The organism is Pseudomonas sp. Pseusp9, from assembly GCF_059491265.1.
In genome coordinates this window covers 808,698-1,267,528 of record NZ_CP168500.1, presented here as the reverse complement: position 1 = coordinate 1,267,528, position 458,831 = coordinate 808,698, and the positions used below count along the sequence as shown (strand labels likewise).

Below are 458,831 nucleotides of genomic sequence, written 5' to 3'. Positions count from 1 at the left end.
CCGCCAGTGGAACAATTCGAAGCGCTGCTCGGTCCTGTCCAGCACTGGCAGGCGGAATGGAAATGGGATGGCATCCGCGCCCAGGTGATCAAGCGCGACGGGCGACTGTGGATCTGGTCGCGGGGTGAGGATCTGGTGACCGAACGTTTCCCTGAACTGGACAGTTTGATTCTGAGCCTTCCCGACGGGACGGTGATCGACGCAGAGATCGTCGCCTGGAAATCCGCGCCAACCGGCATCGAAACGGTTTTTCAACCCGCGGCGCAACCTTTCGCCGTCCTGCAACGACGCATCGGCCGCAAGACCCTGGACCGGAAAATCCTCGAAGAGATTCCGGTGGTACTGGTCGCCTTCGATTTGCTCGAGTGGCAAGGTGAAGACTGGCGCAGCCGGCGTCAGGCCGAGCGACGCGCGCAACTGGAACGGGTGACCCGTGATTGCGCCAATCCGCGGTTGCGCCTCTCCCCATTGTTGACCGGCGATACCTGGCTCGACCTCGCCCGCCAGCGCGAGGCATCCCGCGCCCTCGGTGTCGAAGGCCTGATGCTCAAGTCACGAGATGCCCTGTACGGCATCGGTCGGACCAAGGACATGGGCGTCTGGTGGAAATGGAAAGTCGATCCGTTCAGCGTTGACGCCGTGCTGATCCATGCACAACAGGGGCAAGGACGCCGGGCCAGTCTCTACAGCAATTACACATTCGCTGTCTGGGATGGCCCGCCAGATGCCGGCGAACGCTCCCTGGTGCCGTTCGCCAAAGCTTATTCAGGGTTGAGCGATGACGAAATCCGCCAGATCGACAGCATCGTGCGCAAGACTGCGGTGGAAACGTTCGGGCCAGTGACCAGCGTTCAGCCAAGCCTGGTGTTTGAATTGGGTTTTGAGAGCATCGCCCTCTCCCGCCGTCACAAGAGTGGCATTGCCGTGCGCTTTCCGCGAATGTTGCGCTGGCGCAAGGACAAGTCGATAGACGAAGCCGACACTTTGGCGACCCTGCAATATCTGCTCGGCTAGGCCCTCTTTTCATCCTCGATATCTTTTCTTTTTGAACCGGACGGGTGCGCCCATTTCCCTGCGCCCGTTTTCGTGCATAAATCTGTCTCCGGCCATTTCCAAGTACCTTTTAAACGCTTGTTCGGCACTCTGGTTCGGAAATTGCTACTTTCAATAAGTCTTACGCTTTCCAGTAACAACAATTCTGCGCCACGAGCGCTCATATTGGTTTTTAGGGATTGAATAATGAAAAAAGCATTGCTGACCCTTTCTGCACTGGCGTTGTGCGTGGCTGCTGGCTCCGCCATGGCGAAGGAGTACAAAGAACTGCGTTTCGGCGTTGACCCTTCCTACGCACCGTTCGAGTCGAAAGCGGCCGACGGTAGCCTGGTGGGCTTCGACATCGATCTGGGCAACGCAATTTGCGCCGAGCTGAAGGTCAAGTGCAAATGGGTCGAAAGCGATTTCGACGGCATGATTCCTGGCCTGAAGGCCAATAAATTCGACGGTGTTATCTCTTCGATGACCGTCACCGAAGCCCGCGAAAAAGTCATCGACTTCTCCAGCGAGCTGTTCTCCGGCCCGACCGCTCTCGTGTACAAGAAAGGCTCCGGCATCACGACCGACACCGCTTCCCTCAAAGGCAAGACCGTCGGTTACGAGCAAGGCACCATTCAGGAAGCCTACGCCAAGGCCATCCTGGACAAGGCCGGCGTGAAAACCCAGGCCTACGCCAACCAGGACCAGGTTTACGCCGACCTGACTTCCGGTCGTCTCGACGCGGGCATCCAGGACATGCTGCAAGCCGAACTGGGTTTCCTGAAGTCGCCACAGGGTGCCGATTTCGAAGTCAGCAAGCCGGTTGATGACCCTCTGTTGCCAGCCAAAACCGCAGTCGGCATTAAGAAAGGTAACACCGAGCTGAAAGCCCTTTTGGATAAAGGTATCAAAGCGTTACACGATGATGGCACCTACGCCACCATTCAGAAGAAACACTTTGGCGATCTGAATCTGTACAGCGGCAAATAATGCCCGGCGCCCATCTCGCGATGGGCGCTTTTTTCTTCCGATCAGGTTGCTGATTTATGTTCGAAAACCTCCTGCAAAATCTGGGGCTCTCAGCCTTCAGCCTCAAGGGCTTCGGTCCTTTGCTGATGCAAGGCACCTGGATGACCATCAAATTATCGGCGATGTCGCTGCTGGTGGCCGTGTTGCTCGGCCTGCTCGGCGCCAGTGCCAAGCTGTCAAAAGTCAAACTGCTGCGCTTGCCTGCCCTGTGCTACACCACGCTGATTCGCGGGGTGCCGGACCTGGTATTGATGCTGCTGATCTTCTACAGCCTGCAAACCTGGCTGACGTCGCTGACCGACTACATGGAATGGGAATACATCGAGATCAACCCGTTCAGTGCCGGGGTCATTACCCTGGGCTTCATTTATGGCGCTTATTTCACCGAAACCTTCCGTGGCGCGATTCTCGCGGTACCACGGGGCCAGGTCGAAGCCGCCACCGCCTATGGCCTCAAACGCGGCCAGCGCTTCTGGATCGTGGTGTTTCCGCAAATGATGCGTTTTGCCCTGCCGGGTATCGGCAACAACTGGATGGTCATGCTCAAGGCTACCGCGCTGGTATCGATCATCGGCCTGGCCGATCTGGTCAAGGCCGCGCAGGACGCCGGTAAAAGCAGCTATCAACTGTTCTACTTCCTGGTACTCGCCGCCTTGATCTACCTGGTGATCACCAGTGTCTCCAACTTCATCCTGCGCCGGCTCGAACGCCGCTACGCCGCCGGAACCCGGGAGGCCGTGCGATGATCGAACTCCTGCAGGAATACTGGAAACCTTTCCTCTACAGCGACGGCAACAACATCACCGGACTGGCCATGACCATGTGGCTGCTCAGCGCGTCGATCTTCTTCGGCTTTCTTGTGTCGATTCCGCTGTCCATCGCCCGGGTTTCTCCGAACTTCTACATTCGCTGGCCGGTGCAGTTCTACACCTACCTGTTCCGTGGCACGCCGCTGTATATCCAGCTGTTGATCTGTTACACCGGGATCTACAGCCTGGCCGCCGTGCGCGCGCAACCGCTGCTCGACAGCTTCTTTCGCGATGCGATGAACTGCACCATCCTGGCGTTCGCCCTGAACACCTGCGCCTACACCACGGAGATCTTCGCCGGGGCGATTCGCAGCATGGCCCATGGTGAAGTCGAAGCGGCCAAAGCCTATGGCCTCACTGGCTGGAAGCTTTATGCCTACGTGATCATGCCGTCGGCCCTGCGTCGTTCGCTGCCTTACTACAGCAACGAAGTGATTCTGATGCTGCACTCGACCACCGTGGCCTTCACCGCGACCATCCCGGACATCCTGAAAGTCGCGCGGGACGCCAACTCGGCAACCTTCCTGACCTTCCAGTCGTTCGGCATCGCCGCGCTGATCTACTTGACTGTCACCTTTGCGCTGGTCGGCCTTTTCCGCCTCGCCGAACGCCGATGGCTGGCTTTCCTCGGGCCGACCCACTAGGTCTCAACCTGCTTCAGGAAACAACAGATGCGCCACCAGAAACATGACCTGCTGGCCCCGCTGCCGGGGACCGCGAGACAGATCCACAGTTTTCACTTCGGCCCACAACCGGCCAATGGCAAAATCTACATCCAGGCCTCCCTGCACGCCGACGAAATGCCCGGCATGCTGGTGGCTTGGCACCTCAAGCAACGCCTGGCGGAGCTGGAAGCCGCCGGTCGCCTGCGCAGTGAAATCGTGCTGGTGCCCATCGCCAACCCGGTGGGCCTTGAACAGGTGCTGATGGATGTACCGCTGGGCCGCTACGAACTGGAAAGCGGCCAGAACTTCAACCGCTGGTTCGTCGACCTCAGTGAGGAAGTCGGCAACGAGATCGAAGACAAGCTCAGTGACGATCCGCAGCACAATCAGCAATTGATCCGCAGCAGCCTGCGCGATGCGCTGGCCCGGCAGAGCGCCGACACCCAATTGCAATCCCAGCGTCTGACCCTGCAGCGACTGGCCTGCGACGCCGACATGGTGCTCGACCTGCATTGCGATTTCGAAGCGGTTGCGCACCTCTACACCACACCGGAAGCCTGGCCGCAGGTCGAGCCGCTGGCCCGCTACATCGGCGCCGAAGCCAGCCTGCTGGCAACCGACTCCGGTGGCCAGTCATTCGACGAATGCTTCACCCTGCTCTGGTGGCAGTTGAGGGAACGCTTCGGCGAACACTTCGACATTACGCCAGGCAGTTTCTCGGTGACCGTCGAATTGCGCGGCCAGGGCGACGTCAATCACCCGCTGGCCAGCCGCGACTGTCAGGCGTTGATCGACTACCTGATCCATTTCGGCGCGATCACCGGCGAACCCGCGCCCCTGCCCGAGTTGCCTTATCCGGCGACACCGCTGGCCGGTGTAGAACCGGTGGCCACGCCGGTCGGCGGGTTGCTGGTGTTCACCGCGCTGCCGGGCCAGTACCTGGAAGCCGGGCAACTGATCGCCGAGATCATTGATCCGGTCAACGATAGCGTCACCCCCGTTCATTGCTCCGCCGCCGGGTTGATGTATGCCCGCTCGCTGCGCCGCATGGCCACTGCCGGCATGGTGATCGCCCACGTCGCGGGCACCGAAGCCTATCGCAGCGGCTATCTACTTTCGCCTTGAGGATGCATGCCCCATGTACAAATTGACCATCGAAGGCCTGCATAAAAGCTATGGCGACCATGAAGTCCTCAAAGGTGTTTCGCTCAAGGCCAGGACCGGCGACGTCATCAGCCTGATCGGCGCCAGCGGCTCGGGTAAAAGTACCTTTCTGCGTTGCATCAACTTCCTGGAACAACCCAACGACGGCGCCATGAGCCTCGACGGACAGAACGTCCGCATGATCAAGGATCGTCACGGCATGCACGTGGCCGACGCCAATGAACTGCAGCGGATTCGCACCCGCCTGGCCATGGTGTTCCAGCACTTCAACCTGTGGAGCCACATGACGGTGCTGGAAAACATCACCATGGCTCCGCGCCGGGTGCTGGGGTGCGACAGGAAAGAAGCCGAAGACCGCGCCCGGCGCTACCTCGACAAGGTGGGGCTGGCCTCCCGTGTGGCGGACCAGTACCCGGCATTCCTGTCCGGCGGTCAGCAACAACGGGTTGCGATTGCCCGGGCACTGGCCATGGAGCCGGAAGTCATGCTGTTCGACGAACCGACCTCGGCGCTGGACCCGGAACTGGTGGGGGAAGTGCTGAAAGTGATCCAAGGCCTGGCCGAAGAAGGCCGCACCATGATCATGGTGACCCACGAAATGAGCTTCGCCCGCAAAGTGTCGAGCCAGGTGTTGTTTCTGCACCAGGGCCTGGTTGAGGAACAAGGCGCGCCGGAAGATGTGCTGGGCAATCCGAAAAGCGAGCGGTTGAAGCAGTTCCTGAGTGGCAACCTGAAGTAACGCCTGCCAAAAAACTGTGGGAGCGAGCCTGCTCGCGAATGGGCCAGGTCAGTCAACATCTCTGCTGAAGGAAACACCGCCTTCGCGAGCAGGCTCGCTCCCACACTCAATCCAATCAGACAACAGGCGCAGGCGGTGGCTCATCCGGCAAAGTAGGTTCGCCAGGTTCCATCGGCTCTTCGTTCGGGGTATCAGGGTCAGGCTGACCGGGGATGCCTCCCGCCATGCTGACGGGTGGATGTGCCAACAGGGACCACGCCAGAACGCCAACCTGATTGGGTTCAAGCCTTGCCAGTTCGGCACTGATTCGTGGATCGATCTTCATTCGGCACTCCTGAGCGATGGCCCGACCCGCCTTGCGCGGATCGGAGCAGGACACTCCATAGAGTGTACGCCCGCTCAGGAATTCCCGATATTTGTCGGACGGTTGACTCAGGTGCGAGGCAGGGTCACGCCACGCTGGCCCTGGTACTTGCCGCCACGGTCCTTGTAGGACACTTCACACTCTTCGTCCGACTCGAGGAACAGCATCTGTGCCACACCTTCGTTCGCGTAGATTTTCGCCGGCAGATTGGTGGTGTTGGAGAACTCCAGGGTCACGTGACCTTCCCACTCAGGTTCGAGCGGCGTGACGTTGACGATGATGCCGCAGCGCGCGTAGGTGCTTTTACCCAGGCAAATGGTCAGTACATTACGCGGAATACGGAAGTATTCGACGGTGCTGGCCAGGGCGAAAGAGTTCGGCGGAATGATGCACACATCACTATGGATGTCGACGAAGCTGCCGGCATCGAAGTTCTTCGGGTCGACGATCGCCGAATTGATGTTGGTGAACACCTTGAAATGATTGGTGCAACGCACATCGTAGCCGTAGCTTGACACGCCATAGGAGATCACACGGCTATCGTCGCTGCCGCGCACCTGGCGCTCGACGAACGGTTCGATCATGCCGTGCTCTTGCGCCATGCGGCGAATCCACTTGTCCGATTTGATGCTCATGGCGGGTGTCCTGAATAGCGAGGTCGAAAAATTCTGTCCGGCATCTTACCGGGCGCGCCGCCGGGTTCAAAGTCCGCGGTGCAATTCTCGCCGTACAGGCAGGAATTACCTGTGCTGGCGACGAACCGTCACACCGCCGATCCTTAAAACAGAGAAACCTGCGCAAGAAGCATTGGCACGTCCTGGAAAAAGGGTTAAGGTGGCGCCACTGTGCTGCTTGTGTCACTGAGAATCTCTACACGATATGTTGAATTTCGATCCAACCATCTACAAGAATTTTTCCTGCTCTTTGCACTCAGTCTCGGCCAGGGTTCTTCCTGAGTCGCAGTTATCTTTGTTCAAGGAGTTACACCATGTCTAATCGCCAAACCGGTACCGTTAAGTGGTTCAACGATGAAAAAGGCTTCGGCTTCATCACCCCACAATCCGGTGACGACCTGTTCGTTCACTTCAAAGCTATCCAGTCCGACGGCTTCAAAAGCCTGAAAGAAGGCCAACAGGTTTCTTTCATCGCTACCCGCGGTCAGAAAGGCATGCAAGCTGAAGAAGTTCAAGTTATCTAACTTGTACTTGCTTTAGTAAAAAGCCCCGCCCTCAACAGCGGGGCTTTTTTGTGGGCGGTCCTTTTTTGGTTTTCTTACCAGGTCACGCCAAACCCTGCGGTATAGCGTGTCTTGTCCAGATCCGCATCGTCGGTACCGCTGATGATGTCGCGCTCTGCCTTCAGGTTCAGCGAAGCCCATTCAGTCACCTTGTAGCGCAACCCCATCTCGGCATCGAGTGCGTAGTCGGCCACGCCCGACAGCGGCTTGCCGACCTCGCCATTGGTGAAAAACTCGACACGCTTGCCGATCAGGTAGCGGTTGTAGTCCCACTTCATGGCCAGGGCGTAGAAATTGTCCTTGCTGCCATCCGAGAACTCAAAGTCCGTGCGGTTTATCAGCGAACCCAGGGAGAACGCCCCGAGTTCGTCATCCCAGAACTGGTAGCCAGGACCGGTACCGACAGTGCGCTGACGAGAAAGATCTTCGACCTTGTCGCGCTTGTACACCAGGCGCCCCTGCCAGAACCATTGCTCGGTCAGGAACCGGTCGATGGAGTACTCGGCCCGCCAGTTGTCGGTGGTCACCACGCTGTCCTGGAACTCACGGTTGTATTCGCCTTCGGCGGTATGCCGCCAGCGACCGTGACGCGCACTGGTCTTGAAATCGATGCCGTAGTCATCCGTGTCGTTTTCCGCCCGCTGGTAATCCAGCGCGATATCGACGTTGCCTTTCCACACCAGATCCTCGACCACCGGTTTTGGCTTGAGAATCTGCTGAATGCTCGCCAGTTCGACTGTCTTCGGTGCCTCGCCATTGGCCAGTGTGACCTTGCCGGCGTCCGCCGCTTTCAGCGACTTGGCTTTCTCGCCACTGTAGGCATCCTGCTTGACCAGCAACTCCTGATCGCTGTCCAGGGTCTTGACCTGTTTCCAGTCGATCGTCACCGCCCCGGCGTACTCGGTCTGGATCAGCAATTTGCCGCCATCGAACAGCGTGATCTTGCCGCTCAGCTTGTCGCCGTTCTTCAACCACACGGTATCGGCCAGCAAGGGAGTGGAAGCACTGAGGACAGCGAGACACAGCAGGGATCTGGATAAAATAAGCAAAATACAGGCTCAGACTTGCGAGAAAAGTCGGCATTATCCGTAGGAACAAGGCCCTGACAAGGACTGACCCGACTATTTCTGTCGAGTTCATTTCTCAACTTTCTGTACAGGAATTACTCTACAGACGGTAAACCAGATTTCTTCAGGAATGACGGACGTGACCGATCCAACCGATGAACCCGAAAGTGCGGCGCAAATCCGACGCACGGCGCTGTATCTGACACTGGCGCAAGTTCCCGAAGGCAAAGTCGTCAGCTACGGTCAATTGGCCGAGCTTGCAGGACTGGGTCGCGCCGCCCGCTGGGTCGGCCGCACCCTCAGCCAATTGCCGAGCGAAAGCAAGTTGCCCTGGCATCGCGTTCTGGGTGCAAACGGACGTATCAGCCTGCCGGCCGGCAGCCCTTCAGGGGATGAGCAGCGCGCACGATTACGCATGGAGGGCATCAGTGTCCTGAATAATCGTGTTGATATTCAGCGCCATGGCTGGCGCCCGGTAGAGCACAGCGGTTAGAGTGCGCGCTTTGTTTCCGTATTTCTTGAGGCAGACTCCAGCCCATGCCCCGTAAAACCTGGCGCGCCGCGCTCGCCGCTTATGCCAGCCCTTCGACACTCGTGCTGTTGCTGCTTGGTTTCGCCGCCGGCCTGCCATACATGCTGGTGTTTTCGACGCTTTCGGTCTGGCTGCGTGAAGCTGGCGTGGCTCGCGAAACCATTGGCTATGCAAGCCTGATCGGCCTGGCCTATGCCTTCAAATGGGTCTGGTCACCGCTGCTCGACCAATGGCGACTGCCATTGCTCGGCAAACTCGGTCGACGACGATCCTGGCTCGTATTGTCCCAGGCACTGGTCATCCTTGGCCTGATCGGGATGGGTTTCTGCGACCCGCAAAAGCATCTCTCCTGGCTCATCGCTATCGCGGTGATCGTCGCCTTCGCCTCGGCGACACAAGATATTGCGGTAGACGCCTACCGCCTGGAAATCGCCGAAGACAATCGTCAGGCCGCCCTGGCCGCCAGCTACATGTCCGGTTACCGGGTCGCGGCGCTGCTGGCGACTGCAGGCGCGCTGTACTTCGCCGAAGGCTTTGGCTCCACCGGATTCAACTACAAGCATTCGGCCTGGGCCGGCACCTATATCCTGTTCGGGGCGCTGATGGTCCCGGCACTGCTGACCTCCCTGTTCATGCGCGAACCACCCGTGCCATTGCGCACGCAACTGCAGGCCGGGCGCTACAGTTTCGCGCATCAACTGGCCTCGGTATTCGTGCTGATCATATTGCTGGTGTCCGTGCCGGCGATGTTCACCCAGCTCTACAACACCGACTTCGCCAGCGTACTGTTCCAAGGCGTGAGCCTGCTCGACCTGCTGCTCGAAGACCGCGCTTTCCTGCGGGCCATCCTCTACACCACGCTCACCGCCCTGTGCCTCTCGGCCATGGGCCGCCGCGGCCTGGCTCCGGTACTGACGCCAGTCAACGACTTCATCCTGCGATACCGCTGGCAAGCGCTGCTGCTGCTCGGGTTGATCGCCACCTATCGGATGTCCGATACGGTCATGGGGGTGATGGCCAACGTGTTCTATATCGACCAGGGCTTCACCAAGGACCAGATCGCCAGCGTCAGCAAAATCTTCGGCCTGATCATGACCCTGGTCGGCGCCGGCATGGGCGGCCTGCTGATCGTGCGCTTCGGCATCCTGCCTATCCTGTTCATTGGCGGCGTTGCCTCCGCGGCGACCAACATCCTGTTCCTGATGCTCGCCGACATGGGCCCGAACCTGCAGATGCTGATCCTGACCATTTCCCTGGACAACTTCAGCTCGGGCCTGGCCACTTCGGCGTTCGTCGCCTACCTGTCGAGCCTGACCAACCTCAAGTTCTCCGCCACCCAGTACGCCCTGCTCAGCTCGATCATGCTGTTGCTGCCGCGCCTGATCGGCGGCTACTCCGGGGTCATGGTGGAGAAGTTCGGTTATCACAACTTCTTCCTGATTACCGCCCTGCTGGGTGTCCCGACCCTGCTGCTGATCGCGCTGCACTGGTTCCAGGAGAACCGCCGCGCAGGCCCGACCCCGACACCGGAACCGGTGCAGACCCCGGTCGCCGAAGAATCCTAGGTTCATAACGCAGGAAAAATCGCGGAGGGCCGTGCGAATCGCGCCCTCCTGCCACACCACCGACCACACGCCTGTACGCCAGCGGAACTCGCCCGTACAATGCTCCGTCATTTCTCGTCATCAGCAATCGATAACGGCCAACCATGCGCACCAGTCAATTTTTGCTCGCCACACAAAAAGAAACGCCTTCCGACGCGGTCGTGATCAGCCACCAGCTGATGCTGCGCGCCGGCATGATCCGCAAACTCGCCTCGGGCCTGTACACCTGGCTGCCGATGGGCTTGCGGGTAATGCGCAAGGTCGAAGCCGTCGTTCGTGAAGAAATGAACGCCGCCGGCTCTCTCGAAGTGTTGATGCCGAGCACGCAACCGGCTGAGCTGTGGCAGGAGTCCGGGCGCTGGGAAGAGTACGGCCCTGAATTGCTGCGCTTCAAGGATCGCCACGGTCGCGATTTCTGCGCAGGTCCCACCCACGAAGAAGTCATCACCGATCTGATGCGCAACGAGTTGAGCAGCTACAAGCAGCTGCCGATCAACCTGTACCAGATCCAGACCAAATTCCGTGACGAAATCCGCCCGCGCTTCGGCTTGATGCGCGGCCGCGAATTCATCATGAAGGACGCCTATTCGTTCCACGCCGACCAGCCTTCGCTGCAGGTCACCTACGACCGCATGCACCAGGCCTACTGCAACGTGTTCACCCGTCTGGGCCTGAAGTTCCGCCCTGTTGAAGCCGACAACGGCTCCATCGGCGGTGCCGGCTCCCACGAATTCCACGTGCTGGCCGAGTCCGGTGAAGACGACATCGTTTTCAGCAACGGCTCCGACTACGCCGCGAACATCGAAAAAGCCGAAGCCGTACCACGGGAAACCTCGCGCGCCGCTGCGACCGAAGAACTGCGCCTGGTCGACACCCCGAACGCCAAGACCATTGCGCAACTGGTCGAAGGCTTCAACCTGCCGATCGAGAAGACCATCAAGACCCTCGTGGTGCACGCCGAAGAGAAAGGCAAGCTGATTGCCCTGATCATCCGTGGCGACCATGAGCTGAACGAAATCAAGGCGGCCAACCAGCCAGGCGTTGCCAGCCCGCTGGTCATGGCCTCGGAAAGCGAACTGCGCGATGCCATTGGCGCGGGCGCCGGTTCCCTCGGCCCGTTGAACCTGCCCCTGCCGATCATCATCGACCGCTCCGTCGAACTGATGAGCGACTTTGGCATCGGCGCCAACATCGACGACAAACACTACTTCGGCGTGAACTGGGAGCGTGATCTGCCTGTTCCGACCGTTGCCGATCTGCGTAACGTCGTGGCCGGCGACCCGAGCCCGGACGGTAAAGGCACCCTGGAAATCAAGCGCGGCATTGAAGTCGGGCACATCTTCCAGCTGGGCAACAAATACAGCAAAGCGATGAAGTGCGAAGTGCTGGGCGAGAACGGCAAGCCGGTCACCCTGGAGATGGGTTGCTACGGCATCGGCGTGTCCCGCGTGGTGGCGGCTGCCATCGAGCAGAACAACGACGAAAACGGGATCATCTGGAGCGACACTCTCGCGCCGTTCCAGATCGCCCTGGTGCCACTGCGCTACGAAACCGAGCAGGTTCGCGAAGCCACCGACAAGCTGTACGCGGAGCTGACCGCTGCCGGTTTCGAAGTATTGCTGGACGACCGTGACAAGAAAACCAGCCCGGGCATCAAGTTCGCGGACATGGAGCTGATCGGCATTCCACACCGGATCGTGGTCAGCGACCGCGGCCTGGCCGAAGGCAACCTGGAATACAAGAGCCGTACCGAGGCCGAGGCACAAGCGCTGCCGGTCGCCGACGTGCTGCCCTTCCTTCAGGCCCGCATCCGCCGCTGATACCAGATATAGAGGCGTCATGTTCAAGCGAAACACCTTAGGCCTCGGTGGTGCCGCCTTGTGCGGCACCCTGCTGGTCAGCGGCTGTGCCAACCACATGTCACAACGCAGCGAGCAAGAGGAACGTGTCGAGCGCAAATTGCTCGATCACAGCCTGCAGATCGATGTCGGTGAGCCCAAGGTGCTTGAGCTGCCGCAACGGCGGGTGAAAATTCACGAGCAGAAGACGTTCGAAGTCACCGAGTACGAAGTCACGCGTTACTACGACCGCTATACGCCATACCAACCCTGGCGGGAGATCTACGAAATCCCGCTGGGCGCGGTGGCTGTAGTGGCGGGCATCGGTGCCAACGTGGTCAATGTGTTTGCCCTCGGCAATCTGCCGGACAGCGTGACCAAGGACTGGCTGAGCTACGGTTTTGCCGGGCTCAATCCGTTCATGAACGTGCAGTCCCACGGCCGTGCGCAGCAAAACCTGGCCGGCATTGGCGAGGTCCAGCGCGACAAACGCACGGAGTACTCAAGCCTGCCCTGGAGCGAGCGTCCGGTCGAGGTCAAGGCCGGCAAGGAAACCTTCGAGCTGACCACCGACAAAAACGGCGTGCTGCGCCTGAATCTGCTGGACAGCCCGTTCGCTGAAAATGACATCAACCATCTGAGCCGGTTGCTGATCCGTGTCGAGGATGCCCAGGGCAACGTGCACAGCGATTCCACTCTGGCCATCAGCAGCAACCTGCGCAGCAAGCTCTATGAGGCCCACGGCCTGATTTACGACGACCTCGAAGGTGATGAGGTGAGCCAGTGGGTACACCGGGTCAAGCGCCTGTCGGAACTGGGTCTTGAAGAGGAAGCCAGTGAGCTGGAACAGAGCCTGATCGAACTGACACGCAATGATCCCGAATTGCAGAGCGAATTCCTCAAGTCGCTGGCCCGCAATGGCGAACGACTGGTGGCGAATCCGGGGCTGAACTAAAAGCCGGAAGCCTTCGCTAATAGATTCGCTAAGGCCCCTCACATTCATCACCTGACTACCGCTCAAACAACTCCATCTGCTCGAACCCGCCCCGCAAGTCCTCCAGGCGCACCCCCACCCCCAACAGCCGCACCGGTTTACCGCCGCGATTGAAGGCCTGGGTCAGCATCAACTGATAACTTCCCAGATCCCGCCCTGCCCCGGCCTGCTCCAAAGTCGTCTGGGTGAAATCGTGGAACTTCACTTTGACGAATGGCTTGCCCGGACGATAACTGCTGTCGATCCGCGCCATGCGGCCGGCCAGGGTCTCCAGCAGCTCGGGCAACTTGTCCAGGCAACTCTTCAGGTCCGGCAGGTCAACGTCGTAGGTGTTTTCAACACTGATCGACTGACGGCGACTGTCGTTATGCACCACACGGTCATCGATCCCACGAGCCAGCCCCCAGAGCCGCTCGCCAAAGCTGCCGAACTCACGCACCAGCGCCAACTTGTCCCATTCGCGCAACTGCAGGCAATTGGAGATACCCAGCTTGCCGAGCTTGTCGGCGGTGACTTTGCCAACCCCGTGCAACTTGCTCACCGGTAAGCCACTGACAAAGTCATCGACCTGGTCCGGAGTAATGACGAACAGACCATTGGGTTTTTTCCAGTCACTGGCGATCTTCGCCAGAAACTTGTTCGGCGCCACACCCGCCGACACAGTGATATGCAACTGATTGGAGACCCGGCGCCGGATGTCCTGAGCGATTCGCGTCGCACTGCCCGCGAAATGCGCGCTGTCCGACACATCGAGGTACGCCTCATCGAGCGAAAGCGGCTCGATGATCTCGGTGTAATCGCGAAAGATCGTATGAATTTCCCTGGACGCTTCTCTATAGGCATCCATGCGTGGCTTGACGATGATCAGGTCCGGGCACAGTTTCAAGGCATGCCCGGAGGACATGGCCGAACGCACCCCGTACGCTCGCGCCTCATAGTTGCAGGTGGCGATCACCCCGCGCCGATCCGCCGACCCGCCCACCGCCAATGGCTTGCCGGCCAGGCGCGGGTCATCACGCATCTCAATGGCGGCGTAGAAACAATCACAATCGACGTGGATGATCTTTCGCTGAGTCATGGCAAAGCAGTGTTCATGGCAAGGAAAAGGCGTCTTGGTATGACGGATATGCAGTATCTCACCGACACCTGTATATAGCACCAGTAGTCTGAATGTTCTTTTCGACTCGTGGGAAACGTCGTTGCTGAATTTATTTTTTCAATCGAAAAAACACTCACGATAGAGCCGCAGGCCTTGCCCCACCTGCCTCACAGCCTGACAACCCCGCCCTTGCGCAAGCTAACCGATTGAAGCAAAACAGGTTTTATCCGAATTGAAGGTTGACACCCCGACGTATCTCTATAGAATGCAGCCACACAGACGCGGGATGGAGCAGTCTGGTAGCTCGTCGGGCTCATAACCCGAAGGTCGTCGGTTCAAATCCGGCTCCCGCAACCAAACATCAAAAAAGGCTACTCGAAAGAGTGGCCTTTTTTGTGCGCGCTTGTTTTACAACACCAGGCACCGAAACCAGCCAACTACTGAATCGAGCAGAAAGCAGAAATCGTTCTGATTCCGAAACTTAGGCCAAGGCTGCGACCGTTTGCCGCGATTCAACGTTTATTTGACCTGCTTCAGGATTAACGGTTGACACCCCGGCGTATCTCTATAGAATGCCGCCACACAGACGCGGGATGGAGCAGTCTGGTAGCTCGTCGGGCTCATAACCCGAAGGTCGTCGGTTCAAATCCGGCTCCCGCAACCAAACATCAAAAAAGGCTACTCGAAAGAGTGGCCTTTTTTGTATCTGTTGAAAAAGTCCTTTCGCAACAATGATCTGTCACTGTGTAGCAAGCCGTTTGGGGGATCACCCATGCGCCGGGTTCAGACTATGCTCTATCGCAGGCTGAAGCCTTCACGACCGATGTCGCGCCGTCCCCGCTGTCCGGTGATAGGCGTTAATATTTGTGATTATTTTTTTCTACAGGGATTGGTAACTTGGCTGGATACCCCCATCCTGTCGCGCACAATCCAAGAGGTGATTGATGCGCGCCAACTCGTCTGATTCACAAGACACTGTCACAGCGACACAACCGATCAAGGCTGAGCGTCTACGCCTGCTCGATCTGGTGAGCAAGTACCGTCAACCCATTGGCCTGGCGGTCACCCTGCTGTTGTTCGCGATCGCGCTGATTGCCTGTCGCCACCTGTTGAGCGAACTCGACCTTTACGCGCTGCACGATTCGATCCTCGAAGTTCCACAACCTGCCTTGATGGGCGCCTTGGCCGCAACGGTGGTGGGTTTCATCATTCTGCTCGGCTATGAATGGTCCGCCAGCCGCTATGCCGGCGTGAGCCTGGCGCCGCGCACGCTGGCAATGGGCGGCTTCACGGCCTTTGCCATCGGCAACGCCATCGGTCTTTCAATGCTGTCTGGCGGTTCGGTACGCTATCGCCTCTATGCCCGTCATGGTGTCGGAGCGGCTGAAGTCGCCCGCATGACACTGTTCGCCAGCCTCTCGCTGGGTTGCGCCCTGCCGCCGCTGGCCGCCCTGGCGACACTCAGCGACCTGCCGGCCGCGTCCACCGCCCTGGGGCTCTCCGAGACGTTGCTGGGCGTGGTGGCAAGCGCCGTGCTCGTGCTGTTTTCGGTGCTAACCATCGGCATCTACCGTCGTCGGCTGCCGGAACAGCCTTATCCTGATAATCTGCTGGTCAAGGTCGGGCGCCGCACCTTGCGCTTGCCCGGGAGCCGCCTGACGTTCCTGCAATTGATCATCACCGCCCTGGACGTAGCCGCCGCCGCGACCGTGCTCTACCTGTTGCTGCCGGAAACGCCGCCCTTCGGTGCGTTCCTTCTGGTTTACCTGCTGGCCCTGGCCGCCGGCGTGCTCAGCCATGTGCCGGGCGGCGTCGGGGTGTTCGAGGCGATCTTGCTGGCGGCGTTTTCCGACACCCTGGGTGCTGCGCCACTGGCGGCCGCCCTGCTGCTTTATCGCTTGATCTATGTGGTCCTGCCCTTGCTGGTGGCCTGCCTGCTGTTGCTGATCAACGAAGGTCAGCGCCTGTTCCAGACACGCCAGACACTGCGCGCGGCCTCAGGCCTGGCCGCTCCGATTCTGGCGGTGCTGGTATTCCTGTCCGGTGTCGTCCTGCTGTTCTCCGGGGCCACCCCGGAAATCGATACCCGCCTGGAACACATCGGTTTTCTGATCCCCCATCGACTGGTCGACGCTTCGCACTTTGGCGCCAGTCTGGTTGGCGTTCTTTGTCTGTTGCTGGCCCAGGGGCTGCGTCGCCGGCTGTCGGCTGCGTGGATGCTGACCACCATTCTGTTGCTGGTCGGCGCCCTGCTCTCACTGCTCAAAGGCTTCGACTGGGAAGAAGCCAGCCTGATGGTGCTGACGGCGAGCTTGCTCGGGGTATTCCGCCGCTCGTTCTATCGCCCCAGCCGCCTGACCGAAGTACCGTTCTCGCCGCTGTACCTGGTAGCCAGCCTGTGCGTGCTCGGTGCGTCGATCTGGTTGCTGCTGTTCGCCTACCAGGACGTTCCGTACAGCCACCAGCTCTGGTGGCAGTTCACTCTGGACGCCGATGCCCCTCGCGGCCTGCGTTCGCTGCTCGGGGCTGCCGTGCTGCTGGTGGTGGTGTCGCTGACCTGGTTGCTGCGCACCGCGCGTCCGGTCATTCACTTGCCGACGTCCGAGGAACTCGAGCGCGCCAGCAAGATCCTCATGGCATCGGCCCAACCGGATGGCGGCCTGGCCCTGACCGGCGACAAGGCGCTGCTGTTCCACCCCAATGACGAAGCGTTCCTGATGTACGCCCGTCGTGGCCGCAGCCTGGTGGCGCTGTATGACCCTATCGGCCCGGGCCAGCAACGGGCGGAAATGATCTGGCAGTTCCGCGACCTGTGCGACATCCACCACGCCCGCCCCGTGTTCTATCAGGTGCGCGCAGAAAACCTGCCCTACTACATGGACATCGGTCTGACCGCGATCAAGCTCGGCGAAGAAGCCCGGGTCGATCTCAAGCGGTTTGATCTCGAAGCCAAGGGCAAGGAGATGAAGGACCTGCGCTACACTTGGAACCGCGGCACCCGCGACGGTTTGTCGCTGGAAATCTTTGAGCCGGGCCACGCGCCGATGGATGAGCTCAAGGTGATTTCCGATGCCTGGCTGACCGGCAAGAACGTCCGGGAGAAAGGTTTTTCGCTGGGTCGCTTCAGCGATGACTACCTCAAGTATTTCCGCATCGCGGTGATTCGTTTCGAAGGACGCCCGGTCGCGTTCGCCAACTTGCTCGAGACCTACGGCCACGACCTGGCCAGCCTCGACCTGATGCGCGCGCATCCGGATGCCCCGAAGCTGACCATGGAGTTCATGATGGTCGGCCTGATCCAGCATTATAAAAATCATGGATACGCGCGTTTCAGCCTGGGCATGGTGCCGTTGTCGGGATTGCAACCCCGTCGCGGCGCCCCCTTGACCCAGCGCCTGGGCTCGATGGTATTCCGCCGTGGTGAGCAGCTGTACAACTTCCAAGGCTTGCGCCGCTTCAAAGACAAGTTCCAGCCTGATTGGGAACCCCGCTATATGGCCGTGCCCGCCGGACTCGATCCGCTGGTTGCGCTGGCCGACACTGCTGCCCTGATCGCGGGCGGCTTGACCGGATTGGTGAAACGCTGATGATTCAACGCTCCTTGCGGTATGTATTGGGCACACTGGTAATAGTGGCCCTGATTCTCGGTGGCGGTTACTGGTACCTGAAACGCCCGGCACCGGAACCGACCCTCGAATTGCTTAGCCCGGCCGATGGTGCGGCGATGACCCGTATCATCCCCGGCACTACGCCTCGCGCCCAGGTGCTGGTGGCGGTCAACGAAGACCAGAAACTCAGCGACAAGCAGTTGATGACCCTGAGCCGCAGTGGCTCGGCGCAAATCGTCCAGGTGATCCTGCCTAAGGACTGCCTGCTGCAAAGCCGCGCCCTGCAATCGGGCCTCAGAGAACTCAAAGGCCCGGCGACCCTGGTCAGCGGTATCGGCCCGGGTGCCGTGCTGGCCTGGCGCTGGTTGTCCGAGCAGAAGAATGACCAGGCCCAGGCCGTCTCGGTCGACCTGGCCCTGGAAAAGGGCGGCTGCACTCACCTGCTGCCAAAAAGCGCTGCCCACGGTCACTGGCTGGTCGCGTGGAACGACAACCCGGACGACACCAGTGCCGGCTTCGTGCGTGATCAACCGAACGCCGAAACCAGCATCAGCGACTACGACATCAACCTGCCGCAAGTGCTGAACAACGAACTGCGTAAAATCCTCGTCGGTGGCGACAAGGCCGCTGGCGGCCTGCAGATCCCGGTGGTCGAAGTGCCAGCCGGTCAGGCCAGGGACACCGTGACCCTGTTCCTGTCCGGTGACGGCGGCTGGCGCGATCTCGACCGCGATGTGGCGGGCGAGATGGCCAAGATCGGCTACCCGGTAGTCGGCATCGATACCCTGCGCTACTACTGGCAGCACAAGAGCCCGGAGCAAAGCGCGCTGGACCTGGCTGAACTGATGCAGCACTACCGGCAAAAATGGGGCACCAAGCGCTTCATCCTCACCGGTTACTCGTTCGGCGCCGATGTCCTGCCGGCGATCTACAACCGCCTGGCCGAGTCCGAGCAGCAACGCGTCGACGCGATCATCCTGCTGGCCTTTGCCCGTACCGGCAGCTTCGAGATCGAAGTCGAAGGCTGGCTGGGCAACGCCGGTAAAGAAGCCGCCACCGGCCCGGAAATGGCCAAGCTGCCAGCCGCCAAAGTGGTGTGCATCTACGGTGAAGAAGAAACCGACGAGAGCGGCTGCACCGACAAGACGGCGGTAGGCGAAGCCATCAAATTGCCAGGCGGCCACCACTTCGACGAGAACTACCCGGCCCTGGCCAAGCGCCTGGTGGATGTGATCGAGAAGCGTCAGCCTAAGGAAACGGCTGCTACAGAGTGATCTGAGCCAGCCGAAAAAAGCCCCCGCCATCTCACGATAGCGGGGGCTTTTTCATTCAACGCCACAAATCCCTGTAGGAGCGAGCCTGCTCGCGATGGTCTTCAACGATAACGCTGAACACCTGACACCCAGTGGTGATCTCAGGTTCATCGCGAGCAAGCTCGCTCCTACAGGAAGCCTTACATCTCCACCTGAGTACCCAGCTCAATCACCCGGTTCAGCGGCAGATTGAAGAAACGCAGGTTGCCGTTGGCGTTCTGCAACATGAACGCAAACAGTGCCTCACGCCAGCGCGACATGCCTTCGAGCTTGGAGGCGATGACCGTTTCACGGCTGAGGAAGTACGTGGTGCGCATCGGGCTGAAGTTCAGTTCATCGAGATGACACAGCTTCAACGCCTGCGGCACGTCCGGTTCGTCGATGAAGCCGAAATGCAGGATCACCCGGAAGAAACCTTCGCCGTAGGCATCGACCTCGAACCGTCGTGATGGCGGCACCCGCGGGATGTCTTCGTAGACGACTGTCAGCAGCACCACTTGCTCGTGCAGCACCTGGTTATGCAGCAAGTTGTGCAACAGCGCGTGGGGCACGGCATCCGGTCGCGCGGTGAGGAACACGGCGGTGCCCTGAACACGATGGGGTGGTTGCACGGCGATGCTGCTGATGAAGATCGGCAGCGGCAACCCACCCTCATCGATACGCTCCACCAGCAACTGCTTGCCGCGTTTCCAGGTGGTCATCAGCACAAACAGGGCGAAACCGGCGATCACCGGAAATGCACCGCCCTGAACGATTTTCGGCACGTTGGCGGCGAAGTACACACCGTCTACCAACAGGAAACCCAACAGGATCGGAACCACAAGCACCGGTGGCCATTTCCACAGCAGCAGGATCACCGCGGACACCAGGATGCTGGTCATCAGCATGGTCCCGGTCACGGCCACACCGTAAGCCGAGGCCAGGGCTCCGGAGGATTCGAAACCCAGCACCAACAGCACCACGCCGACCATCAGCGCCCAGTTCACCGCGCCGATGTAGATCTGGCCCTGCTCGGCACTGGAGGTGTGCCGGATGTGCATGCGCGGAATGTAACCGAGCTGGATCGCCTGACGGGTCAGGGAGAATGCTCCGGAAATCACCGCTTGCGAGGCAATCACCGTGGCCAGGGTCGACAGGCCGACCAGCGGGATCAATGCCCAGCTGGGTGCCAGCAGATAGAACGGGTTGCGCGCGGCTTCCGGATCACCCAGTAACAATGCGCCCTGGCCGAAGTAATTCAGCACCAGCGCCGGCAGCACCAGGATGAACCACGCACGGGCAATCGGCTTGCGGCCAAAGTGGCCCATGTCCGCATACAGCGCTTCGGCACCGGTCAGTGCGAGTACAACGGCGCCGAGAATCGACACGCCCATGCCCGGATGGACGATGAAGAACCGTACACCCCATACCGGGTTCATTGCTTGCAGGACTTCCGGATGCTGGCTGATGCCATAGACGCCCAGTGCCCCCAGTACGAGGAACCAGGTAACCATGATCGGTCCGAACAGAATGCCGATCCGCGCAGTACCATGGCTCTGGATCAGAAACAGCGCGACCAGCACCACCAGTGATATCGGCACTACCCAGTGGTCGATGCCCTCGAACGCCAGGCCCAGGCCTTCTATCGCCGACAGTACGGAAATGGCCGGGGTAATCATGCTGTCGCCATAAAACAGCGCCGCACCGATCAACCCGCAAACCACCAGCAACGTGCGCAACTTCGCGTGGCCCGCCGCCGCCCGCCGCGCCAGCGCGGTCAAGGCCATGATCCCGCCCTCGCCCTGGTTGTCGGCGCGCAGTACAAACATCATGTACTTGATCGACACGACCCAGATCAGCGACCAGAAAATGAGTGCCAGTATCCCCAGCACCCCGTCGTGGTTGACCGGCACGCCATAGCCTCCGGAAAACACTTCTTTAAGGGTGTACAACGGACTGGTGCCGATATCGCCATAAACCACCCCGACTGCCGCGACCAGCATGCCGATCGGCTTGACCGCCGAATGCTCGGCGCCCGCAGTCTGACTACTTGCCTGACCCATCCACCACTCCTACTACCCAGACTCGGGCTTCTTTGAAAGAAGCACTATGCTTTGTCGTGCAGCATGCGCTGTTTTACTTCACGTTACAGACGTTTTATTGACTGTAAAAAAACAGTAAAGCGTAACGGCGCGAAGCATAGCGCAGCACTCGTCGTATTTCCCTGCATAAAGCTGGTCAAGTGCGCTTACCATCGCTAGAATTGCGCACTTTTTGATCAGAGGCGCCAAATAAGCGCCCGTCCGTCGTCTTGCCGCACTCGGCACGAGGCGTCACAAAACACCGAGGTTAGACATGTCCACCACTCCTGCGTCAGCCAATCCAAAGGTTGGCTTCGTATCCCTGGGCTGCCCCAAAGCACTGGTCGACTCCGAGCGCATCCTTACCCAGCTGCGCATGGAAGGCTATGACGTCGTGTCCACCTACCAGGACGCCGACGTCGTGGTGGTTAACACCTGCGGCTTCATCGATTCGGCCAAGGCCGAGTCCCTGGAAGTGATCGGCGAAGCCATCAAGGAAAACGGCAAGGTCATCGTGACCGGCTGCATGGGCGTCGAAGAAGGCAACATCCGCGACGTACACCCGAGCGTGCTGGCCGTGACCGGTCCGCAGCAGTACGAGCAAGTGGTCAATGCCGTGCACGAAGTCGTGCCGCCACGCCAGGATCACAACCCGCTGATCGACCTGGTGCCGCCACAAGGCATCAAGCTGACTCCGCGCCACTACGCCTACCTGAAGATTTCCGAAGGCTGCAACCACAGCTGCAGCTTCTGCATCATCCCGTCGATGCGCGGCAAGCTGGTCAGCCGTCCGGTGGGCGACGTACTCGACGAGGCCCAGCGCCTGGTCAAGTCCGGCGTCAAAGAGCTTCTGGTGATCTCCCAGGACACCAGCGCCTACGGCGTCGACGTGAAATACCGCACCGGTTTCTGGAACGGCGCGCCGGTGAAAACCCGCATGACCGAACTTTGCGAAGCCCTGAGCACCCTTGGCGTCTGGGTTCGCCTGCACTACGTTTACCCGTACCCGCACGTTGACGAGCTGATCCCACTGATGGCCGCCGGCAAGATCCTGCCGTACCTGGACATCCCGTTCCAGCACGCCAGCCCGAAAGTGCTGAAGTCGATGAAACGCCCGGCCTTCGAAGACAAGACCCTGGCGCGCATCAAGAACTGGCGCGAAATCTGCCCGGACCTGATCATCCGTTCGACCTTCATCGTCGGCTTCCCTGGCGAAACCGAAGAAGACTTCCAGTACCTGCTGAACTGGCTGACCGAAGCCCAGCTCGACCGCGTCGGCTGCTTCCAGTACTCGCCGGTAGAAGGTGCACCGGCCAATGACCTGGACCTGGAAGTCGTCCCGGACGACGTCAAGCAGGACCGTTGGGAGCGCTTCATGGCGCACCAGCAGGCCATCAGCTCGGCGCGCCTGCAAATGCGCATCGGCCGCGAGATCGAAGTGCTGGTCGACGAAGTCGACGAGCAGGGTGCGGTGGGTCGCTGCTTCTTTGACGCCCCGGAAATCGACGGTAACGTATTCATCGACAACGGCAGCAACCTCAAGCCGGGCGACAAGGTCTGGTGCAAGGTGACCGACGCCGACGAATACGACCTGTGGGCTGAACAGATCTAAACGCAAAAAATACGCAAAGCCCCGCTCTCATGACGAGATGCGGGGCTTTTTTACGGCTATCGTTTGAGATTGAACGGACTCACATCACTCACGCATCAGGGGGCAGACAGGCATGCGTCAGCATTCGGTCATCCAAACGCCGAAATTCAGCGACTACGAAGAATTGACCCGGGTCTGGGAGGCCTCGGTACGCGCCACCCACGACTTTCTGCCCGACAGCTACATCGAACTGCTGAAGAACCTGGTGTTGACCCGTTATCTCGATGCGGTGATGTTGATCTGCACCAAGGATTCTAACCAACGTATCACCGGGTTCGCTGGCGTCGCGGCCGGCAAGGTCGAAATGCTCTTCATCGACCCTGACCACCGGGGCCAGGGCCTGGGTAAAAAATTGTTGCGCTATGCCCTGGAGCACCTGAACGCCGACGAACTGGACGTCAACGAACAGAACCCGCAAGCCCTCGGCTTTTACTTCAAGCAAGGTTTCGAGGTCATCGGTCGCTCGGAAGTCGATGGCATGGGCCAGCCGTATCCGTTGCTGCACATGCGTTTGCGCCAAAACCAGAAGCTTTCACAACAGGGCTGACACACTACAGATCAACTGTGGGAGCGAGCCTGCTCGCGAAGGCGGAGTGTCAGTCGCCATCAATGCTCGCTGGCCCACCGCTTTCGCGAGCGGGCTCGCTCCCACTAAAAGCCCCTGCGGCAAAATGGTTCCGGGATTAACCGGCGCCAGGCAGGTACAATGCCTACCCCCTTTTTGTTACGGCCCTGACATGACTGACCCGATTCGTCTCTCCAAACGCCTCATCGAACTCGTCGGCTGTTCCCGTCGGGAGGCTGAGCTGTTCATCGAGGGCGGCTGGGTCACCGTCGACGGCGAGGTCATCGACGAACCGCAATTCAAGGTCGGCACCCAGAAAGTCGAGCTTGATCCAGAAGCCAAGGCCACTGCGCCGGAACCGGTGACCCTGCTGCTCAATGTGCCCGCCGGCATGGACGCGGACACCGCCATGGCCACCCTCAGTGCCGAGACCCTGAGCGAAGAACACCGCTATGGCAAGCGCCCTTTGCGCGGGCACTTCCTGCGACTGACCGCCAGCACCGACCTGCAGGCCAACGCCAGCGGTCTGCTGGTGTTCACCCAGGACTGGAAAATCCTGCGCAAACTCACCGCCGACTCCAGCAAGATCGAGCAGGAGTATGTGGTCGAGGTTGAAGGCGAGATGGTGGCTCACGGCCTCAACCGCCTGAATCACGGCCTGACCTACAAGGGCAAGGAGTTGCCGGCGGTCAAGGCCAGCTGGCAGAACGAAAACCGCCTGCGCTTTGCCATGAAGAACCCGCAACCGGGCATCATCGCCCAGCTGTGCCAGGCCGTCGGCCTGAAGGTCGTCGCCATCCGCCGCATCCGCATCGGCGGCGTGTCCATCGGCAAAGTGCCCGTGGGGCAATGGCGCTACTTGTCCGGCAAAGAGAAGTTCTAAGGCTTCCCGCGCCGCCACACCTTTCGGTGCTGCTGTTTTCGGCGGCGCCCATAGCTGAATTATCAGGACTGCACACATGATTCATAACGACGTACTGCGCAGCGTGCGCTACATGCTCGACATCAGCGACAAGAAAGTCATCGAGATCATCAAGCTCGGCGGCCAGGACGTGGCGCTGCCGGACCTGGTGACCTACCTCGACAAGAAAGAGGAAGACGAGGAAGGTTTCGTACGCTGCCCGGACGAAGTCATGGCACATTTCCTCGACGGCCTGGTGATCTTCAAGCGCGGCAAGGACGAAAGCCGTCCGCCGCAGCCGATCGAAGTGCCCGTGACCAACAACATCATCCTGAAAAAGCTGCGGGTGGCGTTCGAGCTCAAAGAAGACGACATGCACGCGATCCTCAAGGCCGCCGAGTTCCCGGTGTCCAAGCCTGAGCTGAGCGCGCTGTTCCGCAAGTTCGGCCACACCAACTATCGCCCGTGCGGCGACCAGTTGCTGCGCAACTTCCTCAAGGGGCTGACCCTGCGAGTGCGCCCGCAGTAAACCGTTCCCTGTAGGAGCGAGCTCGCTCCTACAGGGCCGAATGGCCTTCCATTCCGCGTAAAAATAGTGGCTCCGCTTCTGGCGGCTGACGACTAGGGTGTAAAGACCTCAGTTCTCAGGATTCGCCATGCATCCCTACTTTTCCCTGCAAGGCCGCACCGCCCTGGTGACCGGCGGCACCCGTGGTATCGGCAAAATGATCGCCAAGGCCTACGTCGAGGCGGGCGCCACCGTGTACATCTGCGCCCGCGACGCCGAAGCCTGTCAGCAAACCGCCGACGAACTCGCAGCGCCTGGACGCTGCCACGCCATGGCGGCCAACCTCGCCACCGAAGAGGGCGTCCTGCAACTGGCCACACGCCTGGGCGAGCAGATCACCCATCTGGACATTCTGGTGAACAATGCCGGCACCACCTGGGGTGCACCGCTGGAGAACTACCCGATCAAGGGCTGGGAAAAAGTCATGCAGCTCAACGTGACGTCGGTATTCAACTGTATCCAGCAATTCCTGCCCCTGCTGCGCAAGGCCGGCTCGGCGCAGAATCCCGCGCGGATCATCAACATTGGCTCAGTGGCAGGGATATCATCCTTCGGCGAACAGGCGTATGCCTACGGGCCGAGCAAGGCTGCGCTGCATCAACTGTCGAGGATTCTGGCGCGCGAACTGGTGAGCCAGCACATCAACGTCAATGTGATCGCCCCCGGGCGCTTTCCGAGCAAGATGACCCAGCACATTGGCAATGATGAACTGGCATTGGCGCAGGATTCTGCACTGATCCCGATGAAGCGTTGGGGTCGCGAAGAAGAGATGGCGGCGCTGGCGATCAGTCTGGCGAGTACTGCCGGAGCTTATATGACCGGGAATATCATTCCGCTGGATGGTGGGTTCAGTCTCTAAGATTAGCGGTGCGGCCTTCGCGAGCAGGCTCGCTCCCACTGGGGACTTTGGACTTCACACAACCTGTGTGGGAGCGAGCCTGCTCGCGAAGACGGCCTCACAGACAACAACGATCTTGTTGTGGGTCGGGTTATCATGCCCGCCTCCATCCCGCCTCGACCTCTAACCATGACCTACAGCGTTTCCCCCATCGGCTTCGTGCGCTCCTGCTTCAAGGAGAAGTTCGCCATTCCGCGCCAACCGCAACTGGCCCCGGCCGCCCGCGGGGTGCTGGAACTGGTGGCACCGTTCGATCAAGGGGACGCGGTGCAAGGTCTGGAGCAGGTCAGCCACGTGTGGCTGCTGTTTCTATTCCATCAGGCCCTGGAGGAAAAGCCTCGCTTGAAGGTCCGCCCTCCTCGCCTTGGCGGCAACAAATCCATGGGCGTGTTTGCCACCCGCGCAACCCATCGCCCCAATGGCATCGGGCAGTCAGTGGTGAAACTGGACAAGGTCGAAGCCAACCGCTTGTGGATCTCGGGTATCGATCTGCTCGATGGCACGCCGGTTCTCGACATCAAACCCTACGTACCCTACGCGGACATCATCGATACAGCCGCCAACAGTATCGCCAGCGCCGCGCCGCAGTTGATTCCCGTGCAGTGGGCGGACTCGGCGTTGCAACAGGCTCACGGACACGCTCAGCGCCTTGAAGAGCCCTTGGTGGAGCTAATCGAGCAGTGTTTGGCGCAGGATCCACGCCCGGCCTATCAAACGCCTGCACCCGAGCGCGAATATGGCGCGCAGTTCTGGGATCTGGATGTGCGTTGGCACTACCCGGAAACAAACGTGATCCGGGTCCTGGAAGTTATCCCGGTTAAATAAACCCGGAAACGAAAAAGCCCGCATGCCTTCTCAGGTCATGCGGGCTTTTCAGATGCACTGCAAATCTTCTTCTGTAGGAGCGAGCATGCTCGCGATGAGTTTGAAAACGCCGCGGGGCGCCAGGCTTCCCGAGTTATCGTTAACGACCATCGCGAGCTAGCTCGCTCCTACAGGTGACCTGCGGTCACTTCTCGACGAAGGCACGCTCGATCAGGTAATCACCCGGCTCGCGCATCCGCGGCGAAACCTTCAGGCCGAAGCTGTTCAGCACTTCGCTGGTCTCGTCGAGCATGCTCGGGCTGCCGCACAACATGGCGCGGTCGTCCTGCGGGTTGATCGGTGGCAGACCGATGTCGCTGAACAGCTTGCCGCTGCGCATCAGGTCGGTCAGGCGACCTTCGTTCTCGAACGGCTCGCGGGTCACGGTCGGGTAGTAGATCAACTTGTCACGCAGCGCTTCGCCGAAGAATTCGTTCTGCGGCAGGTGCTCGGTGATGAACTCGCGGTAAGCGACTTCGTTGACGTAGCGCACGCCGTGGCACAGGATCACTTTTTCGAAACGCTCGTAGGTTTCCGGGTCCTGGATGACGCTCATGAACGGCGCCAGACCGGTACCGGTGCTGAGCAGGTACAAATGTTTGCCAGGCTTCAAGTCATCCAGTACCAGCGTGCCGGTAGGCTTCTTGCTGATGATGATCTCGTCGCCTTCCTTCAAATGCTGCAACTGCGAAGTCAGCGGACCATCAGGCACCTTGATGCTGAAGAACTCGAGATGCTCTTCCCAGTTCGGGCTGGCAATCGAGTAAGCGCGCATAAGCGGGCGGCCATTTGGCTGTTGCAGGCCGATCATCACGAACTGACCGTTCTCGAAGCGCAGGCCCGGATCACGGGTGCACTTGAAGCTGAACAGAGTGTCGTTCCAGTGATGAACACTGAGGACACGCTCGTGGTTCATGTTGCTCATGTACGTGGGACTCCTGGAGATTTTGCCTGCGCCACTGATATGCGCAATTGCATCGCATTCTAAAGGCAGAGACAATATCTGTTAAATGGATTATTAAGATAAGGGTTATCGGTTATATCGATATGCGATTTACTCTCCGTCAACTTCAAGTATTCGTCGCCGTCGCCCAGCAGGAAAGCGTATCCCGTGCTGCGGGCCTGCTCAACCTCTCGCAATCGGCGGCGAGCACCTCGATCACCGAACTGGAGCGTCAGTGCAGCTGCCAGCTGTTCGACCGCGCCGGCAAACGCCTGAGCCTCAACGCGCTCGGCAAACAGTTGCTGCCCCAGGCGGTGGCCTTGCTGGACCAGGCCAAGGAAATCGAAGACCTGCTCAACGGCAAGTCCGGCTTCGGCTCGCTGGCCGTGGGCGCGACCCTGACCATCGGCAATTACCTGGCCACCCTGCTGATCGGTAGCTTCATGCAGCGCCATCCGGAAAGCCAGGTGAAGCTGCACGTGCAGAACACTGCCAACATTGTGCAACAAGTGGCCCACTACGAAATTGATCTGGGTCTGATCGAAGGTGACTGCAGTCACCCGGACATCGAAGTACAAAGCTGGGTCGAAGACGAACTGGTGGTGTTTTGCGCCCCTCAGCATCCGCTGGCCAAGCGCGGCACGGCCACCATGGAGGAGTTGAGTCACGAAGCGTGGATCTTGCGCGAACAAGGCTCCGGCACACGCTTGACCTTCGATCAAGCCATGCGCCATCACCGCACTTCCTTGAATATCCGCCTGGAGCTTGAGCACACCGAAGCGATCAAGCGCGCAGTGGAGTCAGGTCTGGGGATTGGCTGCATTTCCAGGCTGGCTTTGCGCGACGCATTCCGCCGCGGCAGCCTGGTGCCTGTCGAGACGACGGATCTGGATCTGGCGCGACAGTTTTATTTCATCTGGCATAAACAGAAGTATCAGACCTCGGCGATGCGCGAGTTCCTCGACCTGTGCCGCGCCTTCACCGCCGGGGTTCAGCGCAGCGACGAGATCGTGCTGCCAACGATCGCCTAAAGCAGAATCACCGCCCACACCAGGGCAATCATGCTCAATGCCACGAACTGGGCGGCACTGCCCATGTCCTTGGCATTCTTGGACAGCGGGTGTCGCTCAAGGGAAATGCGGTCGATGGCCGCTTCCACTGCCGAGTTGAGTAACTCGACGATCAACGCCAACAGGCACACCGCGATCAACAACGCCCGTTCGACCCGACTGACATTCAGGAAGAACGACAAGGGAATCAGGATGACGTTGAGCAATACCAGTTGCCGAAAGGCGGCTTCACCGGTGAAGGCTGCGCGCAGGCCGTCCAGCGAATAACCGGAAGCATTGAGGATTCGTTTCAGGCCGGTCTGGCCTTTGAAAGGTGACATAGGGTGGGCAACTGACAAAAAGGAAGTGGGGAAGCTAGTTCAACCAAAGTCAAAAAAGCGTGAAGTTGCCAGCCGTTAGTGGCTGGAAATTGACTCAAGTTGTTGCAAGAGCAGCGCTGCCTGGGTCCGGGTCCGCACATTCAGTTTACGGAAAATCGCAGTGACGTGCGCCTTGATCGTCGCCTCGGAAACACTCAGCTCGTAGGCGATCTGCTTGTTCAGCAAGCCTTCGCAGACCATGGTCAGCACCCGAAACTGCTGCGGTGTCAGGCTGGCAAGACCTTCGCTGGCCGCCTTGGCCTCATCGGAAACGCTGACCGCTTCGAACGCCTGCGGCGGCCAGAACACGTCGCCATCGAGGACTGCCCGCACGGCTCTCTGGATCACACTCAAGTCGCTGGATTTGGGAATGAAGCCACTGGCGCCGAACTCACGTGACTTGACCATGATGGTCGCCTCTTCCTGGGCCGAGACCATGACCACCGGAATCTGCGGGTACTGACCGCGCAGCAGGACCAGTCCGGAAAAGCCGTAGGCCCCCGGCATGTTCAGGTCCAGCAGCACCAGATCCCAGTCTGACTTTTCCGTCAGGCGCACTTCCAGCTCGGCGATGCTCGCCACTTCCACCAGACGGACATCCGGGCCAAGGCCCAGGGTCAGCGCTTGATGCAAGGCACTACGAAAAAGTGGGTGGTCATCGGCAATCAGGATTTCGTATGTGGCCATTTTTCAAATGATCCTGTTTTTCATGGGACGCCCGATGCATTCGGACCTCGCCAAAGCAACTCAAGGCACAGCCACGGAGCTGCACTTAAAAGGCACGCTCAACGCAAAAAACGCGTTGCAAATTCTGGCCGTACCCTAATCGGCGCCAAGCATGCCCAGCGAAGCCGGGGTGGTCAAGCAGCAAGGCCGGTACACTTTATTGCAGTATCCGCGACAATCAGCCCATCAATGCTGTGACCGGCTGGACATAGGGCATCAACTCGGCGTGCGCCGGGGTCGAAACGTTCATCTCCAACTGATGTTTGGCGTCGAGGTAATGCTGGCTGAACACATCGAAGTAGGCATCCAGCGCCGAGGCTGCGGCTACATCGCCTGCAAGGTCGAGACACAGCGCCGCCACTTCCGCTGTGCACAGATGCTCGCTGCGGGTCGAGCGGCGCAACCGGTAGCGGGAAAGTTTCTCCGGCAGCAGGCTGAGGATCGGCAATCGATCGAAATAGGGGCTCTTGCGAAAGATCTTCCGTGCTTCGGTCCAGGTCGCATCCAGCAGAATGAACAACGGGCGCTTCGTGCCATCGACATCCACGCTGTTTGTCACACGCTCAGGCGCGACGTACTCCCCCGGAAACACCAGGTAAGGCTGCCATTGCGGGTCGGACAACAGCGCCAGCAACTTCGGATCGACCTCGGTACGGGACCAGATGAAGGCATGGTTGTCCGGCACCACGTCGGCGATCAGCCAACCGGTGTTGCTCGGCTTGAACACTTCCTTGTTGGTCATGATCAGGCACACGCCAGACCGGCTAGCGACCTGCGGACGCCATGCGCACAGGCAGTGACTCTCGATCACCCGGCAATCACGGCAACGCGGCGCGCGCCAGCCGCGGGCCTGAATCGGCTTGATGCCCTCCTCCTCGCGCTGATCGCGCAGGCGGGCTACGGCATTCAGGGCAAAGCGCGCGGGGGTAAGACTCATGGCGGGCAACGCCCACAGAGAAGGGAAATCGACACGAAAAACACTCGACAGGGTAAAAAGTGCCAGCAGTTTACCAGACCGCCCGGCGCAAGCCTGTACCGTCCAGCCCGCCTCCCCTATAATTCGCCGCCACTGAACGCACAGTCACGTGACGGGTCAAACCCCCATCACTGAACCAGGAGAGTTTCATGCTGCGCCTTATCGTTCCTACCGCGGCCATTTTGCTGGCGTCGTCCTTCAACGCCCAGGCTGCGTCCCTGAAAGACACGGAACTGAACAAAATGCTGCAAAACGTCGCCACCCAGAGCAGCGTCGGCACTCCACGAGCGATCAACGAAGACATACTCGATCAAGGCTACACCGTTGAAGGCAAACAGCTGATCAACCACCTGAGCGTGCAGAGCAGCCACGCCGACAAGATGCGTGCCGACCCGAAAGCGGTGTACTTCCAGCTGGGAGCTTCTGTCTGCAGAAACGAAGGGTTTCGCAAGCTGATGGCCAAGGGCGCGATCATGCGTTACGACTTTACCGAGGTGAAGACCAACCGTCCGGTCGGCTCCGCAAGCTTCCAGGAATCGGATTGCCTGCAACCCGCCAAGAAGAAAAAGTAATCACCGGGAATTGGCGCGCCGTTGTTCATCCTCGGCGCGCAATTCCGCCAGCAGCGCCTGCAAGTAATGCGAACGGCGTTCGCCGCCACGCAAACGCCGGCAGCACTCCTCTTCGAGACTCAAATGATTGGTCTCGGCTGATGCCTTCAGCAATCGATACAGCTGCGTATCGATCTCCAGAACGACTCTGGTCATGGTTTCCCGCCTCCCTGCACCTCACTCTTGTTTGAGCGATAAATCCTTGAACCGCTTGAACCGTGCGCCATGCCGTTGACGCAAAGTTGTCGTGTGACACCTGTAACTTAGTAAATCAGAGTGCGGCACATGCGACGTACGTTCGGACGAGCGGTGAAACCACCTTGCATATCGTCAATAAGCGGTTGCCAGGAAAGACTTTGTGGCGCAATGATCAAGTCAGCGCAAATCACTGTGAAGGTCTAGATTTCAGGTATCCACGTTCACTTTTTCAGGGCTGGTAAGGGGCTGCCCGTCGTTTGTCGTATTGTGCGAATGTTTCTTTCATCCAAGGGAATAACAGAACCTGTTTGGATGACCCGATGTTTTTCGGGTCAAGTAGATCGCCCAGGCATGGGCCGGGGCAGACAGCGACACAGGAAGTGTCGTGGCACCGACGTACGTTGTCGGGCCGAGGGTTCTGTGCAGAAGGAGAAGTTGAATGCCTTACCAACCGAATGACCTCCTGAGCCGTCATTTTGAAGAAAGCGGCCACGACCTCATCAGCAAGGTCGAAGAACAGCTCAAGCTGATTTCACCCAACAGCCCGAACACCCCGATCTACCGCGACATGATCCTGACCGTGCTCCGCATGGCCCAGGAAGACCACAACCGCTGGAATGCCAAGATCACACTGCAAGCCCTGCGCGAACTGGAACAGGCTTTCCGCGTGCTCGAACAGTTCAAGGGGCGGCGCAAGGTCACTGTTTTCGGCTCGGCCCGTACCCCCATGGAACATCCGCTCTACAGCATGGCCCGGGAGCTCGGTGCCGCGCTGGCGCGTTCGGACATGATGGTGATCACTGGCGCCGGTGGCGGCATCATGGCCGCCGCCCATGAGGGCGCCGGACTGGCAAACAGCCTGGGGTTCAACATCACGCTGCCCTTCGAACAGCATGCCAACCCCACTGTCGACGGCACGACCAACCTGCTGCCCTTCCACTTCTTCTTCACCCGCAAGCTGTTCTTCGTCAAGGAAGCCGATGCCCTGGTGCTGTGCCCGGGTGGCTTCGGTACCCTGGATGAAGCACTGGAAGTGCTGACGCTGATCCAGACCGGCAAAAGCCCATTGGTGCCAGTGGTGCTGCTCGACACGCCGGGCGGCAAATTCTGGCAGGGCGCACTGGACTTCATTCACCAGCAACTGGAGGAAAACCACTACATCCTGCCCACTGACATGAAGCTGGTGAAACTGGTCTACAACGTCGAAGAAGCGGTAGAGCACATCAACCAGTTCTACAGCAACTTCCACTCCAGTCGCTGGCTCAAGCACCAGTTCCTGATTCGCATGAATCACGCACTCAGCGACAGTGCACTCGAACACATACAGGTGGCTTTCGCCGACCTGTGTCTGAACGATCATTTCCATCAGCATGCCTACAGCGGTGCAGAACACGACGAAGCCGAATTCAGCCATCTGGCGCGGCTGGTCTTCAACTTCAACGCCCGCAACCATGGCCGCCTGCGTGAGCTTGTGGACTACATCAACCTGCCGGAAAACCGGGAGCAATCAAAACCCCAGGTACAGCAGCGCACCCGGGAGCCGTCAAAAGTTACCTGAGGCATAAAAAACGGCCCGCTATCGAAATAGCGGGCCGTTTCAGTTCAATCATCCATCCCACGACCGCTGAACAGGCGATTGATCATTTCCATGGAATATCCCCGATACGCCAGGAACCTGCCTTGTTTCGCTCGCTCCCGAGCGTCTGCCGGCAATTGCCCGGAGAACTTGCGTCGCCAGGTATCGGCCAGTTGCTCCTGCCAGTCGATACCGCTCTCACGCAGGGCGAGTTCAATATCGGTGCGCTGCAGGCCACGCTGGCTCAATTCTTCGCGAATGCGTAAAGGGCCATAACCGGAACGGGCGCGATAGGAAACGAAACTTTCGAGATAACGGGTTTCGGACAACAACCCCTCTTCCGTCAACCGGTCGAGTGCTGTTTCGATCATTTCAGGGAGGGCGCCGCGCTGACGCAGTTTACGCGTCAGCTCGACACGACCGTGCTCGCGTCGTGCGAGCAGGTCCATTGCGGTTCGCCGCACCGCGACGAGTGTATCGAGTACGGCGGTCATCGCTTCGATCAGATATCAGCGTCAGCCAGGTCGTCTTCGGTCTCTTTGACCGCAGAAGCTTTGGCGTCCGCAACCGATGCAGGCGACAGCAGCTTGTCACGTAATTGCTTCTCCAGCTTTGCCGCGACTTCCGGGTTATCCGCCAGGAACTTGGCCGAGTTGGCCTTGCCCTGACCGATCTTGGTGCCTTCATAGGCATACCAGGCACCGGACTTCTCGACGAAACCGTGCAGAACCCCCAGGTCGATCATCTCACCGTTGAGGTAGATGCCCTTGCCGTAAAGAATCTGGAACTCGGCCTGACGGAACGGCGAAGCCACCTTGTTCTTCACAACCTTGACGCGGGTTTCGCTACCGACGACTTCATCACCCTCTTTCACCGCGCCAGTACGACGGATGTCCAGACGAACCGATGCGTAGAATTTCAGTGCGTTACCACCGGTGGTGGTTTCCGGGCTACCGAACATCACGCCGATTTTCATACGGATCTGGTTGATGAAGATCACCAGGCAGTTGGCGTTCTTGATGTTACCGGTGATTTTACGCAGAGCCTGGGACATGAGACGGGCTTGCAGGCCCACGTGCATGTCACCCATTTCGCCTTCGATTTCAGCCTTTGGCACCAGGGCGGCCACGGAGTCGACGATGATCACGTCAACTGCGTTGGAACGCACCAGCATGTCGGTGATTTCCAGGGCCTGTTCGCCGGTGTCCGGCTGGGAAACCAGCAGGTCGTCAACGTTGACGCCCAGCTTGCCGGCGTACTCAGGGTCGAGGGCGTGTTCGGCGTCGACGAATGCGCAGGTCGCGCCGGCTTTTTGAGCCTGGGCAATCACGGACAGCGTCAGCGTGGTTTTACCGGAGGATTCAGGACCGTAGATTTCAACAATACGGCCTTTAGGCAGACCGCCGATGCCAAGAGCGATGTCCAGACCCAGAGAGCCGGTGGAGATGGCCGGGATCGCCTGACGGTCCTGATCGCCCATACGCATTACGGCACCCTTGCCGAATTGACGTTCGATCTGACCCAGGGCCGCAGCCAAGGCTTTCTTCTTGTTGTCGTCCATTAAAGTCCTCACGTAATCAATAAGGCCTGACGGCCAACACCTGTATAAGTAGCCAGTATTATTCCACAGCGTTTGAGGATCGCCTACCCCTGATTTGAGATTTCTGCCGCGGCATACCGCAGCAGCCCCTCTAGCGCGGCCTTCACCGTTTGTCGGCGCACCTCGTCGCGGTCACCGGCGAAGTATTGCAACTCGCTGAACACTCGCTCGCCAACGCCCCAGGCCAGCCATACCGTGCCCACTGGCTTGCTCCGCGAACCGCCGTCCGGCCCGGCCACGCCACTGACCGCCACGGAAAAATACGCGCGGCTTTTCTCCTGCGCGCCTTTGGCCATCGCCTCGACCACCTCGCGACTGACCGCCCCCACCTCGGTGAACAACTCCACCGGGACATCCAATTGCAGGTTCTTCTGCAGATTGGAGTAAGTGACATAACCGGCCTCGAACCACGCCGAGCTGCCCGGAATACGGGTGATCGCCTCGGCGATCCCGCCTCCGGTACAGGACTCGGCCGTGGAAACATGGGCATTGAGAATCTGCAATTGCCTGCCAAGGTCAGCGGCGAGCTGGGTGATTACTTTCACGGTCATCTCCTGATGGGGCGGGATGGGTTAACCGTACACGAGCAGACCGCACTTGCAAGCGACAGGGCTGATCAAAATGCAAAGAACCAGGGGCTCTGGAAAAGGCCTGTCGGGGGAATCAATCTTCCACGTCACCGGGCGCAACAGGAGCGATACCGATGCGCTTGGCTGCCCAACGCTCATACAGCCCTAAAACCACGTCTGTCCCGGCCATCGCCGTTAAACAACCACCCGCACAAGCCGCCCAGATGGAAACATTGGCGGCGTGCAGCAGCATGATGACCGAGGCGCCGCAAATCATGCTGGAGCCAGACCGCAGGCTCAGGCGCAGGACAAGGGGCCAGCCACGAACGCCCTCTTTATCGGCACGCCACATTTCACCGGTAACGCCACCGAGTATTGGCAGAATGATGAGCAGCCACAGAGGCATGTCCAGCAACGCATATTGCTCAGCGGTCATTTCATGCCTCCTTGAGTGAACGGTCACTCCACGTTCTTGAATAGGTAGGCCGCCAGACTATGCACCGATGCATATCAAGTCAATGCACTTACGCATTAAAAAGACGATCCAGTGCTTTCGGCGCACGAAAAAAAACCCGCTCGGGAAGCGGGTTTTATTCGAACGCAGGGGTATTAGCGAGCGTACATACCCCACCAGAAGACATGTCCGAGGATAACTATCGGCTCCCCCTGGATTTCCTGGAAGGTGTAATCTTCGTCCGGATGCTCGTCACGATTGAAACTGCGCAGTCGGATGCCAGTCGGCAGACGATAAAGCTGCTTCACCCGCAATTGGCCGTTGTGATTGATTGCATAAAGGTCGCCGTCAACGATATCGCCGATGCCGCACTTACCGGCATTGACCCCGACCGTAGCACCGTCGCGCAGTACCGGCAACATGCTGTTGCCCCGCACTGTCACGCACTTGGCCTGGTCGAACTGCACACCGTTATGGCGCAGGCTTCGCTTACCGAAGCGCAGGCTAGAGCGCTCGCTTTCTTCGATGACGAATCTTCCCGATCCTGCGGCCAATTCAACCTCGCGAAGAAAGGGGACCGAGACCTCGTCGTCATCGACAGGGGTATCGTCATCCCACAGACTTATATCCTTGAGCTCCGAATGCACCGGAGCGCGCCCGGCATTAGCGACAGGCGCGACGTCCGCGCGGCCACGCAGCTGGTCGGTGCTCACCGAGAAATACTCGGCGATCTTCGAAATATGCTTATCCGAAGGATCGACGATTTTCCCGCTGAGAATACGCGAGAGCGTGGATTGAGGCACGCCGGTACGACGATGAAGCTCCGTAGGGGAGATCCCGTGCTGATCGAGCAATGCTCTTAATACGGTAGATACGTTGCGTTTTTGCATAATGCGCATAGTGCTTGTTCTTTTCGAAGAAGACAAATGCCGAATTGCATAATCGATGCATAACGTGATTTTTTTGCATCGTAAAAGATGTCACCGGGCCGTGGCGCCTGCGTCGGGCAGACCGCCCATGGTAACCTTGCGCCCATCGCGGAAAAGCCCGGCCGTTGCCCCGCTTTTGCCCCACCTCTTTCAACGAGCTTCCTGACAATCCGATGAATAAAGCCGTCTCCGACCTTTCCTCCCACACCCCGATGATGCAGCAGTACTGGCGCCTGAAAAACCAGCACCCGGACCAGCTGATGTTCTACCGCATGGGCGACTTCTACGAGATCTTCTATGAAGACGCGAAGAAGGCCGCCAAGTTGCTGGACATCACCCTGACCGCCCGCGGGCAGTCGGCCGGGCAGGCGATTCCGATGTGCGGGATTCCTTACCATGCTGCCGAGGGTTACCTGGCAAAACTGGTGAAGCTTGGCGAATCGGTGGTGATCTGCGAGCAGGTCGGCGACCCGGCCACCAGCAAAGGACCGGTGGAGCGGCAGGTCGTGCGCATCATCACGCCGGGGACGGTGAGTGACGAGGCGCTGCTCGACGAACGTCGGGACAACCTGATCGCCGCCGTTCTGGGTGATGAGCGCCTGTTCGGCCTGGCGGTGCTGGACATCACCAGTGGCAACTTCAGCGTGCTGGAAATCAAGGGTTGGGAAAACCTGCTGGCGGAACTGGAGCGGGTCAACCCGGTGGAACTGCTGATCCCGGATGACTGGCCCAAGGACTTGCCGGCGGAAAAACGCCGCGGTGCGCGTCGCCGTGCGCCCTGGGACTTCGAGCGCGATTCGGCGCTGAAAAGCCTGTGCCAGCAATTTTCGACCCAGGACCTCAAGGGCTTTGGCTGCGAAAACCTGACCCTGGCGATCGGCGCCGCCGGTTGCCTGCTGGCCTACGCCAAGGAAACCCAGCGCACCGCCCTGCCCCATTTGCGCAGCCTGCGTCATGAGCGTCTGGACGACACCGTGGTGCTCGATGGCGCCAGCCGCCGCAACCTGGAACTCGATACCAACCTGGCCGGGGGCCGCGACAATACCCTGCAATCGGTGGTGGACCGTTGCCAGACCGCCATGGGCAGCCGTCTGCTGACCCGCTGGCTGAATCGCCCGTTACGCGATTTGACGGTGTTGCTGGCGCGTCAGACCTCGATCACTTGCCTGCTCGATGGCTACCGCTTCGAAAGATTGCAACCGCAGCTCAAGGAAATCGGCGACATCGAGCGGATTCTTGCGCGAATCGGCCTGCGCAATGCCCGCCCGCGCGACCTCGCCCGCCTGCGTGACGCCCTCGGTGCACTGCCCGAGCTGCAAGTGGCAATGACGGAGCTCGAAGCGCCGCACCTCCAGCAACTCGCCACCATCACCAGCACCTACCCGGAGCTGGCGGCCCTGCTGGAAAAAGCCATCATCGACAACCCGCCCGCCGTCATTCGTGACGGCGGCGTGCTGAAAACCGGTTACGACAGCGAACTCGACGAACTGCAGTCGCTCAGCGAAAACGCCGGACAATTCCTGATCGACCTCGAGGCGCGGGAAAAGGCCCGCACCGGCCTGTCGCACCTGAAGGTCGGTTACAACCGCATCCACGGCTACTTCATCGAACTGCCGAGCAAGCAGGCGGAATCGGCACCTGCCGACTATATTCGCCGCCAGACGCTCAAAGGCGCCGAGCGCTTCATTACGCCGGAACTCAAGGCGTTCGAAGACAAGGCATTGTCAGCCAAGAGCCGTGCCCTGGCCCGCGAGAAGATGCTTTACGAGGCGCTGCTCGAAGACCTGATCGCCCAGTTGCCACCGTTGCAGGATACTGCTGGCGCCCTGGCCGAACTGGATGTCTTGAGCAACCTGGCCGAGCGTGCACTGAACCTCGACCTGAACTGCCCGCGCTTCGTCAGCGAACCGTGCATGCGCATCAGCCAGGGTCGTCACCCGGTGGTGGAGCAAGTACTGACCACGCCGTTTGTGGCCAACGACCTGAGCCTGGACGACAACACCCGCATGCTGGTGATCACCGGCCCGAACATGGGCGGTAAATCCACCTACATGCGTCAGACCGCTTTGATCGTACTACTGGCGCACATCGGCAGTTTCGTGCCGGCGGCCAGTTGCGAATTGTCGCTGGTCGACCGCATCTTCACCCGGATCGGCTCCAGCGATGACCTGGCCGGCGGGCGTTCGACCTTCATGGTGGAAATGAGCGAAACCGCGAACATTCTGCACAACGCCACTGAACGCAGCCTGGTACTGATGGACGAAGTCGGGCGTGGCACCAGCACCTTCGACGGCCTGTCCCTGGCATGGGCGGCGGCCGAACGCCTGGCGCACCTGCGTGCCTACACGCTGTTCGCCACCCACTACTTTGAACTGACCGTCCTGCCGGAAGCCCAGCCGCTGGTGGCCAACGTGCACCTCAATGCCACCGAGCACAATGAACGCATCGTGTTCCTGCACCACGTGCTGCCGGGGCCTGCCAGCCAGAGTTACGGCCTGGCCGTTGCGCAACTGGCGGGTGTGCCGAGTGAGGTCATCACCCGTGCTCGCGAGCATCTGAGCCGCCTGGAAGACACCGCCCTGCCCCATGAGGTGCCTGCACCTGCCAAAGGCAAACCGGCTGCGCCGCTGCAGAGCGATCTGTTTGCCAGCCTGCCGCACCCGGTACTGGAAGAACTGGCCAAGCTCGATCTGGACGACATGACACCACGTCGTGCTCTCGAAATGCTCTATACACTAAAGACACGGATCTAACGCAGCGGCTTGCAAGCTGTTAGAATCTCGCGCGGTTTGGGATGCTGCTGGCTAATAGCCTGGCCAGCAGACTATCGCTCCCGAACCTGGCGACCCCTACGAGAAGGGGCGCAGCAAGCCGCGCCTGAGGAGAAAATTAGAAATGACCTTCGTCGTCACCGACAACTGCATCAAGTGCAAGTACACCGACTGCGTAGAAGTCTGTCCGGTGGACTGCTTTTACGAAGGCCCGAATTTCCTGGTGATCCACCCGGATGAGTGCATCGATTGCGCGCTGTGCGAACCTGAATGCCCTGCCGTGGCTATCTTCTCCGAAGATGAAGTTCCGGCCGGCATGGAAAACTTTATCGAGCTGAACGCTGAGTTGGCCGATATCTGGCCGAACATCACCGAACGCAAGGACCCGCTGCCCGATTCCGCAGATTGGGATGGCAAGACAGGCAAGATTGAACACCTGGAACGCTGATCACCCCCGCGTTCCCGAAAAAGGCCCCACAAGGGCCTTTTTGCTTTTCTGCAGACAAAAAAAGGGGCGGTTTGACCCGCCCGCATTTTTTCCCTATTCCCTGTGTTCCTATTCATCGTCCTGATGAATCGCTTCCTGCGATGTCCTTTCCCCTCATCCTTGAAGGGTGCGTCTGTCCGTCGACACAGCCTGAATATTAGAGTCTTCCCCTCCGGAATCAATCGTCACCAGGTGCGAAATCTAACTGTCACACACCATCAATAATAAAAAAATAACCTTAAAAATTATAAAGATAGACGCATGCGACGCTCAACATAGACGACTGTCAGGGTGTAAAAATAACGAACACCTACGCAAGAGTAAGCCACGGCTTACAGCACGAAACCACAATCCAGAGCGGATTCCGCCTCCCGGGCCGGGCAAAAAAAACCCCGAGCCAGTCGGGGTTTTTCATGCCATCGCAGTGAGCGCCTTACTGAAACAGCGACTCGCTCGACAGGCCATTTTTTTCCAGGATCTCGCGCAACCGCTTCAAGCCTTCCACCTGAATCTGTCTGACCCGTTCCCGAGTCAGGCCAATTTCCAGGCCAACATCTTCAAGGGTACTGCTTTCATGACCACGCAGGCCAAAGCGGCGTACAACCACCTCGCGTTGTTTGTCGGTCAGTTCCGAGAGCCATTGATCAATGCTCTGAGACAGGTCGTCGTCCTGCAACAGTTCGCATGGGTCGGTCGGGCGTTCGTCTGTCAGGGTGTCCAGCAGGGTTTTATCCGAATCCGGACCCAGCGAGACGTCGACCGAAGAAACCCGCTCGTTTAGGCCGAGCATACGCTTGACCTCTCCCACCGGTTTTTCCAGCAGGTTGGCGATTTCTTCGGGTGAGGGTTCATGGTCGAGTTTTTGCGTCAGCTCCCGCGCAGCGCGCAGGTACACATTCAACTCCTTGACCACATGAATCGGCAACCGGATGGTCCGGGTCTGATTCATGATTGCGCGTTCGATGGTCTGGCGAATCCACCAGGTCGCGTAGGTCGAGAAGCGGAAACCGCGTTCCGGATCGAACTTCTCCACCGCCCGGATCAAGCCGAGGTTGCCCTCTTCGATCAGGTCCAGCAGCGACAGCCCACGATTGACGTAGCGTCGGGCGATTTTCACCACCAGCCGCAAGTTACTTTCAATCATGCGTTTGCGCCCGGCCGGATCGCCACTTTGCGACAGGCGCGCAAAATGAACTTCTTCTTCGGGTGACAACAGGGGAGAGAAACCAATTTCATTGAGATACAGCTGCGTGGCATCAAGTGCTCGCGTGTAGTCAATGTACTTGTGTTGTTTCAACGATGCGGAGTGTTTGGATTTGGCACGAACGGAAGGTGGAGCCGCCCCTTCATCATTCGACATCGAATCCGTATCGATGCTGCTCTCCATCAGGAGAACCTCATCGTCGATGTCAAACTCCGGCACTTCTTTACTGAGAGCCATTGTTATAGTCCTTTGGTGAGTTCGACCTCAAGCTCAAGCGGCGCCTTTATCCTTGGCAACGCTGGAGCCTGTCCCCTCTACGCGACGGAACAGGCTGGTAAGCGATCAACGACGTGGCAGGAACTGCAGTGGATCTACAGGTTTACCTTGGCGGCGAATCTCAAAATGCAGTTTCACCCGGTCTGTACCCGTTGACCCCATTTCGGCAATTGTCTGCCCAACCTTGACCTGCTGCCCCTCCCGAACCAACAGCCTGCGGTTATGTCCGTAGGCACTGACGTAGGTTTCACTGTGTTTGATGATCACTAACTCGCCGTAGCCCCTTAAGCCACTCCCGGCGTAAACCACCGTCCCATCAGACGCAGCTAAAACAGGCTGTCCCAAATCTCCGGCGATATCAATTCCTTTATTCAAACTACCGTTTGAAGAGAATTTTCCAATCAGAATGCCATTAGATGGCCATCCCCAGCCGGTCGGGGCTGGTCCCGGAGGGGGCAATGGAGCAGGTGCAGGCTTGTTCGCGACGGGCGGTACAACCGTCGTTGTGCTGGCGGTCGAACCGTTTACCGGACGACGGATAACCGTGGTTTTACTCGAAGACGAAGGAGTAGAACTGGACGAACTGACCACCGCCGTCGACGTTGAATCGCTTCGACCATCAAAGCGAATCGTCTGACCCGGATGGATGGTGTAAGGCGCTGCAATGTTGTTACGTGCCGCCAGAGCCTTGTAGTCCCAGCCGTAACGGAAGGCGATGGAAAACAGGGTGTCCTTGGGCCGAACGACATATTGCCCGGTGGTCACTGCTGGACGCTGGGCCGCGGCATTGTTGCGGTCCACCACACGAACATCACTGGATTTGTTGCTGGAGCAACCGACCAGCAAGGTGCTCAAGACAAGGCCAGTCACCAGGCGCTGAAAGCTCGTTTTACTCATACGCTGCGCAATGACTGTGAGACTCACCCGCCGCTCCCTCTGTGGTGGCTGAAAATGTGAAATACCGGAGTCCGGCATGAACTGTCGCAAGTATAACGGGCCGTGCACGCTTTACCTTTAATGTGGCGAATCGCTGTCGCGCACACGTTTGCTGCCTGACGATGAATCCCGTTTAACCCAACGATGCCGCTGTAAGACAAAGCCAATCGAAGAGAATTCAGCGTGCCGAAACAAATGCTCAGGCCAGTGGCCCATTGAGCAATGGCACGAAGCGCACAGCCCCCAGAACATGCCTGGAAAAACCCTGTTCCTCGCGGATGATGAGCATCAACTGCTGGACTTCACCGGAACCGACCGGGATCACCATGCGCCCTCCCGGTGCCAACTGATCAAGCAGTGCCTGAGGCACATCGGTCGCCACTGCGGTGACGATAATCCCGTTGTATGGCGCCAGAGCCGGCCACCCCTCCCAGCCATCGCCCCAGCGGAACACCACGTTGCGCAGGTTCAGTTCGACCAGGCGTTCCTTTGCCCGATCCTGCAAAACCTTGATGCGCTCGACCGAGAACACACGCTCGACCAGTTGCGACAGTACCGCCGTCTGATAACCCGACCCGGTACCGATCTCCAGCACCTTGTCCAGAGGACCGGCTTCCAACAGCAGCTCGCTCATGCGCGCCACCATATAAGGCTGGGAGATGGTCTGGTTATTGCCAATCGGCAGCGCCGTGTCTTCATAGGCACGGTGCGCCAGCGCTTCGTCGACGAACAGGTGGCGCGGGGTCCGGCGAATGACCTCCAGCACTCTGGCGTTGGAAATGCCTTCCTCGTACAGGCGCTGGATGAGTCGCTCACGGGTACGCTGGGAAGTCATGCCGATGCCGCGACGCAGCATATCGTCTTGTTCGCGACTCATCAGCGCAGCCCCTCCAGCCAACCGTCCAGACTTGTGAAGGCATCATTGAACGTGCGATCCAGTTGCAATGGCGTGATCGAAACATACCCCTGCATCACCGCATGGAAATCGGTACCCGGGCCACCGTCTTCGGCATCACCGGCCGCCGCGATCCAGTAACCGGATTTGCCCCGCGGATCCACCACTTTCATTGGTGCCGCGGCTCGGGCGCGATGGCCCAGACGGGTCAACTGAATACCGCGGATACGGTCCAGCGGCAAATTGGGAATGTTCACGTTCAGTACCGTGCGCGCAGGCAGATCCAGGTCAGCGTGGGCTTCGACCAGTTTGCGCGCGAAATAGGCAGCTGTGGGAAGGTTATCCACCTGGCGTGAGACCAGTGAAAAGGCAAACGATGGGTGCTTCAGGAAACGCCCCTCGAGGGCCGCCGCCACCGTACCGGAATACAGGACATCGTCCCCCAGGTTTGCGCCCAGATTGATACCGGAAACCACCATGTCCGCTTCGCGCTCCAGCAGGCCGTTGAGGCCCAGGTGCACGCAGTCGGTTGGCGTGCCGTTCACGCTGATAAAGCCGTTGGCCAGGGTTTGCGGGTGCAACGGACGGTCGAGCGTCAGCGAACTGCTGGCGCCGCTCTTGTCCTGGTCCGGGGCGATAACCACGCATTCGGTGTAATCCGCCAGCGCAGCATAAAGCGCGGCGAGTCCGGGTGCGGTTACCCCATCGTCGTTAGAAATCAGAATACGCATGGGCTGTCCGTCTGCCCCACCGGCACCAGATCGACAAGCTCGCGCACCAATACGGTGGCGAAGCATCCGGCCGGCAGGACGAATTCCAGTTGCAGAATGTCAGGCTCGGGATAATGCCACGTCAACCCGCCAATGGGCAGCCGCAGGATGCGACGTTCGTGGCTCATACCGGCGTTGATCAACCAGTCACGCAAATCCGCTTCGCGTGCGGCGATGGCCTGCTCCAGTTCATGGACAACGCCCGTGGCCGGCGAGTCACCTTCGCCCCACTGCGGACCGGTCGGGTGCAGATCGAGAATCGCCAGGCGCGGGTCACTGCACTCGGCTTCGCCTGCCGGGAAAAAGCTGCGGCTGTCGGTGAACGCCAGCAGATCGCCCACCTGGGCACGCTGCCAGGTGCCATCGGCGACACGTGCGGCCAACACCTGGTTGAACAGAAAACTGCGTGCCGTGGAGAGCAGCCGCGAGCGTACGTTGCGCTGTTCCGGCAAAGCCTTGCGCGCGGCCCAGGCGCGGGCATCGACGACGTTGCCGCCGTCATGGCCAAAACGCTGGGCACCGAAATAATTGGGGATGCCTTGCTTGGCGATCAGTTGCAGGCGCTCTTCGATGGCAGCCTTGTCGCCGGCAAACTGCGTCAGGCGTAAGGTGAAACCGTTGGCCGAGTGGGCCCCGCGTTGCAGCTTGCGCTTGTGCCGGCTGGTCTTGAGGATCTTCAGTGTGTCGTTTTCTGCCGCCGACAGGTCCGGATCAGCCTTGCCCGGCAGCTGCACGCTGAACCACTGACGGGTCAGTGCCTGACGATCCTTGAGCCCGGCGTAGCTGACGGTACGCAAGGGTACACCCGCTGCCTTGGCGATCCGGCGCGCCGCTTCCTCGGTATTCAGGCCACGTTTCTCGACCCAGATCCACAGGTGTTCACCATCGCCAGTCAGGGGAATATCAAGGACTTCGTCGACCTGGAAATCTTCCGCGATCGCTTTCAGTACCGCCGTGCCGAGGGCCTCACCGTAAGCCCGCGGGCCGAGCAATTGCAGTTCGTTCATGCGCGCAGCAACAAGGCAACGGAGTGCACGGCAATACCTTCTTCGCGACCGACGAAGCCGAGCTTTTCGGTGGTGGTAGCTTTTACGTTCACTTGATCCAACTCTACTTGAAGATCCGCGGCAATCAGCGCGCGCATCGATTCGATATGCGGGGCCATTTTCGGCGCCTGGGCGACAATGGTGTTATCGACGTTGCCGACTTTCCAGCCTTTGGCATGGACCAGTGCGACGACATGACGCAACAGCGCACGGCTGTCGGCGCCCTTGAACTGCGGGTCGGTATCAGGGAAATGCTTGCCGATGTCTCCCAGCGCCGCGGCGCCGAGCAAGGCATCGCTCAAGGCGTGCAAGAGGACGTCACCGTCAGAGTGAGCGAGCAACCCAAAACTGTGTGCAATGCGCACACCGCCCAGAGTGATGAAATCGCCTTCAGCGAAACGGTGCACATCATAGCCGTGGCCAATACGCATAAAAAAACGCCCCGATTTTTGTCAGGGCGTGATTCTACCTGCATTAAAGGCCTAGGGCGCGTCCGTGATGCTGCAAGTGGTCGTCGATGAAACTGGCAATGAAGAAATAGCTGTGGTCGTAGCCCGGTTGCAGGCGCAACGTCAGCGGATGATCGGCCAATTTTGCCGCCTGTTGCAGCGCTTCAGGCTTGAGCTGGGCGGCCAGAAAATCATCACGATCCCCCTGATCGACCAACAGCGGCAGCTTCTCATCGGCCTCGGCGATCAAAGCACAGGCATCCCACTCGCGCCACTTCGAACGGTCCTCTCCCAGGTAGCGGGAAAAGGCCTTTTGCCCCCATGGACAATCCACGGGATTGTTGATCGGCGAGAACGCCGACACCGACAGATAACGCCCCGGATTGCGCAATGCGCAAACCAGCGCACCATGACCACCCATGGAGTGGCCGCTGATGCCGCGCTTGTCCGACGCCGGGAAATGGGCTTCAACCAATGTCGGCAATTCCTGCACGACATAGTCATGCATCCGATAGTGGCGCGACCACGGTTCCTGGGTGGCATTCAGATAAAACCCGGCGCCGAGGCCGAAGTCCCAGGCACCATCCGGATCGCCCGGCACATCAGGACCGCGAGGGCTGGTATCCGGTGCAACGATGATCAGCCCCAACTCGGCGGCCATGCGCATGGCGCCAGCCTTTTGCATGAAGTTCTCGTCGGTGCAGGTCAGGCCGGACAACCAGTACAGCACCGGCAGCTTGCCGCCCTGCTCCGCTTGCGGCGGCAGGTACACGGCAAACACCATGTCGCAGCCGAGCACGTCGGAGCGGTGCCGGTAGCGCTTGTGCCAGCCGCCGAAGCTTTTCTGACAGGAGATATTTTCCAGGCTCATGACCGACCTCAGAAATGGATGACGCTACGGATGCTTTTGCCTTCATGCATCAGGTCAAACGCCTTGTTGATATCTTCCAGGCCCATGGTGTGGGTGATGAAGGTATCCAGCGGGATTTCACCGGTCTCGGCCATTTCCACATAGCTCGGCAACTCGGTACGGCCGCGCACGCCGCCGAACGCCGAACCACGCCAGACGCGGCCGGTGACCAACTGGAACGGACGGGTTGAAATTTCCTGTCCGGCACCGGCCACACCAATGATCACCGACTCGCCCCAACCCTTGTGGCAGCACTCAAGCGCCGCACGCATCAACTGCACGTTGCCGATGCACTCGAAGGAGAAGTCGACGCCGCCATCGGTCATGTCGACGATGACTTCCTGGATCGGACGATCGAAGTCTTTCGGGTTCACGCAATCGGTTGCACCCAGCTGTTTGGCAATTTCGAATTTGGCTGGATTGATGTCGATGGCAATGATACGGGCAGCCTTGGCTTTGACCGCGCCGATGACCGCCGACAGACCGATGCCACCGAGGCCGAAAATGGCCACGGTATCACCCGGTTTCACTTTGGCGGTGTTGAGCACTGCACCGATACCGGTAGTGACACCGCAACCCAGCAGGCAGACTTTTTCCAGTGGCGCTTCCTTGGCAATTTTCGCTACGGAGATTTCCGGCAGGACGGTGTACTCGGAGAACGTGGAAGTACCCATGTAGTGGAAAATCGTTTCGCCCTTGTAGGAAAAGCGCGAAGTGCCGTCCGGCATCAGGCCTTTGCCTTGAGTTGCGCGAATTGCCTGGCACAGGTTGGTTTTACCCGACAGGCAGAATTTGCACTTTCGGCATTCCGGGGTGTACAGCGGGATCACATGGTCGCCGACTGCAACGGACGTCACGCCCTCGCCGATGGCTTCCACGATTGCCCCGCCTTCATGACCAAGGATCGACGGGAAGATGCCTTCCGGGTCGGCGCCGGACAAGGTGTAGGCATCGGTATGGCAGACACCGGAGGCCACCACGCGCAGCAATACTTCGCCAGCCTTGGGCATGGCGACATCGACTTCAACGATTTCGAGGGGCTTCTTGGCCTCGAAGGCAACGGCGGCGCGCGACTTGATCATGGTGACTCTCCAGTGAAGAAAACGAGACAGGGAGTGTAATACAGCGCCTTACAGTGAATAATCCGGACAAAAGCAAAACATTATTGCTGCACAGGGATAATCATCCATGTCCGAAAACCGCTGGGAAGGAATCGACGAATTTGTCGCTGTGGCCGAATGCAGCCAGTTCACCGCTGCCGCGGAACGCCTCGGGGTTTCCTCCTCTCACATCAGTCGACAAATTGTACGCCTCGAAGAACGCCTGCAAACCCGTTTGCTCTACCGCAGCACCCGCCGGGTCACGCTGACCGAGGCAGGGCAAACCTTCCTTCAACACTGCCAGCGCTTGCAGGATGGACGTGAAGAGGCGTTGCGCGCGGTCGGCGACTTGACCAGCGAACCCAAAGGCATGCTGCGCATGACGTGCGCCGTGGCTTACGGTGAGCGCTTCATCGTGCCGCTGGTGACCCGTTTCATGGGGCTGTATCCGCAACTGCGGATTGATATCGAACTGACCAACCGGCAACTCGACCTGGTACATGAAGGCCTCGATCTGGCGATCCGCCTGGGGCGTTTGCAGGATTCACGACTGGTCGCCACCCGCCTCGCGCCACGGCGCATGTTTCTCTGTGCATCGCCGTCCTACCTTGAACGCTACGGTCGCCCGCACAGCCTTTCGGAACTGAGCCGCCACAACTGCCTCATCGGCAGCTCGGACCTCTGGCAACTGGAACAGAACGGGCGGGAATTTTCGCAAAGGGTGCAAGGAAACTGGCGCTGCAACAGTGGGCAAGCAGTACTGGATGCCGCGCTACAGGGCGTAGGACTGTGTCAGTTGCCGGACTATTACGTGCTGGAGCACTTGAAGAGCGGCGCGTTGATTTCGTTGCTGGAAGCGCACCAACCGCCGAATACAGCCGTTTGGGCGTTGTATCCGCAGCAACGGCATTTGTCGCCAAAGGTGCGCAAGCTGGTTGATTATTTGAAGGAAGGGTTGGCCGAACGGCCGGAGTATCAGAGTTAGATTGGCCAGGGCAATTCAGCTACAAAATGATTGACTGAACTGCCGTCTTCGCGAGCAGGCTCGCTCCCACAGTGGTCTGGGGAGCGACCACAAAATGTCCTGAACTCCATTGAACCCTGTGGGAGCGAGCCTGCTCGCGATGGCGGTAGAAAGGTAAACAAGGAACTCAGCGACGATTGGCCCAGCGTTGGCGCAACCATTCCAGATCCTCCGGCCGAGTGACCTTGAGGTTGTCAGCTCGCCCTTCAATCAAGCGTGGCGCCAGCCCCGCCCACTCCATCGCCGACGCTTCATCGGTGATCACCGCATCAGCCACCAGACTGTCCGCCAATGCCCGATGCAACGCCCCAAGGCGGAACATCTGCGGTGTGTAGGCCTGCCAGATCACGCTGCGATCCACGGTTTCGGCCACACGACCGTGCTTGTCGACGCGCTTAAGCGTATCCCGCGCCGGGACCGCCAGCAGTCCGCCGACAGGATCGTCAGCCAGTTCAGCCAGCAGCTTGTCCAGGTCGTCACGACCGAGGTTCGGCCGTGCGGCATCGTGAACCAGAACCCAATCCTCATCATCAGCACCCAGTGCGTGCAAATGCAGCAACGCATTGAGCACCGACCCTGAACGTTCGGAACCGCCCTCGACCCGGGCAATCCGCGGATCACTGGCACACGCCAGGTTCGGCCAATAAGGATCGTCAACAGCAAGACTGACCACCAAGCCTTTCAGGCCTGGATGACCAAGGAAACAGCCGAGGCTGTGTTCGAGAATAGTGCGCCCGCCCAGTTGCAAGTATTGCTTGGGACGGTCCGCGGCCATACGGGCACCGACGCCCGCGGCAGGAATCACGGCCCAGAAGGCCGGTAACGACTTGATCATTGGGCCAGCTGGTAAAGGGTTTCACCGTCCTTGACCATGCCCAACTCATGGCGAGCCCGTTCTTCAACGGTCTCCATGCCCTTTTTCAGCTCGCTGACTTCAGCGTCCATCACCCGGTTGCGCTCCAGCAATGTCTGGTTCTCGGCCTGCTGATCCGCGATCTGCTGAGTCAGGTCGGCCACTTGCGCCAGGCTGCCATTTCCCACCCACAGGCGGTATTGCAGGCCAGCCAGCAGCAGGAGCAAGACGAGAAACAACCAATTGGGACTGCGCATCGAATATCAGGTATCCAGTGAAAAAAGACAGCCATACCAAACTTGAAACTGCTGATAGCACGAAGCCTGGAAGAACCAGGCTTGTGCTTACAAGACATCAGATTAGTGGCAAAAACGTCGTTGTAGCGATTTTTCCGACACAATCCGCTGCCTTTTTTTTCAGCTAACGATTAACCGCGGAATTCACCACGGCCGTTGTACTTGGCTTTGCCGTTCAACTGCTCTTCGATACGCAGCAGTTGGTTGTACTTGGAAACGCGGTCGGAACGGCACAGGGAGCCGGTCTTGATCTGGCCAGCCGAAGTGCCCACGGCCAGGTCGGCAATGGTCGAATCTTCGGTTTCGCCGGAGCGGTGCGAGATCACGGCAGTGTAACCGGCAGCCTTGGCCATCTGGATGGCTTCCAGGGTTTCGGTCAGGGTGCCGATCTGGTTGAACTTGATCAGGATCGAGTTGGCGATCTTTTTGTCGATGCCTTCTTTCAGGATCTTGGTGTTGGTGACGAACAGGTCGTCGCCTACCAGTTGGGTCTTCTCGCCGATCTTGTCGGTAAGGATTTTCCAGCCAGCCCAGTCGGACTCGTCCAGGCCATCTTCGATGGAGATGATCGGGTAACGCTCGGTCAGGCCTTTGAGGTAGTCAGCGAAACCTTCGGCGGTGAACACCTGACCTTCGCCGGACAGGTTGTACTTGCCATCTTCGTAGAATTCGCTGGCCGCGCAGTCCAGGGCCAGGGTCACGTCGGTGCCCAGCTTGTAACCGGCGTTGGCCACGGCTTCGGAGATCACTTTCAAAGCGTCTTCGTTGGAAGCCAGGTTCGGTGCGAAGCCACCTTCGTCACCGACGGCAGTGCTCAGGCCACGGGCCTTCAGCACGGCTTTGAGGTGATGGAAAATCTCGGTGCCCATGCGCAGACCTTCCGAGAAGGACTTGGCGCCAACCGGCTGAACCATGAACTCCTGGATGTCGACGTTGTTGTCGGCGTGCTCGCCGCCGTTGATGATGTTCATCATCGGAACCGGCATCGAGTAGACACCCGGGGTGCCGTTCAGGTTGGCGATGTGAGCGTACAGCGGCAGGTCCTGGTCCTGCGCTGCTGCCTTGGCCGCGGCCAGGGAAACGGCGAGGATCGCGTTGGCGCCCAGGGAACCTTTGTTTTCAGTACCGTCGAGCTTGATCATTGCCAGATCGAGCGCTTTCTGGTCGCTTGGGTCCATGCCCTTCAACAGGTCGCGGATCGGACCGTTGATGTTGGCCACGGCCTTCAGAACGCCCTTGCCCAGGTAACGGCTCTTGTCGCCATCACGCAGCTCGAGCGCTTCACGCGAGCCAGTGGAAGCACCGGACGGCGCGCAGGCACTGCCGATGATGCCGTTGTCGAGAAGCACGTCCGCTTCCACGGTGGGATTGCCACGGGAGTCGAGAACTTCACGACCTTTGATGTCGACGATTTTAGCCATTGTTGTAAACACTCCAAAGTTGACGAAAACGACGCAGCTGTAGGAAATCTTGAGTCGTCGGCAAGCGAGGTGCAGCAGGCAGTCTTGCAGACGACAAGGCTCAGGCCCGAGGGCCTGGGCGTTAAATCGTGCGGTACTTTACCGGAGAATTGAGGATTACGCGGTTTCTACCGTCGGAAAACTCTTCACCAGCTCGTCCAGAGCTTTGAGCTGGGCCAGGAATGGCTCCAGTTTGTCCAGACGCAAGGCGCAAGGACCATCGCATTTGGCGTTGTCCGGATCCGGGTGGGCTTCCAGGAAAAGGCCGGCCAGGGACTGGCTCATACCGGCTTTCGCCAGATCGAGGACCTGAGCGCGACGACCACCGGCGGAATCAGCGCGACCGCCCGGCATTTGCAGGGCATGGGTCACGTCGAAGAACACCGGGTATTCGAACTGCTTCATGATGCCGAAGCCGAGCATATCGACGACCAGGTTGTTGTAGCCGAAGCTCGAACCACGCTCGCAGAGGATCAACTGATCGTTACCGGCTTCCACGCACTTGTTCAGGATGTGTTTCATTTCCTGGGGGGCGAGGAACTGGGCTTTCTTGATGTTGATCACCGCACCTGTCTTGGCCATCGCAACCACGAGGTCGGTCTGGCGCGACAGGAAGGCCGGCAACTGGATGATGTCGCAGACTTCAGCGACGACCGCGGCCTGGTCAGGCTCGTGGACGTCGGTGATGATCGGCACGCCAAAGGCTTGCTTGATGTCCTGGAAGATGCGCATGCCTTCTTCCAGGCCAGGACCACGATAGGAGGTCACAGAAGACCGGTTGGCCTTGTCGAAACTGGCCTTGAACACGTAAGGGATGCCGAGCTTCTCGGTGACCTTCACATATTCTTCGCAAACCTGCATGGCCATGTCACGGCTTTCCAGCACGTTCATGCCGCCGAACAGCACCATGGGTTTGTCGTTGGCAATCTCGATGTCGCCGACGCGGATGATCTTCTGTGCCATCGGGGTTACGCCTTCTTCTGGTGTTGAGCCAACGCTGCCTTGACGAAACCGCTGAACAGCGGGTGACCGTCGCGTGGCGTCGAGGTGAACTCAGGGTGGAACTGGCAAGCGACGAACCATGGATGATCCGGTGCTTCAACCACTTCGACCAGTGCGCCATCACCGGAACGACCGGAGATTTTCAAACCGGCTTCCATGATTTGCGGCAGCAGGTTGTTGTTCACTTCGTAGCGATGACGATGACGCTCGACAATTACGTCCTTGCCGTAGCAACCGTGAACCAGCGAGCCCGGCTCCAGCAGGCAATCCTGCGCGCCAAGGCGCATGGTGCCGCCCAGATCGGAGGCTTCGGTACGGGTTTCGACAGCGCCGGTGGCATCTTCCCACTCGGTGATCAGACCCACGACCGGGTGACCGCTTGCACGATCGAACTCGGTGGAGTTGGCGTCTTTCCAGCCCATCACGTTACGGGCGAACTCGATAACGGCCACTTGCATGCCCAGGCAGATACCCAGGTACGGAACCTTGTTTTCGCGAGCGTATTGAACGGCGGTGATCTTGCCTTCAACGCCACGCAGACCGAAGCCGCCCGGTACCAGGATGGCGTCGACGCCTTCGAGCAGCGCGGTGCCCTGGTTCTCGATGTCTTCGGAATCGATGTAGCGCAGGTTGACCTTGGTACGGTTGCTGATGCCGGCATGACTCATCGCTTCGATCAGCGACTTGTAGGCGTCCAGCAGCTCCATGTACTTGCCGACCATGGCGATGGTGACTTCGTGCTCAGGATTGAGCTTGGCGTCGACCACGGCTTCCCACTCGGACAGATCGGCACCGCCGCATTGCAGGCCGAAACGCTCGACAACGAAATCGTCCAGGCCCTGGGAGTGCAGGATGCCCGGGATCTTGTAGATGGTGTCAGCGTCTTCCAGGCCGATCACCGCACGCTCTTCAACGTTGGTGAACTGCGCGATCTTGCGGCGCGACGAGATGTCGATCGGGTGATCCGAGCGGCAGACCAGCACGTCCGGCTGCAGGCCGATGGAACGCAGTTCCTTCACCGAGTGCTGGGTTGGCTTGGTTTTGGTTTCGCCGGCAGTGGCGATGTACGGCACCAGAGTCAGGTGCATCAGCATCGCGCGCTTGGCGCCGACTTCGAAACGCAGTTGGCGGATCGCCTCGAGGAACGGTTGCGACTCGATGTCACCCACGGTGCCACCGATCTCGACCATTGCCACGTCGGCATCGCCAGCACCCTTGATGATGCGGCGCTTGATTTCGTCGGTGATGTGCGGGATCACCTGGATGGTTGCACCCAGGTAGTCACCACGGCGCTCTTTGCGCAGGACGTGTTCGTAGACACGGCCGGTGGTGAAGTTGTTGTTCTGGGTCATGGTCGTGCGGATGAACCGCTCGTAGTGGCCCAGGTCCAGGTCGGTCTCGGCACCGTCGTGAGTGACGAACACTTCACCGTGCTGGAACGGGCTCATGGTGCCCGGGTCGACGTTGATGTACGGGTCCAACTTCAGCATGGTGACCTTAAGTCCCCGCGCCTCCAGGATGGCCGCCAATGATGCCGATGCAATGCCTTTCCCCAATGAAGAAACAACACCGCCCGTGACGAATATGTAGCGCGTCATGAAAAACCCTAGAAGTCTGCGTTAAAGCGGTCCGAGCCGCCGGGGAAAGCGAAGGAAGGCCGAAGCCCCCGATCACCTGCATTAATCACAGTGCACCTTTCAAAAAAACCGCCGCGTTGGGACAGACCGGAAAATGAAACACCGGTTCGTTGCTCGCTACACATTTTTTGGAATCGCCCAGCAAAGACTGCTCGGTAATCGGCAACTCCTGCAATTCAGGCGAATCCACAGAAGTTGTATCAAGAAGGGAGCGTAGTCTACCGGAAAGCCCCTTTCAGCTCAAACCTTGATCTTCGTTCAGTGGTTGCCAATGCAAATGCCAGTCGCCGGTCACACCACCATCGAGCCCCTTGAGGTTCGCTACCGCGAGCAATTGCCCCTCTTTGTAGAGCAGCGGCAATCTGCCGCGCACGAAGGACGGTACACCGCTTTCATTGAGCAAACGTTTCAGGTCCCGATGACCACGACCCGGCAAAGCCATGACCTCTCCCCCTTCACGATAGCGGATCTGCAACGGACCATCGGGGATTTGCCCAGTGAGCGAAAGCACGCCGTTGCCCGGAATTGCCAGCGGTGACGCCGGCTCCAGCCACGCGCCGGCGACGGGCAAAGGGCGCAACCAGCGGCCGGACAGCCACCAGATTCGCCCGCCCGACCGATGCAGTTCGCCATCGGCCAGCCGCCACACCGGGCAGGCATCGCCGGTGGCGTCGCGTAAATCCTCCCAACCCGACCAATGGTCGGTGTCCGGCAGGCGGGTCAGCGGTTCGAACCAGTGGCTGAGCGCATTGCGTTGACGCGCGGCGGAGAGTTTCTCCAGTGAAGCCAGTTCCAGCGACGGCAGCCCCAGCCAATCGAATTCACTGGCGGTGCGCGCCTGGTTCAAGTCAATCTGTGCCAGCTCCTCAAGCAGCCCTTGGGCTTCGCTCAAATGCGCAGCGCTGCGAGCCATGGTCGCCATCGCCTGTGGCCAGCGCGAGGTCAACACCGGGAACACCTGATGCCGCAGGAAGTTGCGCGAGAATTGTCGGTCCTGATTGGATGGGTCTTCAATCCAGTGCAGTTGATGCTGCGTCGCATAGGCTTCCAGTTCGGCGCGGGTCGCATCGAGCAAAGGCCGCAGCAGATGCCCTTTACCCAGTGGACGCTGCCGTGGCATGCCCGACAGACCTCTCACTCCTGCTCCACGTAGCAGCCGGAACAGCAAGGTTTCCGCCTGATCGTCACGGTGCTGGGCTGTCAGCAGCACTTCACCCGGCCGAATCGATTCGCTGAACGCGTGATAACGCGCATCCCGGGCCGCCCGCTCCAGACTGGCGCCGGGATGCACCTGCACATGAACAATCTGCAACGGGACGCCCAGCGCAGCGCATACCGAACGACAATGCTCCGGCCATGCATCGGCCACAGCCTGAAGGCCGTGATGAACATGGATGGCGCTCAGCACCGGCAGGGATTGGGTTTTTGCGAGGTGTGCAAGGAGGTGCAGCAGGACGGTGGAGTCCAGGCCGCCGGAGAGGGCGATGTGCCAGGTTGCAGCATTGCGCCACGGTCCAAGATTCAGCAAAAGCCTGGAAGGCAAATCAATCACGGGCCGATCCATATCTTTCCCTTTGCACAAATCAAATGTGGGAGCGAGCCTGCTCGCGAAGACGGTTCAACATTCAACACATTCGTTGGCTGTTATACCGCTTTCGCGAGCAGGCTCGCTCCCACATGGGTACAGCGTCTTGGTCAGATCAGAGACCGTAGCTCATCAGACGCTCGTAGCGACGGGCCAGCAGCGCGTCGTTGTCGAACTTCTTCAGCATCGCCAGTTGCGAGCTCAGTTCCGCGCGGATCGATGCGGCTGCAGCGGCCGGGTCACGGTGCGCGCCACCCAATGGCTCGCCAATCACCTTGTCGACAATACCCAGGCCTTTGAGGCGCTCGGCGGTGATGCCCATCGCTTCTGCGGCATCCGGTGCTTTCTCGGCGGTTTTCCACAGGATCGAAGCACAACCTTCCGGCGAGATCACCGCGTAGGTCGAGTATTGCAGCATGTTCAACTGGTCGCAGACACCGATCGCCAGTGCACCACCGGAACCACCTTCACCGATCACGGTGGCGATGATTGGGGTTTTCAGGCGCGCCATCACCCGCAGGTTCCAGGCAATCGCTTCGCTCTGGTTGCGCTCTTCAGCGTCAATGCCTGGGTAAGCACCCGGGGTATCGATGAAGGTCAGGATCGGCATTTTGAAACGTTCGGCCATTTCCATCAGGCGGCAAGCCTTGCGGTAGCCTTCCGGACGCGGCATGCCGAAGTTGCGGCGTACTTTCTCGCGCACTTCACGGCCTTTCTGGTGACCGATGATCATCACCGGCTGGTCATCCAGGCGGGCAATACCGCCAACGATCGCAGCGTCGTCGGAGAAGTGACGGTCGCCGTGCAGTTCGTCGAATTCGGTGAAGATATGTTCGATGTAGTCCAGGGTATACGGACGTTTCGGGTGACGCGCCAGACGTGCGATCTGCCAGCTGGTCAGCTTGCCGAAGATGTCTTCGGTCAGCGTTTTGCTCTTGTCCTGCAGGCGGGAGATCTCATCGCCGATATTCAGCGAATTGTCATTACCGACCAAGCGCAACTCTTCGATCTTGGCTTGCAGGTCGGCGATCGGCTGTTCGAAATCTAGAAAATTCGGGTTCATAGGCGTCCGTCTTGGGTCGAGTCCCAAGTGATCTTGGGCCGGCCGGTAGTCTGTTCGCGCCCTACCTTAAGGGACAGGCGCGCTGAGGTCGAGATTAAAAATTCAGGTCAAGGTCAGAGCATTCTGCCAGCACTGACCGTCAACGGTATTGGAGGAAGACGTTGTCTCGCCCGAACTGGTCACGCAGGGCTTGAATCAACGCATCCGCCGGATCGATCCGCCAGCCTTCGCCGAACTGCAGCAGGGCCTTCGCATCAGGGCTGGTGTAGTCCATGGTGATCGGGCAAGCACCGCGGTGACGCTTCAACAGATCGCCCAACCAACGTAGCTGATCGCCCTTCAGATCCTTGGCATGCAGCTTCAGGCGCAGGCTTTCGGCCAGATTGGTGCGCGCATCTTCCATGCTCATCACGCGTTTGACCCGCAACTTCAGGCCACCGGAGAAGTCGTCGTTGCTGACCTCACCTTCGACCACCACCATCGCGTCGGTCTGCAACAGTGATTGCGCAGAATGGAACGCTTCGGAAAACAGCGAGGCTTCGATCCGCCCGGAGCGGTCGTCGAGGGTGATGAAGCCCATCTTGTCGCCCTTTTTGTTCTTCATCACCCGCAAGGCAATGATCATCCCGGCGACCGTCTGGGTATCGCGCGCCGGTTTCAGGTCGATGATGCGCTGACGGGCGAAGCGGCGGATTTCACCTTCGTATTCGTCGATCGGGTGACCGGTCAGGTACAGGCCGAGGGTATCTTTCTCCCCTTTCAGGCGCTCCTTGAGGGTCAGCTCCTTGGCCTTGCGGTGATTGGCATAGACGTCGGCGTCTTCTTCGACAAACAGACCGCCAAACAGGTCGGAGTGACCGCTGTCCTGGGTGCGTGCGGTCTGTTCGGCCGCCTTGATCGCTTCTTCCATGGCCGTCAGCAGCACCGCGCGATTGCGGTCGATGTTGGCCTGGTAGGCTTTCTGCTCATCGTGGAAATACGGCCCGAGGCGATCCAGGGCACCGCTGCGGATCAAACCGTCGAGGGTGCGCTTGTTGATGCGCTTGAGGTCGACCCGCGCGCAGAAATCGAACAGATCCTTGAACGGACCGGCCTGGCGCGCTTCGGTAATCGCCTCGACCGGGCCCTCGCCCACGCCCTTGATTGCACCCAGGCCGTAGATGATCCGGCCTTCGTCGTTCACCGTGAACTTGAATTCGGAAGTGTTCACGTCCGGCGCGTCGAGACGCAGCTTCATGGTCCGCACTTCTTCGATCAAGGTCACGACCTTGTCGGTGTTGTGCATATCCGCCGACAGTACCGCGGCCATGAATGGCGCCGGGTAGTGCGCCTTCAGCCACGCGGTCTGGTACGACACCAGGCCATAGGCGGCTGAGTGGGACTTGTTGAAGCCGTAACCGGCGAATTTTTCCACCAGGTCGAAAATGTTACCGGCAAGGTCCGCGTCGATATTGTTGGTAGCGCAACCTTCAATGAAGCCGCCGCGCTGCTTGGCCATTTCCTCGGGCTTTTTCTTACCCATGGCTCGACGCAGCATATCCGCACCACCGAGGGTGTAGCCGGCCATGACTTGTGCAATCTGCATCACCTGTTCCTGATACAGGATGATGCCGTAAGTCGGTGCCAGTACTGGCTTGAGGCCTTCGTACTGGTAGTCCGAGTGCGGGTACGCCAGTTCGGCGCGCCCGTGCTTGCGGTTGATGAAGTCGTCCACCATGCCCGATTGCAGCGGGCCCGGACGGAACAGCGCCACCAGTGCGATCAAGTCTTCCAGGCAGTCGGGCTTGAGCTTTTTGATCAGCTCTTTCATGCCCCGGGATTCAAGCTGGAACACGGCCGTGGTTTCGGCTTTTTGCAGCAAGGTGTAGGTCGGCTTGTCGTCCAGCGGGATGAACGCGATATCCAGCGGCGGCTCGTTGACCTTGGCACGGTCGCGGTTGATGGTTTTCAGCGCCCAGTCGATGATCGTCAAGGTCCGCAGGCCGAGGAAGTCGAACTTCACCAGGCCAGCCGCCTCGACGTCGTCCTTGTCGAACTGGGTTACCAGACCGTCACCGGCCTCGTCGCAATAAATCGGCGAGAAGTCGGTCAGTTTGGTTGGCGCGATAACCACACCACCGGCGTGCTTGCCGACGTTACGTACAACGCCTTCGAGCTTGCGCGCCATTTCCCAGATTTCCGCGGCTTCTTCATCGACTTTGATGAAGTCGCGCAGAATCTCTTCCTGCTCGTAGGCCTTTTCCAGGGTCATGCCGACTTCGAACGGAATCATCTTCGACAGACGGTCCGCCAGGCCATAGGACTTGCCCTGCACCCGCGCCACGTCTCGGACCACAGCCTTGGCGGCCATGGAACCGAAGGTGATGATCTGGCTTACCGCGTTGCGGCCGTACTTCTCGGCCACGTAGTCGATCACCCGGTCACGACCGTCCATGCAGAAGTCGACGTCGAAGTCGGGCATCGATACCCGTTCCGGGTTGAGGAAACGTTCGAACAGCAGGTCGTATTCCAGCGGGTCGAGGTCGGTGATCTTCTGCACATAGGCCACTAGCGATCCGGCACCCGATCCACGACCAGGACCCACCGGCACGCCGTTGTTCTTGGCCCACTGGATAAAGTCCATCACGATCAGGAAGTAACCGGGGAAGCCCATCTGGATGATGATATCCAGCTCGAAATTCAGCCGGTCGACATAGACCTGACGCTTGGCCTCGTAGTCTTCAGTGGTGTCTTTGGGCAGCAGTACCGCCAGCCGCTCCTCCAGTCCATCGAACGAGACCTTGCGGAAGTATTCGTCGATGGTCATGCCATCGGGGATCGGGAAGTTGGGCAGGAAGTGCGTACCCAGCTTCACTTCGATGTTGCAGCGCTTGGCGATCTCGACGGTGTTTTCCAGCGCCTCGGGAATGTCGCTGAACAGCTCGGCCATTTCCTCGGCGCTTTTGAGGTACTGCTGATCGCTGTAATTCTTCGAACGCCGCGGATCGTCGAGGGCACGACCCTCACCGATGCAAACGCGGGTTTCGTGGGCGGCGAAGTCTTCCTGCTTGATGAAGCGCACGTCATTGGTCGCCACCAGCGGCGCGCCGAGCTTCTCGGCCAGGGCCACGGCACCGTGCAGTTGTTCTTCATCGTTGGGACGGTTGGTGCGCTGGATTTCCAGGTAAAAACGGTCCGGAAACACTGCCATCCATTCGCGGGCCAGGGTTTCGGCCTCGGCGGGGTTGCCACTGAGCATGGCCTGGCCGATCTCGCCTTCTTTGGCTGCCGACAGCATGATCAGGCCTGCGCTGGCTTCAGCGACCCATTCGCGCTCGATGATGATCGCGCCATTGCGCTGACCATCGATAAAGCCGCGGGAAATCAGTTCGGTGAGGTTGCGATAGCCTTCGGCGTTCATCACCAGCAGGCTGATCCGGCTCAGCGGGTTGTCCGGATCCTTGTTCGACAGCCACAGGTCGGCGCCGCAGATCGGCTTGATCCCGGCACCCATGGCATTTTTATAGAATTTGACCAGGGAACACATGTTGTTCTGGTCGGTGACCGCTACGGCAGGCATGTTCATGCCGACCAGGGTCTTGACCAGCGGCTTGATCCGCACCAGACCGTCGACCAGGGAGTATTCAGTGTGCAGGCGTAGGTGAACGAATGAAGCCGGCATAGTGATCCTGTCTGTGAACTTGAAAACAACAAGGCCCGGATTGTACCGGGCCGTGCTAAAAAAAATCAGCCTCGCGACTAACTCTCGATCAAACCTTCCCGCGCCTCATACGCCAGCCGCACCGGGGCGAACGAGCGTCGGTGTATCGGCGTCGGACCAAGACGGCCGAGCGCTTCCAGATGAACGGGTGTCGGGTAGCCTTTATGCCCGCCGATGCCGTAACCCGGGTAGATCAATTCGAATGCGGCCATCTCACGATCACGGCTGACTTTGGCCAGAATCGATGCGGCAGCGATGGCTGGAACCTTGCTATCACCTTTAACCACCGCCTCGGAACGCATTGGCAGCTTGGGGCAACGGTTGCCGTCGATCATCGCCAGCTTCGGTTGAATGTGCAGCCCCGCCACTGCACGCTGCATGGCCAGCATGGTGGCGTGCAGGATATTCAGTTCGTCGATTTCTTCGACTTCGGCACGAGCGATGCACCAGCTCAAGGCCTTTTCGCAAATTTCGTCGTAGAGCTTTTCGCGGCGGGCCTCGGTGAGCTTCTTCGAGTCGTTCAGGCCGAGGATCGGGCGATTCGGATCAAGAATCACCGCCGCCGTCACTACCGCACCACAGAGCGGGCCACGACCGACTTCGTCGACGCCGGCAACCAACTCTTCGACTTCCGCCACCAGGGTAAAATCCAGCCCCATCTGCATGTTCGCTTTACTCATTTCACTTGGCCGATCAGGTTCAGCACTGCATCCGCAGCCTGGTTGGAGGCATCCAGACGCAGGGTCCGGTGAATCTCGTCAAAACCGCGGGTCTGCTCTTCTCCACCCTCGATCAATGGTGACAACGTCTGGGCCAGCGCTTCGACCGTGGCATCGTCCTGCAACAACTCGGGCACCAGCAGACGCTGGGCCAACAAGTTCGGCAACGAAATGTAGGGGCTTTTCACCATGCGCTTGAGAATCCAGAACGTCAGCGGCGCCAGGCGATAGGCGACCACCATCGGCCGCTTGTACAGCAACGCTTCAAGCGTTGCTGTACCGGAGGCAATCAACACCGCATCGCACGCTGCCAGGGCCAGATGAGACTGTCCATCGAGCAGGGTCAGCGGCAGATCACGACCGGCCAACAGCTCTTCGAGTTGTGCGCGACGCTGTGGACTGGCGCATGGCATGACAAACCGCACACCGGGGCGCAACGCCCGCAGGCGCTGCGCGGTATCGAGAAACAACGCACCGAGCCGGCCAACTTCACCGCCCCGGCTGCCGGGCATCAACGCCACCAGCGGCCCGTCGGGCAAACCGAGCTCTGCCCGTGCAGCAGCGCGATCGGCTTCGAGTGGAATGGCATCGGCCAGGGTATGCCCGACGAACCGCACCGGCACACCTTTCTCTTCGTAGAATCTGGCTTCGAACGGGAACAGCGTGAGCATCAGGTCGCAGCCTTGGCGAATCTTCAGCACGCGCTTCTGCCGCCAGGCCCAGACCGACGGACTGACGTAATGCACGGTCTTGATCCCGGCCTGACGCAGTTTGAGTTCGATATTGAGGTTGAAGTCGGGTGCATCGATACCGATGAACACGTCCGGCTTCGCGGCGATGAGGTCGGCGACCAGTTTTTTGCGCCGCGCCAGCAACTCGCGCAGGCGGCCCAGGACTTCCACCAGCCCCATCACCGACAGACGCTCCATCGGAAAGTACGGGGTCAGGCCCTCGGCCTGCATCAGCGGACCGCCAACACCAATGAATTCGACGGCCGGGTGACGAGCTTTGAGCGCGCGCATGAGCCCCGCACCCAGAATGTCACCGGAAGCCTCACCCGCTACCAGCGCAATACGCAGATTGGCCATGATCAGCGGGTGATGCCACGAGTCGAAGACTGGATGGAGTCACGGAACACCGCCACTTCCGGATACTGGGCCGAAGGCTCGGCCAGTTCGGCGAGCGCCTGCTCCACGGTCAGGCCCTGGCGGTACACGACCTTGTAGGCACGACGCAGTGCGTGGATTGCATCTTCGCTGAAGCCCCGACGGCGCATGCCCTCGAAGTTCATGCTGCGGGCTTCGGCCGGGTTGCCGAACACCGTGACATACGCAGGAACATCCTTGCCGATCGCCGTACCCATGCCTGAGAAGCTGTGGGCGCCAATGTGGCAATACTGATGAACCAGGGTGAAGCCGGAGAGGATCGCCCAGTCTTCCACGTGCACATGGCCCGCCAGTGCGGTGTTGTTCACCAGGATGCAGTGGTTGCCGATGACGCTGTCGTGGCCGATGTGGGCATACGCCATGATCAGGTTGTGATCGCCCAGGGTCGTTTCCGAACGGTCCTGGATGGTGCCACGGTGAATCGTCACGCCTTCACGGATGACGTTGTGATCACCAATCACCAGGCGGGTTTCCTCGCCCTTGTACTTCAGGTCAGGGGTGTCTTCACCCACCGAGGAAAACTGGTAGATGCGATTATGCTTACCGATTCGGGTCGGGCCCTTGAGGATCACGTGCGGCCCGATGACTGTCCCCTCGCCTATTTCCACACCTGCGCCGACGATCGACCACGGGCCGACCTCGACACCCTCAGCCAGAACGGCTGTCGGATCGATGATTGCACGAGGGTCAATCAAACTCATAGTTTGCGTTCCGCACAGATGATTTCAGCGGAGCAGACAGGCTTGCCATCGACCGAAGCCTGGCATTCGAACTTCCAGATCTGACGCTTGCAACTGATGAACTTGGCTTCAAGGATCAGCTGATCGCCTGGCAGAACCGGCTGGCGGAAGCGCAACTTGTCGGAGCCGACGAAGTAATAAAGCGTGCCGTCGGCCGGTTTCACGTCGAGCATTTTGAAACCAAGGATCCCGGCAGCCTGAGCCATAGCCTCGATGATCAATACGCCCGGCATGATTGGATGCGCAGGGAAGTGACCATTGAAGAACGGTTCGTTGATGCTGACATTCTTGTAGGCACGAATGCGCTTGCCTTCAACATCCAGCTCCACTACCCGGTCCACCAGCAGGAACGGGTAACGGTGAGGCAGGTATTCGCGAATCTCGTTGATGTCCATCATTTCGGGGGGAAGCCTATGTAAAGATTGGGAGCGCGCGACTGACGCACGCTCCACTAGCAAATCAAGGAGGCAGTCTAGCGGCTGTGCACACTTGATATGGAAATGGTATCAGCCATCTGATGAAGCATTACCGTCAGGGGTCACTTCCCCTGCTTGCTTTTCCAGCTGGCGCAGACGTCGCGCGATGTCATCGAGTTGACGAATGCGTGCCGCGCTTTTGCGCCACTCGGCTGCCGGCTGCATGGCCGTACCGGAAGAATAGGCGCCTGGCTCGGTAATCGAGTGGGTCACCATGGTCATCCCGGTGATGAATACGTTATCGCAAATATCGATATGCCCCACCAGGCCTACACCACCGGCGAGCATGCAATGCTTGCCGATTTTGGTGCTGCCGGAGATCCCGACACACGCCGCCATGGCGGTGTGATCACCGACCTGAACGTTGTGGGCAATCTGAATCTGGTTATCGAGTTTCACGCCATTGCCGATGATGGTATCGGCCAAGGCACCGCGATCAATAGCGGTGTTCACACCGATTTCCACATCATCGCCGATCAACACGCCACCGATCTGCGCGATTTTCTGCCAGATGCCTTTTTCATTGGCAAAGCCGAAGCCTTCGCCGCCGAGCACCGCACCGGACTGAATGACGACGCGCTTGCCGACGCGAACGTCGTGATACAAGGTCACACGCGGCGCGAGCCAGCCACCCTCACCCACCACGCTGCGAGCGCCGATGAAGCAATGTGCGCCGACAGTCGTACCGGCTGCAACCTGTGCACCGCTTTCGATCACCACAAAAGCACCGATACTCGCCGCGGGATCGACCACCGCATCCGCGGCGATCACCGCCGTTGGATGTATGCCGGCGATGGCCTTGGGCTTTGGATCGAACAGGTGGGAAACACGTGCGTAGGCCGCGTAAGGATCCGGCACCACCAGTACATCCCCGCAATGACCTTCGGCGTCAGCGGCTTTGAGCAACAGGGCTGCTGCCTGGCTGCCTGCCAGGTACTTACGGTATTGGGGGTTTGCAAGAAAACTCAACTGCGCGGGGCCAGCCTCCTGCAAGGTGGCTAGCCCGGTAATTGCTTTCTCGGGGTCGCCACGTAGCGTGGCGCCGAGGAACTCGGCCAGCTGGCCGAGCTTAATGGTCACGGTCATGGATTACTTCAGCTGATTCATGCGCTCGATAACCTGGCGAGTGATGTCGTACTGAGGCTTGACATCAATCACTGCGCCACGCTCGAAGACCAGGTCATAAGCACCTTTCTTGATGACTTCCTCCACAGCGCTGTCCAGTTTCGGCTTGAGCTGTTTCAGCATTTCACGGTCGGCAACGGCTTTGGCTTCGTTCAGCTCCTTGGACTGGAACTGGAAGTCACGGGCCTTTTGCTTGAATTCCAGCTCCAGACGCTCACGCTCGCCCTGCTGCATTTTGTCGCCACCCGCCATCAGGCGGTCCTGAATGCCCTTGGCGCTGCTTTCCAGCGTCTTGAGCTTGGTCAGCTGAGGACCGAACTTCTTCTCGGCATCCACGGCGTACTTCTTGGCCGCGTCAGACTCCAGCAGAGCCATCTGATAATTCAGAACGGCAATTTTCATGTCGGCAAATGCCGGACCAGCGACCAAGACGCTGGCCAGGAGAACCAATTGAGTCAACTTACGCACGATGCACTCCTACAAAATTCATTGTCGTTATCTTGGGTCAGACGCTTAGAACGTCTGGCCGAGGGAAAATTGGAACACTTGAGTTTCAGCGTTATCCGGTTTCTTGACCGGCATGGCCAACGCGAAACTCAGAGGACCCAGTGCGGTGACCCAGGTCACACCCACACCGACAGAACTGGCCATGTTGCTCAAACTGATGTCGTTGCACTTGGTGTTGGACTTCGTGCCATCCGCGTTTGTGGAATCCGAGCACGATGAATCGAATACGTTACCCACATCCCAGAATACGGAGGTACGCAGGGAGCGTTGATCCTTGATGAACGGCAGAGGGAACAGAACTTCCGCCCCCCCCTGAATCAGGACGTTACCGCCGAACGGCAGCGGATCCTGATCCGGGTCGAACGCTGTACCAGGGTTCTTGCCGGTACTTGGCGTACTACGAGGCCCCAAGGTGCTGTCTTTGAAGCCACGAACCGAGTTGAAACCACCAGCATAGTAGTTTTCATAGAAAGGCAAACCGTCGGTCGACCCGTAACCATCGCCATAACCCAACTCGGTGTGCAGGCGCATGGTGTAGTTCTCGGACAATGGCTGGAACAGCTGGCCACGGTAGTCGAGCTTGAAGAACGACAGGTCGCTGCCAGGAATCGTGGATTCCAGCACCAGGCTCTGGGAATGGCCACGGGTCGCGAGCACGCCCTTGTTCAGGGTGGACTCGGACCAACCGGCCGAAGCCTTGAAGTTCAGGTACTGATCACCTTCCCTGTTAACGAAGTCGAAAATCTCGTCAACGGTGAATTGACCGGTCTTGATCTTGTCCTGCTGCGCATTCAGGCCGAAGGTCAGACGCGAAGTCTCGCTGATCGGGTAGCCGACGCTCACGCCAGCACCCATGCTGTCCACGGCGTAGCTCGCTACATCGACGTCGAGGTCGTTGTAGTCGGTGGTGCGGTAGAACGCGTTGTAACCCAGGCTCACGCCATCGGCGGTCCAGTAGGGGTCGACGAAACCGAAGTTGTAACGCGTCTGGTATTGGCTTTTGGTCAAGCCGATGCTGACCTTGTTACCGGTACCCAGGAAGTTGTTCTGGGTGATCGAACCACCGAGGATCAGGCCGGCGCTCTGGGCGAAACCGACGCTGGCGGTGATCGAGCCGGAAGCCTGCTCTTCAACGCTGTAGTTGACATCGACCTGGTCATCGACACCCGGCACGGCCGGTGTCTCGACGTTGACTTCCTTGAAGAAGCCCAGACGTTCCAGACGGGTCTTGGATTGGTCGATCAGGTAAGTCGAAGCCCAGCCACCTTCCATCTGACGCATTTCACGACGCAGCACTTCGTCTTCGGACTTGGTGTTGCCACGGAAGTTGATGCGGTTCACGTAAGCACGCTTGCCCGGATCGACTGCGAACAGGATGTCTACGGTGTGATCTTCATCGTGCGGTTGAGGCACGCCGTTGACGTTGGCGAAGGTATAACCTTCGTTACCCAGACGACGGGTGATCAGCTCGGAGGTAGTGGTCATCAGCTTGCGCGAGAACACCTGGCCTTTTTGCACCAGCAGCAGGGACTTGACCTGGTCTTCAGGGACTTTCAGGTCGCCGCTGAGCTTGACGTCACGAACGGTGTATTTCTCGCCTTCGTTGACGTTAACTGTGATGTAGACGTGTTTCTTGTCCGGTGTAATGGATACCTGGGTCGAAGCGATATCCATGTTGATATAGCCACGGTCCAGGTAGTAGGAACGCAGGCGCTCCAGGTCACCGGAGAGTTTTTCACGGGCATACTTGTCGTCGTTCTTGAAGAACGACAACCAGTTGGTGGTCTTGAGTTCGAACAGGTCGATCAGGTCTTCATCAGGGAAAACCGTGTTGCCCACCACGTTGATGTGCTGGATGGCTGCAACGGTACCTTCGTTGATATTGACCTTCAGGCCAACGCGGTTACGCGGCTGCGGCACCACTTCGGTATCGACGGTGGCCGAGTAGCGACCCTGGGCGACATACTGGCGCTGCAGTTCGTTACGTACACCTTCAAGGGTGGCACGCTGGAAGATCTCGCCTTCGGCCAGACCGGATTGCTTGAGGCCTTTCATCAGGTCTTCGGTAGAGATCGCCTTGTTGCCTTCGATCTCGATACTGGCGACAGACGGACGCTCGACTACAGTGATGACCAGGACGTTGCCATCGCGGCCCAGCTGGATATCTTGAAAGAAACCGGTTTTGAACAACGCACGAGTGGATTCCACCAGGCGTCGATCATCCGCCTGTTCACCGACGTTCAACGGCAAAGCACCAAAGACGCTACCCGCGGAGACCCGCTGGAGGCCATTGACGCGAATATCAGAGATAGTGAAGGACTCGGCGTGAACTTCGGCGATCATCAATACGGTGAGAACCGCAGTTAGCAGCAGACGTTTCATGAAGTCCTTTCTTATTCCAACTGGCAATAAACAAACTGCCGCAAAATGCGGCAGATTCGCAATTCAGCGAAGCGTTACAGTCGACCCAGATCATTGACCAGAGCAAGCAACATCACCCCGATCACCAAACTGATACCGATCTGTATCCCCCAACCTTGCACCCGATCCGACAAGGGACGACCACGCGCCCACTCGATCAGATAAAACAACAAATGCCCCCCATCCAGTACTGGAATAGGCAGCAAATTCAGAACACCCAGGCTAATACTCAGATAAGCAAGGAAATTCAGGAAATCAGCAACACCCGACTGGGCCGAAGCGCCCGCCACTTTAGCAATGGTTATCGGTCCACTCAAGTTTTTTACCGAGAGCTCACCGAACAACATTTTCTTCAGTGAATCAAGGGTCAGCACACTCATGGTCCAGGTGCGTCGAGCCCCCTCGCCAATCGCTGCCAACGGCCCGTAACTGATTTCGCGGATCATCTCCGGTGGCCAATCGACAGCCTTCACCCCAGCCCCCAGGTAACCGCTGGGTGACTTGCTCTCGCCGCGAGCGGCCAGCGTCACCGGGACGTCGATTTGAGCACCGTCACGCTCGATCCGCAGCATGATTTTGGTATCAGGATGCATACGCACGGTATCGACGACCTGCTGCCAGTCGTCCAGCGTACGACCATCGAGCGCCAGCAACCGGTCGCCGGTCTTCAGGCCGGCAGCCTGAGCCGGCCCCTTTGGATCGATTTCGGCCAGCACAGGCGGCAACGCCGGACGCCACGGGCGAATCCCCAACGAATGGATAGGGTCTGGCTCGTTAGCCCCTTTGAGCCATTTATCCAGCGCAAGTTCACGAGGAGAATCGGTCGTGGAGCCTTGTTCGCGAACCATTATCTGCAACGAGCCGGTTTCGCCCAGGCGACGAACCAGTTGCAGATTCACCGCCGCCCAGCCGGAGGTCGCTTCGCCATCAATGGCCACGATCTCCTCGCCCGGGTTCAATCCCGCCTTGGCCGCGATACTGCCGGACTCGACTGCGCCGATGACCGGACGCACCTGCTCGCTGCCGAGCATTGCCAATCCCCAGAAGAAAACCAATGCGAGGAGGAAGTTGGCAATCGGCCCTGCCGCTACGATGGCAATGCGCTGACGAACGGATTTGCGATTGAAGGCCTGATCAAGCTGATCGAGCGGCACTTCGCCCTCACGCTCGTCGAGCATTTTCACGTAGCCGCCCAACGGGATGGCTGCAACGACAAATTCGGTGCCTTGCCTGTCGTGCCAGCGCAGCAACGGCATGCCGAAGCCAACGGAGAAGCGCAGCACTTTGACCCCACAGCGACGCGCGACCCAAAAATGGCCGAACTCGTGGAAGGTAACCAGCACACCCAGAGCGACCAGGGTGCCGACAATCATATAGAGCGCGCTCATCTACTTTCTCCGCAAACCTGTCCGCTGCTGCCTGGGTCAACCATCCGCAGCATTTACCGCCCGTGACGACTCAACCATTGTCCGGCCAGCAATCGCGCCTTCGCGTCTGCCGTGAACACTGCTTCGAGATCATCCACTGCCACTACGGGCTCAAGATTCAGTACTTCCTCGATGATACTCGCGATTTCCGGATATCGAACCCGCTCGTCGAGAAATGCCGCCACTGCCACTTCATTCGCTGCATTAAGCATCGCCGGCGCGCTGTTACCCGCCTCGGCCGCCTGACGGGCCAGGCGCAAACAAGGGAAACGTTCTTCATCCGGCGCCTCGAAGTCCAGGCGTGCAATGGCAAACAGATCCAGCGGTGCCACACCCGAGTCGATCCGCTCCGGCCAGGCCAGGGCATTGGCGATCGGCGTGCGCATGTCCGGATTACCCAGTTGCGCCAGAACAGAACCGTCGACATAGTCGACCAGCGAATGGATCACGCTTTGCGGATGAATCACCACCTCGACCTGCGATGGCCGGGCATCGAACAGCCAGCAGGCTTCGATCAGCTCAAGCCCCTTGTTCATCATGCTGGCCGAGTCAACGGAGATTTTTCGCCCCATGGACCAGTTCGGGTGCGCACACGCCTGGTCTGGTGAAACATGCGCCAACTCAGCCATTGGCGTCTGCCGGAACGGACCGCCGGAAGCCGTCAGCAAGATCCGACGTACGCCGACCGCCTCAAGGCCACGGGCATAATCGAGCGGCATGCACTGGAAAATCGCGTTGTGCTCGCTATCGATCGGCAGCAACACCGAGCCACTCTTGCGCACCGCCTGCATAAACAGCGCGCCGGACATGACCAGCGCTTCCTTGTTGGCCAGGAGGATCTTTTTGCCAACTTCGACTGCCGCCAGTGTCGGGCGCAATCCCGCTGCACCGACGATAGCCGCCATGACCGTATCGACTTCCGGATCGGATGCGATCTGACACAAGCCTTTCTCACCCACCAGAACACGGGTCGAAAGACCCGCCGCGCGCAAATCATCCTGCAAGGTGCGGGCAGCAGCGACCTCAGGCACGACAGCGAACCGCGGGACATGGCGCACGCAGAGCGCCAGCAACTCACTCAAGCGAGTGAAGCCACTCAAGGCAAAGACCTGATAACGATCGGGATGGCGAGCGATGACGTCTAGCGTACTCAGGCCAATCGAGCCGGTCGCACCCAGAACGGTAATCTGTTGCGGGCGGCTCATGGGGCTGCCATCCACAACAGTACGGCGAATACCGGAATAGCTGCCGTCAGGCTGTCGATACGATCCAGCACACCACCGTGCCCCGGAAGCAGACTGCTACTGTCCTTGATCCCGGACTGGCGCTTGAACATGCTTTCAGTGAGATCGCCCACCACCGAAATGAACACTATCAGCGCGGCACCGATCAGCCCTTTGAACAGCTCGGCCACCGTCCAGTCGCGCACCAGACCAACGAATGTGGTAATGACCAGACTCAGCGCCAGACCACCGTACACGCCCTCCCAGCTTTTGCCCGGGCTGACCTGCGGTGCGAGCTTGCGCTTGCCGAAAGCACGACCGGAGAAGTAGGCACCAATATCGGCACCCCAGACCAACACCATCACTGCCAGGATCAGCAAGTTACCCAGCGGGTATTGCTTTATCTGCACCAGACCTTGCCACGCTGGCAGGAGAATCAACACGCCGATCACCAACTTGGTCGCCGCATTGGACCAATGCTCGCTTGAACGCGGATAGGTCAGCACCAGATACGTCGCCACCGCCCACCACAATACCGAAGCGCCCAATACCCAAGGCGCGAGGCCGGGCAGGATGTACATGAGGAACAGCATCAAAGCGACCACAGCGGCATAACCGACACGGAACGCTTGACCGGCGAAACCCGCCAGACGCGCCCATTCCCAGGCACCAAGGGTTACGACCAGCCCGATGAACAGTGCAAAACCGGAACCTTCGAGCAGGAAAAACCCGCACAGGGCAATCGGCAGCAGGATCAGTGCGGTGATGATTCGTTGTTTAAGCATTAAACCCGGGCTCCAGCCTCGACCTGCTCGCTCGTTTTACCGAAGCGGCGCTGGCGTGAAGCGAAATCGGCCAGCGCATTGCGCATGGCATCGTGTTTGAAGTCCGGCCAGAACAGGTCGGAGAAATACAACTCGGCATAGGCCAGCTGCCAGAGCAGGAAGTTGCTGATGCGGTGCTCGCCACCGGTACGAATACACAGGTCCGGCAACGGCAGGTCACCCGTGACCAGACAGGTCTGCAACAGATCAGGCGTGATGTCCTCCGGACGCAGGTGCCCGGCCTGAACCTCTCGCGCCAGTCGTTGCGCAGCTTGCGCGATATCCCACTGACCGCCGTAATTGGCGGCGATCTGCAGGATAAAACGATTGGCGCCAGCCGTCATGGCCTCGGCCTCGCGCATGGCGGCCTGCAACTCCGGATGAAAGCGCGAGCGGTCACCGATGATGCGCAGGCTGATTTTGTTGTCGTTGAGGCGCTTGGCCTCACGACGTAGCGCCTTGAAGAACAGCTCCATCAAGGCGCTGACCTCATCGGCCGGACGCTGCCAGTTCTCGCTGGAAAAGGCGAACAGGGTCAGCACTTCGACCTTGGCCTCGGCACAGACCTCAATGACCGCACGTACCGCATCCACCCCCGCTTTATGCCCGGCGACACCCGGCATAAAGCGTTTTTTCGCCCAGCGATTGTTACCATCCATGATGATCGCGACATGGCGCGGCACCGCGGGCGGTGCAGTCTGCTTGATCTTATCCATGAAAACGCGACCCTTATACGGCCATCAGGTCTTTTTCTTTCTCTGCCAGCTTCGCGTCGATTTCAGCCACGAACTTCTTGGTCAGGTCGTCAATCTCGCCGGTGGCGCGACGCTCTTCGTCTTCACTGATCTCTTTTTCCTTGACCAGGTCTTTCAACGAACTGTTGGCATCGCGACGGATGTTGCGCACGGCAACACGAGCGTCTTCAGCCACGTCACGGGCCTGCTTGGTGAAACCGCGGCGGGTTTCTTCGGTCAGGGCCGGCATGCTGATCAACAGCAACTCACCGAGGTTGGTCGGGTTCAAGTTCAGGCCTGCACTGCCGATAGCCTTGTCGACTGCGCCGAGCATGTTGCGCTCGAAGGCAACGACTTGCAGGGTACGGGCGTCCTTGACGGTGATGTTGGCCACTTGCTTGATCGGAGTGTCAGCACCGTAGTACGGCACCATCACGCCTTCCAGGATGCTTGGGTGCGCCTGGCCGGTACGGATGCGGCCGAAGTTGTGCGACAGGGACTCCACAGACTTCTGCATGCGCTCTTTAGCGTCTTTCTTGATTTCGTTGATCATTGTTCGCCTTCCTCGATCAGGGTTCCTTCAGCGCCGCCATGCACGATGTTCAGCAGGGCGCCGGGCTTGTTCATGTTAAATACGCGTAGCGGCATCTTGTGGTCGCGGCACAGGCAAATGGCCGTCAGATCCATCACACCCAGCTTGCGATCCAGCACTTCATCGTAGGTCAGATGATCGAACTTCTCGGCATGCGGGTCTTTGAATGGGTCAGCGGTGTAGACGCCATCGACCTTGGTCGCCTTGAGCACGACATCGGCATCGATTTCGATTGCACGCAGGCAGGCCGCCGAATCCGTCGTAAAGAACGGGTTGCCGGTACCGGCAGCGAAAATCACCACATCCTTGGAGTTCAAGTGGCGCATGGCCTTGCGGCGATCATAGTGATCGGTCACGCCAACCATGGAAATAGCGGACATCACGATGGCCGAGATGTTGGCGCGCTCAAGGGCGTCGCGCATGGCCAGGGCGTTCATCACAGTGGCCAGCATGCCCATGTGGTCGCCGGTGACCCGGTCCATGCCAGCCTTGCTCAGCGCTTCACCGCGGAACAGGTTGCCACCGCCGATAACCAGACCGACCTGAACACCGATGCCGACCAGTTGGCCAACTTCCAATGCCATGCGATCCAGAACTTTCGGGTCGATCCCGAACTCCTCTGAGCCCATCAGGGCCTCGCCGCTAAGCTTGAGTAGAATGCGTTTATAGCGAGCCTGATAACCACTGCCCTGCTGAGCCATTGCGAATCTCTCCTGCGGCGTATTTTAAAAATTCTTTGCGAGCTGTTTACAGCTGGCCGTTCAATCTAGCTTGGCGCTGCTTCAGCGCCATCGGAACATGGCTTTGTAAGCCAGTTCCGAAAGGAAACCAATTAAAAATTGGTGCCCCATCTGAAAAGAGGCTGCGCGCGTGAGCGGGCAGCCTCTTCTGGGCGACAGTTAAAAACCGTCTTATTGCTTGGCGGCAGCCAGCTGGGCAGCAACTTCTTCGGCGAAGTTGTCCACTGGCTTCTCGATGCCTTCGCCGACTTTGAAGTAGGTGAAGGAAACGATTTCAGCGCCGGCTTTCTTGGCCAGGGCACCCACGGTGAGCTCCGGGTTCATCACGAAAGCTTGCTCAACCAGGCTGGCTTCAGCCAGGAACTTGGTGATACGGCCGGCAATCATCTTCTCGACGATTTCAGCAGGCTTGCCTTTCATCTTGTCTTCGTTCAGCTGCAGGAATACAGCCTTCTCGCGCTCGATGGCTTCGGCAGAAACCTGCGATGGCAGCAGGAACTCAGGGTTGCTTGCAGCCACGTGCATGGCGATCTCTTTGGCCAGCTGAACATCACCGCCCTTGAGAACAACAGCAACACCGATCTTGTTACCGTGCAGGTAGGTGCCGACAACGTCACCCTCTACGCGTACCAGACGACGAATGTTGACGTTCTCGCCAACCTTGGCCACCAGGGCTTCACGAGCCGATTCCTGAGCGGCGATCAGCGGAGCTGCGTCGGTCAGTTTTTCGGCGAAGGCTTTTTCTACGCTGGCAGCAACGAAGTTCTTGAAGTCGTCTTGCAGGGCCAGGAAGTCGGTCTGCGAGTTCACTTCCAGCAGTACGGCGGACTTGTCGTCGGCCTTGATGGCGATAGCGCCTTCAGCGGCAACGTTGCCGGCTTTCTTGGCAGCCTTGATGGCGCCCGAAGCACGCATGTCATCAATGGCTTTCTCGATGTCGCCGCCAGCCTTGGTCAAGGCCTTTTTGCAATCCATCATGCCTTCGCCGGTACGCTCGCGCAGTTCTTTGACCAACGCTGCAGTAATCTCTGCCATTTCAAAATCCTCTTGGATAGGTTTTCAACCATTCCACCCGATCGAACGGGCGATCAATTCTTCCCGAACCACCCTTGTTAACTGCCGCACGTTACAGATAGAGCAGTGGGCGCCGACAAATGGTTTTCGAGGTGGCAAAAAGGGGGCCAAGCCCCCTTTTTGCTTACTGAGTCAACGCCAAGGCGTCAATTACTCAGCTGCTGCTACCGGAGCTTCGTCAACGAATACTTCGGTGCCGCCGGCAACGTTGTTGCGACCGCGGATTACAGCGTCAGCCATCGAACCCATGTACAGCTGGATAGCGCGGATTGCGTCATCGTTGCCTGGGATGATGTAGTCAACGCCTTCCGGGCTGCTGTTGGTATCGACTACGCCGATAACCGGGATGCCCAGCTTGTTGGCTTCGGTGATCGCGATGCGCTCGTGATCAACGTCGATAACGAACAGAGCGTCTGGCAGACCGCCCATGTCCTTGATACCACCCAGGGAACGATCCAGCTTTTCCAGGTCACGAGTGCGCATCAGCGCTTCTTTCTTGGTCAGCTTGGCGAAAGTACCGTCTTCGGCTTGAACTTCAAGGTCACGCAGACGCTTGATGGAAGCACGGATGGTTTTGAAGTTGGTCAGCATGCCGCCCAACCAGCGGTGATCGACGTACGGCGAACCGCAACGTGCTGCTTCTTCAGCAACGATCTTGCCAGCGGAACGCTTGGTGCCGACGAACAGAATCTTGTTTTTGCCCTGGGCCAGACGCTCTACGAAAGTCAGAGCTTCGTTGAACATTGGCAGGGTTTTTTCAAGGTTGATGATGTGGATCTTGTTACGCGCGCCGAAAATGTACTTGCCCATTTTCGGGTTCCAGTAACGGGTCTGGTGACCGAAGTGCACACCGGCCTTCAGCATATCGCGCATGTTGACTTGGGACATGATAGTTCCTTAATAAGTCGGGTTTGGCCTCCACGTATCCCAATGACCAACCAGCAGCATCAGCTGAAGGCACCCAGGTCATCGTGTCGACACGTGTGTGGATTTAGGCTTTTCGGGACATCCCCGGAAAGCGGCGCATTTTATACCACAAGGCAGGGCAAAACGGAACCCGGATTCTGAAATCCTGGCGAGCGCGTTGCTCCGTTCCTTGGAATCCGCCAAGAATGCACCATTCTATAAAGAGAAGCGATGCACACAGGCGCAGATTTGCGCTGATCGTCTGGTAGAATCGCATTTTTCAGGGCCGCGAAGATCGATCGCGCAACGCCCTTTCCGTTTAGACAGCGCCATCGAGCGCAGAGAGAGCCTGTATGACCGTCACCCTCAAAACCCCCGAGGATATCGCCAAAATGCGTATCGCCGGCAAACTGGCCGCCGATGTGCTGGAAATGATTGCCGAATATGTCAAGCCGGGCGTTACCACCGATCAACTGAACCAGATCTGCCACGACTATATCGTCAATGAGCAGAAAGCCATCCCTGCCCCGCTCAACTACAAGGGCTATCCAAAGTCGATCTGCACGTCGATCAACCATGTGGTCTGCCACGGCATCCCGAACGACAAGCCGCTGAAAGATGGCGACACCCTGAACATCGACGTCACCGTCATCAAGGACGGCTACCACGGCGACACCAGCCGCATGTTCCACGTCGGCACCGTGCCGGTCTGGGCCGAGCGCCTGTCCCAGGTGACCCAGGAATGCATGTACAAGGCGATTGAAATCGTCAAGCCCGGCTGCCGCCTGGGCGACATCGGCGAAATCATCCAGAAGCACGCCGAAAAGAACGGATTCTCGGTAGTTCGCGAATTCTGCGGCCACGGCATCGGCAAGGTGTTCCACGAAGAGCCGCAGATCCTGCACTACGGCCGCGCTGGCACCGGCATGGAACTCAAGGCCGGCATGACCTTCACCATCGAGCCGATGATCAACCAGGGCAAGGCCGACACCAAGGTGCTGGGCGACGGCTGGACCGCAATCACCAAGGACCGCAAGCTCTCGGCACAGTGGGAACACACCCTGCTGGTGACCGAAACCGGTTACGAGATCTTCACCCTGCGCAGCGATGACACCATCCCTCGCGTTTCGGCCTGATCCCGTTACCGTACATCGCCTATAGAAAGGAAAGCCAATCGATGCCGCAGGTGGATCCCGAACTCTTCGATCGCGGCCAGTTCCAGGCTGAACTGGCCCTGAAGGCAAGCCCGATCGCTGCTTTCAAGAAGGCGATCCGCCAGGCCCGCGAAGTGCTTGACGAGCGTTTTCGCAGCGGACGGGACATTCGGCGGCTGATCGAGGATCGCGCCTGGTTTGTCGATAACATCCTGCAAAAGGCCTGGAACCAGTTCAGCTTGAGTTCCGAAGCCGGCATTGCACTGGTCGCGGTCGGTGGCTATGGCCGCGGTGAGTTGCACCCCTATTCCGATATCGACTTGCTGATCCTGCTGGACAGCGCCGACCACGAAGTTTTCCGCGATTCCATAGAGCGTTTTCTGACGCTGTTGTGGGACATCGGCCTGGAGGTCGGTCAGAGCGTTCGCTCGGTCGACGAGTGTGCCGTCGAGGCCCGCGCCGACCTGACGGTTGTCACCAACCTGATGGAAAGCCGCACCATCGCCGGCCCCGAGCATTTGCGCCAGCGCATGCTGGACGTCACCAGCACCGCGCATATGTGGCCGAGCAAGGACTTCTTCCTGGCCAAGCGTGCCGAACAAAAGGCCCGCCACCACAAGTACAACGACACCGAATACAACCTGGAACCCAACGTCAAAGGCTCACCCGGCGGCTTGCGGGATATCCAGACAATTCTCTGGGTGGCCCGTCGCGAGTACGGCACCCTGAACCTGCGGGCACTGGCTGGCGAAGGATTCCTGGTCGAGAGTGAAAACGCCCTGCTCGCTTCTTCCCAGGAGTTCCTGTGGAAGGTTCGCTACGCCCTGCACATGCTCGCCGGTCGTGCCGAAGACCGCCTGCTGTTCGATCACCAGCGCACCATTGCCGGGCTGTTGGGCTTCAAGGGCGACGACGCCAAGCAAGCCGTCGAAAATTTCATGCAGCAGTATTACCGGGTGGTGATGAGCATCGCCCAGCTCAGCGACCTGATCATCCAGCACTTCGAGGAAGTCATCCTCGCGCCGGAAGACGAAGCGCCGCCACAACCGATCAACTCGCGCTTCCAGTTGCATGACGGCTATATCGAAGCACGCAACAACAATGTCTTGCGCCGTACGCCATTCGCCATGCTCGAAATCTTCGTGCTGATGGCCCAGCAGCCGGAAATCAAGGGTGTGCGCGCCGACACCATTCGTCTGCTGCGGGAAAACCGTCATCTGATCGACGACGACTTTCGCAACGATATCCGCAACACCAGCCTGTTCATCGAGCTGTTCAAGTGCAAGATCGGCATCCACCGCAACCTGCGGCGAATGAACCGTTACGGCATCCTTGGGCGTTACCTGCCCGAATTCGGCTTTATCGTCGGGCAGATGCAACATGACCTGTTCCACATCTATACGGTCGATGCCCACACCCTGAACCTGATCAAGCACCTGCGTAAGTTGCAGTACACCAAGGTGTCGGAAAAATTCCCGCTGGCCAGCAAGCTCATGGGCAAGCTACCCAAGCCCGAGCTGATTTACATGGCCGGCCTGTACCACGACATCGGCAAAGGCCGGCATGGCGATCACTCGGACATCGGCGCCGTGGATGCCGAGGCCTTTTGCCAGCGTCATCAACTGCCCATGTGGGACAGTCGCCTGATCGTGTGGCTGGTGCAAAACCACCTTGTGATGTCGACAACCGCCCAGCGCAAGGACCTGTCCGACCCGCAGGTGATCCACGATTTCGCACAGATCGTCGGCGACGAAACCCGCCTCGACTACCTGTATGTGCTGACCGTCGCCGACATCAACGCCACCAACCCGACGTTGTGGAACTCCTGGCGCGCCAGCCTGCTGCGCCAGCTCTACACAGAGACCAAGCGCGCCCTGCGTCGCGGCCTGGAGAACCCAGTGGATCGCGAAGAGCAGATCCGCCAGACCCAGAGCGCCGCCCTGGATATCCTGGTGCGCGGCGGCACCGACCCGGACGATGTCGAGCAACTGTGGGCACAATTGGGTGATGACTATTTCCTGCGTCACACTGCCGGCGACGTGGCCTGGCACAGCGACGCGATCCTCCAGCAACCAACCGACGGCGGGCCGCTGGTACTGATCAAGGAAACCACCCAGCGCGAGTTCGAAGGCGGTACACAGATCTTCATCTACGCCCCTGACCAGCACGACTTCTTTGCCGTGACCGTGGCCGCGATGGACCAGCTCAACCTGAACATTCACGACGCCCGGGTCATCACCTCCAGCAGCCAGTTCACCCTCGACACCTATATCGTGCTCGACACCGACGGCGACTCGATTGGCGATAACCCGGCACGGATCAAGCAAATCCGCGACGGCCTGACCGAAGCCCTGCGCAACCCGGACGACTACCCGACCATCATCCAGCGCCGGGTGCCCCGTCAGCTCAAGCATTTCGCCTTTGCGCCACAGGTGACGATCCACAACGATGCCCTGCGGCAGGTGACGGTGCTGGAACTCACGGCGCCTGACCGCCCGGGCCTGTTGGCACGGATTGGGACGATTTTCCTGGAGTTCGATCTGTCACTGCAGAACGCCAAGATCGCCACCCTCGGCGAGCGTGTGGAAGACGTGTTCTTCATCACCGACGCCAGCAATCACCCGTTGTCCGACCCGCTGCTGTGCAGCCGCCTGCAGGATGCGATCGTCGAACAACTGAGCGTCAACCAGGAACCGGATATCAAACTGTCGCGTATCAGCATCTGACTTAACAACGACCCGCCCTTATGTAGGAGCGAGCTTGCTCGCGATGAACTCAAATACGCCCCGTGATCCTGGCAAGAACACGTTATCGTTGACGACCATCGCGAGCAAGCTCGCTCCTACAGGGGCCTGCGTCCACCGAACGAGATTTATCGATGAACAACGCTCTGACCCAGCTGCAGCCCTACCCGTTCGAGAAACTCCGCGCCCTGCTCGGCAGCGTCACGCCGAACCCGGACAAACGCCCGATCGCCTTGTCCATCGGCGAACCGAAACACCGCTCGCCGAGCTTTGTCGCCGAAGCCCTGGCCAGCAACCTGGATCAGATGGCGGTGTACCCGACCACCCTCGGCATTCCAGCCCTGCGTGAAGCCATCGCGGCATGGTGCGAGCGGCGCTTCGACGTCCCCAAAGGCTGGATCGACCCGGCGCGCAATGTGCTGCCGGTCAACGGCACCCGCGAAGCGCTATTCGCCTTCACCCAGACCGTGGTCAACCGTGGCGATGACGCACTGGTGGTCAGCCCGAACCCGTTCTACCAGATCTACGAAGGCGCGGCGTTCCTCGCCGGGGCCAAGCCGCATTACCTGCCGTGCCTGGACGAAAACGGCTTCAACCCGGATTTCGACGCCGTGTCGCCGGACATCTGGAAGCGCTGCCAGATCCTGTTCCTGTGCTCGCCAGGCAACCCGACCGGTGCATTGATTCCGCTGGAAACCCTGAAAAAGCTGATCGCACTGGCCGACGAACATGACTTCGTGATCGCCGCCGATGAGTGCTATAGCGAACTCTACTTCGACGAGCAAACCCCGCCACCAGGCCTGCTAAGCGCCTGCGCAGAACTGGGCCGCAAGGATTTCAAGCGCTGCGTGGTGTTCCACAGCCTGTCCAAGCGTTCGAACCTGCCAGGCCTGCGTTCGGGTTTTGTCGCCGGTGACGCCGACATCCTCAAGGGCTTCCTGCTCTATCGCACCTACCACGGCTGCGCGATGCCGGTTCAGACGCAACTGGCCAGTGTTGCCGCGTGGAATGACGAAGTGCATGTGCGCGCCAACCGTGCGTTGTACCGCGAGAAGTTCGACGCGGTACTGGACATCCTCAGCCCGGTACTGGACGTACAGCGTCCGGATGGCAGCTTCTACCTGTGGCCGAATGTGGCGGGTGACGACGCAGCGTTCTGCCGCGACCTGTTCGAACAAGAGCACGTGACCGTGGTGCCGGGCTCTTACCTGTCGCGTGATGTCGACGGCGTCAATCCGGGGGCCGGGCGTGTACGCATGGCATTGGTTGCGCCATTGGCGGAGTGTGTTGAAGCCGCCGAGCGGATTCGCGATTGCATCCAGCGCCGCAAATAACCCTCCCCATCCGGTGGCGGCCAGGTTTACTTCACCTGGCCCAGCTTGGCCTCACTCAAGTCCAGCTCACCCAGCACTTCACGCAACACGTCATCACCAATCTGGTGCTGACGACTGAGGCTATACAACTCCAGGCGCTGCGCCCGCAGCGCCTTCACGCGCAAACGCCGCTCCAGCAAGTCCATCTGAAAGGCCAGGGCCTGGGCTTCAGCGGAATCGTTGAACACCTCCAACTGGTGTCGGTACTCCGACATGATCCGCGCCTTGAGCTCGGCGGCCAGCGCGGATTGGGCGGCGTCCTGCGGGTTGACCTCTTCTATCTCAAGCGCATGAATGGCCGCTACGGCGGTCTTGCGCCAGGCGTCGCGCACTTCATTACGCCGCTTGTCGTCCGGGCTGGCTTCGATGCCACGCAACAACAGTGGCAGCGCGATGCAGGCAGCAATCAACGACAGCAGAATCACCCCGGCAGCAATAAAGATCAGCAAATCCCGCTCGGGAAATGCGTCGCCTCCCATGAGCATCGGCACCGACATCACACCCGCCAGCGTCACGGCCCCGCGCACACCGCCAACGGTCAGCAACCAACAGGATCGTGCTGTCGGCACCCGGGTCACTTCACCCTTGCCGCGCAGGCGCCGCAGCAACACCGACAGACGCCAAATGCTTTGCACCCAGACGAAGCGCAAGGCCAGCAGCACCAGGAAAATCGCCAGCACATCCAGCCCGCGATACAGCAACGTCGGCCACAGCGAGGTTTCGTGACTGGCGACGGCCTTGATGATGTCCGGCAACTGCAGGCCCAACAGCAGGAAAATCAAGCCATTGAAGGCGAACTCCAGCAATGACCAGACGCTGCGATTGAGCAAGCGGGTATTGGTCTGGCGCGGCAGCAGATCGAGCCAGCTCTGCATCATCCCCGCCGCCACCGCCGACAGGATGCCTGACACTTCCATGCGCTCGGCCAGCACGTAGGCGGCAAACGGCAGCAGCAACATGAACACCACGTGCGTCGCCGGATCATCCCAGCCGCGCGCGATCATCCACGCGCGCAGACGGCCGACCAACCAGCTCAAGGCCACCCCGACGGCCAGACCACCAATGGCGACCAGCATGAAAGTCAGGCTGGCATTGGCCAGCGAGAACACGCCAGTCACCGCTGCCGCCAGCGCAAACTTGAACGTCACCAGGCCTGAGGCATCGTTCATCAGTGCCTCACCCTGCAAGATGTGCATCAAGGGTGTGGGCAGTCTATTGCGGGAAATGGCCGACACCGCTACCGCATCTGTCGGCGACAGCACGGCCGCCAGGGCAAACGCCACCGGCAACGGCACACCGGGCAGCAGCCAGTGAATGAAATACCCGGCGCCGACCACGGTAAACAGCACCAGCCCCACCGCAAGCGTCAGGATCGGTCCGCGCAAATGCCAGAGTTCGCGTTTGGGCATGCGCCAACCGTCGGAGAACAACAGCGGCGGCAGGAACAGAAACAGGAACAGTTCGGGATCAAGGGCCACATGCAAACCCAGCGTCGGCCACGCGAGCAAGGCCCCTGCGGCGATTTGCACCAACGGCAGCGGCAACGGAATCACCCGTCCGATCAGGCGCGAAACGCCGACCAGCATCAACAGGATCAGGACGGTGTAAGCGGTTTGCATAAAGCTTGGTTCCCGGACAGTCGACAGCATTGAAGTGCCATATTAGCCGCTTAGACTGCATGGCGGCCCTTGCACCAATGTCGCACACGGAAACGCCGCACCCTCTGTAGGAGCGAGCCTGCTCGCGATGGTCGTTAACGATGACGCTGTATGCCTGACACCCCGCGGCGCTCTCAGGTTCATCGCGAGCGGGCTCGCTCCTACAAAGGTTTGATGGCATGGCACACATACAAACCCGACCACGGCCGCCGCGAAACCGTCCGGTCATGGCATAATCCGTCACCTTTTATTTACGGCACCTGCAAAGGGGGCAATTCCTTGACCGTTTCAAGCAAAACGTTGCACCTTTTCGGCATCAAGGCCTGCGACACCATGAAAAAGGCGCGCACCTGGCTCGATGAACACGCTGTCAGTTATGACTTTCATGATTACAAAGCGGTCGGTATCGACCGTGAACACCTGACCCAATGGTGCAACGAGCACGGCTGGGAAGTGGTGTTGAACCGTGCAGGCACGACCTTTCGCAAGCTCGACGACGAACGCAAAGCCGATCTCGACCAGACGAAAGCCATCGAACTGATGCTCGCACAACCCTCGATGATCAAGCGCCCGGTGCTTGATCTCGGTGACCGAACCCTGATTGGCTTCAAGCCAGATATCTACGCGGCCGCGCTCAAGTAAGCAGCCCGTTTCAATTTGCTAGAGGTATCAACATGTCTACTACCCTGTTCAGCCTGGCCTTTGGTGTCGGCACTCAAAACCGTCAAGGCGCATGGCTGGAAGTGTTCTACGCCCAGCCGCTGCTCAATCCGTCCGCCGAACTGGTCGCCGCTGTTGCGCCGATTCTCGGTTACAGCGAAGGCAACCAGGCCATCACCTTCACCACCGCACAGGCCGCGCAACTGGCTGAAGCCGTGAAAGGCATCGACGCGGTACAAGGCAAGCTGCTGACCCGCCTGGCCGAGAGCCACAAGCCGCTGGTTGCCACCTTGCTGGCGGAAGACGCCCAGTTGTCGTCCACCCCGGAGGCGTACCTCAAGCTGCACCTGCTGAGCCATCGCCTGGTCAAGCCACACGGCCTGAACCTGGCCGGGATCTTCCCGCTGCTGCCGAACGTGGCCTGGACCAGCCAGGGCGCCATCGACCTGAGCGAACTGGCCGAGCTGCAACTCGAAGCCCGCCTGCGCGGCGAGCTGCTGGAAGTGTTCTCGGTGGACAAGTTCCCGAAAATGACCGACTACGTGGTTCCGGCCGGCGTACGTATCGCTGACGCTGCGCGTCTGCGTCTGGGCGCTTATGTGGGCGAAGGCACCACCGTGATGCACGAAGGCTTCATCAACTTCAACGCTGGCACCGAAGGCCCGGGCATGATCGAAGGCCGCGTATCCGCTGGCGTATTCGTCGGCAAGGGTTCGGACCTGGGCGGCGGTTGCTCGACCATGGGCACCCTGTCGGGCGGCGGCAATATCGTGATCAAGGTTGGCGAAGGCTGCCTGATCGGCGCCAACGCCGGTATCGGTATCCCGTTGGGCGACCGCAACACCGTCGAGTCGGGCCTGTACGTGACCGCTGGCACCAAAGTGGCGCTGCTGGACGAAAACAATCAGCTGGTCAAAGTGGTCAAGGCCCGTGAACTGGCCGGCCAGCCGGACCTGCTGTTCCGTCGCAATTCGGAAACCGGTGCCGTGGAATGCAAAACCCACAAATCGGCCATCGAACTGAACGAAGCGCTGCACGCTCACAACTAAGCCACACGACCACCCGCACCCCTGTAGGAGCGAGCTTGCTCGCTCCTACAGGGGGCAGGCGTACAGGCGAACAACATGATGATTCTCTCTCCCTGGCGCGCCGACTTCCCGGCCATCGCCGCCCTGCAACGGCAAGGCCAGACCTATCTGGACAACGCCGCCACCACGCAAAAACCTCAAGCCCTGCTGGATGCCCTGGCGCATTACTACGCCAACGGCGCGGCCAACGTGCATCGGGCGCAACATTTGCCCGGCGCTCACGCCACCCAGGCGTTCGAGGACAGCCGCCGCAAAGTCGCGCAATGGCTCAATACGGGCGATTGCGGTCAGATCATCTTTACCCACGGCGCGACGTCCGCGCTGAATCTGCTGGCCTACGGCCTGGAACATCTTTTCAATCCGGGCGACGAGATTGTCATCAGCGCCCTGGAGCATCACGCCAACCTGTTGCCGTGGCAGCAACTGGCGCGCCGGCGCGACCTGAAACTGGTGATCCTGCCACTGAATGCCGACGGTGTGATCAACCTTGAAGCCGCAGCCGGCCTGATCGGCTCGCGCACCCGGCTGTTGGCGGTCAGTCAACTGTCCAACGTGATCGGCGCGTGGCAGCCACTGCCGCAATTGCTGGCGCTGGCCAAGGCGCACAATGCACTGACCGTGATCGACGGCGCCCAGGGCGTGGTCCATGGCCGCCACGACGTGCAAGCGCTGGGTTGCGATTTTTATGTGTTCTCCAGCCACAAGCTCTACGGCCCCGATGGCCTGGGCGTGCTGTTCGGGCGCAATACAGCGCTGCAACAGCTGCGTCCCTGGCAGTTCGGTGGCGAAATGGTGCTGGATGCCAATTATCACGACGCACGCTTTCGCCCGGCACCGCTGGGTTTCGAGGCCGGGACGCCGCCGATTGCCAGTGTGATCGGCCTCGGAGCGACCCTCGATTACCTCGCCGGGCTCGATCAGGACGCCGTGGCCGCCCATGAAGCGGCGCTGCATGCCTGCCTGCTCAAAGGCCTTGAGGCACGCAACGGCATTCGCCTGCTGGCCAGGCCGCAAGTGGCACTGGCCAGTTTTACCGTCGAGGGTGTGCATAACTCCGATCTCGCGCATTTGCTGACTGAACAAGGGATCGCCGTGCGCGCCGGTCATCACTGTGCCATGCCGCTGCTCAAACGCTTCGAACTGGCCGGGGCGATTCGGGTGTCGTTGGCGCTGTACAACGATTCCGAAGACCTCGAACGGTTCTTTGTAGCCCTGGATCAGGCGCTGGAGTTGCTGCGATGAGCTTGCCTGCCGATGCCGTGACGGCGCTCGACACCTTTCAGAAAGCTGCCGGTTGGGAACAGCGCGCCCGCCTGCTGATGCAATGGGGCGAGCGTCTGCCAGCGTTGAGTGATGCGCAGATGTGCGACGCCAACCGGGTGCACGGCTGTGAAAGCCAGGTGTGGCTGGTGGGCGAACTGCGCGACGGCCATTGGCAGTTCAGCGCCAACAGTGATGCACGCTTGATTCGTGGCTTGGTGGCGTTGCTACTGGCGCGGGTCAACGGGTTGTCGACGCTTGAGTTGCAGCAGGTGGACCTGGCGGACTGGTTCAATCAGTTGGGGTTAGGGCGGCAGTTATCCGAATCCCGCAGCAATGGCTTGAATGCGGTGCTTCAGCGGATGCGGGAGTTGGCTGGCTAATCGCTTTCGCGAGCAGGCTCGCTCCCACAAGGGAACGCATTCCAATGTGGGAGCGAGCCTGCTCGCGAAGAGGCCCTCAGCAGCACTCAAGCCTCAGGTTTGATACGATCCGCCGGCCGCCGCACGCCCGCCACGATCTTGTCCACAGCCTTGGTCGCCGCGACCATGCCAAAAGTCGCCGTCACCATCATCACTGCGCCAAAACCGCCCGCGCAGTCGAGCTTCACGCCATCACCGACAAAACTCTTCTGCAGGCAAATGCTGCCGTCCGGCTTCGGGTAACGCAGTTGCTCGGTGGAAAACACGCACGGCACGCTGTAGTGGCGGGTCACGGTGCGGGAGAAACCGTAGTCGCGGCGTAGCGTAGAGCGTACTTTCGACGCCAGCGGGTCGTTGAATGTGCGATTGAGGTCGCAGACCTGGATCAACGTCGGGTCGATCTGCCCGCCCGCGCCGCCAGTGGTGATGATCTGGATCTTGCGTCGCTTGCACCAGGCGATCAGCGCAGCCTTGGCGTTGACGCTGTCGATGCAGTCGATCACGCAGTCGATGTTCGGCGTGATGTACTGGGCCATGGTGTCGCGGGTAACGAAGTCCGGTACCGCATGTACCGTACAGTCCGGGTTGATCCCGCGCAGACGCTCGGCCATCACCTCGACCTTGGGCTTGCCGACCGTGCTGTCCAGCGCATGCAGTTGGCGATTGACGTTGCTGACGCAGACGTCGTCCAGGTCGAACAGCGAAATCTCGCCCACGCCACAACGGGCCATGGCTTCCGCCGCCCAGGAACCGACACCACCGACGCCAACAATCGCCACATGGGCCGCACGCAGGCGTTCAAGGCCTTCGATGCCATACAAACGGGCGATGCCTGCAAACCGCGGATCTTCTGTACTCATGACCATTACCCCAAAAACCGGCGCGCATTATAAAGGGTGTCCTGCCTCACAAACACTGTTCCTTTTTGACGGCGTCTGTTGCCGTCATGCTGCGTTGCCGCTCCTCGCCTGACGACAACAGCCACTCGTCAAAAGAGGAACGTGTCTGCGAGGCAGGGCACCTACACAACGACAAGTTTTAACTTTCAAGCAGCAAGTGTAAGAACTTATGTGAAAGCCAATTGCCCAACGTCAGGCATTTCCCTGTCTGCTGTACGGTCAGGGAAGGCCCGGTGTAGGATGCGCGCCCCTTGGCGGTAGCCAACCGTTCCTTCGTTCCACAGCCTTTGGAACCAGAAATAACCATGTCATCGCGTAAATTTGGACTCAACCTGGTCGTGGTGCTCGCCATCGCTGCCTTGTTTACCGGCTTCTGGGCGCTGATCAATCGCCCGGTCACCGCCCCCAACTGGCCGGAGCAGATCTCCGGTTTCTCCTACTCACCGTTCCAGCAAGGACAATTCCCACAGAAGGAACAGTATCCGACCGACGATGAGATGCGTCGCGACCTGGAAATCATGAGCAAGCTGACGGACAACATCCGCATCTACTCGGTCGATGGCTCTCTGCAAGACATCCCGAAACTGGCGGAAGAGTTCGGCTTGCGGGTGACCCTGGGGATCTGGATCAGCCCGGACCAGGAACGCAACGAACGGGAAATCACCCGCGCCATCGAAATCGCCAACTCCTCACGCAGCGTGGTTCGTGTGGTGGTCGGCAACGAAGCGATCTTCCGCAAGGAAATTACCGCCCAGGAACTCAGCGTCATGCTCGATCGCGTGCGCGCCGCCGTGAAAGTGCCGGTGACCACCTCCGAGCAGTGGCACGTCTGGGAAGAACACCCGGAACTGGCCAAACACGTCGACCTGATCGCCGCGCACATCCTGCCTTACTGGGAGTTCATCCCTGTGGATAAAGCGCAGCAGTTCGTTCTGGACCGCGCCCGCGACCTGAAAAAGATGTTCCCGAAAAAGCCGCTGCTGCTGTCCGAAGTGGGCTGGCCGAGCAACGGCCGCATGCGCGGTGGTGCCGATGCCTCACCGGCGGACCAGGCGATCTACCTGCGCACCCTGGTCAACAAACTCAACCGCCAGGGCTTCAACTACTTCGTGATCGAAGCGTTTGACCAACCGTGGAAAGCCAGTGACGAAGGTTCCGTCGGTGCCTACTGGGGCGTGTTCAACGCCGCACGCCAGCAGAAGTTCAATTTCGAAGGCCCGGTCGTGGCGATTCCGCAGTGGCGCGTATTGGCCATTGGTTCGGTGGTATTGGCGCTGTTGTCGCTGACCCTGCTGATGATCGACGGCTCGGCCCTGCGCCAGCGTGGCCGTACCTTCCTGACCTTCATCGCGTTCCTGTGCGGTTCGGTGCTGGTGTGGATCGGTTACGACTACAGCCAGCAATACAGCACCTGGTTCAGCCTGACGGTGGGCTTCTTGCTCGCCCTCGGTGCGCTCGGAGTGTTTATCGTGCTGCTGACCGAAGCCCACGAACTGGCTGAAGCGGTGTGGGTGCACAAGCGTCGTCGCGAATTCCTGCCGGTGGTGGGCGATTCCAGCTACCGCCCGAAAGTGTCGATTCACGTACCCTGCTACAACGAGCCGCCGGAGATGGTCAAACAGACCCTCAACGCCCTGGCCAACCTCGACTATCCGGACTTTGAAGTCCTGATCATCGACAACAACACCAAGGACCCGGCGGTCTGGGAACCGGTGCGTGACTACTGCGCAACCCTCGGCCCGCGCTTCAAGTTCTTCCACGTGGCACCGCTGGCCGGCTTCAAGGGCGGCGCACTGAACTACCTGATTCCGCACACCGCCAAGGATGCCGAAGTCATTGCCGTGATCGACTCGGACTACTGCGTCGACCGCAACTGGCTCAAGCACATGGTGCCGCACTTCGCCGACCCGAAAATCGCCGTGGTGCAGTCGCCGCAGGATTACCGCGACCAGAACGAAAGCACCTTCAAGAAGCTCTGCTACGCCGAATACAAAGGCTTCTTCCACATCGGCATGGTCACCCGCAACGACCGCGACGCGATCATCCAGCACGGCACCATGACCATGACCCGCCGTTCGGTGCTCGAGGAACTGGGCTGGGCCGACTGGTGCATCTGTGAAGACGCCGAGCTGGGCCTGCGGGTATTCGAGAAAGGCCTGTCGGCGGCGTATTACCACACCAGCTACGGCAAGGGCCTGATGCCCGATACCTTTATCGACTTCAAGAAACAGCGTTTCCGCTGGGCCTACGGTGCGATTCAGATCATCAAGCGTCATACCGCCGCCCTGCTGCGCGGCAAGGACACCGAGCTGACCCGTGGCCAGCGTTATCACTTCCTCGCGGGCTGGTTGCCGTGGGTGGCGGACGGCATGAACATCTTCTTCACCGTCGGCGCACTGTTGTGGTCGGCGGCGATGATCATCGTGCCGCAACGGGTCGATCCACCGCTGCTGATTTTCGCGATCCCGCCGTTGGCGCTGTTTGTGTTCAAGGTCGCCAAGATCATCTTCCTCTACCGTCGTGCGGTCGGGGTCAACCTCAAGGATGCCTTCTGCGCGGCACTGGCCGGTCTGGCGTTGTCCCATACCATCGCCAAAGCGGTGCTGTACGGTTTCTTCACCAGCAGCATTCCATTCTTCCGCACGCCGAAAAACGCCGATAACCACGGTTTCTGGGTAGCGATTTCGGAAGCCCGGGAAGAGATGTTCATCATGCTGCTGTTGTGGGGCGCGGCGCTGGGGATTTTCCTGGTGCAGGGCCTGCCGAGCAACGACATGCGCTTCTGGGTCACCATGCTGCTGGTGCAGTCGCTGCCGTACGTCGCGGCACTGATCATGGCGTTCCTGTCGTCGCTGCCGAAACCGGTCGCCGAGCCTGAAACGGCACCTGTCGTCTAAATCGCTGCGGATGCACTAAACGGCGGCCAATGGTCGCCGTTTTGCTTTAAGATAACCGCCATTTTGCGGGGCTTGGCGTGATACCCATCCCTGTGGGAGCGATCCTGCTCGCGATGGCAATGTAACAATCAGCCTTTATGTTGACTGACACACCGCCATCGCCAGCAGGCTGGCTCCCACATTGGCCCTTGCCCAATTTCAAGCTCCCGGAGTTTTCCATGACGGCCCAAGCCGACCTTTCGCCGACCCTCCAACTCGCCATCGACCTGATCCGCCGTCCGTCCGTGACGCCGATCGACGCCGATTGCCAGAAGCAGATGATGCAACGCCTGGGCGATGCCGGTTTCACCCTGGAACCGATGCGCATTGAAGATGTGGATAACTTCTGGGCCACCCACGGCCAGGACGACGGTCCGGTGCTGTGCTTCGCTGGCCACACCGACGTGGTCCCGACCGGCCCGGTGACAGCCTGGCAGATCGAACCGTTCAACGCGCTGATCGACGAACACGGCATGCTCTGCGGTCGTGGCGCCGCCGACATGAAAGGCAGCCTCGCGGCCATGACCGTCGCCTCCGAGCGCTTTGTCGCCGACTACCCGAACCACAAGGGCAAAGTCGCGTTCCTGATCACCAGCGACGAAGAAGGCCCGGCGCACCACGGCACCAAGGCGGTGGTCGAACGCCTCGCCGCGCGCAAGGAGCGCCTGGACTGGTGCATCGTCGGCGAACCGTCGAGCACCACCCTGGTGGGTGACGTGGTCAAGAATGGCCGTCGCGGCTCCCTCGGTGCCAAGCTGACCGTGCGCGGTGTACAAGGCCACGTGGCCTACCCGCACCTGGCGAAGAACCCGATCCACCTCGCTGCCCCGGCCCTGGCCGAACTGGCTGCCGAACACTGGGACCACGGCAACGATTTCTTCCCGCCAACCAGTTTCCAGATCTCCAACGTCAACTCCGGCACCGGTGCGACCAACGTGATCCCGGGTGACCTGGTGGCGGTGTTCAACTTCCGCTTCTCCACCGAGTCCACCGTCGAAGGCCTGCAAAAGCGTGTCGCCGACATCCTCGACAAGCATGGCCTGGACTGGCACGTCGACTGGGCCCTGTCCGGCCTGCCATTCCTCACCGAACCGGGCGCCCTGCTGGACGCGGTGTCGTCGAGCATCAAGGACATCACCGGTCGTGAAACCAAGGCGTCCACCAGCGGTGGCACCTCCGACGGCCGCTTCATCGCCACCATGGGCACCCAGGTGGTTGAACTGGGCCCGGTCAACGCGACCATCCACCAGGTCAACGAGCGCGTGTTGGCAGCGGATCTCGACGTGCTGACCGAGATCTACTACCAGACCCTGATCAAGTTGCTCGCCTGATGCTGGCGTGCCCGATCTGCAGTGAGCCGCTGAACGCGGTCGACAACGGCGTGGTCTGCCCCGCCGGGCATCGTTTCGACCGTGCGCGCCAGGGTTACTTGAACCTGTTGCCGGTGCAACACAAGAACAGCCGCGATCCCGGGGATAACCAGGCAATGGTCGAAGCCCGCCGCGACTTCCTGAACGCCGGGCACTATGCCCCGGTGGCCAGGCGTCTGGCGGAGCTGGCGGCAGGTTATGCGCCGGGACGCTGGGTCGATATCGGTTGTGGCGAGGGTTACTACACCGCGCAAATCGCCGAGGCCTTGCCGGATGCTGACGGCTACGCGCTGGATATCTCCCGCGAAGCGGTCAAGCGCGCCTGCAAACGCAACCCCAAGCTCACCTGGTTGATCGCCAGCATGGCGCGGGTGCCACTGGCTTCCGGCAGTTGCCAGTTCCTGGCGAGCGTCTTCAGCCCGCTGGATTGGGAAGAGGCCAAGCGCCTGCTCAGCGTCGGTGGCGGCCTGATGAAAGTCGGGCCGACCAGCGGCCACCTGATGGAACTGCGCGAGCGGCTGTACGACGAAGTGCGCGAATACACCGACGACAAGCATCTGGCCCTGGTGCCCGAAGGCATGGCGCTTGCGCACAGTGAAACCCTGGAATACAAACTGACGCTGGCAAGCGGTCAGGACCGGGCGAATCTGCTGGCCATGACGCCCCACGGCTGGCGCGCCAGTGCCGAACGCCGTGCTGCCGTCATCGAGCAGGCCGCGCCGTTCGAGGTCACCGTGTCGATGCGCTACGATTATTTCGTTCTGCAGTCGTAACCAGAGAGCAATTTCAATTTTTGGTCTTGGGCAATGGCTCAAGACCGGCTAAATCCGCGAATGGATTTTTCAGACCCGCAGTGAGGACATCCATGCGCCAGCCCGATATCGAGATTTACCTGAAAGACGCCGACGTCGACCACAAAGCCATTTCCACCTGGCTCGGTGCGGCTTTGGGTCCGTGCACGGATTGGGTCCAGAAGGGCCAGACCTACAAGTGCAAGGCCGGCAACGTGCCCGTGACCTGGCTGCCAAAAGCGGTCGGCAAATGGAACAGCCTGTACCTGGAAAGCGACCAGACCCCATGGGACGACGACATCGCCTGCGCCCGCGCAGCCTTTGCCGCGCTCAATGTCGAAGTGCGTTGCGCACCGGGTAGCTGGGTCGAGGAGGAAGGTGAGGAAACGGCAGACCGCTGGATTCGCATCAGCGCCGATGGTGAAGAAGAAATCACCTGGAAAACTGCCTGAAGCCTGAACACCGCCCCCTGTAGGAGCGAGCTTGCTCGCGATGGTCGTCAACGATAACGCGCCAATTCCGGGAAAGCGCGGCGTCCTTGAGTTCTTCGCGAGCTAGCTCGCTCCTACAGGGGTTTTTGGGTGAACTGAAGAGTGGGTTTACAACCCCACCACATCCTCAGCCTGCAAGCCCTTCTGCCCTTCCACCACCGCGTACTCGACCTGCTGGCCTTCGGTCAGCGAGCGGTGGCCTTCGCCACGAATCGCGCGGTAGTGCACGAACACGTCCACCCCGTCTTCGCGCTGAATGAAGCCGTAGCCCTTGGCATCGTTGAACCACTTCACGTTGCCGGTTTCGCGTGTTGCCATTTGTTCATACTCCCTTTTTATTATTGATCGGGCTTTTCGCAGGAAAGCCTCGGGAACATCAGCCTGCGCATACCGGTCCCATGAGGGCAACGGCGACAGAGCGCCGAGTATATGACAGACGCTAAAACTCTCAACAGGAGTTTACTTACGCGCTTTTTTGCCGATTTTCAGCGAATCCGGCACACTATCGGCCTCCCGAGCAAACGCTTGGTTTTAATCACTCACGCAGAAGCCGTATGACCCGCTCCCCGTTCCTCCGTCTTGTGTTTGGCACCCTGCGTCGACTGTTGTACCTCTGGGTTCGCTCGGAGACGATCAACCAGTCGTCGTTCACCCTCAACCTCGACCGCAGTCGTCCGGTGTTCTACGTCCTGCAAAACCCTTCGCTGACCGACCTCGCCGTGGTCGATACCGAGTGCAGCAAGGCCGGCCTGCCACGCCCGGTGCTGCCGGTATCGGTGGGCAACCTGCTGGAACCTGCCGCGTTCTTCTACCTGACGCCGGACCCGGACTGGCTCGGCCGCCAGGACAAGCGTGGCGCGCCGCCGACATTGACCCGCCTGGTCAGTGCCCTGAGCCAGAACGCCGCCGAAGATGCGCAGATCATTCCGGTCAGCGTGTTCTGGGGCCAGTCGCCGGACAGCGAAAACAGCCCATGGAAACTCCTGTTCGCCGATAGCTGGGCGGTGACCGGGCGCCTGCGTCGCCTGCTGAGCATCATCGTGCTGGGACGCAAGACCCGCGTGCAGTTCTCCGCGCCGATCCACCTGCGCGAGCTGATCGAACACAAGAAGGGCCACGAGCGCACCGTGCGCATGGCCCAACGCATCCTGCGGGTGCATTTTCGCAACCTGAAGGCCGCGGTGATCGGCCCGGACATTTCCCACCGGCGCAACCTGGTCAAGGGCCTGGTCAACCAGCCGCTGGTCAGGCAAGCGATCCTCGACGAAGCCGAGCGCGAAAACATCTCCCCGGAAAAGGCCAAGGCCCAGGCCCTGCGCTATGGCAACGAGATCGCCTCGGACTACACCTACACCGCGATCCGCTTCATGGAAGTGGTGCTGAGCTGGTTCTGGAACAAGATCTACGACGGCATCAGGGTCAACAACATCGAAGGCGTGCAGAAGGTCGCACCGGGTTACGAAGTGATCTACGTACCCTGCCACCGCAGCCACATCGACTACCTGCTGCTGTCCTACCTGCTGTTCCGCAATGGCCTGACCCCGCCGCACGTCGCCGCCGGGATCAACCTCAACATGCCGGGGATCGGCGGCCTGCTGCGTCGCGGCGGTGCGTTTTTCATGCGCCGCACCTTCAAGGGCAACCCGTTGTACACCTCGGTGTTCAACGAATACCTGCACACCCTGTTCACCAAAGGCTTCCCGGTGGAGTACTTCGTCGAAGGCGGCCGTTCGCGCACCGGGCGCATGCTGCAACCGAAGACCGGGATGCTGGCGATCACTCTGCGCAGCTTCCTGCGTTCGTCGCGCACGCCGATCGTCTTCGTGCCGGTGTACATCGGCTACGAGCGCGTGCTGGAAGGCCGCACCTACCTCGGCGAACTGCGCGGCGCGAGCAAGAAGAAAGAATCGGTCTTCGACATTTTCAAAGTCATCGGCGCGCTCAAGCAGCGCTTCGGCCAGGTGGCGGTGAACTTCGGCGAGCCGATCAAACTGGCGGAGTTCCTCGACAGCGAACAGCCGGACTGGCGCAAACAGGAACTCGGCCCGCAATTCAGACCTGCCTGGCTCAACGAAACCACCCACCGCCTCAGTGATAAAGTTGCGCAGCATCTGAACGAGGCAGCCGCGATCAACCCGGTCAACCTGGTGGCGTTGGCGTTGCTGTCCACCAGCCGCCTGGCCCTGGACGATCGCGCCATGGCGCGGGTCCTCGACTTGTATCTGGCGCTGTTGCGCAAGGTTCCGTACTCGCCCCACACCACCCTGCCGGACGGTGATGGTCGAGCGCTGATCGAGCACGTGAAGGACATGAGCCTGCTGTCAGAACAGAGCGATGCCTTGGGCAAGATCCTGTATCTGGACGAGCAGAACGCCGTCCTGATGACCTACTACCGCAATAACGTGCTGCACATCTTCGCACTGCCGGCGTTGCTGGCGAGCTTCTTCCAGAGCGCCTCGCGCATGAACCGCGAACAGATCCTGCGCTACACCCGCGCGTTGTATCCGTACCTTCAAGCGGAGCTGTTCATCCGCTGGACGCTGGAAGAACTGGATGCCGTGATCGACCAGTGGCTGGAAGCGTTCGTCGAGCAAGGCCTGCTGCGTTTCGAGAACGCCGTGTACCTGCGCCCGGCGCCAAGCTCACGGCACTTCGTGCTGCTGACACTACTGTCGAAAAGCATCGCCCAGACCCTGCAGCGCTTCTACATGACCGTGTCCCTGCTGCTCAACAGCGGCCAGAACAGCATCAGCGCCGAAGAACTGGAAGACCTGTGCACGGTCATGGCCCAGCGCCTGTCGATCCTGCATGGCCTGAACGCTCCGGAATTCTTCGACAAGAGCCTGTTCCGCCACTTCATCCAGACCATGCTCGACCTCGACGTGCTCAAGCGCGACGAGGCCGGCAAGCTGGGTTATCACGAACTGCTCGGCGAACTGGCCGAAGGCGCGGCCAAGCGGGTGTTGCCGGCGGAGATTCGCTTGTCGATCCGTCAGGTGGCGTTGCATCGCAGTGAAGATGCCGCCGACCAACCCGCAGCGCCGGAACAAAGCGTCTAGATTGATCAGGGCGTCAGTCGATTCTGACGCCATCGATACGGAGATATCCCGATGAAAAAGCTGTCCTTGATCGCAACCGCAGTGCTGCTCACTGCCTGTCAGCACCCGACCCCGGCGCCCAAGGCCTCCCTCAATGGTGAAGTCTTCTACCTGCAACGCATCGCACTGCCACCTACGGCGGTCCTCAGCGTCAGCCTGCAAGACATCTCGCTCGCCGATGCCCCGGCAAAGGTCATCGACGAACAACATGGCCCGGTCAAAGGCCAGGTGCCGCTCCCCTTCAAGCTGAGCTACGACCCGCTGCAGATCGAGCCCAATCACCGTTACTCGATCAATGCGCGCATTGAAGTCGATGGCAAACTGCTGTTCATCACCACCGAGAATCACGCCGTGCGTCTGGACGGCACCGATCCACAGCCCTTGAAGGTTCGCGTCGACGCAGCCCGTTAAGTGTCTTTTTGAAAAAGGAAGTCGCCATGTTCCGCCCTACCCTTCGCTTTGCCGGCCTGTGCGCAGGTCTGATGATCTCCGCGAGCGCACTCGCACTGTCCCTCAGCGACCTGTCGCAGACAGACGCCACTGGCGGCCTCAAGGACGCCCTGACCCAAGGCGCGCAACTGGCCGTGAAACAACTTGGTACCCCAGGCGGCTTCAGCAACAACCCGGACGTGAAAATCGAGCTGCCGGGCAAACTGGGCAAAGTCGCGAGCAAGATGAAACAGTTCGGCATGGGTGATCAGGTCGATGAGCTGGAGGCCAGCATGAACAAAGCGGCGGAAACCGCCGTCACCCAGGCCCAGCCGATCCTCGTCGATGCCGTGAAGAAAATGACCGTGGAAGACGCCAAGGGCATCCTCAGCGGCGGCAACGACTCGGCCACCCAATACCTGAACAAGACCAGCCGCGAACAGATCCGCGCCAAGTTCCTGCCCATCGTCAAGCAAGCCACCGACAAGGTTGGCCTGGCCCAGCAGTACAACTCGTTCGCCGGGCAAGCAGCGACCATGGGCGTAGTGGATGCGAAAAACGCCAACGTCGAAAACTACGTCACCGAACAAGCGTTGAATGGCCTGTTCGAGATGATCGGCAAACAGGAAGAAACCATCCGCCAGAACCCGGCGGCAGCGGCGACCAGTTTGGCGAAGAAGGTGTTTGGTACGTTGTGATTTTCAGCTGACGGCAACATCAGAAAAGCCCGCTGACCTACTCAGGTTCAGCGGGCTTTTTCGTTTCCCATTACGGCGGATCAAGGCGATCCAACACGTCACTCACCGACAATTGCACCAGGACAATCATCTGCTGAATACCGAGCACCAGATTGCACGTCGGCCCAGTCAGGCTGGCTGACAGCTCGGTCGCCATCACATTGGCTGAGGCGAGGGTTTCGTAGGCGTGAACCAGTAGGGTTTCGGAATTGATTCCTGGGCGGATGGTGAAAATTGGGCAGGGGCGACTTGTAGCGCCGATATGTTCTTCGGTTTCTGAACCCGGGGGGTTTGGGCTGGGTTTGATCATTGTGAAGCTCCTAACGAAAGTTGGAGCAGCCAGCATCACTTGCAGATGATGGGTGGCAGCTGTGTGCAGGTCTGCAAGACCGAGACGTTAGGCAACCTCGGCAGACCCGAAGATCTCCCGCACACAGCCACCATAAATCGGTGGTCGCTAAAAAAGCGCCACGATTATAGGTGCGCCAGTGGGCGCCTAACAAACTATTGGCGGGCTTGCAGTCCCGGTCGCTGAATTGGCAGCGACCATCGGAGGCTAGAGATGGAGCTTCCGACAGGCAACCTGAAAGTCTTGTGGGAATGGTCTGAATGGTTGGATTGGGCGATAAACATTGTTGACTGTTGGGCCGCCATCGCGGGCAAGCCCGCTCCCACAGGGATCGACGACATCCGCAAAAGCCATGTCGGCTGGCAGGCCGCCTTCGCGAGCAGGCTCGCTCCCACAGTTTTGGATTGAGCACGGTCAGGAAAATCAGGCCGGCCGGTAGGCCGCCTCGGACTGCTTTTGATCTGCCCGCCCCCTCGGGAGGCTGAGTGGAGGTGTTCATCCGGGGATGGGCGCGCAGCGCCGTTCGACGCAGTCGAACTCATTGCATGTAGGTCGAGCGAAGCCGACCGGAGGGCAATGCCCCCGGATGAATGCCGGAGCGAAGGAACCCCGAGCCTAGGCGAGGGGCCGTACGTAAGGGGCGAGACCTTTTGGTTCCTTTTGGCTGGGCCGGCACTCCGGGCGTTTGCCAAAAGGGACTCGCCGTAAGGGCGAAACCCTAAGCCGCCATTACCCAAATAATGGATAAGCCCCAGGTCAAACGGACTCCTTCCTAACCCGAAACCACGCCGCATACAACGCAGGCAAAAACAAAAGCGTCAACGCCGTAGCAACGATCAACCCCCCCATGATCGCCACCGCCATCGGCCCAAAGAACACACTGCGCGACAGCGGAATCATCGCCAACACCGCCGCAAGCGCCGTCAACACAATCGGCCGGAACCGCCGCACCGTCGCCTCGATGATCGCCTGCCAAGGCTTGAGCCCAGCAGCGATATCCTGCTCGATCTGATCCACCAGAATCACCGAGTTGCGCATGATCATCCCGGACAACGCGATGGTCCCCAGCATGGCCACGAAACCGAACGGCTGACGGAACACCAACAGAAACAACGTCACCCCGATCAACCCCAGCGGCGCCGTCAGAAACACCATCGCCGTGCGCGAGAAACTTCGCAGCTGCAGCATCAGCAAGGTCAGCACCACCACAATGAACAACGGCACACCAGCCTTCACCGAATTCTGTCCGCGCGCGGAGTCTTCCACCGTGCCGCCGACATCCAGCAAGTAGCCATCGGGCAATTCGGCGCGAATCGGATCGAGGGTCGGCATGATCTGCTGCACCAGCGTCGCCGGTTGCTCCTTGCCATAGATGTCAGCGCGAACGGTCACGTTGGGCAGACGGTTACGGTGCCAGATGATGCCCTCCTCGAAGCCGTATTCCAGGGTGGCGATCTGCGACAGCGCGACGCTGCGACCGTTATCCGTCGGCACCGCCAGGCTCGGCAGCAATGACAACTCGGTGCGCTCATGCAAGGTGCCGCGCAACAGGATCTCGATCAACTCGTTGTCTTCACGGTACTGGCTGACGCTGGAACCGGTCAGTGAGCTTTGCAGGAACCTCGACAGGTTCGCCGTGCTCACGCCCAGCGCCCGCGCGCGGTCCTGATCGATGTTCAGGTACACCACCTTGCTCGGCTCTTCCCAATCCAGGTGGACGTTGACCACATGCGGGTTCTCGCGAACCTTGGCCGCGACTTTGCGCGCCAGCGCCCGGACTTCCTCGATGTGCTCCCCGGTCACGCGGAACTGCACCGGATAGCCAACCGGCGGACCGTTTTCCAGACGCGTGACCCGCGAGCGCAGAGCGGGGAATTGTTCATTGAGCGTTGCAATCAACCAGCTGCGCAGGGCTTCGCGCTCCTCGATGGTTTTCGCCAGGACGACAAACTGGGCGAAGCTCGCCGCCGGCAGTTGCTGATCCAGCGGCAGGTAGAAACGCGGCGAACCGGTGCCGACGTAGGCCACGTAATTGTCGAGCCCCGCCTTGTCCTTGAGCAGCGCTTCGAGGCGTTTGACCTCGTCCGCGGTGTTGCTCAGCGAAGCGCCTTCGGCCAGTTTCAGATCGACCATCAACTCCAGGCGACCCGATGCCGGGAAGAACTGCTGCGGCACAAAACGGAACAGCACGATGGAGGCAATGAATAACAAAACAGTCGCCACGATCACGGTCTTGCGCCAGCGCACGCACCACTCCACCAGCCGCCGGACGCGCTGATAGAACGGCGTGCCATACGGATCGGGCTGGCCGGCACCATGCTTGGCGGCGTGAATTTTCGCCAGGTCCGGCAGGAGTTTTTCCCCGAGGTATGGCACGAAGACCACGGCGGCGACCCACGACGCCAACAGCGCGATAGTGACCACCTCGAAGATCGAACGGGTGTATTCGCCAGTGCCCGATTGCGCCGTGGCAATCGGCAGGAAGCCGGCCGCCGTGATCAGCGTACCGGTGAGCATCGGGAACGCGGTACTGGTCCAGGCATAACTCGCCGCTTTGACCCGGTCGAAGCCCTGCTCCATTTTGATCGCCATCATTTCCACGGCGATGATCGCGTCGTCCACCAGCAAGCCCAGCGCCAGTACCAGCGCACCGAGGGAGATCTTGTGCAGGCCTATACCGAGGTAATACATGCAGGCGAAGGTCATCGCCAACACCAGCGGAATCGCCAGGGCCACCACCATGCCGGTACGCACGCCGAGGGAGAAGAAGCTCACCAGCAACACAATGGCCAGCGCCTCGACCAGCACTTGCACGAACTCGCCAACACCGGTTTTCACCGCGGCCGGTTGGTCGGAGACTTTGCGCAACTGCATGCCGGCCGGGAGGTTTTTCTGAATGCGGGCGAATTCGATTTCCAGCGCCTTGCCCAGCACCAGGATGTCACCGCCGTCCTTCATCGCCACCGCCAGGCCGATCGCGTCTTGCCCCATGAAGCGCATGCGCGGTGCCGGTGGGTCATTGAAACCACGCCGCACGTCGGCCACATCGGAGATGCGGAAGGTGCGATCACCGACGCGGATCGGGAAGTTCCTGATCTCGTCGACCGTCTGAAAATTCCCTGTCACCCGTAGCTGCAATCGCTCGCTGCTGGTTTCGAAGAAACCTGCCGTGGACACCGCGTTCTGTTCTTCAAGGGCTTGCTGGACCGCAGCCAGCGGCAAACCGAGCGTGGCGAGCTTGACGTTGGAGAGTTCGATCCAGATTTTCTCGTCCTGCAATCCCAGCAGTTCGACCTTGCCCACATCCTTGACCCGTTGCAGCTGGATCTGGATGCGGTCCGCGTAATCCTTGAGCACGGCGTAGTCGAAACCCTCGCCGGTCAGGGCGTAGATATTGCCGAACGTGGTGCCGAATTCATCGTTGAAGAACGGCCCCTGAATCCCCGGCGGCAGGGTATGCCGGATGTCGCTGATCTTCTTGCGCACCTGATACCAGAGCTCCGGGATCTCCACCGAGTGCATGGAGTCGCGCGCGATGAAGGTCACCTGGGATTCGCCCGGGCGGGAGAACGACACAATGCGCTCGTACTCGCCGGTTTCCATCAGCTTCTTTTCGATGCGCTCGGTGACCTGGCGCGAGACTTCCTGGGCGGTCGCTCCCGGCCAGTTGGTGCGAATCACCATGGCCTTGAAGGTGAACGGTGGGTCTTCGCTCTGGCCGAGCTTGGTGTAGGAAATTGCGCCGACAATGGCCAGCAACAGCATCAGGAACAGGACGATCTGGCGATTACGCAGCGCCCATTCGGAAACGTTGAAGCGCATCGGGGCTTACTCCTTGTCTGCCAGATTGACCACGCGGTTCGAACGATCCACCGGGCGTACCTGCTGCCCTTCGAGAAGCACATGAACACCTGCGGCTACCACCCAGTCGCTGGCGTTGAGCCCTTCGAGCACCGGTACGTTTTTCTCGCCGAAGGCACCGACGCGCACCGGCGTTTTCTTCAAGGTGTTGTTGGCGCTGACGACCCAGACATAGGTCACGCCGTTTTCCGCCGTCAGCGCTGAGAGCGGAACGGACAGAGGAACTACGTCGGCAACCTGCACGAACACGCGGGCGCTCTGGCCCAGCTCGACAGGCACCTTGCCGGCATTGAAAGCGATGCGCGCCGCGAAGGTACGCGACTTGGGGTCGGCCGCTGGCGACAGTTCACGAATACGCCCTGCGAAGCGCTGATCAGGTTGCGTCCAGAGTTCCACCGACACCTGCTCACCGACCTTGAATCGGCCGAAATTCTGCTCCGGCAGGCTGATCGACACTTCACGCTCACCATCGGTGGCCAGGGTGAACACCGTTTGCCCGGCGGCCACAACTTGCCCGACTTCCACCAGACGCTTGGCCACGACACCGTCCTGCGGCGCTCGCAGCACGGCATAGCTGGCCTGGTTATTGGAAACGTTGAATTCGGCTTTGATCTGCTTGAGGCGCGCTTCACCGGAGCGGTAGAGGTTTTCGGCGTTGTCGTACTGCGAACGACTGACCAGTTGGCGATCCATCAGGGTCTTGTAGCGATCACGTTCGGAACGCACCAGGTTCAGGTTGGCTTCAGCGGCGGCGACCTGGGCGCGGGTAGCCTCCAGTTGCAGGCGCACGTCCTGAGGGTCGAGTTCTGCCAATGGCTGATCGGCCTTGACCCGTTGCCCCTCTTCGACCAGTCGTCGGCTGACTTTGCCACCGATACGGAACGCCAGGTCCGGTTCGTAACGCGCGCGAACTTCGCCTGGATAGCTTTCCATGGACTGCGCCGAAGGCTCTGGCTGGACCACCATGGCCGGGCGCACGCTGACTTGCGGTGCCTCTTCGTGACCACACGCAGACAATAAAAAAGCCAGGGTGACTGGCAACGCGAGGGGCAAGGCATAGCGGAACATGGTGAAGGACCTTTCGCTAATGGTGCTTTGAATAATTATACTGAGCAGTATGTTATTAATAGCAAACTCACCAGTCCAGTAATAAAAACGAATATGCCAAACAATCTTTCAGCACCCAATGGCCCAGGCAGACCCAAGGATCTGGTCAAGCGTCAGGCGATTCTCGATGCGGCGAAAACGCTGTTTCTGAGTAAGGGGTATGCCAATACCAGCATGGATGCCGTCGCAGCCGAGGCCGGTGTGTCAAAGCTGACGGTCTACAGCCACTTCAACGACAAGGAAACGCTGTTTTCCGCCGCCGTGATGGCCAAGTGCGAGGAGCAATTGCCACCGCTGTTCTTCGAATTGCCCGAAGGCGTGGCAGTGGAAACCGTGCTGCTGAACATCGCGCGCGGTTTTCATCAACTGATCAACAGTGATGAATCGGTGAACCTGCACCGCTTGATGATGGCCCTGGGCAGCCAGGACCCGAAACTCTCGCTGATTTTCTTCGAGGCCGGGCCGCAGCGCATGTTGCAAGGCATGGAGCGCCTGCTGAGCAAGATCGATGAAAGTGGCGTGCTGCGCATCGACAAGCCGCACAACGCCGCCGAGCACTTCTTCTGCCTGCTCAAGGGCGCCGGGAATTTCCGCTTGCTGTATGGCTGCGGCGAACCGCCGGTTGGCGAGGCGGCGGAGAGCCATGTACGGGAAGTGGTGGGGTTGTTTATGCGGGCTTATCGGCCGGATTCGGCCTGACAGCTCATGATTGTCTGTTCTGACGCCTTCGCGAGCAGGCTCGCTCCCACAAGGGGTCTTGTGATCATCATAGATCCAATGTGGGAGCGAGCCGGCTCGCGAAAGGGGCGACTCGATCTTAAGGCTTCAAAGCCTTCTTCGGATAGATGTCATACCGACTGGACTTGCCATCCAGCGCATGGCTCGGCTTCGGCCCTTCGATGCACGGTGCCTTGCGCGGGCGCTTGACCACCACCCGGTGGCTGGCCAGGGCCAACGCGGCTTCGAGCAATGCCGGTGCATCCGGGTCATCGCCCACCAGCGGCCGGAACAGGCGCATTTCCTTCTTCACCAGCGCGGTTTTCTCGCGGTGCGGGAACATCGGGTCGAGGTAGATCACCTGCGGCGGCTCGCCCTCCCAGTTGCGCATCACCTCGATCGAATTGCCCTTGAGCAAACGCATGCGCGCCACGATCGGCGCCACGTCGAAATCTTCCGCGCCACGGGCCAGGCCGTCTTCCAGCAAGGCGCCAATCAGCGGCTGACGCTCGATCAGGCTCATCTCGCAACCAAGGCTGGCCAGCACGAACGCGTCCTTGCCCAGTCCCGCCGTGGCATCCAGCACCCGCGGGCGCACGCCTTGGGCAACGCCAACGGCCTTGGCGATCATCTGCCCGCTGCCACCGCCGTACAACCGGCGATGGGCCGCACCGCCCTCGACGAAGTCCACCCGCACCGGCCCCGGTGCATCCGGCCCCAGCTGTTGCAGCTGCAAACCCTGGTCGCCCACCTGCAAGGCAAATTCGCCGTCCGCCACTTGCATCGGCAAGCCCAGGCGCTCGGCCCATTGCTCGGCTTGTGGCTCGAAAGCCGCGTCCAGGGCCTGGACATGGATGCGGCAGGCCGCAGGTTGATCAATCATCGGAAAACACGCTCAAAAAATTAATGATCGGCAAAAACGGCCGATAACAAAACTATCGAGCATTTTGCCAGAGCTGAGCGTCGACCGAGAGAAATGTCAGACATTCAACCCACAATCACAGGTTTTATCTCGCCCTACGGCGACTACAACCTGCGAAACACCCAGGCACTGAGCGGCGTCAGCCACATCTGGCAGGATTTCTTTGCCCGGGCGCTGGCCGAACAGTCGGGTGAAGTGCTGCCGCAATCGCTGAACTTTCCACCGGTCGATCTCGAAAGCCCGGTTGAGCCCACCGTTGGCAGCGACCTGCTGGCGCACATCGTGTCCCAGCGCGAATGCGACGTTCAGGACACTCCGGTCCGTCCGCCCGAGCCGCTGTTCCTGCCGATTGCCGAGTTCGAAATGGACCTGGCCGACAAGCCATTCCCACCGTTCCCGGCAGATGAAATCGTCGCCCAGCAAAAACAACAGGACTTCGAAAGCGGCTGGGTGCGCCCGATCGTGCTGAACGTCGGTCAGCCGCTGCCAGAAGCCGGCCCTGCCCCGCAACCACGTCCGCTGCACCTGCCGATCGCCGAATTCGAACTGGATCTGCTCGACAAGCCGTTCCCGCCGTTCTCGCCAGAGGAACTGGTGGAACAGCAGAAACAACTCGATTTCGACAATGGCTGGGCACGCCCGATCATCCTGCAGAACCTGCGTCTCGCCGCCTGATCCTCAGCCACCCTTGCAGATCCCTTATTCAGCCTTTGAAGAACTGATTGGCCTTCTGGTACGGCATCGACTGCGAAGTGAAACCGAACGTGCCTGACGTCCGGATTTCTTCGGCAGCGCGGAAGAATTCACCGTAGGCCGCCAATGCCAGCGCCGAACCGACGCTGATGCGCTTGACGCCCATTTCACCCAACTGCGCGACCGTCAGTTTCAAGCCGCCTGACATCAACACATTCACCGGCTTTGGTGCCACGGCGCGCACCACAGCCAACACCTCCTCGGCGCTACGCAGACCGGGTGCGTAAAGCACATCGGCACCAGCCTCGGCGAATGCCTGCAAGCGGCGGATGGTGTCGTCCAGATCGGGATTGCCGTGCAGGAAGTTTTCCGCCCGGGCGGTCAAGGTAAAGGGAAACGGCAAACTGCGAGCGGCCGCGACAGAGGCCTCGATTCGCGCCACGGCGTGCTCGAAACAGTAGATCGGGCCATCTTCGCGACCGGTGGCATCTTCAATCGAACCACCGACGGCTCCGGCCTCTGCTGCGCGCAGAATACTTTTCGCGCAATCAGCCGGGTTGTCGGCAAAGCCGTTTTCCAGGTCGACCGCAACCGGCAAGTCGGTGACGGCGACGATCGCCCGTACGTTCAACAGGGTATCGTCGAGGGTCAATTCGCCATCGGCACGACCCTGGGAAAAGGCAAAACCGGCACTGGTGGTCGCCAGCGCCTCGAAGCCGAGGCTGGCAAGCATTTTCGCCGAACCGGCATCCCACGGATTGGGAATCACAAATACGCCGGGGCGCTCATGCAGGGCTTTGAACGCCAGGGCTCGAAGGGTTTGCGCATCCATTGGACAGGCTCCTGAAGAGGGGGAAAGAGTCCGCCTCAGAGCAAGCCAAGTTGCTCGGCGACGGGTTCTCTGTATAGCTCAGGCAGCGCCGGCAAGCCAGGCAAACGCAGCATCAGCCGGGCGTGAAAACGCTGCGCCAGTTTCGCCGCCAGCAGGTTGTCGGCCGTGTGCAGGAAGATGTACGGCGTGCGGCCTTCTTCGATCCACAGTGCGATTTTCTCGACCCATGGCTGCAGAAACGTATCGTTGGCCTCAAGCGTCGGATGGCCGATAAAACGCACCTGCGGGAACTGCGTGAAGGCCGCCGGACGTGGTGGCACACGGGGTTTCTTCGATTGGGCGTGCAGCACCGAAGACTCGGTAGAGGTGCAACTGAACAGTGCGCGGGGATCGAGACAGATGCGTTCGACACCGCGATCCAGCAGCAGGCGATTGAGCATGCGCTCGCTGTCACCCCGGGCGAAAAAGTCGTCATGCCGCACTTCCACGGCCAGCGGCCGCTGCAGGGCATCGATAAACCCGGCCAGCTCGGGCAAACGCTGGGGTGTGAAGCTTTTCGACAGCTGCAACCACAGCGGCGACACCCGTTCACCGAGCGGGCTGAGCAATTGCAGGAAGGTGTCGGCGGCGGTCAACTGCTCGCGCAGATCGCCACCGTGGCTGATCTCGCCGGGAAACTTGGCGGTGAATCGAAAATGTGCGGGCATGGTCTCGGCCCAACGCTGCACGGTGCCGGCAGCCGGGCTGGCGTAGAAGGTCGTGTTGCCTTCCACGGCATTGAATACCTGGCAATAGAGATCAAGAAAATCAGCGGTTTTGGCGTCTGGCGGATACAGGTAATCGCGCCAGGCGTTCTCGCTCCAGGACGGGCAACCGAGGTAATAAGGCAGCACCATCAGATGTACAGGTCGAGACCCAGCACATCCGCTTCCCAATCGACGAAACCGGCGGTGCTCAGGTAGCTGGCCAGGGCTGTCGCCACGCTTTTGCTCATGGCACGGTGGTAAATCATGTCTTGCTGACGGGCGGGAAGATTGCTCAGTTTTTGCGCAGAGGCTTTGGCGGCGCGGGCAGCCAGTTGCTCTTCAGTCGGGAATTCCAGCTCGCCGTCAATATCGATGGCGTCATCTTCCACCACGCGGTCTTTGCGAGGTTTGCGCTTGATGGGGTAGGACTGAGAGGAAACGCCGTCTATACGCATGCGTGCATACTCGGAATCAGTGATGGCAGTTTAGTGGCGCATAACCCACTTCGCAAACCGCCGAGTGATAACTAGAACACATAAAAGGCAAAAGGTTTAAAAGCCGGGGTTAGAAATTGACGATTGGCTATGTCCATGAAATCGCCTTCGCGAGCAGGCTCGCTCCCACAAGGGATAACACTGATCCTGTGGGAGCGAGCCTGCTCGCGAATAGGCCAGCTCGGTCTTGGGGGATTACCGCGCCTTGGGCGTCGCCACTTTATCGCGCAGATAAACCGGCTGCGCCTCGTCGGCCACGATCGCCTCGCCGCGTTCCCAGGCAAATCGCGCCAGGGTCAGCAGGTCTTCGGCATGGGGCAACATGCCCGCGTCCTGCCCGCTCAGGCTGACGGCGATACGCTCGCCATAGCCCCAACCGGTGCCTGCACCGAACCACTCGCCACTGGCATCGGCCGGCAGTGCAGCAGACTCCGGCGGCAGCACAGCTTCCGCCCCCACCAGGCGCATCTCCCCGGCCGTTTCGCGGTAGCAACCCCAATACACTTCATCCATGCGTGCATCGATGGCGGCGGCGACCTGGGTGGCGCCGTGTTCGCGCAATGCACGTTGCGCCAGCACGGCCAGGTTCGACACCGGCAACACCGGGCGATCCAGGGCAAACGCCAGCCCTTGCACCACGCCGATGGCGATGCGCACGCCGGTGAAGGCACCCGGGCCACGGCCGAACGCGATGGCATCGACCGCTTGCAGGGTGGTGCCGGCATCGGCCAGCAATTGCTGGATCATCGGCAACAGCTTCTGCGCATGCAGGCGCGGGATCACCTCGTAATGGCTCGTGACCTTGCCGTCATGCAGCAAGGCAACGGAGCAAGCTTCAGTCGCGGTGTCCAGGGCCAGCAAGGTGCTCATCGATGTTTCCGTAAAAGAGGTCAGAAAAAGTTCGCCAGTATAAACAACTACGGCCCGCAAGCGGGCCGTAGATGATGCAGCGGATCAGGTTTTTCAGCTCAGGGCTGCAAGCACCTTGGCGGTGATCGCTTCAACCGAGCCAACACCTTCGATATGGCTGTACTGCGGCTTGCCGTTGGCAGCCGACAGTTTCTGGTAGAACTCCACCAGTGGCTTGGTCTGCGAATGGTAGACCGACAGGCGATGACGCACGGTTTCTTCGGTGTCGTCCTTGCGCTGTACCAGGTCTTCGCCGGTGACGTCGTCTTTGCCAGCGGTTTTCGGCGGGTTGTAGACGATGTGGTACACGCGGCCACTGGCCTCGTGAACACGACGACCGGCGATACGCTGGACGATTTCTTCGTCTTCAACGGCGATTTCAACCACTGCATCCAGCTCGACGCCGGCCGTCACCAGGGCTTCAGCCTGGGGAATGGTGCGCGGGAAGCCGTCGAACAGGAAACCGTTGGCGCAGTCGGACTGGGCGATGCGGTCCTTGACCAGCGCGATGATCAGGTCATCGGACACCAGGCCACCGGCATCCATGATGCTCTTGGCCTTGATGCCCAGTTCGGTGCCGGCCTTGACCGCAGCACGCAGCATGTCGCCGGTGGAGATTTGCGGAATGCCGAATTTTTCGGTGATGAACTTAGCCTGAGTACCTTTACCGGCCCCGGGAGCTCCCAGCAGAATGACGCGCATCGATGTGCTCCTCAATTTTTTATATGGATAACGTCAGATTCGCCTCGTGGGGCCAATCTCAAAAATAGGGTCGTGACCGCCCAAACGGCCAGAGGCTGATCAAGATACACAGCAGGCTGCGCCCACACAAGACGCCAAAAGTCGGAGAAACCGCTGCCTCTTGCGAGCATTGCGCACAGTTTCCCAAGTCGCAACCCCGTCATTAACTGTCGCCTGACAGCACTTTTCGACCCGTCATACAGCGGCATCCGACCCACTTGCCGGATGCCTGACCCCACGGCAAAAACCTTAGCCGGTGTTACGCAAACCGGCGGCAATCCCCGCGACAGACACCAGCAAGGCCTGTTCTACCGGGCTGCCCTGCGCCACGTCCTGCAATCGCGAACGGGCCAACAACTCGGCCTGCAATAGATGAAGCGGGTCGAGGTAGGTGTTGCGCAAACGGATGAACTCAAGGGTCGCGGGGCTATGTGCCAGCAGTTGCGACTGCCCGGTCAAGCCGAGAACAATGGTGCACGCCTGCGACAATAGGTCGCGTAAGTGCGCACCCAATGGCAACAGATTCGGCTCCACCAGACGCTCATCGTAGGACTGGGCAATGTCGGCATCGGCCTTGGCCAGGACCATTTCCAGCATGTCGATGCGAGTACGGAAGAACGGCCACTGCTCACGCATCTGCCCCAGCAGTTCGCCTTCGCCACGTTCCAGTGCCTTGCTCAGGGCGGCTTCCCAACCCAGCCACGCCGGCAGCATCAGGCGCGTCTGGGTCCAGCCGAAGATCCACGGAATCGCCCGCAGGCTTTCGATGCCCCCGGCCCGACGCTTGGCCGGACGACTGCCCAGTGGCAAACGACCGAGTTCCTGTTCCGGCGTGGACTGGCGGAAATATTCCACGAACTGCGGATTTTCCCGCACCACGGCGCGGTAGGCGCTGACACCGTCTGCGGCCAGTTCGTCCATCAAATGGCGCCACTCAGGTGTTGGTGGCGGCGGCGGCAGCAAGGTCGCCTCAAGCACGGCGGCCAGGTACAGATTGAGGTTCTGTTCGGCGATGTCCGGCAGGCCAAATTTGAATCGAATCATTTCGCCCTGTTCGGTAGTACGGAAACGCCCCGCCACCGAACCCGGCGGCTGCGACAGAATCGCCGCATGGGCCGGGCCGCCGCCACGCCCCACGGTGCCGCCGCGACCGTGGAACAACAGCAACTCCACGTCCTGCGCACGGCAGATATCCACCAGCCGCTCCTGCGCCCGGTACTGCGCCCAGGCCGCCGCGGTGGTGCCGGCGTCCTTGGCCGAGTCGGAGTAGCCGATCATCACTTCCTGCGGCCCCTGCAGGCGCGAGCGATAGCCTGGCAACAGCAACAGCTTCTCGATCACCGGACCTGCGTTGTCGAGGTCGGCCAGGGTTTCGAACAGCGGCACCACGCGCATCGGCCGCAACACGCCGGACTCTTTGAGCAACAACTGCACGGCCAGGACGTCGGAAGCCGCACCGGCCATGGAAATCACATAGGAACCGAGGGATGCCTGCGGCGCAGCGGCGATTTCCCGGCAGGTCGCCAGCACTTCGGCGGTGTCGGCGGAGGGTTTGAAGTACGTCGGCAACAAGGGACGACGATTGCTCAATTCGCGCATCAGGAAGGCGATGCGCTCTTCTTCGCTCCACTCCTCGTAGCGGCCCAGGCCAAGGTAGTCGGTGATTTCGGTCATGGCCGCGGTGTGCCGCGAGGAGTCCTGGCGCACATCCAGACGAACAAGGAACAGGCCGAAGGTCACCGCCCGGCGCAGGCAATCGAGCAACGGCCCGTCGGCGATCACACCCATGCCGCACTCGTGCAGAGAGTGATAGCAAAGCTCCAGTGGATCGAGCAGTTCGCGGTTGTCTTGCAACACATCGGTCGGTGCCGGCGTTGGCGCCGACAACGAGGTGTGCGCCCAATTGCGCGTCGCCCGCAGGCGTTCGCGCAGCTGTTTAAGCACTGCCCGGTAAGGTTCGGCGCTGTCTCCCGCCCGGGCTTTCAATTCATCGCTGGCCTGCTGCATCGACAGCTCAGCCGCAAGGTGATCGACATCGCGCAGGTACAGATCAGCCGCCATCCAGCGCGCCAACAGTAAAACCTCTCGGGTAACCGCCGCCGTCACGTTCGGGTTGCCGTCGCGGTCACCGCCCATCCACGAGGCAAAGCGAATCGGTGCCGCCTCCAGTGGCAAGCGCAGGCCGGTGGCGGCGTGCAGGGCCTGATCGGCCTTGCGCAGATAATTGGGAATGGCCTGCCACAGCGAATGCTCGATCACCGCGAAACCCCACTTGGCTTCGTCCACCGGCGTCGGACGCGTGCGGCGAATCTCTTCGGTGTGCCAGGCTTCGGCGATCAGACGCTGCAAGGTGGCCTTGATCTGCCCGCGCTCGGCACTGGTCAGGTCACGGTGATCCTGAGCCGCCAGTTGCGCGGCGATAGCATCGTACTTCTGGATCAGCGTGCGGCGCGCAACTTCGGTCGGATGCGCGGTCAATACCAGCTCGATCTCCAGCCGGCCCAGTTGCCGGGCCAGCGCCTCGGCGCCATGCCCCTCGGCGCGCAGGCGGGCGAGCAATTCCGGCAGCACCCGGGCTTCGAACGGCGCCTGTCGGGATTCCTCGCGACGGTGAATCAACTGGTACTGCTCGGCGATGTTGGCCAGGTTGAGAAACTGGTTGAATGCCCGCGCTACCGGCAGCAATTCGTCTTCGCTCAATTGATTGAGGCTGGCACTCAGTTCGGCGTCCATGGAGCCGCGCCGGTCAGCCTTGGCGCCCTTGCGGATCTGCTCGATCTTGTCGAGAAAACCGTCGCCATATTGCTCGCGAATAGTGTTGCCCAACAGCTCACCCAACAGGTGAACGTCCTCGCGCAAGCGTGCATCAATATCGGTCATCAGCAGGTCTCCAGCAAAAATCCGGGCGGCTAGTACCCTAGAGAGTGCCGTCCCAGACAGGTTCTTACAAGCAAGTCGACGAAGGGCCTTTAAACCTTGCCTGTTGAAGCTAGTCTGAAGATAAACCGTACAACGGCCATCGCCGGTAAAAACCGGACACTCACCCTGCCTGCCACGAGCGGGAGCGCCATGAGGTCAATATGAAAATCCGCGAGCTTGCCCATCACTGGGAAGAAAACGCCAAGGGTCGCCTGACCGACACCGGCTACTCGATTCACCTGGATGTCGAGTCGGCCGCACGGCTGGCCGCGATCATCGAGATGTACCCCAAGCGGCATCCCGAAGAACTGCTCGGCGATCTGATCGGCGCCGCGCTGGAAGAACTGGAAAGAAGCTTCCCGTACGTCAAAGGCTCGACCGTGGTCGCCACCGACGAAGAAGGCGATCCGCTGTACGAAGACATCGGGCCGACCCCGCGTTTCCTGGCGTTGTCGCGTCGGCACCTGCACGATTTGTCGATGCCCGACGACAAACAGAAACACTGATCCTTGTGGGAGCGAGCCTGCTCGCGAAAGCGGTGTATCGGTCAACATCAATATTGAATGTTGAATCGCATTCGCGAGCAGGCTCGCTCCCACATTTGATTCCTATTATTGCTCCAGCTTCTGTGGCGTTTCCTGCCCCATGCAACGCACGGCTTTTTTCTTGCTGTCGACCAGCACGCCGGTCAGGCCTTTTTGCTCCATGTCGAACAGCACCAACACACCATCGACGCACTGCGCCACCTGGGCGGCCGGTTCCAGGGAAACTTTGTAGTCTTCGCCCGGAATGGTCTTGAGCATGGTGAACTCGTTGAGCAGCAACGCATCCTCAGGCTTGGCGAAGTGCAGGTAGCCGTACCACCACAGGGCACCGACGGTGCCGAGGATGCTGCAGATACCGGTGATGATCAGCGGGATGGCGTTACGTTCTTCACTCATTGCGGACTCTCTGGTGGTTCATCTTCAGAATTCGGGGGTGCCGGGTAATTGGGGATTTCACCCAGGCGGCGCAGGCCGTTGAAATGCTGCGGGTCATCGAGATAACGCAGCATGACTTTGCGCCAGACCGGATTGGCGAACGTCTGCACGTGACCGCCACGGGTCAGTTGCAGCACTCGCGGCGGCGGCGCAGCTTGATACAGTCGAATGCCGTTGGAAAGAGGCACGATCGGATCGTCGATGCTGTGGTAGAGCAGTTTCGGCACATCCTTGAGTTGCGCCATGGAGTTGATCGCGCTGTCGCCATCCGGCACCAGCCATGACAACGGCACCTGGAACGGCCAGGTCAGCCATGAGTTGCTCAGGGCAAACCGGCCCACGCTGCGGTAACTGGCGGGTGCGCCATCGAGGACGATGGCCTTGAGTTGTTTCTGGCGCTGCGGGTGCCGGACCAGGTAATGCACGGCCATCGAGCCACCCAGACTCTGGCCGAGCAGGATCAGTGGCTTGCCTTGAACCTCGGGTGCCTTGTCCAGCCAGGCGAATGCCGCATCGATATCCTGATAGATCGCCGGCAGGCTCGGCTTGCCTTCGGACAGGCCATAACCGCGATAGTCCACAAGCAACACCTGGTAACCATTTTTCGGCAACCAAAAGCTCCCGCCGAGGTGCATGGGCAGGTTTCCGCCGTTGCCGTGCAGGTGCAGCACCGTGCCTTTGACCTCGACCCCCTGCTTCGCCGGCAACCACCAGGCATTCAGCTTCAGGCCATCGGCGGTGTTCAAGGTGACGGCGCGGTATTCGAGCCCGGCCTTTTCCGGGGTGAACAACTGGCCGGGTTCGGGGTAGAACAGCAGCGAGCTGCAACCGCTCAAGGCCAGCAGAAGGCAGATGATGCCGAGGGTTCTCATCCGGTGAAACCTCGCTGTGTGGAGTTGGAACATGGAGCAAATGTGGGAGCGAGCCTGCTCGCGAATGCGGTCTGACACTCAACACTTCCATTATCTGACACACCGCTTTCGCGAGCAGGCTCGCTCCCACAGGTGACCTCATCGGACCTATAGGATATTGGAGTAATCCGCCTCGATCCGGTCCAGGCTCAGGTGGTTGAGGAAGTTGGAGAAACACATCCACGCCGACAACGCATTCATGTCGCGGAACTGCTCCGGCAAATACTTTGGCGGTACCACCAGCCCCTCATCCACCAACTGGCGCAAGGTGCGCATGTCTTCCAGGGTGGTCTTGCCGCAGAACAGCAGCGGTATCTGCTCCAGCTTGCCTTTACGCACGGCCAGCTGAATGTAGTTGTAAATCATGATGAAGCCCTTGAGGTAGGACAAGTCTTTGGTAAATGGCAGACCTGTCGGCACCGAGCCGCGGAACACGCGGCTGGCGTTGCTGTAGCTCTCGGGCATCTCGAAGCCTTGTTCGCGGAAGAACTCGAACACCTGCAGGAAATCCGCACCCTCCTCGACCATGTGAATGGCCCGCGTGCGGTTGGTCAGCTTGCGCAGGCGGCTGGGGTAGGAGGCAAAGGTGATGATTTCCATCAGGATCGCCAAGCCTTCCTGGGTCACCGTCGACGAGGGTGGCCCCTTGGATAGGAAGGTGCAGATCGGCTGATTCAGACCATTGAGTGTAGTGCCTACATGCACCAGCCCTTCGTGGACTTCCAGGGCCCGCACATCACGCTCGTTGAACATGGCGTCGGTGCGGATTTTGATGTAATCGGCACCGGCTGCCGCATCGGCGACAATCCCGTCGGACTCGAACACCCGAATGGTTTCCTCGGCTTCGCCAAACACCTTGTTCAAGCGATGCTGCAACATGTCGACCGCATTCTTGGCCGTCAGCGTTTTCGGTTCATCTTTCAGATCGCCCCGGCCGTCGATGTTGTTCAGGTATTCGGACAGCATCATGCCCAGGTCGGACAGGGTCGGGTCGCCGGCATGGAACGCGTCGGACGCGGCACCGTACAACTCTTGGGAAATCAGGCCGAAATCCTCGGTGCCACGCGCTTCGAGCATGCGCACCACCATGCGGTATTCCTTGCACATGCGCCGCATGATCTGCCCGACCGGGTTGAACTGGCCAAGCTGGCGGGTGATGTCGCGCTCGATATTCTGGAACTCCAGCTTCACTTTGCTGGAATCGAACGCCAGTGGCCGGTTGAGGTAGTAATCACGGTCCACTGCCGGCATTTCCTTGCCCTTGGCCTTGAGGAAACCCTTGCGAATGTTGTCGTCCCATTTGACCGCATCGAGGACACGGATCGGTGTCTGCGCCAGCACGATGCGATCGGACAAAGTGCGTATCGACTGTTGGTAATCGTCCACCCGAAACTCCTGTAGAAACCTGTTGTTGCCGGTTATTTGGCTTTGGCCTGACGCTGGTAGCGCACCGCTTCGACGAACACATCGGAGTTGGCCGGGTCGTCGAGGTAAGCGGCGACTTGATCCATGTTGCTGTCGATCAATAAGCCTTCACCGTCGTTGGTCTGGAAGCTTTCACCGCTCAGGGCTTTTTGCTGCATGGCCTGGTTGATCTGGTCGAGGTCGAGGTTGTAGACCACCAGTTCATGTCTGTCGGTCAGCTCAAAACCGCCAATGGTGAAATGCCCGCCGAATTGCGCCGGCACTTTCGCCGACAGATACCAGCGGCTGCCATGGCGCGACACCGTGAAGGAATAAGCCTCCCGCTCCCCGGGCCTGGCCCGGTAATAGCTGACAGCCTGATAGCGGTTGTCGCCAATGCGGGTCAGTTCGAGGTTGAGCGGCTCGCCCCAGCCATTGGTGCTGGTCCATTTGCCGAGCAATCCCTTGGGCGCGGGTTCGCTTGCGGGCAGCGGCTCCTTGAAGGTCACCAGACAGCCGCTGAGCAGCAGGAACGACAAGGCGATCACAACGACACGCCAGGCTTTCATTCAACACTCCCTATGAACGCACTTCGCCCAAAGTGATCACCAGCCACTGTGGGAGCGAGCAGGCTCGCTCCCACAGAGGTTAGCCTCCACGCCGGGATCAGACCGACGCCAGCACCAGGTGCATGTAACGCGTCAGGATGCCGAGCATTTCCTCTTCGGCCGCAGGCTCGCCCACGTTGAGCAGCCCCTGATACTCCATCCGGCCGATAATCGCCGTCAACACCTTGGCGTCCTGATGCGGCTCGCGCGAGCCCAGTACCTGGAACAGCTGGCAAGAACCCTGCAACAGGATTTGCTGATGCGAGCGCACCAGTTCGGCCAGGCGCGGATTCAGCAACGCTTCCTGGCGGAACGCCTGCTCGGCCATCAAATGCTCACGGCGATTGACCAACTGCCGGTGAACGTAATCGGTCATCAACCGTGCAATGTCGTCCGCCAGTTTCGAGCGCGCCTGCGGGCTGCCATCGCCACTGGCGATCATGTCGCGCAACAGCCCCTCGTTGTTCACCCACAGTTTGCCCATGTACGCCGCACTGCGCTCCACGTACTGGGCGAAGGTATCGGTGAGCAAGTCATCGATATCCTTGAAATAGTAAGTGGTCGCGGACAATGGCACTTGCGCCTCGGCGGCCACGGCACGGTGCCGGACGGCACGCACGCCATCGCGCACGACAATGCGCATGGCAGCGTCAAGAATGTCCTGTCGTCGCTGCTCACTGCCCTGTCGGCTGGCCTTGCGACCCTGGTACTGAACGCTTTCAGCGACCGCAGTGGCGATACCCGCTGCACCTTCTTGAGCCATTGCACGAATCACGACAGGTATTTCCTCTCAGATGAAAGTAACAAGTTGATACGTTTGTACCAGACAGGCAATAAAAAACCGCCTGAAAAGGCGGTTTTTTAATTGAAACACTTACGCTTGCGGCCGCATGTGCGGGAACAGGATCACGTCGCGGATCGACGGGGAGTTGGTCAGCAGCATCACCAGGCGGTCGATGCCGATGCCTTCACCCGCCGTTGGCGGCATGCCGTACTCCAGCGCGCGAACGAAGTCGGCGTCGTAGTGCATGGCTTCGTCGTCGCCGGCGTCCTTGTCGGCCACCTGGGCCATGAAGCGCTCGGCCTGGTCTTCCGCGTCGTTCAGCTCGGAGTAGGCGTTGGCGATTTCACGACCACCGATGAACAGTTCGAAACGGTCGGTGACGTTCGGGTTCTCGTCGTTACGACGGGCCAGCGGCGACACTTCGAACGGGTACTGGGTAATGAAGTGCGGCTGTTCCAGCTTGTGCTCGACCAGCTCTTCGAAAATCATCACCTGCAGCTTGCCCAGGCCTTCGAAGCCCAGCACCTTGGCGCCGGCCTTCTTGGCGATAGCGCGAGCCTTGTCGATGTCGTTCAGGTCGTCAGCGGTCAGCTCGGGGTTGTACTTGAGGATCGAGTCGAACACCGACAGGCGCACGAACGGCTCGCCGAAGTGGAACACCTTGTCGCCGTACGGCACGTCGGTGCTGCCCAGAACCAGCTGGGCCAGTTCGCGGAACAGTTCTTCGGTCAGGTCCATGTTGTCTTCGTAGTCGGCGTAAGCCTGGTAGAACTCCAACATGGTGAATTCAGGGTTGTGACGAGTCGATACACCTTCGTTGCGGAAGTTGCGGTTGATCTCGAACACTTTCTCGAACCCGCCAACAACAAGCCGCTTGAGGTACAGCTCCGGCGCGATACGCAGGAACATGCCCATGTCCAGCGCATTGTGGTGGGTTTCAAACGGCTTGGCTGCCGCGCCGCCAGGAATGGTCTGCAGCATCGGCGTTTCCACTTCCAGGAAGTCACGCTTCATCAGGAAGCTGCGGATGTGGGCGATGACTTGCGAACGCACGCGGAACGTCTGGCGCACTTCTTCGTTGACGATCAGGTCAACGTAGCGCTGACGGTAGCGCTGTTCGGTGTCGGTCAGGCCGTGGTGCTTGTCCGGCAGCGGGCGCAGGGATTTGGTCAGCAGGCGCACGTTGGTCATTTCAACGTACAGGTCGCCTTTGCCGGAACGGGCCAGGGTGCCTTCGGCGGCGATAATGTCGCCCATGTCCCAGGTTTTCACCGCGGCCAGGGTTTCTTCGGACAGGGTCTTGCGGTTGACGTAGACCTGGATTCGCCCGGTCATGTCCTGGATCACCATGAACGAGCCACGGTTGAGCATGATACGACCGGCAACCTTGACCGGGATCGCAGCCTCTGCCAGCTCTTCCTTGGTCTTGTCCGCGTACTGTTTCTGCAGTTGCTCGCAGTAGTTTTCACGGCGGAAGTCGTTCGGGAAGGCATTGCCCTTGGCGCGCTCGGCAGCAAGCTTTTCCTTGCGCAGGGCGATCAGGGAGTTTTCTTCCTGTTGCAGGGCTTGCGGGTCGAGTTCTAGGTCGCTCATGTCTTTAGATATTCCATCAGGTTCGTTGCCCCCGGGCCTTGCGGCCCGGGGATCGCCAGCAGGCTGGCTCCTACAGGGATCGAATTGAATCAGCCGATCCTGCTTTGCGTCTTTTACAGCCCGGACTTCAGGCTCGCTTCCAGGTATTCGTCGATATCACCGTCGAGTACCTTGTCGCAGTCACTGCGCTCGATGTTAGTGCGCAAATCCTTGATCCGCGAGGCATCGAGTACATATGAGCGGATCTGGTGACCCCAGCCGATATCGGACTTGGTGTCTTCCAGCGCCTGGGACGCCGCGTTGCGTTTCTGCATTTCCTGCTCGTACAACTTGGCCCGCAGCATTTTCATGGCGGTGTCCTTGTTGGCGTGCTGGGAACGTTCGTTCTGGCAGCTGACCACGGTGTTGGTCGGTACGTGGGTGATACGTACGGCCGAGTCGGTGGTGTTTACGTGCTGGCCACCGGCACCCGAGGAGCGATAGGTGTCGATGCGCAAGTCTGCCGGGTTGATTTCGATTTCCACCTTGTCATCGATCTCTGGCGAGACGAACACCGCGCTGAACGAGGTGTGGCGACGGTTGCCGGAGTCGAACGGGCTCTTGCGCACCAGACGGTGTACGCCGATCTCGGTCCGCAACCAGCCAAACGCGTATTCACCCTTGATGTGCACGGTCGCGCCCTTGATCCCGGCGACTTCACCGGCGGACAGTTCCATGATGGTCGCGTCGAAACCGCGTTTGTCGGCCCAGCGCAGATACATGCGCAGCAGGATGTTGGCCCAGTCCTGGGCTTCAGTGCCGCCGGAACCGGCCTGGATGTCCAGGTAGGCGTTGTTCGGGTCCATTTCGTGGCTGAACATGCGGCGGAATTCCAGCTTGGCCAGACTTTCCTCGAGACGGGCCAGCTCGGCGACGACATCGCCCACTGCGCCTTCGTCGTTTTCTTCGACGGCCATGTCCAGCAGGTCGCGGCAATCGGCCAGACCGGTGTTCAGCTCGTCCAGGGTATCGACGATCTGCGCCAGCGCAGAGCGCTCGCGGCCCAACTCCTGGGCGTATTCAGGTTTGTTCCAGACACTCGGATCTTCAAGCTCGCGATTGACTTCGGTCAGACGCTCATGCTTTTGATCGTAGTCAAAGATACCCCCGAATAGTTTCGGAGCGCTCGGACAGGTCCTTGATGGTGTTCAGGATCGGGTTGATTTCCATGACGGGCAGCACTCGCAGGCGAACTTTTGAAAGCCGACGAGTATACCGGGAAACGGCCGCAAACGGCAGTCCGCCCGGCCGAAAACGCAAGTCCTTTGTAGGAGCGAGCTTGCTCGCGAGAAACGCTCAGGCACCGCGTTTATTCAGATAGCCATCGTTATCGTTAACGACCATCGCGAGCTCGCTCCTACAAAGGGAGGATGTTCAGCCGATGCCCACCTGATTACGTCCATTGTGCTTCGCCAGATACAGCCCCTTGTCCGCCGCCGAGATCAATTCACGGCAATTGCTGCCGGTTTTCGGGGTGATGGTCGCCAGGCCGATGCTGATGGTCAGGCTCGACCCTTCGCGCGGGGAACTGTGGGGGATCTTCAAGGCCTCCACGGTCATGCGCAGTTTTTCCGCCACCAGGCGCGCACCGCCCTGGGAGGTATTGGGCAGCACCAGGGCGAATTCTTCACCGCCGTAACGAGCCGGCAGGTCGGACGGTCGGGCACTGGCGTCACGGATCGCCGTGGCGACCTTGCGCAAGGCCTCGTCGCCTTCCAGGTGGCCGAAGGTGTCGTTGTAGGTCTTGAAGTAGTCCACATCGATCATCAGCAACGACAACTGGGTCTGTTCACGCAGCGAGCGGCGCCATTCCAGCTCCATGTATTCATCGAAGTGCCGACGGTTCGACAACCCGGTCAGGCCATCGGAGTTCATCAGGCGTTGCAGCACCAGGTTGGTGTCGAGCAACTGCTGCTGGCTGACGCGCAACGCGCGGTACGCCGCGTCCCGTTGCAGCAGGGTCATGTAGGAACGCGAGTGATAGCGGATGCGCGCGACCAGTTCGATGGTATCGGGCAGCTTGACCAGATAATCGTTGGCCCCGGCCGCGAAAGCCGCACTCTTGATCAACGGGTCTTCCTTGGTTGACAGGACAATGATCGGAATGTCCTTGGTCGCCGGGTGATTGCGGTATTCGCGCACCAGGCTCAGGCCGTCCAGCCCCGGCATCACCAGATCCTGAAGAATCACCGTCGGCTTGATCCGAACCGCATGGGCGATGGCCTGGTGCGGGTCGGCGCAAAAGTGGAAATCGATATTCTCTTCATTCGACAACCCGCGCCGTACTGCCTCGCCGATCATGGCCTGATCGTCCACCAACAACACCATGGCGGCATTTTCGTCAGTCTTGAAGTCGTCGAGCTGTAATTCATTCATGTGCGTTCACCTGAGAACTGCCTGTGCCAGGATTGCTGCTAATGGTTGTCATTTTGGAAAGATCTCCAGCAATCGTGGCGCTATCTTTTCCAGCGGGCGTATTTCCACGGCAGCGTCGATGGCCGCGGCCGCCTTCGGCATGCCGTACACCGCACTGCTGTTTTGGTCTTGTGCGATGGTCAGGTAGCCCTGTTGGCGCATGAGTTTAAGCCCCTGGGCGCCATCACGTCCCATACCTGTGAGCAAAACCCCCACGGCGTCACCGTTCCAGTAACTGGCCACGCTCTCGAAGAACACATCGATGGAGGGCCGGTAGATCTCGTTGACCGGCTCGGCTGTATAGGCCAGCGTGCCGTTTTTCAGCAAGCGAATATGGTGATTGGTGCCGGCCAGCAATACCGTGCCGCTTTGCGGCGGCTCGCCTTCCACGGCCAGGCGCACGTCGAGGCCGCTGGCGCTGCCGAGCCATTCCGCCATGCCAGCGGCAAACACCTGGTCAACGTGTTGCACCAGCACGATGGCCGCAGAGAAATCACGCGGCAGTGCCTTGAGCAAGACCTCCAGCGCTGCCGGTCCGCCCGCGGAGGAGCCGATGGCAATCAGGCGCTTGCGCGAGGCCGAACTGCGCAGAGGGCTCGGAGCGCTAGGCGCCTGCTTGCTCTTTTCGCCGATCAGCCAGCCAATGTTCATGATCTTGCGCAGCAACGGTGCCGCTGCTTCCTGGGCATTGCCGGCACCGAGGGCCGGGGTGTCGACCACATCCAGCGCGCCGTGACCCATGGCTTCAAAGACCCGGTGCACGTTCTGTTGCCGATCCACAGTGACAATGACAATGGCGCAGGGCGTTTCGGCCATGATCCGCCGGGTGGCTTCCACACCGTCCATGACTGGCATGATCAAGTCCATGAGGATCAGGTCCGGCGTCTGTTCGGCACACTTTTGCACCGCCTCCTTGCCGTTGCCGGCGACCCAGACCACCTCGTGCGCCGGCTCGAATGCCAGGGCGCGGCGCAGGGCCTCCACCGCCATGGGCATGTCATTGACGATTGCGATCCTCATGCGCGCGCTCCTCCGATGAGCTCGACCACGGCATCGAGCAAGGCGTCGTCATGAAAACTGGCCTTGGCTAGATAATAGTCGGCCCCGGCATCCAGTCCACGGCGCCGGTCCTCTTCACGATCCTTGTAGGACACCACCATCACCGGCAGCGACTGCAGGCGATTGTCGCGACGCAGCAGCGTGACCAGTTCGATGCCGTCCATGCGCGGCATATCTATGTCGGTGATCAGCAGATCGAAGTCCTCCGAACGCAACGCGTTCCAGCCGTCCATGCCGTCCACCGCAACCGCCACGTCGTATCCGCGATTGAGCAACAGCTTGCGCTGCAACTCTCGCACGGTCAGGGAATCATCCACCACCAGAATTCGCTTGCGGGCCGCCTCGACCACCTGATTGCTGTGACGGGCAATGCGCTCCAGACGCCCGGTGTTGAGCAGTTTGTCCACCGAACGCAACATGTCTTCGACATCAACGATCAGCACCACCGAACCGTCGTCGAGCAAGGCCCCGGCAGAAATGTCCTGCACCTTGCCCAGGCGCTCGTCCAGCGGCAGCACCACCAACGTCCGCTCACCGATAAACCGTTCCACCGCCACACCGTAGATCGCATCGCGCTCGCGGATCACCACGACTTTCAGGGTTTGCCCGCTGTTCTGGCTGGTCGGGCGTTGCAGCAATTGGCTGGCCGCCACCAGGCCGACATGCCGGCCTTCATGCCAAAAGTGCTGACGGCCTTCGACCTGCACGATATCCGCCGGCTCCAGATCGCACATGCGCTCGATGTGCGCCAGCGGGAAGGCATAGGCTTCGTCGCCGACTTCCACGACCAGGCTGCGCACCACCGACAGGGTCAGCGGCACTTCAAGGTGGAAACGACTGCCCTCGCCCGCCGTTTGCTCCAGCACCACCGCGCCGCGCAACTGCCGCACCATGTGCTGGACCGCATCCAGGCCGACGCCGCGACCGGACACCTCGGTGACCGTGTCGCGCAGACTGAAACCGGGCAGGAACAGGAACGTCAGCAACTCCTCTTCGCTCAACTGTGCGGCGGTTTGCGCGGGCGACAAATTTCGCTCAACGATGCTGCGACGGACCTTTTCCAGGTCCACGCCGTTGCCGTCATCGCTCAATTCCAGCACCAGCAGACCGGCCTGATGCGAAGCTCGCAGGCGAATCAGACCTTCAGCCGGCTTGCCCGCCAGCAGGCGTTGTTCCGGAGTCTCGATGCCGTGGTCGACCGCATTGCGCAACAGGTGAGTCAGTGGCGCTTCGAGCTTTTCCAGTACGTCGCGATCAACCTGAGTCTTCTCGCCTTCAATCACCAGCCGCACCTGTTTGCCCAGGTCGCGCCCCAAGTCGCGGACCATTCGTACCTGCCCGGTCAGCACGTCGGCAAACGGCCGCATGCGACAGGCCAGCGCCGTGTCGTACAACACCTGCGCCCGCTGGCTGGCATGCCAGGCGAACTCATCGAGTTCGGCGTTCTTTTCCATGAGCAACTGCTGGGATTGCGCGAGCAAACGGCGCGCGTCCTCAAGGGTTTCCTGAGCCTCCAGGCTCAAGGCATGATCCTTGAGGTGAACGTTGAGACTCTCCAATGCTCGCAAGCTGCTGCTCTGCATGCGCTTGAGTCGCTGCATGGTCGCAAGGTGCGGTTTGAGCCGCTGGGTTTCCACCAGGGATTTGCTCGACAGGTCGAGCAGGCTGTTCAGGCGCTCGGCGGTGACGCGCAGCACACGTTCGCCATTTTCGGTGGTGCGTTTGGTCTTGCGTGGGGCTGGCGGTTCGACGGCAGGCGCCAGCGGCTCGATCCTGGCTTCGGGCGCTTGGAGCTGAAGTTCGGCCATCACCGGCGCAGCAGGAGCAACCAGCGAGGCCGCCGGGTCCAGCAACCGCGCCATCAACGCCACGTAGGCCTCAATGTTCGCAGGCTCAGGGGTGTTGCCCGGCGTGGCGATGCGCATCAGCAAATCGGTGCCTTGCAACAACGCATCGATGTGCTCGGGGCGCAGTAACAGGCGCCCTTCCTGGGCACTGACCAGGCAGTCTTCCATCACATGGGCGACGCTGACCCCGGCATCGACGCCGACAATCCGCGCCGCGCCCTTGAGCGAGTGCGCGGCACGCATGCACGATTCAAGCTGATCGGCCTGGGTCGGGTCACGCTCGAGCGCCAGCAGGCCGGCACTCAAGATCTGGGTCTGGGCTTCGGCCTCCAGGCTGAACAGCTCCAGCAAAGAGGTGTCGCGCATTTGCTCGGGGGTCATGTGAGGCTCCGGGTCACGGCGGACAGCAGCTGTTCTTCATCCAGCCAGCGCAGGCTGCGACCTTTGAATTGCAGCACGCCACGTGTGTATTTGGCGCTGGCTTGAGCACCCGAACGCGATGCGCAATCGAGGATACGCTCGTCGATGGCGTGAATCCCGTCGACTTCATCCACCGGCACCACCACCGGCCCACCATGGGCCGCAATGATCAGCATGCGCGGCATGACCCGCGTGCCGGGTGCCACGTTGCTGGTGCCGTCGAGCCCGAGCAGCTCCACCAGCGACAGACAGGCAACCAGCGCACCGCGCACATTCGCCACGCCGAGCAAGGCGCGGGAACGCTGATGCGGCAAGGAGTGAATGGCTTGCAGCGGCGCCACCTCGACCAGACTGCGGGTCGCGAGCCCCAGCCACTCTTCACCCAGACGGAACATCAGCAGCGAACGGGTTTTCACCTCGCTCTCGACTGCGACGGATACAGGCCCGCGATCTTCCTGCTGCATCGCATAGCGATCGAGCAAGCGTGTGGCGGCCGCCGAGTACACCGCACAATTGCGGCAATGAACATGTTCGGCCAGCAACGGGCAGGACTTGTCGCCGTGGATACCGATGCGGTTCCAGCAGTCGTCGATGGCCTGGGCATCCCGGGTGATGCTGAAGGTGTCGGAGGCGATCATCGTTTACGCTCACTGTCGGCGGCGCGCTCGCTACGGACGGCACGCGCCTGCAATCGTCTGGCTCCCGCCGCATCGCCCTGGGCCTGCAGTAACGCGGCCAGGTGCATCAATGCGTCGGGGTGTTGCGGTTCGAGGTACAACGCCTTGCGATAAAAGCCCTGGGCTTGCAAGACGTTTCCGGCGACATCGCTGAGCAGTCCCAGCCAATAGAACACCTGGGCCACCGGTTCATGACTGCGCAAATAGCTTTCACAAGCAGCCTTCGCCTCGGCGCTTTTGCCTTGGTTGGCCAGCGCGGCGATGTTCGCCAACAGCACGGAGGTATCGGTACCAGAGGTCTTTGGCGCAGCAGCCAGCGGCACGACACTGGCGAATGGACGACTGCGCACAGGTACCGGCGCTGGAGCGCGCAGCGGTTGCGGCACGGGCAAGGGTATCGGAACGAATGCCGGCAAGGGCTCAGGATCCGGACTCCCCTGGCGACTGAACGCGAAGGACTGCGCAATACCGATCGAACGCATCCCCAGGCGCCCCAGCAGACCGCCTTCGGCCGGGCCGATAAACAGCACGCCGTCAACGTGGGTCAGGCACTTGAGCACTTCGAAGACTTGCTTCTGGGTGGGTTGGTCGAAATAGATAAGCAGGTTGCGACAAAACACGAAGTCGAACGGCGGCTCACCAGCCAGCAAGGCCGGGTCCAGCAGATTGCCGACCTGCAAGCGCACCTGTTCCTGCACACGCGGGTTCAGACGATAGCCATCGCCCTCGGCCATGAAGTGGCGGTCGCGAAACGCAATATCGTCTCCCCGAAAGGAATTCTTGCCGTACAAGGCTCGCCTGGCTTTTTCCACCGACAGCGGGCTGACGTCCATGCCGTCGACCTTGAACTGGTGTGGCTTGAGCCCGGCATCGAGCAACGCCATGGCGATCGAGTACGGCTCTTCACCCGTGGAGCACGGCAAGCTGAGAATCCGCAGTGCGCGCAGGTTGTTGATCTCGACCAGACGCTTGCCCGCCAGTTTCGCCAGGGTGGCGAATGATTCCGGATACCGGAAGAACCAGGTTTCCGGAACGATCACCGCTTCGATCAATGCCTGCTGCTCGTCCCGCGAGCCCTGCAAGGTTCGCCAATATTCATCGGCCGAGAGTGCTTGCGAAGCGATGCTGCGCTGACGCACCGCTCGTTCGATGATCGCCGGCCCCACCGAGGTCACGTCGAGTCCGATACGTTCCTTGAGGAAGTCGAAAAAACGCTGATCGGTGTTCATGGCCGATTCTCCAGCAGCGTCGGATCCATTGGCGGCGAGGGAAACAACAATGCGCGCACTTGATCCTCCAGCAGGTCGCTGACCCGTACCCATTGCAGCAAGCCCTGCTCATCCTTGCGGACCGGCCCGAGGTAAGGCGTCTGGCGATTGTCCAGGCCGTAGGGCTGAAAATCCGCCGGATCGCAACGCAAGGTGTCGGTCGCCTGCTCCAGAATCAGCCCGAGCAGTTGTGTCTCGCAGGTTTCATCCGGGCGATAGTTGACCAGCACCAGTCGGGTGCTGGTACGGGCCTGTGCAGGCGTACCGAACGTCAGTGCGCTTAAGTCGATCACCGGGACCACGACCCCCCGATAGGCGAACACCCCGGCGACCCAGGCGGGGGCATGGGGAATGGGCTTCAAGGGCAGGCACGGCAGCACTTCGGCCACTTCGATGGCCTTCAAGGCATAACGCTCGTTGCCGATGCGAAACACCAGAAACAATGCATGCCGCGCCTGCTTCACAGCAGCGCGTTTGGCCGTGATTTCGCTCATCAGACTTTGAATCGCGAAACGCCGCTGCGCAGCCCGACGGCCACCTGGCTCAGCTCATCGATGGCGAAACTGGCCTGGCGCAGAGACTCGACCGTCTGGCTGCTGGCATCACCCAACTGCACCAGCGCATGGTTGATCTGCTCGGCGCCGGTAGCCTGGGCCTGCATGCCTTCGTTGACCATCAGCACTCGCGGCGCCAGCGCCTGGACCTGATGGATGATCTGTGACAACTGCTCGCCGACCTGCTGTACCTCGGACATCCCGCGACGCACTTCTTCGGAGAACTTGTCCATGCCCATGACCCCGGCCGATACCGCCGACTGGATCTCGCGCACCATTTGCTCGATGTCGTAGGTGGCCACCGCCGTCTGGTCCGCCAGGCGCCGCACTTCGGTGGCGACCACGGCAAAACCGCGCCCGTATTCCCCGGCCTTCTCGGCCTCGATGGCGGCATTGAGCGACAACAGGTTGGTCTGGTCAGCGACCTTGACGATGGTGACCACCACCTGATTGATGTTGCCGGCCTTCTCGTTGAGGATCGCCAGCTTGGCGTTGACCAGATCGGCCGCGCCCATCACCGAGTGCATGGTTTCCTCCATGCGCGCCAGGCCCTGTTGCCCGGAGCCGGCGGCGACGGAAGCCTGATCGGCGGCGGTAGAGACCTCAGTCATGGTGCGCACCAGATCCCGGGAAGTGGCGGCGATCTCTCGGGAGGTCGCGCCGATTTCGGTGGTGGTGGCGGCAGTTTCCGTGGCGGTGGCTTGTTGCTGCTTGGATGTCGCGGCGATCTCGGTCACCGACGTGGTGACCTGCACCGACGAACGCTGGGCCTGGGACACCAGAGAAGTGAGCTCGGTCATCATGTCGTTGAAACCGGTCTCTACCGCGCCGAATTCATCCTTGCGCTCCAGGTTCAGACGGCCACTGAGGTCGCCGGTGCGCATGATTTCGAGAATATTCACGATGCGGTTCATCGGCGCCATGATGGCGCGCATCAACAACAGGCCGCACATGCCGGCGGCCAGCACCGCCACCAGCAGGGAAACGCCCATGCTGATCTTTGCCGCGACTACCGCGTCGTCGATGGCGGCGATGTCATGATCGGCCACCGCTTTGTTTTCGCGGATGATGTCGTTGAGTTTCATCCGCCCGGCAGTCCAGACCGGGGTCAGTTGATCGGTGAACAACTTGACCGCTTCAGCTTCCTGGTTCCGCCCGTGCAGTTCGAGCACTGCAGCCAGAATCCTGTTGAACTCCTCGTGCTTTTGTTCGAATACGGCATATTCGACCTTGTCCTCATCCGTCGTGACGGTCTTGCGATAGTTGCTCATCTGCTCCTGCAGGCGCGCCTCGAAAGCCTTGTAGTCCGCGGCGTCTTCACTGTTGACGCCCTGCCCCTCTTTAAAGCCGAGTATTTCCTGAGTCTGCAGGTAAGCATCGACCCAGGCGCTGCGAGTCATGGAGCTGTAGTAAAGCCCCGGCAATGCGTCATCGCGAACGCTGTCCTGGCTTTCCTCAATCTTCAACAACCGCGAATACGAGACGACCACCATCAACAGCATGATGGCGATAATGACCGCAAAACTCGCCAAAATACGTTGGCGCAATGTCCAGTTCTTCACAGTCAATCCTCAGGGCCTGATTCGAAATGCGGGGAGTATAGCCGAGGGCGGTGTTTCATTTATAAGACGGATGCGCGCCACTTCTCATCCCGTTGAAAAAGGCGGATGGGCTCTGGTTTGGGACTGTCCGCCATTTGAGGGGATGAGTGCCAGCGGTGATTGGGTAGAAAGGGGCCGAGGATTGGTCATTGAGGATGCAGACGGGGCTGAAAACACCATCGCGAGCTGGCTCGCTTGTATGGCTGGACCTGAGTAGTTGATCGGGCAATCCACGGGGGTTCATTCGCCGCCACACGACGTTCAACCCGAAACCAAGGCCACCCGCCTGGATCGAAAGTGCCCGATGGCTGCCCGCAAGAGTGCTTCGAGGCGCTGCTCAAGCCCTTGTACGTGCCGCTTGAAACTTGCGGCATAAAGCAGCGTTTCAAAAAAACGATATACACTCTCGCAAATCGATAAAAACAGCCCACCGGGTGCTTTCCCATGATGACCTTGCGTCAGATCCGTCATTTCATTGCCGTGGCCGAGACCGGCTCGATCTCGGCCGCCGCGCAAACCGCGTTCATTTCCCAGTCGACCCTGACCCTGGCCATCCAGCAACTGGAGGAAGAAATCGGCGTCAGCCTGTTCAGCCGCCATGCCAAGGGCATGACCCTGACCCACCAGGGGCATCAGTTCCTGCGTCAGGCGCACTTGATCCTGGCCACCGTGGACAACGCCAAACGCAGCCTGCAACAGAGCACCGACCAGGTCGCCGGGCAGTTGATCGTCGGCGTGACCAGCCTGGTGGCCGGTTATTACCTGGCGGACTTGCTCACCCGGTTCCAGCGCGCCTACCCCAACGTGGAAATCCGCGTGATGGAAGATGAACGCCCGTACATCGAGCATTTGCTGGTCAGCGGCGAGATCGATGTCGGCGTGCTGATCCTCTCCAACCTCGAAGACCGCCACGCCCTGCAGACCGAAGTGCTGACCCACTCGCCGCACCGGCTCTGGCTGCCGGCCCAACACCCGTTGCTGGAGCACGACAGCATCAACCTCGCCGACGTGGCCCGCGAGCCATTGATTCAACTCAACGTCGATGAAATGGACCGCAACGCCCAGCGCATGTGGTCCGCCGCCTCGCTGCAACCGCGCATCACCCTGCGCACCGCCTCGACCGAAGCCGTGCGCAGCCTGGTGGCCGCCGGATTGGGGGTGTCGATCCAGCCTGACATGACTTATCGCCCATGGTCACTGGAGGGCGACATCATTGAAGCCCGGCAGATTGCCGACCTGAGCCAGACCCTCGATGTCGGCCTGGCGTGGCGTCGCGGCACAGCGCGGCCGGCGCTGGTGGACCCATTCCTCACGGTCGCCCGCGAACAACCCCATGGCGGGCGCAAGCCATCTATTTAATCGAACGCCACCTTCAGTATTTAGTATTTGTTGTCCTCGGGGCCGCGCACTAGTCTTGGTACATCTAATAAAGACAGTCGGCCCCCGGTCTCAGGGAGCGCTGCCATGTCTACACAACAAGCCACACAAGCAAAGAGAGCCCGAAAAATGGCTGGTGCGCAGACCCCGTTGTTCACCGCATTGTTGATCGATGGTGAATTGGTTGCCGGTCAAGGTTGCGTCGAACCGATTCTCAACCCGGCCACCGGGGAAGTCCTGACCCGGATCGCCGAAGCCAGTACCGAGCAAGTCGAAGCCGCGATCCTCGCCGCCAATCGCGCCTTTGCCGGTTGGTCCCGCACCACTCCGCAGCAGCGTTCGAACCTGTTGCTGGACATCGCCAACGCCATCGAAAAAAACGCCGACCTGCTGGCCCGCCTCGAATCCATGAACTGCGGCAAACCGTTGCACCTGGCCCGTCAGGATGACCTGAATGCCACGATCGACGTGTTCCGCTTCTTCGCCGGAGCCGTGCGCTGCCAGACCGGCCAGCTCAGCGGCGAATACCTGCCGGGCTACACCAGCATGGTGCGCCGCGATCCGATAGGCGTGGTCGCCTCCATCGCGCCGTGGAACTACCCGATCATGATGGCCGCGTGGAAAATCGCCCCAGCCCTCGCCGCCGGCAACACGCTGGTGTTCAAGCCGTCGGAGCACACACCGCTGTCGATCCTGGCCCTGGCGCCAGCGTTGGCCGAGATCCTGCCACGGGGCGTGATCAACATCATTTGTGGTGGTGGCGAAGGCGTCGGCAGCCATTTGGTCAGCCATCCAAAGATCCGCATGGTGTCGCTGACCGGCGATATCGTCACCGGGCAAAAAATCCTCCAGGCCGCCTCGAAAACACTCAAACGAACCCACCTCGAGCTCGGCGGCAAGGCGCCGGTGATCGTGTGCAACGATGCCGACATTCAGGCTGTGGTCGAAGGCGTGCGCACTTACGGCTATTACAACGCCGGCCAGGACTGCACCGCCGCTTGCCGCATCTACGCACAGGCGGGAATTCATGACCGCTTGGTGGCCGAGCTTGGCGCGGCCGTCGGCAGCCTGCGCTTCGCCGGTAAACGCGACGCCGACAACGAAATCGGCCCGCTGATCAGCACCCGCCAGCGTGACCGCGTGGCCAGTTTTGTCGAGCGCGCCCTCGGCCAGCCGCATATCGAGCGGGTCACCGGTGCAGCCGTGCATTCCGGCGCCGGTTTCTATTACCAGCCGACCCTGCTGGCCGGGTGCAAGCAAAGTGACGAGATCGTCCAGCGCGAAGTGTTCGGTCCGGTGGTCACCGTGACCCGTTTCGATGAACTGGAACAAGCGGTGGACTGGGCCAACGATTCGGAATACGGCCTGGCCTCGTCGGTCTGGACCCAGAACCTCGACAAGGCCATGCAGGTCGCGGCGCGCTTGCAGTACGGCTGCACCTGGATCAACAGCCATTTCATGCTGGTCAGCGAAATGCCCCATGGTGGCCTGAAGCGCTCGGGCTACGGCAAGGACCTGTCCAGCGATTCGCTTCAGGACTACAGCGTGGTGCGGCACATCATGGCCCGCCATGGAGAGCATCTCTGACTAAGCTGATAACAAGCCACCAAAGGCCTGCTTCACCACGTTCAAAACACTGCCCCGACCATAATTAAAGAAGAGGGAATTCCCATGTTCGTGCACAAGACCGCACTGCTCAGTGCAATCACCACCGCGCTGCTGGCCAGCGCCAGCGTCCAGGCCGCCGAGCCGCTCAAAGCTGTCGGGGCGGGCGAGGGTCAACTGGATATTGTGGCCTGGCCTGGCTATATCGAGCGTGGCGAGAGCGACAAGGCCTACGACTGGGTGACCGGTTTCGAGAAGGAAACCGGCTGCAAGGTCAACGTCAAGACCGCCGCCACCTCCGATGAAATGGTCAGCCTGATGGCCAAGGGTGGTTACGACCTGGTCACCGCGTCGGGCGACGCCTCCCTGCGCCTGATCGTCGGCAAGCGTGTGCAGCCGATCAACACCGCGTTGATCCCGAACTGGAAAAACCTCGACCCGCGCCTCAAGGACGGGCCGTGGTACGTGGTCAACAAGCAGACCTACGGCACCCCGTATCAGTGGGGTCCGAACGTGTTGATGTACAACACCAACGTATTCAAGACCGCGCCCACCACCTGGGGCGTGCTGTTCAATGCGGAAAACCTGCCGGACGGCAAGCCGAACAAGGGCCGCGTGCAGGCCTATGACGGCCCGATCTACATCGCCGACGCGGCGCTGTACCTGAAAACCGCCAAGCCGGAACTGGGCATCCAGAACCCCTACGAACTGACCGAGGCGCAATACAAGGCCGTGCTCGACCTGTTGCGTGCCCAGCAGCCGTTGATCCATCGCTACTGGCATGACACCACCGTGCAAATGAGCGACTTCAAGAACGAAGGTGTGGTCGCAGGCTCCTCCTGGCCGTATCAGGTCAACGGCCTGGTGAACGACAAACAACCAATCGCCTCGACCATCCCGAAAGAAGGCGCCACCGGTTGGGCCGACACCACCATGATGCACGCCGAGGCCAAGCACCCGAATTGCGCCTACAAGTGGATGGACTGGTCGCTGCAACCGAAGGTCCAGGGCGACGTAGCGGCATGGTTCGGCTCCTTGCCAGCGGTTCCGGCGGCGTGCAAGGAGAGCGAACTGCTTGGCGCCGAGGGTTGCAAGACCAACGGTTTCGACAACTTCGACAAGATCGCCTTCTGGAAAACCCCGCAGGCTGAAGGCGGCAAGTTCGTGCCGTACAGCCGCTGGACCCAGGACTACATCGCGATCATGGGCGGTAGGTAATCCGCCCCACCCTGTAGGAGCGAGCCTGCTCGCGATGAGGGCATCACAGTCAATAAGCTGCTGACTGACACACCGCCTTCGCGAGCAGGCTCGCTCCTACAGTTGATCTGCGCCGTTGTTGCTACCGCGCTCAGTTTATAGATGTAAGTTTTTTCAGAAGTCCAGGCAGGGCCGCTGCGACGGCCTTCGCCTTTTTGGAGCACCGCACCATGACACTTGCAGTCCAGTTCACCAACGTTTCCCGTCAGTTCGGCGAAGTGAAAGCCGTCGACCGGGTTTCCATCGACATTGAGGACGGCGAGTTCTTCTCCATGCTGGGGCCTTCCGGCTCGGGCAAAACCACCTGTTTGCGCCTGATCGCCGGCTTTGAACAACCGAGCGCAGGTTCCATCCGTATTCATGGCGTCGAAGCCGCCGGGCTGCCGCCCTACCAGCGTGACGTGAACACCGTGTTCCAGGATTACGCGCTGTTCCCGCACATGAACGTTCGCGACAACGTCGCCTATGGATTGAAAGTCAAAGGCGTCGGCAAAGTCGAACGCCAGAAGCGCGCCGAAGAAGCCCTCGACATGGTCGCCCTCGGTGGCTACGGCGACCGCAAGCCGGTGCAACTGTCCGGCGGCCAGCGCCAGCGTGTGGCCCTGGCCCGCGCCTTGGTCAACCGTCCCCGGGTGCTGCTGCTCGACGAACCTCTGGGCGCGCTCGACCTGAAGTTGCGCGAGCAAATGCAGGGCGAACTGAAAAAGCTGCAGCGCCAGCTCGGCATCACCTTCATTTTCGTCACCCATGACCAGACCGAAGCACTGTCGATGTCCGACCGCGTCGCGGTGTTCAACAAGGGGCGTATCGAACAGGTCGATAGCCCGCGCAACCTCTACATGAAACCGGCCACCACCTTCGTCGCGGAATTCGTCGGCACTTCCAACGTGATTCGCGGCGACCTGGCCAGGCAATTGAGCGGCAACCCGCAGCCGTTCTCGATTCGCCCGGAACACGTGCGATTCGCCGACGGCCCGCTGGCCAGTCACGAGATTGAAGTCAGCGGTTTGCTACATGACATCCAGTACCAAGGCAGTGCAACTCGCTATGAGCTGAAACTGGAAAACGGCCAGACCCTGAGCATCAGCAAGGCCAACAACCAATGGCTGGACACCAGCGCACAACACCAGACCGGTCAGCGCATCAGCGCACGCTGGGCGCGCGAGGCAATGATTCCGTTGCACGATACCGTTGCAGGCGGGGTGTGAGATGAACACCGTGGCTATCCCTCAAACTCCGGCCAGCGGCTCGCTGCTGCGCAGGTTTTCCAACCTGCTGTATCGCCGGCCGAATTTTTACCTGTCGCTACTGCTGGTCCCGCCGCTGCTGTGGTTCGGCGCGATCTACCTGGGTTCATTGCTGGTTCTGCTGTGGCAAGGTTTCTACACCTTCGACGACTTCACCATGGCGGTCACCCCTGACCTGACCTTGGCCAACTTCACCGCGCTGTTCCAGCCGTCGAATTTCGACATCATCCTGCGCACCCTGGGCATGGCGATTGTCGTGTCGATTGCCAGCGCTATCGTCGCATTCCCGATTGCCTATTACATGGCGCGCTACACCACGGGCAAGACCAAGGCGTTTTTCTACATCGCGGTGATGATGCCGATGTGGGCCAGTTACATCGTCAAGGCCTACGCCTGGACGCTGCTGCTGGCCAAGGGCGGCGTGGCACAGTGGTTTGTGCAACACCTGGGGCTGGAGCCGTTCCTGCAATTGGTGATGGACATGCCGGGCGTTGGCGGCAGTACCTTGTCGACCTCGCACCTGGGCCGCTTCATGGTGTTCGTCTACATCTGGCTGCCGTTCATGATCCTGCCGATCCAGGCGTCGCTGGAACGCCTGCCGCCATCGCTGCTGCAAGCTTCCGCCGACCTCGGTGCCAAGCCGCGCCAGACCTTCATGCAAGTGATTCTGCCGCTGTCGGTGCCGGGTATTGCCGCCGGCTCCATCTTCACCTTCTCGCTGACTCTGGGTGACTTCATCGTGCCGCAACTGGTCGGCCCGCCCGGCTACTTCGTCGGCAGCATGGTGTACGCCCAGCAGGGCGCCATCGGCAATATGCCAATGGCTGCCGCCTTCACTCTGGTGCCGATCGTGCTGATCGCCATCTACCTGTCCATCGTCAAACGTCTGGGGGCCTTCGATGCACTCTGAGAAAGCCTCAATCGGCCTGAAAATCGCAGCCTGGGGCGGGCTGGTGTTCCTGCACTTCCCGATCCTGATCATCTTCATGTACGCCTTCAATACCGAAGACGCGGCGTTCAGCTTTCCGCCCAGGGGCTTCACCCTGAAGTGGTTCAGCGTAGCGTTCTCACGGCCGGACGTGCTCGAAGCGATCAAGTTGTCGTTGCAGATCGCCTCGATTGCCACCCTGATCGCCATGATCCTCGGCACGCTGGCCTCGGCGGCGTTGTACCGCCGCGACTTCTTCGGCAAGCAGGGCATCTCGCTGATGCTGATCCTGCCGATCGCCTTGCCGGGGATCATCACCGGGATCGCCCTGCTGGCGACCTTCAAGACACTGGGAATCGAGCCGGGGATGTTCACCATCATCGTCGGTCACGCGACCTTCTGTGTGGTGATCGTCTACAACAACGTCATCGCCCGCTTGCGCCGTACCTCCCACAGCCTGATCGAAGCCTCGATGGACCTCGGCGCCGACGGCTGGCAGACCTTCCGCTACATCATCCTGCCGAACCTCGGCTCGGCGTTGCTGGCTGGCGGCATGCTCGCCTTTGCGCTGTCGTTCGACGAAATCATCGTCACCACCTTCACCGCCGGCCATGAACGCACCCTGCCGCTGTGGCTGCTCAACCAGCTCAGCCGCCCACGGGACGTGCCGGTGACCAACGTCGTGGCGATGCTGGTGATGATGGTGACCATGCTGCCGATCCTCGGCGCCTATTACCTGACCCGTGGTGGTGAAAGCGTTGCGGGGAGTGGCGGTAAGTAAATCAGGAACCAACAACGAATATCCCTGTGGGAGCGAGCCTGCTCGCGAAGACGGTATGACATTCAACACAGATGTCGACCGTCAGGACGCTTTCGCGAGCAGGCTCGCTCCCACAGAAAAACAAGATCTGCCTTGAAGAGGACAAATGCCATGCAAACCAAACTCTTGATCAACGGCCAACTGCTCGTCGGCGAAGGCCCCGCCCAACCTGTGTTCAACCCGGCACTGGGTAGTGTGCTGGTGGAAATCAACGAAGCCAGCGAAGCCCAGGTCGATACCGCCGTGCGCGCTGCCGATGCCGCGTTCGATAGCTGGTCGCAGACCCCGCCGAAAGAGCGCTCGCTGCTGCTGCTCAAGCTCGCCGATGCCATCGAGGCCCATGGCGAAGAGCTGGCCAAACTGGAATCGGACAACTGCGGCAAGCCTTACAGCGCCGCACTGAACGACGAGATCCCGGCAATCGCCGACGTGTTCCGTTTCTTCGCCGGCGCCAGCCGCTGCATGAGCGGTTCAGCCGGTGGCGAGTACCTGCCAGGCCACACCTCGATGATCCGCCGCGATCCGGTGGGCGTGATCGCCTCCATCGCGCCGTGGAACTACCCGTTGATGATGGTCGCCTGGAAAATCGCCCCGGCCCTGGCCGCCGGCAATACCGTGGTGCTCAAGCCGTCGGAACAGACTCCGCTGACGGCCCTGCGCCTGGCCGAACTGGCGTCGGCTATCTTCCCGGCCGGCGTACTCAACCTGGTGTTCGGCCGCGGTCCTACCGTCGGCAGCCCGCTGGTGACCCACCCGAAAGTGCGCATGGTGTCGCTGACCGGTTCGATTGCCACCGGTTCGAACATCATTTCCAGCACCGCCGATACCGTCAAACGCATGCACATGGAACTGGGCGGCAAAGCCCCGGTGATCATCTTCGACGACGCCGACATCGATGCCGCCGTCGAGGGCATCCGCACCTTCGGTTTCTACAACGCTGGCCAGGACTGCACCGCTGCCTGCCGCATCTACGCACAAGCCGGCATCTACGAGAAGTTCGTCGAGAAACTCGGCGCCGCCGTCAGCAGCATCAAATACGGCTTGCAGGATGATCCGTCGACCGAACTCGGCCCGCTGATCACCGCGCAACATCGTGACCGAGTCACCGGTTTCGTCGAGCGCGCCGTGGCCCAGCCGCATATTCGTCTGATCACCGGTGGTAAGGCGGTGGAAGGCAATGGCTTCTTCTTCGAACCAACCGTGCTGGCCGATGCGCAGCAGGATGATGAAATCGTCCGCCGCGAAGTGTTCGGGCCGGTGGTGTCGGTGACCAAGTTCAACGATGAAGCGCAAGTGCTGGGCTGGGCCAACGATTCGGACTACGGCCTGGCGTCGTCGGTGTGGACCGCCGACGTCGGCCGCGCCCATCGCCTGTCGGCTCGCCTGCAGTACGGCTGCACCTGGGTCAACACGCACTTCATGCTGGTCAGCGAAATGCCTCATGGCGGTCAGAAACTGTCCGGTTATGGCAAGGACATGTCCATGTACGGACTGGAGGACTACACCGTCGTTCGCCATGTGATGTTCAAGCATTAAAAAATGCATCGCCTGTAGGAGCGAGCTTGCTCGCGATGGACGTCAACGTTGACGCGGGGATCCTGACGCCCCGCGGTGTCCTCAGGTTTTTCGCGAGCAGGCTCGCTCCTACAGCGAATGGCTCACCTCGGTTTCAAGGCAGAAACCGGCAATACGCACCACCAGGCTCCACCCCAAAGAAGACATAACAATAACCACCGATCCGGGCGGTGCCCTCAAGGCCCCGCCACGGTTTCGGACATCCGAAATCTGCCGATTTTCCGGAGAAATACACATGAGTGCATCACCCGATCTCTCTGCAGTCGTTGCCGACAGCGATGCCGAGCAACTACGCAAGCTGGGCTATACCTCCAACTTCAATCGCAGCATGAGCCTGTGGGAAAACTTCGCCCTGGGCTTCACATACCTGTCCCCGGTCGTAGGGGTCTATACCCTGTTCGGCCTGTGCCTCGCTGCGGGCGGGCCACCGATGTTCTGGGCATATTTGCTGGTCGGTTGCGGCCAGCTGCTGGTGTGCCTGATCTTCGGCGAAGTGGTCTCGCAGTTCCCGATTTCCGGCGGTGTGTATCCATGGGCCCGCCGTCTGGTGGGCAAGCGCTGGGCGTGGATGGTCGGCTGGATCTACTCCATCGCCCTGTGCGTCACCATCGCCGCAGTTGCCGTGGGTGCCGGTCCGTACCTGGCAGCCATGATGGGCTTCGAACCGAGCAACAATACCAACATCATCATCGCCCTGTTCCTGACGCTGTTCGCCACCCTGGTCAACCTCAGCGGCACCAAGGTGCTGGCGCGGATCGCCATGTTCGGCTTCCTCTGTGAACTGGTCGGCGCAGTCATCGTTGGCGTCTACCTGCTGATTTTCGAGCGTCATCAATCGATCAGCGTGTTGTTCAACACTTTCGACATCAGCGTCGACGGCTCGTACCTGCCGGCGTTCCTCACCGCTTCGCTGGCGGGGATGTTCCTGTACTACGGCTTCGAGGCCTGCGGCGACGTGGCCGAAGAAACCCCGAACCCGAGCAAGAAAATTCCGGTGGCCATGCGCATGACCATCTACATCGGCGGCGTCGCGGCAATGTTCGCCTGCCTGGCACTGATCCTGGCCGTGCCAGACATGCAAGCAGTGATCAACGGCACCGACAAGGACCCGGTCACCACCATCCTCAACAACGCCTTTGGCCCGATCGGTTCGAAAGTGGTGATGGGTGTGGTGATGATTTCCTTCATCTCCTGCGTGATCAGCCTGCAAGCGGCGGCCAGTCGTCTGCTGTATTCCTATGCTCGTGATGAAATGGTCATCGGCAGCCGACTGCTGAAGAAGATTTCCCCTACGACTCAGGTTCCAGTTGCCGCGCTGTTCGTGTCCGGCGTCCTGCCGGCACTGATCATCATCCTCGGCTTCTTCCTGCAAGACGCGGTGGCCACCATCGTCAGCTTCGCGGCAATCGGCATCTACCTGGCGTTCCAGATGATCGTGCTCGCGGCGCTGTACGCCCGCATGAAAGGCTGGAAACCGAGCGGCAAATTCACCCTCGGCGCCTGGGGTTGGGCGGTGAACATCGGCGCGCTGGTCTATGGTGTCGGAGCCATCATCAACATGGCCTGGCCACGTACGCCGGATGCTGCGTGGTACATCAACTACGCGATGGTGCTCAGTACCGCCATCGTGATTGGTTTGGGCTTGCTCTACATGTGGATCGCCAAGCCGTATGACCACGGCACTGCGCCTGCCGGGGATGCCTGGAAGGTCAGTCGCTGACTGAGTTTGCCCCGGTACCGAAGGGTGCCGGGGCAATAGGAGTAATCCAATCATTTCGCAACATTTTCCTCCCGTCTCACGCCAGTATCTCCAGCTAGAGTTTCGTCACGAATGCACGCTGCATCGGTTGACGAATCCGACGGTAAAGCCTAGGGTGTTTACGTTGTTTACAGCGTATACACATTTGGAGAGCCATCATGGCCTCACCCGTTTTGTCTTTTCGCGTCGAAGAACAACTGGCACAGCAGCTGGATTTACTGGCTGCGGCCACCGACAGAGATCGTCAGTACCACCTCAAGCGTGCATTGGTTCGATATGTGGAAGCCGAGTCCTGGCATCTGCAAGCCATCAGTGAAGGCATCGCCGATGCCGACGCGGGGAAACTCACCGATCTGGATGCCGTGAAGGCTAAGTGGGCAAAACGTGCCGAGCGTAGTACTGACTGAAAAAGCCGATAGCGATCTCGATACCATCCACGAGCACTACCGAAAGGTAGTTGGCGCACAAACCGCTCTCGAAATCATTTCCACGATTTTGCAATCCTTTGAACTGTTGGAACAGTTTCCCGGCTCGGGCAGGCCTTCAGGCATGCCCGATGTCCGAGAGTTGGTGCTTGGCCGTTATCCCTATATCGTTCCTTACCGATTCGCCCAAGGCCAGGTACAGGTTTTGCGCGTTTTGCATCAGCGATCCGAGCACTCCAGGGATTGGTAGATGAGGGCATCCCAGCCAGACGGGAATGCCCCATTGTTCAAAACCGCGAAACACTCCTCATCGCATCCACCAGATACCGCATCGCAATCCTGTCGCTCTCCGACAGTTCCCGATAGCGCTCCACCAGCTTGATTTCCTCGCTATTGAGCCGGCGTCTTCGTCGCCCCAAGGCCAGACACGGAAAGATTCCCAACAGCTCGGCGATGTTCTGTACTTTCGACATGGACGATGTCCTTCTGAACGTCAAAGAAAACTGCAAAAAAAAACCGCATCGCCCTCCCCCTTTTCAGCAGCCGCAACGTGCCGACTGAACCGCACCGGCCTTTCGGGCATAGACCGGTCATGCACACAGAATAGAAATAATCCGGGCGCTGAAAAGAGGTTTTTAGAGTAATTAGTCGAAAAAGGCAGAAATACCCTTTAATTCAGAAACCACTGTCGGAATTGTTTCCCGACATGACTTGTTTCATTGCCGAGGCGGCGCAGTGCTATCAATCAATTTTGCTCGGCAATCGAACGGTTTAAGCTATCCGGCATCTGTTTCAAAGTCCGTTGCGTTTGGCCGAAGGCATGTCCGAACCGATATTTCTGATCCAGCACGTGCCAGGAACGGCGCGGGATTGTTCACGACAGGTTGTATTTATGCACCGCAGGAACTTGCTCAAAGCCTCCATGGCCATTGCCGCCTACACCGGCTTGTCCGCCACGGGCCTGTTGGCCGCCCAGGCCTGGGCCGCCAACGCCGGTACCGCTGATGGCGAGGCCACCGCGTTCGACTTCGAAGCACTGAAAATCCAGGCCAGACAGCTCGCCAGCAATCGCTACCAGGACACCAAGCAACAGTTGCCGCCGACCCTGGCGAGCATGACGCCGCAGAACTTCAACGCGATCCGCTACGACGCCAACCACTCGTTGTGGAATGACCTGAACGGTCAGCTGGATGTGCAGTTTTTCCACGTCGGCATGGGGTTCAAGCAGCCGGTGCGCATGTACAGCGTCGACCCCAAGACCCGCCAGGCGCGTGAAGTGCATTTCCGCCCGTCGCTGTTCAACTATGAAAACACCACGGTCGACACCGCACAGCTCAAGGGCGACCTGGGTTTCTCCGGCTTCAAGTTGTTCAAGGCCCCGGAACTGGACAAGCACGATGTCGTGTCTTTCCTTGGCGCCAGTTACTTCCGTGCGGTGGACGCCACTGGGCAGTACGGCCTGTCGGCCCGGGGCCTGGCCATCGATACCTACGCCAAAAAACGTGAAGAATTCCCCGACTTCACCAAGTTCTGGTTCGAGACGCCGGACAAGGACAGCACCCGCTTCGTGGTTTACGCCCTGCTCGATTCGCCGAGCGCCACCGGTGCCTACCGCTTCGATATCGACTGCCAGGCCGAGCGCGTGGTGATGGAAATCGACGCCCACATCAACGCACGCACAGCCATCGACCAGCTGGGCATTGCGCCAATGACCAGCATGTTCAGCTGCGGTACCCACGAACGCCGGATGTGCGACACCATTCACCCGCAAATCCATGACTCCGATCGCCTGGCCATGTGGCGCGGCAACGGCGAGTGGATCTGTCGCCCGCTGAACAACCCGGCGACCCTGCAATTCAACGCCTTCGCTGACAAGGATCCGAAAGGTTTCGGCCTGGTGCAGACCGACCACGAGTTCGCCAGCTATCAGGACACCGTCGACTGGTACAGCCGTCGCCCGAGCCTGTGGGTCGAGCCGACCACCGCATGGGGCGAAGGCTCGGTCGACCTGCTGGAAATCCCCACCACGGGCGAAACCATGGACAACATCGTCGCCTTCTGGACACCGAAGAAACCGGTGGCTGCCGGCGATTCGTTGAACTACGGCTACAAGCTCTACTGGAGTGCATTGCCACCGGTCGGCACGCCGCTGGCGCGGGTCAATGCCACCCGTTCCGGGATGGGAGGCTTCACCGAAGGCTGGGCACCGGGCGAGCATTACCCGCCAGTCTGGGCCCGTCGTTTCGCCGTGGACTTCACCGGCGGTGGTCTGGACCGCTTGCCCGAAGGCGCGGGCATCGAGCCGGTGGTCACTTGCTCGAACGGCGAGGTCAAGGATTTCAGCGTACTCAAGCTGGATGACATCAAGGGCTACCGCATCCTGTTTGACTGGTACCCGACCAATGACAGCACTGATCCTGTCGAGCTGCGCCTGTTCATCCGCACCAACGACCGTACGCTGAGTGAGACCTGGTTGTACCAGTACTTCCCGCCAGCACCGGACAAGCGCAAATACCCCTGATGGCCGGGTAGCACCCCGCCACCATTCGGTTTTCCGAACGCGACCTGACGGTCGGTTCGGTTAACCGGATCACACCACTGAAATTTCAGCGCAAAAAATATTTAATTCCCTTATAAATCAATACTTTGATTAATTCAGACTGGTCTGGCACGAGTCATGCTCTACACTTCTTCGACGAATGTCCTTAGCGCCAACGCTCAGTAGCGCTCAGGTGTTTTGCAGCACAAAAGGGCCGATGAACTGGCTCCATAAAAAAAACAATGTCGAGGAAAATTTGATGCGCATCGTTCCCCACATCCTGGGCGCAGCCATTGCTGCCGCTCTGATCAGCACGCCAGTTTTCGCCGCCGAACTGACCGGCACCCTGAAGAAGATCAAAGAGTCCGGTGTCATCACCCTGGGCCATCGCGACGCTTCCATTCCGTTCTCCTACATTGCCGACGCTTCCGGCAAACCGGTCGGCTACTCCCACGACATTCAGCTGAAAGTCGTTGAAGCCCTGAAAAAAGACCTCGACATGCCGAATCTCCAGGTCAAATACAACCTGGTGACCTCGCAAACCCGCATCCCGCTGGTGCAGAACGGCACCGTGGACCTCGAGTGCGGCTCCACCACCAACAACGTCGAGCGTCAGCAGCAAGTTGACTTCTCTGTCGGCATCTTCGAAATCGGTACTCGCCTGCTGTCCAAGGCTGACTCCAAGTACAAGGACTTCCCGGATCTGGCCGGCAAGAACGTCGTGACCACCGCAGGTACCACGTCCGAGCGCATCCTGAAGTCGATGAATGCCGACAAGCAGATGGGCATGAACGTCATCTCCGCCAAGGACCATGGCGAGTCCTTCCAGATGCTGGAAACCGGCCGTGCCGTCGCTTTCATGATGGATGACGCCCTGCTGGCGGGTGAAGCGGCCAAGGCCAAGAACGCGAAAGACTGGGCTGTAACCGGCACTCCACAGTCTTTCGAAATCTACGGCTGCATGGTGCGCAAAGGCGATGAGCCGTTCAAAAAGGCCGTGGATGACGCCATCAAGGCCACCTACGCTTCGGGCGAGATCAACAAGATCTACGACAAATGGTTCATGCAGCCAATCCCGCCAAAAGGCCTGAACCTGAACTTCCCGATGAGCGACGAACTCAAGGCCCTGATCGCCAATCCGACCGACAAAGCGGCTGACGACAAGAAGTCCTGATTTTCTGACTAACCTTATCTCCTGAGAGGGCCCTGGCCCTTTCAGGAGGTGGTCACTTCCTGCTGGCATTTTTTGGAAACACTCGAACCGGTGGCTGTCGAGCCGGGGGCGTGTGCCTGATCGTAAAGATCAGGCGGGAACGGAGCTTCCCCCAAGCGGGCACTTGTACATCGATTGACTGAGGGGAGACCCTAATGAATTACAACTGGGACTGGGGCGTGTTCTTCAAGTCCACCGGCGTGGGCAGCGAGACCTATTTCGACTGGTACGTGTCCGGTCTGGCCTGGACCATCGGTATAGCGATCGCGGCCTGGATCATCGCCCTGACACTGGGCTCGATCCTGGGCGTCATGCGCACCGTGCCGAATCGCATCGTATCGGGCATCGCCACCTGCTACGTCGAACTTTTCCGTAACGTGCCGCTGCTGGTTCAGCTGTTCATCTGGTACTTCCTGGTACCCGATCTGCTGCCTGCCGACCTGCAAGAGTGGTACAAGCAGGACCTGAACCCGACCACTTCGGCCTTCCTCAGCGTCGTCGTGTGCCTGGGCCTGTTCACCACAGCCCGGGTTTGCGAACAGGTGCGCACCGGTATCCAGGCCCTGCCCAAAGGCCAGGAATCCGCGGCCCGCGCCATGGGTTTCAAGCTGCCGCAGATCTACTGGAACGTGCTGCTGCCCCAGGCCTACCGGATCATCATTCCGCCGCTTACCTCGGAATTTTTGAACGTGTTCAAGAACACCTCCGTGGCTTCGCTGATCGGCTTGATGGAACTGCTCGCGCAGACCAAACAGACCGCCGAGTTCTCCGCCAACCTGTTCGAAGCCTTTACCCTGGCAACGCTGATCTACTTCACCCTGAACATGAGCCTGATGTTGCTGATGCGCCTGGTCGAGAAGAAAGTCGCTGTACCTGGCCTGATTTCCGTAGGGGGTAAATGATGGAATTCGACTTCTCGGGCATCATCCCGTCCCTGCCGGGCCTGTGGAACGGCATGATCATGACCCTCAAGCTGATGGCCATGGGCGTGGTCGGCGGGATCATCCTCGGCACGATACTGGCGCTGTGCCGTCTGTCGCACAACAAACTGCTGTCGAACCTGGCCGGCGCCTACGTCAACTACTTCCGCTCGATCCCGTTGCTGCTGGTGATCACCTGGTTCTACCTGGCGGTGCCGTTCGTGCTGCGCTGGATCACTGGCGAAGACACGCCGATCGGCGCATTCGCCTCGTGCATCGTGGCGTTCATGATGTTCGAAGCGGCGTACTTCTGCGAAATCGTCCGCGCCGGTGTGCAGTCGATTCCCAAGGGCCAGATGGGCGCTGCCCAGGCACTGGGCATGACTTACGGCCAGATGATGCGCCTGATCATCCTGCCGCAAGCGTTCCGCAAGATGACGCCGCTGTTGCTGCAACAGAGCATCATCCTGTTTCAGGACACCTCGCTGGTCTACGCCGTCGGCCTGGTGGACTTCCTCAATGCTTCGCGCGCCAGTGGCGACATCATTGGCCGCTCCAATGAGTTCCTGGTCTTCGCCGGTCTCGTGTACTTCATCATCAGCTTTGCCGCCTCGCAGCTGGTCAAGCGTCTGCAAAAAAGGTTCGCCGTATGATCTCTATCAAAAGCATCAACAAGTGGTATGGGGACTTCCAGGTACTGACTGATTGCAGCACCGAGGTCAAAAAAGGCGAAGTGATCGTGGTATGCGGGCCATCCGGTTCCGGTAAATCGACCCTGATCAAGTGCGTCAATGCACTGGAACCGTTCCAGAAAGGCGACATCGTGGTCGACGGCACCTCCATCGCCGACCCGAAGACCAACCTGCCGAAACTGCGTTCGCGCGTGGGCATGGTGTTCCAGCACTTCGAGCTGTTCCCGCACCTGACCATCACCGAAAACCTGACCATCGCGCAGATCAAGGTACTGGGCCGCAGCAAGGAAGAAGCCACCAAAAAAGGTCTGCAACTGCTCGAGCGCGTCGGTCTTTCGGCCCACGCCCACAAGCACCCTGGCCAACTGTCCGGCGGCCAGCAGCAGCGTGTGGCGATTGCCCGTGCGCTGGCGATGGACCCGATCGTCATGCTGTTCGACGAACCGACCTCGGCGCTGGACCCGGAAATGGTCAACGAAGTGCTCGACGTGATGGTGCAACTGGCCCACGAAGGCATGACCATGATGTGCGTGACCCACGAAATGGGCTTCGCCCGTAAAGTGGCCGACCGCGTTATTTTCATGGACGCCGGCAAGATCATCGAAGACTGCCCGAAAGAGGAATTCTTCGGCGACATCAACCACCGTGCCGAGCGTACACAGCACTTCCTCAACAAGATTCTGCAGCACTAAAAGCTGTACGCCCCTCCCCCTGTAGGAGCGAGCCTGCTCGCGATGAATTCAAAGACACCGCGTACATCCAGGATGAACGCGTCATCGTTGAAGACCATCGCGAGCAGGCTCGCTCCTACAGGGAGGCGGGCAAACGCTGGTTGACCCAAGGCATCTGTGATGAAATGCGACCCCAATCCCCATCGCGACACGTCGCCATCACTTGCCGTGAAACCCCGTCTGATTCGTCACCTGTTCCTGCCACCACTGATCATCGCCATGATGATCGGCCTGGGCTATATCGGCTTCTGGATCAGTGAACACTATGGCATCCGCAGCCTTGGCGAGAACGGCCAGCGTCAGCTGGAACTGCACGCCCGTGCCGTCGAAAGCGAAATCAGCAAATACACCTACCTGCCCAGCCTGCTGGAGCTCGAAACCAGCGTTTCGCAGTTGCTGGCCGACCCGACCCCGGAACACCGGCAAACGGTCAACGATTACCTCGAAGGCCTGAACCGGCGCAGCCGCAGTCGGGCCATCTATGTGATGGACACCACCGGCCGCGTCATGGCCACCAGCAACTGGCGCGACTTCGACAGTTACCTGGGTGAAGACCTGTCCTTCCGTGCTTATTTCCAGAACGCCATACGGGGTCAGCCGGGGCGCTTCTATGGCATCGGCAGTACCAACGGCGAACCCGGTTACTACCTGGCCCACGGCCTGGAAGAACACGGCAAGATCATCGGCGTCGCGGTGGTCAAGGTACGCCTGGAGGCCATGGAAGAGCGCTGGCAGCGGGCACGCCTGGAAGCCTTCGTCAGCGACGAGAACGGCATCATCATTCTGTCCAGCGATCCGGCCCGGCGTTTGAAGTCGGTGGTGCCGCTGAGCGAAGAAACCAAGGAAAAACTCGCCCGCAGCCTGCAGTACTACTGGTTCCCGCTTAACGAACTGCAACCGCTGGCCCGGGAAACCCTGTCCGAAGGCGTGGAGAAACTGACTTTTCCGGCCAACAGTGAACTGGCTGCCGACGAAGAAAACATCAGCTATCTGGCACAAACCCGCAACTTGAGCGACACACCGTGGAATTTCACCCTGCTCACGCCGCTGCAGGACTTGCGCCGCGAAGCGATCAACCAGGGAATTCTGGTGGCCGTGGCGTTTGCTCTCCTGGCGTTCCTGCTGATCGCCTGGAACGAGCGGCGCAAGGTGATTGCCACCCGCCTCGCGGCCCGGGAAGCCTTGCAGGAAGCCAACAGTCAACTGGAGCGTCGGATTACCGAACGCACCACCGACCTGCGCGCCAGCAACGAGCGGCTCAAGGGGCAGATCCGCGAGCGCCGGCACGCCGAAGAGACCTTGCGCCGCGCCCAGGATGAACTGGTACAGGCCGGAAAGCTCGCGGCCATCGGCCAGATGTCCACCAGCATCGCCCACGAACTGAACCAGCCGCTGGCGGCGCTGCGCACCTTGTCCGGCAATACCGTGCGCTTCCTCGAACGCGGCCAGCTCGACGTGGCCAGCACCAACCTCAAGACCATCAACGAACTGATCGACCGCATGGGCAGGATCACCGCCAGCCTGCGCTCGTTCGCCCGGCGCGGGGATGACAAAGGCCAGGCCTGTCTCGGCAAAGCAGTGGACGCGGCCTTGCAATTGCTCGGCGGCCGGGTGGAAAACATTCAGCTGCAATTGCACCGCGACTTCAGCGATGTGCAGGTGCAAATCGACCAGACCCGCCTGGAGCAGATTCTGGTCAACCTCATCGGCAACGCCCTGGATGCGATGCAAGCGCAGCCGCTGCCGGAGTTGTGGCTCGAAGGCGAAGTGTCCGAAGGCAAATACCGGTTGCGCGTGCGTGACAACGGCCACGGCATTGACGCCGAAGCGCGCAAGCACCTGTTCGAACCCTTCTTCACCACCAAACCCGGCGAACAGGGCCTGGGCCTTGGCCTGACCCTTTCCGCCAGCCTGGCCGCCGCCACCGGCGGTCACCTGGGTGTCGAGCACCCGTCCAGCGGTGGCACCGCATTCGTCCTCAGTTTACCGTTGGTAAGCCCCACTCCCGCCGAGCCAATATGAACAACGACCTTAGTGTATTGATCGTCGAAGACGACCCCCATGTGCTGCTCGGCTGCCAACAGGCGCTGACCCTGGAAGACATTCCCTGCATTGGCGTGGGCAGCGCCGAAGAAGCCCTGGAGCGGGTCGGCGACAACTTCGCCGGCATCGTCGTCAGCGACATTCGTCTGCCGGGCATCGATGGTCTGGAATTGCTGACCCGGCTCAAGGCCCGCGACCGCAGTCTGCCGGTGGTGCTGATCACCGGGCATGGCGACATCTCCATGGCCGTCGGCGCGATGCAGAAAGGCGCCTACGACTTCATGGAAAAGCCGTTCTCCCCCGAGCGACTGGTGGATGTCGCCCGCCGCGCCCTGGAGCAACGCAGCCTGGCGCGGGAGGTATCGTCGCTGCGTCGGCAACTGGCCGAGCGCGACTCCCTCGAAGGGCGGATCATCGGACGCTCGCCGGCCATGCAGAACCTGCGGGAACTGATCGCCAACGTCGCCGATACCTCGGCCAACGTGCTGATCGAAGGCGAGACTGGCACCGGCAAGGAACTGGTTGCGCGCTGCCTGCATGATTTCAGTCGGCGCCACACCCGGCAGTTCGTCGCCCTGAACTGCGGCGGCCTGCCGGAGAACCTCTTCGAAAGCGAAATCTTCGGCCACGAGGCCAACGCCTTTACCGGCGCGGGTAAACGCCGGATCGGCAAGATCGAACACGCCGACGGCGGCACGCTGTTCCTCGACGAAGTGGAAAGCATGCCCCTGCCCCTGCAGATCAAGCTGCTGCGGGTGTTGCAGGAACGCACGCTTGAACGACTCGGCTCGAACCAGAGCGTGGCAGTGGATTGCCGTGTCATCGCGGCGACCAAATCCGATCTCGTCGAGTCGAGCAAGGCCGGCGAATTCCGCAGCGACCTGTATTACCGACTCAACGTGGTGACCCTGGAACTGCCGCCGCTGCGTGAGCGCCGCGAGGACATCCTGCAACTGTTCGAACACTTCCTGCAGCAGTCGTCCCTGCGCTTCGATCGCATCGCGCCGGAGCTGGACAACCAGACCGTTTCGAACCTGATGAGCCACGACTGGCCGGGCAACGTGCGTGAACTGCGCAACGTTGCCGAGCGCTTTGCCCTGGGCTTGCCGGCGTTCAAGAAAACCGGTGTCGGCGGCGGCAGTCAGGGCCTGGCCTTTGCCGAAGCAGTGGAAGCGTTCGAACGCAACTTGCTCAGCGATGCCTTGCAACGCAGCGGCGGCAACCTGACCCAGGCCAGCCAGGAACTGGGCATGGCCAAGACCACGCTGTTCGACAAAGTGAAAAAATACGGTCTGAGTCATTGAGCGAACCTGCGCTCGCTTCAGTTGAATTTGTAGGCAATCGCCGCCTGTACTTCACCCTGGTCCGGGTGGCCGAGTTCCTTGACGAGACTGCTGTCCGCCGCCGAACCGGTCAGGTGAATCCAGCTGACACTGGTCAGCAGTGACCAATGGCCGGCCAGTGGCATTTCGAAGCTCTGGGTCAATGCCACATTCTGCAACCCGCCACTGGCGTTGAAGGGTCGAATACCCGAGGCCTGCGATTCATCGGCACTGACTCCGAAGAACGTCCGGTTCTGCCGGGCATCGACAAAATGGGCGGTCAGGTTACTGCTGCCGATCACCCCGCCCCCCAGCGGATAGCCCACCTCGCCGCCCACCCGGCCCAACACGCCACCCTGTCCGCTGCCCCCGCCCAGCGCCTGACCGACGGAGGCGAACACTCGCCAGAAATCGGCTGGCGCGTACTGCACAAAAGCGCCGACCTCGCCCATGTCCGGGACATCCTGCAGGCCTCGCAGGGTGCCGTTGGCGGTTCGCCCGGGCAGGTAACCGACAAACGGCCCCGCGCTGAAGCCGTCAGCCTTGAACGCGCTCCAGGTCAGGCCATCGTCGGTGCCGAGGCTGACATCGCCCCAATCCAGATCGAAGTAAGGCACAGGCCGGGTTTCGTAGCGGCTGCCACTCGGATCATGGGGCTGATAGCTGAGGCCAAGGCCGGCCTTACCGGTGATCGCATCGGCGTGAACATCGAATGAAAGGCAGGCCAGCACGGCCAACAGCGCAATGGTGATCCTCGACATGAGGCTCGCTCCTTATCGGCATCTGCGCGCATCAATCCCCGGATTGCCCGCCCCGTGCAAGCACTCATGTTGTTTGTAGCGACCTACAAAAAACGTAGCTTCACCGCGATCTGAATCCGCCAGAACCCCAGCCCTGCGGGGCCAAACCGGTTTGGCACAGTCCCTGCTCTACCCCTTTGGCAGCGCAAGCAGCGCGACCTGCACTCGCTTGATCCAAGAAAGGTACAGCAGATGAATGACTGGCATATCGTGTGTGACTTCGACGGAACCATCACCCGCACCGACGTGATCGACGGCATCCTCCAGCGATTCGCCGACCCGAGTTGGGAAGCCATCGAAAACGAGTGGCTGGCGGGCGACATCGGTTCGCGCGAGTGCCTCGGCCGCCAGCTCTCGCTGGTCAAGGCATCGCCCGGCGAACTGCTCGGGTTCTTCGACAGCATCGACATCGACCCGGACTTCCCCGACTTCGTCGACCACGTGATCGGCCTCGGTGCCTCGCTTGAAGTGGTCAGCGACGGCATCGAGCAGGGCATTGCACGCATCCTGGCGCGCCACTACGTCAGCCTGTTGCCGATCCTTGCCAACCGCTTGCGCCAGGTCGATCACGACAGCTGGCGCATCGACTTCCCCCATGCCAGCGACGCCTGCCGCGCCGCGGCCGGCAACTGCAAATGCAAATCCACGCCCGGCACCAAACACGTGCTGGTGATCGGTGACGGCCAGTCCGACCTGTGCGTGGCGGGCACCGCCGACTTCGTGTTCGCCAAGGATCGCCTCGCCGAGCACTGCGAACGAAATGGCATCGCCTACGCACGCTTCGACAGCTTCGCCGAACTCCCTGCCCTGCTGGCCCTGCTGCCGATTGCCGGCGCGGCCAGCGCTACCTCTTTCACCGTCGAAACACAGGAATACTTCCACCATGTCTGATATTCGAATCGCTACTGCCGAAGACCAAATCCTGCTGGAAAAAGAAGCGCGGTATTGCTCCTACGGCGACACCGTTCACTACATCGAACCGCCGCGCATTTTCAGCCGCTGCGAAGGTTCCTACGTCTGGGACACCAGCGACCAGGCCTACCTGGACCTGCAAATGTGGTACTCGGCGGTCAATTTCGGCTACGCCAACCCGCGTCTGAACAACGCGCTGAAGCAGCAGATCGACACCCTGCCGCAGATCGCCAGCCAATACCTGCACAAAGGCAAGATCGAACTCTCGGAAATGATTGCCGTGGACGCGAAGAAAAAATTCGGTCTCGACGGTCGTGTGCATTTCAACGTTGGTGGTTCGCAGTCCATCGAGGACTCGCTGAAAGTCGTGCGTAACGCCAGCAACGGCAAAAGCCTGATGTTCGCGTTCGAGGGCGGCTACCACGGTCGCACCCTCGGTGCCTCGTCGATCACCTCCAGCTACCGCTATCGTCGCCGCTACGGCCACTTCGGCGAGCGCGCCAATTTCATTCCGTTCCCGTATCACTTCCGCGGCCCCAAAGGCATGACCAAGGAGGAGTACGGCAGCCATTGCGTGCAACAATTCGCCCGCCTGTTCGAGACCGAATACAACGGCGTCTGGGATCCGAAAGTCGGCCAGAGCGAATATGCCGCGTTCTACGTCGAGCCGATCCAGGGCACTGGCGGCTATGTCATACCGCCAATGAACTTCTACAGCGAACTCAAGCATGTGCTCGATCAGCACGGCATCCTGATGGTGGTCGATGAAATCCAGATGGGCTTCTACCGCACCGGCAAGTTGTGGTCGATCGAACACTTCGACGTCAAACCGGACGTGATCGTCTTCGGCAAAGCCTTGACCAATGGTCTCAACCCGCTGGGTGGCATCTGGGCGAAAGAAGAACTGATCAACCCGAAAGTCTTCCCGCCGGGCTCCACTCACTCGACCTTCGCCTCCAATCCGTTGGGCACCGCCGTCGGCCTGGAAATGTTCAAGATGACCAGCGAAGTCGATTACGGCGCGATGGTCATGAACAAGGGCAAATACTTCCTCGAGGGCCTGAAAGACCTGCAGAAACGCTACCCGATCATCGGCGACGTCGACGGCCTGGGCCTGGCCCTGCGTTGCGAGATCTGCACGGCGGATGGCTTTACCCCGGACAAGGCAACCCTGGACTTCATGGTCGAAGAGGGCATGAAGGGCGACATCGAAATCGACGGCAGACGCCTGGGCCTGATTCTCGACGTTGGCGGCTACTACAAGAACGTCATCACCCTGGCACCGTCGCTGGAAATCAGCTACCCGGAGATCGACCTCGGTATCGCCCTGCTCGACCGCCTGCTCGCCCGGGCGATGAAACGATGAACGCCGCCGTTCCAGTCGATGGTATCGACATGGGTGAAGGCACTGCCGGGTTCGTTCTCGGCAGTGGCGAGGTTGCGGTGCTGCTGATCCACGGCCTGACCGGCACCCCGACGGAACTGCGTCGGGTGGCCATGGGCCTGGCCAAGGCCGGCCATACGGTTTACGTGCCGACCCTGGCCGGTCACTGCGGCGACAACGCCGACCTGCAAGCCAGCGGTTGGCGCGACTGGTACGAAAGCGCACGCAACACCTTCGTTGGCGTGCGCCGCAAGCATGCCCATGTGTTCGTCGGCGGATTGTCCATGGGCGCGGTGCTGTCGATGTACCTGGCAGCGGAACACCCGGGGCAGATCGAAGGCTTGCTGCTGTACTCGACGACGCTGCGCTACGACGGTTGGAACATGCCCTGGGTGGCGAAATTGAGCAGCCTGGTGATGTCGATCCCGTTTGGCGTGCACCTGTGCCGGTTCAACGAAAAACCGCCCTATGGCATCAAGGACGAACGCTTGCGGGCCATCGTCGAACGGCAGATGCGGGCCGGCGATAGCGGCAATGCCGGGTTGCTCACCATGTCCGGGGTCAGTGTCCGTGAACTGCACCGACTGGTGGCGGCGGTGAAAAAACGCATGCCGCAGATCACCACCCAGGCGCTGGTGTTGCACTCACGCGAAGACGACATCACCAGTCGCTGGAACGCCGACTACGTGGAGCGCAAACTCGGTGGCCCGGTGGTGAAGATCCTGCTCGACGACTGCTATCACATGATTACCGTCGACCTGCAATATCGGCGCGTCGTGGAGCTGAGCGCGGACTTTATCCAGCGTCGTTTCATGCAGCAGCGAACTACGCTGTTACCGACGCCCCCGGTGTACCGGCAACTGGCATAACTCTAGGAGAATATGTGACAACAGCCCGACGTCCTGAAGCCCGACCTTTTGCCCTCTCCGGCTGGAGCCTGCAACGCAAACTGGTGCTGGCGTTCTGGCTGGTCAGCGTGATCCCGACCATGATCGCCGCAGAACTCGCGGCGACCACCCTGTCACAGATTTTCGACAGCAACGTACGGATCTGGCTGCAGGAATCGACCAAGATCGTCGAGGACGAAATCACCGAGATCCTCCACGAGAACGCCCGGGCCGCTCAGCTGTTCCTGCGTTTTACACGCTCGCCCACCGACGAGTTGACCGCCCGGTATGACCGATTGACGGCCGATATCGCCGACTCCATGGGCATCGATGTGGTTGCGCTGGTGCGCAACAGCGATCACAAAGTGGTGTTCAGCACCGCGGCCGACGACATCATCCGGCAGATCAGCACCGCCCCCAAAGCGGTGCTGCAAACCTTGCAGGTCGGCGGTGTAGCGACCGGCGCAGTGGTGTCGACATTCGAGACCGAACTGGACGGCGTCGACTACAAGATGATCGTCGCCACCTACCTCGACAGCAGCTTCCTGACCAGCGTGGCCGACGTGCACTCCCTGGATTTGCGGCTGTACCTGGCCAAGGACGACAACTTCTCGGAGATATTTTCGACCCAGCGCTTCGAAGATCACCCGGCGGCGGTGCCGGAAAAAATCGAACAGACCCTGCGCAACACCAAGCAACCGATCGAGCAATCGACCAACCGCTACAGCGGCATCTACCGGCCGATCCTCAGCGAAAGTGGCGAATTGCAAGGCGTGATTTTCAGCGGCCTGTTGCGTCACACCAGCCTGGTCGGGCTGGTGAACCAGAGCAATCTGTTCATCCTGATTTTCCTGCTCAGTTCGGGCGCTTCGCTGGCGGTCGGCTGGTTGGTGTCCCAGCGCCTGACCAAACCCTTGAGCAACCTGTCCAAGGGCGTCCAGGCCGTTATCGCCGGAGATTACCGCCAGCGTTTACCGGTCACCGGGGGCGACGAACTGGCAGAACTGAGCAGCACCTTCAACCTGATGAGCGAGCGCCTGGGGGAGTTGCAGCATCTGGAATCACAGTTGCGCCGACGTGATCGCTTGCACGCGCTGGGCGAAGTGGCGATGGGCCTGGCCCATGAAATCCGCAACCCGCTGGGCATCATCAAGACCGCTACGCAGCTATTGCATCGGCGCACCGACTTGCCCGAGTCCGACAAGCGTCACCTCGAATACGTGGTCAGTGAAGTCAGCCGGATCAACGACCTGATTACCGAATTCCTCGACTTCGCCAAGCCCAGCGCGCCGATGCGCTCGACACAACCGGCGCGGCAGGTGGTGGATGAACTGATCGGCTTCTGCGCCCCGGAACTGGCCAGCCACCGGATCGACGTGCAGGTAGACGATCACGCCACCGGCGCGACCTTGTACGCCGACGCGCGGCAACTCAAGCAGGCCGGCCTGAACCTGATCGTCAATGCCATCGACGCCATGCCCGACGGCGGTCGCCTGACGGTCACGATCAGCCGCGAAACGCCCTATACCGTGATCGGCATCCGCGACACCGGCCAGGGCATCGACGCCGACATGCTGGAGCGGATCTTCACGCCATTCGTCACCACCAAGGCCTCGGGCACGGGCCTGGGGCTGGCGAAGGTGTTCTCGATCATGGAAAGTCATGACGGACGCATCGAGTGCGTCAGTCAAAAGGATGCCGGCGCCACCTTCAGCCTGTACATTCCGGCCAGCGGTGAACACTTCGACGAGGGCAACGATGACGCATAACGTACTGGTGGTCGACGACGAGCCCAAGCTCTGCGACTTGCTCGCCTCGGCATTGAGTCAGAACGGCATCGGCGTATTTACCGCCGGCAATGGCCTGCACGCGCTCAAGGTGCTGGAGGCCGAAGACATCGACCTGGTGATCAGCGACTGGCGCATGCCCGGCATGGACGGCCCGCAACTGCTGGCAGAAATCAAAAGCCGTTATCCACAGCTGCCGGTGATTGTCATGACCGCCTACAGCACGGTGAAAAACGCCGTGCAGTCGATGCGCAACGGCGCCTTCGACTATATCGCCAAGCCGTTCGACATCGACGAACTGGACATCACTGTCAGCAAGGCCCTGCAGTTTCGCGACATCCTCAAAGACAACCAGCGCATGCGCGCCGAACTCGACGAACACCAGCAGATCGACAGCCTGATCGGCGACAGCCCGAGTTTTCGGCGAGTCCTGCACGCGATCGAATCCGTGCGCGAGAGCAACGCCACGATCCTGCTGACCGGCGAAAGCGGCACCGGCAAGGAGATGGTCGCGCGGGCGATCCACAAGCACGGTAACCGTGCCGACCAACCTTTCGTCGCGGTCAACTGTGCGGCGATCCCCGAAGGCCTGCTGGAAAGCGAAATGTTCGGCCACCGCAAAGGCGCGTTCACCGGGGCTGTGACCGACCGTGTCGGACGCTTCATGCAGGCCGACAAGGGCACGCTGTTTCTCGATGAAATCGGTGAAATGCCGTTGCCCCTGCAAGCGAAGATCCTGCGGGCACTGCAAGAGCGGGTCATCGAACCGGTGGGCGATCCGCGCGAGCGCAAGGTCGATGTGCGGGTCATTGCGGCCACCAACAAGAACCTGCTGGAGGCGGTGGCGAACAAGGAGTTTCGCGAAGACCTCTATTACCGCCTCAATGTGTTCCCGATTCCCCTGCCGGCCTTGCGTGAGCGCGCTGAAGACATCGCCCCGCTGGCCCGGCACTTCGCCCACATCCTGGGCGCCACGGCGGGCAAACGCATCAATGGGTTCAGCCCCGCAGCGCTGCAAGCCATGAGCCAATACGCGTGGCCGGGCAATATTCGCGAACTGCAGAACTGCGTGGAGCGCGCGACCATTGTCGCGTCCGGCGCGGTGATTGAAGACGTTGACCTGCCGGACTACCTGTTTGCTTCACGGCCCGCCGACAACGGCGCGGTCTTCATCGAGGGCAGCAGCATCCCGTCGGATCTGGACGCGGCGCTGGCGCAAACCGAAAAGTCATACATTCTCGCCGCCCTTGCCCAGAGCAACGGCGTGCAGGCCGCCGCCGCCCAACTGATCGGGATTTCCGAGCGCAGCTTCTGGTACCGCCTGAAAAAGCTGGGCATTCACGTGGACAAAATCGTTCGCTGAGCGTTACCCCTGTAGGAGCGAGGTGTTACAGAAGATTGTGTTCTGCCACCGGCTCGATTTGTGCCCAATGCGAAGTGTCTTCACGGTGCTCACGCAGGTACGGCAATACGGCCGCCAGCAGCGGTGCCTTGAACGCCTCCTGGAAGCGATGGGCCAACCCTGGGATCAGGATCAACTGGCTGCCACGCAAGTGCGCCGCAAGGTGTACACCATGCATCACCGGCAATAGCGGATCGGCCGTGCCGTGCACCACCAGCGCCGGGACCCGCAATTGGTTGAGCAGCGCCACCCGGCTCGGCTCGGCGAGGATGGCCATGATCTGGCGTTTCACGCCTTCGGGATTGAACGCCCGGTCATATGACAGCGCCGCTTGGTGCAGCAGCACCTGACGATCGTCAGTCACCATCGGGCTACCCAACGCCGCCAGTAAATCCGCCTGTTGCTCCAGCGCCACTTCACGATTCGGTGCGCTCCGACGGGCAAGCAGTTGCACCAGCGCGGCACTGGGTGCCGGCAAGCCTTCGGCGCCTGAAGAGGTCATGATCAGGGTCAGGCTCTCGACCCGCTGCGGCGCCATGGCCGCCATGTGCTGGGCGATCATTCCGCCCATGCTAGCGCCCAACACGTGAAATTGATCGATGTGCAAGGCATCCATCAAGCCCAGGCCATCGTCGGCCATGTCGGTCAGCGAGTACGGTGCCGACACCGGCAAGCCGAGTTTGTAGCGCAGCACTTCGAACGTCAGGTTGGCCTCGCCCGGTGCCTGTCGCCAGGTCGAAAGGCCGACATCGCGGTTGTCATAGCGAATCACCCGAAAACCCTGTTGGCACAGGGCAACCACCACTTCGTCCGGCCAGTGGATCAACTGCCCGCCGAGCCCCATCACCAACAGCAACGCCGGATCCGATGCGCGGCCGATGCTCTGATACGCCAGGCTTACCTGGGCCAGATCCACCCGTTCGGTCGGAACATTGACGTCACAACGCGAGGCCGCCAGAGACGGCAGGCCGAACACCAGCGCGGCCAAAAATACGATTCGTGAAAAAAATGCAGCACCCATGGAAAAACACCAAAACGCAGAACCCCAGTAGAGCGCGAGTCTGATGAAGTTTGTACAAGCGCGCTGCCACAGTTCCATGACAGTTTGATGAAGAGTGCCGAGCGGTCGTCGAGCATAAACCGGCACCGCGCGATAACTATGTACCACCCGCTCCTTTCACAGTCGGCCTCCAATAGGCGCAACGCCGGCAATCGCCCGGCCTTTTGGAGACTCATCGTCATGGTTGACGAATTCATACCCCCTACGGCCAGTTTCGGCCTTACCCGACGCCTGCCATCCAATCCGGACCAGGGCCTGATCCTGAGCGCCTCGGCGAACTGCAAGGGTTACCGCGATCAATGGCTGGAGCTAATGGCGCAATCCCCGCGGCCGGTCCTCGATGACCATTGGTGGAGCGCACGCGCACGCGGTACGGATGTTACCCGCACGACACTGGCAACAAGGCTGTATCACCAGCATTTCGAGGCATCAAGCCAATTGGCGTTCGCCCTGGGCACCTTGACCGCCGAACAGCTCAAGGCACTTTTGCTGCTGATCGAACCCGCCGAGGCAGAAGCGGCGATCGACTCCTCTGCCATTTATGTAGAACGATTGGCGCTGGCAGGCGCCAATGGAATACGCGCCGAACTCATCGGAGCACTGGTCTTTACCCGGAACACCGACCAACCCGTCACCCAGCTGCTGTATCTGCCCTCTCGGCAATTGGCGTGGACGCGCTTCGAAAGTCGCAACGATTTGGAAACCTGGCTGATCGCAAATCGCCAGGCGTTGACCGCCACTGCGTCACAGGCAAGCGACCGCGTCCATTACACGGACCTAGGACGGTTGCCATTGGCCCGCAATGCCGAGTGGCTGCTGGGGCACATATCCACCGTCGAGGTGAATCATCAACAGCGCGAGGCCGTCTTTGCCCCACCCCCCGACCTATTGCCGGAAGACTCGAACGGGGACGAACCTGACGATAGCGATTCCCCGTTCGGTCTCTTGAACCCGGATATTGCGCCGGACCTGCGCCGCAAAGCCCTCGCCACCCAGCACACAGCGCTGGAAAGCCATTTGGACAATGACTTTTTTGACGACCGCAATGCCCCCGGTCGAAAGGCGCTCAAACAACAGCTCGAAACCTTGATGGACGCCGAACAGGCCAGCTTGACGGCTGCGTCGGCGTTGCTGGACATTCACGAACCGTCCAGCCTGCTGAACCTGCGCAGCCAGAAAAATTCGCATTACATGGCGCTCTATCAGGCCCGCCTGACCGGCCTGCGCGCCGAGGCAGACCTGCAACTGACCCTGAACCAGATCAGTGCCGTGGAGCATCAGTGGATCAAAACCGTACTGGATGCACCTGATCAAATGGATCGGCATACAGACGTGGTTACAGCCCGCCTGACCCTGTCGTCAACCGATGGCGATGGCGATAGCCGCACACATCAATCCCAGGAACTGGACGGCGTGCTGCTGTTCACCCATCCGTCCGCGCTGCTGACGGGCGAGCCCCATAGTCTGATGCTCTACTGGCCGGGTCATTTCGGCGGCCTGCAGCGCTTTGAGTCCCGCCAGGCCATGGAAAGGACCCTGTTCAAGCTGACCACCAACGAAAAGGCAATGGCGTTGCACCTTACGGCGCTGAGCCGCAACCCGTTCGAATACGCCTTGCAGAATCAGCTTCACAGCCATGAACAACAAATTGTCCGGCTGCTTGCCGAGAACCCCCTGCCACAACAAACCGATCAACGCCGACAGGCTCTGGAAAAATGGCGTGTGCAAACGATCGCCCTCCTGACTGTGCCGATCCCGGCGGCCCGGGAGCTTGCGTACACGCAACTGTTTGAACAGCATCAAAGCGGTGCGCTGGCTGACGCCTTGCCGCAATGGCTGGGTACGCTGTCCGAGGCCCAACGAGCGCGGTTCAAGGGTTTGTTCACGTCCTATATCAAGGCGATGAAGCGCTCACGACAATTGCTCGAACGCGACTTGCCATCACGGATCGTGTTCACCCAGGCAGCCATTGATGCCCGCCTGCAGGGGGAATTTTCCCTCACAAGCGCAGTGGAAGTGTCATTGGATATTCCCACCTCGACCCACTGGCAGAAAGTGGTCATGGAGGGCGCCGCACCGGGAACACCGCAACAAAACGTGCTGGTCGCCAGCCCGCAGCGCAGCACGCAATCGCTCGCCGAACTGGCACAGGGCAACATCGATCAAGCGATGTGGTGGCGACTGTCGTTCATGAAGGTCGAGGTCAGCGGCCCGGATGAGACAGAACGGCAGAAACTGAAATCCGCGATCACCCAGGACTATCTGCGCAGATTGATTACCGAGCTGGATCTGGCGGGAAAATATGAAACGCTCATTCGCGAAACCTTCCTTGGCACCGCGACGGCGTCGGCCTTCAGCATTGAGCATCGCCGCGAATGCCTGGGCGAACCATGGCGACTGATGCTCAAGCTGCAAGGCGAGTTCGCGGTGCTGCAACGACAGATCACTGCCGAAGGACTGCGGGTGCTGGAGATTGCCATCGATGCCAATAGCCGCGAAGCCTATGCGGCCAATGGCAAACGCATCGTGCTATTGCCGGTACACCTGACGGTGGGTGGTGAGGACACCCCCCACCAGGGACCGAGCACCCTGGCCGGCGTCACCTTCATAGAGGACCAGATCAGCGGCCTGACCTTGCTCTACCTGCCTGACAGCCCGGATGACATTTTCCTGCGTCAATACGACAGCCTCGAGGAGGCGCGCCGAGCCCTGTTCAATCTGTGCCTGCACACCCGAACGGTCAATTACCTGGCGAGCCGCGCAGTGGTCGGAGATTTCGATCGTCACGTCAGTCGGATCAACCAGGCGCGCCTGAAAAATTTCGACGCCATGATCGGCACCGGTATGGCCTGGCCGCCCACTACCTCATTGGCAACCCACCTGGTCAGTGTCCATATGGGCCGTTTGCTCGAAGCGCACCGCACGACCTCGCGCTCCAATGATGCCTTGTACCTGGAGCGGGTCGCATTGGAATCTGGTGAGGTGTTCAACTACCTGAGAATGGCTTTGGGCATGGTGCCATTCGTGGGAACGGCCATCGCGTTGCATGACGCCTGGACCAGTGCCAATCTGGCGGTTGGCGCGTTCCTGCATGGCGAACCCGGTCATGGCCTGGCCGAAGTGGAATCGATACTGTTGTCATTGGTCGACGCCGCAATGGACATTATTCCTGCCACCAGCGCGGGTGCCGGGGCAGCTGGGGCAGCTCGTTCTGCCACTCGTGTGCGACAGCTTGCAACTGTGGATAAAGTTCCAAAAGCGCTGCGCCGACTGACGTCAAAACGTCATGCCAAGCGAGCGGTCGAACGATTCGCCGGTTACGAATATGAACGTCCGATCAGCCTTGCCGGCCTGCAACCCGAAACCCACGGTATTTACCGCAATGTCTATCGGCATGCAGACGGCGACTTCATCGTTCGTCAGGGTCGCATTTTCCAGATCGAGTGGAGCACCGACTCACGAAACTGGCGTTTGACCGGCACTCGAATGAAAACCTACAAGCAACCGATTGCCGTCGATGACACGGGGCACTGGGACACTTACTACCACGTCTACGGCAAAACATTCGAAGGCGGAGGGCTCGGTGGCGGTGCGGTACTGGGCCATCTGGCCGACGGGCTTGATCCGTTCTGGCCCGCGGCCATTCGCGATCGAATGCCTCGCTGGTGGGTCGATCAGCGCTTTCGTCGGAATCACGCATTGACCGCTGCCGCCGATGACCTGGCGCCGCGGCTCGATGCCCAAGTCGCGCGCACCAATACCCTGCTGCAAAATCACAGCAGCAGCCCCGTTGAAAATCGCGCCGCACTCAGGCACGCCACCGAAACGTCCTGTATTACCGACATTGAAATGGCCTCCAGGCATTACCAGACACTGGTTGAGCTGATGCCTCTGACCCACGGCAATAAACGGCGTGCCCTTGTGGAAATGCAGAGCAATGACGCGCTGATCCTGGCTGACCGACACCAGCAGCGCCTGTACTTTGCCAATCATCGCGCATTCGAGTTGCTGGACCTGAGCGATTCCCTCATCCGCCGCCTGGACCGGATGCCACACGATGACATCCCCGCGCGCCTGCGCGTTCTGGAACGCATCAGAAAGGTACGCGTGGACTTCATCCGCGAACTGGACGCCATCGATGTCATCCATCGCGATTTCAATCTGTGGTACGAGCGCATGACGGTCGCCGCGCACAAGAGACAATTGACGCCAACCGCCAATATGCTGGCAGGACGCTTGAGCGAGGCCAACAAGCTTTACCTGAAAACCGGGCACCTGCTGGAAGTCATCAAGCGTTTCGATACGGCCGGCGATGTCTCGTGGCTCTATCTGCAACAGCAGTCCCGGAACCTGCGGGCCAGGATTGATCGTGCACTGTTCACTCAATTCAGCCTGTCCGAAGTCACCGCAACCAAGGCGCAACGGACTCAAATACTGCGCGACTGCCTCGATACGTACGAACAGTTTCGCCGCGACATGAAAGTCTGGACCGCCAGTTATCCACAGCACTTTCACCTGGAATGGGTCGCACCGTTGATGGAGGGTATCGAACGGATGGCCGAACGGGCACGCAAGGGCATTCAGGAACCGAAACCGCCCTCCGCTTCAGGGCATGGCAACAAGAAAATCTTTATTACCGATAACGATCAGCTACTGATCGGCGTCGAACACTGGGAGCCGACCACTCAAACGCGTCGATACACCCTGACCGGCCAAGGCGGAATCAACGAAGTCTGGGAGCAGGATACCCATGGCAAATTTCGCCTGATCAGTCCTGTGGAGCAACCGGCGCAAACCGTTCGAAGGGACCTGAATTCGTTGCTGGCCGATGCCCGCCGTCGACTCGATGCGGTGGACACTTACAAGGCCAAGGTCCAGAGCTACGCAGCCCAGGACATGCTGCCGGTCGACCTGGAACACATGCTGGTCAGCGAAGCCACGGAGTTGACGCTTCGGGCCCAGGCCATCGAACAGCTCTCGCCTACTGCGCCGATAGCCACGCAATTGCGCAATCGTGCTAATGAATTGACGCGAAACGCACGCACCCTGCGAATCGATCAGACCCTGAAAAGCACAACCCCTACCGAGGGCTACCTGGACTACCTGCTGGAACAGAAGGTGGTGGATATCCGCAAGGAAGGCAGTTTACGGGACCTGGGGAAACGCGCGGATGGCCGCAGGGATTTCCTGCAGGAGTACGAGGTGCGCGACCTGACCGGTGAGTCGGCGCGAACGCTATGGTATGCGCACTTCCACTACACCTCGGCGACGTCGCAATTCACCGACTTCGTCAAAGGCCACCTGAAGCTGCCCGCACAACGCAACCTCGGCCTGAAATGGCAGGAGGCTGCGGCCAGTAGCGGTGGGAAGGTGGAGTCGATCTGGCGCGGTAATATCGGCAAACCGCTGGGGGTAAAAATCTTTTCCGAACTCTGAATCGACAGCCCGGGTAACATGAGACAAACTCAACCTTTTCGATTTATCGACAAGTTTTCCTCATGGAGCCACCCGGTGCTTGAAATCCGTCACCTGAAGACCCTGCACGCCTTGCGCGAAGCCGACAGCCTGGTGGATGCAGCTGACCGCCTGCACCTGACACAGTCGGCCCTGTCCCACCAGTTCAAGGAGCTGGAAGAACGCATGGGCATGCCGCTGTTCGTGCGCAAGACCAAACCGGTGCGTTTCACCAGCGCCGGTTTGCGCCTGCTGCAACTGGCCGACGCCACCCTGCCGCTGCTGCGCGCCGCCGAACGCGACATCGGTCGGCTGGCCGGGGGCACCGCCGGGCGCTTGCACATGGCCATCGAATGTCACAGTTGTTTCCAGTGGCTGATGCCGACCATCGACCAGTTCCGCGACGCCTGGCCGGAAGTCGAACTGGACCTGGCCTCGGGGTTTTCATTCGCCCCGTTGCCGGCGCTGGCTCGTGGCGACCTGGACCTGGTGGTGACCTCCGACCCTGTGGATCTTGCCGGGATCACCTATGTGCCGCTGTTCACCTATGAAGCGATGCTGGCGGTGGCCAACCAGCACCGCCTGGCCGGCAAGGCCTATATCGTCCCCGAAGACCTGCTTCCGGAAACCCTGATCACCTACCCGGTGGAACGGGACCGGCTGGACATCTTCACCCGCTTCCTCGAACCCGCCGACATCGAACCGGCCCAGGTGCGCACCTCGGAACTGACGGTGATGATGATGCAACTGGTGGCCAGCGGTCGCGGTGTATGTGGCATGCCCCATTGGGCGCTGCACGAGTACAGCTCTCGGGGTTATGTGAAGGCCAAGCGATTGGGCGAAAAGGGCTTGTTTGCCACGCTGTATGCCGCGATCCGGGCCGACATGCTGGACGCGCCGTACATGCGCGACTTTTTGCTGACGGCCAAGGACACGTCGTTCTCGACGCTGGATGGAGTTAGCGCGGTTCGATAAAACGACACATCCATCTGTAGGAGCGAGCTTGCTCGCGATAAACCTGAGAGCGACACGGGGTGTCAGGCTTCCTGCGTTATCGTTGATGACCATCGCGAGCGAGCTCGCTCCTACAGGGGATCCATGTGATGGTTAGAGCTCGCGCCACATGTGGATCTTGTCGAAGTAATCCTCGCCCACCCGCACCGCCATCGGCTCCAGGCCGAACTGTACGAAACCGCAGCGCTGGTACAGGTTGAGCGCGGCATCGTTGCCGGCGGTGACGGTCAATTTGATCAACCGCAATCGCTCGTGCGCCCGAGCCTCGGCCAGAACTGCCTGCACCAATTGATGACCGAGTCCACGCTGGCGTAAGTTGGCAGACACGTACATGCCGAACAGCGTCGCCTTGTGCCAGGCCTTTTCCCGAGGTTCAAAGGCAAGTCCTGCGATGCCTGCCAATCGGCCTTCCTCGAACGCACCGAACACCACATCCAGCTTGCCGGTCAGACGCGACTCCCACCAGCCCAGCGGCATCGCCGCCCGTTCGCGCACACTCGAAGTGAAGGCTTGCGGGTGCAAGTCATAGGCTTCGAGCATCAGTGCCCGATAGTCCAGGGCATGGCTGGCATCCAGTCGTTCGATCCACATGCTCAGGCCATCCGTTTTTGCTCAAGCATCAGCCGCACCGCCAGCCCCGACAAGACGAAGCCCATGAAATAGCGCTGCATCGCCAGCCAGGTCGGATTGTTGACGAACCACGAGGCGATGCCCGCGGCAAACATGGCGATCATCAGGTTGACGCTAAAACTGACGCTGATCTGGGTCAGGCCAAGGATGATGCTCTGGCTGAACACCGAGCCGTGTTCCGGTGTGATGAACTGCGGAAACACCGACAGGTAGAACACCGCGATCTTCGGGTTCAGGGCACTGGTCAGAAAGCCCATGGTGATCAGTTTTCGTGACGAGTCCGGGGGCAACTGCTGCGCCTCGAACGGCGAACGCGCACCGGGTTTGACCGCCTGCCAGGCCAGCCACAACAGGTACAGCGCACCGGCCCACTTCAACACTTCATAGGCCATCGGCACCGCCAGGAACACCGCTGTCAAACCGGCGGCCGCAGCAAACAGGTGCACGAAGAATCCGGCGACCACCCCGAGCAACGAGATCACCCCGGCCTTGCGCCCCTGGCAGATCGAGCGAGAGATCAGGTAGATCATGTTCGGCCCCGGCGTCAGTACCATCAGCAACGCAGCGGCGGCAAAAATCAGCAGGTCCTGAAGCGGGATCATGGGTGAAGTCCTTTGCGTGAGGATCAGGCGATCGCGGTCAGCGATGCTCGATAAAACGGCAGGATCAGGTCCCGTGTCAATGGCGCCAGGCTGACACCGCCATCGGTGGCCGGATCGATCCAGAGCACTTCTTCGATCTCGGCCGCAGGCGTCACGTCGACATCGATGTGCAACTGAAAAATCTCGGCGTGGACGACAAAACCCGGCTCGTTGGCAGCCGGTGCCGAGAAGTGACCGAGGTAAACGGCCTGCGCCGGGTCGATGTCCAGCCCAAGCTCTTCTTCCAGCTCTCGGGTCAGGGCGTGAACCGGCAGCTCATGGGGTTCGATCTTGCCGCCCGGTTGCATGAAGGCCCGGGTACCTCGCTTGCGCACCAGCAACGTACGGCCATCAGGGCCGATCAACAGGGCGGCGGCGATACGGATAAGTCCAGCGGGCTGGGCGGGAAGCGTCGTCATGATCAAAAGCCTTTGACTCAAAAGCGCCAAGGATCACATGTCTGCCCTGTAGGAGCGAGCTTGCTCGCGATGGTCGTGAACGAAAACGCGTAAAACCAGATGCCCATCGGTGCTCTCAGGTTTTTCGCGAGCAAGCTCGCTCCTACAGTTTACTTTATGCGGCTTCCTGGAAATCCAGCTCCGGCGGCTGGCGCCGGAAACCGCCGGTCAGCACCGCCAGGTACACCACGCCAATCGCCAGCCAGCTCAGGCCCAGGTAAACCGCCAAATGATCGAGGCTGACCATCAGCCACAAGTCCGCTGCCAGGCCGATGAACGGGAACAGCAGAAACAGTACGAACTCGCGCGCACCTTTTTTCTCGCCACCGATCCAGTAATGGAAGATCACCGACAGGTTCACCAGACTGAAGGCCAGGAACGCGCCGAAGTTGATGAACGAGGTCGAGGTGGTCACGTCCAGTTTCAGCGCCAGCAAGGCCACCACCGCGCACAGCAGGATGCTGTTGATCGGCGTGCCGAAACGTTCGTGCAAGGTGCCGAAGAACGATTTCGGCAGCACACCGTCACGGCCCATGGCGTATAGCAGGCGCGAACCGCTGGCCTGGGCCGACAGGCCTGAAGCGAACTGACCGACGATCAGGCCGATCAGGAAGATCGAGACGAACAGGTCGCCACCGACGTTGCGGGCAATTTCATAGGCCGCCGAGTCGACGTTGTCGAACTGGAAGGACGGATGAGCGATCTGCACGAAATACGACACGCCGACGAAAATCAGGCCGCCGATAAGGGTGATCAACATGATCGCCCGGGGAATGGTGCGGCGTGGGTCGCGGGTTTCTTCGGTCAGGGTGCTGACCGCGTCGAAACCGAGGAACGAATAACAGGCAATGGCCGCGCCGCTCATGATCAAGGGCATCTGCATGTCGCCGTTGAAGAACGGTTTGATCGACCACAACGGCGTGCTGGCGTCACCGCCGACGTAATGCACGCACAGTGCGACGAAGGCGATCAGCACCAGGAACTGCACCAGCATCAGCAAGGCGTTGATGCCGTTGGCCAGTTTCAGGCCGATGATGTTGATCGCGCTGGTGATGCCGATGAACGCCAGCACCCAGATCCACTGCGGCACCGCCGGAAACGCGGAGTTCAGGTAGGCCGCGCCGATCAGCCAGATCGCCATGGGCAAAAACAGGTAGTCGAGCAGCACCGCCCAACCGGCGATGAAGCCGAGCTTGGGGCTGATGGCCTTGCGCACATAGCTGTAGGCCGAGCCGGCCACCGGGAACGCCGAGGCCATGCGGCCGTAACTCATGGCGGTGAAGAACATGGCCACCAACGCCGCCAAGTAAGCGGCCGGCACCATGCCAGCGGTGGATTGGGCGAGGATGCCAAAGGTGCCGAGCACAATGATCGGCGTCATGTAGGCGATGCCAAACAGCACCACCGACCCCAGTGACAGGGTGCGTTGCAAACGAGCCATGAGCGACTACTCCGGATTTTATTGGATTTATGGCAGAGCCGAGTTCGGCGCAGGATTTTCGGGTGTTGCGTTGTTGTTCTTGAGTGAATGATCAAGCAGGTCTGTCGCCTGGGAGGACCTCTTCGCGAGCAGGCTCGCTCCCACATTGACCGCGTATGACCTGTGGGAGCGAGCCTGCTCGCGAAGGCGTCAGTCCGGTCAACACAGAATCCGGATCAGCGCACAGGAATCAGCAGCTCACGCAATCCACAAGCATGCTCGACGAGTTCCCCCGGCAACTTCAGCCGCTGATCATCCAGATAACGATAATCCTGGCGCGCCGCCGTCAACTGGGTCAGGTCCAGCTCAACCGCAAACTGCCCTTCCTCGCGTCCGGCTTCGAACAACAAGGTCCCCAACGGATCGACCAGCGCGCTGCCGCCAGCAAACAACAAACCACCGTCGCCCTCTTCCACCCGGTTGACCATCAGCGCAAACGCCTGGTTTTCCTGGGCGCGGGCCATGATTGCGGTGCGGTGGGTCGGGCCGTAGGGGTCCATGTTGCCGTTGGTGACGATCAGCAACTCGGCGCCCAGTTGCGCCAGGGCACGGGCGCTTTCGGGGAACTCGATGTCGTAGCAAATCAGCAGGCCCACGCGCACGCCGTTCCACAGGCAGGTGGCGTAGCGATCGCCCGCCTCGTAGACGCCGCGATCCGAGGCCCACAGGTGGGTCTTGCGGTATTTCAGGGCGATGCCTTCGGGGGTGATCAGCAGCGTGGTGTTGTAGAAGCGGCCGTTGTCGTTTTCGGCCATGCCGATGGCCACGGCGACATTCTGCTGACGGGCGGCGACGATCACTGCGCTGACGGAGGGCCCATCCAGCGGCTCGGCCACCTCGGCCACGGACTCGGCCGAAGGGAAGCCCATCAAGTGGCCTTCAGGGAACAGGATCAGCTGCGTGTCGGCGCCGCATGCGGCAATGGCCGCCAGGGTGCGTTCGAGGTTGTAGGCCGTGTCATTGTCACGGCCGGCCAATTGGGCGAGTTCGACCTTCATGGGTATTCCTTGTCATGGGCCGGGCGGCAGAAAGATTGCCCGGTCGGTTTCTGTGCGCCAGTATGCGCAGCAAGCAACCGGGCGGGGAATCACGCCGCCGGGGTAACACGATAGGGGTAGATGCATGACGCTCTCGTTGGACGACATCGCCTGGCACCGTTCGGTGGGGCAACTGATCGACGCCCTGGACAAGCCCAATTTCTGGACCCAGCTTGTGCGCTTGCTGGATCAGTACGTGACTTTCGACAGTTGGGTGGCCCTGCTTTTCAGTGCCGACCAGCGCCCGCAGGTGTTCGCCGAGTGCCCGGGCGAAGATGGCAGCCCCGACCAGTTGTTCCAGGATTACCTGCGCGGCCTGTACCTGCTCGACCCGTTCTACATCGCCTGCCGCGAGCAATCGCGCACCGGGCTGTATCGTCTGTCGGAAGTGGCCCCGGAACATTTTGAGCTGACCGAGTATTACCAGCGCTACTTTCGTCTGAATGTGGTGGCCGATGAAATCCAGTTCAATTGCCAACTCGAAGGCGACCGCACGCTGTGCCTGTCACTGGGCAGCACGCAGCGCTTCAGCAGCCAGCAGATCGCCTTGCTGTCGCTGATCCAGCCGTGGGTGCTCGGACTGTTGCGCCAACGCCTGCCCTATGAAATCAATGAAGTCGTGGCCCTGGCCCCCACGCCGCCGCAAGCCGACTGGCGGGTGCAACTGGAGGCTTCGGTGCAACAGCTCAAAGGCGCGCAACTGACTGCCCGGGAGCTGGATGTCGGACGCTTGATGCTCAGCGGTTGCTCCAGCAAGGAAATCGCCCGTAAGCTGGAAATCTCCGTCGAAACCGTGAAAGTCCATAAGAAACACATGTACAGCAAGCTGGGGATCAAATCCCAGTCCGAGCTGTTTTCGATTTTTCTCCAGGCACAAAATGCCTGATTGCCGTGAAGTGCTTTCGCTTTTCTGTGGGAGCGAGCCTGCTCGCGAAGGCGGCGGTTCAGTCGATATCAACGCTGAATGAAATACCGCATTCGCGAGCAGGCTCGCTCCCACATTGATTTGTGCATCGCCAAACTCATTGAATCCGAACCCAAGGAAACCGTATGAGCCTGTCACTCCTGAGCCGCTACGCCTTCTTTGCCGTCTGCGTGATCTTCACCCTCGCCAGCCTGCCCTTTCTTGACTACGACTGGCTCTGGCCGATCACTGCCACCACCACCGTCCTCAGTCTGATCGGCCTGTTCGATCTGTTGCAAAGTCCGCATGCCGTGCGGCGTAATTACCCGATCCTCGGCAATATCCGTTATCTGGTCGAAGGCATCCGCCCGGAAATCCGCCAGTACCTGCTCGAATCCGACAGCGACGCCCTGCCCTTCTCCCGGGCCCAGCGCTCGCTGGTCTATTCCCGGGCCAAGAACGAAACCGCCGACAAGCCGTTCGGCACTCTGATTGACGTGTATCAGTCGGGCTTCGAATTCATCGGCCACTCCATGCGCCCGGCGCCGTTGAGCGACCCGAGCAGTTTCCGGGTCACCGTTGGCGGTCCGCAGTGCACCCAGCCGTATTCGGCGTCGGTGTTCAACATCTCGGCCATGAGCTTCGGCTCCCTCAGCGCCAATGCGATCCGCGCGTTGAACCAGGGCGCCAAACTCGGCAATTTCGCCCATGACACCGGTGAAGGCAGCATCAGCCCCTATCACCGCGAGCACGGCGGCGACCTGACCTGGGAACTGGGTAGCGGTTACTTTGGCTGCCGCACCAGCGACGGTCGCTTCGACCCGGAACGCTTCGCGGCGCAGGCGCAAACGCCGCAGGTGCGGATGATCGAAATCAAGATGAGCCAGGGCGCCAAACCCGGCCATGGTGGCATCCTGCCCAAGCACAAGGTCACCCGGGAAATCGCTGAGACCCGCGGCATTCTCATGGGCGAGGACTGCGTATCACCGTCGCGCCACTCGGCGTTTTCCACGCCGATCGAAATGATGCATTTCATCGCCCAACTGCGTGAGTTGTCGGGTGGCAAACCGGTGGGCTTCAAGTTCTGTCTTGGCCATCCGTGGGAGTTCATGGGCATCGCCAAGGCCATGCTGGAGACGGGCATCCTGCCAGACTTCATCGTCGTCGACGGGAAGGAAGGCGGCACTGGCGCGGCGCCTGTAGAGTTCACCGACCACATCGGCGTGCCGATGCGCGAGGGCCTGCTGTTCGTCCATAACACCCTGGTGGGCTTGAACCTGCGGGACAAGATCAAGCTCGGCGCCAGCGGCAAGATTGTCAGCGCCTTCGACATCGCCAGCGTGTTGGCCATCGGCGCCGACTGGGCCAACTCGGCCCGTGGCTTCATGTTCGCCATCGGCTGCATCCAGTCGCAGAGCTGCCACACCAACAAATGTCCGACCGGCGTCGCCACCCAGGACACCCTGCGCCAGCGTGCGCTGGTAGTGCCGGACAAGGCCCAACGGGTATTCAACTTCCACCGCAACACCCTCAAGGCCCTGGCGGAAATGCTTGCCGCTGCCGGTCTTGAACATCCGTCGCAACTGTCGGCCAAGCACCTGGTGCGGCGCATGTCGGCAACCGAGATCAAGCTGTTCTCGCAGTTGCACGTGTTCCTCAAACCCGGCGAGTTGCTGACCGGTGAAGTGAACGGCGAGTTCTATTCGCGGATGTGGCAGATGGCCCGGGCCGACAGTTTCGAGCCCCATGACATAGCGGCAGCATGACCTCGCCGCCCCGACCAAAACGCATCACCAGCGCAGCGTTTTGGTCGGGGCCGGTTCCTTCATCACGATAAAACCGTAATCGCCGATCAGGTAGATCCGGTAGAACCGGCTTTCGACCAACGCCGGATAGCCCAGATAGCCAACCCGCGTCGCATTGCGCCGCTCCTGTTCCGCCACCACGTTGGTGATGCCTGCTTTCGGCAGATTCTCGGCCAGCATGTAAAAGTCGGTATTGAGCAGGTAATGCAGCACCGGCATCTGCTTGAACGAGCCAGCTGCCGCCGTTAACCAGTAGTCGGAGTAAGTCACCGACAGGTAAATACGTTTTGCCTCGCGTAGCGCCTGACGACTGGCGATGTCGTACTCAAGACTGGTCAACGCCATGGACGCGAAAGTTTTCTGCATCGTCAGCACCCGGCCATAGGCGAACGACAGCGACAACATCGCCAGCAGCGGAATGATCAACAACAGTGGCAGTCGCTCATGGATCGACGCCAGCGCCAGATGACTCAGATAGAACAGCAACACCAACAACACGGCGAAGCCCATCAAGGTACGGGCGCCCTCGTTGAAGTCGCGGAAAAACAACGTGACACCGGATACCAGCAGTGTCACCACCGGCAATGTCAGCAAACACACCAGGCCGATCAACAGTTTCTCCGGTACGCCGTCCTGGCGCGCCGCCAGGTTCAGTCCCAAACGCACCGCCCCGGCAATCGCAAACAATAACAACCCGCCGGACAGCCAAAGCCATCCGCCGTGGAACAGCAGCACGACTTTATCCAGGACCCGGGCAATGTTGACCTGGATCTGCATCAAAGGATGGGCCGTCCAACTGAGCAGCGATGTGCGATTGGAGTCCATGAACGGATAAGCACTGACGCTGTAGATCAACCCGCCGAGGATGAGCTGGGCGGCTTTCCAGCCCAGCAGGTCGCGCCAGGGCACCGGGGCCGTTTTATCGTTGGCGGCCCTGAGCAACTCCAGGCAACACAGACCCAGGAATACATTCAGGCTGATTTGATACAGCCCCAGCGCCAAGGCAATCAGGAACGACGGCACCAGCCATTGCACACCGCGCCAAGGGTGGCGAAAGGTGATCGCGTAGATCACCGCCACCAGACTCAGGGCCGTGGCGGGACCGTCATATTGATAAGACAGGTTTTGCAGGAAGAACGGGGTGTACCAGAGTGGTAACAGCACCAGGCAGCAAGCAACGCCGGGCTGGCGGAAGTAATGGAACGTCAGGCTGGTCAGCGCCGACGCCATGGCCAGCGTGGCGATCAACAAGGGCAAGGGAAAGATGTTCGGCGCGGCATGGCTGAAGGTCAGCGCGTTGTAGAACAGTTGGGTGAACAGTCGCCCCTGCCCGGACCAGGCCGTGCCCGCCGCCAGCGAACGCCAGTTGTCATCGATGTAGGGAAAATCCGCGAGGATCAACGGCAGGACATACAAGAAGGTCGCGAACAGAAAAAACCGCCAGACCTGATGCCAACTGAGCTCGCGAATAAAGAAGTCACTGAACCGGCCCATGCTAGCGCTCGCCCCGGACTCTACCGCCGACGATGTCCTTGATCACGTAGCGCGGCCGGTGCTTGGCCTCGATGTAGATGCGACCGATGTACTCGCCGAGGATGCCGATGCCGATCAATTGCACGCCGCCAAGAAACAGGATGGCGGTCATCAGCGACGGATAGCCGGGGACGCTGTTGCCGAAGAAAATCTTGTCCAGCACCATGTACACCGCGTACAGCACCGCGAAAATCGAAATGCCGCCGCCGACGTAAGTCCACAAACGCAGCGGCACGGTGCTGAACGAGGTCACGCCTTCCAGTGCCAGGTTCCACAGCTTCCAGCCATTGAACTTGCTGCTGCCCGCCACCCGCCCGGCCCGCTCGAACTCCACCACCGCAGTGTTGAACCCGGCCCACGACAACACGCCTTTCATGAACAACTGGTGCTCGGGCAGGGAACGGATCACGTCGACCACCTTGCGATCCATCAGTCGGAAGTCGCCGACATTTTCCTCGATGCGGGTGTAGGCGATGCGATTGAGTACGTGGTAGAAAATCGACGCGCTGTGACGCCTGAGGTAGCCGTCGACGTCCCGATTGCGGCGCTTGGCGAGTACCACATCGGCGCCCTTTTGCCATTTCTCGACCAGTAGCGGGATAACGCTGATCGGATCCTGCAGGTCGACATCCATGGGAATCACGGCATCGCCGCTGGCATGCTCCAGGCCAGCAAACAGTGCCGGTTCCTTGCCGAAGTTACGCGAGAAATTGATCAGCATGACCTGATCATCGGCTTGCGCCAGTGCCGTAGCTTGCTCGACCGTGCGGTCGGAGCTGCCGTCGTTGATGAATACGATTTCGACTTCGGTGTCCCCCAGTAGCAGCTCGCGGCGCACGGCCTGGTAAAACAGGTTGATCGACTGTTCTTCGTTGAACACCGGGACAATGAGCGAGATTTTCATTGATCACGCTCGCGAAACACCACGTATCTGGAATAAAGGAAACCGAACACCAGGCTCAATGCGCCCATGCCTGGAAGAAACAGCAGGTACTCCGCGACCGTTGCACTGGACAGCCCCTTCCACAGCAGTCTCATGTGAGGCTCCCGCCTTTTTAACGTTGCACTCATTGATATTTCAGCCTGTCTACTGTCAGAAATCGCATGTCGACGGACCTTTCAGACCAACGGTTTGGCCTTGAGGCAACACCCGAGACATCCGGTAATATCCCGACTTTGCATTTGCCCGCGAATCAGTCCACCCTGCGCGCCGCCGGTTGGGCGCGCTGCCTTTGCACCCGCGGCCAATCTCATTTTCACTCGCTGTTACAGGCCCGCTGTCATGACGTTAGCGCGCGATCACCGGATCGACTTTTTTCGTGGTCTGGCACTGATCTTCATCTTTTGGGATCACGTGCCCCACAACCCTTTGGGGCAAATCACCCTGCGTAACTTCGGTTTCAGCGATGCGGCCGAGGTATTCGTGTTTCTGGCAGGTTTCGCGGCCGTGCTGGCCTACGGCAAAGTCCTGGCCAGAGACGGTTTCCTGATCGCCTGCGTGAAAATCCTGCGTCGCGCATGGGTGCTCTATGTGGTGCATATCTTCCTGCTGGCGATGCTGATGGGCATCGTGTTTTTCGCCAACAGCCATGTGGAAACACGGGATCTGGTGGAGGAAATGGGCATGCATCATTTCATCAGCAACCCCCAGCAGGCCCTGATCGATGAACTGCTGTTGCGCTTCAAGCCGAACCTGATGGACCCGTTGCCGCTGTACATCGTGCTGTTGGCAGGCTTGCCGCTGGTGCTGCCGATGCTGGTGCGCAAGGCCTGGGTGGTGGTCACTATGTCCCTGGCGCTGTACTTGATGGTGCCACTGGCTGGCTGGAACCTGGCGGCCATCAAGGACGGCGTGTGGTATTTCAATCCTGTCGCCTGGCAGTTGCTGTTCGTGCTCGGCGGTGCCGCTGCGATTCACGGCCAGCGCCGGCGCCTGCCCGAAACCCGTCCATTGCTGCGCCAGCCGTTGTTTGTGAGTGCGGCGCTGTATGTCGTGGTCGCCGGTGTGTTGACCCTTCTGTGGCGTTGGCCGGACTTGCACGATGCCGTGGTGCCGGCAAGCCTGCAAAACGTCTTGTACCCCATCAGCAAGACCAACCTGTCCCCCGTGCGCCTGTTGCATTTCCTTGCACTGGCCTACGTCACGGCGAAACTGATACCCGACAGCCGATGGACAAAAAACTGGTTCGCGCAGCAAAGTTGCCGCATGGGCCGTTTCTCGCTGGAAATTTTCTGCCTGGGCGTGCTGCTTGCGCCATTGGCGGACATGGTCAACGCCTTGACCGATGACGCGTTCGCCATGCAGGTCTTTACCGCGCTGGTGGGGGCGGGGTTGATGGCGTTGCTCGGGGCGTGGCTGGAGTTCAACAAGCGCTTGAGTCGACCAGTGCAAACTGCGCACGCCTGATATGTAGGAGCGAGCTTGCTCGCGATGGACGCAAGAGCGCCGCGTTCAGCCAGGAAACACCCGTAATCGTTAACGACCATCGCGAGCAAGCTCGCTCCTACAACGGGTCGGCGTTTTTTGTAGGAGCGAGCCCGCTCGCGATGGACTCAAGGGCCCCGCGTTCAGCCAGGAAACACGCGTAATCGTTAACGACCATCGCGAGCAAGCTCGCTCCTACAAGTTTACGAAACCGAACGCACCGCACCTTGCTCGACATTCGTCGGTTGCAGCTTGAACACGTAGAACAACACCGTCAGCAGCACCAGGAACGCTGGCCCCACATACAGCGCTACACGGGTGTCCGGGAAGTACGCCATCAGGCCGACCACCAGCACCAGGAACGCCAGTGCCAGGTACGAGCTGACCGGGTACAGCCACATACGGTATTTCAAGCCCGCTCGTTCGCTGGCGCTCAGGCCTTTGCGGAATTTGAGCTGGGCCAGCAGGATCATCACCCAAGTCCAGATCGCGCCGAAGGTGGCAATCGCCGTCACCCAGACAAACACTTTCTCAGGCACCAGGTAGTTGAGCAGCACGCCCAGCAGCAAGGCACCGATCGACAGCAGCAAGGCGCGACGCGGCACACCGTTCGAGGTCTTGGCAAAGCCGGCCGGAGCCTGGCCGTTCTGCGCCAGGCTGTAGAGCATGCGCCCGGTGCTGAAGATGCCGCCGTTGCAGGAGGACAACGCAGCGGTGATCACCACGAAGTTGATGATGCCGGCGGCAGTCTTGATGCCCAGGCGCTCGAAAGTCATCACGAACGGACTGCCCTGGGTGCCGATTTCGTTCCACGGGTAGATCGACAGGATCACGAACAATGCACCGACGTAGAACAGCAGAATCCGCCAGAACACCGAGCCAATGGCATCGGGAATGGTCTTCTGCGGGTTCTTCGCTTCACCGGCGGTCAGGCCGATCATCTCCACGCCCAGGTAGGCGAACATCACCATTTGCAGGGACATCAGCACGCCTTGCACGCCGTTGGGCATGAAACCGCCGTGGGTCCACAGATTGGAAATGCCCAGGGCAACGCCGTCGTTACCAAAGCCGAAGGCGATGATGCCGATACCGCCGAGCACCATGGCAATGATGGTGACGATCTTGATCAGGGCGAACCAGAACTCGAATTCGCCAAAGGCCTTGACCGCGATCAGGTTGATCGAGCCCATGCTGATCAACGCTGCCAGTGCCCAGATCCAGCGCGGCACGTCGGGGAACCAGACCCCCATGTACACCGCGACGGCAGTGATTTCCGCGACACAGGTCACCAGCCACAGGAACCAGTAGTTCCAGCCGGTCAGGAAGCCCGCCAACGGGCCGAGGTAGTCTTGAGCGTAACGGCTGAACGAGCCAGCAACCGGGTTGTGCACGGCCATCTCGCCGAGGGCGCGCATGATCACCAGGATCGCCAGACCGCCGATGATGTAAGACAGCATGATGGCCGGACCGGCCATCTCAATGGCCTTGGCCGAACCCAGAAACAGGCCGACGCCGATACAGGCACCGAGCGCCATCAGGCGAATATGCCGCTCGCCGAGTTCACGTTTGAGCGGACCGCCCTGCGCGGTTTCGCCGTGGGGCAGGTGATTGCCTACAGGCATGGGGGACATCCTCGTCTTGTTATTGGATATGACCACCGAGTGGCAAAGCGCTGACCGGTAAGCCATCACTTCCCGAACCGGGCCTGCTTCGTGGGCAGACCCGTTTTGTAGGAAAAACCCGCAAAATCAGTGGGAAAAACGGCGCCGAGTATTGCACAACAATGGTGCATCGTCATGCCCCTGCCAAAGCCGTATTTACCCACCCGACATGTCTAAATCAGGCATTTCAGCTGACCGTTTACCGTGGCGAGGGGCCACGGGCATGGACAAGAACCCGACACTTGTTTGTTCACATTTTTTTCACCCTTGCCAACCACCGTCTAAGCTTGAGTCAAGTCCGATCAATCTGCGTGAATGGATCAATCGACTATGGGCGCTTTGTGGCAAACCGATTCGAGTAAAACCGTGGTTCCGACTGAACGTGAGGATGAAGCGCCTATACCTGAAAAACCCCGTCGTTCCAGGCACGGATGGGGAGCGTTCTGGCTATTGCTGTTGATCATCGCGATTGTCGTGGGGCTCGCGGCTGCGAGGGAAATGCGTACCTCGAAGTTCCAGGCCCGGGAAGTCAGCAAATACGCTGCGACCCTGAACTATGAGCTCAAACCCGGCCCCAGCGATGCGATTCGCTATCCCGGCGATGGTCCGTTCGATCGGCGCCTGGGCTACAGCTCTCTGGATGAATTCCTGCCACGCCTGATCAAGCGCGATTTCGTCGTTGAGGCGCAAACCCGCTTTTCTCCGGCGCTGTTGAAGTACAGCGACAAGGGCCTGTTCGTGCCTTATGCCGAGAAAATCCAGGCCGGGCTGTCGATCACCGATTGCCGCGCAGCGCCGCTCTACCAGTACAACTATCCACAGCAGCTTTATTCAACCTTTGCCTCGATCCCGCCCGTCGTGGTCAACAGCCTGCTGTTCATCGAGAACCGCTTCCTGCTCGACCCCGGCCAACCGCTGGCCAACCCGGCGGTGGACTGGCCGCGGTTCGGCATGGCGGCATGGTCCCAGGTGGCCAAGATGTTGCACGTGCCCGGCCAGTCTGCCGGTGGCAGTACCTTGGCCACGCAATTGGAGAAGTACCGGCATTCCCCGGATGGTTTGACGGTCAATGGCGCGGAAAAAATCCGCCAGATGATTTCCGCCACCGTACGCGCCTATCAGACCGGGCCACAAACCCTCGAAGCCCGGCAGAACGTGGTTCGCGACTACCTCAACAGCGTACCGTTATCAGCCGTACCGGGGCACGGCGAAGTGCATGGCATGGCTGAGGGCTTGCGCGTGTGGTATGGCTCCGACTTCAAGCAGGCCAACGAAGCCCTGACCAGCACTGCCACGGATCCGAAAACCATGGCGGCAAAAGGCCTGGCCCTGCGCGAGATGCTGTCGTTGATGATTGCTCAACGCCGCCCGTCGCATTACCTGACCAAGGGTCATGATGAACTGGCCGACCTCACCGACAGTCATATTCGTCTGCTGGCGCAAAACAATGTGATCGACGCTCAGTTCGCCGCCGCCGCCCTGGCCAGCAAGGTGACCTACCGCGACTGGGCCACCCAGCCGACCATTCAACCGATTGAAACCAACAAGGGCATCAGTGTGGCGCGCAGCCGTCTGGCCAGCATGCTCAATCGCCCGCTGTATGACCTCGACCGCCTCGACCTGTCCGCCACCAGCACCCTGCAAGGCGAGTTGCAAACCGAGGCCACCGAGTACCTGAAAAAACTGGCCGACCCTGCGTTTGCCACGCAGCTCGGCCTGATCGGCGAACGTCTTCTGACCACCACCAGTACCACCCAGGTACGCTACAGCTTCACCCTGTTCGAGCTGACCCCGGACGGCTCGCGCGTTCGGGTGCAGACCGACAGTACCGACCAGCCATTCGACATCAACGAAGGCAGCAAACTGGAACTGGGTTCCACTGCAAAAATGCGCGTGCTGACCACCTACCTGCAAATCATCTCCGAGCTGCACGACAAATACGCCGGCATGGCCGTTCCCGAATTGAAGAAAGTCGATGTGCCGGATCAGGACCGCCTGAGCCGCTGGGCGGTCGATTACCTGATCGAGAACAAGGACCGCGACCTGTCAAAAATGCTCGGCGCGGCACTGGACCGCAAATACTCCGCCAGCCCCGGCGAGGCGTTTTTCACCGGGGGCGGCCTGCATGTGTTCCACAACTTCCGCAAGGAAGACAACGGCCGGATACCGACCTTGCGCGACGCGTTGCGCGAGTCGATCAACCTGCCGTTCATTCGCCTGATGCGTGACCTGGTGCGCTACACCACCTACTCCGGCCCGAACAGCAGTGCCGAACTGCTCAAGGACGACCGTGACCCGCGGCGCCAGGAATACCTGGCTGAGTTTGCCGACCGCGAAGGCACTTCGTTCCTGCTCAAGTTCTGGAAGAAATACAAGAACAAGGACACCCAGGAGCGGCTCGAAACCTTCCTCGACAGCATGCGCCCGACCCCGATCCGCATGGCCGCCGTGCACCGCTATCTGCTGCCACAGGCCAGCCAGGAAAGCTTCAACGCCTTCGTGCGCTCGCACCTCACCGGTGCCAAACTCACGGAAAAACTCACTGACGATCGCCTCGTGCGGCTCTACGAGGCCTACGGTCCCGGCACCTACGACCTGCCGGACCAGGGTTTCATCGCCAAGGTTCACCCGCTGGACCTATGGCTGATGGGCTATTTGCTCAATCACCCCGACGCGAAGTGGGGGGAGATCGTCAAAGCCAGCCAGTTCGAACGCCAGGAGGTCTACAGCTGGCTGTTCAAAAGCAGGCACAAGGGTGCTCGCGACAGTCGTATCCGTACCATGCTGGAGATCGAGGCGTTCCTCGACATTCACCAGCGCTGGCAGAAAGTCGGCTACCCGTTCGACCACCTGGTGCCGTCGCTGGCGACCGCCATTGGCAGCTCCGGCGACCGCCCCGCAGCGCTGGCCGAATTGATCGGCACTATCCTCAACGACGGCGTGCGCATGCCGACCCTGCGCATCGACAGCCTGCATTTCGCCGCGAACACGCCCTATGAAACCCAACTGATCAATGACCCGGACGTCGGCAAACGGGTGATGCCATCCGAGGTCGCCACGGCCATGCGCGAAGCCCTTTCACAAGTGGTGGATGCCGGTACGGCCAAACGCGTGGCCGGCAGTTTCAAACTGCCGGACGGCACTCCGCTGGCCATGGGCGGCAAGACCGGTACCGGGGACAACCGTATCGAGGCCATCGGTTCCGGAGGGCGGATTCTCAGTTCCAAATCGCTCAACCGCACGGCGACCTTCGTGTTCTACATCGGTGACCACCATTTCGGCACATTGACCGCGTTCGTGCCGGGCCGTTCGGCCGAGAACTTCACGTTCACCTCGGCACTGCCCGTGCAGGTGCTCAAGGGCATGGCACCGATTTTGACTCCTTACCTGCAACCCGGCACCCACACGATGTGCCAACCAACCGAGGCGACGGCTGACCGTTAAGTAAGGGGGGCGGTATCTATGTGTTTTTTACGCTCGAATTTTGGGAGATTCGCGTCGAAAACCGGCACCGATTCAAACGTATATTTGAGCTTTTTTTGGGCAAGGTTCTTACCTAGTCTGGTCGCTCCACTTTTGATCAACGGACGATCAGACAATGCCCAATCTTCCCCTGACACCCCATCGGTCAGAACAGGCGCCTTCCGCCTCAGCCGATAAAAGTATCCACTATGAGTTCGTCGAAAAGGCCATCCCGGCCTGGTTGTTGAAGGCGTCAGCGCCTTGTATCGGATCACTGAAAACCGTCAGGCTGACGCTTCCCGACTGGCACAGGAATGCTTCAGCCACGGCCCACCACAACCTGAAAGAGCAAATGCAGCGGGCCTGGAACGCGCAGAACGACGTGGATCGCGTGTTGAGCCATCTGCAAGACGTCTACGCCTTTGCCAAACCCTTGCTGCAACAGGGGTTGAAGGACCGTTTTGGCGTAGAAGACGACGTCGAGGAAACCTGGTTGCGACTGTATGCACCAGTGAAAAGCGCCTGGTGGGTGCATGACTTTGCACCAGGCACGACGAGCCGGACCGTTTCCCTGCTCGATGCGGCGCTGCACAACTTTTCCAGCGGCGAAACATTTACCGCGGACTCCGAATTCATCACCCGGCCCAATTCGCGCGGCCACTTCCTGATCAAACACCTCAAACACAAAATCAGCATTGACCAGTTCAAGGCACTGTGTCGCGAACTGAACATCGGCGCCAAATACGAAAACCATCTGCGCGAATTCCTGCTGTCCACGAACCCGGTGGCCAGCAACGTATTGCGCTACAAAATCATCCACAACCACAAGCGTGCACTCGAAGTCGCGGCGCATATGGCACTGATGAAAAACGACATCAGCCAACAAGGGTATGACGTCATCCAGGGCCTCCTTGAAGGCCGCACGAATATGCATTGGCATGGCCAATCTGTCGGCTTTTATAACTTGGCAATGATGGACACGGCGCTCATCGGTATCGTGCTGATTACCCGTCAGACGCTCTCCGGCAGCACACCTGCGCCGCTGATTGCCTATGTGCCGCATGATCCAGAGCATCCACTCAAGGAGTATCCGTCGTCGCTGGAGTTCATGGCGGAACTGACTCGCCAACTGCGCGGCACACAGTCCGATGCCAGCTATCAGCAGTACTTCAGCCGTTTTGTCGCTCATCAACAACGCGGACACTTCTTTGCCCGGCTGAATGAGCGCTTGAGCCGGGTGAAATGGCAACCGGCCCCACCGGGCTCCAACCTGCCAAGTTGGCGCGACACCCCTGTGGATAACCCCGACCTGCAGTTTGCCATCATCCGGTTCGACGAAGACCGCCAGATCCGCTACACCGGCAATCCGTGGGAGCATCTTTATCAAAACAACCTGAACAGAATTTTCAACGATGCCCGGGAAATCGCGATTTCCACCGAGTACGCCGACCGTATGGCTCGTTGGGCCTGGTGGGACAACCTGGAGAAAATGCTCTCGGACATCTTCAATGTCGCGTTGATGGTGGTGACCCCCTTCGCCCCCGGGTTGGGTGAACTTATGCTGGCGTACACCGCATACCAACTGACCGACGAGGTGGTCGAGGGGGTAGTCGACCTGGCCGAAGGCCGCTTGGTCGAGGCAGCGGAGCAGACCATCGGCATACTGGAAAGTGCCGCGCAACTCGTTGCGTTCGCGGGAGGAGCAGCACTGGGCAATGTCGTTCAGGCGAAGCTCTCGCCGTTTTTCGAAGGGCTGAAACCGGTTCAGCTGGCCAATGGGCAGACACGTTTGTGGTACCCCGACCTGGAACCTTATCAGCAGCCGAACATCGTTTTACCAACGGACGCGAAGCCAGATGGATTGGGTATTTACCAGCATCAAGACCGATCCCTTTTGCGCGTGGACGATCAACATTTCGAAGTGCGGCAAGACCCGGCCACCGGGCAATACCGCATCCAGCATCCGCAACGCGCCGATGCCTATGCCCCCACCCTGCGACACAACGGCGAAGGCGCCTGGGTCAGCGAAACGGAAAACCCGCGGGAGTGGGAAGGCTCGACGCTGATGCGGCGTCTCGGGCACAGCACCGACGGTTTCAGCGACGAACAACTTGAACGGATTCGCCAAGTCAGTGGTACTGACGAGGCCGAATTGCGCAGGATGCACGTTGACAACGCGCCGCCACCGCCGTTGCTTGCCGATACTCTGCAACGCATCGTCTCGGCAGACAGCTCCTCCCCGGTCAGGTCCCCTGACATTGACCTGCTGTTCAGTGACTACCCGGACCTGCCCGAAGACATCGCACAGAAAATCCTCGCCAGCGCCACCGTGTCGGAGCGCCAGCGGATCGCGCAAAACAATCGCCTGCCACTACGATTGAAAAGCCGGGCGCGAGAGCTGCAATTCGAGACGCAAACGGTGCGTGCAGCCCAAGGCCTGTACCAGGACTCATTGAGCAACATCGATACCGAACGCCTGGCACTGACAACGCTGCAACGCTACAGCAATACCTTTAGCGACTTGCGCATTGAAATCCGCCAGGGAACGTTCGATGGTGAGCTTCGTTGCAACATCGGGGCCGAGAGTGCAGCACGGGTGCGGGTGTTGATTCGCGACGACGCAGGAACATACACAGTGCGCGATGGTTCGAATCAGCCAATCCATGAAGCCGATGGCTTTTTTGAAGCCCTTCTCCGTGCCACTGAAAAAAACGGGCGCAACGCAGTGGGCTACGAGCCCGGCAATGGCGAGCTTTTCAGACAATGGGTCATCGCCAGGTCTGCTGCTCCCACCGAGCGCCGCACAGTCCTCGCCAAACCGCCCCTGCGGCCCGTTATCGAACGCGAGACCCTGCTGCTGGTACGTGGCGGTGGCTTGAGCAAAGACGCAAAAACCGTGCATGAGCGCATACGCGACCTCTACCCGCATTTCAGCGAACGTGAGGTTGATATGTACGCCGACACCCTGATCGAGCAAGGCGACCCGCTACTGGTCATAAAGCAGGAAGAAGACAACTTCGACGAACTGGTGGCGATCCTCAGTCTTTGGGAAGATCGGCAACCCAAGTCTTGGGGCCCCGGAGCTTTCAGCTTTCGTGATGAGGGTGGACAACACATCGCCGAACGTCTTCTCGATTGTTTCCGGCGCAAAAACACCGACCTCGGCAGCCGCACCGACCCGGCCAGCTACTCGCTCGATCTCTCCAGAGAGCTTTCGCCGCTGGACCTGGAAACCTGGTGGTCAAAACGCCCCGGGCTGAAAAAATACCTCGATAAAGTCACGGTGCTGAAACTCGACAACACGCGCTTCTCCATTGAGCTGAACGGAATTCTGAAAGACTTTCCCAACCTTCGCGAGCTCAGCGCCAAAGGTTGCGAGTTGAAGATACTGCCCAAAAAGCTGGAGACCATGCCAAGGCTGGAGCGCCTGCGATTGTCCGACAACAAGATCGTGCTGGACACGCCCGCGGTCAATCGCCTGAGGAACCTGACTGGCCTGGAAATCCTCAGGCTCGATGGCAACCCGCTTGGCATGAGCCCGGACATCGGGCGCATGGTCCACCTGAAAGTCCTGGGATTGAAGGGCACCGGCCTTTCGACCTGGCCGGAAGGCACGTTTTTGTCAAGTAGTCTTTCAATCCGACGCAGACCCCGCGGCTTCGTGCTGGACTTGCGAGAGAACCCGATCACCCTGATTCCCGAAGTTGTGCCCGGCTCCGCGGATGCCTGGGTCGTGGCCCGCAGCCGTCTGAATGTCGCCAACCTGTCGGATGTCAACCGGGTACTTTATGAGGAAGTCCGCCGCTCCGTGGCACTGCCCCCGGAGCCTGTCGTCCCCCCGAACAGCCAGGTCGACCCGGCGATCGTCTCGAGCAACAGTATCGATCACTGGAACGATGTACCCGGCTGGGGCGTTGAACGCGCCAATCTCTGGTCAGACCTGATCGACGAACCGCAAGCCCAGCGGTTCATGGAAGTGCTGACCGACACCCAGCACTCGGCCGACTATCGGGCTGGCGGTCCGGCGCGGGATCAACTCCTGCAGCGGGTTTGGCGCATGCTCGATGCGGTACAGATCGATTCGCGCCTGCGCGAGGAACTGTTCACCATGGCCATCGCGCCAGTGGATTGCGCCGACGCCGGGGCGCAACTGTTCAACAACATGGGCATCAAGGTGCTCGCCTCCGAAGCCTATTCGTACTCCACCGATGCTGCTGAACTGGAACAGAAACTGGTGACCCTGGCCAAAGGCGCAGCGCGCTTGGGTCAGGTCAACGATATCGCCCGGGCCGATATCGCCGGCCGCGGCGGCAACCCTGACGAGGTCGAGGTCTATCTGGCCTACCACACCGGTCTGGCGCAGCGTCTGGAGTTGCCTTGGCAATCGGATGGCATGCTGTTCAGGCCGGTATCCGGCGTCACCGACGCAATGATCGATCAGGCCTACGACACGGTTCTGGAGCTTGAAGCCGGGGACGGTCTGGTGAACAAAATGCTCGAACAGGACTTTTGGGAAAACTACCTGAATGAACGTTATCCGGTGCGGATGGAAACGAACAAACGGCGTTTTCTGGCGAAGATCGAGCAACTGGAAACGCTGCGCAGCGCCCAGCGCGAATGGGTCGATCGCTCCAGTCTGAGCGACGTTCAGCGCGCCGAACTAAGAAATCGGCTCGATACGCTGATCGATGACCTATCGCTACCGCAGGCAGAGGTGCTGGTCGATGAGCCAATCAGTGATGCGCTGTTCGATCGCTGGCTGATTGAACTGGGTGAGGCTGAAAAACAACTGGCAAGGGACTTGACCCGAGCGGCCTTGGCTAAAGCCGCCGGTTAAGGGCATCGGGGTAGTGTCGCTTTGCTTCTGGACAGTCTGACGGCCGCTTGCGCCGTCAGACTTCCGAGTCCCGGATCACCGTGATATCCCTGCTATAGCGACCCGCCATACCGGGGCGGAAACGGCAAGACCATGTCTTGTGGGTGCTGGTGTTGCTGATGAACGATTCATCGATCGTTTTAACCCTCAGACTCCGGATGGCGCAGCGGCGCTGAAAACCAGCAGGACACTCCCGTAGTAGCTACCTGGCTTGTAGCCACCGGCTGGCACTTTGGGCTGGATATCCAGCGGAAAACGGCCGCCGGTCATGGCCTGATCCGCCGACACCACTTGCCTTGGCTGTGGATCATGGCTCAGCTCCTGACCGTTGAAACTGACACGCAAATAGATGTTCTGCTCGTCACGGCCATTGGACAGATAAGGTTCGCTCTCCAGCCTGGCTTCGATGGCGCTGGTGTCATGCCTGACGTCGAACTGCTTGCGCAATCCGCCCAATGTCGAGGTGTTGATATTCCATGGCAGTGTCTGCTCCCGATGAATCCAGCCCGTCTCGGCAGGGATCACGTAAAATCCCAGGGTCGGCACATCCACCGACACCTCGAAGGTGTGTTCTTCCCGCGCCGCAAACGTCGACGCGCTGCTCAGCATCAGGGCACCCGTATACAGGGCGGAAGCCAGTTGCTTGTTCATATCGATTACCTATTGCGTCAAAAACGGGACCGCTTGCAAGGCGCTCTTATTGGCCGGCGATGCGCAGGGATTTCTTGCTGTCGCCTTCGACCAGATTGAAGCGGTATTCGCGTCCGGGTTTCTTCTCGAACTCGAAGGTCTTGCCTGCCAGCACATGGTGCTTGGTGGTCGGTTCGCACTCGTTCTCGTTCTTGCGCGAACAGTTGCGGAACTCGTCGATCACCACCACGGTGTTGCCGTTGTTGCGCAGGCGATAACGCTCGGGGCTGTCGTCGATCACGCTGTCGAAGCGTGCATTGCTCGGCCGGACAAAAAACACCGTGCCGAAGCCGGTCATGACGTTGACCCCCGCCGACAGGTTCTTTTTGTATTCGTCGCGCTCCTCTGCCGACACGGCGAACTCGTCTTCCTTTTCCGGTACCACCGGCACGAAGCGCACACGGAAATAACGCTCGGTGTCGCGGCTGCCCATGTGCAGCAAGCGGGTGCCCTGCATGCCGTTGGCCGGCACGATCAACCGCGCCGGGCTGGCCATCAGGCCATCGCGGCCGCTGGCATCGGCCTGGGTCTTGACCGGCACTTCACGTGAAGTACCGTCGGCGTCGTAAAGAATTTCCAGAATGTTGACCTTGACGAACGCGGTGCTGTCGCCGCTGTTGAACACGCGCTTGAGGTAGGTGCTCTTGTCGCCATCCAGGTAGTCGTACACCGTGCCCACATTGATTTGCGGGCCGGCCTGAATGCCTAAGGAAAACCCGCTCAAACCCAACACTAACCACAAACGCCTCATACCCTTGAACCTCATGCCATTGAACACAACGCGGACACCTACCTTCGAGGGGCCGCCCATCAGACTTCCGAGTCCCAGATCACCGTGATATTCCCGGAGTAGACACTCGCCGCACCAGGTCGCAACATGAACTCCATCTGGTCGGATGGAACTTCGAAGTGCAGAACCCCGGGCGCCCTGTCGACATAAAATCCCGGCCGGAACTGTTGCGCATTGTTCGGGCCGGGGTTGATCTGACGGCGCTGGACCGGTTGACCCGACATGTCCATCAAACCATTGGGCAGACTGACGCTGACCAGCACCTTCACTGCACGTGTGGAACCCTGGTCCTGGATCAGACACTCATGGGAAACGATGCTGATGTCACAATCCACCAGCATCTTGAAACGCGACGAAGCGGAGATATTGAAAGTCTGGTCACGAAACAACCGCACAGGCCTGCGTCCCGCCTGTAGCCAGCTTTGCCAGCCGCCGGCCGGGACCAACTTGACTTTTTCGCCTCCGGGCGGGATGTCGACTTTGAGGGTGTGCTGCACGTCCAGAACAAAGTGCAGTCCGAGGTAGGTGTCGTTCGGAATCATGACATCGCCCATATCAATATCGCTGCCCGGACCGATGGTGTAATTGAACATGCCCGTATAGCGCCCGGACGACATGTTCAAGGGGTTGGGGGTTCGAAGTTCGTAGGCGAAATCCAGATACTCGTAGGTCATTGCCGGAATTCGGAACCCGGGGGTTTTAACGCAAGTCCCCTGAACGGGTGTCTTCCAGAAAAAACCGTAGTCGATGTCTCCGTAAAACCCGACTCCACTGTACAGGCAAGGCGGTGGAGCATATACCCAAGTAGCGAACGGCCCTCCCCCCCACAGAAGGCGGTGCCCTTCAATTGCACTTGAAGCGCCGGTCAGATCTGCAGCCGTATGACTGAGCCGATATCGGGAACCGATACCGGCAAGACGCACTTCGACCCTTTCCGACTCTCCGGTCGCGGCATTGGTCACGGTCAATCCCCGCCACTGCGCCGCAGGAACCCCGAACATCGCGCTATTGCGATCTAACGCGTTGGCTTCCATGGCGCGTATCGAATCGAAGCTGATCGGCACCCGGATACTGAACATATTGTTCGACTCGCATTGATCGGGGTACATAGCGCAGTAGCCACTGTTCGGCGTCTTGTTAACGAACTTGTTGCGTTGTGGATTGGACGGGTCGGGGGTGAACACCGCCCTGATTTCCTGTGTCACAGCCCCGGCCGAAGGCGCCGCGAATATGGCCAGCAAACCCAGCCATTGACCCGTGCGCAGCCATCCTGAAAAAAATCGTCTGTGTTTCATCATTGCACTCCGTGTCGCAACATTGCCGGGGCCATTCAACCGGCCTTGTGTCGTGTGAGTGAGGCATCCGCCAACGTGTCTGTCGTGCAACGCAGGTCGCCGATCATCAGCACATTGTTTTCGCTGCGGTGCTGGCTTGCATCGAGGCGGAACTGGCACAACAACTGGTCGGCATGACGCACTTCCAGGGTCGGTGAACCGGCATTCATTTCCATCGAGAAGAAGCCATCGACTTCGCTCACCCCACGGCTGGCGTGGTTGATCACGTGGTGGCCCTTGAGCGGCCGACCCTGGGCATCCACCAGACGCCCGAGCACCGTGAGGGTTTTCATCACCCGCACCTTGCGGTATTCCACACCGCCCTTGTTCAAGTGATAGCGGGTGCGTGAGGGCTCGATGGTCGCCGCCGGCGCATGGTTGCCTTCGAAGTCGAAGCTCACCGAACTGTTCTGGTACGCCGTGATCGGGATGAAATTGCGCCCCGGGTGCAGGGCCGCGCTGCTACCGCTGAGGTCGTCGGCGCGCAGGGCGATGCCATCGATATCGGACTCGACATCGACGATCATCCCGGCACCCCGGCCCAGGTGCTGGCTGGTCATCAGCATTTTTTCGCCGCCGATCACCAATGTGCTGTCGACGTTCAGGCCGCCGGTGAAGTTGCCGTTGAAGGACGAGCGCTGGATAAAGCCGTCGCCGTTGATGGCGTCGGTCCGAAAATTCGCCAGGCTCGACACACCGACGCCGTAGGTATCGGTCAGTGCGGTCACCGAGACGTTCTGCAAGATGTGATCCTGCAAATCCTTGCGATAACCCAGGGATGCATTGTTGTCGCGGCTGCCGTCCCGTGCGGTGCGTGTGCCGATGCTGCCGGATATCTGCTGACCCGGCCCGCCCAATGCCATGTTGATGCTCAAGTCGACACCACGGTTACGCGCATCGCCACTGCTGAAGCTGCCTGGGCGATCAAACAACGAAAGCCGCCAGTTGGCATCGCTGCCCATCATTGTCGTGCGCTGGGTCCAGCCCAGATCCACACCAACGCCTTCAACATTGCCGTCACTGTGGGAAACCCGTGCATTCAACGAACTGCTGCGGCTGACCCGATGACTGAGCGCCAATGACGAGTTGCTGGTCTCGCCGGTGAACACGTTGCGCTGGCGTACTCGGGTACCGTCGGGCAGCGTGTCGAACGTGTTGGTGGTGTCGAGCCAGCTGCGGTTGTGGCTGACCACAACGCTGCCCGAGCCATAGTTGTACAGGCCCTGCAGATCCATACCGGTGCCGTGGTCTTCGGTCTGGTAAAAATTGGCGTAGACACTGGTGCTGTTGGCCAGGCTCCAATCGACCGAGGTGCCGTATTGCAGTTTTTCCCGCACCTGACGTGCCGACAAACCGAGGATCACCCGCGGGTGCAACAGGTAATTGATCGCCGCCCCAGCCGTGGCGTCGCCACTGTCCTGTTGATTCCAGTTGCTGAGCAGCCTGGTTTCCTGGCCAGCAAACAGGTTGTAACGCCAGCGCTCGTTGTGGTTGCGCCAGTTGGTCGGCTTGTAGATCAGCTCCTGGGTGCTCGAGGTGATCTGGCCGTCTTCGATCAGGCGCACTTCCACCTCGTAGATGCCGCCCGGTAACGGCCGGGTATCGAGGGTCTGCAGACCGGCCGGCACCGACTGGGTGTTGAGCAGCAGGCCATCGCGATAGATTTCCACCGAAGCCTGGCGGTTGGCCGTGACGTAGACCGGATACACGCTGGGCGTCGGCGAGTTGATCGCCAGGCTGTCGGAGCTGCCGAACATCAGGCCCACCGCCGTATCGGGGCTGGTGCCGAACGCGCGGGGTTGCCGGGTCAGGCCTTCGGAGTTGGGGGTGAAATAGCCCAGTCGGAAAAAACTGCCTTGCAGTTCGCGCTGGGTATAAAGCTCGTGCACGGCGTGATAGAGCTTGTCGTCCGGGCCGCCCAGACGCGACAGTTGCATGTTGAGGGCCTGGGTCCAATTGCCCAGGCTACCGCTGGCCTCAAGGCCGAAACGACCGCCCAGGTCCTGATCCTGGCCGCCGTTGAGATTGAGCTGGTTACGTACCATCAGGCCGCTGCTGCCGCCTTCGGGTTGGTCGTAAAAACGCCTGGCTTCGCTGTCGCGTTCGGCGTTTTCCGTAACGACCGACAGCAATGAGTTTTCCAGGTTGTAGTGCACCGCCAGCATCTGCTCCGGGCACTTTGCGCTGCAGGAGCCCAGTGCCACGCCGGGCTTGAGGATATCGGCCCAAGTGTCGCGCTCGCTGGCGCTGAAGCGGCTGTCGCTGGTGTCGGTGAATTCGAGCAAGGTGACCCGGTCGTCGCGAGACAACACAATCATCGCCTCGCCGAGGGGCTGTTGATCGAGTTCGACCCGAACCGCCAACGGCACATCGAAAAAGTGCTCCTCGAACTCTGCCGGCAGGCCCTTGGCCTGGGCCAGCAAACTTCGCGGCGTATTATCAACGGAAGTCGGCGCCGCAAATGCACTGCTACATAACAGCAGCGCAAGCGCTGCCGCGATGGGCGTCATCGGGAACATGAAAAAGTACTCTGATTACAGGGGAGTCAAAGCACGGTCGACAAACCGCAAAGTTTGTCGACCGAGTACGTTACTTGGAATAAGTAAGCGTTTTAGCGTCGAATGCCTTACTTAGACAGACGGTTCAACGACCAGCATGACCACACCGGTGTAGTCGCCTGCGTCCGGTTTACCGCTAGTGACTGCACTGATTTTGAACGGTGCACGATAACGCGTATTGGATTCAGTATCTCCAACGACTTCCTGCGAAGTGGTGGTCAACGTCTTGCCATTGAGTTCGACTTTCAAATCAATGGTTTTGCTACCGGCAATCAGCTTTGGAACGCCTTCGAGTCGCGCGTTGACCTTGCCGGCGGTGTGAAGGACGTCAAAGTGCCCGTCGACGGTTTTCATGGCGTCGATGCCTGGGTTGTAGCTCATGTCCTGATCCTTGTTGACCAGATCTGCATCGACGGGTACCGCGTAGAAATCGTCAGTTGGAACATTGGCAGTCAGACTGATGGAGTGCCGGGCTTCGGTAGCGGCGAAAGCCATCGAGGAGCTCAGTGCCAGAACAGCCAGAGGAGCAGCAAACGCGATTTTCTTGAACATCTTTCAGTACCTGTCTTTTAAAAGGATTAAAGAGTTGAAAGTTCCTGATGAGCAAAAACAGTCACGAGCAGTTATTTGCTCAGCTGAACTTTCAACGCCGAAAGATGATCAGGCAATTCGTCTGGAAAGTAAGCAGGCAAGTTCCTGCAAGTGCGTAGCCAAAGGGCTACCACTCTGGAAAGAAAAAATCTGAAAAAACATAAAAGCCAATGTCTGACTGTAAGAGACAGACTACAAACCGCACTTTATAAGCAATGGTTACCAACCACTCACGAAGTTACTTCTGTAAGACCGGTACTACAAGCCCCGCAAACAATAGGCGAAAACATGACATTAGAGAGTTAACACTAATTTCAAGTTATTCACCTGCATTAATACCCACTATTTTTTCGATCTTGACGGTTTTCCCAGGGGTGACGCTGGGGACGTCCGCTGGTTGGGCGGTCTTGCACTCTCAATAAGATATATCGCAATTTATATCTAAACACGACGGGAGAAAGCGAAAATGAGAGACCATCATTCCCCCACCGTGAACATGGCAATGGCCGTGACGGATTCGAGGAGCTGCTCACCATGACCTTCGCCCCAGTGGCCCGTGTCGACGCCGGGGCCCTGCTGTTCAACTACATGGAGTGCTGGCGCTGGAAGAAGGCGACGCTCTGGTCAACAAAATGCTTGAGCAGGATTTCCGGGAAAACCATTTGCGCGAAAGGTATTCAGCCCGAATGGAAACCAACAAGCGAGACCATTTGGCCAAGTCCGAGCAACTGGAGACATTGCTGCTGCTTGACCTGGGGGACGAAGAGAGGGGGGGATTGTCGAATCGTTAAGGCGAACCGGGCAGGCTGGCGACTGCTGCCCACCTGTCCGGGTACGTTGCTCTGTAATACGTCAGACTTCCGAATCCCAGATCACCGTGATATTGCCCACGTAACGCCCCCCTTCCCCCGACTGCACGATCCGCTCTACTTCAGACGGTGACATTTCGAAGTGCAAAGTCCCGGGCGCGCGATCGAGATAGAAACCGGGCTGGAACTTCATGTCGTCCTCGCCACCAACACGCAACGGACGGCGCTGCACCAGCTGGCCCGAAGAATCGGTCAAGCCTTTGGGGAGGCTGACGCTGACCTGCACCGCCGCTGTTCGCTGTGAATCCGGGTTGCGAATCGCGCAGTCGGACATCTGCTGGAACTCGCACTCCAGCTGCATCTTGAACCGCGATGAGGCGGAGATGTGGAAGGTCTGGTCGCGGAACAGCCGTACCGGATTGCGCCCTGCCTGCAACCAGCCCTGCCAGCCGCCGGCCGGTACCAACTGGACCTTGTCACCGCCAGGGGGAATGTCGACCTTGAGCGAATGCATGACATTCAGGGTGAAATTCAGGGTGATTGCCGAATCGCTCGGCAACAGGACATCGCCCATGTCGAAGTCGCCACCCGGGCCTGTGGTGTAGGTCAACGAGCCTTTGTATTCGCCTGACGACATAGCCAGCGGATTAGGTGTCCTGAGCTCATAGACATATGAAACCGAATTGAACCTGAACCAGGGAATGTCGACAGAGGGTATTCTGCCGCACGCACCCGCACCTTCGGGAACCAGCCAGAAAAAGGGCGAGAAATTGACACCGGCAGCCCCCACGGCTAGCCCGGTACAGGGTGCGGGCGCCTTACGCCATTGATCAAACCAATAGCCTCCTTGCGACCAGGCGCTGACTCCAGGGGGCCTCGCCATGTTCCAGGTGCCACCAATGCCGGCGACACGCGTCTGAACCGTCTCTCGCTCACCCGTACGGGAGTGAATGACGTCCACATTCCGCCAACTGGAAGGCACACTGAAGGTCGCCCCCTGCCTGGGATCGGCATGATTGGCGAGGATGGGTGACACCGAATTGAAGCTCAGGCCGGGTATCTTCAAACTGAAAATACCCCGCCGCACACAATCGGTGGGTATCCAATCCGGACAAACCCCGGTTTGCGGTGTCGTGTTGACGAACCTGTTAACCATCGGATTCGCCGGGTCAGGCACGAATTCGGCAGTTATTTCCTGCACCACTGCCTGGGCCGACGGCGCATGAAGCCCGGCCAGCAAGCCGCCCGTCAGGCACAAGGCTGCAACTGTTCTTAACGAAAAAAAGAATGTCATAGTGGATTGACCTGAAAATTCATACCTGCACACAAACTAGTCACCCAGCCTTTCCGGCAATGATGATGGAGCTTCATGGCGCGGCCGCACTGAAGACCAGCAGGACATTCCCGTAGTAGTCACCCGCCTTGTAGCCACCGGCCGGCATTATTGGCTGGATCTCCAGCGGAAAACGGCCGCCGGCCATGGCCTGATCCGCCGGCACCACTTGCCTTGGTTGTGGCTCATGACTCAGCTCCTGACCGTTGAAACTGACCCGCAGATAGATGTTCTGCTCGTCACGGCCATTGGACAGGTATGGCTCGCTCTCCAGCCTGGCTTCGATCGCACTGGTGTCATGCCTGACGTCGAACTGCTTGCGTAACCCGCCCAACGTCGAGGTGTTGATATTCCACGGCAGGATCTGTTCCCGATGAATCCAGTTCGATTCGGCAGGGATCACATAAAATCCCAAGGTCGGGATGTCCACCGACACTTCGAAGGTGTGCTCTTCACGCGCCGCGAAAGTCGACGCACTTAGCAGTGTCAGTGCGCCCATGCACAAGGTGATGGCCGATTGCTTGATCATGTCAGTTACCTGTTGCATAAAAAACGGAGCCGCGAGCGCACCGGGGCCTCGCCCGGCACATTCACTTGCTGGCGATGCGCAGCGTCTTTTGGCTGTCGCCTTCAACCAGATTGAACTGGTATTCGCGCCCGGGTTTCTTCTCGAACTCGAAGGTCTTGCCTGCCAGCACATGGTGCTTGGTGGTCGGTTCGCACTCGTTCTCGTTCTTGCGCGAACAGTTGCGGAACTCGTCGATCACCACCACGGTGTTGCCGTTGTTGCGCAGGCGATAACGCTCGGGGCTGTCGTCGATCACGCTGTCGAAACGCGCATTGCTCGGGCGGACAAAAAACACCGTGCCGAAACCGGTCATGACGTTGACCCCCGCCGACAGGTTCTTTTTGTATTCGTCGCGCTCCTCCGCGGAAACGGCGAACTCGTCTTCCTTTTCCGGTACCACTGGCACGAAGCGCACACGGAAATAGCGCTCGGTGTCGCGGTTGCCCATGTGCAGCAAGCGGGTGCCCTGCATGCCGTTGGCCGGCACGATCAACCGCGCCGGGCTGGCCATCAGACCATCGCGACCGCTGGCATCGGCCTGGGTCTTGACCGGCACTTCACGTGAAGTACCGTCGGCGTCGTAAAGAATTTCCAGAATGTTGACCTTGACGAACGCGGTGCTGTCGCCGCTGTTGAACACGCGCTTGAGGTAGGTGCTCTTGTCAGCATCCAGATAGTCGTACACCGTGCCCACATTGATTTGCGGGCCGGCCTGAAGCCCCAGGGAAAAACAGCACAAACCCAACAACAACCAAAACCGTTTCATACACTTGAACCTCGTAACATTGAATACAACGCAAATGCGACCCGGACGGGTCCGCCCATCAGACTTCCGAATCCCAGATCACCGTGATATTGCCCACGTAACGTCCCCCTTCCCCTGGCTGCACGATCCGCTCTACTTCAGACGGTGACATTTCGAAGTGCAAAGTCCCGGGCCCGCGATCGACATAGAAACCGGGCTGGAACTTCATGTCGTCCTCGCCACCAACACGCAACGGACGGCGCTGCACCGGCTGGCCCGAAGAATCGGTCAAGCCATTGGGCAAGCTGACGAGCACCTGTACCGCCGCTGTTCGCTGTGAATCCGGGTTGCGAATCGCGCAGTCGGACATCTGCTGGAACTCGCACTCCAGCTGCATTTTGAAACGCGATGACGCGGAGATGTGGAAGGTCTGGTCGCGGAACAGCCGTACCGGTTTGCGCCCAGCCTGCAACCAGCTCTGCCAGCCGCCGGCCGGCACCAACTGGACCTTGTCACCGCCAGGAGGAATGTCGACCTTGAGCGAATGCATGACATTCAGGGTGAAATTCAGGGTGATTGCCGAATCGTTCGGCAACAGGACATCGCCCATGTCGAAGTCGCCACCCGGGCCTGTGGTGTAGGTCAACGAGCCTTTGTATTCGCCTGACGACATACTTAGGGGATTGGGGGTTTTGAGCTCATAGACGTATTCGACCCCTCCGAATGTGAACCAGGGGACATCGACAAAAGGTTTTATGCCACAGGCGCCCGCACCTTCGGGAATGAGCCAGAGAAAGAACGAATAAGAAAGACCGGCCGACCCCACATTCACACCGGTACAGGGGGAAGGCGGGCTATTCCATGGAACGCGCCAATTCTTCCCGTCCGGCCCCCATGCACCGACCCCCGGTGGCCGAGCGATACTCCATGTACCGCCAATTCCCGAGATTCGCATCTGAACAGTCTCCCGCTCACCTGTATCGCTGTGCACGACCTCCACGCCCCGCCAACTCGAAGGCACACTGAAGGTCACGCCCTGCCTGGGGTCGGCATGGTGGGCTGGAATCAGTTGTGATGACTCAAACCTGAAGTTCGGTACCCGCAGGCTAAAGATGCCCAGATCCTTGCAACGAGTGGCCATGTATGTCGGACACACTCCTGTTTCCTTGGTCGTGTTGACGAACCTGTTAACCAGCGGATTCGCCGGGTCAGGCACGAATTCGGCGGTTATTTCCTGCACCACTGCCTGGGCCGACGGCGCATGAAGCCCGGCCAGCAAGCCGCCCATCAGGCACAAGGCCGCGACTGCTCTTAACGAAAAAAAGAATTTCATAGTGGATTGACCTGAAAACTCATACGTAAACAAAACCTCGTCACCCAGCCTTTCTGGCTTCAAAGGTCACATCCGCCAATGTCTGTGGCGTACAGCGCAGATCACCGATCATCAGCACGTTGTTTTCACTGCGATGCTGTCTCGCATCGAGGCGGAACTGGCACAGCAACTGATCGGCATGACGCACTTCCAGCGTCGGCGAGCCGGCGTTCATTTCCATCGAGAAAAAGCCATCGACTTCGCTCACCCCACGGCTGGCATGGTTGATCACGTGATGGCCCTTGAGCGGCCGGCCTTGGGCATCGAGCAGACGCCCGAGCACGGTGAAGGTTTTCATCACCCGTACCTTGCGGTACTCCACACCACCCTTGTTCAGGTGATAACGGGTGCGCGAGGGCTCGATGGTCGCCGCCGGCGCATGGTTGCCTTCGAAGTCGAAGCTCACCGAGCTGTTCTGGTACGCCGTGATCGGGATGAAGTTGCGGCCCGGGCGCAGGGCCGCGCTGCCGCCACTCAAGTCATCGGCGCGCAGGGCGATGCCGTCGATATCGGATTCCACATCGACAATCATCCCGGCACCCCGGCCTTGGTGCTGGCTGGTCATCAGCATTTTTTCGTCGCCGATCACCAACGTGCTGTCGACGTTCAGGCCACCGGTGTAATTGCCGTTGAAAGACGAGCGCTGGATAAAGCCGTCACCGTTGACGGCGTCGGTACGAAAATTCGCCAGGCTGGAAACGCCGACGCCGTAGGTATCGGTCAGCGCAGTCACCGAGACGCTTTGCAAGACGTGGTCCTGCAGGTCTTTGCGATAACCCAGCGAAGCGTTGTTGTCACGGCCGCCGTCCCGGGCGGTGCGCGTGCCGATGCTGCCGGAGATCTGCTGCCCCGGCCCGCCCAATGCCACGCTCATGCTCAGATCGACGCCGCGGTTGCGCGCATCGCCGCTGCTGTAACTGCCGGGACGGTCGAACACCGACAAGCGCCAGTTGGCATCGCTGCCGAACAAGGTCGTGCGTTGCGTCCAGCCGAGGTCCAGGCCGACGCCTTCGACGTTGCCATCACTGTGGGAAACCCGCGCATTGACCGAGTTTTGGCGACTGATCCGGTGGCTCAGCCCCAACGATGAGTTGCTGGTCTGGCCAGTGAACACATTGCGTTGGCGCACACGAGTGCCATCGGGCAGCGTGTCGTAGGTATGGGTGGTGTCGAGCCAGCTACGGTTGTGACTGACTACCACGCTGCCCGAGCCATAGTTGTAAAGCGCCTGCAGATCGGCACCGGTGCCATGATCTTCGGTCGTATACAGATTGGCGTACAGATTGAGGCTGTTGGCCAGGCTCCAGTCGATGGAGCTGCCGTACTGCAACTTGTCGCGCACCTGACGTGCCGACAAACCGAGGATCACTCGCGGGTGCAGCAGGTAATTGATCGCCGCACCGGCGGTGACTTCGCCGCTGTCCTGCTGATCCCAGTTGCTGAGCAATTTGCTTTCCTGCCCGGCAAACAGGTTGTAACGCCAACGCTCGTCATGGTTGCGCCAGTTGGTCGGCTTATAGATCAGCTCCTGAGTGGTCGAGGTGATCTGGCCGTCTTCGATCAGGCGCACTTCCACTTCGTAGATGCCGCCCGGTAACGGCCGGGTATCGAGGGTCTGCAAACCGGCCGGCACCGACTGGGTGTTGAGCAGCAGGCCATCGCGATAGATTTCCACCGAAGCCTGACGGTTGGCCGTCACGTAGACCGGATACACGCTGGGCGTCGGCGAGTTGATCGCCAGGCTGTCGGAGCTGCCGAACATCAGGCCCACCGCCGTATCGGGGCTGGTGCCAAACGAACGGGGTTGCCGGGTCAGGCCTTCGGAGTTGGGAGTGAAATAACCCAGGCGAAAGAAACTGCCTTGCAATTCGCGCTGAGTATAAAGCTCGTGCACGGCGTGATAGAGCTTGTCGTCCGGGCCGCCCAGACGCGACAGTTGCATGTTGACGGCCTGGCTCCAATTGCCCAGGCTACCGCTGGCTTCCAGGCCAAATCGACCGCCCAGGTCCTGATCCTGGCCGCCATTGAGATTGAGCTGGTTGCGCACCATCAGGCCGCTGCTGCCGCCTTCGGGTTGGTCGTAAAAACGCCTGGCTTCGCTGTCGCGTTCGGCGTTTTCCGTAACGACCGACAGCAATGAGTTTTCCAGGTTGTAGTGCACCGCCAGCATCTGCTCCGGACACTTTGCGCTGCAGGAGCCCAGTGCCACGCCGGGCTTGAGAATAGCGGCCCAGGTCTCGCGCTCGCTGGCGCTGAAGCGGCTGTCGCCGGTGTCGGTGAAATCGAGCAGGGTAATTCGATCATCGCGGGATAACACGATCATCGCCTCACCCAGAATTTGTTGATCAAGTTCCACCCGAACCGCCAATGGCACATCGAAAAAGTGCTCTTCGAAGTCCGCCGGCAAACCTTTGGCTTGAGCGAGCAAACTTCGGGGTGTCGTGCCATTGTTGTTTACTGGCGTCGCCAATGCACTTGCGCAGAAAAAAAGTGCGAGCGCAGCCGCGATGGGAGTCATCGGGAACATGAACGAAATACTCTGAGTTTTAACGATCAAGACAGTAAAAAGCCCGGTCGACAGAGGGCATGAACTGTCGACCGGTTAATGATTACCTGATGAGACTTGCTCTCACCGGTATCAAGAACATCAAAGCGTTGGAAGCACCGCATCAAAGCGCATGGCGACTACGCCAGTGTACTCACCTGCCTTGTAGCCACCGCTTGGCTTGGTAGGAGCGACTACCAGTTCAACACGCTTGCCTGGCGTGGATTCATCCTCGCCAACTACTTCCACCGGTGTGGTTACGTTCAGCGCCTTGCCGTTGAACGTTACGGTCATCGGGATTTTGTCAGCGACTACACCGTTGGACAGGCTGGCTTCTTCTTCAAGCACCGCGTGAATCGAGCCATCGGTGTTTTTCGTGTCGAACTGCGCACGCAAGGCGCTCAATTGTTCGGTAATCGGGTCGTAGCTCAGGCGCTGATCCTTGACGATCAAATCAGGGTCTACCGGCAATACGTGAAAAACCTTGGTTGGAACCGATGCGACGATATTAATGGAATGACGCGCTTCGCCTGCAGCGAAAGCCATCGAAGAACTCAGTGCCAGGATAGCCATTGGCGTAGCGATTGCGATTTTCTTGAACATCTTTCAGTACCTGTTTTTAAAAAGATCGAGGCGCTGAAAATTTCTGATGAGCAACACTGTCACGAGCAGCTATTTGCTTAACCGAGCTTTCAACGCCGAAAGATGATCGATCAATTTGTCAGAAAGGTATGTAGGACAAATCTGAAGGTCTTGTAGCCATAGTTTCGCAAACAAATAAAAAAGTCTGAAGCGGCAATAAACCTACAACATGACGGCAAGATTCGGACTACAAATCATGTCTACCCATTAATTTCAGCACGACACTCGCACTGCGAAGTCTGTAAGACCAATACACAGATTCAACAAATAAAAACCAACGGTGCCAGATTGGAGAGTTAACGCTGAATTCAATATGTGCATCTATCCAACAATTATCTTTTTTCGATTTTGGCTTCGTTTATCAGCCCGGTTTTGCCAGGCCTTTCAGGGCGACCGTCGGTCGAAAGCTCTTGCTCTCCAGTTAAGATATATCTTAAGTTGTATCTAAACACGACGAGAGAAAACGAAAATGAGAGACCATCATTCCCCCCACCGTGAACATGGCGATGGCCGTGACGGGTTCGAAAAGCGCCCTGGCCGTGAACGCGGCGGTCGCGGACCACGGGTGTTCGCGCCCGGCGACCTGAAACTGCTGCTGCTGGCCTTGATCGCCGAGCAGCCCTGCCACGGCTACGACCTGATCCGCCAGATCGAAGGGATGTTCGACGGTGCCTACAGCCCCAGCCCCGGCGTGATCTATCCGACCCTGACCTTTCTGGAAGAAAGCGAAATGATCCAGGGCGATGCCGAAGGCGGAAAAAAACGCTACAGCGTGACGGAGGCCGGGCGCCAGTCCCTGATCGAGCAGGCTGTTGCCCTTGAAGGTGTGCGGGTGCGCATCGATGTCAGTAAACGTTCGTTGCGTGGCCACGATCGCCCGCCCGAGATCCATGAGGCGGTGCATAACCTGCGCCATGCCCTGCAATTGCACCATGGCCGCTGGAGCCCCGAAGAAATCCGGCGCGTCTCGACCCTGCTCAACAACACCGCCAAAGCCATTGTCGACGGCCCTGCCGTTCAGCCTGCCCAGGAGTCAGCCGAATGATCGACGTTATCGTGCCTTCCCAAACCATTCACCGCGTCATGCATGAAATCAAACGGCGTCGCCTGGAAGTGCTGCGGGTGGTCGACCTGACACCACGGATGCGCCGCATTACCCTGGGCGGCCCGGAGCTGGCGGGTTTTGTCAGCCTTGGCACCGACGATCACGTCAAGTTGCTGTTCCCGCAGAGCGCCGAGCAAGCCGCGGCGCTGGAAACCCTGGTGCTGGGCGCCGGCAAGGACAACGGGCCGATGCCGGCCATGCGCGACTACACGCCACGCCGCTACGACCTGAACACGCTGGAACTGGACATCGACTTCGTGCTGCACGGCGACGGCCCGGCTTCGACCTGGGCAGAACAGGCCAGACCCGGCCAGTTCCTGCACATCGGCGGGCCCCGTGGCTCGATGATCGTGCCGGACATCTTCGACAGCTACCTGCTGATCGGCGATGAGACTGCCCTGCCCGCCATCGCCCGCCGTCTCGAAGGGCTGGCGCCCAATCGCCGGGCGTTGGTGATTGTCGAGGTGGAAAACGGCAAGGAGCAGCAAGTGCTGCAGAGCGCTGCCGAAGTCAATGTGATCTGGGTGCTGCGTGAAGGCGGCAAGGATCATTTACTAAGCACTGTGCGGCAGATCCAGGTTCCTGCAGGAAGCTTGTATGCCTGGGTCGCGACCGAGAGCAAGGTGTCGCGGCAGATTCGCCGGGTGTTGCTCGATGAGCATGGGCTGGATGACAAGTTCGTTAAAGCCGTAGGCTACTGGCGGCTGGATGACAGCGACGAGGAGTAACTTCCTCACTGCCCCCTTCGCGAGCAGGCTCGCTCCCACCTTTGGAATGTGCTCTCCTGTGGGAGCGAGCCTGCTCGCGAAGGCGATGCTACGAACGCTACAAATCCATGCCCTTGCCACCACGCCATCGATCCAACGCGATCAACAGCAACGCAATCGCCACGAACCCCGCCAGCAATCCCCCGGCATTGATGAACACCTGTGGATAACCCAGCTTCTCCACATCAATGAACGGGTACGGATAAGTCGCCAGCAAATGCCCGCGCAGCAGGGAATAGGCGAAGTACACCAGCGGATAAATCACCCACAACGCAGTGTGCCCAAAGCGCAACATGCCCTTTGGCACACAACACCACCAATAACCCAGGAACAGCAGCGGCATGATGTCATGCAGCAACTCATCGGCCAGCCATTGCCAGCCTTCGGGATGCCACAAATGGCGCAGCAGCACGTTATAGGCCAGGCCGACCACGGCGATGCTCACGGCCACTCCACTGCTGACCCAGGGTTGTAAAAACCAGCGGCGCGCGGCCGATTCGCGGGACGTCATTTCACTGGTCAGAACAGTTGCCACCAGCGTATTGCTGAGCACGGTGAAATAGCTGAAGAAGCTCACCAGCCCGCCGGTCAAACTGGCTGCCAGCGTCCAGCGCGAGTAGAGAATCAGGTACAGCTGAATACTCAATCCGGCCCAGCCAAGGATGGCAGCGATGGCGACGAAACGACGCCGCGCGACTGACGGGTTGAACATGTCAGAGCGGACGCTTGGTGCGCATCAGCTTCACGTACAAACGCTCGACCTTCTCCCGCGCCCACGGGGTTTTACGCAGGAACGTCAGGCTCGACTTGATGCTCGGGTCACTCTTGAAGCAGCGGATATCGATGCGCTCGGCCAGCCCCGACCATTCGTAGTGTTCAACCAGGGCATTGAGGATTTGCTCCAGGGTTACGCCATGCAGCGGGTCGTGGGTCTGTTCGGTCATGCCGGGCCTTCAGCGATGTAGGGATGGGAAGCCGCGCACCTTAGCCGAGGGCTTCGTTGGGGGGAAGCGATCTGTTAAATGTAGGCGATCCCAGTATCCCGGGATTCTTGGATTCTTGGATTCTGTAGGAGCGAGCTTGCTCGCGATGGTCGTTAACGATAACGCGTGCATTCTGGATAAACGCGTTGCTCACAGGTTCTTCGCGAGCGAGCTCGCTCCTACAGGGGGAACACTGTTACCAAATCCGAAAGGCTGCATGTCAGTAAAAGCCCTTTCTCTATTTGTAACAGAACATTATCCTTGCGCCCGCCTTAGCTGAAACGCTTCCGCTAGCCACTTCTTCCGCTCATCCCCCAGAAAAAGATCAAGAATTTCTTCTCTATGCCTGATTTACGATTTTCGAAAGACAGCGCTGTCTTTAAGGCTGTCTCTTGCCAGAACGCCCTCAAACTGATCAGCGGATTCACCGCGTTCGGCCTCGCCACCTGTGTCCAGGCCACTGCGGCATTCGATAGCGACTCACCGTGGATGCTCGGCGACTGGAATGGCGCTCGTACTGAACTCGCGGAAAAAGGCTACGACTTCAAAGTCGATTACACCGGCGAGATGGGCAGCAACCTGCACGGCGGCTACGACCACGACCGCACTGCGCGCTATAGCGACCAGTTCGGCCTGGGCACCCATCTGGACTTGCAGAAGATCCTCGGTTGGGACGCTGCCGAATTTCAGCTGACGATCACCGAACGCAGCGGCAACAACATCAGCAACGACCGCATCAACGATCCGCGCGTCGGTGGCTTCACCTCGGCCCAGGAAGTCTGGGGACGTGGCCAGACCTGGCGCCTGACGCAGATGTGGTATCAGCAGAAGTTCCTCGATCAGAAACTCGACATCAAGGTCGGCCGCTTCGGTGAGGGCGAAGACTTCAACAGCTTCCCCTGCGACTTCCAGAACCTGGCGTTCTGCGGTTCCCAGGTCGGCAACTGGGCGGGCGACATCTGGTACAACTGGCCGGTCAGCCAGTGGGCGCTGCGGGTCAAATATCACCTGACGCCCGAGCTGTACGCGCAGGTTGGCGCCTATGAGCAAAACTCCTCGAACCTGGATCGCGGTAATGGCTTCAAGCTCAGCGGCAGCGGCACCCAAGGCGCGGTCCTGCCGGTGGAGCTGGTGTGGACGCCGAAGCTCAACGGCCTGCCGGGTGAATATCGCGCTGGTTACTACTACAGCAGCGCCAAGGCCACCGACGTCTACAAGGACAGCAACGGCCAACCGGCCGCCCTGAGTGGCGAGGCCTACCGCAGCGCCTCGAGCAAGCACGGCATGTGGCTGGGCCTTCAGCAGCAAGTCACCAGCCTCGCCAGCGACCACTCCCGCGGCCTGAGCCTGTTCGCCAACGGCACGATGCACGACAAGAAAACCAATGCCATCGACAACTACGTCCAGGCCGGCCTTGTCTACAAAGGCCCGTTCGACGCCCGCGCCAAAGACGACATCGGTTTCGCCATGGCCCGCGTGCACGTCAACCCGGCCTTTCGCAAGAACGCCGAGGCGACCAACCAGGCCCATGCCGTCTTCGACTTCGACGATCCGGCCTTCCTGCCACCGCAGGACACTGAATACAGCGCCGAACTCTATTACGGCGTGCACGTCACCCACTGGCTGACCGTGCGCCCGAACCTGCAATACATCCGCCATCCCGGTGGTGTCGACCAGGTCGATGACGCGCTGATTGGCGGGATCAAGATCCAGTCGTCGTTCTAACCAACACCACAAAACCCTGTAGGAGCGAGCTTGCTCGCGATGGACGTCAACGATAACGCTGCGAGCCTGACACCCCGCGGCGCTCTCAGGTTTCTCGCGAGCAAGCTCGCTCCTACAGGGACTGCGTCAACCACAACGGTTTTATGAACCATGCCCGTGCCGGATCGTCATCTACAGTGAACCTGCGCGGGACTACTTGAAACGTCACGGAGAATCACACTATGAGCACTGATGGTGCCTTGGGTCGAGGTCGTCTGTTGCCGACCTTGCTCGGCATACTGCTTCTGCTAATGGGCCTGGCCATGCTGGCCGGGGGGATCAAGCTGAGCATGCTCGGCGGCTCGCTGTATTACCTGCTGGCCGGTATCGGCCTGGCGCTGAGCGGCGTGTTGCTGATCGCCGCTCGCCGCGCTGCGCTGGGCCTGTACGCCCTGGTGCTGTTCGCCAGCACCCTGTGGGCCCTGTGGGAAGTCGGCCTGGACTGGTGGCAACTGGTGCCGCGCCTGGCGCTGTGGTTCGCCCTCGGCGTGGTGCTGCTGCTGCCGTGGTTCCGTCGCCCATTGCTGATCAACGGCCCTGCCCCCATGGGCACTGGCGCCTTGAGCGTGGCCGTGGTCCTGGCCGGTGTTACTGCCCTGGCCAGCCAGTTCACCCATCCGGGCGAGACCTTAGGTGAGCTGGGTCGTGACTCGGCTGACATGACCAGCACTGCGCCACAAATGCCTGACGGAGACTGGCAGGCCTATGGCCGCAGCGAGTTCGGTGACCGCTACTCGCCACTCAAGCAGATCACCCCGGCCAACGTCGGCAAGCTGCAAGAAGCCTGGCGCATCCAGACCGGCGACCTGCCAACCGCCGATGACCCGGTGGAACTGACCAACGAAAACACCCCGCTCAAGGCCAACGGCATGCTCTATGCCTGCACCGCCCATAGCAAGGTGCTGGCACTGGACCCGGACACCGGCAAGGAACTGTGGCGTTTCGACCCACAGATCAAGAGCCCGGTGGGCTTCAAGGGCTTCGCCCACATGACCTGCCGTGGCGTGTCGTACTACGACGAAGCCGCTTATGCCAAGTCTGAAACCGCTGCGTCCGCCGTCATCTCCGAGGCCGGCAAAGCCGTTGCCCAGGCTTGCCCGCGTCGCCTGTACCTGCCAACCGCCGATGCACGCCTGATCGCACTCAACGCCGACACCGGCAAGATCTGCGAAGGCTTCGGCACCAACGGTGTGGTTGACCTGACCCAAGGCATCGGCCCGTTCACCGCCGGTGGCTACTACTCCACCTCGCCAGCCGCGATCACCCGTGACCTGGTGATCATGGGCGGTCACGTCACCGACAACGAATCGACCAACGAGCCGTCCGGCGTGATCCGCGCCTACGACGTGCGCGACGGTCATCTGGTATGGAACTGGGACAGCAACAACCCGGACGCCACCGAACCCTTGGCCCCGGGCCAGACCTACAGCCGCAACTCAGCGAACATGTGGTCGCTGGCCAGCGTCGACGAAAAACTCGGCATGGTCTACCTGCCACTGGGCAACCAGACGCCTGACCAGTGGGGCGCAGACCGCACCCCGGGCGCCGAGAAGTTCAGTGCCGGCCTGGTCGCCCTGGACCTCGCTACCGGCAAGGTGCGCTGGAACTACCAGTTCACTCACCACGACCTGTGGGACATGGACGTTGGCAGCCAGCCAACCCTGCTCGACATGAAAACCGCCGACGGCGTGAAACCTGCGCTGATCGCCCCGACCAAACAGGGCAGCCTGTATGTCCTCGACCGTCGTGACGGCACGCCGATCATCCCGATCAAGGAAATCCCGGTTCCGCAAGGCGCCGTGAAAGGCGACCACACCGCCCCGACCCAGGCCCGTTCGGACCTGAACCTGCTGGCCCCGGAACTGACCGAAAAAGCCATGTGGGGCGCCAGCCCGTTTGACCAGATGCTGTGCCGCATCCAGTTCAAAGAGCTGCGTTACGAAGGTCAGTACACCCCGCCATCGGAACAGGGCAGCCTGATCTATCCGGGTAACGTCGGCGTGTTCAACTGGGGCGGCGTTTCGGTCGACCCGGTTCGCCAGATGCTGTTCACCAGCCCGAACTACATGGCCTTCGTCTCGAAAATGGTGCCTCGCGCCGAAGTCGCGGCCGGTAGCAAGCGCGAGAGCGAAACAGCGGGCGTGCAACCGAACACGGGCGCACCGTACGCGGTGATCATGCACCCGTTCATGTCGCCGTTCGGCGTGCCGTGCCAGGCTCCGGCCTGGGGCTACGTCGCCGGTATCGACCTGACCACCGGCAAAGTCGTGTGGAAACGCAAGAACGGCACCAGCCGCGACAGCTCGCCAATTCCTGTCGGCATGAACCTCGGCGTGCCGAGCATGGGCGGCTCGATCGTCACCGCCGGCGGCGTCGGCTTCCTCAGCGGCACCCTGGACCAGTACCTGCGCGCCTATGACGTCAACAGCGGCAAAGAACTGTGGAAAGCTCGTCTGCCGGCTGGCGGCCAGGCTACGCCGATGACCTATACCGGCAAGGACGGCAAGCAGTACGTGCTGTTGGTCGTCGGTGGCCACGGCTCACTGGGCACCAAGATGGGTGACTATGTGATTGCTTACAAGTTGTCGGAATAAGTTTTAGCGGCAGTCAAATCAAAGGCGACGCCCTCACAGGCGTCGCCTTTTTTTGTTACACACAAAACCACTGTAGGAGCGAGCCTGCTCGCGATGGTGTGTCAGCGAAATTGATGCCGACTGACACACCATCGCGAGCAGGCTCGCTCCTACAGGGGGCCGGTGTCGTGCTGAAATCCAGCTAACCTGTCTCTCTCCTGAACACGCCTTCGAATCACCGCTTCGCAGAAAATGACCGTTGAAACCACCGCCAACCTGCCCCATCTAAGACCCATACCCATTGCGCAGGTGCCCCCATGAGCGACCAGCAAGCATTCCCCGAAGACCCGAGCGAATACGCAGACCCGGAAAACGCCCCGCACCAAGCCGCTGGCAAAGGTCTGGCCCTGCCCGGCCAGAACCTGCCGGACAAGGTCTACATCATCCCGATCCACAACCGACCGTTTTTCCCGGCCCAGGTGCTGCCGGTCATCGTCAACGAAGAACCGTGGGCCGAGACGCTCGACCTGGTGGCCAAGTCCGGACACCACTCCCTGGCCCTGTTCTACATGGACTCGCCCCAGGAAGACCCGCGCCACTTCGACACCTCGGCCCTGCCGCTCTACGGCACCCTGGTCAAGGTGCACCACGCCAGCCGCGAAAACGGCAAGCTGCAGTTCGTCGCCCAGGGCCTGACCCGTGTGCGTCTGAAGACCTGGCTCAAACATCACCGCCCGCCGTATCTGGTGGAAGTCGAATACCCGCACCAGCCCACCGAGCCGACCGACGAGGTCAAGGCCTACGGCATGGCGCTGATCAATGCGATCAAGGAACTGCTGCCGCTCAACCCGCTGTACAGCGAAGAGCTGAAGAACTACCTCAACCGCTTCAGCCCCAACGATCCGTCGCCGCTGACCGATTTCGCCGCCGCACTGACCTCGGCCACCGGCAGCGAACTGCAGGAAGTGCTCGACTGCGTGCCCATGCTCAAGCGCATGGAAAAAGTCCTGCCGATGCTGCGCAAGGAAGTCGAGGTCGCGCGCCTGCAAAAAGAGATTTCCGCCGAAGTTAACCGCAAGATCGGTGAACATCAGCGCGAGTTCTTCCTCAAGGAACAACTCAAGGTCATCCAGCAGGAGCTGGGGCTGACCAAGGATGACCGCAGCGCCGACCTTGAACAGTTCGAGCAACGGCTGACCGGCAAGGTGTTGTCGTCGCAAGCGCAAAAGCGCATCGAAGAAGAGATGAACAAGCTGTCGGTGCTGGAAACCGGCTCGCCCGAGTATGCGGTCACCCGCAACTACCTCGACTGGGCGACCTCGGTGCCGTGGGGGGTCTACGGCGAGGACAAGCTCGACCTCAAGCACGCGCGCAAGGTGCTGGACAAACATCACGCCGGCCTCGACGACATCAAGGACCGCATCCTCGAATTCCTCGCGGTCGGGGCCTACAAAGGCGAGATCAGCGGTTCCATCGTATTGCTGGTCGGCCCGCCGGGTGTGGGCAAGACCAGCGTCGGCAAATCCATCGCCGAATCCCTGGGCCGGCCGTTTTATCGCTTCAGCCTCGGCGGCATGCGCGATGAAGCCGAGATCAAGGGCCACCGCCGCACCTACATCGGCGCGCAACCGGGCAAACTGGTCCAGGCGTTGAAAGACGTCGAGGTGATGAACCCGGTGATCATGCTCGACGAGATCGACAAGATGGGCCAGAGCTACCAGGGCGACCCGGCCTCGGCGCTGCTGGAAACCCTCGATCCGGAGCAGAACGTCGAATTCCTCGACCACTATCTGGACCTGCGCCTGGACCTGTCGAAAGTGTTGTTCGTGTGCACCGCCAACACCCTCGATTCGATCCCCGGCCCGCTGCTGGACCGGATGGAAGTGATCCGCCTGTCGGGGTACATCACCGAAGAAAAAGTCGCCATCGCCAAACGTCACCTGTGGCCCAAGCAGCTGGAGAAAGCCGGTGTGTCCAAGGCCAGCCTGAGCATCAGCGACAGCGCGCTCAAGGCGTTGGTCGACGGTTATGCCCGTGAAGCCGGCGTGCGCCAGCTGGAAAAAAACCTCGGCAAACTGGTGCGCAAAGCGGTGATGAAGCTGCTCGACGAGCCGCAAGCCGTGATCAAGCTCGGGCCGAAAGACCTGGAGGCCTCCCTCGGCAAACCGGTGTTCCGCAACGAGCAGGTGCTGGCGGGTGTCGGCGTGATCACTGGCCTTGCCTGGACCAGCATGGGCGGCGCGACCCTGCCGATCGAGGCCACGCGCATCCACACCCTCAACCGTGGGTTCAAGCTCACCGGACAGTTGGGGGACGTGATGAAAGAGTCGGCGGAGATCGCCTACAGCTACGTCAGCTCGCACCTGAAGTCGTATGGCGGCGATCCGAAGTTCTTCGACGAAGCCTTCGTCCACCTGCACGTGCCAGAAGGCGCCACACCGAAAGACGGCCCGAGCGCCGGCGTGACCATGGCCAGTGCCCTGCTATCGCTGGCGCGCAACCAACCGCCGAAAAAAGGCGTGGCCATGACCGGCGAACTGACCTTGACCGGGCATGTATTGCCGATTGGCGGGGTGCGGGAAAAAGTGATTGCGGCGCGGCGGCAGAAGATTTTCGAACTGATCCTGCCAGAGGCCAACCGCGGGAATTTCGAGGAGCTGCCGGAGTACCTGAAGGAAGGCATTACCGTGCACTTCGCCAAGCGCTTTGCGGATGTGGCGAAGGTGTTGTTCTGACAGTGATGTAGCGCCTGCACTACCGCTATCGCGAGCAGGCTCGCTCCCACAGTGGAATGTGTAGAACACAAATTGAGTGTTCACAGAAGATCCCTGTGGGAGCGAGCCTGCTCGCGAAGGCGCCGGCACTCACAACACCAATTCCCGCAGCTGTCACACTTTGTCTCATCTCGGTTATGCTCGCCGTTCGTCGTGAACGCTGGAGCCACTGACCTTATGTCCCCCATTCGCCTGCTTGTCCCCCTCGCCCTCGCCTTGCTGGCCGCGTGCGCCACGCAACCGAAACAGAACGTGACCGTGGAAAAACAAAGCGAATGTCCGGTGAAACTCACCAACGGGCAAAACCTGATCCTGAGCCTGCCGAGCAATCCGACCACGGGCTATCGCTGGGCGATCCAGGATTCGGCCGGTGGCGTCTTGCACACCCTGGGGCCAGAGGTTTATCGAAACCCGGAAGATGCCGGCATCGTCGGCGCAGCCGGGGTCTCGACCTGGCGCTTTCAGGCGTTTGCGACCGGCACCGGGCGTTTGCGCCTGACCTCGCAACAGCCATGGGCGCCGGAAGTGCTGCCGGTGGAATCCTTCGACTGCGCGATCTCGGTCAACTGACCGTGGGCTGGCTGATTCTGGCGCTGATGGGCGCAGTGACCTTTCTTTACGGCGTGAGCGTGCATGCTTCTCTCTTGTGCCTGCTGGTCAAGCCACTGCCGGTGCTGGCCCTGCTCGGCTGGCTGCACGACGCACCACCCGGCGACTATCGGCGCTGGATCAGCCTGGGCTTGATCTTCTCCCTGCTCGGCGACGTGTTGCTGGCGTGGCCGGGGGACTTGTTCGTGTTCGGCTTGGGCGCGTTTCTCGTCGCCCACCTGGCTTATCTGAAAGCGTATTTAAGCGATTGCCGGCGGCTGGCGTTGCTGCCGCTGGTGCTGGCCCTCGGCGTCGGGGCCGTCCTGCTGGGGATTTTGATTTCCAACGGTCTCGGCCCATTGCTGGTGCCCGTGATTGTCTATGGCACGGCGATCAGCGCCATGCTCTGGCGCGCGCTCGCGCGGCTCGGCACCGATGTGCCCAAGCGCTCGGCGCTGCTGGCGGCGGCAGGTGCGGTGGCGTTCGTGTTTTCCGACAGTGTGATTGGCATCAGCCGTTTCGTGGTGCCGTTCGATGCGGCGCCTTACGTGATCATCCTCAGCTACTGGCTGGGACAATGGGGGATCACTGCTTCGGCGTTCACCCAAAAACCGCGCTGATTTCTTCGCGAGCAGGCTCGCTCCCACAGGTACAGTTCAGGCCTTGTGGGGGCGAGTCAGCTCGCGAAAGCGGTATCACTGAAAACACGGACCTCAGAGTCTGCCCGCCGGTTTATCAGACAACCCGCGCATCAGCGCGCCAACTTGGCTAAAATGCCGGCCTTTTCCACCTACACCGCTGGAACCGCCGTGAGCAAAGAACCCGATCGCCTTTTCGCCCAGCCTCTGGCCCAGGTGCCCGACTTCGCCTTTAACGAGGACGTGGTGCGGGTGTTCCCGGACATGATCAAGCGCTCGGTGCCGGGCTATCCGACCATTGTCGAAAACCTCGGCGTGCTCGCCGCGCAGTTCGCCCAGCCGGGCAGCGTGCTCTACGACCTGGGTTCGTCGCTGGGTGCCGTGACCCAGGCCCTGCGCCGGCACGTGCGCACCGACGGTTGCCGGGTGATCGCGGTGGATAACTCGGCGGCGATGGTCGAACGCTGCCGCGAGTACCTCAACGGGCAGGATTCGATGTTCCAGGAACTGCTGCCGGTCGAGGTGATCGAAGGCGATATCCTTGCCCTCGACTTTCAGCCAGCCTCGGTGGTGGCGTTGAACTTCACTCTGCAATTCATCGCCCCCGACCAGCGTACCGCGTTGCTGGGTCGCATCCGCCAATCGCTGCTGCCCGGTGGCGCGCTGATCCTCTCGGAGAAGCTGCGCTTCAACGACCCCGAAGAGCATGCGCTGCTGACCGACCTGCACATCGCCTTCAAACGCGCCAACGGCTACAGCGAACTGGAAATCGCCCAGAAGCGCAGCGCCATCGAAAACGTCATGAAGCCCGACAGCCTCGAAGAACACCGCGAACGCCTGTTGGCCGCCGGTTTCTCGAAAGTCGTGCCGTGGTTCCAGTGTCTTAACTTTGCCTCGTTGATTGCCTTGCCATGATTGATCTGTCCCCCCTCGCCCGCCGTCTGGCCGGAACACCGCTGGCTGACTGGGCCAACACCCTGCAAGCGCAACTCGACAAGAAAATGGAAAAAGGTCACGGCGACCTGGAGCGCTGGCAAAGCGCGCTGGACGCCTTGCCGAAGATCCAGCCAAGTGAAGTCGATCTGCTCAACGGCTTGAAGCTGGACACCGATTGCAGCGACGAGACCCGTGCGCAAATGCGCACCGCGTTGATGGGGCTGTCGCCATGGCGCAAGGGGCCGTTCGATCTGTTTGGCGTGCACGTCGACACCGAATGGCGCTCGGACTGGAAATGGTCACGAGTAGCTCCGCATCTGGATCTGCAAGGCAAGCGCATCCTCGACGTCGGCTGCGGCAACGGCTATTACATGTGGCGCATGCTCGGCGCCGGCGCGGACAGCGTGATCGGCGTCGATCCGAACTGGCTGTTCTTCTGCCAGTTCCAGGCGGTGCAACGTTACCTGTCCGAGCCCAATGCCTGGCACCTGCCATTCCCCTTCGAAGACCTGCCGCCGAACCTCGAAGGCTTCGACACGGTGTTTTCCATGGGCGTGTTCTACCACCGCCGCTCGCCGATCGAGCATTTGCTGGCGCTGAAGGATTGCCTGGTCAAGGGCGGCGAACTGGTGCTCGAAACGCTGGTGGTCGAAGGTGACAAACACCAGGTACTGGTGCCGGAAGACCGTTACGCGCAAATGCGCAATGTGTGGTTCTTGCCATCGGTGCCGGCGCTGGAACTGTGGCTGCGCCGCGCCGGGTTCACCGATGTGAAGTGCGTGGATGTGAGCACCACCACGGTCGAGGAACAGCGCGGGACGGAGTGGATGAAGTATCAGTCGCTCAGTGACTTTCTCGATCCGGAAGATCACAGCAAGACGATTGAAGGGCTGCCGGCACCAATGCGCGCCGTCATTGTCGCCAGGAAGTAACGCAAAACCCTGTAGGAGCGAGCCTGCTCGCGATGGAGTGTCAGTCGACACCGATCAACCTGACACTCCATCGCGAGCAAGCTCGCTCCTACAGAGGTTCGGTATTCAGTCTGAGGGTTTGGCGCGCCGGGCCTTGAAGAACTCGCTCAGCACCGCCCCGCACTCCTCCGCCAACACTCCGCCCTCATACAGCACCCGGTGATTCAAGAAACCCTGGGTAAAGAACTGCCCCTGACTCTGCACAATCCCGGCCTTGGGCTCCAGCGCGCCGTACACCACCCGCGCAATCCGCGAATGCACGATCAGGCCTGCGCACATGCTGCACGGCTCCAGGGTCACATACAGCGTGCTGCCTGGCAGGCGATAGTTGCTCACGGCCTGGGCAGCGGCGCGGATGGCGACCATCTCGGCGTGGGCGCTCGGGTCGCTGGCACTGATCGGGCAATTGAAGCCGCGGCCGATGATTTCACCGTCCTGCACCAGCACCGCGCCCACCGGCACTTCGCCGAGCGCGGCACCTTGCGCCGCCAGGGCCAGCGCTTCACGCATGAAATCCCGATCACGGCTGCGGTCGATAATGGCGGCGGGGCGAATCTGACGCATCACGCCACCTCGATCGCGGCCATCAGGCCGGTTTCCATGTGGTCGATCACGTGGCAGTGGAACATCCACACCCCAGGGTTATCCGCCACCAGCGCCACCTGGGCGCGCTCGTTCTTGCCCAGCAGGTAGGTGTCGGTGAAGTACGGAATGATTTTGTGCCGGTTCGAGGCGATGACCTTGAAGCTCATGCCGTGCAGGTGAATCGGGTGCTGATACTGAGTCATGTTTTTCAATTCGAAGATGTAGCTCTTGCCCTTCTCAAGCTTGGCAATCGGGCGGTCGGAGCAAGTCTTGTCGGTGATGTCCCAAGCCTTGCCGTTGATCTGCCACAGGCTTGGCGGCTTGCCGTTGTCGATATTGACCGACACCGAGCCCACCCATTCGAAATTGAAGTTGAGTTTCTCGGCATTGGCCAGGTCCGGCTCGGCGATCGGGTTGGCCGGCAGTGCCGGCGGCCAGTCGGTCGGCGCGTCGCCATTGGCCACCGAGCGCAAGGTACCCAGGCGAACCGGACCGTTGCGCAGGGAAAGTTCTTCACCGGCCGGTGGTGCCTTGATTGCCAGGCAAATGCGCATGCCGGGGCCGAGCCAGTATTCCTTGCCCAGCGGGCGCGGCTCGATGGGATTGCCGTCCAGCGCGTAGATCTGCGCTTCGACACCGGGAATGTTCAGGCGATAGGTCAGGGTGTTATCGAGGTTGAGCAGACGCACTCGGGTGATCTGCCCGGCGGGCAAATCGATCACCGGCTGCGAGACGCCGTTGATGGTCGACAGACGCCCGGCCGTGCCGCCACGGGCCGCTTCACGGGGGATGCTGAACTCGACGAAATTGCCCACCTCGTCGACATGCCAGCTCTTGAGGCTCAGTGTTTTTTCGTACTGGAAACCGGTCGGCTCGCGCTCTTCGATGATCAATGGCCCGACCAGCCCGCGGCCGAGCTCTTCGCTGCTGTTCACGTGCGGGTGATACCAGTAACTGCCGGCATCCGGCACGCGGAACTTGTAGTCGAAATACTCACCCGGCAGCACCGGCAACTGCGACACGTAGGGCACGCCGTCCATTTCCAGCGGCAGGCGGATGCCGTGCCAGTGAATGGTGGTGGCAACCGGCAAATGGTTGATGAAGCGCACCCGCAGCCATTCGCCCTGACGCACGCGCAACTCGGTGCCCGGTGCCGAGGGGCCGAACGCCCAGGCTTGGGTCTTGTGCCCCGGCACCAGCTCGACGTCCAGCGGCGCGGCAATCAGCTCATAGTCGTGCCCGGCATCGGCGTCGGCCATCTTGCCCAGCCAGTAGCGCGACGCGCCACCGGCTCCCACGCCAACGACAACAAGACCGGCCAGGCCACCGAGGATTTGGCGACGGGTAAACGACATGAACTCAACTACCTCACGAATCAGCAACAGGCCCACGGCCCGCAAAAGGCGAATACGATACACCCGCAATTGTGAAAGAAACAGCAAAGCGGGCGCGGCGACGGGTCACAGTCGGCGCGCCTGAAAGGACACTGGATGCGGAAGGCCGACCGCCGCTGTAGCTCAAATGCCCCGGACTCAACGGTGACTAACGAAAGAAAAACGAAAAAGAGCAGGCATCTCTGCCTGCTCTTTTCGTTGCTTTGTGCGCTCGATTGAATCATCTGCTCACTGCAGAGCATTCATATTTTCTTGTGCAATTTCCACGCATCGGCAAACGGCGCCGTTCCTTTGTCATAAGGCTTGAACACGGCCATATAGATCAGGCCAAAGCCAATGACCACCGCTGCGGTAAGCAGGATGCCGTAGTTGCTGTACCAAGGGGCATCCGGCGTACGCGGCCATGACATGTTGACGACTGCCAGCAAGCCGTAGACCAGCGCCAGGATATTCACGATCCAGCCCCAGCCACCCAAGGTGAATTGACCTGCCGGTTTCCAGCCGCGAAGCCGTGCGAACAGCGCCCCACCCACAATCATCTGGAACGACAGATAAATGCCGATGGCGGCAAAGCTCACGATGATCGCGATAGCGTTTTCCAGGTAGAACCCGGCACATACGATCGCAGCCGGGATAATGCCGCAGGCGATCAATGCTGCCGTGGGCACCCGTGTCTTGGGTGAAAGGCGCTTGAGCACGCCGCTGCCCATGACCATTTCGTCCCGGGCAAAGGAGTACAGCAAACGGCTGGCCGCCGCCTGCAAGCTCAGGACGCAGGACACGAAGGAGACCGTGATGACCGCTGTCACGATGCGCCATCCGGTCGGCCCAAACGCATTGGCCATGATGGTCGACATGGGGTCTTTGTCTTCGCCGGACAGCACCTTGGCAATGTCCGGAACTGCCAGAATCAATGCCAACGCGGCAAAGATCGCAGCGCCACCACCAATGTAGATGGTCATGCGCATGGCCTTGGGAATGCGCTTGCTCGGATTTGGCGTCTCTTCAGCCACATCACCGCACGCTTCAAAGCCGTAGTAAAGGAACATGCCCGCCAGCGAAGCGGTCAGAAACGCGGGCCAGTAACTGCCATCAATGCTGATGTCGAAGGTGTTGAACAGCACCGAAAACGGTTGATGACGCTCGAAGATCAGCAGGTAGCCACCGATCACGATCGCACCCAACAACTCGCAGATGAAACCAAACATGGCAACTTTGGCCAGTAGCTTGGTCCCGCTCAAGTTCAGCAGCGTTGCCATCACGGTCAGGGCCAGCGCGACGAATGTGTTGGTCACCGGGCTCGGTTCGAAGCCAAGCATGGCTGCGATATAAGGACCGGCACCCAACGCGACTGCTGCAATGGTCACGCACAGCGAAACGGAGTAGATCCAGCCCACCATCCAGGCCCAGCGCTTGCCCACCAGGCGACGTGCCCACGGATAGACCCCCCCGGAAATCGGGAACTGCGAAACCACTTCACAGAAGATCAGGCAGACCAACATCTGCCCAAGACCGACCAGCAAGTACGACCAGAACATGGGCGGTCCGCCCGCCGCCAGGCACAAGCCGAAGAGCGTATAAACGCCCACGACCGGCGACAGGTAGGTGAAGCCCAACGCAAAGTTTTCCCAGAGGCTCATACTTCTTTCGAAGTTAGACGTATAGCCAAGCGCCCTGAGTTGGGCGGCATCGCTGTCCGCCGCGGTGAATTCGGAACTGTTCATGTGGTTATCCTGAGGACATTGTCCTGTCGGCAGTTATTGTTTTTGCTTTACGACTTACAACTTGATCCAGGTCGCCTTCAGTTCGGTGTACTTGTCGAACGCGTGCAGCGACTTGTCGCGACCGTTGCCGGACTGCTTGAAGCCACCGAACGGGGCAGTCATGTCGCCGCCATCGTACTGATTGACCCATACGCTACCGGCACGCAGTGCCTTGGCCGTCAGGTGCGCCTTGGAGATGTCGCCAGTCCACACCGCCGCGGCCAGGCCGTACGGCGTGTCGTTGGCGATCGCAATGGCTTCTTCGGCGTTGTCGAACTCGATGACCGACAGCACCGGGCCGAAGATCTCTTCCCGGGCGATTTTCATCGCGTTGCTCACGCCGTCGAAAATGGTTGGCTCAACGTAAGTGCCGCCGGTTTCCTGCAGGGTGCGCTTGCCACCAGCCACCAGTTTGGCGCCATCGGCAAGACCGGACTCGATGTAGGACAACACGGTGTTCATCTGCTGGGTGTCGACCAGCGCGCCGACGTTGGTGTCCGGGTCCAGCGGATTGCCCGGCTTCCAGGTTTTCAGCGCCTCGATCACCAGCGGCAGGAATGTGTCCTTGATCGAACGCTCCACCAGCAGGCGCGAACCGGCGGTGCAGACTTCGCCCTGGTTGAAGGCGATGGCACCAGCAGCGGCTTCGGCAGCCTCCTGCAGGTTCGGCGCATCGGCGAACACGATGTTCGGGCTCTTGCCGCCGGCTTCGAGCCAGACGCGCTTCATGTTCGACTCGCCGGAGTAGATCAACAATTGCTTGGCGATCCTGGTCGAGCCGGTGAACACCAGGGTGTCCACGTCGTTGTGCAGGGCCAGGGCCTTGCCGACGGTATGACCGTAACCTGGCAGGACGTTGAGCACGCCAGCCGGAATGCCGGCCTCGATCGCCAGTTGGGCGATGCGGATAGCAGTCAGCGGGGACTTTTCCGATGGCTTGAGGATTACCGAGTTACCGGTGGACAGCGCCGGCCCCAGTTTCCAGCACGCCATCATCAGCGGAAAATTCCACGGCACGATGGCGGCAACGACGCCGACTGGCTCACGGGTGACCAGGCCGAGTTGGTCATGCGCAGTAGCCGCGACTTCGTCGTAGATCTTGTCGATGGCCTCGCCGCTCCAGCTCAAGGCTTGAGCCGCTTGTGGAACGTCAACGACCAGTGAGTCGCTGATCGGCTTGCCCATGTCCAGGGTTTCCAGCAGCGCCAGTTCGTCGGCATTGGCTTCCAGCAGGGCCGCGAAACGAATCATGACCTGCTTTCTGTCTGCCGGCGCCATGCGCGACCAGACGCCCGAATCGAAGGTGGTGCGGGCCACTTCAACAGCCCGGTCGGCATCCGCTGCCGAGCAACTGGCGACCTTGGTCAGCAGACGACCATCGACCGGACTCAGACAATCGAAAGTCTCCCCCTCGATGGCGTGGGTATAGTCCCCTCCGATAAACGCGCGCCCTTCTATCTTCAGTGCTCGAGCGCGAGCTTCCCAGGTGTCGAGCGTTGGATTCGTCATGACGGTGCCCTCTGTGTTGATGCCAGTGCTTGTCAGCGCTCACGTTGGATGTCGGCGCCAGGTTTTTATTAAACATATGGAACCGTATCTTATGTTTTAAAAACCACCAAGCTGCGTGTCGCTTTTATCGAAAAACGACATATTCATGGCCTTATCCTGCCCATGGCGGGCTTTCCTATTGCAAGCGAGATGGGATATGACTAAAAGAAACTTGATTCCATATTTTTTGTGATGGGCAGGATGACTCAACCGAACAAAGTGAATCGACTCTCCTTGCTGCAGGTCAGCCAGGAAGGCAAGCCCGAGGAAGTGGCGCGCCGCCTGATCGAGGTCATTGACCTGGGCCTGATCGGCGAAGGCGAACAATTGCCCAGCGAAAGCGAATTGGCGAACCGGTTCGGCGTGGCCACCGTCACGTTGCGCGATGCCTTGGCGATCCTGCGTCAACGCGGTGTTGTCGCCACGAAGCGCGGCAGAAATGGCGGCAGTTTTGTCTGCGCACCCATAGAGGTTTCCGATGACCTTCTCAAGGTCAGATTGAGCCACATGAGTTCGCTGGAACTGCGCGACCTCTGCGACGAACACATCGCGATTTCAGCGACTGCGGCTGGCCTGGCAGCCAGCCCCTCTTCCAGTGTCCAGCACCAGCGACTGGAGCATTTCGTGACGGCACTCCAGGAAGCCAACACGCGCAGTGAACTGAGGCGGGCCGATGCGCGCTTCCACATCGAGATCGCCGTTGCGGCCCAATCGGTGCGCCTGACCCACGCGGAAATGCGACTTCAGGCCGAGATGGGCGAGCTGCAATGGATCTCCACGAACGACGCTTACAAAAACACCGCCGTTGCCGAGCACCGGGCGATTCTCCAGGCCGTAATGGCCGGCGAATCCAATCTGGCCAGTGCGCTGACAGAAGCCCATGTCAAGGAAGGTATCAAACGCCTGATGGGTCTGCGCTTCGAGTTGCTTGAGCTGCAAGAGAGCAGATTGTCATGATCACGACAGAACAGAACGAAGAACTCCACCAGTGCACCCAGCGCCTGGAAAAAGTGTTCAACCAGGTGTTCGAACAACTCGAGACACTGGCCGAACAGGTGGTAACGGTCTGGGACGCGCTGGCTACTGAAGGCAGAAAACCGACCACCAAAGACCTGGCATTCCTGCAAGCGACCATTGAAGAAAGGCTGTCAACTAACGACACGTACATCCATGGCACCGGCGTAGTGCTCGAACCCGGCGAACTCGCCGATCAAGAGCTGTTCCTCGAATGGTTCTACCGCCCCGCCAGCGGAAAAATCGCACCGATGATGCTGAACTTCAACCGCCAGAGCGAAAGCTTCTATAACTACCAGGGCATGCCCTGGTTCACCCGCCCCAAGCTGACACTTCAGGCCTCGGTTGAAGGACCGTTCGTGGACCTCTACGGCACCGAACTCTACATATTGGCCTTCTCCGTGCCGATCTTGGCCGATGGGCACTTTGTCGGCGTCGCCGCGGCGGATATTGCCCTGCACGAGTTCGATCAACTACTCACCCGCTGCCTGCTGCGCATGAAAAACGAGGCATTCATCATCAACGGCGAAGGCCGCATTGTCGCGGCTAATTCTGCCAACTGGTTCGTGGGCAACATGGCCAGCCACCCGGCCGCTGCCAAGGTGCACAAGCTAAAACCGCTATCGATCGATTGGTCGCTGGTAGAACTGCCGACTCCCCGATAGGTCGCTGAATGCCTGGGCAAAACTGATTTCCGTCTCTCCAACAACAGCAATAAACGAAGAGGAAATACCATGCACCGGATAACGCTTCGCCTTGTCAGCATCCTGGCCTTTCTCTTGTTTGCACAGTTTTCGGCTGCGGCCGACAAAGAGAAGACCCTGGAGGTCATCACCGCCTACATGAGCGCCTGGAACAAACACGAACCCGATACAGCGGCACAGTACTTTGCCGAAAACGGCGAGTTTCTGGACGCCTCCGTCGGGGTGCCAAAAGTCGGCAGAGAAACCGCCAGAGTCGAGGTCATCAAACTTTTTATCGATGCGGTGCCTGATCTGAAATGGCAGATGGTTGGCCAACCGATCATCGATGGCGACAACATCGCCTTCGAATGGCAATTCGATGGGCACAACACCGGCGCCTGGGCACCCGAGACACCCGCAACCAACAAGCCGCTGTCGTTCAAGGGCGTCAGTTTCATTCAACTGAAAGACGGCAAGATCGCGACACAGCATGATTACTACGATGCGCTGTCGTTCAACAAACAGCTGGGTTGGTAATTTTCCTGGCTGATCAGCCTGCTCACAGACGCCCAATGAAAAAGCCCGCAGTTACGCGGGCTTTTCTGGGTGTTCTACCGCTATCGGTGCCAACCTACCAGGCCAGACGCCCGATCATTCCCACTCAATGGTCGCCGGCGGCTTGCTCGACACGTCGTAGGTGACGCGGGAGATGCCTTCGATTTCGTTGATGATGCGGCCGCTGACGGTTTCCAGCAGTTCGTAAGGCAGGTGTGCCCAACGCGCGGTCATGAAGTCGATGGTTTCCACGGCACGCAGGGCCACGACCCAGGCGTAACGACGGCCATCACCGACCACGCCAACCGATTTAACCGGCTGGAATACCACGAATGCCTGGCTGACCTTGTGGTACCAGTCGGCCTTGCGCAGTTCTTCGATGAAGATGTGGTCGGCACGACGCAGCAGGTCGGCGTATTCCTTCTTCACTTCACCGAGGATGCGCACGCCCAGGCCCGGGCCCGGGAACGGGTGACGGTAGACCATGTCGTACGGCAGGCCCAGTTCCAGGCCCAGACGACGGACTTCGTCCTTGAACAGTTCGCGCAGTGGCTCGACCAGTTTCAGGTTCATTTCTTCCGGCAGGCCGCCCACGTTGTGGTGCGACTTGATCACGTGGGCCTTGCCGCTTTTCGCGCCAGCCGACTCGATCACGTCCGGGTAGATGGTGCCCTGGGCCAGGTACTTGATGTTGTCCAGCTTGCAGGATTCGGCATCGAACACGTCGATGAAGGTACGGCCGATGATCTTGCGCTTCTTCTCAGGGTCAGCTTCGCCGGCCAGGTTGTTGAGGAACTGGTCCTCGGCGTTGGCGCGGATCACCTTGACGCCCATGTTCTCGGCGAACATGGCCATAACCTGCTCGCCTTCGTGCAGACGCAGCAGGCCGTTGTCGACGAAGACGCAGGTCAGCTGGTCGCCGATGGCCTTGTGCAGCAGCGCGGCAACGACCGAGGAATCCACGCCGCCGGACAAGCCGAGCAGCACGTTGTCGGTGCCGACCTGGGCACGCACCTGGGCGATGGCGTCTTCAGCGATCTTCGACGGGGTCCACAGCGCTTCGCACTCGCAGATGTCGAGGATGAAGCGCGACAGGATGCGACCGCCCTGCTTGGTGTGGGTCACTTCCGGGTGGAATTGCACGCCGTAGTAACGACGCTCGTCGCTGAACATGCCGGCAATCGGGCAGCTCGGGGTGCTGGCCAGAATGTGGAAGTCGGACGGCATGCGGGTGACTTTGTCACCGTGGCTCATCCACACGTCGAGGCCGAACAGGCCGTCGGCGTCGATGTGGTCTTCGATGCCGTCGAGCAGGCGGCTCTTGCCGACCACGTCGACACGGGCGTAACCGAACTCACGCAGCTCGGAACCTTCAACCTTGCCGCCCAGTTGCTCGGCCATGGTCTGCATGCCGTAGCAGATACCGAAGACCGGTACGCCCAGGTCAAAGACTGCCTGCGGGCAGCGAGGGCTGTTGGCTTCGTGCACGGACTCCGGGCCGCCAGCGAGAATGACGCCTTTTGGCGCGAACTCGCGGATCGCATCCTCGTCCATGTCGAACGGGTGCAGTTCGCAGTACACGCCGATTTCACGCACGCGGCGGGCGATCAGCTGGGTGTACTGGGAACCGAAGTCGAGGATCAGGATGCGGTGAGCGTGAATATCGAGGGCCATGATTCAGTCTCGTCTAAGTCATTCAGAAACAGTCGTGATTCAGAAACAACTCGGGGCTGAATAAAACAGCCCCGGTTGCTTAGCTTGTTGCTTGAAGGCTCAACCTACGCGGTAGTTCGGCGCTTCCTTGGTGATCTGCACGTCGTGAACGTGGGATTCGGCCATGCCTGCGCCGGTGATCCGCACGAACTCGGGCTTGGTGCGCATCTCTTCGATGTTGGCGCTACCGGTGTAGCCCATCGAGGAGCGCAGGCCGCCCATCAGCTGGTGGATGATCGCGCTCAGGGTGCCCTTGTACGGAACACGTCCTTCGATGCCTTCCGGAACCAGCTTCTCGGCGCCTGCCGAGGAGTCCTGGAAGTAACGGTCGGAGGAACCCTGGGCCTGGGACATGGCGCCCAGCGAACCCATGCCGCGATAAGCCTTGTACGAACGGCCCTGGAACAGTTCGATCTCGCCCGGCGCTTCTTCGGTACCGGCGAACATCGAGCCCATCATCACGCAGGAGGCACCGGCCACGATGGCCTTGGACAGGTCACCGGAGAAACGGATGCCGCCGTCGGCGATCAACGGTACGCCAGTGCCTTCAAGGGCAGCGGCGACGTTGGCGATGGCACTGATTTGCGGTACGCCGACACCGGCGACGATACGGGTGGTGCAGATCGAGCCAGGGCCGATACCGACCTTGACCGCATCAGCGCCGGCTTCGGCCAGGGCCTTGGCGGCAGCGCCGGTGGCGATGTTGCCGCCGATCACCTGCACTTCAGGGAAATTCTCTTTAACCCAGCGAACGCGGTCGATCACGCCTTTGGAGTGACCGTGAGCGGTGTCGACCACCACCACGTCAACGCCGGCATTGACCAGGGCGGCAACGCGGTCACCGGTGTCTTTACCGGTACCAACGGCAGCGCCAACGCGCAGACGACCTTGATCGTCCTTGCTGGCCAGCGGGTAAGCCTTGGCTTTTTCGATGTCTTTGACGGTCATCATGCCTTTGAGGGCAAACTTGTCGTCGACGATCAGGACTTTTTCCAGACGGTGCTTGTGCAGCAACTCGCGGACTTCGTTCTTGTTGGCGCCTTCCTTGACCGTGACCAGACGCTCTTTAGGCGTCATCACTTCACGTACGGTGGCATCCAGACGAGTTTCGAAGCGCACGTCACGGGAGGTGACGATGCCGACCAGGTCGCCATCGTGCAGCACCGGAACGCCGGAAATGTTGTGCATGCGGGTCAGTTCGAACAGGTCACGCACCGTGGCGTCGGCCTCGATGGTGATCGGGTCCTTGACCACACCGGCTTCGAACTTCTTGACCTTGCGCACTTCGGCAGCTTGCTGCTCGATGGTCATGTTCTTGTGGATGATGCCGATACCACCTTCCTGAGCCATGGCAATTGCCAGACGGGCTTCAGTGACGGTGTCCATGGCGGCGGAGACCAGTGGAATATTCAGCTCGATGCCACGGGTAAGGCGGGTCTTGAGACTGACTTCGTTAGGAAGCACCTCGGAATAACCGGGCACTAGGAGAATGTCGTCGAATGTCAGAGCTTCTTGGCTGATACGCAGCATCGCGGGGGCTCCCGAGCGGGAAAATGGAAGCGCGCCATTATAGTCAGACACCCCTTCGGGTTCAATGTAAAACTCTGTCTATTATTGGCATTACTGATATACGGGGATTCCATCCGCTGTATTGCTGCTTTTTTGTAGGAGCGAGCCTGCTCGCGATGGTCGTGAACGATGACGCGTGCTTTCTGGAAACCAACGTCGCCTTCAAGTTCATCGCGAGCAGGCTCGCTCCTACAACGGTGATCAGAGTTCGACTTTCACCCAGCTCACCGGCTGATCGAGCCAATCGGCGAATTCATCGAGAAATGCCTGCTTGAACCCGGCCTCGGCCCAGTTGTTGAAGATGAAACCGAGGTTGGAGAAGCCGCATTCCTGCAGGAACAGGAAGCCGTTGATGTCGTCTTCATGCCCGCATTCCGGGCAGGTGAAGTTATCGGTACGCCCCGGCATCCAGTCTTCCAGGCTTTCGAACAGGGCTTCACCCACTTCCTTGCGGCACTCGGCGCAGCCCGCTTCGCCAAGAAAACCCTTGGCCGGCGTATAGATGCAACGCTTGGTGATGATCTCCAGACCGTTGACCGGCTCGCCGAATGGCAGCGCGTCCGGGTGCAGGACCACCTCACGGGCCCCCTCGGCAATCGCGTGCCCCATACGATTGCCGGTGCGGCCGCACGTGGTCAACTCTTCCTGGACGATGTTCTTGCGCACCAGCCAACGCACAACGGCCCGGGCCCGGGGCTCGTGCACCGGCAGAGTGGAGATTTTCGGGACGATGATGCTTTGCGAGTTCATGGGGTACAGGCCTGGAGCGTTGATAAATGACCTGTAGGAGCGAGCTTGCTCGCGATGGTCGTTAACGATAACGCGAGGTGTCTGGTTCCCCGCGGTGTTCTTGAGTCCATCGCGAGCAGGCTCGCTCCTACAGGTAAAGCAATGGCGCGATGCCCATAGAAGGTATAGGCCCGCCGCAGGTTTTTTTACAGCTCGACAACAACCGCCTGCGAAGCACGGGTCGCCTTGGCGCGGGCGGCTTCGATCGACTCGTCGCGAGCCAGGGCAACGCCCAGGCGACGCTGGCCGTTGACTTCTGGCTTGCCGAACAGGCGCAGCGCGGTATCCGGCTCGCTCAAGGCGGCGCCCAGATTGGCGAATGCGGTCTGGGTCGACTGCCCTTCCACCAGGATCACTGCCGAGGCCGATGGCCCGAACTGGCGCACCACCGGGATCGGCAGGCCGAGGATCGCCCGTGCATGCAGGGCGAACTGCGACAGGTCCTGAGAAATCATCGTGACCATACCGGTGTCGTGTGGGCGCGGCGAGACTTCGCTGAACCACACTTGATCGCCCTTGATGAACAGTTCGACACCGAACAGCCCACGACCGCCCAAGGCTTCGGTAACGGCCTTGGCCACACGCTCGGATTCCGCCAGGGCGATCGGGCTCATGGCTTGCGGTTGCCAGGATTCCTGATAATCGCCCTTCTCTTGACGGTGGCCGACCGGCGCCAGGAACGTCGTGCCACCAACGTGGCGCACGGTCAGCAGGGTGATTTCGTAGTCGAAATCGATGAAGCCTTCGACGATCACCCGACCTTTACCGGCACGACCACCTTCCTGGGCGTAGTCCCAGGCTTTGCGCACGTCATCGACGCTGCGCAGCAGGCTCTGGCCCTTGCCCGAGGAACTCATGACCGGCTTGACCACACACGGGAAACCGAGGTCTTCGACGGCCTTGCTGTAGTCCTCGAAGGTGTCGGCGAAGTGGTACGGCGAGGTCGGCAGGTCCAGCTCTTCAGCGGCCAGGCGACGGATGCCTTCGCGGTTCATGGTCAACTGCGCGGCGCGGGCGGTCGGGATCACGTTGAAACCCTCGGCCTCCAGCTCCACCAGGGTCGCGGTGGCGATGGCTTCGATTTCCGGCACGATGAAATGCGGTTTCTCGGCTTCGATCACGGCACGCAGGGCAGCGCCGTCGAGCATGTTGATCACATGGCTGCGGTGCGCCACCTGCATGGCCGGCGCGTTGGCGTAGCGATCCACGGCAATCACTTCAACGCCCAGACGTTGCAGCTCGATCACCACTTCCTTGCCCAACTCGCCACAGCCACACATCAATACGCGGGTCGCGGTGGGCGACAATGGAGTTCCGATACGGGTCATCTGAAGGTCCTCAAGAAGCGGATCATCGAGGATACGGCGCACCAGGCGCGATCCATGGGGAGAAAGCGCGGCATTTTACATGAACTTCAGCCGACGACAGCCTGTTTGCGCAGGCGCCAGGCCATGATCAGCCACACGGCGGTGACCCCGGCGAATTTCGAGCCCAGGGCGGTGAGGATCACCCCCGGCGTCAGGGCGTCGATCATGCCGAAAAAGATAAAGGTATCGAGGGGAATGCTCAGGGCCGAACTTATCCACAGGCGATCATGCAGCGGGCGTCTGGTGATGCTGAACACCAGCCAGTCGATGCACTCGGACACCGCGAACGCCGTGGCGCTGGCCAGGGCGATGGACGGATCGGAGGTGACATAGGACAACACCAGCGCCACCAGCATCGCCACGAGGGCGCCATGCCCGAACCGGGCTTGCACCATGTCGCGCAACACGAACACCAGCCCGCCCCAGGCCGACCAGATAATGTCCAGGTGCGGCGCGGTGGAAAAGGCGTAGTTGATCAGCACGACGCTGCCGATGTAGGCGATCAGGAAGAGCATGGGCGGGGAAGTACCTGTGAATTTGTCGCACAGGATACTGTAGGAGCGAGCCTGCTCGCGATGGTCGTTAACGATAACGCGGGGAGTCAGGCTCCCCGCGGTGTTCTTGAGTCCATCGCGAGCAAGCTCGCTCCTACAACAGTGGCAGCCTGTCAGGCACCAGATTTCCCAGGGAGCATCCACACCAATCCGCTCGCCTTCGCCCGCTCATGACACAACCCCAGCACCTGGCGCCGCTCGTCGTTGGTCATGCGGCTCCAGCGGGTGATCTCCTCCACCGTGCGTTGGCAACCGGTGCAGATATCATCGTCATCCAGCGCGCAAATGTTCACGCAGGGCGATGGCACCGGGCGTTCGGGCGTGCTCATTGTTCCTGCTCGACCAGATCGCGGGCATAACGCTGCGAGTTATGCACGTAGTGAGCAGCGCTGGCTTCCAGCATCCTGATTTGCGGTTCGGTCAGTTCGCGCACCACTTTGCCGGGCGAGCCCATGACCAGCGACCCGTCCGGAATCTCCTTGCCCTCGCCGATCAGCGAATTGGCGCCGATGATGCAGTTCTTGCCGATCCTTGCCCCGTTGAGGATCACTGCGTTGATGCCGATCAGGCTATTGTCGCCGACGGTGCAGCCGTGGAGCATGGCATTGTGGCCGATGGTCACGCCGGTGCCGATGGTCAGCGGGTAGCCCATGTCGGTGTGCATCACGGTGCCGTCCTGGACGTTGCTGTTCTTGCCGATCAGGATCAACTCGTTGTCGCCGCGCAGCACGGCGTTGAACCAGACGTTGGCGCCCTCTTCCAGCTTGACCTTGCCCACCAGCACGGCATTGGGGGCGACCCAGCTCTGTGGATGGGTTTCGACGCGGGCGTCGCCCAAGCGGTATTTCATGGTTGTTTTCCTCAAGGCGCAGGCAGTTTTTTTTTCAGCCAGATCAGGATTCAGGCCATTCGAACGATGGCTTCAGATATTGATGAAGCTTTTGGGAGGCTGGTGCAGGCTGATTTTGGCGTCATACAGCAGGTTGATCAACTCGACGATCATGATCGCCGTCAGCCCCCATATCTTGAATTCGCCATAGCGATAGCTCGGCACGTACCAGCTGCGGCCCTGATAGTCGATGCGATGGGTATGTTCGCGGGGGTCCTTGCGGAAGAATTCCAGGGGCACGCTGAACACCGCGGCGATCTCGGCATCGTTGGCCCGGTATTCGACAAAATCCGGGATGACCCCGACATAGGGCGTGACCATGATGCCGTGCAGGCTGATCAGCGGACTGAGCGGGCCGATCACCTCGACCAGCCCCGGTGGCAGGCCGATCTCTTCTTCGGCTTCACGCAGGGCGGTGAAAATCAGATCGGGGTCTTCGGGGTCGCGGCGACCACCGGGAAAGGCGACTTCGCCGCCATGGGTCGACAGCCCGCTGGCACGCAGGGTCAACACCAGCTCGGGCTCGTCACTGCGGGTGATGGGCACCAGTACCGCTGCCTCGGGAAAACGACGATCGGTCTCCAGTGTACGTGGAGTGTGGTTACTAACCCGATGCAGTAGCTCGTCCAGCATGAGTGTTCTCGATTTGTGCCTTACCCGGCATCATGCACCAATCGCTGCGGTCGCCCAACCCCCGCAACAGCCCCATGTCGCGAAACGACAACTTGCCGACAGACACTGCCGCACGCCAAGATAGGCGCAGCATTCAGGAACCCGAGCATGAAATTTTGCAGCCAGTGCGGTAACCCGGTGACCCAGCGCATTCCCGAAGGCGATTCGCGCCTGCGTTTCGTCTGCGACAGCTGTCAGGCCATCCACTACCAGAACCCCAATATCGTCGCCGGCTGCGTGGCGACCTGGGGCACCAAGGTGCTGCTGTGCCGACGGGCCATCGAGCCGCGACGCGGGTACTGGACCCTGCCCGCCGGCTTCATGGAAAACGGTGAGACCATCGAACAGGCCGCCATTCGCGAAACCGCCGAAGAAGCCTGCGCCCGGGTGCGCAACCTGAGCATCTATACCCTGATCGACGTGCCGCACATCAGTCAGGTGCATGTGTTCTTCCGTGCCGAGCTGGCGGACCTGGATTTTTCCGCCGGCCCCGAGAGCCTGGAAGTGCAACTATTCGACGAAGCGGACATTCCTTGGGATGAGCTGGCTTTCCGCACGGTGGGTCGTACCTTAGAATGCTTCTTCGCTGACCGGCGGACCGAGGTCTATCCCGTACGGTCTGAATCGATCCCGCCGCTTGCTCAGCCTGCCAACTAAAAAACATCTATAAATAAATAGTCGCGACACCTCCTGGGGAATCGTTTCAATGCGCTGGTTGCTTGCCCTGTTCTGTTTGTCGTTCGTCGCGGTGTCCCAGGCTTCTGCCGTGGAATCCCTGGACGGCAAGGTCATCGAGAAAATCCTGATTCTCAAGTCTTCCCATCAATTGCAGTTGATCAATGAAGGCAGGCCGCTCAAGACCTATCGCATTTCCCTGGGCAAGAGCCCCAGGGGGCCGAAGCTCATGGAAGGCGACAAACGCACTCCGGAAGGTTTCTACTGGGTTGACTGGCGCAAGGTCAGCGACCGCTTCAACCTGGCGATGCACATCTCCTACCCGAACATCAGCGACTCTGCCCGCGCCCGCCGTGAAGGCGTGGAGCCCGGCGGCATGATCATGATCCACGGCACCCCGGACAGCGAGGACACCCCGGAAGACCTGTTCCACACCCTGGACTGGACCGACGGCTGCATCGCCATGCGCAACATGGACATGCGCGAAGTCTGGAACCTGGTGCCGGACGGCACGATGATCGAAATCCGCCCGTAATGCCCCCGACCATTGGTCGCCCTCGAAAAATAAATTCAAAAAATCGCAGCCTGCGACAGCTCCTACAGCAGTGATACCACTCTGACCTGTAGACGCTGCCGCAGGCTGCGATCTTTGCTGCTGCCTCCCCCCTCGCTAATACCACTTAGAACCACCCTCTGAAAAGCCGGCCAAAACGGCAGGCTTTCCCGCGCCAAAGGCTCGGTGACGGCGTTGACATGGTATGCAAGTGGTATTAGGTTTTGCCCCACAACCGGGCGACAACAATCCTATACCCGCATCGGACACTGCCTACATGAACGACCTACTGGCCCTGCGCCCCGACGACACCCAACCCACGCCGCTGTACCTGCAACTGGCACGCAATCTGGAAGCGGCGATCCATGCCGGCCAGTGGAAAGCCGAACAGGCCATGCCGTCGGAGCGCAATCTGAGCGAGACGCTGGGCATCTCCCGGGTCACCGCCCGCAAGGCGCTGGAAGTGTTGTTTGAACAAGGCCTGATCCGCCGTAACCAGGGCTCCGGCACTTTCATCACGCCGCGCCTCGAACAACCGTTGTCGCGCCTGTCCGGTTTCAGTGAAATGCTCCGCCTCAAGGGTTTCGTGCCCGGCTCGCAATGGCTGGAGCGGGAAATCACCCTGCCGACCCACGAAGAGCTGATCCGCCTCGGCCTGTCGCCCAATGACAAGGTCGCGCGGCTCAAACGCCTGCGCAAGGCCGACGACACCGTGATGGCCATCGAGATGAGTACCCTGCCCGCCTCGATCATTGCCAACCCGCAAATGGTCGGCGACTCCCTCTACGAATTCCTCGACAGCATCGGCAAACCTGTGGTGCGCGCCCTGCAGCATATCCAGGCGATCAACGCCTCGGACGAGTTCGCAGCCCTGGTCGGCATCGCCCCCGGCACCGCGATGCTGCTGATGACCCGGGTCGGCTACCTGGAAGACAACACGCCGATCGAAGTCACCGACACCTACTGCCGTAACGATTACTACGACTTTGTGGCAGAGCTTCGCCGCTAGAACGCTGCACCGCTAGCCGTCAAACCAGAGAACCGATCATGTCCGAAGACAACATCCTCACCGCTCACGGCTGGGTTCGCGGCCGACTGGTCCACGCGCACGGCAAAGTCGTGTCGATCGAAGGCCAGCCCTGCGATCCGGCAGACAACGACCTGCCGTACCTGCTCCCGGGTTTCATCGACCTGCACGTTCACGGCGGCGGCGGCAAAGACATCATGGAAGGTGCGCCGGCCTTCGAAACCATCACCCGAACCCACCTGCGCTTCGGCACCACATCGCTGCTGGCCACCACCATGACCGCGCCGAGCGACGAGATTTCCAGCGTGCTCAAGGCCGTCGGCGAATTCTGCGAGCAGCGGCCCCAAGGCTGCGCCCGGGTGCTCGGCGTGCACCTCGAAGGCCCTTACATCAACCCCGGCAAGCTCGGCGCGCAACCCAACTTCGCCCACACGGCACTGATGGCCGAAGTCGAAGCGTACCTGGCGCTCGCACCGATCCGGGTGATCACCATCGCGCCGGAAATCGCCGGTCACGATGCCTTGATCCGTGACCTTAGTAGCCGCGGCATCCGTATGCAGATTGGCCACACCCTGGGCAGTTATGAGGAAGGCGTGGCGGCGCTGGAGGCCGGCGCCAGCAGTTTCACCCACCTCTACAACGCCATGAGTCCGCTGCATCACCGTGAGCCGGGGATCGTCGGCGCCGCGTTGGCCCACGCCCAATACGCCGAACTGATTCCGGACTTGCTGCATGTGCACCCCGGCGCCATCCGTGTGGCCCTGCGTTCGATTCCATGTCTGTACTGCGTCACCGACTCGACCGCGGCCGCCGGCATGCCCGACGGCGAATACAAGCTCGGCAGCCACACCGTGACCAAATGCCTGGGCGGCGTGCGCCTGTCCGACGGCACCCTGGCCGGCAGCACGCTGACCATGGATCAGGCCCTGCGCAACCTGGTGAAGATCGGCCTGCCCATCGCCGAAGCCTCGCAACGCCTGTCGCAATTCCCCGCCGACTACCTCGGCATCACCGAACGCGGGCGCCTGCAACCGGGGGCCTGGGCCGACTGCGTGCGGCTGGATCGCTCATTGAAACTGACCGCCGTCATGGTCGAAGGAGAAGACATTGACTTCAAAAATGCTTGAAGAGGCGCTGTCCTCGTTCGAGGCCGTGCAAGCCCAGTTGCAACAACTCGACCCGCCGATGATCGAGATCGCCGGACGTTTGCGCCGTCAGCCGCCGCAAGTGGCCATGACCGTGGCACGCGGCAGCTCCGACCATGCCGCCAGCTACTTCGCCTACCTGACCATGCAACTGCTGGGCATCCCGGTGGCGTCATTGCCGATGTCGGTGGTAACCATGCAACAGGCGCCGTTGAAGGTCAGCGGTCAGGTGGCATTCGCCTTTTCGCAGTCGGGTCAGAGCCCGGATCTGGTCAACAGCCTGCGCCTGTTGCGCAAGCGCGGCGCCTTGAGCATTTCGCTGGTCAATGCCGAAGACTCGCCACTGGAAGCCGCCTGCGAATTCAGCCTGCCGCTGTGTGCCGGCACCGAAAGCAGCGTTGCCGCGACCAAGAGCTTTATCGCCACCCTCAGCGTCAGCGCCCGGCTGATTGGCCACTGGAAAGAAGACGCCGAACTGCTCGAGGCAGTTTCTGCCTTGCCCGATGGCCTACGCGACGCCGCGAAACAGGACTGGAGCCTGGCCATTGAGGCCCTGCGCGATTGCCAACGCTTGATGGTGATCGGCCGTGGCGCCGGTTTTGCCATTGCCCAGGAAGCGGCGCTCAAGTTCAAGGAAACCTCGGCGATCCAGGCCGAAGCCTTCAGCAGCGCCGAAGTCCGCCATGGCCCGATGGCTTTGATTGGCGACAACTACCCGCTACTGGTGTTCGCCCCACGGGGTGCCGAACAGGCCGGCTTGCTCAGCCTGGCCGCCGACATGCGCCAGCGTGGCGCCCGTGTCCTGCTGGCCGCCCCGGATGACGTGCTTGAGCGCGACCTGACCCTGACTCGCGCCGAGCACCCGGCCCTCGATCCGATCCTGGCGATCCAGAGTTTCTACGTGATGGCTGCCGGTTTGGCGGTTGCCCGTGGCATGGACCCGGACCAGCCACGGCACCTGAGCAAAGTGACGCGCACCCACTGAACGCCCCCCTCTGTAGGAGCGAGCCTGCTCGCGATGGTCGTCAACGAAAACGCGCGTTTACTGGATAAACGCGGCGCTCTTTAGTCCATCGCGAGCAGGCTCGCTCCTACAGGGGGCGCGCGTTGATCCGAACCGATGTTTTGAATGAGACCGAGCCATGCATAACAACAATAAAGAGCTGACTTTAAGCGCCCCGCTCAGCGGCCCGGTGCTCACGCTCGCCAAAGTCCCGGATGCGGTGTTTGCCAGTGGCACCATGGGCGACGGGATCGCCATCGACCCGTTGAACGATACCCTGCACGCGCCCTGCGCCGGCGTTGTGGTGCATGTTGCGCGCACCGGCCATGCGGTGACCCTGCGCGCGGACAACGGCGCCGAACTGCTGCTGCACCTGGGCCTCGATACCGTCGAACTGCAAGGCCAGGGCTTTTCGATGCTGGTGCAGGAAGGTGCACGGGTTGCCAATGGCCAGCCGCTGCTGCGCTACGACCTGGACAAGGTCGCGCAACAATGCAAAAGCCTGGTCAGCCTGCTGATCCTCACCAACAGCCAGGAGTTTCAGGCACGGCCCATCACCCTCAAATCAGTGAAAGTCGGCGAGCCGTTGCTGCACATCATTCGCCGCCAGGGTGTGGGCGCGCAGGCGGACGTGGAGCTTGCCGGCGAAGAAGTGCTTGGTCACATCCGCATCGCCCACCGTGGTGGTCTGCATGCCCGGCCAGCGGCGTTGATCCGTCAGACCGCGCAAGGTTTCAAAAGCAAATCCCGGCTGCATTTCGCCGGTAAGTCGGCGACCTGCGACAGCCTGATCGGCCTGATGGGCCTGGCCGTCGGCGAACATGACGAAGTGCAGGTCAGCTGCCAGGGTCCGGATGCCGAAGCCGCACTGCAAGCTTTGTTGACCGCGCTGTCCACGGCACTGGCCGAAGAGCATCACGCCACCGCTCCGGCACCGATGATCCAGCGCAACCGAGTGGCCGAAGCCGGTGTGCTGCACGGTGTCTGCGCCGCTCCGGGGCTGGTCGGCGGGCCGCTGTTGCACTTGAACGCGATCAGCCTGCCTGCGGATGCCGGGAACAATGATCCGCTGCAGCAACGGCAAACCCTCGACACCGCATTGACCCAGGTCCGCAGCGAAATCGCCGGCACCCTGGAGCAGGCCAGAAAACACAGGAACACTGACGAAGAAGCCATCTTCGCCGCCCATCTCGCGCTGCTGCAAGACCCGGCATTGCTGGACGCGGCCCATCGGTCCATCGACCTTGGCAGCGCGGCGACCCACGCCTGGAGCCAGTCGATCGACGTGCAGTGCAACATGCTCCAGCAGTTGGGTAGCTCGCTGCTGGCCGAGCGCGCCAACGACCTGCGCGACCTCAAGCAACGAGTGCTGCGCGCCCTGCTTGGTGAAGCCTGGCACTACGACGTACCGCCCGGTGCCATCGTCGCCGCCCACGAGTTGACCCCATCCGATCTGCTGCAACTGAGTCAGCAAGGTGTCGCCGGTTTGTGCATGGCCGAAGGCGGCGCGACCTCTCACGTGGCGATTCTGGCCCGGGGCAAAGGCCTGCCATGCATGGTGGCTCTGGGCTCGACGTTGCTCGATCAGCAACAGGGGCAACAGGTGGTGCTGGACGCCGACGGCGGTCGCCTCGAACTGACACCCAGCGCCGAGCGCCTGGCGGACGTGCGCCTGATGCAACAACAACGGCAACAACGTCGGGCCGAACAAAAGGTCCAGGCGCATACACCCGCGCTGACCACCGACGGCCTGCGCATCGAAGTCGCCGCCAATGTGGCGTCCAGCACGGAAGCGGCAGACGCATTGGCCAACGGCGCCGACGGCGTCGGCTTGCTGCGCACCGAATTTCTCTTCGTCGACCGCCATACCGCCCCGGACGAACAGGAGCAACACCACGCCTATCAAGCCGTGCTCGATGCCATGAGCGACAAGTCGGTGATCATCCGTACCATCGACGTCGGTGGCGACAAGCAACTCGATTACCTGCCACTGCCCGCCGAGGCGAACCCGGTGCTTGGCCTGCGCGGCATTCGTCTGGCCCAGGTCCGCCCGGAATTGCTCGACCAGCAACTGCGCGCCCTGCTGCACGTCACGCCATTGTCCCGTTGCCGGATCCTGTTGCCGATGGTGACCGAGGTCGAGGAGTTGCTGCACATCCGCCAGCGCGTCGACGCCTTGTGCACCGAACTGGGCCTGAGCCAGCGTCCGGAGCTGGGAGTGATGATCGAAGTTCCGGCCGCCGCGCTGCTGGCTGAACAGCTGGCGGAACACGCGGACTTCCTGTCCATCGGCACCAACGACCTGTCGCAATACACCCTGGCCATGGACCGCGACCACGCCGGCCTGGCCTCGCGGGTCGATGCCCTGCACCCGGCGCTGCTGCGCTTGATCGCCCAGACCTGTGCAGGTGCCGCACAGCACAAACGCTGGGTCGGGGTTTGTGGGGCGCTGGCCTCCGATCCGCTAGCCACGCCGGTGCTGATCGGGCTGGGCGTGAGCGAACTGTCGGTGAGCCCGGTGCAGATCGGTGAAATCAAGGATCGCGTGCGCCATCTCGATGCCGGTCAATGCCGGCGCATCAGCCAGGAACTGCTCAAGCTGAGCAGCGCCGGTGCGGTGCGTCACGCCTGTCACCAGCATTGGCCTCTGAGCTGAAGAACAACAAAAAATCCAGGGAGTACCGCCATGTACCAATACTTTATCGAAGGCCTGCAGCGTCTCGGCCGCGCGCTGATGCTGCCCATCGCGATCCTGCCGATTGCCGGCCTGCTGCTGCGCCTGGGCGACACCGACCTTTTGAACATCGCGATCATCCACGACGCCGGCCAGGTGATATTTGCCAATCTGGCCATGATCTTCGCCATCGGCATCGCGGTCGGTTTCGCCAAGGACAACAACGGCACGGCCGGTCTGGCCGGGGCCATCGGTTATCTGGTGATGGTGTCCACGCTCAAGGTGCTGGATGCGAGCATCAACATGGGCATGCTCGCCGGGATCATCAGCGGCTTGATGGCCGGCGCGCTGTACAACCGTTTCAAGGACATCAAGCTGCCGGAGTACCTGGCGTTCTTCGGCGGCCGGCGCTTTGTGCCGATCGCGACCGGTTTCAGCGCGGTCGGCCTGGGCGTGGTGTTCGGCCTGATCTGGCCGCCGGTCCAGCACGGCATCAACAACTTCGGCGCGCTGCTGCTGGAGAGCGGCAGCATCGGTGCATTCATTTTCGGTGTGCTCAACCGCCTGCTGATCGTCACCGGCCTGCACCACATCATCAACAACATGGCCTGGTTCGTGTTCGGCAACTTCACCGACCCGACCACGGGTGCCTTGGTGACCGGCGACATATCGCGCTACTTTGCCGGCGACCCGAAAGGCGGCCAGTTCATGACCGGCATGTTCCCGGTGATGCTCTTCGGCCTGCCCGCCGCCTGCCTGGCGATGTACCGCAACGCCCTGCCGGAACGGCGCAAAATCATGGGCGGGATATTCCTGTCGATGGCCCTGACTTCATTCCTGACCGGCGTCACCGAGCCCATCGAATTCGCCTTCATGTTCCTCGCGCCGCTGCTGTTCTTGCTGCATGCGCTGCTGACCGGCCTGTCCATGGCTGTCACCAACCTGTTGAATATCCATCTCGGTTTTACCTTTTCCGGCGGCTTCATCGACATGATCCTCGGCTGGGGCAAATCTACCAATGGCTGGCGCGTGGTCCCGGTCGGCCTGGTCTATGCGCTGATCTATTACCTGGTGTTCGACTTCTGTATCCGTCGCTTCAATCTCAAGACGCCGGGACGCGAAGACACTGCTGCCACTGAAAAAGCCGCAGTGGCGGACAGCGACCGTGCCGGGGCCTACATCAAGGCCTTGGGCGGCGCCGAAAACCTGATCACCGTCGGTGCCTGCACCACGCGCTTGCGCCTGGACATGGTGGATCGCAACAAGGCGTCGGATGCAGACTTGAAAGCACTGGGTGCCATGGCGGTGGTGCGACCGGGCAAGGGCGGGAGTTTGCAGGTAGTGGTCGGGCCGATGGCCGACGCGATTGCCGATGAAATTCGCCTGGCGATGCCGGCGCTGGGACGCGCCCTGGTGTCGTCACCAGCGGCTGAAGTCGACGTACCGCCACCTGCCAGCGTGGCGGCACCCGAGGCGCAGCTATGGCTCAATGCCCTGGGCGGTGGCGACAATGTGCTGCAACTCGATTGCGTGGCCATGACCCGCATCCGCCTGCAACTGGCCAATGGCAGGGCATTGTCGGAGTGTGATTTGAAAGCGTTGGGTTGCCAGGGTGTGAGTCAGTTGGAAGGCGGCATCTGGCATCTGTTGATTGGCGACAAGGCGCCGAGCTTGGGCGATGCGTTGGAAGCGTTGGTCAATCGCAGTGAGGTGAGTGCCAAGGTTTAGTTCTTCACTGACTGGCAGCCCGTCATCGCGAGCAGGCTCACTCCTACACGGGTCCGGTGTACGCCAATTCACTGTAGGAGCGAGCCTGCTCGCGAAGAGGCCATAAGCAATACCACAGAACCCCGATCAACAAAAAACCCGCTGAAATCTCTTTCAGCGGGTTTTTCACTTCAGCGGCGCAGGATCAAAAATCCTCCAACCGCCACACCTCATAAGCCGGTGTCTCGTAGGGATGGCTCTGTTTCAAAGCCACTACCACCGAGCGAATCAACTCATCCGCCACCACCAACTCAACCTTCCATTCCTCGACCTGCTCGACCTGCCCTGCTTCGCCAATGTACGGCTGACTGCCGTCCAACGGACGAAACTGGCCCTGGCCCAACACCTGCCAGGCGCAGTGATCGTAAGCGCCGATCCGCCCGCCACCGGCGGCGAATACGGCACTCTTGACGACTTCGACATGGCTGTCGGGAACAAAAAAGCTGAGCTTGTACACGGCCTTTAGTTCACCCACACACGAGCATTACGGAACATGCGCATCAGCGGTGCATCTTCATTCCAGTCATCCGAACGCCACGAGTTCTGCACGGCGCGGAACACACGCTCCGGGTGCGGCATCATGATGGTCACGCGACCGTCGCGGCTGGTCAGGCCGGTGATCCCGCGCGGCGAGCCGTTTGGGTTGGCCGGGTAGCTTTCGGTGACCTTGCCGTGGTTGTCGACAAAACGCATCGCCACACAACCCGACAGATCGGCTTCCAGCAACGCTTCTTCGCTGGCGAACTCGGCATGGCCTTCACCGTGGGCAATGGCGATCGGCATGCGCGAACCGGCCATGCCCTGCAGGAAGATCGAGTTCGACTCCTGGATCTGCACCATGGCCACACGGGCCTCGAACTGCTCGGAACGGTTACGCACGAAGTGCGGCCAGAACTCGCTGCCCGGGATCAGCTCGTGCAGGTTGGACATCATCTGGCAACCGTTGCACACGCCGAGGGTGAAGCTGTCGTTGCGCTCGAAGAAGCCCTGGAACGCATCGCGGGCACGGCTGTTGAACAGCGCCGACTTGGCCCAGCCTTCACCGGCACCCAGCACGTCACCGTAGGAGAAACCACCGCAAGCGACCATGCCCTTGAACTCGTTCAGGTCGACACGGCCGGCCAGAATGTCGCTCATGTGCACGTCGATCGCGTTGAAACCGGCGCGGTCGAACGCAGCCGCCATTTCCACCTGGCCGTTGACGCCCTGCTCACGCAGTACGGCAACCTGTGGGCGAATGCCTTTCTTGATGTAAGGCGCGGCGATGTCCTGGTTGATGTCGTAGCTCAGCTTGACGCTCAGGCCCGGGTTGTCTTCTTCCAGCAACACGTCGAACTCTTGTTCGGCGCAGTCGGCGTTGTCACGCAGACGCTGGATCTGGTAGCTGGTTTCGGCCCACTGGCGTTGCAGCAGACGACGCTGGCCTTCGAACACGGTGTCGCCGTTGAAGGTGATGGTGATCTCGCCGTTGTTCATCGGCTGACCGATCACCGACACGCAATCGCCCAGGCCGGCAGCGCTGAACTGCGCAAGGATGTCCGGGGTGGCGTCCTGGCGAACCTGGATCACGGCACCCAGTTCTTCGTTGAACAGGATCGCGGCGATGTCGCTGGAAGAATCCGCCAGGCTGTCGAGGTTCAGGCTCAGGCCGCAGTGACCGGCGAAGGCCATTTCCACCACGCTGGTCAGCAGACCGCCGTCGGAACGGTCGTGGTAGGCCAGCAGGTGACCGTCGGCATTGAGGCCCTGGATCACGGCGAAGAAGGCTTTCAGGTCTTCGGCGTCATCGACGTCCGGAGCCTGCTTGCCGAGCTTGCCGTGAACCTGCGCGAGGATCGAGGCGCCCATGCGGTTCTGGCCGCGACCGAGGTCGATCAGGATCAGGTCGGTGGTGCCCTTGTCCATGCGCAGTTGCGGGGTCAGGGTCTGACGGATGTCAGTCACTGGCGCGAAACCGGTCACGATCAGGGACATTGGCGACGTGACTGACTTGTCCACGCCTTCATCGTTCCAGCGAGTGGCCATGGACATCGAGTCCTTGCCCACCGGAATGGTGATGCCCAGCTCAGGGCACAGTTCCATGCCGACCGCTTTCACGGTGTCGTACAGGCGTGCATCTTCACCCGGGTGACCGGCAGCGGACATCCAGTTCGCCGACAGCTTGATGTCGGAGATCTTGCCGATGCGCGAAGCGGCGATGTTGGTCAGGGTTTCGCCGATGGCCATGCGGCCCGACGCCGGAGCGTCCAGCAGTGCCAGCGGAGTACGCTCGCCCATGGCCATGGCTTCACCGGTGTAGACGTCGAAGCTGGTGGCGGTGACGGCAACGTCGGCCACCGGTACCTGCCATGGGCCGACCATCTGGTCACGGGCCACGAGGCCGGTGATGGTGCGGTCGCCGATGGTGATCAGGAAGCTTTTGCTGGCCACGGCCGGGTGATGCAGAACGCGCTCGACGCAGTCGGCGATGTTCAGGCTCGACGGATCGAAGTCATCACCCAGCTCGGCTTCACGCACCACCGAACGGTGCATGCGCGGGGCCTTGCCCAGCAACACTTCCAGCGGCATGTCCACCGGGCTGTTACCGAAATGGCTGTCGGTGACGGTCAGTTGCGGTTCGGCAGTGGCTTCGCCGACCACGGCGAACGGGCAGCGCTCGCGTTCGCAGATCGCCTTGAAGCGCTCGAAGTCAGCCGGGCCGACGGCCAGAACATAGCGTTCCTGGGATTCGTTGGACCAGATTTCGTGCGGGGCCATGCCCGGCTCGTCATTTGGAATGTTGCGCAGTTCGAAACGGCCACCGCGGTCACCGTCGTTGACCAGTTCCGGGAAGGCGTTGGACAGACCGCCCGCACCCACGTCGTGGATGAAGCTGATCGGGTTCTTGTCGCCCAGTTGCCAGCAACGGTCGATGACCTCCTGGCAACGGCGTTCCATTTCCGGGTTTTCACGCTGTACCGATGCGAAGTCCAGGTCCGCCGAGCTGGTGCCGGTGGCCATGGAGGAGGCTGCACCGCCACCCAGGCCGATCAGCATCGCCGGGCCGCCGAGCACGATCAGCTTGGAGCCGACAACGATCTCGCCTTTCTTGACGTGTTCTTCACGGATGTTGCCCATGCCGCCAGCCAGCATGATCGGCTTGTGGTAGCCACGAACTTCGTCACCGTGCGGGGTGGTGATCGATTGTTCGAAGGTACGGAAGTAACCGGTCAGCGCCGGACGGCCGAATTCGTTGTTGAATGCAGCGCCGCCCAACGGGCCTTCGATCATGATGTCCAGCGCAGTGACGATACGCTCGGGCTTGCCGTACGGCACTTCCCACGGCTGTTCGAAGCCCGGGATCTGCAGGTTGGACACGGTGAAACCGGTCAGGCCGGCTTTCGGCTTGGCACCACGACCGGTAGCGCCTTCGTCGCGGATTTCGCCACCGGAACCGGTGGACGCGCCCGGGAACGGGGCAATCGCGGTCGGGTGGTTGTGGGTTTCAACCTTCATCAGGATGTGCACCGGCTCCTGCACCGCGCCGTACTGGCGGGTTTCAGGGTCCGGGAAGAAACGCCCGGCCACGGAACCGACGATCACCGAAGCGTTGTCCTTGTAGGCCGACAGGACACCTTCGCTGTGCATCTGATAGGTGTTCTTGATCATGCCGAACAGGCTTTTTTCCTGGCTCTGGCCGTCGATATCCCAACTGGCGTTGAAGATCTTGTGACGGCAGTGCTCGGAGTTCGCCTGGGCGAACATCATCAGTTCGATGTCGTGCGGGTTGCGCGAAAGGCCAACGAAGGCGTTGACCAGATAATCGATCTCGTCTTCGGCCAGGGCCAGGCCCAGCTCGGTGTTGGCTTTTTCCAGCGCGGCACGGCCGCCACCCAGCACGTCGATCGCGGTCAGGGGTTTCGGTTCGGCGTGGCTGAACAGGCCGGCGGCCTGTTCGAGGTTGCCCAGGACGATCTGGGTCATGCGGTCGTGCAGACCGTCAGCGATCAGCTGAGCTTCAGCGTCGCTGAACTGGCCGGCCACGTAGAACGCAATGCCGCGCTCCAGACGCTGGATTTTCGCCAGGCCACAGTTGCGGGCGATGTCGCTGGCCTTGCTCGACCATGGCGAGATGGTGCCGAAACGCGGCAACACCAGGAACAGACGACCGGTCGGTTCTTGTACCGGAACGCTTGGACCGTATTTCAGAAGGCGCGCAAGCACCTGCTGTTCGTCGCCGGTCAGGACGCCGGTAACTTCGGCGAAGTGAGCGAATTCAGCATACAGGCCACTGACAGCCGGAACCTTCTGGCTCAGTTGCTCAAGGAGCTTGCTGTGGCGAAAGGCAGAAAGGGCAGGAGCGCCGCGCAGGATCAACATCTTCGGGACAGCCTCGGGAAGGGGTGTGCTTTGAGGCCGTGCATTCTAGCCTAAACAGCCCGCGACATCACCCGAAACGCTACGCACGGTTGCACTCGGGTGCCAATCTGTGTTTCTGCCTCGAAAGTCAGGTTAACGCGGCGAGTGACGACAGCTTATTTTTACCGTGACAAAATGTAGAAAAGGCCCATTCCTGCGGGGTTTCGGCCGGTTTTGTGATCGCTAGCAGACAAGGCCTTCGCTGTCGAGATATGGCGCCCGTGGTCCTTTGCGTATACTGCGCAGATGTTTTCCCCAACGGCTTTACGTCCGCGGTACGCCAAATGGCTGATCGCAACCGGACTCTTCCTGATGCTCGGTGGCTGTGTTGATAAACCCAACACGCTGGAGCGCGTAAAGGAGGATGGTGTGCTGCGGGTGGTTACCCGAAACAGCCCCGCCACCTACTTTCAGGATCGCAACGGTGAAACCGGCTTCGAATACGAGCTGGTGAAGCGCTTCGCCGACGATCTGGGGGTCGAGCTCAAGATCGAGACCGCCGACAACCTCGATGACCTGTTCAACCAGGTAGGCAAGCCCAACGGCCCGGTGCTGGCGGCTGCCGGCCTGGTCAGCAGCGAAGAGCGCAAGAAGCAGGTGCGCTTCTCGCACTCCTACCTGGAAGTCACCCCGCAGATCATCTACCGCAACGGCCAGTCACGGCCGACCGACGCGAAGGATCTGGTGGGCAAGAAGATCATGGTGCTCAAGGGCAGCACCCACGCCGAACAATTGGCTCAGCTGAAACAGAAAATTCCCGGCATCGAATACGAAGAGTCTGACGCGGTCGAGGTCGTCGATCTCCTGCGCATGGTCGACGAAGGTCAGATCGACCTGACACTGGTCGACTCCAACGAAGTCGCGATGAACCAGGTGTACTTCACCAACATCCGGGTCGCCTTCGACCTCGGTGACGCCAGCAACCAGAGCTGGGCCGTCGCACCGGGCGACGACAACAGCCTGCTCAACGAAATCAACGACTACCTCGACAAGGTCAAGAAAAACGGCACCCTGCAACGCCTCAAGGACCGCTACTACGGGCATGTCGACGTTCTCGGCTACATGGGCGCAACCACGTTTGCCCAGCACTTGCAGCAACGCCTGCCCAAGTACGAACAGCACTTCAAGTCGTACGCCAAGAAAGAGAAAGTCGACTGGCGCCTGCTGGCGGCCATCGGCTATCAGGAGTCGTTGTGGCAACCGGCCGTCACGTCCAAGACCGGCGTACGTGGCCTGATGATGCTGACCCAGAACACCGCACAGGCCATGGGCGTGTCCAACCGTCTTGATCCCAAGCAGAGCATCATGGGCGGCGCCAAGTACCTGGCCTACATGAAGGATCAGCTCGACGAGTCGATCCAGGAACCGGACCGTACCTGGTTTGCCCTGGCAGCCTACAACGTCGGCAGCGGCCATCTGGATGACGCACGCAAACTGGCGGCCAAGGAAGGGTTGAACCCGGACAAATGGCTGGATGTGAAGAAGATCCTGCCGCGTCTGTCGGAAAAGAAGTGGTACAGCAAAACCCGTTACGGCTACGCCCGCGGCGGCGAGCCGGTGCATTTCGTGGCGAACATCCGACGCTACTACGACATCCTGACCTGGGTCACGCAGCCGCAGCTTGAAGGCGACCAGGTCGCCGAGGGCAAACTGCTGGTTCCGGGGATCGACAAGACCAAGCCGGCGCAGGAACCTGCGCCGCTCTGACAGACATCCAAAATAATTGTGGGAGCGAGCCTGCTCGCGAAGGCGGTTTAGCCGTCAATATCTCTGTTGGCTGACACTCCGCTTTCGCGAGCAGGCTCGCTCCCACAGGGTTTTGTGTTTGGCTTAAGCTTTGGCGGCAGCCGCCAGAATCAGCGCCTTCATTTCCGACACGGCTGACTTGAAGCCAACGAACAACGCATGGGCCACCAGCGCATGTCCGATGTTCAGCTCGTTGATGCCCTTGATCGCCGCCACGGCTTCGACGTTGTGATAGTGCAGGCCATGGCCGGCATTGACGATCAGGCCCTGGGCGAGGCCGAAGGCCACGCCATCGGCCACGCGCTTGAGTTCTTCAGCGACCTCGGTCGGCGTCTCGGCATCGGCATAACGCCCGGTGTGCAGTTCGATGGCTGGCGCGCCGACACGGCGCGAGGCTTCGATCTGGCGCTCATCGGCATCGATGAACAGCGACACTTCGGAGCCGATCTTCGACAGGCGCTCGACCGCCGCCTTGATCCGCGCTTCCTGCCCTGCCACGTCCAGGCCACCTTCGGTGGTCAGTTCCTGACGGGTTTCAGGAACCAGGCAAATGTGTGCCGGGCGGATACGTTCGGCGAACTGCATCATTTCTTCGGTGACGCCCATTTCGAAGTTCATGCGGGTTTGCAGCACGTCCTTGAGCAGCAGAACGTCGCGCTCCTGAATGTGCCGACGGTCTTCGCGCAGGTGCACGGTAATGCCGTCAGCGCCCGCCTCTTCCGCGTCCAGTGCTGCCTTGACCGGGTCCGGGTAACGGGTGCCCCGGGCCTGACGCAGGGTGGCAACGTGGTCGATGTTCACGCCAAGAAGAATACGGGTGCTGGTGGTCACGGAAGCGCTCCAGAAGAAGAGAAAGTTCGGTGCACAGCATACGGGGTGATCAGGGCTTGCGAAACAGCTCGCGACTGACAAGTGGACGGCCGCCCAAGTGAACGGCCAATGCCTGGCGCATCAGGCGCTTGGCGGCAGACAGAGCGCCGGGGGCAGACCAGTCGGCTTCGGCCATGGCCAGCAGTTCGGCGCCATTGAACAGGCCCGGTTGCAGCAGGTAGACACGCTCCAGACCCGCATCCACTTGCAGGCGATAGACACCGTCCGGCGCGATGGGCTGATCATGAATATCAGCAGTCAGGGAAAAACCGTAGCCGAGGTCATCGAGCAAGCGCCATTCGAAGGAGCGTAGCAAGGGCTCCAGTGGGCGACCTTCGGCCAGGGCCAGCAAAGTGGCGGCGTAATGATCGAACACCGAGGGGAGCGGATCTTCAGCAGGCAACAGGCGAATCAGAAGCTCATTGAGATAAAGCCCACTGAACAGTGCCTCGCCATTGAGCCAGGTGGAAACGCCGGCACTTTCCATACGCCCGACATTCTTCAACTCGCCTCGCCCGCGAAACTCCACTTCCAGCGGCACGAACGGCCGCGCCAGCGTCCCGGCCTTGCCCCGTGCACTGCGCAGCACCGCCCGCAGCCGACCTTGCGGCGTGAGGAAGTCCACCAGGGCGCTGTTTTCGCGGTAGGCGCGGCTGTGGAGGACGTAGGCGGGTTGGCCGATAGGTTGGGACATGAAGCTCTCAATGACGGAACGCGGTTTTACTGACACCCCAAAACCAATGTGGGAGCGAGCCTGCTCGCGAAAGCGGTGTGACAGTCAACATCAATGCTGAATGTTACATCGTCTTCGCGAGCAGGCTCGCTCCCACAGTAGATCTATATTGGCTTACAGGTCGCCGTATCCCAACGAACGCAACGCACGCTCGTCATCGGACCAGCCGCCCTTAACCTTGACCCAGAGGTTGAGCATGATCTTGGAGTCGAACAGCAGCTCCATATCCTTGCGCGCTTCGGTGCCGATGCGCTTGATGCGCTCGCCCTTGTCGCCAATGATGATTTTCTTCTGGCCATCGCGCTCGACGAGGATCAACGCATGGATGTGCAGGGTCTTGCCCTGCTGCTTGAACTCTTCGATTTCAACGGTGATCTGGTACGGCAGCTCGGCGCCCATCTGGCGCATGATTTTCTCGCGCACCAGTTCGGCGGCGAGGAATCGGCTGCTGCGGTCGGTGATCTGGTCTTCCGGGAAGAAGTGATCGTTTTCCGGCAGATGCTCGGCAATGACTCGCTCAAGTGCGTCGAGGTTGTGCCCGTGCTGCGCCGAAATCGGCATGATCTGCGCGTTCGGCAGCTGTTCCTGCAACCAGGACAGGTGCGGCATCAGCTCGGCCTTGTCCTCGATGCGGTCGGTCTTGTTCAGCGCCACGATCAGCGGGCCGGTCACGTACTGGACGCGCTCGAGAACCATCTGGTCTTCGTCGGTCCACTTGGTGCGGTCGACCACGAAGATCACCACGTCGACATCTTTCAACGCCGCCGAAGCGGTCTTGTTCATGTAGCGGTTCAGGGCCTTTTCGCCACCCTTGTGCATACCTGGGGTGTCGACGTAGATCGCCTGCACATCGCCCTCGGTCTTGATACCGAGCATGTTGTGGCGGGTGGTCTGCGGCTTGCGCGAGGTGATCGCCAGCTTCTGACCCAGGATGTGGTTCAGCAACGTGGACTTGCCCACGTTCGGACGGCCGACGATGGCAACATAGCCACAGCGAGTTGCGTTTGTATCAGTCATTGCCATTCTCCACACCCAGGGCAATCAGTGCTGCGGCGGCCGCTACCTGTTCGGCAATACGACGGCTCACACCCTGACCTCGGCTTTTTTCATTCAGTAAGATGATTTCGCATTCGACGAAGAACGTCCGGCAATGCGGCTCACCCTGGATATCCACCACTTCGTAACGTGGCAGCTCACAACCTCGGGACTGCAGGAACTCTTGCAGGCGGGTCTTTGGGTCTTTGTTGGTGTCGACCAGCGTCAGGCCTTCGAACTCTCCGGCCAGCCAGGCGAGCACACGCTCGCGGGCCACTTCCATGCCAGCATCGAGGTAGATCGCACCGATCAGCGCTTCCAGGGCGTCGGCCAGAATCGACTCGCGACGAAAGCCGCCGCTTTTCAGTTCGCCGGAGCCCAGGCGCAGGTATTCGCCCAGATCGAAACCACGGGCCAGTACGGCCAGGGTCTCACCTTTCACCAGCCGCGCGCGCAAACGCGACAACTGGCCTTCGCGGGCCAGCGGGAAGCGCTCGAACAGCGCCTCGCCGGCGACGAAGTTGAGGATGGCGTCACCGAGGAATTCCAGGCGTTCGTTGTTACGCCCGGCAAAACTGCGGTGAGTCAGGGCCAGGACCATCAGTTCCTGATCCTTGAAGGTGTAGCCGAGCTGACGCTCTAGACGGCTTAAGGAGACGCTCACGGTTTACCCACGCTGAGTTCGTGGCTCGATTGTACTGCCATCGCCGTGAGGCGGCGCAGGCTTGGGACAATTAACGCTGTGTTCAAAAATAACGTCCTGAATATCGTTGTTTTCATGCCGCTGTCGCCGGTTGTGCCGACTCCAGAAATGCATTCGGCGCTGTGTTCAACAGCGCCGTGTTTGATTACTTGATCAGGCCAACCCGCGAGAAATTCGGCAGGTGACTGAGTTTGGGTTCCGGCCAGCTCATCCAGACCGCGAAGGCCTTGCCGACGATATTCTTGTCGGGAACCATGCCCAGCAGATCCTTGGGAATGTTCGGATCATCCCAGTAGCGACTGTCGTTCGAGTTGTCGCGGTTGTCGCCCATCATGAAGTAGTGCCCGGCCGGCACGGTCCACGAATGGTCCGGCATTGCGCGGTAGCGACTCATTTCCTTGCGGATCATGTGCTCGGCCGCCCCGAGTTTTTCCTTGTACAGCTCAGCGCTGCCCAGCGTGCCCGGCTCTGAGCCAACCAATTGTTCGGCAATCGATTGACCGTTGACGAACAGGCGCTTGTCGGCGGTGTAACGAACCGTGTCGCCTGGCAAACCAACCACACGCTTGATGTAGTTGACGTTCGGATCGCTCGGGTAACGGAACACCATGACATCGCCGCGCTGCGGATCACCGACTTCGATGACCTTCTTGTCGATCACCGGCAAACGGATCCCGTAGGAAAACTTGCTCACCAGAATGAAGTCGCCGACATCCAGGGTTGGCTTCATCGAACCGGAAGGAATCTGGAACGGTTCCACCAGGAACGAACGCAGTACCAGCACGATGAACAACACCGGGAAGAACGACTTGCCGTATTCAACCAGCAGCGGCTCTTTGTTCAGCTTCTCGACCACGACCATGTCAGGCTGGCTGACGCTGCCCTGATAGGAGGCGATGGCCGCACGCCGACGCGGGGCCAGGATCAACAGATCGAGCAACGCCAACAGGCCGCAGACAAACACGGCGATGACCAGCAACAGCGGGAAATTTAGTGACATAGGACCTAACTATCCAACCTGAGCACTGCAAGGAAGGCTTCCTGTGGAATTTCCACGTTGCCGACTTGCTTCATGCGTTTCTTACCGGCCTTTTGCTTTTCCAGCAGCTTTTTCTTACGGCTGACGTCACCGCCGTAGCATTTGGCCAATACGTTCTTTCTGAGCGCCTTGACGGTTGTGCGCGCCACAATCTGCCCGCCAATGGCGGCCTGGATTGCCACGTCGAACATCTGCCGCGGAATCAGATCCTTCATCTTCTCGGTCAACTGGCGACCTTTGTAGTGCGAATTGTCACGGTGCACGATCAGCGCCAGGGCGTCGACCTTGTCGCCGTTGATCAGCACGTCCAGTTTCACCAGGCTGGCCGATTGGTAACGATCGAAATGGTAGTCCAGAGAAGCATAGCCGCGACTGGTGGACTTCAGGCGGTCGAAGAAGTCCAGAACCACTTCGTTCATCGGCAGATCGTAGGTCACTTGTACCTGGGAGCCGAGGAACAGCATGTCGACCTGCACACCACGTTTTTCGATGCACAGGGTAATGACGTTACCCAGGTGCTCTTGCGGCACAAGAATATTGGCGCGCACGATCGGCTCGCGCATGTCCTCGATGGCGGACAGGTCCGGCAGCTTGGACGGGTTGTCGACGTAGATCGTCTCGCCGGTCTTGAGCAGCAGCTCGAAGATTACCGTCGGCGCCGTGGTGATCAGGTCCAGGTTGTATTCGCGCTCGAGGCGCTCCTGGATGATTTCCATGTGCAGCATGCCGAGGAAGCCGCAACGGAAGCCGAAGCCCAGAGCGTCGGAGCTTTCCGGTGTGTATTGCAGCGACGAATCGTTGAGGGTGAGCTTTTGCAGCGCCTCGCGGAAGTCTTCGAAGTCATCGGAGCTGACCGGGAACAGGCCGGCGTAGACCTGCGGCTGGATGCGCTTGAACCCTGGCAGCACGTCGACGTCCGGCGTCGAGCTCAAGGTCAGGGTGTCGCCCACTGGCGCACCGTGAATATCCTTGATGCTGGCGATGATGAAGCCCACTTCACCGGCCTTCAGGTCGACGGTAGGGGTGTGTTTTGGGTTGAATACACCGACGCTGTCCACCAGGTGGATCTTGCCGGTGGACTTGACCAGAATCTTGTCACCCTTCTTCACGCGGCCGTGGCGAACGCGAACCAGGGAGACGACGCCCAGGTAGTTGTCGAACCAGGAGTCGATGATCAACGCCTGCAGCGGATCTTCGATGTTGCCGGTCGGTGCCGGAATGGTGGTCACCAGGCGCTCGAGCACTTCATCGACGCCCAGGCCGGTCTTGGCAGAGCAAGTGACCGCGTCGGTGGCATCGATGCCGATGATCTTTTCGATTTCTTCCTTGACGCGCTCCGGATCGGCCTGTGGCAGGTCGATCTTGTTCAGCACCGGCATCACTTCCAGGCCCTGTTCGATCGCCGTGTAGCAGTTGGCAACCGACTGCGCCTCAACACCCTGACCGGCATCGACCACCAGCAGCGCGCCTTCACAGGCGGCCAGCGAACGGCTCACCTCATAGGTGAAGTCAACGTGACCGGGGGTGTCAATGAAGTTCAGCTGGTAGTTGATACCATCTTTGGCTTTGTAATACAGAGTGACGCTGTGCGCCTTGATGGTGATCCCGCGCTCGCGCTCAAGGTCCATGGAGTCCAGGACCTGGGCTTCCATTTCGCGCTCGGCCAGGCCGCCACACATCTGGATGAAGCGATCGGCCAGCGTCGACTTGCCATGGTCAATGTGGGCGATGATGGAGAAATTGCGGATATGACTCAAATCACTCACGGATCAACACTCAAAAAGGCTGCAGGCATAGCCCGCCGAAAAATAGCCGGGAATTGTACCTGATCCACGGCGCAAGCGTCACGTTCGCAGGTCAGACGGCGCTTACAAAAACGCCCCGGTCTTGCGACAAGGGCGTTTTTCATGGTCAAAGCGCTCGGGAAATGCCCGTCGTCAGCCTGCTCGACGTAGCAGCCAGAGCCCCGCCACGGCGCAAACACCTGCCGGCACCAGCACCGAAAGCAATGGCGGGAAGCCAAATACCTGGCTCGAAGGCCCCAGCAGATCCTGAACGATGCGGAAGGTGAAGCCCACCAGCACGCCGGTGAACACGCGCTGACCCAGGGTCACCGAACGCAGCGGGCCGAAGATGAAGGAAATCGCCATCAACACCAGGGCGGCAGTCACCAGCGGCTGCAACACCTTGACCCAAAATGCCAGCCAATAGCGGCTGTTGTTCAACCCCTGGTCCGCCAGGTAGTGGATATAACCCCACAGACCGCTGATCGACAATGACTCCGGCACCATGACCACCGTGCTCAGCAATTGCGGACTCAAGGCCACGGCCCAACGCTCCACCGGGGTCGACACCACTTCAGTGCTGCGCTCGTGGAACAGCGTGGTCGTGACGTCCGTCAACTGCCAGTGATCCGTGTCGAACTCGGCACGCTTGGCGAAGCTCGCCGACAGCATGTGCCGCTCGTTATCGAAACGATAGCGGGTCACGCCGTACAGGATGCCATTGGGCTGCACCGAGTTGACGTGAATGAACTCATCGCCCTGGCGGTGCCACAGGCCGTGCTTGGCGCTTTGTGCATCGCCACTGCCCTGGGCCAGCGAGCGGTTGGCTTGCGCGGCGGTTTCGGCAGGCGGAGCGATGTATTCCCCGACCAGTACACCGGCGAGCATCAATACCAGCATCGGTTTCATGACCGCCCAGACAATCCGGCCGATCGACACGCCGGCGGCGCGCATGATGGTCAGCTCACTGTTGCTGGCCAGGCTGCCCAGACCGATCAGGCAACCGATCAGCGCGGCCATCGGCAGCATTTCGTACATCCGGCGCGGTGCAGTGAGCGTCACATAACTCAGAACGTCGAGCAGCGTGTAGGTATCGGTGACTTCACTCATCTCATCGATGAAGGCAAACAGTGTCGCCAGACCGAGAATGATCCCGAGCACACCCAGAATCGCTATCAACACACTGCTACCAATGTAGCGATCCAGCTTAACCACGGGCCACCTCCAGCGCGCTGCGGCGACTCGCCCGTTTCAAACGCAAGGGTTCCCAATAGAGCAGCCCCAGGCCAATGGCCAGGAAAATCCCGTGCACCCACCACAAGCCCAGCGCCGCGGGGATCTTGCCCTTGTCGAGGGCGCCGCGGGCGGCGATCAGAATGGTCAGGTAAGCCATATAAAGAAGAATCGCCGGCAGTAATTTGAGGAATCGGCCCTGACGCGGGTTGACCCGCGACAGCGGCACCGCCATCAAGGTCACGATGAACACCAGCAACGGCAACGATATGCGCCATTGCAATTCGGCGCGCAGGCGAATGTCTTCACTGCCGACCAAAGTACTGGTCGGCATCGCATCGCGGTCGGTGACCTCGTCGCTGACGTCGGGTTTTGGCAGCAACACACCGTACTCGTCATACTTGATCGCCCGGTAGTCGGCCTGACCCGGACTGCCGTCATAGCGATAGCCGTTATCCAGGATCAGGTAGCGGTTGCCGTCCGGACGAATTTCCTGACGCCCCTTTTCCGCCACCAGCACAGAAATTCCGCGATCCTTGTTATTGGAACCGATGTTCTTTTGCGAGATGAACACACCGCCCAGATTGACGCGGTCATCCGTCATGCGCTCGGTGTAGGTGACCCGGGTACCGTCACGCAGGGCCTGGAAGCGCCCCGGCTCCAGGGTGTCGAATTCGGTCAGGGCATCCTGCTTGTTCAGCAGCAACTGAAACTGGTTGGCCCCTTGTGGCGCCAGGCTCAGGCTCAACCACGCGACGATGAGTGCGACCAGGGTGGCCGGAAACATGGTCATGCAGAGCAGCCGTTGCTGGCTCATTCCAGTGGCAGAAAGTACGGTCATTTCGCTTTCGAGGTACAGGCGCCCGTAGGACAACAGGATCCCGAGAAACAGCCCCAGCGGCAGGATCAGCTGGAGAAAGCCCGGCAGGCGAAAGCCCATGATCAGGAACAGCGAACCCGGATCCAGCAGGCCCGAGGCCGCCTGGGCGAGGTATTTGATGAAGCGACCGCTCATGATGATGACCAGCAGCACGGCACTGACGGCGCTCAAGGTCAACAGGACTTCGCGGGATAAGTAACGGAAGACGATCAAACCAGACACTCCAGGGTTGTCAGGCTAAGGCGGCCAAACAAGCAAACGTATCGGACAGCCCGCAAGACAGGGCCGCCGAAAAAAGATGGCGCATTATCCTGTGATTGGGTGCGCCTGTCACTGCGCAATGCATTGGGGCAACTGTAGGAGCGAGCTTGCTCGCGAAGGTCGTCAACGATAACGCGGGGAGCCTGAACCCCCGCGGCGGTCTCAGGTTCTTCGCGAGCGAGCTCGCTCCTACATTCGTGCGGCCAAGGGTTGTCAGCCGCAGGTAGCGAGGTTCAAACTGCGGCCTTTGTCGCCGGTCGATACCGGCACCTTTCTTTATATAGGCAAGTGACGCACATACGGTGTCGGGCGCTTGCGTGCTAACCATCAATTCAGGGACCCGGACATGGAACTGGTTGTAAAAAGCGTCACCCCGGAAACGTTGAAGACCGCCACGCTGGTGGTTTCCGTTGGCGAAGGCCGCAAGCTCGGTGCCGTTGCCAAACAACTCGACGAATTGAGCGGCGGAGCGATCAGCGCAGTGCTCAAGCGCGGCGATCTGGCCGGCAAGGTTGGCCAGAGCCTGTTGCTGCACAGCCTGCCGAACCTCAAGGCCGAGCGCGTGCTGCTGGTGGGCGTGGGCAAGGACGACGAGCTGGGTGACCGCCCGTTCCGCAAAATCATCGCCGGCATCCTCAATACGCTGAAAGGCCTGGGTGGCAGCGATGCAGTGCTGGCCCTGGATGAAATCGTGGTCAAGGGCCGCGACAGCTATGGCAAGACCCGCCTGCTGGCCGAAACCCTGGTGGACGGCGAGTACAGCTTCGATCAGTTCAAGAGCCAGAAAGCCGAACCCCGCGCCCTGAAAAAAATCACCCTGCTGACCATCAAGGCGGCTCAGGCTGAAGTGCAGCGCGCCGTGACCCACGCCACTGCCATCGCCAACGGCATGGCCTTCACCCGCAACCTGGGCAACCTGCCGCCAAACATCTGCCACCCGACCTTCCTCGGCGAACAGGCGAAAGACCTGGGCAAAGAGTTCAAGGACCTGAAAGTCGAAGTCCTCGACGAGAAGAAGATCAAGGCTCTGGGCATGGGCTCGTTCTACGCCGTGGGCCAGGGCAGCGCCCAGCCACCGCGCCTGATCGTCATGCAATACAACGGCGGCAAGAAATCCGAGAAGCCGTATGCGCTGGTCGGCAAAGGCATCACCTTCGACACCGGCGGCATCAGTCTCAAGCCGGGCGCCGGCATGGATGAAATGAAATACGACATGGGCGGCGCCGCCAGCGTGTTCGGCACCCTGCGTGCCGTGCTGGAACTGAAGCTGCCGATCAACCTGGTGTGCATTCTGGCCTGCGCCGAGAACATGCCAAGCGGCAACGCTTCGCGCCCGGGCGACATCGTCACCACCATGAGTGGCCAGACCGTGGAAATCCTCAACACCGACGCCGAAGGCCGTCTGGTGCTGTGCGACGCCCTGACCTACTCCGAGCGCTTCAAGCCGCAAGCGGTCATCGACATCGCGACCCTGACCGGCGCCTGCGTGGTCGCCCTGGGCTCCCACACGTCGGGCCTGCTGGGCAACAACGACGAACTGATCGGCCAACTGCTGAGCGCCGGCAAGGCTGCCGACGACCGCGCCTGGCAACTGCCGCTGTTCGATGAATACCAGGAACAGCTGGACAGCCCGTTCGCCGACATCGCCAACATTGGCGGCCCGAAAGCCGGCACCATCACCGCAGCCTGCTTCCTGTCGCGCTTCACCAAGAACCTGAACTGGGCGCACCTGGACATCGCCGGCACCGCCTGGACCAGCGGCGGCAAGGACAAGGGCGCCACTGGCCGTCCGGTTCCACTGTTGACCCAATACCTGCTGGACCGCGCCAAAGCCTGAAACCGATGACCTCGGACGGCGTCACTTAGGGGTGACGCCGCTCCAGGTTCAGGAACCGCAATGACCAAAGTCGACTTTTATATCCTGCCCAGCGCCGATCCCTCGGCACGCCTGGATTTCGCCTGCAAGCTCACCGAAAAAGCCTGGCGCATGGGCCACCGTGTCTACCTGCATTGCAGCGACGCCACCCAGCGTGGCGATCTCGATGCACGCCTCTGGACATTCAAGGGCGAAAGCTTCGTGCCCCACGGCCCCGCCGAAAGCGAACCGGATGGCTTGATTGTCCTGGGCCTGGGTGACGATTGCGGTCAGCACCAGGATTTACTGGTCAACCTCGACCTGAAAGTCCCGGCCTTCGCCAACAAGTTCGCCCGAGTGGCGGAAGTGGTGGTGGAAGATCCGACGATCAGAGCGGCCGCGCGGGAGAGTTTCCGTTTCTACCGCGAACAGGGCTATCCTCTGCAAGATCACCGTTTACAGCGACTCTGAGCCTTCCAATGGACACTCCAAAACCGCTGCAACAGTCCGCGCACCTGCTGGACGACCTCGAGTCGATCCGCCAATTGCTCGGCGATGACAACCTGCAACCGCCCCTGCTGACCGACACGGTCGAGGATGGCGACCAGGAACAGATTCCCATGTTGTTCGACGCCGTGAGCGAGCCTTCGCCGCCCGTGGTACCGACACCCCCAGCCCCCAGCGTTGAACCTGCCGTCAGCAAGAAACCGGATGACTTGCTGCACCTGGACAGCGAACTGCGCGCCGCCGCGCAGTTGATCATGCAAGACGTGATCGACGATTTCGCCCCGCACATCGAGACTGAAATCAAACGCCGCCTCAGTGCACGGCTGGAGCGGTTGTTGAGCCAGTACAACGACTGAAAAGCCGGCTGTATGTAGGAGCGAGCTTGCTCGCGATGGACGTGGAAGCGACACGTTTTATCAGGCAACCCGCGTTATCGTTAACGACCATCGCGAGCGAGCTCGCTCCTACAAAGAGCAAAATGCAGTTCAAGTGCTCAAGTAGCGCCCGATCAACGCGATCCCGCTCGCCAGCACCAGCCACGTCACCAGACGCACAAAGGCCTCGCGGGACAAGCGCATGGTCAGCCGTCGACCGACCCACAACCCCAGCGCCATGGCCGGCAACAGACAAACCGCCAACACCAGCAGCGGCAGATCGGCATACACACCGGCGATTGCAAACAGGCTCAAACGCACCACCGTGCTGCAACTGATCAATGCACTCTGGGTGGCCCGGGCCGCTTCCTTGGGCAAACGGCTGTTCAAGTAGATCGCATACAGAAAGCCGCCGCTGCCAAACAAGGCCCCAAACATTCCGCCCACCGTCCCCATCGGCAACGCCCACACCGCGGACAACTGCGTCGGCCGGATTTTGACCCACAGGCTGTAGATCGCATAGGCGCTGATAAACAACCCCATCAACAGCAGCAACAGATCGGACTTGAGGTTCAGCAGGAAAATCACCCCCAGCGTGCACCCCACCGCCATGCAGGGCAGCAACCGCAACAGCTCCGGCTTCGCCACATCGCGCCGCGAAGGCAGCAGATTGCCGAATGCCGCGACAAAATCGAGCAACACCAGCAATGGCACGATTTTCGACAGCGGCATGAACAGAATCAGAATCGGCCCCGCCACCAGCGCTGTGCCGAAACCGGCGATGCCGAACACGATGTAGGCCAGTGCAATGCCCGCACCGATTACCAGCCAGTCCAGTTGGCCGAAGGGCCATTGGTTCAACAACTCAAGCGCGCTCATTCCCTTCCTTCCCTGAATACACCCTCCCCCCGTGGGAGTGAGCCTGCTCGCGAATGCTGAGCATCAATCGATGCAGGTACTGAATGTTAACCCTATTCGCTTGCAGGCTCGCTCCCGCAATGGAATTACCTTTAAACTGCGCCCCATGATTAAAGATCCCTTTGCAAGACTCGGCCTGGACCGCGAAGTCCTGACCGTCAGCCAGCTCAACGGCCGTGCGCGGGTGTTGCTCGAAGACGTGTTCAGCAACATCTGGGTCGAAGGCGAAATCTCCAACCTCGCCCGCCCGGCTTCCGGCCATGTGTACTTCACCCTCAAGGACAGCGGCGCCCAGGTCCGTTGCGCGCTGTTCCGGCAGAACGCGGCACGGGTTCGCCAGGCACTGAAGGACGGGCTCGCGGTCAAGGTGCGCGGCAAAGTCTCGCTGTTCGAAGGGCGCGGTGATTACCAACTGATCCTCGACACCGTGGAGCCGGCCGGCGATGGCGCCTTGCGTCTGGCCTTCGATGCCTTGAAGGAAAAGCTCAGCGCCGAAGGCCTGTTCAGTGCCGAGCGCAAGGTCCCGCTGCCGGCGCACCCACAACGCATCGGCATCATCAGTTCGCCCACCGGGGCGGTGATCCGCGACATCATCAGCGTGTTCCGCCGTCGCGCACCCCAGGTGCAGTTGACACTGATCCCCACTGCCGTACAGGGCCGTGAAGCCACCGCGCAGATTGTCCGTGCCCTGAAACTGGCGGATGCCCGCGGTTTCGACGCACTGATCCTGGCCCGAGGCGGCGGCTCGCTGGAGGACCTCTGGTGCTTCAACGAAGAAGCTGTGGCCCGCGCCGTGGATGCTTGCGTGACACCGATCGTCAGCGCCGTCGGTCATGAAACCGACGTATCGATCAGCGACTTCGTGGCCGACGTTCGCGCACCCACCCCTTCTGCTGCCGCCGAGTTGCTGGCCCCGGACTCCAGCGATCTGGTCCGCCGGGTCGAAAGCCTGCATCGACGGTTGGTGATGCGCATGCGTGATCGCTTGATGCGCGATCGGCTACGCCTTGAAGGCATTTCCCGGCGCCTGCGCCATCCCGGCGAGCGCCTGCGCCAGCAAGCGCAACGCCTGGATGACCTGGACATGCGCATGCGCCGCGCCTTCGAGCGCAGCCTCAACACCCGTCGCGAACGCTTGATCCGTCTGGAAACCCGTTTGGCCGCACAACATCCGGGCCGGCAACTGGCAATGCTGCGCCAGCGCCTCGACAGCCTTGCCGAACGCCTGCCGCGCGCCATCCGCGAAGGGCTGAAGAACCGTCGCCTGCAACTGCAGAGCCAGATGCAGACACTGCATGTGGTCAGCCCGCTGGCAACCCTGGGCCGTGGTTACAGCATCTTGCTGGACGAGCGTGGCAACGCCATCCGCAATGCCGCGCAAACCCATACTGGCCAGCGCCTGAAGGCCAAGCTGGGCGAAGGCGAACTGCAAGTGCGGGTCGAAGACAATCACCTGACGCCTGTCACCCTTTCTTTACTGGATTGATCCATGCCGCGTTTCCTGGCTCCACTACTGTTGCTGTGCTTGACCCTCAACGCCCACGCCGACAGCTACATCACCCGCCTGCTGAACAAACCGGTGCCGGGCGGCGTTGCCGTGGTGGACCTGGGCACGTCTGCCCTGGCACCAAAAGCCACCTACCAAGGCAAACCCGTCCTGGTCGTGAAGGAGCAGAACAACTGGCTGGCCATCGTCGGTGTGCCGCTGACGGTCAAGCCGGGCGCTCAATCGATCAGTAGCGGCGGTCGCAATCTGGATTTCACGGTTGGCAGCAAGAAATACCCGGAACAGCGCATCACCCTGAAGAACACCCAGCAGGTCAATCCAGACCCGGAAAACCTCAAGCGTATCGAACGTGAACTGGCCGAGCAAATTGCCGCTTACCGCACGTTCAGCGTCAATACCCCGAGTAACCTGCTGCTGGACAAACCGGTGAGCGGACCGCTGTCGAGCAAATTCGGCGTGCGCCGCTTTTTCAACGGTGAAGAACGCAACCCCCACGCGGGCCTGGACTTCGCCGTGCCGGCCGGCACACCGATCAAGACCCCGGCTGCCGGCAAAGTGATCCTGATCGGCAACTACTTCTTCAACGGCAACACGGTGTTCGTCGACCACGGCCAGGGCTTCATCAGCATGTTCTGCCACATGTCGAAAATCGACGTGAAGGTGGGCCAGCCACTGGCCCGGGGCGCTGTGGTCGGGAGAGTCGGCGCAACCGGCCGCGCGACCGGACCGCACATGCACTGGAACATCAGCCTGAATGATGCGCGGGTGGATCCGGCCATCTTTATTGGTGCGTTTCAGCCCTGATCCCTTCGCGAGCGGGCTCGCCCCCACATTTTGGTGCCTGGCAAGGTCCAATGTGGGAGCGAGCCTGCTCGCGATGGCAATTCCAGTGCCACCTCATCAATTGCGCACCACTCAAACCTCGCGCAAACAACAAGATCATCGCAACCATTTGAAGCAATAAAATCTCGATAAACACTCGCCCACGAGTATTCCTCTCAATTTTTTTCGACCGCTTGCCAACCTTCCCCCCCGCGGTTAGGGTTGAAGGCATGAAAACCTCTCACACCCTCATTCAGCTCCGCCAGCACCGCAGCCTGTGCCTCGTCAGCGCACGACTGCCGGGCTGAATCGTGGTGCCTCGTCCCAAGCGTTACGCCAAGAACTTTTGATCCACCGGCAGGCCGCCTTTTTTCGGCCCACACAATAAGGATTTCCTGATGAGCATGCTCAAAGACCCGTCTTCGAAATACCGCGCGTTCCCGACCATCGACATTCCGGACCGCACCTGGCCATCGAAAACCATCACTGCCGCGCCGATCTGGTGCAGTTCCGACCTGCGCGACGGCAACCAGTCGCTGATCGAACCGATGGACGCCGTCAAGAAGCTGCGTTTCTGGAAAACCCTGGTGCAGGTCGGCGTGAAGGAAATCGAAGCGTCGTTCCCGGCTGCCTCGCAAACCGACTTCGACTTCGTGCGCACCCTGATCGAAGGTGGCCACATCCCGGATGACACCACCATTCAGGTGCTGACCCAGGGCCGTGAAGACCTGATCGCGCGCACCTTCGAATCCCTGCGCGGGGCGAAGAAAGCCATCGTTCACCTGTACAACGCGACCTCCCCTTCCTTCCGCCGCATTGTCTTCAACCAGGACAAGGACGGGATCAAGGAGATCGCTGTAAGCGCGGCCAGGCTGTTCGTCAAATACGCCGCCCAGCAACCGGAAACCGAGTGGACCTTCGAGTACTCGCCGGAAACCTTCAGCGCCACCGAAATGGAGTTCGCCAAGGAAGTCTGCGACGCGGTGATCGAAGTCTGGAACCCGACGCCCGAGCACAAGATGATCCTCAATCTGCCGGCCACCGTCGAATGCGCGACCCCGAACATCTATGCCGACCAGATCGAATGGTTCGGCCGTCACATCAACCGTCGTGACAGCGTGATCATCAGCCTGCACACCCACAACGACCGTGGCACCGGCGTTGCCGCCACCGAGCTGGGCCTGATGGCTGGCGCCGACCGTGTCGAAGGCTGCCTGTTCGGCAACGGCGAACGCACCGGTAACGTCGACCTGGTGACCGTGGCCCTGAACATGTACACCCAGGGTCTTGACCCTCAACTGGACTTCTCCGACATCGACGGCGTGCGCAAAGTCGTCGAAGAGTGCAACCAGATCCAGGTGCATCCGCGTCACCCGTACGTCGGCGACCTGGTGCATACCGCGTTCTCCGGCTCGCACCAGGATGCGATCCGCAAGGGCTTCGCCCAGCAGAAACCAGATGCACTGTGGGAAGTACCGTACCTGCCGATCGACCCGGCCGACATCGGCCGCAGCTATGAAGCGGTCATCCGCGTCAACAGCCAGTCGGGCAAGGGTGGTATCGCCTACCTCCTGGAACAGGAATACGGCATCAGCCTGCCGCGTCGCATGCAGATCGAGTTCAGCCAGGTCGTGCAGCGTGAAACCGACCGTCTGGGTCTGGAAATGACCGCCCAGCAAATCCACGCATTGCTGCACAGCGAGTACTTGCAGGCCAACACCCCGTACGCGCTGGTCAGCCATCGCCTGCAGGAAGAAAACGGCCACAGCGCCGTTGAAGTGGAAGTGGCCAGCAAAGGCCAGGGCGAGACCAACCTGCACTGGCGCGGCAAGGGCAACGGCGCCCTGGAAGCGCTGGTGGCTGGCTTGCCGATCCCGGTTGAGATCATGGACTACAACGAGCACGCCATCGGCGCAGGCACCAATGCCAAGGCTGCGGCCTACATTGAACTGCGTGTGAACGGCGAACGCGCGGTGCATGGCGTCGGCATCGACGAAAACATCACCACCGCCAGCTTCAAGGCCCTGTTCAGCGCACTGAACCGTTCGCTGAGCCAGCCGGAAGCGAAAGCGGCGTAAGCCACCGCTGAAATACAAAAGGCCCCGGGGTGTGAACCTCGGGGCCTTTTTGTTTGCCTGTAGTTTTTTGTGTTGCCTGTCCCATTCGCGAGCAGGCTCGCTCCCACGTTGTCCGCGTTCACAGCATTCATTGTGGGAGCGAGCCTGCTCGCGAAGGGGCCAGCTCAGACAGCAATTATCTCAGGTAAATTCAAAGGTATCGGCATCCAGATTCGCCGGAAATCGCTGCCGATACGCGGCCAGCTCCACCGCATCCAAAGTCACCTTGAACACCCCATCCGCCTCGCCGACACTGAGCAACGTCTCGCCCTGGAAATCCAGCACCTGACTGTCACCGGTATAGGCAAAGCCTTTGCCGTCGGTCCCGATACGGTTCACCGCCGCCACATAGCACAGGTTCTCGATCGCCCGCGCCGGCAGCAAGCGATTCCAGTGCTGGCGCCGGGCGCCCGGCCAATTGGCGGTGTACAGCAGCAGATCCGTGTCCTGGGCGTCACGACTCCACACCGGGAAACGCAAGTCGTAGCAAATCAGCGGCCGCACGCGCCAGCCCTTGAGCTCGAACTGCACCTGGCGCTCGCCGGGGGTGTAGTGGTTATGCTCCCCGGCCATGCGGAACAGGTGACGCTTGTCGTAATGCAACACCTCGCCATCCGGGCGTGCCCACAGCAGGCGATTGCGATGACTGCCGTCGGCTGCCTGGACGATCACGCTGCCGGTAATCACCGCATCAAGCTTCGCTGCCTGAGCCCGCAGCCATTTGCTGGTCGGGCCGTTTTCCGCTTCAGCGAGGGTCTCGGACTCCATGGAAAAGCCGGTGGTGAACATCTCCGGCAGAATGATCAGGTCAGCGCCGCGAGCCTGTTCCAGCAATGGCTCGAAATGCTCCAGATTGGCCTGGCGGTCGTGCCATGCCAGCGTGGTCTGAATCAGCGCAACGGTCAGTTTCGGCAATGCACTCAGATCACGCATAGTTTTTCCGCCGCTTCACGCAGCGTCTCCTCACGCTTGGCAAAACACAGCCGCACCAGGCGCTGGCCCTCTGGCGGCGTCTGGTAGAACACCGAAATAGGGATACTGGCCACGCCATGCTCGCGAGTCATCCACAGGGCCATCTCGACGTCATTGAGGTCCGGGCGGATCTGCGAGTAATCGACCAACTGGAAATAAGTGCCCGTCACCCGGGTGAAGCTGAAACGCGACGGCGCCAGTAGATCGCAGAACAGATCACGCTTGGCCTGATAGAAAGCCGGCAGCTCTTCGACATGCTCGGGATGCTCGGCCATAAAATCGGCCAAGGCATATTGCAGCGGCGTCACACCACAGAAATTGACGTATTGGTGCACCTTGCGCAATTCCGCCGTCAGTGCCGGTGGTGCGACCACATAGCCGGTTTTCCAGCCGGTGACGTGGTAGGTCTTGCCGAACGAACTGACCACGAATGCACGCTGATACAGCTCTTCATGGGCCAGCACGCTGACATGGGGCACACCGTCATACACCAGGTGCTCGTAGACTTCGTCGCTGATCAGATAGATATCGCGATCGCGGATCAAGGCGGCCAACTGATCGAGTTCGGCACGGCTGATCAGCGCACCACTAGGATTGTGCGGGGAGTTGAGAATGATCATCCGCGTGCGTGGACTCAGTGCCTGGGCAAGCTTCTCGAAGTCGATACTGAAATCGTTCAGGCCCAGTTGCACGTGCACACAACGACCGCCGGCCAGCTCTACCGAGGGCTCGTAGCTGTCGTATGCCGGGTCAAACACGATGACTTCGTCGCCGCTGTGGATAACCGCCTGAATGGCACAGAAAATCGCCTCGGTCGCGCCGGGGGTAACCGTCACTTCAGTATCCACATCCACCTGCGCGCCATAGCTGCGGGCAATCTTCAGCGCAATCTGCTGACGCAACACCGGTAGCCCGGTCATTGGCGAATATTGATTATGGCCGTTGGCGATATGCCGGCCGACCGCATCGCACAGCGCCTGCGGGGCCGCGAAATCGGGAAAGCCCTGGGACAGATTGAGCGCGCCGGTCTGTGCCGCGAGCTGAGACATCTGAGTGAAAATAGTGATGCCGACATTCGGCAGCTTGCTGGTGATCATCGGTGGTTCCCTGCTCTACACCCGGCTCTACGGCGGCGCGGGGGAGTCCGAGGATAGCCCATCCGGCGCCCATAAAAAAAGGGCGCCAAAAGCGCCCTTCTTCTCGACCTACCCTGTGGGAGCGAGCCTGCTCGCGAAGGCGGTGTGTCAGTCGCGATAAACGTTGACTGACAGATTGCATTCGCGAGCAGGCTCGCTCCCACATGGGTGAGGCAAGCCTTGAATCAGCGCTTGTCGCGACGCTTCTTGTCGGCCTTCTTGTGGTGCGACATCAAACGACGCTTCTTGTTGACCTGACGGTCGGTGAGCGTGTTCTTGTTGCCTTCGTACGGGTTCTCGCCGCCCTTGAACTCGATGCGGATCGGCGTACCGACCAGCTTCAGGACACGGCGATACGTGTTTTCCAGGTAACGCACGTAGGACTTCGGTACTTTCTCGATCTGGTTGCCGTGGATCACGATGATCGGCGGGTTCGCGCCACCGAGGTGGGCATAACGCAGCTTGATCCGGCGGCTGTTGACCATCGGCGGCTGGTGCTCGCTGACCGCGTCTTCGAGGATCTGGGTCAGGCGGCTGGTCGGCCAGCGGGTAACCGCAGACTTGAACGAGTTCTGTACCGACGCGTAGAGGTTGCCTACGCCAGTGCCGTGCAGGGCCGAGATGAAGTGGATATCGGCGTAGTCAACGAAGAACAGCCGACGTTGCAGCTCGACCTTCACGAAGTCGCGCTCGCTCGGCGTCATGCCGTCCCACTTGTTGATCGCGATCACCAGCGCACGACCCGACTCAATGGCGAAGCCCAACAGGTTGAGGTCGTGATCCACCACGCCTTCGCGGGCGTCCATCACGAAGATCACCACGTTGGCGTCTTTGATCGCCTGCAGGGTTTTGACCACGGAGAACTTTTCGACTTCTTCGTGGATCTTGCCGCGCTTGCGCACACCGGCGGTGTCGATCAGCGTGTACTTCTCGTCGTTACGCTCGAACGGGATGTAGATACTGTCGCGGGTGGTGCCGGGTTGGTCGTAGACGATTACCCGGTCTTCGCCGAGCATGCGGTTGACCAGCGTCGACTTGCCGACGTTCGGACGGCCGATGATTGCGATCTTGATCCCGTCTTTTTCACTTGGGCCAGGAATGCGCTTGGCTTCCTCGCCTTCGGCGACGATCTCTTCCTCTTCGCCTTCCTGCGGCTCGTCATCGTCACGCGGGAACTCACTCAGTGCCGCTTCCAGCAACTGGGTGATACCACGGCCGTGGGCGCCGGCGATCGGGATCGCATGGCCCATGCCCAACGGGGCGAATTCGGCGCGGGCCATTTCCGGGTCGATGTTGTCGACCTTGTTGGCAACCACGTGAGAACGCTTGTTACGTTTGCGCAAATGCTCGGCGATCATCTGGTCGGCGGCGGTAAAACCGGCCTTGGCATCTACCAGGAACAGAACGACATCCGCTTCTTCGATGGCCAGCAGCGATTGCTCGGCCATCTTTTCGTCCATACCATGCTCGTCACCGGAGATACCGCCGGTGTCGATCAGAATGTAGGAACGCCCTTGCCACTTGGCCTCACCGTACTGGCGATCACGGGTCAGACCGGACAAGTCGCCAACGATGGCGTCACGAGTCCTGGTCAGGCGGTTGAACAAGGTGGACTTGCCGACGTTGGGTCGGCCCACCAGGGCGATTACGGGAACCATGCGGCTCTCCACTTCGTTATTTCAGAAAATACAAAAGCCGCTGCGAGGCAGCGGCTGGTGCTCGGGGCAACACTGTGCGCTTGTCTGTGGGAGCGAGCCTGCTCGCGAAAAACGCCAGGGCACCGCGTTTATTCAGGACGCAAACGTAATCGTTGACGTCCATCGCGAGCAGGCTCGCTCCCACATTCATACCCGCAAGTGAAGCAGCCTGGGGTGGTTAACCCCAAGCATAGTTCTTACTTGATGGTCAGGGCTTCCAGTTTGCCGCTGTTGCCATACACATAAATCGTGTCACCCATCACCAGCGGACGGGCACGCAGGCCGTCGCTGTCGATGCGCTCGCGGCCGACGAAACGACCGTCCACCTGACTCAGCAGGTGCAGGTAACCTTCCAGGTCACCGACTGCAACGTAGCTGGAGAACACTTCCGGGGCCGACAGTTGACGACGGGCCAGCGAGTCGTTGCTCCACAAGGCTGTGGTGGAACGCTCGTCGACGCCTTCAACGGTACCCGAAGACAGGCTCACGTAAACGGTGCCGAAACCCTGGGCGACACCGGCGTAGCTGGAAGCATCACGCTGCCAGAGCTGACGGCCGCTTTGCAGGTCCAGGGCGGCAACGCGCCCCTGATAGCTGGCGACGTACAGTGTCTCGCCCGACAGCAGCAAGCCACCGTCGATATCGACCACGCGCTCCAGCTCCGAACGACCTTGCGGGATCGCTACGCGCTGTTCCCACACCGGTACGCCGTTGGAGATATTCACGGCAACCACTTTACCGGTCGACAGGCCAGCCACCGCGAGGCGGTTGGTCACGATCGGCGCACTGGTGCCCCGCAGGGTCAGTACCGCCGGGGTGCTGTCATAGATCCAGCGACGGTTGCCGGTGGAAGCATCCAGGCCGATCAGACGATCGTCCTGAGTCTGCACCACCACAACGTCACCGTTGTTGGCTGGCGGCGCCAGTACTTCGCTGGACACGCGAGCGCGCCACTTTTCTTCACCGTTGATCGCGTCCAGGGCAACGATTTCACCCTTGAGCGTACCGATGGTGACCAGACCGTAAGCTACGCCAACGGCACCGGAGACAGGCAGCTCAAGATCTTTCTTCCATTTGACGTCGCCCGTGTTGCGGTCCATCGCCATCAACACACCAGTAACGTCGGCGGCATAGATGGTATCGCCATCGATGGCCGGAACCAGCATGTTGTAGGTTTCGCCCTGACCGTCACCGATCGAACGACTCCACTGCTTGTGCAGAACCACTTCTTCCTTGAAGTCGACCAGTTCGGCCGGAGGCAGTTCTTTTTTGCTGTTGCTGCTGCAACCCGCGGCCATCAAGGCCAGAGCCAGCAATGCTGCATGCTTCCAACGAATCACGTCACGCATCCCCTTTGGCCAGGTCGTCCAGCTTGATTTGCAGGCCACCGACCGCCGCTTCATCCGACAGTGCCGCCTTGGCTTTTTGATACGCCGCGCTCGCCTCATCGGTACGACCCAACTGCACCAGCAGGTCGCCCTTGAGCTCTTCACGCGTGGCCAGGAATGCCTTGTCGGCATCGCCTTCAAGCAATTTCAGCGCTTCGTCGGCCTTGTTCTGCGCACCGAGTACCTGGGCCAGACGCTGACGGGCGATTTCGCCCAGCGCCGGGTTGGCCGGCTTGTCGACGATGGCTTTCAGCTCGCTGGCCGCGTCGTCCAGCTTGCCGCTGTCGACCGCCACTTTGGCGACGAACAGACTGCCGTACTGCGCATAGGCACTACCGCCGTACTCGCTGTTGAGCTTGCCGGCCAGGTCCGAAACACGGGCCGCATCAGGCTTGCCATCAGGCGTCAGCGTGGTTTCGAGCAATTGCTGGTAGAGAATCGAGGCGCCTTGCGACTGATTGCTCTGATACTTGTGGAACGCCTGCCAGCCGAACACGATGACCAGCGCAAACAGGCCGCCAGTAACCAGGGGCTTACCGTTGCGAGACCACCATTCCTTCAATTCCGCCACATGTTCGTCTTCGGTACTCGACACCCCAATACTCCTTAATCGCTAATTCGGCTGTTTAGACAGCTTCAACCCTGCACGACGCAGGTGGCCAGGTGTGCTGCAAGCGCATCCCAGGCAATGCTTTGTTGTTCGCCCTGGCCACGCAGGGGTTTGAAACCTACCACTTGCTGGGCCATTTCGTCGTCACCGAGGATCAGCGCATACAGTGCGCCGCTCTTGTCGGCTTTCTTGAACTGGCTTTTGAAACTGCCGGCGCCGGCATTCACTTGCAGGCGCAGGTTGGGCAACTGATCACGAACGCGCTCCGCCAGGGTCAGGCCGGCGAGTTCGGCGGCTTCACCGAAGGCGCAAAGGTAGACGTCGACCTGACGGGAGATCTCTTGCGGGATCTGCTCCAGGGTTTCCAGCAACAGCACCAGGCGTTCGATGCCCATGGCAAAACCAACGCCGGCGGTCGGCTTGCCGCCCATCTGCTCCACCAGACCGTCGTAACGGCCGCCAGCGCAGACGGTGCCCTGGGCGCCGAGTTTGTCGGTGACCCATTCGAAAACGGTCTTGCTGTAGTAATCCAGCCCGCGAACCAGCTTCGGGTTGATCACGTAAGGAATGCCGGCGGCGTCCAGGCGAGCCTTGAGACCCTCGAAATGCACGCGGGATTCTTCGTCGAGGTAGTCGGCCATTTTCGGCGCATCGACCAATACCGCCTGGGTATCGGCGTTCTTGGTATCAAGAACCCGCAGCGGGTTGGTTTTCAGGCGACGCTGGCTGTCTTCGTCGAGCTTGTCCATGTGCGCCGAGAGGTACTCGACCAGCGCTTCACGATAACGGCCACGGGACTCGCTGGTACCCAGGCTGTTGAGCTCGAGCTTCACCGCATCGCGGATGCCCAGTTCGCCCCACAGGCGCCAGGTCAGCACGATCAGCTCGGCGTCGATGTCCGGACCGTCGAGGTTGAACACTTCCACGCCAATCTGGTGGAACTGGCGATAACGGCCTTTCTGCGGACGCTCGTGGCGGAACATCGGGCCGATGTACCAGAGTTTCTGAACCTGGCCACCGCCGGTGATGCCGTGCTCCAGCACCGCGCGCACACAAGCCGCTGTGCCTTCCGGGCGCAGGGTCAGGGAGTCGCCGTTGCGGTCGTCGAAGGTGTACATCTCTTTTTCGACGATGTCGGTCACTTCACCGATGGAACGCTTGAACAGTTCGGTGAACTCGACGATCGGCATGCGGATCTGCTTGTAACCGTAGTTATCCAGCAGGCGCGAAACGGTGCCCTCGAAATGACGCCAAAGGGGAGTCTGTTCGGGCAGGATGTCGTTCATGCCACGAATGGCTTGCAGAGACTTGCTCACTTTAAATCCTTAAATTCGTTCGGCTCGTTAGTCGGACTCAGCCGCGCGCAATGACTGCGGCGTCGGCTTCGACCTTCTCGGCCGCTTTCTGGCGGATCAAGCGTTCAAGCTCATCCACCAGATTGTCGTTCGTCAGTTTCTGCGACGGCTTGCCGTCGATGTAAATCAGGTTCGGCGTGCCGCCGGTCAAGCCGATATGGGCTTCCTTGGCTTCACCCGGGCCGTTGACCACGCAACCGATCACCGCGACATCCAGCGGCACCAGCAAATCTTCGAGGCGCCCTTCCAGCTCGTTCATGGTCTTGACCACATCGAAGTTCTGCCGCGAGCAGCTCGGGCAGGCGATGAAGTTGATGCCACGGGAACGCAGGTGCAGGGACTTGAGAATGTCGTAGCCGACTTTCACTTCCTCGACCGGGTCGGCCGCCAACGAGATGCGAATAGTATCGCCAATCCCTTCGGCGAGCAGCATACCGAGGCCCACGGCGGATTTCACCGTGCCTGAACGCAAACCGCCGGCTTCAGTGATACCCAGGTGCAGCGGCTGGACGATTTCCTTGGCCAGCAGGCGGTAGGCTTCAACGGCCATGAACACGTCGGACGCTTTCACGCTGACCTTGAAGTCCTGGAAGTTCAGGCGCTCAAGGTGCTCGACGTGACGCAAGGCAGACTCGACCAGCGCCGCCGGGGTCGGCTCGCCGTATTTCTTTTGCAGGTCTTTTTCCAGGGAACCGGCGTTCACACCGATACGGATCGGGATCCCGCGGTCACGGGCGGCATCGACCACTGCGCGCACGCGGTCTTCACGGCCGATGTTGCCCGGGTTGATTCGCAGGCAATCGACACCCAGTTCGGCTACGCGCAACGCGATCCGGTAGTCGAAGTGGATGTCGGCAACCAGGGGGACCTTGACCAGCTGCTTGATCTTGCCGAAGGCTTCGGCGGCGTCCATGTCCGGTACGGAAACCCGCACGATATCGACGCCGGCCGCTTCAAGGCGGTTGATTTGCGCGACAGTGGCCGCGACATCGTTGGTGTCGCTGTTGGTCATGCTCTGCACAGCGATAGGCGCATCGCCGCCAACAGGCACATTACCGACCCAGATCTTGCGAGATTCGCGACGTTTGATTGGAGATTCGCCGTGCATGACTTATTGACCCAACTTCAGGCGAGCAGTCTCGCCACTGGTGAACGGAGCGACATCAACCGGCTGGCCGTTGAAGCTGACCTGAGCGCCGCGGGCAAAGCCCAGACGTACGGTAAACGGTGGCTTGCCATTGACTGCCAGGCTGTCGCCTTTGCGTTTGAGACCGCTGAACAGCACCTTGCCGCTACCGTCGGTCACTTGTGTCCAGCAATCGGCGGTGAACTGCACCTGAACCTGGCCTTGACCGGTTACCGGCGCGGTTACCGCTGCAGCAGGAGCCGGAGCGGCAGGAGCTGCCGGTGCGGTCACCGCCGGGGCCGGGGCGGCAGGTGCAGCCGGGGCCGGAGTTGCCGGGGTCACTGGCGCCGAATTGTGGGCGGGTGCCGCTGGTGTGACTGGCGCTGCCGGGGTGGCTGGCGCAGTCGCCTGAGCCTCCACCGGTGCTTCAGCCGGAGCGTCGGCCTGAGGCAGCGCGAGGGCGGTTCCGCCTTCGGTCTGGCCTTCCGCGACGGCCTGGTCTTCCGGCTCGTCCAGCGGATGAATCTGTGTCGTACCGTCGGCGCCTTCGACTTCAACGTGCTCCGGTGCCAGACCGATCAGGTCCTTGGTGCGCATCGACGTCTGGTCCTGCCACCAGACAAAACCGCCACCGATCACCGCGATCAGCAACAGCAGGCTGACAATTCGCAAAATGGTGTGGGAAACCCGGACCGGTTCTTCGATACGACCCAGGCTGTGAACATTGCTGCCCTGGGAATCGCTACCGGTGGATTGATCGAACTGCTGGACCAGAACGGCCTGGTCCATGCCGAGCAACTTGGCGTAGGCACGAACATAACCACGGGCAAAGGTATGCCCAGGCAGCTTGTCGAAAGCGCCGGCTTCCAGATTGCTCAGGGAAGTGGTGGTGAGGTTGAGCTTGAGGGCCACTTCGGCCAGCGACCAGCCATTGCTTTCGCGAGCCTGGCGCAAAGTCTCACCGGGGTTAACGCGATTCGCTGCTACAACTTCGGGATGCGCCGCTTTCATCATTGCTCCGACAGGTATTGCTGATATTCCGGTGTACCGGGATAGAGTCGTTTTAGTTGCAGGCCTTTACTTGCGGCCTTGTCGCGATCATCAAACACTTTTGCCAGCCGAACGCCGAGCAATAGACTACGTGCATTTTGCTCTGCAAGCAGGCTAAAACGATCATAGAAGTCACGCGCGGGCACATAATGCCTGTCTTCGTAAGACAACTCAGCCATTTCCAGCAATGCACGAGGTTGTTGGCGGTTCAGGCGCAGGGCTTTTTCCAGTTGCTGCCGGGCCAGCTCACGCTCTCCCAGCACTGAAGCGGTCATGCCAAGGTTTTCGAATACCCGTGAACGTTCAGGATACAGGGTATCGGCGGCGGCTTGTTCAAAGCGCTCGTAGGCTTCCTTGAAACGCTTCTGCTCGAACAGAAAACTGCCGTAATTATTGAGGATGCGTGCATCGGCGGGACGGGAAGACAGTGCCTTGCGAAAATGCTCGTCGGCCAGTTCCGGCTCCATTTCCGCCTGGAACACCAGCCCCAGCGCCGCGTTGGCATCCGGATCAGAGCCATCCAGTTCCAGGGCCTTTTTCAGCGGGACCTTGGCGCGCTCGGTCATGCCTTGTTGCAAATACCCGATACCAAGTTGCACATAAGCCTCACGCGCTTCATCACGGCCCTTGCTGGTCTTCATCGGGTTGTAGTCACCCGAAAGCACACAGCCAGCACACAGGCTGGCCAACAGCAAAAGCAGCGCAAAGCGCAGGGACATAGAGATCCTCTCTTAGTTGTTGTTCGCAGCGCCCGAAGCAACATCGCTGTCGGCGCTCAATTCACGCACGGCGATATAACGTTCGCTGCGACGGGTGCGATCCAGCACCTGCCCTACCAATTGACCACAGGCCGCGTCGATGTCTTCACCACGGGTGGTGCGGACGGTGACGTTGAAACCGGCATGATGAAGCTGATCCTGGAAACGACGAATGGCGTTGTTGCTCGGACGCTCGTACCCGGAATGCGGGAACGGGTTGAACGGGATCAGGTTGATCTTGCACGGGATGTTCTTGAGCAGCTCGATCATTTCCACGGCATGCTCGACCTTGTCATTGACGTCCTTGAGCAAGGTGTACTCGATGGTCAGCACACGCTTTTCGCCCAGGGACGACATGTAGCGCTGGCACGACTCGAGCAGCATCTTAAGCGGATACTTCTTGTTGATCGGCACCAATTGGTTACGCAATGCGTCATTCGGTGCGTGCAGGGACAACGCCAGGGAGACGTCGATGTGCTTGGAGAGCTCATCGATCATCGGCACCACGCCGGAGGTCGACAGGGTCACACGGCGCTTGGAAATGCCGTAGCCCAGGTCGTCCATCATCAGATGCATGGCCGCGACGACGTTGTCGAAATTCAGCAGCGGCTCACCCATGCCCATCATCACCACGTTGGTGATGGCACGGTCGACGGTTGCCGGGACGCTGCCAAAGGATTTGTTGGCAATCCACACCTGGCCGATGACTTCGGCGGCGGTGAGGTTGCTGTTGAAGCCTTGCTTGCCGGTGGAGCAGAAACTGCAATCCAGGGCACAGCCTGCCTGGGACGAAACGCACAAGGTGCCGCGCTTGCCCTGGGGAATGTACACGGTCTCGACGCAGCTGCCGGACGCCACGCGCACCACCCACTTGCGGGTGCCGTCGCTGGAGATGTCCTCGCTGACCACTTCCGGACCACGAATTTCAGCAACAGCCTTGAGCTTTTCGCGCAAAGCCTTGCTGACGTTCGTCATGGCATCGAAATCATCGACACCAAAGTGGTGAATCCATTTCATTACCTGACCGGCACGGAAACGCTTCTCCCCGATTGAGTCGAAGAATTTTTCCATTTCCAGCTGAGTCAGACCCAGCAGGTTAGTTTTTACAGTCGATGTAGTCATGGATTCACCTTCACTCTTAAGCCAATGCTTAGCGAGTGGTTACTTCAGTAGCTGCGAAGAAGTACGAGATTTCGCGAGCGGCAGCGGCTTCGGAGTCCGAACCGTGTACGGCGTTGGCGTCGATGGAGTCAGCGAAGTCAGCACGGATGGTGCCGGCAGCAGCTTCTTTAGGGTTGGTAGCGCCCATCAGCTCACGGTTCAGAGCGATAGCGTTTTCGCCTTCCAGAACCTGAACGACAACCGGACCGGAGATCATGAAAGCAACCAGGTCGTTGAAGAAACCACGAGCGCTGTGCTCAGCGTAGAAACCTTCGGCTTCGGCTTTGGACAGTTGCTTCAGTTTCGAAGCTACAACGCGCAGGCCGGCTTTTTCGAAACGGGTGGTGATCTCGCCGATCACGTTTTTAGCAACGGCGTCAGGCTTGATGATGGAGAAAGTACGTTGAACAGCCATGGTGTAACTCCAGAAACGGTAATTTACGAAAAATTAAACCCGCGAATTATACGCGGGTTCTCGGGTATTGCCTAACCTGCGGCGTGGCTCAGTCGCGTTCTTCGATCCAGTGGGCCTGAATGGCCTCCAGGATCTTTTCGCCACAATGCTCAGGCATGTCGTCGAAATCGGGCAGTTCCATCACCCATTGACGCAGATCGACGAAGTTGACCGACATAGGGTCCACGTCGGGCTTGCTTTCTGCCAGCTGGATCGCGATCTCCAGCACATCAGTCCACTTGAGTTTCATGACAATTCCTTGAATCAGTGCGGTGCTTCGGCTGCGTGGTTGAGCGAATACTTCGGAATTTCGACGGTCAGGTCTTCGGTACCGACCTTCGCCTGACAGCCCAGGCGCGACTGAGCTTCCAGCCCCCAAGCCTTGTCAAGATAGTCCTCTTCCAGCTCATCGGCCTCTTCCAGCGAGTCGAAACCTTCGCGGATGATGCAGTGACAAGTGGTGCACGCACAGACGCCACCACAGGCACTTTCCATCTCGATATGGTGCTCATGGGCCAGCTCGAGGATAGACGTACCGGTCTCAGCCTCTACAACCATGCCTTCGGGACAAAACTTCTCGTGTGGCAGAAAAATGACCTGCGGCATCGTTATTCCTCAATCTCATTCAGGTTGCGCCCCGCCAACGCGGCTTTCACCGTCGAGTCCAGGCGGCGGGCAGCAAAGGCGTCGGTCACTTGCGACAGACGCTTGGTCTGCAGCTCGATGGCGTAACCATCGGTACCTTTCATCAGTTCGGTCAGTTCCTGCACCTGCAGCTCGATGACCATGCGCTCATCGGCGTCGAGCAGACGCTCGCCATCAGCCTCCAGCGCAGCCTGCACCGCTTCGATCAGGCGCTGGGCGTCGACCTGCTGCTCGCGCAGTACGCGGGCAACCTTGTCGTCATTGGCGTGCTGGAACGAGTCCTTGAGCATTTTGGCGATTTCGCCGTCGGTCAGGCCGTAGGACGGCTTGACCTGAATGCTTGCTTCGACGCCCGAACCCAGTTCGCGGGCCGAAACGCTCAGCAGACCGTCGGCATCGACCTGGAAGGTCACACGAATCTTCGCCGCACCGGCCACCATCGCCGGAATGCCGCGCAATTCGAAGCGTGCAAGGGAGCGGCAGTCGCTGATCAGCTCGCGCTCGCCCTGCAATACGTGGATGGCCATGGCCGACTGGCCGTCTTTATAAGTGGTGAAGTCCTGGGCGCGGGCGACAGGGATGGTGGTATTGCGCGGAATCACCTTCTCCATCAGGCCGCCCATGGTCTCCAGACCCAGGGACAGCGGAATCACGTCCAGCAACAGCAGTTCGCTGCCGTCACGCTTGTTGCCGGCCAGGGTATCGGCCTGGATCGCGGCACCAATGGCCACCACTTGATCCGGGTCGATTTCAGTCAGCGGCTGGCGACCGAAAGCTTCGGCGACGGCTTCGCGAACGCGAGGAACGCGCGTCGAACCACCGACCATGACCACGGCGTGCACGTCTTCCAGTTCGATCCCGGAATCACGCACCGCACGGCGGCAGGCTTTCAGGCTGCGAGCGACCATCGGCTCGATCAGCGCATTGAAGGCTTCGCGGGTCAGCTCGGCTTTCCAGGCGCCATAAGCGACCTCAACCGACGCGGCATTGGTCAGCGCTTCCTTGGCAGCACAGGCGGTTTGCAGCAGATTGCGCTGCACGCCCGGATCGAGGTCGGCGGACAGGCCCGCGCCCTCGATAATCCAGCCAGCGATCGCGTGGTCGAAGTCATCGCCGCCCAGGGCGCTGTCGCCGCCGGTAGCCAGGACTTCGAACACACCGCCGGTCAGGCGCAGAATCGAAATATCGAAGGTGCCGCCACCCAGATCATAAATGGCGACCAGGCCTTCGGCGTGCTGATCCAGACCGTAAGCCACCGCCGCTGCGGTCGGCTCGTTGAGCAAACGCAGCACATTCAGGCCGGCCAGCTTGGCCGCATCCTTGGTGGCTTGACGCTGGGCGTCGTCGAAATAGGCCGGAACGGTGATGACCGCGCCCACCAGCTCACCACCGAGGGTGGCTTCGGCACGCTGGCGCAGAACCTTGAGGATATCGGCAGAGACTTCGACCGGGCTTTTCGGGCCCTGGATCGTGTCGATGAACGGCATGTGCGATTCGCCACCGACAAAGCGGTACGGCAACTGATCACCAAGCTGCTTGACGTCGGACAGACCGCGACCCATCAAGCGCTTGACCGACAGCACAGTGTTCAAGGGATCGGTGGCGGCAGCCAGCTTGGCGGATTCGCCAACCTCGACGCGATCGGCGTGGTAGCGCACGGCAGACGGCAGGATGACCCGCCCTTCTGCGTCAGCCAGAGGCTCGGAAAGTCCACTGCGCAACGCAGCGACCAGCGAATTGGTAGTGCCCAAGTCGATCCCCACAGCCAGGCGACGCTGGTGCGGTTGAGGACTTTGGCCGGGTTCGGCGATCTGCAGTAGGGCCATCGTTATCAGGACTTATCTGTATATCAGGCGTGCGACCGGAGCGGCACTGGGTTAATCGTCGAGGCGCTCTTCTAACTGGCGCACTTCGTGGGTGAGCTTGTCGAGAAACTGCATGCGTCGCATCAGGCGTTCGGCCTGCTCACGTTGCGCTGCATCATTCCAACAGGCTGCGAAACTGTCGTTCAGTTTTTCCTGGGCAACTTTCAGGCGGCGCTTGAACACGGCAACACCTGCCAGATCGGCACTGTCTTGCAGGTCTTCGAGCTCTTCGCGCAACTCCATCTGCTGCAGAAGAAACTCCGGATCATGCACCGTGACCTCCAGCGGCAGCTCGCCACCATTCAAGGCGAGCAGGTAACGCGCGCGCTTGGGCGGACTCTTGAGCGTCTGGTAGGCCTCGTTGAGGCTAGCGGATTGCTCCAGCGCCAACCGCTGCTCGCGCTCGGAAGCGTCAGCAAAGCGGTCGGGGTGAACGCTGCGCGCCAACTCACGGTAACGCGTAGCCAGCTGATCGAGATCCAGGTTGAAACCCGGTTGCAGCTCGAATAAAGCGAAATGACAAGGAGTACCCACGACAAGCCTCAGATGTTGAAGCTTTCGCCGCAGCCACATTCACCGCGTACGTTGGGGTTGTTGAACTTGAAGCCTTCGTTCAACCCTTCCTTGACGAAATCGAGCTCGGTGCCGTCCAGGTAGGCCAGGCTTTTCGGGTCGATGATCACTTTTTCGCCGTGACTTTCGAACACCTGGTCCTCTGCAACCACCTCGTCGACAAACTCCAGCACGTAGGCAAGGCCGGAACAGCCTGTGGTGCGAACACCCAGACGAATCCCTTCACCTTTGCCGCGCCCGTCGAGGGAGCGCCGCACGTGTCGAGCAGCCGCTTCTGTCATGCTGATAGCCATCGGTGACTCCTTACTCGTCGCCAAAACTCGAAAATCAGATCAAGCCTTTCTTCTGCTTGTAATCGCGAACAGCCGCCTTGATGGCGTCTTCAGCAAGTACCGAGCAGTGGATTTTCACTGGCGGCAGGGCCAGTTCTTCAGCCAGCTGAGTGTTCTTGATGGTTTCTGCTTCGTCCAGGGTCTTGCCCTTCATCCACTCGGTGGCGAGGGAGCTGGAAGCGATAGCCGAACCGCAGCCGTAGGTCTTGAACTTGGCATCTTCGATGATGCCGGCGTCGTTGACCTTGATCTGCAGGCGCATCACGTCGCCGCACGCCGGAGCGCCGACCATGCCGGTGCCGACATCAGGATCTTCCGCGTCCATCTTGCCGACGTTGCGCGGGTTTTCGTAGTGGTCGATGACCTTTTCGCTGTAAGACATGATTCTCAATCCTCACTCATCAGGGCCGCTCTTGAGGCCCTGCAGTTACGCTGCGTCTATCGCCGCGTTGCTACAGGACCTGTATCCGGCGGCTTCTATAGTTAGTGTGCCGCCCACTCGATCTTCGAGATATCGACACCGTCTTTGTACATGTCCCACAGCGGCGACAGAGCGCGCAGCTTGGTTACGGCCTCGCAGACTTTCTGCGCGGCGTAGTCGATTTCTTCTTCGGTGGTGAAACGGCCGAAGGTGAAGCGGATCGAGCTGTGTGCCAGTTCGTCGTTGCGGCCCAGGGCGCGCAGTACGTACGAAGGCTCAAGCGATGCCGAGGTGCAGGCCGAACCGGACGATACCGCCAGATCCTTGAGCGCCATGATCAGCGACTCGCCCTCAACGTAGTTGAAGCTCAGGTTCAGGTTGTGCGGAACGCGGGCGGTCTGGCTGCCGTTGACGTACAACTCTTCCAGGTGCTCGACCTGCTTGAAGAAACGATCGCTCAGGGCCTTGATGCGCACATTCTCGGCAGCCATGTCTTCCTTGGCTACGCGGAAGGCTTCACCCATGCCGACGATCTGGTGGGTCGCCAGGGTGCCGGAACGCATGCCGCGCTCGTGACCGCCGCCATGCATGGTCGCTTCGATGCGAACACGTGGCTTGCGGCTCACGTACAGTGCGCCGATACCTTTAGGGCCGTAGGTCTTGTGAGCCGAGAACGACATCAGGTCGACTTTCAGCTTCTGCAGGTCGATGTCGACCTTGCCGGTGGACTGAGCGGCGTCAACGTGGAACAGGATGCCCCTGGCGCGGGTCAGCTCGCCGATGGCCGCGATGTCGTTGACGGTGCCGATTTCGTTGTTCACGTGCATGACCGAAACCAGGATGGTGTCGTCACGCAGTTCAGCTTCGACCATCTCCGGAGTGACCAGACCATCGGTGCGAGGCTCGATGTAAGTCACTTCGAAACCTTCACGCTCCAGTTGGCGCATGGTGTCGAGGACAGCCTTGTGCTCAATCTTGGTGGTGATCAGGTGTTTGCCTTTGGTGGCATAGAAATGCGCCGCACCCTTGATTGCCAGGTTGTCGGATTCGGTGGCACCGGAGGTCCAGACGATTTCGCGCGGGTCGGCGTTGACCAGGTCGGCAACCTGACGACGGGCGTTTTCGACGGACTCTTCGGCTTTCCAGCCGAACACGTGGGAACGGGACGCCGGGTTACCGAAGTTTCCGTCGACCAGCAGGCATTCACTCATTTTTTGCGCAACACGCGGATCAACCGGGGTGGTCGCAGAGTAATCAAGGTAAATCGGCAATTTCATGGACTATCTCCTAAATCAGGCTGGCTGGCGTGCCGCTAGCTCTTTGGCTGTCATTCGACGGCGGACGCTTCAATCTTGTCCAGGCGTGGCACCTTGCTGTTGCAACGGCGCTGGTCCTGACGCTGGGCTACTTCTTGCACCTCACGGCGAGTCACAAGGTCAGCCAAGCTGATACCGCTCAGAAATTCGTGAATCTGCAGGCTCAGATCGCACCACAAGTGGTGAGTCAGGCAAGTGTCGCCGGAATGGCAATCACCCTGCCCCTGGCATTTGGTGGCATCGACCGATTCGTTCACCGCATCGATCACCTGGGCGACCTGAATGCCCTGCATGTCGCGGGACAGTTGGTAACCACCACCCGGGCCACGCACACTGGACACCAGGTTGCTGCGGCGCAGCTTGGCGAAAAGCTGTTCGAGGTAGGACAGGGAGATGCCTTGGCGCTCGGAGATATCGGCCAGGGACACGGGCCCGTGCTGCGCGTGCAACGCCAGGTCAAGCATGGCGGTCACGGCGTATCGGCCTTTTGTAGTCAGTCGCATGGACAATTACCACGGAAATCGGAATGAGGCGAGTATGCAATTCCCGAGTATTTAAGTCAACTATAAGACCTAGTACTTTAGTCAGGTTTACCCGCAAAAGAGCGGCCGCATCATAGCAAAGGCTGGACGGTTACAGCCAGCAATTGCGCGTTATCGTTCTTCGCGAGCAGGCTCGCTCCCACAGAGGCCAATGCAAATCCTGTGGGAGCGAGCCTGCTCGCGAAGAGATCAACTCGGTTTAGCTGGCCTGACTCTGATCCTTGTCTTTCACACAGGCAAAGTCTTCTTCGCGCAGCTCAGGCAGATCCTTGGCACAGTAATTACTGCCCAGATCCTTCAACGCCCCGCACATCCCCTCCAGGCGACCGTCGACCGCTTGCAGGTGGTCAAGCAACTGATTGATGGCACGAGCCACCGGGTCTGGCATGTCTTCAGTCACACCATAGGCATCGAAGCCGATTTTCTCGGCCATGGCCTTGCGCTTGGCGTCCAGCTCTTGGTCCGGCTTGACGATGATCCGCCCCGGAATACCCACCACAGTAGCGCCCGGCGGCACCTCTTTGGTCACAACGGCATTGGAGCCCACCTTGGCGCCGGCTCCAACAGTGAACGGACCGAGCACCTTCGCACCCGCCCCGACCACTACGCCATCACCCAGAGTCGGGTGACGCTTGCCTTTGTTCCAGCTGGTGCCACCCAGGGTCACACCCTGATAAATAGTGACGTCGTCGCCAATCTCGGCGGTTTCACCAATGACGATACCCATGCCATGGTCGATGAAGAAACGACGACCGACCTTGGCCCCCGGATGAATCTCGATCCCGGTCAACCAGCGACCGAAGTTCGACACCAGCCGCGCCAGCCATTTAAGGTCCGCACGCCACAACATCGCCGACAAACGGTGAATCCAGATGGCGTGCATGCCCGGGTAGCACGTCAGGACTTCAAAAGCGTTACGCGCCGCCGGGTCTCGATGGAATACGCTCTGGATATCTTCACGCAAACGCTCAAACATCATTAATCCTTCCGCTTTAGAAGCTCACCACGGGCCGCTTTCTGGGTTTCCGTGAGGATGCCACGCAAAATATTCATTTCCGCCCGGCTGACCGAGCTGCGTCCGTACAACCGGCGCAGGCGCGCCATCAAGTGCCGTGGCTTTTCCGGATCGAGGAATTCGATGGCCACCAGGGTCTGCTCCAGGTGTTCATAGAATCGCTCCAGCTCATCCATGGTCGCCAGCTCGGCGCTTTTGACCGAAGCCACCTCTTCCTTCTCGACCTTGCTTGGCTGGCCTTGCGCGGCCAGCCAGGACATGCGCACTTCATAGCTCAACACCTGCACCGCCGCCCCCAGGTTCAGCGAGCTGAACTCAGGGTCGGATGGGATGTGCACGTGATAGTGACATCGCTGCAGCTCGTCATTGGTCAGGCCGGAATCTTCACGACCGAACACCAGGGCGATTTCCGCCCCCTGCCCGGCTTCCTCGACCACTTTCGCGCCGCATTCACGGGGATCGAGCAGCGGCCAAGGAATCCGCCGGTCGCGGGCGCTGGTGCCGAGCACCAGGTTGCAGCCGACCAGGGCATCTTCCAAGGTGGCGACGACTTGCGCTTTTTCAAGGATGTCACCGGCACCGGAAGCACGGGCGTCGGCCTCGTGGTGCGGGAACAGACGAGGCTCGACCAGCACCAGCCGCGACAGGCCCATGTTCTTCATGGCGCGCGCAGTCCCGCCGATATTGCCCGGATGGCTGGTATTGACCAGGACGACACGAATGTTTTGCAGCAAGGGAGGCGCTCTCGAACACATTATCGGGAGCAGAATCTTACAGCGCCCACTACCGTTAAGCCATGAAAGCGAACGTCGTCCTTCTCCTGTAGAAACTTTCTGATAGAATGCCCGGCTTTCTTTAACAACCTTAGGTGACACATCCATGCAGCCCATGCTGAATATCGCGCTGCGCGCCGCCCGCAGCGCCAGTGAATTGATCTTCCGCTCCATCGAGCGCCTGGATACCATCAAGGTCGACGAAAAAGACGCCAAGGATTACGTATCCGAGGTGGATCGCGCCGCTGAACAGAAAATCATCGACGCGCTGCGCAAGGCTTACCCGAACCACTCGATCATGGGTGAAGAAACCGGCATGCACGCCGGCACCGGCATCGAAGGCGAAGAGTACCTGTGGATCATCGATCCGCTGGACGGCACCACCAACTTCCTGCGCGGCATTCCTCACTTCGCTGTCAGCATCGCCTGCAAATACCGTGGCCGCCTGGAACACGCCGTTGTTCTGGACCCGGTTCGCCAGGAAGAATTCACCGCCAGCCGTGGTCGCGGCGCTCAACTGAACGGTCGTCGCCTGCGCGTCAGCGGTCGCACCAGCCTCGACGGCGCCCTGCTGGGTACCGGCTTTCCGTTCCGTGACGACCAGATGGACAACCTCGACAACTACCTGGGCATGTTCCGCGCCCTGGTTGGCCAGACTGCCGGCATCCGCCGCGCAGGTTCCGCGAGCCTGGACCTGGCCTACGTGGCCGCAGGCCGCTTCGACGCCTTCTGGGAGTCGGGTCTGTCCGAGTGGGACATGGCTGCTGGCGCCCTGCTGATCCAGGAAGCAGGCGGCCTGGTGAGCGACTTCACCGGCGGCCACGACTTCCTTGAGAAAGGCCACGTCGTTGCCGGCAACACCAAATGCTTCAAGGCAGTGCTGACGGCGATCCAGCCGCACCTGCCGGCCTCGCTGAAGCGCTAAGCGCCCAAGCGAAAGAAAAAGGCACCCTTCGGGGTGCTTTTTTTATGCCTGCGATTCACCTTTGCGCTCTCTGTAGGAGCGAGCTTGCTCGCGATGGTCGTCAACGATAACGCGGGAAGCCTGGCACCCCGCGGTGCTCTGCGGTTCATCGCGAGCAAGCTCGCTCCTACAGAAGATCCGCGGTGACGCATAAATCCGGGCACAAAAAAGCACCCCGCAGGGTGCTTCTTCTTGAATCTGACTTCAGCGGATCAATGAGCCTGCTGATTATCCGACAAGATCAACTTGCCCTCTTTATCCACAGGGATCTGGTTCCCCGGATCACGATCCATGCGCACATTGCCTTCCTTGCCGTCCAGCGAATACCGCACGTCGTAACCGACAACCTTGTCGCTGATGTCATTCACCGTATTACAACGGGTCTGGGTCGTGGTGTAGGTATCACGCTCCTGCATGCCTTCCTGCACCTTGTTGCCGGCGTAACCACCGCCAACAGCACCCGCGACCGTGGCGATCTTCTTGCCGGTACCGCCACCGATCTGGTTACCCAGCAATCCACCCGCCAATGCACCGACCACCGTACCGGCGATCTGATGTTGATCTTTCACCGGCGCCTGCCGGGTGACCGTTACATCCTTGCACACTTCACGTGGAGTCTTGATTTGCGTCTTGACCGGCTCAACGGCGAGTACTTGTGCGTACTCCGGGCCGCTTTTAACCAGGCTGTAGGTGGCCACAGCACCCCCGGCAGTCACACCGACAGCACCCAGTACAGCACCAACCAGCATCGACTTGTTCACATGAACCTCCTGACCATCACATACGGGATAAACCCGCGCTTCTCCCAGCCTTGGAGCATAAAAAAAGGCGCGAGTTCAACTCGCGCCTTTTTCGGACTACATCGCTGAAGGAAGCTTCCTTCAAGGACGGTCGTCGACTTCCTTCTCGGTATTGGCAGGAGGAATCAAATCCTCGGTGCTCAGGTTCAGCCAGATCAGCACCACGTTAGCGATGTAGATCGACGAGTAAGTACCCGCCATGACACCGACGAACAGGGCAATCGAGAAGCCGAACAGGTTGTCGCCACCGAAGAACAGCAGGGCCGCGATCGCCAGCAAGGTGGAGATCGAGGTCGCCATGGTCCGCAGCAGGGTTTGCGTGGTCGAGATATTGATGTTCTCGATCAGGCTGGCCTTGCGCAACACACGGAAGTTCTCGCGAACCCGGTCGAATACCACGATGGTGTCGTTGAGCGAGTAACCGATGATCGCCAGTACCGCCGCCAGCACCGTCAGGTCGAAGGTGATCTGGAAGAACGACAGGATACCGATGGTCACGATCACGTCGTGGATCAGGGACACGATCGCACCGACCGCAAACTTCCACTGAAAGCGGAAAGCCAGGTAGATCAGGATGCCGCCCAGCGCCATCAGCATGCCGAGGCCGCCCTGGTCGCGCAGCTCTTCACCCACCTGCGGGCCGACGAACTCGACACGCTTGACCGTCGCCGGGTTCTCGCCGCCGACCTTTTGCAGGGCTGCAGCCACCTGGTGACCCAGTTGCGGGTCTTCGCCAGGCATGCGCACCAGCAGATCGGTGGTCGCACCGAAGTTCTGCACGATGGCTTCGTGATAACCCGCGGTCACCAGTTGCTCACGCACCTTGGTGACATCGGCCGGACGCTCGTAGGTCAGCTCGATGAGCGTACCGCCGGTGAAGTCCAGGCCCCAGTTCATGCCCTTGTGGAAGACACTGAAGATTGCCAGTGCGGTAAGGAACAATGTGACGCCGAACGCAAAGTTGCGGACGCCCATGAAGTTGATTGTACGTAACATGGCAGCCCCTTAAATCCACAACTTCTTGAAGTCACGACCGCCGAAGATCAGGTTGACCATCGCGCGGGTCACCATGATGGCCGTGAACATCGAGGTAAAGATCCCGAGGGACATGGTCACTGCGAAGCCCTTGACCGGACCTGTGCCCATGGCAAACAGGATGCCGCCCACCAGCAAGGTGGTCAGGTTGGCGTCGAGAATCGCAGTGAACGCCCGGCCGAAGCCTTCGTTGATTGCGCGCTGCACGGTCATGCCGGCGGCGATCTCTTCACGGATCCGCGAGAAGATCAGCACGTTGGCGTCGACCGCCATACCCATGGTCAACACGATACCGGCGATACCCGGCAGGGTCAGCGTGGCACCCAGCAGCGACATCAGGGCCAGCAGCATCACCATGTTCACCGCCAGCGCGACGGTGGCGATGAGGCCGAAGAAGCGGTAGATAGCCATGATGAACAGCGAGACGAACAGCATGCCCCACAACGATGCATCGATACCTTTGGTGATGTTGTCCGCACCCAGGCTTGGGCCGATGGTGCGTTCTTCAGCAAAGTACATCGGAGCCGCCAGGCCACCGGCACGCAGCAGCAGCGCCAGCTCGGACGACTCGCCCTGGCCGTTCAGGCCGGTAATACGGAACTGGGCACCCAGCGGCGACTGGATGGTCGCCAGGCTGATGATCTTCTTCTCTTCCTTGAACGACTGCACCGCCACGTCTTTCTCGACGCCATCGACCACTTGCTTGGTGTAAGTGGTGACCGGACGTTGTTCGATGAAGATCACCGCCATGCTGCGACCGACGTTCGAACGGGTCGCACGGCTCATCAGCTCGCCGCCGTGACCGTCCAGACGGATGTTCACTTCCGGTGTACCGTGCTCGCCGAAACCAGCCTTGGCGTCAGTTACCTGGTCGCCAGTGATGATCAGGCCACGCTCGATCAGCGCCGGAGGACGCTTGCCTTCACGGAACTCGAATTCTTCGGAAGTGGCTTTCGAAGCACCCGGCTCAGCAGCCAGACGGAACTCCAGGTTGGCCGTCTTGCCGAGAATACGCTTGGCTTCGGCGGTGTCCTGCACGCCCGGCAGCTCAACCACGATGCGGTTGGCGCCCTGACGCTGAACGATCGGTTCGGCAACACCCAGCTCGTTGACGCGGTTACGTACCGTGGTCAGGTTCTGTTTGATGGAGTATTCGCGGATTTCCGCCAGCTTGGCCGGGGTCATCGCCAGACGCAGCACCGGTTGACCATTGAGGTCGGCCGGAACAATGTCGAAATCGTTGAAGTTCTTGCGGATGATGGTACGAGCCTGTTCGCGGGTCGCTTCATCGGTGAAGCCCAGCTGGATGGCACCGTTGAGCTGCGGCAGGCTGCGATAGCGCAGCTTTTCTTTACGCAGCAGGCTCTTGACGTCGCCTTCGTAGACTTTCAGGCGTGCATCGAGGGCTTTTTCCATGTCCACTTCCAGCAGGAAGTGCACACCACCGGACAAGTCCAGACCCAGCTTCATCGGGTGCGCAGCGAGGTTGCGCAGCCATTGCGGGGTGGTTTGTGCCAGGTTCAGTGCAACGACGTAGTCATCACCCAATGCTTTGCGTACAACGTCCTTGGCCGGCAGCTGATCTTCAGCCTTGGTCAGGCGAATCAGGCCGCCCTTGCCGTTGGCGGCCAGGGTGGCAGCCTTGACGTTGATTCCGGATTCCTTGAGCGCAGTGCTTACACGATCCAGATCAGCCTGATTGACCAGCAGCGCAGTGCTTGCACCGCTGACCTGAATGGCCGGGTCATCAGGGTAAAGATTGGGAGCGGAATAAATCAGACCGACCGCCAGCACCGCCAGGATCAGAATGTATTTCCACAGAGGATATTTGTTCAGCATCACGCCGCCCGTTTATGACGCGGGGCGCCTTGCGCGCCCCGTCGATTGAATATGAAGTTGAAACTTAGATCGCTTTGAGCGTGCCTTTTGGCAGCGTGGCAGCGATGGCGCCTTTCTGGAATTTCATTTCGACGGTGTCGGAAACTTCCAGAACGACGAAATCGTCGGCCACTTTAGTGATCTTGCCGGCGATACCGCCGGTGGTCACAACTTCGTCGCCCTTTTGCAGGCTGCTCAGCAGGTTTTTCTGCTCTTTGGCGCGCTTGGCCTGTGGACGCCAGATCATCAGGTAGAAGATGACCAGGAAGCCGACCAGGAAAATCCACTCAAAGCCGCCGCCCATAGGGGCTGCCGCAGGTGCTGCAGCGTCTGCCATGGCATTAGAGATAAAAAAGCTCATTTAGCACTCCAGTTGCAAATGTTGAATCTTGGGGTCAGAAAACTCAGTCCAAAGGCGGCACGGGAAGCCCGCGTTTGGCGTAGAAGGCATCGACAAAGGCGGCCAATGTACCCTGTTGAATAGCCTCGCGCAAACCAGCCATAAGCACTTGATAATGGCGCAAGTTATGGATGGTATTGAGCATGCTTCCCAGCATTTCGCCGCACTTGTCCAGGTGATGCAGATAAGCGCGGGAGAAGTTCTGGCAGGTATAGCAATCGCAGGTCGGATCGAGCGGCGAATCATCATGGCGATGGAACGCGTTACGGATCTTGATCACGCCTGTGTCAATGAACAGATGCCCGTTGCGGGCATTACGGGTTGGCATCACGCAATCGAACATGTCCACACCGCGGCGCACACCCTCAACCAGATCTTCCGGTTTGCCAACGCCCATAAGGTAACGAGGTTTGTCAGCCGGCATCTGGCCCGGCAGATAATCCAGCACCTTGATCATTTCATGCTTGGGCTCGCCCACCGACAGACCGCCGATGGCCAGGCCGTCAAAACCGATCTTGTCCAGGCCTTCCAGGGAGCGCATGCGCAGATCCTGGTGCATGCCGCCCTGAACGATGCCGAACAGCGCCGCCGTGTTGTCGGCATGGGCGTTTTTCGAGCGCTGGGCCCAACGCAGCGACAACTCCATCGATACGCGAGCGACGTCTTCATCGGCCGGGTACGGCGTGCATTCGTCGAAAATCATCACGATGTCCGAGCCCAGGTCACGCTGGACCTGCATCGACTCTTCCGGACCCATGAACACCTTGGCGCCGTCGACCGGAGAGGCGAAGGTCACGCCCTCCTCCTTGATCTTGCGCATCGCGCCCAGGCTGAACACCTGGAAACCACCGGAGTCGGTCAGGATCGGGCCTTTCCACTTCATGAAATCGTGCAGGTCGCCGTGCTTCTTGATCACTTCCGTGCCCGGGCGCAGCCACAGGTGGAAGGTGTTGCCCAGAATTATTTCAGCGCCAGTGGCCTCGATATCCCGCGGCAGCATGCCCTTGACCGTGCCGTAGGTGCCCACCGGCATGAAGGCCGGGGTCTCGACGGTACCGCGCGGGAAGGTCAGGCGACCACGGCGAGCCTTGCCATCGGTGGCAAGCAGCTCAAACGACATACGACATTGGCGACTCATTCTTTGTCCTCAGGGCCACGTGGTGCGGGGTTACGGGTGATAAACATCGCATCACCGTAGCTGAAAAAGCGGTATTCGTTGTCGACGGCGGCTTTGTAGGCGGCCATGGTTTCCGGATAACCGGCAAACGCCGAGACCAGCATCAACAACGTGGATTCAGGCAAATGGAAATTGGTGACCAGGGCATCGACCACATGAAACGGTCGGCCCGGGTAGATAAAGATGTCGGTATCACCGCTGAACGGCTTGAGCACGCCATCGCGGGCGGCACTTTCCAGGGAGCGCACGCTGGTGGTCCCCACGGCCACCACGCGACCGCCGCGAGCGCGACAGGCGGCAACCGCATCCACCACGTCCTGGCCGACTTCCAGCCATTCGCTGTGCATATGGTGATCTTCGATCTTCTCCACGCGCACCGGCTGGAACGTGCCGGCGCCAACGTGCAGGGTCACGAACGCCGTCTCGACGCCCTTGGCGGCAATCGCCTCCATCAGCACCTGATCGAAATGCAGCCCCGCCGTCGGCGCCGCCACCGCGCCCAAACGCTCGGCGTAGACGGTCTGGTAACGCTCACGGTCCGCGCCTTCGTCCGGGCGGTCTATATAAGGAGGCAACGGCATGTGCCCGACGCGGTCGAGCAGCGGCAACACCTCTTCGGCAAACCCCAGCTCGAACAACGCATCATGACGCGCCAGCATCTCGGCCTCGCCACCGCCGTCGATCAGGATCTTCGACCCCGGTTTCGGCGACTTGCTGGAGCGCACATGGGCCAGCACGCGATGACTGTCCAGCACCCGCTCCACCAGGATTTCCAGCTTGCCGCCGGAAGCCTTCTGGCCAAACAGCCGCGCCGGAATCACCCGGGTATTGTTGAACACCATCAAATCGCCCGGGCGCAAATGCTCAAGCAAATCAGTGAATTGACGGTGTGCCAGGGCGCCGCTGACCCCATCCAGGGTCAACAGGCGACTACCGCGACGCTCGGCCAACGGGTGGCGGGCGATCAGCGAATCAGGGAGCTCGAAAGTAAAGTCAGCAACGCGCATGATGGGGTTCGTCTAGCAGGGCCGGGAAGTCTAGCCGAAATATCAAAAATTCTCTATGTACCTGATTGACCGACGGTTATCTCATCTCTATACTTCGCGGCCATTGAGCCCTGATGGCGGAATTGGTAGACGCGGCGGATTCAAAATCCGTTTTCGAAAGGAGTGGGAGTTCGAGTCTCCCTCGGGGCACCAAAATTAAGAAAGGTCTTGCTTTGCAAGGCCTTTTTTTTTCGCCCGCAGAAAAGCACCTGACACCCCACCGCCCTGTGTAGGAGCTGGCTTGCCAGCGATTTTTTTGATCTTCACACCCCTCGGTCAGTAAGACACTCATCAAGGATTCCCACCCATGGAATTGCACTTGGAAACCGTCGCCCTCTTCTCCCTCAAGCTGGCTTATGAGTCGGAAGGTCAGAGCCCGATTTTGCGGGATGATTTGGTCATGGGTGATTACCAGCGGGATGTGTTTGAGTTGCTGGTGCGCCGAGGGGATGTTGAGGGGATTCAGGTGAAGGTGGGTGAGTGTGTGGGGTTGGCGCTGGAGGCTGTTGGGGGTGTGGATAAGCGGTGGGGGGGGGTGTTGGGGAGGTTGGCGGGTGATTTGGCCAGTATTCAGACGATGGAGCAGCTTGATGGTCCGCTCATCGCGCTTAAAGACTATCTGAAAGACATCCAATGAATGAGGCAGGTGGCTTAAAAAGCTAGTGCGTCTGATAGTAGGACGCCGCCGACGCTACTATCCATTTTTTCCAATAATAAATCCGCCCCCTTTTTCTCCTTTTCTCGGAAGTTGGAGAGACCGCCCCCCTTTCTTCTCCTTATCGACCTGCCACTCCCTCCAGCCTCCTATGGTTGGTTTGGAAAACTGCTTCTCCCTCGAAAGTGAATTGGCAAAATGATGGCACCTGATGCATCATCCCAATACGCGAGACACAACCCGGAGTAGGGAATGGACGTTAGCCAGTCGAAAAAAGAGGGGATATTCACAATCGCAATAAGCTTCGTGCTTATTATTCTCGCATTGATCTTATCAACTGGTTATGAACCTAGAGGCGGCATACTTTGGAGCCTCACCAACGGCATGCCCCTATTCAACTTATCTTTTGGCTGCGATGAAAAACTTGCCTGGCAGCTAACACCTTCTTGCGAGGACGGACTTTTTTTCGCTGTGCAGACCAAATATGCATTATCGCTACTTGGTTTATTAATGATATATGGCATGGGGCAATATCTCGAATTCTTCCCTTCGTTAAAGTTATTAACCAAGAAACACATAGAAGATAACAACACAAATTAACTGACACACACCCAAAGGACGGCTAAAATGGGTAATTTAATCAAGAGTGTTGGAAGCATTACATTTGGAATTGTCATTTTCTTAGCGTTTCTTTCGCTACCAGCAATTTTCTTTATAGGCTTGGCAAAAACAGCCAAATACGTAATTCCCTGGGTCAGCACGCTAGCGTGGATCTGTGTTGCCATTATAGTACTCATACTTTTGCCACTATCACTATTTAAGAAACTCCGCATCTACACAGGCGCTGGGATTTACATAGCGTCATTTGTGTTTGGCCTTCAGCTTTTCCTGTTTAGCCTACTAACAACATGGTCTCTCTGGGGCGGATTCTGGGCGTTCGTAGGCGTAATTGGATTTGGCGGCTTGATAGTGCCATTTGCACTCTTAGCTTGTTTACTAAAAGGTTTCTGGCTGGGAGTTGGCATCGTTACTGGGCTACTTGCACTGACGTGGACAGCCAGGCTTTCCGGTCTTGCCATAGCCACAAATGGCGAAAACCACCGTTAATCATTTATTTATGCAACAAATGGTAAAAGATGTGCAACCCGACAATGCCACCCATTACTTCCTAAAGATAACGAAGAAAAGAGAAAGTGGACAAAGAGAAAGGGGAGAGATTTATTTGCATTAAAGTAACAAATCCACCCCACTTTTTCTGAAGGAATTAATCCGCCATCTTTTTTCATTCGACTTTTAGCCAAAAAATCCACAAGCGCTTGCCGCAATAATGTAGCTTATCTAGGATTAGTAGGAAAACGCCATCACAGCAAAAAAAAAAAAAAAAAAAACCGAACTGCGCCCCTGTCATATCTGCTTAATGCTGCCTGAGTTTCAGAATAAAAAACACAACTGAAGGATTACTGTAGATAACCAGCAGACAACCATAGCCAGCACATACAATTATAGACCCCCAACAAACTAATTGAACATGAGCATTTAACACATGAAATTTTCAAGATTGGCTATCAGCGACTGGCGACAATTTTCAAATATAGATCTCACCTTCCACCATAAAATGACCATTATTACAGGTGCAAACGGCGCTGGTAAGACCACTTTACTACGACTACTTTCTCAACATTTCGGGTGGCAAATGGCATTACTGTCCACTCCCACAAGAAAACCCGGAGATGTGGCTTTCAGTTACGGTACAGGTATTTTTCGTCGCCCCTCGAATAGAGATCAAATACAACAGCCAACCAATCAAGTTGGCATGATTTTTTATGACAATGGAGAACAGGCATCCATTCATGTACCCGAGATAACAGGCGCTGCATATCATACTGAACTAAGGGGCCAACAGCATGTACTTGGACTAACTATAAATTCGCATCGCCCACTACAAAACTACCAAACAATCGCATCTATCCCTACTAGTGCCATCGGCGCTGAACAAGCATACCAAACCTACAACCAAGAACTCATATCGAGGTACCATAACGGCCACACACAATTCTCTCCTATATATAGAATGAAAGAAACATTAATTTCTTTAGCAATGTTTGGAGCGGGCAATCAATACGTACAAAAAGATGAAGCACTGGAACAATTATTTTTAGAATTCAAAAGAATACTAATAGACATCCTGCCTCCATCAATCGGCTTTATAGATATAAGCGTTAGAATTCCGGATGTTGTTCTAGTTACTCACTCTGGCGAGTTTATGATTGACGCAGCATCCGGCGGCCTTATGTCAATAATAGATTTAGCATGGCAGATATTCCTCTATTCTCACAACAAGGAGAATTTCGTTGTTCTTCTTGACGAACCGGAAAACCACCTCCACCCATCCATGCAGAGAAGCTTACTAGGACGATTAGCAAAAGCCTTCCCAAAAGCACAATTCATTGTGGCTACACACAGTCCATTTATGGTGTCTTCAATCAAGGACAGTATTGTACATGCATTGAAATATGACACAGAAGACAGTTCGAATTCAGGTGAAAAATTCAGTCAACTCCGTGTATCTTCCGTAGAACTAGATCTTGACACTCGAGCCGCAACTGCGAATGAGATATTAAGAGATGTGCTTGGGGTCCCCGTAACACTCCCCCAATGGGCAGAGGATGATTTAAGGGAAATCACCAGCAAATTAACTATTGCAAGCCTTACTTCACAAGGGCTCGAAGCACTCAGAAAAAATCTCTTCGACGCAGGATTAAGCGAGTACTTTCCCGAGGCCTTAAAAATGGCGGCGGATAACAAATGATTAAACTATCAAAAACCCCAAAGCCTAATGTACTTATAGAAAATGGCCCTACTTGGACGGCGACACTGTTAGAAAAACTTAAGTCTGGCACCGAGCCGACCGCAACCGAAAAAAGTCGCTATAGACACAAGCAAATCAAAGAAGCCTTAGAGAAAGAAACGAGCGAAAAATGCGCGTATTGTGAAAGCAAGTTAAAACATATACACCACGGCGATGTCGAGCACATTTTCCCGAAATCACTGGACCCTTCTAAGCAGTTTGAGTGGGAAAATCTGACTCTCGCATGTGAAATATGTAACCAAAACAAGTCAAATCGAGATCCATTTTTTGAGCACATAATTGACCCCTACATCAACAATCCCGACGAGCACATTTTATTTGCTGGCCCTATGGTATTTGCGCTAGGAACTTCTATGGGAGTCAACAGCATTTCCATATTCGACCTTAATCGCACTGCTCTTGTGGAAATGAGAAACGAGACCATAAAAAAGGTAATGGGCGTATTTGAAACTATTTTCCGCCATGATATTCCGCTCGTTGCGAAAAAGGCAATATTGGAAAACCTTAAGGCAAATGAAGCTGGGCCAGGCGGGCAGTACTCCATGTTAGTTAATTGCTTAATCTCTGGAATGAAGCAAAACTTCCCTGAAGGCTTGGACTAAACACAAGTGAATCACTCTCTATAAAAGACAGGATTCCATTCCCCTTATATTAAAGAGCAGCACCATAAATGGGGCGAAGCAAATGCTTCAGAAGAAGAGGTTTGGGATTGATACGTTCAACGGTTGCGATATAAGGAGCTGCACGTTACCCTTCCACCGTCGCTGCCAATTCAGCGACCGGGTGTGAGAGCCCGAAACAATCAAGGCGCAAAGCGCCCCAAAACCTATCGTGGCGTTTTTTTTCGTCTGCGATATGGCTTTATGGCGGCTGTGCGTGGGAGACCTTCGGGTCTACCGGTTGCCTTGATTGCCGGTTTCTCACCCCGCGCACGGCTGTCACCCAAGCCCGTGAGAAGGCTCGTGGCAGCTCCTCAAATCAAGGATGTTGACCATGACCAAGATAAATCCGTTTGAAATTTGGCTTTCCCCTCTAAACAATTCCCAATCGCGTAACGCCCTCCCCCATTGCCTCTCCATCCTCGGAGGTGGCCAATGACCAAAAAACCCGAACTCAAAACCATCGGTTTAACCCCCGCCATCTACTGCTCCGATCAACCTCTATTCCACGTCACACGCGGCGTTCCCCTCTGCGATGCGTTATCGATGGCTTCTGATTTTCTGTTCCTGGCCAAGTCGCTCACCGAGGATGCTACCTACGCCACAGACACCGACCGCCACGCCTGGGCTGCGCATTATTTGACCTCGATGAGCAAGGCGTTGGTGGATGATGCGGTGAAGGTGCTGACGCGGGAACGGGATATTGAGCTGGCGTCCAAGCGGACGGGGGCTAAGGCTGAGGGGTAGTGGGCGAGGCGCCAGAATGGTTTTTGGTTTCAAAAGTCAGACGTGACGCTGTGAGAGCGGGCTTGGTTGCGGTGGCCGGGGTATTCAGCGGGCTATATGGATGTCTTGCGTTTTTCGCGAGCGAGCTCGCTCCTACAGTGGGTTTGCTACAACCCAATGGCTATTGGACCGACCATCCGAATAACCTCAGGATTTGTACAGCTGACTAAAATTCAGTGGGGGATCTCTTCAACGAGCCCTTACAAGGCGGGAGGTTTTACGATGAAGGTCGTAACTTCGCTGGCGTTGCTGGTAGCGGCAGGATGGATCTGCGTGGTTGGTGCAGCCCCGAAGCAAATCGTTGCCGTTCCCTTGATTGCAACTACTTACAATGCCGGGCATATCGCTCAGGCCATTCTGACCCCCTTGAGCAGTAGTGAGACGGCGCTCTCGTTGTTCGTCGGCGGTGTACCCAATGGCACTGCAATTCCGGCGCACTTGTATACCTATATCTACTCGGGAAGCTGCGCCAGGCACGAGGCCAAGCCGGCCTATTCACTCAATCGCATCGTGGCTGACAACTTCAACGAGCAGGCGGGCATCCAACTCTGGAAGAGCGTGCCTTTGGCTTATGACTCGCTGCGGTCCGGCGGATACGCACTGGTGATGCGGACAAGCCCGGCCGATGGCAATCCCGATATTTTCTGTGGTGAGCTTGGTTAAGGGTTTTCCCCCGCTTCCATGCATAGCGTGGGAGCGGGGGATTATCCCTCTCAGGCTGTTTGCAGTATGACGGTGCTCATTCAACAGCAGATGTTGATTGCCTTGCGTTTTTCGCGAGCAGGCTCACTCCTGCAGTGGGCTTGATCGCTACCTTCTCCACAGGCAATCCGCTGTGCATAACTCCAGCAACCGCCCCTCGAGCACGGCGCCTGATGCCGCGTTCTTCTAGACTCAATACAAGGTCGTAGACAGAACCAAACACGTCGCTCTGGTGCGGATAAATCAATGGCGGCGTGGCAATCTGGCTTTTATGCCCTTACCGATGTGCGGCGAAGACCGCGCCGGGCACAACAAGATGCCCGCCCAGGGTGCCCTGGCCAACGGCCTGAAAATGCCACGATTCCGTGACGTGGTGTAAGTGCCGCAGCCGACACTTTCGGACAACCGACGACCTTCTGGTATGTCCGTGACCGTGAGGAATGCTGTATGCCTGATGTTGAGTTGCACCTGCCTGTGGTCAACAGCCTGCTGGAGCGCCATAAGGGCTCTGCGGGTGCGCTGTTGCCCATTCTTCATGATATTCAGGAACGCATCGGTTACGTCCCCGATGTCGCCATCCCCGAGATTGCTCATGCCCTCAATCTGAGTCAGGCGGAGGTTCGCGGGGTGATCAGTTTTTACCATGACTTCCGTACCGCGCCGCCCGCGCGGCATATCCTGCGGCTGTGCCGGGCTGAGTCCTGTCAGAGCCGTGGCGCCGAGCAGTTGGCCGCGCAGTTGCGCGATCGCCTGCAACTGGACGACCACGGCAGCAGCGCCGACGGCAGCATCAGTTTGCGTCCGGTGTATTGCCTTGGTGCCTGCGCCTGTTCGCCAGCGCTGGAGCTGGATGGGCGGGTGCATGCGCGGCTGAGCGCTGAGCGGCTGGATGCCTTGCTCGACGCTTGCCGGGAGGACGCGTGATGCCGACTCTTTATCTGCCCTGTGATTCCATTGCCCGTGCCGTGGGTGCCGATGAGGTATCCGTGGCCCTGATCACTCAGGCCAAGGCACTTAATCTGCCGCTGGAGCTACAGCGCACCAGTTCGCGCGGCTTGTACTGGCTGGAACCGCTGCTGGAAGTGGACAGCCCGCAAGGCCGAATCGGCTTCGGCCCGTTGACCGCTGCTGATGTGCCGTCCGTGCTCGATGCGCTGCAAGGCGAGCCGTCCAGCCACCCACTGGCCTTGGGTCTGGTGGAAGAGCTGCCTTATCTGAAGACTCAACAACGCCTGCTGTTTGCCCGCGCCGGCATTACCCGACCGCTGTCGCTGGAGGATTACCGGGCTCATGGCGGTTTCGAGGGTTTGACCCGGGCCATCGCGGTGGGCGGTGAGCAGACCGCAACGGAAGTGTTCGATTCAGGCCTGCGTGGCCGTGGCGGCGCGGCCTTCCCTGCCGGGATCAAATGGCGCACGGTGCGCGGCACTCAGGCGATGCAGAAGTACATTGTGTGCAACGCCGACGAAGGCGACTCCGGTACTTTCGCCGACCGCATGTTGATGGAAGGCGACCCCTTCCTGTTGATCGAAGGCATGGCGATTGCCGGTCTCTGCTGCGGCGCCACCTACGGCTACATCTATGTGCGCTCGGAATATCCGGACGCGGTGGCCACCCTGCGTCAGGCGTTGAGCATTGCCCGTGATGCCGGTTACCTCGGCGCCAATGTCGGTGGTAGCGGTCAGGCTTTCGACATGGAAGTGCGAGTGGGTGCCGGCGCGTACATCTGCGGTGAGGAAACCGCGCTGCTGGACTCTCTGGAAGGCAAGCGCGGGATCGTCCGTGCCAAGCCGCCGATCCCCGCCTTGCAGGGGCTGTTCGGCCTGCCGACGCTGGTGCACAACGTGCTGACCTTGGCCTCGGTGCCGCTGATTCTGGCCAAGGGCGCGCAGTTCTATCGCGATTACGGCATGGGCCGTTCGCTGGGCACCATGCCCTTCCAGCTGGCGGGCAATATTCGTCACGGCGGTCTGGTGGAACGGGCCTTTGGCCTGACCCTGCGGGAGCTTGTGGAAGACTACGGCGGCGGTACCGCCAGTGGTCGTCCGCTGAAGGCCGCGCAAGTCGGCGGCCCCCTCGGCGCCTGGGTGCCACCTTCGCAATTCGATACGCCGCTGGATTACGAGGCCTTCGCCGCCATCGGCGCGATGCTCGGTCACGGTGGCGTGGTGGTGGCTGACGACAGCCTGGACATGGCCCGCATGGCGCGTTTCGCGATGCAGTTCTGCGCCGAGGAATCCTGTGGCAAATGCACCCCCTGCCGCATCGGCTCGACCCGCGGCGTGGAGGTGATCGACCGCCTGCTGGCCGCGCCTGATCAGGCCGCTCGCGATGAGCAGGTGATCATCCTCAAGGACCTGTGCGACACGCTGCAATACGGTTCGCTGTGCGCGTTGGGCGGCATGACCTCCTATCCGGTCGCCAGTGCCCTCAAGTACTTCCCCGCCGACTTCGGTCTGCAAGCCTCGGAGGCCGAGCAATGATCACTGTATTCGATCCGAAAACCGATATGGATCTAGGCACTCCTGCCCGCGAAAGCGATGTGCAAGTCACCCTGAACATCGACGGCCGCAGCATCACCGTGCCGGAAGGCACCTCGGTGATGCGCGCCGCTGCATTGATGGGCACCACCATTCCCAAACTCTGTGCCACCGACAGCCTGGAAGCCTTTGGCTCATGCCGCATGTGCCTGGTGGAGATCGACGGCATGCGCGGCTACCCCGCGTCCTGCACCACGCCTGTCACTGAAGGCATGACCGTGCATACCCAGACGCCGAAGCTTGCGACCCTGCGCCGCAACGTCATGGAGCTGTACATCTCCGATCACCCGCTGGATTGCCTGACCTGCTCGGCCAATGGCAACTGCGAGCTGCAAACCGTCGCCGGCCAAGTCGGCCTGCGTGAGGTGCGCTACGGCTATGAAGGCGAGAACCATCTGGCCGATGTGAAGGATACCTCCAACCCTTATTTCGACTACGACCCGAGCAAGTGCATCGTCTGCAACCGCTGCGTGCGCGCCTGCGAAGAAACCCAGGGCACCTTTGCCCTGACCATTACCGGGCGCGGTTTTGAATCCCGCGTGGCCGCTGCCGGTGGCGAGAACTTCCTCGACTCGGAATGCGTGTCCTGTGGTGCCTGTGTGCAAGCCTGCCCCACCGCGACCCTGATGGAAAAAAACGTGGTCGAAATGGGTCAGCCGGAACGCAGCGTGATCACCACTTGTGCCTATTGCGGCGTGGGCTGCTCGTTCCGCGCCGAGATGAAAGGCAACCAACTGGTGCGCATGGTTCCGGACAAGAACGGCCAGGCCAACCATGGCCACTCCTGCGTCAAAGGTCGCTTTGCCTGGGGCTACGCCACCCACCCGGATCGCATCACCAAACCGATGATCCGCAAAAACATCAGCGACCCTTGGCAAGAAGTCAGCTGGGATGAAGCGGTGACCTACGCCGCCAGCGAATTCCGCCGGCTGCAGCAAAAATACGGCCGCGACTCCATCGGTGGCATCACCTCCAGCCGCTGCACCAACGAAGAAACCTATCTGGTGCAGAAACTGGTGCGTGCGGCTTTCGGCAACAACAACGTCGACACCTGTGCGCGGGTCTGCCACTCGCCGACCGGTTATGGCCTGAAGCAAACCCTGGGCGAGTCCGCCGGCACCCAGAGCTTCGACTCGGTGATGCAGGCCGACGTGATCCTGGTGATGGGCGCCAACCCCAGCGACGCCCACCCGGTGTTCGCCTCGCAACTCAAGCGCCGCCTGCGTGAAGGTGCGCGGCTGATCGTCATCGACCCACGGCGCATCGATCTGGTGGACACGGTGCACGCCCGCGCCGAATATCACTTGGCTCTGCGCCCTGGCACCAACGTCGCCATGCTCAATGCCTTGGCCCACGTGATCATCACTGAAGGCCTGCAAAACCAGGCCTTTATCGACGCCCGTTGCGAGGGCGGCGATTTCGCCCGTTGGAGCGAATTCGTCAGCCGTGCGGAAAACTCGCCGGAAGCGATTGGCCCGATCTGCGGTGTAGCCGCTGCCGACATCCGTGCCGCCGCTCGCCTGTACGCCACCGGTGGCAATGCGGCGATCTACTACGGCCTGGGCGTCACCGAACACAGCCAGGGCAGCACCTCGGTCATGGGCATTGCCAACCTCGCAATGGCCACCGGCAACATCGGCCGCGAAGGCGTGGGCGTGAACCCGCTGCGGGGGCAGAACAACGTTCAGGGTTCCTGCGACATGGGTTCCTTCCCCCACGAGTTGCCTGGCTACCGGCACATCTCCAACGAGGTCGTCCGCACGCAATTCGAACAGGCGTGGAACGTCACCCTGCAGCCCGATCCGGGCCTGCGCATTCCCAACATGTTCGAGTCGGCACTGGCCGGCAGCTTCAAGGGCCTGTACTGCCAGGGCGAGGACATCGCCCAGAGCGACCCGAATACCCAGCACGTCACCGCGGCCCTGTCGGCCATGGAATGCGTGGTGGTGCAGGACATTTTCCTCAACGAAACGGCGAAGTTCGCCCACGTGTTCCTGCCGGGCGCCTCGTTCCTGGAAAAGGACGGCACCTTCACCAACGCCGAACGGCGCATCTCGCGGGTGCGCAAGGTCATGGAGCCGCTGGGCGGCAAGGCCGACTGGGAAGGCACGGTGGCTCTGGCCAACGCCCTCGGTTACCCGATGAATTACAAGCATCCGTCGGAAATCATGGATGAAATCGCCAGCCTGACGCCGACCTTCACCAACGTCAGCTACGCCGCACTGGATAGCCACGGCAGCCTGCAATGGCCGTGCAACGCCGAGGCACCGGACGGCACGCCAACCATGCACATCGAGGAATTCGTGCGCGGCAAGGGGCGCTTCATGCTCACCGGCTACGTGCCCACCGAGGAGAAGGTCAACAGCCGTTATCCGCTGCTGCTGACCACCGGACGCATCCTCAGCCAGTACAACGTTGGCGCCCAGACCCGGCGTACCGAAAACGTCGCCTGGCACGATGAGGACCGGCTGGAAATCCACCCGACCGACGCCGAGAGCCGTGGCATCAACGAAGGCGACTGGGTCGGCATCGGCAGCCGCGCCGGGCAGACCGTACTGCGTGCGCGGATCACCGAACGGGTCGCCCCGGGCGTGGTGTACACCACCTTCCACTTCCCTGAGTCGGGGGCCAACGTGATCACCACCGACAATTCCGACTGGGCTACAAACTGTCCGGAGTACAAGGTCACGGCCGTGGAAGTCAGCCGCGTCTACCACCCTTCGGAGTGGCAAAAACGCTTCCAGGAATTCAGCGACGAACAGCACCGCTTGCTCAAGGACCGCGCCCGTGGCGCTAAAGCGGAGGTACGTCGATGAGTACTGCCAACCTGATCAAGATGGCCAACCAGATCGCCCAGTACTTTACCAGCGAACCGGACCAGCAACTGGGGGTGCTCGGGGTGCGTAATCATCTGCAGATGTACTGGACGCCGGGCATGCGCAAGGAGCTGCTGGCCTGGCAGACGGAACATCAGGGCGCGGACTTGCACCCGCTGGTGCAGGCGGCGGTGACTGGGGCGGGTTGGGAGGCTTAGGTCTGACCTGTTAACTGAAAAACTGTGAAAACCTGTGGGAGCGAGCCTGCTCGCGAATGCAGAGTGTCAACCGACATTTCGGTGACTGACACACCGCCTTCGCGAGCAGGCTCGCTCCCACAGGGTTTGCATCGCTCACAAGTGTAGTGGTCAGTTCAAAGTGGATGCTCATCTTTGCGTGTCGCGGTCACAGTCACTTCAATCGCCCGGACACTGATCGCCGCGAATGTCGCGGTCAGCAGTACGCCGTTGAAACCCAGCAACACCGCCAGCACCCGTGAGGCGCCGAGCTTGGGGACGAGTTCGCCGTAGCCGATGGTCAGGCCCGTGACGAAGGCGAAGTAGATACCATCATCAGGACTCCACCCTTCCAGACGGGCAATGATCAGGCCGAACACTACGATCACCAGCAGCAGTATCGAGAAGATCGGCCACACCACTTTGAAATAGAACCAGACCGCTTTGTAGAACTCTTTGCGGACGTTTGCTGCACGGGTGATGCTCATGTCGTGGGCTTCCTGGGGTTTGCTTGACCGGCAATGGGATGCACGGCGATTCAATACCCCGTTCAGCTTGGCACAAGCGCTGAAAACCGCGACCAACGGGGCGATATCGCTGGCGTGTGCAGGACTATGACAAAGATGACACCACCCGGACTATCCAGAAACCGCCCGGCACCGGCGCAATGCTGTAGGAGCGAGCTCGCTCGCGATGGTCGTCAACGATAACGCGTGTTAACTGGTTAAACGCGGTGCCCTTGAGTCCATCGCGAGCAAGCTCGCTCCTACAGTGTTCGTGTCAGTTCGCTTCAGTTTCCCGAATCAGCTTCTTGTTGATCTTGCCGACGCTGGTCTTGGGGATTTCGGCGACGAACTTGAACTGCTTGGGGATCGCCCATTTGTTGATGCGACCGCCGTCGACGAAGGCTTGCAGGTGCGTCTCCAGAATCTTGCGGTCGAGGAAGTACCCTGGCTCGCTGACGACCATGGCCATGGGCCGTTCGCCCCATTGTTCATCGACGATTCCCACCACCGCGACAGACATCACGCCCGGGTGCTCGCTGATCAGGCTCTCCAGTTCCAGGGAGCTGATCCACTCGCCACCGGTCTTGATCACGTCCTTGATGCGGTCCTTGATTTCCACGCCGCCGAGCTTGTCGATCGAGGCCATGTCACCGGTGTGCAGCCAGCCGTTGTGCCACAGCTCCGCGCCTTTGTCCGGGGCTTTCAGGTAGCCCTGGGTCAGCCACGGCGCGCGCACCACGATCTCACCCAGGGACTCGCCGTCGTGGGCCACGTCATTGCCGTCGGCGTCGATGATCTTCAGGTCGACCATCGGCACCGGCGTACCGGTCTTGATGCGGATCGGCAGTTGGTCTTCGGTAGACAACTGCAAGTCTTCGTCGCGCAGGTAAGTCAGGCACAGCAACGGGCAGGTTTCGGACATGCCGTAGCCGGCGTGCACCACCATGCCTTTGGCACTGGCTTCGCTGGCGATGCCGAGGGTCAGCGCACTGCCGCCGAGGAGCATTTTCCAGCCGTCGAAACGGGTCGCCTTGCCTTCCTCGCAGTTGAGGATCATCTGCAGGATGGTCGGCACGCAGTGGGAGAAGGTCACCTTCTCTTCGCGGTAGAGCCGCACCAGGCTGTTGGGTTCGTAGCGGCCCGGATACACCTGCTTGATGCCCATCAGGGTCGCGACATACGGCACGCCCCACGCATGCACGTGGAACATCGGCGTGATGGGCATGTACACATCGTCGGAACGCAGCAGCGGCTGGCCCTGATAGGCACCCAGGGTGCCGACGGCGTTCAGGGTGTGCAGGACCAGTTGGCGATGGCTGAAGTACACGCCTTTCGGGTCGCCAGTGGTGCCGGTGGTGTAGAACAGCGTGGCGACCGAGTTCTCGTCGAAGTCGGGGAAGTCATACTGGTCCGAAGCCAGGGACAGCAGGTGCTCGTATTCGCCCAGCACCGGTAGCGTGGTGTTCGTCGCCGTGTCGTCCGTGAGCTGGAGGAAGCCCTTGACGGTGGTGAGCCGGTCCTGGATCTGCTCGACCAGCGGCAGGAAGTCATCATGCACCAGCACCAGGTCATCCTCGGCGTGGTTCATGGTGAACAGCACCTGCTCCGGCGACAGGCGGATGTTCACCGTGTGCAGCACCGCGCCGATCATCGGCACGGCGAAGAAGCATTCCAGATAACGGTGGCTGTCCCAGTCGAGCAGGGCCACCGTGTCACCGGCCTTGACCCCGGCGGCGGTCAGCGCATTGGCCAGGCGGCGGATGCGCTGGTTGAGTGTCTGGTAGCTGTAGCGCAGCTTGTCGGCGTAGACGATTTCCCGGCCCGGCTCGTAACGTACCCCGGACAGCAGCAATTGCTTGATCAGCAAGGGATAGGCATAGGCGCCGTCGGCGGGCGGGATTATTTTTGTCGCCATCATGATTAAGGTTCCTTGTCCTTGGGATCAGAACTGATCGGCTTGCAACTCATAGAGGCAGTCGCTGCCGGCCTTGGCCGATGCGCTCAATGAGTGGATACGTGGCAGCAACCGGGCAAAGTAGAAACGCGCGGTGGCCAGTTTGCTGGTATGGAAATCATCCTCGACGTCCGAACTCAAGACAGCCTTGGCCATGCGCGCCCACATGTAGGCATACGCGGTGTAGCCAAACACGTGCAGGTACTCGACCGAGGCCGCACCGATTTCATTCGGGTTGTTCTGGGCGCGGTCCAGCAACCAGGCGGTCAGCTCGTCGAGGGTGTCCACGGCGGCGTTCAGCGGTTTGGTGAACTCGTCGAGGTCCGCACAGGCATTGCCGGTAAAGTTGCGGATCTCCGAAGCGAACAGGCGATAGAGCGCCCCGCCGCTGCCGACGATCTTGCGCCCGGCCAGGTCCAGGGACTGGATGCCGTTGGTGCCTTCGTAGATCTGGGTGATGCGCACGTCACGCACCAGTTGCTCCTGGCCCCACTCGCGGATGTAGCCGTGGCCGCCGAAGATCATCTGACCGTGCAAGGTGGTTTCCAGCCCCATGTCGGTGAGGAATGCCTTGGCCACCGGGGTCAGCAACGCCACCAATTCCTGCGCGCGATTGCGTGTGACTTCGTCTTCGCTGTACTTGGCCGTGTCCAGTTGCAACGCGACGTAGCTGGAGAACGCACGACCGCCTTCGTTCAAGGCTTTCATGGTCAACAGCATGCGGCGCACGTCCGGATGCACGATGATCGGATCGGCGGCCTTGTCCTTGAATTGCGCGCCGGTCGGCGCACGGCTTTGCAGACGGTCGCGGGCGTAGGCAAGGGCGTTCTGGTACGAACGCTCACCCTGCGCCAGACCCTGGATGCCCACACCCAGACGCTCGTAGTTCATCATGGTGAACATCGCCGCCAGGCCTTTGTTCGGTGCGTCGACGATCCAGCCGGTGGCGCCATCGAAGTTCATCACACAGGTGGCGGAGGCCTTGATGCCCATCTTGTGTTCGATTGAACCGCAGGACAGCGCATTGTTTTCACCCAGCGAACCGTCGGCGTTGACCAGCACCTTGGGCACCAGGAACAGCGAGATGCCTTTGGGCCCCGCTGGTGCATCCGGCAGGCGCGCCAGTACCAGGTGGATGATGTTCTCGGTCAGGTCGTGATCGCCGCCGGTGATGAAGATCTTGCTGCCGGTGACCTTGTAGCTGCCGTCGGCCTGTGGCTCGGCGCGGGTGCGAATCATGCCCAGGTCGGTGCCGGCGTGGGCCTCGGTCAGGCACATCGAACCGGTCCAGGTGCCGGCGTACATGTTCGGCAGATAGCGTTGCTTGAGCTCTTCGCTGGCATGAGCCTTGATTGACAGGCACGCGCCGGCGGTCAGCATCGGGTACAGGCCGAACGACAGGCTGGCCGAGTTGACCATCTCTTCGACCTGCGCGGAAATGGCCTTGGGCATGCCCATGCCACCGTACTGCGGATCACCGCCAACCCCGACCCAACCGCCCTCGGCGAATGCCTGATAGGCCTGGGCAAAACCGTCCGGGGCAGTGACCGAGCCATTGCTCCAGGTGCAGCCCTGTTCGTCGGTGGCGCGGTTCAAGGGCGCGATCACTTCGCCGCTGATCTTGCCGGCCTCTTCGAGGATGGCAGCGGCCGTTTCTTCATCGATCACATCGGCCAGGCCAGGCAAACTGGCCCACAGCCGGGACACCTGGAAAACCTCGTTGAGTACGAAGCGCATGTCGCGCAGGGGAGCTTTGTAATCAGACATCTTGGTTTACTCGGAAGTGGTCACGGCAAGAGGCATGCCGGGACGTTCAGTGGATTCAGGATTTTCGTCGGCTGCCACGGAACCGGGCTGCGGTGCCCGTTCGCGCAGCAGGAACCAGGACAGGGCCGGAATCAGGATCAGCGCACCGAGCATGTTCCACAGGAACATGAAGGTCAGCAGGATGCCCATGTCGGCCTGGAACTTGATCGGTGACCAGACCCAGCACACCACACCGGCCGCGAGGGTGATGCCCACCAGCCCGACCACCCGGCCGGTAAACGACACGGCGTTGCGGTAGGCCTGGGACAGCGGCAGACCCTGGCGCTGGAAGTGCAGTTGCACGCTGAGCAGATACAAGGCGTAGTCCACGCCGATCCCCACGCCGAGCGCGATCACCGGCAGGGTCGCGACCTTCACGCCAATGCCCATGGCCACCATCAAGGCTTCGCAGAGGATCGACGTCAGCACCAGCGGCAACAGCGCCACCAGGGTGGCGCGCCAGCTGCGGAAGGTGATCAGGCAGAACAGCGTCACCGCCGCGTACACGTACAGCAGCATGGTGTGGTTGGCTTCGCGCACGACGATGTTGGTCGCCGCCTCGATCCCGGCGCTACCGGCGGCGAGCAGGAACTGGCGATCTTCGGTGCTGTTTTCCCTGGCGAACTTGTCGGCAATCGCCACCACTGCATCGAGGGTTTCGGCCTTGTGATCCTTGAGGAAGGCGATCACCGGCATCAGCGAGCACTCGGTGTTGAACAGTTCCGGCGAGTTCACCGAGGCTTGCTGCGCGGCGTAGTTCAGCACGTCCTGGTTGCGCTGGATGCTGTTGAGCTTGGGGTTGCCTTCGTAGGTGCCGGCGGTGATCTGCCGCACCGCGTTGACCAGCGAACTCGTGGCCTGCACGCCCGGGTGCTGTTGCAGCTCCCAGGCCAGGCGATCGGCGAGCACCAGGGTCTTGTAGTTCAGGCAGCCTTCCGGCGCGGTCTTGATCATCACCGCGAACAGGTCGCTGGACAGCGCGTAATGCTGGGTGATGTAGGCGTTGTCGCGGTTGTAGCGCGAGTCGGCGCGCAGCTCCGGTGCGCCGCTTTCCAGGTCGCCGATCTTCAGGTTCAGGCTGACCACGTAACCGCCGACGCCCATCAGCACCGCGACCAGCACGGCGCCCGTGGCCCACTTGGCGGTGGTGAAGCGATCGAGCAGATCCCAGAGCTTGCCGAAGCCTTTGTGCTTTTCTGCACGGGTGTCGATCTTCAGCGCACGCTCGGCGGCCTTGGCGCCGACACCGACATAGGACAGCGCCACCGGCATCAGCAACAGCGAGGTGAAGATCAGCACCGCGACGCCGATGCTGGCGGTGATCGCCAGATCCTGGATCACCGGGATATCGATCAGCATCAGCACCGCAAAGCCCACGGCATCGGCCAGCAACGCGGTGACGCCGGCAATGAACAGACGGCGGAAGGTGTAGCGTGCGGCGATCAGTTTGTGGGTGCCGCGGGCGATGTCCTGCATGATGCCGTTCATCTTCTGCGCGGCGTGGGACACGCCGATGGCGAAGATCAGGAACGGCACCAGTACCGAGTACGGATCGATGGCGTAACCGAGCCAGGCGACGATGCCCAGTTGCCAGACCACCGCGATCAGCGAGCAGCCGACCACCAGCAGGGTGCTGCGCACGCAACGGGTGTAGGCGTAGATGATGACCAGCGAAGTGACGACCGCCAGGCCGAAGAACATCATCACCTGAATCAGGCCGTCGATCAGGTCGCCCATCAATTTGGCGAAGCCGATCACCCGCACCTTGTACTGTCCGGTGCCTTCTACCCCGGATTTACGCGCAGCGCTGTCGCCGGCGTATTCGATCTTGTCGCGCAACTGCTCTTCGAGCATCTGCGAGAACGCGTGGTAATTGATGCGTTGTCCGCCAGCCGCGGCTTTGTCCAGCAATGGCACGACCAGCATGCTCGATTTGAAATCGCTGGCCACCAGGCTGCCGACGACGCCAGCACGGGAGATGTTCTGACGCAGTTGCTCGATTTGTTCAGGCTGCCCCGAATAGGTGTCGGGCATCACCGGGCCACCCTGGAAACCGTCCTCGGTGACTTCGGTCCAGCGTACCGCCGGGCTCCACAGCGACTTCATCCAGGCGCGGTCGACACCTTCGGTGAGGAACAACTGATCGTTGACCTGCTTGAGCACGTCCAGGTAACCGGGGTCGAAAATATCGCCCTTGGTGTTCTCGACCACCACCCGTACCGAGTTGCCCAACCCGCGCAGCGACTGGCGGTTTTCCAGGAAGTTCTGGATGTACGGCTGGCTCTGCGGAATCATCTTTTCGAAGCTGGGGCGCAGCTCCAGGCGCGTCACCGCCATGTAGCCCAGCACCACCGTGGCCAACGCCATCAGCAGCATGAACAGCGGGCGATAGTTGAACACCAGCCGTTCCAGCAGGTTGCCGGAGCGACGATCGAAATCACGCACATCGCGGATCACCGGCATGGCGTCTTGTTTGATATTGCCCATGTCTGGATTCTCGCTCTTAGGGTTCTAGGGCTGGGTCGGCGGACAGCGTCCGGGTACCACGGCTACCGGCCAGCACCAAGGCGCCATCGGCGGACTGGGTGGCGCCGGCGACCGGCATCGGTGCCGGTTGCTGCACCAGATGCAACTGCGCGCCCGTCCCCTGGCTGACCAACATCTGCCCGCCCTGGGTGAACAAGCGATAATTGCCACGGGCATCGATCAGGCCCGCGGTGATGCTGACGTGCAGGCCGGTGTCCAGTGCAGTCCAGCTCTGGCCGCCGTCGGTGCTGCGCAGCACGTTGCCGCGCAGGCCGTAGACCAGCACTTCGCCGGGCTTGCCGAGCACACCGAAGAAGCTGCCTTGATAAGGCGTCGGCACAGCGGCGAAGCGTTGGCTGTTGTCATCCCATTTGAGTAACAGGCCCTGCTCGCCGGCGATGTACAAACCGTCACCGGTGGAGGCGATGGCGTTGAGGTGAAAGCCCTGCGGGTTGTCGGTGCGATCCTGGAACGGGGTCCAGGTCTGGCCACCGTCCTCGGTGCGCAAGATCAGGTTGAACACACCCACCACATACCCCAGTTTTTCGTTGGCGAACCAGACGTCGAGCAACGGTTTGTCCGCGCCCTGTTCGGCTAGTCGTTGGCCTTCCATGGCCAACTGGGGCCATTGCTCGTTGCCCGGCTCGGCACTGGCCAGTGCCGAGTAATGCCGGGTCAGCAACTCGCCGATCTGGCGACCGTCGAGCTGCTTTTGCCAGGTCGCACCGGCGTCGCTGCTGTGCAGCACCACGCCGTCATTACCCACCGCCCAGCCCTGGGTGGTGGTCGGAAAATTCACGGCGGTCAGATCGGCGCTGACCGGCACGGCGGCCTGCTGCCAATGCTTGCCGACGTCATCGGAAAACAGAATATGGCCACGCTGGCCGACGGCAATCACGCGCCCACCGGCGCGGGCCATGCCGGACAGAGGGCTGTTGATCGCCAAGGCGCTGACCCTGGCGGGCAGGTCCAGCACATCGACGTATTCGGCCGCCTGGGCGATGCCCTGCGACAGGCAGAGCACAACGCCGAACGCCAGCTGCAACATATTATTTTTATACGAACACATACTGCGTCCTCTTCGGAAAACCACGCCGGGACACACATCCGTGTACCTGGCGAGCCGGTCATGCCGTTGTTGTAGGAGCGAGCTCGCTCGCGATGGACCGGAGGGCGACACGGGCATCCAGAAAATACGCGTTATCGTTAACGTCCATCGCGAGCAGGCTCGCTCCTACAATGCGGTTGGCTTAGCGAATACCGGCGCCGGCCAGGGATTCCGACGACCACTGCGCCTTGGAGAGCGGGTCGATGTACTTGATGCCGCCATACGGGCCGACTACGCCGTTGATGTTGTACGAACCACCGACCAGGTCGTAGATCATGAACGGCGTCGAATCCGGCACCTGCTTGTCGTAGCTCTGGCTCAGGAAGGCGAAGGAGCCGCGATAGAGCTGACCACGGGCGTCATATTGATCCGAGGCCAGAGCGGTCCAGCTGTCTTCGTCGAGGTAGAAGCGGCGCTTGGCGTAGATGTGACGGGCACCGGCCTTGAGGTTGCCTTCGACGACCCAGACGCGGTGTTTTTCCCAACGCACGAAGTCCGGTGCCAGGTGGTTGGCGGTGGTCAGCGACTTCGGATCCTGGACATAGGTCAGCTTGTAGGTGTTGTAGGGCACGATCATTTCCTGTTTGCCCACCAGCTTCCAGTCGTAGCGGTCCAGCGCACCGTTGAACACGAACACGTCGTCGTAAGTGCCCGCACCCGCGGTGCCAGGGTTAGGTGTGTCGTACGCCAGGTTCGGCGCCAGCTTCACCCGACGCTGACCTGGCAGGTACTGCCACGCGCGACGCGGTTGCTGCAACGGGTTGGCGGCATCCTTGAGCATGATCGCTTCACCGGCACGGCGCGCAGGGCCGGTGTACGACAGTTTCATCTGGTAGTAGACGTCGGCGCTGCTGATCGGCTGCGACAGGTTTTCGTAGATCGGGTAGGAGATGAACGCCTGCCCGGTGGTGGCCAGACTCGGCACACCGGCGGAGTCGACGTTCCACGAGTCGTACTTGGAATTGATGCTCACACCCTGATAACGCAGCAGGAAGTTCCACATCGCTTCGTTGCCCGACTGCGGAATCGGGAACGGCACACCCGGCAGGACATTGTCGATGGCCAGGCCACCTTCCAGGGACTTGGCGCCGCTGGCGTTCTTCACGCCGTTGTCCAGAATGGCCTGGGGCAGCGAAACGGTACGGTGGGTCGGGTAAACGTCGACATGGAAGGTCGGGAAGCGCTTGGCCAGTTCAGCAGTGGTTGCACTGAGCAGGCCCTTGTACTGATCGACGTTCTTGCCATCGATCACCAGCAACGGTTTCTCGCTGGCAAACGGATCCGGACGCATGCTGTCACCGGCCTTGAAGCTGGCTGGCGGCGTGGTCAGGCCGCCGTTGTAGGCGGGGATGGAACCATCGGCGTTGCCGGCCTTTTCAGCGCCCACCAGGGTCAGGCTGGTGCCCAGTTTGGCAGCTTCCTGGGTTGAAACAGCGGCCTGCGCCTGGGCGGCAAAGACCATGGCCAGCGAAACGGCCAACACGGTTTGTGCAAATTTCATCTTGTTATTCTCCTGCTTGCGTTGAGCAAATCAGTGATGCTTCAAAAGGTTGTTTTCATCGTCAGGTACACCGCGCCACGGTCCTCGGTCGTGGCACCACCACCCGAGAAGGACGAGTAGCCACCGGCGAAACAGGCGTAGTTTTCATTGCCGCTGAAGGCGTTCGGAGTAGAGCCGTCACCGCCCGTCGGGCCGGTGCTCACACCGCTGACGTCACACTTTTTGGTCTGGCCGAAGGAGTCCACGTACTTCAGGTCGACAAAGTATTTGTTGTACACAACGGCACCGAGGCCCACGGCATAGTTGCCGGTGTCCTTGGCACCACCACCGGAGACCGGCGACACACCGTCGATACCGACGTTGACCGACATCGGCGCGTTGAGGTCGACACCAGGGAACACCTGGTACCAGGTCGGTGTGAAGTTGACCGCGATGCCCCAGTTGTCCCGGGTCGGCGCGTCGATGCCGCGATAGGTGTCCTTGCCTTTGTAGAGCGCCTCGTTCTTGCTATCGAGCTTGAGCAGGTTGCTGTAGTACAGCTCGGCAAGCACCGTTGCCTGATCGAACACCGGGGTTTTCGGCAGGGTCATCAGGCCGTTGAGTGTCCAGTGCAAGGTGTCGCCGGTAGCGGCCATGCTGTCGCCGCGACTCGGGGTGTCGAAGATCACACCCGTGGCTGCCGTACGTGCCGGCAACAGGCCCAGGCCTTGGCCCAGTCCCAGCGGGTTGTTGCTGCTGACAATCGCCGGAATACTGGCCAGCGGCATGTTGTGACGGATGTTCAGGTCCGAACCGACGCTGATCCCGCCCACGTCCTTGGACAGGCTCAGACCAAAGATCTTGATGTTGTCGGCATAGGCCAGTTGATACGTCGCGGTGTCCAGCGAGTTGAGGGTGTTGACCACCGCCGGCACTTGCCCTGCCGGCCGGGTGCCGTTGGGGTTGGCCGAGGTAATGCCCCTGGCATCCAGCCAGGCCTGCGGCAGGATTTCCGAAGTCTCGCGGTAGTAGACGCCGAGGGTGCCATCCAGCCAGGCCGGCGACCACTTGGCCATGATGCCCCAGTCGCCGCTGCTGCTCGGTGTCAGGTCATGTCCGCGACGCACGTTGGTCAACGCGTTGCACGGCGCCAGACCACAACCCAGCGGGCTGCCAGGCACCACGGCGTTGGTGTTGCCGAGCAGGAACGACTGCGCACCATAGCCGATCAAATCGGAGCCGCCGTAGTAAGTACCGGCTTCCGGCAGACGCGCAGCGTCCCAATCGAGGAAGTACTGGGCACCCACGGTCAATTCCGGATTGACGGTAAACGTCATCGACAATTGGTTGCGCGGGACGAACAGTTCCTTGGCTTCAGTACCCGGCGATGCGGCAAGCTTGGCCAGGTCGAGGCCGGACTGGCCGTAGCTGACCGAGTGCACCGGGTTGAGAATGGTCTCACCCCAGAACACGTTGTGCTGGCCGGCCTTGGCGCTGAACATCGACTCCTCGCCCACTTCGGTGCTGTAGAACACGAAGGCATCGAGGATTTCGCCCGAAGGACCGCTGTAGTAGCGCTGGGCGTAATTGCTCAGGTGCGGGCTGCCATTGCCGACGTTGTCATGGGTGACCGCGGCCAGGCGCGGGTCGTTGGCGATCAGGCCCGACGTCGATCCATTGCCGTTGACGAACGGGTTGGAGTTGGAGCCGGTGTTGTCATAGGCCTTGTCGTACCAGCTGGCGGCGCTGACGCGAAAGCCCATGGCATTCTTGTAGACCACATCCATTTCGGTCAGCAGGTCGATACGGTTGGTGATGTTGGTACCGGCCCTGCGGAAGTTGTAGTCGCCGTCGTTGTTGTTCGGCGTTCCCAGCATGCGCTTGTCTGCATTTTCGGTGCGCACGCCGTAGTTGTACTTGACGGTGTTGTCCAGGCGCGCGGTCCAGTCCGGATTGCCCAGATCGATCTCGACCCCATGGGCAACAGGCGCGATCACGGCCAGAATGGCCGAGGCCAGCAAGGTATAACGTGCTGCAGTGAAGCCGTGACTCTTATTGTTGTGCATTGCGTTGTCTCCGCCTTTTTGTATTTGTTTTAAGCGCAGCCGCCCTCGCGCATTCCTCTTCGGGTCTGCGTTTTCAGGTGTGAGGGCAAATGCCGGTTGGCGTGTTGCCAGCCCGGCTCCTGTACTAGCTGTCCAGCTGCAGGATGAGTGCCTCGGCTTGCTGCCAATGGCCAAATCCTGCGGCCGGATTGAGATGACCGACATCGCCCAGATTGAGCAATTCGGCGCCCCAGCCTTCTGCCATGCGGGTGACCGCAGGAAGACTGGCAAGGTGATCGTTGGTGCTGCCGGCCACGATGCTGCGAAATGGCAGCGGGCCTTGGGGCAGAGGATTCCAGCCCTGGCTACGCAGGGTTTCGGAAGATGGATAGTTTGCCGGCCAGACCGCATCGAGGTCCGGTGGTGCGGCCAGCAAGGCGCCCTTGATCGGACGGCTGTAATGCGCCGCCCAGTGCGCGACCATCAGCACACCGGCGCTGTGGGCCACCAGAATCACGGGCCCGTCGATCTGTTCGAGTTCGTGTTGAATCGCCCGCACACGGGCCATGCAATCGAGCTTGTCGGTCTCCAGCGGTGGGACGCTGCGTACCTTGCCCAGCCTGGCTGCAAGCAGCGTTTGCCAATGTTCGGCCACATGCTCGCGCAGACCCGGAACGATCAGAATGGTGGCGGCAGTTTGCAGTTTGTCCACGGTCAACACCTTCGCTTTCTCGATAACTCGACTGGCTGTTTTCGCCAGGGGCTTTTTGTAGGGTCGACATTAAAGAGCGACCACCCGAAGCGCTTTACATTGGACGTCAGGTACTTTTCTTTTGATGACAAATTGTCGGACAGCAGGACAGTGCGACCGCTGGTCGAAAAGTGCCGCAGATTGGCGCAGGGTCACTGTAATCAACGGATGCGGGACGATTGCATCAACCCACGTAGAGATTGCGTGAGCGGCCAGCATCAAAACCATCAACAACATGACAACTGTTCAACTGTTGATACGCTGGATATAGTCGCCACGCTCACGCCAATCGCCATCGGCCCAGGGAAGACCTTCGCATGCCCAAGCTTGTCCGCGCCGCCGTCATGACCAACTACCTGGAGGTCACCCAGTACCTGAGTTTCAACCCGCGAGATGTCCTGGCGGGCGTCGGCCTGAGCAGAGCCCAATTGCAAGCGCCCGAAACCCGCATCCCCATCGATGCCGCGGTGCGCCTGCTGGAAGATTCCGCCGCCGCCAGCGGTTGCCAGACCTTCGGCCTGAGCATGGCCGAGTCGCGCCAGCTCTCGGACTTCGGCGTGGTCAGCCTGCTGCTCAGCCACCAGCGCACCCTGCGCGATGCCTTGCAGGTTGTGGTCAATTACCGGCACCTGATGAATGACTCGTTGGCCATCTTCATTGAAGAGGCTGGCAAGATGGTGATCATTCGCGAAGAGGTGGTCACCGATACGCCGATGCCCAGCCGCCAGGCCACGGAGCTGGCCATCGGCGTGATGTTCCGGCTGTGCTCGGCCCTGCTCGGCTCACACTGGCACCCCTACAGCGTCAACTTCATGCACCAGCCACCGGAGAACCTGCACCTGCATCGCCGGCTGTTCGGCTGCAACCTGGAGTTCGGCAGCGAGTTCAACGGCATCGTCTGCCCCGACATCAGCCTCGACATGACCAACCCCAACGCCGACCCGGCCATGGCCCGCTACGCCCAGAGCTACCTCGACTCGCTGCAGAACCACGAAGGCGCCTCGATGCTGTTCGAAGTGCGCAAGGCCATCTACCTGCTGCTGCCCATGGGGCGCGCCACCATCGAACAGGTCGCCCAGAGCCAGGGCATGAACGTGCGCACCCTACAACGCCGCCTGAAGGACGACGGCTGCGCCTTCAACGACGTGATCAACGACGTGCGCCGCGACCTGGTGCTGCGCTACCTGGACAACCCGAACTACTCGCTCAGCCGCATTGCCGACATGCTTGGCTATTCGATGGCGAGTTCGTTTACGCGGTGGTTTATCAGCCAGTTTGGTATGCCGCCGGCGACTTGGCGGGTGCAGAAGCAGGGGGCTGCGAAGGTTCAGGTGGATGTTGCGGGACAGCCGGTTCCCAAAGAACCCTGATTCCACGGGACCATCGTAGTCCGGACATGCAGCTTGTCTATGAATAGTCATTAAACGGCATGTTTTCGGCGATGAACTTTGAGATTCGATGGCCACTTGAACGCTGAGTTACAACCTGGTTCCATGCAGAGATAGGGGTGCCCGTCAGTATGCACTCGACGATGTTTATTCAGGTCTCCCAAGCTCGCAAATGCTGCAGTGCATCCCGGTGCTATGCAGGCGTAAGGTCGCTCACCGGTATGTGTTCGACGATGGTCAGCCAGGTGTCCCGACTGCGTAAATGCTGCAGTGCATCCCGGTGCTGTACAGGCATAAGGCCGCTCACCGGTATGTGTTCGACGATGTCGAATCAGGTTTCCCAACTGCGTAAATGCTGCATTACATCCCGGTTCTGTACAGGAATACGGTCGCTCACCGGTATGTGTTCTCAAATGTTGGTTAAGGGTGCTCTTACCTGAAAAGACTTTGCCACAGGTGGGACAGGCAGGACGATTTGGCGTAGCGGATAAAACACCCGTCGGGCCGGGGACAGGAGACGGTGGAGCGATCGTTGTCAGTGGAGCCAACTCTATTTCCTCCAGACCTGAAGGTGCTTCTTGATCCTCTGCCAAGCCTGCAAAAGATAACAAACCTGCCTCAGACCCGATGGAACTCACAGACGCTTGGGAGTCGACGTCGAAATTTTCGATAATGGCCGACGATGCTAATGGAGCGGGCACCGGTTGAAATGCTTCAGAAATCAAGCTCCACATGGTCAGACGATCATCCGCCACCAACTCTTCTCTAGTACGTAGCTCCCTACCGCTGGCGTGCAAATCACTAACGCGTTCCTTCATCCGCCCATCGCCGTCAGCAAAGCTCACCGGCGAATTGCCCACAAACCGATACAGGTTCAACCCATCCACCGCCCCCGCCGGGTCGGGATTGATCCACCGCCCCAGCCACGGCGCAAAGTAGCGATAACCGTAGTAGTAGAGCCCGGTCGCATCGCGCTCCTTGCCCGAATAACGCAGGGTTTTCCAGGCGCCACTCTGATCGCTGTGGTCTTCCCACGCCGTACCGCCAAACGGGTAATACACTTCGCGGCTCTGCACCCGGGCGTGTTCATCGAGTTCCAGCGTGCCGGAGCCTTGGTGGTCGGTGAGGTGGTAGCGCAACGCATATTCCGGGGCACCGGGTCCGAGCAGCCATTGCACGCGATTGCGGCCGGCGTCGAGGTCGAGTACCTGGTGCGACGGGGCGCCATTGCGCAGATGGATTTCCAGTCCCGGCAGGTAACGCACTTCGGCGATCAGGGTACGAGTACCGGCCAGGGCAGTGCGGACTTTGCGCAGGCGCTTGCCTCCGCCGCCGTAGAGGTAGCGTTCGGTGTCGTCGGCTTCGTTTTCACGTTGTACGGGTGAAACGCTGGCGAGTTGATTGCGCAGGTCCCAACACAATGTCTGGCCGCGCTGCAAAAAACGGAGATTTCCGTTGCTATCGAAGCCGCCGTCGAAATCCGCCGGCTGATCCTCTTCGAGCAGACTGCGATTGCTGTTCGGAGCGATGGCCCAGCGCCGGGTGAATGATTGCGCGCCGAGGTGCCGCAACTCAGTCAAGTTGCCGGACGCGTCATATTCGTATTCCTCGCGGTAATTGACCACGGCGTTGGCGTCGTTGGAGGTGCGGTAATGGGTCATCGGATAAGAGGCGGCTTGCCCGGCTTCCCACCCGGTGGCGCTGATCAACTGGCCCAGGCTGTCATAGCCGAAGCTGCGCAACGCCTCGATGCGTTGATTCTTGAAAAAGCGCACCGGCAGGGCATGGTCCTCGATACTCACGATATTGCCGACCGCATCGACCTCATAACGCAGATCCTGCAAGGGTGACGCGCCGGGCAATGCTGCGGCCAGCCGCAACAAATTCCCATCGGCGGGCGCGTACTCGGCCTCGGTAACCACACCGCTGCCAGCGGTTTCCCGCTCGACCTGACTGCTCGGGTTGTAGCGAATATCGTGCACCAGGCACTGTCCGGGTGTCGGGCTATTCGCCGGTTGCAGCCAACCCTCCTTGAGCTGTCCAGCCACGCTGTAGTTGAACCGCCGACGGTTGTCGCTGGCATCGACAAGGCTCAGCAAATCGCCGACAGGATTGTAGACCCAGCGACTCTCCAGCCCCATCCCGGATTCAAGCAATTCATCACGTGCCGACTCGTCCTGCGGCCAATCGGGCATGTCCAACACAGTGAGAAAGTGGCTGATTTCACTCGTCGCCAGCCCCAGCACATCGTACTCGGGCATATGCCGGGTGCCGGCCGGGTCGTCGTGGCGAATCAATCGGCCACACTGATTGCCGACCTGAAGATGGGCGCCGCCATACTCGAAGCGCTCGACCACCCGCACCGCCTCACCACGCGCCTGCTCCATCACCACTGTCGGGCGTATCGACGTGTCGTACTCAATGTCCTGCCGCGTGCCGCGACTGTCCCACTGAACCAGGGACTCACCGGCCTGCCCGTGCATCGATACACGCCAACCGGCATCGACGCTGTCGGTCAGCAGCACTTGCCCCGTCAGGTTAAGCCCATGACTCAATGCCGAAACCGACAACCGCGGATCCCACTGTTCAACCCCGCGCCCCGCCGCGTCGAATACCTGCCGTGTGGCCCGGGCCTGCGGCGCTTGTCCGACCTGCGCACGCCAGTAGCCCACTCCGCGCACAGCAAGCCCTCGCGGGTCCATGACCGCGAGGGCGGGCGTTGCGTGATGCACACCGGGATTGTTCATGGGCACTGGATAGCATTCGCTGTCCAGTAGCGTCTACTGTCAGAAATTACAGGTGGATGCCAAAGTACTGACGACTGTCCACCCCAAAAAAAACGGCGACTGCTGGTACAGTCGCCGTGAAGAACCGGTGTTTGTGACACCGGTCGGGAGCCCCACGGCATGAGGAGTCAATACCGTGCGGCCCTGCCATAAAACCATGGGTGGTGACGCGTTCAGAGCCCCCAGTGCAGCAACAACAGCACCAGCACGACCAGGAACACCGTCTCCCCGACCATCAGCAGAATCGGCTTGATCCCGACCGCCGCCAGTTCCTTGAGCCGGGTCTTCATGCCCAGGGCGCTGATGGAAATCACCAGGCACCAGCGCGACAGTTCGTTGACCGATCCTTGTACCGCAGGCGCCACCCATCCGGTGCTGTTGATGCACGCAAGGATCAGAAAACCAACGGCGAACCACGGCAACAGCGGCGGGCGCTTGCCGGTCGTGTCGGCGCCTTGCATGCGGGTGATCATCGCCGCGGTGACGATCACCGGCAGCAGCATGGCAACGCGCATCAGCTTGACCACCGTGGCCGTGTCGCCGGTCTCGGTCGACATGCTGTAACCGGCGCCAACCACCTGGGCCACGTCATGGATCGTGGCGCCGAGGAATACCCCCGCCACCTGCGGCGATAAATGCAGCCAGTTGGCAATCATCGGGTAGACGATCATCGCCAGCGTGGACAGTGCCGAGACGCCGATCACCGTGAACAATGTGGCGCGTTCTTTCTGTGGATGGTTCGGCAGCGCCGCCGCCAGGGCCAGTGCCGCCGAGGCACCGCAGATGGCCGTCGCGCCACCGGTCAGCATGCCGAACAGGCGCTGGAAACCCAGGGCCTTGGCCGCGACCACCGACACGCTGATGGTCACCACCACCAGGATCACCACCAGCGCTATCGGCTTCCAGCCCAGCGCCGCCATTTGCTCCAGGGTGATGCGCATGCCCAGCAGCGCCACGCCAATGCGCAGCACCGTGCGGGCGGTGAACTCGACACCGGCCTTGCACGGACCGTCATCGGCGAGAAAATTCAGGGCCATGCCCAGCAGCAAGGCGAACAGCATGACCGGTGCACCGTAGTGCTCGGACAAAAACGATGCGGCAGCGGCCACGATCAGACTGACGATAAACCCCGGTGCCAGTTCGCGCGTGCGACTGTGGATGCGGGTGAGAGCGATGGCGCTCATGGCGCGGCCTCCTCGGGAACGATGACAATGAACGCCTGGTCGTCGATGATCTCGACCGGGTAGCTCGTGACTTTTACGGCTTTGGAATTAAGCAGATAGCCGCTGTGCAAATCGAAGCGCAGGCCATGGGCACAACACTGGATCACTCGGCCCTCAAGACGCCCGCCACACAGCGACGCGCCCTGATGCGGGCAACTGTCGTCGATGGCAAACAACTGCCCGTCGACGTTGAACAACGCCAGGCTTTTGTCTTCGAATTCGAACAGCGCCCGGCCACCGGCCTGCGGGTGTTTGCCCGCCGGTACGGGAATACGCCGGGTCATGCCGGTTGCCACTCGCGATCACTTTCCTTGAGGGCCTCGTTCATGGCCCCGAGCAGCGCCTGAGCAGGTTGTGCGCCGATCACCGTCACGCGGCGGTCGAACTGGAAGCTCGGCACGCCACTGGTCGCGTCGGGGGATCCTTCAAATGGCGTGGCGTCGCCCTTCAGGCAATCGAGCACCGCGTCCGTATCGACGCCACAGGAACTGGCAATGGCGAGCAAGGTCTCACGGCAACCGAGGTTTTCGCGTCGCATGAAATACGCGGCGAACAGGCGTTCGAGCAACATTTCACGCTGACTGGCATTGCCCGTCCTGCTGACTCGCTCGAACAGACGGTGAGCGTCTGCGGTGTTGGGCATCGTCTCGATGCGGCTGAGGTCGATGGTCAGTCCAACCGCCCCGGCAGCTTGCTGTACCTGGGCCTGGCGCATGGTCACGGCGTCAGCGTTGCCCAGGCGTTTGCGATAGAAATCGGCGAAGGGCTCACCTTGCACCGGCAACTGCGGCAACAACTGCACGCCATGCCATACCGTGGTGATCTGCACATCCGGGTGGCGACTGCGAAACTGTACCTGCGCATGCTCCAGTTGGCGTTTGCCGATCAGGCACCAGGGGCAGATAAAATCGAAAAACACATCAATACGTAAACGACGACTCACAACTTCACCTCTAGCCCGGCTTCACTGACGGGGTCAGGCACGCTCTGACCCTGAAGGCGGGCAATATCTCTGTGGTAGTGACACTTGGCATAAAAGAACACCGCTGCCGCCGCGAGGCTGACCAGTGGCACCAGTTGAAACGCGGCATGCAGGCCGATCAGGTCCGACACCCGGCCAGTGATGAACGGCCCCGGCGCCAGCCCCAGCATGTTGTTGGCCAGGGTCAGCGTGGCGAACGCCGTACCGTGCACCGAGTAATGGGTCAGGTTGGCAACCATCGCGCCGCACGGGCCGGTGGTGCCGGTGGCAATCAGCATGCCCAGGCAGATCAGCAGCAATTGCACCGGCCCTGCCTGCAAGGCGAACGCCGCCGACAACAGCAGGCAACTGCCCAGGCAAAAACCGATGGCCAGGCTGACCTTGCGCTCCGGCGAGTGGCGACACAGGCGATCGCTGAGCATGCCGCACAGGATCATGCCCGTACCGCTGCACAACACGATGATCGCCGCCATGCCGCCGGCCTTGTCGGTGGGCATGTCGTAGTAGCGGTTGAGGTAGCTGGGAATCCACACCATCACCGTACCGCCGACGAACAACTGCAGGCCGCTGGCGACGTAGGTTGCCACCACCGAACGGCTGGACCACAGCGTGCGCAACGGCCGCTTGACCGCCGCCGTTGCCTTGTTCGCCACTTGAGCGGCACGCTGCGGAGCGATGCGTGCTTCCTTGACGATCAACGGATAGAGCAGCGCCAGCATCAGGCCAAACAGCGACATGCCGGCAAACGACCAGCGCCAGCCCAGCTTGGCCGCGATGGCGCCGCCCAGGGCCATGCCCAACACCGAGCCGAACATCCCGCCGGCCATGAAGGCACTGGCCAGGGTGGCGCGCATGTGTTTGGGGAACACCGAAATCACCACGGCGATGCCGACGCTGCCATAGGCCGCTTCGCCGACGCCGACCATGAATCGTGCGATGAACATCTGTTGATAGTCCTGCGCCAGTGCGCAGCCCAGAGTCGCCAGACTCCAGAGCATTGCCATCAGCGCCAGGCTCTTGACCCGGCCGAAGCGGTCGGCCATCAACGACAGCGGGAATGTCAGCAGGCCCACCATCAATGCAACGATGCCGCTGAGCAGACCGAGCTGGCCGTCACTCAACGCCCACTCGCCCTTGAGCAACGGGAATACCGCGTTCAGTACCTGACGCGACATGTAATCGGAAATCAACAGGCCGAACGTCAGTGCAAAGACGATCCAGGCATATTGGCGCGCAACGCCGACACTACCGGTGTCGTCATCGCCGGCGGCGATTGGGTGAAAGGCCATGCAGCCTCCTCAAAGCTTCGTTTTATTTTTTTTATCAAGCGTGTTGCAGTGCGGTGCGCGGGAGGTCACGGCCTCTCGCGCACCTGATCGGTCAGCCGCGTTGCGGCACGCCTTTCTGCCCAGCCTTGCGGTTGGGGGCCATGCCGTTGGCCAGCAGCGTTTCCTCGACGGTTTCGTACTGCACGCCGATGCGATAGATCTCGCGAGCTTCCTTGCCGGTAGCGATTTCGCGCCCCAGTTCGTGGGCAATGCGCACGGTTTGCTGGATCTGCGCCACCGAGCCGAAGCGATCGCCCTTGTGATCAATGATAGTGTCTTCGTTGCCAACACGCGGGTGCATGCCCATGGCCATCGACATGGTGTTGAACGGCATCACGTTCTTGAGCAGCGATTCGGAGGTCAGGGTGCAACCGTCCGGCGCACGGTGGATGAAGTTGAAGAAGTTGAACGGGTTCGGGCCGTCGAAACCGCCGCCGATGCCGATCCAGGTCAGGTTCAGCGGACCCTTGTAGACGCCCCTGCGCACCAGGCGCTCGAGGGTTTCCATGGCATGCATGCCGGTCAGCTGGAAGTGCGGCTGGATGCCGTTGTCCATCAGGCGCTTGAGGTGCTCGGCGACCCAGGCCGGGCCGGCCGGTACGGTCATTTCGCTGTAGGCGGCATGGATCAACGGGTTATCCAGAGAAGTGCCTTTGAGGTACTCCGGATACAGCAGCTCCATGATGTTCATCTGGGTGGTGTTGATCGCCACGGTGACCTGATCCGGTTTTGGCGTCAGTTCGGCCAGCATGTGGCGGGTATCGTCGGACAACCACTTGGCCGCTTCACCATCGCTTTCCGGGGCGAAGGAAATCGAGCCGCCGACCTGGATGATCATGTCCGGTACGGCTTCACGCACACCGGCGATCAACTCGTTGAACTTCGACAGACGCTTGGAACCCTTGCCGTCCAGTTCACGTACATGCAAGTGCAGTACGGTGGCGCCGGCTTCATAGCAATCGACCGCTTTCTGGACTTGCTCGTCCATGGTCAGCGGGATGTCTTCCGGGAAATCTTCAGGCATCCATTCCGGGCCGTACGGGGCCACGGTAATGACTACCTTTTCCATGTTTTCCGGGTGCAGGGAATCGTCGAAGAATTGCATGGTCTACTCCAGTTCTTATGATTGTTCCGTCCACCCGGGATCGTGCCGGGCAGACGTGTTAACGAGTGCTAATGCAGGTGGCGTTCGATCAGAACGTCTTGTCGCCGATGATCCCGGCGCGCTCCATCTTGCGATGGCACGGCGGGTAGTCCATGACGGCGTAGTGCTGGGTACTGCGGTTGTCCCAGATGGCGATGCTGTTGGGCTTCCAGCGCCAGCGCACCTGATACTCGGGGATGTACGCCTGGCTGATCAGGTAGCGCAGCAATTCGCTGGCGCCGGGGTTGGCGTCCTGGCCGAAGCGCACCCGCTCAGGGGTGTGGTAGTTGCTGAAGTGGGTGGTGAAGGCGTTGACGAACAGCACCTTCTCGCCGGTTTCCGGATGGGTGCGCACCACCGGGTGTTCAGCGTCCGGGTACATCGCCTTGAGCGCCAGGCGCTTTTCGATCGGCATCGCCGCACCGAAACTCGCTTCGATACTGTGACGGGCGCGCAGGTCGGCGATCTTGACCTTTACGTCTTCCGGCAAGTTTGCATAGGCCTGGACCATGTTGGCCCACATGGTGTCGCCGCCGACCGGCGGGCATTCCACGCAGCGCAACACGCAACCCATTGGCGGCGCCTCGCGCCAGGTGGCGTCGGTGTGCCAGGCGTTTTCATAGCGATCCATCGGCTGGTCCGGATTCTTGTAGATCCGCACCAAGCCCGGGTGATCCGGATCGCTACCGGCCACCGGATGATCCTCCAGCTCACCGAAGCGCCGGGCGAAGGCCACATGTTCGGCGCGGGTGATGTCCTGGTCACGCAGGAACACCACGCGGTGCTTGAGCAACTGGGCACGAATTTCGGCAAACAGACCGTCGTCATGGACGGCGTCGGCCAGATTGACGCCGATCAGTTCGGCGCCGATGCTGCAGGTCAATTGTTCGACTTTCATGGCTGGCCGCTCCTTAAATGACGAAAATCGACGAGCCTGTGGTCTTGCGTGACTCAAGGTCGCGATGGGCCTGCACGGCGTCCTGCAACGCGTAGTGCTGGTTGATCTCGATCTTGATCCGGCCGCTGCCGACGTGGTCGAACAACTCACCGGCCAGCGCGGCTTTTTCCGCCGGGTCGGCGATGTAGTTGGCCAGGGCCGGGCGGGTCAGGTACAGCGAACCTTTCATCGCCAGCATCACCGGGTCGAACGCCGGGATCGGTCCGGATGCGGTACCCACGCAGACCATCAGGCCACGGGGTTTCAACGAATCCAGCGAACCCATGAAGGTGTTCTTGCCAACGCTGTCGAACACCACGTTGACGCCCACACCGTCGGTCAGTTCGCGAACGCGGGCGGCGACGTCTTCATGGCTGTAATTGATTGTATGGTCGCAACCGTGAGCCCGGGCGATTTCGGCCTTCTGCTCGGTCGACACCGTGCCGATCACGTTCAGGCCCAGCAATTTGGCCCACTGCGAAACGATCAGGCCGACACCACCGGCAGCGGCGTGCAGCAGGATGGTGTCGCCAGCCTTGAAGTCGTAGATGCGGCGCATCAGGTACGAGGAGGTCAAACCGCGCATGGTCATCGCGGCTGCCGTCTCGAAGCTGATGGTTTCCGGCAGCTTGATCAGCGGCGCGGCCGCGATCAGGCGCTCGGTGCTGTAGGCGCCGAGGGTGTTGAGAAAACCGGTGTAGGTGACGCGATCGCCGACTTCGACGTTGGTGACCCCTTCACCAACGGCCTGGACTACGCCAGAAGCCTCGACGCCCATGCCGTTGGGCATAGGAATCGGATAGGTACCGTTACGAAAATAGGTGTCGGCATAGTTCAGGCCGACGGCCACATGACGAAGCCGAACCTGACCTGGACCGGGTTCGCCGACTTCGACGTCCTCATAACGTAGAACTTCGGGACCACCGGTTTCGTAAAAGCGTACGGCTTTTGCCATTTTTCTTATTCTCCAATCTGCAATATGGGCGTGTTGCATCGAATTGCGCTGATTGGACTGTAGGACGAGGCCCTTTGAGACGCTTCTCATCAGACGACAATGGCTTTTCATTTGGTGACAGGCCGGGCAGCTCCCTCCTTGCTGGCCGGGGGTCTTGTCATTTTTTGTTTGCGGTGGCGGCCGGTGCTGACGGGTTGTCCCGTCGCCACCTGCGCTATCATCGCCCGCCCCGATGCCCCAAGAGCCTTGCCCCCGGATGTCCGAAAAACCGCCACTGCCCGACGATCACCAAACCCTGCCGCCGGTCCTGGCCGGCCCGCTGCTGCGACGTCTTGAGCCCACGCGGCTGGTGCTGTGGCTGGTGGGCTCCCGGGCGCTGGCGCTGACCTTGCGCTTGCAGGGTGTCGGCGATATCCGTCTCGATGCCGGGCAATGCACGGTGATTGCAATGGGGGCTCATGCTTTTGTGCATTTGATCGATGTGCACCTCGATTGCGCCCTGCCCTGGGATGAGTCGATCGACTACGACCTGCTGATCGATGGCGCTGAACAAGGCATCGCCGACTGGGCGCCACACCTGCTGTATGGCGATGCCCGTTGCCCGAACTTCGTGCTGCGCGCACAGGTCGATCAGTTACTGCACGGCTCTTGCCGCAAGCCTCATCACCCGGCGGCGGACGGCCTGCTGTGCGTCGACCGGTTGCTGGCGCAGGAACACGCCGCCAGGGACCGCCCGGCACTGCTGATGATGACCGGCGATCAGGTCTACGCCGATGATGTCGCGGGGCCGATGTTGCGGGCGATTCACGCCTTGATCGAGCGGTTGGGGTTGTTCGGCGAACATCTGAAAGGTGCCGTGGTCAGCGACAGCGCCGAGTTGTATGGCCACGCCGCGAGTTACTACCACCGCGCCGATTTGCTTCCTGCGCTGAAAAGCAACGAAACCCTGCGTGATCGCTTCTTCGGCGGGGTGCGCAAGCCGATTTTCACCAGCAGCAGCGCCGACAATCACTTGGTGACCTTCGCCGAAGTCATGGCCATGTATTTGCTGGTCTGGTCGCCAACGCCCTGGACCCTGATCACACCTCGGGCACCGACACTGACACCAGAACGACTCAAGCGCTACACCCTGGAACAGACGCGCATCGATGCCTTCAAGGCCGGCCTGGGCAACGTCGCTCGGGCCCTGGCGCATCTGCCGACACTGATGATCTTCGACGACCACGACATCACCGACGACTGGAACCTTTCCGCGCAATGGGAGGAAACGGCCTACGGCCACCCGTTCTCCCGACGCATCATCGGCAATGCGCTGCTGGCGTACATGCTGTGCCAGGGCTGGGGCAACAATCCGGATGCGTTCGGGGCCGTACTGGAAAAGGCCGGTGCGTTGAGCACCGGTGCACACGAGCGTCACCTCGACAGCAGGGTCCAGGATGATCTGATCGATGATCTGCTGAAGTTTCAGCACTGGCATTACGTTCTGCCGACCACCCCGGCCATGGTGGTGATCGACACCCGCACCCGGCGCTGGCGCAGCGAGATGAACCTCAAGCAGCCTTCCGGCCTGCTCGACTGGGAAGCCCTCAGCGAACTGCAACAGGACCTGCTGGACCACCCGAGCGCAATCATCGTTTCGCCAGCACCGATCTTCGGCGTCAAACTGATCGAAACCGTGCAGCGGGTATTCAGCTGGTGCGGTTATCCACTGCTGGTGGACGCGGAAAACTGGATGGCCCATCGCGGCGCGGCCCAGGTGATCCTGAACATTTTCCGCCACTCGCGCACGCCGGGTAACTACGTAGTGCTGTCGGGCGACGTGCACTACTCCTTCGTCTACGAAGTACTGATCCGCCACCGCAAGGCCGGGCCGCGCATCTGGCAGATCACCAGCAGCGGCATCAAGAATGAATTCCCGGCCACCCTGCTCGAATGGTTCGACCGTCTCAACCGCTGGCTGTACTCACCACGCTCACCGCTGAACTGGCTGACCAAACGCCGACGCATGCGTATCGTCCCGCACGTCCCGGAACACGCCGAAGCCGGTGAACGACTATGGAACTCGGCGGGGATCGGCCAGGTGTTTTTCAATGAAAAAGGGCAGCCGCAGACGATCTACCAGCACAACTCGAACGGCTCACCGAAAACCCGGATGCTTGCGCCGCAAGGCGATGATTGAGGTAGAGAAGACACCACGAAAAACTGTAGGAGCGAGCCTGCTCGCGAAAAACGTCGGGACACCGCGGGCATTCAGACAGCCCGCGTCATCGTTGACGTCCATCGCGAGCAAGCTCGCTCCTACAAGGCCGAGCGTTAGCTCGCCTGCCGCTCTTGATCTTGATCCACCCGCCCCTTCGGCAGGCTGAGTGGAGGTGTTCATCCGGGGAATGGCGCGCAGCGCCGTTCGACGCAGTCAAACCCATTGCATGTAGGTCGCGCGAAGCCGACCGGAGGGCAATGCCCCCGGATGAATACCGGAGCGAAGGAACCCCGAGCCCTGGCGAGGGGCCGGACGTTCGGGGCGAGCGCTTTTTTGCTTACTTTTTTAAGGCGCTTGTTAAAAAAGTGAGTCGCCGTAAGGGCGAAACCATCAGTCGCCGTTACCCAAAAAATGGATATGTACCCAGTCAGGCCGCCTTCGCGAGCAGGCTCGCTCCCACAACTGGATCGGGAGCAGCAGTAATATCAGGTCAACTTGCAAACAGTTGCTCCCACATTTGAACGGTGTCGCCCATGGACCTCACCCGAACCCTGATCATCGGCAACTCCGGCTCCGGCAAGAGCTGGCTGGCACAGCGGCTGGCCGAGCAACTACACACCCCCTGGACCGACCTCGACCAGATTCACTGGCTGTCCGACGAACACAGCATCCCTCGCCCCCGAAACGAAGCACTGGGAATGGCACGCCGCGTGGCAAGTGAAGAGCGCTGGGTGATCGAAGGAGTCTACGGCTGGATCATCAGCGAAATCCTCCACCGGGCCACGGCGCTGATCTGGCTGAGTGTCAGGGACGAAGAATGCGTGGCCAACATTCGACAACGCGAGGCCGGACGCGATGAACAGGACCTGTTGCTGATCGCCTTGCTGGAATGGGCGGGCAGCTATCGCCAACGGCAGGAGTCCAGTGGGTTTGCGGCGCATCAGCAACTATTCAAGGGGTTTTGCGGTGCGAAAATCCGGCTGGAAGATCGGGAGAAAATCACCGCACTGGTTCGTCACTCGTAAGCATTCGGAGCTGTGGTCGGACACAAGCCTGTTGGATGGCATGTAGCTCAGAATGGGATTACACCTGTCTCGGAAACGTCCTGAGGAACATTCAGCGATACTTGATACAAATGTGGATGCACTTCTACGTAACAACCACTCGTAGGTATCGCCTTGCTAACATGTACTCATTTCTGTACGTTCTCTGCATCAAGCGAGGACAAACACATGGAAACCATCAACTACACCAACGCTCGGGCACATCTGGCGCAAACCATGGACCGGGTGAATGAAGATCGCGCCCCGCTACTGGTAACTCGTCAGAAAGGCGAGCCGGTAGTGATGATGTCATTGGCCGAATACAACGCTCTCGAAGAGACCGCCTATCTGCTCCGTTCCCCAGCCAACGCTGAGCGCTTGATCAAATCAATCGGTAACCTGCGAGCCGGCAAAACCAAAGCCAGGCAACTGATTGAAGAATGAATATCGAGTTCACCCCTGAAGCCTGGGATGATTACCTCTGGTTCCAGCAGAACGACAAGGCAGGGCTCAAACGTATCAACCTGTTGATCAAGGCTATCCAACGTGAGCCTTTCGACGGCCTTGGAAAACCCGAACCGCTCAAGCATAACTTGAGCGGGTTCTGGTCACGCCGGATTACGGCTGAGCATCGACTGGTCTACGCCATTGAAGACGGAGAAATACGTGTCGTGATGTGCAGATACCATTACTGAACCGAGCCTCAGCCCGCTTTCACTACCCGCCCCACCCCCCTGACAATCATCTCCACCTCCCGCTCATCAATGGTCAGCGGCGGCAGCAGGCGAATGGTCTTCCCCCGCGTGACATTGATCAGCAAGCCATGATCCCGTGCCGCGATCAAACTCAGGTCACGGATCGGTTGCTTGAGCTCGATACCAATCATTAGCCCCTGACCACGAATCGCCATGACATTCGGGTTACCCGCCAACTCTGTGCGCAATCTGTCGAGCAGGCGCTCGCCCTGACGCCGGGCGTTTTCCAGCAGCCCTTGTTCTTCAACGATCTCCAGCACCGTGCAACCGACCCGGCAAGCCAGCGGATTACCACCGAAGGTGCTGCCGTGACTGCCCGGCGTAAACAGTTCGGCCGCCTTGCCACGGGCCAGGCAAGCACCGATGGGCACGCCGTTGCCCAAGCCTTTGGCCAGGGTCATGACGTCCGGGACGATGCCTTCGTGCTGGAACGCGAACCACTGGCCGGTGCGGCCGATACCGGTCTGGATTTCATCGAGCATCAACAGCCACGAGCGCCGGTTGCACAATTCGCGCACGGCGCTGAGATAGCCCGCTGGCGCCAGTTGCACGCCGCTTTCGCCCTGGATCGGCTCCATCAGCACCGCCACGATCCGCGAGCCATAGGCCTGTTGCACCTTGTCCAGCGCATCGAGGTCGCCGAACGGCACTTTGACGAAATCCCCCGGCAGCTTGTTGAACCCCAGGCGTACCGCCGGGCCATCGCTGGCAGACAATGTGCCGAGGGTGCGGCCGTGGAATGCGTTCTCCATGACCACCACCAGCGGCTGCTCGATGCCTTTGTGCCAGCCATGCAACCGGGCGATTTTCAGTGCGGTTTCATTGGCTTCGGCCCCGGAGTTGTTGAAAAACGCTCGGTCCATGCCCGCCAGCCGGGTCAGTTGCTGCGCCAGCCGTTGTTGCCAGTCGATGCTGTAGAGGTTCGAGGTGTGCAGCAGCAGCCCGGCCTGCTCGGTAATCGCGGCAACGATTTTCGGATGGGAGTGGCCGACGTTGGTCACCGCCACACCGGCGACCGCATCCAGGTATTCGCGACCGGCCTGATCCCACAGGCGAGTGCCCAGGCCCTTGTTGAAACTCAAGGCCAGGGGTTGGTAAGTGCTCATCAGGCAGGCGGCGGTCATGACATCAAGCTCCAGCAAGGGTCGGTGTTTTTGCAGTATGGTTAGCCACCAGAACTGGATAAACACCGCAAAACTTCAATCATTTAAAAGCAGAGCTTGATAATGGATTTATTCCAGGCAATGAACGTTTACGTCAAAGTGGTGGAGACCGGCAGCATGACCGCCGCCGCTTTGCAGTGCGAAATGTCCACGACCATGGTCGGCAACCACCTCAAGGCCCTGGAGCAACGGCTGGGTGTGCGCCTGCTCAACCGCACGACGCGGCGCCAGCGGCTGACCGAGTTCGGCGCCGCGTATTACCAGCGTTGCCTGGAAGTGTTGGGGCTGGTGGCCGATTCCGAGCGCCTGGCCGAACAGGCGCTCGACGAACCGAGCGGCACCTTGCGCATCACCGCCCCCTTGACCTTCGGTACCGAGCGCCTGGCACCGGCACTGAGTGAGTTCAGCCTGCAGAACCCGCGGGTGAAACTCGACGTGGTACTGACCAACCGCCGCCCGGATCTGCTGGAAAACGGTCTGGACGTGGCGTTTCGCCTCGGCGCGCTGGAGCCTTCCAACCTGATCGCCCGCCCGCTGATCGACTACACCCTGACCATGTGCGCATCACCGCAATACCTGGCCCGTCGGGGCACTCCGCAAACACCTGAAGACCTGCGACAGCACGACTGCCTGTCCTTTGCCTATCCGGCCGGCGATGACTGGCAATCGGTGCAAAAGGAATGGCGCCTGGCCGGCCCCGATGGCGAAGTCAGCGTGGGGGTCAGCGGGCCGATGCTGATCAACAGTTCGGCCGGTTTGCATCAGGCGGCGCGGACCGGCATGGGCATCGTGATGATGCCCGACGCCTTGGTCGAGCAAGACCTCAAGGACGGAAAGCTGGTGGCCTTGATGCCCGATCACTGCCCGCCCAGTCGGCCGATGCACCTGGTCTACGCCCAGGATCGCCACCGCTTGCCGAAGTTGCGCCGTTTCGTCGAATTCGCCATGCAGATGTGGGGCAAGCACCCGTCGGCCGAATAGGCCATGCAGTATCTGATCGCCATTTACATCCCCGCCTTCACCAGCACCGGTTGCTCCTGATAGCGATTCGGGTACAGCTGTTTCAACTGCGCGACCTTCGGCAAATCGTTGATCACGATGTACGGATAGGTCGGGTGTTCGGTCAGGAAGTCCTGATGTTCTTCCTCCGCCGGGTAGAAACCGTTGAAGGATTCGAGCTTGGTGACGATCGGCTTGTTGAAGACATGAGCGGCGTCGAGCTGAGTGATGTAGGCCTGTGCGACCCGCTGCTGCTCAGTGCTTTTGGTAAAGATCGCCGAGCGATACTGGGTGCCGCTGTCCGGTCCCTGGCGGTTGAGTTCGGTGGGGTTGTGCGCCACGGAAAAGTAGATTTGCAGCAAGGTGCCGTAGCTGACCTGGCCGGGATCGAACGTGACTTCGACCGACTCCGCATGGCCGGTATTGCCGCCGCTGACGCGCTCGTATTGCGCGGTATTGGCCGCCCCGCCCGCATAGCCGGAGACAGCGTTTTTCACACCTTTGACATGCTGGAACACCCCCTGGACGCCCCAGAAGCAGCCGCCGGCGAACACGGCGGTTTCGCTGCGGGCCTGGGTGGTTTCGTCGAGGGCCGGCGGTGGAATGATGACCGCCTGTTCGGCACCACCGAAAGAGAAGGCCGAGCATTGGCTGATGATGCCGGCAGCCGCCAGCCCCAACAGGGTACGGCGCCAGGTGAAGAGGGTTTTCATGGGGCAAACTCCTGAAGCGTTGAACAGTGATCAGCCGAAGGTGAAGGCGTACGCCGACGCACCCGGATCAAGAAACTCGATGCTGAAGGTCCGATCGGTCACGCCGCCGCTCTGCCGCACCAGTTGATACAAGCGCTGGTCCGTCACGGTGCCGCTGCCGTCGGGTGCCACGTCCATGCCGTGGTCTTCGCCCGGCGCCTTGCCGTCGATCAGCACGTTGAAGCGCACCGGTTTGCCATCGGCGCCGGGGCCAAGCACCAGATGCAAGTCACGCGCGTGGAAGCGATAGACGATGCGGCTGGCCGCTGCGCTGGCCGTGGCCCGCTCCGGGCCGACATGCCATTGGCCAGCCAAACTCCAGTCGTTGAGGGCCAGTTGCGCCGGTGGGTTGTAGGCCGCGACCTTGTCCGGCGCCAGCGCGGTTTCCGGCACGAAATGCTCCGCACGCTGATAGCCGACGTAGGTTTCCGGTGATTGCACTTCGTTGTTGTCCGGGGCCATTTGCACACCGTCGGCCTTGGCACTGATCAGCCCGTCCGCGACATTGGCCGCACCTGCTTCGCGCAGCAATTGCTGGATGACCCGTTCCGACTCGGCGTACTCGCCTTCGCCGAAGTGGTGATAACGGATGCGTCCCTGGGCGTCGGCAAAGTAATGCGCCGGCCAGTATTCGTTGTTGAAGGCGCGCCAGATCCTGTACTCGTTATCGATGGCCACCGGGTAGTTGATGCCCAGATCCTTCATGGCTTTGGTGACGTTGTTGACGTCACGCTCGAAGGCAAACTCCGGCGCATGCACGCCGATCACCACCAGCCCCTGATCGCGATACTTCTCGGCCCAGGCTTTCACATAGGGCAACGAGCGCAGGCAGTTGATGCAGGAGTAGGTCCAGAAATCCACCAGCACCACCTTGCCTTTCAATGCCTGGGCATCGAGGGGTGGCGAGTTGAGCCATTGCACGGCGCCCTCCAGCGACGGCAGATTGCCTTCGACCGGCAAGGTGCCCGGGGTCTTGTCTGCCACCGGCATCGCCCCTTCGGCGGCCGGGTTTTGCGCCTTCATCGCCTCGCTGCTACGCGGTGACTTGCCGCTCAGTTTTTCCACCAGCGCTTGCTCGATACCACCGGTCGACGCCGTGGAAAACCGCGCCAGAACCCCTGTGTCCAGCCCCAGGGCAATCGCCGCGACACCGGCCAGCATCGCCGCGCCGAGTCCGCGACGCAGCCATTCGCCCGCGCCAATCGAGCGTTTCATTGCCGTGAAGACTTTGCCGCCCAACAGCAACGCCAGCGCGAGGGAGGTGGCTGCACCTGCGGCGTACGCCAGCAGCAAAAAGGTGGTTTGAATGCTCGCCCCTTGCAGCGCCGCGCCGGTCAGCAACAGGCCGAGGATCGGCCCCGCGCACGGCGCCCACAGCAGGCCGGTGGCCACACCGATCAGCAACGAAGCCGCGGGACGTGGCCGCGCATCGGCGCCCGCGGACTCCGACAAACGGCTGCCTGCTGCCACTAACGGTCGGGTCAGCCGTTCGGCCAATTGCGGCAGCAACAGCGTCACACCGAACAGCGCGACGAACACCAGCGCCAGCCAGCGCCCGTACTGATTGAGCTGCACCACCCAACCACCGCCCACCGCCGCCAATGTGGCGACCAGCGCAAAGGTCAGTGCCATCCCTGTCAGCAGCGGCAATCCGCTTTTGACGAAGGGTTGCCCGGTGCGGGCGAAGACAAACGGCAACACCGGCAGAATGCACGGGCTGACAATCGTCAGCACACCACCGAGATAAGCGAGGACCAGCAGCCACATGGCGATTACCTGCAAAAAGTGAGTGAAAGGGAATCACACCGTCTTCGGCACGAATTTCATCGCCAGGCCATTCATGCAGTAACGCAGGCCGGTGGGTTTCGGGCCGTCATCGAAGACATGCCCCAGATGCCCGCCGCAACGCCGGCAGTGGACCTCTTCGCGGACCATGCCGAACGTACGGTCCTGGCGGGTGGCCACGGCCTTGTCCAGCGGTGCCCAGAAACTCGGCCAGCCGGTGCGGCTGTCGAACTTGGTCGCCGAGGAAAACAACGGCAGGTCGCAACCGGCGCAGGCGAAGGTGCCATCGCGGTGCTCGTTGTTCAGCGGGCTGCTGTAGGCCCGCTCGGTGCCTTCTTCACGAAGGATTTCGTACTGCTCGTCGCTCAGGATCGCGTGCCATTCACTGTCGCTGTGGGTCACTTCGAATGCCTCCGCTGCGCTGACTTCACTGATCAAGGCCGAGCCTGTGGAAAACTTCGGCAACAGGCCGATCGCCACGGCTGCAACCCCCAGCCCGCCGCTCGCTACAAGAAATTGCCGTCGTGAAAACATGCTCGCCTCCAAAAAATCCAGGGGTGTTTCATGGAGCACAGCCTAGGCTTTGGGTGATCGCCAAATCCTCACGGGAAGTTAAACAATTCGTGATAACTCGGGCGCCGAAAAACCCGCACAATGCCTGTGCCACTGTAGGAGCGAGCCTGCTCGCGAAGAACCTGAGGGCGCCACGGGGTGTCAGGTGTCCCGCGTTATCGTTGGCCTCCATCGCGAGCAGGGCTCGCTCCTACAGTATTGGCAATACGCACAATGCGCCGAAGGATTGAAGTGGATGGAACAGACCAAACGAGTCCTCGTGGTCGAGGACGACCTGCACATCGCCGACCTGATCTGCCTGCACCTGCGTGACGAGCAGTTCGAGGTGGTGCACAGCGCCGATGGCGATGAAGGCATGCGCCTGCTGCAGCAAGGCAACTGGGATGCACTGATCCTCGACCTGATGCTGCCCGGTGTCGACGGCCTGGAAATCTGCCGCCGCGCCCGCGCCATGGCGCGCTACACGCCGATCATCATCACCAGTGCGCGCTCCAGCGAAGTGCACCGGATTCTCGGCCTCGAACTGGGTGCCGACGACTACCTGGCCAAGCCCTTCTCCATGCTGGAGCTGGTGGCCAGGGTCAAGGCGCTGCTGCGCCGGGTCGATGCCATGGCGCGCAACCTGAAGATGGATGCCGGCAGCCTGCTCACCGATGGCCTGGCCATCGACCCGATCACCCGCGAAGTGTCCCTCGACGGACGTCGCCTGGACCTCACGCCCCGGGAGTTCGATTTGCTGTACTTTTTCGCCCGACAGCCCGGCAAGGTGTTCTCGCGCATGGACCTGCTCAATGCCGTGTGGGGCTACAGCCACGAAGGCTACGAGCACACGGTCAACACCCATATCAACCGCCTGCGCGCCAAGATCGAGGCCGATCCGGCGCAACCGGTGCGCATCCTCACGGTCTGGGGCCGCGGCTACAAATTCGCCACCGGTGAGGAGTCGCAGCCATGAGGCTGACCCTGACGCAACGCCTGTCCCTGGTGTTCGCCGTGCTGCTGCTGGTGTGCTGCGGCACGTCGGCGTGGATGCAGGTGCGTTCCAACCAGATGCATGAGCAGGAAGTGGTGCAAGGCTTGTCCCGGGACCTGGCGCAGCACATCGCCCGCGACACGGTGCTGATGGACACCCAGGGCCTGATGCCCAATGCCGTGCGCGATCTGTTCAGCAAACTGATGCAGGTCAACCCGAGTGTCGAGGTGTACCTGCTCGATACCCAAGGCAAGATTGTCGGCAGCGCCGCGCCCGAGGGCCGGATTCGTCGCGAGCGGGTCGACCTGGCGCCGATCCAGCACCTGCTGCGGGGCGATGCCCTGCCGATTCTCGGCGACGACCCGCGCAGTGTCGATGCGCGCAAGGTGTTCAGCGCTGCACAGCTGAAGGTTGATGGCAAGCCGGCCGGTTATCTCTATGTGGTACTGCTTGGTGAGGATCACGACCGCCTGGCCGAACGCGGCGCGACCAGTGCGGCGCTCAACACGGCACTGTGGTCCATCGGACTGGTGGCGCTGCTGTGCCTGATTGCCGGCCTCACGGCGTTTGCCTTGATCACCCGGCCATTGCGCCGCCTGACCGAAACGGTCAGTCAGTTCGACATCGACGGCGTTCCGGTCACACCGGCCCTGCCCGTCACGCAGGAAAAAGCCGCCAGCCACGATGAAATCGCCGTGCTCGATGCCGCATTCCGGCAGATGCAGGCCCGCCTGGGCGAACAATGGCGCTCCTTGACCCGCCAGGATCAGGAACGCCGCGAACTGGTGGCGAACATCTCCCACGACCTGCGCACGCCGCTGGCCTCGCTGCATGGTTATCTGGAAACCCTGTCGCTCAAGGACGCCACGCTGTCCCCTGCCGACCGCCGTCGCTACCTCGGCATCGCGCTGGACCAAAGCCGCAAGGTCGGCGGTCTGGCGCAGTCGCTGCTGGAGCTGGTGCGGCTGGAACACGGCTTCGTGCAACCGGTGCTGGAACGCTTTTCCCTGACCGACCTGGCCCAGGACATCTTCCAGAAATTCGAACTCACCGCCGAAGCGCGCAAAGTCGAACTCAAGGCCACGTTCGCGCCAAATGCCTCGGCGGCCTGCGCGGACCTCGGCTTGATCGAGCGGGTGCTGACCAACCTGTTCGACAACGCCCTGCGCCATACCCCGTCCGGTGGCGAAGTCGAACTGGGCCTGCGCCCGCAAGGCTCATTCATCGAAGTCACAGTCAGCGATACCGGCCCCGGCATTGCTCCGGAATTGCGCGAAGGCCTGTTCCTGCGCCCGTTCAACATCGGTGGCGCACGACGCGATGGCGGGCTGGGGCTGCGGATCGTGCATCGCATCCTGCAATTGCACGGGCGCGAGATTCAGTTGATCGATGTACCGGGGCGGGGGGCGACGTTTCGTTTTTCATTGCCGATCGATGAAGAGACCGCTTCGGCTTTGGCGGAGCGGTCGATGAACCTGAATACACCGCGGCAAGCCTGAAAGGTTGTGGTGCCTGACAGGCCGCTTTCGCGAGCAGGCTCGCTCCCACAGGGGATTTGCCCTGTACGCAGATGTTGTGACACCCCCGATCAACTGTGGGAGCGAGCCTGCTCGCGAAGGGGCCAGCCCGTTCAATACAAGAGTTGGGGCTAGTCGCGATACCCCGGAGCCGCCCGCTCAAGCATGCGCAGCAACGCCGCCCAGGCCAGTTGCATGGCATCCGGGTCAGCCAGCTCCCCCTCTTCCAGCGCCCGCGCCGGATCATTGAACTGACGCTCGGTGTGCGCGCACACCTCAGCCGGTGGCAGTATGACCTCTCCCGCCGCCATGGCCGCCAGCTGAATGTCACAGGCCTTTTCCAGGTAGTACATGCGCATGAATGCCTGCCCTACGGTCTCGCCGACAGTCAGCAACCCATGGTTGCGCAGCAACAACACCGGCTTGTCGCCGATATCCTGCACCAGGCGCTCTTGCTCGCTCAGGTCCAGCGCGACACCTTCGTAGTCGTGGTAAGCGACCCGACCATAAAACTCCATGGAAATCTGGTTCACCGGCAACAACCCGCACTTCAACGCCGCCACCGCACACCCGGATCTGGTATGGGTGTGCAGCACGCATTGCGCATCCTCCCGCGCACCGTGGATGGCACTGTGGATCACGAACCCGGCCGGATTCACCGGGTACGGCGATGGCTCCACGGCGCGGCCATCGAGGTCGATCCTGACCAGGTTGGACGCAGTGATCTCGTCGAACATCAGCCCGTAAGGGTTGATCAGAAAGTGATGCTCCGGCCCCGGAATGCGCACCGAGATATGGGTGAAGATCAAATCGGTCATGCGAAAGTGCGCAACCAGGCGATAACAGGCGGCCAGTTCTTCGCGCAAACGCTGCTCTGTCAATGTCATGCCCCAACGCCCTCTTTCACGATGCAGTCTTCCAGCCCTTGCGCCAATGCCTCCCAGCCATCGAAGCCGCGGCGAGCGATGAACACCAGGCGCGTGGAGCTGGCCTGGGCGTCATCCGCCGCCGGCAGAAACTGACTGCGGGTGCCGACATGTTGCAGCCAGTGCGCCGTGCTGCCCGGCGTCAGCAGCACCAGGCCCTTGACCCGGAAGACATCACCGGGCAGCGCCTTCAGCCAGCCACGCAAGCACTCGACATCGAGGGCCGCGTCGCGCTGCCACAACCAGCTGCTGAACATCTCGCCGTGATTACCATCAGCCACCCGCGTCAGCGGTTTCTGCGCCCGAGGCTCAAGGTCCAGGTCGGTGTCGAGCCACAGCGCATCGGGCAATTCGGCCTGCACGCTTTCATGCACCCGAGTCCGGGCACCCAAAGCTTCGCGCAACGTCTGCAACTGTGATTCGTCGACCAGATCGGTCTTGTTCAGCAACAGCAAGTCGGCAGCGGCCACCTGCGCCCGAGCCAAACGCGCGTACTCACCCTCGAGTTGCAGATGGCGGGTGGCGTCGACCACGGTAATCACCATATCCAGTTGCATCTGGCTGCGCAGCTGCGGATAGGCCAGGGTCTGCACGATGCGCTGCGGATCGGACACTCCGCTGCACTCGATGACGATGCGCTCCAACTTTGGATCAAGCTGCGCCAGGCTGCCAAGTTGCGCCAGCAGGTCCTCCTGCACGGTGCAGCAGATGCAGCCGTTTTGCAGGCTGTACACGGCGTCGGTGACTTCGGAAACGATGGCCGCATCGATGTTCAGCTCACCGAAATCATTGACGATCACCGCCAGCCGGCTGCCTTCGGCACGGCGCACCATGTGGTTGAGTAGCGTGGTTTTACCGGCGCCGAGAAACCCCGAAACGACGGTCACGGCGATGCGTGGGGAAGTCATTCTGCCTTGCCCTCCAGCACCGGTGGTTCGCCCCGCCACACGGCCTTGAGGCCGACGGCTTCCAGTGTCGAATGGCGGTCGTAGACCAGTTGCCCTTCAACGAAGGTCAGCAGTACCTGGGTCTTGTGAATGTAGTTGCGCGCCGGAGCAGCGAACAGGTCGCGGTCGATGACGATCAGGTCCGCCGACTTGCCCGTTTGCAGGCTGCCGGTGCTGTGTTCCAGGCCCATGGCCACGGCGCCGTTGCTGGTGATCACGGTCAGCGCCTGCTCGAGGCTGATCGGGTCGCCGAAGCAGGCCGGGTCGTCGTTCCACGGGTTCTGCCGAGTGATCATGGTTTCCAGTGCCAGCCATGGGTCGATGGACGCCACCGGCCAGTCGGTGCCCATCACCGCTGTGCCACCGGCGGCGAGGACGCCTTTGAAATCGTAGATGCGCTTGAGGCGTTCCTGACCGTAGCCGGAACGCGCACCGCTGGCGAACGGTGTCGGGTACCAGGCGGCCGGGGAAAATTCGGCGATGACATTCAGTTCCTTGAAGCGCGGCAGGTTGCCGGGGTGCAGCAAGGTGCTGTGGGCGCACTGGTGGCGCACACCGCTGAAGCCGTTGCGACGACGGGCCTCGGCCACGGCATCGAGGAACACGTCGGAGGCGCCGTCGCCGGTGCAGTGGGCAATCACGCGGATGCCCTTGCGGTCCATGTCCACCACCATGTCGGTGATGTGTTCCGGGGTCAGGTTGAGCTTGCCGCGCCAGCTCGATTCCTGCGGCCATGGGGTCAGCAGGTACGAGGATTTCGGCTCGACCGTACCGTCGAAATGGAACTTCACCGCGTTGGCGCTCAGACGCGCGCTGCGGTAATAGTGACGTTCGCCGGCCAGCAGTTCCCAGCGACGGCGCACCGGAAAAATATCGTCCTGCCAACTGATCGCCGCTTCGATGCGCACCGTCAGTTCGCCGCTGTCGTCCAGTTCCTTGAGGGCCTGCAAACGCTGTTCGCAGACGTGCACGTACTTGCTCGCGGTGACGCCACGCGAGCTCTGGAAATGCACGCCATCGCGATAGGCGCGACGCAGCACGCTGACCGGAGTCGGTGGCATGGCGGCGTGGATCATCGCGTAGGCGCCGTCGATCATCAGGCCAGTGGGTTCGCCGGTCAGCTCGTCACGCTCGAAATAACCGTTGCGCGGGTCGGACGTGTGACGGTCGATACCGGCCAGCGCCAGGGCCTTGGAGTTGACCATCATGGTGCCCCACATACGGTCGAGCAGCGCCACCGGGCGATCCGGCATGACGCTGTCGAGCCACTCGCGGCCCGGGGTCAGGCCGGCCTCGCGGAAGGTGTAGCGCACCCAGTATTGGCCGTAGATCCAGCCGTCGCCGGGATGGCTGTCGGCGTAGGCGAGAATGCTTTCGCGCAGCTGTTCCGGGGTCGGGTCTTCGATGCCGACGTCGAGGTCATCGGCGTAGCGCGGCGCCAGGGCGAGGTCGGGGTGAGTGTGCATGTCGTGCAGGCCTGGCATGCAGAACGCGCCTTGCAGGTCATGCACGCGAGTGTTCGGGCCCTTGAACATCTCGATCTGGCCGAGGCTGGCAACTCCGATCAACTTGCCGTCGCGGATGGCCACGGCCTCGGCCCACGGGTTGGCCGGGTCCTGGGTGTAGATGCGACCGTTGGCCAGGATCAGGTCGGCGTAGGTCCCCTGCACGGAATGGGTAGAGGAAAAGTTATCGGACTCAGCCATGTAAGCCACCTTTGAGTTCAGGGAGATTGAAAGGTCCACCGGGCGCCGGGCGCATCGGGGACCTGAAAAATTGTTGTTGTTTTAGTCCGCCAGAAACGTTGCGGCGTCGACCTCGATCATCACCGGTTCATCGCTATTGCCGAGTTGCCCCAGCAGCTCGCGCAAACCGGGCAGATCGCTTACCCGGTGATGGCTGACGTGGCAGCTTTGCGCGAGGGCGGCGAAGTCCGGCGTGAGGATGTCCACCCCCAGCAACGGCACCGCCTTGGCATTCATGTAGTCGCGGATTTCCGCGTAACTGCTGTTGTTCCACAGCAACAGGATCACACCGACACCGGCCTCTTTGGCGGCGATCAGTTCGGCACTGGAAAACTGCAAGCCACCGTCGCCGACCAACGCCACCACCGGGCGCAGGGGCTGGGCGAGTTTGGCGCCGATGGCGGCGGGCAAACCGTAGCCGAGGGTGCCGTAGCCACTGCCAGCGTTGAACCAGCTGTTGGGAGTTGGCGCCCGGTAGCCGAGGGCGCCCTGGTACACCGGCTGGGTCGAATCGCCGACGATCAGCGGCTGCGGCAAGTGATCACGCAGGGTATCGAGCAGCAGTTGCATGCGTGATTGTCTGGCGCTCCAGCCGGCGCGCTCGATGGCATTGACGCGAGCCACCCGCTGATTCGCCCAGGTAGCGTCTGCCTCACGTTGCGGCAGTCGCGCCAGCAGTGCGCGCAGGCCCTGTTCGGCATCGCCCAGCAACCCGACCGTAGCGTTTTGCACGCCGAGCACTTGCAGCGGGTCAATGTCGAGACGAATCAGTGGCGCGTTGAACGCCAACGGACCGAGGCCGAAAAAGTCATAGTCGGTTTCTCCCAGCTCAGTGCCGACCGCCAGCACCACGTCAGCCTCGGCGAACAGCTCGCGGCCATGGGCTGACGACTGCACGCCGTCGAGCAACAGCGGATGTTCGGGGCCCAGCAAGCCGCGGGCATTGGTGGTCAGCGCCGCCGGGGCCTGCAGACGTTCGGCCAGCGCGGTCAGGGTTTGCGCCGCCCGGCGCGCCCCACCACCGGCCAGGATCAATGGACGCTTGGCATTGCTGATCAGGGCAATCGCCGCATCGATGGCTTCCGACGCCGGGGCCGGCGCGGTAGGCAACGAGCGCGGGCGCAGGTCCAGGCTGTCGGCCGACATCTCCAGCACATCCAGCGGAATCTCGATGTGCACCGGACGCGGCCGGGTACAGCCAAACAAGGCAAAGGCCCGCGCCAGCACTTCCGGTAATTGCGCCGGGTTTTGCAGCGTATGGCTGAAAGCGCAGACCCCGGCGACCAGCGCGCGCTGGTCCGGCAGTTCATGCAGATGACCATGGCCCAGGCGCAGGTGTTCACGACGGTTGCAGGTGGAGATCACCAGCATCGGCACCGAGTCGGCATAGGCCTGGCCCATGGCGGTGATGATGTTGGTCATGCCCGGGCCGCTGATGATGAAGCACACCCCGGGCTTGCCGCTGGCACGGGCATAACCGTCGGCCATGAACCCGGCACCCTGCTCGTGGCGCGGGCTGATGTGCTTCAGGCGACTGCCGTGCAGGCCACGATACAACTCGACGGTGTGCACGCCGGGAATGCCGAAGACGGTTTCAACACCATAACCTTCCAGCAACTGAACGAGCGCCTCGGCACAACGGGTCATGCAGCACCTCTTGGATAAAGGGCCACACCGGCCCAACGACGAATGGAGCTAGTATTGTTGAATCAACCGATACAACAATCGATTTTTTTTGGCCTGACTGTTCGATTTACGTCACCATATAGGCCAGCCAAAACAATAACGGGATGATTTATGCGCTTTCCTTCGATGACAGCCCTTCGCGCGCTGGATGCGGTTGCCCGCCTGGGCAGCGTGTCGGTCGCGGCCCGTGAACTGAACCTGACCCGCAGCGCCATCAGTCACCAGATCAGCAAGCTTGAGGAGTGCGTCGGTTTTGCCCTGACCGAGCGTATTGGCCGGGGTATCGGCCTGACCTGGCAGGGCGAACGTTATGCGCGGGAAGTGCACGGGATTCTGTTGAACCTGCTCGATGCCGGGCAGTTGGTCGACGACCAGGAAATCTCCGGGCGGCTGTGCGTCAGCTGCGCGCCGGGGTTCGCCACCTATTGGCTGTGCCACCACATCGGTGCGTTTCTACGCCAATACCCGCAAGTGCAACTCCAGCTGATCTCGCCCCGTACGCCGGATGACACCAACAACCCGGCCGTCGACCTGTTCATCGCCTACGGGATTGGCGACTGGCCGGAGATGATCGTTGAAGAGATCGTGGCACTGCGTTTCTTCCCGGTGTGCAGCCCGCGTCTGATCAACGCCTTGAGCGGCCTGAAGAGCCCGCAGGAACTGAGCAACTACCCGTTGCTGCACATGACCGACTACTCGGACTGGCGCGTGTGGCTGACCGCCGCCGGCGCTTCCGGGGTCAACGCGGGGAGCGGCATCCTGTTCTCCGATGCGCACTGCGCACAGTCCGCCTGCATTGCCGGCCAGGGCATCGCCATCGGCGACAACCTGATCAGCGGCGATGCGTTATCCAAGGGATTGCTGGTGCGACCGTTCGACATCAGCATCGATTTGCACCGTGGTTATTACCTGGCCACTGACCCGCAAAAGGCTGACCGCGCAGTGGTCCAGGCCTTCGGCAACTGGGTCAAGACGCAGCTCCAATCGTCCCACCAGACCTGGCAGGACACCCTCTAAAACTCACCGCATGCCCTGTGGGAGCGAGCCTGCTCGCGAAAAAACCCGACGCACCGCGGGGTGACAGGTTTCCCGCGTCATCGTTGACGACCATCGCGAGCAGGGCTCGCTCCTACACAGGGCCTGCCTGCAGACCTGGCAGCACACCCTCCCCTGTAGGAGCGAGCTCGCTCGCGAAAAAATCCGACGCACCGCGGGGTGCCAGATTTCACGCGTAATCGTTAGCGACCATCGCGAGCAGGGTTGGTATTGAGTAATTTAACTAACCAATAAGGGCAAAATAATTCCATTGATGTAGCGATATTTTTAACAATAATGAGCCCAAAGCCCATGTCGGATTTGCATCCGTCCTCGTACGTCATGTGGGCAATAAAAAGAGGAACCTCATTGTGTCCAGCCATTCAGCGATTCAGCTCAGCGCTCAAGGTATCAGCCAGTATTACGGCCGTTTCGCGGCGCTGGACAACGTCGATCTCGACGTTCGCCAAGGCGAGTTTCTTACCCTGCTGGGTCCGTCCGGCTCGGGCAAGACTACCTTGCTGATGATACTGGCCGGTTTCCTCAGCCCGACCTCGGGCAAGCTGATGGAGCAAGGCATCGACATCATCAGGCGCCCAGCCGAGCAGCGGAATTTCGGCATGGTGTTCCAGGGCTATGCGCTGTTCCCGCACATGAGCGTGGCCGACAACGTGGCCTACCCGTTGCGCATCCGCAAAGTCCCCGCCGAAGAACGCAACCGCCGGGTCAAACACATCTTGGAAGTGGTCGGCCTCGGTGCGCACATGCACAAGAAGCCCGCCGAGATGTCCGGCGGCCAGCAGCAGCGCGTGGCGATTGCCCGGGCGCTGGTGTTCGAGCCGGAATTGCTGCTGCTCGACGAGCCGCTGTCGGCACTGGACAAGAACCTGCGCGAACAGCTGCAAACCGAGTTGCAACGCATCCACCGTCAGGTCGGCACCAGCTTCGTATTCGTCACCCACGACCAGAACGAAGCCCTGGCGCTGTCCTCGCGCATCGCGATTTTCAACCACGGCAAGCTGACTCAGGTCGACACCCCGGAAAACATCTACAACCGTCCCGAAAGCCGTTTCGTCGCCGAGTTCCTCGGCAAGATGAACCTGTTCCCGCTGGATAACCTGACCCGCAACGGCCAGACCGCCAGCGGCCGCTGCGGCACCAGCGTGTTGCATGCCCAGGCCCCGAACGCACTGAGCCAGGCGCCCATCGTGCTGGCCGTGCGCCCCGAGCACATGGAACTGCACAGCGAGTGCCCGACCCGCGATGGCTACAACGTCATGCCCGCGCAACTCACCGACAAGGTCTACCAGGGTTCCAGTACCCATCTGGCGCTCAAGGTTGGCGGCGACACGCTGCCGATCAACCTGTCCGTGCCCGGCAATCACCCGGGCGCGTCGATGCCCGGCGGCGCTCCGGTGTGGCTGAGCTGGCCCGTGCAGCAAAGCTTCCTGCTACAGGCCTGAACCGGCAAAAACTTGCGTCACAAAGCTCTCTCTTAATGACAACAAAAAAGGCCGGTGTCCGCTGCGACACTCGCTGCTTGAGGACTTGCCCATGCGCCAGGATCACCAACAAGACTGCATCGAAGTGCTTATCGAAAAGGCCCGTGACGGTCAGATCAACCGTCGCACCTTCATCCAGGCCATGGGCCTGCTGGCCGCGGTGCCATTGGCGCTGCGCAGCGGCATCAGCTGGTCGGCGGACAAGCCGCTGGTGGTGGTCAACTGGGGCGGCGATGCCCTGAATGCGTTCCGCTCGGCATGGACCGACACCTTCACCAAAAACACCGGCATCCAGGTGCGCATCGACGGCGCCGGCCCGACCGAGGGTGCAATCCGCTCGCAACTGGCCAGCGGTCAACCAAGCTGGGACGTGGTCGACGTCGAGAGCTACAGCGCCATCGTGCTGGGCCGGGAAAAGATCCTGCAACCACTGGACTACAGCACCATCAAGCGCGATCAGGTGGCCCCGGCGCTCGCCTCCGATTTCGGCATCGCCAGCTACCAGTTCAGCTACGTCATGGCCTGGGACAGCGCCAAATTCGGCGACAACGGACCGAAGACCTGGGCCGATTTCTGGGATGTGAAGAAATTCCCCGGCAAGCGCACGCTGTACAAATGGATGAACGGCATGCTCGAGGCGGCCCTGCTCGCCGACGGCGTTCCGGCTGACCAGTTGTACCCGCTGGACGTGCCACGAGCGATGAAGAAGATCGACGAGATCAAGCCTCACGTGCTGTCGTTCTGGAGCTCGGGCGCCGAGAGCCAGCAACTGATGGTCGACGGCGAAGTGTCGGTGGGTGCGATCTGGCACACCCGCGCCAAGCTGCTCAGCGAAGACACCGACAACCGCGTGCGCTGGAGCTTCGACAACGGTTTCATCAACTCCAGCAGTTGGGCGGTGCTCAACGGCAACCCGGGCGGCACGCAGCCGACCATGCAGTTCATCCAGCAAGCCTTGCAGCCCGAAGGCCAGCTCAAACTGTTCGAACTGCTGGGCAACGGGCCATCCAACAGCGCCACGGAAAAACTGATGTCGGCCAAGCAACTGCAAGCCAACTGTGCTTCCGAAGAAAACCTGAAAAAACAGATCGCTCTCAACGCCCAGTGGTACGCCGACAACTACTCCAAAGCCCTGGAAGAGTATCTGACGCGGTTGTCCAAGTGAGCCATCGACCATGACTACGACCCTGACCACAACCCTGACCAGCCCCAGACCCCGGTTCAGTTCGCCGGGGCTGGAGCGCGGCTTGCTGTTGTTTCCGCTGCCGGTATTGCTGCTGGTGTTCTACGTGTTGCCGTTCCTCGGCGTGGTCGGCTGGAGCTTCTCGCTGCCTGCTCCAGGCATCGAGCAGTACCAGCGCATCGCCACCGACCCGGCGATCCACGAAATGCTCTGGCGCACCCTGCGCCTGTGCCTGACGGTCAGTGGCCTGGCCTTGATGATCGGTTATCTGCTGGCCTACTGCTGGGTGTTCAGCCCGCCGTTCTGGCAGCGCGTGGTGGAGATCTGCATCTTCATTCCGTTCTGGATTTCCGTGCTGGTGCGGGCCTTCGGCTGGCTGATCGCCCTGCGCAGCAACGGTGTGCTCAACAACGGCCTGATGGACATGGGGTTGATCGATCAGCCGCTGCAACTGAGCCGCAATGAAATCGGCGTGGTCATCGGCATGCTCCACGTGATGATCCCTTATGCGGTGTTCCCGCTGCTGTCGACCATGCGTCAGCTCGATCAACGTGTGCTCATGGCGTCTCGCGGCCTGGGTGCCGGTGCCTTGCGCACCTTCTGGCAAGTGCTGCTGCCGCAGACCCTGCCGGGCATTCTGGGCGCGTTCATCATGGTCTTCGTGTTCTGCCTGGGCTTCTTCATCACCCCGGTGCTGTTGGGTGGCGGGCAAACGGTGATGATTGCCGAATACGTGTTCCTGCAAATGTTCCAGACCAGCAACTGGGGTCTGGGTGCTGCACTGAGCGTCGTGCTGTTGGCTTTGGTCAGCGCATTGATCTGGGTGCTGCTGAAAATGACCCGCGTGAACCGACTGGTAGGTTGAGATCACTATGAATACCCATCGCACAAGCCTGAGTACGCGGTTGCTGGCCGTGGTCGCCATGGCCTTCATGCTGTTCCCGCTGCTGACGGTCATTCCCGTGTCCTTCACCAGCAAACGCTTCCTGTCGATGCCCGAAGGCAACTGGTCGCTGCGCCACTACGAAGCGCTGGTCAGTAACCCGGACTGGTTCCACGCGATCAGCCAGAGCCTGACCATCGCCTTCGCCACCAGCCTCATCGCCACCTTGCTGGCCGCCAGCTTCAGCCTCGGCATCTGGTACATGCGTTCGAAACTGGCCACGGCTTTGATCGGCCTGGTGCTGTTGCCGATGGCGATTCCGCCGGTGATTTCCGCGCTGGTGCTGTACTTCATGGAAACCAGGCTCGGTCGTTTCGCACCCGGCATGGGCTACGACACCCTGACCGGTGTGGTGATTGCCCACGTGATCATGGTGGTGCCGTACGGCGTGGTGACCATGCTGGTTGCCTTGAGCCAGATTGACCGGCGCATCGAACTGGCCTCGCGCAACCTCGGGGCCAGCCTGATGCAGACCACGTTCATGGTGATTTTGCCGAACCTGAAGCTGGGCCTGGCGTCCACCGCCCTGCTGGGCTTCGCCCTGTCGTGGGAAGAAGTCGCGGTGACGCTGTTTGTCACCAGCGTGAACGTCGACACCCTGCCAAAGCGCATCTGGAGTGGCCTGCGCGATAACGTCGACCCGAGCGTCGCGGCGATTTCGGTGTTGTTGATCTCGCTGACATTGCTGGTGCTGATCGGGCGGCTGGTGGTGCAACACCTGGCGGATAAACGGGCGCAGAAGCTGCAGCATTCCTGATCTCAACCTGTAGGAGCGAGCCTGCTCGCGATGGACGACAGAACAACGCGGGGCGTCAGGCTGCCAGCGTTATCGTTGACGTCCATCGCGAGCAGGCTCGCTCCTACAGGGGGCCAGAGCGATCGCGTTATTGTCAGCGTCCATCGTAATAGGCAAAAACATGACCAGCCGCCCGTTGATCCGTGACAACACCGTCCCGGTCCAATAGATTAGTCGGCCTGAAAAAGCCCCCGGGCTTTTTCGCCCCTATTCAAGTTCAAAGAAGTAGTGAAATTTCAATGTCCGATTCCAACACCGCTGAATCCGTAGTCACCTTGTCGTCCAAAGCGGAATACGAAAACTCCATCAATCTTTCACAACACGTACCCCAGGCGAAAACCATCAGCGAGATGGTGCTGGACGCTTTCCAGTCCACCCGCGAAAGCGAGCAGATCCGCGAACTGCGTACTGCGATCCGTCAGGCCCACGACAGCTTCGACGATGACAAAGCCTACGAACTGATGGGTCAACTCAAGCAGCTCAAGGACGCCGAGGCCGCCGACATCGCCGCCCTCGAAGACCTGAGCAGCAAATTCCCGATCAGCCGCATCCTGTCCAGCTTCAAGGACGACCCGGCGTTCCAGGAAATCGTCTACGGCCTGGCCCTGAAGGTGTTGAACCAGACGCATCAGGCCATCAGCAACCCGAGCGGCGGCAAGAGCAAAGCGGCCAAGGCCAAGAAGGAAGTCGAAGTGTTCACCATCAGCAAGGACGGCATGAGTGTCACCTTGCCGCTGCGCACCCCGCGCTCGCGCCTGAATGTCGACCGTGAGGCCCTGGAATTCCTCGGTTTCACCTTCGTTGGCGAAGGCGAAGAGGCGGAACTGGAAAGCGAGACGTTCCTGGACAACAGCGGCGCCGAGCAAGCGGTCAACCGCAAGAACATCATCACCGCCCTGCAGCAACAGACCGCGTTCGACGGCTACAGCATCGCCGCGCAGTAAGGCGTCCCTCGCCACAAGGTCCTCAGGGACTGACTCAAGAGCCCCGCCATCCGTGCGGGGCTTTTTATTGCCCGTGATTCGGGCAAATCCGCCATTACTCTTCCAGTATCGACGCAGAACACCACTTCCCTTCACCCATGAGCACCACGGGTCCGCCTGCGGGGAGCGTCAACTCACTTTCCAGCCCAGACCTCAGTGGTGCAACTGCCGAGGTCTTCATGAACACGACCCCCTTGTATCGCCAGTTGGCCAACCACTACCTGGACGCCATCCGCAGCGGCACCTTGAAAACCGGTGAACGCTTCCCCTCGATCCGCTTGATGATGGAAAAACATGCCGTCAGCCTGTCGACCGCCGTGCAGGTATGCCGTGAACTGGAAGACTGCGGTGTGCTGGAAGCCCGACCGCGTTCCGGCAACTACATTCGCCAGCCCGACACCGCGCCCAGGCCTGCCCCGATTGCCTTGGCGCCAGCACTGGATAGCAGCGCCTACGTCGGCATTCATGAACAGGTCTCAACGGTGCTCAAGGCCAGTCAGCGCGCGACGATCAAGATCAATTTCGCCAGCGCCTACTGCGCGCCGGAGCTTTATCCGCTCAAGGCCTTGCAAGACAACATGATCAAGTCGCTGCGCTACGACGCCAGCCTGCTCGGTACTGCGGGCCCGATTTGCGGCAACAGCGCATTGCGCAGCATCCTCGCCCGGCGGGCACTGGCCAGCAAGACTCACCTGGCCCCCGAGCGGATCGTGATCACCAACGGCGCCACCGAAGCGATCAACCTAGCCCTGCGTGCGGTCACCCGCCCCGGTGACACCGTGGCCGTGGAGTCGCCGACGTTCTACGGCCTGCTGCAAACTCTCGAAAGCCTGAGCCTGCGGGTGCTGGAGGTCCCGGCTTCGGCCCACACCGGGCTCAATCTGGCGGCCCTGCAACTGCTGCTGCAAGGCCCGGAACGGGTCAAGGCATTGATCGTCATTCCCAACCTGCAAAACCCGCTGGGCAGCATCATGCCCGACGCCAACAAGGCTCGGCTGGTGAAACTGTGTGCCGAGCACAACACCGTGCTGATCGAGGACGATACCTACGGCGACCTGGTGGACACCGAGCAGCCGCTGTCCACGCTCAAACAGTGGGACCGCAGCGACAGCGTGATCTATTGCGCCTCGTTGAACAAAACCCTGGCACCGGGTATGCGCCTGGGCTGGATCAGCGCCGGCAAATGGCACGACCGCGTGGAGATGCTCAAGCATACGCAGTCACGGGGGTGCGAGGCGTTATCGCAACTGGCCGTCAGCGAATTCATGCGCACACCGTCCTACGAACGTTACCTGCGGCGGTTGAGGAAAACCCTGACCGTACAACGCGAACAAATGAGCGCGGCGATCAGCCGCTATTTTCCCATCGGCACCAGCGTCACCCACCCGCAAGGCGGCACGCTGTTATGGGTGGAATTGCCTCGTCGGTATTCATCGATGGCGTTTTTTCAAGAAGCGCTGAAGGTCGGCATCCAGATTTCCCCTGGGGATATCTTTTCCAACGCCGGGCGTTTCGATCACTTTGTGCGCATGGGTTGTGGTGCGCCGTATTCGCCGCGGATTGATGAGGCCGTGCAGACCTTGGGCCGCTTGCTCCAACATCAGGGTTAACCGTAATCCTGTGGGAGCGAGCCTGCTCGCGAAAGCGGTGTGCCAGACACGTCAATTTTGAATGTACTGACGCCTTCGCGAGCAGGCTCGCTCCCACAGGTTTTACGGGTGGTTTCAGATGGGTGGCTGGTGCAGGCAAATGATATGTGGGTCGTCATTCCAGTGTGGAAAACACTCGGCGATCAGCGGGTCGTGGCCGGGGATGACGTGGTGTTCGCCATCGGCCAAGCGATCGATCTCGGTGAACGCTTCAAGGGTTTGCGCCAGGTCATCGAGAATCGGAAACGGACTGCGCTGACGAATGTTGACCCACAAGTGCGCGGCATCCGAGGCCAGCACGATCCAGCCGCGCTCAGTGTTCACCCGCACCACCTGACTGCCGGGCGTATGCCCGCCCACCGGGTGCAGGGTCACGCCCGGCACGACCTCGACAACACCACTGTGCAAACGCATCCGCCCTTCGAACAGCGGCGGTAGTGCCGACATCACGTCCTCGACCTCGTAGGTTTTATTTACCGTGCGATGGAGCATTTTCGGCCCGGTGCAGAAACGCAGCTCCGCTTCCTGCAAATGCACGGTCGCCTTCGGGAACAGCCCGAGGTTGCCGGCATGATCCCAATGCAAATGGGTCAGGATCAGGTGCTCGACCTGCGCCGGGTCGATGTCCAGTTGCCGCAGGGACTCTTCCGGCAGGCGATACATCTGGCGATTGCGCCGGTGCGCCGTGGCCGGTTGAAAACAGGTGTCGACCACGATCACCTGCTGCTCGTTGCGGATGACCCAGAAGTAGTAATCCAGTGGCATCGGCGCATTCGGATCACCGCAGCAGGCGTCGTAGAGAAAATTCTCCCTGGCGGTGCGCTGGGTATTGGCACCGACTCGGATGGCGAACACTTCGTACACAGGCGTGGACATAAGCACCTCCGGATTCAGGCGGCCGTCGTGGTTTTGAGGGTCGGACGAAAATCGAAATCGATCTGCTCGCTGATCCCCAGGTCATGGGCCAATTTATGCAGGCCACTGTAGTCACGCATGATGGTCGCGTTCCTGTTGCTCTCGCGGGTGTCGGCAATGATCAGCGCCGCATCCTCGACCCCGAGCTGCGTCAGGATCGCCTCCCACATGGAGTAGTCCTGAGCGATAAACGCACTCAGCGCCACCGACAGGTTGCGTGCGAAAAATTCCCGCTGGGTGGGCTGCATGTTGGCGTACATGACCTTCGCCACTTCGGCCAGCACCTTGCTGTGGGCATATTCGTCGCGGTTGTGCAGTTCGGCTACGCGGCGGTTCTGCGGCTGAATGGTCTGGTCATCTGCCAGCAGGTCCAGATAGGCGTTGACGCTGATCTCGGCCACCACCGCAAAAGTGATCGCCGCCAGATCGCGCTGCCATTGCTCTGGCAGTTCGGCATGCAGGGCCTTCAGGCGCAGGTAAGTGACGGACGGCGGCAGATCCAGATCCTGGTCCAGCGCCCGGTCCAGTTTGGTCCGCTCGATAGCACGCAGGTGCATCAGTGTGTGGTAATGCTCGTCGACCAGGGTCTGTTGCATGGCCTCGCGAAAGTGCCAGTCATCCTTGCCCAGATACTGCTTGGCGATGACGCTCAGCGCCGGGTTGACCACGTGCTCTTCGGCGGTGACGGTGCGCAGGTTGTAGCCGATCCAGCCCCAGGTCACCACGCAGCTCTTGAGCTCGTCGCTCAAGGCCTGGAATTTCGGATGATGGAAGAACGGCACCATGCACTCCGGGTAGTCCGGGCGCGCGGGGTCGAACACTTCTTCCACCTGGCCCCTGTCCGGCGAACACACCGTGGCGCGCTTGGTCCAGGCCTGGTTGAGCCGCACGATCAGTTGATGATCGACCTGGGCGATCTCGATTGCTGTTTGCATGACGCGATACCTGTAAGGCGCGTACCCGCCAAGGGGTACGCCAAAAGAATGTAGGGCGACGGAAAAATCAGGCCAGCCAATAGCGGGTCAGGTTGCGCGCCGGGTCAGTGTAACGACTGCGGGCGTGAATCATCCGCCAGTTATCCCAAATCAGCAGGCATCCGTCGGGAATCAGCACCGGAACGTTGTGTTCGACGAAGTACGCTTCGCCAAGCACGGCAAACTTCGCCAGCGGCGAACTGCTGTTGGTGACCTGCGATTGCTGCAAGGCTTCTTTGGACGGGTTCACGTCGCCGTAGTGAAACTGGTTGTAGCTGAAGCGGAAAATATCCCCGTCTTCTGTCGGCGTGAGGATGTACTCCTTGACCCGTCGTTGTCCCGGTTCGCCCGGTTTGGCAGTGGCGACGAATTCTACCGGTGTGTCATCCAGCCACTCACGCAGTTGCGGTTCGCTGCGCTCCAGGGACTTGAGAAATTCATAACCGTCGACCAATCCGGTGTGCCCGCCACCGCATGTGGCCTGTTTATGGCAATGCAACGCCAGATAACGCGGCGGCGGCCCGTATACCGGCGCCTCCGTGTGCGGGCCGATGCCGTTCATGCTCTGGGAATACGGCAAGTCTTCGTAACCCGGCTTGCGGGTGATGGCAAAGGCCGTCTGGCCGTTGAACTGCGGAATGATCTGACCGAACTCCTGCAAGGTGCCTACGACATCATCGGCGAATTCATCGGGGGTCAATACCGTCCAGCCCGCCGTCGACAGTTCTTCATGACGATGGCCGAGCGAAATGAAAGGTTGAGACGCAACAATCCCTTGATCTGACATGGTGAAATTCCCGGCAGGTGATCAGGCGCTTACGGTTGAGGTGTAAGCGGCAATGAAGTCGCGGCAGGCGTCACCCGGTCGATAGCGCTGCTCATCGATGCTCTGTACCGGAGTGATTTCGGCGGCGGTGCCGGTGAGAAAACACTCATCGAAGTCGCCAAGCTCCGTAGGCAAAATCGTGCGCTCGACGACCTGGTAATCCAGCGCCTTGGCCAACTCGATCACGGTCTGGCGGGTGATGCCGTCGAGGAAGCAATCCGCCAGCGGGGTGTGCAGCGTCCGGCCTTTGACGAAGAACACATTGGCGCTGGTGGCTTCGGCAACGTGGCCGCGCCAGTCGAGCATCAGCGCATCGTGGTAACCCGTGTTCTCGGCGTCGTGCTTGCTCAGCGTGGCGATCTGGTAATGCCCGGATGCCTTGGCCTGGAACGGGCTGCTGCTCGGCGGCGGGCGGCGCCAGCTCGCGGTTTTCAAGCGGATGCCGGCCATGCGCGCCGCCGGATCGAAATAGCTCGGCCACTGCCAGCACGCGATAGCCACGTGCACGCGGTTGAAACGCGCCGAGGTGGAAATCATTTCACTGCCGCGCCAGGCCACCGGGCGCAGATAACCGTCGACCACCTTGTTGCGTTGCAACAGTTCAAGACTTGCCGCTTCCAGTTCCGCCAGTTCATAGGGGATGGCAAAGTCCATCCATTGCGCCGAACGATACAAGCGCTCGCTGTGCTCGCGCAGCTTGAAGACCTTGCCGTTGTAGACCCGTTCGCCTTCATACACGGTGCTCGCGTAATGCAGGCCATGGGTCAGCACATGCAACTGCGCCCGGGACCACTTGACGAACTCGCCGTCGAGCCAGATAACACCCTCGCGCTGATCAAACGGGATACTGCTCATCTCCATATCTCCCCATTGTTCATGAATTTTCCTACGCCGTTTCCAGCAACACGGGTATCAATTCCGGCATGGCACCGAGTTCGGTTTGAAAGAAGAACGAACGCTCACCGAATGCCGGTTGCAAGTCGTCGAACCACGTCACTTGCGGATCGAAGCGCGCATGGAACGTGCGCAACACCCAATGCGGATTGCGTGCCTGGAGGAACTGCAAGACGAAGACCTTTTCCCCGGCGACGGTCTCGATGCCGTTGATCAACACCTTGCCGTAGAAGGTGCTCATCGACGGCCCGCGCACCGTGCGCGCCAGCCCGGATACCGTGCGGTACGCCGCCTGGAAGATTTCGAAGGCCCGGGCCAGTGGCATCGCGAAGTAGTGGCTGGGGCCGGTGTCACGCTCGACGAACATGTAGTACGGCACGGCCCCGAGCCGCACGCCTTCGGTCCACAGCGCGGCCCAGTCGGCGGGGTTTTCATTGATGTGGCGGATCACCGGCGCCTGCATGCGCACCGTCGCGCCCGTCGAGCGAATGCGCTCGATGGCCTGACGGGCGATGGCCGGGCGGATCTCCACCGGGTGGTTGTAGTGCCCCATGATCGACAGGTTTTTCCCCGCCGCAACGATTCGCCGGAACAGGTCCAGCAGCTCAGGCGCATCCTTGTCGCTGACAAAACGCTGCGGCCAGTACGCCACTGACTTGGTGCCGATGCGGATGTTCTTCAGCTGTGGCAATTGCAGCAGCGGTTCGATGTAACCGGCCAGTGAACGGGTGTTCATGATCATCGGATCGCCACCGGTAATCAGCACATCGGTCACTTCGGTGTGCACCCTCAGGTAACTCAGCAGTTCCTGGGACTCACGGGCGTTGAACTTGAGTTCTTCTTCGCCAATGAACTGCGCCCAGCGGAAACAGAAGGTGCAATACGCGTGACAGGTCTGACCGGCACCGGGGAAAAACAGCACGGTCTCGCGGTACTTGTGCTGGATGCCCGGCAGGACTTTGCCGTTCAGGGTGACACCGTTGTGGGTCAACTGCCCGGCCGGATGAGGATTCATGCGCAACCAGATCGCCTCGATCCGACGCTTGATCGCCGCGCTGTCATCCTGCTCGATCAATTGTTTGAGCGAGACATATTCCTCCGGCAGCAGCATGTCCTTGTGGGGAAAGGTCATGCGGAAAACCGGATCGTCGGGGATGTTGTTCCAGTCGATCAGCGTGCCCAACACGTATTCGTTGGTGCGAAACGGCATGACACGAGCTACTACGGTCATGGCCTCCTGCAACGCCGGCGTCAGCTTGTGCCAGTAAGGTGAGTCGCGGATGGTGCGTGAGTTATAGGGTTTATAGCGTTCGTGCTCCGACAGTCCTTGCATGGCCACGCTCCTGGTGATTGCCCTGAGTGTTGTTACGCGATGGCCGGCGCTTTGCGCTCTATGTCCATCCACGCCCGGACGCTGTCGCGATCCCACTGGCGGCGCACATATGCCGCGAGCCGTACCGGCACTGGGTCGCCGTTGGCAACCAGTCGGTTGAGCATGATTGCCAGGTCGGTGTCGGCAATGCTCCAGTCACCGAACAGATGCTCGGCGCCCTCTTCCAGCAAATGGTCGGCAACGAAGAACAGGCGCTCGACGGCGGCTTGGGCATTGGCGCTAAGGGGCACATTTTTTTTACCGAAATAGACCAGGTCAAACGGGCGCTCCTTGCGCACCACCAGCAAGTCACTGCGCAACCAGGCCTGCAGTTGACGGGCACGGGCGCGCTGCTGGATGCCCTGCGGATAGAGTTTTTTATGCCCGGGGGAGAGTTCATCAAGGTATTCGGCAATCGCCGATGATTCCGACAAGGCAAAACCTTCGTGAACTAACGTTGGAATTTTGCATGTCAGCGAAAGATCGCGATAACTCGCCATATAGTTTTCGCGCGCCTTTAGATCCACCGTAACAAGTTCAAATGAAAGTTGCTTTTCCTTGAGCGCCACAAAAGCCGACATCGCAAAAGCGCTGACATAATCAGCGCCGACATACAGTTTTAGCTTCCTGTTTTCCATAGAACACTCCATTCACTGACTGCAGGGTTTAACGTGCATTGGAAGTGATCGTAGTTAGTTGACAGAAGGCTGGATAGATACAGAATTTGCCTGTTTCAATCGATACAGAAAAGTTGTTTTCCACCGGCGGACGCGCAGCCAGGACCCCGGCAATACCACTGCAAAAGGCGATACCGGGGCAGGTCTGAAAAACAAAAAAGGGAGCCAACGATGGTTGGCTCCCTTGGCTGATGCGCTGGGAAATTACGCCTGGGTGGTAATCAGGCCATGGCTGTCGGCAAAGTTCGAGAGCAGTGCCATTTGTGGCATGTTGCTCATGTTCAGCATCGCCAGAGGCTCGAATTTACTGGTGTTGACGAACCCATGTCGGGTCCAGGCCGGCACCAGCAACACGTCGCCGCTGCTGACCTCGACCCCGTCGGCATCGCCGAGAGTCAACATGCCACTGCCGCACTGGATAACGAACAGATGCCACCAGGAATGGGCATGACCGTTGAGCGTCACACCGGGGTTCAGCCATTGCATGGCGATCGCCATCCCAGGCGTCACTTCACAGCCTTCAATGCTTTTGTCGTGAGCCAACGCGACAATATCAACGTCACTGGCTTCAAGGGCCTGGCGCATGCCCGCTAGTTCGGTGCCTTTCCATACCTTGGGACTTGGCGTTCGATGGTGCAGGCTTTGACGAAAGTCTTTATATGAAAAAAACGCACCTTGAAAGTTATCCACTCGCACGCCCCTTCTTCTTATTCCCCACACTTTAGCGCTGAACCTTAAGTTAACGGTTCAGCGCTGTAAAGTCGGGAAGCAACTTATAAAACCGATGGACGCAACGCTGCAATCATGTCCACTTCTATCGCGGCATTCTTGGGCAACTGATAAACACCGACTGTGGTGCGCGTGTGTTTACCGGCATCGCCCAGCACATGACTGAACACATCAGAGGCGCCGTTGGCCACTTCGCTCAAATCGACAAAATCCGCCGTGGACTTTACATAGACCGTTACCCGGATCAATGACTTGATCTTGTCCAGCGAACCAATGGCATCGACGATCAACGCCAGCCCGCGCATCGCACTGATGCTGGCGGCCGCTTGTGCATCGGCCATGCTGAGGTCCAGTCCGACGCGGCCGGGGTAATGGATCTTGCCATTCATGCGCGGCACCAGGCCGCTGATGTACAGCTCATCGTGATGCCGGATCAGCGGCGCGTAATGCCCGCCTGCGGTGTTTTCGCCGTAGATGTCGTAACCAAACTCTTTGGCCAGGGCGATGAAGCGTTCATCGCAGGTCATGTGCTGGATCATCGATCGAACCCTCTTGATCAGTAATGCAAAAAACGGCTGCTTGCTGGCTCAACACACCGCGCGGGTGGCCGGTGCCAGGCAAGTCACCTCAGTGCGTGACTCAATCGCCTCGGCCAGACGCAACAGATCGTTGCTCAGTTGCCCGTAGTGTTGGTTGAACAACACGATGTGGCCGATGAATGAGAAGTTGTCCTTGACCAGCGCGCTGACGGAGTCGCCGATACGCTTGGCGAACTGCCCCTCCACCAGGTCGATACGCAGTGCGCGGGCCAGGGCCTCGATGTCAGGCGTTGCGCGCAGGATGCCACCGGCCGGTGCCTTGAGCAGGCGAATGCCGCAGTAGCCGCGAGCCACTGGCTGGTACTGTTCGGTCTTGCCCTCCACCGCCCAGCGCACCCAGCGTTCCCACGGATTGAAATTGACGAAAGCGCGTCTGGCCAGGTCCCAGATGTGCATGCCGCCGGGACGCATGTTGGTTTCCACGGCGGAGGTCAGGTTGTCGCTGCGCAGGAACACTTCGTTGTGCCAGGCACCATTGTCCTGGGACACCAAAGACGACATATGCCGACCGGCTGCCATCAAACGCGTCTGTAACTCAGCCGGAAGCGGTGCGGGCACGACTTGCTGGATCTCTGCGCGATAGGCGCCTTCGGTAGTGGTTTTTTCCGTGACCCAGGTGCTGCCGGCCACGTAGTCCCAGCTGTATTCGCGGGCGTTCTGCACCAGCTCTTCAAGGACGATGCCGCCTTCGCGGTAAGGTTTCAGGGCGAGCCAGGCGTCATCGCATTCCGAAGGGTGATGGATGACGCGACAGCCCCGGCTCGCGCCTTCGCACGCGGGTTTGATGAAGGCCTTGCCACCCAGTTCGACGACGCGTTGGCGCAGTTCCGGCAGGCTTTCGACCCGCGCGGAAAACACCGGCCGGTATTCTTCCGGGGAGGTGCCGGCCGCCGCTTCGAGCCCGCGAAAGATCTGCTTGTCGAGGCCCGCCCGGGCTTCGCCGGTGGTAATCCCTGGCAGACCGAAGTGACTGGCCAGCGCGGCACCCAGCAACACACCACGATCGGAGAACGGCAGAACGCCGATCAACTTCCAGCTGTCGGCATTCAGGCATCCGACCACCAGTTCAAGGGATGCCGCCACATCTTTCTCGGCCAGCGAAGTGCTGCAGACGTGATCGGCCACCTGATCGTCATGGGGCTGAACCCTCTCGACCAGCAGGATGAGCCTGGCGTTGTAGAGCGACTTGCACAACTCGCGCAGTTTCTGGATGTCGTGCACGCGATTGCCGTTGTAACCGACCACTACTACGCATGAAGTCGTATTCATTGATGCCCCCGACCTGCAAGGTGAAAACCGCAACGACGCTGACTCAGTCATGCAGCGACGCATTGGATTTACGGTTGAGCCAGTACCAGGCCAGGATCCCGCCGGCGCCGATGGCAGCGAGGACCAGCGCGTTGTACGGCGCCGGCACCACTCGCATGATCAACACGGTCAGCCCGGCCCCCACACCCAGGGACACTTCCTTGACGAACATGTTGTTTTGCTTGACCGAGAAGTAATCGAGGTAACTGAAGGCGCATTCGGCGATCGACAGCAGCGCCACCCAGATCAGCGCACCGGCGAGGGTTTCGACGTGGAACGCGGCTGGCGAAGACAGCACGGCAAAGCCGCCGACGATGATCCCGATCACCGCCACGACCTTGAAGCGCCCGGTGCGCTCGATCAGTTTCATCACCGGCACCTGGGCGAACACCACCACGGCGCTGTTGAGGATCAACATCAAGCCGTACCAGGCCGGCAGTTCGCCGGTCTTGAGCAAAATCGCCTGCGGCAGGATCGAGAACACCCCGAACAGCTTGATGCCCATGATGATCCCGGCAATCACCCAGGGCAGTTTGTTGCCCCAGTTGCTGCCGACCTGACTGGCCGGACGGGCTACCACCGGTTCGGTGGTGAAGGTGGCGCCGAGGGCGATCGGCAGGCACAGCAACACGAACGCCGCCGCACCGAGGAAAAACATCGTAGGCGTGAGCAGCGGCGACAGCAGGATCAAACCGGCCACCAGGCTGCCCATGTTCATAGCCACGCGGTTGTAGGCTGCGCCCTCCTTGGTCTGCGCCGCTTCGCTCTTGATCAGGTACCCGGCAATGGCAATGCCATAGGCAAACAGGGCGGCGGCAAACATCACCATGCCTTGATTGCTGGTCAGCGCCAGCAACACCAGGCCAAGGCCGGCACACAGCAGCGTGACGCTCAGGGAGCGGCGGCCAAGCACCAGTAAAGTCAGGGGCAACAGCAGCAATAAGGCGCGATATCCAAGGGCCAGGATGCTGTTGGTGGCAGTGTCGAGCCAGACGTTGGCCTTGCCCAGCACCGCGAACAGCGAGACAGCGGTGATGATCCGGATCGTGAATAAGCGCAGGTTAATGACCGGCTTGGCCACTGCGACCGTTGTTTCGACACCCATGCAACACCTCAAGAACCGGGTGAATGCCCGCCGACAAAGGCCGACACTCAGAAAAGTCTGTAAGAGCATGGTAGTGAGAGAGGCTTGTCCTGATCAGGGCAAGTTCGTATAGAATCCAACGAACTTTACTGCCGCAGAGACCAGTAAAATGCAGGTTCAACGTGCAGTCATTGCCGCCATTGAATTCCAGCCCGGCATGCCGCTGGTGCAGCAGATCGTCGATCAACTGACCCAGGCGATCAGTACCGGTGGCTTGCCCCACGGCGCCAAGCTGCCGCCGATTCGCGAACTCTCCGACTTGATGAGCGTGGGCAAATCCACGGTGGTCGATGCACTGGACCGCCTGCGGGCCAAGGGGCTGGTGGTGTCGCGCCAGGGTTCGGGGCATTACGTGCATCGCTCCAGCGCCGCGCTGCAAAGCGGCACCGGCCCGGACCTGCAACCCCAGGACACCCTGAGCGTGGTGCGCCGCGCACTGCTGCTGGACAACGGCGCGCTGCGCCCCGGCTGCGGTTTTCTGCCGACCTCCTGGCTGCCCGCCGAAGAATTGCAGAAAGCCGTGCGCAGCACCCTGCGAGCGACGTCATTGCGCATGGGCGAATACGGCGTGGCCGGCGGTTACTTGCCGTTGCGCCAGGCCTTGCGGGTCAAACTGGCGACCTTCGGCATCGAAGCGCCGGTGGACCAGATCATCACCACCGCCAATACCATGCAGGCCATCGACCTGCTGATGCGCCTGCTGGTCAAGCCCGGCGACACCGTGCTGCTCGACGACCCCTGCTACTTCAACATGCACGCCAACCTGGCGTTGCACGGGGCCAAAGTCATCACCATCGCCCGGGATTGCGACGGCATGAACCTCGACGCGTTCGAGCAATTGCTGATCGCCCACAAGCCCGTGCTGTACATGACCAACAGCACACTGCACAACCCCACCGGCCACTCGTTCACCCCGGCCCAGGTTTATCGCTTGCTGGAACTGAGCCACCGCCATGGTTTCCACATCGTCGAAGACGATCTGTACTGTGACATCCAGCAACGCCGCACCCCGCGCCTGGCGGCCAGCGGGCTGGACAATGTGAGTTATGTCTCCGGCTTCTCCAAGACCCTGACCGCCAACAGCCGCGTCAGCTACACCGTGCTGTCGCCGCAACTGGCGGCACGCATGGTCGCCCTGAAAATGGCCTGCGGTGGCGTGACCTCGGAACTGGCGGAGCAGATCACCTGCACCATGCTCAGCGATGGCAGCTATGCCAAGCATGCGCGGCGCACGGTGGATCGGCTGTATGAATCCAATAGCCGGGTGGCGGGTTGGCTGGCGGAGGCCGGGTGTTCATTGTCTTCATTGCCGGGAGAAGGCGTGTTTATCTGGGCGCGGTTGCCAGACGGCTTGCACGCCGAGACGCTGGCTCGACAAGGGCTGGAAAACAATATGGTATTGGCGCCGGGCACGTTGCTGAGCAAAGCCCCGAATGCCAGTCAGTTCCTGCGCTTCAATGTGGCGCACAGCGATAGCCTGCAGGTGCGCGAGCGTTTTTTCCGCTTGCTCGACACACCACACAAATAGCTGACTCCTCCTGCCCCTTGAACGCGGGCCTGCTCGAGAAAGCCGCGATTCGACCCGGCAAAAGGTCCAATTGAAAGCCCCGCTTTTCTCTCGAAAAACGGGGCGTTCCATCAATCGAAGCTGTACGAGATGATCACTTGGTCATCGTTCAGCTGCAGAGTTACATGTTCCGGGTCAGCTATCAGACCGTCGAGGTATCCGCCCCCCTGGGCGCAAACATCCCGCCCTGTAAGCTCCGACAAAACCGCACGCAGCGCTTCGGAGTATTTTTTGCCAATAGCGGCATTGAAGATAATATCGTTTGTCGAGATCGTTGACATGATGCCTCCTGGCATGAGTGTTTGATTCGTGTTGGTCCTCAACACGGACTCAACTATCGCCCATTCAAAACGCCTTGCTGCGGTAAATATGTATTGCCTGCGCGAGTTTCCAACAAATGTATGGCCAGCCCATCTCCTGCAACCTCATGGGCCGTTTGCCGTTTACTGTCATCAATCAGTGACGTCGCAAACTTACGCAATACCTGGCCATGCTGGTGGAAACCGCGTTTACCTTTGTCGATACCGAGAAACGTCATCGTGTTCATGAGAGATCCTGCGCCGAAAACGAGAAAAGCCCTGCAAGCGTAAACCTGCAGGGCTTCTCGGTCAGACTGACCATCTCATGAAACCCGCCCTTCTCTCAAAGGGCGGGATTTTTGCTTAACCAAAATCGTACGAATGGATCACCAAATCTTCATTGAAGTTCAGACTCACGCGTTCTGGTCGATAATCTGTCGTGCCAGCGAAACCGAAACCCATTGGGCGAACAGGACGTCCAGTGAGCTGTGACAATACCTCACGCAGTGAGTCGCTGTATGGTTTACCGATTGCGGCATTCAAGATGGTTTTGGTTTGTTCGAGATTTAACATGGTGCCTCCTGGCATCTGTGGTTTATGCGCGTTGTTCCTCAATGCGCCACTCCACTATCGACCTCCCGAACAATTTAGTGCGGTACATATTTATCGCTTTTCCAAAATGCAAAAAAAAACCGCCCTTCTCTCGAAGGACGGTTTTTACAGCATTCGAAGCTTAAGGCGCGTACGTCAGCAACAACTCGGTCGGCACTTTGAAGTCCAGGGACATCATCACGCTCAACGCGGTAATGGTGAAGATCGAGAACACGAACAGCTTGCGTGCCCAGACCGTGTCATCCACTGCCTTGTAGCCGGTCCAGGCCATGTACAGCCAGTACATGCCCATGGCCGCGGCGACGGCGAGGTAGCTCATGCCGGCGTAGCCGCTGAAGGTCAGCATCAAGGTCGCCACGAGGAAGGCCAGGATGTAGATCAGGATGTGCCTCTTGGCCACTTCGATCCCGCGCTTGACTGGCAGCACCGGAATCGATGCAGCCAGGTAATCGTTGAAGCGGAAGATCGCGATGGCATAGGAATGCGGCATCTGCCACAGGCTGAACATCACCAGCAGGGTCAGCGCGGCCATGTCGAAGGTGTTGCTCACCGCGACGTAACCGATCACCGGCGGCATGGCGCCCGACAGACTGCCCACCAGCGTGCCGTGAACCGACTTGCGCTTGAGGTACAGGCTGTAGAAGCCGACGTAGATGATGAAGCCGATGACTGCGAACAACGCGGCCAACGGGTTGGCCACCTTGTACAACAACGCAACGCCGGCGACACCCAGGACGGTCGCATAGATCAGGGCCAGTTTCAGGGAGATCAAGCCCTGGACCAGCACCCGGTTCTTGGTGCGCTCCATCTTCAGGTCGATATCGCGGTCGATGCAGTTGTTGAACACGCAACCGGAGGCAACCACCAGGGACGTGCCGATCATGGCGGCCAGGAAAATGGCCAGATCGACATGCCCTTTGGAGGCCAGGAAAAATCCGCCTGCCACAGAAAGCACGTTACCGAAAATGATCCCCGGTTTGGTGATTTGGATAAAGTGCTTGAGGGACATGCGGATTTACCTCACTTCGCCATCATGAACGTGTGGATGCTGAACATGATCCACAGCGACAAGCCAACCAGCAGGACAATCACGATCGCGGCAAAGACAAACGCAATCACGTTGTTACGCTGCGCGGCCGAGCGGTCCAGATGGAGGAAGTACACCAGGTGCACCAGCACCTGGATGACTGCGAACGCGACGACGATCATCAGGGTGATCGACTTCGGCAGCGTCGGGTACATCACCAGACCGAACGGGATCAGGGTCAGGATCACCGAAAGGATGAAGCCGATGGCGTAGGACTTGACGCTGCCGTGACCGGCATCGTGGCTGTCATGGCCATGTTGGGAATGAGCTGCGTTAGCCATTTACATAGTCCCCATCAGATAAACAACGGTGAATACGCAGATCCACACAACGTCCAGGAAGTGCCAGAACAGGCTCAGGCAGCTCAGACGGGTCTTGTTGGTCGCCGTCAGGCCTTTCTTCTGCACCTGGTACATCATGATCGCCATCCAGATCAGACCGCTGGTCACGTGCAGACCGTGGGTGCCGACCAGGGTGAAGAACCCGGACAGGAAGCCGCTGCGGTTCGGACCGTAGCCTTCGGAGATCAGCATGTGGAACTCGTTGATCTCCATGCCGATGAAGCCGGCACCGAACATGAAGGTCATGGCCAACCAGCCCAGGACCTGCTTCTTGTTGCCACGGAAGAACGCCAGCATGGCGAAGCCGTAGGTGATCGAACTGAACAGCAGCAGAGCGGTTTCGCCCAGTACGTATGGCAGTTCGAAGATGTCGTGGCCCGACGGGCCACCCGCTACGTTGTTAACCAGTACCGCGTACGCTGCGAAGATCGATGCAAACAGGATGCAGTCGGTCATCAGGTAGAGCCAGAAACCGTATACGGTCATCTCGCCCGAGTCGTGGTGATGGTCATCATGCCCATGTCCATCGACATGGGTGTGTCCAGCATTGGTCACTAAGTTCGACATGGTTTAAGCCTGTTCCAACGAGGTTTCAACACGGGTGGCGGTGGCCGGGATTTTCCCTGCCGCGACCAGACGCTTGTGCTGCTCGGCTTCGATGCGCTCGATCACGTCGACCGGCACCATATAGCCTTGATCATCACGGGCCGCGTGGATCGCGAAGTAGATCACGGTGCCTGCCAGGCTAGCGATCGCCAGCCACCAGATGTGCCAGATCATCGCGAAACCGAACACGGTCAACAGCGCGCCCATGACCACACCGGTCGCGGTGTTGTTTGGCATGTGGATCGGCTCGTACTTGGCCGCAACCTTGTACGCGGTGCCGTTTTCCTTGGCTTCGGTGAACGGGTCGACAACGTCGGCTTTGGGCAGCACGGCGAAGTTGTAGAACGGAGGTGGCGACGAGGTCGACCATTCCAGGGTGTGTGCATTCCACGGGTCGCCGTGTTCGCACATGTTTTCCGGCTTGTTGCGGTCACGCACGCTGACGTACAGCTGGATCAGCTGGCAAGCGATACCCACGGCGATCATCACCGCACCGAACATGGCGACGTACAGGTACGGCACCCACTCAGGGTTGGTGGTGGCGTTCAGGCGACGGGTCATGCCCATGAAGCCCAGTGCATAGAGCGGCATGAACGCGACGAAGAAGCCGCTGATCCAGAACCAGAACGCTGCCTTGCCCCAACCTTCGTGCAGCTTGAAGCCGAACGCTTTAGGGAAGTAGAAGCCGAAGCCGGCGATGTAACCGAATACCGCACCGCCGATGATCACGTTGTGGAAGTGCGCGATCACGAACAGGCTGTTGTGCAGAACGAAGTCGGCACCCGGGATGGCCAGCAGTACGCCGGTCATGCCGCCGATGGCGAAGGTCACCATGAAGCCCAGGGTCCACAGAACCTGGCTGGTGAAACGCAGACGGCCTTGATAGATGGTGAACAGCCAGTTGAATAGCTTCACACCCGTCGGGATGGAAATCAGCATCGTCGCCAGACCGAAGAAGGCGTTGACGCTGGCACCCGAACCCATGGTGAAGAAGTGGTGCAGCCAGACCATGAAGCCCAGGATCGAGATCGCGCCCGATGCGTAGACCATCGAGTGGTGGCCGAACAGTTTCTTGCCGGTGAAGGTCGAGATGACTTCGGAGAAGATACCGAACGCCGGCAGGATCAGGATGTACACCTCAGGGTGACCCCAAGCCCAGAACAGGTTGACGTACATCATCGGATTGCCACCAAGTTCATTGGTGAAAATGTGGAAATCCATGTAACGGTCAAGCGTCAGCAGAGCCAGGGTAGCGGTCAGGATCGGGAACGAAGCCACGATCAGGACGTTGGCCCAGGTGCAGGTCCAGGTGAAGATCGGCATGTCCATCAGCTTCATGCCCGGGGTACGCATTTTCAGCACGGTGGCCAGGAAGTTGACCCCCGTCAGCGTTGTCCCCAGACCCGATAGCTGTAGCGCCCAGATGTAGTAATCCATCCCCACGCCAGGGCTGTATTGCAGGCCCGACAGCGGCGGATAGGCAACCCAGCCGGTCTTGGCGAATTCGCCGACGCCCAGGGACAGGTTGATCAGCACAACACCGGAAACCAGCAGCCAGAAGCTCAGGGAGTTCAGGAACGGGAAGGCAACGTCACGCGCGCCGATCTGCAGCGGCACTGCAAGGTTCATCAGGCCGGTGAAGAATGGCATCGCCATGAAGATGATCATGATCACACCGTGAGCGGTGAAGATCTGGTCATAGTGTTCAGGTGGCAGGTAGCCAGGCGAACCCTCGGTGGCCATGGCCAACTGGGTACGCATCATGATGGCGTCGGCAAAGCCGCGCAGCAGCATGACCATGGCGACGACGATGTACATCACGCCGATTTTCTTGTGGTCGACCGACGTCAGCCACTCGGTCCACAGGTAGGTCCACTTCTTGAAGTAGGTGATTGCAGCGAACAACGCCAGACCACCGAGCGCGATCATGGAGATGGTCACCATGACAATCGGCTCGTGGAACGGGATCGCTTCCCAACTTAATTTACCAAACATCGTTTACTCCTCTGCCCCGGCAGCTGAATGCGAGTTCATGTCCGTAGCGGCCACTTCTTTCTCTTCTTTCTCTTCTTTCTCGTGGTGCACCTTAGGACCCGGTTTCATGCCTTCGTACTTGTCGACGATGGTCTGGAACAGGTTCGGCGTCACCGAGGAGTAGAGCTCGACTGGGTTGTTCTGGCTTGGCTTGGAAAGGGCTGCGTATTCAGCTTGTTCAAGCTGTTTAGGTGCCTTTTTGACTTCGCTTACCCAGGCGTCGAAATCTTCCTGAGTCGTTGCGATCGCCTTGAATTTCATGCCGGTGAAACCAGCGCCGCTGTAGTTGGCGGAGATACCGTCCATTTCAGCGTTCTCGTTGGCGATCAGGTGCAGCTTGGTCTGCATGCCCGCCATCGCGTAGATCTGGCCGCCCAGAGCAGGGATGAAGAACGAGTTCATCACGGCGTCGGAAGTGATCTTGAAGTTGACCGGGGTGTGCGCCGGGAACACGATCTTGTTGACCGTGGCGATGCCTTGTTCCGGGTAGATGAACAGCCACTTCCAGTCCAGCGCGACCACTTCGATGGTCACCGGCTTGACGTCGGAATCCAGCGGCTTGTACGGGTCCAGAGCGTGGGTCGACTTGTAGGTGACGTAACCCAGGGCAATGATGATCAGTACCGGAACAGCCCACACCGCGATCTCGATCTTGGTGGAGTGGTTCCATTTCGGGGTGTAGGTAGCGTTGGTGTTGGACGCGCGGTATTTCCAGGCGAACAGGAAGGTCATGACAATGACCGGAACCACGACCAACAGCATCAGCAGCGTTGCGGTGATGATCAGGTTTCGCTCGTCCAGACCAACCTGGCCCTTGGGATTGAGCAAGGTCATGTTGCAGCCTGACAGCAACAACGTGCCGATCAGCGGCAATAAGCCTAGTAGTCTGGGGTACCTGTTTTTACTCATCTCACGACCTCTAAAGCAGCTTGCGCAATGCAGTTGGGTTTTGATCGCCAACACTTCACCCTGCCAAGGGTTGGCATTTTTCTTGGATTGAATAAGGGCATGCCCGTCGTGCGTCAGACGCGTTTCGACAAATCCTGGGCCTGCGGTGAGTTCTTATTCGAATTCGTGGTCAAAGGCCTTGTTACAGACCAATTCCATTTGGTGCGGGTAGTTGGAGGCTCCGACACCTGGGCATCGCATGAAGCCACCGGACCTCTCGACACCCTTTTCCTGCTCACGTCTGGTTAAGATTTGAGCAGTGCCGGGAATTCAGTGCGGGCGATTGTAGATATGTAACGCCCCATAAACCATGTCTCATCCCGAAATAATTTTTATCCGAACCGGCAACAATCATTAACCGTTTTCGCAAAAGTCGCGCATCTTATCGAAATTAATTCTCAACAAAAACACCAAAATAAGTAGGTCTTCCACCCACAGTTCAGACAGTGTCGGGGTCCTCGTTGCTGCCCCTGACCTTGCCAAGACCCCGATATGACGGGGGCTCTGGCCATTCGCCAGACCATGTTAAAACTGCCTGTTTGTGTTCGGAACGGAAAAAACCGCAAGCCCGCAAAACAGCCCAATTTCGTTACGTTTCCGTGCACCAATCCGGCTTCCTCGAGTGCCCTGCGACACTGACTCTGTGACAACATGTCGCACATGTGTCGCACCCTTGGCTGCCCCACATCACGGTCTTTTTACCTGGCCTCTGAGATGTGCTCGGCAGGACAAAAAAAACCCCGGTTCTCTCTACGAGGACCGGGGCTTTTTTGTCGGACAATGTGTGTGGCCGATGGCCTCAGCGCAGCACTTTGCGGTTACGCGACGTCAGCAATGGCACCAGCACCACGATCAGCACGAAGGCCACCAGCGCCCACTGCGCCAGCGACAGACCGAGGATCGGCGGGTATGGCGTGGAGCAGAAACCATCGACCTGGAAGCCCAGCGGGAAGATCTTCGCCAGCGGCAACCCATCGACAATCGGTTGCAGCACATCGATGCCGCAACTGACCGTCGGATAGAACTGCGTAAACACGTGATGCCCGGCAACGCCTGCGCCTGCCAGTGCGCAGATCACCACCAGGGTTTCGAACACCGTGATGCTGCGGCGGGTGCGCATGGCCGCGCCGATGAAGGCGAAGATCGCGATCAGCAGCAACGCATAACGTTGCAGGATGCACAGCGGGCAAGGCGCCTCACCCAGCACAATTTGCATGTACAACGCGCCGCCGATCAGCGCCAGGCAAATGATGCCCAACAACACCAGGTAGCGCCGTTCACGCCCCAACCGCATGGATTCATCGCTCATCGCGTTTCCCTTCAAGATTTCGAGTGCCCGCCAGTCTACACGCTGGCCCGGACCTTTGAGAGTCTGGAGCGTGTCGGGGGATTCGGGGGAATAGACGACAAGACGGTTAAGCAGGGATTAACTTTCTGGCTTTTTTCAGTTCAGGACTGAGGTGAAACATTCGCGAGCAGGCTCGCTCCCACAATTTGATCTGCATACGACGCGGACCAATGTGGGAGCGAGCCTGCTCGCGAAGAAGGCGACTCGGTCTCCCGAGTCACCAAACAACTTACTCCAGTGCCGCTGCCGGCCCGAAAAACTCGTAACGGCTTTGCTTCTCCGGCACGCCCAGCGCCTTGAGGTGGCGCTTCATCGCGGCCATGAAGCCTTTTGGCCCCAGGAAGTAAGCGTCCAGGTCACGCTGCTCCGGCAGCCATGCCTGCAACTGCTGCTGGCTCAACAAGCCCACCTTGTGCGCCGCCGGGCTCACACCGTCATCTTCGGCATAGCAGTAGAAGCGCTTGAGTTGCGGGTGACGCTCGGCCAGGCCGTCGATCCAGTCACGGAAGGCATGCACACTGCCATTGCGCGCGCAGTGGATGAAATGTACAGGCCGTTGGGTTTCCAGCGCGGCTTCGAGCATCGCCAGGGTCGGGGTAATGCCGACACCGCCACTGATCAGCACCAGCGGTTTGTCGCTGGCGGTCAGGGTGAAATCGCCCGATGGCGGGAACAACTGGATGCTGGTTCCGACCTGCATCTGGTCATGCAGGTAGTTGGATGCGCGACCACCGGCCTCACGCTTGACGCTGATGCGGTACTGGCCGTTGTTCGCCAGCGCCGACAGCGAGTAGTTTCGACGGATCTCTTCACCGTCGAGGACCAGTTTCATGCCGATGTACTGGCCGGGTTCCGCCACCAGGATCGGGCCTTTGTCCGCGGGTTCGAAGTAGAACGAGGTGATCTCGGCGCTCTCCTCGACCTTGCCGGCCACGATGAATTCCCGCGCCCCGCGCCAGCCGCCATGGGCCTGCTCCTTCTGGTCGTAGATGCTGGATTCGGCACCGATCAGAATGTCGGCCAGCTGGCCGTAAGCCGCGCCCCAGGCCGCGATCACTTCAGGGGTGGCGATCTCTTCGCCCAATACTTCAGCGATGGCCCGCAGCAGGCAGGTGCCGACAATCGGATAGTGTTCCGGCAGGATCTGCAGGGCCACGTGCTTGTTGATGATCTTGGCCACCAGGTCGCCCAACTGGTCGAGTTGGTCGATATGGCGCGCATACATCAAGACGCCGTTGGCCAAGGCACGCGGCTGATCACCGCTGGCCTGGTGGGCCTGGTTGAACAGCGGGCGGACTTCCGGGTATTCGGAGAGCATCATGCGGTAGAAGTGCGTGATCAGCGCTTCACCACCGCTTTCGAGCAGCGGCACGGTGGATTTGACGATGGCACGGTCTTGAACGCTCAGCATAAGGTGACTCCTGGTCTTCTTGGGTTGCTAACGGATTACCCTATGCTTATCAGCTTCCATGCCAACTATTTAATCGTTATAAATCAATTAGTTAAAAACAATATGGTCATTAAGACACTGCCTGATTTATAGTCATGTCGACTACATGGAGTCACTATGACTGCAAAGCCCCTGCTCACCGCCCTGCTGCCCCTGGTCTCCGACCTGTCCCGCGAATTGCCTGAAGGCGAGCGTTATCGTCGCCTGCTGGAAGCCATGCGCGCCCTGCTGCCGTGCGATGCTGCCGCCCTGCTGCGCCTTGATGGCGATTGGCTGGTGCCGTTGGCCGTCGACGGCTTGAGCACCGACACCCTCGGTCGGCGCTTCAAGGTCAGCGAGCACCCGCGTTTCAAAGCGCTGCTCAGCAGCCCAGGCCCGACCCGTTTTGCTGCCGACTGCGACTTGCCTGATCCCTATGACGGTCTGGTCGATGGCCTGGATGACCATCTGGAAGTCCACGACTGCATGGGTTGCCCATTGTTCATCGACGAACGGCCATGGGGTCTGCTGACCCTCGACGCCCTCGATCCGGAACGCTTCGAGCCCATCGAACTGGATGCCCTGCAAGCCTTCGCCAGTCTCGCGGCCGCCACGGTCAACGCCGCCGAACGCATCGAACGGTTGAACAACCGGCTCGAAGATGAACACCACCGCGCCGAGGTCTACCGCCAGGCCAGCGGCCAGCAGAGTCGCGAGATGATTGGCCAGAGCAAGGCCCACAAACGCCTGGTCGAAGAAATCAGCCTGGTGGGCGGCAGCGACCTGACCGTGTTGATCACAGGCGAAACCGGGGTCGGCAAGGAGTTGGTGGCCCAGGCCATCCACGCCGCCTCGCCCCGCGCCGACAAACCGATCATCAGCCTCAACTGCGCCGCGTTGCCCGACACACTGGTGGAAAGCGAGTTGTTCGGCCATGTCCGCGGCGCCTTTACCGGTGCGATGAACGAGCGCCGTGGCAAGTTCGAACTGGCCAATGGCGGCACGCTGTTTCTCGATGAAGTCGGCGAGTTGTCGCTGACCGTGCAGGCCAAGTTGCTGCGGGTGTTGCAGAGCGGTCAACTGCAGCGACTGGGTTCGGACAGGGAGCATCAGGTGAACGTGCGCCTGATCGCGGCGACCAACCGCGACCTCGCTGAAGAAGTGCGCAGCGGCCGTTACCGCGCCGACTTCTACCATCGTCTCAGCGTTTATCCGCTGCGGGTGCCGGCCCTGCGCGATCGCGGGCGCGATGTGCTGCTGCTCAGCGGCTACTTCCTGGAGCAGAACCGATCGCGCATGGGCCTCAACAGCCTGCGCCTGAACAGCGATGCCCAGGCGGCGCTATTGGCCTACGACTGGCCCGGTAACGTGCGCGAGCTTGAACACTTGATTGGCCGCAGCGCCTTGAAAGCACTGGGCAATTGCAAGGAACGGCCGAAGATTCTCAGCCTCAGCGCCGCTGACCTGGACTTGCCCAATGCCAGCATTGAAGCCGCTACCGAGCAGCCCGCAGCCACCGTCACGCAGGTGGTGACCGGCGATTTGCGCGAGGCGACCGAAAACTATCAACGCCAATTGATCAGTGCCTGCCTGGAACGGCACAACAATAACTGGGCCAGCGCGGCCCGTGAGCTAGGCTTGGATCGGGCGAATCTTGGGCGGATGGCCAAGAGGTTGGGGATGAAGTGACGGCCTCTTCGTCGGAAATCCTAAAGCCTGCCTCTATCAAGTCGATAACCCGGCATCGATAGCTTTTGGCGATTGCTCACTCGCCCATCACCTTTTTCCACAGAAGGTTTTTATGTCCACCACCAAAGCCCGCGCAGACTCTCTTTCGCTTCTGCTGTTTACCTTGCGCAGCGGCAAGCTGATGGCGATCAACCTGCTCAAGGTCAGTGAAATCATTCCCTGCCCGCCGCTGACAAAACTGCCCGAGTCGCACCCCCACGTCAAAGGCATCGCCACCCTGCGCGGTGCGTCGCTGTCGGTGATCGACCTGAGCCGCGCCATTGGCGAGCGGCCGCTGGAAGACCCGAACGGTGGCTGCCTGATCGTCACCGACGTCAGCCGATCCAAGCAGGGCCTGCACGTGCAGGCGGTGAGCAAGATCGTCCATTGCCTGACCACCGACATCCGCCCGCCACCCTTCGGCTCAGGTGGTTTGCGCGCCTACATCACTGGCGTGACGTCGGTCGATGGCACCCTGGTACAAGTGCTGGACATCGAAAAAGTCATCCACGGCATCGCCCCGGCACAAATCGAAATGGCGCCGACCGAACTGAGCATGGAAGACGCCGAATTGCTCGGCAACGCGCGCATCCTGGTGGTCGACGACAGTCAGGTTGCCTTGCAGCAATCGGTCCACACCCTGCGTAACCTGGGCCTGCAATGCCATACGGCCCGCAGCGCCAGGGAAGCCATCGACTGCCTGCTGGACCTGCAAGGCACCGCGCAGCAGATCAATCTGATTGTCTCGGACATCGAAATGTCCGAGATGGACGGCTACGCCTTCACCCGCACCCTGCGGGAAACCCCGGATTTCGCGCATCTTTATGTACTGCTGCACACGTCGCTGGACAGTGCGATGAACGCAGAGAAAGCACGACTGGCCGGGGCGAACGCGGTGCTGACCAAATTCTCTTCGCCGGAACTGACCCAGTGCCTGATCACTGCGGCCAAGGCGGTTGCCGAACAGGGTTATTGAGTGTTGAACGAAGACTTCTGCTGGCTGCTGCGGCGCGACCTTTCTGTCACCGTCCCGTCCCCCGATTGGCCAGCCGGCCTGCACCTGAGCGAATATCGCCCCGAACTGGGCGCCGCCGTGCACCGGTTGATGGAGTTCGGTTATCTCGACGGCGGTGGGCGCGTAGCCGCGCTGGACATGTGGCAACGGCAGTTCGAAACCGATCCGGAATATGACCCGACCCTGTGCTTCATTGCCTGGGATGCCGAAGGCGTGGTGGGCGTGTGTCAGTGCTGGACCAGTGCCTTTATCAAGAACCTGGTGGTGCACCCGCGGTTTCAGGGCCGTGGATTGGGGCGTGCTCTGTTGTTGCAGGCGTTCAGGGTGTTTCAGCAACGGCGCGAAGGGTTCGTGGATTTGAAGGTGCGGGAAGACAACCATCGGGCGCGACGGCTGTATGAAAGCGTGGGGATGCGTGCCGTTCGCCGGGAACCGGTTCCGCTCTGATACCGCCATCGCGAGCAGGCTCGCGATGAGGCCAGCACAGTCTGCATCCAGCCTTCAGGCATACTCACCTTTCGGTCACAGCCCCAAGGACGCCTGAACCATGAAAGCAGTAATCCTGACTTTTCTCGGCCTCGCCGCCATCGCTACCCACGCCCACGCCTCAAGTCCTGATGCCTGGGCCACCTACGATAAAGCCGTACTCGCCAGTTGCACCAAGGCCAGTGCCCTGAAAGACGCCAAACCCGTGGGCAATGCCGCGCAGTTCGATGACCGGGTCGGCTACACCGCACTCCTGCTCCAGGGCCAGTATCCGCAAAAGCACATGAAAGGCACACAAGGCACCGAGCTGTGCCTCTACAACAAAAAGGACAAAACCGCGTACGTCACCGAATGGGACTCTATCCACCCGACCGGCAAGGCAAACTGAGGGGCGCATAATCAGCTTTGATAGCGACCTTTAGACAGCATCCTGAAAGAGCTCAGAACCCTTGTGGGAGCGGGCTTGGTACGGGCGGCGATCCGACGAAGACGGCAAAACAGGCACCGCAGAGCAAAAAGCTCAGCGCTTGCCCATCGACCGACGAGTCCCCGGCGGTGCCATGCCCGGCGTCTTGGTGTGGCCGTTCTTGGCGCCGTTCTTGTACCACGGCTGGTTCGAGCCCTTGGCAGCCGCCAGCTCACCCGGCTTGAACGGGAATTTGAACGCCGGAATTCCGGCTTCGGTTTCGCTGTCGGCGCTGGAGTCGACGCTGTCTGGCAGCTCTGCCTGTACGTCGCTCAAAGCGTCGGCTACCGGCGGTTGTTTCGGGGATGTCATGAAAGCTCCGGGGGGTGCGCAAATTGTCGGGCCCAGTGAGCGAGCCGCGAAAGGCCGCAGTATAGCGGAACGGCAGTGACAAGCTTCAAGCGGCAAGCTGCAAGTTAAAAACGAGAGGGTCGACTTTTAAACTTGCAGCTTGCCGCTTGAAACTTGTAGCTTGCTAAGCATTCTTCACCGCCCGACGAGCCATCCCCCCATGAAAAAGACTGTCCTGGCCTTCAGCCGCGTCACCGCGCAAATGGTCGAACGCCTGCAACAGGATTTCGACGTCATCGTACCGAATCCGAAAAACGGCGACATCAACGCCCAATTCAACGAAGCCCTGCCCCACGCCCACGGCTTGATCGGCGTAGGTCGCAAACTCGGCCGTGCCCAACTGGAAAACGCCGCCAGGCTGGAGGTGGTGTCCAGCGTCTCGGTGGGCTATGACAACTATGACGTGGCGTATCTCAATGAACGCGGGATCATGCTGACCAACACGCCGGATGTGCTTACCGAAAGCACTGCCGACCTGGCGTTTGCGCTGTTGATGAGCAGCGCGCGCCGCGTCGCCGAACTGGATGCCTGGACCAAGGCCGGACAATGGCAAGCCACCGTCGGTGCGCCGTTGTTCGGTTGTGATGTGCATGGCAAGACCTTGGGCATCGTCGGCATGGGCAACATCGGTGCCGCCATCGCCCGGCGCGGTCGACTGGGGTTCAACATGCCGGTCATCTACAGCGGCAACAGCCGCAAGACCGAACTGGAACAGGAACTCGGCGCACAGTTTCGCAGCCTTGATCAGCTGTTGGCCGAGGCCGACTTCGTCTGTCTGGTGGTGCCGCTCAGCGAGAAAACCAGACACCTGATCAGCCATCGCGAACTGGCGCTGATGAAGTCGAGCGCCATATTGGTGAACATCGCCCGAGGCCCGGTGGTGGATGAACCGGCGCTGATCGAAGCGCTGCAAAACAACCGCATTCGTGGTGCCGGGCTGGACGTGTACGAAAAAGAACCGCTGGCCGAGTCGCCACTGTTCCAGCTGAAAAACGCCGTAACCTTGCCGCACATCGGCTCGGCCACCCATGAGACCCGCGAAGCTATGGCCAATCGTGCCCTGACCAACTTGCGCAGCGCCCTGTTGGGCGAGCGACCGCAGGACCTGGTCAACCCGCAGGTGTGGAAAGCCTGATTAAACAATGGCACGTCATAATCGGCGTGCCACTTTTTAAAGCCTGGAAATGACCTTCCCCATACAACTTAGCAGCCACCCATTATAACTAGCGACACAACTCGCAAAGCACTCATCAGCCTCATATCATCTAATCCACTATAAACTCCGAAAGACCTCAACGCATCAAACGTACATTCGGAGAGCATCCTGCATGAGTTACTTCACCACTGTGCGCCTGATAAGGCGGAGCAAATTGTTAGTTGTCTTCATGGCGGCATTATTCGGTACAACAACTCTTATCAACAACGTTACCGACTACACTGCTTACGCCGAATATATCGGGCGAATCATCAGCATGAGCGATACCGTCGGCAATGACTCCCGTCGTTACCGCGCCATCAGCTCAACCTTGTTTCACCACCGCTTTTACTGGGCACTTATCACACTCGAAACCATATTCACTTGTTGCTGCATCGTTGGAACTTATCAACTATACCGCAAACTTGAAGCACCACACAGCGAGTTCCACGAAGCTAAAAAGTTTGCCATAAGCGGCTTTATTACAGCCATTTTTGCGTATCAGACCTTCTACATCATCATACTAAACGAATGGTTTGACTTAGAGTATTCAAAACAGGCCAACGCCTTTGAATGGGCACAAACCCACATTGAATACATGTTCTTCGGAATTATTTTTCTTTTGGCGACAAAGGATACCTGAATAGTTTCAGGCCAGCTTGCCCGCCACCGGACTGGCACTTGCCTTGGGCTTGCGAAACACCAGCACATTACCCAACATGACCATCACCAGCCCCGCCAGTGCCGGAGCGGTCCACTGGTAACCCTCGGCGAACGCCGAGACATTTAGCGCCACCACAGGGAACAGCACCGTGCAATACGCAGCCCGCTCAGGCCCCATGCGGCCGACCAGCGTCAGGTAGGCGGTGAATCCGATCACCGACCCCGGAATTACCAGGTACAACAGTGACCCGATGTAACGCGCGCTCATTTCCATGTCGAAGGGAATACCTTTGACCAGACACCACACCGAGAGCATCGCCGCCCCGTAAGCCATACCCCAGGCATTGGTGGTCAATGGCTTGAGACCGGCCTTCTGTTGCAGGCTTGAGAGCATGTTGCCCGCCGAGAAACACAAGGTGCCGCACAGGGCCAGGCCGAGGCCGAGCAGTGTTTCCGGACTGGCGGTATGCCCGGCCAGTTCCGGCCAGAACAGCAGCCCAAGCCCAAACAGGCCCAGCGCACCGCCCATCAGGACATTGCGGGCGATTTTCTGACCGAAGAACACCCGCGCATTGAGGGCATTCCACAGGGTGGCGGTGGAAAACACCACGGCCACCAGACCACTGGGAATCCACTGGCTCGCGGTGAGAAAGCACATGAAGTTGACGCAGAACAGGCACAAGCCTTGAGCCAGGCAGATCAGGTGCCCGCGACGGTTCATCACTTGCAGGCGCCGACTGAACAGCAGGATCACGAACAGCACCAGCGCAGCGAGGCCGAAGCGATAGACGATCGACACGGGGATGGCCACCACGCCCAGTTGCCACTTCAAGGCAATCCAGGTGGTGCCCCAGATCAGCACGGTCAGCAAGTACAAAGAAAGGTTCATGACAGAGGCTCCTCGACAGGAGTCCAGTGTCCGGTGTCACGCCTGGGCGCACTTGCATAAACTTGCGCTTTTATCTGGCGACAGGCTGGCAGGCGCACGCCTACGGAGTAGGATGCAAAGCGTTAGAGAGAACCGATCATGGCCGCACTGGACAACCTGCAAGTCTTTCAAGCCCTCAACCGCTCGCCCAATGCTCGCCTCGAGCACAGCGCCGAGCTCGGTGACGGCTTGTCTGCGGCCTTGTGGAGCAATCACCACGACGCCCAGGAATACGAAGCGCCCAGCCACCACACCCTGTCCTGTTATCTCGCTGGCGGCACCGGCACCTTTCGCCGCGACCAGCCAGGCAACAAGGGGGGGCCGGACAAGCTGTGCATCCTGCCGGCCGATCACCAGTCAGGCTGGGTGATCAATGGCGACATTCGCCTGGCGCACCTGTATTTCAGCCCCGAACAATTTGCCCTCGGCTGCGTCACCCTGCTCGATCGAGAACCACGTGAAATGCAGCTGCGCGAGCAGACTTTTCTCGATGATCCACAGCAGGCGCTGCGCTTTCGGCAGTTGGTCGCCTTGAACTGGGACGAGCCGGGCGAGCGTCTGCTCACCAGCAGCCTGGCTCACGAACTGCTCAGTCATGCCCTGCTCAGTCAGGTGAATGTGCGTCAGGGCCTGCGCCTAAAAGGCGGGTTGGCCGCGCATCAGCGTCGGTATCTGGTGGAGTTCATCGACAGCCATCTGGACGAGGCCGTCAGCCTCGGTCAGTTGGCGGCGTTGTGCGCGCTGTCGGAATACCACTTCGCGCGGATGTTTCGCGAGAGCTTCGGCTTGCCGCCCCACCAGTACGTGCTGGCGCGGCGCCTTGACCGGGCGCGGGCGTTGCTGCGCACGACCGCGCAGCCACTGGGGGAGATCGCCCTGGCTTGCGGCTTTTCCAGTGCCAGCCACTTCGCCAACCGCTTTCGCCAGGCCCTGGGCGGAACGCCCGGCGAGTATCGACAGGCGTTTTTGCGTTAGTCCCGATTTTTTATCGCCTGTACTGCCGCCTTCGCGGGCAAGTCGGATCGCCGCACCGCCGCTCCCACAGGTTCAGTGCAGTCCTTTGTGGGAGCGGGCTTGCTCGCGAAGAACGATGACGCGGTCTGTCGTCAGAACTCCAAAGTGCTCGACAACGTCACCTGTCGCGAATCCCCCATGGAAACAAAGAAACGGCTCGCCGCCGAGGTGTAGTAGGTGCGGTCAAACAGGTTCTTCACGTTGAGCTGGAACTTGACCTTCTGCCCTTCGACCCTGGTGTCGTAGGTGGCGAACGCATCGGCCACGGTGTAGCTCGGCAACTCGAAATCATTGACGGCGTTACCTTGCCTTTCACCTACGTAGCGCGCCCCGGCACCAACCCGCAACTGATCGCCGCCAACAAGGGTGCCGAAGTCGTAGACCGCCGACAGCGAGCCGCTGTTCTTCGCCACGTTTTGCAATTGATTGCCTTTGTAATCAGGGTCTTCGGTGACCTCGGCATCGGTGTAGGCATAGCTGCCGATCATGCTCCAGCGATCGGTGAGCTGACCGCTCAAGTCCACTTCCAGGCCACGGGAACGCACTTCGCCAGCGGCGCTGTAAATCGTGGTCGGGCCTTCGGCGTTGGCCACCAGCACGTTGCGTTTCTTGATGTCGAACAGCGCAATGTTGCCGGTGACGCGACCCGGCAGGTCAAGCTTGGCACCCAACTCCCAGGACTTGGCCTCTTCCGGCGCGATGCTCCCGTCCAGCACGGTACTGCTGCCGCTCAATGGCGCGATGGTCGAGTTGGGTTTGAACGACTCGGTGTAGCTGCCATAGAACGACAAGGCATCGGTGTACTTGTACACCAGGCCAGCACGCGGCACCCATTTCTGCCCGTTACTGTCGGTGTTGGCGTGGAACGGCACGCCTTTGCCGGCATATTGGTCGTACGCCTGGAAGCGCGCACCGGCCACCAGAATCCATTGGTCGTTAAGGTGGATGGAATCCTGCAGGAACACCGAATCGCTGCGCAATTCATCGGTCTGCGCGCTATCAGCCGCGCTGACGGTGGTGCCGGGTACTTCCTGACCATACACCGGGTTCACGTAGCTGAACGTGGTGCGGCTTTTCTGGCGGATCAAATCTTCGCGAAAAATCTTGCGGTACTCGTCATCGACGCCGACCAGCAGGTCGTGCTGCATGCCGAGCACATTCACGTTGCCTTCCAGGCTCGCGGTGGTAAAGCGGTCGGTGCTGATCGCGTTTTGAGTACCGTCCATGCTGCGGGTCAGGGTGCCATTTTGGGTGTCGATGGCGGTCACGCGCACCTGGCTGGCGTCGTAGGTTTCGCGGTTCCAGCTGTAGCCGAAATGGGCTTTCCAGTTGTCGTTGAGTTCGTGATCGGCCTCGAAGTGATAGAGGTCCGAACGCCCTTCCATGTTGTTGAACGGCTCGTCGAGGCGCTCGTTGCGCGAGATGTCCAGCGGATGGTTGGTCCGTGGATCGATCAGCGTGCCACGGTCGAATGGAGTGAGGAATTCGCGGTGTTCATAGGCGAACAACAGCTTGGTGCTTTCGCCGAACCAGGCCAGCGATGGCGCGACCAGGCTCTCGCGATGCACGCCGAAGTTACGCCAGTAATCTTCGTCTTCGTGATCCAGCACCATGCGGTAGGCCAGTCCGGAGTCGCCGAGGGCTCCGGTGCTGTCCAGACTGCCGCCGCTGCCGTTTTTGCCGTCGCCATAGCTCGAGCCGCGCAAGGTCAAGGCGTTGTACTGCTCAGGCTCGGGCTGCTTGCTGACCATGTTGACCACGCCGCCCGGATCCTGGATGCCATAGAGCAACGAGGCCGGCCCCTTGAGCACTTCAACCCGGTCGACGCTGGCGTTGAGGCCCCGCCCCTGCACGATCGGCATCCCGTCACGCATGATCGAGCCATTACGGTTGTCGCCAAACCCGCGGACCATCACCGAATCCTGGGTGCTGCCCAGGGTGTTGGCCTGGGTGATGCCGCTGACGTTGGTCAGGGCGTCATCGAGATTGCGCGGAGCCTGGTCGCGGATAACCTGGGCCGGGACGACATTGATGGTCTGCGGGATCTCCTGAACGGGGGCCGAGGAGCGCATCACTGAAGTGGTGGGTGGCGGCTGGTAACTCATGGACTCATCCGTCACCGAGGTGATGGTGGTCGCGCCCAGGTTCAACATGCCTTCAGTCGGCTGTGGTTCCAGTGCAATGGTGTGGTTGTCGGTGCGACGGAACGTCAGGCCTGAGCCGGTGAGCAGACGTTGCAGGGCCTGTTCGGCGCTCATCTGACCATTGATTGCCGGTGCATCGAGGCCGTACGGCGCTTCATCGGTGTAGACGACGCTGATGCCGGTCACCCGGCTGAAATCACTCAGGGCCTGGGGCAGCGGCTTGGCGGCCAGGGAAAAACTGAACTGTGCACGCGGTTGACTGCTGCCAGCCTCTGCGGCCAGCGCCACGCTCAGCGGCAATGACGCCAATGCCGCCAATGCCGAAAAGCTCAACGCAGTCACACCCAACCATTGTTTGACCGAACCCGATTTTGCCCTGGACTTCATGACTCATGACCTGTGTAGAACCGCAACTGATGCGAATGACTCGCAGTTTCAGTCACTACACGGATGGCAATCGGTTTTACCTCAGCAAAAATTTGAAAATATTTTTATTCAGGGTGATGTGGTGTTTGAACTGGCCCCTTCGCGGGCAAGCCCGCTCCCACAGGGAAATGCATTGCAAATGTGGGAGCGAGCCTGCTCGCGAAGGGGCCGGCAGCCTCAACGCAGAATAATCAGATGCCCCAACACCTGATGCTGCTCAAACCCCAACACCCCCTGCAACGAACTCAACACGGCTTGCGGGTTCGTGCTCGGGAAGCTGCCACTGACCCGGCGTGCCGCCAGTTCATCATTGAGCATCACGATCCGTCCCGGGTAATAGCGCCGCAAATCCTGCACCACATCGGCCAACGTCGCCTTGTAGTAGTTGAGCCAGCCCTGGCGCCATGCCAACTGCGCTTCGCTGTCCACTGCATGGAGTTTTTCCGCCAAGCCGTCGCCGTAGGTGACCTGCTGACCGGCGCTGAGGACTTGCTGTTCGGCGTTTTTGTCCGCCGTCACGCCGACTCGTCCGGACAGCACCGTGACCTGCGCACCGCGGGGCTGCAAACGGACTTCGAACTGCGTACCCAGGACTCGCGCCTGGCCTTTTTCCGCATCGACCACAAACGGTTGCCCCGTATGCGTCACGCTGAAAAAAACGGCGCCGCGACGCAGTTGCACATGCCGCTCGCCGTGACTGAAATCCACGGCGATGGCACTGTCTGCATCCAGTGTCACCTGCGACTGATCGGCCAGGGTGACGGTGCGGATTTCCCCCGGTGCCGAGACGAAGTCCGCGCCCAGGTCATCGATCCAGCGCGATGGCTGCCAGCCTGTACCCAGATTGATTATCAGCAGCAGACACGCAGCTATCGCCAGCGCACCGGACCAGCGGCCGACCGTCCTGTACCGCGACTTGCCCATGGCATTGAGATACCCCTGCAAGGCCAGGGCATCTTCATCGGCGAGCGTGCGCGCCGGTCCTTCGCTCAACTCCCATAAGACCTGCGCCTGGGCATACGCCTCGGCATGGGCAGGGTCGGCCTGCAGCCAATGACTGAACCTGGCCTGGTCACCGCTACCGGGCTGGTCATGCAACAAACTCAGCCAGGCCAGCGCTTGTTGCTCCTGTGCGGGCGTCGGGGTGAAGCGTTCGAAGTTGTTCACGGTGCTTTCCCTGGCGTACGCGTTTCAGGTTCCCGAAGGCTCGCCTTGCAGGCTTCGAGGGCGCGCATCATATGTTTTTCCACGGCACTTTGGGACAAACCCATGGCCTTGGCGATCTCGGCGTATTTGCGCCCGTGAATGCGATTGAGCAAAAAGATCTGCCGCGTGCGCTCCGGTAAAGCGCGCAACGCAGCTTCGACGTGGCGCAAATCGTTACCCGCCTCCAGTGCCGCTTGCGGTCCGCTGTCATGGCTGTCCGGGGGTTCCACCATCAAGCCTTCGCTCGCCCGGACCCGCGTGCCTTCACTGCGCAAATGGTCGATGGCGATGTTGCCGGCGCAGCGCAACAGATAGGTGCTGAGCTCCTCGACTTGCACCAGCGGCCGCCGCCAGAAACGCAGGAACAAGTCCTGTACCAGATCAGCCGCCGTCGCCCGGCACCCGACACGCCGACTCACCAGCGCTTCCATTTGCGAACGCTGGGAGAGAAACACCTGGAGAAAATGCGCGCGGTCGCCGTGTTGCTGGCCACGTTCAATATCGTGGGGTTCGGGAGGGAGAGTGATCATCGATAGGAAACAGGAAGTGTGCGGGGTTTGGCGTTCATGGTTCGACCTGGAAACCGGGGAAGGCCACGACAGCGTCAGGGGGCCGGCAAGGTCACAATACTAATGATAAAGATTCTCATACGCAAAATGATCGGATAATTCCCTCCATTACGCCTGTTGCTTGCGGCGCAATTCCGATCACTTTTGTGCCAGAGCTGACAAACACCTGAAACCAAAACGGGCCTGCAATGCAGGCCCGTTCTCATAGGAAGGTAAAAAGTGAATCAGGTGTCAGCCGTTAAGGGCCGCCTGTTCGTTTTCCAGAAACTCTTCTTCCAGCAGCCGGTCGGCATGGGCGCCACTTTCGAGGGGTACCACGTTGGCGCGTTTACCGCGCAATTTGCCAAACATATGCTCCAGCGCATGTTCAAGTTTGGCTGCGGCACCGTCGATCGCCTGCTCCATGGTGGAGGCCTTATGGGTGACGGAAACCGGTTGGTGGCCTTTTGGCCGCGCCTCCAGCTGGCAGCGCATGTCGTGGGGACCCGGCTTGTCGCCGTTCTCGTCCCGCAGGTGAACCTCGACCCGTGTCAGGTCCTCTTCGTAGCGTTCGAGCGTGCTCTCAATGGTTGTACGTACCCACTCCTCCAGTCGTTTACTGCCTTGAATATGGTTATCGCTATTGACTTGGATTTGCATAGTTCATCCCTTATTTCAGCTAGCTCGCGAGAGGCCGGTCAGCTAAGCCCTTGGGCGTCATCACCGTGACCTCTTGGTTACACAATCGGTCTGTATGCTGAACAATTCAACCCCTGTAAAAAGATAAATATTCATACACAGAAAAAGCCGGACAACGAGCAAAAGCGCTGTTAAGGTCGGGAGTTGGGTCGCCCTGCCTGGCGGCCCGAATTCCCTACATCTGCCGCTCGCCCAGTGGGTGCAGGCTGCGAAAAATCCCCGCTTCTTCCACCAGCCAGTCATGCACCGCACGCACGCCTGGATGGCTCAGCGCACCCGGTGCATAGAGCAGCATATAGCGCTTGTGGTTAGGCACTGCAATGCCGAAAGGCACGATCAACGCCCCGCGTTCCAGCTCATCGTTGAGCAGCGTTCGTCGGGCAATCGCCACGCCCATCCCGGCGATGGCTGCCTCGATCGTCAGGTGATTGCGATTGAAGGTATGCCCGCGTCGCACATCCGCGCCCTCGAAGCCGATGGCGTTGAGGTAAAACTCCCATTCCGCGTACTCGTAGCTGCCGCGCCAGGCGGTGATGTCGTGCAGCAAGGGAAAGTGCATCAGGTCTGCCGGACCGTGCAGTGGCGGACGACCACGCAACAGGCCTGGCGCGCAGACCGGAAAAATCTGTTCATCGAGCAAGGCTGTGGATAACAGGCCCGGGTAGCTGCCGTCGTTCAGGTCGATCGCCAGATCGAAGTCGCCTTCATGCAGCGGCACGCTGCTGTCCTCGGCCACCAGGCGCAACTGAATGTCCGGAAAACGCTGCTGCAATCGCGGCAGGCGCGGCGTCAGCCATTTGCTCAGGAACGACGGGATCGAGCGCACCCGCAGAATCCCGCTGATCATGCCTGCATCCAGTCGCCGCAATTCCGCGTCGATGCTGCCATAGGCCTCGTTGACGGTAATAGCCAGGCGCTGCCCCTCAGCACTCAGCTCCACGCCGCGGGCGCGGCGGTGAAACAGGCGAAAGCCCAGGCGTTCTTCCAGCTGGCGGATCTGCTGGCTGACCGCTCCCGGGGTGATGTGCAGTTCCTCGGCGCAGCGAGTGAACGACAGGTGCCGCGCGGCACAGGCAAACACGTTCAGCCAGACATACGTCTGGGCGTGTAATTGACGGCTCATCGTTTAGTCCTGCTAAAGGATGTCTTAGGAAATTTCGTTGGTCACGTAGGACCTCGACGGGCAGTATCGCCGCAATTGCGCTTGTCCTACAAAAATGGCGGCGATTCCTCTTCCATTACTTTTGCAGGCTTTAGCATGGCTATCAGTGTTTTCGATCTCTTCAAAGTCGGCATCGGCCCGTCCAGCTCCCATACCGTTGGTCCGATGCGCGCTGCCGCGACCTTTGCTCAACAACTGCTCGAACAGGGTTTGGTGGCTAACGTGCGCCGCGTGGAGATTCGCCTTTACGGTTCTCTGTCGGCGACCGGCGTCGGCCACGCAACGGACCGCGCCTGCGTCATGGGCCTGATGGGCGAATGGCCCGACCGCATCGATCCCGGCACCATCGACAGCCGCATCCACACCCTGCGCGAGACCGGCAAACTATGCCTGGCAGGCGTTACAGACATTGCCTTCGACTGGCAAACCGATCTCGTGCTGCTCAACGAGAGCCTGCCCTATCACCCCAATGCCATGTCCCTGACAGCCTTCGGCGAAACCGGTGAACTGTTCGAGCAAACCTATTACTCGGTGGGTGGCGGTTTCATCATCGAGGCAGCCGAAGCCGAATCCGGGATCGCACCGGCCGGCGATGTGGTGCTGCCTTACGACTTTTCCAGTGCCGCCGAACTGCTCAAGTTGTGCAACGAGCACGGGCTGCGGGTGAGTGAACTGATGATGGCCAACGAACGGGCGTGGCGTGGTGATGCCGAAATCCGCCAAGGCCTGCTGCATATCTGGTCAGTGATGCGCGAATGCGTCGAGCAAGGCTTGCGCCACGAAGGCATCCTGCCCGGTGGCCTGAATGTTCCACGTCGAGCGGCGAAACTGCATCGCAGCCTGCAGGAAATCGGCAAGCCGAATGTCATTACGTCCACCTTGTCAGCGATGGAATGGGTCAACCTGTACGCTTTGGCCGTGAACGAAGAAAACGCGGCCGGCGGACGCATGGTCACAGCGCCGACCAACGGCGCGGCGGGGATCATTCCGGCGGTGCTGCATTACTACATGAAATTCAATGCCGATGCGTCTGACGACGACGTGGTCGCGTTCTTCCTTGGCGCAGCGGCCGTCGGCATCCTGTGCAAGAAAAACGCTTCGATCTCCGGGGCTGAAGTCGGCTGCCAGGGTGAAGTCGGCTCCGCCTGCGCCATGGCCGCCGCCGGCCTGGCAGAGGTGCTTGGCGCCACCCCGGAGCAACTGGAAAACGCTGCCGAAATCGGCCTGGAACACAACCTCGGCCTCACCTGCGATCCGGTTGGCGGACTGGTGCAGGTGCCGTGTATCGAGCGCAACGCGATCGCCGCCGTGAAGGCAATCAACGCCACGCAAATGGCCTTGCGCGGCGACGGCCAGCACTTCATTTCCCTGGACCGGGTGATCCGCACCATGCGCGACACCGGGGCCGACATGCATGACAAGTACAAAGAGACGTCACGGGGCGGACTGGCGGTGAACTGGGTGGAATGCTGATCGCTTTGGAGGCACGTCGAAGTTTATTGCCCTGAAACGTGCAAAAAACGCGGCCCCCTGTAGGAGCGAGCTTGCTCGCGAAAAACCCTCAGGCGCCGCGAACCATCTGGTTTGACGCGTTATCGTTCACGACCATCGCGAGCGAGCTCGCTCCTACAGATCGTGTTTTCTGTCCGACAATTTTGTCGGCATGCCCCTTGCTTCACCCCTGATGCAAGCCATGGAATGGCCGATGGTCCGGTGTTGCGAACTAATCCCGATATCGACCGGTCAACAACTGCACGTTCAATCAGGCGGTGACGTATCATGGACAACCCTTTCCAGCTCATTACCGATGCCTTTGCAGCGGATTACCAGATCAACCTGAGCATTCAGGGCCTGGACGGCAGCATCATGCTGACCCTTTCCAACAGCGGCCGCGTGGTGGCCAAACGCATGATCAGCGCCGAACAACGCAACGACCCTAAACGCCTCAAGCGTCTGGTTCAAAGCATTCAATTCGGCATTGCCATCGAACAAGGCCACAGCGCCGTGGCAATTCTTGAAACCATGACCACCGACAGCGCAAGGACCTTGCCGCCCCCTCCCGTCAAAGGGCGGCTGCACCCTGGGCTCGGGCTCTAGATTTCGCCCTTCTCGACCTCTGGATGCTCACTGGAACCCGCACCGGTCTTGCGTTGCGGGTTCTCGATTTTTACCGAAGGAAATTGCGACGAAGCGTAACGCACCACCAGAATCGCAAAGGCCAGCAGCAGAATCCCGCCGCACAGGTAGATGATCCCCAAGTCCGGCGGGTTGTGGTGCGAAACGTTGGAAATCAGCAGCCGCGTCAGCGCGGTGATCGCCACGTAGATCAGGAAGCGCACGGGCATGTGGTTAGTCTTGAAGTAAATCCCGACCATCGCCCCCAGTTCCAGGTAGATGAACAGCAGCAAGATGTCATCGATCTTGATGTGCCCCTCTTCGATCATCCCGAGAAACTCCATCACCGCCGCCCACGCGGTCACCGCACCAATGGCGAACAGCGCCAGGTAGTGGAAGGTTTCGACGAACAGGTTGCCCAGGGACTCGGCCAGTCCATGCACGTTCTGCCGCAGTTTTTCGGCCCAGTTGATTTTCACGATGATGCTTCCTTAGGTCGGCTCGACCGGATGATGCGGGTTGGACGTGACGGTTATTCTGCATGCAGAAAAAAGGCCAGAGGCTGTCAGGTGAGATGGTAGCCCGTTGGCGCGAGGCACGTTCTGCGTGAACCACGACATTTCACTCGGCGCTGACCTGTTAGTTCTTACAGTATCCGTGTTTGGAAAATCGGGGCACATTGTCTGAATCGCAGCTTCTTACTTCGAGTTGTCCTTGCCTACCAACTTAAGCAGCCTCGACCATTCCACACCCACGATCACGGTCATCGAGCCGAGAGGCCTGTTGATTCGTGATGTCGGGTACTGCCGAAACGTGGTGGGAGGCGCCGCCCAGGCTCGGATCACTCGCCGGGCCTACAATCAGGCTGGCCAACGAGTAGCCGATTGGGACCCACGCCTAGCAAAACAGGCTCAAACTGAACCGGCAATCAAGCCCAATCTCGTCACCCACTACAGCCTGAGTGGCGGTGCGCTGCTCACGGAGAATGTGGATGCTGGCTGGCGGTTGGCATTGTTGAATGATGTGGCAGCAACCTGTTTAAGCTGGGACTCGCGGGCAGGCCGGAGATATGTCCAATACGACCGACTGCTCAGGCCGATAGCGGTGACCGAACAGGAGGCGGTGAGCGCACCAAAAACGGTTGAACGCTTCACCTTTGGTGACAGCCATTCGAAATCTGCTGCGCAAAACAGTTGCGGTCGCCTCACTCGCCATGACGACACTGCCGGCACTCGGCACATTGCAGGATATAACCTCAATGGACAGGTTCTGGAGGAAACACGACGTTTTTTGAAGCAGGTGCACACGCCGTCCTGGCCATTGGAGCTGCCGCTTCGTGACGAACTGCTCAACGAAGAGGGTTTCATTTCCAGTTCTCGATACGCACCGTCTGGTGAGTTATTGGAGCAGGTAGACGCAAAGGGAAATCGCCATCGTCACTGCTACAACCCGCTTGGACAAACCCGTCGAATACAGTTGAAGCTGGTCAACGCAACAGAGCAAGTCGTACTCAGCGATATCAGCTACAACGCTAATGGCCAGGTACAAAGTGAAACGGCCGGTAATGGCGTGATCCGCAGCGCTGAATTCCACCCTCAGGATGGCAGACTTTTGCGGCTCGTCTCGCGGCCTCCCACTGATTCGAAACTGCAAGATCTGACTTATGACTACGACCCGGTAGGCAATATCGTTCGAATTGCAGATGCGGCTCTCACAACGCGTCACTTTCAAAATCAACAGACACGACCTGAGTCGACCTTCGGTTACGACTCGCTTTACCAACTGATCAAGGCCACGGGGCGCGAAAGCTGTTTGCCTTCCGAAGGCCCTGAACTGCCGCACCATCAGCCTCTGCCTCTTGATCCGACACAGATGGCCAACTACGTTCAAACCTTTGAATATGACGCTGGCGGTAACCTGGAAAAACTGGTGCATGTCGGAGCACGGCAATATTGCCGGCAAATGATTACCGCACCAGACAGCAATCGCAGCCTGCCATTGCCTGATGATGGAAGCGAGCCGGACTTCGCCAACCGCTTCGATCCGAACGGCAACCTCAAGCATTTACAGGCAGGCCAGGACATGAACTGGAACCTGCGTAATCAATTGCAGGAGATCACGCTGGTCAGTCGAGCAGACAACATTAACGACCGCGAACGCTACATCTACGACGGTAGCGGACAACGAGTACGCAAGATCACCAGCACTCAAGCCAAAAACGTAAGCCATGTTGCCGAGGTTTTGTACCTGACAGGCCTGGAGATACGTACCAATAGTGCCAGGAGTGAAGTCCTGCACGTGATCAACGTGCAGACCGGACGCGGCAATGTTCGAGTGTTGCATTGGGAGACCCGGCCCCCAGGAGAGGTCGAAAACGATCAACTGCGTTTTGGTCTTAGCGACCATTTGGGTTCCAGCTCCCTGGAACTGGACGCTTACGCGCGGGTGCTGAATCGGGAAGGCTATTATCCGTTTGGTGGCACGGCATGGTTCGCCGCCCGCAGTGAAACCGAAGGCAAGTACAAGACCATCCGCTATTCGGGCAAGGAGCGAGATATCAGTGGGCTTTACTATTATGGGTTTCGGTATTACGTATCGTGGTGGTGTCGGTGGCTCAGCCCAGATCCGGCGGGAACTGTGGATGGGCTGAATCTCTACATGATGGTTGGCAACAACCCTATTTCGCGCGTCGACCCAAACGGACTGGTAGGGACCGCACCACCTCCCATTCCGGCCAGACCTTTCTTCACGACGCAATCCGCTGGCCCTCCGGTTCCTGGACGCCCAACACCTCGCCCGATCCCCCCGGGGCCGTCAGAAATCTCTCGAGTGTCAGCACAACCTCAATATGCATTGGCTGCTAGTGATTTAGATGTCCCCTCAGACCTTCCCCCTCCACATAAAGCTATTGAAGTAGACAGTGCCGCTCTGGACCTCATAAAAATAAAAGACATTTCCAGTAGTTTCGAAACCTGGCTGACAAAATTCACCGAGACAGACTGGTTTGTGTTGAAAGATTACTCGTCGATGCTTGCTTTGGATGCCCACGGTCTTTCAAAACAGCACATCGGTGCGAGTAACGAAGTTTTTGCTTACCGCTTTAGTGAAAAACTGAACTTGAACATTGTTCCTGCCACCATCATCCGGCCAGGAGAAGACCGGCACGTTCTCTCTCGCTATATCCAGCCAAACACCGGAGCCGTAAGTTTTGATCGGCGGGAGTCAAGCCTGTATGTGTTTGATTTTTTGCTCAACTCACGGGATCGAATTGATGACGGACTGCATGGAAATATCGTTTTTGATCTAGCTGGCAAAGCCTATGCCATAGATCATGACCAAATATTGGAGCCTGGTTTTTCCGCTATCGAACCCAGTCGGATAACAGATGAACATCTCGCTTTCTTTACGAGCGATCCATCGACCAAAGAGCGACTGATTGATACTGATTGGGGAGCTTTTTTTGATAATCACGCATTGCAGCCCCCTCCGATAAACAGAGCACAAGCAAAAGTGGAATTTCTTGGAAGAATCAACTTTATTCGTCAGCGACTGATCACGCCATAACGAGTGAGTCCCGATTGCTCCGAATAAAATCCCCAGCCAGAATCCTGACTCAGCAGCTAGAGTAAAAAGCCACTACCCAAAAGGCAGGGATTCGCTTATCCTTTAAGCTGTATATAGATACAGTAGTCGAAACCGACAACCAATGTGAAGGCATGTGAGGTGGTGAATGGCCGTCGAAGTGGTATACCGCAGCAGCCGAGATCTGGAGCGCTTGTTCATGGATAAAGCCGAAGCTGACCGTCATGACAAAATGCTCGAACTGGCCGAATTGCTGGCTGAAGTGTTGCATAAAGCCGTTCCGTCCCTGACCGAGCAGCAAGTGGAAGAAGCCGGGATCTACATGGCGAAGAATCGCGATGTGTTCGCCAAGGCGTTCAAGAGCCAGCCGGACGCCCTGTCCGAACTGCTCAGCACACCGGTTGAAGTCGCAGAACCTGTTGCAGCGGCCGAGGCCGTTGAAGCCGCTGAGCCGGTCACCCCGGCCAAGCCTGCCAAGGCCCCAAAAGCCGCCAAGTAAGCAAAGCCCAAATTGAACAGGCCCTGAATCGAATGGTTCAGGGCCTTTTTCATGCCTGTGGAAAACTCATATCCCATTCAGCGGTACAACACTTTCTCTGCCAATTCATCGGCCACCCGTGCCGGTGAGCGTTTTTCCGCCTGGGCGTGGGCGAAGACTTCGGTGAGTCGCGAACTGATTTTCGACAGGTGTGCAGTGATGGTTCCCAACTCTTCACCTCGATGTTTGAGCGATACATAGATCAAGCCACCGGCATTGATCACGTAATCCGGTGCGTACAGGATGCCGCGACGTTCAAGCTGGTCGGCAACGTCCAGATGCGTCAACTGATTGTTCGCCGAGCCGGCCACTGCCGAGCAGCGCAGTTGCGTCACGCTGTGGCTGTTCAGCACCCCGCCCAAACCGCACGGCGCAAGAATATCGCAAGGTGTGCTGAGCAGCGCGTCGTTGGCGATGGGGTGAGCCCCGAGTTGCTCCATCGCCAGTTGCACCTTGCCGTGATCGATATCGCTGACCAGCAGTTCGGCCCCGACGGCGTGCAATTGTTCTGCCAGGGCATAACCGACATTGCCCAAGCCTTGAATGGCGACGCGCAGGCCTTCGAGGTTGTCGCTGCCCAGTCGCGCCATCGCCGTGGCGCGAATACCGGTGAACACGCCCATCGCTGCGTGTGGCGCTGGGTCACCCGCCGAGGTGGTGCTGGTGACGTGCTGGGTTTGCTGGGCGATGCAATCCATATCCGCAACCGAGGTGCCACTGTCGATGGCCGTGATGTAGCGCCCGTCGAGCTGATTGATACAGCGCCCGAAGGCTTCGAACAGCGCGGCACGGTTGGCCACGTGAACCGGGCGAATGATCACCCCCACGCCGCCGCCCTGGGCCAGGCCGGCCAGTGCCGCCTTGTAACTCATGCCGCGGGCAAGGCGCACCGCATCCTCGACCGCAGACTCGTCGCTGGGATAGGCAAGGTAACGACAACCGCCCAAGGCAGGCCCCAGGCGGCTGTTATGAATGGCAATGACCGCCTTCAACCCGGTGGCCGGGTCGACGCTCAGATGCAGCGATTCAAGGCGAGTGCTTTGCATGAGAGCGAACATCGTAGGGCTCCCGAATCACTTCTTGTAGTCGCCAGTATAGGCTTGCGCCCAAAAATTGCAGAAGCGCACAGGAATAAGCACGGCCGCGATGCAGGCTTTCGGAAATAACCCGTGATCGCCTTTTTGCGGCACTGGACGAATGCCGGAGAGGGGACTAAAACGAGGCATTGCCCGGAGATTTTGATGACCCCGCGCCAATCGTTCTTCGCCTGCCTGCAACGTTCACCGCCCGCGCTGTTCGAGGCGGCACTGTGGATTGCGGCCGAGCACGACAGCGAGGTGGAGCCGCAAGCGCTGCTGGCCGACTTCCAGACGTTGCAACAACGGGTCAGCGGCGGCTTGCCGATGCTTCCGGTCAGCGAACTGGCCCAACCACTGTTGCGGCGCATGAACGAACTGGGCTTCGCCCAGGACGACTTCACACCTCTGCGCCCGCAAGTTGCACTGCTGGACAAAGTACTGGAACGCCGACGTGGCCAACCCTTGACGCTGGGACTGATTGCAATGGAGTTGGCCAGGGGTCTGGAGATTCCCATGGTCGGAGTCAACTTCCCCGGGCATTTCCTGCTGCGGGTGCCGGGCGCCGATCATTTGCTCGATCCCTGCGGCGGCCGTCGCCTTTATCCGAACGATTGTCGGGAATTACTGCTCCGCCAGTACGGCCCGAACATAAAGCTCAGCGCCGAACACCTGGCAACCGCCGAGCCGGTGCAGATGCTGCAACGACTGTCGCGCAACCTGCGCCAGTTGTACCTGTCCCACGACGATGTCATCAATGCCTTGATCGACGCCGATCGCGTCCTGGAACTGGGCAATGCCAGTGCCACCGACTACCTGGCCCGGGCCAGCCTGTACCAGCGGCTGGACTGCCCGAACGCCGAGCGTTTTGACCTGGAGCACGCACTGCTGCTCAGCGACGATCCAATCCAGCGGATTCGCCTCACGGACCGTCTGGGGCATCTGCCGCCAAACGCCATTGTTCACTGAGCACAAAACCTTGTGGGAGCGAGCCTGCTCGCTCCCACATTAGGGCAGTGTGAAGCGTTAAGGTGTGTCTGGCTGGTTCGCCGGATGCGCCTTGATGAACGCCGGGTGTGTCGCCGCCAATGCCGCCACGCGCCGGATGCGCGGAAAAGCCTCAAGAGAAACCTTGAAACGCTCGGCCGCGTACAGCTGCGGGATCAGGTAGACGTCCGCCAACCCAGGCTCGGGGCCGAAGCAGTAACCGTCATCACCGATCAACTGCTCTACCGTGGCCAACCCCTGGACGATCCAGTGGCCGATCCACTCCGCCACTTGTGGTTCGTCGAAGCCCGTCTGGCGCAGTTGATTGAGCACGCTGACGTTATGCAGCGGGTGCACATCGCAGCCGATCACTGCCGCCACGCCGCGCTCATGAGCGCGGGCAGCCAGATCTCCGGACAGCAGTGGCACCTGTGGATAACGTTCCTCCAGGTATTCGATGATCGCGGGAGACTGGATCAGCAATTCGCCTTCATCGGTGCGCAAGGCCGGCACGCGACCCTGCGGGTTGATGCCCAGATAAGGCGGCTGCCGATGCTCGCCGCCCTGCGGTGCGATCAGGTTGACGGGCACAGATTGATAATCCAGGCCCTTGAGCGCCAACGCGATACGCACCCGGTACGAAGACGTCGAACGGTAGTAGGTATAGAGTTCCATGCGCCACTCCTTTCAGCGTGCCGGCAGCACTTTGCCACGGCATTCGCCGAAGCCGATGGAGGCGAAACCGTCACGGCTGCAACGGCCGCGCAGGATGATTTCGTCACCGTCCTCAAGGAATCTGCGCACCTCGCCCGATGCCAGCTCGATCGGCTTTTTACCGCCCTCGGTAATTTCCAGCAGGCTGCCGAACTGACCGTTCTCCGGCCCCGACAACGTGCCCGAACCGAACAGATCACCGGCCTGCAATTGGCAACCATTGACGCTGTGGTGCGCGACCATTTGCGCCACGGTCCAGTACATGTGCCGGGTGTTGCTCAGGGTCAGGCGATGGGCCGGCAGGTTCTGCTCGCGCATGGCCTCGGTGAGCAGCAGGACCTCCAGCTCGATGTCGAACGCGCCAGCGGCCTGATCGCGCTTGTCGAGCAAGTACGGCAGCGGCTGCGGATCGCCTTGCGGGCGCGCAGGCTGGGCACGACGGAACGGCTCCAGCGCTTCGGCGGTGACAACCCACGGCGAAATACTGGTGATGAAGCTCTTTGACAGGAACGGCCCCAGCGGCTGGTATTCCCAGGCCTGGATGTCCCGAGCCGACCAGTCGTTGAGCAGGCAGAAACCGGCGATGTGATCGGCAGCGTCGCCAATGGCAATCGAGTCGCCCATGTCATTGCCCTGGCCGATCCAGATGCCCAGTTCCAGTTCGTAGTCCAGGCGTGCGCAAGGGCCGAATGTCGGTTCGCTCTGACCGGTCGGCAAGGTCTGGCCTTTCGGACGGCGCACGTCGGTGCCGGACGGGCGAATGGTCGACGCACGACCGTGGTAGCCGATTGGCACGTACTTGTAGTTCGGCAGCAACGGGTTGTCGGGACGGAACAGTTTGCCGACGTTCTGCGCGTGCTCGATACCGACATAGAAGTCGGTGTAATCGTTGATTTTCGCCGGCAGGAGCATCTCGCAATCCGCCGCCAGCGGCAGCAGTTTTGCACCCTGGGCTTCGATCTTGCCGTGCAGGGTGCTGCCCTCGGCGAACAGTTCCAGCAAACGCTCGCGCAACGCGACGCGAGCCTCGCGGCCCAGTTCGAAGAAGGCATTCAACTGGCCGCCACAGGTGGCCTCGACGGCAGCCTTCGCGGCGCCATCGAACAATCCGGCTTCAAGAGCCGCCTGCAGATCAAAGATGTGTTCGCCAATGGCCACGCCGCTGCGTGGTGCCGAACCGTTGAGGCTGAACACGCCCAGCGGCAGGTTTTGCAACGGGAAATCAGCATGGCCGTTGGCGGATGCAACCCAGCTGCGAGTGATGGAAGTCTGCGTCATGGGTTATCTCCGGGTCGGGTCGAAAGTGGCGGGCAGCGTAGCCCAGCAGGCATCGTAAGTGTTTTGCAGTTGCGGGCAATCGAGGGCGAAACGGCTTGGTCGCAACACCTGGCTGGTCTCGAACATGAACGCCATGGTGTTGTCGATTTTCGCCGGTTTGAGGTCAGCGTTGATCGCTTTGGTGCAAGTCTCCCCGTCCGGACCGTGGGCGCTCATGCAGCTGTGCAGAGACGCGCCACCTGGCACGAAACCTTCGGCCTTGGCGTCATATTCGCCCTGGATCAGGCCCATGTACTCGTTCATCAGGTTGCGGTGGAACCACGGCGGACGGAAGGTTTTCTCGGCCACCATCCAGCGTGGCGGGAAGATCACGAAGTCGAGGTTGGCCAGGCCGTGGACGCTGGTTGGCGAGGTCAACACGGTGAAGATCGACGGATCAGGGTGATCGAAACTGACGGTGCCGATGGTATTGAAACGGCGCAGGTCATATTTGTACGGCACGTTATTACCGTGCCAGGCAACCACGTTGAGCGGCGAATGATTGAGCTCGCACGCCCACAGCTGACCGAGGAATTTCTGCACCAGCGTGGTGGGTTGTTGCAGGTTTTCGTAGGCCGCCACCGGGGTCAGGAAGTCCCGCGGATTGGCCAGGCCATTGCTGCCAATCGGCCCCAGGTCCGGCAGACGCAGCGGCGCACCATGGTTTTCGGCGACGTAACCGCGGGCTTGCGGGTCGAGCAGCTCGATACGGAATTTCAGACCGCGTGGCAATACGGCAATTTCCAGCGGTTCCAGTTCAAGCACACCGAGTTCGGTGGCTATGCGCAGGCGCCCCAGTTCAGGCACCAGCAACATTTCGCCGTCGGCATTGAAGAACACGCGCTCCATGGAACGGTTGGCGCGGTAGTTGTAGATGCTGATCCCGGCCGGTTTTTCAGCGCCCGAGTTGGCGGCCATGCTCACCAGGCCGTCGATGAAATCGGTTGGCTCGGCGGGAATGTCCAGCGGGTTCCAGCGCAGGCGGTTGGGGGTCACGTCACCCAGCGGGCCGCCGGCCAGTTGCCGATCAAGTTTGACGAACGCCGGATGGTTGGCCGACGGCTGAATACGGTACATCCAGGTGCGACGCGCCTCGCTGCGCGGCATGGTGAACGCGGTGCCGGAGAACAGTTCGGTGTAGAGGCCGTACGGGGCTTTTTGCGGGGAGTTCTGGCCGACGGGCAATGCGCCGGGCAACGCTTCGCTGCTGAATTCGTTGCCGAAGCCTGACAGGTAAGCCAACGCTGGCGTCGTTGAATCGGGGTTCATGGAGCCTCCTGAACAGGGAGTCGGCCGTGGCCGCTCGCTCTGATGCAGAGGTCGAGGCACGCCCGAGTTGTTTTTATCGTAATTTGATTACGCATAACGTAATTTGATCGACATCCACCGTCAAGCTATAAAGACGCCAATTTGTTTCCGGATCACAGTGCCCTCATGGAAAAAACCAGCGACAACAACGGTAAACAGAAAGTCCGCTCGGCCGAGGTTGGCACCGACATCCTCAAGGCACTGGCCGAGTTGTCGCCCTCGACTTCACTGTCGCGCCTGGCCGAACATGTGCAGATGCCGGCGAGCAAGGTTCACCGCTATTTACAGGCCCTGATCGCCAGCGGCTTTGCCGAACAGAACGCAGCCACCAACCATTACGGCCTGGGCCGTGAAGCCTTGCGCGTGGGGTTGGCGGCACTCAACAGTATGGACGTACTGAAAGTCGCCGCCCTGCCGCTCGCCGAGTTGCGCGATGACTTGAACGAAACCTGTTTTCTGGCGGTGTGGGGCAATCAGGGCGCGACCGTGGTGCATATCGAACCGGCGGTACGCGCGGTGACGGTGGTGACGCAACTGGGCTCGGTATTGCCGTTGCTCAGTTCCTCGACCGGACTGGTTTTCGGTGCTTACCTGCCTGCACTCGAAACCACGGACTTGCGCGCTCAGGAGTTGCACAACAGCAGCACTCACGCCTTGGCTGATCCGCTGGTGTACACGACGATTTGCGAGCAAATCCGCCAACGGGGCCTGCATCATGTGCATGGGTTGTTGATGCCCGGCGTGGATGCCTTGTCGGCACCGGTGTTCAACGCGATGGGCAAGATTGCCGCAGTGCTGACCGTGGTCGGGCCGACCTCGCTGTTTCACGCCGATGAAAACGGTCCGGCAGCGCAACGCCTGTTGGCGGCCACCCGAGCGGTGAGTTGGCGCATGGGGTTCGATCCCGCCACGTCGCCCCTCTGAACACAGCGGTTGTGCCGGCTACGCGTGCAATATCAACCCCATCTTCTTCGCCATGGCCACGGCTTGAGTACGACGCTCAACACCCAGCTTGCTATGAATTCGTCTGGCATGGGTTTTAACCGTATGCAATGAAATGAACAGTTGCTCGGCGATTTGCTGATTGGAGTTGCCTTGAGCAATCAGGCCAAGCACTTCAAGTTCTCGTCCGCTCAACAGGCTGGCATCGGCGGTCATGTCCACCGCTGGCGCCTCCTCCTGTAAACGACAGAGCAAACCGGGCTGGCGCAATACCAATTCGCGTAATGCCTGCTGCCCGTTGCAACGACTTGCCACCGCCAGTCCCGCATCCAGTGCAGCCTTGGCTGACACAGTGTCGCCCATCCGGTCCGCCACTTCGCATAGCGCCAGTTGCAGCTCTGTTTCCAACGCCAGCATCGCGTGCTGTTGTGCGTGTTCGAGCAACTCCTTGAGCCGCCCCAGTGGGTCTTGCGCCTGGTGCAGATGGGTCTGCGCCAACACCAATTGGTACTCGATCCGGGCAATCAGCTGAAGCGTGGCCGGTGGCGCCTGGCGCGCACGAGGCCCGCGATAGTGACGCAAGACCCGGGTCAGCGCCTCACAGGCCAATTCGGGTCGCCCTTGTTGCAACCAGAAATGGCTGCTGATCTGCAGCAGCACACTACGATAAACCGTATCGGGAATCTGCCGCTGCTGCATTACGCGCTCGGCTTCGCGCAGACGATCAAACGCATGGGCGTAATCACGCTGATTGGCAGCTATTTGCGCTTGCCCAAGAAAGCCATACAGAGCGTGCTTGTCCTGGCTTTGCAGACAGTCCTCCAGGCCGGACTGAAAGAAACCGGCAGCCAACTCATCTTGTCCCTGACAAAGCGCCAATCGCCCTCGTCGCAGAGCAATTCGCCCCAATAGCGGCGTCGGCCGATCAGCCTGTCGGGACAACCGTGAAAAGACATCTGCCAACAAATCCTCGGCGCGCCGGAACGCTCCGCGCAGCTCCAGCAACTGCGCGTGATCGAGTTCAAGCAGTCCTTCGAACAATAACGAACTCTGGGCGCGCGCCAGACACAATGCCTCACGATTGAACGCCAGTGCCGCATCGAGTTCGCCGTTGAGCAATGCCTGCTGGGTCAGGCCCGACAGGCACAACAATCGCGCCGGCCAGGCATCGGCGCTCAACTCGCCCAGCGCATCGAGAAAGTGCGCGCGGGCCGCCTCCATGCGGCCTTGCAAATGCAGCAACCAGCCCTGCTGCGCCTGCCAGCGTGCCAGCAGTTGCCGCTGCAGCGCCTGCGTAGGTTGCGGGGCAAATCGTGCCAGTTGCTCGATGCACGCGGCGGCACGATCGAAGCGTCCGGCAAACAACAACGCAGCGGTAACCAGCCCCACCAATTGCGGCGTGACAAGGGTCAACTCGGCATGCTGGCGCTCGTGGAGTGTCAACAACAGACAGACATTTTCGCGCCGGAACAAATGCTCGAAACTGAAGTGCTGCAACAGGCTGACAGCGACTTCGTACTCCTGAGCCAGCAGCGCCTGCTCGAAGGCGCCTTGCCAGTCCTCTTCAGCACTGAACCATTGGCATGCACGGCGATGCCAGGATCGCCCAGCCGGGGTCGGCTCTTCACGCATCGTCCGGGCCAGTGGCTCGAAGATCCGCAGCCACTCGACGGAGTCTTCCCAAGGCTCGATGAAGCAGCCCATTTCCTGCAAGGCGTGCAGCCACTGCGCGCCCTCCCCCATACCGAAAAGATGCTCGCACAAGCTGGCGTTGAAGCGCGGCAGGTGAACCAATACCAGCCAGACCTCAACCAATTCCGACGGCAAGGTGTTGAACAACTCGTGTTGCAGATAATCGAGCAACGTTGCCGAACGCCCCTGCTCACCCGACCACGGACAACCGTTGAGTAACGCGATCCGCACGCCGGCACACCAGCCATCGCTGCGCTCAACCACCCTTTTGGCAGTTTGTGCCGCCTGGGACGGCTCGACATGACTGAGCAATTGCCCGACCTCGGCCTCGGTGAACGCCAGCGCCCGGCCTTCGCACTCGTACAATTCGTCATCCAGCAGCAGCCTCGGCCAGTTACAGGAGGGTCGTCGACGGGAGCTCAGCCACCAGGTAACCGTCGGGCTGGCGACGGCCAACAGGCGATCGAGCATGCGGTCGAGTTCCGGGTTGGGTGCGCGGCAGTAATCATCGAGAAACAGCCAGGTCGGCGCCTCTGATCGGGCCAGATGCGCCAGCAGCCCAGGCTCATCCGCCGAAGGCAGACCCAAAGCTTGCGTCAGGCGCAAAAGAAAATCCGCCGCACTCAACGCCTCCCCCGCCAACGGCAGCCAACAGACCCGACAGCGCTCCGGCGCTCGCAACAGGCATTCGGTGAGCAACGCGCTCTTGCCACTGCCGGCCGGCGCACACAGCAACTTCACCCGCGCAGTCGAGACCAGCATGGGCTCAATCAGCCGCTCGCGGGACAGATGATGGGACGACAGTCGGGGCAAGAAGCCAGGGCGGTCCAGGCAGTGCCTCATAGCAGTCATAGTGGTGCGCCTTTTTTATAATTCTGGCGCCACCCTAGACCCCTCCCGAGCGCTTGTTGAAGAAGTATTCAACACACTGATCGTCCCCTATAAAAAAGGTGACCAAGAAGTCACCCTTTTGTGTAGGAGGATGTAGGAAACCTACCTTACTCCCGTGCTACGCAAGGCTGCTGGTGTGTAGTCCCCCGCCTTTGCATCGATGTTGAATTCGAAGCTGCGCTTCTCTTCGTTCTTCATTCCCAGGGCGATATAGCGACCGGCAATCAGGTCATACAGCGCTTCGACGGTGTAGGCCGGCACCTGATGATCGTAGTAGAACTGGGCATGGCCCTCGGCGACGCGCCAGAGCTGTCCACGCCCGTCGTAGTGGTCGGCCAGCGCCACTTGCCAGCTGTCTTCATCGATGTACATGTGGCGCTTGGCGTACACGTGCCGCTCACTCGGCTTGACCGTGGCGACGATTTCCCAGACCCGGTGCAGCTCGTAGCGGGTCAGGTCCTGATTGATGTGCCCGGCCTTGATCACGTCGGTGTACTTGAGCTCTGGCGAATCGAGCTTGTAGCTGTTGTAGGGAATGTACATCTCCTTCTTGCCGACCAGTTTCCAGTCGTAGCGATCCGGCGCGCCGGAAAACATGTCGAAGTTGTCGGTGGTGCGCAGGCCGTCGGACGAGGTGCCGACACCGTCATAGGCTACCTGTGGCGCACGCCGTACCCGCCGCTGGCCAGCGTTGTAGATCCAGGCCTTGCGCGGCTCCTTTACCTGGTCGAGGGTTTCGTGAACCAGCAATACGTTGCCCGCCAGCCGCGCCGGTGCGGTCACTTCCTGCTTGAAGTAGTTGAGGACGTTATCGTCGCTGCCCGGTTTCAGATCGCTGAGCAGCGAGGGCACGGCGACCTCGTCCTTGAAGCGGATCACGGTGAAATCGCCATTGGACTGCGGTGTTGCCTGGGTGATGGTGCGCCGCAGATTGCCGCCGTGGTAACGGGTCACGTGGTTCCAGATCACTTCCACGCCATTCTTCGGAATCGGAAATGCGTAGTAGCGATTGCCGGTGAAGTTGGCCAGACCGTTACCGTCGTTGATCGGTGTTACGTTAAGTGCACTGCGCTTGGCCGACTCATAGATTTCAGTCGGTAATGCCACGGTGCGGTGGCTCGGGTAGACCGGAATCCGGTAGGTCTCGGGGTAGCGCTTGAACATCGCGATCTGGCCGTCGGAGAGCTTGTCCTTGTATTTGTCGACGGTCGCCGCGGTGATCACGAACAACGGTTTTTCGCTGGCGAACGGGTCAGCCAGGAAACCCTTGCTGTCCACCGCGCCCGCGTTTTTCGGGATGCCGCCGGTCCAGGCCGGAATCGAGCCATCGGCATTGCCGGCCTTCTCTGCACCAAGCGGTGTAAGGCTGGTGCCGAGCTTGTTGGCTTCTTCCGGCGATACCGCGGCCATCACGTTGGCGGCCAGCAACCCGAGGGTCAGCGCGCCCAGTTGCAACATTGTCTTGCGCATCGAAATCATCCTTATCAGCCAGATCAGAAGTTCACGCCAAAGCTCAACGCCACGAAGTCACGGTCGGTCAGGGTGTTGAAGTCCCCACCGAAGAAGTCGGTGTAACTGAGGCTCGCGGTATAGGTGTTGCGATAGTCCGCATCGACACCGAGGCTGATGGCCTTGGCGCCTTCGTTGAACAGACCGTTGGGGCCAAAGCCTGAGACGTCGTGGGACCACGAGAGGTTGGGTCTGAAGTTGATCCCGGCGATGAGGTTGTTGTAGTCGAGGATGGCCCGGGCGCGATAACCCCATGAAGTCGAGGTCACGAAGCCGTCGGTATCGCCGCCGAATCCATACTGGCCATACACCGAGTCGCGGCCGTAGCGCAGTTTGGTACGTGCTTCCAGACCACCGACCCGAACCACCGCCGCCTCACCCACCAGGGTCAGGCGATCCGCACCCGCAACCTGATCGACGAAGTGCGTCAGGGTGCTCTGGATCTGCGTCACCTCCTTGCGGCGGTAGCCTTTGTTGTCGGCCCCCGGTGACGTGGCGATGGGCGATGCTGCGCCGCCCGCGATAGGGTTGAGCAACGCCAGGGTCAGGTCATTGGTGTTGACCTGCACCGGGGCGTTGGGGCGGTAGCTGATTTCCCCGCTCCACGCGGTGCCGGTGGGTAACGTGGTGGAGAAGCTGGCACCGTAGAGGCGGATGTCCTCCGGGTATTCGAGGTAATACTGGCCGCGACCGAGCATCACACTTTGGGCCAGGCCTGAGCCGGTGCCGGGGGCGACGCGGTTGGCGGTAGCGACGATCCCCGGAATGCTCGCCAGTGTACTGAGGCCGGCGGTGGTGGTCCCGACGCTCGGGCCGCGGCTGTGGTAGTTCAAGAAATACAGGCCGTATTCGGTGTCGTCACCCAGCCAGCGCAACGCCGTACCCCACTGTCCGGAATCCCGGGCATCGCGGTCACCGCCACGGGGAACGATCACGCCCTCCTTGCTGACCTCGAAACCCTGGCCAAAGGCAGCCGCAATCGGCTGCAAGGGTGCAATGGCCGGGCTGGCGACGGTGTAGCCCTTGTTGCAGCCATCCGCCACCACATCGACACCAAAGAAGGTGCCACAGTTATCGACGACCGTCTGGTCCCATTCCAGTTGATAGAAGCCTTCGACGGTCAACTTCTCCGTCAGGCCCTGGGAGGCGAACAGCATGTTGACCGGGATCAGGCCCTCCTTGATCTCGGCGCCAGGACGACGGAATGCGGACACGTCGACCGGGTTGATGCTGTTGATCGAATTGCCGATGAACGTGCTTTCCCCCCAACTGACCACCTGCTTGCCGGCGCGCACCGTGCCCGGCAAATCGGCGATGGAGTAGTTGTGATAGACGAAAGCGTCGAGGATTTGTCCACCTGAAGACTTGGCGCCCTCTTTGCGATTGTGATCGCTGATGTCCTTGAATGGACGGCTTTCATCCTTCAGTTCGAAGTCGTACCAGTACTTGCCACGCACAAACGCGCCGGTGTCGCCGTACTTCAGTTCGAGGTCGTGAATGCCCTTGAAGATCTTCGAGAAGGTTTCGCCCTTCTTGAAGTTCAATCGCCCGTCGTCGCCGGTCGAAGACTGGCCGGAACCACCGTTGACGATGCCCACCAGGGATTTATCCGCGTCACGCATGCCCCAGCTCGCGCCGACCGACAACGAGGAGTCGAACGTCCCCTCGATTTCCCCGATGTTGAATGAAAGGGCCTGCGCCTGGGCGCAACAGCCTAATGCGACCGCGGCCGCCAGCGCCTGCGGTGTGAAGATGGCGCGCATTGTTGTTTTTGTCATGCGTCTTCCCCGGTGAGTGACAGAAGGCCTCACCCTACTGCCGGGCACCGGGGTCGATAAGCGCACCAAGGAGGTATTCGTGGTGTACCTCTAAAGGATGACTGGCACTGGGGCATCATCCAGACGACGAGCGCCCGATTCCTGACTGTTGCCCCGGTTGCAACAGTGCATGTCCGGAATTGGTATTTTTCCTGCGACAACAAGGGCTTATTCTTGCCTGGCTGCCACGGTAAACCACCGCAAGGCACGATGTACCGGCCCACGCCGTGATGAAAGATTTCAGATGAATTGAGGATTCGGTTCATCGCCCCGTGTTCACCGACGTTGATTTGTAGCTCCTGATCCAACGTCTTACCTTGGCCGCTGCGTATGCAGCGGCCTTTTTTATGGGCGATGTTTTTTGATGAATAACGACTGCCAGTCAGTAACTCTGACTTTCCAGACTAAACTTCGCATCCCTACATTTCTTTCAGAAAGCGGCTACAGGCATCGGTAAACACCAAAAGCACTCTTGCCTTTAAGTTGAACAGCAAGTCGGCGAACGACTTCAAACTTACTTATTGCGAGTGCAACCATGAAACCCATCAACTACAACCAGTATCGTTCGATCAGAAGTGTCAACAGTCGAGTACGCTTTCTGATCCTTCACTACACGGCGGGCAACTTCACCAGTTCGATCAATGTGCTGACCGGTCCAAACGTCAGCGCGCACTATCTGGTTCCAGACATTACCGACCCCAGCTATCTGAAGGCCGGCTATACCGGGCAGGAAATTTTCAGCCTGGTGGATGAAACCAATCGTGCGTGGCACGCGGGCGTCAGTCAGTGGGGTAACCGCAGCAATCTGAATGACACGTCCATCGGCATTGAAATCGTCAATCTGGCAACTGACAACAACGGCGAATTCATCTTCCCGCCGTATCACCCCGAGCAGATTGCTGCGATTGAACAACTGGCACTGAACATCCTCAAACGCTATCCGGATATCACACCGACGCAGGTTCTGGGCCACTCCGATGTTTCGATCGGCCGCAAAAGCGACCCGGGGCCTATGTTTCCCTGGCAGGCGCTGCACTTGAAAGGCGTCGGCGCCTGGTTCGATGAAAGCACTCGGGACAAGTATCTGTGCCAATACAGGACATCGGGCATCCCGGCCCGAAGCGAATTGCTGGGTTTGTTCAAAACCTATGGATACGATATTTCGGGTGCTTCAACGGAAGGCGGTTTTAAACAGTTGGTGCGGGCATTCCAGATGCATTTTCGTCCAGAAAATTACGACGGGAAAATGGACGCACAAACCGCCGCCAATCTGAAGGCCCTGGTCTTCAAATACTTTCCAGGCTAATCGTTAGCCAACGGTTTCCAGTCAATACATGCAACAACCGGCAAGGTCAGTCAATGTGACCTTGCCGGCACTATCAGAGCGAATACCGCTGCAAATTCCCCATCATTTCCTTCAGCGCTTCGATGTTGTCCTTCGGATGCGCTGCCCCTTCAAAGTCGCAAATCTGCTGCCAGTGCGCCGCCACGTCTTCCGGGGAGAAACCCGCCCGTGGATCGAACCCGACGCCGAGGCTGCGCTCCCAGCGGACCTTGCCCATCCAGCCGCCGCCGACTTCGAACAGGCCGGAGGTTTCCTGGCAATTCTCGCTGCCCAGGTACACTACCAGCGGGCTGACCAGTTCCGGTTTGAGCTGTTCGAAGACTTGCGGCGGGATCAGGCCTTCGGTCATGCGTGTACCGCCGGTGGGGGCGATGGCGTTGACCAGGATGTTGTTCTTGCGGCCTTCGATGGCCAGGGTGCGGGTCAGCCCATAGAGACCGAGCTTGGCCATGCCGTAGTTGGACTGGCCGAAGTTGCCATAGATGCCCGAGGTCGACGCGGTGAAAATCACCCGGCCGTAGTTCTGTTCGCGCATGTGTGGCCAGGCGGCGCGGGTGACTTTATAGGCGCCTTCGACGTGGACGCGGTAAACCAGGTCCCAGTCGGCGTCTTCCATTTTGTGGAAGGTCTTGTCGCGCAGGATCCCGGCGTTGTTGACCACCACGTCGACACGACCGAAGACGTCCAGGGCGTGCTGCACCAGTTTGTCGCCGTCGGTGACCGAGTCATGGTTGGCCTCGGCGATGCCGCCGGCCTCGCGAATGTCCGCGACCACGCGGTCGGCGGCCGAAGCGTTGGCGCCTTCGCCCTGGGCCGAGCCGCCAAGATCGTTGACCAGCACCCTGGCGCCCTGTTTGGCGAACAGCAGTGCATGCGCCCGACCCAGGCCACCACCGGCACCGGTGATGATCACGACTTTATCTTCGAAGCGCACAGACTCATTCATGGGGGGGACTCCAGCAGGCCAAGGGACGATGAGTCCGAGTTTCAGGCACGACGCTGTGGGTCACAATCAACACGGGGGAGGCTGAATGGTGCGCGATAAGGCTGGGGGATGATTGAAGGAAAAGTAGACACGAACCCTGTGGCGAGGGGGCAAGCCCTCTCGCCACATCAATTCAATTCAAGATTCAGGAACACGCCACCTTGCGCGGCGGCAAGAGCAACTGATCGCGAAACGCCAGGTAGTGCTTGAGCACCTCGCCGCGCGCCTCGATCTGTGGGTAGTGGCCTACGTCGGGCAACACCACGGTGTCCGCGTCCGATATCAGTTCCCGATAACGCTCGACCATGTGCACGCCGGAGACCGGATCGACCCCGCCATCGATCACCCGCAGCGGCACTTCACCGCGTTGCATCGCGCTCACCCAGCGGTTGCGCCAGACACGCCGCTCCGGGATGTAGGCGATCAATTTGTGCATGATCCGTGGCCCGTGATGGCTTTCGACCAGGCTCCAGAAATCATCCATCTGGCTTTCACTGGGCCGGGTCTGCGGACCGAAAATCTGCTGGAAACTTCTCACCAGACCATCGCGACTGAAGGCGCGGCCAATCACCCAGCCCAAAGGGCTGAGCAAGAGTTTTTGCATCAGTAGCGGGCGATGGGTTTCCGGAAACAACCCGCCATTGAGAAACACGCAACTGGCCAGTTCCACCTTCGATTCGTAATGCCGGGCCAGCAGTTCCTGGGCCACGCTGTCGCCATAATCGTGGGCGAACAGGTGCACCGGCTGCTCGACACTCAAGTGTTCAAGCAGTGCCTGTTGCAGATCCGCTTGTTCCAGCAGGCTGTATTCGTGATTCGCCGGTTTGGCCGAATCGCCGAAGCCCAGCATGTCGCAAGCGATCACGCGAAAACGCTGGGTCAATGGCTGCCACAGGTAATGCCAGTCCCAACTGGCGGACGGAAAGCCGTGAATGAGCAACAACGGCTCACCCTGCCCTGCCGTCCAGTAACGGATGCTCTGGCCACGGAATACGAACTCCCGGCTGCGTTTGCGCCAGACACACAAAGGGATCTCGGCGAGTTCCATCAGAGTTTATAACCCGGATCCAGTTTATCGAGTTTGCGCAGCAGCGCTGGCCAGGCCAGCGCTCCGCCCATTCCTTGAGCACTTCTGGTGACACCCGCGATCATGGCTTTGGCGCCGGCCAGAATCTGCGGTTCGATGGCGATCAGCTCAGCGGCACCGTTTTGCGCCATGACCTGAATGTCGCAGGCACGCTGAAAGGTAAACATCATCAGGAACGTATCGGCGATGGAGCTGCCGCAGGTCAGCAGACCGTGGTTATGCAGCATCAGGAAATTGTTTTCACCGAGGTCGGCCTGCAGCCGGACTTTCTCTTCATGATTGAGCGCCACACCTTCGTAGGCGTGGTAGGCCAGGCTGGAAAGCACGAACAACGACTGTTGGCTGATCGGCAAGACCCCCTGTTTCTGTGCCGACACGGCAACCCCCGAAGCCGTGTGGGTGTGGAGCACGCAGACGACATCGTGACGGACTTCATGCACGGCACTGTGGATGGTGTAGCCCGCCGGATTGATCTCGTAAGGGCTGTCCATCAGTTTGTTGCCGGCCTGATCCACCTTGACCAGACTCGACGCGGTCATTTCATGAAACATCAACCCGAACGGGTTGATCAGGAAGTCTTCGGTGCCCGGCACTTTAGCGGAGATGTGGGTAAAAATCAGATCATCCCAGCCATGCTGGGCCACCAGACGATAACAGGCAGCGAGGTCGACGCGGGTTTGCCATTCGGCGGGGCTGACCAGGCCTTTGACACTCTGGGGGGATTGGACGGGGGCTACGCTCACGACTAGGAACCTCGGTTTTTATTATGGAGTGTTTCCAATGAATAACGAGTCTAGTCAGCCATCCGGGTTCGTGTAGTTGCATTGGCAGCCAGCTTGATGACCCAGCGAGTCAGTCACCCGGCTGCTCTGGATCCATGTCAAATGACCGGCGCCGGCAAGGGTCTGGCAGGCAGCGTTTACTGCACTGTCAGAACCCTGACCGAAATGGGTGCCGTGGCAATGGTCAGGCGCGAAGTGCGCTGATCAGTTCCGCCAGCCAGGGCTCGGCGTCCGTTTCGGGTGTCACACTTTCGCTGGCATCCAGGCGCAGCATTGGCAGTACTTCGCGAACGCCCAGTTCACCGAACAATTCACGCATCTGCTCGCCGCCGCCACAAAAAGTGTCGCCATAGCTCGCATCGCCCAGGCCTATCACTGCACCCGGCAAACCGCGCCAGGCCGCTGGCAATAGGTCACGAATGCTTGAATACAGCGGTTGCAGGTTGTCCGGCAGCTCGCCCATGCCAGTGGTCGACGTCACTGCCAGAAAGGCTTCGGGGCCAAACGCCTGGACATCGGCCAAGGTCGCACGGGGGTTGTGCCAGGTTTCGAAACCGGCGGCTTTCAACAGGCTGGCGGCGTGGCGGGCAACTTCTTCGGCCGTGCCGTACACCGAGCCGGAAATGATGGCGACTTTCATCAATCTGATCCTGAATCCGAGTAAAAGACCCGGATATTAACAGCACGGTCGGGATTGTTCTTTTAGAATGCAATCGACAATCAATCAGGAAAGGATACTCCGATGATCAACGCAAAACTGCTGCAACTGGCCATCAACGCCTCCAATGACGGTATCGTGATTGCTGAAAAGGAAGGCGATCAAGACAAGATCCTCATTTACGTCAACCCCGCGTTCGAACGCCTGACGGGGTACTCCAGCGAAGAAATTCTCTATCAGGATTGTCGCTTCCTGCAGTCGGGGGACCGTGACCAGGAAGCCCTGCCGTTGATCCGCGAGGCCTTGAACAAGGAAGGTTCCTGTCGGGAAATACTGCGCAACTACCGCAAGGACGGCACACCGTTCTGGAATGAGCTGTCCCTTTCAACGGTGAAAAATTCAGCGGACGGGCAAACCTACTTTGTCGGTGTACAGAAAGACGTCACCGCGCAGGTCAAGGCGCAACAGCGCGTGGCTCAATTGGAGGGGCAACTGGCTGAACTCCAGGCCGAGCTTGCTGCGCTCAAGGCGACGAACGGCAAAAACCAAATCCGGAATTAATGGTCAGTAAATACAATCACCACTGACTTTGTAACTATACCTTTCGAGCTGGCCATGCAACGCGACGCACTCCTGACCCAGGATGAGCTGGATTTCATCCAGACCATGCAGCACAACCCGCAACTCAATGTACGGGACGCGACGTCGAGCCTGCTCGTCAACGGTGGATCGCAAATCCGTGACCTGCTCACCCGCCTGGCGGCCCATGAGCAGGTCACCATTCACGCCAGCTTCGAAAACCAGCAGATGACCTTCCCCCTGCACCTGGTGGAAGACGAGTTCCATGCGCTGCACTTGCGTCTCGGCGTGCCGAGCATCTATGAAGACGGGCCGATGGTCCGGCCTTGGCGCCTGGTACTGGACGAACCAGTAGCACTGGAAAACGCCAAGGGTCAACCCGGCGCCCTGTTGGTACACGAAGTGTCGTGCAAAGGGGTTTTGCTGGAGGTTCGCAACAAGACCAAGCCGCCAAAGCATTTCGCCTTGTGGTTCAGCCCGTCAGGCTACGAGCGGATTGCCTTGCGCGGCACTTTCGAGAAAGAAAACGAACAGGGCTTCTACGCCTATCAGCTGAGCCAGAGTGATACGGACGAAACCGAGCGTCTGCGCCAGTTCATCCTGCAACAGCATCGCTTGACTCATCCAGCGCTGCATCTCTGAATCTCAAGTATCCAGAATACCCGCCAGGAACTGTTTCAGACGCTGGCTCATGACCTCCCCGTCATTGCCCAGGCAACCGATCGATGACCCGGCGAGGCTCTCCTGCGCCAGGTCAGAAGCATCACCGGCCAACATCAATTGACAATCCAGGCTCATCGCCAGGCGATTCAAGCGCCGGGGCAATTCGGGAGCCGGCACGTGATTGGAAAACAGTACCAGCGCCAACGGCTTGATCCTTTCACACATCAACGCCAGCTCCTCGAACGGCTGGCCCATGTTCAGCACTCGAACGGCGGTTGGTCCGGAACTCAGGAACAGGGCAGCGACCAACAGTTCCAGTTCCCGGCAATGGCCAACCAGGGCACAGATGACCACGCGGCGCGGTTGTTTTTCGCGCAGCAACAACAGACGCTGCAACACCCGGGAACGTAGAAAACCGTCCAGAAATAACCACTCGCTGGCTCCACCGAACTGGTCCTGACGTTGCAACAACCGCTTCCAGACAGGAATCAGAATGTCCTGAAACACCACCGGCAGGGTGTAACTGGAAAAGATTTGCCCGTAGACCTGCTCCAGTCGAATGTCGTCAAACCCTTTGACCGCAGCAAGAACCTGCCGCTGCCACTGCGCATAATCGGCTTCGACCAGGTTGCCGGGGATGATGTGCGACAACGCCTTGAGCGGCTCGGCCGCTGCCAGGATCTTGCCAATCTTGCTGACTGCAACACCGCGCTCGATCCAGTCGAGAATGCTGCGAACCCGCTCAATATCGGTCAGAGAATACAGGCGATGCCCACTTTCAGTGCGTGTCGGCACGACCAGTCCGTAGCGTCGCTCCCATGCGCGCAGCGTGACCGGGTTGACACCTGTCAGGCGCGCCACCTCGCGAATGGGAAAAAGTTCTTCCTGTTCGAGAGGGACAATCTGCGTAGAGCCAGAAGTATCGTCAGTAAGTACGGGCATCCTGTTGCAACATCCCTGTATCGTCCGGGCCTTATTCTAACTCGCCTGCCCCGTAAAGATTCCGTAAAAAAATTCCATGCCGCGAATCAACGAAAAACGTCGCAGACGTGACTGAGCGGATCAGGAATAATCCTTGCTTGTTCCGAGTCGCAGCCCACCACCCCGGCGCTGCGCCTGGCGAAGTTCCTATCCGGAGCGACGCGAATGTCTTTTGGAGATACACAATGTCTACCCCACCCGTCACGCTGATGGTCGCGCGCCGCGTTGCCAATGGTCGCTATCAAGACCTGATCGCCTGGCTGCGCGAAGGCGAACAACTGGCCACCGACTTTCCTGGCTACCTCGGCTCCGGCGTACTCGCACCGCCGCCCGGCGATGACGAGTTCCAGATTATCTTCCGCTTCGCCGACGAGCAGACCCTGCATGTCTGGGAGCATTCCGCCTCGCGCAGCGCCTGGCTCGGACGCGGCAGCGACCTGTTCGCCCACCCGACAGAACATCGGGTCAGCGGCATCGAGGGCTGGTTCGGTGCCACCGGCCAACGCCCGCCGCGCTGGAAACAGGCCGTGGCGATCTGGCTGGCGTTCTTTCCGGTTTCACTGCTGTTCAACTTTGCACTGGGGCCGCTGCTGAGCGAGATGGCGCTACTGCCCCGCGTGTTCATCAGCACCCTGTGCCTGACGCCGTTGATGGTGTATTTCTTCATCCCGCTGTCGACCCGTCTGCTGGCCAATTGGCTGAACAGCACGCCGGCACGACCATTGCCCGCCGAACCCTCCACCCAAAACCACTGATACCCCCCCTGTGGGAGCGAGCCTGCTCGCGAAGACGCCGGAACGTTCGACATCATTGTTGACTGACCCACTGCATTCGCGAGCAGGCTCGCCCCCACAAAGGATGCTGCGCAAATAGGTAGACTGCTTGCGTCGCTGGTATAGTTTTGCTCTCACCGCGATGCGAGCCGTTCATGACTTCTTCCGCAGCCCCTATCCTCATTACCGGCGCCGGCCAGCGTGTCGGCCTGCACTGCGCCCGGCGACTGCTGGAAGATGGCCATCGCGTGATCTTCAGCTACCGCAGCGAGCGTCCCGGCGTGCAAGCCCTGCGCGACCTGGGGGCCACCGCAGTGTTCGCAGACTTCGCCAGCGAAGCCGGGATCCTCGCCTTCATCGGCGAACTGAAAACCCACACCGACTGTTTGCGGGCGATTGTCCACAACGCCTCCGAATGGCTGGCCGAAACACCGGACACTGACGCCGCAGCATTCACCCGCATGTTCAGCGTGCACATGCTGGCGCCTTACCTGATCAACCTGCATTGCGCCGAACTGCTGCAACGCTCGAGCCCCGCCGACATCGTGCACATCAGCGATGACGTGACCCGCAGGGGCAGCAGCAAGCACATCGGCTATTGCGCCAGCAAAGCCGGGCTCGACAGCCTGACCCTGTCCTTCGCCGCCAGGTACGCGCCGGCCATCAAGGTCAACGGGATCGCGCCGGCCCTGCTACTGTTCAACCCTGAGGACGACGCGGCCTACCGCGCCAAGGCGCTGGCCAAGTCCGCACTGGGCATCGAGCCCGGCAGCGAAGTGATCTACCAGAGCCTGCGCTATCTGCTCGACAACCCTTATGTCACCGGCACCACCCTGACCGTCAACGGCGGAAGGCACATCAAATAAGTGTCCCGCGAGGATTTTCCATGACGTTATCCCTGCCCCAGAACGCCCTGTCCCAGAGCTATCGCGAAATCCTCATCGGCGTCGGCGAAAACCCCGACCGCGAAGGGTTGCTCGATACGCCGATGCGCGCGGCCAAAGCCATGCAGTACCTTTGCCATGGCTACGAGCAAAGTGTCGAGGAGATCGTCAATGGCGCGCTGTTCGCCTCCGACAACGATGAAATGGTGATCGTCGACAACATCGAGCTTTACTCGCTTTGCGAACACCACATGCTGCCCTTCATCGGCAAGGCGCATGTGGCTTATATTCCAACCGGCAAGGTGCTGGGCCTGTCGAAGATTGCGCGGCTGGTGGACATGTTCGCCCGGCGCCTGCAGATCCAGGAAAACCTCACCCGGCAAATCGCCGACGCCGTGCAACAGGTAACCAGTGCCGCAGGCGTCGCAGTGGTCATCGAAGCGCAGCACATGTGCATGATGATGCGCGGCGTCGAGAAACAGAATTCGACCATGAACACCTCGGTAATGCTCGGCGCCTTCCGCGAGTCGAGCAACACCCGCCAGGAGTTCCTGCAATTGATTGGACGGAGCAAGTAGCAATGCCACAACTTCAACCAGGCATGGCACGCATCCGGGTCAAAGACCTGTGCCTGCGTACCTTCATCGGCATCAATGAGGATGAAATCCTCAACAAGCAGGATGTGCTAATCAACCTCACCATCCTGTACGCAGCCCAGGAAGCGGTACGGGACAACGACATCGATCACGCGTTGAACTACCGCACGATCACCAAGGCGATCATCGCCCACGTGGAAGGCAACCGCTTTGCACTGCTCGAACGCCTGACCCAGGAACTGCTGGATCTGGTCATGGCCAACGAGTCGGTGCTGTACGCCGAGGTCGAGGTCGACAAGCCTCACGCCCTGCGATTCGCCGAGTCGGTATCGATTACGCTTGCAGCGAGTCGCTAGCTTCAAGCCACAAGCGCCAAGCTGTAAACTTGCAGCCACCGCCATCCAACTTGCAGCTTGAAGCTTGCCGCTTGAAGCTGTCTCGCAGAGACCACCATGACCGATCAACAACGCCTGGAACTCGAAGCCGCCGCCTTTCGCCGGCTGGTGGCCCACCTGGACAGCCGCAAGGATGTGCAGAACATCGACCTGATGAACCTCTCGGGCTTCTGCCGCAACTGCCTGTCCAAGTGGTACAAGGCGGCGGCTGACGAACGCCAGATCGAGGTCAGCCTCGACGAAGCCCGCGAAGTGGTTTACGGCATGCCTTACGCCGAATGGAAAGCCCAATATCAGCAAGAAGCCAACGCCGAACAACAAGCGGCGTTCGCCAAAGGAAAACCCAATGAGTGATTTGAACACCCTGCGCGCCAGCCTCAACAGCGGCGAACACGCCTTCGCCGACACCCTGGCCTTCATTGCCGCCGGCTACGACTATCAGCCTCAGGCCTTCAACAATGGCGGCGTGGAAAACGCGGCCGGGCAGAACGAAGGTTCGTGCAAGACCCTGGGTCTGGCACTGCTCGAAGGCTTGAGCGATGCAGAAGCCCTGCTGGCGTTCGGCGAGCACTACCGTTCGGTACTGGCGACGCCTGAAGGCAGCGATCACGGCAATATCCGCGCGTTGATTACCCATGGTCTGGCCGGGGTGAAATTCACTCAGCCACCGCTGACCCGCCGCTAACCGCTGTACTGTAGGAGCGAGCCTGCTCGCGATGGACTGAAGAACGCCACGGGGTGTCAGGCTCCCAGCGTTATCGTTCACTACCATCGCGAGCAAGCTCGCTCCTACAGGTTTTGCGTTCATGGCGCGGAATTGATCACAAACACAACCCGACTTTTAAGATTGACCCGGCGACTTTATTTCGTTTGCCCCGTACCACCGCTCGCGGCTTAGATAAAAAGAAGCCCTCCTTCTTCCGAGCCGGTATTTCATGCGCAGCGAAACCATCAGCCAGTCGATCAACATCGTTCACCCCGTCACGCTCAGCCACGGCAAAAACGCCGAGGTCTGGGACACCGATGGCAAACGCTACATCGACTTTGTCGGTGGCATCGGTGTGTTGAACCTCGGCCATTGCCATCCGCGCATCGTCGAGGCCATTCGCGAACAGGCCAGCCGGCTGACCCACTATGCGTTCAACGCCGCACCCCATGTGCCTTACCTCGAACTGATGGATCGCCTCAGCGCGTTCATGCCAGTGGATTACCCGGTCAGCGGCATGCTCACCAACAGCGGCGCGGAAGCGGCGGAGAACGCCCTGAAGATCGTCCGTGGTGCCACTGGCCGTACCGCGGTCATCGCCTTCGACGGCGCGTTTCACGGCCGCACGCTCGCCACGCTCAACCTCAATGGCAAAGTCGCGCCCTACAAGCAGAAAGTCGGCGTGCTGCCGGGGCCGGTTTATCACCTGCCTTTCCCCAGTCAGGACAACGGCGTGACTTGCGCTGACGCGCTAAAGGCCATGGAGCGGTTGTTCAACGTCGAGATCGATGTCGAAGACGTCGCCTGTTTTATCGTCGAACCGGTGCAGGGCGAAGCAGGTTTCCTGGCGATGGAGGCCGAGTTCGCTCAGGTACTGCGCAAATTCTGCGACGACAAGGGCATTGTGCTGATCGCCGATGAAATCCAGTCCGGTTTCGGTCGTACCGGCCAGCGCTTTGCATTTTCGCGACTGGGTATCGAGCCTGACTTGATCCTGCTCGGTAAAAGTATCGCCGGCGGCGTGCCGCTGGGAGCGGTGGTCGGGCGTAAATCGCTACTGGATAACTTGCCCAAGGGCGGCCTCGGCGGCACCTACTCCGGCAACCCCATCGCCTGCGCTGCGGCACTCGCGACCCTGGACGAAATGACCGATGCCAACCTGCACGCCTGGGGCACGCAACAGGAAGAGGCGATTGTCGGTCGCTACCAAGCCTGGCGCTCAAGCAAGCTGACGCCGTACCTGGGTCGCCTGACCGGCGTCGGCGCCATGCGTGGCATCGAGTTGATCAACACCGATGGCACACCGGCTCCAGCGCAACTGACGCAACTGCTGGCGCTGGCGCGAGACGCCGGGTTGCTGCTGATGCCCAGCGGCAAGTCGCGGCACATCATCCGGTTGTTGGCGCCGTTGACCACCGAGGCGGCGGTGCTGGAGGAAGGGCTGGATATCCTTGAGGCATGCTTGAAGAAACTGGCCTGATCCACAGCGCCCTCTGTAGGAGCGAGCATGCTCGCGAAGAACCTGAGAGCCCTGCGGGGGTGTCAGGCTCCCAGCGTTATCGTTTACGACCATCGCGAGCGAGCTCGCTCCTACAGGGGCATATGTATTTTCCGAAGGCACAAAAAAACCGGCCGAAGCCGGTTTTTTCGTTTCTACAGAATCAAGCGTTCTGCAGATTGTCCAGGTAACGCTCGGCATCCAGTGCCGCCATGCAACCGGCGCCGGCCGAGGTGATGGCCTGACGGTACACGTGATCAGCCACGTCCCCGGCGGCGAAGATGCCTTCCAGGTTGGTGGCAGTGGCGTTGCCGTCACGGCCGCCCTGTACAACCAGGTAGCCGTCTTTCAGGGTCAACTGGCCTTCGAACAGCGAGGTGTTCGGCGTGTGGCCGATGGCGATGAACACGCCGTCGACTTTCACTTCGTCGAAGCTGCCGTCGTTGTTCTTCAGGCGGGCACCGGTCACGCCCATGTTGTCGCCCAGCACTTCATCCAGGGTTGCGTTGAGCTTGAGCTCGATCTTGCCTTCGGCAACGCGGGCGTTCAGCTTGTCGATCAGGATCTTCTCGGCGCGGAAAGTTTCGCGACGGTGGATCAGGGTGACCTTGCTGGCGATGTTGGCCAGGTACAGGGCTTCTTCGACAGCAGTGTTACCGCCACCGACCACGGCAACCGGCTTGTTGCGATAGAAGAAACCGTCGCAGGTTGCACAGGCGGAGACGCCTTTGCCCATGAACGCTTCTTCCGAAGGCAGGCCCAGGTAACGAGCGCTGGCACCGGTGGCGATGATCAGGGCGTCGCAGGTGTAAGTCGCGCTGTCGCCGGTCAGGGTGTATGGCTTGGCAGCGAAGTCCACGGCATTGATGTGATCGAAAACGATCTCGGTTTCAAAGCGCTCGGCGTGCTCGCGCATCCGCTCCATCAGCGCCGGGCCGGTCAGGCCGTGGACGTCGCCCGGCCAGTTGTCGACTTCGGTGGTGGTGGTCAGTTGACCGCCGGCCTGCATGCCGGTGATCAGCAGTGGCTTGAGGTTGGCACGGGCGGCATAGACCGCAGCGCTGTAACCGGCAGGGCCGGAACCGAGAATAATCACTCGCGAATGACGGACTTCAGACATGACCTGCTCCTGTTGACCGGCCCGGAACACCTGGCGCGGAACGCCGGATTGCCGGCTGGAATAAAAAAGAACGGTTGAAAGCACTTGGGGAAGGCTTGAACCCGACCGTCCTGTAAAAGATTGGGTGCAGCGTATCGAGGGGGCGAAGATTAAGGAAATACGGTTTAACAATCCAGCTCATAGGTGGTCTCTATGTAATCTGTCCGACGATATCGACGTCTTTGTTACAGTGAATGTGAATACCGCCACCGCGCTTTCGCATATGCTGCAAAGCCGGTAAGGTCGGCGCGTTTTCCCTCTGCCCGGAGCACCTTATGCCCGCCCCTGTCCTGTCCGGCCCGCAATACCTGCGCGAAGGCCTCAAGCTGGTGCTGAGCCCCAGCCTGCGTTTGTTTGTGTTGTTGCCGCTGGCAATCAACCTGGTGCTGTTCGTCGGATTGATCTACCTGGCCGGCCATCAATTCAGCCTGTGGGTCGACACGCTGATGCCGTCCCTGCCCGACTGGCTGAGTTTTCTCAGCTACATCCTCTGGCCGCTGTTCGTGGTGCTCGTCGTGCTGATGGTGTTCTTCACCTTCACCATGCTCGCCAACGTCATTGCCGCGCCGTTCAACGGCTTCCTCGCGGAGAAAGTCGAAGTGGTGGTGCGCGGCACCGATGATTTTCCGGCCTTCAGCTGGGGCGAATTGGTGGCGATGATCCCGCGCACCCTGGCCCGGGAAATGCGCAAGCTCGGCTATTTTCTGCCCCGGGCGATCGGGCTGTTCATTCTCTCGTTCATCCCGGTGGTGAACATCATCGCCGCGCCGCTGTGGCTGTTGTTCGGGGTGTGGATGATGGCGATCCAGTACATCGATTACCCGGCGGATAACCACAAGCTGGGCTGGAACGAGATGCTTGGCTGGCTGCGCGAGAAGCGCTGGCAGAGCATGAGTTTCGGTGGCAGCGTCTATCTGGTGCTGCTGATTCCGGTGGTCAACATCCTGATGATGCCGGCCGCCGTGGCCGGGGCGACGCTGTTCTGGGTGCGTGAACGCGGCGCGGAAAACCTGGTGGCTCAGCGCTAAGTCACAAATCCATCATCCCGACGTCACACTGACGACATGGCCCCAGCCGACACTGGGGTCATGACGACAGCTCTGCATATCACCCTGATCACCGAAACCTTCCCTCCCGAAATCAACGGCGTGGCCAATACCCTTGGTCGCTTGTGCGACGGCTTGCGCGCGCGCGGGCATCAAGTGGAATTGGTGCGACCACGTCAGGGTTGCGACCAGCAGTTGGGCAGCGACGATGAGTTGCTGCTGTGCCGCGGCTGGCCGCTACCGGGCTATCCCGGTTTGCAATGGGGCCAGTCGTCGATGCACAAACTGCTGCGGCGCTGGACGCGTCACCGCCCGGATGTGCTCTACATCGCCACCGAGGGTCCGCTGGGTCTCTCTGCACTGCGTGCGGCGCGGCGACTGGGGATTTCCGTGGTCAGCGGGTTCCACACCAATTTCCAGCAGTACTCCAACCAGTACGGGCTTGGTTTGCTCACACGCCTGCTGACTCACTACCTGCGCTGGTTCCACAACCGCTCGACCATGACCCTGGTGCCCAGCGTCAGCCAGCGCATGGAGCTGGAGCGGCGGCATTTCGAGCGGCTGGCGTTGCTGTCCCGAGGGGTCGACAGCGAACTGTTTCACCCGGCCAAACGCTTGAATGCCCTGCGCGAACAATGGGGGCTGGCCGAGGAAGACATCGCCGTCATTCATGTCGGGCGCCTGGCCGCGGAAAAAAACCTCGGACTGCTCAAGCGCACCTTCAATACCCTCAAGGCGAGTTATCCCCAGCGCATCCTGAAACTGATCGTGGTTGGTGACGGCCCGCTGCGCCAGGAACTGCAAAGCGAAATGCCCGAGGCGATTTTCTGCGGTACCCAGCGGGGTGAAGCCCTCGCGTGTCACTACGCGTCAGGCGACGTGTTTCTGTTTCCGAGCCTGACTGAAACGTTCGGCAATGTGGTGCTAGAAGCACTTGCCTCGGGGCTCGGCGTGGTGGCCTACGATCAGGCAGCAGCGGCCCAGCATATTCGTCATGGCTACAACGGCGTGTTGGCGATGCCGGGGGATGAGGCAGCGTTCTGTGATGCAGCGGCATGGCTGCTGGAGGAAAGGGAAACCTTGCGCAATGTGCGTCTCAATGCGCGCCAGCATGCCAGTCGCCAGGGCTGGGCGACGATCATCGAGCAGTTCGAGGGACAATTGCGCGGGGCTTGTGCCGGGGAGATGGTGGTGCCGAATGCGCCGACTGTTCCTTGATTTGCAGTGTTCTTGAGTCAGTCTTCGCGAGCAGGCTCGCTCCCACAGTGGTTATGCGCCATGCACAAAACCTGTGGGAGCGAGCCTGCTCGCGAAAGGGGCGCTCCAGTCTCGGCTTAAACCAGCGTCATCAACGCCTCACGGCTGAACGGCAGAATGTCTTCCTCACGGCCGTCACGCACTTTCTGCGCCCAGTCCGGGTCCACCAGCAACGCACGACCGACCGCCACCAGGTCGAACTCGTCGTTGTTCAGGCGCTCCAGCAGTTTTTCCAGGCTGGCCGGCTGTGCGACCTTGTCGGTGTTGACCATGAACTGCAGGAACTCGCCGTCCAGGCCGACGCTGCCCACGGTGATGGTTGGTTTGCCGGTGAGCTGGCGGGTCCAGCCGGCCAGGTTCAGTTCGGAACCATCGAACTCAGGCTCCCAGAAGCGGCGGGTCGAGCAGTGAAAAATATCCACGCCTGCGTCAGCCAACGGCTTGAGGAACTCGCCCAAGGCTTCCGGGGTTTGCACCAGACGCGCGGTGTAGTCCTGCTGCTTCCACTGGGAGAAACGGAAGATGATCGGGAAACCTTCACCGACCGCGGCACGCACGGCCTGAATCAATTCAATGGCGAAGCGCGAACGGTTGGCCAGGCTGCCGCCATACTCGTCGGTACGCTGGTTGCTGCCTTCCCAGAAGAACTGGTCGATCAGGTAACCGTGGGCACCGTGGATTTCCACGCCATCCATGCCGATGCTCTGCGCATCCTTGGCGGCCTGGGCGAACGCGGCGATCACGTCCTGGATATCCTGCTTCGTCATGCCGTGCACCACGACCTGACCTTCCTTGAGTTTTTCCGACGGGCCATAACCCGGGACGCTGGCGTCCGGTTCGGTGCCGATACGACGTACGCTGCCGACATGCCACAACTGCGGCACGATCTTGCCGCCTTCGGCGTGAACGGCGTCGACGACTTTCTTCCAGCCAGCCAGGGCCGCTTCGCCGTAGAAATGCGGAACGTTCGGGTAGCCGTTGGAAGCCTTGTGACCGACGATGGTGCCTTCGGTGATGATCAGGCCGACGCCCGCAGCGGCGCGGCGACGGTAGTATTCGATGACTTTGGAGTTAGGTACGCCACCCGGAGAAAAGGAGCGGGTCATCGGCGCCATGACGACGCGGGTCGGCAGCTCGAGGGTGCCGAGGTGGAACGGTTTGAACAGGGCTTTGACGGGCATGGGACGCTCCACAGGGAATGACTTTATGACGGCGATAATATGGAGGTTCGCACGTACTGAACAGCACTATTGATTTAGGTGATGTAGGAGCGAGCTTGCTCGCGATGGTGGTCAACGATAACGCTGGCGGTCTGATGCCCCGCGGTGTTCCTGCAACCATCGCGAGCAAGCTTGCTCCTACAGAGAGAGGGGGGGATGTCAGCTCAGGGCTTTTTCAATTGCGTGAACAATGGTCGGATCATCCGGCGCTGTGCGTGGCGAGAACCGTGCCAGTACACGGCCGTCCTTGCCCAGCAGGAACTTCTCGAAGTTCCAGGTGATATCGCCGGGAAATTCCGCGCCCTCGCCCGCCAGCAAGCGGTACAACTGATGACGGTCATGCCCGTTGACTTCCAGCTTGCTGGACAACGGAAAGGTCACGCCATAGTTGAGACTGCAGAAATCCTTGATCTCCTGCTCGGTCCCCGGTTCCTGCCCGGCAAACTGATTGCACGGCAGGCCGAGCACACTGAAGCCTTTGCCTTTGAATTGCTGGTAGAGGTTTTCCAGCGCCGCGTACTGCGGGGTCAAGCCGCATTTGGAGGCGACGTTGACCACCAGCACGACTTGGCCTTTGAAAGGCGCCAGAGGTAGCTCCTGACCATCCAGGGCTGTCAATTTAAGGTCGTGAAAAGCACTCATGACGTACTCCAGATTCCCGTGTTCTTTTCGAAACAGCCACTTGGCGGCGCCGTCAGGGACAGCCGCAGACTAAAAAGGCGCCCACAGGGCGCCTCTCCAGTTATCTGAGCTTAGCGCAGAAATCAGTGGTGATGGCCACCTTCGCCATGGACGTGGCCATGAGCGATTTCTTCCTGGCTGGCGTCACGGATGGCAACGATCTTGACCTGGAAATTCAGGCGCTGACCGGCCAACGGGTGGTTGCCGTCAACGGTCACGTCGTCGCCGTCCAGATCACGGATGGTCACGATCTGCATCTGGCCGTCCGGAGCGGAAGCGTGGAACTGCATGCCCACTTCCAGCTCGTCGACGCCTTCGAACATGCTGCGGCTCAGGGTGCTGACCAGTTCGGCAGCGTATTCGCCGTAAGCGTCTTCCGGTTCAACGGCTACGGTCAGTTCGTCGCCGACAGCCTTGCCTTCCAGAGCCTTTTCCAGACCCGGGATGATGTTGCCTGCGCCTTGCAGGTAGACCAGCGGCGCGCCGCCGGCGGAGCTGTCGATGACCTCACCAGCGTCGTTGGTCAGGGTATAGTCGATGGAGACAGCCTTATTGGCGGCGATCAGCATGGGGCGAGACCTTTTGCATAAGAAGATTGAAGGGCCAAGTTTAGCGAAGCAATCGTCCGAAAGCGAACACAACCCGGACAAACGGGATTCGACGGTCACAGGCTTTCATCAGGACGAGGACGGCCACTGGATGGCCGAGCTTTCCTGCGGTCATACCCAGCACCTGCGGCACCAGCCACCCTGGCAATCCCGCGCCTGGGTCATGGACCCTGCGCAGCGCCAGGAAAAAATAGGCCAGCCCTTTGCCTGCGGTTGGTGCGCACAAGGCTCGGTTAGCGATAACCTTGGCGACTGAATTTCGGTAGATCGCCAGTCATAGGCGCTCACCATTGCCTGCTCCCTCAGAGAATCCGCATGCAAACTTTTTTTATCGCGCCCACCGATTTTGGTGTGGGTCTGACCTCCATCAGCCTCGGGCTGGTGCGTACCCTTGAGCGGGCCGGGCTCAAGGTCGGCTTTTTCAAACCGATTGCCCAGCCGCACCCGGGCGACACGGGCCCGGAACGCTCCACCGAACTGGTGGCGCGTACCCACGGTTTGAAACCGCCTCAACCACTGGGGCTGGCCCATGTCGAGCGCATGCTTGGCGACGGCCAGCTCGATGAGTTGCTCGAAGAAATCATCACCCTGTATCAGCAGGCCGCGGTCGGCAAGGATGTGCTGATCGTCGAAGGCATGGTGCCGACCCGCAGCGCCAGTTACGCCGCGCGGGTCAACCTGCACCTGGCCAAGAGCCTCGACGCCGAGGTGATCCTGGTCTCGGCACCGGAAAACGAAGTGCTGACCGAGCTCTCCGGTCGCGTCGAGTTGCAGGCGCAATTGTTCGGCGGCCCGAAAGACCCGAAAGTCCTCGGCGTGATCCTCAACAAGGTCAAGACCGAGGAAAGCATGGAGGCCTTCGCCACGCGCCTGAAGGAGCATTCGCCGTTGCTGCGCAGCGGTGATTTCCGCTTGCTCGGCTGCATTCCGTTCCAGCCGGAACTGAACGCCCCGCGCACCCGCGACGTCGCTGACCTGATGGGTGCGCAAGTGCTCAACGCCGGTGATTATGAAACCCGGCGCATGACCAAGATCATCATTTGCGCCCGCACCATGCGCAACACCGTGGAGTTGCTCAAGCCCGGTGTGCTGGTGGTGACCCCCGGCGACCGCGACGACATCATCCTCGCCGTCAGCCTCGCGGCCTTGAACGGCGTGCCTCTGGCCGGCCTGCTGCTGACCAGCGACACCCTGCCCGACCCACGCATCATGGACCTGTGCCGCGGCGCCCTGCAGGCCGGGCTGCCGGTACTGTCGGTGAGTACCGGCTCCTACGACACCGCCAACCTGCTCAATGGCCTGAACAAGGAAATCCCCATCGATGACCGCGAGCGCGCCGAAATCATCACCGATTTCATCGCCAGCCACCTCGATGCCAACTGGTTGCATCAGCGCTGCGGTACACCGCGGGAGATGCGCCTGTCGCCAGCGGTGTTCCGCTATCAATTGATCCAGCGCGCCCAGGCGGCCAACAAGCGCATCGTGTTGCCCGAAGGCAGCGAGCCATTCACCGTGCAGGCCGCCGCGATCTGCCAGGCCCGTGGCATCGCTCGCTGCGTATTGCTGGCCAAGCCCGAGGACGTGCAGGCTGTCGCCCGCGCCCAGGGCATCGAGTTGCCACCGGGCCTGGAGATCATTGATCCGGACTTGATCCGCGAGCGTTATGTCGAGCCGATGGTCGCGCTGCGCAAAAGCAAAAGCCTCAACGCGCCGATGGCCGAGCAGCAACTGGAAGACACCGTGGTGATCGGCACCATGATGTTGGCCCTGGATGAAGTCGACGGCCTCGTCTCGGGTGTGATCAACACCACCGCCAACACCATCCGCCCGGCCCTGCAATTGATCAAGACGGCGCCGGGCTGCACCCTGGTCTCGTCAGTGTTCTTCATGCTGTTTCCGGAAGAGGTGCTGGTCTATGGCGACTGCGTGATGAACCCGCACCCAAGCGCCAGCGAACTGGCCGAGATCGCCCTGCAAAGCGCTGACTCGGCCGCCGCATTCGGCATCACGCCACGGGTGGCGATGATCAGCTACTCCAGTGGCGATTCGGCGAGCGGCGAAGAAGTCGAGAAGGTCCGCGAGGCTACCCTGCTCGCCCACGAACAACAGCACTCGCTGCTGATCGACGGCCCCTTGCAGTACGACGCCGCCGCCAACGAAAACGTGGCCCGGCAATTGGCGCCGAACAGCCAGGTGGCCGGACGTGCCACGGTGTACGTGTTCCCCGACCTCAACACCGGCAATACCACGCACAAGGCCGTGCAGCGCAGCGCCGACTGCGTCAGCCTCGGGCCGATGCTGCAAGGCCTGCGCAAACCGGTGAACGATTTGCCCCGCGGCGCGCAGGTCGATGACATCGTCTACACCATCGCCCTGACCGCGATTCAAGCCGCCAACCGACCTATGGATGTGTAAATGCTGGATTTTCTACCCGCCCCGTTGCGCGGCGTGATCGCCGCGCTGCTGTTGGCGCTGAACACGATATTGCTCTGCTCGTTCCTGTTCTGCGTGGCGCTCATCAAGGTATTGCCGTTCACCCTCACCCAGCGCATCGCACGCTGGCTGATGAGCCATACCCATGAAGCCTGGATCAGCATCAACAAAGGCTGGATGAACCTGGTCCGTCGCACCCGCTGGCACATCAGCGGCCTGCAGGGTCTCGACTACCAGCACTCGTACCTGATCACCAGCAACCACCAGAGCTGGGTCGACATTCTGGTGCTGCAATACGTGCTCAATCGGCGCATCCAACCGCTGAAGTTCTTTCTCAAGCAGGAGCTGATCTGGGTCCCGGTGATCGGTCTGGCGTGGTGGGCGCTGGGCTTTCCGTTCATGAAACGCTACTCCAAGGCGTACCTGGAGAAGCATCCGGAAAAGAAAGGCAAGGACCTGGAAACCACGCGCAAGACCTGTGCGAAATTCCGCGACAACCCGGTGGGCATTTTCAACTTCGTCGAAGGCACGCGCTTCACCGAGGGCAAGCATGCCCAACAGCAATCGCCATTCAAGTACCTGCTCAAACCCAAGGCTGGTGGCATTGCCTTTGTGCTGGATGCGATGGGTGAGCAGCTGGAATCGATCGTCAACGTGACCATCCACTACCCCGCCGGGCGTCCCGGTTTCTGGGATTTATTGTGCGGGAACGTAGCGGACGTGGTGGTGCATTTTGATGAGCTGAGGATTCCGCCGCAGTTCATTGGCAAGAACTACGACCAGGACGGTGAGTACCGCCTGCAATTTCAGGGCTGGATCAACCAGATGTGGCAGGACAAGGATGCGCTGCTTGCGCAGATGCATCGCGAGTATCCAGCCAAGTAGTTCGGTGAATGTTCCTGCCTCTTCGCGAGCGGGCTCGCTCCCACAGTTGATCTTTGGTGAGCTCTGACCTTGTGGGAGCGAGCCTGCTCGCGAAGGCGTCCTCCCAAACACAAAAAAACCCGCCGGTGATTACTCATCGGCGGGTTTCTTTTTTGCGGCCAGGGCTTAGATCGCGCCACGCTCACGCAGCAGACCCAGCACTTGCTTGACGCCTTCTTCCAGCGACACGGATTGGGTGTCGATGACCAGGTCGGCATCCAGCGGTACGTCGTACGGGAAGGACTCGCCCGGGATGTTATCCCCGGCCGCCGCGTACAGGCCTTGCGGATCACGCTCGGCGCAGACCGTTGGCGAAGCCTGGACGTAGACCGTCAGCAGACGCTCCTTGCCGATCAGTTCCCGAGCCTGTTCACGGCCCTCGGCACTCGGTGCAACGAACGCCGCCAGGGTCAGCAGACCGGCTTCGTTGAACTGACGCGCCACGTGCGCGGCACGACGCCAGTTCTCGGTACGCCCGGCGCGATCCTGTGGCAGACCTTTGTTCAGGTCATGACGCAGGTTCTGGCCATCGAGCACAAACACCGCACGGCCCAGGTCGAACAGCTTGCGTTCAACCGCGTAGGCCAGGGTGCTTTTGCCCGCGCCCGACAAGCCGCTGAACAACACGGTGGCCGGTTGCTGGCCGAAGCGCTGTGCGCGCTCTTCGGTGGCGACGTGCGCCAGTTTGCCGTGGTGCGTGGAGCTGCCGTGCGCCAGCGGCTGGGCGACGATCATGCCCGCGCCAACGGTGCCGTTGGTCAAGCGGTCAATGATGATGAAGGCGCCGGTGGTGCGATTGCTGTCGTAACCGTCGAGGGCAATCGGCGCGTCGAGCGCGATCTTGACCTTGCCGATTTCGTTCAGTTGCAACGCGCTGGCCGGGCCCTCTTCCAGGGTGTTCACGTCGACCTTGTTGACGATGCTGGCGATGGAGCCCGGCACGTAACTGGTGGCGCGCTTGATGTCGTATTTCTTGCCCGGCAGCATCGGCTCTTCAGCCATCCACACCAGCATGGCTTCGAAGCTGTCGGTCACCGGCGGCACGTTGTCGGCGTGAACCAGCAGGTCGCCACGGGAGATATCGATTTCATCTTCCATGGTCAGCGTGACTGCCTGACCTGGACCTGCATGTTCCAGCTCGCCTTCGAAGGTGACGATGGACTTCACGCGGCTGCTCTTGCCCGACGGCAGCACCACGACTTCGTCGCCTTTCTTGACGATGCCGCTGGCCAGCGTACCGGCGAAACCACGGAAATTCAGGTTCGGACGGTTGACGTACTGCACCGGGAAACGCAGGTCGGTGAAGTTGCGGTCGCCCGCCACTTCCACGGTCTCGAGGATTTCCATCAGCGACTGGCCGGTGTACCACGGCGAGCGCTCGGACTTGTTCACCACGTTGTCGCCCTTCAAGGCCGACATCGGCACGAAGTGCATGCTGGTCGGCTTCATCTTCAAGCCTTCGGCGAACTGCAGGTAGTCGGCCTTGATCGACTCGAACACGCCCTGGTCGAAGTCCTTGAGGTCCATCTTGTTGATGGCGACGACTATGTGCTTGATGCCCAGCAACGAGGCGATGAAGCTGTGGCGACGGGTCTGGGTCTGCACGCCGTAACGGGCGTCGACCAGGATGATCGCCAGGTCACAGGTGGAAGCACCGGTGGCCATGTTGCGGGTGTACTGCTCATGGCCGGGGGTGTCGGCAATGATGAATTTGCGCTTGGCGGTGGAGAAGTAGCGGTACGCGACATCGATGGTGATGCCTTGTTCACGCTCGGCCTGCAGACCGTCGACCAGCAACGCCAGGTCGATGTCTTCACCGGTGGTGCCGACTTTTTTCGAGTCGCGGGTAATCGCTTCCAGATGATCTTCGTAGATCATCTTGGAGTCGTGCAGCAGGCGCCCGATCAGGGTGCTCTTGCCGTCGTCGACGTTACCGCAGGTCAGAAAGCGCAGCAGCTCTTTACGTTCGTGCTGGCCCAGGTAGGCGAGGATGTCCTCGCTGATCAAATCAGATTGATGCGACATGACAGCCCCTTAGAAATAACCTTGACGTTTTTTGTCTTCCATCGAGCCTGCGCCATCGTGGTCGATGACACGGCCCTGGCGCTCGGAAGTTCGCGTCAGGAGCATTTCCTGAATGATGTCCGTGAGGCTTTCGGCCTCGGACTCCACCGCGCCCGTCAACGGGTAGCAACCAAGGGTACGGAAACGCACTTTCTTTTTGACGATGCGGGCTTTTTCTTCATCGCTCAGGTGTTCGAGGATGCGCTCGTCGTCGATCATGATCAGCGTGCCGTTCTTCTCGATGACTTCACGCTCGGCGGCGAAGTACAGCGGAACGATCGGGATGCCTTCAAGGTAGATGTACTGCCAGATGTCCAGCTCGGTCCAGTTCGACAACGGGAAGACGCGGATCGACTCGCCCTTGTTGACCTTGCCGTTGTAGACGTTCCACAGCTCGGGACGCTGGTTCTTCGGATCCCAGCGGTGCTTGCTGTCGCGGAACGAGTACACACGCTCCTTGGCGCGGGATTTCTCTTCATCGCGACGGGCGCCGCCAAAAGCTGCGTCGAAACCATGCTTGTCGAGTGCCTGCTTCAGGCCCTCGGTCTTCATGATGTCGGTGTGCTTGGCGCTGCCGTGGGTGAACGGGTTGATGTCTTGCGCCACGCCGTCCGGGTTGACGTGGGTGATCAGGTCCAGGCCCAGCTCGGCGACCATCTTGTCGCGGAAGGCGTACATCTCCTGGAATTTCCAGCGAGTGTCGACGTGCATCACCGGAAACGGCAGCTTGCCCGGGAAGAACGCCTTGCGTGCCAGATGCAGCATCACGGCGGAGTCTTTACCGATGGAGTACAGCATCACCGGGTTGTCGAACTCGGCGGCCACCTCGCGGATGATGTGGATGCTTTCCGCCTCCAGCTGTTTCAGATGCGTCAGTTTGTCGACCATGGCTACTCACGAAAGCTTTCTTATGAACGGCCAGCGGGCCGTGTTCGAGCGGGGATCCTAGCACAGCGACCTCTTCTAATCAGGACGCCAACTAGATCGAAAGAGCATATGAATATGCCTGCCTGTTTGGCCGCCCTGCCCCCTGTGGGAGCGAGCCTGCTCGCGATGGTCGTCAACGATAACGCTGGGAATCTGACACCCCGTGGTGCTCTCAGGTTTATCGCGAGCGAGCTCGCTCCTACAGTATCTGGATCTCGCGCTTTCAGATCGGATTCGGGCAATCGATGAAGATGTGCTCCAGCGCAAAACGCCGCGCCAGGTAATCCCCCAGCGCCTGAACGCCGTAGCGTTCGGTCGCATGGTGACCGGCGGCGATGAAGCTGATGTCGTTTTCCCGGGCACTGTGGAAGGTTTGCTCGGAAGCTTCACCACTGAGGTACAGATCGACACCGGCCAGAATGGCCTGGTCGATGTAACCCTGGCCGCCACCGGTGCACCAACCGACACGGCGGATCATGGCGCTGCCTTCGATCAACAGCGGCTCACGGCCCATGACTTCCTGCACGCGGCGGGCGAAATCCCGGGGCGTCATCGGCTCATTCAGCGAGCCGACCAGGCCGACGATCTTCAGGTTGTCCGGGTCCAGCGGACCTTCGACGGTAATGTCGAGCTGCCGCGCGAGCTGCACGTTATTGCCGACGTCCGGGTGCAGATCCAGTGGCAGGTGATAGGACAGCAGGCTGATATCGTGCTTGAGCAGGGTCTTCAAGCGGCGCTGCTTCATGCCGGTGATGCACGGATTCTCGCCTTTCCAGAAGTAGCCGTGATGCACCAGCACCAGGTCGGCATTGGCCTCCACGGCGGCGTCGAGCAAAGCCTGGCTCGCGGTGACACCACTGACAATGCGCATCACTTGCGGCCGCCCCTCGACCTGCAGGCCGTTGGGGCAATAATCGGCAATCTTGGCACTGTTAAGGTAGCGGTCGGCTTCTTCGACCAGGGTGCTCAGGGCGACGGCCATAAAAGACTCCTAAATATCCCGTTCAGAGGCGCGTTCGGCCTCGTATAATGCGCGTCATTATGAGCGGTCTCAGACCGCCTGCAACTCTCTCAGGAAGTGCTTAATGCTCAAGGCGCTGCGTTTTACCGGCTGGCCGCTGTTGGCCGGCGTACTTGTCGCTCTGTTGATAATCCAGCGTTACCCGCAGTGGGTCGGGCTCCCGAGCCTCGACGTCAATCTGCAACAAGCACCGCAAACCACCAGCATGCAGCAGGGCCCGGTGTCCTATGCCGACGCGGTAACCACCGCGGCGCCATCGGTGGTGAACCTGTACACCACCAAAGTCATCAACAAACCCAACCATCCGTTGTTCGAAGATCCGCAGTTCCGGCGCTTCTTCGGCGACAACTCGCCCAAGCAGAAACGCATGGAGTCGAGCCTCGGCTCCGGCGTGATCATGAGCCCGGAAGGCTACATCCTGACCAACAACCACGTGACCAGCGGCGCTGACCAGATCGTGGTGGCGCTCAAGGACGGCCGGGAAACCCTGGCACGGGTGATCGGCAGCGACCCGGAGACTGACCTGGCTGTTCTGAAAATCGACCTGAAAAACCTGCCGTCGATCACGGTGGGACGTTCCGACAACATCCGCATCGGCGACGTCGCGCTGGCCATCGGCAACCCGTTCGGCGTCGGCCAGACCGTGACCATGGGCATCATCAGCGCCACCGGCCGCAACCAGCTGGGCCTGAACAACTACGAAGACTTCATCCAGACCGACGCCGCCATCAACCCCGGCAACTCCGGTGGTGCGCTGGTGGATGCCGTCGGCAACCTGACCGGTATCAACACGGCGATCTTCTCCAAGTCCGGAGGCTCCCAGGGCATCGGTTTCGCAATCCCGGTGAAACTGGCGATGGAAGTGATGAAGTCGATCATCGAGCACGGCCAGGTGATTCGTGGCTGGCTGGGTATCGAAGTGCAGCCGCTGACCCAGGAACTGGCCGAATCGTTCGGTTTGTCCGGGCGCCCGGGCATTGTCGTGGCGGGGATTTTCCGTGACGGCCCGGCACAGAAGGCCGGCCTGCAATTGGGTGATGTGATTCTTGCCATCGATGGCGAACCGGCCGGTGATGGCCGTCGTTCGATGAATCAGGTGGCACGGATCAAACCGACTGACAAGGTTACGATCGAGGTCATGCGCAACGGCAAGGAACTCAAGCTGACCGCGGAAATCGGTTTGCGTCCGCCACCAGCACCGGCCCAGGAACAGGAAGAGAAGTGAACAGCTAATACAATCCCTTGTAGGAGCGAGCTTGCTCGCGATGGAGTGTCAGGTTAAGTCGTGTCACTGACACACCATCGCGAGCAGGCTCGCTCCTACAGGGGGCGGCGATGGTTCAGAGGTCGCCGAGACCGTCGATCAGTGCCTGATTCTGCTCCGGTGTACCAATCGAGATCCGCAAAAACTGCGCAATCCGCTCCTGCTTGAAGTGCCGGACAATCACGCCCTGCTCACGCAACTTCGCCGCAAGCCCAGCCGCATCGTGCTTGGGGTGCCGGGCAAAGATGAAGTTCGCCGCCGACGGCAGCACCTCGAAGCCCTTGACCTGCAACTGCCCGATCACCCATTCACGGTGTTCGATCACCAGGCTACAGGTCTTGTCGAAATACTCGCGATCCTCGAACGCCGCCGCCGCACCGACATTCGCCATGCGATCGATCGGATAGGAGTTGAAACTGTTCTTGATCCGCTCCAGCGCCTCGATCAGGTCCGGATGCCCGACCGCCAGGCCGACCCGCAGACCAGCCAGGGAACGGGACTTGGACAGGGTCTGGGTGACCAGCAGGTTCGGGTAACGATCGACCAGCGTGATTGCCGTCTCACCGCCGAAATCGATGTAAGCCTCATCCACCACGACCACCGAATCCGGGCTGGCCTTGAGAATTTGCTCCACCGCTTCCAGGGCCAACAGGCAGCCGGTCGGTGCGTTCGGGTTGGGGAAAATGATCCCGCCGTTCGGCTTGGCGTAGTCCGCCGGGTTGATCCGGAACTGCTCGTCCAGCGGCACCGCGTCGAACTGGATGCCGTACAACCCGCAGTAGACCGGGTAGAAGCTATAGCTGATGTCCGGGAACAGCAGCGGCTGATCGTGCTGCAGCAAACCGTGGAAGATGTGCGCCAGCACTTCATCGGAACCGTTGCCGAGGAACACCTGATTGCCTTGCACACCGTAGTACCTGGCGACGGCTTGCTTGAGCAGATCGCTGTTCGGGTCCGGGTACAGACGCAGGTTGTCATTGAGTTCGGTTTGCATCGCGGCCAAGGCTTTCGGCGATGGGCCGTACGGGTTTTCGTTGGTGTTGAGCTTGACCAGTCTGGTCAGCTTAGGCTGTTCGCCCGGTACGTAAGGCACCAGATTCTTGACGAACGGGCTCCAGAATTTACTCATGTTCAGTTCCCCTGCTTGTCGTCAATGATGCGGTATTCGGCGCTACGGGCGTGGGCGGTCAGCGACTCTCCGCGAGCCAGCACCGAAGCGGTCTTGCCCAGTTCGGAAGCACCCTGTTCGGAACAGAAGATGATCGACGAGCGTTTCTGGAAGTCGTACACACCCAGGGGCGAGGAGAAACGCGCAGTGCCGGAAGTCGGCAACACGTGGTTCGGGCCTGCGCAGTAGTCGCCCAGGGCTTCGGAGGTGTGACGACCCATGAAGATCGCGCCGGCGTGGCGGATTTTCGGCAGCCAGGCCTGTGGATCGGCAACGGACAATTCGAGGTGCTCCGGCGCGATGCGGTTGGCGACTTCGATGGCCTGCTCCATGTCGCGAACCTTGATCAGTGCACCACGGCCGTTGATCGAGGTTTCGATGATCGCGGCACGCTCCATGGTCGGCAGCAGTTTGGCGATGCTGGCGGCGACCTTGTCGAGGAACTCGGCGTCGGGGCTGACCAGAATGGCCTGGGCGTCTTCATCGTGCTCGGCCTGGGAGAACAGATCCATGGCAATCCAGTCCGGATCGGTCTGGCCGTCGCAAACAACGAGAATTTCCGAAGGACCGGCGATCATGTCGATCCCGACCTGACCAAACACGTGGCGCTTGGCAGTAGCCACATAGATGTTGCCCGGGCCGACGACCTTGTCGACCTGCGGCACGCTCTCGGTGCCGTAAGCCAGGGCCGCGACGGCCTGGGCGCCACCGATGGTGAACACGCGGTCGACACCGGCGATGCAGGCGGCGGCCAGTACCAGCTCGTTGATTTCACCGCGCGGGGTCGGAACGACCATGACCACTTCGGTGACACCGGCGACTTTGGCCGGAATCGCGTTCATCAGCACCGATGACGGGTACGACGCCTTGCCGCCCGGCACGTACAGACCGGCGCGGTCCAGCGGCGTGACTTTCTGGCCCAGCACGGTGCCGTCGGCCTCGGTGTAGCTCCAGGAGTCCTGCTTCTGTTTTTCGTGGTAGCTGCGCACACGAGCCGCAGCGACTTCCAGGGCTTCACGCTGAGCCACGGAGATGCGGGTGAGTGCCAGCTCCAGACGCTCACGCGGCAGGATCAGGTCAGCCATGGACTTCACGTCCAGGCCGTCGAACTGGCGGGTGTAATCCACCAGAGCCGCGTCGCCACGCTCACGCACCGACTTGATGATGTCCAGCACCCGCTGATTGACCGAGTCGTCAGACACACTTTCCCAGCTCAGCAGATGATCCAGATGATGTGCGAAATCCGGGTCAGCAGCGTTGAGTCGGCGAATTGCAGTCAGTGCGGTCATAGCGAGAGCCTCATAGGAATGGCAAAAACTCAGGCGCCCTAACTTAGCAGTCGTTTCCGCTTGGGCACCTGAGAATTCTGGCTATGAGGCGGATAGACGGGCACGACTTAACGTCGCGCAGGTGAATCAGCCGCGGTGTCGAGACTCCACTGCCTTGCGCAGGGTGTCGATCAACGCCTGGATACGGGCATGCTGCATCTTCATCGATGCCTTGTTGACGATCAGCCGCGAGCTGATGGCCGCGATGAAATCCTGTGGCTCCAGGCCGTTGGCCCGCAGCGTGTTACCGGTGTCGACCACGTCGATGATCTTGTCCGCCAGACCGATCAGCGGCGCCAGTTCCATCGAACCATAGAGCTTGATGATGTCGACCTGACGACCCTGTTCGGCATAGTAGCGCTTGGCAACGTTGACGAACTTGGTGGCGATACGCAGACGGCCCTTGGGCTCGATCGCGCCTACTTTGCCGGCGGTCATCAGCTTGCACTGGGCAATCTGCAAGTCCAGCGGCTCGTACAGACCCTGGCCGCCATATTCCATCAGCACGTCTTTACCGGCGACGCCGAGGTCGGCAGCACCATGTTCGACATAGGTCGGCACGTCGGTGGCACGCACGATCAGCAGACGTACGTCTTCCTGGGTCGTGGGAATGATCAGCTTGCGGCTCTTGTCCGGATTCTCGGTCGGCACGATGCCCGCTTCAGCCAGAAGCGGCAAGGTGTCGTCAAGGATGCGGCCCTTGGACAGTGCGATAGTCAGCATGGGAAACGCCTTAATCAGGAATCTTATGCCCGGTCACAATCGGTGCCGGACACGCATCGAGCCGGAAACCGGCTCGACTTCTACAACAATTCAACGGGCACCTCCCTGTGCCCATGCAGCAGTACTAGCCCGGAACGCGACGAATCCTGGCGCCCAGCATCTGCAGTTTCTCTTCGATGCACTCGTAGCCACGGTCTATGTGGTAGATGCGATCGATCAGCGTGTCGCCTTCGGCGATCAGGGCCGAGATCACCAGGCTGGCCGAAGCACGCAGGTCGGTCGCCATGACTGGCGCGCCCTTGAGCTTTTCGGTACCGGTAACGATCGCGGTATTGCCCTCGACCTGGATCTTGGCGCCCATGCGGTGCAGCTCGTAGACGTGCATGAAGCGGTTTTCGAAGATCGTCTCGATCACCGCGCCTGTGCCTTCGGCAATGGCGTTGAGGGAGATGAACTGCGCCTGCATGTCAGTCGGGAACGCCGGGTACGGAGCGGTCCGCACGTTGACGGCTTTAGGCCGCTTGCCATGCATGTTCAGCTCGATCCAGTCTTCGCCGGTGGTGATTTCGGCACCGGACTCGCGAAGTTTCTCCAGAACGGCTTCGAGGATGGTCGGATCCGTATCCTTGACCTTCACGCGGCCACCGGTGACGGCTGCCGCCACCAGATAGGTGCCGGTTTCGATACGGTCGGGCATCACTTTATAAGTGGTGGTGTGCAGACGCTCGACGCCATCGATGGTGATGGTGTCGGTGCCAGCGCCGGAAACCTTGGCGCCCATGGCGTTCAGGAAGTTCGCCAGGTCGACCACTTCAGGCTCGCGTGCGGCGTTTGCCAGAACGCTGCGGCCCTTGGCCAGGGCAGCGGCCATCATGATGTTTTCGGTACCGGTCACGCTGACGGTATCGAAGAAGAAGTGCGCACCGCGCAGACCGCCTTCAGGGGCCTTGGCCTTGATGTAGCCGCCTTCGACGTCAATGACCGCGCCCATGGCTTCCAGGCCACGGATGTGCAGGTCAACCGGACGCGAACCGATGGCGCAACCGCCAGGCAAAGCGACTTCGGCTTCACCGAAACGGGCAACCATCGGGCCCAGCACCAGAATCGACGCACGCATGGTTTTAACCAGTTCGTACGGTGCGACCAGGGTCTTGATGGTGCGCGGGTCGATTTCGACGGCGAGTTTCTCGTCGATCACCGGTTCAATGCCCATGCGACCGAACAGCTCGATCATGGTGGTGATGTCGTGCAGGTGCGGCAGGTTGGCCACGGTCACCGGGCCATCGCACAGCAAAGTGGCAGCCAGGATCGGCAGGGCAGAGTTCTTTGCCCCGGAAATGCGGATCTCGCCATCAAGACGAGCGCCACCGGTAATAATCAGTTTATCCATAAGAATCTCGACGCCCTTGGGCTCAGGTGCGCTCGGCCCAGGCCGCGCTGCTGAAAAATTTCATAGTGACCGCATGGATGCTGCCATCGGTGATCCATGGGTTCAAATGGGCATAGACCTGCTGCTGACGCTTGACCGGGCTCAATGCCGCCAGTTCATCGCTAATCACGTTCAGCTGGAAATTGCAGCCTTCGCCCTCGACTTCTACTTTCGTTCCGGGCAGCTTTCCTTCAAGAAAGCTCTTAACTTCGTTGGCCTGCATGCTCAACCTCAATCGGCGCCCTGTGCGCGCGGGTCGGACATCATACAAAAAAGCCCCGCGCCTGCGAACCCCGCCAAGCAGGACTCGGACGGGGGGCTTCTTCATAGATGCGGTTCAGGGTTGCGCCAACAGCTCGGTCATCTCGCTGACCTGAGCGATTTCACGCATGTCTTCCGGCATCCCACGGATGCTCAGGGCCTTGCCGGCCGCCTGCGCATCGCGGATAAAGCACAGCAGCAACGACAAACCGACACTGCTGGACTTGGTCACCGCCGAGCAATCGACCACCAACGCTGCGGCCTTGCTGGCCTTGATCAGCGCTTTGCCCTGCTCGCGCAGGCCAGGGCCGGTGCGGTAGTCCAGTACACCACTGAGTCGCAGCTCGCCCGCTTCGTCCATCCGGACTGCCGACTCACTCATTGGGCCGACTGCTCTGGTTTCTTGTCCGTGGCTTCCTTGGCCTTGGCGACTTCTCCGGCCCAACCATTGATGGTCTTGTCCAGGTCATTGCCATTGCGCTGCATCGCATCGGCGAACTGATCGCGGAACAGCTTGCCGATGTTGATGCCGTTGATGATGACGTTACGCAGCTTCCACTCGCCGTTGATCTTTTCCAGTGTGTACGACACCGGATAGATCGCGCCGCTGCTGCCCTTGACGGTCATGCCAACGCTTGTACGGTCGCCCGACTCGTCTTTGGCCGGTTCAACGGTGATCCCCTGGTTGTTGTACTCCAGCAAGGCGTTGCCGTAGAACTGGAACAGACCCTTCTTGAAGTTTTCCTCGAAGGTCTTCATCTGCGCAGGCGTAGCTTTCTTCGAGTATTTGACCGTCATGATGCTCTTGGAAATACCCTCGGCATCCACAACCGGCCCGACGATGTTGTTCAGTGCCGTATAGAAGTCCTGCGGGTCCTTCTTGTACTTCTCTTTGTTTGCCGCCAGATCCGCGAGCATACGGTTGGTTGTGTCCTGCACCAGTTCGTGCGCCGAAGGCGCCGCTACGGCATGGGACACCAACGGAAACACCGCGAGCATTACCAACAGGCCACGTCGCAAGATAGAGATCATTTAACAGTTCCTCATTTAGCTTCTTTGCTAACGGTATTGAGCAGGAATTTACCGATCAGGTCTTCGAGCACCAGCGATGACTGCGTGTCATGGATGGTTCCTCCATCCTTGAGCAGGGTCTCTTCCCCGCCCACGCTGATACCGATGTACTTCTCGCCCAACAGGCCAGCAGTCAGGATAGATGCAGTAGAGTCCGCCGGAAGATTATCGATGCGTTTTTCCAGCTGCATGGTCACCCGACCGGTGAAACTGTCGCGATCCAGATCGATAGCCGTGACCTTGCCGATGGTCACACCGGCCATGGTCACCTTTGCTCTGACAGTCAAACCGGCGATATTGTCGAAGTAGGCGTAAAGTTTATACGTGTCGGTGCTCGGAGTCGGGGACAGGCCGCTGACCCGCAACGCCAACAAGAGCAAAGCCAGGATGCCAGCCAGCAAGAAAAGGCCGACACCGATTTCCAGGGTGCGGTTTTGCATCAGAAATCTCCAAACATCAAGGCGGTCAGAATAAAGTCCAGGCCGAGTACTGCCAACGAGGCATATACAACGGTCTTGGTAGTGGCACGACTGATCCCCTCGGAAGTGGGTTCGCAGTCATAGCCTTGGAATACGGCGATCCAGGTCACGACAAAGGCAAAGACGATACTTTTGATGATCCCGTTGAGCACATCGTCGGTGAACGTCACGCTGTTCTGCATGTTCGACCAGTAGGAACCGTCATAGACCCCCAGCCAGTCGACAGCTACCCACGAGCCGCCCCAGATACCCACCACGCTGAAAATCATCGCCAGCACCGGCAGGGAAATGAAACCGGCCCACAAGCGTGGCGCGATGATGTACTTGAGCGGGTCAACCCCGATCATTTCCAGGCTGGACAGCTGCTCGGTGGACTTCATGTTGCCGATTTCGGCAGTCAACGCCGAACCGGCGCGCCCGGCGAACAGCAAGGCAGTCACCACCGGCCCCAGTTCACGCAGCAGCGTCAGGGCAACCATCTGCCCGACTGCCTGCTCTGAACCATAGCTGGAAAGAATGTTGAAGCCCTGCAGCGCCAGCACCATGCCGATGAATATCCCGGAGACCACGATGATCACCAGGGACATCACGCCCACCGAGTGCAGTTGCTTGACCAGCAGCCCGAAGCCGCCGCCGATACCGCCCCGGCCCAGCAAGGCATGGAACAGGAACAGGCTCGAACGCCCGAACACCGCCAGCGCATCGATGCCGGCCTGGCCGAAGCGGCGAACACGCTCTATCAATGAAATTCTGCGCATCAGCGCTTCCCCAGAAGATCTGCGCGGTAATCCGTCGCTGGAAAGTGGTACGGGACCGGGCCGTCCGGTTCGCCGGTCATGAACTGACGAATGCGCGGTTCATCCGAGTTCATCAACTCGTCCGGCGTCCCCTGCCCCAGCACCTGACCATCGCCCACCACATAAATGTAATCGGCAATGCTCGCAGTCTCGGCCAGGTCGTGGGATACCACGATGCTGGTGATGCCCAGCGCATCGTTGAGCAGACGAATGAGGCGCACCAGAACGCCCATTGCGATAGGGTCCTGGCCGACAAAGGGCTCGTCGTACATGAGGATCTGCGGGTCGAGCGCAATTGCCCGGGCCAGCGCGACACGACGCTTCATGCCGCCGGAAAGCTCGTCGGGCATCAGATCGATGGCACCGCGCAAGCCCACGGCCTGCAGTTTGAGCAGGACGATGTCACGGATCATTTCATCCGGCAGCTGCGTGTGAACCCGCAACGGAAAAGCGACGTTCTCGAACACATCGAGGTCGGTAAACAGTGCGCCGCTCTGAAAAAGCACGCCCATGTGCTTGCGCGCATCGAACAGGTCGCTGCGAGACAGTTTGGGCAGATTCTGACCGTTGACCCAGACTTCGCCCTTGGTGGGCCGCAGCTGGGCACCCATCAGGCGCAAAAGCGTGGTCTTGCCACACCCGGAAGGCCCCATGATGCCGGTGACCTTGCCGCGCGGGATACGGATATCGACGTTATTGAAAATGCTGCGCGCACCGCGCTTGAAGGACAGTCCCTTCAGCTCGACCGCGTAGGCGTTATCGGCACTCATCTAAACTCCTTGCGATGCAGCCTCTCACTCGGACGCCTGGCTTTCCGAGGAAAGCACATACCTCCCGGGCAGGCCGAACTGGCGGCGAACTATATCACTGCAAAGGGTACGCGCCCAAGGCCAAAGCCGAGCCAAGTTCAACCGCATGATCGCTTGAAAGCCCTGTTTAGAAGGTTTCCGGTAACCGGGAATGACAATGCGTGACGAACTTGCGTGAGGGATTCGATCATAACCGCTATAATCGCCGCCTTTTCATCAGGCTATACGATTTCTGACATGAGCCAATCCAGCGACCTGATTCAATCAGCACAACGCACCATCCGCCTCGAGGTAGAAGCCGTGCAAGGCCTGCTACCCCATATCGACGCAGATTTCGTACGCGCTTGCGAGATGATTCTGGCCAGCAAAGGCCGCGTGGTCGTGGTCGGCATGGGCAAGTCGGGGCACATCGGCAACAAGATCGCCGCGACCCTGGCCAGCACCGGCACCACGGCATTTTTTGTGCACCCGGCTGAAGCCAGCCACGGCGACATGGGCATGATTACCCGCGACGACATCATTCTGGCGCTCTCGAACTCCGGCTCCACCAATGAAATCGTTACCCTGCTGCCACTGATCAAGCGCCTGGGCATTCAGTTGATCAGCATGACCGGCAACCCCGACTCGCCGCTGGCCAAGGCCGCCGAGGTCAACCTGAATGTTCACGTCGAACACGAAGCCTGCCCATTGAACCTGGCACCCACTTCGTCGACCACCGCCGCCCTGGTCATGGGCGACGCCCTGGCAGTCGCGCTGCTGGAAGCCCGCGGTTTTACCGCCGAAGACTTCGCCTTTTCCCATCCCGGCGGCGCCCTGGGACGACGCTTGCTGCTGAAAGTGGAAAATGTCATGCACGCAGGCCAGGACCTGCCGCAGGTCCAGCGCGGCACCCTGCTCAAGGATGCCCTGATGGAAATGAGCCGCAAGGGCCTGGGCATGACCGTCATTCTGGAGTCTGACGGCAAACTGGCCGGAATCTTCACCGACGGTGATTTGCGCCGCGCACTGGACCGCAGCATCGATATCCACAGCGCTATCATCGACCAGGTCATGACAGCCCATGGCAAGACCGCGCGCGCCGAGATGCTCGCCGCCGAAGCACTGAAAATCATGGAAGACCATAAAATCAGCGCGTTGGTCGTGGTCGACCGCGAAGACCGTCCGGTCGGTGCCTTGAACATGCACGACTTGCTGCGTGCAGGAGTAATGTAATGAGCGCGGACCTTCTGCAACGTGGCAAACAGATCAAACTGGCGGTGTTCGATGTCGATGGCGTGCTGACCGATGGACGCCTGTACTTCCTCGAAGACGGCAGCGAATTCAAGACGTTCAACACGCTCGATGGCCAGGGTATCAAGATGCTGATGGCCGCCGGCGTGCAAACCGCCATCATCAGCGGTCGCAAGACCCCGGTGGTCGAGCGGCGAGCGAAGAACCTCGGCATCCCGCATCTCTATCAGGGGCGCGAAGACAAGCTGGTAGTGCTCGACGAGCTACTGGCCCAGCTGAACCTGAGCTATGAACAGGTGGCGTACCTCGGCGACGACCTGCCGGACCTGCCGGTGATTCGCCGCGTCGGCCTGGGCATGGCGGTGGCCAATGCCGCCAGTTTCGTGCGTGAACACGCTCACGGCATCACCCTCGCCCGTGGCGGCGAAGGTGCCGCTCGCGAATTCTGCGAATTGATCCTGCGCGCCCAGGACCGCCTCGATGCGGCCAATGCGGCGTACCTGTGAGCCCACTATGCTGAGCAAAAAGTTTCGCAATACCCTACTGTTCAGTTGCATCGCGGCGATATTCGCCGCGGCAGGCTACTGGAACATCAGTCCGGAACGCTTCCTTGACAAGCCGGTAACGCCGGTCGATGAAAGCGCGATCGACTATTACGCCATCAACGCCCACAGCGTGCAGTACCTGCCCGATGGCAAGCTGCAATATGATCTGGTATCCGACAAGGTCGAGCACCTGAAAGCGACCGAAGTGACATTGCTGACCAACCCCGACCTGAATGTGTTCCGCGGCACTGAATACCCGTGGCACGTCCAGAGCCTGCAGGGCGAGGTCAACCCTGACGGCACACAGGTCGAACTGATCGATGACGTACGCATCACGCGCTTCGACGAGAAAAACCGTAAAACCTTGATCACCAGCACCCGCATGACGGTGTTCCCGCAGCAGCAATATGCTCAGACCGAGCAAGACGTTAGAATCGACGGCGCTGGCGGTGTATCAACTGGCAAGGGAATGAAAGCGTATTTGAAAGAAAGCAGGATACACCTGCTATCGAACGTAAGAGGACAGTATGAGGCTCGTTAAAACCCTCCCGATTTTGCTCAGTCTGGGCGCAGCACTGGGAAGCGTGAGCGCCTGGGCTCTGCCGGAAGATCAACAGCAGCCTATCCGCATTCAGGCCGACGACGCCCAACTGGACGACAAGCAAGGTATTGCTACCTACAAGGGTGACGTAATCATCACCCAAGGCTCGATGAAGGTGACCGGCAACACCGTGACCATCACCCGCACCCCGACTGGCGACATCGACGTAGTGACCTCGGTGGGCAACCTGGCGTACTTCGAGCAATTGCAAACGGCTGGCGACACCAAGCCCGTTCAAGGCTGGGGCGTGACCATCCAGTATCACGCCACGCAAAACCGCGTCGTTCTGATCGACAAGGCCAAAGTTGTCGACAAGGACAACAACGTCACCCAAGGCGAGAAAATCGTCTACGACACGGTCAAGAAGCTCGCCAGCGCCGGTCGCGCCACGGGCAGCAAGGTCACCGAGGCACGTCCGCGCATCGACATGGTGATCCAGCCGAAGAAGAAAACCGACGAGCAAAAGGCCCAGTAATGGCAACTCTGAAAGCTCAGCATCTGGCCAAGAGCTACAAGAGCCGCCAGGTCGTGCGTGATGTCAGCCTGTCCATCGACAGCGGCCAGATCGTCGGCCTGCTTGGCCCGAACGGCGCCGGCAAGACCACCTGTTTTTACATGATCGTCGGTCTGGTGCAAGCCGACCAGGGCCGCGTCCTGATCGACGACCACGACGTCAGCCACCAGCCCATGCACGGCCGCGCAAAAGCCGGTATTGGCTACCTGCCGCAAGAAGCATCGATTTTCCGCAAACTGTCGGTGGCCGACAACATCATGGCCATCCTCGAGACCCGCAAGGAACTCGACAAGGCCGGCCGTCGCAAGGAGCTGGAAAGCCTGCTGCAGGAGTTCCACATCAGCCACATCCGCGACAACCTCGGCATGAGCCTGTCCGGTGGTGAGCGCCGTCGCGTGGAAATCGCCCGCGCCCTGGCCACCAACCCGAAATTCATCCTCCTCGACGAACCCTTCGCCGGCGTGGACCCGATTTCGGTCGGGGACATCAAGCAGATCATCTACCACCTCAAGGCCAAGGGCATTGGCGTACTGATCACGGACCACAACGTTCGTGAAACCCTGGATATCTGTGAAACCGCCTATATCGTCAATGACGGCCAACTGATCGCCGAAGGTGACGCAGAAACCATCCTGGCCAACAACCTGGTCAAGGAAGTGTATCTGGGCCATGAGTTCCGCCTGTAAAGGCAGAGGCATCTGGCAGGTCGTCCGAGCGCTTGTCCCGATAAAAAATCAACACTTTTTTATTGTTACAGCGCTCTAGGCAAACGCTACGGTTTCGGGCATATAATTTGCTTATGTTTGGCGCTCCGGCGCCCTGTAGTGGATGGCGCATGTGCGCCGGCGAATAAGGTGTTAAGCCCCTGCCATGAAACCATCGCTAGTCTTGAGAATGGGCCAGCAGCTGACGATGACACCGCAGCTGCAACAGGCCATCCGCCTGCTCCAATTGTCGACCCTGGACCTGCAACAGGAAATCCAGGAGGCCCTGGAGTCCAATCCGATGCTCGAACGCCAGGAAGAAGGCGACGACTTCGACAATTCCGACCCCTTGGCCGACAACGCCGAACAAAAGCCCAACACTGACATCCAGGAACCCTCCTACCAGGAAAGCGCCCCGACGGTTGATAACCTCGATGAGGGCGACTGGAACGAGCGCATCCCCAACGAACTCCCCGTCGACACCGCGTGGGAAGACGTTTACCAGACCAGCGCCAGCAGCCTGCCCAGCAACGATGACGACGAGTGGGACTTCACCACCCGCACCTCGGCCGGCGAAAGCCTGCAAAGCCACTTGCTGTGGCAGCTGAACCTGGCCCCGATGTCCGATACCGATCGCCTGATCGCCGTGACCCTGATCGACTGCATCAACAACCAGGGCTATCTGGACGAATCCCTCGAGGAGATCCTCGAAGCCTTCGATCCGGAACTGGACATCGAACTGGACGAGATCGAAGCCGTCCTGCACCGCATCCAGCAATTCGAGCCCGCCGGCATCGGCGCCCGCAACCTGGGCGAATGCCTGCTGCTGCAATTGCGCCAGTTGCCGGCCAAGACCCCTTGGCTGACCGAAGCCAAGCGCCTGGTCACCGATTACATCGACCTGCTCGGCAGCCGCGACTACAGCCAGTTGATGCGCCGCATGAAGCTCAAGGAAGACGAGCTGCGCCAGGTCATTGAACTGGTCCAGAGCCTCAACCCGCGCCCGGGCTCGCAGATCGAGTCCACCGAAGCCGAGTACGTCGTGCCTGACGTTATCGTGCGCAAGGACAACGAGCGCTGGCTGGTGGAACTGAATCAGGAGTCGGTGCCACGGCTGCGGGTCAACGCCCAGTACGCAGGTTTCGTGCGCCGCGCCGACACCAGTGCCGACAACACCTTCATGCGCAATCAGTTGCAGGAGGCCCGCTGGTTCATCAAGAGCCTGCAAAGCCGCAACGAAACCCTGATGAAGGTTGCCACCCAGATCGTCGAGCATCAGCGCGGGTTCCTCGAATATGGCGACGAAGCCATGAAGCCGCTGGTCCTGCATGACATCGCCGAAGCGGTCGGCATGCATGAATCGACGATTTCACGGGTGACCACCCAGAAGTTCATGCATACCCCCCGGGGCATCTATGAACTGAAATACTTTTTCTCAAGTCACGTAAGCACCTCCGAAGGCGGCGAATGCTCGTCCACGGCGATCCGGGCGATCATCAAAAAACTGGTTGCCGCGGAAAATCAGAAAAAGCCGTTGAGTGACAGCAAGATCGCTGGTTTACTGGAGGCACAAGGCATTCAGGTGGCCCGCCGCACCGTCGCCAAGTACCGCGAATCCCTCGGGATCGCGCCTTCGAGCGAACGCAAGCGGTTGATGTAGGGCCACGCCACAGCGTTCCAGTGGTAGATCATCTGGTCTACCGCTTTATGCACTGGCAACGAAGGAGAAGCTGTATGCAAGTCAACATCAGTGGACACCAACTGGAAGTGACCGAACCTCTCCGCTCCTACATCGGCGAAAAACTCGAACGATTGGAGCGACACTTCGACAAGATCACTAACGTGCAGGTCACGATGACCGTCGAAAAGTTGAAGCAGAAAATCGAAGCCACGCTGCATATTCCCGGGAATGAAGTGGTCGCAAACGCGGAACATACCGATATGTACGCCGCGATCGATGCACTCACCGACAAGCTGGATAAACAACTCAAAAAGCATAAGGAAAAGACCCAGAGCCTCCTTCAGGGCGCAACCGGTCGTTAACACTCCCAACCCATGATCCGACTTGAAAGTATCCTGACCCCCGGCCGTTCCCTGGTGAACGTGCCGGGTGGCAGTAAAAAGAAAGCCCTCGAACAAATTGCCAATCTGATCGCCCGCGAAGTGCCGGGTCTGGAGATGCAAGATGTCTTCGAGGCGCTGATTGCCCGTGAAAAACTCGGCTCCACCGGTTTTGGCAACGGCATCGCCATTCCACATTGCCGTCTCAGGGGCTGTGTTTCGCCCATCAGTGCATTGATGCACCTGGACGCCCCTATCGATTTCGACGCCATCGACGGCGCGCCGGTTGACCTGCTGTTCGTATTACTGGTCCCGGAAGCCGCCACCGATGCACACCTTGAACTGCTGCGGCAGATCGCCAGCATGCTCGATCGCAAGGACGTGCGCGACAAACTGCGCAGCGCTCCGAGCAATGAAGCCCTGTATCAGGTTGTCCTGGACGAGCAAAACGGTCAGTAATCATGCGCTTGATCATCGTCAGTGGCCGCTCCGGCTCAGGTAAAAGTACCGCCCTCGACGTCCTTGAGGACAACGGGTACTACTGCATCGACAATCTGCCTGCCGGCCTGCTGCCGGAACTGGCCGAACGTGCGCTGATTCATACCGAGCTGATGCAGCCACTGGTCGCCGTTTCCATTGACGCCCGCAACCTGCCCAGCCACCTGTCTCGCTTCCCCGACCTGCTCGAAGAAGTCCGCAGCCGCCACATCCAGTGCGATATCCTGTACCTGGACGCCGACGAAGAAACACTGCTCAAGCGCTTCTCGGAAACCCGCCGGCGTCACCCCCTGACCAACGCCAACCGCTCGCTGGCCGAAGCCATCAGCGTCGAGAGCGTCCTGCTCGGTCCGATTGCCGACCTCGCCGATCTCAAGATCAACACTACCAGCCTGAACCTGTATCAACTGCGCGATGCCATCAAACTGCGCCTGTTGAATCAACCGGAACCCGGCACTGCGTTTCTGGTCGAATCCTTCGGGTTCAAACGCGGCATGCCGGTGGACGCCGACCTGGTGTTCGATGTGCGTTGCCTGCCCAACCCTTACTGGAAACCGGAATTGCGCGAGCAGTCCGGGCTCGACAAACCGGTTGCCGAATATCTGGCGGCACAGCCGGATGTCGAAGAGATGTTCCAGGACATTTCCACATACCTGCTAAAGTGGCTGCCTCGTTTTGCCGCCAGCAACCGCGCCTACGTCACCATTGCCATTGGCTGCACTGGCGGACATCACCGCTCCGTCTACCTGACCGAGCGCCTGGGGCAGGCGCTGCAAAAAACCCTGAAGAACGTCCAGGTTCGCCACCGCGACCTCAGCTAAAGGATTCACATCGCGATGCCTGCTCTGGAAATCGAAATCATCAATAAACTGGGTTTGCATGCCCGGGCGTCTGCAAAATTCGTTGGTGTAGCCGGCCAATTCAAGGATTGCACGATCCGCGTGGGACGCACGCCTGAATCCACCGTCGATGGGAAAAGCATCATGGCCATGATGATGCTCGCTGCCGGCAAGGGCACCAAAATCCATCTGAGCACGGAAGGCGAGCAGGAACAGGAAGCGATGGATGCGCTGGTGGCCTTGATCAACAATTACTTCGACGAAGGCGAGTAAACGCCGCGGCTTTGTGGCGAGCGCCGTATCATTCACCACCATCAGGCAAAACGGCGTTCTTGTTTCGGTGTTTCCCGGGATTCCGTGAAGAACCATAAAAAAGGCGCGCCACCCATTGGGTGGCGCGCCTTTTTGTGTGACGGGAAGGGTTAGCTGCCCGCTACGGTCATCCGCTCGATCAGCACCGAACCGGTGCGGATGTTGCTGCGAAGTTCGAGATCATTACCGACCGCGACGATCTGTTTGAACATGTCGCGCATGTTGCCGGCAATGGTCACTTCCTGGACCGCGAACTGGATTTCGCCATTCTCGACCCAGTAACCCGCCGCGCCCCGGGAATAATCGCCGGTGACCATGTTCAGCCCCTGGCCCATCAATTCGGTGACCAACAGCCCGCGTCCCATGCGCCGCAGCAAGGCCGCCTGATCTTCATCGCCGTGGGTGACGAACAGGTTGTGCACGCCGCCAGCGTTGGCCGTACTCGGCATGCCGAGCTTGCGACCGGAGTAGGTGCCGAGGATGTAGGACACCAATTCGCCTTTTTCGACGAACGGTTTGGCATAGGTTGCAAGGCCATCGCCGTCGAACGCAGCACTACCCAATGCCCGCATCAGGTGCGGACGCTCGTCGATGGTCAGCCACTCAGGAAACAGCTTCTGCCCCAGCGTGCCTTCAAGGAACGAAGATTTGCGATACAGGCTGCCACCGGAAATCGCCGACAGGAAACTGCCGAACAGCCCCCCGGCCAACTCTGCGGAAAACAGTACCGGCACCTCGCAAGTCGGCACCGGACGCGCGCCCAGACGGCTCGCCGCCCGTTGCGCAGCGCGCTGGCCGATGCTGACCGGGTCGGCGAGCAGATTGCCCTGCCGGTTCACGTCGTACCAGTAATCGCGCTGCATCTGGCCGTCCGCTTCGGCGATCATCACGCAGCTCAGGCTGTGGCGAGTCGATGCGTAACCGCCGATAAACCCGTGGCTATTGCCGTAGACGCGGCAGCCCTGATGGGTGTTGAGGGTGGTGCCGTCGGCGTTCTTGATCCGGCTGTCGGCGGCAAACGCCGCAGCTTCGCAGGCCAGGGCCTGTTCGATGGCTTGTTCCGGAGTAATGTCCCACTGGTGGAACAGGTCGAAATCCTGAATATCCCGCGCCATCAGCGCGGCATCCGCAAGGCCCGAGGCTTCGTCTTCCGAAGTGTGCTTGGCGATGGCCAATGCAGCGGCAACCGTTTCGCGAATCGCTTCCGGACCGGTGGCCGAAGTGCTGGCCGAGCCTTTGCGCTGGCCGACATACAAGGTGATGCCAAATCCCTGATCGCGGTTGAATTCGACTGTTTCGACTTCACGCTGGCGCACCGTAGTCGACAATCCCTGCTCAAGCGACACCGCCACTTCACAGGCACTGGCCCCCTGGCGCCTGGCTTCAGCGATGATCTGCTCGACTTGTTCCTGCAGTGCCGGCAACGCTTGTGGGCCGACGCTTTCAACTGCACTCATGCTGTTCTCCACTCAAATTCTGCTTTCGGTAACGGTCATCGAGCGACCGGGCCGGACAAGCGGCCCCCGACTGGTTATCATGGCGGCGTTTCTTAGCGGACTGCCACCATGGTTGATTCTTACGACGACTCCCTCGATACGGGAGAAAAAAGCAAATCCCAGGTCAAACGCGAGCTGCATGCTCTGGTTGACCTTGGCGAGCGCCTTACAACACTCAAGCCTGACTTGGTTGCAAAGTTGCCCTTGACCGACGCCTTGCGCCGGGCCTTGGCCGATGCTCCCAAGCACACCGCGAACATCGCGCGTAAACGGCACCTTCAGTTCATCGGCAAGCTGATGCGCGATCAGGACACTGACGCCATTCTGGTCTTGCTCGATCAACTCGATGCCTCCACTCGCCAGTACAACGAGCGTTTCCATAACCTGGAGCGCTGGCGAGATCGCCTGATTGCCGGTGACGATGCCGTTCTGGAAAAATTCGTCGTCGACTACCCTGACGCCGATCGCCAGCAACTGCGTTCCATGATCCGTCAGGCCCAGCATGAGGTTGCGCAAAACAAGCCTCCTGCTTCCAGCCGTAAAATCTTCAAGTACATCCGTGAGCTGGACGAGACTCAACGCGGTCTGCGTTGAATCCCTGATCGGGTGAGTTGCCCTGCAACTCACCCGAAGCTTCACTGTTGCAAAAGCCGCTTACGCGCCCGTGCCACCCACGGTGATCGCATCAATCTTCAGCGTTGGCTGGCCGACACCCACCGGCACCGACTGCCCATCCTTGCCACACGTGCCCACGCCGCTGTCCAGCGCCAGATCATTACCGACCATCGACACCTTGCTCATGGCTTCCGGCCCGTTGCCGATCAACGTCGCACCTTTGACCGGTGCAGTGATCTTGCCGTCCTCGATCAGGTACGCCTCGCTGGTGGAAAACACGAACTTGCCGCTGGTGATGTCCACCTGACCGCCACCCAGGTTGGCGCAGTAGATGCCGCGTTTCACCGAGGCGATGATTTCCTCCGGGTCGCTTTCGCCGGCGAGCATGTAGGTATTGGTCATGCGCGGCATCGGCAGGTGCGCGTAGGATTCGCGACGGCCGTTACCGGTGCGTGCCACACCCATCAGACGGGCATTGAGCTTGTCCTGCATGTAGCCCTTGAGTACGCCGTTTTCGATCAGCGTGGTGCATTCGGTCGGCGTGCCCTCGTCATCGACGCTCAACGAGCCGCGACGACCGGCCAGGGTGCCGTCATCGACAATGGTGCAAAGCTTCGACGCAACCATCTCGCCCATGCGCCCGCTATAAGCCGAGCTGCCCTTGCGGTTGAAATCGCCTTCCAGGCCATGCCCGACGGCTTCATGCAGCAGCACGCCCGACCAGCCGGAACCCAGCACCACCGGCAAGGTACCGGCCGGTGCCGGTATGGCTTCAAGGTTGACCAGCGCCTGGCGCAACGCTTCACGGGCATAGCCCATGGCGCGGTCTTCGCCGAGGAAATAACGGTAATCGGTCCGACCGCCACCACCATGACCGCCGCGCTCGCGACGACCGTTCTGCTCGACGATCACGCTGACATTGAAACGCACCAGCGGCCGCACATCCGCCGCCAGACCGCCGTCGGTGGAAGCCACCAGAATCCGCTCCCAGACACCGGCCATGCTCACGGTGACTTGCTGGATACGTGGGTCGAGGGCGCGGGTCGCGGCGTCGACTCGCTTGAGCAAATCGACTTTCTCGGCACGGGTCAGCACTTCCAGGGGATTGTCCGGCGCATACAACTGCGCGACGTCCTGGCTGGTGAATGCCTGTACCGTGCCGTGCTGCCCGGCCCGGGAAATAGAACGGGCAGCACGCGCCGCTGCGCCCAGGGCCTCAAGCGTGATGGCATTGCTGTAGGCAAAACCGGTTTTTTCACCCGATTGCGCGCGCACGCCGACACCTTGGTCAAGGTTGAAGCTGCCTTCCTTGACGATACCGTCTTCCAGCGCCCAGGACTCGGAGATCTGCCCCTGGAAATACAGGTCGGCCGCATCGATGCCCGGCCCGGCCAGATCGCCGAGCACGCCTTGCAGGCTCTCGATCGTAACGCCACCGGGCGCCAACAAGTGTTCACTGACTGAGGACAACAACTCGCTCATATGCTTTACGCCTTAAATTCGTCGTTCTGATGCAGGTCGCTGGGCGCCCTGCGAGAAAAAGCGCCGGTGACTGGACACCGGCATCCGCGCCCGGATGGACGCCTGTTCGCTGCTGTCGCGTTCGGCCAGCAGCACGGCCTCGCCTTGATCCTGTTGTGCCAGCACACGACCCCATGGGTCGATTATTGCCGCATGCCCCCAGGTTTCCCGCGGCCCCGGATGTGTCCCACCTTGGGCAGCCGCGAGCACATAACACTGGGTTTCGATGGCTCGCGCGCGAATCAGCACGTCCCAGTGCGCAGCGCCGGTCACGGCGGTAAAGGCCGACGGCGCGGTAATCAGTTCCGCTCCGGCAGCACGCAATTCGCTGTAGAGCTCCGGGAAGCGCAAGTCATAACAAACCGTCAGGCCGATCCGGCCGACCGGTGTGTCCGCCACGACCACCCCGTTGCCATAAGCATAGTCATCGGATTCACGATAACGGCCACGATTGTCCACCACGTCAACGTCGAACAGGTGCAGTTTGTCGTAGCGCGCCACCGTTTCGCCCTGGTCGTCGACCAGTAACGAACAGGCATGCACTTTGGCCGTCGGCTGATCCACCGGCGGCAACGGCAATGTGCCGGCCACTATCCATAACTTGAGGTCGCGTGCGGTCTGTTTCAACCAGGGCAGGATCGGGCCTTCGCCCAGTGCTTCGGCGCGCCCGATGTCGGCAATGTCGCGCCGGCCCATAGCGGCGAAGTTTTCCGGCAATACCGCCAGTTTCGCACCGTCGGCGGCCGCTTGTTCGAGCAGCCGACGGGCCTGGGCCAGATTGGCCAGCACATCGCTCTGGCTGACCATTTGAATCACCGCTACAGACATGGTCTTTCCCTTATTGAAATCAACACAGACCTTGCTCGCGATGGACGTGAACGATGACGCTGGCTGTCTGAAAAAACGCGCCGCGTCCAAACTCATCGCGAGCGAGCTCGCTCCTACAGGGGGCGGGCCGCAATGGCCATGCTACTCCATAGGTGCGAAGGATGGCGTTTCAAAAAGGCTTGTCGAAAGTGATTTTCGGTTCTTTCCACGGTCCGTTGACGGTGTATTTCACACTGGCGAAACGGGAGACGCGGTCACCGATCAGCTTGTCGATCAGGAACAGTGCCCCACCGACCGCCGGTGCGCCGACGATCAGTGCGGCGATCGGCAGGTTATTGGTCACCGGTAGGGTCACCAACAGTTTTGCATCGATCTGATCGGCCACCATGTTCAGGGTGCCATCGAGCTCAATAGTGCTCGACGGCCCCGTCAGCCGGATCGGTTCACGGGTGACATACACCCCGTTCGTCCCGACCAGCAACCCCTTGACCCGGTCATAACTCAGGCCTTTGCCGAACAGGTCGGAGAAGTCCAGGCGCAGGCGCCGACCGATGGAATTGAAGTTGAGCAAACCAAATACCCGCAGCGCCTGGGCACTGCCTTCGACCTCGACGAACTGGCCTTGATTGAGCGTCGCATCGAGCGAGCCGGAGAAACGCTTGGTCGCCACCCAGGCCGGCGAACCGGGCCAGCGGCCATCGACATCCATATAAAAGTCCTTGCTGGTGACGCTCGGCGCATACCCCCAGCCCTTGAGCACATCGGCGAGGTTCTTGCCGCTGATGCGTCCCTTGTACCAGCTTGAGCTGGCGCCGGGCACGCCTTCCCAACCACCGCTGCCCACCAGCAGCATGCCCTTGAGGCCCAGGTCCAGCGAGTTGAACACGACACCCTTGGCCGTCGGACGAATTTTCAGCGACCAGCCACCCACCAGATCCTGACCCTGGAATAACTGATTGATGGTGATGTCCATCGCAGGGATTTTCGTAGGGTCTACCGACGCCAGCGGATCCGGCGAATTTTCATCGGCCTGCACGGCCGGGTCCGGTGCGGGCAGGCGCACGGTTTGCAGATTGATCGTGATCGGCGCCGCGCCCGTATCGGGCAGGTTGGCGTTGCCCTTGATCTGCTGGCTGTCGAGTTGCAGCGCCCAGGCGGAAGGCTTGCGCACCAACTGGATCGTGGCCTGATCGAGCGTGGTGCCGATACCGCTGAGCTTGCCCACCTTGAAGTCCGCGCCGCTGAGCAATTGCCTGGCGCTGCCGCCGGGGTCCTGTCCGGCGTATTTATCCACAAGATCCTTCCACGGGCCAACGTCCAGTTCCGACAGCACACCCCGTATCCGCAGGCCTTTGGTATCAGGCAACACCGCCTCGCCGCCACCGAGGGACAGTTCCCCGCGACCGTCGGCGAAATTGCTGGCCGGGGCCGCGAACGTGAAGCTCGCCAGATCCCCGTAGTTGCCCCAATAGCGCCGTTCGTCGCCCTGCAAGGTCATACGGAACGTCGTGTCGCGCCCGGTATCGGCGGTCATGCCGAATGGCGCAGGCAAATCGACGGCCACGCCCTTGAGGCTGGAATTGACCAGCAATTGGCTGTCGGCGCCGTTCAGGGACAGTTGCAGTTGATAAGGGATCACGCCGCTCACCGGCAGAGGTTGGGTCACCTTCAGCCAGTCGGTCAGTTTCTTGACCTCGACCTGGCCCGACGCGGTCACCCGGGTATTGAGTTTACCCGGGCTGCCATCAGCAAAAATCTGTGCGGTAACCGGCTTGTCGAATGCCCTTGCGCTGATGTTCTGCCCACTCAGACCCTTGGCACTGTCGAAACGGAAATCACCTTTGAGCTGGGTCAGTTCCAGCACAGGCTCGGCCAGTTTCAAGCGTGCCTTGGCGGTCTTGAAATCGACGAGAATCTTCGGTTCTTCGCCTTTTGCCAGCGCAATATCCAGCTTCAACTTGCCTTGCAGGTCTCCCTCGCCCTCCCAGCCGGCAAAGGTTGCCCCAGTGCCGATCGGCGCTTCCTGAAGGATTTTCAGGCCATCGCCCAAACCGCCGGCAAATCCGCCGTCGAGGAACAAATGCACGTTCTGCCCGGCAGGCACATGGGGAATGTTGACGTAGACATCGTTGACCTGGGTGTCGAGCAATTGTCCCTTGCTGGCCAGAATCCGCACGCCGCTGTCTTCGACGAACACATCGCCGCTGACCTTGCCGACATGGGGCCAGCCCGGCTGGAAGGCCAGTTCGGCATCGTGAACCTTGAAGTACAGGCTGATGCTGCGATCCGCGTCTGCGGCACCGTGGCTGAGCGAGCCTTGGTACTGGAAGAAGCCTTGATCCACCGCGCCCTTGAGAATCGCGGTGCGCAGCCATTCGTCCAGCGCCGGGCTGAGGACCGCCGGCAAGTACTTGGCGGTGTAGCGACCGTCACCGTCCACCAGGCCGACCCGCAGGTCCATGTAGTCTTCCTGGGTGTGATCGAAATGCAGGCGAATCAGGAAGTCGCCAGCGATCTTGCCTTCCTCGCCCAGCACTTTGAGGTATGGCGCGATCAGGGTGAAACCTTCTTTATCGAGTTTCCAGGTCAGCCGGGCATTGGCCTGAATGTACTGCCATGGCTTGGCGAAAATCGGGTCCAGGTGCAGCATGAAATCCTTGCTGTCCATGCGCAGTTCGCCGTGTCCCAGGTCACCGCTGATGCTGCCGCTGACATTTCGGGCCGCCGGCGCACCGTGATAGGCATCGAAGCCCACCTGGTCGAGGTTGGCGGCAAACCCGAACTTGCTGTCGTCGGTGGCATTGGGGCGCAGGTCGACCAGCACGTTACGCAATCCACCCGTGACTTTCAGCCGCTCGACAACCTTGGCAAAACCTTCCGGCAACGGTGCCATGGCGTTGAGCAACGGGGTAAGCGGAGTGAGATCAATCCGGTCGGCTTGCAGCTGCCAGAGTTCTTCGGTTGTATCAGTGGCTGCGCGTTGCTTGAGCTGCACATGCGTTTCCCAGCGGGTCTCGCCAAGGTTCATCGCCAGGGAATCCAGAGTCACCGACACGCCTTCGGCGCTGCGCTGAAAGTAACCATTGAGCGCCAGGTTATTGATCTGGATCGGCTTGCGCTCGGCGTAGGCGCCCTTGATCTGTGGCGCGTTCAAGCGCACTGCAGCGCTTTGCAGTGTGCCTTTGCCCCAGGTCGCCCACAGTTCGCCACCGGCCTTGATCTCGGGAAAACTCCACTCCTGGGTCACTCGCTCGGGCAACCACTTCGACCAGTCGCTTTGCGGCAGGCTCAGATAGACCTCGGCTTCACCGTCCTTCCATTGGCTGGCACTAATGCGGGTACGCAGGCTCATGGCCACAGGCTGGCCGTCGGGCAGGTTCAGGCGGGCGTCGAGTCGCTGCCGGGTAGCCCCTGTTTTCAGATTCAGGCCGACGTAAGTCAGTGTCAGCGGCGACTGGGCAAACGGCTGCAACGTTACCTGGCTGTCCAGCACCGACAGTTGCTGGATCATCTGCATGCGATTGAGTAGCTGTTCCGGATCAGTTGGCTGGTCCTGCGGCACCGGCAATCCTTCCAGCACCCATTGACCGTCGTTCCCCTCCTTGACGCTGATCTTCAGGCCGCTGAGCTCCAGATGAGCGATGCGTACCTGACGGGCCAGCAGGCTGGCCCAAAGGTCCGGCACCGCGCGTACCTGATCCAGGTGCAAGGCATTGGCGCCCTCGCCGACCGTCACGTCGTGCGCCATCAATATGGGGGCAAACCCACTCCAGTTGCCTTCGAGCTCACCGATCTGCAATGGCATGCCCAAGGCATCGCTGGCTTTGCTTTCGATATCGGCACGGTACTCGGCGACTAACGGCGTCAGCTCCCGGCCAAGGCTGACGTAGAGCGCCATCAACACCAAAACCAACGCGCACAGGCCCAGACCCCAGCGGGTCAGTGCAGCCAAAATGCGTGTCAGACGGTCCATGTCAGATGGCCCCCATGGCAAAAAATTTGCAAAAAGCTGAGGCCAGCCATTCTTGAACAATCAAAACGATACGCTTCAGAGCAGCACCACGTCGTATTGTTCCTGGGAATACATGGTTTCGACCTGGAAGCGGATGGTGCGCCCGATAAACCCTTCCAGCTCGGCGACGTTGCCCGACTCCTCGTCGAGCAGGCGGTCCACGACTTTCTGGTTCGCCAATACACGATAGCCTTCCGCCTGATAGGCGCGAGCCTCACGCAGGATTTCGCGGAAGATTTCGTAGCAAACGGTTTCCGGGGTCTTGAGCTTGCCGCGTCCCTGACAGGCGTTGCACGGCTCGCACAACACTTGCTCAAGGCTTTCGCGGGTACGCTTGCGGGTCATCTGCACCAGGCCCAACTCGGTGATACCGATGATGTTGGTCTTGGCGTGATCGCGCTCCAGTTGCTTTTCGAGCGTACGCAACACCTGGCGCTGGTGTTCTTCATCCTCCATGTCGATGAAGTCGATGATGATGATTCCACCGAGGTTGCGCAGGCGCAATTGACGGGCGATGGCCGTCGCGGCTTCGAGGTTGGTCTTGAAGATGGTTTCTTCGAGGTTGCGATGGCCGACGAACGCCCCGGTGTTGACGTCGATGGTGCTCATGGCTTCCGCCGGGTCGACCACCAGATAACCGCCAGACTTGAGCGGGACCTTGCGCTCGAGCGCCTTCTGGATTTCGTCTTCGACGCCATAAAGGTCGAAAATCGGCCGCTCGCCCGGGTAGTGCTCCAGACGGTCGGCAATCTCGGGCATCAATTCGGCGACGAATTGCGTGGTTTTCTGGAAGGTTTCCCGGGAGTCGATGCGGATCTTCTCGATTTTCGGGCTCACCAGGTCACGCAGGGTGCGCAGCGCCAGACCGAGGTCTTCGTAGATCACGCTGGGCGCGCTGATGGTTTTGATCTGAGCGCTGATCTGATCCCAAAGCCTGCGCAGGTAGCGGATGTCCATGAGGATTTCATCGGCGCCAGCGCCTTCGGCTGCCGTGCGCAGGATGAAACCGCCGGCCTCCTTGATGCCTTCCTTGGCCACGCAATCAGTGACCACTTGCTTGAGGCGTTCGCGCTCGGCTTCGTCTTCGATCTTCAGGGAAATGCCGACATGGGCCGTGCGTGGCATGTACACCAGGTAACGCGAAGGGATCGATAACTGAGTGGTCAGGCGTGCGCCTTTGGAACCGATCGGGTCCTTGGTCACTTGCACTACCAGGCTCTGGCCTTCGTGCACCAGGGCACTGATGCTCTCGACCGCCGGGCCTTCGCGCAGGGAAATTTCCGATGCATGAATGAACGCGGCACGATCCAGGCCGATATCGACGAATGCCGCCTGCATCCCCGGCAATACCCGCACGACTTTGCCTTTATAGATGTTGCCGACGATCCCGCGCTTTTGCGTACGCTCGACGTGGACCTCTTGCAGGACACCGTTTTCGACCACCGCCACGCGCGACTCCATCGGCGTGATGTTGATCAGGATCTCTTCACTCATGGCAGGGTCTCGTTCAGGCATGTTCACGATAATGGCCGCATCTGTTCAGAACGTTGCTTGGTGTGCGTTCCGGGTTTGCCAACAGGGTATGCCGAAATGGCCGAGCAGTTCCGCGGTTTCGCAAAGCGGTAGTCCGACCACCGCTGAATAACTTCCATTGAGCCCGGCGACAAACACCGCACCCAGTCCTTGAATGCCATAACCGCCCGCCTTGTCCCTTGGTTCGCTGCTGACCCAGTAGGCGGCGGCTTCTTCACGACTGATATCACGAAAACGCACCCGACTGGTGACAACCCGGGACTCGCAATGTTCGCCATCGAGCACGGCAATCGCGGTCAGGACCTCATGTTCACACCCTGACAGCATCATCAGCATGGCGCAGGCATCGGCCTGATCAACCGGCTTGCCGAGAATTTTTCCGTCGAGTACCACCGCAGTATCGGCGCCGAGCACGCAGAACGGGACATCGGACGCGACAGCGCCGCGCCCCGCTTCGGCTTTGCTGCGCGCCAGGCGCTCGACATAGGCCGAAGGGGATTCTTGTGGTAATGGGGTTTCATCAATGTCCGCACTGATGGCGGAGAACGGAACGCCGATCTGCGTGAGCAATTCACGTCGACGCGGCGAGCCAGAGGCGAGGTACAACCGTTTCATCAAGACCTCTCCCTGTCTAATGCCTGAGCGAATCAATTGATTTTGTAGCGTCGACGCAAACCGCGCAAACCGAAACTGATCCAGGGCCAGAGCAACGCACTGACCAGTGCCGGCAGCACCAGTGCCAGCGTTGGCTGACGATTGCCGGTCAAGGCACTGAGCCAGAGTTGTACAAGTTGCGCCAGGCCGAAGATCACCAGGATCACCAGGCTCTGTTGCCACATCGGGAACATCCGCAGGCGTTGTTGCAGCGCCAGTACGAGGTAGGTGATGAGCGTCAGGATCAATGCGTTCTGGCCCAACAAGGTGCCGTAGAGCACGTCTTCAGCCAGTCCCAGGCAAAACGCCGTCACCATCCCGACTGTCTGCGGCATGTTCAATGCCCAGAATGCCAGCAGCAAGGCCAGCCACAGCGGGCGCAGGATTTCCATGAATTGCGGCAGAGGCGAAACGCTCAGCAGCAGACCGACGGCGAACGTCAGCCAGACTATCCAGCCGTTTCGGGATGCTTTTACACCGCCCATTATTCTCTCCCCACTGGAGCGGCCGGCGCGGAGACTGGCGGTTTGGCGGCAGGCTTCGCGGCAGCGGGTTGCGCCGCCGGCGGTTTAGCCACCGCAGGATGCGTGGTCGCAGGCTTGGCTGGCTTGGTGGTTGGCTTGGCTGGCGCAGTGGCCGCAGGCGCCGCCGTGGCAGGAGCCGCCGGAGCGGCGGCCGGTGCAGCGGGAGCTGCGGGGTTGACCAGTTTCGGAACTGTCGCCGGAATGATCGGGCCACCGCCCTGTGCGTCCAGGTTTTCCTGGGCCTGGGCGGCGTCGTTGGCGCGCTCCTCGGCAGTACGGTTGTCGCTGAACACCAGCAGCAGGTAACGGCTGCGGTTCAAGGCGGCAGTCGGAATGGCGCGGACAATGGCAAACGGCTGGCCGGAATCGTGAATCACTTCCTTGACCGTCGCCACCGGATAACCGGCCGGGAAACGTTGCCCGAGGCCGGAACTGACCAGCAAGTCGCCTTCCTTGATGTCGGCGGTATCGGCCACATGACGCAACTCCAGGCGCTCCGGGTTGCCGGTGCCGCTGGCAATTGCCCGTAAACCGTTACGGTTCACCTGCACCGGAATGCTGTGGGTGGTGTCGGTCAACAGCAGGACACGAGAGGTGTAGGGCATCAACTCGACCACCTGGCCCATCAGGCCACGGGCATCGAGTACCGGCTGACCAAGGACCACGCCGTCGCGCTCACCTTTATTGATAATGATGCGATGGGTGAAGGGATTGGGATCCATGCCGATCAACTCGGCCACTTCGACTTTCTCGTTGACCAGTGCCGAAGAGTTGAGCAACTCGCGCAGCCGAACGTTCTGCTCGGTCAGGGCGGCAAGTTTCTGCATGCGCCCCTGCAACAGCAGGTTTTCAGTCTTGAGTTTTTCGTTTTCGGCGACGAGCTCGGTCCGGCTGCCGAACTGACTGGCAACGCCTTCCCACAGTCGTCCGGGCAGGTCGGTGATCCAGTAGGCGTCCATCAGCACCAGCGACATCTGGCTGCGTGCAGGCTTGAGCAGACTGAAACGGGCATCGACCACCATCAGCGCGACCGATAGCACGACCAGCACCAACAGGCGCACGCCCAGTGAAGGGCCCTTGGTGAAAAGCGGTTTAATAAGCCGCTCCTCCCAGGCAAATATTCTGTTTATTCATACGGCGGCAATCCGGCCTGGATGCAGACTGACAGAAGATAAACGCGAACAGGCAGCACTGCAAAGTGCCGCCTGCGCGCTCAACAGCATAGAAGCGATCCGGCGACTTATTCGCTGGAAAGCAGGTCCATGGTGTGTTTATCCATCATTTCCAATGCACGGCCACCACCGCGAGCAACGCAGGTCAGCGGGTCTTCGGCAACGATCACCGGCAGACCGGTTTCCTGGGCCAGCAGTTTGTCCAGGTCACGCAGCAAGGCGCCACCACCGGTCAATACCAGGCCGCGCTCGGCGATGTCGGAAGCCAGTTCCGGAGGCGATTGCTCCAGGGCGCTTTTCACGGCCTGAACGATGGTCGCCAGGGACTCTTGCAGAGCTTCCAGCACTTCGTTGGAGTTCAGGGTGAATGCCCGTGGAACGCCTTCAGCCAGGTTACGGCCACGAACGTCGACTTCGCGAACTTCGCCGCCCGGGTAGGCCGTACCGATTTCCTGCTTGATGCGCTCTGCAGTCGACTCGCCGATCAGGCTGCCGTAGTTGCGACGCACATAGGTGATGATCGCTTCGTCGAAGCGGTCGCCGCCAACGCGGACGGATTCGGCGTAAACCACACCGTTCAGGGAGATCAGCGCGATTTCGGTGGTACCACCACCGATATCCACGACCATCGAACCGCGGGCTTCTTCAACCGGCAGGCCGGCACCGATGGCAGCAGCCATTGGCTCTTCGATCAGGAATACTTCGCGGGCACCGGCACCGAGGGCCGATTCGCGGATGGCACGACGCTCGACCTGGGTGGATTTGCATGGAACGCAGATCAACACGCGAGGGCTAGGCTGCAGGAAGCTGTTTTCGTGAACCTTGTTGATAAAGTACTGCAGCATTTTTTCGCACACGCTGAAGTCGGCGATAACGCCGTCCTTCATCGGACGAATGGCAGCAATGTTGCCCGGAGTACGGCCGAGCATGCGCTTGGCTTCGGTGCCGACAGCAACGACACTTTTCTGGTTACCGTGTGTCCGAATGGCCACAACGGAGGGCTCATTCAGGACGATACCGCGCTCGCGCACGTAAATAAGGGTGTTGGCAGTGCCCAGGTCAATGGAAAGATCGCTGGAAAACATGCCACGCAGTTTCTTGAACATGGGAAAGGGACCCTAGGCAACGCGTGGGTAAAAAAGTGCGGCAAACTCTAACAACGACAGGGATTTTGGGCAAGGCGCCAATATGTTAAATTGGCCGCTTTTCTGTGCACCAAGCCCCACAATCGCGGCCTTATGACCGTAGAAGTGCGGTAGTGTTCCGACAATCTAACACACGGACGCCGTCCGTTTTGTTTTCCACTGGAGAATCCCAATGGCGCTAGAACGCTCCGACGTGGAAAAAATCGCTCATCTGGCCTGCCTTGGCCTCAATGATGCCGATCTTCCACACATCACTTCGGCCCTCAACAGCATTCTCGGGCTGGTCGACGAAATGCAGGCGGTCGATACCGACGGTATCGAACCGCTGGCCCACCCGCTGGAAGCCAGCCAGCGCCTGCGCGCGGACGTCGTGACCGAGACCAATAACCGCGAGGCCTACCAGTCCATCGCACCAGCGGTCGAAAACGGCCTGTACCTGGTTCCGAAAGTCATCGACTAAAGGGAAAGAGCCTGCAATGCATCAATTGACTCTGGCCGAGATCGCCCGCGGACTCGCCGATAAAAAGTTTTCCTCCGAAGAGCTGACCAAAGTCCTGCTGGCGCGCATCGCCCAGCTTGACCCACAGCTCAACAGTTTCATCAGCCTCACCGAGGACCTGGCGCTCACGCAGGCGAAAGCCGCTGACGCCCGTCGGGCCAACGGTGAGAGCGGCGCCCTGCTCGGTGCGCCGATCGCCCACAAGGACCTGTTCTGTACCCAGGGCATTCGCACCAGCTGCGGCTCGAAGATGCTCGACAACTTCAAGGCCCCGTACGACGCCACCGTCGTCGCCAAACTGGCTGCTGCCGGCACCGTGACCCTGGGCAAGACCAACATGGACGAATTCGCCATGGGTTCTGCCAACGAGTCGAGCTGGTACGGTGCGGTGAAAAACCCGTGGAACCTGGAGCACGTGCCAGGCGGTTCGTCCGGTGGCTCCGCCGCCGCAGTGGCCGCCCGTCTGTTGCCTGCCGCCACCGGCACCGACACCGGCGGCTCCATTCGTCAGCCCGCCGCATTGACCAACCTCACCGGACTGAAACCGACGTACGGTCGTGTATCGCGCTGGGGCATGATCGCCTACGCCTCCAGTCTCGATCAGGGCGGCCCGATGGCACGCACCGCTGAGGACTGCGCAATTTTGTTGCAAGGTATGGCCGGCTTTGATCCGAACGACTCCACCAGCATCGATGAGCCTGTGCCGGACTACAGCGCCAACCTGAACGGTTCGCTGCAAGGCCTGCGTATCGGCGTGCCGAAAGAGTACTTCAGTGCCGGCCTCGACCCGCGCATTGCCGACCTGGTCATGGCCAGCGTCGAAGAGCTGAAAAAGCTCGGTGCCGTGGTCAAGGAAATCAGCCTGCCGAACATGCAGCACGCCATTCCTGCTTATTACGTGATCGCACCGGCGGAAGCCTCTTCCAACCTGTCGCGTTTCGATGGCGTGCGTTTCGGCTATCGCTGCGAAGACCCGAAAAACCTCGAAGACCTGTACAAGCGCTCCCGTGGCGAAGGTTTCGGGACAGAAGTGCAGCGCCGCATCATGGTGGGTGCCTACGCCCTGTCCGCCGGTTACTACGATGCCTACTACCTGAAGGCGCAGAAGATCCGTCGCCTGATCAAGAACGACTTCATGGCCGCCTTCAATGAGGTCGACATCATCCTCGGCCCAACCACGCCTAACCCGGCCTGGAAGCTCGGCGCCAAGAACAGCGACCCGGTCGCTGCATACCTGGAAGACGTCTACACCATCACCGCCAACCTCGCCGGCCTGCCAGGCCTGTCGATGCCGGCCGGGTTCGTCGACGGTCTGCCGGTCGGCGTGCAACTGCTCGCCCCGTATTTCCAGGAAGGCCGCTTGCTCAACGTTGCGCACCAGTACCAGTTGAACACTGACTGGCACACCCGCACCCCAACCGGCTTCTGAGGAGACACACATGCAATGGGAAGTCGTGATCGGGCTGGAGATTCACACCCAGCTCACCACCCGGTCGAAAATCTTTTCCGGTAGTTCCACCACCTTCGGTTCCGAACCGAACACCCAGGCCAGCCTCGTAGACCTGGGCATGCCCGGCGTGCTGCCGGTGCTGAATCAGGAAGCGGTGCGCATGGCGGTGATGTTCGGTCTGGCGATTGACGCCGAGATCGGTCAGCACAACGTGTTCGCCCGTAAAAACTACTTTTACCCGGACCTGCCCAAGGGCTACCAGATCAGCCAGATGGAATTGCCGATCGTCGGCAAGGGTCACCTGGACATCGCTCTGGAAGACGGCACGGTCAAACGCGTCGGCATCACCCGCGCGCACCTGGAAGAAGACGCCGGCAAGAGCCTGCACGAAGAGTTCAGCGGCGCCAGCGGCATCGACCTGAACCGTGCCGGCACGCCGTTGCTGGAAATCGTTTCCGAACCGGACATGCGCAGCGCCAAGGAAGCCGTGGCCTACGTCAAGGCGATCCACGCGCTGGTGCGCTACCTGGGCATCTGTGACGGCAACATGGCCGAAGGCTCGCTGCGTTGCGACTGCAACGTGTCGATCCGTCCAAAGGGCCAGGTCGAATTCGGCACCCGCTGCGAGATCAAGAACGTCAACTCGTTCCGTTTCATCGAGAAGGCGATCAACAGCGAAATCCAGCGTCAGATCGAATTGATCGAAGACGGTGGCAAAGTGATCCAGCAGACCCGTCTGTACGATCCGAACAAGGACGAGACCCGTCCGATGCGCAGCAAAGAGGAAGCCAACGACTACCGTTACTTCCCCGATCCGGACCTGCTGCCGGTGGTCATCGAGAACTCGTTCCTCGACGACGTGCGCGCCACCCTGCCGGAACTGCCACCGCAGAAACGCGAGCGTTTCCAGGCGCAGTTCGGCCTGTCGGCGTACGACGCCAACGTGCTGGCCACCAGCCGTGAGCAAGCCGACTACTTCGAGCAAGTCGCGAGCATCAGCGGCGATGCCAAGCTGGCGGCGAACTGGGTGATGGTCGAGTTGGGCAGCCTGCTCAACAAGCAAGGCCTGGACATCGAACAGTCGCCGGTTTCCGCGGAGCTCCTGGGCGGCATGCTGCTGCGCATCAAGGACAACACCATCTCCGGCAAAATCGCCAAGGTAGTGTTCGAAGCGATGGCCAACGGCGAAGGCAGCGCGGACGAGATCATCGACAAGCGCGGTCTCAAGCAAGTGACCGACACCGGCGCCATCTCGGCGGTGCTCGACGAAATGCTCGCGGCCAACGCCGAGCAGGTCGAACAATACCGCGCGGCAGACGAAGCCAAGCGCGGCAAGATGTTCGGCTTCTTCGTCGGTCAGGCCATGAAAGCCTCCAAAGGCAAGGCCAACCCGCAACAAGTGAACGAATTGCTCAAAAGCAAGCTCGAAGGTTGATAGAAATGGAGCCAGATGTCAGTCCTGGCTCAAAACCTTGTAGGAGCGAGCTTGCTCGCGATGGAACATCAGCCGGCATCGAACTGGCTGACACACCATCGCGAGCAAGCCTGCGCCTACAGTTATTTCGGGAAACCTTCGAATGATACGTCTGCTCGGCGCCTGCGCCCTCCTCTCGCTCCTGGCCGGTTGCGCCAGCACCGACACCGTCGATCCGCATGGCTACGATAAAACCGGCGTGGCTTCGTACTACGGTGCCAAACACCAAGGCAAACGCACTGCCAATGGCGAGCGTTTCGACAAGAATTCCATGACCGCCGCCCATCGCCAGCTACCCTTCGGTACGCGGGTGAAGGTGACCAATCTCAATAACGACAAAACCTGCGTGGTGCGCATCAATGATCGTGGGCCGCACACCCGCGGCCGGCTGATCGACCTGTCCCACGAAGCCGCCGCACGCCTGGGCATGCTCAAAAGCGGCACGGCCCGGGTGCGGGTCCAGGCCCTCGACGACTGACCGATGGAGCCCCGACCATTTTCGGATTAGCCGATTTACCCCTGATCAGCGTGATCGAATTGCTCAGCGGATTGTTCCTGCTGATCGTCGGCGCCGAATTGATGGTGCGCGCCGCTGTACGCATCGCCGCGCGGTTGCACATACGCCCACTGATCATCGGCCTGACCATCGTCGCCCTCGGCAGCAGCGCACCGCAAATGGCGGTCAGCCTGCAAGCGACCCTGACGCACAACGCCGACATTGCCGTCGGCAGCGTGATCGGCAGCAGCATTTTCAACATCCTCGTCACCCTCGGCTTGTCTGCGCTGATCATCCCGCTACGGGTATCACGGCAACTGGTACGCCTGGATATTCCGCTGATGATCGGCGCCAGCCTGTTGGTGTTCGTACTCGCCTGGAATGAAGAACTGACCCGTGCCGACGGCGTGATGTTGCTGACGGCACTGGCGATCTACCTGGGCTTGTTGCTGCGCCAGTCACGGCATTCGGCGCGGCCGGTATCGAGCCATGACCACCACGGCGAGGCGCCATGGCTGAGCAGCCTGCTGATGATTGTGGTCGGGCTGGCGATGCTGGTGTACGCCGGGCACTTGCTGTTGGGGGCAGCCGTCGCTGTCGCCACCGATCTCGGGTTGTCGGAGCGGATCATCGGCCTGACCATCGTCGCCGTCAGCACATCACTGCCTGAGCTCGCCACTTCGTTGATCGCCGCGATGCGTGGCGAGCGTGATATTGCCGTGGGCAACGTGATTGGCAGCAACCTGTTCAACCTGTTGGGCGTGCTCGGCTTTACCGCGCTGGTGGCGCCCTCGCCGCTTTCGGTATCGCCCAATGCCCTGGATTTCGACCTGCCGGTGATGCTCGGCGTCGCGGCGCTGTGCCTGCCGGTGTTCTACTCCGGCTACCGGGTGACCCGTGCCGAAGGCTTGCTGTTTCTGGGCTTGTACCTGGCGTATGGGCTGCACGTTGTGTCGTTCACCACGGGAATGCCACTGGCCGGCAAGCTCGAACACTTGATGCTGTTTTTCGTCCTGCCGGCGCTGGTGGCGTTTTTGCTGTTCACGTCGCTGCGCGCCTGGCGTCGCCAACACCATAAGAGGGAAGCCCCATGACCGAGAATAAAAAGCCCGGCGTTGAAGTCCGCCGCCAAGTGATGGGCGACGCCTTCGTCGACCGCGCACTGGGCAACGCCACCGAGTTCACCCAGCCGTTGCAGGATTTCGTCAACGAACACGCCTGGGGCGGTGTATGGAATCGCGACGGCCTGCCGCTGAAAACCCGCAGCCTGATTACCCTCGCCGCATTGACCGCGCTGAAGTGCCCGCAGGAGTTGAAGGGTCATGTACGCGGTGCACTGAACAACGGCTGCACCGTGGAAGAGATTCGCGAAGCGCTGCTGCATTGCGCGGTGTATGCCGGCGTGCCGGCGGCGATCGATGCGTTTCGCGCGGCGCAGGAAGTGATCGACAGTTACCAGAAGCCTGAGTAACCCCCGGAGTTTTCGGCGTCAGCGAGACTGCCTTCGCGAGCAGGCTCGCTCCCACAATTGGAATGCATTCACTTGTGGGAGCGAGCCTGCTCGCGAATGGACCTGAAGTACACGGCGTAAGGCAGGCTAGATCCACCCACCCCACTGCAAAAAGAAAATCCCGACGTTGGTAGTGACCGCCGCCATCAGCGTGGTAATCACAATGATCGCCGCCGCCAGCTCGTGATTGCCGTCCGCCGCCCGGGCCATGACGAAACTGGCAGCGGCGGTCGGGCTGCCAAAATACAGAAACAGAATCCCCAGCTCCGCACCACGAAAGCCCCACAGCCATGCGCCCAGCGTTGCCAGCACCGGCAGGCCGATCATCTTCATCAGGCTTGAACTCAGCGCCATGTTGCCGCTTTTGCGCAGTGCCGCCAGCGACAGCGTGCCACCGATGCAGATCAACGCCAGCGGCAAGGTGGTTTGCGCCAGATACTGGCCGGAGGTCTCGAGCCATCCCGGCAAGCCGATCTTGAAAAAGGCGAACGGTGCAGCCGCTATCACGCTGATGATCAGCGGATTGCTGAACACGCTTTTGCAGATGCTCCACGGATCGGACTTGATCACCGGGCTGTACACCGCCAGCACGATGGTCGACAGCGTGTTGTAGAACAGGATCACCAGCGCCGCGAGGATCGCCCCGAGGGAAATCCCGTAGTCGCCGTACATGCTTGCCGCCAGCGCCAGACCGATGACCCCGTTGTTACCGCGAAAGGCACCCTGGGTGTAGATCCCCCGATCTTCCCGCGGACACTTCCAGATCGCCCAACCCCAGGCGATGGCGAAACACATCAGCGTTGCCACGGAGAAGTAGATCAACAATGCCGGCTGCAACGCCGCGTGCAGGTCGGCATGCAGGATGCCCAGAAACAGCAGCGCCGGCATGGTGACGTTGAACACCAGTGCCGAGGCGGTGTGGATGAAGTTGTCGTTGATCCAGTCGATGCGCTTGAGCAGCACCCCCAGAAACAGCATGGCAAACACCGGCGCGGTGATGTTCAGGGTTTCGAGGAAAATTGCCAGCATGCCGGGAGGACCTTGGGGTTTGCGTCGTTAGGGGGCTAATGATAAGCCACTGGACACATTGGCGCCTGCCAGATCGCCTTCGCGAGCAGGCTCGCTCCCACATTTGATCTCCAGTGTTCATGAGACCCCTTGTGGGAGCGAGCCTGCTCGCGAAGCTGGCGACGCGGTCTCAGGTAATCGGCGCCGGATTGAACAGGGTGATGTCGTTATGCAACTTGTGCTTCTCCGCCCACGTCTGCTGTTTGCCGCTGGCCACATCCAGGTAGTAGTGGAACAACTCCCAGCCGAGCTCCTCGATGGATGCACGCCCGGTGGCAATGCGTCCGGCATCGATGTCGATCAGGTCCGGCCAGCGCTGCGCCAGTTCGGTCCGGGTCGATACCTTCACCACCGGCACCATGGCCAGCCCGTAAGGCGTGCCGCGACCGGTAGTGAATACATGCAGGTTCATCCCCGCCGCCAACTGCAGTGTCCCGCAGACAAAATCGCTGGCCGGGGTCGCACAGAAGATCAGGCCTTTGCGCTTGAAACGCTCGCCAGGGCCAAGCACGCCATTGATCGCGCTGCTGCCGGACTTGACGATCGAGCCCAATGACTTCTCGACAATGTTCGACAGCCCGCCCTTCTTGTTGCCCGGCGTGGTGTTGGCGCTGCGATCCGCTTCGCCCTTGGCCAGGTAACGGTCGTACCAGTCCATTTCCCGCACCAGTTCCTGGGCGACGCCCTGGTTTTCCGCGCGGGAAGTCAGCAGATAAATGGCATCGCGCACTTCGGTGACCTCGGAAAACATCACCGTCGCACCGGCCCGCAGCAACAGGTCCGAGGCATAGCCGAGTGCCGGGTTGGCGGTGATGCCGGAGAACGCATCACTACCGCCGCACTGCATGCCGAGGATCAGCTCGGACGCCGGCACGGTTTCCCGGCGGCGTTGATCAAGCTTCTTCAGACGGACTTCAGCCAGTTCCATGATCTGCTCGATCATCTCGGTGAAGCCGTGGCTGGAGTCCTGCAAGCGGTACAACCACGGCTCGCTGAGATCCACCGAGCTGTCGTTGTCGTGCATCACCTGCCCGGCCTGCAATTTCTCGCAGCCCAGGCTGATCACCAGGGCTTCGCCGCCCAGGTTCGGGTTGCGCGCCAGGTTGCGCACCGTGCGGATCGGGATATAGGCGTCGGTGGCGGTGATGGCCACGCCGCAGCCATAGCTGTGGGTCAGCGCCACCACGTCATCGACGTGCGGGTACTTGGGCAACAACTCGGCCTTGATGCGCTTGACCGCATGATCGAGCACGCCGGTCACGCATTGCACGGTGGTGGTGATGCCAAGAATGTTACGCGTGCCGACGGTGCCGTCGGCGTTGCGATAACCCTCGAAGGTGAAGCCTTCCAGCGGTGCTTGCGCAGCCGGCACTTCGGTGGACAGCGGCAGGCTGTCCAGCGGCGGCGCGGTCGGCATGCGCAGTTGATCTTCCTTGACCCAACTGCCGCGGGGAATCGGCTGCAAGGCATAGCCAATGACCTGGCCGTAACGAATCACCTGGCCACCTTCAGGAATATCTTCCAGGGTGACCTTGTGGCTCTGTGGCACGAAATCCACGGTGACCAGGCCGTCCGCAAACTCGGTACCGGCCGGTACGCCTTGATCGTTGACCACGATCACTACGTTGTCCCGCTCGTGCAGGCGGATGTAGCGCGGCGAGTCGGAATGTTCAATCAACTGCATGACGCCGCTCCTCAGGAATGCGCTTGAGACAATTTACCAGGGGCTTGAGAACCGTTCGCCGGTGGCTCTTTGAGCACCACACGCTTGATCGGGCCCACGATGACCAGATAGCTGAACACCGCGACCAGAGCGTTGCAACCGACGAATACCAGCGCCCACTTGAACGAACCGGTGGAGCTGATGATGTAGCCGATGACGATCGGCGTGGTGATGGAGGCTATGTTGCCGAACATGTTGAACAGGCCGCCACTCAGACCGGCGATCTGCTTGGGCGAGGTATCGGACACCACGGCCCAACCCAGCGCGCCCACGCCTTTACCGAAGAACGCCAGGGCCATGAAACCCACGACCATCCATTCGATGTCCACATAGTTACAGGCCACGATGCTGCTGGAAACCAGCAGGCCGGCAATGATCGGCGCCTTGCGGGCGAAGGTCAGGGAGTGCCCCTTGCGCAGCAGGTAGTCGGAAATCACCCCGCCCAGCACGCCACCGATGAAGCCGCAGATCGCTGGCAGCGAGGCGATGAAACCGGCCTTGAGAATGGTCATGCCGCGCTCCTGCACCAGGTACACCGGGAACCAGGTCAGGAAGAAATAGGTGATGGCATTGATGCAGTACTGGCTCAGGTACACGCCAAGCATCATGCGATTGGTCAGTAACTGACGCACGTAGTCCCATTTCGGACCTTCGCTGCGCTTGGCCGACCCTTTGGCCTTGTCCTGATCCATGTCGACCATGCCGCCGTTGTCGGCGATGTGCTTGAACTCGGCATCGTTGATCATCGGGTGTTGGCGCGGACTGTGGATAACTTTCAGCCAGACCAGCGAGAACACAATGCCGATCGCGCCCATCACAATGAACACGTGCTGCCAGCCGAACGTGAAGACGATCCAGCCCATCAGCGGCGCGAACAGCACGGTGGCGAAGTACTGCGCGGAGTTGAAGATTGCCGAGGCCGTGCCGCGTTCAGCGGTCGGGAACCAGGCTGCCACGATACGGGCATTGCCGGGGAAGGA

General features: G+C 60.2%; 416 protein-coding genes, 3 tRNA genes and 2 pseudogenes (2 of these 421 cut by a window edge). 179 read left to right on the top strand and 242 right to left on the bottom strand.

Annotation, left to right across the window (positions count from 1 at the left end):
* From ACEN8E_RS05605 to ACEN8E_RS05580, 6 genes are all read left to right on the top strand, one after another.
* On the top strand, positions 1-1,014 hold the 3' portion of the coding sequence (locus tag ACEN8E_RS05605; RefSeq protein ID WP_495591758.1) for an ATP-dependent DNA ligase. It extends 657 nt beyond the left edge of the window; the window shows 1,014 of its 1,671 coding nt (coding positions 658-1,671); its start codon lies beyond the left edge, outside the window; it ends in the stop codon at positions 1,012-1,014.
* Positions 1,015-1,239: 225 nt separating this feature from the next.
* Positions 1,240-2,022 carry a transporter substrate-binding domain-containing protein gene (locus ACEN8E_RS05600; RefSeq protein ID WP_495591757.1) on the top strand — a complete coding sequence of 261 codons (783 nt, stop codon included), beginning with the start codon at positions 1,240-1,242 and terminating at the stop codon, positions 2,020-2,022.
* A gap of 56 nt (positions 2,023-2,078) precedes the next feature.
* Positions 2,079-2,807, top strand: a complete 729-nt coding sequence (locus tag ACEN8E_RS05595) for an ABC transporter permease (protein WP_429367170.1) — start codon at positions 2,079-2,081, stop codon at positions 2,805-2,807.
* A complete protein-coding gene (locus ACEN8E_RS05590; protein ID WP_429367168.1) occupies positions 2,804-3,514 on the top strand; it encodes an ABC transporter permease in 711 nt (236 codons plus the stop codon). Before ACEN8E_RS05595 ends, ACEN8E_RS05590 begins: the two co-directional genes overlap by 4 nt.
* Positions 3,515-3,541: 27 nt before the next feature.
* On the top strand, positions 3,542-4,660 hold the full coding sequence (locus tag ACEN8E_RS05585) for a succinylglutamate desuccinylase/aspartoacylase family protein (RefSeq protein WP_495591756.1): 1,119 nt from the start codon (positions 3,542-3,544) through the stop codon (positions 4,658-4,660).
* Positions 4,661-4,673: 13 nt separating this feature from the next.
* Positions 4,674-5,438: an ABC transporter ATP-binding protein gene (locus ACEN8E_RS05580; protein WP_495591755.1), complete on the top strand. Its 765-nt coding sequence runs from the start codon at positions 4,674-4,676 to the stop codon at positions 5,436-5,438.
* 115 nt (positions 5,439-5,553) lie between these two features.
* On the opposite strand, the gene ACEN8E_RS05575 is transcribed toward ACEN8E_RS05580, so the two are convergent.
* Positions 5,554-5,763 (bottom strand): hypothetical protein, encoded by a 210-nt coding sequence (locus tag ACEN8E_RS05575; RefSeq protein ID WP_322616074.1) that lies wholly within the window; start codon positions 5,761-5,763, stop codon positions 5,554-5,556.
* Positions 5,764-5,870: 107 nt separating this feature from the next.
* Positions 5,871-6,437 carry a dCTP deaminase gene (gene dcd / locus ACEN8E_RS05570; protein WP_007904652.1) on the bottom strand — a complete coding sequence of 189 codons (567 nt, stop codon included), beginning with the start codon at positions 6,435-6,437 and terminating at the stop codon, positions 5,871-5,873.
* Between the two features lie 353 nt (positions 6,438-6,790).
* Between dcd and ACEN8E_RS05565 the strand changes: the two genes are divergently transcribed.
* Positions 6,791-7,000, top strand: coding sequence for a cold-shock protein (locus ACEN8E_RS05565; RefSeq protein WP_002554837.1), 210 nt, complete (start codon positions 6,791-6,793; stop codon positions 6,998-7,000).
* A gap of 74 nt (positions 7,001-7,074) precedes the next feature.
* Here the strand turns inward: ACEN8E_RS05565 and ACEN8E_RS05560 are convergent, their stop codons facing one another.
* Entirely contained in the window at positions 7,075-8,082 is a 1,008-nt protein-coding gene (locus tag ACEN8E_RS05560) for a DUF481 domain-containing protein (RefSeq protein WP_495593277.1), read from the bottom strand.
* A gap of 163 nt (positions 8,083-8,245) precedes the next feature.
* Here ACEN8E_RS05560 and ACEN8E_RS05555 point away from each other — a divergent pair, with 163 nt between their 5' ends.
* The 4 genes from ACEN8E_RS05555 (at position 8,246) to ACEN8E_RS05540 (ending at position 13,035) form a co-directional block, all read left to right on the top strand.
* Positions 8,246-8,599, top strand: coding sequence for an MGMT family protein (locus ACEN8E_RS05555; RefSeq protein ID WP_495591754.1), 354 nt, complete (start codon positions 8,246-8,248; stop codon positions 8,597-8,599).
* Between the two features lie 44 nt (positions 8,600-8,643).
* Entirely contained in the window at positions 8,644-10,203 is a 1,560-nt protein-coding gene (locus ACEN8E_RS05550; protein ID WP_495591753.1) for an AmpG family muropeptide MFS transporter, read from the top strand.
* Positions 10,204-10,346: 143 nt separating this feature from the next.
* Complete coding sequence (locus tag ACEN8E_RS05545; RefSeq protein ID WP_495591752.1) at positions 10,347-12,062, top strand: proline--tRNA ligase; 1,716 nt, start codon at positions 10,347-10,349, stop codon at positions 12,060-12,062.
* Between the two features lie 19 nt (positions 12,063-12,081).
* Complete coding sequence (locus tag ACEN8E_RS05540) at positions 12,082-13,035, top strand: hypothetical protein (protein WP_495591751.1); 954 nt, start codon at positions 12,082-12,084, stop codon at positions 13,033-13,035.
* Positions 13,036-13,090: 55 nt separating this feature from the next.
* Here ACEN8E_RS05540 and dinB read toward each other — a convergent pair whose 3' ends face one another.
* The gene (gene dinB / locus ACEN8E_RS05535; RefSeq protein ID WP_495591750.1) at positions 13,091-14,152 is read right to left on the bottom strand and encodes a DNA polymerase IV; all 1,062 of its coding nucleotides are present in this window, start codon (positions 14,150-14,152) and stop codon (positions 13,091-13,093) included.
* Between the two features lie 301 nt (positions 14,153-14,453).
* Between dinB and ACEN8E_RS05530 the strand changes: the two genes are divergently transcribed.
* The 4 genes from ACEN8E_RS05530 to ACEN8E_RS05515 all read left to right on the top strand — a co-directional run bounded on the left by ACEN8E_RS05530 (position 14,454) and on the right by ACEN8E_RS05515 (position 19,055).
* Positions 14,454-14,530, top strand: a tRNA-Met gene (locus ACEN8E_RS05530).
* A gap of 230 nt (positions 14,531-14,760) precedes the next feature.
* Positions 14,761-14,837 (top strand) — tRNA-Met (locus tag ACEN8E_RS05525).
* Between the two features lie 280 nt (positions 14,838-15,117).
* Positions 15,118-17,760 (top strand): bifunctional lysylphosphatidylglycerol flippase/synthetase MprF, encoded by a 2,643-nt coding sequence (gene mprF / locus ACEN8E_RS05520; protein WP_495591749.1) that lies wholly within the window; start codon positions 15,118-15,120, stop codon positions 17,758-17,760.
* A complete protein-coding gene (locus ACEN8E_RS05515; protein ID WP_495591748.1) occupies positions 17,760-19,055 on the top strand; it encodes a virulence factor family protein in 1,296 nt (431 codons plus the stop codon). The genes mprF and ACEN8E_RS05515 overlap by 1 nt, the downstream gene beginning before the upstream one ends.
* A gap of 179 nt (positions 19,056-19,234) precedes the next feature.
* Here the strand turns inward: ACEN8E_RS05515 and ACEN8E_RS05510 are convergent, their stop codons facing one another.
* The gene (locus ACEN8E_RS05510) at positions 19,235-21,136 is read right to left on the bottom strand and encodes a potassium transporter Kup (RefSeq protein WP_495591747.1); all 1,902 of its coding nucleotides are present in this window, start codon (positions 21,134-21,136) and stop codon (positions 19,235-19,237) included.
* 292 nt (positions 21,137-21,428) lie between these two features.
* Here ACEN8E_RS05510 and rimO point away from each other — a divergent pair, with 292 nt between their 5' ends.
* From rimO to tsaA, 6 genes are all read left to right on the top strand, one after another.
* Entirely contained in the window at positions 21,429-22,766 is a 1,338-nt protein-coding gene (rimO, locus tag ACEN8E_RS05505; RefSeq protein WP_007971167.1) for a 30S ribosomal protein S12 methylthiotransferase RimO, read from the top strand.
* 112 nt (positions 22,767-22,878) lie between these two features.
* Positions 22,879-23,352, top strand: coding sequence for a GNAT family N-acetyltransferase (locus tag ACEN8E_RS05500; protein WP_495591746.1), 474 nt, complete (start codon positions 22,879-22,881; stop codon positions 23,350-23,352).
* A 190-nt stretch (positions 23,353-23,542) separates the two neighbouring features.
* Positions 23,543-24,253 (top strand): rRNA pseudouridine synthase, encoded by a 711-nt coding sequence (locus ACEN8E_RS05495; protein ID WP_495591745.1) that lies wholly within the window; start codon positions 23,543-23,545, stop codon positions 24,251-24,253.
* Positions 24,254-24,329: 76 nt separating this feature from the next.
* Entirely contained in the window at positions 24,330-24,800 is a 471-nt protein-coding gene (locus ACEN8E_RS05490; protein ID WP_495591744.1) for a YehS family protein, read from the top strand.
* A gap of 127 nt (positions 24,801-24,927) precedes the next feature.
* On the top strand, positions 24,928-25,698 hold the full coding sequence (locus ACEN8E_RS05485) for an SDR family oxidoreductase (RefSeq protein WP_495591743.1): 771 nt from the start codon (positions 24,928-24,930) through the stop codon (positions 25,696-25,698).
* A 168-nt stretch (positions 25,699-25,866) separates the two neighbouring features.
* A complete protein-coding gene (gene tsaA / locus ACEN8E_RS05480; RefSeq protein ID WP_495591742.1) occupies positions 25,867-26,562 on the top strand; it encodes a tRNA (N6-threonylcarbamoyladenosine(37)-N6)-methyltransferase TrmO in 696 nt (231 codons plus the stop codon).
* A gap of 184 nt (positions 26,563-26,746) precedes the next feature.
* On the opposite strand, the gene fpr is transcribed toward tsaA, so the two are convergent.
* Positions 26,747-27,526, bottom strand: a complete 780-nt coding sequence (fpr, locus tag ACEN8E_RS05475) for a ferredoxin-NADP reductase (protein ID WP_003443014.1) — start codon at positions 27,524-27,526, stop codon at positions 26,747-26,749.
* A gap of 122 nt (positions 27,527-27,648) precedes the next feature.
* Between fpr and ACEN8E_RS05470 the strand changes: the two genes are divergently transcribed.
* Positions 27,649-28,575 (top strand): LysR family transcriptional regulator, encoded by a 927-nt coding sequence (locus tag ACEN8E_RS05470; protein ID WP_495591741.1) that lies wholly within the window; start codon positions 27,649-27,651, stop codon positions 28,573-28,575.
* Here ACEN8E_RS05470 and ACEN8E_RS05465 read toward each other — a convergent pair.
* Complete coding sequence (locus ACEN8E_RS05465) at positions 28,572-28,934, bottom strand: diacylglycerol kinase (RefSeq protein WP_007996906.1); 363 nt, start codon at positions 28,932-28,934, stop codon at positions 28,572-28,574. The two genes, ACEN8E_RS05470 and ACEN8E_RS05465, sit on opposite strands and share 4 nt — an antisense overlap.
* Positions 28,935-29,009: 75 nt before the next feature.
* The gene (gene erdR, locus ACEN8E_RS05460) at positions 29,010-29,660 is read right to left on the bottom strand and encodes a response regulator transcription factor ErdR (RefSeq protein ID WP_495591740.1); all 651 of its coding nucleotides are present in this window, start codon (positions 29,658-29,660) and stop codon (positions 29,010-29,012) included.
* Here erdR and ACEN8E_RS05455 point away from each other — a divergent pair.
* Positions 29,653-29,799, top strand: a complete 147-nt coding sequence (locus tag ACEN8E_RS05455; protein ID WP_495591739.1) for a hypothetical protein — start codon at positions 29,653-29,655, stop codon at positions 29,797-29,799. The genes erdR and ACEN8E_RS05455 overlap by 8 nt on opposite strands.
* Before the next feature lie 78 nt (positions 29,800-29,877).
* Here the strand turns inward: ACEN8E_RS05455 and ACEN8E_RS05450 are convergent, their stop codons facing one another.
* Complete coding sequence (locus ACEN8E_RS05450; RefSeq protein ID WP_495591738.1) at positions 29,878-30,636, bottom strand: tRNA-uridine aminocarboxypropyltransferase; 759 nt, start codon at positions 30,634-30,636, stop codon at positions 29,878-29,880.
* A gap of 188 nt (positions 30,637-30,824) precedes the next feature.
* Between ACEN8E_RS05450 and ACEN8E_RS05445 the strand changes: the two genes are divergently transcribed.
* Positions 30,825-31,247 (top strand): quorum-sensing-regulated virulence factor family protein, encoded by a 423-nt coding sequence (locus tag ACEN8E_RS05445; RefSeq protein ID WP_007990204.1) that lies wholly within the window; start codon positions 30,825-30,827, stop codon positions 31,245-31,247.
* Here the strand turns inward: ACEN8E_RS05445 and ACEN8E_RS05440 are convergent, their stop codons facing one another.
* On the bottom strand, positions 31,248-31,442 hold the full coding sequence (locus tag ACEN8E_RS05440; RefSeq protein ID WP_057400856.1) for a hypothetical protein: 195 nt from the start codon (positions 31,440-31,442) through the stop codon (positions 31,248-31,250).
* Positions 31,443-31,923: 481 nt separating this feature from the next.
* Between ACEN8E_RS05440 and ACEN8E_RS05435 the strand changes: the two genes are divergently transcribed.
* Entirely contained in the window at positions 31,924-33,042 is a 1,119-nt protein-coding gene (locus ACEN8E_RS05435; protein WP_495591737.1) for an LOG family protein, read from the top strand.
* Positions 33,043-33,086: 44 nt separating this feature from the next.
* Here ACEN8E_RS05435 and recX read toward each other — a convergent pair whose 3' ends face one another.
* The 5 genes from recX to ACEN8E_RS05410 all read right to left on the bottom strand — a co-directional run bounded on the left by recX (position 33,087) and on the right by ACEN8E_RS05410 (position 36,573).
* Complete coding sequence (recX, locus tag ACEN8E_RS05430) at positions 33,087-33,554, bottom strand: recombination regulator RecX (protein ID WP_008054083.1); 468 nt, start codon at positions 33,552-33,554, stop codon at positions 33,087-33,089.
* Positions 33,555-33,562: 8 nt separating this feature from the next.
* The gene (gene recA / locus ACEN8E_RS05425; protein ID WP_007996915.1) at positions 33,563-34,621 is read right to left on the bottom strand and encodes a recombinase RecA; all 1,059 of its coding nucleotides are present in this window, start codon (positions 34,619-34,621) and stop codon (positions 33,563-33,565) included.
* A gap of 83 nt (positions 34,622-34,704) precedes the next feature.
* Positions 34,705-35,205: a CinA family protein gene (locus ACEN8E_RS05420; RefSeq protein ID WP_495591736.1), complete on the bottom strand. Its 501-nt coding sequence runs from the start codon at positions 35,203-35,205 to the stop codon at positions 34,705-34,707.
* A gap of 118 nt (positions 35,206-35,323) precedes the next feature.
* Complete coding sequence (locus tag ACEN8E_RS05415) at positions 35,324-35,665, bottom strand: phage holin family protein (RefSeq protein WP_495591735.1); 342 nt, start codon at positions 35,663-35,665, stop codon at positions 35,324-35,326.
* A 173-nt stretch (positions 35,666-35,838) separates the two neighbouring features.
* Positions 35,839-36,573 carry a LexA family transcriptional regulator gene (locus ACEN8E_RS05410; RefSeq protein ID WP_495593276.1) on the bottom strand — a complete coding sequence of 245 codons (735 nt, stop codon included), beginning with the start codon at positions 36,571-36,573 and terminating at the stop codon, positions 35,839-35,841.
* Positions 36,574-36,785: 212 nt separating this feature from the next.
* On the opposite strand from ACEN8E_RS05410, the gene mutS reads away from it, so the two are divergent.
* Positions 36,786-39,365, top strand: a complete 2,580-nt coding sequence (gene mutS / locus ACEN8E_RS05405; RefSeq protein WP_495591734.1) for a DNA mismatch repair protein MutS — start codon at positions 36,786-36,788, stop codon at positions 39,363-39,365.
* Positions 39,366-39,507: 142 nt separating this feature from the next.
* Complete coding sequence (fdxA, locus tag ACEN8E_RS05400; protein WP_495591733.1) at positions 39,508-39,831, top strand: ferredoxin FdxA; 324 nt, start codon at positions 39,508-39,510, stop codon at positions 39,829-39,831.
* 472 nt (positions 39,832-40,303) lie between these two features.
* Here the strand turns inward: fdxA and rpoS are convergent, their stop codons facing one another.
* The 8 genes from rpoS to ACEN8E_RS05360 all read right to left on the bottom strand — a co-directional run bounded on the left by rpoS (position 40,304) and on the right by ACEN8E_RS05360 (position 47,438).
* A complete protein-coding gene (rpoS, locus tag ACEN8E_RS05395; RefSeq protein WP_495591732.1) occupies positions 40,304-41,311 on the bottom strand; it encodes an RNA polymerase sigma factor RpoS in 1,008 nt (335 codons plus the stop codon).
* 105 nt (positions 41,312-41,416) lie between these two features.
* Positions 41,417-42,274, bottom strand: a complete 858-nt coding sequence (locus tag ACEN8E_RS05390; RefSeq protein ID WP_495591731.1) for a peptidoglycan DD-metalloendopeptidase family protein — start codon at positions 42,272-42,274, stop codon at positions 41,417-41,419.
* A 211-nt stretch (positions 42,275-42,485) separates the two neighbouring features.
* Entirely contained in the window at positions 42,486-43,121 is a 636-nt protein-coding gene (locus ACEN8E_RS05385) for a protein-L-isoaspartate(D-aspartate) O-methyltransferase (protein WP_177323574.1), read from the bottom strand.
* Positions 43,122-43,162: 41 nt separating this feature from the next.
* On the bottom strand, positions 43,163-43,912 hold the full coding sequence (surE, locus tag ACEN8E_RS05380) for a 5'/3'-nucleotidase SurE (protein ID WP_495591730.1): 750 nt from the start codon (positions 43,910-43,912) through the stop codon (positions 43,163-43,165).
* Positions 43,900-44,958 (bottom strand): tRNA pseudouridine(13) synthase TruD, encoded by a 1,059-nt coding sequence (gene truD, locus ACEN8E_RS05375; protein ID WP_495591729.1) that lies wholly within the window; start codon positions 44,956-44,958, stop codon positions 43,900-43,902. Before truD ends, surE begins: the two co-directional genes overlap by 13 nt.
* Positions 44,955-45,428 carry a 2-C-methyl-D-erythritol 2,4-cyclodiphosphate synthase gene (gene ispF, locus ACEN8E_RS05370; RefSeq protein ID WP_007970721.1) on the bottom strand — a complete coding sequence of 158 codons (474 nt, stop codon included), beginning with the start codon at positions 45,426-45,428 and terminating at the stop codon, positions 44,955-44,957. Before ispF ends, truD begins: the two co-directional genes overlap by 4 nt.
* 43 nt (positions 45,429-45,471) lie before the next feature.
* Positions 45,472-46,317: an S-formylglutathione hydrolase gene (gene fghA, locus ACEN8E_RS05365; protein WP_495591728.1), complete on the bottom strand. Its 846-nt coding sequence runs from the start codon at positions 46,315-46,317 to the stop codon at positions 45,472-45,474.
* 8 nt (positions 46,318-46,325) lie between these two features.
* Positions 46,326-47,438, bottom strand: coding sequence for an S-(hydroxymethyl)glutathione dehydrogenase/class III alcohol dehydrogenase (locus ACEN8E_RS05360; protein ID WP_008019788.1), 1,113 nt, complete (start codon positions 47,436-47,438; stop codon positions 46,326-46,328).
* A gap of 106 nt (positions 47,439-47,544) precedes the next feature.
* Between ACEN8E_RS05360 and ACEN8E_RS05355 the strand changes: the two genes are divergently transcribed.
* On the top strand, positions 47,545-48,441 hold the full coding sequence (locus ACEN8E_RS05355; protein WP_495591727.1) for a LysR family transcriptional regulator: 897 nt from the start codon (positions 47,545-47,547) through the stop codon (positions 48,439-48,441).
* A 166-nt stretch (positions 48,442-48,607) separates the two neighbouring features.
* On the opposite strand, the gene ispD is transcribed toward ACEN8E_RS05355, so the two are convergent.
* The 23 genes from ispD to rpsB form a co-directional block, all read right to left on the bottom strand.
* Positions 48,608-49,315, bottom strand: a complete 708-nt coding sequence (ispD, locus tag ACEN8E_RS05350; protein ID WP_495591726.1) for a 2-C-methyl-D-erythritol 4-phosphate cytidylyltransferase — start codon at positions 49,313-49,315, stop codon at positions 48,608-48,610.
* Positions 49,312-49,590, bottom strand: a complete 279-nt coding sequence (gene ftsB, locus ACEN8E_RS05345) for a cell division protein FtsB (protein WP_008019784.1) — start codon at positions 49,588-49,590, stop codon at positions 49,312-49,314. Before ftsB ends, ispD begins: the two co-directional genes overlap by 4 nt.
* 170 nt (positions 49,591-49,760) lie before the next feature.
* Positions 49,761-51,050: a phosphopyruvate hydratase gene (gene eno / locus ACEN8E_RS05340; protein ID WP_008019783.1), complete on the bottom strand. Its 1,290-nt coding sequence runs from the start codon at positions 51,048-51,050 to the stop codon at positions 49,761-49,763.
* A 156-nt stretch (positions 51,051-51,206) separates the two neighbouring features.
* A complete protein-coding gene (gene kdsA, locus ACEN8E_RS05335; protein WP_150718434.1) occupies positions 51,207-52,052 on the bottom strand; it encodes a 3-deoxy-8-phosphooctulonate synthase in 846 nt (281 codons plus the stop codon).
* A gap of 5 nt (positions 52,053-52,057) precedes the next feature.
* The gene (gene pyrG / locus ACEN8E_RS05330; protein WP_093214930.1) at positions 52,058-53,689 is read right to left on the bottom strand and encodes a CTP synthase; all 1,632 of its coding nucleotides are present in this window, start codon (positions 53,687-53,689) and stop codon (positions 52,058-52,060) included.
* Between the two features lie 274 nt (positions 53,690-53,963).
* Complete coding sequence (gene tilS / locus ACEN8E_RS05325) at positions 53,964-55,292, bottom strand: tRNA lysidine(34) synthetase TilS (protein WP_495591725.1); 1,329 nt, start codon at positions 55,290-55,292, stop codon at positions 53,964-53,966.
* A 136-nt stretch (positions 55,293-55,428) separates the two neighbouring features.
* Positions 55,429-56,376 (bottom strand): acetyl-CoA carboxylase carboxyltransferase subunit alpha, encoded by a 948-nt coding sequence (locus tag ACEN8E_RS05320; RefSeq protein ID WP_007990250.1) that lies wholly within the window; start codon positions 56,374-56,376, stop codon positions 55,429-55,431.
* Positions 56,377-56,515: 139 nt separating this feature from the next.
* Positions 56,516-60,037, bottom strand: a complete 3,522-nt coding sequence (gene dnaE, locus ACEN8E_RS05315; protein WP_495591724.1) for a DNA polymerase III subunit alpha — start codon at positions 60,035-60,037, stop codon at positions 56,516-56,518.
* 77 nt (positions 60,038-60,114) lie between these two features.
* Positions 60,115-60,741, bottom strand: coding sequence for a ribonuclease HII (gene rnhB / locus ACEN8E_RS05310; RefSeq protein ID WP_495593275.1), 627 nt, complete (start codon positions 60,739-60,741; stop codon positions 60,115-60,117).
* An 11-nt stretch (positions 60,742-60,752) separates the two neighbouring features.
* Positions 60,753-61,883 (bottom strand): lipid-A-disaccharide synthase, encoded by a 1,131-nt coding sequence (gene lpxB / locus ACEN8E_RS05305; RefSeq protein ID WP_495591723.1) that lies wholly within the window; start codon positions 61,881-61,883, stop codon positions 60,753-60,755.
* A gap of 2 nt (positions 61,884-61,885) precedes the next feature.
* A complete protein-coding gene (gene lpxA, locus ACEN8E_RS05300) occupies positions 61,886-62,662 on the bottom strand; it encodes an acyl-ACP--UDP-N-acetylglucosamine O-acyltransferase (RefSeq protein WP_008019545.1) in 777 nt (258 codons plus the stop codon).
* A complete protein-coding gene (fabZ, locus tag ACEN8E_RS05295; RefSeq protein WP_007978374.1) occupies positions 62,659-63,099 on the bottom strand; it encodes a 3-hydroxyacyl-ACP dehydratase FabZ in 441 nt (146 codons plus the stop codon). Before fabZ ends, lpxA begins: the two co-directional genes overlap by 4 nt.
* A 108-nt stretch (positions 63,100-63,207) precedes the next feature.
* The gene (gene lpxD, locus ACEN8E_RS05290) at positions 63,208-64,263 is read right to left on the bottom strand and encodes a UDP-3-O-(3-hydroxymyristoyl)glucosamine N-acyltransferase (RefSeq protein WP_495591722.1); all 1,056 of its coding nucleotides are present in this window, start codon (positions 64,261-64,263) and stop codon (positions 63,208-63,210) included.
* Between the two features lie 3 nt (positions 64,264-64,266).
* Positions 64,267-64,770: an OmpH/Skp family outer membrane protein gene (locus ACEN8E_RS05285; protein WP_008000031.1), complete on the bottom strand. Its 504-nt coding sequence runs from the start codon at positions 64,768-64,770 to the stop codon at positions 64,267-64,269.
* Between the two features lie 45 nt (positions 64,771-64,815).
* Positions 64,816-67,191: an outer membrane protein assembly factor BamA gene (gene bamA / locus ACEN8E_RS05280; RefSeq protein ID WP_495591721.1), complete on the bottom strand. Its 2,376-nt coding sequence runs from the start codon at positions 67,189-67,191 to the stop codon at positions 64,816-64,818.
* Between the two features lie 74 nt (positions 67,192-67,265).
* Positions 67,266-68,618, bottom strand: a complete 1,353-nt coding sequence (rseP, locus tag ACEN8E_RS05275) for a sigma E protease regulator RseP (protein ID WP_495591720.1) — start codon at positions 68,616-68,618, stop codon at positions 67,266-67,268.
* Positions 68,619-68,671: 53 nt separating this feature from the next.
* Positions 68,672-69,862: a 1-deoxy-D-xylulose-5-phosphate reductoisomerase gene (gene ispC, locus ACEN8E_RS05270; protein WP_495591719.1), complete on the bottom strand. Its 1,191-nt coding sequence runs from the start codon at positions 69,860-69,862 to the stop codon at positions 68,672-68,674.
* Complete coding sequence (locus ACEN8E_RS05265; protein ID WP_495591718.1) at positions 69,859-70,665, bottom strand: phosphatidate cytidylyltransferase; 807 nt, start codon at positions 70,663-70,665, stop codon at positions 69,859-69,861. Before ACEN8E_RS05265 ends, ispC begins: the two co-directional genes overlap by 4 nt.
* On the bottom strand, positions 70,665-71,420 hold the full coding sequence (gene uppS, locus ACEN8E_RS05260; protein ID WP_495591717.1) for a polyprenyl diphosphate synthase: 756 nt from the start codon (positions 71,418-71,420) through the stop codon (positions 70,665-70,667). Before uppS ends, ACEN8E_RS05265 begins: the two co-directional genes overlap by 1 nt.
* A 13-nt stretch (positions 71,421-71,433) precedes the next feature.
* On the bottom strand, positions 71,434-71,991 hold the full coding sequence (gene frr, locus ACEN8E_RS05255; RefSeq protein WP_008019552.1) for a ribosome recycling factor: 558 nt from the start codon (positions 71,989-71,991) through the stop codon (positions 71,434-71,436).
* Positions 71,988-72,731: a UMP kinase gene (gene pyrH / locus ACEN8E_RS05250; RefSeq protein ID WP_008000043.1), complete on the bottom strand. Its 744-nt coding sequence runs from the start codon at positions 72,729-72,731 to the stop codon at positions 71,988-71,990. The genes frr and pyrH overlap by 4 nt, the downstream gene beginning before the upstream one ends.
* Positions 72,732-72,941: 210 nt before the next feature.
* Entirely contained in the window at positions 72,942-73,805 is an 864-nt protein-coding gene (gene tsf, locus ACEN8E_RS05245) for a translation elongation factor Ts (RefSeq protein ID WP_008019553.1), read from the bottom strand.
* Positions 73,806-73,994: 189 nt separating this feature from the next.
* Positions 73,995-74,732 (bottom strand): 30S ribosomal protein S2, encoded by a 738-nt coding sequence (gene rpsB / locus ACEN8E_RS05240; protein WP_008019554.1) that lies wholly within the window; start codon positions 74,730-74,732, stop codon positions 73,995-73,997.
* A gap of 371 nt (positions 74,733-75,103) precedes the next feature.
* Between rpsB and map the strand changes: the two genes are divergently transcribed.
* From map to dapC, 3 genes are all read left to right on the top strand, one after another.
* A complete protein-coding gene (gene map, locus ACEN8E_RS05235; protein ID WP_007990276.1) occupies positions 75,104-75,886 on the top strand; it encodes a type I methionyl aminopeptidase in 783 nt (260 codons plus the stop codon).
* Positions 75,887-75,927: 41 nt separating this feature from the next.
* Positions 75,928-78,630, top strand: coding sequence for a [protein-PII] uridylyltransferase (locus ACEN8E_RS05230; protein ID WP_495591716.1), 2,703 nt, complete (start codon positions 75,928-75,930; stop codon positions 78,628-78,630).
* A gap of 152 nt (positions 78,631-78,782) precedes the next feature.
* Complete coding sequence (gene dapC / locus ACEN8E_RS05225; RefSeq protein WP_495591715.1) at positions 78,783-79,982, top strand: succinyldiaminopimelate transaminase; 1,200 nt, start codon at positions 78,783-78,785, stop codon at positions 79,980-79,982.
* A gap of 26 nt (positions 79,983-80,008) precedes the next feature.
* Here the strand turns inward: dapC and ACEN8E_RS05220 are convergent, their stop codons facing one another.
* Positions 80,009-81,640: a Na+/H+ antiporter gene (locus ACEN8E_RS05220; RefSeq protein ID WP_495591714.1), complete on the bottom strand. Its 1,632-nt coding sequence runs from the start codon at positions 81,638-81,640 to the stop codon at positions 80,009-80,011.
* Between the two features lie 318 nt (positions 81,641-81,958).
* Between ACEN8E_RS05220 and ACEN8E_RS05215 the strand changes: the two genes are divergently transcribed.
* The 4 genes from ACEN8E_RS05215 to ACEN8E_RS05200 all read left to right on the top strand — a co-directional run bounded on the left by ACEN8E_RS05215 (position 81,959) and on the right by ACEN8E_RS05200 (position 85,070).
* The gene (locus ACEN8E_RS05215) at positions 81,959-82,321 is read left to right on the top strand and encodes an ArsC family reductase (RefSeq protein WP_008052792.1); all 363 of its coding nucleotides are present in this window, start codon (positions 81,959-81,961) and stop codon (positions 82,319-82,321) included.
* Positions 82,322-82,353: 32 nt separating this feature from the next.
* Positions 82,354-83,388: a 2,3,4,5-tetrahydropyridine-2,6-dicarboxylate N-succinyltransferase gene (dapD, locus tag ACEN8E_RS05210; protein WP_495591713.1), complete on the top strand. Its 1,035-nt coding sequence runs from the start codon at positions 82,354-82,356 to the stop codon at positions 83,386-83,388.
* 75 nt (positions 83,389-83,463) lie between these two features.
* Positions 83,464-84,669 (top strand): aminotransferase class V-fold PLP-dependent enzyme, encoded by a 1,206-nt coding sequence (locus ACEN8E_RS05205; RefSeq protein ID WP_495591712.1) that lies wholly within the window; start codon positions 83,464-83,466, stop codon positions 84,667-84,669.
* A complete protein-coding gene (locus ACEN8E_RS05200) occupies positions 84,666-85,070 on the top strand; it encodes a SufE family protein (protein WP_495591711.1) in 405 nt (134 codons plus the stop codon). Before ACEN8E_RS05205 ends, ACEN8E_RS05200 begins: the two co-directional genes overlap by 4 nt.
* Before the next feature lie 86 nt (positions 85,071-85,156).
* On the opposite strand, the gene tcdA is transcribed toward ACEN8E_RS05200, so the two are convergent.
* The gene (gene tcdA / locus ACEN8E_RS05195) at positions 85,157-85,975 is read right to left on the bottom strand and encodes a tRNA cyclic N6-threonylcarbamoyladenosine(37) synthase TcdA (RefSeq protein WP_495591710.1); all 819 of its coding nucleotides are present in this window, start codon (positions 85,973-85,975) and stop codon (positions 85,157-85,159) included.
* 338 nt (positions 85,976-86,313) lie between these two features.
* On the opposite strand from tcdA, the gene ACEN8E_RS05190 reads away from it, so the two are divergent.
* The 4 genes from ACEN8E_RS05190 (at position 86,314) to ACEN8E_RS05175 (ending at position 91,557) form a co-directional block, all read left to right on the top strand.
* A complete protein-coding gene (locus ACEN8E_RS05190; protein ID WP_495591709.1) occupies positions 86,314-88,905 on the top strand; it encodes a glycosyltransferase in 2,592 nt (863 codons plus the stop codon).
* Between the two features lie 218 nt (positions 88,906-89,123).
* Complete coding sequence (gene dapE, locus ACEN8E_RS05185) at positions 89,124-90,275, top strand: succinyl-diaminopimelate desuccinylase (protein ID WP_495591708.1); 1,152 nt, start codon at positions 89,124-89,126, stop codon at positions 90,273-90,275.
* Positions 90,275-91,087 carry a putative RNA methyltransferase gene (locus tag ACEN8E_RS05180; protein ID WP_495591707.1) on the top strand — a complete coding sequence of 271 codons (813 nt, stop codon included), beginning with the start codon at positions 90,275-90,277 and terminating at the stop codon, positions 91,085-91,087. Before dapE ends, ACEN8E_RS05180 begins: the two co-directional genes overlap by 1 nt.
* Positions 91,088-91,179: 92 nt before the next feature.
* Positions 91,180-91,557 (top strand): hypothetical protein, encoded by a 378-nt coding sequence (locus ACEN8E_RS05175; protein ID WP_008019569.1) that lies wholly within the window; start codon positions 91,180-91,182, stop codon positions 91,555-91,557.
* A 147-nt stretch (positions 91,558-91,704) separates the two neighbouring features.
* On the opposite strand, the gene ACEN8E_RS05170 is transcribed toward ACEN8E_RS05175, so the two are convergent.
* On the bottom strand, positions 91,705-91,914 hold the full coding sequence (locus ACEN8E_RS05170) for a cold shock domain-containing protein (protein ID WP_007954750.1): 210 nt from the start codon (positions 91,912-91,914) through the stop codon (positions 91,705-91,707).
* A 236-nt stretch (positions 91,915-92,150) separates the two neighbouring features.
* On the opposite strand from ACEN8E_RS05170, the gene plsB reads away from it, so the two are divergent.
* Genes plsB through ACEN8E_RS05155 form a run of 3 tightly spaced genes read left to right on the top strand, consistent with a single transcriptional unit; the run spans position 92,151 to position 95,821 of the window.
* Positions 92,151-94,655: a glycerol-3-phosphate 1-O-acyltransferase PlsB gene (plsB, locus tag ACEN8E_RS05165; RefSeq protein WP_495591706.1), complete on the top strand. Its 2,505-nt coding sequence runs from the start codon at positions 92,151-92,153 to the stop codon at positions 94,653-94,655.
* Between the two features lie 51 nt (positions 94,656-94,706).
* Complete coding sequence (locus ACEN8E_RS05160; RefSeq protein WP_495591705.1) at positions 94,707-95,105, top strand: YbaY family lipoprotein; 399 nt, start codon at positions 94,707-94,709, stop codon at positions 95,103-95,105.
* 26 nt (positions 95,106-95,131) lie between these two features.
* Entirely contained in the window at positions 95,132-95,821 is a 690-nt protein-coding gene (locus ACEN8E_RS05155; RefSeq protein ID WP_495591704.1) for a DUF4197 domain-containing protein, read from the top strand.
* Positions 95,822-95,891: 70 nt separating this feature from the next.
* Here ACEN8E_RS05155 and ACEN8E_RS05150 read toward each other — a convergent pair whose 3' ends face one another.
* Complete coding sequence (locus tag ACEN8E_RS05150) at positions 95,892-96,170, bottom strand: DUF6124 family protein (protein WP_495591703.1); 279 nt, start codon at positions 96,168-96,170, stop codon at positions 95,892-95,894.
* Between the two features lie 252 nt (positions 96,171-96,422).
* Between ACEN8E_RS05150 and ACEN8E_RS05145 the strand changes: the two genes are divergently transcribed.
* Positions 96,423-96,617 carry a hypothetical protein gene (locus tag ACEN8E_RS05145; RefSeq protein ID WP_495591702.1) on the top strand — a complete coding sequence of 65 codons (195 nt, stop codon included), beginning with the start codon at positions 96,423-96,425 and terminating at the stop codon, positions 96,615-96,617.
* Between the two features lie 348 nt (positions 96,618-96,965).
* Here the strand turns inward: ACEN8E_RS05145 and ACEN8E_RS05140 are convergent, their stop codons facing one another.
* A complete protein-coding gene (locus ACEN8E_RS05140; protein WP_495591701.1) occupies positions 96,966-100,031 on the bottom strand; it encodes an efflux RND transporter permease subunit in 3,066 nt (1,021 codons plus the stop codon).
* 6 nt (positions 100,032-100,037) lie between these two features.
* Positions 100,038-101,138, bottom strand: a complete 1,101-nt coding sequence (locus tag ACEN8E_RS05135; RefSeq protein WP_495591700.1) for an efflux RND transporter periplasmic adaptor subunit — start codon at positions 101,136-101,138, stop codon at positions 100,038-100,040.
* 93 nt (positions 101,139-101,231) lie between these two features.
* On the opposite strand from ACEN8E_RS05135, the gene ACEN8E_RS05130 reads away from it, so the two are divergent.
* A complete protein-coding gene (locus tag ACEN8E_RS05130) occupies positions 101,232-101,876 on the top strand; it encodes a TetR/AcrR family transcriptional regulator (protein WP_495591699.1) in 645 nt (214 codons plus the stop codon).
* Between the two features lie 118 nt (positions 101,877-101,994).
* On the opposite strand, the gene ACEN8E_RS05125 is transcribed toward ACEN8E_RS05130, so the two are convergent.
* Positions 101,995-102,777, bottom strand: a complete 783-nt coding sequence (locus ACEN8E_RS05125; RefSeq protein ID WP_008019582.1) for a class I SAM-dependent methyltransferase — start codon at positions 102,775-102,777, stop codon at positions 101,995-101,997.
* Positions 102,778-102,870: 93 nt separating this feature from the next.
* Here ACEN8E_RS05125 and ACEN8E_RS05120 point away from each other — a divergent pair, with 93 nt between their 5' ends.
* On the top strand, positions 102,871-103,491 hold the full coding sequence (locus ACEN8E_RS05120) for an energy transducer TonB (RefSeq protein WP_495591698.1): 621 nt from the start codon (positions 102,871-102,873) through the stop codon (positions 103,489-103,491).
* A gap of 28 nt (positions 103,492-103,519) precedes the next feature.
* Here the strand turns inward: ACEN8E_RS05120 and ACEN8E_RS05115 are convergent, their stop codons facing one another.
* The 6 genes from ACEN8E_RS05115 to ppc form a co-directional block, all read right to left on the bottom strand.
* On the bottom strand, positions 103,520-104,341 hold the full coding sequence (locus ACEN8E_RS05115; RefSeq protein ID WP_495591697.1) for an isocitrate lyase/PEP mutase family protein: 822 nt from the start codon (positions 104,339-104,341) through the stop codon (positions 103,520-103,522).
* A 35-nt stretch (positions 104,342-104,376) separates the two neighbouring features.
* On the bottom strand, positions 104,377-105,237 hold the full coding sequence (locus ACEN8E_RS05110) for a DUF72 domain-containing protein (RefSeq protein WP_495591696.1): 861 nt from the start codon (positions 105,235-105,237) through the stop codon (positions 104,377-104,379).
* On the bottom strand, positions 105,237-105,542 hold the full coding sequence (locus ACEN8E_RS05105) for a hypothetical protein (protein WP_495591695.1): 306 nt from the start codon (positions 105,540-105,542) through the stop codon (positions 105,237-105,239). Before ACEN8E_RS05105 ends, ACEN8E_RS05110 begins: the two co-directional genes overlap by 1 nt.
* A gap of 234 nt (positions 105,543-105,776) precedes the next feature.
* Positions 105,777-106,451 carry a tRNA (adenosine(37)-N6)-threonylcarbamoyltransferase complex dimerization subunit type 1 TsaB gene (gene tsaB, locus ACEN8E_RS05100; protein WP_008019587.1) on the bottom strand — a complete coding sequence of 225 codons (675 nt, stop codon included), beginning with the start codon at positions 106,449-106,451 and terminating at the stop codon, positions 105,777-105,779.
* Positions 106,452-106,544: 93 nt separating this feature from the next.
* On the bottom strand, positions 106,545-107,192 hold the full coding sequence (gene adk, locus ACEN8E_RS05095) for an adenylate kinase (RefSeq protein ID WP_495591694.1): 648 nt from the start codon (positions 107,190-107,192) through the stop codon (positions 106,545-106,547).
* Between the two features lie 288 nt (positions 107,193-107,480).
* The gene (gene ppc / locus ACEN8E_RS05090) at positions 107,481-110,111 is read right to left on the bottom strand and encodes a phosphoenolpyruvate carboxylase (RefSeq protein ID WP_495591693.1); all 2,631 of its coding nucleotides are present in this window, start codon (positions 110,109-110,111) and stop codon (positions 107,481-107,483) included.
* Between the two features lie 200 nt (positions 110,112-110,311).
* Here ppc and ACEN8E_RS05085 point away from each other — a divergent pair, with 200 nt between their 5' ends.
* The gene (locus tag ACEN8E_RS05085; RefSeq protein ID WP_429365991.1) at positions 110,312-110,656 is read left to right on the top strand and encodes a pilin assembly protein; all 345 of its coding nucleotides are present in this window, start codon (positions 110,312-110,314) and stop codon (positions 110,654-110,656) included.
* Positions 110,657-110,761: 105 nt separating this feature from the next.
* Here the strand turns inward: ACEN8E_RS05085 and ACEN8E_RS05080 are convergent, their stop codons facing one another.
* The 14 genes from ACEN8E_RS05080 to ACEN8E_RS05015 form a co-directional block, all read right to left on the bottom strand.
* Entirely contained in the window at positions 110,762-111,091 is a 330-nt protein-coding gene (locus ACEN8E_RS05080) for a PA3694 family proteiin (RefSeq protein WP_495591692.1), read from the bottom strand.
* On the bottom strand, positions 111,088-112,002 hold the full coding sequence (locus ACEN8E_RS05075; protein WP_495591691.1) for an alpha/beta hydrolase: 915 nt from the start codon (positions 112,000-112,002) through the stop codon (positions 111,088-111,090). Before ACEN8E_RS05075 ends, ACEN8E_RS05080 begins: the two co-directional genes overlap by 4 nt.
* Before the next feature lie 147 nt (positions 112,003-112,149).
* Positions 112,150-113,427 carry a flavohemoglobin expression-modulating QEGLA motif protein gene (locus ACEN8E_RS05070; protein WP_495591690.1) on the bottom strand — a complete coding sequence of 426 codons (1,278 nt, stop codon included), beginning with the start codon at positions 113,425-113,427 and terminating at the stop codon, positions 112,150-112,152.
* 32 nt (positions 113,428-113,459) lie between these two features.
* On the bottom strand, positions 113,460-114,014 hold the full coding sequence (locus ACEN8E_RS05065; protein WP_495591689.1) for a hypothetical protein: 555 nt from the start codon (positions 114,012-114,014) through the stop codon (positions 113,460-113,462).
* Between the two features lie 97 nt (positions 114,015-114,111).
* Positions 114,112-114,828 (bottom strand): TetR/AcrR family transcriptional regulator, encoded by a 717-nt coding sequence (locus tag ACEN8E_RS05060; RefSeq protein WP_495591688.1) that lies wholly within the window; start codon positions 114,826-114,828, stop codon positions 114,112-114,114.
* 99 nt (positions 114,829-114,927) lie between these two features.
* A complete protein-coding gene (lysS, locus tag ACEN8E_RS05055) occupies positions 114,928-116,430 on the bottom strand; it encodes a lysine--tRNA ligase (RefSeq protein ID WP_495591687.1) in 1,503 nt (500 codons plus the stop codon).
* A gap of 113 nt (positions 116,431-116,543) precedes the next feature.
* Positions 116,544-117,639, bottom strand: a protein-coding gene (gene prfB, locus ACEN8E_RS05050) for a peptide chain release factor 2 (protein ID WP_143512432.1) whose coding sequence is annotated in 2 segments (ribosomal slippage) — positions 116,544-117,566 and positions 117,568-117,639 — 1,095 coding nt in all. Because the reading frame shifts where the segments join, the coding sequence is not laid out codon by codon here.
* 204 nt (positions 117,640-117,843) lie between these two features.
* Positions 117,844-118,845 carry a diguanylate cyclase gene (locus ACEN8E_RS05045; RefSeq protein ID WP_495591686.1) on the bottom strand — a complete coding sequence of 334 codons (1,002 nt, stop codon included), beginning with the start codon at positions 118,843-118,845 and terminating at the stop codon, positions 117,844-117,846.
* Between the two features lie 48 nt (positions 118,846-118,893).
* Positions 118,894-119,904: a chemotaxis response regulator protein-glutamate methylesterase gene (locus ACEN8E_RS05040; protein ID WP_495591685.1), complete on the bottom strand. Its 1,011-nt coding sequence runs from the start codon at positions 119,902-119,904 to the stop codon at positions 118,894-118,896.
* Positions 119,901-122,171 carry a hybrid sensor histidine kinase/response regulator gene (locus ACEN8E_RS05035; protein ID WP_495591684.1) on the bottom strand — a complete coding sequence of 757 codons (2,271 nt, stop codon included), beginning with the start codon at positions 122,169-122,171 and terminating at the stop codon, positions 119,901-119,903. The genes ACEN8E_RS05040 and ACEN8E_RS05035 overlap by 4 nt, the downstream gene beginning before the upstream one ends.
* The gene (locus ACEN8E_RS05030; RefSeq protein ID WP_495591683.1) at positions 122,168-122,848 is read right to left on the bottom strand and encodes a chemotaxis protein CheW; all 681 of its coding nucleotides are present in this window, start codon (positions 122,846-122,848) and stop codon (positions 122,168-122,170) included. The genes ACEN8E_RS05035 and ACEN8E_RS05030 overlap by 4 nt, the downstream gene beginning before the upstream one ends.
* Positions 122,845-124,116 carry a CheR family methyltransferase gene (locus ACEN8E_RS05025; protein WP_495591682.1) on the bottom strand — a complete coding sequence of 424 codons (1,272 nt, stop codon included), beginning with the start codon at positions 124,114-124,116 and terminating at the stop codon, positions 122,845-122,847. The genes ACEN8E_RS05030 and ACEN8E_RS05025 overlap by 4 nt, the downstream gene beginning before the upstream one ends.
* Positions 124,113-124,649, bottom strand: a complete 537-nt coding sequence (locus ACEN8E_RS05020) for a chemotaxis protein CheW (RefSeq protein ID WP_495591681.1) — start codon at positions 124,647-124,649, stop codon at positions 124,113-124,115. Before ACEN8E_RS05020 ends, ACEN8E_RS05025 begins: the two co-directional genes overlap by 4 nt.
* Positions 124,649-126,271: a methyl-accepting chemotaxis protein gene (locus tag ACEN8E_RS05015; protein ID WP_495591680.1), complete on the bottom strand. Its 1,623-nt coding sequence runs from the start codon at positions 126,269-126,271 to the stop codon at positions 124,649-124,651. Before ACEN8E_RS05015 ends, ACEN8E_RS05020 begins: the two co-directional genes overlap by 1 nt.
* A 483-nt stretch (positions 126,272-126,754) precedes the next feature.
* Here ACEN8E_RS05015 and ACEN8E_RS05010 point away from each other — a divergent pair, with 483 nt between their 5' ends.
* The 10 genes from ACEN8E_RS05010 (at position 126,755) to ACEN8E_RS04965 (ending at position 137,553) form a co-directional block, all read left to right on the top strand.
* On the top strand, positions 126,755-127,669 hold the full coding sequence (locus ACEN8E_RS05010) for a LysR family transcriptional regulator (protein ID WP_429366005.1): 915 nt from the start codon (positions 126,755-126,757) through the stop codon (positions 127,667-127,669).
* Positions 127,670-127,816: 147 nt separating this feature from the next.
* Entirely contained in the window at positions 127,817-129,274 is a 1,458-nt protein-coding gene (locus tag ACEN8E_RS05005) for a gamma-aminobutyraldehyde dehydrogenase (protein WP_495591679.1), read from the top strand.
* Between the two features lie 84 nt (positions 129,275-129,358).
* Positions 129,359-130,510: a putative ABC transporter substrate-binding protein YdcS gene (ydcS, locus tag ACEN8E_RS05000; RefSeq protein WP_429366007.1), complete on the top strand. Its 1,152-nt coding sequence runs from the start codon at positions 129,359-129,361 to the stop codon at positions 130,508-130,510.
* 209 nt (positions 130,511-130,719) lie between these two features.
* Entirely contained in the window at positions 130,720-131,757 is a 1,038-nt protein-coding gene (locus ACEN8E_RS04995; protein ID WP_495591678.1) for an ABC transporter ATP-binding protein, read from the top strand.
* Between the two features lies 1 nt (position 131,758).
* A complete protein-coding gene (locus ACEN8E_RS04990; RefSeq protein ID WP_495591677.1) occupies positions 131,759-132,706 on the top strand; it encodes an ABC transporter permease in 948 nt (315 codons plus the stop codon).
* Positions 132,696-133,505, top strand: coding sequence for an ABC transporter permease (locus ACEN8E_RS04985; RefSeq protein ID WP_495591676.1), 810 nt, complete (start codon positions 132,696-132,698; stop codon positions 133,503-133,505). Before ACEN8E_RS04990 ends, ACEN8E_RS04985 begins: the two co-directional genes overlap by 11 nt.
* Positions 133,506-133,655: 150 nt before the next feature.
* Complete coding sequence (locus ACEN8E_RS04980) at positions 133,656-135,080, top strand: gamma-aminobutyraldehyde dehydrogenase (protein ID WP_495591675.1); 1,425 nt, start codon at positions 133,656-133,658, stop codon at positions 135,078-135,080.
* A gap of 274 nt (positions 135,081-135,354) precedes the next feature.
* Positions 135,355-136,839, top strand: coding sequence for an APC family permease (locus ACEN8E_RS04975; RefSeq protein WP_495591674.1), 1,485 nt, complete (start codon positions 135,355-135,357; stop codon positions 136,837-136,839).
* 197 nt (positions 136,840-137,036) lie between these two features.
* Complete coding sequence (locus tag ACEN8E_RS04970) at positions 137,037-137,285, top strand: CopG family ribbon-helix-helix protein (RefSeq protein WP_008021026.1); 249 nt, start codon at positions 137,037-137,039, stop codon at positions 137,283-137,285.
* Entirely contained in the window at positions 137,263-137,553 is a 291-nt protein-coding gene (locus ACEN8E_RS04965) for a type II toxin-antitoxin system RelE/ParE family toxin (protein ID WP_495591673.1), read from the top strand. Before ACEN8E_RS04970 ends, ACEN8E_RS04965 begins: the two co-directional genes overlap by 23 nt.
* Before the next feature lie 37 nt (positions 137,554-137,590).
* Here the strand turns inward: ACEN8E_RS04965 and ACEN8E_RS04960 are convergent, their stop codons facing one another.
* Positions 137,591-137,776 (bottom strand): hypothetical protein, encoded by a 186-nt coding sequence (locus ACEN8E_RS04960; protein ID WP_495591672.1) that lies wholly within the window; start codon positions 137,774-137,776, stop codon positions 137,591-137,593.
* Positions 137,777-138,195: 419 nt separating this feature from the next.
* Here ACEN8E_RS04960 and ACEN8E_RS04955 point away from each other — a divergent pair, with 419 nt between their 5' ends.
* The 7 genes from ACEN8E_RS04955 (at position 138,196) to aauR (ending at position 146,745) form a co-directional block, all read left to right on the top strand.
* A complete protein-coding gene (locus tag ACEN8E_RS04955; protein ID WP_495591671.1) occupies positions 138,196-139,824 on the top strand; it encodes a glucan biosynthesis protein D in 1,629 nt (542 codons plus the stop codon).
* Positions 139,825-140,101: 277 nt separating this feature from the next.
* The gene (locus ACEN8E_RS04950; RefSeq protein WP_495591670.1) at positions 140,102-141,016 is read left to right on the top strand and encodes a glutamate/aspartate ABC transporter substrate-binding protein; all 915 of its coding nucleotides are present in this window, start codon (positions 140,102-140,104) and stop codon (positions 141,014-141,016) included.
* Positions 141,017-141,210: 194 nt separating this feature from the next.
* Positions 141,211-141,957: an amino acid ABC transporter permease gene (locus tag ACEN8E_RS04945; protein WP_111281261.1), complete on the top strand. Its 747-nt coding sequence runs from the start codon at positions 141,211-141,213 to the stop codon at positions 141,955-141,957.
* The gene (locus tag ACEN8E_RS04940) at positions 141,957-142,628 is read left to right on the top strand and encodes an amino acid ABC transporter permease (protein ID WP_495593274.1); all 672 of its coding nucleotides are present in this window, start codon (positions 141,957-141,959) and stop codon (positions 142,626-142,628) included. Before ACEN8E_RS04945 ends, ACEN8E_RS04940 begins: the two co-directional genes overlap by 1 nt.
* The gene (locus ACEN8E_RS04935; protein ID WP_495591669.1) at positions 142,625-143,359 is read left to right on the top strand and encodes an amino acid ABC transporter ATP-binding protein; all 735 of its coding nucleotides are present in this window, start codon (positions 142,625-142,627) and stop codon (positions 143,357-143,359) included. Before ACEN8E_RS04940 ends, ACEN8E_RS04935 begins: the two co-directional genes overlap by 4 nt.
* A gap of 159 nt (positions 143,360-143,518) precedes the next feature.
* Positions 143,519-145,420: a two-component sensor histidine kinase AauS gene (aauS, locus tag ACEN8E_RS04930; protein ID WP_495591668.1), complete on the top strand. Its 1,902-nt coding sequence runs from the start codon at positions 143,519-143,521 to the stop codon at positions 145,418-145,420.
* A complete protein-coding gene (aauR, locus tag ACEN8E_RS04925; RefSeq protein WP_495591667.1) occupies positions 145,417-146,745 on the top strand; it encodes a two-component response regulator AauR in 1,329 nt (442 codons plus the stop codon). Before aauS ends, aauR begins: the two co-directional genes overlap by 4 nt.
* 17 nt (positions 146,746-146,762) lie before the next feature.
* On the opposite strand, the gene ACEN8E_RS04920 is transcribed toward aauR, so the two are convergent.
* Positions 146,763-147,524 carry a MipA/OmpV family protein gene (locus ACEN8E_RS04920; protein ID WP_495591666.1) on the bottom strand — a complete coding sequence of 254 codons (762 nt, stop codon included), beginning with the start codon at positions 147,522-147,524 and terminating at the stop codon, positions 146,763-146,765.
* A 231-nt stretch (positions 147,525-147,755) separates the two neighbouring features.
* Between ACEN8E_RS04920 and ACEN8E_RS04915 the strand changes: the two genes are divergently transcribed.
* Genes ACEN8E_RS04915 through ACEN8E_RS04895 form a run of 5 tightly spaced genes read left to right on the top strand, consistent with a single transcriptional unit; the run spans position 147,756 to position 153,896 of the window.
* Positions 147,756-148,454 carry an MtnX-like HAD-IB family phosphatase gene (locus ACEN8E_RS04915; protein WP_495591665.1) on the top strand — a complete coding sequence of 233 codons (699 nt, stop codon included), beginning with the start codon at positions 147,756-147,758 and terminating at the stop codon, positions 148,452-148,454.
* The gene (locus ACEN8E_RS04910) at positions 148,447-149,841 is read left to right on the top strand and encodes an aspartate aminotransferase family protein (RefSeq protein ID WP_495591664.1); all 1,395 of its coding nucleotides are present in this window, start codon (positions 148,447-148,449) and stop codon (positions 149,839-149,841) included. The genes ACEN8E_RS04915 and ACEN8E_RS04910 overlap by 8 nt, the downstream gene beginning before the upstream one ends.
* Positions 149,838-150,728, top strand: a complete 891-nt coding sequence (locus ACEN8E_RS04905) for an alpha/beta hydrolase (RefSeq protein ID WP_495591663.1) — start codon at positions 149,838-149,840, stop codon at positions 150,726-150,728. Before ACEN8E_RS04910 ends, ACEN8E_RS04905 begins: the two co-directional genes overlap by 4 nt.
* 14 nt (positions 150,729-150,742) lie before the next feature.
* Positions 150,743-152,515 carry a sensor histidine kinase gene (locus tag ACEN8E_RS04900; protein ID WP_495591662.1) on the top strand — a complete coding sequence of 591 codons (1,773 nt, stop codon included), beginning with the start codon at positions 150,743-150,745 and terminating at the stop codon, positions 152,513-152,515.
* Positions 152,505-153,896, top strand: coding sequence for a sigma-54-dependent transcriptional regulator (locus tag ACEN8E_RS04895; RefSeq protein WP_495591661.1), 1,392 nt, complete (start codon positions 152,505-152,507; stop codon positions 153,894-153,896). Before ACEN8E_RS04900 ends, ACEN8E_RS04895 begins: the two co-directional genes overlap by 11 nt.
* Positions 153,897-153,921: 25 nt before the next feature.
* Here the strand turns inward: ACEN8E_RS04895 and ACEN8E_RS04890 are convergent, their stop codons facing one another.
* Complete coding sequence (locus tag ACEN8E_RS04890) at positions 153,922-154,956, bottom strand: alpha/beta fold hydrolase (protein WP_495591660.1); 1,035 nt, start codon at positions 154,954-154,956, stop codon at positions 153,922-153,924.
* Positions 154,957-155,175: 219 nt separating this feature from the next.
* Here ACEN8E_RS04890 and ACEN8E_RS04885 point away from each other — a divergent pair, with 219 nt between their 5' ends.
* Positions 155,176-160,431 (top strand): dermonecrotic toxin domain-containing protein, encoded by a 5,256-nt coding sequence (locus tag ACEN8E_RS04885; RefSeq protein WP_495591659.1) that lies wholly within the window; start codon positions 155,176-155,178, stop codon positions 160,429-160,431.
* Between the two features lie 75 nt (positions 160,432-160,506).
* A complete protein-coding gene (metR, locus tag ACEN8E_RS04880) occupies positions 160,507-161,424 on the top strand; it encodes a transcriptional regulator MetR (RefSeq protein ID WP_495591658.1) in 918 nt (305 codons plus the stop codon).
* Between the two features lie 132 nt (positions 161,425-161,556).
* Here the strand turns inward: metR and ACEN8E_RS04875 are convergent, their stop codons facing one another.
* The 5 genes from ACEN8E_RS04875 to ACEN8E_RS04855 all read right to left on the bottom strand — a co-directional run bounded on the left by ACEN8E_RS04875 (position 161,557) and on the right by ACEN8E_RS04855 (position 165,670).
* The gene (locus tag ACEN8E_RS04875; protein ID WP_495591657.1) at positions 161,557-162,054 is read right to left on the bottom strand and encodes a GNAT family N-acetyltransferase; all 498 of its coding nucleotides are present in this window, start codon (positions 162,052-162,054) and stop codon (positions 161,557-161,559) included.
* A 2-nt stretch (positions 162,055-162,056) separates the two neighbouring features.
* A complete protein-coding gene (locus ACEN8E_RS04870) occupies positions 162,057-162,695 on the bottom strand; it encodes a LysE family translocator (RefSeq protein WP_495591656.1) in 639 nt (212 codons plus the stop codon).
* 23 nt (positions 162,696-162,718) lie between these two features.
* Positions 162,719-163,153 (bottom strand): NUDIX hydrolase, encoded by a 435-nt coding sequence (locus ACEN8E_RS04865; RefSeq protein ID WP_495591655.1) that lies wholly within the window; start codon positions 163,151-163,153, stop codon positions 162,719-162,721.
* Positions 163,154-163,307: 154 nt separating this feature from the next.
* Complete coding sequence (locus ACEN8E_RS04860) at positions 163,308-164,633, bottom strand: APC family permease (protein WP_495591654.1); 1,326 nt, start codon at positions 164,631-164,633, stop codon at positions 163,308-163,310.
* A gap of 215 nt (positions 164,634-164,848) precedes the next feature.
* Positions 164,849-165,670 carry a carbon-nitrogen hydrolase family protein gene (locus ACEN8E_RS04855; RefSeq protein WP_495591653.1) on the bottom strand — a complete coding sequence of 274 codons (822 nt, stop codon included), beginning with the start codon at positions 165,668-165,670 and terminating at the stop codon, positions 164,849-164,851.
* Positions 165,671-165,794: 124 nt separating this feature from the next.
* Here ACEN8E_RS04855 and ACEN8E_RS04850 point away from each other — a divergent pair, with 124 nt between their 5' ends.
* Positions 165,795-166,595, top strand: coding sequence for a helix-turn-helix transcriptional regulator (locus ACEN8E_RS04850; protein ID WP_495591652.1), 801 nt, complete (start codon positions 165,795-165,797; stop codon positions 166,593-166,595).
* 164 nt (positions 166,596-166,759) lie between these two features.
* The gene (locus tag ACEN8E_RS04845; RefSeq protein ID WP_495591651.1) at positions 166,760-168,379 is read left to right on the top strand and encodes an FMN-binding glutamate synthase family protein; all 1,620 of its coding nucleotides are present in this window, start codon (positions 166,760-166,762) and stop codon (positions 168,377-168,379) included.
* A gap of 24 nt (positions 168,380-168,403) precedes the next feature.
* Here ACEN8E_RS04845 and ACEN8E_RS04840 read toward each other — a convergent pair whose 3' ends face one another.
* From ACEN8E_RS04840 to ACEN8E_RS04830, 3 genes are read right to left on the bottom strand one after another with little or no spacing between them, the layout of a single operon-like run.
* A complete protein-coding gene (locus tag ACEN8E_RS04840) occupies positions 168,404-169,912 on the bottom strand; it encodes a glucosyltransferase domain-containing protein (RefSeq protein ID WP_495591650.1) in 1,509 nt (502 codons plus the stop codon).
* Between the two features lies 1 nt (position 169,913).
* Positions 169,914-170,855 (bottom strand): glycosyltransferase family 2 protein, encoded by a 942-nt coding sequence (locus ACEN8E_RS04835; RefSeq protein ID WP_495591649.1) that lies wholly within the window; start codon positions 170,853-170,855, stop codon positions 169,914-169,916.
* A complete protein-coding gene (locus tag ACEN8E_RS04830; protein WP_495591648.1) occupies positions 170,852-170,989 on the bottom strand; it encodes a hypothetical protein in 138 nt (45 codons plus the stop codon). Before ACEN8E_RS04830 ends, ACEN8E_RS04835 begins: the two co-directional genes overlap by 4 nt.
* Positions 170,990-171,233: 244 nt before the next feature.
* On the opposite strand from ACEN8E_RS04830, the gene ACEN8E_RS04825 reads away from it, so the two are divergent.
* Positions 171,234-172,358 carry an OpgC family protein gene (locus ACEN8E_RS04825; RefSeq protein WP_495591647.1) on the top strand — a complete coding sequence of 375 codons (1,125 nt, stop codon included), beginning with the start codon at positions 171,234-171,236 and terminating at the stop codon, positions 172,356-172,358.
* Positions 172,359-172,579: 221 nt separating this feature from the next.
* Here the strand turns inward: ACEN8E_RS04825 and ACEN8E_RS04820 are convergent, their stop codons facing one another.
* Positions 172,580-173,998: an amino acid permease gene (locus tag ACEN8E_RS04820; RefSeq protein WP_495591646.1), complete on the bottom strand. Its 1,419-nt coding sequence runs from the start codon at positions 173,996-173,998 to the stop codon at positions 172,580-172,582.
* A gap of 369 nt (positions 173,999-174,367) precedes the next feature.
* On the opposite strand from ACEN8E_RS04820, the gene ACEN8E_RS04815 reads away from it, so the two are divergent.
* Together ACEN8E_RS04815 and ACEN8E_RS04810 are read left to right on the top strand one after the other, a co-directional pair.
* Positions 174,368-177,481 carry a transglycosylase domain-containing protein gene (locus tag ACEN8E_RS04815; RefSeq protein ID WP_495591645.1) on the top strand — a complete coding sequence of 1,038 codons (3,114 nt, stop codon included), beginning with the start codon at positions 174,368-174,370 and terminating at the stop codon, positions 177,479-177,481.
* 154 nt (positions 177,482-177,635) lie between these two features.
* Positions 177,636-182,336: an NEL-type E3 ubiquitin ligase domain-containing protein gene (locus ACEN8E_RS04810; RefSeq protein ID WP_495591644.1), complete on the top strand. Its 4,701-nt coding sequence runs from the start codon at positions 177,636-177,638 to the stop codon at positions 182,334-182,336.
* A 186-nt stretch (positions 182,337-182,522) separates the two neighbouring features.
* On the opposite strand, the gene ACEN8E_RS04805 is transcribed toward ACEN8E_RS04810, so the two are convergent.
* The 5 genes from ACEN8E_RS04805 to ACEN8E_RS04785 form a co-directional block, all read right to left on the bottom strand.
* Positions 182,523-183,026, bottom strand: a complete 504-nt coding sequence (locus tag ACEN8E_RS04805; RefSeq protein WP_495591643.1) for a CS1 type fimbrial major subunit — start codon at positions 183,024-183,026, stop codon at positions 182,523-182,525.
* 46 nt (positions 183,027-183,072) lie between these two features.
* A complete protein-coding gene (locus ACEN8E_RS04800) occupies positions 183,073-183,816 on the bottom strand; it encodes a molecular chaperone (RefSeq protein WP_495591642.1) in 744 nt (247 codons plus the stop codon).
* Between the two features lie 59 nt (positions 183,817-183,875).
* A complete protein-coding gene (locus tag ACEN8E_RS04795; RefSeq protein WP_495591641.1) occupies positions 183,876-185,153 on the bottom strand; it encodes a hypothetical protein in 1,278 nt (425 codons plus the stop codon).
* A 32-nt stretch (positions 185,154-185,185) separates the two neighbouring features.
* Complete coding sequence (locus ACEN8E_RS04790) at positions 185,186-187,708, bottom strand: CS1-pili formation C-terminal domain-containing protein (RefSeq protein WP_495591640.1); 2,523 nt, start codon at positions 187,706-187,708, stop codon at positions 185,186-185,188.
* Between the two features lie 111 nt (positions 187,709-187,819).
* The gene (locus ACEN8E_RS04785; protein ID WP_495591639.1) at positions 187,820-188,299 is read right to left on the bottom strand and encodes a CS1 type fimbrial major subunit; all 480 of its coding nucleotides are present in this window, start codon (positions 188,297-188,299) and stop codon (positions 187,820-187,822) included.
* Between ACEN8E_RS04785 and ACEN8E_RS04780 the strand changes: the two genes are divergently transcribed.
* Entirely contained in the window at positions 188,292-188,492 is a 201-nt protein-coding gene (locus ACEN8E_RS04780) for a hypothetical protein (protein WP_495591638.1), read from the top strand. The genes ACEN8E_RS04785 and ACEN8E_RS04780 overlap by 8 nt on opposite strands.
* Positions 188,493-188,931: 439 nt before the next feature.
* The gene (locus ACEN8E_RS04775; protein WP_495591637.1) at positions 188,932-189,129 is read left to right on the top strand and encodes a hypothetical protein; all 198 of its coding nucleotides are present in this window, start codon (positions 188,932-188,934) and stop codon (positions 189,127-189,129) included.
* Positions 189,130-189,190: 61 nt separating this feature from the next.
* Here ACEN8E_RS04775 and ACEN8E_RS04770 read toward each other — a convergent pair whose 3' ends face one another.
* The 6 genes from ACEN8E_RS04770 to ACEN8E_RS04745 all read right to left on the bottom strand — a co-directional run bounded on the left by ACEN8E_RS04770 (position 189,191) and on the right by ACEN8E_RS04745 (position 196,313).
* On the bottom strand, positions 189,191-190,441 hold the full coding sequence (locus tag ACEN8E_RS04770) for a hypothetical protein (protein ID WP_495591636.1): 1,251 nt from the start codon (positions 190,439-190,441) through the stop codon (positions 189,191-189,193).
* Between the two features lie 73 nt (positions 190,442-190,514).
* Positions 190,515-191,009 carry a CS1 type fimbrial major subunit gene (locus ACEN8E_RS04765; protein ID WP_495591635.1) on the bottom strand — a complete coding sequence of 165 codons (495 nt, stop codon included), beginning with the start codon at positions 191,007-191,009 and terminating at the stop codon, positions 190,515-190,517.
* Between the two features lie 61 nt (positions 191,010-191,070).
* Complete coding sequence (locus ACEN8E_RS04760) at positions 191,071-191,814, bottom strand: molecular chaperone (RefSeq protein WP_495591634.1); 744 nt, start codon at positions 191,812-191,814, stop codon at positions 191,071-191,073.
* Positions 191,815-191,872: 58 nt separating this feature from the next.
* Positions 191,873-193,126, bottom strand: coding sequence for a hypothetical protein (locus ACEN8E_RS04755; RefSeq protein WP_495591633.1), 1,254 nt, complete (start codon positions 193,124-193,126; stop codon positions 191,873-191,875).
* A 40-nt stretch (positions 193,127-193,166) separates the two neighbouring features.
* Positions 193,167-195,692 (bottom strand): CS1-pili formation C-terminal domain-containing protein, encoded by a 2,526-nt coding sequence (locus tag ACEN8E_RS04750; RefSeq protein ID WP_495591632.1) that lies wholly within the window; start codon positions 195,690-195,692, stop codon positions 193,167-193,169.
* Between the two features lie 120 nt (positions 195,693-195,812).
* A complete protein-coding gene (locus ACEN8E_RS04745) occupies positions 195,813-196,313 on the bottom strand; it encodes a CS1 type fimbrial major subunit (protein WP_495591631.1) in 501 nt (166 codons plus the stop codon).
* A gap of 508 nt (positions 196,314-196,821) precedes the next feature.
* Here ACEN8E_RS04745 and ACEN8E_RS04740 point away from each other — a divergent pair.
* Both ACEN8E_RS04740 and ACEN8E_RS04735 read left to right on the top strand, forming a co-directional pair.
* A complete protein-coding gene (locus tag ACEN8E_RS04740) occupies positions 196,822-197,397 on the top strand; it encodes a PadR family transcriptional regulator (protein WP_495591630.1) in 576 nt (191 codons plus the stop codon).
* The gene (locus tag ACEN8E_RS04735; protein WP_495591629.1) at positions 197,394-198,185 is read left to right on the top strand and encodes a siderophore-interacting protein; all 792 of its coding nucleotides are present in this window, start codon (positions 197,394-197,396) and stop codon (positions 198,183-198,185) included. Before ACEN8E_RS04740 ends, ACEN8E_RS04735 begins: the two co-directional genes overlap by 4 nt.
* A gap of 97 nt (positions 198,186-198,282) precedes the next feature.
* Here the strand turns inward: ACEN8E_RS04735 and ACEN8E_RS04730 are convergent, their stop codons facing one another.
* Positions 198,283-198,936 (bottom strand): Pr6Pr family membrane protein, encoded by a 654-nt coding sequence (locus ACEN8E_RS04730; protein ID WP_495591628.1) that lies wholly within the window; start codon positions 198,934-198,936, stop codon positions 198,283-198,285.
* A gap of 1 nt (position 198,937) precedes the next feature.
* Positions 198,938-199,168, bottom strand: a complete 231-nt coding sequence (locus tag ACEN8E_RS04725; protein WP_095193720.1) for a VF530 family protein — start codon at positions 199,166-199,168, stop codon at positions 198,938-198,940.
* Between the two features lie 381 nt (positions 199,169-199,549).
* Here ACEN8E_RS04725 and ACEN8E_RS04720 point away from each other — a divergent pair, with 381 nt between their 5' ends.
* From ACEN8E_RS04720 to cmoB, 7 genes are all read left to right on the top strand, one after another.
* Entirely contained in the window at positions 199,550-200,932 is a 1,383-nt protein-coding gene (locus tag ACEN8E_RS04720; protein WP_495591627.1) for a carbohydrate porin, read from the top strand.
* 221 nt (positions 200,933-201,153) lie between these two features.
* Positions 201,154-203,565 carry a glucose/quinate/shikimate family membrane-bound PQQ-dependent dehydrogenase gene (locus tag ACEN8E_RS04715; protein WP_495591626.1) on the top strand — a complete coding sequence of 804 codons (2,412 nt, stop codon included), beginning with the start codon at positions 201,154-201,156 and terminating at the stop codon, positions 203,563-203,565.
* A gap of 296 nt (positions 203,566-203,861) precedes the next feature.
* On the top strand, positions 203,862-206,279 hold the full coding sequence (gene lon / locus ACEN8E_RS04710) for an endopeptidase La (RefSeq protein ID WP_495591625.1): 2,418 nt from the start codon (positions 203,862-203,864) through the stop codon (positions 206,277-206,279).
* 216 nt (positions 206,280-206,495) lie between these two features.
* Complete coding sequence (locus tag ACEN8E_RS04705; protein ID WP_495591624.1) at positions 206,496-206,888, top strand: protease inhibitor I42 family protein; 393 nt, start codon at positions 206,496-206,498, stop codon at positions 206,886-206,888.
* Between the two features lie 2 nt (positions 206,889-206,890).
* A complete protein-coding gene (locus ACEN8E_RS04700; RefSeq protein ID WP_495593273.1) occupies positions 206,891-207,526 on the top strand; it encodes a lysoplasmalogenase in 636 nt (211 codons plus the stop codon).
* A gap of 153 nt (positions 207,527-207,679) precedes the next feature.
* Positions 207,680-208,459 (top strand): carboxy-S-adenosyl-L-methionine synthase CmoA, encoded by a 780-nt coding sequence (cmoA, locus tag ACEN8E_RS04695; protein ID WP_495591623.1) that lies wholly within the window; start codon positions 207,680-207,682, stop codon positions 208,457-208,459.
* Positions 208,456-209,412 (top strand): tRNA 5-methoxyuridine(34)/uridine 5-oxyacetic acid(34) synthase CmoB, encoded by a 957-nt coding sequence (cmoB, locus tag ACEN8E_RS04690; RefSeq protein WP_495591622.1) that lies wholly within the window; start codon positions 208,456-208,458, stop codon positions 209,410-209,412. Before cmoA ends, cmoB begins: the two co-directional genes overlap by 4 nt.
* 105 nt (positions 209,413-209,517) lie before the next feature.
* On the opposite strand, the gene tadA is transcribed toward cmoB, so the two are convergent.
* The 4 genes from tadA to ACEN8E_RS04670 all read right to left on the bottom strand — a co-directional run bounded on the left by tadA (position 209,518) and on the right by ACEN8E_RS04670 (position 214,702).
* Entirely contained in the window at positions 209,518-210,015 is a 498-nt protein-coding gene (tadA, locus tag ACEN8E_RS04685) for a tRNA adenosine(34) deaminase TadA (RefSeq protein ID WP_442095739.1), read from the bottom strand.
* Positions 210,015-211,391, bottom strand: a complete 1,377-nt coding sequence (locus tag ACEN8E_RS04680) for a multicopper oxidase family protein (protein WP_495591621.1) — start codon at positions 211,389-211,391, stop codon at positions 210,015-210,017. The genes tadA and ACEN8E_RS04680 overlap by 1 nt, the downstream gene beginning before the upstream one ends.
* 281 nt (positions 211,392-211,672) lie before the next feature.
* A complete protein-coding gene (locus ACEN8E_RS04675) occupies positions 211,673-213,154 on the bottom strand; it encodes an APC family permease (RefSeq protein WP_495591620.1) in 1,482 nt (493 codons plus the stop codon).
* 54 nt (positions 213,155-213,208) lie between these two features.
* The gene (locus tag ACEN8E_RS04670) at positions 213,209-214,702 is read right to left on the bottom strand and encodes an aldehyde dehydrogenase (protein ID WP_495591619.1); all 1,494 of its coding nucleotides are present in this window, start codon (positions 214,700-214,702) and stop codon (positions 213,209-213,211) included.
* A 240-nt stretch (positions 214,703-214,942) separates the two neighbouring features.
* On the opposite strand from ACEN8E_RS04670, the gene ACEN8E_RS04665 reads away from it, so the two are divergent.
* The 3 genes from ACEN8E_RS04665 to ACEN8E_RS04655 all read left to right on the top strand — a co-directional run bounded on the left by ACEN8E_RS04665 (position 214,943) and on the right by ACEN8E_RS04655 (position 216,975).
* Positions 214,943-215,698: a FadR/GntR family transcriptional regulator gene (locus ACEN8E_RS04665; protein ID WP_495591618.1), complete on the top strand. Its 756-nt coding sequence runs from the start codon at positions 214,943-214,945 to the stop codon at positions 215,696-215,698.
* Positions 215,695-216,420, top strand: a complete 726-nt coding sequence (locus ACEN8E_RS04660) for a cache domain-containing protein (RefSeq protein WP_495591617.1) — start codon at positions 215,695-215,697, stop codon at positions 216,418-216,420. The genes ACEN8E_RS04665 and ACEN8E_RS04660 overlap by 4 nt, the downstream gene beginning before the upstream one ends.
* 69 nt (positions 216,421-216,489) lie before the next feature.
* Positions 216,490-216,975, top strand: coding sequence for an ester cyclase (locus ACEN8E_RS04655; RefSeq protein ID WP_495591616.1), 486 nt, complete (start codon positions 216,490-216,492; stop codon positions 216,973-216,975).
* A 114-nt stretch (positions 216,976-217,089) separates the two neighbouring features.
* On the opposite strand, the gene guaA is transcribed toward ACEN8E_RS04655, so the two are convergent.
* The 8 genes from guaA to ACEN8E_RS04615 form a co-directional block, all read right to left on the bottom strand.
* Positions 217,090-218,667 (bottom strand): glutamine-hydrolyzing GMP synthase, encoded by a 1,578-nt coding sequence (gene guaA, locus ACEN8E_RS04650; protein WP_413423661.1) that lies wholly within the window; start codon positions 218,665-218,667, stop codon positions 217,090-217,092.
* A gap of 99 nt (positions 218,668-218,766) precedes the next feature.
* Entirely contained in the window at positions 218,767-220,236 is a 1,470-nt protein-coding gene (guaB, locus tag ACEN8E_RS04645) for an IMP dehydrogenase (protein ID WP_413423663.1), read from the bottom strand.
* Positions 220,237-220,476: 240 nt separating this feature from the next.
* A complete protein-coding gene (locus ACEN8E_RS04640) occupies positions 220,477-221,025 on the bottom strand; it encodes a sugar ABC transporter ATPase (RefSeq protein ID WP_495591615.1) in 549 nt (182 codons plus the stop codon).
* Between the two features lie 185 nt (positions 221,026-221,210).
* Positions 221,211-222,392 (bottom strand): formate-dependent phosphoribosylglycinamide formyltransferase, encoded by a 1,182-nt coding sequence (gene purT / locus ACEN8E_RS04635; protein WP_495591614.1) that lies wholly within the window; start codon positions 222,390-222,392, stop codon positions 221,211-221,213.
* Between the two features lie 86 nt (positions 222,393-222,478).
* Positions 222,479-222,946: a preQ0 transporter gene (locus ACEN8E_RS04630; protein WP_495591613.1), complete on the bottom strand. Its 468-nt coding sequence runs from the start codon at positions 222,944-222,946 to the stop codon at positions 222,479-222,481.
* Positions 222,947-223,098: 152 nt separating this feature from the next.
* Positions 223,099-223,314: a DUF1289 domain-containing protein gene (locus ACEN8E_RS04625; protein ID WP_495591612.1), complete on the bottom strand. Its 216-nt coding sequence runs from the start codon at positions 223,312-223,314 to the stop codon at positions 223,099-223,101.
* Positions 223,311-223,835 (bottom strand): gamma carbonic anhydrase family protein, encoded by a 525-nt coding sequence (locus ACEN8E_RS04620; RefSeq protein ID WP_495591611.1) that lies wholly within the window; start codon positions 223,833-223,835, stop codon positions 223,311-223,313. Before ACEN8E_RS04620 ends, ACEN8E_RS04625 begins: the two co-directional genes overlap by 4 nt.
* A 72-nt stretch (positions 223,836-223,907) precedes the next feature.
* A complete protein-coding gene (locus ACEN8E_RS04615) occupies positions 223,908-224,507 on the bottom strand; it encodes a CoA pyrophosphatase (RefSeq protein ID WP_495591610.1) in 600 nt (199 codons plus the stop codon).
* 147 nt (positions 224,508-224,654) lie between these two features.
* On the opposite strand from ACEN8E_RS04615, the gene ACEN8E_RS04610 reads away from it, so the two are divergent.
* The 7 genes from ACEN8E_RS04610 to nagE all read left to right on the top strand — a co-directional run bounded on the left by ACEN8E_RS04610 (position 224,655) and on the right by nagE (position 233,351).
* Entirely contained in the window at positions 224,655-225,203 is a 549-nt protein-coding gene (locus ACEN8E_RS04610) for an NUDIX hydrolase (protein ID WP_223458644.1), read from the top strand.
* Between the two features lie 49 nt (positions 225,204-225,252).
* Positions 225,253-225,756 (top strand): L,D-transpeptidase family protein, encoded by a 504-nt coding sequence (locus ACEN8E_RS04605; protein ID WP_495591609.1) that lies wholly within the window; start codon positions 225,253-225,255, stop codon positions 225,754-225,756.
* A gap of 295 nt (positions 225,757-226,051) precedes the next feature.
* Positions 226,052-226,783 (top strand): GntR family transcriptional regulator, encoded by a 732-nt coding sequence (locus ACEN8E_RS04600; protein WP_495591608.1) that lies wholly within the window; start codon positions 226,052-226,054, stop codon positions 226,781-226,783.
* A 38-nt stretch (positions 226,784-226,821) separates the two neighbouring features.
* Positions 226,822-227,928, top strand: coding sequence for an N-acetylglucosamine-6-phosphate deacetylase (nagA, locus tag ACEN8E_RS04595; RefSeq protein WP_495591607.1), 1,107 nt, complete (start codon positions 226,822-226,824; stop codon positions 227,926-227,928).
* Positions 227,909-228,931, top strand: a complete 1,023-nt coding sequence (locus ACEN8E_RS04590; RefSeq protein WP_495591606.1) for an SIS domain-containing protein — start codon at positions 227,909-227,911, stop codon at positions 228,929-228,931. Before nagA ends, ACEN8E_RS04590 begins: the two co-directional genes overlap by 20 nt.
* A 157-nt stretch (positions 228,932-229,088) precedes the next feature.
* Positions 229,089-231,605, top strand: a complete 2,517-nt coding sequence (ptsP, locus tag ACEN8E_RS04585; protein WP_495591605.1) for a phosphoenolpyruvate--protein phosphotransferase — start codon at positions 229,089-229,091, stop codon at positions 231,603-231,605.
* 30 nt (positions 231,606-231,635) lie between these two features.
* Positions 231,636-233,351 carry an N-acetylglucosamine-specific PTS transporter subunit IIBC gene (gene nagE, locus ACEN8E_RS04580; RefSeq protein WP_495591604.1) on the top strand — a complete coding sequence of 572 codons (1,716 nt, stop codon included), beginning with the start codon at positions 231,636-231,638 and terminating at the stop codon, positions 233,349-233,351.
* Positions 233,352-233,535: 184 nt separating this feature from the next.
* On the opposite strand, the gene ACEN8E_RS04575 is transcribed toward nagE, so the two are convergent.
* Both ACEN8E_RS04575 and purL read right to left on the bottom strand, forming a co-directional pair.
* A complete protein-coding gene (locus ACEN8E_RS04575) occupies positions 233,536-233,847 on the bottom strand; it encodes an NGG1p interacting factor NIF3 (protein ID WP_495593272.1) in 312 nt (103 codons plus the stop codon).
* A 5-nt stretch (positions 233,848-233,852) separates the two neighbouring features.
* Entirely contained in the window at positions 233,853-237,749 is a 3,897-nt protein-coding gene (gene purL, locus ACEN8E_RS04570) for a phosphoribosylformylglycinamidine synthase (RefSeq protein WP_495591603.1), read from the bottom strand.
* A gap of 285 nt (positions 237,750-238,034) precedes the next feature.
* Here purL and mltF point away from each other — a divergent pair, with 285 nt between their 5' ends.
* Positions 238,035-239,495, top strand: coding sequence for a membrane-bound lytic murein transglycosylase MltF (gene mltF / locus ACEN8E_RS04565; RefSeq protein WP_495591602.1), 1,461 nt, complete (start codon positions 238,035-238,037; stop codon positions 239,493-239,495).
* Between the two features lie 123 nt (positions 239,496-239,618).
* Here the strand turns inward: mltF and pdxJ are convergent, their stop codons facing one another.
* The 8 genes from pdxJ to lptF form a co-directional block, all read right to left on the bottom strand.
* A complete protein-coding gene (pdxJ, locus tag ACEN8E_RS04560) occupies positions 239,619-240,365 on the bottom strand; it encodes a pyridoxine 5'-phosphate synthase (RefSeq protein ID WP_008053219.1) in 747 nt (248 codons plus the stop codon).
* A 49-nt stretch (positions 240,366-240,414) separates the two neighbouring features.
* Positions 240,415-241,098 carry a DNA repair protein RecO gene (recO, locus tag ACEN8E_RS04555; protein ID WP_495591601.1) on the bottom strand — a complete coding sequence of 228 codons (684 nt, stop codon included), beginning with the start codon at positions 241,096-241,098 and terminating at the stop codon, positions 240,415-240,417.
* 153 nt (positions 241,099-241,251) lie between these two features.
* Positions 241,252-242,154, bottom strand: a complete 903-nt coding sequence (gene era / locus ACEN8E_RS04550) for a GTPase Era (RefSeq protein ID WP_008020290.1) — start codon at positions 242,152-242,154, stop codon at positions 241,252-241,254.
* Positions 242,147-242,836, bottom strand: a complete 690-nt coding sequence (rnc, locus tag ACEN8E_RS04545; RefSeq protein WP_007973960.1) for a ribonuclease III — start codon at positions 242,834-242,836, stop codon at positions 242,147-242,149. The genes era and rnc overlap by 8 nt, the downstream gene beginning before the upstream one ends.
* Before the next feature lie 184 nt (positions 242,837-243,020).
* Entirely contained in the window at positions 243,021-243,875 is an 855-nt protein-coding gene (lepB, locus tag ACEN8E_RS04540) for a signal peptidase I (protein WP_008053222.1), read from the bottom strand.
* Positions 243,876-243,880: 5 nt separating this feature from the next.
* The gene (gene lepA / locus ACEN8E_RS04535; RefSeq protein WP_007973962.1) at positions 243,881-245,680 is read right to left on the bottom strand and encodes a translation elongation factor 4; all 1,800 of its coding nucleotides are present in this window, start codon (positions 245,678-245,680) and stop codon (positions 243,881-243,883) included.
* A 171-nt stretch (positions 245,681-245,851) separates the two neighbouring features.
* Positions 245,852-246,913: an LPS export ABC transporter permease LptG gene (gene lptG / locus ACEN8E_RS04530; RefSeq protein ID WP_495591600.1), complete on the bottom strand. Its 1,062-nt coding sequence runs from the start codon at positions 246,911-246,913 to the stop codon at positions 245,852-245,854.
* A complete protein-coding gene (lptF, locus tag ACEN8E_RS04525; RefSeq protein WP_495591599.1) occupies positions 246,906-248,024 on the bottom strand; it encodes an LPS export ABC transporter permease LptF in 1,119 nt (372 codons plus the stop codon). Before lptF ends, lptG begins: the two co-directional genes overlap by 8 nt.
* 394 nt (positions 248,025-248,418) lie before the next feature.
* Between lptF and ACEN8E_RS04520 the strand changes: the two genes are divergently transcribed.
* The 3 genes from ACEN8E_RS04520 to ACEN8E_RS04510 are packed head-to-tail and all read left to right on the top strand — an operon-like array spanning position 248,419 to position 250,790.
* Positions 248,419-249,909, top strand: coding sequence for a leucyl aminopeptidase (locus tag ACEN8E_RS04520; protein WP_495591598.1), 1,491 nt, complete (start codon positions 248,419-248,421; stop codon positions 249,907-249,909).
* A 60-nt stretch (positions 249,910-249,969) separates the two neighbouring features.
* On the top strand, positions 249,970-250,398 hold the full coding sequence (locus ACEN8E_RS04515; protein ID WP_495591597.1) for a DNA polymerase III subunit chi: 429 nt from the start codon (positions 249,970-249,972) through the stop codon (positions 250,396-250,398).
* An 8-nt stretch (positions 250,399-250,406) separates the two neighbouring features.
* On the top strand, positions 250,407-250,790 hold the full coding sequence (locus ACEN8E_RS04510; protein WP_495591596.1) for a DNA polymerase III subunit chi: 384 nt from the start codon (positions 250,407-250,409) through the stop codon (positions 250,788-250,790).
* Between the two features lie 129 nt (positions 250,791-250,919).
* Here the strand turns inward: ACEN8E_RS04510 and ACEN8E_RS04505 are convergent, their stop codons facing one another.
* Positions 250,920-251,687, bottom strand: coding sequence for a sulfite exporter TauE/SafE family protein (locus ACEN8E_RS04505; protein ID WP_495591595.1), 768 nt, complete (start codon positions 251,685-251,687; stop codon positions 250,920-250,922).
* 145 nt (positions 251,688-251,832) lie between these two features.
* On the opposite strand from ACEN8E_RS04505, the gene xseA reads away from it, so the two are divergent.
* The 3 genes from xseA (at position 251,833) to leuA (ending at position 256,133) form a co-directional block, all read left to right on the top strand.
* Positions 251,833-253,212, top strand: coding sequence for an exodeoxyribonuclease VII large subunit (gene xseA / locus ACEN8E_RS04500; protein ID WP_495591594.1), 1,380 nt, complete (start codon positions 251,833-251,835; stop codon positions 253,210-253,212).
* A 3-nt stretch (positions 253,213-253,215) separates the two neighbouring features.
* Complete coding sequence (locus ACEN8E_RS04495; RefSeq protein WP_495591593.1) at positions 253,216-254,037, top strand: peptidoglycan DD-metalloendopeptidase family protein; 822 nt, start codon at positions 253,216-253,218, stop codon at positions 254,035-254,037.
* A 416-nt stretch (positions 254,038-254,453) separates the two neighbouring features.
* Positions 254,454-256,133: a 2-isopropylmalate synthase gene (gene leuA, locus ACEN8E_RS04490; protein ID WP_495591592.1), complete on the top strand. Its 1,680-nt coding sequence runs from the start codon at positions 254,454-254,456 to the stop codon at positions 256,131-256,133.
* A 180-nt stretch (positions 256,134-256,313) separates the two neighbouring features.
* On the opposite strand, the gene ACEN8E_RS04485 is transcribed toward leuA, so the two are convergent.
* The 21 genes from ACEN8E_RS04485 to trmJ form a co-directional block, all read right to left on the bottom strand.
* Positions 256,314-257,105: an amidohydrolase gene (locus tag ACEN8E_RS04485; RefSeq protein ID WP_495591591.1), complete on the bottom strand. Its 792-nt coding sequence runs from the start codon at positions 257,103-257,105 to the stop codon at positions 256,314-256,316.
* On the bottom strand, positions 257,093-258,241 hold the full coding sequence (locus ACEN8E_RS04480) for a pyridoxal phosphate-dependent aminotransferase (protein ID WP_495591590.1): 1,149 nt from the start codon (positions 258,239-258,241) through the stop codon (positions 257,093-257,095). The genes ACEN8E_RS04485 and ACEN8E_RS04480 overlap by 13 nt, the downstream gene beginning before the upstream one ends.
* 224 nt (positions 258,242-258,465) lie before the next feature.
* Positions 258,466-259,938 carry a ribosome biogenesis GTPase Der gene (gene der, locus ACEN8E_RS04475; RefSeq protein WP_413420826.1) on the bottom strand — a complete coding sequence of 491 codons (1,473 nt, stop codon included), beginning with the start codon at positions 259,936-259,938 and terminating at the stop codon, positions 258,466-258,468.
* Between the two features lie 236 nt (positions 259,939-260,174).
* On the bottom strand, positions 260,175-261,326 hold the full coding sequence (gene bamB / locus ACEN8E_RS04470) for an outer membrane protein assembly factor BamB (protein ID WP_495591589.1): 1,152 nt from the start codon (positions 261,324-261,326) through the stop codon (positions 260,175-260,177).
* Positions 261,319-261,960, bottom strand: coding sequence for a YfgM family protein (locus tag ACEN8E_RS04465; protein WP_085715819.1), 642 nt, complete (start codon positions 261,958-261,960; stop codon positions 261,319-261,321). The genes bamB and ACEN8E_RS04465 overlap by 8 nt, the downstream gene beginning before the upstream one ends.
* Positions 261,961-262,001: 41 nt before the next feature.
* Positions 262,002-263,291, bottom strand: coding sequence for a histidine--tRNA ligase (gene hisS / locus ACEN8E_RS04460; RefSeq protein ID WP_413420832.1), 1,290 nt, complete (start codon positions 263,289-263,291; stop codon positions 262,002-262,004).
* 37 nt (positions 263,292-263,328) lie between these two features.
* A complete protein-coding gene (gene ispG, locus ACEN8E_RS04455; protein ID WP_003185136.1) occupies positions 263,329-264,438 on the bottom strand; it encodes a flavodoxin-dependent (E)-4-hydroxy-3-methylbut-2-enyl-diphosphate synthase in 1,110 nt (369 codons plus the stop codon).
* Between the two features lie 3 nt (positions 264,439-264,441).
* Entirely contained in the window at positions 264,442-265,467 is a 1,026-nt protein-coding gene (locus ACEN8E_RS04450) for a RodZ domain-containing protein (protein ID WP_495591588.1), read from the bottom strand.
* The gene (gene pilW, locus ACEN8E_RS04445; protein ID WP_495591587.1) at positions 265,467-266,225 is read right to left on the bottom strand and encodes a type IV pilus biogenesis/stability protein PilW; all 759 of its coding nucleotides are present in this window, start codon (positions 266,223-266,225) and stop codon (positions 265,467-265,469) included. Before pilW ends, ACEN8E_RS04450 begins: the two co-directional genes overlap by 1 nt.
* A gap of 12 nt (positions 266,226-266,237) precedes the next feature.
* Positions 266,238-267,386 carry a dual-specificity RNA methyltransferase RlmN gene (rlmN, locus tag ACEN8E_RS04440; RefSeq protein ID WP_495591586.1) on the bottom strand — a complete coding sequence of 383 codons (1,149 nt, stop codon included), beginning with the start codon at positions 267,384-267,386 and terminating at the stop codon, positions 266,238-266,240.
* 28 nt (positions 267,387-267,414) lie between these two features.
* Positions 267,415-267,840: a nucleoside-diphosphate kinase gene (gene ndk, locus ACEN8E_RS04435; protein ID WP_007903599.1), complete on the bottom strand. Its 426-nt coding sequence runs from the start codon at positions 267,838-267,840 to the stop codon at positions 267,415-267,417.
* Between the two features lie 88 nt (positions 267,841-267,928).
* The gene (gene iscX / locus ACEN8E_RS04430; protein ID WP_413420839.1) at positions 267,929-268,129 is read right to left on the bottom strand and encodes a Fe-S cluster assembly protein IscX; all 201 of its coding nucleotides are present in this window, start codon (positions 268,127-268,129) and stop codon (positions 267,929-267,931) included.
* 14 nt (positions 268,130-268,143) lie between these two features.
* Positions 268,144-268,485, bottom strand: a complete 342-nt coding sequence (fdx, locus tag ACEN8E_RS04425; RefSeq protein ID WP_085715824.1) for an ISC system 2Fe-2S type ferredoxin — start codon at positions 268,483-268,485, stop codon at positions 268,144-268,146.
* Between the two features lie 2 nt (positions 268,486-268,487).
* Complete coding sequence (gene hscA, locus ACEN8E_RS04420) at positions 268,488-270,350, bottom strand: Fe-S protein assembly chaperone HscA (RefSeq protein ID WP_495591585.1); 1,863 nt, start codon at positions 270,348-270,350, stop codon at positions 268,488-268,490.
* A gap of 51 nt (positions 270,351-270,401) precedes the next feature.
* On the bottom strand, positions 270,402-270,923 hold the full coding sequence (gene hscB, locus ACEN8E_RS04415; protein WP_495591584.1) for a co-chaperone HscB: 522 nt from the start codon (positions 270,921-270,923) through the stop codon (positions 270,402-270,404).
* Between the two features lie 8 nt (positions 270,924-270,931).
* The gene (gene iscA / locus ACEN8E_RS04410) at positions 270,932-271,255 is read right to left on the bottom strand and encodes an iron-sulfur cluster assembly protein IscA (protein ID WP_003227904.1); all 324 of its coding nucleotides are present in this window, start codon (positions 271,253-271,255) and stop codon (positions 270,932-270,934) included.
* A 34-nt stretch (positions 271,256-271,289) separates the two neighbouring features.
* Complete coding sequence (iscU, locus tag ACEN8E_RS04405) at positions 271,290-271,676, bottom strand: Fe-S cluster assembly scaffold IscU (protein ID WP_007982746.1); 387 nt, start codon at positions 271,674-271,676, stop codon at positions 271,290-271,292.
* 101 nt (positions 271,677-271,777) lie between these two features.
* The gene (locus ACEN8E_RS04400; RefSeq protein ID WP_495591583.1) at positions 271,778-272,992 is read right to left on the bottom strand and encodes an IscS subfamily cysteine desulfurase; all 1,215 of its coding nucleotides are present in this window, start codon (positions 272,990-272,992) and stop codon (positions 271,778-271,780) included.
* A 50-nt stretch (positions 272,993-273,042) separates the two neighbouring features.
* Positions 273,043-273,534 (bottom strand): Fe-S cluster assembly transcriptional regulator IscR, encoded by a 492-nt coding sequence (gene iscR, locus ACEN8E_RS04395; RefSeq protein WP_007982741.1) that lies wholly within the window; start codon positions 273,532-273,534, stop codon positions 273,043-273,045.
* Between the two features lie 238 nt (positions 273,535-273,772).
* On the bottom strand, positions 273,773-274,549 hold the full coding sequence (gene cysE / locus ACEN8E_RS04390; protein ID WP_046820397.1) for a serine O-acetyltransferase: 777 nt from the start codon (positions 274,547-274,549) through the stop codon (positions 273,773-273,775).
* Between the two features lie 2 nt (positions 274,550-274,551).
* Positions 274,552-275,322 (bottom strand): tRNA (cytosine(32)/uridine(32)-2'-O)-methyltransferase TrmJ, encoded by a 771-nt coding sequence (gene trmJ, locus ACEN8E_RS04385; RefSeq protein WP_429366098.1) that lies wholly within the window; start codon positions 275,320-275,322, stop codon positions 274,552-274,554.
* A gap of 145 nt (positions 275,323-275,467) precedes the next feature.
* Between trmJ and suhB the strand changes: the two genes are divergently transcribed.
* Complete coding sequence (gene suhB, locus ACEN8E_RS04380; protein WP_007982736.1) at positions 275,468-276,286, top strand: type III secretion system regulator SuhB; 819 nt, start codon at positions 275,468-275,470, stop codon at positions 276,284-276,286.
* A gap of 251 nt (positions 276,287-276,537) precedes the next feature.
* Here suhB and ACEN8E_RS04375 read toward each other — a convergent pair whose 3' ends face one another.
* The 6 genes from ACEN8E_RS04375 to queA form a co-directional block, all read right to left on the bottom strand.
* A complete protein-coding gene (locus ACEN8E_RS04375) occupies positions 276,538-277,086 on the bottom strand; it encodes a glycine zipper 2TM domain-containing protein (RefSeq protein WP_429366099.1) in 549 nt (182 codons plus the stop codon).
* Between the two features lie 120 nt (positions 277,087-277,206).
* The gene (secF, locus tag ACEN8E_RS04370) at positions 277,207-278,121 is read right to left on the bottom strand and encodes a protein translocase subunit SecF (protein ID WP_429366100.1); all 915 of its coding nucleotides are present in this window, start codon (positions 278,119-278,121) and stop codon (positions 277,207-277,209) included.
* Between the two features lie 9 nt (positions 278,122-278,130).
* Positions 278,131-279,999 carry a protein translocase subunit SecD gene (gene secD / locus ACEN8E_RS04365; protein ID WP_495591582.1) on the bottom strand — a complete coding sequence of 623 codons (1,869 nt, stop codon included), beginning with the start codon at positions 279,997-279,999 and terminating at the stop codon, positions 278,131-278,133.
* Between the two features lie 64 nt (positions 280,000-280,063).
* Positions 280,064-280,399: a preprotein translocase subunit YajC gene (gene yajC, locus ACEN8E_RS04360; RefSeq protein WP_007956696.1), complete on the bottom strand. Its 336-nt coding sequence runs from the start codon at positions 280,397-280,399 to the stop codon at positions 280,064-280,066.
* 43 nt (positions 280,400-280,442) lie between these two features.
* A complete protein-coding gene (tgt, locus tag ACEN8E_RS04355) occupies positions 280,443-281,558 on the bottom strand; it encodes a tRNA guanosine(34) transglycosylase Tgt (RefSeq protein ID WP_162130437.1) in 1,116 nt (371 codons plus the stop codon).
* A 14-nt stretch (positions 281,559-281,572) separates the two neighbouring features.
* Entirely contained in the window at positions 281,573-282,622 is a 1,050-nt protein-coding gene (gene queA / locus ACEN8E_RS04350; protein WP_008020244.1) for a tRNA preQ1(34) S-adenosylmethionine ribosyltransferase-isomerase QueA, read from the bottom strand.
* 107 nt (positions 282,623-282,729) lie between these two features.
* On the opposite strand from queA, the gene ACEN8E_RS04345 reads away from it, so the two are divergent.
* From ACEN8E_RS04345 to ACEN8E_RS04290, 12 genes are all read left to right on the top strand, one after another.
* Positions 282,730-282,814, top strand: a tRNA-Leu gene (locus ACEN8E_RS04345).
* A gap of 154 nt (positions 282,815-282,968) precedes the next feature.
* Positions 282,969-283,298: a hypothetical protein gene (locus ACEN8E_RS04340; protein WP_495591581.1), complete on the top strand. Its 330-nt coding sequence runs from the start codon at positions 282,969-282,971 to the stop codon at positions 283,296-283,298.
* Between the two features lie 270 nt (positions 283,299-283,568).
* Positions 283,569-283,916 carry a hypothetical protein gene (locus ACEN8E_RS04335; RefSeq protein WP_495591580.1) on the top strand — a complete coding sequence of 116 codons (348 nt, stop codon included), beginning with the start codon at positions 283,569-283,571 and terminating at the stop codon, positions 283,914-283,916.
* A 27-nt stretch (positions 283,917-283,943) separates the two neighbouring features.
* Positions 283,944-284,423 (top strand): hypothetical protein, encoded by a 480-nt coding sequence (locus tag ACEN8E_RS04330; protein ID WP_495591579.1) that lies wholly within the window; start codon positions 283,944-283,946, stop codon positions 284,421-284,423.
* Between the two features lie 436 nt (positions 284,424-284,859).
* Entirely contained in the window at positions 284,860-286,125 is a 1,266-nt protein-coding gene (locus ACEN8E_RS04325; protein WP_495591578.1) for an AAA family ATPase, read from the top strand.
* The gene (locus tag ACEN8E_RS04320) at positions 286,122-286,787 is read left to right on the top strand and encodes an HNH endonuclease (RefSeq protein ID WP_495591577.1); all 666 of its coding nucleotides are present in this window, start codon (positions 286,122-286,124) and stop codon (positions 286,785-286,787) included. The genes ACEN8E_RS04325 and ACEN8E_RS04320 overlap by 4 nt, the downstream gene beginning before the upstream one ends.
* Positions 286,788-287,279: 492 nt before the next feature.
* Positions 287,280-287,591: a DUF3077 domain-containing protein gene (locus ACEN8E_RS04315; protein ID WP_495591576.1), complete on the top strand. Its 312-nt coding sequence runs from the start codon at positions 287,280-287,282 to the stop codon at positions 287,589-287,591.
* A 261-nt stretch (positions 287,592-287,852) separates the two neighbouring features.
* Complete coding sequence (locus ACEN8E_RS04310; RefSeq protein WP_495591575.1) at positions 287,853-288,293, top strand: hypothetical protein; 441 nt, start codon at positions 287,853-287,855, stop codon at positions 288,291-288,293.
* A gap of 486 nt (positions 288,294-288,779) precedes the next feature.
* The gene (locus tag ACEN8E_RS04305; protein WP_495591574.1) at positions 288,780-289,256 is read left to right on the top strand and encodes a formate dehydrogenase subunit gamma; all 477 of its coding nucleotides are present in this window, start codon (positions 288,780-288,782) and stop codon (positions 289,254-289,256) included.
* A complete protein-coding gene (locus tag ACEN8E_RS04300; protein WP_495591573.1) occupies positions 289,256-290,815 on the top strand; it encodes a formate dehydrogenase beta subunit in 1,560 nt (519 codons plus the stop codon). Before ACEN8E_RS04305 ends, ACEN8E_RS04300 begins: the two co-directional genes overlap by 1 nt.
* On the top strand, positions 290,812-293,688 hold the full coding sequence (gene fdhF, locus ACEN8E_RS04295) for a formate dehydrogenase subunit alpha (RefSeq protein WP_495591572.1): 2,877 nt from the start codon (positions 290,812-290,814) through the stop codon (positions 293,686-293,688). Before ACEN8E_RS04300 ends, fdhF begins: the two co-directional genes overlap by 4 nt.
* Entirely contained in the window at positions 293,685-293,906 is a 222-nt protein-coding gene (locus tag ACEN8E_RS04290) for a formate dehydrogenase subunit delta (RefSeq protein ID WP_495591571.1), read from the top strand. The genes fdhF and ACEN8E_RS04290 overlap by 4 nt, the downstream gene beginning before the upstream one ends.
* Before the next feature lie 155 nt (positions 293,907-294,061).
* Here ACEN8E_RS04290 and ACEN8E_RS04285 read toward each other — a convergent pair whose 3' ends face one another.
* From ACEN8E_RS04285 to ACEN8E_RS04250, 8 genes are all read right to left on the bottom strand, one after another.
* Positions 294,062-294,412, bottom strand: coding sequence for a potassium channel family protein (locus ACEN8E_RS04285; protein ID WP_495591570.1), 351 nt, complete (start codon positions 294,410-294,412; stop codon positions 294,062-294,064).
* Positions 294,413-294,704: 292 nt separating this feature from the next.
* Positions 294,705-296,348, bottom strand: a complete 1,644-nt coding sequence (locus ACEN8E_RS04280) for a fatty acid--CoA ligase (protein ID WP_495591569.1) — start codon at positions 296,346-296,348, stop codon at positions 294,705-294,707.
* Positions 296,349-296,372: 24 nt separating this feature from the next.
* Positions 296,373-298,151, bottom strand: a complete 1,779-nt coding sequence (locus tag ACEN8E_RS04275; RefSeq protein ID WP_495591568.1) for an acyl-CoA dehydrogenase C-terminal domain-containing protein — start codon at positions 298,149-298,151, stop codon at positions 296,373-296,375.
* A 6-nt stretch (positions 298,152-298,157) separates the two neighbouring features.
* Entirely contained in the window at positions 298,158-300,677 is a 2,520-nt protein-coding gene (locus ACEN8E_RS04270) for an efflux RND transporter permease subunit (RefSeq protein ID WP_495591567.1), read from the bottom strand.
* A gap of 16 nt (positions 300,678-300,693) precedes the next feature.
* Positions 300,694-301,785: a WD40/YVTN/BNR-like repeat-containing protein gene (locus ACEN8E_RS04265; RefSeq protein WP_495591566.1), complete on the bottom strand. Its 1,092-nt coding sequence runs from the start codon at positions 301,783-301,785 to the stop codon at positions 300,694-300,696.
* Between the two features lie 181 nt (positions 301,786-301,966).
* Entirely contained in the window at positions 301,967-303,325 is a 1,359-nt protein-coding gene (locus tag ACEN8E_RS04260; protein ID WP_495591565.1) for a DUF1329 domain-containing protein, read from the bottom strand.
* A gap of 41 nt (positions 303,326-303,366) precedes the next feature.
* Positions 303,367-305,370, bottom strand: coding sequence for a DUF1302 domain-containing protein (locus ACEN8E_RS04255; protein WP_495591564.1), 2,004 nt, complete (start codon positions 305,368-305,370; stop codon positions 303,367-303,369).
* Positions 305,371-305,494: 124 nt separating this feature from the next.
* The gene (locus ACEN8E_RS04250) at positions 305,495-306,061 is read right to left on the bottom strand and encodes an RBBP9/YdeN family alpha/beta hydrolase (protein ID WP_495591563.1); all 567 of its coding nucleotides are present in this window, start codon (positions 306,059-306,061) and stop codon (positions 305,495-305,497) included.
* A 356-nt stretch (positions 306,062-306,417) separates the two neighbouring features.
* Here ACEN8E_RS04250 and ACEN8E_RS04245 point away from each other — a divergent pair, with 356 nt between their 5' ends.
* Entirely contained in the window at positions 306,418-307,470 is a 1,053-nt protein-coding gene (locus ACEN8E_RS04245) for an AraC family transcriptional regulator (RefSeq protein ID WP_495591562.1), read from the top strand.
* Between the two features lie 50 nt (positions 307,471-307,520).
* On the opposite strand, the gene ACEN8E_RS04240 is transcribed toward ACEN8E_RS04245, so the two are convergent.
* The 8 genes from ACEN8E_RS04240 to ACEN8E_RS04205 form a co-directional block, all read right to left on the bottom strand.
* On the bottom strand, positions 307,521-310,235 hold the full coding sequence (locus ACEN8E_RS04240; RefSeq protein ID WP_495591561.1) for an RHS repeat-associated core domain-containing protein: 2,715 nt from the start codon (positions 310,233-310,235) through the stop codon (positions 307,521-307,523).
* A 212-nt stretch (positions 310,236-310,447) separates the two neighbouring features.
* Positions 310,448-311,458 (bottom strand): YeiH family protein, encoded by a 1,011-nt coding sequence (locus ACEN8E_RS04235; RefSeq protein ID WP_495591560.1) that lies wholly within the window; start codon positions 311,456-311,458, stop codon positions 310,448-310,450.
* On the bottom strand, positions 311,455-311,781 hold the full coding sequence (locus ACEN8E_RS04230) for a Rieske (2Fe-2S) protein (RefSeq protein ID WP_495591559.1): 327 nt from the start codon (positions 311,779-311,781) through the stop codon (positions 311,455-311,457). The genes ACEN8E_RS04235 and ACEN8E_RS04230 overlap by 4 nt, the downstream gene beginning before the upstream one ends.
* Complete coding sequence (locus ACEN8E_RS04225) at positions 311,778-312,440, bottom strand: DsbA family oxidoreductase (protein ID WP_495591558.1); 663 nt, start codon at positions 312,438-312,440, stop codon at positions 311,778-311,780. Before ACEN8E_RS04225 ends, ACEN8E_RS04230 begins: the two co-directional genes overlap by 4 nt.
* Positions 312,437-313,768 carry an MFS transporter gene (locus tag ACEN8E_RS04220; protein ID WP_495591557.1) on the bottom strand — a complete coding sequence of 444 codons (1,332 nt, stop codon included), beginning with the start codon at positions 313,766-313,768 and terminating at the stop codon, positions 312,437-312,439. Before ACEN8E_RS04220 ends, ACEN8E_RS04225 begins: the two co-directional genes overlap by 4 nt.
* 91 nt (positions 313,769-313,859) lie before the next feature.
* Entirely contained in the window at positions 313,860-314,912 is a 1,053-nt protein-coding gene (locus tag ACEN8E_RS04215) for a beta-keto acid cleavage family enzyme (RefSeq protein ID WP_495591556.1), read from the bottom strand.
* 88 nt (positions 314,913-315,000) lie between these two features.
* Positions 315,001-315,849: a TauD/TfdA dioxygenase family protein gene (locus tag ACEN8E_RS04210; RefSeq protein WP_008001204.1), complete on the bottom strand. Its 849-nt coding sequence runs from the start codon at positions 315,847-315,849 to the stop codon at positions 315,001-315,003.
* A gap of 13 nt (positions 315,850-315,862) precedes the next feature.
* A complete protein-coding gene (locus ACEN8E_RS04205; RefSeq protein WP_495591555.1) occupies positions 315,863-316,843 on the bottom strand; it encodes a quinone oxidoreductase family protein in 981 nt (326 codons plus the stop codon).
* A gap of 256 nt (positions 316,844-317,099) precedes the next feature.
* Between ACEN8E_RS04205 and ACEN8E_RS04200 the strand changes: the two genes are divergently transcribed.
* The 4 genes from ACEN8E_RS04200 (at position 317,100) to ACEN8E_RS04185 (ending at position 320,781) form a co-directional block, all read left to right on the top strand.
* Entirely contained in the window at positions 317,100-319,022 is a 1,923-nt protein-coding gene (locus ACEN8E_RS04200) for an alkaline phosphatase D family protein (protein ID WP_495591554.1), read from the top strand.
* A 554-nt stretch (positions 319,023-319,576) separates the two neighbouring features.
* A complete protein-coding gene (locus ACEN8E_RS04195) occupies positions 319,577-320,068 on the top strand; it encodes a P-loop NTPase family protein (protein ID WP_495591553.1) in 492 nt (163 codons plus the stop codon).
* Positions 320,069-320,275: 207 nt separating this feature from the next.
* Complete coding sequence (locus tag ACEN8E_RS04190) at positions 320,276-320,530, top strand: type II toxin-antitoxin system prevent-host-death family antitoxin (protein ID WP_057716335.1); 255 nt, start codon at positions 320,276-320,278, stop codon at positions 320,528-320,530.
* A complete protein-coding gene (locus ACEN8E_RS04185; protein WP_495591552.1) occupies positions 320,527-320,781 on the top strand; it encodes a Txe/YoeB family addiction module toxin in 255 nt (84 codons plus the stop codon). Before ACEN8E_RS04190 ends, ACEN8E_RS04185 begins: the two co-directional genes overlap by 4 nt.
* Before the next feature lie 8 nt (positions 320,782-320,789).
* Here the strand turns inward: ACEN8E_RS04185 and ACEN8E_RS04180 are convergent, their stop codons facing one another.
* Entirely contained in the window at positions 320,790-321,965 is a 1,176-nt protein-coding gene (locus tag ACEN8E_RS04180) for an aspartate aminotransferase family protein (RefSeq protein WP_495591551.1), read from the bottom strand.
* A gap of 102 nt (positions 321,966-322,067) precedes the next feature.
* Here ACEN8E_RS04180 and ACEN8E_RS04175 point away from each other — a divergent pair, with 102 nt between their 5' ends.
* Entirely contained in the window at positions 322,068-322,985 is a 918-nt protein-coding gene (locus tag ACEN8E_RS04175) for a LysR family transcriptional regulator (protein WP_495591550.1), read from the top strand.
* Positions 322,986-323,008: 23 nt separating this feature from the next.
* On the opposite strand, the gene msrA is transcribed toward ACEN8E_RS04175, so the two are convergent.
* From msrA to ACEN8E_RS04155, 4 genes and pseudogenes are all read right to left on the bottom strand, one after another.
* On the bottom strand, positions 323,009-323,716 hold the full coding sequence (gene msrA / locus ACEN8E_RS04170) for a peptide-methionine (S)-S-oxide reductase MsrA (RefSeq protein ID WP_495591549.1): 708 nt from the start codon (positions 323,714-323,716) through the stop codon (positions 323,009-323,011).
* 30 nt (positions 323,717-323,746) lie between these two features.
* Complete coding sequence (locus tag ACEN8E_RS04165; RefSeq protein WP_495591548.1) at positions 323,747-325,522, bottom strand: cytochrome c biogenesis protein DipZ; 1,776 nt, start codon at positions 325,520-325,522, stop codon at positions 323,747-323,749.
* A gap of 33 nt (positions 325,523-325,555) precedes the next feature.
* Positions 325,556-326,074, bottom strand: a complete 519-nt coding sequence (gene msrB / locus ACEN8E_RS04160; protein ID WP_495591547.1) for a peptide-methionine (R)-S-oxide reductase MsrB — start codon at positions 326,072-326,074, stop codon at positions 325,556-325,558.
* Between the two features lie 103 nt (positions 326,075-326,177).
* A pseudogene (locus ACEN8E_RS04155) lies at positions 326,178-326,285 on the bottom strand (outer membrane lipoprotein carrier protein LolA); the annotation flags it as partial.
* A gap of 63 nt (positions 326,286-326,348) precedes the next feature.
* On the opposite strand from ACEN8E_RS04155, the gene ACEN8E_RS04150 reads away from it, so the two are divergent.
* Together ACEN8E_RS04150 and ACEN8E_RS04145 are read left to right on the top strand one after the other, a co-directional pair.
* Entirely contained in the window at positions 326,349-327,068 is a 720-nt protein-coding gene (locus tag ACEN8E_RS04150; RefSeq protein ID WP_413420947.1) for a response regulator transcription factor, read from the top strand.
* Complete coding sequence (locus ACEN8E_RS04145; RefSeq protein WP_495591546.1) at positions 327,065-328,585, top strand: sensor histidine kinase; 1,521 nt, start codon at positions 327,065-327,067, stop codon at positions 328,583-328,585. The genes ACEN8E_RS04150 and ACEN8E_RS04145 overlap by 4 nt, the downstream gene beginning before the upstream one ends.
* A gap of 149 nt (positions 328,586-328,734) precedes the next feature.
* Here ACEN8E_RS04145 and ACEN8E_RS04140 read toward each other — a convergent pair whose 3' ends face one another.
* The 4 genes from ACEN8E_RS04140 to ACEN8E_RS04125 all read right to left on the bottom strand — a co-directional run bounded on the left by ACEN8E_RS04140 (position 328,735) and on the right by ACEN8E_RS04125 (position 333,868).
* Positions 328,735-329,490: a class II aldolase/adducin family protein gene (locus ACEN8E_RS04140; protein WP_495591545.1), complete on the bottom strand. Its 756-nt coding sequence runs from the start codon at positions 329,488-329,490 to the stop codon at positions 328,735-328,737.
* Entirely contained in the window at positions 329,487-330,437 is a 951-nt protein-coding gene (locus tag ACEN8E_RS04135) for a CobW family GTP-binding protein (RefSeq protein ID WP_495591544.1), read from the bottom strand. Before ACEN8E_RS04135 ends, ACEN8E_RS04140 begins: the two co-directional genes overlap by 4 nt.
* Entirely contained in the window at positions 330,434-332,182 is a 1,749-nt protein-coding gene (locus ACEN8E_RS04130) for an amidohydrolase (RefSeq protein ID WP_495591543.1), read from the bottom strand. The genes ACEN8E_RS04135 and ACEN8E_RS04130 overlap by 4 nt, the downstream gene beginning before the upstream one ends.
* Positions 332,183-332,263: 81 nt before the next feature.
* Positions 332,264-333,868, bottom strand: a complete 1,605-nt coding sequence (locus ACEN8E_RS04125; RefSeq protein WP_495591542.1) for a 5-guanidino-2-oxopentanoate decarboxylase — start codon at positions 333,866-333,868, stop codon at positions 332,264-332,266.
* 150 nt (positions 333,869-334,018) lie between these two features.
* On the opposite strand from ACEN8E_RS04125, the gene ACEN8E_RS04120 reads away from it, so the two are divergent.
* The 7 genes from ACEN8E_RS04120 (at position 334,019) to ACEN8E_RS04090 (ending at position 341,959) form a co-directional block, all read left to right on the top strand.
* Positions 334,019-334,924: a LysR substrate-binding domain-containing protein gene (locus ACEN8E_RS04120; RefSeq protein ID WP_495591541.1), complete on the top strand. Its 906-nt coding sequence runs from the start codon at positions 334,019-334,021 to the stop codon at positions 334,922-334,924.
* A gap of 389 nt (positions 334,925-335,313) precedes the next feature.
* Positions 335,314-336,405, top strand: a complete 1,092-nt coding sequence (locus tag ACEN8E_RS04115) for an ABC transporter ATP-binding protein (RefSeq protein WP_495591540.1) — start codon at positions 335,314-335,316, stop codon at positions 336,403-336,405.
* A gap of 91 nt (positions 336,406-336,496) precedes the next feature.
* On the top strand, positions 336,497-337,609 hold the full coding sequence (locus ACEN8E_RS04110; RefSeq protein ID WP_495591539.1) for an ABC transporter substrate-binding protein: 1,113 nt from the start codon (positions 336,497-336,499) through the stop codon (positions 337,607-337,609).
* Positions 337,610-337,619: 10 nt separating this feature from the next.
* A complete protein-coding gene (locus ACEN8E_RS04105; protein WP_495591538.1) occupies positions 337,620-338,492 on the top strand; it encodes an ABC transporter permease in 873 nt (290 codons plus the stop codon).
* Positions 338,493-338,499: 7 nt separating this feature from the next.
* Positions 338,500-339,327 carry an ABC transporter permease gene (locus tag ACEN8E_RS04100; protein WP_495591537.1) on the top strand — a complete coding sequence of 276 codons (828 nt, stop codon included), beginning with the start codon at positions 338,500-338,502 and terminating at the stop codon, positions 339,325-339,327.
* A 278-nt stretch (positions 339,328-339,605) separates the two neighbouring features.
* A complete protein-coding gene (locus ACEN8E_RS04095) occupies positions 339,606-340,310 on the top strand; it encodes a hypothetical protein (protein WP_495591536.1) in 705 nt (234 codons plus the stop codon).
* 218 nt (positions 340,311-340,528) lie between these two features.
* A complete protein-coding gene (locus ACEN8E_RS04090; protein WP_495591535.1) occupies positions 340,529-341,959 on the top strand; it encodes an aminotransferase-like domain-containing protein in 1,431 nt (476 codons plus the stop codon).
* 114 nt (positions 341,960-342,073) lie between these two features.
* On the opposite strand, the gene ACEN8E_RS04085 is transcribed toward ACEN8E_RS04090, so the two are convergent.
* From ACEN8E_RS04085 to ACEN8E_RS04040, 10 genes are all read right to left on the bottom strand, one after another.
* On the bottom strand, positions 342,074-342,874 hold the full coding sequence (locus tag ACEN8E_RS04085; RefSeq protein WP_495591534.1) for an N-acyl homoserine lactonase family protein: 801 nt from the start codon (positions 342,872-342,874) through the stop codon (positions 342,074-342,076).
* A gap of 14 nt (positions 342,875-342,888) precedes the next feature.
* Complete coding sequence (locus ACEN8E_RS04080; protein WP_495591533.1) at positions 342,889-343,848, bottom strand: diiron oxygenase; 960 nt, start codon at positions 343,846-343,848, stop codon at positions 342,889-342,891.
* Between the two features lie 67 nt (positions 343,849-343,915).
* Positions 343,916-344,674, bottom strand: a complete 759-nt coding sequence (locus ACEN8E_RS04075) for a TauD/TfdA family dioxygenase (RefSeq protein WP_495591532.1) — start codon at positions 344,672-344,674, stop codon at positions 343,916-343,918.
* 21 nt (positions 344,675-344,695) lie between these two features.
* Complete coding sequence (locus ACEN8E_RS04070) at positions 344,696-345,568, bottom strand: branched-chain amino acid aminotransferase (RefSeq protein ID WP_495591531.1); 873 nt, start codon at positions 345,566-345,568, stop codon at positions 344,696-344,698.
* A gap of 31 nt (positions 345,569-345,599) precedes the next feature.
* A complete protein-coding gene (locus ACEN8E_RS04065) occupies positions 345,600-346,940 on the bottom strand; it encodes a KamA family radical SAM protein (protein WP_495591530.1) in 1,341 nt (446 codons plus the stop codon).
* Positions 346,941-346,972: 32 nt separating this feature from the next.
* The gene (gene yfcF / locus ACEN8E_RS04060) at positions 346,973-347,617 is read right to left on the bottom strand and encodes a glutathione transferase (RefSeq protein WP_495591529.1); all 645 of its coding nucleotides are present in this window, start codon (positions 347,615-347,617) and stop codon (positions 346,973-346,975) included.
* A 243-nt stretch (positions 347,618-347,860) separates the two neighbouring features.
* A complete protein-coding gene (locus ACEN8E_RS04055; RefSeq protein WP_495591528.1) occupies positions 347,861-348,346 on the bottom strand; it encodes a cupin domain-containing protein in 486 nt (161 codons plus the stop codon).
* An 83-nt stretch (positions 348,347-348,429) separates the two neighbouring features.
* A complete protein-coding gene (locus ACEN8E_RS04050) occupies positions 348,430-348,924 on the bottom strand; it encodes a RidA family protein (RefSeq protein ID WP_046040191.1) in 495 nt (164 codons plus the stop codon).
* A 48-nt stretch (positions 348,925-348,972) separates the two neighbouring features.
* A complete protein-coding gene (locus ACEN8E_RS04045) occupies positions 348,973-350,253 on the bottom strand; it encodes an ATP-grasp domain-containing protein (protein ID WP_495591527.1) in 1,281 nt (426 codons plus the stop codon).
* A 43-nt stretch (positions 350,254-350,296) separates the two neighbouring features.
* Positions 350,297-351,397: an MFS transporter gene (locus ACEN8E_RS04040; protein ID WP_495591526.1), complete on the bottom strand. Its 1,101-nt coding sequence runs from the start codon at positions 351,395-351,397 to the stop codon at positions 350,297-350,299.
* Positions 351,398-351,545: 148 nt separating this feature from the next.
* Here ACEN8E_RS04040 and ACEN8E_RS04035 point away from each other — a divergent pair, with 148 nt between their 5' ends.
* Positions 351,546-352,964 carry an aminotransferase-like domain-containing protein gene (locus ACEN8E_RS04035; RefSeq protein WP_495591525.1) on the top strand — a complete coding sequence of 473 codons (1,419 nt, stop codon included), beginning with the start codon at positions 351,546-351,548 and terminating at the stop codon, positions 352,962-352,964.
* A 110-nt stretch (positions 352,965-353,074) separates the two neighbouring features.
* On the opposite strand, the gene ACEN8E_RS04030 is transcribed toward ACEN8E_RS04035, so the two are convergent.
* The 8 genes from ACEN8E_RS04030 to cyoA form a co-directional block, all read right to left on the bottom strand.
* Positions 353,075-353,284 carry a hypothetical protein gene (locus ACEN8E_RS04030; protein WP_495591524.1) on the bottom strand — a complete coding sequence of 70 codons (210 nt, stop codon included), beginning with the start codon at positions 353,282-353,284 and terminating at the stop codon, positions 353,075-353,077.
* Positions 353,285-353,337: 53 nt separating this feature from the next.
* On the bottom strand, positions 353,338-353,550 hold the full coding sequence (locus tag ACEN8E_RS04025) for a hypothetical protein (protein WP_495591523.1): 213 nt from the start codon (positions 353,548-353,550) through the stop codon (positions 353,338-353,340).
* A 115-nt stretch (positions 353,551-353,665) separates the two neighbouring features.
* On the bottom strand, positions 353,666-353,875 hold the full coding sequence (locus tag ACEN8E_RS04020) for a hypothetical protein (RefSeq protein WP_495591522.1): 210 nt from the start codon (positions 353,873-353,875) through the stop codon (positions 353,666-353,668).
* Positions 353,876-354,035: 160 nt separating this feature from the next.
* Positions 354,036-354,923: a heme o synthase gene (cyoE, locus tag ACEN8E_RS04015; RefSeq protein ID WP_495591521.1), complete on the bottom strand. Its 888-nt coding sequence runs from the start codon at positions 354,921-354,923 to the stop codon at positions 354,036-354,038.
* Between the two features lie 11 nt (positions 354,924-354,934).
* On the bottom strand, positions 354,935-355,282 hold the full coding sequence (gene cyoD / locus ACEN8E_RS04010) for a cytochrome o ubiquinol oxidase subunit IV (protein WP_008018862.1): 348 nt from the start codon (positions 355,280-355,282) through the stop codon (positions 354,935-354,937).
* Positions 355,283-355,909 (bottom strand): cytochrome o ubiquinol oxidase subunit III, encoded by a 627-nt coding sequence (locus ACEN8E_RS04005; protein ID WP_429366160.1) that lies wholly within the window; start codon positions 355,907-355,909, stop codon positions 355,283-355,285.
* A gap of 3 nt (positions 355,910-355,912) precedes the next feature.
* Positions 355,913-357,943, bottom strand: a complete 2,031-nt coding sequence (gene cyoB, locus ACEN8E_RS04000; protein ID WP_495591520.1) for a cytochrome o ubiquinol oxidase subunit I — start codon at positions 357,941-357,943, stop codon at positions 355,913-355,915.
* A gap of 3 nt (positions 357,944-357,946) precedes the next feature.
* Positions 357,947-358,891: a ubiquinol oxidase subunit II gene (cyoA, locus tag ACEN8E_RS03995; RefSeq protein WP_495591519.1), complete on the bottom strand. Its 945-nt coding sequence runs from the start codon at positions 358,889-358,891 to the stop codon at positions 357,947-357,949.
* Between the two features lie 27 nt (positions 358,892-358,918).
* Between cyoA and ACEN8E_RS03990 the strand changes: the two genes are divergently transcribed.
* Positions 358,919-359,179, top strand: coding sequence for a hypothetical protein (locus tag ACEN8E_RS03990; protein ID WP_495591518.1), 261 nt, complete (start codon positions 358,919-358,921; stop codon positions 359,177-359,179).
* A 550-nt stretch (positions 359,180-359,729) separates the two neighbouring features.
* On the opposite strand, the gene ACEN8E_RS03985 is transcribed toward ACEN8E_RS03990, so the two are convergent.
* A complete protein-coding gene (locus ACEN8E_RS03985; protein ID WP_495591517.1) occupies positions 359,730-360,239 on the bottom strand; it encodes a disulfide bond formation protein B in 510 nt (169 codons plus the stop codon).
* A gap of 268 nt (positions 360,240-360,507) precedes the next feature.
* Positions 360,508-361,689 carry an NO-inducible flavohemoprotein gene (hmpA, locus tag ACEN8E_RS03980; RefSeq protein ID WP_495591516.1) on the bottom strand — a complete coding sequence of 394 codons (1,182 nt, stop codon included), beginning with the start codon at positions 361,687-361,689 and terminating at the stop codon, positions 360,508-360,510.
* A 156-nt stretch (positions 361,690-361,845) separates the two neighbouring features.
* Between hmpA and norR the strand changes: the two genes are divergently transcribed.
* The 4 genes from norR to ACEN8E_RS03960 all read left to right on the top strand — a co-directional run bounded on the left by norR (position 361,846) and on the right by ACEN8E_RS03960 (position 365,324).
* Positions 361,846-363,396 carry a nitric oxide reductase transcriptional regulator NorR gene (gene norR / locus ACEN8E_RS03975; protein ID WP_495591515.1) on the top strand — a complete coding sequence of 517 codons (1,551 nt, stop codon included), beginning with the start codon at positions 361,846-361,848 and terminating at the stop codon, positions 363,394-363,396.
* 112 nt (positions 363,397-363,508) lie between these two features.
* Positions 363,509-364,411: a chemotaxis protein CheV gene (locus ACEN8E_RS03970; protein WP_495591514.1), complete on the top strand. Its 903-nt coding sequence runs from the start codon at positions 363,509-363,511 to the stop codon at positions 364,409-364,411.
* Positions 364,412-364,897, top strand: coding sequence for a GNAT family N-acetyltransferase (locus ACEN8E_RS03965; RefSeq protein WP_495591513.1), 486 nt, complete (start codon positions 364,412-364,414; stop codon positions 364,895-364,897). It abuts the gene before it with no gap.
* A gap of 100 nt (positions 364,898-364,997) precedes the next feature.
* Positions 364,998-365,324, top strand: a complete 327-nt coding sequence (locus ACEN8E_RS03960) for a hypothetical protein (RefSeq protein WP_495591512.1) — start codon at positions 364,998-365,000, stop codon at positions 365,322-365,324.
* A 132-nt stretch (positions 365,325-365,456) separates the two neighbouring features.
* On the opposite strand, the gene ACEN8E_RS03955 is transcribed toward ACEN8E_RS03960, so the two are convergent.
* The gene (locus ACEN8E_RS03955) at positions 365,457-365,714 is read right to left on the bottom strand and encodes a hypothetical protein (protein ID WP_495591511.1); all 258 of its coding nucleotides are present in this window, start codon (positions 365,712-365,714) and stop codon (positions 365,457-365,459) included.
* Between the two features lie 199 nt (positions 365,715-365,913).
* Here ACEN8E_RS03955 and ACEN8E_RS03950 point away from each other — a divergent pair, with 199 nt between their 5' ends.
* Together ACEN8E_RS03950 and ACEN8E_RS03945 are read left to right on the top strand one after the other, a co-directional pair.
* A complete protein-coding gene (locus ACEN8E_RS03950; protein ID WP_495591510.1) occupies positions 365,914-366,888 on the top strand; it encodes a 2-hydroxyacid dehydrogenase in 975 nt (324 codons plus the stop codon).
* Between the two features lie 193 nt (positions 366,889-367,081).
* Positions 367,082-367,591 (top strand): DUF2165 family protein, encoded by a 510-nt coding sequence (locus tag ACEN8E_RS03945; RefSeq protein ID WP_495591509.1) that lies wholly within the window; start codon positions 367,082-367,084, stop codon positions 367,589-367,591.
* A 6-nt stretch (positions 367,592-367,597) separates the two neighbouring features.
* Here the strand turns inward: ACEN8E_RS03945 and ACEN8E_RS03940 are convergent, their stop codons facing one another.
* On the bottom strand, positions 367,598-368,500 hold the full coding sequence (locus tag ACEN8E_RS03940) for a DMT family transporter (RefSeq protein WP_495591508.1): 903 nt from the start codon (positions 368,498-368,500) through the stop codon (positions 367,598-367,600).
* Positions 368,501-368,638: 138 nt separating this feature from the next.
* On the opposite strand from ACEN8E_RS03940, the gene ACEN8E_RS03935 reads away from it, so the two are divergent.
* Positions 368,639-369,514: a helix-turn-helix domain-containing protein gene (locus ACEN8E_RS03935; protein ID WP_495591507.1), complete on the top strand. Its 876-nt coding sequence runs from the start codon at positions 368,639-368,641 to the stop codon at positions 369,512-369,514.
* Positions 369,515-369,645: 131 nt separating this feature from the next.
* Here ACEN8E_RS03935 and ACEN8E_RS03930 read toward each other — a convergent pair whose 3' ends face one another.
* The 5 genes from ACEN8E_RS03930 to ACEN8E_RS03910 all read right to left on the bottom strand — a co-directional run bounded on the left by ACEN8E_RS03930 (position 369,646) and on the right by ACEN8E_RS03910 (position 375,699).
* Positions 369,646-372,084: a TonB-dependent siderophore receptor gene (locus ACEN8E_RS03930; protein ID WP_495591506.1), complete on the bottom strand. Its 2,439-nt coding sequence runs from the start codon at positions 372,082-372,084 to the stop codon at positions 369,646-369,648.
* A 216-nt stretch (positions 372,085-372,300) separates the two neighbouring features.
* Positions 372,301-373,290, bottom strand: coding sequence for a FecR family protein (locus tag ACEN8E_RS03925; protein ID WP_495591505.1), 990 nt, complete (start codon positions 373,288-373,290; stop codon positions 372,301-372,303).
* Positions 373,287-373,859, bottom strand: coding sequence for an RNA polymerase sigma factor (locus ACEN8E_RS03920; RefSeq protein ID WP_495591504.1), 573 nt, complete (start codon positions 373,857-373,859; stop codon positions 373,287-373,289). The genes ACEN8E_RS03925 and ACEN8E_RS03920 overlap by 4 nt, the downstream gene beginning before the upstream one ends.
* A gap of 270 nt (positions 373,860-374,129) precedes the next feature.
* A complete protein-coding gene (locus tag ACEN8E_RS03915; RefSeq protein WP_495591503.1) occupies positions 374,130-374,537 on the bottom strand; it encodes an HPF/RaiA family ribosome-associated protein in 408 nt (135 codons plus the stop codon).
* A 214-nt stretch (positions 374,538-374,751) separates the two neighbouring features.
* The gene (locus tag ACEN8E_RS03910; RefSeq protein ID WP_495591502.1) at positions 374,752-375,699 is read right to left on the bottom strand and encodes a LysR substrate-binding domain-containing protein; all 948 of its coding nucleotides are present in this window, start codon (positions 375,697-375,699) and stop codon (positions 374,752-374,754) included.
* 135 nt (positions 375,700-375,834) lie between these two features.
* On the opposite strand from ACEN8E_RS03910, the gene ACEN8E_RS03905 reads away from it, so the two are divergent.
* Positions 375,835-377,211: an L-serine ammonia-lyase gene (locus tag ACEN8E_RS03905; RefSeq protein WP_495591501.1), complete on the top strand. Its 1,377-nt coding sequence runs from the start codon at positions 375,835-375,837 to the stop codon at positions 377,209-377,211.
* 306 nt (positions 377,212-377,517) lie between these two features.
* The gene (locus tag ACEN8E_RS03900; protein WP_495591500.1) at positions 377,518-377,835 is read left to right on the top strand and encodes a DUF3509 domain-containing protein; all 318 of its coding nucleotides are present in this window, start codon (positions 377,518-377,520) and stop codon (positions 377,833-377,835) included.
* On the opposite strand, the gene ACEN8E_RS03895 is transcribed toward ACEN8E_RS03900, so the two are convergent.
* Complete coding sequence (locus tag ACEN8E_RS03895) at positions 377,832-378,332, bottom strand: phosphate-starvation-inducible protein PsiE (RefSeq protein ID WP_429366182.1); 501 nt, start codon at positions 378,330-378,332, stop codon at positions 377,832-377,834. The two genes, ACEN8E_RS03900 and ACEN8E_RS03895, sit on opposite strands and share 4 nt — an antisense overlap.
* Positions 378,333-378,567: 235 nt before the next feature.
* Here ACEN8E_RS03895 and ACEN8E_RS03890 point away from each other — a divergent pair, with 235 nt between their 5' ends.
* Both ACEN8E_RS03890 and ACEN8E_RS03885 read left to right on the top strand, forming a co-directional pair.
* On the top strand, positions 378,568-381,417 hold the full coding sequence (locus ACEN8E_RS03890; RefSeq protein ID WP_495591499.1) for an RHS repeat domain-containing protein: 2,850 nt from the start codon (positions 378,568-378,570) through the stop codon (positions 381,415-381,417).
* 166 nt (positions 381,418-381,583) lie between these two features.
* Positions 381,584-381,823: pseudogene (locus ACEN8E_RS03885) on the top strand (YebG family protein); the annotation flags it as partial.
* Positions 381,824-382,011: 188 nt separating this feature from the next.
* Here the strand turns inward: ACEN8E_RS03885 and ACEN8E_RS03880 are convergent.
* Positions 382,012-383,031, bottom strand: coding sequence for a Glu/Leu/Phe/Val dehydrogenase family protein (locus ACEN8E_RS03880; RefSeq protein WP_495591498.1), 1,020 nt, complete (start codon positions 383,029-383,031; stop codon positions 382,012-382,014).
* A 183-nt stretch (positions 383,032-383,214) separates the two neighbouring features.
* Here ACEN8E_RS03880 and ACEN8E_RS03875 point away from each other — a divergent pair, with 183 nt between their 5' ends.
* A complete protein-coding gene (locus tag ACEN8E_RS03875) occupies positions 383,215-384,018 on the top strand; it encodes a SirB1 family protein (RefSeq protein WP_495591497.1) in 804 nt (267 codons plus the stop codon).
* Positions 384,019-384,075: 57 nt separating this feature from the next.
* Here the strand turns inward: ACEN8E_RS03875 and maiA are convergent, their stop codons facing one another.
* Genes maiA through hmgA form a run of 3 tightly spaced genes read right to left on the bottom strand, consistent with a single transcriptional unit; the run spans position 384,076 to position 387,336 of the window.
* Complete coding sequence (maiA, locus tag ACEN8E_RS03870) at positions 384,076-384,711, bottom strand: maleylacetoacetate isomerase (protein ID WP_495591496.1); 636 nt, start codon at positions 384,709-384,711, stop codon at positions 384,076-384,078.
* A gap of 12 nt (positions 384,712-384,723) precedes the next feature.
* Positions 384,724-386,028 (bottom strand): fumarylacetoacetase, encoded by a 1,305-nt coding sequence (gene fahA / locus ACEN8E_RS03865; RefSeq protein WP_495591495.1) that lies wholly within the window; start codon positions 386,026-386,028, stop codon positions 384,724-384,726.
* Between the two features lie 3 nt (positions 386,029-386,031).
* Positions 386,032-387,336, bottom strand: coding sequence for a homogentisate 1,2-dioxygenase (gene hmgA, locus ACEN8E_RS03860; RefSeq protein WP_495591494.1), 1,305 nt, complete (start codon positions 387,334-387,336; stop codon positions 386,032-386,034).
* Between the two features lie 165 nt (positions 387,337-387,501).
* Between hmgA and ACEN8E_RS03855 the strand changes: the two genes are divergently transcribed.
* The gene (locus tag ACEN8E_RS03855; RefSeq protein ID WP_495591493.1) at positions 387,502-388,299 is read left to right on the top strand and encodes an IclR family transcriptional regulator; all 798 of its coding nucleotides are present in this window, start codon (positions 387,502-387,504) and stop codon (positions 388,297-388,299) included.
* 18 nt (positions 388,300-388,317) lie between these two features.
* On the opposite strand, the gene ACEN8E_RS03850 is transcribed toward ACEN8E_RS03855, so the two are convergent.
* The 3 genes from ACEN8E_RS03850 to ACEN8E_RS03840 all read right to left on the bottom strand — a co-directional run bounded on the left by ACEN8E_RS03850 (position 388,318) and on the right by ACEN8E_RS03840 (position 394,187).
* Positions 388,318-390,861, bottom strand: coding sequence for a LuxR C-terminal-related transcriptional regulator (locus ACEN8E_RS03850; RefSeq protein ID WP_495591492.1), 2,544 nt, complete (start codon positions 390,859-390,861; stop codon positions 388,318-388,320).
* Between the two features lie 141 nt (positions 390,862-391,002).
* Positions 391,003-392,370, bottom strand: a complete 1,368-nt coding sequence (locus tag ACEN8E_RS03845; RefSeq protein ID WP_495591491.1) for a DUF1329 domain-containing protein — start codon at positions 392,368-392,370, stop codon at positions 391,003-391,005.
* A 23-nt stretch (positions 392,371-392,393) separates the two neighbouring features.
* The gene (locus ACEN8E_RS03840; protein ID WP_495591490.1) at positions 392,394-394,187 is read right to left on the bottom strand and encodes a DUF1302 domain-containing protein; all 1,794 of its coding nucleotides are present in this window, start codon (positions 394,185-394,187) and stop codon (positions 392,394-392,396) included.
* A gap of 574 nt (positions 394,188-394,761) precedes the next feature.
* Here ACEN8E_RS03840 and ACEN8E_RS03835 point away from each other — a divergent pair.
* On the top strand, positions 394,762-395,532 hold the full coding sequence (locus tag ACEN8E_RS03835; protein WP_495591489.1) for an N-acetylmuramoyl-L-alanine amidase: 771 nt from the start codon (positions 394,762-394,764) through the stop codon (positions 395,530-395,532).
* A 73-nt stretch (positions 395,533-395,605) separates the two neighbouring features.
* Here the strand turns inward: ACEN8E_RS03835 and ACEN8E_RS03830 are convergent, their stop codons facing one another.
* The 4 genes from ACEN8E_RS03830 to ACEN8E_RS03815 form a co-directional block, all read right to left on the bottom strand.
* Positions 395,606-396,517 (bottom strand): SDR family oxidoreductase, encoded by a 912-nt coding sequence (locus tag ACEN8E_RS03830; protein ID WP_495591488.1) that lies wholly within the window; start codon positions 396,515-396,517, stop codon positions 395,606-395,608.
* 184 nt (positions 396,518-396,701) lie between these two features.
* Complete coding sequence (locus tag ACEN8E_RS03825; RefSeq protein ID WP_495591487.1) at positions 396,702-397,604, bottom strand: alpha/beta fold hydrolase; 903 nt, start codon at positions 397,602-397,604, stop codon at positions 396,702-396,704.
* Positions 397,604-398,386 carry a class II aldolase/adducin family protein gene (locus tag ACEN8E_RS03820; protein WP_495591486.1) on the bottom strand — a complete coding sequence of 261 codons (783 nt, stop codon included), beginning with the start codon at positions 398,384-398,386 and terminating at the stop codon, positions 397,604-397,606. Before ACEN8E_RS03820 ends, ACEN8E_RS03825 begins: the two co-directional genes overlap by 1 nt.
* Before the next feature lie 223 nt (positions 398,387-398,609).
* Positions 398,610-399,065, bottom strand: a complete 456-nt coding sequence (locus tag ACEN8E_RS03815) for a flavodoxin (RefSeq protein ID WP_495591485.1) — start codon at positions 399,063-399,065, stop codon at positions 398,610-398,612.
* Between the two features lie 102 nt (positions 399,066-399,167).
* Between ACEN8E_RS03815 and ACEN8E_RS03810 the strand changes: the two genes are divergently transcribed.
* Together ACEN8E_RS03810 and ACEN8E_RS03805 are read left to right on the top strand one after the other, a co-directional pair.
* Positions 399,168-399,644 (top strand): PAS domain-containing protein, encoded by a 477-nt coding sequence (locus ACEN8E_RS03810; protein ID WP_495591484.1) that lies wholly within the window; start codon positions 399,168-399,170, stop codon positions 399,642-399,644.
* Positions 399,645-399,698: 54 nt separating this feature from the next.
* Positions 399,699-400,304, top strand: a complete 606-nt coding sequence (locus ACEN8E_RS03805) for a hypothetical protein (RefSeq protein WP_495591483.1) — start codon at positions 399,699-399,701, stop codon at positions 400,302-400,304.
* Between the two features lie 3 nt (positions 400,305-400,307).
* Here ACEN8E_RS03805 and ACEN8E_RS03800 read toward each other — a convergent pair whose 3' ends face one another.
* A complete protein-coding gene (locus ACEN8E_RS03800; protein WP_495591482.1) occupies positions 400,308-401,267 on the bottom strand; it encodes a MerR family transcriptional regulator in 960 nt (319 codons plus the stop codon).
* Between the two features lie 224 nt (positions 401,268-401,491).
* On the opposite strand from ACEN8E_RS03800, the gene ACEN8E_RS03795 reads away from it, so the two are divergent.
* The 7 genes from ACEN8E_RS03795 (at position 401,492) to ACEN8E_RS03765 (ending at position 406,140) form a co-directional block, all read left to right on the top strand.
* Entirely contained in the window at positions 401,492-402,061 is a 570-nt protein-coding gene (locus tag ACEN8E_RS03795) for an antibiotic biosynthesis monooxygenase (RefSeq protein ID WP_495591481.1), read from the top strand.
* Positions 402,062-402,234: 173 nt separating this feature from the next.
* Positions 402,235-402,945, top strand: coding sequence for a dihydromonapterin reductase (folM, locus tag ACEN8E_RS03790; RefSeq protein ID WP_495591480.1), 711 nt, complete (start codon positions 402,235-402,237; stop codon positions 402,943-402,945).
* Positions 402,946-402,965: 20 nt separating this feature from the next.
* Positions 402,966-403,541: a GTP cyclohydrolase I FolE gene (gene folE / locus ACEN8E_RS03785; RefSeq protein WP_495591479.1), complete on the top strand. Its 576-nt coding sequence runs from the start codon at positions 402,966-402,968 to the stop codon at positions 403,539-403,541.
* Positions 403,542-403,543: 2 nt separating this feature from the next.
* Positions 403,544-403,915, top strand: coding sequence for a dihydroneopterin triphosphate 2'-epimerase (gene folX, locus ACEN8E_RS03780; protein WP_201195761.1), 372 nt, complete (start codon positions 403,544-403,546; stop codon positions 403,913-403,915).
* 96 nt (positions 403,916-404,011) lie between these two features.
* Positions 404,012-404,308, top strand: a complete 297-nt coding sequence (locus ACEN8E_RS03775) for a DUF1244 domain-containing protein (RefSeq protein ID WP_007986756.1) — start codon at positions 404,012-404,014, stop codon at positions 404,306-404,308.
* Positions 404,301-404,639 carry a HopJ type III effector protein gene (locus ACEN8E_RS03770; RefSeq protein ID WP_495591478.1) on the top strand — a complete coding sequence of 113 codons (339 nt, stop codon included), beginning with the start codon at positions 404,301-404,303 and terminating at the stop codon, positions 404,637-404,639. The genes ACEN8E_RS03775 and ACEN8E_RS03770 overlap by 8 nt, the downstream gene beginning before the upstream one ends.
* Positions 404,640-404,889: 250 nt before the next feature.
* Complete coding sequence (locus tag ACEN8E_RS03765; RefSeq protein ID WP_495591477.1) at positions 404,890-406,140, top strand: 2-aminoadipate transaminase; 1,251 nt, start codon at positions 404,890-404,892, stop codon at positions 406,138-406,140.
* A gap of 181 nt (positions 406,141-406,321) precedes the next feature.
* Here ACEN8E_RS03765 and trxB read toward each other — a convergent pair whose 3' ends face one another.
* Positions 406,322-407,278: a thioredoxin-disulfide reductase gene (trxB, locus tag ACEN8E_RS03760; protein WP_007970300.1), complete on the bottom strand. Its 957-nt coding sequence runs from the start codon at positions 407,276-407,278 to the stop codon at positions 406,322-406,324.
* 314 nt (positions 407,279-407,592) lie between these two features.
* Here trxB and cysZ point away from each other — a divergent pair, with 314 nt between their 5' ends.
* Together cysZ and ACEN8E_RS03750 are read left to right on the top strand one after the other, a co-directional pair.
* Positions 407,593-408,345 carry a sulfate transporter CysZ gene (cysZ, locus tag ACEN8E_RS03755; protein WP_495591476.1) on the top strand — a complete coding sequence of 251 codons (753 nt, stop codon included), beginning with the start codon at positions 407,593-407,595 and terminating at the stop codon, positions 408,343-408,345.
* Positions 408,346-408,381: 36 nt separating this feature from the next.
* Positions 408,382-409,581, top strand: a complete 1,200-nt coding sequence (locus ACEN8E_RS03750; protein WP_495591475.1) for a glycosyltransferase family 4 protein — start codon at positions 408,382-408,384, stop codon at positions 409,579-409,581.
* Positions 409,582-409,697: 116 nt separating this feature from the next.
* Here ACEN8E_RS03750 and ACEN8E_RS03745 read toward each other — a convergent pair whose 3' ends face one another.
* The 3 genes from ACEN8E_RS03745 to ACEN8E_RS03735 form a co-directional block, all read right to left on the bottom strand.
* Positions 409,698-410,801, bottom strand: coding sequence for an NADH:flavin oxidoreductase (locus ACEN8E_RS03745; RefSeq protein WP_495591474.1), 1,104 nt, complete (start codon positions 410,799-410,801; stop codon positions 409,698-409,700).
* A gap of 198 nt (positions 410,802-410,999) precedes the next feature.
* The gene (locus tag ACEN8E_RS03740; protein WP_127925852.1) at positions 411,000-411,482 is read right to left on the bottom strand and encodes a glutathione peroxidase; all 483 of its coding nucleotides are present in this window, start codon (positions 411,480-411,482) and stop codon (positions 411,000-411,002) included.
* A 122-nt stretch (positions 411,483-411,604) separates the two neighbouring features.
* On the bottom strand, positions 411,605-412,090 hold the full coding sequence (locus tag ACEN8E_RS03735) for an FKBP-type peptidyl-prolyl cis-trans isomerase (RefSeq protein ID WP_007942189.1): 486 nt from the start codon (positions 412,088-412,090) through the stop codon (positions 411,605-411,607).
* On the opposite strand from ACEN8E_RS03735, the gene ACEN8E_RS03730 reads away from it, so the two are divergent.
* From ACEN8E_RS03730 to yihG, 3 genes are read left to right on the top strand one after another with little or no spacing between them, the layout of a single operon-like run.
* Entirely contained in the window at positions 412,059-412,385 is a 327-nt protein-coding gene (locus ACEN8E_RS03730; RefSeq protein WP_495591473.1) for a DUF3565 domain-containing protein, read from the top strand. The genes ACEN8E_RS03735 and ACEN8E_RS03730 overlap by 32 nt on opposite strands.
* Before the next feature lie 59 nt (positions 412,386-412,444).
* A complete protein-coding gene (pta, locus tag ACEN8E_RS03725; RefSeq protein ID WP_495591472.1) occupies positions 412,445-414,544 on the top strand; it encodes a phosphate acetyltransferase in 2,100 nt (699 codons plus the stop codon).
* Positions 414,545-415,447, top strand: a complete 903-nt coding sequence (yihG, locus tag ACEN8E_RS03720; protein WP_495591471.1) for a 1-acylglycerol-3-phosphate O-acyltransferase, YihG family — start codon at positions 414,545-414,547, stop codon at positions 415,445-415,447. It begins immediately after the preceding gene.
* A gap of 165 nt (positions 415,448-415,612) precedes the next feature.
* Here yihG and cysN read toward each other — a convergent pair whose 3' ends face one another.
* The 3 genes from cysN to ACEN8E_RS03705 form a co-directional block, all read right to left on the bottom strand.
* On the bottom strand, positions 415,613-417,511 hold the full coding sequence (gene cysN, locus ACEN8E_RS03715) for a sulfate adenylyltransferase subunit CysN (protein ID WP_413421087.1): 1,899 nt from the start codon (positions 417,509-417,511) through the stop codon (positions 415,613-415,615).
* A 9-nt stretch (positions 417,512-417,520) separates the two neighbouring features.
* Complete coding sequence (gene cysD / locus ACEN8E_RS03710) at positions 417,521-418,438, bottom strand: sulfate adenylyltransferase subunit CysD (protein ID WP_413421089.1); 918 nt, start codon at positions 418,436-418,438, stop codon at positions 417,521-417,523.
* Between the two features lie 262 nt (positions 418,439-418,700).
* Positions 418,701-419,459 (bottom strand): Nif3-like dinuclear metal center hexameric protein, encoded by a 759-nt coding sequence (locus tag ACEN8E_RS03705; protein ID WP_218429307.1) that lies wholly within the window; start codon positions 419,457-419,459, stop codon positions 418,701-418,703.
* A 103-nt stretch (positions 419,460-419,562) separates the two neighbouring features.
* On the opposite strand from ACEN8E_RS03705, the gene algW reads away from it, so the two are divergent.
* Positions 419,563-420,723: a Do family serine endopeptidase AlgW gene (gene algW, locus ACEN8E_RS03700; protein ID WP_495591470.1), complete on the top strand. Its 1,161-nt coding sequence runs from the start codon at positions 419,563-419,565 to the stop codon at positions 420,721-420,723.
* A gap of 115 nt (positions 420,724-420,838) precedes the next feature.
* On the opposite strand, the gene hisC is transcribed toward algW, so the two are convergent.
* The 10 genes from hisC to ACEN8E_RS03650 all read right to left on the bottom strand — a co-directional run bounded on the left by hisC (position 420,839) and on the right by ACEN8E_RS03650 (position 428,788).
* Entirely contained in the window at positions 420,839-421,891 is a 1,053-nt protein-coding gene (gene hisC, locus ACEN8E_RS03695) for a histidinol-phosphate transaminase (RefSeq protein ID WP_495591469.1), read from the bottom strand.
* Positions 421,892-421,893: 2 nt separating this feature from the next.
* The gene (hisD, locus tag ACEN8E_RS03690) at positions 421,894-423,219 is read right to left on the bottom strand and encodes a histidinol dehydrogenase (protein ID WP_495591468.1); all 1,326 of its coding nucleotides are present in this window, start codon (positions 423,217-423,219) and stop codon (positions 421,894-421,896) included.
* A 126-nt stretch (positions 423,220-423,345) separates the two neighbouring features.
* Positions 423,346-423,981: an ATP phosphoribosyltransferase gene (gene hisG / locus ACEN8E_RS03685; protein WP_095193897.1), complete on the bottom strand. Its 636-nt coding sequence runs from the start codon at positions 423,979-423,981 to the stop codon at positions 423,346-423,348.
* 124 nt (positions 423,982-424,105) lie between these two features.
* On the bottom strand, positions 424,106-425,371 hold the full coding sequence (gene murA / locus ACEN8E_RS03680) for a UDP-N-acetylglucosamine 1-carboxyvinyltransferase (RefSeq protein WP_495591467.1): 1,266 nt from the start codon (positions 425,369-425,371) through the stop codon (positions 424,106-424,108).
* Between the two features lie 22 nt (positions 425,372-425,393).
* Positions 425,394-425,633: a BolA family protein gene (locus tag ACEN8E_RS03675; protein WP_020796650.1), complete on the bottom strand. Its 240-nt coding sequence runs from the start codon at positions 425,631-425,633 to the stop codon at positions 425,394-425,396.
* Positions 425,634-425,747: 114 nt separating this feature from the next.
* Positions 425,748-426,053, bottom strand: a complete 306-nt coding sequence (locus ACEN8E_RS03670; RefSeq protein ID WP_495591466.1) for an STAS domain-containing protein — start codon at positions 426,051-426,053, stop codon at positions 425,748-425,750.
* Complete coding sequence (locus ACEN8E_RS03665; protein WP_495591465.1) at positions 426,050-426,703, bottom strand: MlaC/ttg2D family ABC transporter substrate-binding protein; 654 nt, start codon at positions 426,701-426,703, stop codon at positions 426,050-426,052. Before ACEN8E_RS03665 ends, ACEN8E_RS03670 begins: the two co-directional genes overlap by 4 nt.
* Before the next feature lie 11 nt (positions 426,704-426,714).
* A complete protein-coding gene (gene mlaD, locus ACEN8E_RS03660) occupies positions 426,715-427,182 on the bottom strand; it encodes an outer membrane lipid asymmetry maintenance protein MlaD (protein WP_489845384.1) in 468 nt (155 codons plus the stop codon).
* Positions 427,182-427,979: a lipid asymmetry maintenance ABC transporter permease subunit MlaE gene (mlaE, locus tag ACEN8E_RS03655; RefSeq protein ID WP_495591464.1), complete on the bottom strand. Its 798-nt coding sequence runs from the start codon at positions 427,977-427,979 to the stop codon at positions 427,182-427,184. The genes mlaD and mlaE overlap by 1 nt, the downstream gene beginning before the upstream one ends.
* Entirely contained in the window at positions 427,979-428,788 is an 810-nt protein-coding gene (locus ACEN8E_RS03650; protein ID WP_008018709.1) for an ATP-binding cassette domain-containing protein, read from the bottom strand. Before ACEN8E_RS03650 ends, mlaE begins: the two co-directional genes overlap by 1 nt.
* Positions 428,789-429,064: 276 nt before the next feature.
* Between ACEN8E_RS03650 and ACEN8E_RS03645 the strand changes: the two genes are divergently transcribed.
* The 10 genes from ACEN8E_RS03645 (at position 429,065) to ACEN8E_RS03600 (ending at position 436,092) form a co-directional block, all read left to right on the top strand.
* Positions 429,065-430,039, top strand: a complete 975-nt coding sequence (locus ACEN8E_RS03645; RefSeq protein WP_495591463.1) for a KpsF/GutQ family sugar-phosphate isomerase — start codon at positions 429,065-429,067, stop codon at positions 430,037-430,039.
* Positions 430,039-430,563 carry a KdsC family phosphatase gene (locus ACEN8E_RS03640; protein ID WP_008018712.1) on the top strand — a complete coding sequence of 175 codons (525 nt, stop codon included), beginning with the start codon at positions 430,039-430,041 and terminating at the stop codon, positions 430,561-430,563. The genes ACEN8E_RS03645 and ACEN8E_RS03640 overlap by 1 nt, the downstream gene beginning before the upstream one ends.
* A gap of 7 nt (positions 430,564-430,570) precedes the next feature.
* Positions 430,571-431,143: an LPS export ABC transporter periplasmic protein LptC gene (gene lptC / locus ACEN8E_RS03635; RefSeq protein ID WP_495591462.1), complete on the top strand. Its 573-nt coding sequence runs from the start codon at positions 430,571-430,573 to the stop codon at positions 431,141-431,143.
* The gene (gene lptA / locus ACEN8E_RS03630) at positions 431,130-431,678 is read left to right on the top strand and encodes a lipopolysaccharide transport periplasmic protein LptA (protein WP_495591461.1); all 549 of its coding nucleotides are present in this window, start codon (positions 431,130-431,132) and stop codon (positions 431,676-431,678) included. The genes lptC and lptA overlap by 14 nt, the downstream gene beginning before the upstream one ends.
* A complete protein-coding gene (lptB, locus tag ACEN8E_RS03625) occupies positions 431,678-432,403 on the top strand; it encodes an LPS export ABC transporter ATP-binding protein (protein WP_007986698.1) in 726 nt (241 codons plus the stop codon). Before lptA ends, lptB begins: the two co-directional genes overlap by 1 nt.
* 184 nt (positions 432,404-432,587) lie before the next feature.
* Positions 432,588-434,081, top strand: a complete 1,494-nt coding sequence (locus ACEN8E_RS03620; protein ID WP_495591460.1) for an RNA polymerase factor sigma-54 — start codon at positions 432,588-432,590, stop codon at positions 434,079-434,081.
* Between the two features lie 74 nt (positions 434,082-434,155).
* Positions 434,156-434,464 (top strand): ribosome hibernation-promoting factor, HPF/YfiA family, encoded by a 309-nt coding sequence (hpf, locus tag ACEN8E_RS03615; protein ID WP_008018717.1) that lies wholly within the window; start codon positions 434,156-434,158, stop codon positions 434,462-434,464.
* Positions 434,465-434,476: 12 nt separating this feature from the next.
* On the top strand, positions 434,477-434,941 hold the full coding sequence (gene ptsN / locus ACEN8E_RS03610; protein WP_495591459.1) for a PTS IIA-like nitrogen regulatory protein PtsN: 465 nt from the start codon (positions 434,477-434,479) through the stop codon (positions 434,939-434,941).
* A 2-nt stretch (positions 434,942-434,943) separates the two neighbouring features.
* Positions 434,944-435,801, top strand: coding sequence for an RNase adapter RapZ (gene rapZ / locus ACEN8E_RS03605; RefSeq protein ID WP_495591458.1), 858 nt, complete (start codon positions 434,944-434,946; stop codon positions 435,799-435,801).
* Between the two features lie 15 nt (positions 435,802-435,816).
* Positions 435,817-436,092 carry an HPr family phosphocarrier protein gene (locus ACEN8E_RS03600; RefSeq protein WP_008018720.1) on the top strand — a complete coding sequence of 92 codons (276 nt, stop codon included), beginning with the start codon at positions 435,817-435,819 and terminating at the stop codon, positions 436,090-436,092.
* Between the two features lie 149 nt (positions 436,093-436,241).
* Here ACEN8E_RS03600 and pmbA read toward each other — a convergent pair whose 3' ends face one another.
* Entirely contained in the window at positions 436,242-437,588 is a 1,347-nt protein-coding gene (pmbA, locus tag ACEN8E_RS03595; RefSeq protein WP_495591457.1) for a metalloprotease PmbA, read from the bottom strand.
* Positions 437,589-437,696: 108 nt separating this feature from the next.
* On the opposite strand from pmbA, the gene yjgA reads away from it, so the two are divergent.
* Positions 437,697-438,221: a ribosome biogenesis factor YjgA gene (yjgA, locus tag ACEN8E_RS03590; protein WP_008018722.1), complete on the top strand. Its 525-nt coding sequence runs from the start codon at positions 437,697-437,699 to the stop codon at positions 438,219-438,221.
* Positions 438,222-438,281: 60 nt separating this feature from the next.
* On the opposite strand, the gene tldD is transcribed toward yjgA, so the two are convergent.
* From tldD to mreB, 8 genes are all read right to left on the bottom strand, one after another.
* Positions 438,282-439,724, bottom strand: coding sequence for a metalloprotease TldD (gene tldD / locus ACEN8E_RS03585; RefSeq protein WP_111280901.1), 1,443 nt, complete (start codon positions 439,722-439,724; stop codon positions 438,282-438,284).
* A gap of 12 nt (positions 439,725-439,736) precedes the next feature.
* Complete coding sequence (locus ACEN8E_RS03580) at positions 439,737-440,591, bottom strand: carbon-nitrogen hydrolase family protein (protein ID WP_495591456.1); 855 nt, start codon at positions 440,589-440,591, stop codon at positions 439,737-439,739.
* A gap of 169 nt (positions 440,592-440,760) precedes the next feature.
* Complete coding sequence (locus tag ACEN8E_RS03575; protein WP_495591455.1) at positions 440,761-444,564, bottom strand: YhdP family protein; 3,804 nt, start codon at positions 444,562-444,564, stop codon at positions 440,761-440,763.
* A gap of 75 nt (positions 444,565-444,639) precedes the next feature.
* Positions 444,640-446,097 (bottom strand): ribonuclease G, encoded by a 1,458-nt coding sequence (gene rng, locus ACEN8E_RS03570; RefSeq protein WP_007970246.1) that lies wholly within the window; start codon positions 446,095-446,097, stop codon positions 444,640-444,642.
* Positions 446,098-446,142: 45 nt separating this feature from the next.
* A complete protein-coding gene (locus ACEN8E_RS03565) occupies positions 446,143-446,751 on the bottom strand; it encodes a Maf family protein (protein WP_495591454.1) in 609 nt (202 codons plus the stop codon).
* Positions 446,752-446,783: 32 nt separating this feature from the next.
* A complete protein-coding gene (mreD, locus tag ACEN8E_RS03560; RefSeq protein WP_413428594.1) occupies positions 446,784-447,275 on the bottom strand; it encodes a rod shape-determining protein MreD in 492 nt (163 codons plus the stop codon).
* A complete protein-coding gene (mreC, locus tag ACEN8E_RS03555; RefSeq protein ID WP_495593271.1) occupies positions 447,275-448,411 on the bottom strand; it encodes a rod shape-determining protein MreC in 1,137 nt (378 codons plus the stop codon). Before mreC ends, mreD begins: the two co-directional genes overlap by 1 nt.
* 143 nt (positions 448,412-448,554) lie before the next feature.
* Positions 448,555-449,592 (bottom strand): rod shape-determining protein MreB, encoded by a 1,038-nt coding sequence (mreB, locus tag ACEN8E_RS03550; RefSeq protein WP_002555108.1) that lies wholly within the window; start codon positions 449,590-449,592, stop codon positions 448,555-448,557.
* A gap of 211 nt (positions 449,593-449,803) precedes the next feature.
* Here mreB and gatC point away from each other — a divergent pair, with 211 nt between their 5' ends.
* From gatC to ACEN8E_RS03520, 6 genes are all read left to right on the top strand, one after another.
* The gene (gene gatC / locus ACEN8E_RS03545; protein ID WP_024011606.1) at positions 449,804-450,091 is read left to right on the top strand and encodes an Asp-tRNA(Asn)/Glu-tRNA(Gln) amidotransferase subunit GatC; all 288 of its coding nucleotides are present in this window, start codon (positions 449,804-449,806) and stop codon (positions 450,089-450,091) included.
* 16 nt (positions 450,092-450,107) lie between these two features.
* A complete protein-coding gene (gene gatA, locus ACEN8E_RS03540; RefSeq protein ID WP_495591453.1) occupies positions 450,108-451,559 on the top strand; it encodes an Asp-tRNA(Asn)/Glu-tRNA(Gln) amidotransferase subunit GatA in 1,452 nt (483 codons plus the stop codon).
* A gap of 10 nt (positions 451,560-451,569) precedes the next feature.
* Entirely contained in the window at positions 451,570-453,015 is a 1,446-nt protein-coding gene (gene gatB, locus ACEN8E_RS03535) for an Asp-tRNA(Asn)/Glu-tRNA(Gln) amidotransferase subunit GatB (RefSeq protein ID WP_495591452.1), read from the top strand.
* A 142-nt stretch (positions 453,016-453,157) separates the two neighbouring features.
* Positions 453,158-453,532 (top strand): septal ring lytic transglycosylase RlpA family protein, encoded by a 375-nt coding sequence (locus ACEN8E_RS03530; RefSeq protein ID WP_495591451.1) that lies wholly within the window; start codon positions 453,158-453,160, stop codon positions 453,530-453,532.
* Between the two features lie 50 nt (positions 453,533-453,582).
* The gene (locus ACEN8E_RS03525) at positions 453,583-454,644 is read left to right on the top strand and encodes a calcium/sodium antiporter (RefSeq protein WP_495591450.1); all 1,062 of its coding nucleotides are present in this window, start codon (positions 453,583-453,585) and stop codon (positions 454,642-454,644) included.
* Positions 454,641-455,021, top strand: a complete 381-nt coding sequence (locus tag ACEN8E_RS03520) for a carboxymuconolactone decarboxylase family protein (protein WP_008018733.1) — start codon at positions 454,641-454,643, stop codon at positions 455,019-455,021. Before ACEN8E_RS03525 ends, ACEN8E_RS03520 begins: the two co-directional genes overlap by 4 nt.
* Before the next feature lie 126 nt (positions 455,022-455,147).
* On the opposite strand, the gene ACEN8E_RS03515 is transcribed toward ACEN8E_RS03520, so the two are convergent.
* The 3 genes from ACEN8E_RS03515 to ACEN8E_RS03505 all read right to left on the bottom strand — a co-directional run.
* Positions 455,148-456,089 (bottom strand): AEC family transporter, encoded by a 942-nt coding sequence (locus ACEN8E_RS03515; protein ID WP_495591449.1) that lies wholly within the window; start codon positions 456,087-456,089, stop codon positions 455,148-455,150.
* Between the two features lie 169 nt (positions 456,090-456,258).
* Positions 456,259-457,812: a galactarate dehydratase gene (gene garD / locus ACEN8E_RS03510; RefSeq protein ID WP_495591448.1), complete on the bottom strand. Its 1,554-nt coding sequence runs from the start codon at positions 457,810-457,812 to the stop codon at positions 456,259-456,261.
* Between the two features lie 11 nt (positions 457,813-457,823).
* Positions 457,824-458,831 carry the 3' portion of an MFS transporter gene (locus ACEN8E_RS03505; protein ID WP_495591447.1) on the bottom strand. Its footprint extends 366 nt past the window's final position, so only the last 1,008 of its 1,374 coding nucleotides appear in the window; the start codon falls outside the window, past its right edge; the stop codon is at positions 457,824-457,826.

Excerpts from the sequence above, each read along its gene's own strand:
- ACEN8E_RS05600 (WP_495591757.1), top strand. The coding sequence starts at position 1,240 with ATGAAAAAAGCATTGCTGACCCTTTCTGCACTGGCGTTGTGCGTGGCT.
- ACEN8E_RS05595 (WP_429367170.1), top strand. The coding sequence starts at position 2,079 with ATGTTCGAAAACCTCCTGCAAAATCTGGGGCTCTCAGCCTTCAGCCTC.
- ACEN8E_RS05590 (WP_429367168.1), top strand. The coding sequence starts at position 2,804 with ATGATCGAACTCCTGCAGGAATACTGGAAACCTTTCCTCTACAGCGAC.
- ACEN8E_RS05585 (WP_495591756.1), top strand. The coding sequence starts at position 3,542 with ATGCGCCACCAGAAACATGACCTGCTGGCCCCGCTGCCGGGGACCGCG.
- ACEN8E_RS05580 (WP_495591755.1), top strand. The coding sequence starts at position 4,674 with ATGTACAAATTGACCATCGAAGGCCTGCATAAAAGCTATGGCGACCAT.
- ACEN8E_RS05575 (WP_322616074.1), bottom strand. The coding sequence starts at position 5,763 with ATGAAGATCGATCCACGAATCAGTGCCGAACTGGCAAGGCTTGAACCC.
- dcd (WP_007904652.1), bottom strand. The coding sequence starts at position 6,437 with ATGAGCATCAAATCGGACAAGTGGATTCGCCGCATGGCGCAAGAGCAC.
- ACEN8E_RS05565 (WP_002554837.1), top strand. The coding sequence starts at position 6,791 with ATGTCTAATCGCCAAACCGGTACCGTTAAGTGGTTCAACGATGAAAAA.
- ACEN8E_RS05550 (WP_495591753.1), top strand. The coding sequence starts at position 8,644 with ATGCCCCGTAAAACCTGGCGCGCCGCGCTCGCCGCTTATGCCAGCCCT.
- ACEN8E_RS05545 (WP_495591752.1), top strand. The coding sequence starts at position 10,347 with ATGCGCACCAGTCAATTTTTGCTCGCCACACAAAAAGAAACGCCTTCC.
- ACEN8E_RS05540 (WP_495591751.1), top strand. The coding sequence starts at position 12,082 with ATGTTCAAGCGAAACACCTTAGGCCTCGGTGGTGCCGCCTTGTGCGGC.
- dinB (WP_495591750.1), bottom strand. The coding sequence starts at position 14,152 with ATGACTCAGCGAAAGATCATCCACGTCGATTGTGATTGTTTCTACGCC.
- mprF (WP_495591749.1), top strand. The coding sequence starts at position 15,118 with ATGCGCGCCAACTCGTCTGATTCACAAGACACTGTCACAGCGACACAA.
- ACEN8E_RS05515 (WP_495591748.1), top strand. The coding sequence starts at position 17,760 with ATGATTCAACGCTCCTTGCGGTATGTATTGGGCACACTGGTAATAGTG.
- ACEN8E_RS05510 (WP_495591747.1), bottom strand. The coding sequence starts at position 21,136 with ATGGGTCAGGCAAGTAGTCAGACTGCGGGCGCCGAGCATTCGGCGGTC.
- rimO (WP_007971167.1), top strand. The coding sequence starts at position 21,429 with ATGTCCACCACTCCTGCGTCAGCCAATCCAAAGGTTGGCTTCGTATCC.
- ACEN8E_RS05500 (WP_495591746.1), top strand. The coding sequence starts at position 22,879 with ATGCGTCAGCATTCGGTCATCCAAACGCCGAAATTCAGCGACTACGAA.
- ACEN8E_RS05495 (WP_495591745.1), top strand. The coding sequence starts at position 23,543 with ATGACTGACCCGATTCGTCTCTCCAAACGCCTCATCGAACTCGTCGGC.
- ACEN8E_RS05490 (WP_495591744.1), top strand. The coding sequence starts at position 24,330 with ATGATTCATAACGACGTACTGCGCAGCGTGCGCTACATGCTCGACATC.
- ACEN8E_RS05485 (WP_495591743.1), top strand. The coding sequence starts at position 24,928 with ATGCATCCCTACTTTTCCCTGCAAGGCCGCACCGCCCTGGTGACCGGC.
- tsaA (WP_495591742.1), top strand. The coding sequence starts at position 25,867 with ATGACCTACAGCGTTTCCCCCATCGGCTTCGTGCGCTCCTGCTTCAAG.
- fpr (WP_003443014.1), bottom strand. The coding sequence starts at position 27,526 with ATGAGCAACATGAACCACGAGCGTGTCCTCAGTGTTCATCACTGGAAC.
- ACEN8E_RS05470 (WP_495591741.1), top strand. The coding sequence starts at position 27,649 with ATGCGATTTACTCTCCGTCAACTTCAAGTATTCGTCGCCGTCGCCCAG.
- ACEN8E_RS05465 (WP_007996906.1), bottom strand. The coding sequence starts at position 28,934 with ATGTCACCTTTCAAAGGCCAGACCGGCCTGAAACGAATCCTCAATGCT.
- erdR (WP_495591740.1), bottom strand. The coding sequence starts at position 29,660 with ATGGCCACATACGAAATCCTGATTGCCGATGACCACCCACTTTTTCGT.
- ACEN8E_RS05450 (WP_495591738.1), bottom strand. The coding sequence starts at position 30,636 with ATGAGTCTTACCCCCGCGCGCTTTGCCCTGAATGCCGTAGCCCGCCTG.
- ACEN8E_RS05445 (WP_007990204.1), top strand. The coding sequence starts at position 30,825 with ATGCTGCGCCTTATCGTTCCTACCGCGGCCATTTTGCTGGCGTCGTCC.
- ACEN8E_RS05440 (WP_057400856.1), bottom strand. The coding sequence starts at position 31,442 with ATGACCAGAGTCGTTCTGGAGATCGATACGCAGCTGTATCGATTGCTG.
- ACEN8E_RS05435 (WP_495591737.1), top strand. The coding sequence starts at position 31,924 with ATGCCTTACCAACCGAATGACCTCCTGAGCCGTCATTTTGAAGAAAGC.
- recX (WP_008054083.1), bottom strand. The coding sequence starts at position 33,554 with ATGACCGCCGTACTCGATACACTCGTCGCGGTGCGGCGAACCGCAATG.
- recA (WP_007996915.1), bottom strand. The coding sequence starts at position 34,621 with ATGGACGACAACAAGAAGAAAGCCTTGGCTGCGGCCCTGGGTCAGATC.
- ACEN8E_RS05415 (WP_495591735.1), bottom strand. The coding sequence starts at position 35,665 with ATGACCGCTGAGCAATATGCGTTGCTGGACATGCCTCTGTGGCTGCTC.
- ACEN8E_RS05410 (WP_495593276.1), bottom strand. The coding sequence starts at position 36,573 with ATGCAAAAACGCAACGTATCTACCGTATTAAGAGCATTGCTCGATCAG.
- mutS (WP_495591734.1), top strand. The coding sequence starts at position 36,786 with ATGAATAAAGCCGTCTCCGACCTTTCCTCCCACACCCCGATGATGCAG.
- fdxA (WP_495591733.1), top strand. The coding sequence starts at position 39,508 with ATGACCTTCGTCGTCACCGACAACTGCATCAAGTGCAAGTACACCGAC.
- rpoS (WP_495591732.1), bottom strand. The coding sequence starts at position 41,311 with ATGGCTCTCAGTAAAGAAGTGCCGGAGTTTGACATCGACGATGAGGTT.
- ACEN8E_RS05385 (WP_177323574.1), bottom strand. The coding sequence starts at position 43,121 with ATGACTTCCCAGCGTACCCGTGAGCGACTCATCCAGCGCCTGTACGAG.
- surE (WP_495591730.1), bottom strand. The coding sequence starts at position 43,912 with ATGCGTATTCTGATTTCTAACGACGATGGGGTAACCGCACCCGGACTC.
- truD (WP_495591729.1), bottom strand. The coding sequence starts at position 44,958 with ATGAACGAACTGCAATTGCTCGGCCCGCGGGCTTACGGTGAGGCCCTC.
- ispF (WP_007970721.1), bottom strand. The coding sequence starts at position 45,428 with ATGCGTATTGGCCACGGCTATGATGTGCACCGTTTCGCTGAAGGCGAT.
- fghA (WP_495591728.1), bottom strand. The coding sequence starts at position 46,317 with ATGAGCCTGGAAAATATCTCCTGTCAGAAAAGCTTCGGCGGCTGGCAC.
- ACEN8E_RS05360 (WP_008019788.1), bottom strand. The coding sequence starts at position 47,438 with ATGATCAAGTCGCGCGCCGCCGTTGCCTTCGAGGCCAAGAAGCCCCTC.
- ACEN8E_RS05355 (WP_495591727.1), top strand. The coding sequence starts at position 47,545 with ATGTCCGAAAACCGCTGGGAAGGAATCGACGAATTTGTCGCTGTGGCC.
- ispD (WP_495591726.1), bottom strand. The coding sequence starts at position 49,315 with ATGATCAAGTCGTTACCGGCCTTCTGGGCCGTGATTCCTGCCGCGGGC.
- ftsB (WP_008019784.1), bottom strand. The coding sequence starts at position 49,590 with ATGCGCAGTCCCAATTGGTTGTTTCTCGTCTTGCTCCTGCTGCTGGCT.
- eno (WP_008019783.1), bottom strand. The coding sequence starts at position 51,050 with ATGGCTAAAATCGTCGACATCAAAGGTCGTGAAGTTCTCGACTCCCGT.
- kdsA (WP_150718434.1), bottom strand. The coding sequence starts at position 52,052 with ATGGCACAGAAGATCATCCGCGTCGGCGACATCGAGATTGCCAACGAC.
- pyrG (WP_093214930.1), bottom strand. The coding sequence starts at position 53,689 with ATGACGCGCTACATATTCGTCACGGGCGGTGTTGTTTCTTCATTGGGG.
- tilS (WP_495591725.1), bottom strand. The coding sequence starts at position 55,292 with ATGGATCGGCCCGTGATTGATTTGCCTTCCAGGCTTTTGCTGAATCTT.
- ACEN8E_RS05320 (WP_007990250.1), bottom strand. The coding sequence starts at position 56,376 with ATGAACCCGAATTTTCTAGATTTCGAACAGCCGATCGCCGACCTGCAA.
- dnaE (WP_495591724.1), bottom strand. The coding sequence starts at position 60,037 with ATGCCGGCTTCATTCGTTCACCTACGCCTGCACACTGAATACTCCCTG.
- rnhB (WP_495593275.1), bottom strand. The coding sequence starts at position 60,741 with ATGCAGATGGGGCTGGATTTTACCCTGGTGGCGGAAGTCGAAGAGTTG.
- lpxB (WP_495591723.1), bottom strand. The coding sequence starts at position 61,883 with ATGGCCAATCTGCGTATTGCGCTGGTAGCGGGTGAGGCTTCCGGTGAC.
- lpxA (WP_008019545.1), bottom strand. The coding sequence starts at position 62,662 with ATGAGTTTGATTGACCCTCGTGCAATCATCGATCCGACAGCCGTTCTG.
- fabZ (WP_007978374.1), bottom strand. The coding sequence starts at position 63,099 with ATGATGGACATCAACGAGATTCGCGAATACCTGCCTCACCGTTACCCG.
- lpxD (WP_495591722.1), bottom strand. The coding sequence starts at position 64,263 with ATGACCGTGACCATTAAGCTCGGCCAGCTGGCCGAGTTCCTCGGCGCC.
- bamA (WP_495591721.1), bottom strand. The coding sequence starts at position 67,191 with ATGAAACGTCTGCTGCTAACTGCGGTTCTCACCGTATTGATGATCGCC.
- rseP (WP_495591720.1), bottom strand. The coding sequence starts at position 68,618 with ATGAGCGCGCTCTATATGATTGTCGGCACCCTGGTCGCTCTGGGTGTG.
- ispC (WP_495591719.1), bottom strand. The coding sequence starts at position 69,862 with ATGAGCCGCCCGCAACAGATTACCGTTCTGGGTGCGACCGGCTCGATT.
- ACEN8E_RS05265 (WP_495591718.1), bottom strand. The coding sequence starts at position 70,665 with ATGCTTAAACAACGAATCATCACCGCACTGATCCTGCTGCCGATTGCC.
- uppS (WP_495591717.1), bottom strand. The coding sequence starts at position 71,420 with ATGGATAAGATCAAGCAGACTGCACCGCCCGCGGTGCCGCGCCATGTC.
- frr (WP_008019552.1), bottom strand. The coding sequence starts at position 71,991 with ATGATCAACGAAATCAAGAAAGACGCTAAAGAGCGCATGCAGAAGTCT.
- pyrH (WP_008000043.1), bottom strand. The coding sequence starts at position 72,731 with ATGGCTCAGCAGGGCAGTGGTTATCAGGCTCGCTATAAACGCATTCTA.
- tsf (WP_008019553.1), bottom strand. The coding sequence starts at position 73,805 with ATGGCAGAGATTACTGCAGCGTTGGTCAAAGAACTGCGCGAGCGTACC.
- rpsB (WP_008019554.1), bottom strand. The coding sequence starts at position 74,732 with ATGTCCCAAGTCAACATGCGCGATATGCTGAAGGCCGGTGTGCACTTC.
- map (WP_007990276.1), top strand. The coding sequence starts at position 75,104 with ATGACCGTCACCCTCAAAACCCCCGAGGATATCGCCAAAATGCGTATC.
- ACEN8E_RS05230 (WP_495591716.1), top strand. The coding sequence starts at position 75,928 with ATGCCGCAGGTGGATCCCGAACTCTTCGATCGCGGCCAGTTCCAGGCT.
- dapC (WP_495591715.1), top strand. The coding sequence starts at position 78,783 with ATGAACAACGCTCTGACCCAGCTGCAGCCCTACCCGTTCGAGAAACTC.
- ACEN8E_RS05220 (WP_495591714.1), bottom strand. The coding sequence starts at position 81,640 with ATGCAAACCGCTTACACCGTCCTGATCCTGTTGATGCTGGTCGGCGTT.
- dapD (WP_495591713.1), top strand. The coding sequence starts at position 82,354 with ATGTCTACTACCCTGTTCAGCCTGGCCTTTGGTGTCGGCACTCAAAAC.
- ACEN8E_RS05205 (WP_495591712.1), top strand. The coding sequence starts at position 83,464 with ATGATGATTCTCTCTCCCTGGCGCGCCGACTTCCCGGCCATCGCCGCC.
- ACEN8E_RS05200 (WP_495591711.1), top strand. The coding sequence starts at position 84,666 with ATGAGCTTGCCTGCCGATGCCGTGACGGCGCTCGACACCTTTCAGAAA.
- tcdA (WP_495591710.1), bottom strand. The coding sequence starts at position 85,975 with ATGGTCATGAGTACAGAAGATCCGCGGTTTGCAGGCATCGCCCGTTTG.
- ACEN8E_RS05190 (WP_495591709.1), top strand. The coding sequence starts at position 86,314 with ATGTCATCGCGTAAATTTGGACTCAACCTGGTCGTGGTGCTCGCCATC.
- dapE (WP_495591708.1), top strand. The coding sequence starts at position 89,124 with ATGACGGCCCAAGCCGACCTTTCGCCGACCCTCCAACTCGCCATCGAC.
- ACEN8E_RS05180 (WP_495591707.1), top strand. The coding sequence starts at position 90,275 with ATGCTGGCGTGCCCGATCTGCAGTGAGCCGCTGAACGCGGTCGACAAC.
- ACEN8E_RS05175 (WP_008019569.1), top strand. The coding sequence starts at position 91,180 with ATGCGCCAGCCCGATATCGAGATTTACCTGAAAGACGCCGACGTCGAC.
- ACEN8E_RS05170 (WP_007954750.1), bottom strand. The coding sequence starts at position 91,914 with ATGGCAACACGCGAAACCGGCAACGTGAAGTGGTTCAACGATGCCAAG.
- plsB (WP_495591706.1), top strand. The coding sequence starts at position 92,151 with ATGACCCGCTCCCCGTTCCTCCGTCTTGTGTTTGGCACCCTGCGTCGA.
- ACEN8E_RS05160 (WP_495591705.1), top strand. The coding sequence starts at position 94,707 with ATGAAAAAGCTGTCCTTGATCGCAACCGCAGTGCTGCTCACTGCCTGT.
- ACEN8E_RS05155 (WP_495591704.1), top strand. The coding sequence starts at position 95,132 with ATGTTCCGCCCTACCCTTCGCTTTGCCGGCCTGTGCGCAGGTCTGATG.
- ACEN8E_RS05150 (WP_495591703.1), bottom strand. The coding sequence starts at position 96,170 with ATGATCAAACCCAGCCCAAACCCCCCGGGTTCAGAAACCGAAGAACAT.
- ACEN8E_RS05145 (WP_495591702.1), top strand. The coding sequence starts at position 96,423 with ATGGAGCTTCCGACAGGCAACCTGAAAGTCTTGTGGGAATGGTCTGAA.
- ACEN8E_RS05140 (WP_495591701.1), bottom strand. The coding sequence starts at position 100,031 with ATGCGCTTCAACGTTTCCGAATGGGCGCTGCGTAATCGCCAGATCGTC.
- ACEN8E_RS05135 (WP_495591700.1), bottom strand. The coding sequence starts at position 101,138 with ATGTTCCGCTATGCCTTGCCCCTCGCGTTGCCAGTCACCCTGGCTTTT.
- ACEN8E_RS05130 (WP_495591699.1), top strand. The coding sequence starts at position 101,232 with ATGCCAAACAATCTTTCAGCACCCAATGGCCCAGGCAGACCCAAGGAT.
- ACEN8E_RS05125 (WP_008019582.1), bottom strand. The coding sequence starts at position 102,777 with ATGATTGATCAACCTGCGGCCTGCCGCATCCATGTCCAGGCCCTGGAC.
- ACEN8E_RS05120 (WP_495591698.1), top strand. The coding sequence starts at position 102,871 with ATGTCAGACATTCAACCCACAATCACAGGTTTTATCTCGCCCTACGGC.
- ACEN8E_RS05115 (WP_495591697.1), bottom strand. The coding sequence starts at position 104,341 with ATGGATGCGCAAACCCTTCGAGCCCTGGCGTTCAAAGCCCTGCATGAG.
- ACEN8E_RS05110 (WP_495591696.1), bottom strand. The coding sequence starts at position 105,237 with ATGGTGCTGCCTTATTACCTCGGTTGCCCGTCCTGGAGCGAGAACGCC.
- ACEN8E_RS05105 (WP_495591695.1), bottom strand. The coding sequence starts at position 105,542 with ATGCGTATAGACGGCGTTTCCTCTCAGTCCTACCCCATCAAGCGCAAA.
- tsaB (WP_008019587.1), bottom strand. The coding sequence starts at position 106,451 with ATGAGCACCTTGCTGGCCCTGGACACCGCGACTGAAGCTTGCTCCGTT.
- adk (WP_495591694.1), bottom strand. The coding sequence starts at position 107,192 with ATGCGCGTCATTCTGCTGGGAGCTCCCGGGGCCGGTAAAGGTACTCAG.
- ppc (WP_495591693.1), bottom strand. The coding sequence starts at position 110,111 with ATGACCGATATTGATGCACGCTTGCGCGAGGACGTTCACCTGTTGGGT.
- ACEN8E_RS05085 (WP_429365991.1), top strand. The coding sequence starts at position 110,312 with ATGAAAATCCGCGAGCTTGCCCATCACTGGGAAGAAAACGCCAAGGGT.
- ACEN8E_RS05080 (WP_495591692.1), bottom strand. The coding sequence starts at position 111,091 with ATGAGTGAAGAACGTAACGCCATCCCGCTGATCATCACCGGTATCTGC.
- ACEN8E_RS05075 (WP_495591691.1), bottom strand. The coding sequence starts at position 112,002 with ATGAGAACCCTCGGCATCATCTGCCTTCTGCTGGCCTTGAGCGGTTGC.
- ACEN8E_RS05065 (WP_495591689.1), bottom strand. The coding sequence starts at position 114,014 with ATGAAAGCCTGGCGTGTCGTTGTGATCGCCTTGTCGTTCCTGCTGCTC.
- lysS (WP_495591687.1), bottom strand. The coding sequence starts at position 116,430 with ATGAGCGACCTAGAACTCGACCCGCAAGCCCTGCAACAGGAAGAAAAC.
- ACEN8E_RS05045 (WP_495591686.1), bottom strand. The coding sequence starts at position 118,845 with ATGAATGAATTACAGCTCGACGACTTCAAGACTGACGAAAATGCCGCC.
- ACEN8E_RS05040 (WP_495591685.1), bottom strand. The coding sequence starts at position 119,904 with ATGAGGATCGCAATCGTCAATGACATGCCCATGGCGGTGGAGGCCCTG.
- ACEN8E_RS05035 (WP_495591684.1), bottom strand. The coding sequence starts at position 122,171 with ATGACCCCCGAGCAAATGCGCGACACCTCTTTGCTGGAGCTGTTCAGC.
- ACEN8E_RS05030 (WP_495591683.1), bottom strand. The coding sequence starts at position 122,848 with ATGATCGCCTCCGACACCTTCAGCATCACCCGGGATGCCCAGGCCATC.
- ACEN8E_RS05025 (WP_495591682.1), bottom strand. The coding sequence starts at position 124,116 with ATGAACACCGATCAGCGTTTTTTCGACTTCCTCAAGGAACGTATCGGA.
- ACEN8E_RS05020 (WP_495591681.1), bottom strand. The coding sequence starts at position 124,649 with ATGAGCGAAATCACGGCCAAACGCGCTGCTGTGAAGCAGGCGCGGCAT.
- ACEN8E_RS05010 (WP_429366005.1), top strand. The coding sequence starts at position 126,755 with ATGATGACCTTGCGTCAGATCCGTCATTTCATTGCCGTGGCCGAGACC.
- ACEN8E_RS05005 (WP_495591679.1), top strand. The coding sequence starts at position 127,817 with ATGGCTGGTGCGCAGACCCCGTTGTTCACCGCATTGTTGATCGATGGT.
- ydcS (WP_429366007.1), top strand. The coding sequence starts at position 129,359 with ATGTTCGTGCACAAGACCGCACTGCTCAGTGCAATCACCACCGCGCTG.
- ACEN8E_RS04995 (WP_495591678.1), top strand. The coding sequence starts at position 130,720 with ATGACACTTGCAGTCCAGTTCACCAACGTTTCCCGTCAGTTCGGCGAA.
- ACEN8E_RS04990 (WP_495591677.1), top strand. The coding sequence starts at position 131,759 with ATGAACACCGTGGCTATCCCTCAAACTCCGGCCAGCGGCTCGCTGCTG.
- ACEN8E_RS04985 (WP_495591676.1), top strand. The coding sequence starts at position 132,696 with ATGCACTCTGAGAAAGCCTCAATCGGCCTGAAAATCGCAGCCTGGGGC.
- ACEN8E_RS04980 (WP_495591675.1), top strand. The coding sequence starts at position 133,656 with ATGCAAACCAAACTCTTGATCAACGGCCAACTGCTCGTCGGCGAAGGC.
- ACEN8E_RS04975 (WP_495591674.1), top strand. The coding sequence starts at position 135,355 with ATGAGTGCATCACCCGATCTCTCTGCAGTCGTTGCCGACAGCGATGCC.
- ACEN8E_RS04970 (WP_008021026.1), top strand. The coding sequence starts at position 137,037 with ATGGCCTCACCCGTTTTGTCTTTTCGCGTCGAAGAACAACTGGCACAG.
- ACEN8E_RS04960 (WP_495591672.1), bottom strand. The coding sequence starts at position 137,776 with ATGTCGAAAGTACAGAACATCGCCGAGCTGTTGGGAATCTTTCCGTGT.
- ACEN8E_RS04955 (WP_495591671.1), top strand. The coding sequence starts at position 138,196 with ATGCACCGCAGGAACTTGCTCAAAGCCTCCATGGCCATTGCCGCCTAC.
- ACEN8E_RS04950 (WP_495591670.1), top strand. The coding sequence starts at position 140,102 with ATGCGCATCGTTCCCCACATCCTGGGCGCAGCCATTGCTGCCGCTCTG.
- ACEN8E_RS04945 (WP_111281261.1), top strand. The coding sequence starts at position 141,211 with ATGAATTACAACTGGGACTGGGGCGTGTTCTTCAAGTCCACCGGCGTG.
- ACEN8E_RS04940 (WP_495593274.1), top strand. The coding sequence starts at position 141,957 with ATGGAATTCGACTTCTCGGGCATCATCCCGTCCCTGCCGGGCCTGTGG.
- ACEN8E_RS04935 (WP_495591669.1), top strand. The coding sequence starts at position 142,625 with ATGATCTCTATCAAAAGCATCAACAAGTGGTATGGGGACTTCCAGGTA.
- aauS (WP_495591668.1), top strand. The coding sequence starts at position 143,519 with ATGAAATGCGACCCCAATCCCCATCGCGACACGTCGCCATCACTTGCC.
- aauR (WP_495591667.1), top strand. The coding sequence starts at position 145,417 with ATGAACAACGACCTTAGTGTATTGATCGTCGAAGACGACCCCCATGTG.
- ACEN8E_RS04920 (WP_495591666.1), bottom strand. The coding sequence starts at position 147,524 with ATGTCGAGGATCACCATTGCGCTGTTGGCCGTGCTGGCCTGCCTTTCA.
- ACEN8E_RS04915 (WP_495591665.1), top strand. The coding sequence starts at position 147,756 with ATGAATGACTGGCATATCGTGTGTGACTTCGACGGAACCATCACCCGC.
- ACEN8E_RS04910 (WP_495591664.1), top strand. The coding sequence starts at position 148,447 with ATGTCTGATATTCGAATCGCTACTGCCGAAGACCAAATCCTGCTGGAA.
- ACEN8E_RS04905 (WP_495591663.1), top strand. The coding sequence starts at position 149,838 with ATGAACGCCGCCGTTCCAGTCGATGGTATCGACATGGGTGAAGGCACT.
- ACEN8E_RS04895 (WP_495591661.1), top strand. The coding sequence starts at position 152,505 with ATGACGCATAACGTACTGGTGGTCGACGACGAGCCCAAGCTCTGCGAC.
- ACEN8E_RS04890 (WP_495591660.1), bottom strand. The coding sequence starts at position 154,956 with ATGGGTGCTGCATTTTTTTCACGAATCGTATTTTTGGCCGCGCTGGTG.
- ACEN8E_RS04885 (WP_495591659.1), top strand. The coding sequence starts at position 155,176 with ATGGTTGACGAATTCATACCCCCTACGGCCAGTTTCGGCCTTACCCGA.
- ACEN8E_RS04875 (WP_495591657.1), bottom strand. The coding sequence starts at position 162,054 with ATGTGGATCGAACGACTGGATGCCAGCCATGCCCTGGACTATCGGGCA.
- ACEN8E_RS04870 (WP_495591656.1), bottom strand. The coding sequence starts at position 162,695 with ATGATCCCGCTTCAGGACCTGCTGATTTTTGCCGCCGCTGCGTTGCTG.
- ACEN8E_RS04865 (WP_495591655.1), bottom strand. The coding sequence starts at position 163,153 with ATGACGACGCTTCCCGCCCAGCCCGCTGGACTTATCCGTATCGCCGCC.
- ACEN8E_RS04860 (WP_495591654.1), bottom strand. The coding sequence starts at position 164,633 with ATGGCTCGTTTGCAACGCACCCTGTCACTGGGGTCGGTGGTGCTGTTT.
- ACEN8E_RS04855 (WP_495591653.1), bottom strand. The coding sequence starts at position 165,670 with ATGAAGGTCGAACTCGCCCAATTGGCCGGCCGTGACAATGACACGGCC.
- ACEN8E_RS04850 (WP_495591652.1), top strand. The coding sequence starts at position 165,795 with ATGACGCTCTCGTTGGACGACATCGCCTGGCACCGTTCGGTGGGGCAA.
- ACEN8E_RS04845 (WP_495591651.1), top strand. The coding sequence starts at position 166,760 with ATGAGCCTGTCACTCCTGAGCCGCTACGCCTTCTTTGCCGTCTGCGTG.
- ACEN8E_RS04840 (WP_495591650.1), bottom strand. The coding sequence starts at position 169,912 with ATGGGCCGGTTCAGTGACTTCTTTATTCGCGAGCTCAGTTGGCATCAG.
- ACEN8E_RS04835 (WP_495591649.1), bottom strand. The coding sequence starts at position 170,855 with ATGAAAATCTCGCTCATTGTCCCGGTGTTCAACGAAGAACAGTCGATC.
- ACEN8E_RS04830 (WP_495591648.1), bottom strand. The coding sequence starts at position 170,989 with ATGAGACTGCTGTGGAAGGGGCTGTCCAGTGCAACGGTCGCGGAGTAC.
- ACEN8E_RS04825 (WP_495591647.1), top strand. The coding sequence starts at position 171,234 with ATGACGTTAGCGCGCGATCACCGGATCGACTTTTTTCGTGGTCTGGCA.
- ACEN8E_RS04820 (WP_495591646.1), bottom strand. The coding sequence starts at position 173,998 with ATGCCTGTAGGCAATCACCTGCCCCACGGCGAAACCGCGCAGGGCGGT.
- ACEN8E_RS04815 (WP_495591645.1), top strand. The coding sequence starts at position 174,368 with ATGGGCGCTTTGTGGCAAACCGATTCGAGTAAAACCGTGGTTCCGACT.
- ACEN8E_RS04810 (WP_495591644.1), top strand. The coding sequence starts at position 177,636 with ATGCCCAATCTTCCCCTGACACCCCATCGGTCAGAACAGGCGCCTTCC.
- ACEN8E_RS04805 (WP_495591643.1), bottom strand. The coding sequence starts at position 183,026 with ATGAACAAGCAACTGGCTTCCGCCCTGTATACGGGTGCCCTGATGCTG.
- ACEN8E_RS04800 (WP_495591642.1), bottom strand. The coding sequence starts at position 183,816 with ATGAGGCGTTTGTGGTTAGTGTTGGGTTTGAGCGGGTTTTCCTTAGGC.
- ACEN8E_RS04795 (WP_495591641.1), bottom strand. The coding sequence starts at position 185,153 with ATGATGAAACACAGACGATTTTTTTCAGGATGGCTGCGCACGGGTCAA.
- ACEN8E_RS04790 (WP_495591640.1), bottom strand. The coding sequence starts at position 187,708 with ATGTTCCCGATGACGCCCATCGCGGCAGCGCTTGCGCTGCTGTTATGT.
- ACEN8E_RS04785 (WP_495591639.1), bottom strand. The coding sequence starts at position 188,299 with ATGTTCAAGAAAATCGCGTTTGCTGCTCCTCTGGCTGTTCTGGCACTG.
- ACEN8E_RS04770 (WP_495591636.1), bottom strand. The coding sequence starts at position 190,441 with ATGACATTCTTTTTTTCGTTAAGAACAGTTGCAGCCTTGTGCCTGACG.
- ACEN8E_RS04765 (WP_495591635.1), bottom strand. The coding sequence starts at position 191,009 with ATGATCAAGCAATCGGCCATCACCTTGTGCATGGGCGCACTGACACTG.
- ACEN8E_RS04760 (WP_495591634.1), bottom strand. The coding sequence starts at position 191,814 with ATGAAACGGTTTTGGTTGTTGTTGGGTTTGTGCTGTTTTTCCCTGGGG.
- ACEN8E_RS04755 (WP_495591633.1), bottom strand. The coding sequence starts at position 193,126 with ATGAAATTCTTTTTTTCGTTAAGAGCAGTCGCGGCCTTGTGCCTGATG.
- ACEN8E_RS04750 (WP_495591632.1), bottom strand. The coding sequence starts at position 195,692 with ATGTTCCCGATGACTCCCATCGCGGCTGCGCTCGCACTTTTTTTCTGC.
- ACEN8E_RS04745 (WP_495591631.1), bottom strand. The coding sequence starts at position 196,313 with ATGTTCAAGAAAATCGCAATCGCTACGCCAATGGCTATCCTGGCACTG.
- ACEN8E_RS04740 (WP_495591630.1), top strand. The coding sequence starts at position 196,822 with ATGAGAGACCATCATTCCCCCCACCGTGAACATGGCGATGGCCGTGAC.
- ACEN8E_RS04735 (WP_495591629.1), top strand. The coding sequence starts at position 197,394 with ATGATCGACGTTATCGTGCCTTCCCAAACCATTCACCGCGTCATGCAT.
- ACEN8E_RS04730 (WP_495591628.1), bottom strand. The coding sequence starts at position 198,936 with ATGTTCAACCCGTCAGTCGCGCGGCGTCGTTTCGTCGCCATCGCTGCC.
- ACEN8E_RS04725 (WP_095193720.1), bottom strand. The coding sequence starts at position 199,168 with ATGACCGAACAGACCCACGACCCGCTGCATGGCGTAACCCTGGAGCAA.
- ACEN8E_RS04720 (WP_495591627.1), top strand. The coding sequence starts at position 199,550 with ATGCCTGATTTACGATTTTCGAAAGACAGCGCTGTCTTTAAGGCTGTC.
- ACEN8E_RS04715 (WP_495591626.1), top strand. The coding sequence starts at position 201,154 with ATGAGCACTGATGGTGCCTTGGGTCGAGGTCGTCTGTTGCCGACCTTG.
- lon (WP_495591625.1), top strand. The coding sequence starts at position 203,862 with ATGAGCGACCAGCAAGCATTCCCCGAAGACCCGAGCGAATACGCAGAC.
- ACEN8E_RS04705 (WP_495591624.1), top strand. The coding sequence starts at position 206,496 with ATGTCCCCCATTCGCCTGCTTGTCCCCCTCGCCCTCGCCTTGCTGGCC.
- cmoA (WP_495591623.1), top strand. The coding sequence starts at position 207,680 with ATGCCGGCCTTTTCCACCTACACCGCTGGAACCGCCGTGAGCAAAGAA.
- cmoB (WP_495591622.1), top strand. The coding sequence starts at position 208,456 with ATGATTGATCTGTCCCCCCTCGCCCGCCGTCTGGCCGGAACACCGCTG.
- tadA (WP_442095739.1), bottom strand. The coding sequence starts at position 210,015 with ATGCGTCAGATTCGCCCCGCCGCCATTATCGACCGCAGCCGTGATCGG.
- ACEN8E_RS04680 (WP_495591621.1), bottom strand. The coding sequence starts at position 211,391 with ATGTCGTTTACCCGTCGCCAAATCCTCGGTGGCCTGGCCGGTCTTGTT.
- ACEN8E_RS04675 (WP_495591620.1), bottom strand. The coding sequence starts at position 213,154 with ATGAACAGTTCCGAATTCACCGCGGCGGACAGCGATGCCGCCCAACTC.
- ACEN8E_RS04670 (WP_495591619.1), bottom strand. The coding sequence starts at position 214,702 with ATGACGAATCCAACGCTCGACACCTGGGAAGCTCGCGCTCGAGCACTG.
- ACEN8E_RS04665 (WP_495591618.1), top strand. The coding sequence starts at position 214,943 with ATGACTCAACCGAACAAAGTGAATCGACTCTCCTTGCTGCAGGTCAGC.
- ACEN8E_RS04660 (WP_495591617.1), top strand. The coding sequence starts at position 215,695 with ATGATCACGACAGAACAGAACGAAGAACTCCACCAGTGCACCCAGCGC.
- ACEN8E_RS04655 (WP_495591616.1), top strand. The coding sequence starts at position 216,490 with ATGCACCGGATAACGCTTCGCCTTGTCAGCATCCTGGCCTTTCTCTTG.
- guaA (WP_413423661.1), bottom strand. The coding sequence starts at position 218,667 with ATGGCCCTCGATATTCACGCTCACCGCATCCTGATCCTCGACTTCGGT.
- guaB (WP_413423663.1), bottom strand. The coding sequence starts at position 220,236 with ATGCTGCGTATCAGCCAAGAAGCTCTGACATTCGACGACATTCTCCTA.
- ACEN8E_RS04640 (WP_495591615.1), bottom strand. The coding sequence starts at position 221,025 with ATGAACTCGCAAAGCATCATCGTCCCGAAAATCTCCACTCTGCCGGTG.
- purT (WP_495591614.1), bottom strand. The coding sequence starts at position 222,392 with ATGACCCGTATCGGAACTCCATTGTCGCCCACCGCGACCCGCGTATTG.
- ACEN8E_RS04630 (WP_495591613.1), bottom strand. The coding sequence starts at position 222,946 with ATGCTCTTCCTGATCGCCTACATCGGCAGCGTCGTGCTGATCAACTAC.
- ACEN8E_RS04625 (WP_495591612.1), bottom strand. The coding sequence starts at position 223,314 with ATGAGCACGCCCGAACGCCCGGTGCCATCGCCCTGCGTGAACATTTGC.
- ACEN8E_RS04620 (WP_495591611.1), bottom strand. The coding sequence starts at position 223,835 with ATGAAATACCGCTTGGGCGACGCCCGCGTCGAAACCCATCCACAGAGC.
- ACEN8E_RS04615 (WP_495591610.1), bottom strand. The coding sequence starts at position 224,507 with ATGCTGGACGAGCTACTGCATCGGGTTAGTAACCACACTCCACGTACA.
- ACEN8E_RS04610 (WP_223458644.1), top strand. The coding sequence starts at position 224,655 with ATGAAATTTTGCAGCCAGTGCGGTAACCCGGTGACCCAGCGCATTCCC.
- ACEN8E_RS04605 (WP_495591609.1), top strand. The coding sequence starts at position 225,253 with ATGCGCTGGTTGCTTGCCCTGTTCTGTTTGTCGTTCGTCGCGGTGTCC.
- ACEN8E_RS04600 (WP_495591608.1), top strand. The coding sequence starts at position 226,052 with ATGAACGACCTACTGGCCCTGCGCCCCGACGACACCCAACCCACGCCG.
- nagA (WP_495591607.1), top strand. The coding sequence starts at position 226,822 with ATGTCCGAAGACAACATCCTCACCGCTCACGGCTGGGTTCGCGGCCGA.
- ptsP (WP_495591605.1), top strand. The coding sequence starts at position 229,089 with ATGCATAACAACAATAAAGAGCTGACTTTAAGCGCCCCGCTCAGCGGC.
- nagE (WP_495591604.1), top strand. The coding sequence starts at position 231,636 with ATGTACCAATACTTTATCGAAGGCCTGCAGCGTCTCGGCCGCGCGCTG.
- purL (WP_495591603.1), bottom strand. The coding sequence starts at position 237,749 with ATGTTGATCCTGCGCGGCGCTCCTGCCCTTTCTGCCTTTCGCCACAGC.
- mltF (WP_495591602.1), top strand. The coding sequence starts at position 238,035 with ATGTTTTCCCCAACGGCTTTACGTCCGCGGTACGCCAAATGGCTGATC.
- recO (WP_495591601.1), bottom strand. The coding sequence starts at position 241,098 with ATGTCCCAACCTATCGGCCAACCCGCCTACGTCCTCCACAGCCGCGCC.
- era (WP_008020290.1), bottom strand. The coding sequence starts at position 242,154 with ATGACTGATACAAACGCAACTCGCTGTGGCTATGTTGCCATCGTCGGC.
- lepB (WP_008053222.1), bottom strand. The coding sequence starts at position 243,875 with ATGTCACTAAATTTCCCGCTGTTGCTGGTCATCGCCGTGTTTGTCTGC.
- ACEN8E_RS04520 (WP_495591598.1), top strand. The coding sequence starts at position 248,419 with ATGGAACTGGTTGTAAAAAGCGTCACCCCGGAAACGTTGAAGACCGCC.
- ACEN8E_RS04515 (WP_495591597.1), top strand. The coding sequence starts at position 249,970 with ATGACCAAAGTCGACTTTTATATCCTGCCCAGCGCCGATCCCTCGGCA.
- ACEN8E_RS04510 (WP_495591596.1), top strand. The coding sequence starts at position 250,407 with ATGGACACTCCAAAACCGCTGCAACAGTCCGCGCACCTGCTGGACGAC.
- ACEN8E_RS04505 (WP_495591595.1), bottom strand. The coding sequence starts at position 251,687 with ATGAGCGCGCTTGAGTTGTTGAACCAATGGCCCTTCGGCCAACTGGAC.
- xseA (WP_495591594.1), top strand. The coding sequence starts at position 251,833 with ATGATTAAAGATCCCTTTGCAAGACTCGGCCTGGACCGCGAAGTCCTG.
- ACEN8E_RS04495 (WP_495591593.1), top strand. The coding sequence starts at position 253,216 with ATGCCGCGTTTCCTGGCTCCACTACTGTTGCTGTGCTTGACCCTCAAC.
- leuA (WP_495591592.1), top strand. The coding sequence starts at position 254,454 with ATGAGCATGCTCAAAGACCCGTCTTCGAAATACCGCGCGTTCCCGACC.
- ACEN8E_RS04485 (WP_495591591.1), bottom strand. The coding sequence starts at position 257,105 with ATGCGTGATCTGAGTGCATTGCCGAAACTGACCGTTGCGCTGATTCAG.
- ACEN8E_RS04480 (WP_495591590.1), bottom strand. The coding sequence starts at position 258,241 with ATGATCACCAGCAAGCTGCCGAATGTCGGCATCACTATTTTCACTCAG.
- der (WP_413420826.1), bottom strand. The coding sequence starts at position 259,938 with ATGGTTCCCGTAATCGCCCTGGTGGGCCGACCCAACGTCGGCAAGTCC.
- bamB (WP_495591589.1), bottom strand. The coding sequence starts at position 261,326 with ATGCGTGACGTGATTCGTTGGAAGCATGCAGCATTGCTGGCTCTGGCC.
- ispG (WP_003185136.1), bottom strand. The coding sequence starts at position 264,438 with ATGCACGGCGAATCTCCAATCAAACGTCGCGAATCTCGCAAGATCTGG.
- ACEN8E_RS04450 (WP_495591588.1), bottom strand. The coding sequence starts at position 265,467 with ATGAAAGCGGCGCATCCCGAAGTTGTAGCAGCGAATCGCGTTAACCCC.
- pilW (WP_495591587.1), bottom strand. The coding sequence starts at position 266,225 with ATGTCCCTGCGCTTTGCGCTGCTTTTGCTGTTGGCCAGCCTGTGTGCT.
- rlmN (WP_495591586.1), bottom strand. The coding sequence starts at position 267,386 with ATGACTACATCGACTGTAAAAACTAACCTGCTGGGTCTGACTCAGCTG.
- ndk (WP_007903599.1), bottom strand. The coding sequence starts at position 267,840 with ATGGCTGTTCAACGTACTTTCTCCATCATCAAGCCTGACGCCGTTGCT.
- iscX (WP_413420839.1), bottom strand. The coding sequence starts at position 268,129 with ATGAAACTCAAGTGGACTGATGTGCTGGAGATCGCGATCCAGCTGGCA.
- fdx (WP_085715824.1), bottom strand. The coding sequence starts at position 268,485 with ATGCCGCAGGTCATTTTTCTGCCACACGAGAAGTTTTGTCCCGAAGGC.
- hscA (WP_495591585.1), bottom strand. The coding sequence starts at position 270,350 with ATGGCCCTACTGCAGATCGCCGAACCCGGCCAAAGTCCTCAACCGCAC.
- iscA (WP_003227904.1), bottom strand. The coding sequence starts at position 271,255 with ATGGCTATCAGCATGACAGAAGCGGCTGCTCGACACGTGCGGCGCTCC.
- iscU (WP_007982746.1), bottom strand. The coding sequence starts at position 271,676 with ATGTCTTACAGCGAAAAGGTCATCGACCACTACGAAAACCCGCGCAAC.
- ACEN8E_RS04400 (WP_495591583.1), bottom strand. The coding sequence starts at position 272,992 with ATGAAATTGCCGATTTACCTTGATTACTCTGCGACCACCCCGGTTGAT.
- iscR (WP_007982741.1), bottom strand. The coding sequence starts at position 273,534 with ATGCGACTGACTACAAAAGGCCGATACGCCGTGACCGCCATGCTTGAC.
- cysE (WP_046820397.1), bottom strand. The coding sequence starts at position 274,549 with ATGTTTGAGCGTTTGCGTGAAGATATCCAGAGCGTATTCCATCGAGAC.
- suhB (WP_007982736.1), top strand. The coding sequence starts at position 275,468 with ATGCAGCCCATGCTGAATATCGCGCTGCGCGCCGCCCGCAGCGCCAGT.
- secF (WP_429366100.1), bottom strand. The coding sequence starts at position 278,121 with ATGTTACGTACAATCAACTTCATGGGCGTCCGCAACTTTGCGTTCGGC.
- secD (WP_495591582.1), bottom strand. The coding sequence starts at position 279,999 with ATGCTGAACAAATATCCTCTGTGGAAATACATTCTGATCCTGGCGGTG.
- yajC (WP_007956696.1), bottom strand. The coding sequence starts at position 280,399 with ATGAGCTTTTTTATCTCTAATGCCATGGCAGACGCTGCAGCACCTGCG.
- tgt (WP_162130437.1), bottom strand. The coding sequence starts at position 281,558 with ATGTCGTTTGAGCTGCTTGCCACCGATGGCAAGGCTCGCCGTGGTCGC.
- queA (WP_008020244.1), bottom strand. The coding sequence starts at position 282,622 with ATGCGCGTTGCTGACTTTACTTTCGAGCTCCCTGATTCGCTGATCGCC.
- ACEN8E_RS04340 (WP_495591581.1), top strand. The coding sequence starts at position 282,969 with ATGGAATTGCACTTGGAAACCGTCGCCCTCTTCTCCCTCAAGCTGGCT.
- ACEN8E_RS04335 (WP_495591580.1), top strand. The coding sequence starts at position 283,569 with ATGGACGTTAGCCAGTCGAAAAAAGAGGGGATATTCACAATCGCAATA.
- ACEN8E_RS04330 (WP_495591579.1), top strand. The coding sequence starts at position 283,944 with ATGGGTAATTTAATCAAGAGTGTTGGAAGCATTACATTTGGAATTGTC.
- ACEN8E_RS04325 (WP_495591578.1), top strand. The coding sequence starts at position 284,860 with ATGAAATTTTCAAGATTGGCTATCAGCGACTGGCGACAATTTTCAAAT.
- ACEN8E_RS04320 (WP_495591577.1), top strand. The coding sequence starts at position 286,122 with ATGATTAAACTATCAAAAACCCCAAAGCCTAATGTACTTATAGAAAAT.
- ACEN8E_RS04315 (WP_495591576.1), top strand. The coding sequence starts at position 287,280 with ATGACCAAAAAACCCGAACTCAAAACCATCGGTTTAACCCCCGCCATC.
- ACEN8E_RS04310 (WP_495591575.1), top strand. The coding sequence starts at position 287,853 with ATGAAGGTCGTAACTTCGCTGGCGTTGCTGGTAGCGGCAGGATGGATC.
- ACEN8E_RS04305 (WP_495591574.1), top strand. The coding sequence starts at position 288,780 with ATGCCTGATGTTGAGTTGCACCTGCCTGTGGTCAACAGCCTGCTGGAG.
- ACEN8E_RS04300 (WP_495591573.1), top strand. The coding sequence starts at position 289,256 with ATGCCGACTCTTTATCTGCCCTGTGATTCCATTGCCCGTGCCGTGGGT.
- fdhF (WP_495591572.1), top strand. The coding sequence starts at position 290,812 with ATGATCACTGTATTCGATCCGAAAACCGATATGGATCTAGGCACTCCT.
- ACEN8E_RS04290 (WP_495591571.1), top strand. The coding sequence starts at position 293,685 with ATGAGTACTGCCAACCTGATCAAGATGGCCAACCAGATCGCCCAGTAC.
- ACEN8E_RS04285 (WP_495591570.1), bottom strand. The coding sequence starts at position 294,412 with ATGAGCATCACCCGTGCAGCAAACGTCCGCAAAGAGTTCTACAAAGCG.
- ACEN8E_RS04280 (WP_495591569.1), bottom strand. The coding sequence starts at position 296,348 with ATGATGGCGACAAAAATAATCCCGCCCGCCGACGGCGCCTATGCCTAT.
- ACEN8E_RS04275 (WP_495591568.1), bottom strand. The coding sequence starts at position 298,151 with ATGTCTGATTACAAAGCTCCCCTGCGCGACATGCGCTTCGTACTCAAC.
- ACEN8E_RS04270 (WP_495591567.1), bottom strand. The coding sequence starts at position 300,677 with ATGGGCAATATCAAACAAGACGCCATGCCGGTGATCCGCGATGTGCGT.
- ACEN8E_RS04265 (WP_495591566.1), bottom strand. The coding sequence starts at position 301,785 with ATGTGTTCGTATAAAAATAATATGTTGCAGCTGGCGTTCGGCGTTGTG.
- ACEN8E_RS04260 (WP_495591565.1), bottom strand. The coding sequence starts at position 303,325 with ATGAAATTTGCACAAACCGTGTTGGCCGTTTCGCTGGCCATGGTCTTT.
- ACEN8E_RS04255 (WP_495591564.1), bottom strand. The coding sequence starts at position 305,370 with ATGCACAACAATAAGAGTCACGGCTTCACTGCAGCACGTTATACCTTG.
- ACEN8E_RS04245 (WP_495591562.1), top strand. The coding sequence starts at position 306,418 with ATGCCCAAGCTTGTCCGCGCCGCCGTCATGACCAACTACCTGGAGGTC.
- ACEN8E_RS04240 (WP_495591561.1), bottom strand. The coding sequence starts at position 310,235 with ATGAACAATCCCGGTGTGCATCACGCAACGCCCGCCCTCGCGGTCATG.
- ACEN8E_RS04235 (WP_495591560.1), bottom strand. The coding sequence starts at position 311,458 with ATGAGCGCCATCGCTCTCACCCGCATCCACAGTCGCACGCGCGAACTG.
- ACEN8E_RS04230 (WP_495591559.1), bottom strand. The coding sequence starts at position 311,781 with ATGACCCGGCGTATTCCCGTACCGGCGGGCAAACACCCGCAGGCCGGT.
- ACEN8E_RS04220 (WP_495591557.1), bottom strand. The coding sequence starts at position 313,768 with ATGGCCTTTCACCCAATCGCCGCCGGCGATGACGACACCGGTAGTGTC.
- ACEN8E_RS04215 (WP_495591556.1), bottom strand. The coding sequence starts at position 314,912 with ATGCAATTCTTCGACGATTCCCTGCACCCGGAAAACATGGAAAAGGTA.
- ACEN8E_RS04210 (WP_008001204.1), bottom strand. The coding sequence starts at position 315,849 with ATGAAAGTCGAACAATTGACCTGCAGCATCGGCGCCGAACTGATCGGC.
- ACEN8E_RS04205 (WP_495591555.1), bottom strand. The coding sequence starts at position 316,843 with ATGGCAAAAGCCGTACGCTTTTACGAAACCGGTGGTCCCGAAGTTCTA.
- ACEN8E_RS04200 (WP_495591554.1), top strand. The coding sequence starts at position 317,100 with ATGTCCGAAAAACCGCCACTGCCCGACGATCACCAAACCCTGCCGCCG.
- ACEN8E_RS04195 (WP_495591553.1), top strand. The coding sequence starts at position 319,577 with ATGGACCTCACCCGAACCCTGATCATCGGCAACTCCGGCTCCGGCAAG.
- ACEN8E_RS04190 (WP_057716335.1), top strand. The coding sequence starts at position 320,276 with ATGGAAACCATCAACTACACCAACGCTCGGGCACATCTGGCGCAAACC.
- ACEN8E_RS04185 (WP_495591552.1), top strand. The coding sequence starts at position 320,527 with ATGAATATCGAGTTCACCCCTGAAGCCTGGGATGATTACCTCTGGTTC.
- ACEN8E_RS04180 (WP_495591551.1), bottom strand. The coding sequence starts at position 321,965 with ATGACCGCCGCCTGCCTGATGAGCACTTACCAACCCCTGGCCTTGAGT.
- ACEN8E_RS04175 (WP_495591550.1), top strand. The coding sequence starts at position 322,068 with ATGGATTTATTCCAGGCAATGAACGTTTACGTCAAAGTGGTGGAGACC.
- msrA (WP_495591549.1), bottom strand. The coding sequence starts at position 323,716 with ATGAAAACCCTCTTCACCTGGCGCCGTACCCTGTTGGGGCTGGCGGCT.
- ACEN8E_RS04165 (WP_495591548.1), bottom strand. The coding sequence starts at position 325,522 with ATGTGGCTGCTGGTCCTCGCTTATCTCGGTGGTGTGCTGACGATTGTC.
- msrB (WP_495591547.1), bottom strand. The coding sequence starts at position 326,074 with ATGTTTTCACGACGGCAATTTCTTGTAGCGAGCGGCGGGCTGGGGGTT.
- ACEN8E_RS04150 (WP_413420947.1), top strand. The coding sequence starts at position 326,349 with ATGGAACAGACCAAACGAGTCCTCGTGGTCGAGGACGACCTGCACATC.
- ACEN8E_RS04145 (WP_495591546.1), top strand. The coding sequence starts at position 327,065 with ATGAGGCTGACCCTGACGCAACGCCTGTCCCTGGTGTTCGCCGTGCTG.
- ACEN8E_RS04140 (WP_495591545.1), bottom strand. The coding sequence starts at position 329,490 with ATGACATTGACAGAGCAGCGTTTGCGCGAAGAACTGGCCGCCTGTTAT.
- ACEN8E_RS04135 (WP_495591544.1), bottom strand. The coding sequence starts at position 330,437 with ATGACTTCCCCACGCATCGCCGTGACCGTCGTTTCGGGGTTTCTCGGC.
- ACEN8E_RS04130 (WP_495591543.1), bottom strand. The coding sequence starts at position 332,182 with ATGGCTGAGTCCGATAACTTTTCCTCTACCCATTCCGTGCAGGGGACC.
- ACEN8E_RS04125 (WP_495591542.1), bottom strand. The coding sequence starts at position 333,868 with ATGACCCGTTGTGCCGAGGCGCTCGTTCAGTTGCTGGAAGGTTATGGT.
- ACEN8E_RS04120 (WP_495591541.1), top strand. The coding sequence starts at position 334,019 with ATGCGCTTTCCTTCGATGACAGCCCTTCGCGCGCTGGATGCGGTTGCC.
- ACEN8E_RS04110 (WP_495591539.1), top strand. The coding sequence starts at position 336,497 with ATGCGCCAGGATCACCAACAAGACTGCATCGAAGTGCTTATCGAAAAG.
- ACEN8E_RS04105 (WP_495591538.1), top strand. The coding sequence starts at position 337,620 with ATGACTACGACCCTGACCACAACCCTGACCAGCCCCAGACCCCGGTTC.
- ACEN8E_RS04100 (WP_495591537.1), top strand. The coding sequence starts at position 338,500 with ATGAATACCCATCGCACAAGCCTGAGTACGCGGTTGCTGGCCGTGGTC.
- ACEN8E_RS04095 (WP_495591536.1), top strand. The coding sequence starts at position 339,606 with ATGTCCGATTCCAACACCGCTGAATCCGTAGTCACCTTGTCGTCCAAA.
- ACEN8E_RS04090 (WP_495591535.1), top strand. The coding sequence starts at position 340,529 with ATGAACACGACCCCCTTGTATCGCCAGTTGGCCAACCACTACCTGGAC.
- ACEN8E_RS04085 (WP_495591534.1), bottom strand. The coding sequence starts at position 342,874 with ATGTCCACGCCTGTGTACGAAGTGTTCGCCATCCGAGTCGGTGCCAAT.
- ACEN8E_RS04080 (WP_495591533.1), bottom strand. The coding sequence starts at position 343,848 with ATGCAAACAGCAATCGAGATCGCCCAGGTCGATCATCAACTGATCGTG.
- ACEN8E_RS04075 (WP_495591532.1), bottom strand. The coding sequence starts at position 344,674 with ATGTCAGATCAAGGGATTGTTGCGTCTCAACCTTTCATTTCGCTCGGC.
- ACEN8E_RS04070 (WP_495591531.1), bottom strand. The coding sequence starts at position 345,568 with ATGAGCAGTATCCCGTTTGATCAGCGCGAGGGTGTTATCTGGCTCGAC.
- ACEN8E_RS04065 (WP_495591530.1), bottom strand. The coding sequence starts at position 346,940 with ATGCAAGGACTGTCGGAGCACGAACGCTATAAACCCTATAACTCACGC.
- yfcF (WP_495591529.1), bottom strand. The coding sequence starts at position 347,617 with ATGGAAAACAGGAAGCTAAAACTGTATGTCGGCGCTGATTATGTCAGC.
- ACEN8E_RS04050 (WP_046040191.1), bottom strand. The coding sequence starts at position 348,924 with ATGATCCAGCACATGACCTGCGATGAACGCTTCATCGCCCTGGCCAAA.
- ACEN8E_RS04045 (WP_495591527.1), bottom strand. The coding sequence starts at position 350,253 with ATGAATACGACTTCATGCGTAGTAGTGGTCGGTTACAACGGCAATCGC.
- ACEN8E_RS04040 (WP_495591526.1), bottom strand. The coding sequence starts at position 351,397 with ATGGGTGTCGAAACAACGGTCGCAGTGGCCAAGCCGGTCATTAACCTG.
- ACEN8E_RS04035 (WP_495591525.1), top strand. The coding sequence starts at position 351,546 with ATGCAGGTTCAACGTGCAGTCATTGCCGCCATTGAATTCCAGCCCGGC.
- ACEN8E_RS04030 (WP_495591524.1), bottom strand. The coding sequence starts at position 353,284 with ATGTCAACGATCTCGACAAACGATATTATCTTCAATGCCGCTATTGGC.
- ACEN8E_RS04025 (WP_495591523.1), bottom strand. The coding sequence starts at position 353,550 with ATGAACACGATGACGTTTCTCGGTATCGACAAAGGTAAACGCGGTTTC.
- ACEN8E_RS04020 (WP_495591522.1), bottom strand. The coding sequence starts at position 353,875 with ATGTTAAATCTCGAACAAACCAAAACCATCTTGAATGCCGCAATCGGT.
- cyoE (WP_495591521.1), bottom strand. The coding sequence starts at position 354,923 with ATGTCCCTCAAGCACTTTATCCAAATCACCAAACCGGGGATCATTTTC.
- cyoD (WP_008018862.1), bottom strand. The coding sequence starts at position 355,282 with ATGGCTAACGCAGCTCATTCCCAACATGGCCATGACAGCCACGATGCC.
- ACEN8E_RS04005 (WP_429366160.1), bottom strand. The coding sequence starts at position 355,909 with ATGTCGAACTTAGTGACCAATGCTGGACACACCCATGTCGATGGACAT.
- cyoB (WP_495591520.1), bottom strand. The coding sequence starts at position 357,943 with ATGTTTGGTAAATTAAGTTGGGAAGCGATCCCGTTCCACGAGCCGATT.
- cyoA (WP_495591519.1), bottom strand. The coding sequence starts at position 358,891 with ATGAGTAAAAACAGGTACCCCAGACTACTAGGCTTATTGCCGCTGATC.
- ACEN8E_RS03990 (WP_495591518.1), top strand. The coding sequence starts at position 358,919 with ATGCAGTTGGGTTTTGATCGCCAACACTTCACCCTGCCAAGGGTTGGC.
- ACEN8E_RS03985 (WP_495591517.1), bottom strand. The coding sequence starts at position 360,239 with ATGAGCGATGAATCCATGCGGTTGGGGCGTGAACGGCGCTACCTGGTG.
- hmpA (WP_495591516.1), bottom strand. The coding sequence starts at position 361,689 with ATGCTGAGCGTTCAAGACCGTGCCATCGTCAAATCCACCGTGCCGCTG.
- norR (WP_495591515.1), top strand. The coding sequence starts at position 361,846 with ATGACTGCAAAGCCCCTGCTCACCGCCCTGCTGCCCCTGGTCTCCGAC.
- ACEN8E_RS03970 (WP_495591514.1), top strand. The coding sequence starts at position 363,509 with ATGTCCACCACCAAAGCCCGCGCAGACTCTCTTTCGCTTCTGCTGTTT.
- ACEN8E_RS03960 (WP_495591512.1), top strand. The coding sequence starts at position 364,998 with ATGAAAGCAGTAATCCTGACTTTTCTCGGCCTCGCCGCCATCGCTACC.
- ACEN8E_RS03955 (WP_495591511.1), bottom strand. The coding sequence starts at position 365,714 with ATGACATCCCCGAAACAACCGCCGGTAGCCGACGCTTTGAGCGACGTA.
- ACEN8E_RS03950 (WP_495591510.1), top strand. The coding sequence starts at position 365,914 with ATGAAAAAGACTGTCCTGGCCTTCAGCCGCGTCACCGCGCAAATGGTC.
- ACEN8E_RS03945 (WP_495591509.1), top strand. The coding sequence starts at position 367,082 with ATGAGTTACTTCACCACTGTGCGCCTGATAAGGCGGAGCAAATTGTTA.
- ACEN8E_RS03940 (WP_495591508.1), bottom strand. The coding sequence starts at position 368,500 with ATGAACCTTTCTTTGTACTTGCTGACCGTGCTGATCTGGGGCACCACC.
- ACEN8E_RS03935 (WP_495591507.1), top strand. The coding sequence starts at position 368,639 with ATGGCCGCACTGGACAACCTGCAAGTCTTTCAAGCCCTCAACCGCTCG.
- ACEN8E_RS03930 (WP_495591506.1), bottom strand. The coding sequence starts at position 372,084 with ATGAAGTCCAGGGCAAAATCGGGTTCGGTCAAACAATGGTTGGGTGTG.
- ACEN8E_RS03920 (WP_495591504.1), bottom strand. The coding sequence starts at position 373,859 with ATGATCACTCTCCCTCCCGAACCCCACGATATTGAACGTGGCCAGCAA.
- ACEN8E_RS03915 (WP_495591503.1), bottom strand. The coding sequence starts at position 374,537 with ATGCAAATCCAAGTCAATAGCGATAACCATATTCAAGGCAGTAAACGA.
- ACEN8E_RS03910 (WP_495591502.1), bottom strand. The coding sequence starts at position 375,699 with ATGAGCCGTCAATTACACGCCCAGACGTATGTCTGGCTGAACGTGTTT.
- ACEN8E_RS03905 (WP_495591501.1), top strand. The coding sequence starts at position 375,835 with ATGGCTATCAGTGTTTTCGATCTCTTCAAAGTCGGCATCGGCCCGTCC.
- ACEN8E_RS03900 (WP_495591500.1), top strand. The coding sequence starts at position 377,518 with ATGGACAACCCTTTCCAGCTCATTACCGATGCCTTTGCAGCGGATTAC.
- ACEN8E_RS03880 (WP_495591498.1), bottom strand. The coding sequence starts at position 383,031 with ATGTTCGCTCTCATGCAAAGCACTCGCCTTGAATCGCTGCATCTGAGC.
- ACEN8E_RS03875 (WP_495591497.1), top strand. The coding sequence starts at position 383,215 with ATGACCCCGCGCCAATCGTTCTTCGCCTGCCTGCAACGTTCACCGCCC.
- maiA (WP_495591496.1), bottom strand. The coding sequence starts at position 384,711 with ATGGAACTCTATACCTACTACCGTTCGACGTCTTCGTACCGGGTGCGT.
- fahA (WP_495591495.1), bottom strand. The coding sequence starts at position 386,028 with ATGACGCAGACTTCCATCACTCGCAGCTGGGTTGCATCCGCCAACGGC.
- hmgA (WP_495591494.1), bottom strand. The coding sequence starts at position 387,336 with ATGAACCCCGATTCAACGACGCCAGCGTTGGCTTACCTGTCAGGCTTC.
- ACEN8E_RS03855 (WP_495591493.1), top strand. The coding sequence starts at position 387,502 with ATGGAAAAAACCAGCGACAACAACGGTAAACAGAAAGTCCGCTCGGCC.
- ACEN8E_RS03850 (WP_495591492.1), bottom strand. The coding sequence starts at position 390,861 with ATGACTGCTATGAGGCACTGCCTGGACCGCCCTGGCTTCTTGCCCCGA.
- ACEN8E_RS03845 (WP_495591491.1), bottom strand. The coding sequence starts at position 392,370 with ATGCGCAAGACAATGTTGCAACTGGGCGCGCTGACCCTCGGGTTGCTG.
- ACEN8E_RS03840 (WP_495591490.1), bottom strand. The coding sequence starts at position 394,187 with ATGACAAAAACAACAATGCGCGCCATCTTCACACCGCAGGCGCTGGCG.
- ACEN8E_RS03835 (WP_495591489.1), top strand. The coding sequence starts at position 394,762 with ATGAAACCCATCAACTACAACCAGTATCGTTCGATCAGAAGTGTCAAC.
- ACEN8E_RS03830 (WP_495591488.1), bottom strand. The coding sequence starts at position 396,517 with ATGAATGAGTCTGTGCGCTTCGAAGATAAAGTCGTGATCATCACCGGT.
- ACEN8E_RS03825 (WP_495591487.1), bottom strand. The coding sequence starts at position 397,604 with ATGGAACTCGCCGAGATCCCTTTGTGTGTCTGGCGCAAACGCAGCCGG.
- ACEN8E_RS03815 (WP_495591485.1), bottom strand. The coding sequence starts at position 399,065 with ATGAAAGTCGCCATCATTTCCGGCTCGGTGTACGGCACGGCCGAAGAA.
- ACEN8E_RS03810 (WP_495591484.1), top strand. The coding sequence starts at position 399,168 with ATGATCAACGCAAAACTGCTGCAACTGGCCATCAACGCCTCCAATGAC.
- ACEN8E_RS03805 (WP_495591483.1), top strand. The coding sequence starts at position 399,699 with ATGCAACGCGACGCACTCCTGACCCAGGATGAGCTGGATTTCATCCAG.
- ACEN8E_RS03800 (WP_495591482.1), bottom strand. The coding sequence starts at position 401,267 with ATGCCCGTACTTACTGACGATACTTCTGGCTCTACGCAGATTGTCCCT.
- ACEN8E_RS03795 (WP_495591481.1), top strand. The coding sequence starts at position 401,492 with ATGTCTACCCCACCCGTCACGCTGATGGTCGCGCGCCGCGTTGCCAAT.
- folM (WP_495591480.1), top strand. The coding sequence starts at position 402,235 with ATGACTTCTTCCGCAGCCCCTATCCTCATTACCGGCGCCGGCCAGCGT.
- folE (WP_495591479.1), top strand. The coding sequence starts at position 402,966 with ATGACGTTATCCCTGCCCCAGAACGCCCTGTCCCAGAGCTATCGCGAA.
- folX (WP_201195761.1), top strand. The coding sequence starts at position 403,544 with ATGCCACAACTTCAACCAGGCATGGCACGCATCCGGGTCAAAGACCTG.
- ACEN8E_RS03775 (WP_007986756.1), top strand. The coding sequence starts at position 404,012 with ATGACCGATCAACAACGCCTGGAACTCGAAGCCGCCGCCTTTCGCCGG.
- ACEN8E_RS03770 (WP_495591478.1), top strand. The coding sequence starts at position 404,301 with ATGAGTGATTTGAACACCCTGCGCGCCAGCCTCAACAGCGGCGAACAC.
- ACEN8E_RS03765 (WP_495591477.1), top strand. The coding sequence starts at position 404,890 with ATGCGCAGCGAAACCATCAGCCAGTCGATCAACATCGTTCACCCCGTC.
- trxB (WP_007970300.1), bottom strand. The coding sequence starts at position 407,278 with ATGTCTGAAGTCCGTCATTCGCGAGTGATTATTCTCGGTTCCGGCCCT.
- cysZ (WP_495591476.1), top strand. The coding sequence starts at position 407,593 with ATGCCCGCCCCTGTCCTGTCCGGCCCGCAATACCTGCGCGAAGGCCTC.
- ACEN8E_RS03750 (WP_495591475.1), top strand. The coding sequence starts at position 408,382 with ATGGCCCCAGCCGACACTGGGGTCATGACGACAGCTCTGCATATCACC.
- ACEN8E_RS03745 (WP_495591474.1), bottom strand. The coding sequence starts at position 410,801 with ATGCCCGTCAAAGCCCTGTTCAAACCGTTCCACCTCGGCACCCTCGAG.
- ACEN8E_RS03740 (WP_127925852.1), bottom strand. The coding sequence starts at position 411,482 with ATGAGTGCTTTTCACGACCTTAAATTGACAGCCCTGGATGGTCAGGAG.
- ACEN8E_RS03730 (WP_495591473.1), top strand. The coding sequence starts at position 412,059 with ATGGAGACAGCCTTATTGGCGGCGATCAGCATGGGGCGAGACCTTTTG.
- ACEN8E_RS03735 (WP_007942189.1), bottom strand. The coding sequence starts at position 412,090 with ATGCTGATCGCCGCCAATAAGGCTGTCTCCATCGACTATACCCTGACC.
- pta (WP_495591472.1), top strand. The coding sequence starts at position 412,445 with ATGCAAACTTTTTTTATCGCGCCCACCGATTTTGGTGTGGGTCTGACC.
- yihG (WP_495591471.1), top strand. The coding sequence starts at position 414,545 with ATGCTGGATTTTCTACCCGCCCCGTTGCGCGGCGTGATCGCCGCGCTG.
- cysN (WP_413421087.1), bottom strand. The coding sequence starts at position 417,511 with ATGTCGCATCAATCTGATTTGATCAGCGAGGACATCCTCGCCTACCTG.
- cysD (WP_413421089.1), bottom strand. The coding sequence starts at position 418,438 with ATGGTCGACAAACTGACGCATCTGAAACAGCTGGAGGCGGAAAGCATC.
- ACEN8E_RS03705 (WP_218429307.1), bottom strand. The coding sequence starts at position 419,459 with ATGGCCGTCGCCCTGAGCACCCTGGTCGAAGAAGCCGACCGCTACCTT.
- algW (WP_495591470.1), top strand. The coding sequence starts at position 419,563 with ATGCTCAAGGCGCTGCGTTTTACCGGCTGGCCGCTGTTGGCCGGCGTA.
- hisC (WP_495591469.1), bottom strand. The coding sequence starts at position 421,891 with ATGAGTAAATTCTGGAGCCCGTTCGTCAAGAATCTGGTGCCTTACGTA.
- hisD (WP_495591468.1), bottom strand. The coding sequence starts at position 423,219 with ATGACCGCACTGACTGCAATTCGCCGACTCAACGCTGCTGACCCGGAT.
- hisG (WP_095193897.1), bottom strand. The coding sequence starts at position 423,981 with ATGCTGACTATCGCACTGTCCAAGGGCCGCATCCTTGACGACACCTTG.
- murA (WP_495591467.1), bottom strand. The coding sequence starts at position 425,371 with ATGGATAAACTGATTATTACCGGTGGCGCTCGTCTTGATGGCGAGATC.
- ACEN8E_RS03675 (WP_020796650.1), bottom strand. The coding sequence starts at position 425,633 with ATGCAGGCCAACGAAGTTAAGAGCTTTCTTGAAGGAAAGCTGCCCGGA.
- ACEN8E_RS03670 (WP_495591466.1), bottom strand. The coding sequence starts at position 426,053 with ATGAGTGAGTCGGCAGTCCGGATGGACGAAGCGGGCGAGCTGCGACTC.
- ACEN8E_RS03665 (WP_495591465.1), bottom strand. The coding sequence starts at position 426,703 with ATGATCTCTATCTTGCGACGTGGCCTGTTGGTAATGCTCGCGGTGTTT.
- mlaD (WP_489845384.1), bottom strand. The coding sequence starts at position 427,182 with ATGCAAAACCGCACCCTGGAAATCGGTGTCGGCCTTTTCTTGCTGGCT.
- mlaE (WP_495591464.1), bottom strand. The coding sequence starts at position 427,979 with ATGCGCAGAATTTCATTGATAGAGCGTGTTCGCCGCTTCGGCCAGGCC.
- ACEN8E_RS03650 (WP_008018709.1), bottom strand. The coding sequence starts at position 428,788 with ATGAGTGCCGATAACGCCTACGCGGTCGAGCTGAAGGGACTGTCCTTC.
- ACEN8E_RS03645 (WP_495591463.1), top strand. The coding sequence starts at position 429,065 with ATGAGCCAATCCAGCGACCTGATTCAATCAGCACAACGCACCATCCGC.
- ACEN8E_RS03640 (WP_008018712.1), top strand. The coding sequence starts at position 430,039 with ATGAGCGCGGACCTTCTGCAACGTGGCAAACAGATCAAACTGGCGGTG.
- lptC (WP_495591462.1), top strand. The coding sequence starts at position 430,571 with ATGCTGAGCAAAAAGTTTCGCAATACCCTACTGTTCAGTTGCATCGCG.
- lptA (WP_495591461.1), top strand. The coding sequence starts at position 431,130 with ATGAGGCTCGTTAAAACCCTCCCGATTTTGCTCAGTCTGGGCGCAGCA.
- lptB (WP_007986698.1), top strand. The coding sequence starts at position 431,678 with ATGGCAACTCTGAAAGCTCAGCATCTGGCCAAGAGCTACAAGAGCCGC.
- ACEN8E_RS03620 (WP_495591460.1), top strand. The coding sequence starts at position 432,588 with ATGAAACCATCGCTAGTCTTGAGAATGGGCCAGCAGCTGACGATGACA.
- hpf (WP_008018717.1), top strand. The coding sequence starts at position 434,156 with ATGCAAGTCAACATCAGTGGACACCAACTGGAAGTGACCGAACCTCTC.
- ptsN (WP_495591459.1), top strand. The coding sequence starts at position 434,477 with ATGATCCGACTTGAAAGTATCCTGACCCCCGGCCGTTCCCTGGTGAAC.
- rapZ (WP_495591458.1), top strand. The coding sequence starts at position 434,944 with ATGCGCTTGATCATCGTCAGTGGCCGCTCCGGCTCAGGTAAAAGTACC.
- ACEN8E_RS03600 (WP_008018720.1), top strand. The coding sequence starts at position 435,817 with ATGCCTGCTCTGGAAATCGAAATCATCAATAAACTGGGTTTGCATGCC.
- pmbA (WP_495591457.1), bottom strand. The coding sequence starts at position 437,588 with ATGAGTGCAGTTGAAAGCGTCGGCCCACAAGCGTTGCCGGCACTGCAG.
- yjgA (WP_008018722.1), top strand. The coding sequence starts at position 437,697 with ATGGTTGATTCTTACGACGACTCCCTCGATACGGGAGAAAAAAGCAAA.
- tldD (WP_111280901.1), bottom strand. The coding sequence starts at position 439,724 with ATGAGCGAGTTGTTGTCCTCAGTCAGTGAACACTTGTTGGCGCCCGGT.
- ACEN8E_RS03580 (WP_495591456.1), bottom strand. The coding sequence starts at position 440,591 with ATGTCTGTAGCGGTGATTCAAATGGTCAGCCAGAGCGATGTGCTGGCC.
- ACEN8E_RS03575 (WP_495591455.1), bottom strand. The coding sequence starts at position 444,564 with ATGGACCGTCTGACACGCATTTTGGCTGCACTGACCCGCTGGGGTCTG.
- rng (WP_007970246.1), bottom strand. The coding sequence starts at position 446,097 with ATGAGTGAAGAGATCCTGATCAACATCACGCCGATGGAGTCGCGCGTG.
- ACEN8E_RS03565 (WP_495591454.1), bottom strand. The coding sequence starts at position 446,751 with ATGAAACGGTTGTACCTCGCCTCTGGCTCGCCGCGTCGACGTGAATTG.
- mreD (WP_413428594.1), bottom strand. The coding sequence starts at position 447,275 with ATGGGCGGTGTAAAAGCATCCCGAAACGGCTGGATAGTCTGGCTGACG.
- mreB (WP_002555108.1), bottom strand. The coding sequence starts at position 449,592 with ATGTTCAAGAAACTGCGTGGCATGTTTTCCAGCGATCTTTCCATTGAC.
- gatC (WP_024011606.1), top strand. The coding sequence starts at position 449,804 with ATGGCGCTAGAACGCTCCGACGTGGAAAAAATCGCTCATCTGGCCTGC.
- gatA (WP_495591453.1), top strand. The coding sequence starts at position 450,108 with ATGCATCAATTGACTCTGGCCGAGATCGCCCGCGGACTCGCCGATAAA.
- gatB (WP_495591452.1), top strand. The coding sequence starts at position 451,570 with ATGCAATGGGAAGTCGTGATCGGGCTGGAGATTCACACCCAGCTCACC.
- ACEN8E_RS03530 (WP_495591451.1), top strand. The coding sequence starts at position 453,158 with ATGATACGTCTGCTCGGCGCCTGCGCCCTCCTCTCGCTCCTGGCCGGT.
- ACEN8E_RS03520 (WP_008018733.1), top strand. The coding sequence starts at position 454,641 with ATGACCGAGAATAAAAAGCCCGGCGTTGAAGTCCGCCGCCAAGTGATG.
- ACEN8E_RS03515 (WP_495591449.1), bottom strand. The coding sequence starts at position 456,089 with ATGCTGGCAATTTTCCTCGAAACCCTGAACATCACCGCGCCGGTGTTT.
- garD (WP_495591448.1), bottom strand. The coding sequence starts at position 457,812 with ATGCAGTTGATTGAACATTCCGACTCGCCGCGCTACATCCGCCTGCAC.